This is a genomic window from Streptomyces sp. NBC_00461, assembly GCF_036013935.1.
GTDB lineage: Bacteria > Actinomycetota > Actinomycetes > Streptomycetales > Streptomycetaceae > Streptomyces.
Window position 1 is genome coordinate 6,088,738 of the sequence record NZ_CP107902.1, and the last position, 461,373, is coordinate 6,550,110.

Sequence of the window (461,373 nt, forward strand, 5' to 3'; positions counted from 1 at the left end):
GCCCTACAAGGTCGTCGGCGGCGTCCGCTTCTACGAGCGCAAGGAGGTCCGGGACGTCCTGGCCTACCTGCGGGTGCTGGCCAACCCGGAGGACTCGGTGCCGCTGCGCCGGATCCTGAACGTGCCCAAGCGCGGCATCGGCGACCGCGCGGAGGCCATGATCGACGCCCTGTCCCAGCGCGAGAAGATCAGCTTCCCGCAGGCGCTCAAGCGCGTCGACGAGGCGTACGGCATGGCCGCCCGGTCGGCGAACGCCGTCAAGAAGTTCAACACGCTGATGGAGGATCTCCGGACGATCGTCGAGTCGGGCGTCGGCCCGGCGACCGTCCTGGAGGCGATCCTCGAACGGACCGGCTATCTCGCCGAGTTGCAGGCCTCCACTGACCCGCAGGACGAGACCCGGATCGAGAACCTCCAGGAACTCGCCGCCGTGGCCCTGGAGTTCGAGCAGGAGTCCGGCGAGGGCGAGGAGCCCGGCTCGCTCGCCGGCTTCCTGGAGCGCGTCGCGCTGGTCGCCGACTCGGACCAGATTCCGGACGAGGACGAGGACGGCTCCGGGGTCATCACGTTGATGACCCTGCACACCGCCAAGGGCCTTGAGTTCCCGGTCGTCTTCCTCACCGGCATGGAGGACGGCGTCTTCCCGCACATGCGCGCCCTCGGTCAGACGAAGGAGCTGGAGGAGGAGCGGCGGCTCGCGTACGTGGGCATCACGCGCGCGCGTGAACGGCTGTATCTGACGCGGTCGTCCCTGCGCAGCGCATGGGGCCAGCCCTCGTACAACCCGCCCTCGCGGTTCCTGGAGGAGATTCCGGCGCAGCATGTCGACTGGAAGCGGACGGGCGCCACGGCACCGGTCGCCTCCGGCCCGGTATCCGGAGTGGCGGCCTCGCTGTCATCCTCCCGCTCACGCTCGTCGGCATCGGGCGCGTCCGGCTTCGCCACCCGCCGGGCCTCCGACAAACCGGTGGTCTCGCTGGCGGTCGGCGACCGGGTCACCCATGACCAGTTCGGACTCGGCACGGTCGTGGCGGTGAAGGGCACGGGCGGGAACGCGGAGGCGACGGTCGACTTCGGCGAGGCCAAGCCGAAGCGGCTGCTGCTGCGGTACGCGCCGGTGGAGAAGCTGTAGGAACAACGGGCGTGGGACCTGGGGGCGTGGTCCTCGGGTCCCACGGTCCTACGTGGGGTCCAGGCCGTGGCTGCGCAGCCACGGCAGCGGGTCGATCGCCGAACCGCCGGCCGGCCTGACCTCGAAGTGCAGGTGCGGACCGGTCGAGTTGCCCGAGTTCCCGGAGTAAGCGATCGGCTGGCCGGCCTTCACCGACATACCGGTGGAGACGCGGTAGCTGGAGAGGTGGCAGTACCACGTCTCCGTACCGTCCTTCGCGGTCACGATCATCATGTTGCCGTACGCGCTGTTCCACTGCGTGCGGACTGTGCCGTCGACCGCGGACATCACCGTCGTGCCGTACGAGACCGGGAAGTCGATGCCGGTGTGCACGGACATCCAGTTGATGCCTGCCTGGCCGAAGTAGGCGCTGAGCCCCTTCTGGGCGACCGGAAGTGCGAACTTCGGGCGCAGCCGCTCCTTGCGGGCCGCCTCCTCCGCCGCCTTCTTCTTGTCGGCCGCCTGCTGGGCCTTGAGGTCGATGCGCTCCTGCGTACGGCTGGCCCGGTCGGCGAAGTCGTCGGCGCCGGCGGAGAGGCTCTGGATCTGGGAGTCCAGCTTGTTGTTCGCGGCGGCCGGCTTCACCGCGTGCGCGTCCGACGCGCTCGCGGAGGTGTCCTGGTCGCCGCCGAAGGTGCCCACGGACGCGGCGGCGATACCGGCCACGCCCATCACACACGCCGAGGGCACGGCGATCGTCAGCAGCGCGGAGCGCTTGGCGGGCGCACGGCGGCGGGAACGGCTCCCGCTGCGCGAGGCCGCGCGCGACGCCGGAGCCGGCGTGACCTCTTCCTGGTCGTCGAGGAGCGGGGCGACGGGGGCGACGGAGGGCAGCTCTCCGGTGGCGTCCAACTGGCCGCCGTCCGGCGTGGGCTGGTCGTACGAGCCCTGCTCGGCCTGCTGTTCGTAGTCGTCGGCGGGCGCGGCCGTGTCGTCGCCTTCGTGGCTCCCGGCGTTCCACTGCGTGGCGTCGTACGCCCCGGTGTCGAAGGCCTGGGTGCCCCACTCCCACTGCTGGGTCCCGTCGGCGGGGACGCCCGACTGATCGGGCTGGAGCCAGGCGTTCGCGTCCCACTGCCCGGAGACGTCGGGCCCCGTGGCCTGCGGCGGGATGGCGGAGAGCGGCTGGTGGCCGGCGCTCCAGGCGGTCGTGTCGTACGCGCCGGTGTCGTAGGCGGCGTAGTGCTGGGCCGCGTACGCGTCGTCGTAGTTCAGGGTCTGGTGACTGCCCGTGGCCCACTGCTGCGCGTCGTGCACGCCGGTGCTGTCGCCCGGGAGGCTGCCGAACAGGGGGTCGGCGTCGAAGGTCGCGGTGCCGTGACCGGCGGTCGCAAAACCGTTGGTGTCATAGCCGCCGTACGTGGTGAAGTCGCCGTACTGGGCTTCCTGCGTGCCGTACGAGGCATAGTGCGCCGTGGCGGCGTCGGAAGCCGGAGCCGGGGTCATGGTCCCCGACGGGTGACGGTCGTTCACCAACTTCTCTTTCGCCTCGACAACAGGGGCTGCCAGAGCAGTGCGGCGACTGTACCCGTCGGTATACGGGCTCGACAATCTTCAACAGGTTTCGTGCGCGAAGGAAACGGGCATTCGGCCGTGTTTCGGGGGACGGCGGGCACGAGTTTGGCCCTGCGTTCGAAGAATGTTCGAGGTCGATCGGCCGTCTGAAGGCCGTCTGAAGGTCGTCCGAGTGCTGCCCGAGTGCTGCCCGAAGGCCGTAAGCCTGCTGTGACGGGGGCGGTCAGGCCACTGTCAGGCCGCCGGTGCGGGCGGCGGCTTCGGCTCCTGTCCGCTCGGTGTCCAGGGCCTGACGTATCCCGGTCGCGACGGCGGGATGCACGGGCAGGGCGAGATGGCCGATCCCGCTCACCCGTACGTTCTGCACCATCAGGTCAGGGTGGTCGATACAGGCGGTCTCCAGCGGGTCCATCAGATGGTCGAGGTCGCTCCAGAAGCTCACGAAGTGCGTACGGCAGCCCGGGGCGGGCCGGGTCAGCTCCTCGAGCAGCGCGGAGCCGGGGCGCATCTGGCGCACGATCGGGTGCGCGTTCGCCAGCGGGACCACCCGGGTGCCGGAGTGCGGGGTGCCGAGCGTCACCAGCGTGCGGACGCGGATGTCACCGCCGAGCCGCTGCACGTAGTACCGCGCTATCAGCCCGCCGAGGCTGTGCCCGACGACGTCGACGTGCTTGCTGCCCGTGCGCTCGCAGATCTCCTCTATGTGCCGGCCGAGCAGCTCGGCCGCGGTGCGGATGTCACAGGTCAGCGGCGAGTAGTTGAGCGACTCGACCTGCTGCCTGCCGTGCTGGGCGAGGCTGCGGCGCAGCAGCACGAAGACCGAGCGGTTGTCGATGAAGCCGTGCAGGAGGACGACCGGGGGTTTGGTCTCGGTCGGCAGCTGTGCCGCGCCGTCCGAGGAGGGGAGCCGGGCCGATGACCCGCGGCGTTCCTGCGTGATGCCGGAGGGATAGAGGAGGAGGTGCCCGGCGAGGATCGCGAACTCCAGGGCGGTCGCCTTCAGCAGGGCCAGGGAGAGTCCCGCCAGTCTGCCCGGGAGCATCCGCTGACAGAGCGGAAGAAGGGGCATCGCTGCCCTGGTGACCTTCATGGCCGGCCTCCTGTCGGCACGCAGGAGGACGCCTCTGTCCCCCGTGTGCCCTCGTGAGAAGCCGCGAGGGAGGCGGTCGACGGTTCTTCATGCCGTCGTCGACACACCGCACCGCCACGGCGCGCGGTCTGCGGTGCCGTGCTGCGGCGACCTCGTTGCGGCTCCTGTTGCGCCTGTTCCCGCCGGAACGGTGCGCGGTGAACGTGTCCCATCGTGTGATTTCCCCCTCGGTCAACACCGCGAAACTGCCGGTTGCGGGATGCTGGCGATAACGTTCGTTCACATTCCCGGCCGGTGCGGGTACTGCAGTACTCGTCGGTAGGGATGAGTGCAGTCGCTTCATGGAGGCAGACATGGGTGTGGACGCCGGTCCGATCCGCGTGGTGGTGGCCAAGCCGGGGCTCGACGGCCACGACCGGGGTGCCAAGGTGATCGCGCGGGCGCTGCGCGACGCCGGTATGGAGGTCATCTACACCGGGCTCCACCAGACTCCCGAGCAGATCGTCGGCACGGCGATCCAGGAGGACGCCGACGCGATCGGGCTGTCCGTCCTCTCCGGCGCCCACAACACGCTGTTCGCCGCCGTGATCGACCTGCTCAAGGAGCGGGACGCGGAGGACATCCTGGTCTTCGGCGGCGGGATCATCCCCGAGGCGGACATCCGTCCGCTGAAGGAGAAGGGCGTCGCGGAGATCTTCACGCCCGGGGCGACCACTCGGTCGATCGTGGACTGGGTGCGGGCCAACGTCCGGCAGTCGACGGGGGCATAGGCCTCCGGCGGTGCGGCCGTTGTGCGGCGCGGGTCGGATGGGGTGACCGGCCCTGGGGGCTGTGCCCCCAGACCCTCCTTCGGCCCGAGGGGCCTCGTCCTCAAACGCCGGACGGGCTGGAGACAACCGGCCGGCCCTGGAAGAGTGCCGCCCCCTCACAGGTTGCCGTCCCCTGGCAGGGCGACCTGCTACCCGCCCAGCTCCTCCACCATCACCGCCCGCAGCCGCAAGGTCGTGACCAGGCGCTGGAAGGCCTCCGCCCAGTAGCCCCCGGCGCCGGGCGACGCGTCCTCCGGTTCGTCCGGTATCGCCAGGAGGCCGTCGAGGCGGCTCGCCTCGCCGGGGTCGAGACAGCGCTCCGCCAGGCCCATCACTCCGCTGAAACTCCATGGATAACTTCCCGCGTCCCGCGCGATGTCGAGAGCGTCCACCACCGCCCGCCCCAGCGGCGCGGTCCAGGGCACCGCGCACACCCCGAGCAGCTGAAAGGCCTCGGACAGACCATGGGTCGCGATGAACCCGGCCACCCAGTCGGCCCGTTCGGCGGCGCTGAGGGTGCCGAGCAGCTTGGCGCGCTCGGCCAGCGACACCGCGCCCGGGCCGCCGGCCTCCGGGGCGGAGGGTGTCCCCAGCAGCGCCCGGGCCCACTCGGGCTCCCGCTGCCGCACGGCGGCCCGGCACCATGCCGCGTGCAGCTCGCCCTGCCAGTCGTCCGTCACCGGCAGCGCCACGATCTGCCGGGGCGTACGCCCACCGAGCCGCGCGGACCATGTCCCGAGCGGTGTCGCCTCCACCAACTGGCCGAACCACCACGACCGTTCACCCCGTCCTGCCGGAGCCTTGGCCGCGACACCGTCGCGCTCCATGCTCGCGTCGCACTCGTGCGGAGCCTCGACAGTGATCGTCGGTGTGTCCCGCGTGCGGTCCACGGCCACACACGCAGCGGCCCTGACGGCCATCCGGGCGGCGAGCGCCGAACCCGGCAGCGCGGAGAGCAGCTCGGCCGCCGTCGCCCTCACATTGCGGCTGCGGTCCGCCAACGCCTGTTCCAGGAAGGGCTCGTCCTGCGGGCCAAGTCCCGCGCGCAGCGAGTCGAGGAACATCAGACGGTCCTCGGCCCGCTCCGTCGACCACGTCGTCGTGAGCAGTTCACGCGCGGCGGCGGGCTCGCGGGCGCGTATGCCGGACAGAAGCGCGACGCGCTCGGCGAACAGGCCCTCCTCCCACAGGCGTCGGGTCTGCTCCGTGTCCTCGGGGTGCGGCAGGGCGGTGCCTCCGCCCGGCGTCGCGCGCAGGGCGAACCGCCAGTCCGGGTTCAGCCGGGCCAGCCACACGGCCCGCGGTCCCGCGAACGTCAGCGCCGCCGGCCGCAGGTCCGTACGCCCACGGGCCGCGTCCAGCAGTGCGGGCAGCGCCTGAGGGGGCGCCGCGAAGCCACGGGCGTTCGCCGTCGCGAGCCACTGGGGCAGCAGCTCCATGAGGTCCGGAGCCGTGCCCCGGCGGCCGCCGCCCGTGCCGGGACGGTCGGTGAGCAGCAGCGAGAGCCTGCGGGCCGCCGCGGCGGGCAGCGCGGGGCGTGGGTCCTCGGAAGCCGGTTCCGGCCGCCGGGCCGCCCGCCCGGGACGCAGCCCGGCTCGCCGCCGTACGGTCTCCGCGGCCGCCGCGTCCAGCAGCGCCACCGGTGCCTCCCGCCCCGGTGCACCGCCCGGCGGGGTGCGCCGCTCCGTCCCGAGCAGCGCGACCGTGACGAGCTCCTCCCAGGCGCCAGGGGCGGGCGCATCCACAGGCGTGGACGTCCTGTTCATGCGGTTCCTTTCGCTGGGCTGCGCAGGGTTGCTCGGTCGAGGACCGCTGGGCTGCTGAGGCATGGATGGAGGGTGAGGAAGAGGCGGTGGGGTGCGGTGGGCCGGGTCAGCACAGCTGCACCGCCTCTCCCGCTTCCTCCGGCCAGGCCGTCAGCGGGGTGAAGCCACGGTGGCCGCACTCGCCGAAGACCCTGACCGGGGCGCCGCCCGAGAGGGCCACCAGACGCCACAGACCGGGCCGGGCACGGACGGCGGGAGCCAGTGGCAGCGCCGCGTCCTCGTCGGCGTCCGCCAGCTGCCATGAGTCGCCGTCCGGGACCGGTATGACCCGGTCCAGCGCGACCGGGACGGAGTCCAGCCAAGGGTCGGCCCGCAGCGCCTCGCCGTAACGGGCGGCCGCCTGGGCCGTCGTCACTCCCGGCGGCCGCGTGTGCGTGGGAGCCGGCGGTGCGAACTGCTCGCCCAGGGCCGCGCGCACTTGCCCGGCACCCGGGTACGCGGACACCTCGGCGTCCAGGGCCAGCCCGACGGGCAGCGTGAGCTCCGGGGCGCGGCCCGCGGCGCCGTAGGAGAGGAGCAGCGCGGTGCGGTCCGAATCGGTGCCGTGGAGCCAGATCCGGCGGGTCGTCAGGCGTGAGTCGGCCGTGTCGTACTGGGCGACGACCAGCCAGCGGTCCCTGAGCGGCGGGCCGTCCGCCGTGCCGGGCAGGCCGACGCGGGAACGGACCGTCGCCGCCAGACCGTCCGGCAACCGCTCGCGGTGCAGCCAGCCCTGGTCCAGGAGATGGAGCAACGCGCACTCCTCCAGCAGACGCAGCGGCCAGCCGGGCCCGGACGACGGGATCGCCCCCAACTCCCGCACCCGCGCGGCCAGTCCCGGTGCCTGGGCGTCGACCATGCGTGCCGCCGTCTCCTCCCACAGCCCGTACCCCGCCTGCTCCGCGCTCGCGAGACCGCCGCGCAGCAGATCCGCCAGCCGCTGCTCCAGCTCGGTCGTGCCGGCGGTGATCCGCTCGGCACGGCGCTCCGCCCGGCGCCGCGCGGCCTCCGGATCACCGGATCCGGAAGAGGAACCGGCCGCCCCCGCCGCCTGCTTCAGTCCGGCGCGCTGCCTTCTCCCCTCCATCCACTGCTCCGCCCAGTCCGGCACCTGCCCCCGCGGCACCGCGCCGTCCCCGCCCGCCCAGAGCAGCAGCAGGCCCAGAGCGTGCTTGCACGGGAACTTGCGGCTCGGACAACTGCACTTGTACGCGGGACCCGCAGCGTCCGCGAGGTCGACGACCGTCTGATACGGCTTGCTGCCACTGCCCTTGCACAGCCCCCACACCGCCCCCTCGTCGGAACTCCCCGCCTCGGACCACGGCCCCGCCGCACCGAGTTTGCTGCCCGCCTTGCGTGACGCGATGTCAGGCGCCAGTGCCAGCACCTGATCCGCGCTCCAGCGCACCCCCTGCTGAGTCATGACATCGAAGGTAGATCCCACCACTGACAATCGGCCTCGCGAGCGCGTTTGCCCAGGTCGGAACGCATTGTCAGTGGCGTGGTGCACGGTTGGTGACAGATCCGAACCGGCCGAGCTGGAGGGGGCCTCAGCCATGTCTGTGTCCGTGGAGTCCGTGGAACCTACGACCGTCGAAGCAGCCCAAGTACTCGCGAAGGAGCCGGCCGAGGCGTTGCGACCGCACGCCGAGAACGCCTTCGCCGGTGAACTCGCCGCGCTCGCCGAGCAGGACGACCGCCCGCGCCCGGCCCGCTGGCGGCTGTCGCCGTGGGCGGTGGCGACGTACCTGCTCGGCGGCACCCTGCCGGACGGCACGGTGATCACGCCGAAGTACGTGGGCCCGCGCCGCATCGTCGAGGTCGCCGTCACGACACTCGCCACCGATCGCGCCCTGCTCCTGCTCGGCGTCCCCGGCACCGCGAAGACCTGGGTGTCCGAACATCTGGCCGCGGCGGTCAGCGGCGACTCGACGCTGCTCGTGCAGGGCACGGCGGGCACGCCGGAGGAGGCGATCCGCTACGGCTGGAACTACGCGCAGTTGCTCGCCAACGGCCCCAGCCGCGACGCCCTCGTGCCCAGCCCGGTCATGCGGGCCATGGCGGAGGGGATGACGGCGCGAGTGGAGGAGCTGACCCGTATCCCGGCCGACGTGCAGGACACGCTGATCACGATCCTCTCCGAGAAGACGCTGCCGATACCGGAGTTGGGGCAGGAGGTACAGGCGGTCCGCGGCTTCAACCTGATCGCCACGGCCAACGACCGCGACCGCGGGGTCAACGACCTCTCCAGCGCCCTGCGCCGCCGCTTCAACACGGTGGTGCTGCCGCTGCCCGAGAGCGTCGAAGCCGAGGTCGACATCGTCTCGCGGCGCGTCGACCAGATCGGCCGCTCCCTCGACCTGCCGGCCGTGCCCGAGGGCGTCGACGAGATCCGCCGTGTCGTGACCGTCTTCCGTGAGCTGCGCGACGGGATCACGTCCGACGGCCGTACGAAGGTCAAGTCGCCGAGCGGCACGTTGTCGACGGCCGAGGCGATCTCCGTCGTCACCAGCGGGCTCGCGCTGGCCGCTCACTTCGGCGACGGCGTGCTGCGGGCCGGCGACGTCGCCGCGGGCATCCTCGGCGCCGTCGTCCGCGACCCGGCGGCCGACCGCGTCATCTGGCAGGAGTACCTGGAGGCGGTCGTCCGCGAGCGCGACGGCTGGAAGGACTTCTACCGGGCCTGCCGGGAGGTGAGCGCGTGAACGACCTGGGATGGGGTCGTACGGGCGGAAGCAAGCAGCCGGGCGGGGAAAAGGGATCGGGCGGCTCCGTGTGCACGGCGGACGAGGGTGGCATTCGGGGGTTGCGATGGCGAGGGGGGACGGTGTGACAGGGGCTGAGAGGGGCGGGAGCGGTGCTGCCGGGGACGGGCCGCTGTTGCTCGGCGTACGGCATCACGGGCCCGGCTCGGCACGCGCGGTGCGGGCGGCGCTGGACGCGGCCCGGCCCCGGGTCGTGCTCGTCGAAGGACCGCCCGAGGCCGACGCGTTGATCCCGCTGGCCGCCGAGGAGGACATGCGGCCGCCGGTCGCCCTCCTCGCCCACGCCGTGGACGAGCCCGGCCGGTCGGCCTTCTGGCCGCTCGCCGAGTTCTCCCCCGAGTGGGTCGCGATCCGGTGGGCCCTGCGGCACGAGGTCCCGGCACGCTTCATCGACCTGCCCGCCACGCACACGCTGGCCTGGGGGAAGGGCGAGGGAGAGGAGCTCGGAAAGGAAACGGGCGCCGGGGGCGAGGACGACGCCGATTCGGCCGCGGACGGCGGAGCCGGCACGGACGCCGACGTCCGAGTCGACCCGCTCGCCGTGCTCTCGGAAGCCGCCGGTCACGACGATCCCGAGCGGTGGTGGGAGGACGTCGTCGAGCACCGGGGAGCCGGCGAGGGGGACGCGTTCGCGCCGTTCGTCGTGCTCGAGGAGGCCATGGCGGCACTGCGCGAGGTGTACGGCAGCGGGGGGCATGACCGGGATCTCGTGCGGGAGGCGTACATGCGGCTCCAGGTGCGGGCCGCGCAGCGGGAGTTCGGGGACGCGGTGGCCGTCGTGTGCGGGGCCTGGCACGTGCCCGCGCTGCGGGAGAAGACGGCCGTCGCCGCGGACCGGGCGCTGCTCAAGGGACTGCCCAAGGTCAAGGCGGACATGACGTGGGTGCCATGGACGCACCGGAGGCTGTCGCGGGTCAGCGGATACGGGGCGGGGATCGACTCGCCGGGTTGGTACGGGCACCTGTTCGCCGCCCAGGACCGGCCGGTCGAGCGGTGGATGACCAAAGTGGCCGGACTGCTGCGCGAAGAGGACCGCATCGTGTCCCCGGCGCACGTCATCGAGGCGGTACGGCTGGCCGAGACGCTCGCCGCGATGCGGGGCCGCCCGTTGCCGGGACTCGGCGAGACGACCGACGCCGTGCGTGCGGTGATGTGCGAGGGCTCGGACGTGCCGCTGGCGCTGGTGCACGACCGGCTGGTCGTCGGGGATGTGCTGGGGGAGGTCCCGCAGGCCGCGCCCGCCGTGCCGCTGCAGCGGGACCTGGACCGGATCCAGCGCAGGCTGCGGCTCAAACCGGAGGCACTGGAGCGGGAGTTGGAGCTCGATCTGCGCAAGGAGACCGACGCCGGGCGCAGCAGGTTGCTGCACCGACTTCGGCTTCTGGGCGTCGGATGGGGCGAACCGCTGGCCTCGCGGGGGAGTACGGGCACGTTCCGGGAGACGTGGCGGCTGCGCTGGGAGCCGGAGCTGTCCGTGCGGGTGGCGGAGGCCGGTGTGTGGGGTACGACGGTGCTCGCCGCGGCGACGGCCAAGGCCGAGGCGGACGCCGTCGCCGCGCAGGCTCTGGCCGACGTCACCGGGCTCGCCGAGCGCTGCCTGCTGGCCGAACTCCCGGCAGCACTACCCGTGGTGATGCAGGTCCTCGCGGACCGGGCGGCCCTCGACACGGACGTCGGCCACCTCGCGCAGGCCCTGCCGGCCCTGGTCCGCTCCCTGCGGTACGGCGATGTGCGCGGCACGGACACCGGGGCGCTGGTGGGGGTCGCGGCGGGTCTCGCCGAGCGGATATTCGTCGGCCTGCCGCCGGCCTGTGCGGCCCTGGACGCGGATGCGGCCGAGGAGATGCGACGCCATGTGGACGCGGTGCACGGGGCGGTGGGGCTCCTGGGCGAGGCGCCCGCGCCCGAACACCGCGATCTGCGTGGCCGCTGGCACTCGGTCCTGCGCGTGCTGTCCGTCCGGGACACCGTGCCCGGTGTGGTCCGGGGACGGGCCGTGCGGTTGCTGCTGGACGACGGGGAGTTGGGGCAGGACGACGCGGCGCGGCTCATGGGGCTCGTGCTCTCACCGGGGACGCCGCCGGGGGATGCGGCCGCGTGGATCGAGGGCTTCGTCGGCGGAGGGTCCGGTGGCGGGATGCTCCTCGTCCACGACGAGCGGCTGCTCGGGCTGGTGGACGCCTGGCTGACCGGGGTGCCGGCGGGGGCGTTCACGGACGTACTGCCCCTGCTGCGGCGGACGTTCTCGGTGTATGAGCCGGGCGTGCGCAGGACGCTGGGCGAACTGGTCCGGCGTGGACCGGGGGAGCGGGGGAGTGTGACAGCCGCCGGCTCCGGCATACCCGGCTTCGCGGCCGACCTTGACCTCGGGCGCGCGGAGGCCGTGCTGCCGGTGGTCCGGCTGCTGCTCGGCATCGCGGAACCCGGTGGCCCGAGGGGATCGGAAGAGCACGTCGACAACGACCTTGCGGGGGTGGCGGTATGACAAAGGACCGACTGGCAACGGATCGACTGGCAACGGACCGACTGCCACAGGGCCGACTGACGGAATCGCGAAAGGACATCGTCGCGACGGCCGCCGGCAGGAATGGCGACAGGTACGTGGGGGGAGCCAAGGACCGCCGCCCCACAGCGGTCGCCGTCGCCGTCATGCCGCTCTGGGACCGCCCCCGCGCGGGGGCGTGCCGATGACCACCGAGGCGATGGATCCGGCGCGGGAGCGGCTGCGGCGCTGGCGGCTCGTGCTCGGGGGCGACGCGGCCGACGGCACGGGTTGCGCACTGTCGGGGCGGGACGCCCAGATGGACGGGGCGTTGGCCGCGCTGTACGGAAGGGCGGACAAGCAGGGACAGACAGGGCGGGACCGTTCGGCGGGGCTCGGGGCGTCGGCGCCGTCCGTGGCCCGCTGGCTCGGGGACATCCGGACGTACTTCCCCTCCTCCGTCGTCCAGGTCATGCAGCGTGATGCCATCGACCGGCTCGGGCTGTCCACGCTGCTGCTGGAGCCGGAGATGCTGGAGGCGGTGGAGGCCGACGTACACCTCGTCGGCACCCTGCTCTCCCTCAACAAGGCCATGCCCGAGACGACGAAGGAGACGGCACGGGCCGTCGTGCGCAAGGTCGTCGAGGACCTGGAGAAGCGGCTTGCCGCACGCACTCGGGCCACCCTCACCGGCGCCCTCGACCGCAGTGCCCGGATCAACCGGCCGCGCCACCACGACATCGACTGGAACCGCACCATCGCGGCCAACCTCAAGCACTACCTGCCCGAGTACCGAACGATCGTGCCCGAGCGGCTCATCGGGTACGGACGGGCGTCCCAGTCCACGAAGAAGGAGGTCATCCTCTGTATCGACCAGTCGGGATCCATGGCGGCATCGGTCGTGTACGCATCGGTGTTCGGAGCGGTGCTCGCCTCGATGCGGACGATCTCCACGCGACTCGTCGTCTTCGACACGGCGGTCGTCGACCTCACCGACCAGCTCGACGACCCGGTGGACGTGCTGTTCGGCACACAGCTGGGCGGCGGTACGGACATCAACCGGGCGCTCGCCTACTGCCAGTCGCAGATCACCCGGCCCGCGGAGACGGTGGTCGTGCTCATCAGCGATCTCTACGAGGGCGGGATACGGAACGAGATGCTCAAGCGGGTCGCCGCGATGAAAGCGTCGGGAGTGCAGTTCGTGACGTTGCTCGCGCTCTCGGACGAAGGGGCGCCCGCCTACGACCGGGAGCACGCGGCCGCGCTCGCCGCGCTGGGGGCACCGGCGTTCGCCTGCACACCCGATCTCTTCCCGGAGGTGATGGCGGCGGCGATCGAGAAGCGGCCGCTGCCGATACCGGACACGGCATGAGTGGGCACGGCTTGAGCGACCACGGCATGGGCGGACACGGCATGGGCGGACACAGGGTGCGCGTCGGCACCGCGTGCGCCGGCGCAGCATGACGATCGGCCGGGCAGCGGGCGTTCGCTGACGATTTGTCGACCCGTCACCGTCCGAATCCGACCAGCAAAACGGACATGGCTACCCATCGGTAACAGGGGGCTTGCGCAACCTCGGGAGTGCCGTGCGAGGATCGACGCCTCATCAGCGGTGCGCCGCGCTCGGCTCACCCGTGCCGCGTCGCGCCGACTCGTGGCCCGTTATGCCTCGGCATGTGCAATCCGTTCCGCCGCACGGAGGACCCGCCCCCTTGACCTGGCCAGCAGCGTTGCCCGGTGCCGCTCTGCGCGTGATGCGCACGGCGGCCGGACGGCGTGCGCTGCAAGTGGTCGTGCTGGTGGGCGGGTTGCTCGCGCTCGGGTTCCTCTGCGGGGAACAGGCACACGCCGCTGAGGAGGTGCCGGCTGCCGTCACCTCGTCCGAGGTCGCGCCGGCCGCCTCGGCGGACGGCGTCGGGTCGTTGACGAGCGGTGCGGCCACCACGGCCACCACGGTGACCACGGCCGGCCGACTGGCGGACACGGCGGCCGGACCTGAGGTGCGCTCCGCGCCGCTCGCCACCGAGCCAAAGGCCCACACTCCGGCCGAGCCGTTCCCGGACACTCCGGCCCAGCCCAAGCCCGCCTCCACCACTTCCCCCATCCCCACCTCCACCACCGCGGCCTCCCTCACCTCCACCTCCACTTCGAACTCCGCGCGTTCGCCCGCAGAGCCCTCCGTCCAGCTCGTGAAGTCCGTGGCCGACGGTGTCGAGCGGCCGGTCGGTGGACTGGCGGAGGTCGTGCACGCCGGGCTGGGTGAAGTGACGGCGCAGATACCGCCGTTGTCATCGTTGCCCGCGCTGCCCGGGGCGCCGTCGCTGCCGAGCCTGCCGTCCCTGCGTTCGCTGGCCCGTTTCCCTGCGCAGCCGGGCCGGATACTTCCCGTGCCGTTCACGCACGTGCCGCAGTCCGGTGCCGCGGGCTCGGTGACCGAGGGGGCCGTCGACGACAGGCGCTCCGCTGCGGCGGGCGCGAGCGGCACGGCGTTCGGGCCACGGCTCACCGTCGGAGTCACCGCGGCCGGTGCCACCGCACACGGCGACCGGCAGCGGGCCGCCGGTGCCGGTCACGCCCCGGCCCGTCAGGCGCCCGACGGCGACCCGACCGGCGCGCTGGGCAACCAGTGCGCCGTGAACAACGGCGCGTCGAGGCACGGTGACGCACACGCCGTCGCCCTGAACCACCGGGCGCCTCTGCGGCTCGTGCCCGGCGCCGCCGCTCACGCGGACGCGGCCGGCACCCGGGACAGGCACCGGGACATCCCCGTCTTCCCCGGCTAGAGCAGACCCTTCCCCCGCCACAGACCTGCCGCGCGGGGGCGGAACAGGTCTGCCCGCCCGTCCGGACCCCTCTCCGTTCTCCGGTCTCCGGACGGAAGCCGCCGACTTCGCTGGTCACCGGTCCCGATTGCCCGGACCGCGACCGCGAACGGCGCCGGAAATGCCCCAAGCCTTTCGAAGAAGCACCGGAACGCTCTGGACCTCCCCGAGGTCGCGGAGAGCCGGCGTTTCCAGGGATCTAAGGATCTGACGCACGCATGAACAAGAACATCCGTCGCTCCATCGTCATAGCCGCCGGAGTCACCGGCGCGTGGGCGCTCGGCTCCGCCGTCGCCAGCGCCGACGAACTGCCCGCCTCCTCCCTGTCGGTGTCCGACGCGACCTCCGACGCCGACGCCGACAGCACGCTCGGCACCGTCACGGGCGCGCTCACCGACACGGTCGACGGCGTCGTCACCACCGTCCAGGACGCGGCCGTCCAAGACACCACGGCCAAGGCAACCTCCCCGGTCACCGACGCCGACACCGTCACCGGAACCGTCGGCAGCGCCGAGAGGACGACGCCCGGCGGCACCGTCGAGCAGGCCCGCAAGTACGTCGACGCCAAGGTCTCCGTCCCCCAGGCGGCCAACAACGCGTCCAAGGTCCGCGGCGCCGCCGCCATCCAGGGCGCCAAGGCCGCTCGCGCCGCCCAGACCCACGCGCAGGCCACAGCCCGGACCACCGTCTCCGACACGACCACCCCCATCCGGGGCGAGGTCGACTACCTCTTCGGCCCCCTCGCCGCCTTCGCACCGGAGCTGGAGCAGGCCCTCGCGGCCGCCCAGACGAAGCTCCAGGCCGTACAGTCGGCGACCCGCACCACGGACGCCGTCCACAGCACCGCGCGGACCGCGACGAGCCGAGCCCGGGGCCGCGCCACCGATGTGACCGCCACCACGCAGGGCGAGGCCGGTGCCGTCAGCGGCGCCGCCCGGGCCACCGTCTCCGCCGTCCCGAGCCAGGTCACGGGCACGATCGGCGGGGTTGAGCAGAAGGTCCTCGGCACCGTCAGGAGCGTGCCCGGCACGGTCACGCCGATCGCCGACGAGACGGTCGCGGCCGCAGTCCCACCGCTCGCGACCAGTGCCGTGCACGGCGTGACGCCGGTGGCCGGCCAGGCGGTCACAGGCGTCGTCCCGGTCGCCGGGCAGGCCCTCGCCGGGGTCGTTCCCGTCGCCGCTCACGCGGTGGACGGCGTGGTGCCGGTCGCCACCGGCGCCGTGTACGGCGTGACGCCGGTGGCCGGCGGTGCGGTGTCAGGGGTCGCGCAGACAGCCGGGCACGCGGTCGGCACGGCGACGGCGCTGGCGTACGGGGCGGTGGCCGACGTACAGCCGGTCGCGGCCGGTGGCGTCCAGGGCGTGCGGCCGGTCGCCGCCGACGCCGTGCAGGGCGTGACGCCCGTCGCGGGCGGTGCGGTCTCCGGTGTGCGGTCGGTGTCCGGCGGTGCGGTGGACGGAGCGGTGCCGGTCGCGGGCGGGGCCGTCGCGAACGTGCCGCCGTACGCCACCGGTCTGGTCGGTCAGGTCCTCGACGACGCCACGGGAACCGTGCTGCCGCCCGTCGCGCACACCGCCGTGGACGGCGTGCTGCCGGTCGCCGGACAGGCCGTGACGGACACGGGCGGGCTGGCGTACGGCGTCGTGGGTGACGTCCGGCCGTTCGTCGGCGGGGTCGCCGAGGCCGCGGTGCCGCTCGCGTACGGCGTGGCCGGTGACGGGACCGAGCTGGCGTACGGCGTCGCGGGCCAGGTGCCGCAGTTCGCGCAGGGGGTCACCGGTGCCGTACAGCCCGTCGTGGACACCGTCACCGAGACCGTCCGCCCGGTCGTGGGGGGCGTCGCCGGCGGCGCGACGACACTCGCGTACGGCGTCGCGGGCGACGTCACCCCCTTCACGTACGGCGTCGTCGGCGACGTCGACCCGTTCGCCCACGGTGTCGTGGGCCGGGTCGCACCTTTCGACGACGACCTGACCGGCACCGTCCGCTCCACCGCCGGCCCGCTCGCAGGCCACGCCCTCACCGGCGTCGAGGGCGTCGCCGGCTCGCTCACGCCGGGCTACGCGCACCACGTGATGAACGCACAGGACGTGAGGGACGTGCAGAACATGCAGTACGGCACCCCGTACAGCATCTGATCGCCCGCCATCGGCGGCGCACGCGCTCAGTGCGCCGCACGACCGACTCCGCGAGGTCGAAGGTCCCGGACGGCCGAATGCCGTCGGTCTCGTCCGACCGAAATCCCGCGGAACGGGCCGGCCGGTCCCCATTGGGGTGGGGATCGTGCTCGCCCACAGCCCTCTGAGCGGCCCGTTCGGGTCCTCGGGGGTGTGAAAGGGGCCTCACCGGGTCAACCCCAGCCCGGTGAGGCCCTTTCCGTGCCCCCGCCCTGCCCCCGTCCTGCCCCCGTCCTGCCCCGGTCCTGTCCCCGTCCTGCCCCGGTCCTGTCCCCGTCCCGTCGCCCGTCCTGTCCCCGCCCCTTACCCCTCAGGGGCCTCACATTCGGCACGCCGTGCCAGTGAGCGCGGCATCATGTGACAGGTATCACCGCTCAGGTGTGACGCTCGATTTAGGGGCCTCCTGCAAGCAGCGATAACCTGCGAGACGGACATGCCGCGCGCTCGGTCACCGTGTGCGCCCCCCTTGTGACACATGCGGACGTCACGTTGCCCTTCGCGGCACGCCCACGCATCCAACGAACCGCGAGATCACTGATAGGGACGGAAGCGCGTGGACCTGTTCGAGTACCAGGCGAGGGACCTCTTCGCCAAGCACGATGTACCGGTGCTGGCCGGTGAAGTCATCGACACGCCTGAGGCGGCCCGCGCAGCCACCGAGCGCCTCGGTGGCAAGTCTGTCGTCAAGGCCCAGGTGAAGGTCGGCGGCCGCGGCAAGGCCGGTGGCGTGAAGCTCGCCGCCACCACCGACGAGGCGGTCGAGCACGCGACCAACATCCTCGGCATGGACATCAAGGGCCACACGGTCCACAAGGTGATGATCGCCGAGACGGCCCCGGAGATCCTGGAGGAGTACTACGTCTCCTTCCTCCTCGACCGTGCCAACCGCACCTTCCTCTCCATCGCGTCCGTCGAGGGCGGCATGGAGATCGAGGAGGTGGCGGAGACCCGCCCCGAGGCCGTCGCCAAGACGCCGATCGACGCCAACGTGGGTGTGACCCCCGAGGTCGCCCGCCAGATCGTCGAGGCCGCGAACTTCCCGGCCGAGGTCGCCGACAAGGTCGCGAACGTCCTGGTCACCCTGTGGAAGACCTTCGTCGAGGAGGACGCTCTCCTCGTCGAGGTCAACCCGCTGGCCAAGGTCGCCTCCGGCGACGTCATCGCCCTGGACGGCAAGGTCTCCCTGGACGAGAACGCCGAGTTCCGTCAGCCGGAGCACGAGGCCCTCCAGGACAAGGACTCCGCGAACCCGCTGGAGGCCGCCGCCAAGGAGAAGAACCTCAACTACGTCAAGCTCGACGGCGAGGTCGGCATCATCGGCAACGGCGCGGGTCTCGTCATGAGCACCCTGGACGTCGTCGCGTACGCCGGTGAGGCGCACGGTGGCGTCAAGCCCGCCAACTTCCTCGACATCGGCGGCGGCGCCTCCGCGGCCGTCATGGCGAACGGCCTGGAGATCATCCTTGGCGACCCGGACGTCAAGTCCGTGTTCGTCAACGTCTTCGGCGGCATCACCGCGTGCGACGAGGTCGCCAACGGCATCGTGCAGGCGCTGCAGCTGCTCGCGGACAAGGGCGAGGAAGTCACCAAGCCCCTCGTCGTCCGTCTGGACGGCAACAACGCCGAGCTGGGTCGCAAGATCCTCTCCGACGCCAACCACCCGCTGGTGCAGCGCGTGGACACCATGGACGGCGCGGCCGACAAGGCCGCCGAGCTCGCGGCTGCGAAGTAAGGGAAGAGGGACAGACACAGCCATGGCTATCTTCCTCACCAAGGACAGCAAGGTCATCGTCCAGGGCATGACCGGCTCCACGGGCATGAAGCACACCAAGCTCATGCTGGCCGACGGCACGAACATCGTCGGTGGCGTCAACCCGCGCAAGGCGGGCACCACGGTCGACGTCGACGGCACCGAGATCCCGGTCTTCGGCACGGTCGCCGAGGCGATCGAGAAGACGGGCGCGAACGTATCCGTCCTCTTCGTGCCGCCGGCCTTCGCCAGGGCCGCCGTGGTCGAGGCGATCGACGCCGAGATCCCCCTCGCCGTCGTCATCACCGAGGGCATCGCGGTCCACGACTCGGCCGCGTTCTACGCGTACGCCGGTTCCCAGGGCAACAAGACCCGGATCATCGGCCCGAACTGCCCCGGTCTCATCACGCCGGGCCAGTCGAACGCCGGCATCATCCCGGGCGACATCACCAAGCCCGGCCGCATCGGCCTGGTCTCGAAGTCCGGCACGCTGACGTACCAGATGATGTACGAGCTGCGTGACATCGGCTTCTCCTCCGCCGTCGGCATCGGTGGTGACCCGATCATCGGCACCACGCACATCGACGCGCTCGCCGCGTTCGAGGCCGACCCCGACACCGACCTGATCGTCATGATCGGTGAGATCGGTGGCGACGCCGAGGAGCGGGCCGCGGCCTTCATCAAGGAGAACGTGTCGAAGCCGGTCGTCGGCTACGTCGCGGGCTTCACCGCGCCCGAGGGCAAGACCATGGGCCACGCCGGCGCCATCGTCTCCGGCTCCTCCGGCACGGCCGCCGCCAAGAAGGAGGCCCTCGAGGCCGCCGGCGTCAAGGTCGGCAAGACGCCGACCGAGACGGCGAAGCTGGCTCGCGAGATCCTCGCCGGCTGAACGGCAGCTTCCTGACCGAACGTTGATGGGCCCGCTCCCCGCGAAGGGGGCGGGCCCATCGGCATGAGGAACAACTCGCGAACTCGCGAACTCGCGAACTCGCAACGAGGATCAATCCATCAGCGGTACGAGCCGTTCCGGCCCGTGCGCCGTCGCCGTTCGCAGCTTCGTCCGCAGCTGCGCCTGTGCCTCCGACAGCGCCCCCTGGGCCACCCGCGGTGGAACTCCCTGCACCTGCGCGCCCGGAGCGACCGGAGGCTCGTAGTGCGTCGGGGCCGTTCGCACGGTGAGTGCCGTCGTCCCGATCAGGGCCACGGTGAAGGCGATGGCGGCCCGTGTCCAGAAGCGTGCCCTGCGTTCGCCGCTCGTCCGCACCGCCGGGGGTCTGCCCGCGCGCAGCAGCTCCGTGGAGGCCACCTCGGTCAGGCGGCGATGGAGCACGGCCGGGTCGGCGAGTTCCGGCAGGCGCGCGGCGATCACCTCGCGCGCGTGCAGCAGCCGGCCGGCCGTCGCCGGTGTGCTCGCCTCCGCCTCGGCCGCGGTCTCCGGCAGATCGAGGCCGACACCGTCGTACAGCAGCAGCGCCCGGCGGTGTGGCGACGGGAGTTTCAGGAGTACGTCCAGCAGCGCGCGGTCGGCCGTGTCGGGGGGCGGCGGCTCGGGGTGCCGGTAGCGGGGGCGGAAGCGGTGCCAGGGGGAGAGCGCGTACTCGTACGCCGTCGCCCGCACCCACCCCGCCGGGTCCCGGTCGACGGCCACCTCGGGCCAGCGCTGCCAGGCGAGTTGGAAGGCCCGCTCGACCGACTCGCGGGCCAGCTCGCGCCGCCCGGTGAGCAGGTAGGCCTGCCGTGCGAGGGCAGGGGCGCAGAAGGCGTACAGCGCGTCGAAGGCCTGAGCGGGAGTCAGGGGAGCGGCGGCCGGCGTGGGATCGGCCGCCGTCGGCTGCTTCTCCGGACTCGCCGTCCCCACCGTCACCTCGGGGCCGGTCCGGGAGAGTTCGGCCAGGAGCGCCGCGTAGGCCCGGCGCTTGCGGCCGCGGGGTGTCGTGCGTCCGCCCTCCCAGGAGGCCACGGCCCTGCCGGGGACACCGAGCCGCTTGGCGACCTGATCCTGCGTCAGCGAGGCCGCCTCGCGCAGGCGTCGGCGTTCCGTGGGCGGCGGCAGCGGGCTCGCGGGGTTCGGCGTCACGGGGCACCCTTACGTACGAAAAAGTACATAAACGTATATTGAGCGACACTTCGGAGGTTTGCCTGTTACGACGAGAAAGCGCGTGTCGTTGGGAGCATGGCGGGCGTGACCCAGATGACCGCTCGCCGACCTCCCCTGTCGTCCCTGCCGGCCCGGATGCGCGACCGCTCGCCCGGCCTCGGCGCCGGCCTCGTGGGCGGTGTGCTGGCCGCCGGGCTGGGGCTCGGGTCGCTCGCCGTTCTCGTGGTGGTGCTGTGGATCAGCTCGCCGTATCCCGACAGCGGGCCCGGGGCGGCGCTGCACGTCGCCGCGGCGCTCTGGCTGCTGGCGCACGGCGCCGAACTGGTCCGCACCGACACGCTCTCCGGTGCCCCCGTGCCGGTGGGGATCACACCGCTGCTGCTGCTCGCCCTGCCGGTGTGGCTGGTGCACCGGGCGGCGCGGGACGCGGTGGACGGCGGCGGGGAGGACGAACCGCTCGGGTCCGGTCGTGCGGCCTGGGTGGGTGTCGTCCTCGGCTATCTCGGCGTCGGCACGGCCGCCGCCCTGTACGCGTCCGGCGGACAACTGCGGCCGTCGTGGGAGCGGACCGCGGGGTGCCCGCTGCTGGTCGTGATGGCCGCGGCCGGAGCGGGGGTGTGGACGGCGTACGGGCACCCGCGTGAGGCGGTCGTCGGCCTCCTGAAGCTGCTGCCGCCAGGGATGCGGCGCTGGGCCCTGCGGTCGGCGGGGCTACGGCGCTGGTTCCCGCGGTCGGACACCCGCGCGCGCTTGGCTGTCGCGGCGCGGGCCGCGGGTGCGGGCACGGCGGCGCTCGTAGGGGGCGGGGCGGTACTGCTGGCGGTCTCACTGGTGTGGCACGGCGAGGCGGCGCGAGCAACCTTCCTGCAGCTCACGGAGGGCTGGTCGGGCCGTTTCGCCGTCCTGGTCCTGTGCCTCTTGCTGGTGCCGAACGCGGCAGTGTGGGGGGCGGCCTACGCCCTCGGACCGGGGTTCGTGCTGGGCGCGGGGCATGTGGTGGGGCCGCTGTCGGCGGCGCCGGAACCCCTGCTGCCGGCGTTTCCGCTCCTGGCCGCGGTACCGGAGGCGGGGACCGGAACGTGGCTGAACTGGCTCGCGGGAGTCGCTCCGCTGACGGCCGCGCTGACCGTCGGCTGGTTCGTGGGCCGGGCGGACCACCCCGCCGCCGGGCGGACCGCCGCACTGGCGGCCCTGTTCTGCGCGGCCGGCACGGCCGTTCTCGCGGGGCTGGCGGGCGGACGACTCGGAGTGCACGCGCTCGCCCGGTTCGGGCCGGTGTGGTGGGCGACGGGCGGTGCGGCGTTCGTATGGACGGCGGCCGTGGCGATTCCGACGGCACTGGGCCTACGGGCCTGGCGGTGCCGCAAGCGGAAGGTGGCCGAGGAGAGCGGGCGGCAGAAGACCGGGGAGCCGAAGTCCGGGGAGCCGAAGATCGGGGAGCCGAAGATCGGGGAGTCGAGAAGCGTGGAGTCGAGAAGCGTGGAGTCGATGAGCAGGGAAGCGAAGAGTGCGGAGCCGAAGAGTGCGGAGCTGAAGAGCGCAGAGTCGAAGAGCGCAAAGTCGAAGGAGCCGCAGGCCGTGGGGTCAAAGGTCGCGGGGCCGAGGATCGGGGAGCCGGGATCGCAGACGCCGAAGGGCAGGGGCAGGGGCCGGGTCCGACGGGCGGTGGTCTCGATCGGAGCGTGGTTCGGGATCGGGAAGGGCCCGGGCCGGGAGGCGCAGGAGGTGGCGCCGGCGGGGACGGGCAAGTCGACCGTGCCCTACGACCAGGGCGATGTGTACGGCCCGCTGCCCGACCGGGACAAGGCCATGTACGCGCCGTACGACTTCCTGCCCGTCAAACCGCTCCCCGAGCCGTCGACCCCATGGCGCGACGACGTCACCCGCGAGGCCCGCTGGGCGGCACTGAAGAGCGCCTCCGACCTGCCCCGGACACCGGACGTGCCGGATGCACCGCCCGCTGCGGACGTACCGGACGAACCGACAACGCCCGACGGACCCGCAATGCCCGACGCACCGACCGCACAGTGAACGCCGACCGGCTCCGCCCCGCTGCCCGTCAGCCGTTCGTCCCCAGCACTCCCCGCAGCTCCTTCGGCAGCAGCTGGGTGCAGGACTGCTTCGCCTGGTTGGTGAGGGCGTCGTTCGTGCAGGAGTAGTAGTCGCTGTAGACCAGCTGGGCCGTGAAGGTCGCGGCGACCAGGGCGATGGCCAGGGAGGCCGTGACCAGACCGGTCACCGCCGCCGTCGTCTGGGGGCGGGCGGGCGGAGTGCCCGTGGGCTCGGGCTTGCCGGGCTTGGTGCGCAGGCTGCTCACGCCCCAGTACAGGGCGAGGGCGCCCAGCAGCAGGGCCACGTACGGCCAGCTGAAGAGGGCGAAGAAGAAGGCCCACATGCCGCTCAGCAGGGCGAAGCGGGCGCGGCGCTGGGAGGCATCGGTCGGGTCCCAGCGCATGCCCGAGCCCGGGGTGTTGCCGCCCTGGCCCTCGGGGCCGGGGGACGGCGGACGGCCCGGACGCTCGCCGAACCCGCCGGGGGAGCGGCCCGGCTGGCGGTCGCTCCACTGACTGCCCCAGGGGGAGTCGGGGTCGTCCGATCCGTCGCCGCTCTCCCCGTCGGCGGGGCGGCGCGGCTGCCACGGACGGTCCGGGGTGCCCTCCGGCGGTGGCGCGAAGGGGTTGTCGTCCTGGGTGCCACCACTCTGCTCGTCACCGGACTTCTTGTCCGAGGGAGCATCGGGAGGCGAGGCGGGCCGCTCCCGCAGCAGGACGGCGCCACGCTTCCCTCCCTGCGCGGACTGCGGAGGGAGTCTGAGGAGTCGCAGGCTGCGGTCCGACATCAAGTGAGCGTCTTCCCCTAGGAGATACGGCGATGATCAGGCGTTCGTACGGCTGTCTTTCGTGACCCGTCACTTCGGAAACGCACAGCGCGACGACCACGTTCCCGCCCGGGCCCTCCCAGACGCTACCTTCCGGCCACGCCCCCGTCCCGTGGGGGCCGCCCGGAGTGCCGGTATCGTTGCTGGCGGTCGGCCGCTTCGTAGACTTCCCCGTATCCCGGGGCGTGATGCATTAGGACGAATGTACAAAGCGCTGGCCGCCGGCAGAACGCTCCCCCGAGAAAGGGCCCCACCGTGGCCGCCAAGCCCGTGGTCAAGCGCCTCGTCGTGCTGGTTTCCGGATCCGGAACCAATCTGCAGGCGCTCCTCGACGAGATCGCGGCCCACGGCACCGAGGCCTACGGCGCCGAGATCGTGGCCGTCGGCGCCGACCGCGAGGGCATCGAGGGGCTCGCGCGCGCGGAGCGTGCGGGACTGCCGACCTTCGTGCGGAAGGTCAAGGACCACGACTCCCGCGAGGAGTGGGACGCGGCGCTGGCCGAATCCGTCGCGGCGTACGAGCCCGACCTCGTCGTCTCCGCCGGCTTCATGAAGATCGTGGGGAAGGAGTTCCTCGCGCGCTTCGGCGGGCGGTTCGTGAACACCCACCCCGCTCTGCTGCCCAGTTTCCCGGGAGCCCACGGTGTGCGTGACGCGCTCGCGTACGGCGCCAAGGTCACCGGCTGCACCGTCCACTTCGTCGACGACGGCGTCGACACCGGACCGATCATCGCCCAGGGCGTGGTCGAGATCCGGGACGAGGACGACGAGAGCGCTCTGCACGAGCGCATCAAGGAAGTCGAGCGAAGGCTGCTCGTCGAGGTCGTGGGGCGGCTCGCCCGCAACGGCCACCGCATTGAGGGACGAAAGGTAGTTATCCAGTGACCGCCACCGCCGAGAGCAGCAAGCGGCCCATTCGCCGGGCGCTCGTCAGCGTCTACGACAAGACCGGACTGGAAGACCTCGCGCGCGGGCTGCACGAGGCCGGTGTCGAGCTCGTCTCCACCGGGTCCACGGCCGGCCGTATCGCCGCCGCCGGTGTCCCCGTCACCAAGGTCGAGGAGCTGACCGGCTTCCCCGAGTGCCTGGACGGCCGGGTCAAGACCCTGCACCCCAAGGTGCACGCGGGCATCCTCGCCGACCTGCGGCTCGAGGACCACCAGCGCCAGCTCGCCGAGCTGGGCGTCGAGCCGTTCGACCTCGTCGTGGTCAACCTCTACCCGTTCCGCGAGACCGTCGCCTCGGGCGCCTCGCCCGACGAGTGCGTCGAGCAGATCGACATCGGCGGGCCGTCGATGGTCCGCGCGGCCGCCAAGAACCACCCGTCGGTCGCCGTCGTCACCAGCCCGGCGCGGTACGCGGACGTCCTCGGCGCGGTCGAGGGCGGCGGCTTCGACCTCGCCACCCGCAAGCGGCTGGCCGCGGAGGCCTTCCGGCACACGGCCGAGTACGACATCGCGGTGGCGAGCTGGTTCGCCAGCGCCTATGCGCCCGCCGACGACTCCCAGTTCCCCGAGTTCATCGCGGCCGCCCTGGAGCGCAAGAGCACCCTGCGCTACGGCGAGAACCCGCACCAGCCCGCCGCGCTCTACGTCGACGGCACGGGCGTCGGTCTCGCGGAGGCCGAGCAGCTGCACGGCAAGGAGATGTCGTACAACAACTACACGGACACGGACGCCGCCCGCCGTGCCGCGTACGACCACGACGAGCCGGCCGTCGCGATCATCAAGCACGCCAACCCCTGTGGCATCGCGGTCGGTTCGGACGTCGCCGAGGCGCACCGCAAGGCGCACGCGTGCGACCCGCTGTCCGCGTTCGGCGGGGTGATCGCGGTCAACCGCCCGGTGTCGAAGGAGATGGCGGAGCAGGTCGCGGAGATCTTCACCGAGGTCATCGTCGCGCCGGACTACGAGGAGGGGGCCCTCGAAGCCCTCGCCAAGAAGAAGAACATCCGGGTGCTGAAGGCCCCGGCCGCGCCCTCGCACCCCGCCGAGGTCAAGCCCATCGACGGCGGTGCGCTCCTCCAGGTCACCGACCGCCTCCAGGCCGAGGGCGACGACCCGGCCAACTGGACGCTCGCGACCGGCGAGGCGCTCACCGCCGACGAGCTGGCCGAGCTCTCCTTCGCCTGGAAGGCCTGCCGCGCCGTCAAGTCCAACGCGATCCTCCTCGCCAAGGACGGCGCCTCGGTCGGCGTAGGCATGGGCCAGGTCAACCGCGTCGACTCCGCGAAGCTCGCCGTCGAGCGGGCGGGCGCCGAGCGCGCACAGGGCTCGTACGCCGCCTCGGACGCGTTCTTCCCCTTCCCGGACGGCCTGGAGATCCTGGTCGATGCCGGCGTCAAGGCCGTGGTCCAGCCGGGCGGTTCGGTCCGCGACGAACTGGTCGTGGAGGCCGCGAAGAAGGCGGGCGTCACGATGTACTTCACGGGGACGCGGCACTTCTTCCACTGACGGACACCTCACCCGGGCGGCGCTGCGCCGGATCGACACCTACGTCGAACTGCGCAGTGCCGCCCAGGTGTTGGGGCCCACTTCGCCGTCCACGGCAAGGCCCTTGTCCCGTTGGAACTGCTTCACCGCGGCCAGCGTGGCGTCGCCGAACTGGCCGTCCACGCCCGCTTCGCCGACGCTGTAGCCGCGCTTGGTGAGCATGCACTGTACCTGGACCACGCGCTGCCCCTTGTCGCCGTGGACGGTGAGCTCGGTACCGGAGTAGTACGTGCACTGGGAGCTCCAGGGCGGGGTGGCGGGCGTTGTCGCGGTCTTGGTGGGGGTGGCGGTGGGAGCGCTGCCGCCACCGCTTTCGTTGCCGTCGGACGGGGCGGAGGCTTCGTCGGAGGGCGTGGCCTGCGTACCGCCCGCACTGCCGCCCGCGGATGCGTTGGGGCTCTCTGACGCCTCGGCCTCCTCCTTCCCCGAGGCGGTTTCCTTCTGCTTCTCCTTGTCGCCGGAGGGCGAGGCGGAGGAGCTGGGGATGGCAGAGGCCTGCGCGTCGCCGGGTGTGGTGCTGCCGGCGGCCGTCGGTGCCGCCGAGGCCGTTTCGCCGAGGGACGGGCGGGTGAGGGAGAAGGCGCCCGCGGCGACGGCGCACACGGCGAGGCCCGCGGCCACGGCGAGGTACGCCTTCCGCTTCCTCCGGCGGCTGCCGCCGTCCTCGGGGGCCGGGGCCTGCGCGGAGGTGGCGTACTGCATGGGCGGCATCGGCGGGGTGGGCGTGAAGGCGGGGCCGGGGGCGGGGGACGCCGTGCGCTCCGTCGGCGCACGCAAATGGACGGTCTCCTGGACGGAGACGGATTCCAGGACGTCGCAGGCCTGCCGTCGGGCGAGCAGCCGTGCGGCCAGCGGCTCGTGCCAGGGGGCCGCGCCGCTGTGACCGGCCGACGTGGCGGCGTCGAGGAGTTGCCGCGGGGTGGGGCGTCCGGCGGGGTCCTTGGCGAGGCAGGCGGACAGGAGCGCCGCCAACGCCGGGTCCGCCGCCGCGAGTTCGGCCATGATCTCGGGCTTGGGTTCCTCGAACGCGACACGATGCATCACGTCGACGCCCGTTCCGTCCCCGAAGGGGGCGTGGCCGGTCGCGGCGTAGATCAGGCTCCCCGCGAGCGAGAAGACGTCGGAGGCGGTGTCGCAGCGCCCCTCGCGCAGATACTCGGGCGACATGAAGGCGGGCGTGCCGACCCTGCTCCCGGTCGAGGTGATCGCGCTGCTGTCGGTGGCCTGCGCGATGCCGAAGTCGATGACGTGCGCGCCCTGCAGGGACAGGATCACGTTGGACGGCTTGAGATCCCGGTGTACGACGCCGACGGCGGCCATCGACGACAGAGCCTGCCCAAGGTCCGCCACCAGCCGCCACACGCCGGCCGGCGCCAGTGTGCCGCAGTCGCGCACGGCGTCGGCGAGGTTGAGGCCGGGTACGTACTGCGTGGCCATCCACAGCAGCGTGTCGTCGAAGCCGGTGCCGAGCAGCTGCGGCGCACGCGGGGTGTGGACCCGGGCATGCACGGAGGCCTCCCGCTCGAAACGCCGCCGGAACCGGGGGTCTTCGGCGTACTCGGGGCGGATCACCTTGACGGCGGCGAGACCGGGGGTGTCGTCGGCGGGGCGGGCGAGGTAGACGCGGCCCATGCCGCCGCTGCCGAGTAGGCCGAGGGGGGCGTAGGGGCCGATGCGGCCGGGGTCGGTCGGCTGCATCGGCGTCGCGCCCGCATGCGTCAGAGCCGCGTCACCGGACGCCGGGGTGTACGACGGCATGGGTTGCCGCTGGTCCGTCATCGATCCCCCGAGTGTTGTTCTGCCTCCCCAACGTGCGCTTGTGTCACGATGGTTGGTGCGAGGCTATCGCGTGGGGCGGGGGAGTGGTTCGAGGGCCGGTGGTCCCGCTCAGGTGTTCTTCGGGTACACGGTGTACTCGTGGCAGTCGGCGCACCCCTTCACCAGCGCCTTGTCGAACTTGCCGTGGGGACTGTTCAGGGTGACCTGGTGCTTGTCGTGGTGCCAGTCTCCCCACCCGTCCCCGTGGACACGCACCCACACGTCGCCCTGGCAGCCGGTGTTGTACTTGATGCCGGTGGCCTTGACCGTGCTGAGGTCGAGCGAGTAGACGGACCCGCACGAACGGCTGTACATCAGCCATCCCCGCTCCTCTTCGAGGATCGAGTCGGCCGCGGAGGCGGGGGTGGTGGCGAGCATGAGAGCCGCGGCGAGACTGCCGAGGACGGTGATGGTGCGCTTGCCCATGAGGGTTCCTCCCGTTGTCGAAGCAGGTACCACTGTGGGGCGGCCGGGGACCGCGCGGTACCTCGAACGTTTCAGGGTCCGGACAGCTCGCACCACACGGTCTTGCCCGCAGGTGTCAGCCACACGCCCCAGCGCCGGGCGACCGCGTCGAGCAGGAGCAGACCGCGGCCGGTCTCGTCGTCCGGGTTCGGGTGGCGGGCGATGAGCCAGGCGTGCGGGTCGGGGTCGGTGACCTCCAGGCGGGTACGGCCGTCCGGGGTGCGGAACAGGCGGACGGCCACCGGGGTGCTCTCGCCGACATGCTTGATCACGTTGGTGAGCAATTCGGTCACGCAGAGCTGGACTTCGGGGCAGGGTGCGCCGAGGTGCTCGCGGACGGCGTGGCGTACCTCCGGTACGGCCTTGGGGAGTGCGAGCAGTTCGAGGACGAGCGGTTCGTTCACCGGCCCGCCGCCTTGCGCAGGGCGGTGATCAGGGCGCGGGCGGTGGCCTGGTTGCAGTTGCCGAGTGCGATGAGAGGCCGTACGGGGAGCGCGCCGGCGAACGTCGGCAGGTCCACGCCGAGGGAGGGGAGCGTGATGCCGTTCGCCTCCAGGGCGGTGCGGAGGTCTTCGACGCAGGCGTCGGTGTCGTCGTCGTGGGGGCGGTTCATGGGCGTACGCCTTTCTGCGGCCTGTGCGCTCTGTGAGGAATCAGTCACAGCGTGGCGTCAAGGGGCGTACCGTGAAAAGTGTTTGGGTTGCGCCCGGTAACAGGCAAATGGCGGTGGTGAGTTGTGCCCCCTCGTAAGGATCCCGACGCGTCGGCGAACGTCCCCTCCTTCTACGGCGCCGAGTTGCGCTTCAAGAGGGAGGAAGCGGGCCTGACGCTCGAACAGCTGGCGGAGGGGAGCTTCCGGGGCATCCCGTTCCTCAGTCAGATCGAGCGGGGCGAGCGGCGCATGCCGATGGATCTGGCCCGGCACGTCGACAAGGTGCTGAAGACGGACGGATTTTTCGAGCGGCGCTGTGAAGACGCCCGCAAGGCGAAGCAGTCGGGGCATGCGGAGTACTTCGCGGATGTCGCGGAGATGGAGAAACATGCGGAGACGATCGAGGACTGGGCGCCGTCGCTGATCCCAGGGCTGTTGCAGACCAGGGCGTACGCCCAGAAGGTTGTGGAGACCTCGCTGCCGTGGCTGCCGCCCGAGACCGTCGAGAACCAAGTCAAGGCCCGCATGGAGCGCGCGAAGCTCTGGGAGTGTGAGGAGCACCCGTCGTTCTGGGCTGTTCTCCACGAGTCGCTGATCCGCAGGCCGCTCCTGGACCCCGAGGAGATGGCCGTCCAGCTCAGGCACATCGCGCACGTAATCCGCTCCACGCAGAGCGTTCTGCAGATCCTTCCGGAAACATCAGCCGCGCACCCGTTCATGATGGGCATGGTCAGGGTCATGACCTTCCCGGACGCACCACCGGTGGTGTACACGGAGGGACTCCACAGCGGCCAGCTCATCGACTATCCGGCCCTCGTGAAGAACTACCGGAGGTCGTACGATCTGCTCAGGGCAGCGGCGCTGCCACCGGAGGCCTCCCTGGCCGTGATCGAGGCAGCAGCAGAGGATTACCGGAATGAATCCCAACAGCAGGATCGACCTGAGCTCCGTTCAGTGGCGCAAGAGTAGTTACAGCAACGGCAGCGGTGGCGAGTGCGTCGAGGTCGCCGACAACCTCCCCGGCACCGTCCCCGTCCGCGACTCCAAGAACCCTTCCGGCCCCGCCCTGGTGTTCCCCACCCACACCTGGGCCGCCTTCATCCGCTCCCTGTAACTATTCAGGTACCGCTCCCGTGCGTGCCCCCCGAAACTCATCTGTGTCAGAACCACTGAGTTGAACGGGGAAGCACATGCGATCAAGCATCCTGACAAGGACGCTCGTCAGCGCCGTCACCGTCGTCGGAATCGCCGCCGGGAGCCTGGCAGCCGCGGGTACCGGCTTCGCGGCGTCCGAGCCGGTCGCGAAGCCGGCGGCGGTTTCCGGGGACGTCAGCACGCTCGCGACGAACAACTTCGGCCTGACCGCCGTGCAGGCGAAGAGGGTCCAGGTCTGGCTGAAGAAGCACCACGGCTACACGGGCTCGCTCGACGGGAAGCTCGGCACCGGCAGCTGGAAGTCGTTCCAGAAGTGCCTCAAGCAGTACTGGGGTTACCGTGGCGCGATCGACGGGAAGCCCGGCAAGAACACGGTGAAGGCGCTGCAGCACCTGCTGAAGAAGGGCTACGGCTACCGCGGCGCGATCGACGGTGCCGCCGGATCGGGCACCAAGTCCGCGTTCAAGAAGTTCGCCGCCGGGGCCCCCTCCGCCAAGCGGACCGGCCTCCACTGACCGACCGCAGTCGAGTGGCGCGCCCCCGGTTTACAGGGACCGGGGACGCGCCACTCGGCAGTTCGGTCAGCCCTTCACCCCGTCAGGTCCTTGCCGCAGCGCCTGCCAGGTCTTCGGGCCCACGATCCCGTCCGCGTCCAGCTCCGCCCGCTTCTGGAAGGCGACGACGGCAGCCTTGGTCAGGGGACCGAAGCCGCCGTCCACCTCACCGACTTCGGTGATCCCGTGCAGGTGCCTGAGCAGGCACTGGAGCTCTCTGACCTGGCTGCCGCCCTCGCCCTGCTTGACGGTGAAGTCCCAGGTGCTGCTCCAGCCCGCCGTGTAGCCGCGGCCGTTCTTGGTGTCCTCGTACACCGTGGGCTTCTCACAGGTGGGCGCCGCGGCGGCTGCCGGGGCCTCGTCGCGCAGGGTGTACGTCACCGTCGTAGCCGTGCCCAGGGCCACCGCCGCGAGCGCCGCGACCAGGACCGGCCGTCGCCACCGCCGCGGCCGCAGGCGGGGCAGGCGGGCCGAGCGGGCGCTGCCCGCAGCCTGTTCCGCGCGGCGCAGCAGGGCCTCGGTGCCGATCCGGTCGGCGTGCGTAGGGCCCAGGCAGTCCCGCACGATCTCCCGCCAGGCGTCCGGGAGTTCGGGCGACAGACGCAGTTCCTCGGTGCCCCGCGCATAGCGCGTCGCCGCGTCGCAGCGGGCTTCCGTGGTGCCTCCCGGCAGCGGGAACGTCCCCGTCAGCACGACGTGCGCGAGGACGCCGAAGGCCCAGATGTCGGCGGAGGGCCGGATCCGGGCGCCCCGCTCGTCGATCTCGGGCCAGAGCAGCTCCGGCGGCGTGTAGTCCGGCGTGGCGAACGCCGGCGCGTAGGCGTGGGTGCCCTGCAGCTCCGCGGCCATGTTGAAGTCGGCGAGCCGCACCGAAACGTCCTTCAGCAGCAGCACGTTGGCCGGCTTGAGGTCGCCGTGCACCCAGCCGGCGTGGTGCAGCTGGTGCAGGCCCTCGCAGATCTGGGCGAGCAGGGCAGGCCCCGCCTCCGGCCTCGGCGTGTGCTCCAGTACGGCGTCCAGGGAGCCCTCGGCCCGCTCCAGTACGAGGACGGTGGCGCCGTCGAGTTCGGGGTGGTCCGGGTCGTCGACCGTGAGCGTGTCGTACATCCGGATCAGGCGCGGTGCGCGCAGTTTCTCCAGCAGCTCCACCTCGCGCTCGGCCAGTTCGCGCAGATGGCGCAGCTGTCGCGGGGTGCGGGTGCCGGTGGGCAGGAACTTCAGCGCCGCCTCGCGGGGAAGCTCCGGCTCCTCGTCGCCGGTGTGCCTGGCCGCGTAGACGGTGGAGAACGCGCCGGACGCGAGGGGCGCGCGGACCTCCCAGGCGCCGACTCGGTAGCCCTTCGGCACGGGAACCGCGTACGACCTGTGGGGTTGCTCGTTCACCGGGCCACCTCGCTCGTTGGCGGAAGCGGGGCCGGGGCGAGCACCGCGAGGTCGTCCTCGCGGATGAGGTCGAAGCGGAGCGCCAGAGACACCAGCGACTCCTTCTTGCCGTTGACGCGCAGGCCCGGTTCCGCCGTGTCCGGGCCGGGCCTCAGCCGCAGCTTGACGGCCAGGTAGTCGATGTTCCAGTACACGGCGGAGCGGCTGACCGTGGGCCAGACGGACCGCAGGCGGTCCACCAGTTGCTCCACGGCGGGCAGCGGAGCGTGCGGCTCGCCGCGCAGCCGGGGTTCGCACAGGGCGGCCAGGACCGCGAAGTAGCGCTTGGTGCGGTCCAGGGCGAACGCCGGCGTGGTGAGGGCCCCGGAGAGCCCGTGGCGCTCGACGCTGCGGAAGGCGTGGCGTGGCGCCCAGACGTCGAAGGCGAGCAGATCGCCCGCGGCGGGCAGCACCACCCGCGAGAACTCGAACGGCACGGGCGCGTCCAGGCGGCCCGGCGCGATCTTGATGTGTTCGCCCGCGCCCTCCGGGTTCTCCACGACGTAGGTCTGGTCCTCGCTGAGATTGCTCAGCAGCCAGAAGTTCCGGTGGGCCGTGATCGACCCGGCGACCCGGGGAACCCCCTGGTGGTCGATGGTGAGACTGCCGTCCGTCCCGGCCCTGCCGAACGTCAGCTGTTCGCCCGCGGCGATCCTGAGCTGCCCGTCCGAGCTGCCGCACATCGGTGGTACGACGATGACGCTGTACATGGAGTCGTCCCCCTCCTCCTGCAACGCCAGGGGGCGCAGCAGCCCCCCGCCCGATGAGGGGCAGGGTAAGGGACGCTTCTGAACGACGGCGAAGCTTTGTTCGCGTCACGGCGAGTCGGTGAAGGTTGCGGGGAGAGCGTGAGGAGGAACGCAGGGAAACGGCCTCCGGCCGTAGTACGTCCCTTGGTACATCCCTTCGTGCGCGAGCGCGGTCTCCGGCCCTCCCCCGAGGGAGCCGGAGACCGCCGCTACGGGGCGCCCGTCAGCAGGGACGCAGGGAGTAGATCGGGTCCCAGGTGGCCCTGCCGGCCTCGTACGCCGTGGACGTCCAGCGGACGCTGCCGTCCTGGTTGTAGAACTTGGCGACCGTGCCGGGCGTCTGGTTGTTGGTGAACGGGCCGTCGCCGGTCCAGTTGGTGACGTTCCACGTCTGGCACTTGTAGAAGTCGAACTTGGTGCCCTTGACGATCATGCACAGGTGCCCGTAGCCACAGTCCAGGTCCTGCGCGCCGAGCTTGTTCTTCGGGGCGCGGGTGACGTTCAGGCCGTCGTACCTGACCTCGTTCGCGGAGACCTTCAGGGCCTTCGGGTGGCCGGCGAGCACCTGGTCGGCGGTCTGCTGGATGCCCGTCACCCGGGTGCCGTCCGGCGAGTCGGCCGCGGTGGCCGCGACCGTCGAGCCGGCGAGCAGCGCGGTGGCCGCGACGAGAAGCGCGGCCGGTTTGATGATGTTCACTGTTGTTCCCCCATGAACGTCGTCGGTCATGCCGCCGAAGCGGTGTGCACACACCGTCCCAACACCGGCCGATGCGAGGTACCTCGGACGTCTCAGGGTCACTTCTTGCCGGGAGGCGCGTACTCCTTGAGGTAGTGAGCGACGCGGGCGGAGTAGGCGCGGTACTTCGGGGGAACACCGCCCGCGGCGTTCACCTTCTTGTACGAGGTCCGGTAGGCGGCGGCGAGCAGTACGCGGCGGTCGCCCGGCAGGGAGGTGTTCAGAAGGGGTTCCATGTAGCACAGGTAGCGGCCCATGGCCGGGATGGACACCGAGGGCGACAGGGGCGGCGTAGGGGTGGCCGAGGCGGGCACGCCGTCCGGGCGGATCCACCAGCGCAGCACACCGGGGGTCCAGCGGGCGATGCCGTATTCGCCGCCGTCCACGGACGGGTCGGCGAGGTTCGGGTCGAAGTCGCTCTCCACCTTCAGCATTGCCGCGATGAGCGCCGGGGAGACCTCCCGCTGGAGGCAGTCGTGGGCCGAGTCGACGATGAGATGGCGGTAGCGCACCGGGACGCCCTTGTCCGTACGGAGTTCGGAGGCGCCGTAGGCGGCGGCCCCCGTGACCGCCTTGCCGTCGTCCGGCCCCGAGTCGGCCCAGTTGCTGATGCCGTAGCCGAGTGCCGCCACGGCCACCGTCGCCACCGCCGATGCCAGCGCCACCGCGGACCGGCGCCGGCGGGACAGCAGCACCCTGGGCAGCCGGGGCGAGCGTCCCGTACCGGCCGCCTCCTCGACCCGGCGCAGCAGCGCGTCGGTGCCGACGCGGTCCGCGTGCGTCCGGGACAGGCAGTCCCGCACGATCTCCCGCCAGGCGTCCGGGAGTTCGGGGGACAGGCGCAGCTCGTCGGTGCCGCGCGCGTAGGCGGCGGCCGCGTCGCGGCGTGCGGTAGGGGTGCCGCCGGGCAGCGGGAAGGAGTCGGTGAGGACGAGGTGGGCGAGGACACCGAACGCCCAGACGTCGGCGGACGGCCGGATCTGGCGGCCGCGTGCGCCGATCTCCGACCACAGCAGCTCGGGCGGCGTGTAGTCGGGGGTGGAGAACGCGGGCGTGTACGCGTGGGTGCCCTCCAGCTCCGCGGCCATGTTGAAGTCCGCCAGCCGTGCCGAACCGTCCTTCATCAGCAGCACGTTGGCCGGTTTCAGGTCGCCGTGCACCCAGCCGGCGCGGTGCAGCTGGGCCAGCCCCTCGCAGATCTGCGCGAGCAGCGCGGGCCCCGCGGCCGGCCGGGGCGTGGCCGAGAGCTGGGCGGACAGGGAGCGTTCCGCCTTCTCCAGTACGAGGACGGTGGCGCCGTCGAGGGCGGGGCGCGACGGGTCGTCGACGGTGAGGGTCTCGTACATCCGGATGAGGCGCGGGCGTCTGAGCCTGCGGTGCAACGCGATCTCGCGCTCGACGAGTTCGCGCAGATGCGTCAACTGGCGTGGGGTGCCCGTGCCGGTGGGCAGGAACTTCAGGGCGGCCGTGCGGGGCAACTCCTCGCCGGCCGCGTCGGCCGTACGCCGCCCCTCGTACACACTCCCGAAGGCGCCCGTCGCGATCGGCTCCCGTACCTCCCAGACGCCGACCCGGTACCCCTTGGGCACCGGCACGGCGTACGGCTCGGTCACCGGCCCACCCGGCCGGAGGGCGCGGCGGCCAGGACGACCAGGTCGTCCTCCCGGACGAGGTCGAAGCGGAGCGCGAGCGAGACCAGCGACTCCTTCTTGCCGTTGAGGCGCGGGCCCGTGTCGGCTTCGTCCGGACCGGGCTTCAGGCGCAGCTTCACCGCGAGGTAGTCGATGTTCCACTGCACCGAAGTGCGGGACGCGGTCGGCCAGTTCGGGCGCAGCCGGTCCACGACCTGGTCCACCGTGGGCAGCGCGGCGTGCGGTTCGCCCCTCAGACGGGGTTCGCACAGGGCGGCGAGGACCGCGAAGTAGCGCTTGGTGCGGTCGACGGCGAAGGCGGGGGCGGTGGTCGCGCCGTCGAGTCCGCCGTGGGAGTGGAGGTAGTCGTGGCGCGGCGCCCACACCTCGATCGGCAGCAGGTCGCCCGCGGCGGGCAGCACGATCCGCGAGAACTCGAAGGGGACCGGTGCGTCGAGACGGCCCGGCCCGACCTTGATGTGCTCGCCCGCGCCCTCCGGGTTCTCCACGACGTACGTCTGCGCGCGGCTGAGGTTGCTCAGTATCCAGAAGGCGCCCTGCGCGGTGATCTCGCCGGCCCGGCGGGACACCCCGTCGTGCGGGATCGTCACGTCGACGTCGACCGCCGAACGCCCGAAGGTCAGCCGCTCGCCGGGTGCGAGCCGGAACTGGTTGCGGTTTCGCTCGTCCTCCGTGGTCGGCGGAGGTACCACGATGATGCTGTACAAGGTGCGTCTCCCGTGCCTGCCGGCTACCCACGTCAGAGTAGGGCGACGCCCGAGGGCCGTGTCCCCCTCGTACGGTGAGACACGGCCCTCGACGGTTTATTGGCGCAAACTTGTCAGTGGCGCGTGCGCCGGCTCAGGAGCCTCAGTAGCGCGGCCGGTTGAACCAGGCGTTGCCGTTCGCGTTGCCGACGAACACGGCGACCAGAATGGCGAGCACCGTGTGGACGAGGCCCACGATGATGAACGGGTAGATGCCGAGGACCGCGGTGATGATGCCGAAGACCAGGATCGTGATCCGGACGCCGTTGCCGCCGCTGTTGAACTTCAGCGCGAGCACGATCGCGAAGACGGCCCAGGCCAGCGCGAACACCGTGAAGCCCCACAGTGCGCCGGTCGAGTAGTTCTTGAGCGCTTCGAAGGCGGCGTCGTTGTCGAGCTTGCCGTTCTTCGCGGCCTGGATGGTCGCGGCGCTGAAGGCGAAGAGGGCGACACCCAGGAGCTGCAGGCCGACGATGACCCACAGCATCACGCGGGCAGCGCTCACCGAGCTGGGCATCGTCGTCATCACGGGGCCGCCGTAGGGGCCCGCCGGGGGAGCCGCGGGGTAGCCGTAGCCGGCCTGCGGCTGCTGCTGCTGCGGGTAGCCGTAGCCAGGCTGCTGGCCCTGCGGGGGGCCGTAGGGGTTGTTCGGGTCGCCGAAACTCATGGCGGGTGTTCCTCCGTTGCTCCAAGTGCGGGGACGACGCGCGGCGCCGTACGGAGGAAGGTTCTGTTGAGGCGGTCGTCCCCCCGATGAGCTGGCCGCGGCACTATCACGCCATCGTTCTTTACGGCTGACTTACTTGTCCAGCCGCAAGTCATATGTGTTGTGCAAGAGCAACCTGGCTGATCTTGGGCAGGGCCCCATGGCCTGATAGGCGCGAGGCGTGACGTGCCGCCTTCAGGCCCCCGGATTGGAACCGGGGGGCGGTCATCCGCGAGGATGGGGCCATGACCGCCCAGATTCTCGATGGCAAGGCCACCGCAGCCGCGATCAAGTCCGATCTGACCGCCCGCGTGGCGGCGCTGAAGGAGAAGGGCGTCACGCCCGGCCTCGGCACGATCCTCGTCGGGAGCGACCCCGGCAGCCAGAAGTACGTCGCCGGCAAGCACCGCGACTGCGCCCAGGTCGGCATCGCCTCCATCCAGCGTGAACTGCCGGAGACAGCGACGCAGGAGGAGATCGAGGCCGTCGTACGGGAGCTGAACGAGGACCCGGCGTGCACCGGTTACATCGTCCAGCTGCCGCTGCCCAAGGGCATCGACGAGAACCGGATCCTGGAGCTCATGGACCCGGACAAGGACGCCGACGGCCTGCACCCGATGAACCTCGGCCGCCTCGTCCTGAACGAGCCGGCCCCGCTGCCCTGCACCCCCAACGGCGTCCTCACCCTCCTTCGCCGCTACGGCGTCGAGATCAAGGGCGCCGAGGTCGTGGTCGTCGGCCGCGGTGTCACCATCGGCCGCCCGATGCCCCTGCTGCTCACCCGCCGCAGCGAGAACGCGACCGTGACCCAGTGCCACACCGGCACGCGCGACCTGTCGTCCCACCTCAAGCGCGCGGACATCATCGTCGCCGCCGCGGGTTCGGCCCACCTGATCCGTCCCGAGGACGTGAAGCCGGGCGCCGCCGTCCTCGACGTCGGTGTGTCGCGCAGCGCCGAGGGCAAGATCGTGGGCGACGTCCACCCGGGCGTCGCCGAGGTGGCCGGCTGGATCTCGCCGAACCCGGGCGGTGTCGGCCCGATGACCCGTGCGCAGCTGCTCGTCAACGTGGTCGAGGCGGCGGAGCGCAGTGCCGGCTGAGGCGAAGGGCCCCGAGCGGGCGGCGAGGGAGACCGAGCGTGAGGTGAAGCATCCCGAGCGGCAGGCGGAGGAGACCGAGCGCGAGGTGAAGCACCCCGAGCGGCAGGCGGAGGAGACCGTGCGCGACGCGATCAGCGCCCCGGACGCCGAGGGGAGGCCGCGCCGCACGACCCGCCGCTTCCCGCTGTTCACGAAGGACACCGCGCGCCCCGAGGGCGGCGGCCGGGCCGCCCCGGGCGACGCTCCCGCGCCCGCCCGGCAGTGGCCGATCCTCGCCGTCCTCGGCCTGGTCGCGCTCGGTCTGCTGCTGACCGCTCTCGACGCCTTCCGCTATGGCACCCTGCTGATCGGCATCGCCCTGGTGGCAGGCGCCGTGCTGCGCTGGGTCCTGCCCGACGTCGGCATGCTCGCCGTGCGCTCCCGCTTCACGGACATCGCCACCTACGGCCTGCTGGGCACGGCGATCGTCCTGCTGGCGATGATGGTGCAGCCGAACCCGTGGCTGCAGATCCCGTTCCTGAAGGACACGCTGCACTTCACGGTGAGCAGCGGCTAGCCGCCGCGGGGAACGATTCACGACGACGGCCCGTCCTCTCCCCCGATGAAGGACGGGCCGTCGCCGAGACCCACCCTCCTGCAGGGTGAACTGCCTGTTCAACGGCTGTCAGAGCGCTGTGGCACGGAGGTGACCGTTCCGCAACGCGGGAACCATCGGCGGGCCTGTGTCGTCACCTGGTCAGACCGGGCAGTGCGAGGAACGCCGTGGAGGTGGGCGATGGGCGGCTGGCAGCCGCTGGCGGAGGATCTGCCGCCGGAGGTGCGGCACTTCGTGGAGCAGCTGCGGCTCCTCAAGGACCGTACGGGGCTCAGCCTCGTCTCCCTCGGCGCCCGCACCGCGTACAGCAAGTCCTCCTGGCACCGCTACCTCAACGCGACCCAGCCCCCGCCCCGGCAGGCGGTCCTCGCCCTGTGCCGGATCGCGGGCCTCGCCGACGCGGACGCCGAACGCTTCGCCGTGCGCTGGGAACTGGCCGTCAAGGCCTGGCCGCGCCCGGCGAAACCCGCCGGTGAGGAGAGCGAGCCCGAGTACGAGGACGACCCCACGCTGCCGTGGTGGGACGCACCCGAAGAGGCCAGCGGCCGCAGGCCCGGCGCATGGCCGCTGCTCTACGCCGCACTGCTCCTCCTCCTCATGCTGCTGGTCCTGGCCGTGGGTGCCGTCCTCCTCGGGTGAGTTGCCCGTGAGTGGGGTGGATACGTCCGTGACATGTGGGGTTGTCCATGTGTGACTGCCGTGTTGATGTATTGACAAGTTTGCGGATTTGACACGGGATTGTTCGAAGAGCGGGCTAGCGTGGGCGCGTCCGGCCGGGCGGCGGAGGGGGCCGCCGGTGGGACACTGGACCACGGCCGGGTCGGCGTGCAACGGTGCATGCCGCGCGGCTCGAACGCTCCCGTGCGCCCCCATCCCGGGAACTGAGATCCTTACTGGGCGCATCCCTGTGGGTAGCCAGAACGGGCACCACGCGCGGGGGAACGCGAGGAAGACCAGCACAACCGGGGGAAGAGGGGGGAAGCAATGCCTCGTTGGAGGGCCTTGCCGGACGAACTCGATCCACAGGTCAGGGAGTTCGCGAGCCAGCTGCGCCGGCTCGTGGACCGCAGCGGCCTGAGCATCGCGTCGGTGGCCGACCGTACGGGCTACAGCAAGACGTCCTGGGAGCGGTATCTGAACGGTCGGCTGCTCGCGCCCAAGGGCGCGATCGTGGCGTTGGCAGAGGTCACGGGTACCAACCCGATCCATCTGACGACCATGTGGGAGCTCGCCGAGCGCGCCTGGAGCCGTTCGGAGATGCGCCACGACATGACCATGGAGGCCATCCGGATATCCCAGGCGCGCGCCGCGCTCGGTGAGTTCGGGGCGCCGCCCGCCAATGCCAAGGGGGGCACGACGGCTCGCAGGTCCGGCAGCGCGACGGCGACGCCGGGGATCGCGGGCCCGGCCGGCGTGGCACCGACGGTGCCGCCGCAGCCGAGGGCGCCGGACGCGCAGGACTCGGCGGGTTCCGCTCCCGCCGCTCCCGCCGACTCCCCGGCCTCCTCTCCCGCCCGTTCCCCGGCTTCTCCCGCGGGGAGTTCCTCCGGCGCGAACTCGTGGGGGGTGGCCGGATACCGGGGCCCCGCGCAGTCCGCCGCGCGCCCGCCCGGGGCCGCGACGCCGACACCGAAGCCGACACCGGCGCCGGGGCCGGTGGCCGACGGTCCGGGCTGGACGCCGGGGACGCCGAGCCCGTTCGGCGAGCCGCCGCAGGGCCCTCGGCCCGGGGGGAACTCCTCCTCCGGCGGGGGCAGGCGCAGGCTGACGATGTTCCTCGCGGGTGTCGTGGGCGTGCTGGTCGTGATCGCTGCGGTGTTCTACCTGACCGACAAGGGCTCGGACAAGAAGAACGAGGGTGGCGGCTCGCCGTCGCCGTCCGTCAGCGCACAGACCGACCTGCCGGCCGGCGTGAAGTGCAGCGGTGCCTCCTGCACCGGCAAGGACGCCGAGGCCATGGGCTGCACCAAGGACACCGCCGCGGTGACCACCGCCAAGACGGCCGTCGTCGGCACGACCACGGTCGAGGTGCGGTACAGCAAGACGTGCGGCGCTGCCTGGGGCCGTATCACCCAGGCCGCGCAGGGGGACTCCGTCCAGGTGACCGCGGGCAGTGCCAAGCAGGACGACAGCATCACCGCGGCCGGGGACAACATCGCCTACACGCCGATGGTCGCCGTGAAGGACGCGGGCGAGGCGAAGGCGTGCGCGACGCTGGCTTCCGGTCAGAAGGGCTGCACGCAGTAGCGCCGTAGCGCGAGGGAAAGGCGCGGGAAAGGAGGGGGCGGCCGCCCGTCCGGGAGAGGGGGGACTGGGGCGGCCGCCGATGGGGGGTACCGACTGTGCCGGACTCCCGTGGGGGTAACGTTCGCGTGCCCGGGATGGGGGCGACTATTCCTGCCGCTCCGGATTTCTTTGCCGCCCCCGGATTTCTTCGTGCCGGGGCGTGCTGTGGGCTGGGCCACACGGACCCGGACGACCGGGATCCCGGATGCGCGATAGCCTGAGCGGTGGATCTCTTGATACCAAGAGATCGATCATTTGTACGTCCGCGCACCCCAGGGCAAGGACGCCCACCGCCAGCTGTCATACGGAGAACGCCATGACCCGCACTCCCGTGAACGTCACCGTCACCGGCGCGGCCGGCCAGATCGGTTACGCCCTGCTCTTCCGCATCGCCTCCGGCCAGCTGCTCGGCGCGGACGTGCCGGTCAAGCTGCGCCTGCTGGAGATCACGCCCGCGCTGAAGGCCGCCGAGGGCACCGCGATGGAGCTCGACGACTGCGCCTTCCCGCTGCTCCAGGGCATCGACATCACGGACGACCCGAACGTCGCCTTCGACGGCACCAACGTCGGTCTGCTCGTCGGCGCCCGCCCCCGCACCAAGGGCATGGAGCGCGGTGACCTGCTTTCCGCCAACGGCGGCATCTTCAAGCCGCAGGGCAAGGCCATCAACGACCACGCCGCGGACGACGTCAAGATCCTGGTCGTGGGCAACCCGGCCAACACCAACGCGCTGATCGCCCAGGCCGCCGCCCCGGACGTACCGGCCGAGCGCTTCACCGCGATGACCCGCCTCGACCACAACCGCGCGCTGACCCAGCTCGCGAAGAAGACGGGCTCCACGGTCGCCGACATCAAGCGCCTGACCATCTGGGGCAACCACTCCGCCACCCAGTATCCCGACATCTTCCACGCCACGGTCGCCGGCAAGAACGCCGCCGAGACGGTGAACGACGAGAAGTGGCTGGCCGAGGAGTTCATCCCGACCGTCGCCAAGCGCGGTGCCGCGATCATCGAGGCCCGTGGCGCCTCGTCCGCCGCCTCGGCCGCCAACGCCGCCATCGACCACGTGTACACCTGGGTCAACGGCACGGCGGACGGCGACTGGACCTCCATGGGTATCCCGTCGGACGGCTCCTACGGCGTCCCGGAGGGCCTGATCTCCTCGTTCCCGGTCACCACCAAGGACGGCCAGTACGAGATCGTCCAGGGCCTGGACATCAACGAGTTCTCGCGCGCCCGCATCGACGCCTCAGTGAAGGAGCTCGAGGAGGAGCGCGAGGCGGTCCGCGGTCTCGGCCTCATCTGAACCTGCTGAGCCCTTACGGCTTTACGGTTCTGTCACGACCCTGCACGGGCCCCGTTCCGGTTTCCTGCCGGAACGGGGCCCGTGGCCCTTTTCGCCGCTACCGTCAGAAGCGGTACCCAATGGGGTGATTCGGGGGGCGTGTCATGAGTGAACGGGACGGCTTCGACGGCAGCCGCGGTGACCGTCGTGATGACGGCCGCAACTCCGCTTCCGGTCCGGAGCGTGAACCGAGCGAGGAGAGAGGCCAGGCGGCCTGGGCCGCCCAGCAGCCGGGAGCCGTGCCGCCGTGGTCCTCGGCACAGACACAGACGAGCCAGTCCCCGCCGCCCTGGGCGTCGGCCGACACCTATACGGGCAGCCCCATGCCGCCGGCGGGGTCGTCGTGGCCACCGCCGCCACCACCCCCATTCCCGGGCCCAGGAGCAGGCCCTGGACCGGCACCGATGACCGTCCCGACCCCGGCGGTCCTACCCGCTCCCCGCCACGGAGCCCGCGGCCTGCTGCTCGCCCTGACCTTCGTGGTGGTCGTCGGCGCGGGCGCCGGAGCCGGCTTCTGGTATCTCACCCGCGACAACTCGACCGGTACCGGGGCCGGTTCGGCGACGGGCGTCAGCGTCACGGTCACCACCACGCAGTCGCAGCCCCCGACGCCCACCCCCACCCCCACCCCCACCGACACCGGCACCCCGACGGCCTCGACGCTCGCGTCCCCGTCGCCCTCGGTCGGCTATCGCCGCGCCGAGGATCCCGTCGGCTACACGGTCGACGTCCCGGACGGCTGGACCCGCCGTCAGGCACAGGGCAAACTCGCGCCGATCGTCTACTACGACGCTCCGGGCGGCAGCCGGCAGCTGCAGATCTTCAAGGTCACCGAGGACACCCCCTACGAGTCCCTGACCCTCGCGGAGACCGACCCCGGCTACGGCTTCGCGAAGCAGCCCGGCTACCAGGCCCTGGAGCACGACCGCGGCGACACCTGGGCCGAACTGTCGTACCGCTACAAGGACAAGGACAAGGGCACCCGACAGGTCATCGACCACCGCTTCCAGGCCGCCGACGGCACGCTGTACGCGATCCGCTCCAGCGGGCCCGCCGATCTGGACCCCACACGGGTGCGGGAGCCGCTGGCAACGGCGGTGCGTTCCTTCTGCCCGACCGGAGCGCGGTGCACATAGGCGCTGGTTGAGGGGAGTTGGTCAGGCGGTCGGGCCCAGTCGCTTCTCGAACCAGTGGGCGGCGTAGACGTGGTGCACGTACGCGGGGATCTCCGTGTACCCGGACGCCCGGTACATGGCCTGCGCCTCGGTGAGGGTGGCATGCGTGTCGAGCCGTACGACGGTGAGGCCGCGGGCCGCGGCCGCACCCTCCAGGGCTTCGAGGATCCGCCGCGCCAGGCCGAGCCGCCGTGCCTCCCGGTGCACCCACACGTGCCGGATCTCGCCCACGCCCGGCTCCAGCCGGCGCAGCGCGCCACAGCCCACCGGCCGGCCTTCCTCGTACGCGACGAAGAACGCACCGGCGTCCCCCGACACCTCGCCCGGCTCCACCAGGTCGGACTTGTCGAAGCCCTCCGGAAAGCGTTCGTCGATGTCGGCGGCGTAGGCGTCCAGGCAGGCGCGGGCGTCCGGGGCGGCGCCGTCGACGTGCTCGACGGTGATGCCGGCCAGGCGCAGCAGGCGCTGCGTTGTGGCCATCGCCTCGATGAGCTGCTCGCGCCGGCCGGGGCTCAGGGCGTCCAGGAGCCCGGCCGCGAGCGCGTCGGCCCGGCGGTTCTGCTCCTGGACCTCGACGCGCCCGGCGGGGGTCGGCTCGATCATGCGCAGCCGGTTGTCGTCCGGGTGGACGCCGACCCGGACCAGCCCCTGCGCCTCCAGTGCCTTCACCATCCGGCTCAGATATCCGGCGTCGAGCCCCAGCGCCACGCGCAGCTCGCGCAGGGAGGTCCGGCCCCGGTTCTCGGCGATCTCGAACAGCAGCCGGGCCTCGCCGAGCGGGCGGTCCTGGCCGAGGTAGTGGTCGTCGAGCGCCCCGATACGGCGCGTGAAGTAGCGGTTGAAGCGGCGGAGGGCCGCCACGTCCTCTGTCGACACGGGCTCCACCGTCCCTGGCTCCACCGTTACGGACTCCATAGTTCTTTGACTTTAGTCAAAGATTTCTCGGGGAGTCCATGGCCGGGCGCCGGTTCGGATCGATTTCGGCGGAACTTCATCCCTGTTTGCCCGCATTCTCAGTGACACAGAGCACTTTGAGCCATGGATCGCGCATGCATCCGGGGGCGAAGGGCAGGCGATCACGGTCCTCATGAGTGACAGCAGTGTCACTCAGAGGTGCTGAACTGGAACGGAAGGCAACACGGATCATGGCGGACCGAGCGAAAACCCAAGAACTGGACGCGCAGGCGACCATCCACGTGGCGGGGGAATGGCGAGCAGCCGTCTCCGGCGCCACGCGCGAGATTCTCGACCCCGCGGACGGTCAGGGCTTCGCTCTGGTCGCGGAGGGCGACGAAAAAGACACGGACCTGGCGGTCGCGGCGGCCCGCCGGGCCTTCGACCACGGCGAGTGGCCGCACACCCCCGTGGCCGAGCGTGCCGCGCTGCTGCGCCGCGTCGCCGACCTCCTGGTGCGCGACCGCGAGCGGCTCGGGCTGCTGGAGAGCCGCGACGCCGGCAAGACCGTCGAAGAGGGCCGGATCGACATCGACTGCGTCGCCGACGCCTTCCGCTACTTCGCCGACCTCGTCGCAGGCGAGGCCCCGGGCCGGGTCGTCGACGCGGGTTCGCCCGACGTCCACAGCGTCGTCGTACACGAACCCGTCGGTGTCTGCGCGCTGATCACGCCCTGGAACTACCCGCTTCTGCAGGCCAGTTGGAAGATTGCCCCCGCCCTCGCGGCCGGCAACACCTTCGTGGTCAAACCGAGCGAGATCACTCCGCTGACCACGATCGCCCTCATCGACCTGCTCACCGAGGCCGGGCTCCCCGTCGGCGTCGCGGGCATCGTCACCGGCCCCGGCCACTCGGTCGGCGCCCGTCTCGCCGAGCACCCCGACGTCGACCTGGTCTCCTTCACCGGCGGCCTGGCGAGCGGCACCAAGGTCGCGCAGGCCGCGGCGCCGAGCGTGAAGAAGGTGGCCCTCGAACTCGGCGGCAAGAACCCCAACGTCGTCTTCGCCGACGCGTGCGCCACCGACGAGGGGTTCGACACGGCCGTCGACCAGGCCCTGAACGCCGCGTTCATCCACAGCGGCCAGGTCTGCTCGGCCGGTGCCCGCCTCATCGTCGAGGAGTCCGTGCGGGAGCGCTTCGTCGCCGAACTCGCCCGCCGGGCAAGCCGGATCCGCCTCGGCCGGGGCACCGAGGACGCCGTGGAGTGCGGTCCCCTCGTCTCCGAGCAGCAGCGCGCCAAGGTCGAGGAGTACGTCGCCTCCGCGCTGGCCGAGGGCGCGGTGCTGCGGACCGGCGGCCGACGGCCCGAAGCGGCACCGGAGCGGCCCGCCGGCGGCTACTTCTACGAGCCGACTGTCCTCGACCAGTGCCACCGCGAGATGCGCGTCGTACGCGAGGAGGTCTTCGGCCCCGTCCTCACCGTCGAGACCTTCCGCACCGAGGACGAGGCGGTCGCCCTCGCCAACGACACCGAGTACGGCCTCGCGGGCGGCGTCTGGAGCGCCGACGCAGGGCGGGCCCGCAGGGTCGCCGGCCGGCTGCGGCACGGCACCGTCTGGATCAACGACTTCCACCCCTACCTGCCGCAGGCGGAGTGGGGCGGCTTCGGCAAGAGCGGCGTGGGCCGCGAACTCGGTCCCGCCGGCCTCGCCGAGTACCGCGAGACCAAGCACGTCTACCAGAACCTCGCGCCGAAGCCGGTGCGCTGGTTCGCGGGCTGAGCCGCACGCCACGACCGATCCCCCCACTCCCTTGGAGCACCACCCCGCATGTCCGAGAACACACAGGTCTACGACTACGTCGTCATAGGCGGCGGCACGGCAGGGTCCGTCATCGCCTCCCGCCTCACCGAGAACCCGGACGTCACCGTCGCCGTCATCGAGGGCGGCCCCAGCGACGTCGGCCGCGAGGACGTGCTGACGCTGCGCCGCTGGATGGGCCTCCTCGGCGGCGAGCTGGACTACGACTACCCCACCACCGAGCAGCCCCGCGGCAACTCCCACATCCGGCACAGCCGTGCCCGTGTCCTCGGCGGCTGCTCCTCCCACAACACGCTCATCGCCTTCAAGCCGCTGCCCTCCGACTGGGACGAGTGGGAGGAGGCCGGCGCCAAGGGCTGGGGCGCGGTACCCATGGAGGCGTACTACGCGCGGTTGCTCAACAACATCGTCCCGGTCGACGAGAAGGACCGGAACGCCATCGCCCGGGATTTCGTCGACGCCGCTCAGCACGCGACGGGGGTTCCCCGGGTCGAGGGCTTCAACCGTGCGCCGTTCACCGACGGTGTCGGTTTCTTCGACCTCGCCTACCACCCCGAGGACAACAAGCGGTCGTCGGCGTCGGTGGCGTATCTGCACCCGGTGATGGACGAGCGCGAGAACCTGACGATCCTCCTGGAGACCTGGGCGCACCGGCTGGAGCTGAACGGCACCCGCGCCGAGGGCGTGCACGTCCGCACGAAGCACGGCGAGGAGATCCTCGTACGGGCCCGCAACGAGGTCCTGCTCTGCGCCGGCGCCGTCGACTCCCCCCGCCTGCTGATGCACTCCGGCATCGGCCCCCGCGAGGACCTCGAAGCGCTCGGCATACCCGTGGCGCACGACCTGCCCGGCGTCGGCGAGAACCTCCTGGACCACCCCGAGTCGGTGATCGTCTGGGAGACGAACGGCCCGATCCCCGAGAACTCCGCGATGGACAGCGACGCCGGACTGTTCGTGCGCCGCGACCCCGGACACGCGGGCCCGGACCTGATGTTCCACTTCTACCAGGTCCCCTTCACGGACAACCCCGAGCGCCTCGGCTACCAACGGCCGCCGTACGGCGTCTCGATGACCCCGAACATCCCCAAGCCGAAGAGCCGCGGCCGGCTGTACCTCACCAGCGCCGACCCGTCCGTGAAGCCGGCCCTCGACTTCCGCTACTTCACCGACGAGGACGACTACGACGGCCGCACCCTCGTCGACGGCATCCGCATCGCCCGCGAGATCGCGCGGACCGAGCCGCTCGCGGGCTGGCTCAGGCGCGAGGTGGCCCCCGGCCCGCACCTCACGAGCGACGAGGAGCTCAGCGAGTACGCCCGCAAGGTCGCCCACACCGTGTACCACCCGGCGGGCACCTGCCGTATGGGCGCCGCGGACGACCCGCAGGCCGTCGTCGACCCGGAGCTGAGGATCCGCGGCCTGGACGGGATCCGCATCGCCGACGCCTCCGTGTTCCCGACCATGACCGCCGTGAACCCGATGATCGGCGTGCTGATGGTCGGAGAGAAAGCCATAGACCTGATCGGAAGTGGTGCGTGATGAGTACGTCCGTCTTTTCCGTCGAAGGACTGTGGAAGGTGTTCGGCCCGAAGGCCGACCGCGTTCCCGCAGACCCCGAGCTGACCTCGCTGGACCCCGCCGAACTCCGCTCCCGCACCGGCTGCACCGCCGCCGTGCGCGACGTGTCGTTCGAGGTGCAGAAGGGCGAGGTCTTCGTGGTGATGGGCCTGTCCGGCTCCGGCAAGTCCACCCTGGTGCGCTGTCTGACCCGGCTGATCGAGCCGACGGCGGGTGCCATCGCCATCGACGGCGAGGACGTACGCGCCATGGACAGGACCCGGCTGCGCGAACTGCGCCGCCACCGCGCCGCGATGGTCTTCCAGCACTTCGGCCTGCTGCCGCACCGCACAGTCCTCGACAACGTGGCGTACGGCCTCGAGATCCAGGGCGTGAGCAAGGCCGAGCGGCGGGCGCGCGCCCAGGCGGTCGTCGACAAGGTCGGCCTGGAAGGCATGGAGCAGCGCCGCCCGGCCCAGCTGTCCGGCGGCCAGCGCCAACGCGTGGGCCTGGCCCGCGCGCTCGCGGTGGACCCCGAGGTCCTGCTGTTCGACGAGCCGTTCAGCGCGCTCGACCCGCTGATCCGGCGGGACATGCAGGAGGAGGTGGTCCGACTGCACCGCGAGGAGGGCCGCACGATGGTCTTCATCACCCACGACCTCTCCGAGGCACTGAAGCTGGGCGACCGCATCGCCCTGATGCGCGACGGCAGGGTGGTGCAGCTCGGCACCCCCGAGGAGATCGTCGGCAGCCCGGCCGACGACTACGTACGCGAGTTCGTCCGGGACGTGTCGCGCGAGCAGGTGATGACGGTACGTACGGCCATGAGGCCCGGGGGCTGCGACGCGGCCGAGCATCCCGGCGCGCTCGAACCCGGCGCGGTAGTCGCCGACGCGATCAAGGTCGTCGCCCGTAGCGGCAGGGCGGCCTGCGTCGTGGAGCACGGGCGCTGCCTCGGCGTCGTCGACCACGAAAGGCTCCTCGGCGTCGTCGCCGGAACGGAGCCGCGGAAGGAGGCGGTCTGATGGCCACAGCCACCGCATCCGCCCCGCGCATCGCCCTCCCCCGTGTGCTGAAACACCCCGTGGCCCGCAAGCTGCTGCTCCTCGCGCTCGCCGCGGCGATCCTCGTGCCGCTGGCCAACGCCCGCTGGGCGAGCGGCAGTTGGCCCGACGCCCTCACCGTCGACCTCACCAAGCCGCTCACCAGCACCAGCAACTGGATCATCGACAACCGGGACAGCCACCCCCTGTTCCTCTACTTCTTCGGCTACGTCAGCAACGCGGTCGTGCTCTCCGTACGCGCCGTGTATCTGGTGCTCCTCACCGCGGGCTGGGCCGGCGTCACGGCCCTGGGGGCGCTCGTCGCCTGGCGCGTCGCCGGAGCGCGACTCGCGATCGGCACCGCTGCCGCCTTCCTCGCCTGCGGGCTGCTCGGCATGTGGGTGCCGACCATGCAGACCCTCGCGCTGATGGTGGTCGCCGTCCTCGTGTCGGTCGTCGTGGGAGCCCTGCTCGGCCTCGGCGCCGGTCTCTCCGACCGCCTCGACCGGATCCTGCGCCCGGTCCTCGACACCATGCAGGTGCTGCCGGCCTTCGCGTATCTGCTGCCGGTCGTGCTGGTCTTCGGCATCGGCGTCCCCGCGGCGGTCCTCGCCACCGTCGTCTACGCCGCCCCGCCCATGGCCCGCCTCACCTCCCTCGGTCTGCGCGGTGCCGACAAGGAGGTCCTGGAGGCCGTCGAGTCGCTCGGCGCCACCGCACCCCAGCGGCTGCTGACCGCCCGTATCCCACTGGCCCGCAAGGAACTCCTCCTCGGCCTGAACCAGACGATCATGATGGCGCTGTCGATGGCCGTCATCGCCTCCGTCATCGGCGCGGGCGGCCTCGGTGACCGGGTCTACCAGGCGCTGGCCTCCGTCGACGTGGGCGCGGCGCTCGCGGCCGGCATCCCGATCGTGCTGCTGGCCGTCGTACTGGACCGGATCACCGGCGCGGCCGGCGGCGGCACCGGAGAACCCCGGCGCGCGGCGATCAACAGGGGCGGCGTGCAACGCCTCGCGGTGCGGCGGTGGCCGGGTGACACGTGGGCGTACGCCCTTCTCACCGCCGTGGTGGTGGCGGTCGCCGGCCGGCTCGCGGGCCGCCTGGACTGGCCCGAGGCCTGGATCGTGAACATCGCCGAACCCGTCAACCGGGCCGTCGACTGGATGACCGCGCACCTGTACTCGGGCGTGCCCGTCGTGGGCGGCACCGCCGAGTGGGCGGGCCACTTCACCACCTGGGTCCTCGACCCTGTCCGCAGCGGCCTGCAGTGGCTGCCCTGGTGGTCGGTCCTGCTGCTGGTGGCGGCGCTCGCCTGGCTGATCGGCACCTGGCGCACCGCGCTCACCGCCGTCCTCGCCATGGCCGCGATCGGCGTGCTCGGCGTGTGGCAGCCGTCCCTCGACACGCTCTCCCAGGTCCTCGCCGCCGTCGCCGTCACGCTCGTCCTGGGCTTCGCGACCGGTATCGCGGCGGCCCGCAGCGACCGCTTCGAGCGACTGCTGCGCCCCGTCCTGGACGTCTTCCAGACGATGCCGCAGTTCGTGTACCTGATCCCGGTGGTCGCCCTGTTCGGAGTGGGCCGCGCCCCCGCCGCGGCGGCAGCCGTCGTCTACGCGCTTCCGGCCGTCGTCCGCATCACCACACAGGGCCTGCGCCAGGTCGACCCGGCCGCCCTGGAGTCGGCCCGCTCGCTCGGCGCGACCCCCGCCCAGCAGCTGCGCCAGGTCCAACTCCCGCTCGCCCGGCCGGCGTTGCAGCTCGCCCTCAACCAGGGCGTGGTCCTCGTCCTCGCCGTCGTCGTCATCGGCGGCCTGGTCGGCGGAGGCGCCCTCGGCTATGACACCGTCTTCGGCCTGGCACAGGGCGACCTGGCGACCGGCCTGGTCGCGGGCGCCGCGATCGTCTGCCTCGGACTGATGCTCGACCGGGTGACACAGCCGACGGAACGCCGCACCAAGAAGGGAGCGTGACATGCGACTTCGTACGACGACCGCGGTGGCCGTGGGGTCCTCGCTCCTGTTGCTCACCGGCTGCGGTGCCGCCGACATGACCAAGCAGGCCTCGCCCTTCGCCAACGCGCAGGGCGCCAGGACCGTGACCCTGTCCGTCCAGTCCTGGGTCGGCGCGCAGTCCAACGTCGCCGTCGCCCAGTACCTGCTGGAGCACAAGCTCGGCTACCGCGTCGACACCGTCCAGGTCGACGAGGTCCCCGCCTGGGACGCGCTCAGCCAGGGCCGGGTCGACGCGATCCTGGAGGACTGGGGCCACCCCGACCAGGAGAAACGCTACGTCGACGACAAGAAGACGATCGCGCGCGCCGGCGGCCTGGGCGTCACCGGTCACATCGGCTGGTACGTGCCGACCTACCTGGTCAAGCAGCACCCCGACATCACGAACTGGAAGAACCTCAACAAGTACTCGTCGTCGTTCCGCACCGCGGAGAGCGGCGGCAAGGGCCAGCTGATGGACGGCTCACCGTCGTACGTCACCAACGACAAGGCGCTGGTGAAGAACCTGAAGCTGAACTACCAGGTGGTGTTCGCGGGTTCGGAGGCCGCCCAGATCACGCAGATGAAGCAGTTCGCGAAGGAGAAGAAGCCCTTCCTGACGTACTGGTACGCGCCGCAGTGGCTGTTCAAGAAGGTCCCGATGACCGAGGTGAAGCTGCCGCCGTACAAGGAGGGCTGCGACACGGACCCGGCGAAGGTGGCCTGCGCCTATCCGCACACCCCGCTGCAGAAGTACCTCAACGCCGACTTCTCGAAGAAGGGCGGCAAGGCGGCGGCCTTCCTCAGGAAGTTCAGGTGGACGACCGAGGACCAGAACGAGGTCTCCCTGATGATCGCCGACCAGAAGCTGTCGCCCGAGCAGGCGGCGAAGAAGTGGGTGGACCGCCACGCCTCCACCTGGAAGGCGTGGCTGTCCTGATCACCGGCGCTGCTTCAGCTCGTCGGCCATCCCCTGCAGCGCCAGCGCCGCCCGGCGTTGCAGCAGCGGCCCGAACGTGATGCGGGTGGCCCCGAGTTCACCGAGTTCGGTGGGCGAGGGGCCCTTGCCGTCCAGGGCGCCGTGCACGTTGACCGGCCCCAGGATCCCGGACCGCAGAAGCGGCAGGACACTCACCGGCGCACCGATCGGATAGACGCAGTCGGCGCCCGCGGCGACGTACAACGCGGCCCGCTCGATGGCCCGGTCGGGGTCAAAGACTCCACGGACGAAGGTGTCGACGCGGGCGTTGACGAAGAGTTCGTCACCGGCTGCGGCCCGCACCTCCGCGAGCCAGTCCGCGTGCTTGTGCGGGTCCTTGAGCACACCCCCGTGCGAGTCCTCAAGGTTGCAGCCGACGGCCCCCGTCTCCAGCAGCCGCTCCACCAGCTCCCGGGGCGCGAGGTCGTATCCGTCCTCGATGTCCGCCGACACCGGTACGTCCACGGCCCGTGCGATGCGCGCCACCGCGGCGAACATCTCGTCGGGGTGCGTCGACCCGTCCTCGTACCCGAGGGAGGCGGCGATCCCCGCGCTGGGCGTCGCGAGCGCGGGAAAGCCGGCCTCGGCGAACACCCGGGCGCTCACCGCGTCCCAGGGGCCGGGCAGCACGAGCGGATCACCCGGGAGGCGGCCCCGGTGCAGCCCGCGAAAGACCTCGACCTTGCTCATGGCGTGCAACCTCCCGGCGGGGTACGGCGGCTGACCATCATCCGGTTCCAGTTGTTGATCGCGACGATCAGCCCGACGAGGTGGGCGAGCCGGCCGTCGTCGAAGTGTGCGGCCGCCCGCTCGTACACCGCGTCCGGCACGAATCCTCCCCCAGACTTCGTCCGGGAGGTGCCCCCAGTCAGGACGGTGACGGCCTCGGTCAGCGCGAGCGCGGCCCGCTCCCGCTCGTCGAAGACGTCCTCGGCCTCCTCCCAGGCGGCGAGCAGGTCCAGCTGCCTCTCGCTCACCCCGTGCTCGCGGGCGACCGCGAGGTGCATGTCCAGGCAGAACGCGCAGTGGTTGAGCTGCGAGGCCCTGATCACGACAAGCTCCGCGAGGGCGGGGTCGCCCAGCCCGCGCTTCGCGGCCGCACTCACGGCGGACAAGGCCCGGCCGACCTCGCGGTCGAGGTATCTCGTACGGCTCACTTGTGCTGCCCCGCCTCGTAGTGGCCCGGGGTCAGACGGCAGGTCACGCCGAACCGGTTCCACGCGTTGATCACCGTGATCGCGGCGATCAGCTGTGTCAGCTCGACCTCCTCGAAGTGCTTGGCCGCGTGGCCGTACACCTCGTCCGTGACGAAGCCCTGGGTCAGCACGGTGACCGCCTCGGTCAGTTCGAGGGCGGCCAGCTCCCTCTCCGTGTAGAAGTGCTTCGACTCCTCCCACGCGCCGAGCTGGATGATCCGCTCGACGCTCTCGCCCGCCGCGAGCGCGTCCTTGGTGTGCATGTCCAGGCAGAACGCGCAGTGGTTGAGCTGCGAGGCGCGGATCTTCACCAGCTCCAGCAGCTTCGGGTCCAGGCCCTGCCGGGCGGCCGCGTCGAGGCGGACCATCGCCTTGTAGACCTCGGGGGCGTGCTGGGTCCAGCGCAGACGGGCGGGCTGTTCGAGTGCGTACTCGGCGGCTTCCTCTGCTGTCGTCATGTCCTCGACCCTAGAAGCGAGGCAGCCCAGGGGTATGGTCCATTTCCATGGCGAAAACGTGGGCCACTCTGGGCGTCGACCTGCATCTGGAGCCGACGGGCCCGGGGGTGCGCCGGGGCCTGACCGACGCCCTGCGCGAGGCCGTCCGCACCGGACGCCTGGCCCCCGGCACCCGGCTGCCCTCCTCCCGCACCCTCGCCGTCGACCTGGGTATCGCCCGCAACACCGTCGCCGACGCCTACGCCGACCTGGTCGCGGAGGGCTGGCTCACCGCGCGGCAGGGCTCGGGCACCCGGGTGGCCGATCGCCCGGTCGGCCGGCCCTTGGCCGCCGCACCCCGCCCGCGCGCCCGCACCCGCCCCGCCTACGACCTGATCCCCGGCGTCCCCGACCTCGCCTCCTTCCCGCGCGCCGAGTGGCTCAAGGCCTGCCGCCGCGCCCTCGCCACGGCCCCGTACCAGGCCCTCGACTACGGCGACCCGCGCGGCCGCGTCGAACTGCGCACCGCGCTCGCCGGCTATCTCGCCCGGGCCCGGGGAGTGCGCGCCGACCCCGAACGCATCCTCGTGTGCGCCGGCATCTCGCACGGCCTGCGCATCCTCGGCGCGGTGCTGCGGGCGCGCGGGGCACGCACCGTCGCTGTCGAGTCGTACGGCCTCGACGTGCACTGGAAACTGCTGGCCGCCGCCGGCCTCGGAACCGTCCCGCTGCCGTTCGACGAACGGGGCACGAATCCCGGGGAGTTGACGGACGAGGCCGCGGTTCTGCTCACCCCCGCGCACCAGTTCCCGATGGGCGGCACCCTGCACCGCGACCGGCGCGCTGCCGTCGTCGACTGGGCGCGTCGCACCGGCGGCCTGGTCGTCGAGGACGACTACGACGGCGAGTTCCGCTACGACCGCCAGCCCGTCGGCGCCCTCCAGGGCCTGGACCCGGACCACGTCGTGTACGCGGGCACCGCCAGCAAGTCCCTCGCCCCCGGCCTCAGACTGGCCTGGCTGGTGCTGCCGCCGCACCTCGTCCAGGAAGCGGCGAAGGCGAAGGGCGGCATCGACTCCTGTGGGGCCCTGGACCAGTTGACGCTCGCCGAGTTCCTCACCTCCGGCGCCTACGACCGCCATGTGCGCGCCGCCCGCCTGCGCTACCGCCGCCGCCGTGACGCGCTGGTCGCGGAACTCGCGCGGCGGGCCCCGCAGGTCCGTGCCACCGGCATCGCGGCGGGCCTGCACGTGGTGCTCCGCCTCCCGCCGGGCACCGAGCGGGAGGCGCTTAGATCGGCGGCCTGGCAGGGACTCGCGGTGCACGGCCTGCACCGCTACCGGCACCCGGAGGCGACCGCCGAGCCGCCCGACGCGCTGGTGGTGGGCTACGGAACACCCCCGGACAGCGCCTGGGCGGGGGCCTTGGACGCACTGTGCGCGGCGCTGCCCGAATGAATGGACCGGCGGTCATCGCGCCTGGTTGGCCGGCCTGCTGTGCGCGACCGAAACAAGGCCGCCAAGGGCCGGGATTGGGCGCTGCGGGCCGCGACGGGCGGCAATGGAATGGGCGGCGGGTCAGGCCGTCGCCTCTTCCTCCTCCGCCTCTTCCTCCGCCGGCGCCTCCCCGAATCGCGCCAGCGCCAGCGCCCCCGCGATCGCGATGACGAATCCCAGCACCGCCAGCCAGGCGAGCCCCTCCCGGGTACGGTCCCCGAGCCACACCACGCCCACCGCCGCGGGTCCGATCGTCTCGCCGATCACCAACCCGGCCGTCGCCGTGGTGACCGATCCACGCTGCAGGGCGGTGGTCAGCAACAGGAAGGCGGCACCTCCGCCGAGAAGGAGCGCGTACGTCGCCGGGTTGGTGAACAGTTCCGACGGTGCGAGTGAGTCGATCAGCCGTACCGACACCTCCACCACCCCGAACCCGAACCCGGCCCCCAACCCGAGCATCAGCGCCCGCCCCCGCCCGGACCACCGCCCGCCGACCAGCCCGAGCAGCAGCACGACCACGGCGACCGCGAGCATCGCCCACTTCAGAGCGGTCGACCCGGCGCGATCGCCCTCCTCCCCGGACGCCAGGCCCAGCATCGCGAGCCCGGCGCACACCACGCCGACGGCGCCCCACTCCACCCCGCTCAACCGCACATGCAGCAGCCGCGCCGCGACCACACCGGTGACCGCGAGGCTTGACGCGAGGGCCGCCGCGACCGCGTAGATCGGGATCGACCGCAGCGCCGCGATCTGCAGCACGAACCCCAGCCCGTCCAGCGCGAGCCCGGCCATGTACCGCCACTGCCGCAGCGCCCGCAGCAGCAGTGCCGCCTCTCCGCCCCCGCCCGCGGTCGCCGCCCGTGCGGCGACCGCCTGCAACACCGTCGCCGTACCGAAGCAAACCGCAGCGCCGAGAGCGCACACCATCCCAAAGATCACAAAGTGACTGTAGGGGAGGCGAGCAACGGTCGGGAGTGCTTCGGCGTACGCTCTCACCGATCTCTAGGCTGCCCCCCGAACACCGCAGGACAGCCGCACCAACGGGGAGACACGGACCGCACCGGTACGGGATCTCACACGCCGAGCACACCCCGCAGCTGACCGAGCCCCCAGTCCAGATCCTCCTTCCCGATCACCAACGGGGGCGCGATCCGCACCGTCGACCCGTGCGTGTCCTTCACCAGCACCCCACGCTCCATCAGCTTCTCCGACACCTCCCGCCCCGTCCCCAACGCCGGACTGATGTCGACGCCCGCCCACAGGCCCCGGCCCCGCACCGCCAACACCCGCCCGGTGCCGGTCAACGCCCCCAGCTCCCGGTGCAGATGGCCGCCCAGCTCGGCCGACCGCGCCTGGAACTCGCCCGTCCGCAGCATCGCGATCACCTCCAACGCCACCGCACAGGCCAGCGGATTCCCACCGAACGTCGAACCGTGCTCCCCGGGCCGGAACACCCCGAGCACCTCGGCGCTCGACACCACCGCGGACACCGGCACGATCCCGCCGCCCAGCGCCTTCCCGAGCACATACACATCGGGGACGACCCCCTCCTGCTCGCACGCGAAGGTCGCGCCCGTCCGCCCCAGCCCCGACTGGATCTCGTCCGCCACGAACAGCACGTTCCGCTCGCGCGTCAGCTCCCGCACCGCCGGCAGATAACCGGCCGGCGGCACCAGCACACCCGCCTCGCCCTGGATCGGTTCGAGCAGCACGGCGACCGTGTTCTCCGTCATCGCCGCCCGCATCGCCGTCAGATCGCCGTACGGCACGATCTCGAAGCCCGGCGTGTACGGCCCGAAGTCCGCCCGCGCCTCGGCGTCGGTGGAGAAGCTGATGATCGTCGTCGTACGGCCGTGGAAGTTGTTGCCCGCGACCACGATCTTCGCCATCTCCGCGGGCACGCCCTTGACCCGGTACCCCCACTTCCGGGCTGTCTTCACCGCGGTCTCCACCGCCTCCGCGCCCGTGTTCATCGGCAGCACCATCTCCATCCCGCACAGTTCGGCGAGCTCGGAGCAGAATGCCGCGAACCGGTCGTGGTGGAACGCCCGCGACGTCAGCGTCACCCGCTCCAGCTGCGCCTTCGCCGCCTCCACGAGCCGCCGGTTGCGATGGCCGAAGTTGAGCGCCGAGTAACCGGCCAGCAGGTCCAGATACCGCCTCCCCTCGACATCCGTCATCCACGCCCCGTCCGCGGACGCGACGACCACGGGCAGCGGGTGGTAGGTGGGCGCGCTGTGCGCGTCGGCGGCGGCGATGAGGCTCTCCGTAGCGGTCACGGGATCTCCAGAGGGTGCCAGAAGCTGAGGGTGTGCCCCTTCTTATCGTCGCTCGCATGGTGGACGCGGGACCTCCGCGTTCCGGCGCGCCCGGTAGTCTGACCGGCGGGCCGTGACTGGCGCGCTGGGATGGGATCGACCATCGGGGAGCGGCCTGCGAGTGAGCGAGTGCCGTGCGCCTGGGCCAACCGTGAACCGTGAATGCTTCAAGCCACGCCACCCGGAGGCCGACGACATGCCAGAGCAGCAGCCCCTGTCCACCGAGTCCACCGCCTTCCGCGCCGCCCTTGACGTGATCCGTGCCGTGGAGCCGCGGGTCGCCGACGCCATCGGTCAGGAGGTTCACGACCAGCGCGAGATGCTGAAGCTGATCGCCTCCGAGAACTACGCCTCCCCGGCCACGCTTCTCGCGATGGGCAACTGGTTCAGCGACAAGTACGCCGAGGGCACCATCGGCCGCCGCTTCTACGCCGGCTGCCGCAACGTCGACACCGTTGAGTCGCTCGCCGCCGAGCACGCCAAGGAGCTCTTCGGCGCCCGCCACGCCTACGTCCAGCCGCACTCGGGCATCGACGCCAACCTGGTCGCCTTCTGGTCGGTCCTCGCCCAGCGCGTGGAGACCCCCGCCCTGGAGAAGGCCGGTGTCCGCCAGGTCAACGACCTTTCCGAAGCCGACTGGGCCGAGCTCCGCCAGGCCTTCGGCAACCAGCGCATGCTCGGCATGTCCCTGGACGCGGGCGGCCACCTCACCCACGGCTTCCGCCCGAACATCTCCGGCAAGATGTTCGACCAGCGTTCCTACGGCACCGACCCCGGCACCGGCCTCATCGACTACGAGGCCCTGCGCGTCTCCGCCCGCGAGTTCAAGCCGCTGATCATCGTCGCCGGCTACTCCGCCTACCCCCGCCTCGTGAACTTCCGCATCATGCGCGAGATCGCCGACGAGGTCGGCGCCACGCTCATGGTGGACATGGCGCACTTCGCCGGTCTCGTCGCCGGCAAGGTCCTCACCGGTGACTTCGACCCGGTCCCGCACGCCCAGATCGTCACCACCACCACCCACAAGTCGCTGCGCGGACCGCGCGGTGGCATGGTCCTGTGCGACGACTCCCTCAAGGACCAGGTCGACCGCGGCTGCCCGATGGTCCTCGGCGGCCCGCTCCCGCACGTCATGGCAGCCAAGGCCGTCGCCCTCGCCGAGGCCCGGCAGCCTTCCTTCCAGGACTACGCCCAGCGCATCGTCGACAACTCGCGGGCGCTCGCGGACGGCCTCATGCGCCGGGGCGCGACCCTGGTGACCGGCGGCACCGACAACCACCTCAACCTGATCGACGTCGCCACCTCCTACGGCCTCACCGGCCGCCAGGCCGAGGCGGCCCTGCTCGACTCGGGCATCGTCACCAACCGCAACGCCATCCCGGCCGACCCCAACGGCGCCTGGTACACCTCCGGCATCCGCATCGGCACCCCCGCTCTGACCACCCGCGGCCTGGGCACCGCCGAGATGGACGAGGTAGCCGGCCTGATCGACCGTGTCCTCACCACGGCCGAGCCGGGCACCACCAAGTCCGGTGCCACGTCCAAGGCCCAGCACATCCTGGACCCGAAGATCGCGGACGAGATCTCGCACCGGGCCACCGACCTCGTGGCCGGCTTCCCGCTGTACCCGGAGATCGACCTGGGCTGACACACGGCCCCTCCGGAGTGGCAAACGCCCTCTTGAGTTGTCAAGGACCGGGGACTCCAAGGTCCGTGACCGTCGCAGCACAACCCACGACGGTCAAAGATCGATGAGTTCCTGTCGTGGCTCCTCGCGCGGCGGTCCGGCTCCCGGCCGGGCCGCCGCGCGGCGTATCAGCAACGTGCCGCCGGCGCCGACCACGAGCCCCACGGCCAGCCCCGGCACCGCCCACCAGAAACTGCCCCCGCGGGCCCCGGCCTGAGCGGCCGCGCCGCCGGTGGCCCGGGCCGCGGTCGCGCTCTCGCCTAGCCCGGCGAGCACCTTCTCCCGCTCCAGGTCCACGAGGATCGAGCGCGGCGCCCGGTGCCAGCGGATGTCGTCGTCCTCGATGTCCGGCGCCGGATCACTGCGTATCCAGGGCATGCCGTCCGCGGCCAGCAACAGCTGGTCCTGCCGCTCGACCGCCACGTCACCGCCCGGCGCGCGGTTCGTCTGCGGATAGCCTCCGACCCCCGTCAGGCCCCAGACCACGGTGAAGTCCACCGGCGGATAGCGGCCCTCCGCCCAGGCCTCCGGCACCCGCTCCGTCCCCGTGTAATCCGGCCTCAGCAGCTGCCGGAGGTGAGCGAAGGCGGGCTGCCCCGCCTTCAGCACCGTCGTCTGACCCGTGCCGCCCGCGATGATCATCGCCAGGTCCGGAAAGTCCCGCATGTGTGCCTGTGCTCCCACCTGTGCCGGCACCCGCACCGGTGCCCGAGTCCGTCCCTCCATCTGTGCCGCGGTGTGCGTCCGGCCTTCTGCTCGGGCCCGGTCCTGTGCAACCGCCGCCGCACCTCTCGGCATCCCGCTCAGGACCAGTGCTGCCGCCGTCGGCAGAAGTGCCGTGAACCTCGCCGCCCTCGACATGCTTCGGCCTGCCACCCCTTCACGAGCTCCGCGCCTCCATCCCCGCATGCCGTCCTCCAACCGCTCGCTCCCGTCCGGCCCTCCCCGAGCCGCGTGTCACTTCTGGTACACCGCCCGACCCGCCGGGGTTCCCACGACCCGCGAACTATTCCGAAGAATCGGAGGAGTCCGAGGAGTCCGAGGAGTCCCAGGAGCCCGAGGAATCCGAGGACTTGAGGGCCTTGGAGGACCCCGAAGACTTCTGGGCCGACTCGTCCAGGGACTTCGCGATCTCCACGGCCCGACCCTTTGACGCCACGCCTTCCAGCCGGAGCGTCAGATCCCCGCCTCCGTGGTTGGGCCCATGGGTCCACAGCAGCGTCGGCCCGGTGGTCCGCTCCTTTCGGGTGAAGCGGTGCTCGTCCTCGTCCACGAGCCAGAAGCTCAGCAGGTGGGGGCGGGGGAACCACAGGGCGTAGTCCTGCACGCCGTCGGCCGAAGGCTCCCCGCTCAGCGCGAGCCACTCCGGCTGCTCGCGCAACGTCTTGGTGAAGCCGAGGTCCAGCGAGGCCCGGAACTCGTCCAGCCGGACCGTGCGCCCGCCCTCCCGCCAGCACAGGCTCACCAGGAACCGCCCGTGCGGCTCGTCGCTGACCGTCACCGTGTCCGGCACACCGAGCGCGTCCGGGACCAGCGGCTCGAAGCCGGCCCGGTGCTCGGCCTGCCCGAGGGACACGGACCTGCCGCAGCCGGGCACCTCGGCGCCGGGTGACGGCACCGCCGACGGGTCGTACCGCACCTCGACCCCGCCGAAGTCGAACCAGTCCAGGACCGCGGCCCGGACCGGGGGTGTGAGCGCGAGCACCGTCAGCAGTGCGCAGAGGGTCGCGGTCAGCGAGCGCCACCGCAGCCGCGCCCAGCGCCGGACCGCACGCAACCGCTCACGGGCACCCCGGGCCTCAGCCACCGGGACCGGCACGTGCTCGGCCAGTATCTGTCCCAGCACCCGCTCGACCATCGTCTCGGAGCCGAGGGCAGCGCCGGCCCCGTCGTCGTCGCCCGCCCCGGTCGGATCCAGCGATCTGCCCAGCGCGCGCAGTTCGTCGGGCAGCCGGGAAGCACCACTTCCGTGCTGCCGCCCGCGCGGCCACCGGCCACCGGTGCCCTCCGGACCACGGCCGCCCCCGCCGTCGTAGCTCCGTCCCTCACTCACGCTCGTCACCCCCTTCCCGAGGCTCGAAATCCGGCAGGAGCCGGCCAAGTTTGCGCAGGGCGCGGTTGAGACGGGACTTGACCGTCCCGCGAGGCCAGCCCAGGGTCTGGGCCGTCTCGGACTCGTCCATCTCCAGGAGATAGCGGTAGGTGACGACCAGGCGGTGCTCCTCGCTCAGCTGCTCCAGGGCGGACAGCAGAGCCGTGCGGCGCTCCGTCCGAAGCGTCGCCACCGCCGGGTCCGCCGATTCCGGTATCAGCGGCTCCGCCTCCGCCAACGCCGCTTCCCGGCCGGCGAGCGTCCGCTGTCGGGCTGCCGTCCGCACTGTGTTCCTGGTCTCATTGGCGACGATCGACAGCAGCCACGGTCTGAACGCCGCGCCGTGCCGGAACCCGCCCAGAGCGCAGTACGCCTTCACGAAGGCCTGCTGCACCACGTCCTCCGCGTCCGCACCCGCCCCGAGTGCCGCGGCCGCCCTGAGCGCGATGCCCGTATGGGCCCGCACCAGCTCCGCGTACGCCTCCGGCTCTCCGGCGCGTACGCGTGCGATCACCGCGGCCTCATCGACGATGCGGCCCCCCTCCCGCGTCCTCACACCCTTGTTACACCGCAGAAGACGGATCGGTTCCCACCTGTTTCCGACCAGTTCCGGATCGGCTCGACAGACCTGAGAGAATGATGAACATGGCCTCTGACAGTCCTCGTGTGCTCTCCGGAATCCAGCCCACCGCAGGCTCGTTCCACCTCGGCAACTACCTCGGCGCCGTCCGCCAGTGGGTGGCCCTGCAGGAGACCCACGACGCGTTCTACATGGTCGTCGACCTGCACGCGATCACGCTTCCGCAGGACCCCGCCGACCTGCGTGCCAACACCAGGCTCGCCGCCGCCCAGCTCCTCGCGGCCGGCCTCGATCCCGACCGGTGCACGCTCTTCGTCCAGAGCCATGTCCCCGAGCACGCCCAGCTGGCCTGGGTCATGAACTGCCTCACCGGCTTCGGCGAGGCCTCCCGCATGACCCAGTTCAAGGACAAGGCCGCCAGGCAGGGCGCCGACCGCGCGTCCGTGGGCCTGTTCACGTACCCGATCCTCCAGGTCGCCGACATCCTGCTCTACCAGGCGCACGAGGTCCCGGTCGGCGAGGACCAGCGCCAGCACGTCGAGCTCACCCGCGACCTCGCGGAGCGCTTCAACGGCCGCTTCGGCCAGACCTTCACGATCCCGAAGCCGTACATCCTCAAGGAGACGGCGAAGATCTACGACCTGCAGGACCCGTCGATCAAGATGAGCAAGTCGGCCTCCACGCCGAAGGGCCTCATCAACCTCCTCGACGACCCCAAGGCCACCGCCAAGAAGGTCAAGAGCGCCGTCACCGACACCGACACCGTCATCCGCTACGACGCCGAGAACAAGCCCGGCGTCAGCAACCTGCTCACCATCTACTCGACCCTCACGGGCAAGTCGGTCGCCGAACTGGAGCGGGACTACGAGGGCAAGATGTACGGCGCGCTCAAGACGGACCTCGCCGAGGTGATGGTCGAGTTCGTGACGCCCTTCAAGGAGCGCACCCAGCAGTACCTGGACGACTCGGAGACGCTCGACTCGATCCTGGCCAAGGGCGCGGAGAAGGCGCGCGCCGTCGCCGCGGAGACCCTTTCCCAGGCGTACGACCGGGTGGGCTTCCTGCCCGCGAAGCACTGACGCGCACCACCGCACACACGTACCACTCGGCAGAGCGCTGCACATCACTCCGGTTGCGCCTGCCCACGACACAGCCGTGGCCTTACAGTCGATAGCCGACGGCTGAGAACAAATCCGTCACGACGACAGGAGACGACGTGGGGACCGTAACGATCGGCGTGTCGATCGCGGTCCCGGAGCCTTACGGCAGCCTGCTCCAACAGCTGCGCACGGGCTTCGGCGACGCCGCGGCTCACGGCATCCCCACGCACGTCACCCTGCTGCCGCCGACGGAGGTCGACGGCAGTGACCTGTCGGCCGTCGAGGCACATCTGACCGAGGTCGCGGCGGTCGGCCGGCCCTTCCCGATGCGGCTGTCCGGCACCGGCACCTTCCGGCCCCTGTCACCCGTCGTCTTCGTGCGGGTCGCCGAGGGCGCCGAGGCCTGCACCTGGCTGCAGCAGCAGGTCCGTGACGCCTCCGGACCCGTGCCGCGCGAGCTGCAGTTCCCGTACCACCCGCACGTCACGGTCGCGCACGGCATCGACGAAGAGGCCATGGACCGCGCCTTCGCGGAACTCGCCGACTACGAGGCCGACTGGTCGTGCACCGGCTTCGCGCTCTACGAGCAGGGTCCCGACGGCGTGTGGCGCAAGCTGCGCGAGTACGCCTTCGGGGGCTCGGTGGTGCCGCCGCAGGCGGGGCACGTGGAGCGCGGGTCCCTGCCGACCCGCTGATCGACTACAGGGCCAGCCGCCGGAACACGTCCCGCGGCAGATGCCGCAGCGCCGCCATCACCACGCGGAGCACGCCTGGCACCCACACCGTCTCCGAGCGTCGCCGCAGCCCGAGTTCGACGGCCGTCGCGACCGCCTCCGGTGTCGTCGCGAACGGTGCCCGCGGAAGGCCGGCGGTCATCTTCGACCGGACGAACCCGGGGCGTACGACCATGACGTGCGCGCCCGTGCCGTGCAGCGCGTCGCCAAGCCCCTGCGCGAAGGCGTCCAGGCCGGCCTTGCTGGAGCCGTAGATGAAGTCGCTGCGGCGGGCCCGCTCGCCGGCGACGGAGGAGAGCACCACCAGTGAGCCGTGCCCCTGCGTCTGCAGCGCGCGTGCGCTCACCAGCGCCGCCGACACCGCACCCGTGTAGTTGGTCTGCGCGACGCGCACCGCGGCGGCCGGTTCGCGCTCGTCGCGCGCTTGGTCACCCAGGATCCCGAAGGCGAGCAGCACCATGTCGACATCGCCCTCGGTGAAGACCTTGCCGAGGGCGGTCTCGTGGGCGTCGGGGTCGAGCGCGTCGAAGGCGACGGTGTGCACGTCGGCACCATGACCGCGCAACTGCTCGGCGGCCTGTTCCAGGGCGGCCGAGGGGCGTCCCGCGAGCCACACCGTGCGCGTGCGGCGCGCGATCAGCCGGCGTGCGGTGGCGAGCGCGATCTCGGACGTACCGCCGAGGACGAGCAGGGACTGGGGGAGGCCGAGGGCGTCCTTCACGGCAGCAGCTCCTAGGTGTCTGGCTAGAGGGCGAGACGGCGGGACGGCGGGGCAGGTCGGACAGGCCCCGGGCCCGTCACGGTGACGGGAACGGTGTCGGCAGACATACCTGCGACCGTATCGCCCCTATATCGCCAATTTGTTTCTATTCGTCCCCGCGTGGCCGACTCGCAGGGAACATGACCCGTCTCCCCGAAATTGGTGACTAAAGGGATGTCGGCCCATATCCCGGCGCCTGTCGGGCGCATTCGGGGTACTCACACATTGGTCTTCCGTACCGAGGGCAGAGTCGGATCATGGACTGGCTGAAGAAGCTCCCCGTCGTCGGGCCGCTGCTGGCGCGCCTGACGCTCACGCACGCGTGGCGGTCGTACGAGCGTCTGGACCGGGTGAAGTGGGCGAGGCTCGCCGCCGCGATGACGTTCACCAGCTTCGTCGCGCTGTTCCCGCTGCTCACCGTGGCCGCCGCGATCGCCGCCTCCACGCTCAGCAAGCAGCAGCAGAGCGACCTCCAGGACAAGATCGCCGAACAGGTTCCCGGCATCTCCGACCAGCTCGACATCCACAACCTGGTCGACAACGCCGGCACCATCGGCCTCATCGCGGGCGCTGTGCTGCTGCTCACCGGCATCGGCTGGGCGGGCTCCATGCGGGACTGTCTGCGCGCGGTGTGGGAGCTGCCCGACGAGGAGGAGAACCCCATCCTGCGCAAGGCCAAGGACCTGGGGATCCTCGTGGGCATGGGCGGCGCTGTACTGGTCACGCTCGCCACCTCCACCGTCGCCTCCGCGATGGTCGGCTGGATCACCAGGCAGATAGGCCTCGAGAAGGGCGGCTGGGGCGGGATCCTGCTGTACGTCGCCGCCTTCGCCGTCTCCGTGCTGGCCGACTTCCTGCTGCTCCTGTACGTCCTCACGCTGCTGCCCGGCGTCGAACCGTCGCGCCACCGGCTGATGGTCGCCGCGCTGATCGGCGCGGTCGGCTTCGAACTGCTGAAGGCGCTGCTGAGCGGCTATATGCAGGGCGTGGCCGCGAAGAGCATGTACGGCGCGTTCGGCGTACCCGTGGCGCTGCTGCTGTGGATCAACTTCACCGCGAAACTGGTCCTGTTCTGCGCCGCGTGGACGGCGACGCAGAGCAAGGAGCAGGAGGTGCTCACGGACGAGTCCGGCGACGTACCAGATCCGGCAGCGGCCAGCGGCGGTTGACCAGGAACGCGGCCGCCGCGAGCAGCACCAGCGCCCCACCGCTTATGGCGAGGGCGACTCCCATGCCGCCGGAGCGGACCCGAGTCGAGTCGCTCGCCACCGGCTTGCCCGACGTGGCACCGGCCCCGCCCGCCTGGCCCGCCGTCGCGTTCGCGCCCGGCTGAGCGCTCGCCTCCGCGCTCTTCGGCGCCACCAGCGCGCCGATCGGCTTCGCCTTCCCGGCCGCCTTGAAGCCCCAGTCGAAGAGCTTGGCGGTCTCCCTGTAGACCTCGTTGTGCTCGTTTTTCTCGGGGTGTATGACGGTGACGAGCAGCACCCTGCCGCCCCGCTCGGCGACACCGGTGAAGGTCGCGCCCGCGTTCGTCGTGTTGCCGTTCTTGACGCCCGCGATGCCCGGGTAGACGTCGACGTCGGAGTCGCCCGTCAGCAGCCGGTTGGTGTTCTGGATCTCGAAGGAATCGCGGACCGACTTGCCCTTCTCGCCCTTCTTCGTCTCACCGGGGAACGCGGTCCGCACCGTCGAGCAGTAGTCGCGGAAGTCCTTCTTCTGCAGCCCGGAGCGGGCGAACAGCGTCAGGTCGTACGCGGACGAGACCTGCTTGGGGGCGTCGTAGCCGTCGGGTGTGACCACGTTCGTGTCGAGGGCCTGGAGCTCCTCGGCGTGCTCGTTCATCTCCTTGACGGTGTTGTCGACGCCGTCGTTCATCGCCGACAGGACGTGCACCGCGTCGTTGCCGGAGCGCAGGAAGACGCCGAGCCACAGATCGCGCACGGAGTACGTCTCGCCCTCCTTTATCCCGACCATGCTGGAGCCGGCGCCCATGCCCGCCAGGTCGGTGGGCACGACCTTGTGCTTCTGGGTCTTCGGGAACTTCGGCAGCACCGTGTCCGCGAACAGCATCTTCATCGTGCTCGCCGGGGGCAGCCGCCAGTGCGCGTTGTGCGCGGCGAGCACCTCGCCCGACTCGGCGTCCGCGACGACCCAGGAGCGCGCGGTGATGTCCTTGGGGAGCACCGGTGCGCCCCTGCCGAGGTCCACCTGGGTCCCCGGCTGCCCGAGACGGGTGCCGCCCACGCTCGACATGTTCGCCGGGGGAGTGGCCGACGGACTCGTGGAGGGACTGGGGGCCGCGAGGGCGACGGGCGCGGTCAGCGCGAGCGAGGACAGGGCGGCGGAGGTGACCAGCAGGGATCGCCTGACGGTCTTCTGGGGTGCGGGCACGGACGAGAACGTACATGCCACACGGCGTGAAGTCCCGCCTCCCACCCCACCCCGGCCACGGAACGGAACGGGTGGCGGCGATACTGAACGCATGAAGCTCAGTCGCCCCGTCTCCTGGTTCCTGCTCGCCTTCGGGGTGTGGAGCTGGGTCATCTGGGTCACTTTCGTAAAGAACCTGGTCAAGGACGGCAGCGGCCTCGCCTTCGACGACGGCCATCCGACGGCGTACTTCTGGGTGCACCTGACGCTCGCTGTCGTCTCCTTCGTATTGGGGACGGTCATCGGGGGCATCGGGTTGCGCGGACTGCGCGCTTTGCGCCAGACGTCATAACCGACAAAGCTGAACAGAACGACGGAACCCGCACGGGGGGTCACAGCACGGTGGTCATCGTCTTCGGAGTGCTGGCCCTGGGCGTTCTCGTCGCGGGCAACTGGTACCTCTGGCGCCGTCTGTTCCGCGACACGACCCGGGGTCCGGGCCTCGCCCGTCGAGCGGGTGCGGCGGTGATCACGGGCGGCTGGCTGCTCGCCGTCGGGGCCCTCGTCACCGAGCGCGCCGGCGCGCCCTTCTGGCTCCAGCAGGTCCTGGCCTGGCCGGGCTTCCTGTGGCTCGCGCTGTCGGTCTACCTGCTGCTGGGCGTGGTGGCGGGCGAGGTCGTACGGCCGGTGCTGCGCCGCCTGCTGGAGCGGCGGGCGCGTGCCACGGAGGCCGCCGCCGTACCGCAGACGCAGCCGGTGCCCGCAGGATCCGTACCCCCGAAGGCGCCGGAGCCCGGGCAGACGGCCGGGACCGGGCCGGAGTCCGCCCCGCAGCCCTCGCGTCGCCTCTTCGTCTCCCGGGTCGTCGCCGGGGCCGCCGCTGCTGCCGCCGTGGGGACGGTCGGCTACGGCACGTACGGCGTCCTGCGCGGCCCGAGTGTGAAGCGCGTCACCGTGCCGCTGGCCAAACTCCCGCGCGCGGCGCACGGTTACCGCATCGCGGTGGTCAGTGACATCCACCTGGGCCCGATCCTCGGCCGGGGCTTCGCGCAGAAGGTCGTCGACACGATCAACTCCACCCAGCCGGACATCGTCGCGGTCGTCGGCGACCTGGTGGACGGCAGCGTGAAGAACCTGGGCCCGGCGGCGGCACCGCTGGCGCAGTTGAACGCGCCCTCCTACTTCGTCACCGGCAACCACGAGTACTTCTCCGGCGCCGAGCAGTGGGTCGAGGAGGTGCGGCGGCTCGGGCTGCACCCGCTGGAGAACGCCCGTACCGAACTGCCCTGGTTCGACCTCGCCGGTGTCAACGACATCGCGGGCGAGAGCGAGGGCCAGGGCCCCGACTTCGCCAAGGCGCTCGGCGACCGGGACACGGCACGCGCGTGCGTACTCCTCGCCCACCAGCCGGTCCAGATCCACGACGCCGTCAGGCACGGCGTCGACCTGCAGCTCTCCGGCCACACCCACGGCGGCCAGCTCTGGCCCGGCAACTTCGTCGCCGCGGCCGCGAATCCGACCGTCGCGGGCCTGGAGCGCTACGGCGACACACAGTTGTATGTCAGCCGCGGCGCGGGCGCCTGGGGACCGCCCACGCGCGTGGGGGCGCCGTCGGACATCACGGTGATCGAACTGGCCTCGACGCGAGCCTGACGGTCCCGCGCCGTCCGTGGTGACCGCTTGCACGACCATCCGGGACAGGACGGATCCTGTGACGGCGCTGTGAAACGTGGCGGAAACCCCTTGCGGCAACTTCGGTCTCAACTCACCAGATCCCTCTTCCCTCAGCTGAAACACGTGTGATTAGGTGAGCCGCGCCACTAGGGGGTGGCGCTTGGGGTGGGGGCCCTTCGGGGCGGGGGAGGGCAAACCGATGCGTTCGGTTCGCATGCGCATTCTCGCGTCGCTTCTGGTACTTGCGGGCGTGGGAGTGGGCGGCTGGCAACTGCTGCCGTCGCAGGAGGACACCGGAAAGACCATCCGGGTCGGCACGACGGACGAGGTCACGGCGCTCGATCCGGCCGGCGCCTACGACGCGGGCTCCTGGGCGTTGTTCAGCAACGTGTTCCAGTCACTGCTGACCTTCGAGCCGGGCGGCACCTCGCCGGTGCTCGACGCGGCCCAGAGCTGCGGCTTCAGAGGCAGGCAACTGACCACGTACAGCTGCAGGCTGAAGTCGGGGCTCACCTTCCCCGGCGGTCGCACGATGACCGCCGAGGACGTCAAGTTCTCCTTCGACCGGGTCAAGGCGATCAAGTCGGACGTCGGCCCGTCCTCCCTGTTCAGCACGCTCCGCTCGGTGAGCGCGAACGGCCTGACCGTCACCTTCCACCTGTCTTCGCCCGACGCCACCTTCCCGTTCAAGGTGGCCACCGGGGCCGGCTCGATCGTCGACAGCACCAAGTACCCGAAGGACGGCCTGCGCACCGACGCCGGCGTGGACGGCACCGGACCGTACGAGCTGACGGAGTACACGAAGGGCAAGAAGGCCGTTCTCGCGCCGAACGAGGACTACAAGGGCGCCCTCAAGGACACCGGCCGGCCCGTAGACCTGCTCTACTACGTCGACTCGGACGCCCTCGACAAGGCCTGGGACGCGAAGCGGATCGACGTCGCCACCCGCCAGCTGCCGCCCAAGGTCCTGTCCGGGCTCTCGGCGAGCGACCCCGGCCGGCGTCTGTCCGAGTCCGACAGCTCCGAGACCCGCAACCTCTACCTCAACACCCGCGCCAGCTCGCCCCTGCACGACGTCAGGGTCCGGCAGGCCATGGCCTGGCTGGTCAACCGCGAGCAGTTGGCCGCCACGGTGTACGACGGGACCGTCGCCCCGCTGTACTCGCTGATCCCGACGGGCATCACCGGCCACACCACGTCGTTCTTCGACGCCTACCCCAGGCAGGACGTGAAGAGGGCGAAGGCCCTGCTCACCGAGGCCGGTGTGACGGCGCCCGTCCGCTTCACCTACGGCTACGCCAAGAACCGTGGTTCCTCCGAGGAGGAGGCCACGGCGCTCAAGAAGCAGCTGGAGGCCGGCGGGCTGTTCAAGGTGACTCTCAAGGGCTACGAGTGGACCGCCTTCCAGGAGCGCTGGGCGTCCGGAAAGCTGGACGCGTACGCCGTCGGCTGGGTCGCCGACTACCCGGACGCGGACACCTTCGGTGCCCCGCTCGTCGGCACCGGCTCCACCATGAAGACCGGTTACAGCGACGGGGGCGTCGACCGGCTGATCCAGCAGAGCCGGCAGTACGCCGACCGTGAGGACGCCGCCTCGGACTTCATCACGCTGCAGCGCGACGCCGCCCGCGATGTGCCGGTCATCCCGCTGTGGCAGGGCAAGGAGTACGTCCTCAGCAACGAGGACGTCGGCGGCGGCCAGTACCTCGACGACGGCACCGGCGTGTTCCGGCTCTGGAGCCTCACCTGGATCTGACGCGAACTCGCGGCATTGACATTCGCCCGAGACACGCCGAAGGCTCACTCCACGCAGGACGATGTGGCGGAGGTGTGTGTGGGGTGAGGAGCAAAGGTGTTGAGACGCAACTCCTTCCGGTTGCCCCGGCATCCGGCTTCCGTCGGTCTGGCCCGGCGCCGGGTCCGGGACCATCTGGCCGACTGGGGACATCGGCCGGGTGATCCCGCGCTGGCGGACGCGGTGCTGCTGGTGTCCGAGCTGGCGACCAACGTCGTACGCCACGGGCCGCTCCTTGAGCGGGAGTTCGAGGTGGCCGTGACGGCGCTCGCGGACGGCTCCTGTCTCATAGAGGTGTCGGACGAGGGCCGGACGGAGCCCCGGCTGCGGCTGGTCCGCGAGGGGGAGGAGACCGGCCGCGGGCTGCATCTGGTGGAGCACGTCGCGGCGGCCTGGGGAGTGTGGAGCAGGGGGAGCCACGGCAAGACGGTGTGGGCGCTCGTCATCGCCAACGCCTGAGGTGTGCAAGGGAGTTACGGGGAGTGCGCCGACCCTGCGGCGGGCCGCGCCGGCAGCGTGACCGTCACCGCCAGACCGTCGCCCGGCGAGGTGCGCACCGCCACCTCCCCGCCGTGCGCCTGCACCACGCCCTGCACGATCGCCAGCCCCAGCCCGCTGCCCGCGCCCCCGGCGGCCCGGAAGAAGCGGTCGAAGATCCGCGCCGCGTCCTCGCAGCCGAGCCCCGGACCCTCGTCCGCGACGCACACCCGAACGACCCCGTTCTTCCGCTCCACGTCCAGCCGCACCGGCGCATCCGCGGGCGTGTGCGTGCGGGCGTTGCCCACCAGGTTGCCCAGCACCTGTCTGAGCCCCGACTCGTCGGCGTGCACCAGCAGGGCGCCGTCGGCGCCCACCGTGATGGGCCGCTCCGGCTGCTGCGCCCGCAGGTCCTCGGCCGCGTCCCGTACCAGACGGCTCAGGTCGACGTTCCTGAAGCGCAGTTCGGGCTGCTGGTCGAGCCGGGCCAGGGTGAGCAGCTCGTCCACCAGCCGCCCCATCCGGTCCGTCTCCGCCAGCACCCGCTCCCAGGCGCGCTTGCGCTCGTCGGGATCACTGAGCATGCCCCTGTCGTACAGCTGGAGATAACCGCGTATCGCGGACAGCGGGGTGCGCAGCTCGTGCGAGGCGTCGGCGACGAAGCGGCGCAGCTGGGCCGCGCTGTGCTCGCGCGTGCGGTACGCCGACTCGACCTGGTGGAGCATGGAGTTGAGGGCGAGGCGCAGCTGCTCGACCTCCTGCGTCGGATGGGTGCTGGAGGGGATGCGCTGGGTCAGGTCGCCCTCGGCGATCGCCGACGACGTCTCCACCATGTCCTCCAGCGGCAGCATCCGGCGCCGCACACTGAACAGCGTCAGACAGGCCAGCAGCGCCAGCAGCAGTCCGCCGACGGCGAAATCGAGCCGGAGGGCCTTGCTCATGCCCGCGTGCAGGGCCTCGGTCGAGGTGGCCATGAGGACGTACTTGCCGTCGGACAGACGCACGGCGGTGACCCGGTACGAGTCGCCGTGCACCGTCACGTCGTGCGGATCGGAGTCCCGGGCGAGCGCCTTGGCGTCGTGGACCGAGTGGGCCAGGCCGAGCTGCGCCTCGGTGGGCCTGACGCCCAGAAGACCGACGGCAGCCCCGTGGCGGTCGACGGCGGTGTAGATCGAGCCCGGTGACGACCGCTCCTTGTTCGTGCCGTCCGGGACCAGCCGGTCGCGGACGAATCCCAGGGCGCTCAGCGAGTCGATCTGCCGGATCGTGAGCTGCGACTGACCCAGCGAGTCACGCATCCGGGTCAGCTGGGTGTCGACCTGCCCGAGCAGGTAGTACCGCATGCCCATGAGGCTGACGGCGGTGGTCGCCGCGATGCCGAGGGCGAGCAGGGCGACGTTCGCCAGGGTCAGCTTGGCGCGCAGGGAGTGCACGCCACGCTTGCAGCGGATGCGTGGGGTCCTCATGCCAGCCCGTATCCCACACCGCGCCGCGTGGTGATCATCGGTGGCCCCAGGGCGTCCAGCTTGCGGCGCAGATAGCTGATGTACGTCTCGACCACGGTCGACTCGGGCGGCGTGTGCTCGTACTGCCAGACGTGGCGCAGGAGTTGCTCCTTGGGCACGATCCGGCCGCCGTTGCGCACGAGGAAGCGCAGCAGGGCGTACTCGGTGGGGGTGAGTTCGACGGTGCGGCCCGCGCGGTGGACGCTGTACGTCGTCTCGTCCAGCTCCAGGTCGCCGTACCTCAGGGGTGGCCGCTGCGGCAGGACGTCGGCCGTGCGGGTGCGCCGCAGGACCGCGGTGACGCGGGCGACGACCTCGTCGATGTTGAACGGCTTGGTGATGTAGTCGTCGCCGAAGCCGAGCGCGCCGACCACCTCCGCGGGCGAGTCGCGGGCGGTGAGGAACACCAGCGCCAGGTCGGGCCGCCTCGCGCGCAGCTCGCGGCCCAGGGCCCGCCCGTCCCCGTCCGGGAGCATGACGTCGAGCAGCGCCGCGTCCGGCCGGGTGCGCTCGGCCAGCGCCAGGGCCTCGCGGACGGTGCCCGCGATCATCACCTCGAACCGGTGGTAGCGCAGGGCGATGGCGAGGACGTCCGCGATGCTCGGTTCGTCCTCCACCACCAGCACGGTGCCTGGAGCCGTCGTCATGCCCCCAGTATCGGGCGGCCCACTGACAGTCGGGCCGGATCGGTCTTTGGAGTTCCTTGAGAGTCATGGGCGCCCGGTGTCCACGCGTGCGTGCCGCCGCCAATCCTGGTGCCCAGGACCTGGGGGACCAACCGACGACCGACAAAGGAGCGTTGAACGTGGCGGCATTGGCACGGTGGTGCTATCGGCACCGGCTGGTGGTCCTGTTGCTGTGGGTGGGGGCGTTGTTCGGGCTGGGCTTCTCGGCCTCCGCGGCGGGCACGAACTACGCGAACGTGTTCTCCCTCCCCGACACGGACTCCAAGAGCGCGTACGACCTGATGGAGAAGGCCTTCCCGAACACCTCGGGCGACACCGACACGGTGGTGTGGAAGGTCGACGGCGGCTCGGTGAAGGACCGGGCGGTGAAGGACCGGATCCAGCCGGCCCTGGACAGAATCGCGAAGATGTCCGGCGTCGGTGAGGTGACCAGCGCCTACGCCGGAGCCCGGGGCGCGGCCCAGATCAGCGGCGACGGCAGGATCGCGTACGCCCAGCTGACCTTCACCCAACGCGCGAACGAGGTGCCCAAGGACCTCGTCCAGAACGTCATCGACACCGCGCGGGACGCCGAACGCGGCGGACTGCAGGTCGAGTTGGGCGGGCAGGCCATCCAGCGGGTCCAGGAGCCGCCACAGGGCCTGTCGGAGATGGTCGGCATCGTCGCGGCGGCCGTCGTGCTGTTCCTCGCCTTCGGCTCGCTCTTCGCGATGCTGCTGCCGATCGCCATCGCGGTCTTCGGCGTCGGCATGGGCCTCTTCTCCACCCAACTCATCAGCCACGCCACCGACATCCCCGACATAGCCCCGCTGCTCGCGTCCCTGATCGGCCTCGGCGTCGGCATCGACTACGCCCTGTTCATCGTCACCCGGCACCGGCGCGGCATCCAACGCGGCTTGGCCCCCGAGGAGGCGGCCGTCACGGCGCTCAACACCTCGGGTCGGGCGGTGCTGTTCGCGGGCGGCACGGTGTGCATCGCGCTCGCCGGCATGCTCGTGACGCGACTGCACTTCCTGGACGGCGTGGTCATCGGCACCTCGATCACGGTCGTGCTGAGCGTGCTGGCGGCCACCACCCTGCTCCCGGCCCTGCTCGGCCTCCTCGGCCCACGCGTCCTCAGCCGCCGCCAGCGCCGCCGGCTCGCGGCCAGTGGGCCCGAGCCGGAGGGGGTGAGCGGCATGGCGGCACGCTGGTCGTCGAACGTGCAGAAGCGCCCCCGCAGGATCGCCGCCCTCGCCCTGGTCGTGATGGCCGTCCTCGCCATCCCCGTGCTGTCACTCCGCCTCGGCGCCACCGACCAGGGCAACGACGACGCGTCGACGACCACCAGGAAGGCGTACGACCTGCTGGCCGAGGGCTTCGGGCCCGGCTTCAACGGCCCGCTCCAGGTGGTCTCCGAGAGCGGCGACACCGCCACCCTCGTCAAGGGCATCCAGTCGACACCGGGGGTCGCCCGGGTCGCCGCACTGCCGCCCGCGAAGGGCGTGACGGTCATCCAGGTCGTGCCGAAGACGTCACCGCAGTCCAAGGAGACGGACGACCTGATCGACACGCTGCGGGACGACGTGATCCCGCGGGCCGGTGCGCAGGCGCACGTGGGCGGCGTGACAGCCGTCTCGAAGGACTTCGCGTCGGTCACGGGCGACCGCCTGCCCCTGTTCATCGCGACGATCATCGGCCTCGGGTTCCTGCTCCTGCTGGTCGCCTTCCGCTCCCTGGTGGTCCCGCTGACGGCGGCTCTGATGAACCTGATCGCCGCGGCCGCCTCCTTCGGCGTCCTCGTCGCGGTCTTCCAGTGGGGCTGGGGCCTGGACCTGCTCGGCCTCGGCAAGGAGGGCCCGATCAACGCCTTCCTGCCCGTCATCATGCTGTCGTTGCTGTTCGGGCTGTCGATGGACTACCAGGTGTTCCTGGTGAGCCGGATGCACGAGGAGTGGGTGCACACGCGGGACAACGCGCGCGCGGTGCGCGTCGGCCTCGCGGAGACCAGCCGGGTCATCAACTCCGCGGCCCTGATCATGGTCTGCGTGTTCCTGGCGTTCGTCCTGAGCGGCGACTCGGGGGCGGCGACGGCGGGCGTGGGCCTGGCCGCCGCCGTGGCCCTGGACGCGTTCATCCTCCGTACGGCTCTGGTGCCGGCCGCGATGCATCTGCTCGGCGACTCCAACTGGTGGCTGCCGGCGTGGCTGGAGAAGCGGCTGCCGCACCTGGCGGTCGAGCCGAAGGAGGACGCGGAGGCCTCGTCGTCGGCCGCGGAGGGCCCTGCCTCGGTGGTCCACGGCTTCATCCGCACCGCCGACGGTGAGCCGGTGGACGGCGCCTCGGTGACGCTGCTGTCGAAGGGCGGACGCCAGCTGGACCGGGTGACGTCGCTGGCGGACGGCTCGTACATCGTGTCGGTGCCGGCTCCGGGGACGTATCTGCTGGCGACGACCGCGACGTCCTACGGCTCCCGCGCGGCACACGTCGTGGTGGCGGACGGACCGCAGGTGTACGACGTGGAGCTGGCGGAAGGGGAGGTGGACGCGGTCAATTAGCCTTCTGCTGCGCGGCCTTGAGGATCCGGTCGACGTCGAGGGTGACCTCGGCGCCGATCGACGCGGGCAGTGTGACGGTCTCGCCGGGAGAGTACGGGCGGTGGTTCTCGTAGGCATCCCCGGCGGGGCCGGTGAGGACGTGGAGGCGTTGGTGCTTGCGGTCGACGATGACGTAGACCGGGATCTTGCCGCTCGCGTACGCCTTGACCTTGTCGCGCAGGTCGGTGCGGTAGTTGCTGGAGGTCACCTCCAGGACCAGGCGGAAACAGACGGGGTCGTAGCAGTTGTTCTCGGCGAGGTGGTCCTGGTAATCGGCGTCGACCAGGGAGAGATCGGGGATGCAGTAGTCCTCGGTGCCGGTCGGCAGCCATAGGCCCAGGCCCTGGATCAGCCTCGACTCCACTCCGTGCAGACCCGCGCTCGCGAAAAGCAGCAGGAGGTCGGTCAGGACATCGCCATGAGGGCCGTCCGGGGGCGGAGCCACGAGGATCTGGCCTCCGATGATCTCGACGCGGTAACCCGGAAGCCGCTCCATGAGCCGGTTCGCCTCCGCGATCAGCGGACGGTCGCCGTGGGGCCGCTCGACGGATGCTGCGGACATCGCGTGCCTCCTGTGGGCTGGTGTCGAGAGCATCATCGTAGGCAGGCGGAGGACCAGGTGTCCCGTTCGAACCGCTTCACCCGAAAGTGATCACTCGCCGCGCTTCTCCCTGCCCCCCGGATCCGGCAGCACCCTGGTCATCCCCGGCAGGAAGTCCGTGAACAGCTCGTGCACCTCGCGCACCAGCGGCCGCAGCACCCGGAACCGGGCCAGCGACACACCGCGAGCCGTCAGCCGCGCCCCCCGCTCGGCCAGCCGGTAGCTGCGCTCCCGCCCGTCCGTCCGGTCGAAGATCCAGTACAGCACGAGCCCCATCTGGGCGAGCCACATCAACTCGGGCAGGACATCCCGGAGTTCGTCCGGAACCTTGGTCTTCGTCGCCCCCGCCAGCACCTCGCGGTGGACGGAGATCGCCTCCATGCGCGCGTGCTCCGACTCGGGGGAGAAGGGGCTGAGCGGGCTGTCCGGATCGGCGGCGTTCTTGAAGAACTGCACCGCGAACTCGTGGTACGGCGTCGCGATGTCCAGCCACGCCTTCAGGACGCCCGCGAGCCGCGCCTCCAGATCGGTCTCCCGGTCCAGGACCTCCCGGATAGCCACCCGGTGCTCGGCGGCGAGCCGGTCGTAGAAGCCCTGGATCAGGTGTTCCTTGCCGGCGAAGTAGTAGTACGCGTTGCCGACGGAGACCCCGGCCTCCTGGGCGATGGCCCGCATCGTCGTCTTCTCGTAGCCCCGCTCCTGGAACAGCCGCATCGCGGTCTCCAGGATCAGCGCACGGGTCTGCTCGGACTTGGTCGGGTTGCCGCCCCCGTCGGGGCCGTCGTTCTTCGCAGGCACGGAAGGACAGCCTACGGGGTGACGCAGGAGCTGCCGTCACAGCCGGGTGCGCTGTACGTCCAGCCCTGCCTCGGGTCGTAGGCCCACCCGTCCGCACTGCGGTACACCTGCCTGCCCCGCTGCGCGCCCCGCCACTTCGCCGCAGCCAGCACCGCTCCTTTGGCGAGCTTCGCCCCCGCCGGTGTGCTGAGCCGGTGGGCGAGCGGCCGGTGTTCGCGCAGTGCCCACAGGGTGACGATCCAGGCGGCGGCGGAGCGGTAGACCTGACCCGCGTCGCCGACGACGGTGATGTCGTCGAGGGTGGCGCGGTGGTCGAGCGCGGGAAAGCGGCGCCGGGCCTGCTCCGATCCGGCGGGCAGGAGCTCCAACGGCACGAGCTGCGGCTGTCGTACGAGCCAGTCGCGCAGGAAGGTGCACAGCGAGCACTCGGCGTCGTACAGGAGGGTGAGCCGGCGGACCGGGACCCGGTCCGCCGTGGGGGTGCTCATGTCCCTCACGCCCCGACCCAGTCCTGCGGCGCGACCGGGGGCACCTGCTCCCGCTCCATCAGCCCACGCCGCCGGATCCGGTTGAGGACGTACACGTTGCCCAGGTGCATCACGCCGAGCACCAGCAGCACCACGCCGAGCTTGGTCGACAGGGCCTCGAAGATCTGGCGGGTGTCCTCGATGGTCTCGTTGCCGCTCAGGTAGAGGGCGACGAAGCCGAGGTTCACGAGGTAGAAGCCGACCACCAGGAGGTGGTTGACGGCCTCGGCGAGCTTCTCGTTCCCCTGCAGCACGTCGGCGAGGAAGATCCGCCCGTTGCGGCTGAGCGTGCGGGCCACCCAGATGGTCAGCGCGATGCTGACCAGCAGGTATATGACGTAGGCGACGACCGTGCGGTCCATGCCCCACCTCTTCTTGAACGCGTTCAAAACGCTGACAGAGATGACTGTAGACCTGTTTTTGAACGCGTTCAAGCTGGAGAGGGCCTCAATGGCGTCAGGGGCGGCGGCCCAGCTCCGGGCGCTTGCTGTAGTCGGTGAATCCGATGACGTTCCCCCATGGGTCGGCGATCTCGACGGTCCAGCCGGTGGCCACGGAGAAGGGCTCGTCCAGGGGTGCGATGCCCACCGCGGCGAGCGCGCGGGCCGCCGCCCGCGCGTCGGTCACCTCGACCCACAGGCGCGGTGAGGGCCACGGCGGTGGCCGATGCCCCAGCCCCTCCTCCTGTCGCAGCAGGATCCCGGGCGTCTCGCCCCCGACCTTCAGCAGCGCGATCCCGGCCTCGTCGAACCGAAAGCCCACCGCGAACCCGGCGCGCTCGAAGAAGTCGACCGCCGTGCCGAGGTCCCCGACGGGCAGCAGGACGTTGTCGAATCCGAGCAGTTCGTACGACTGGTCATCTGACATACCGTCAGAATAGGTGGGAAGGCGGCCGGAACCGGTGATTCAGTGGTGCGGACGCGAGTGAGCCCCGCCCCGGTACGAAACCGGGGACGGGGCTCACATCACCGTGGAAGAACGGCGAACCGTACGAGAACGGAGATCAGAAGCGGCGCGTGATGAGCGCTCGCTTCACCTCCTGGATCGCCTTCGTGACCTCGATGCCGCGCGGGCAGGCGTCCGTGCAGTTGAAGGTCGTGCGGCAACGCCACACGCCGTCACGGTCGTTGAGGATCTCCAGGCGCTGCTCGCCGGCCTCGTCGCGCGAGTCGAAGATGAAGCGGTGCGCGTTGACGATGGCGGCCGGGCCGAAGTACTGGCCGTCGTTCCAGAAGACCGGGCACGAGGACGTGCAGGCGGCGCAGAGAATGCACTTCGTCGTGTCGTCGAAGCGCTCGCGGTCCTCGGCCGTCTGCAGACGCTCACGCGTCGGCTCGTTCGTGTCCTTCGTGATGAGGAAGGGCATGACGTCGCGGTACGCCTGGAAGAACGGGTCCATGTCGACGACCAGGTCCTTCAGGACCGTCAGGCCCTTGATGGGCTCGACCGTGATCGGCTTCGCGGGGTTGATGTCCTTGATGAGGGTCTTGCAGGCAAGACGGTTCTTGCCGTTGATCCTCATCGCGTCCGAGCCGCAGATGCCGTGCGCGCAGGAACGGCGGAAGGTCAGCGTGCCGTCGATGTCCCACTTGATCTTGTGGAGGGCGTCGAGGACGCGCTCCTTGGGGTCGATCTCCAGCTGGAAGTCTTCCCAGGTGGCCTCCGCCGAGACCTCGGAGTTGAAGCGGCGGACGCGAAGGGTGACCGTGATGTACGGGGAGTCGGCGAAGCCGGGCTCGGGCTCGCCGGCCGCGTCCGCCTTGTCCAGAACGGGGGTTGCCATCAGTACTTACGCTCCATCGGCTGGTAGCGGGTCTGGACGACCGGCTTGTAGTCGAGACGGATGGACTCGGTGCCGTCGTCGCCCACCTCGCGGTACGCCATGGTGTGGCGCATGAAGTTGACGTCGTCGCGGTTCGGGTAGTCCTCGCGGTAGTGACCGCCGCGGGACTCCTTGCGGGCCAGGGCCGACACCGCCATGACCTCGGCCAGGTCGAGCAGGTTGCCCAGCTCGACGGCCTCAAGCAGGTCGGTGTTGAACCGCTTGCCCTTGTCCTGGATCGAGACGTTCTTGTAGCGCTCGCGCAGCTCGGCGATCTTCTCGACCGCGGTCTTGATCGTCTGCTCGGTGCGGAACACCATGACGTTCGCGTCCATGGTCTCCTGCAGCTCGCGGCGCAGGACCGCCACGCGCTCGGTGCCCGTGGAGGAGCGCAGCGCCTCCACCTGGCCGACCACCAGCTCCGCCGGGTTCTCCGGGAGCTCGACGAAGTCCGCCTTCTGGCTGTACTCCGCCGCGGCGATGCCGGCCCGGCGGCCGAACACGTTGATGTCCAGGAGGGAGTTCGTGCCCAGACGGTTCGCGCCGTGCACCGAGACACAGGCGACCTCGCCGGCCGCGTACAGGCCCGGGACGACCGTCGTGTTGTCCGTGAGGACCTCACCCTCGACGTTCGTCGGGATGCCGCCCATGGCGTAGTGCGCGGTGGGCTGGATCGGGATCGGGTCCGTGTACGGCTCGATACCGAGGTACGTGCGCGCGAACTCGGTGATGTCCGGGAGCTTGGCGTCCAGCTGCTCCGGCGGGAGGTGCGTGAGGTCGAGGTAGACGTGGTCGCCTTCGGGACCGCAGCCGCGGCCCTCACGGATCTCCGTGTAGATCGACCTCGACACCACGTCTCGCGACGCGAGGTCCTTCATCACCGGCGCGTACTTCTCCATGAAGCGCTCGCCGTCCTTGTTGCGGAGGATGCCGCCCTCACCACGGGCGCCCTCCGTCAGCAGGATGCCCATGCGCCAGATGCCGGTCGGGTGGAACTGGAAGAACTCCATGTCCTCCAGCGGCAGCCCGCGACGGTAGACGGCGGCCTGGCCGTCACCGGTCAGCGTGTGCGCGTTCGACGTCACCTTGAAGAACTTGCCGCAGCCGCCGGACGCGTAGATCACGGCCTTCGCCTGGAAGACATGGATCTCGCCGGTCGCCAGCTCGTACGCCACGACACCGGCCGAGCGCTTCACGCCGTCGACCTCGGTGATCAGCTGGTCGAGGACGTAGAACTCGTTGTAGAACTCCACGCCCTCCTTGACGCAGTTCTGGTACAGCGTCTGGAGGATCATGTGGCCGGTGCGGTCGGCCGCGTAGCAGGAGCGGCGTACGGGGGCCTCACCGTGGTTACGGCTGTGACCGCCGAAGCGGCGCTGGTCGATCGTCCCGTCGGGCGTCCGGTTGAACGGCAGGCCCATCTTCTCCAGGTCGAGGACCGAGTCGATGGCCTCCTTCGCCAGGATCTCGGCGGCGTCCTGGTCGACCAGGTAGTCACCGCCCTTGATCGTGTCGAAGGTGTGCCACTCCCAGTTGTCCTCCTCCACGTTGGCCAGCGCGGCGGCCATACCGCCCTGCGCGGCGCCCGTGTGGGAGCGGGTGGGGTAGAGCTTGGTCAGCACGGCGGTGCGGCTGCGCTTCGTCGACTCGATGGCGGCGCGCATGCCCGCGCCACCGGCGCCGACGATGACTGTGTCGTACTTGTGGATCTTCATGATTCTCGCAGCCCCGTGCCTAGCGGATGTTCGGGTCGAAGGTGAAGATCACCAGCGTGCCCAGCAGGATGGTGAACACCGTGGCGGTGTAGAGCAGGCCCTTGAGCCACAGCCGGGTGTTCGCGCGCTCCGCGTAGTCGTTGATGACCGTGCGCAGGCCGTTGGCGCCGTGCAGCATCGCGAGCCACAGCATCAGCAGGTCCCAGACCTGCCAGAAGGGGCTCGCCCAGCGGCCGGCCACGAACGCGAAGCCGATCTTCGACACGCCGCCGTCCAGCACGAGCTGGATCAGCAGGTGGCCCAGGACCAGGACGACCAGCACGATGCCGGACAGGCGCATGAACAGCCAGGCGGCCATCTCGAAGTTGCCCCGGGTGGACTTCGGGGACTTCTTGGTGCGCTTGCGCGGGGCCTCGATGAGGGGCGCCGGGTTGTCGACGTCGTAGAGGGACTCGCCCTCGACGGGGCCGACGCCGGACGCGGTGGATTCAGTGGTGGCCATCGGTGTCAGCTCCCGAACAGTTCACGAGCGGCGTGACCGAGGACGGGGTAGATCGCCCCGAGCATCAGCACGACCCACAGGCCTACGACGGACCAGAGCATCTGCTTCTGGTAGCGCGGGCCCTTCGACCAGAAGTCGACGGCGATGACGCGCAGGCCGTTCAGTGCGTGGAAGAGGATGGCGGCGACGAGGCCGTACTCCAGCACAGCAACGATCGGGGTCTTGTACGTGGCTACGACCTTGTCGTAGTCCTCGGGGGAGACACGGACGAGAGCGGTGTCCAGCACGTGAACGAACAGGAAGAAGAAGATGAGGACGCCGGTGACTCGATGAGCCACCCAGGACCACATTCCTTCCCGGCCGCGGTACAGCGTTCCAGCCGGCACGGAAGTCCCTCCGGGAGCGGGGATTGGGGCCGCGCCGGCTTGTGCTGTCGGTCGGGCCCGGCCGGGTACGGTCCACCGGCCCCCAGCATGCTATCTGTGTGGCGCCTCGGCGCTTACGGGGGGCCTACCGGTGTGATCAAAGTGGCACGCGGATGGGTGAGCGTTGCGGCTTCTGGGGTGGGATGGCCCGTTATCTAGGGCCCGCGCTCTCTCCGCAGCCCGGGGCTCTCTAAAGCCCCGTGCTCCCGAGGAGCTGCAGCAGGCGGCCTCTGGCCAGGCGGCGGAGTTCCTCTGCCGCGATCACCCGTTCCTCCTCCGGATCGTTCGACAGGCGGGCGCGGATGCCTGCCAGGACGTGGTCCAGGGTCTCGGCCGGGTTGAGGCCGTCCGGGCAGATGACGAAGGCGTGTCCGAACTTTGCCTCGTATGCTGCATGTGCGGCACTCATTGCCGTATGTGCAGCTGAATACGTTCCCTCCGGCAATGTCGGCAATGTCTCGCCGGCCAGGGCTTCCGCCAGGTCGGCGGGGGAGAGGTCGTAGGCCGCTTCGTCGGAGGCGGCGAGTAGGGACTCGAGGTCCGGGTAGGGGCGGTGTTCCGCCACCCGGTGGGACCAGCAGAGGCTGCGGAGGCAGGTCAGAAGGAGGCGCTGTGCTTCGTCTGCGGGCGCGGTGTTGAACTCCCCCAGTCCGTTCGTGGACGGTGGAGTGCGGATCTGCTCGGGCAGCGCCGGTATCGCGGCGACTCGGCCAGGAAGGTGTGTGGGCGTCACGTGTGTTTCGGCAGAGGATGCTGTGAGAGGTGTGACCTCACGTTATCGAGTGTGGGCGTGACGTGTCCGACGGATGCCCGAATTTCACCCGCAGGGGAGAGTTTCGGAACGCGTGGTGGACGCGCCGCGCCGTCCATGGGCCATAGGTTGGCGCCGTGAGCCAGCACAGGCGTCGGCCTCCGACGCAGAACCCGAAGCGCAGGCGGATGATCGTCGCGGGCGCGTTGGCGGGGACGGTCGCGCTCGGGATCGGCCTGGGTTTCTGGGCCTCCGGCGACGACAGCAGCCCGGCGGGATCGGCGCAGCGGCAGCAGCCCTCCGTCGACCGGTCCGCCGCCGCGCCCGAGGTCTCGCCCAACCGGACTCCGAAGCCGACCCCGAACCGGTCGTACGCCCTCTCGAAGGCTCCCCGCACCATTCCCGCCGTGCGCTCCCACACCGCGGCGCGCGGGCCGGGCTGGCGTGCGGTGCGCGGTGAGCGCGTGGTCGTGAACGACGCCGATCTGGCCGACGAGGGCCGTCTGATCGCCGGTGAGCTGGGGCTGACGTACGCGGGCGAGAAGGACGACGTGCGCGCCGGGGACGTACGGCTGACGCTGAACGACGACGAGGGTGCGGACCCGGAGTCGTACGCGATGACCGTGCGCGGTGGGCGTGTCGTCATCAGCGGGCCCAGCGACGCGGGTGTCTTCTACGGCACGCGCACGCTCAAGCAGGAGGTGCACCGCGGCGGCACGGCGCCCGAGGGGGTCGTGAAGGACGAGCCCGCCAAGCCGGTGCGCGGGTTCATGCTGGACATCGCGCGCAAGCCCTTCACCGCGGCCTGGATCGAGGACCGGGTGCGGGAGCTCGGGGACCTGAAGTTCAACGAGCTGGGACTGCACTTCTCCGACGACCAGGGGTTCCGGATCGCGTCCGACACGCATCCCGAGATCGTCTCGCAGCAGCATCTGACGAAGGCCGAGGTCAAGAAGATCGTCGACCTCGCCGCGAGCCGGCACATCACCGTGGTGCCCGAGATCGACTCGCCCGGGCATCTGGGCGCGGTCATCGCCGCCCACCCCGATCTGCAGTTGCGCAACGCGCAGGGGGTGGCGGCGAAGGGTGCCGTCGACATCTCCAAGCCGGCCGCCGCCGACATCGTCGACGACCTGCTGAACGAGTACGCCGGTCTGTTCCCCGGCAGCAAGTGGAATCTCGGCGGGGACGAGTACCAGGCGCTGATGGTGTCCAGTCCGGAGGCCTCCTATCCGCAGCTGGCCGCCGCCGCCAAGGACGCGTACGGGGCCGGGGGGACCGTCGCCGACCTCACCACCGCGTGGCTGAACGACCGCGCCGACACGATGCGGGCCCACGACCGGACGATGCGGGTGTGGAACGACGGCTTCTTCCGGGGGACGTCCGTGCAGCCCGCCAAGGACCTGCGGGTCGGGTACTGGACCGGCAAGGAGATCGGGGCGCGGCCGCCGGTGGAGTACCTGAGCGCCGGGCGCAAGCTGATCAACTACAACGACGAGTTCCTGTACTACGTCCTGGGCCAGCCGAACAATTTCGTCTACCCGACCGGGCAGCGGATCTACGAGCAGTGGACCCCGCTCGTCGTGCGCGGCACCCAGGCGGTGCCGGCGAGGTACGACGGGCAGATCCTCGGCGGGTCCTTCGCGGTCTGGTGCGACCTCGCGGGGTCGCAGACGCAGGACCAGGTCGCCGCCGGGATCCGGATGCCGCTGCGGGCGACGGTCCAGAAGCTGTGGGATCCAAGGCGGCCGGCGCTGTCGTGGGCGCAGTTCAAGGCCCTGGCCGACCAGCTGGGCTGAGCGCGACCGGGGTGCAGGGGCGCGGGGCGTCTTGGCGCATACGGCTGCGAACAGGCGTACGGCTGTGGTGTATTCGGCCGAGCCGGAGCCGACGGAGCTGTGGGGGCCAGGGATGGGCTACTGGGGGTATTGGGTCGTGGGCCGCAGTGAGCGGCCGCTCGCGGAACTCGACGCGCTGGCCGGGGCCACGGGCATGGAGCTGCGGGCCGAGGCGCCCGGCGGCTGGCAGGTGTGGGAGTACGCGAGCGGGGACGGCGAGGTCGGGAACATGAACGTCCTCGCCCGGGAGACCGGGGCGCCCGCGCTCTTCGGATACGTGATGGACAGCGCCTCGGTCGTCGTGGAGGCGGCGGCGCCCGAGAGCGGGGCGTGGACGACCTGCCTGGCGCGGGCCGCGATGGCCGGATACCTCGGCGCCGGGAACGAGGGGCTCACGATCGAGGACTACTTCCTCCAGCCCGGTGACGCCGCCGGCCGGGCGGTCGCCTGGGCCGCCGAGGCGGGGCACGACGTCGACGTCGAGCCGCTGCTCGACGTGCTGACCGCCGACGCCGATCCTCCCCCGCTCTCGAATTCGCTTGAGCAGGGGGACTCTCTGGCCGAAAACCTCTTCTTCCGCCTGCTGGACCGGCTGGGCGTGGTGCCGCTGTGACACTCCCGGGCCGTCGCACGCAGTAAGGGGAAGTGCGGGCTCCGTAAGGGAAGAGCCCTGCTGGGCCTCGTAGAGGACCCGCAGAAGGAGGCGTGGATGAGCCTGGTGGAACTGATCGCTCAGGCCGACGAGCGCGGACTGGCCGCCAGCGGGCTGGCTTGTTTGGATCGCTGCGTGCCCCTGCTGGGCGGCGACGACGAGATTCTGCGACCCCTCTGGGCCAGCCTCGCGGACGCCGACGACACCGGTGACACAGGCGGCTGGGGCGAGGGGCTGGAGCACGCGCGCGGGAAGCTCGGCGGGCCCGAGGAGCCCGGCGAGAGCGAGGCCGCGCTGCTGGCCCGCCGGATGCTGGCCGCCGCGCCCGCCGACCGGTCCGCCGCCCAGGTGCGGGTGTGGGCCGACGCCTGCTCCGTCGCCGCGCTGCAGATACACCGGCTGCTCGATCCGCTCGCCGACCGGGCGTCGTCGGTCGACTCCCGCCGGGAGGGGCGTACGGAGGGAATGTCGCCGCTCGTCGCCGCGGAGCTGCGGCGGCAGGTCACCGTGCTGGAGCTCCTCGCCGGCCACGGCGCGGCCGGAGTGCGCCGGGCGCTGGAGGTGTCGACCGAGGGGCGCCGGGTGCTGCGGGCGGTCGTCTCGCGTCGGGCCCGGCGGGCGTGACACGGTGCCGTGCGGCTGCGGGGTCCCGGTGCCGTTGGTCAGTGCGGTGGTTCAGTGCCGTGGATCAGTGCAGTAGGCACTTCACCACCGCGTCGCCGTACTCGGCCGTGCGCGTGTAGAAGGCCGTCATGTCCCGGTGGGTCGCCGCGAACAGGGCGTGGAGTTGCGGCTCCGCGTCGGGGCCGCCGTAGGCGCGGAGAAGGGGCTCCCTGGCCGACTGCCACAGGGTCTCGAAGTCGGCCGCTTCGAGGAACGCCGCGACCCGGGCCGTCAGGGCCGCGGTCAGGATCAGGAACGGTGGCTCGTCCGGGTCGGGGTGGGGTACCGGGCGGCCGCCGAGGATCACGTCGGCGCCCGCGTAGAGGGTGTTCTGGTCGAGGTAGCTCCTGTCCAGCATCTCCTCCCGGTGCCGGTCGATTCGTCGGCGCACGGTGTCCCAGTCGTCCTCGAACAGCCGCTGCAGCCAGTTCGCGCTGTTGCGCAGGGCCGAGGGCGGCACCGCGCGGAGATGGAAGTACTGGCTCATCAGTGAAAGGAGCGCACGGCAGAGGCGAAGCGTCACTCCCGGGCACGACGCGTACCTGAGGGAGTCCTGTGACAGTCCTGGGGTGGCCGTGGGGCGGTCCTGCGCCGGTCTGGGAAACCCCCCGGAAATCGCGTGACGAACGGCCCGCCGACCCCGCTCCTGGGTAGGTGACTACCTTCCACGAGACCAGGCCGAACGCGGCGACGAAGCCCGTTCGGTGGGCGGCGGACGCCGTCGCGGCGATGCGTGAGGGGGCGCGGCTGCGCCTCGACTACTCGGCACAGAGCCTGTGGCGCGTCGACCGGATGATCGAGGGGATACGGCGCGAGGCGGCGCCGTACGCCGCCGTGGAGAGCGCGTTGCGCGGTTTCGGGGCCTACGCCGGTGAAGTGATCGTCCGTCAGACCGGTGCCGAGTGGTGGGCGACCGGTGGCGACCACTGGATCCGCACCCCGGACGGGCGGATGTGGGACCCCCTCGACGAGGCCCGGCGCTGCTTCGCCGGCGACGGGTCGCTGCGACTGCTGTGCCGGGACGCGACCGATGGCGTCCGAAGGTGACCGAGGCGGCAAAATCGCCGTAATAAGAGACGCTGGCGTTCCCAAACGGTGGTGCCCGGAGGGAGCATGGAGGCGACCTCGGGACGGTCCGACTCGGGAGGCCCCCATGGCCGACAACCGCCGTTGGTGGACGCTGGTCGTCATCGCGCTCGCCCAGCTGATGGTCGTCCTCGACATGACCATCGTGAACATCGCCCTGCCGTCCGCCCAGGCCGACCTGAACATGTCGGACGGGAACCGGCAGTGGGTCATCACCGCCTACACCCTCGCCTTCGGCGGGCTGTTGCTGCTCGGCGGCCGGGTCGCCGACCTCGTCGGCCGCCGGACGACCTTCATGATCGGGCTGCTCGGCTTCGCGGCCGCCTCCGCGCTCGGCGGGGCCGCTGCGGGACAGGGGATGCTCTTCGGGGCCCGGGCCCTGCAGGGCGTGTTCGCCGCACTGCTCGCGCCCTCCGCGCTGTCCCTGCTCACCACGACGTTCACCGATCCGAAGGACCGGGCGAAGGCCTTCGGCGTGTTCGGGGCGATCGTCGGAGCGGGCGCGGCGATCGGGCTGCTCGCGGGCGGCCTGCTCACCCAGTACCTGGACTGGCGCTGGTGCCTGTACGTGAACGTACCGGTCGCCCTGATCGCGTTCGCCGGCGCGTCGGCGCTGCTCACCCCCGGACAACGGCACCCCGACGCCCGTCTCGACGTGCCGGGCGCACTGCTCGGCTCGGCCGGGATGCTGTCGCTGGTGTACGGCTTCTCCGAGGCGGCGTCGAGGGGCTGGGGCGACGGCCTGGTGGTGACCCTGCTGGTCGCCGGGGTCGTCCTGCTCGCCGCGTTCGCGCTGTGGCAGACCCGGGCGCGGGTGCCGTTGCTGCCGATGTCCGTGATCAAGGAGCGGCAGCGCGTCGGCGCCTTCCTGACCACGCTGTTCGTCACCGTCGGGATGTTCGGCGTCTTCCTCTTCCTGACGTACTACCTGCAGGGCGTCCTCGGGTGGTCCCCGCTGAAGACCGGCCTCGCGTATCTGCCGATGACGGCCGCGATGATCGTCGGGTCGACGCAGATCGCGGCGCGGCTGCTGGGCAGGGTGCCGCCGCGGTTCCTGATCGTGCCGGGGCTGCTCGTGGCCGCGGGCGGTCTCGCGGTCATCGCGCAGGTCGGCGTGGAGCCGGCGTACGCCTCGCACGTGCTGCCCGGCATGCTGATGCTGGGTCTCGGCATGAGTACGGCGATGATGACCTCCATCTCGCTGGCCACCGGAAGTGTCGCGCCGCGTGACTCGGGCGCGGCCTCGGCGACCTTCAACACGGCCCAGCAGGTGGGCGGTTCGATCGGTACGGCCCTGCTGAACACGATCGCCGCGAGCGTCACGGCGACCTATCTGGCCGCGCACGCGGGGCCCGGCGTCGACCGGCGGCGGCTGGCGGCCGAGGCCACGGTGCACGGCTTCAACGTGGCCACCTACTGGGCGCTGGGCGCGCTGCTGCTGGCCGCGCTGATCGCGGGCGTGGTCATCAACGCGGACCGGGTGCCCACTCCGCAGGCCACGCAGGAGCGGACGCCCGAACCGGTCGACACGGCCATGTGAACTGCCGGGTGATGTCGGCTACTTGAGGTAGACCAGGCCGTCCGTCGTGATCGTCGGGCGGCCGCTGGTGCCGACCACCACGATCTTCACCGTGTGCTTGGCGCTGGACGACCAGGTCTTCGTCCAGATCGCCTGGCGGTACAGGGTGGTCGAGGACTTCAGGTCGACGGTGCTGACCTTCACGCCGTCGACGTAGACGTACGCCTGACCGGAGGTGGACGCACGGCTGACCACCCAGGAGGCGGAGCGTCCGGTGAAGGTCCAGCTGAGGCTCGCGCCCTTCGAACCGCTGGAGTACGACTTGCCGCCGAGGTAGCTGGTGGAGGAACGGGCCGTCCAGCTGCCGGACTTGGTGGCCGAGGTCTCCTGGAGGATCACCGGGGTGAAGGACACGGACGACGTACGGGTGTTGCCCGCGTAGTCGTACGCCGTCATCGACCACGTGCTCGCGGTGCCGGATGCGGCGGTGCGGCTGGAACTGGTGGTGGTCGGGCCGAAGGTGGCCGTCGTCGGGGTCAGCAGGCTCACCGACTTCAGGGCGGCGTTGTCCGTCGCCTTCCAGCCGAGGGTGACCGGGACGGCGCTGGTGTTGACCGTGCCGGTGCGCAGGGAGAGCTTCGGCGCGGTGGTGAAGGTCGGTGCGGTCGTCTCCGCGACGACGTTCATCGCGTCGGTCGTCGTGGTCTTGCCGGACTGGTGCACGGCACGCACGGCGACGGTGTGGGTGCCCAGGGCGAGGGTCGCGCCGGCCGAGGTGGACGTACCCGAGGCGGTGGCGGCGACCTTGCCGTCCACCAGCAGCTCGAACCTGGAGATCAGCGAGCCCGGCGTGGTCGTCGACCACTTCGCCGTGATGGCGCCCTTGGTGTAGTACGTCGAGCCGGACAGGCCCGCGCCGGACAGCGGGGTGACCTTCAGGCCCTGCACCGGGCCGGACGCCCAGGCGCGGATCGTCGGCAGCTGGGCGTGGAGCGAGCCGCCCGGGCACTGGGTGTTGTAGCCGTCCCGGTGGCCGGAGATCCGGTTGAACGTGTACGAGCTGCCCGCGGTGAAGCTGGTCCCGAAGTAGTTCGTCTGGGTCGCGCCTGCCTTGAGCTGCACGGTGGTGGCGGGGTCGGCGTCGTACTGGCCCAGCTTCCACGCCGCGATCCGGGCGATCGAGGTCAGGGCGGCGGTGGAGGCGCCGGTGGAGGTGTACTCGCCGAGCACCGCGATGCCGGCCGACTCGCGGTTCCAGCCGTAGGTGTGCGCGCCGAGCACCGGCAGGTCCACGCCGCCCTTGCGGCCCTCGAAGATCGTGCCGCACTTGTCGACCAGGAAGTTGTAGCCGACGTCGTTCCAGCCGTTGGTCTGCGTGTGGTACGCGTAGATGCCCCGGACGATCGCTGCCGAGTCGGCGCACGAGTAGTCGTTCGTGCCGTCCGTGTGGTGCACGAAGACGGCCTTCACATCGGCGTTGTACTCCGACGGGTCGGGGCTGAGCGACTCGTCCGCGCCCCAGTCGGCCCGCGAGACGATCGGCGGCTCGGGCACGGTGGACGCCGGCGCGGTGGGCGTGGTCGCCGTCGGGCTCGCGGAGGCGCTCGCCGAAGGGGACGCGGACTCGCTCGGGGACGCGGTGTCGGTCGGCGATGCGGTGTCGGTCGGGGACGCGGTGTCGGTCGGGGACGCGGAGTCCGTGGGCGTCACATCCGCCACGTACGCGGCCGGCTCGGCCTTCTGCTCGGCGGCGGTCGCCACCCCCGGGTCGACCAGGTTGACCTCAAGCCCCTTGGGCAGCCCGGAGCTGGTGGAGCCGTCCTTGTGGACGACCTGGACCTGGACGCCGTCGGAGGGGCCGACCCACAGCGGCTCGGACGCGCCGCGCGCGTCGGCGCCCGCCTCCGGGTCCTGAAGCGGGTCGACGTTCGCCTCGAGGTCCTTCCAGGCGGTCCACTCGCCGGTCTCGCTGCTGCGGGTGCGCACCTGGGCCGTGCCGGGCAGCCGCTTGGTGGCGCCCGTCCAGGAGACGCCGAGCAGGGAGAACTGCTTGGTCTCCGTGCGCGGCAGCTCCCGCTTGCCGCTCGCGGTGCCCTTCAACGCGAGGTCGTAGACCCTCACCGGCCGCTTGGCCTGTCCCTCGGTTCCGTGATCGGAGGACGGGCTGGCGACGGCGTACGTCACGACACCCCCGCCACCCAGAACCACCGCACCGAGAGTGATCCACGCCCGCCTCTTCAGGCTCAGCGGTCTGTACGCACGCGTACCGCGAGGACTCAACTACCCCACCCCTTGAAAAAGAACACGACTGCCACACCGGTCACTGCAGGTGGCACATACACGCAGCGCGCTGCTCCGGCCGAACGTCACTCGGAGGTCGTCGCCGCCGTCGCCCCCGACGAGCCCGCCTCTCCGGATATCAGGACGCGCGCAACCGGGGATTCAACTTGTCCCGGTGCCACTTCATCGGGAACAAGATCGGCTGCGACGGCGTTCGACGCCTGTTGTCGGTTCTCGGAAAGGACAGTGCATTCATGGGCCTGACTCGTCGGCTTCTCACGCTGCTCTTCGCACCCCTGCTCGCCCTGATGGCGGCGCCCGCGCTGGGGACCGGTTCGGCATTCGCCGTGCCGCAAGCGAAGACCGTCTCGATTGCCCAGGCCCGCAGCCTGCCGGTCGGGACCGTGGTCACCGTGAAGGGCTCGGTGACGACTCCCTCCGGAGCCTTCGAATCCAGCTTCGGAGACAAGGGGTTCGGACTTCAGGACAAGACCGCCGGCATCTACGTCAGCCTGCAGAGCGACGTGCATGCGTACCCGCGACAGCACGCACGCATCACCGGCACGCTCCGGGACAGCTCCGGGCTGCTGACCCTGGTGCCGGCCGAGCCTTCCGATGCCGAACTCGGTCCCAAGTGCCGGGCGGTGAAACCGGAGCGGGTCGGCACCGCCGCGGTCGGAGAGGCCACCGAGGGGCGGCTCGTCAAGGTCGTCGGAAGGATCGCACAAGGGCCGACGAGCGACCTCCCCTATGGGTACAAGCTGTCCGTCGACGACGGTTCGGGCCCCGTGCAGGTCTTCGTCAACGTGCAGACAGGCGTCGACGTCTCCCGCCTGAAGCCGGGTCAGACGGTGCGAGTGGTCGGCTTCAGCAGCCAGTTCGGCACCCGCTACGAAATCGATCCGCGGTCGCCGCACGACCTCGCGGTCGTCGGGCCCGAGTAACCGGGCTCGGCGCGCACGTCGGTGGGGTGCTCGTGCGCCGTGCGGGGGCGGTGTGGGTGGACCTCGACGCCGACCGGCGCGCCTACTTCGGCCGGCCGGTCGGCGTACGGATGCCGGACGGGTGGGACGCGCATGCCGTACACGGTGGTGAACCCCACCCGCCGGGACTTTCCCGCGCATCAACGGGCGGGGCGCGACGGCCGGTTGCGTGTCGGTGTCGCGCGCGGCGCCGGGTCGGATCATGGCCTGGCTCAGCCCCGGCGCCCGTCCGCGCATCGCGATCGGCTGAAGATGTGGCACACGCGGCCCACCCGTTGCTCCGGCGGCCTGTGACATTTCCGTGACGGCGGACGCTGAAGATCGTGGGGGCGTGCACACGGCCGGACGTGTCGCGCAGTGCGGGTTCTGCAGAGCCCGCTTCGCATACGCACGAACGAGGACAGCGTTGGGCCAGGGACGGGAACCCCGCCGCCGTATGCAGGCGTACGACGGGGAGCTGGGGGCGGCCGTCGAGCGGGCCCAGGAGGGCGACGAGGCAGCTTTCGCGGTCGCGTACCGCATCGTGCAGCCCGGCCTGCTCGGCTATCTCCGCGGGATCGTCGGCGACGACGCCGAGGACGTGGCGTCCGACGCCTGGCTGGAGATCGCCCGTGACCTCGGACGCTTCCAGGGCGACGGGGCGGGCTTCCGCGGCTGGACCGCGACCATCGCCCGGCACCGCGCCCTGGACCACCTGCGTCGGCAGAAGGTACGCCCCCGGTCCTCGGCACTCGAACAGGACGTACTGGACCTGCCCGGCCCGCACAGCACCCACGACCAGGCCCTGGAGGCGCTCTCCACCGAGCGCGCCCTGGAACTGGTCCGCACCCTGCCGCGCGACCAGGCCGAGGCCGTGCTGCTGCGCGTCGTCGTCGGCCTCGACGGCCCCACTGCGGCCCGCGTCCTCGGCAAGCGCCCCGGCGCGGTGCGCACGGCCGCACACCGGGGGCTGAAGCGCCTCGCGGCCGGGCTCGGCGGCGCAGGTGTGACGAATGAGGGTCCCCGGACGCTGGGGGAGTCGAAATGAACGTCAACGACATGAACGTCAACGACGGCAGGAGCGACGACGGCCGACTGCCCGACACGGATGGATACGGACATGGGTGACCGGCACAGTGACGGCACTGCCCCCGGCCGTCGGCACGTCCACCCGGGCGGGACTCTCCCGGCCTCCGGGGAGGCGCCGGTGGGCCCCGCACTGGAGAGCCTGCTCGCCGACGCGCTGCGCTCGGGTGTACTCGACGCCGACGCCGAGCAGCGGGCGGTGGCCGCGTTCCGGGCCGCCCGGGACGGCGGGGCGCACCGTGCGCGGACCCGCCGCCGGGACGACTGGCGCCCGCGCGAGCACGGCCGGGCCCGGCGCTCGCTGCGGGCCACCCTCACGCTGTCCCTGGCCGGACTGACCCTGGGCGGTGTGGCGTACGCGGCGATCGGCACGGTCGGCGGCTCGTCGGGCGACGGGCACGCGGCGCGTCAGCGGGCGCACGCGCCGGTCGTCCCGTCCACGACCGTCCCCCGCGCCCCCGTCGCCCCGTCCACGCCGGACCGCCCGGACACGGCCAAGGACACCGAGGCCCACTGCCGCGCGTACGAGAAGGTCAAGGGGCACGGCAAGGCCATGGAGTCGACGGCCTGGCAGCGGCTGATCGCGGCCGCGGGCGGCGAGCGGAACGTCACCGCCTACTGCACCGAGCAGCTGGGACGGGCGAAGGCCGAAAACACACCGGCAAAAGCGACGAAGCCGAAGAAGCCCGAAAAGGCAAAGAAGCCCGAGGAGCCGACGAAGCCCACGGAGCTGAAGAAGCCCGAGGAGCCGAAGAAGGCGGAGAAGGTCGGCTAGGGGTCGACCAGGGGGACAAGCAGCCTTCCGCGTCCAGCTGTGCGCCGCCCTCGCGTACGCGGTCCTGGCGTGTGTCGCCCCACCATGTGCCACCGAGGCAACGGCCGGAGCCGCCACCCCCCACAGGAGAGGCCCCGGCCGTCGCACGGCACGGGCCGCGCGGCGGCCCGTACTTTCTACAGCGCCATGAGTGCGGTTTCTGTCACACCCAGGTACATCGCTTCCCGTCACAAGGAGGTTGCAGGTTGTGCGGACATGGACGAGCAGCGGTTTCAGGTCGTAACGTGCCTTTCGCGCCGGGCGCCGAAGACGCTTGACCATCGCAACGATCGGCGGCCTCGACGCCGCGACCATCGAACGAGGAACCACGGGTGCTGGGGGACGACGCGGAGCTGACCGCCGCGGTGCTTGCCGCACAGGACGGGGACGAGACCGCGTTCCGGGCTGTGTACCGGGCGGTGCATCCCCGCCTGCTCGGATATGTCCGGACTCTGGTCGGCGACCCGGACGCCGAGGACGTGGCGTCCGAGGCCTGGCTGCAGATCGCCCGTGACCTGGAGCGGTTCAGCGGCGACGCCGACCGCTTCCGCGGCTGGGCCGCCCGGATAGCCCGTAACCGCGCGCTGGACCACATACGCATGCGCGGGCGCCGCCCCGCGATCGGCGGCGACGAGACGGAGCTGACCGGGAAGGCCGCCGAGTCCGACACCGCGGGCGAGGCCATCGAGTCCCTGGCCACGGACGACACGCTCTCCCTGATCGCCCGGCTGCCGCAGGACCAGGCCGAGGCCGTCGTGCTGAGGGTGGTCGTGGGCCTCGACGCCAAGACCGCCGCCGAGACGCTCGGCAAACGCCCCGGTGCCGTACGTACGGCCGCGCACCGCGGTCTGAAGCGCCTGGCCGAACTGCTCGGCGAGGATCCGGAATCGACCGGTGGCCTGGACGGGCTGCCGCCCCAGAGAGACCCGCACGACCGCGCGGTGACGTCCGCGAGTGTGACGCATATGCGTCCGCGGACGCAGAAGGACATGTGATGGCCGACGAGCAGTACAGGTGGCTGGACCGAGAAACAGCGGAGCTCTTGCTGCGCGGACAGTCACTGGAAGCAGTCGATGCCGCCGCCCGTGACCAGGCCGAACGCCTCGCCAAAACCCTCGATGGGCTGACCGTCGAACCCCCGCTGAGCAGCGCCGAACTCCCCGGCGAGGCCGCCGCGCTGGCCGCCTTCCGTGCCGCGCGGTCCGACGCGAGCGCCGAGCGGGCGGCGGCCCGTCACTCCGACGGCACCCGGGACTCCGATGCCGGGCTCATCCGTATCGGTGGCCCCGCCGCGGGCGCCCGGCCCTCCCGCCGGGGCTGGTCCGCGCGCTTCGCGCTGACCGCCGTACTGGCGGCCGGCATGGTCGGCGGAGTCGCCTTCGCGGCGACAACCGGAGTGCTCCCGACGCCGTTCGGCCACGGCCGGCCCAGCCCGGGCGTCTCGGTCTCGGCCGGGGCGGGCGCGGACCGCCCGCTCCTGTCTCCCTCGCCGGACAGCGCCCTGGGCGAGCCGACCCCCGACGACTCCGCCGGCGGTTCCACCGGCCCGGCGGCCCCGCGCGGCTCGGCCGGCGGCGGCACCTCCGCCGAGCCCGGCTCCGACGACCGCAGCGGACACGTCGGCGGCTGGTGGCTCGGAGTCCCGTCGGCCTGCCGTGACGTGCGCGACGGCAAGGAACTGAGCGGCGACCGCAGGCAGGCCCTTGAGGACGCGGCGGGCGGTACCAACCCCAGACGCGTGTGGAAGTACTGCAAGAACGTCCTCGGTGTCACCGAGGGCAAGGCCTTCCGGGGCAGGCACCAGGACCGGGACGGCAAGGGCAAGGGCGACATCGGCGGCCGGGGCGGACACGGCCACCGGAACGGCCAGGGTGATCAAGGTGATCAGGGGGATCGGGGCGGTGACGGCGACGGCCACCACATAGGCCCCGGCGTGAACGGTGCGAACGGCGGCACCGGCGTGCCGTCCGCCTCCCCTTCGCCCCTCGCGCCGAGGCAACTGGTGCCGAGGCAGCTCGCGCCGACGCGCGGCCCGTCTCCGAGCCCGACGTACAGCATGCTCTGACCTGCGGTTTTGTGGCGCGGGATGTTCTCTTCGCCTCGCCAGTAACGTTTTCGGCCGCGTCCGCGCAGTACTGAGTGAGCCGACTGGTCATCGGCCGTCGCACAGAGCCGGGGTTCCCCCCGTACCCACGGCTCGTGCACCTCGGCGCGGGCGGGACACGTTCCCCCGGTCCCGCCCGCGCCCCATACCTCTCCCGGTCTTCCGGGCCGTCCCCGCCTCTCCCGCTTCCGGGCCGTCACCAGTACACGACGACCTTGTCGCCGTTCCTCACCTGCGCGTACAGATCGGCGACGGCCGCCTCGTCCCGGACGTTGACGCAGCCGTGCGAGGCGCCGGAGTATCCGCGGGCCGCGAAGTCGTAGGAGAAGTGCACGGCCTGGCCGCCGCTGAAGAACATCGCGTAGGGCATGGACGAGTCGTAGAGCGTCGACCAGTGGTGGCGGGACTTCCAGTACACGTGGAACACGCCGTCGCGGGTCGGCGTGCCCGTCGCGCCGAAGCGGACCGACATCGTCGACACCGTCCGCCCGTCGATCATCCAGCGCAGGGTCCGGGTCGTCTTGTCGATGCACAGCACCCGCCCGGTCAGACACCGCGGGTCGGGTGCGCCGGCGGGTTGGCCGCCCATCAGATACCGCTCCCACTTGCCCGGTTCGTGTGTCATCTTCAGCAGTCGCTGCCAGGTGACGGTGTCCGTCTCCCCGGTCCTCGGCAGCCCGCGCTTGCCCTGGAACCCCTTGACGGCCTTCTCCGTGAGGTCGTCGTACGTCCCGGTCGGCCCGTCGAAGAGCCAGTCGGTCTGGCGCAGCCGGGCCTGGAGTTCGCGGACGTGGTCGCCGCTGTCGCCCGGGGACCACAGGACGGCGGGCCCGGCCTTCGAGGGAGACGAGCTCGGCTTGTCGTCGGCCTCGGTGCTGGGCGGTCTGCTGCTCGGCAGCTCGATGTGCACCGGCGAGTGGCCCTTGCCGTCCGCGCCCTGCACGGTGCAGCCGCACACGGCGGCCAGGGCCGCGAGTGCGGCGATCCATCTCCCCATGCCCGTCATACGCACCGAGACCCCCTCGTTCTCACCGGCGTACCCGCGTGTCACCTGAGATGCTCCCCGCGGATGACTGGTTGCGAACGGCGGGGCATTGTTGTCAGCGTGCCCGAGTAGTCGGCCGGCGGGAGGCATCACACCATGGCGCGTGAGACGGAGTCCGGACTGCCCATCGAGCCGGTCTACGGGCCCGGCGACCTGACCGGCTGGAATCCCGCCGAGAAGCTGGGTGAACCGGGCGAGTATCCCTACACCCGCGGTGTCTACCCGTCGATGTACACGGGCCGCCCGTGGACCATGCGGCAGTACGCCGGTTTCGGTACGGCGACGGAGTCGAACGCCCGCTACCAGCAGCTGATCGCGCACGGCACGACGGGCCTGTCGGTCGCCTTCGACCTGCCCACCCAGATGGGCCACGACTCCGACGCCCCGATCGCGCACGGCGAGGTCGGCAAGGTGGGCGTGGCCATCGACTCGATCGACGACATGCGGGTCCTGTTCGGCGGGATCCCGCTGGACCAGGTGTCGACGTCGATGACGATCAACGCCCCGGCCGCCCTGCTGCTGCTCCTGTACCAGCTGGTCGGCGAGGAGCAGGGCGTCCCGGCCGACCAGCTGACCGGCACGATCCAGAACGATGTGCTGAAGGAGTACATCGCGCGGGGGACGTACATCTTCCCGCCGAAGCCGTCGCTGCGGCTGATCGCCGACATCTTCAAGTACTGCCGGACCGAGATCCCGAAATGGAACACGATCTCGATCTCCGGCTATCACATGGCGGAGGCGGGTGCGTCGCCCGCGCAGGAGATCGCCTTCACGCTGGCGGACGGCATCGAGTACGTGCGTACGGCGGTCGCGGCGGGGATGGACGTGGACGACTTCGCGCCCCGGCTGTCCTTCTTCTTCGTGGCCCGTACGACGATCCTGGAGGAGGTCGCGAAGTTCCGGGCCGCCCGCCGGATCTGGGCGCGGGTCATGCGGGAGGAGTTCGGCGCGCGGAACCCCAAGTCGCTGATGCTGCGCTTCCACACGCAGACGGCCGGCGTCCAGCTGACGGCGCAGCAGCCGGAGGTGAACCTGGTCCGCGTCGCCGTGCAGGGCCTCGCGGCCGTCCTCGGCGGCACCCAGTCCCTCCACACCAACTCCTTCGACGAGGCGATCGCGCTGCCCACGGACAAGAGCGCGCGGCTGGCCCTGCGGACCCAGCAGGTCCTCGCCCACGAGACGGACGTGACGGCGACGGTCGACCCGTTCGCGGGTTCGTACGTCGTGGAGAGGATGACGGACGACGTCGAGGCGGCCGCGCTGGAGCTGATGCGGAAGGTCGAGGACCTGGGCGGTGCGGTGGCCGCCATCGAGCACGGCTTCCAGAAGGCGGAGATCGAGCGCAGCGCGTACCGGATCGCGCAGGAGACCGACGAGGGCGAGCGGGTCGTGGTCGGCGTCAACCGCTTCCAGCTGGACGCGGAGGAACCCTACGAGCCGCTCCGCGTCGACCCGGCCATCGAGGCGCAGCAGGCGGAGCGCCTCGCCGGGCTGCGCGCCGAGCGCGACGGGTCGGCGGTGGACTCGGCTCTGGCGGCCCTGAAGAAGGCGGCCGCGGGCGAGGACAACGTCCTGTACCCGATGAAGGACGCCCTGCGGGCCCGGGCCACGGTGGGCGAGGTGTGCAACGCGCTGCGGGAGGTCTGGGGGACCTATGTACCGAGCGACGCGTTCTGAGCCGGGCGCGTACCCCCCCCGAATCACCTCCCGAAGCGAGCGAGGTACTCCGGGAGTCCGGCCGCCGAGTCGCCCGCCCAGCCGACGTAACCGTCCGGCCGTACGAGGAACAGGCCCTTCCCGTACGGCTCCTGGGCAGGCCCGCGCACCACGCGCACCGACTCCACGCCCAGGCCGGGTGAGTCCGTGCCCAGCGCCACCAGTGTCCAGTGCGGTCCCCGCAGTGCGTCGAAGAGCCGTACGCCCTCGATCGTCGCGTCGGGTGCGCGGTCGCCCGCCCGTACCGTCCCCGCGTCCGCCCGTGTCTCCTCGGTGAGGGTCGACTCCCGGTATCCGAGCCCCAGTTGGACGGTTGCCGCGCCGCGCCGCACCTCGCCGCGGTGCACGCCGGTGGAGATGCCGAGCATCTGCGCGGCGATGGGGCGCCGCTCCTCCTCGTAGGAGTCCAGCAGGACCGCGTCCGCCCCGCCGCGCAGCACCGCGCCCAGCTTCCAGCCCAGGTTGTAGGCGTCCTGGACGCTGGTGTTGAGGCCCTGGCCGCCGGCGGGGGAGTGCACGTGCGCCGCGTCCCCGGCGAGGAAGACCCGCCCGGCGCGGAAGCGGTCCGCGAGGGCTGCGCGGGGCCGGAAGTCCGAGGCCCACCGGACCTCGGTGATGTCCTCCGGTGCCAGGTGCGAGCGCGCGGCGGCGACCTTGCGGATGCCGTCGAGGGACAGGTCCACCGCGGTCCCCTCCGGGAACTGGGCGACCAGTTGGAAGTCGTCCGTGCCGGCCAGCGGGCAGATCGCCAGGTAGCCGTCGTCGCCCTCGCCGCTCGGCGGGAACACGTGCCAGTTGTCGCGGTCCAGGCCGGTGATCCGCACGTCCGAGACCAGAACCGGGTTCGGGTCCACGGTCTCGCCGGTCATGCCGACGCCGAGCGCGCGCCGGACGGCGGAGCGACCGCCGTCGGCGGCGACGACGTACCGGGCGCGCAGCTCGGGCCCGGACGTGAAGCGCACGCTCACGCCGACGTCGTCCTGGTCGAGCCCGACGACCTCACGCCCGAACTCCACCCTCCCGCCCAGCTCCTCCAGCCGGGCGAAGAGGATCTCCTGCGTCCGCCACTGCGGCACCATCCACGGCACGGTGAACGCCGAGTCCGCGGTCGCCTCCTTCAGCTCGGCCGGGTCGAACATCCGGTGCTCGCCCACCCGCTTGCCGTCCTGCCAGATCATCCCGACCGGGTAGGGCCCGCCGTGCGCGAGGACCGCGTCCAGGACGCCGAGGTCCTCCAGGACCTCCATGGTGCGCGGCTGGATGCCTTTGCCGCGCGACCCCGGGAACAGTCCGTCCGCCTTCTCCACGACCAGCGCGTCCACACCCCGCCGGGCGAGGTCGACGCCGAGCGCCAGACCGGTCGGGCCCGCACCCACGATCAGGACATCCGCCACGACTTCCGCGGCGACATGTGCAGTGCTCATGACCCACTCTCCTTAACAGCGTTAAGTGCCTCGCCTCAGAGAGTGCCCTTAACGCTGTTAAGCTGTCAAGCGTGAGTACGGAGAAGCGCGCGCCCCTCGACCGCAAGCGGGTCGCGGACACCGCACTGAAGCTGCTGAACGAGGTCGGCCTGGACGGCCTGAGCCTGCGGGCGATCGCCAAGGAGCTGGACGTCAAGGCACCCGCCCTGTACTGGCACTTCAAGGACAAACAGGCGCTGCTCGACGAGATGGCGACGGAGATGTACCGGCGGATGGTCGCCGGGGCCGCCCTCGACCCCGGCGACAGCTGGCAGGAGCGGCTGCTGAAGTCCAACCGCGGGCTGCGCGCTGCCCTGCTCGCCTACCGCGACGGTGCGAAGGTCTTCAGCGGCTCACGCTTCACCGGCATCGACCACGCACGGGAGATGGAGGAGAGCCTGCGCCTGTTCACGGCCGCCGGCTTCACCCTCGCCCAGACGGTCCGCGCGAGTTCCACCGCGTATGCGTACACCATCGGCTTCGTGACCGAGGAACAGGGCGTACGGCCCCTGCCCGGCGAACGCCGCGAGGGGTACGACGTCGGGGAACGAGCCCGCCTGCTGGCCGACTTCCCCCTCGCGGCCGCGGCCGGGGCGGAGATCTTCGAGGACTATGACCGGCACTTCGAGGAAGGTCTGGCGCTGGTCGTCGCGGGGATCGAGGCGCGCTACGGCAGCTCCTGAGCGTCGCGTCGGCGTCCGGTGATCCGGTGATCCGGTGAACGGACCTCAGCGCTTCCCGGACAGTGCCGCCCGCAGCCTCGGGGTCAGCTGCTTCTCGACGTAGCGGTTCAGCAGCCAGGCCAGCAGCAGCATCGACGCGACCGTCAGGGCGAAGGTCTCCGCCGACGGCAGGCCGAGGCTGATGTGCAGGGCGCGGATCACCACCCAGCCCAGGTGCTCGTGGACCAGGTAGAACGGGTACGTCAGCGCCCCGGCCACCGTCAGCCAGCGCCAGTTGGCCCAGTTCAGCCGGCCCAGGGCGATCGCGGCGACCGCGACGAAGCCGAAGGCGACGATGAGGGTGATGCCGAGTGAGGAGCGGTGGGCGAAGGCGTTCGGGTCCGAGGCGTTCCACAGGCTGCGCACCGCGTAGTGCTGCCCGATCAGGAAGCTCACGGCCACGATGCCCCAGGCGTACACGTCACGCCGGTCGCGGTGGACGAGGTAGAGGCCGACGCCGCCGATGAAGAAGGGCGCGTACTCGGGCATCAGCACGATGTCGAGCAGGGGCATGTGCGCGCCCTGCGCGATCGCCGCCGCCAGTGTCCAGCCCGCACAGAAGAGGATCACGCGGCGACGGTTGGCCCCGGGCAGTACGACGCACAGCGCGAACAGCGCGTAGAAGCGGACCTCCGCCCACAGCGTCCAGCACACCCCCAGCACCCGGTCCACGCCCAGCGGCTGCTGAAGCATGGTCAGGTTCACCAGCGTGTCACTCGGTGACAGGGCCTTGTAGGCGACCATCGGCAGCGCGAACACCGCCGACACGATGAGAATCGCCGCCCAGTAGGCCGGCAGCAGACGCGAGGCGCGGGAGGCGAAGAACGACTTCAGGGGACGCCCCCAGCCGCTCATGCAGATCACGAATCCGCTGATCACGAAAAAGACCTGGACGCCGAGGCAGCCGTAGGAGAAATAGCTGTGCAGCGTGGGGAACTGGTCCTTGGCGGAACTTCCCCAGGCTCGGGTGACCTCGCCGCCGCGGCCGCCGTAGTGATACGCCGCCACCATCAGCGCGGCGATCAGCCGCAGGCCGTCCAGAGCGCGCAGCCGGGTCTCCCGGGGCCCCGTCCGTTCCGGGCGGCGGTGCACCGGCGCGTCGGGCGCCGAACGGACGGTCGTGCTGGTCACTGAATTCTCCTCGGCGCGCTCACTCTCACGGGTGCGTCACAGCACGTTAGTCCGAATCTCAGTGTTGCCTTGGTCGGCAGGTCAACGATTTGGCGTGTGGTCCCGGTACGTTCACCTGGATGTCGTTTTGGCTTCCTGAGTCCGCCCGGAATCCCCCCACGCCCCGGTAAACCCGTGAGCACCGCGTTGACTGGGCGAAAACAAAAAGGGGCGCCCATGACGAGGGGGCGGCTTCCGGGACCTCAGGAGTCCGGAAGCCGCCTCAGCGTTGGAGCGCAGGAGTCGAGGTGGGGGCACGGGGCTTACTCGGGGCTTCGGTGGCTCAGCGCTTCACGGCCTTCTTGATCGCACGCGCGCGGCGGACCACCCTGCGTGCCGTGGAGCTGCGGGGCAGGAAGGCCAGCCGCTCCGGAATGCCGCCGGGCAGCCCGAGCGAGGTGAGCCGCTTGCGCTTGAAGTAACGCCGGGTGCGGTCGGCGAAGTGCCGGGACAGGTACCGCTCCGCAGCCGGGCGCAGGCTCGGGTAGATCTGCGGCTGCATGCTGAAGCCGACCGCGTTGACCAGGCCGTCCAGCGTGTCGGCGGGGACGGTGTCCTCGCCCTTCCCGCCCTCCAGGTCCGGGATCAGCGCGTCGGCCAGGACGGCCGGGACCCGGTTGCTGTTCTGGTACGGCGTGAGGCGGTCCAGCAGTGCCTCGGTGCCGATGCGGGCGACCGGAAGCCCGTAGAACGCGGAGGCGGTGAACAGGGCCGTGGAGAAGCAGCCGACGACCAGTCCGGGGGGTGACTTCTCGAACAGCACCTCGGCGAGGACGGGCACGTCGAGGACGACGAGGTCGATGCCGAGCTTCTCCGCCTCGGTCTCCAGGGCGCGGCTGTAGCGGGCCGGCGCGGTGGGGTGCGGCTTGAAGACGACCGACCGGTGGCCGCGCTCGACCGCTCCGCGCATCATCCGCACATGCAGGTCCTCCTCCTCGTCGGGGGAGAGGATGTTCAGCGCGGACAGGTACTGGCCGAGCAGCAGCGCCGCGTTGTCCGGCAGGAGCGGCAACTCCGGCAGGGAGGCCGTGAGTTCGCCCAGCACCTTCAGGAAGGCGGCCGTCGGCACCAGCTGCGCCGGCACGTCGAACTCGGTCAACAGCATCGGGGTGAGCCCCGGCACCAGGTCCAGGTGGAGCAGCCGCCGCACGCGCGTGCCGACCAGCGGGTCCAGCTTGTTGCGGGTGGGGCCGTAGCTCATCAGGCCGTCGGCGTAGACGTCGACAGGGGCGTCGGTGAACAGCTGGGCCACGGACAGGGCAGGGGTGACCTGGATGGACTCCACGACCAGCTCCACCCGGTCGTCGCCCAGGTCCCACAGCAGCCGCAGATAGCGCTCGAAGAGCGGGATGTCGTCCGCGCGCGGGGTCCAGGAACCGGGGTGGAAGGGGCGGATGGCCTCGTTCCAGGACAGCACGGTGTCGAAGTGGCCGCGCAGCGGTTCGAAGCCCGGCATCTCGTCGACGGGCGGAGTGGTCTCCGGGGTCGCGGAGTTGTTGAACACCAGCAGCAGCCGGCGGGCCGGCTCCTCGCCGTCCCGCTCCTTGAAGCAGTCGGAGTCGAGGGCGGCGGCCAGGGTGGCGGCGCCGTACAGCGTCGAGACGCAGAAGATACGGGTGGTACGGGGCATCAGGCAGCCGCCTTCGCTGTCGTGATCCGGCGCCGCAGCCGCCGCAGCTTGGAGGAACGGTGCATGTCCATCGTCTCGAGCACGTCGCCGAGCATGTCCTGCGGCATGCGCTGGATGGCGGCCGCGCTCATCGCCCGCAGCTGCCGGTGCACGGACGGCTCCCACTTCTCCTCGTCCGAGACGTGGTGGGCGATGATCGCGCAGTAGGTGCGCACGGCCTTCGGGAGCAGCCGGTCGGCGTCCGGGTCCTGGGCCGTTTCCTCGATGACCTGGTCGAAGGCGCGGATGAAGTCGAGCTGGCGGACGTCGCCGATCTGCGTCAGGGAGGACGCCACACCGCGCCGGTAGAAGACGCCGAGCAGGCTCACCACGGCGAATGACTCCGCCTCCCGGTGCAGCTTCCAGATCCACGGCCGGTCCTCGGCCGTGCGCAGCCCGTCGGTGAAGTGCAGCAGACCCTTGTCGACCAGACGGCGGTGGTAGGCGCCGGCCCACGCGTACGCGTAGTCCACGGAGGTGCTGCGGTCCGCGGGCAGGATCGCGTCGCGCGGGTTGAACACCTCCCAGCGCCGCCCGATCGGCACCCGGTTCACGGTGCGCGCGCGGGCCGTGGCCTGCACATGGTCGGTACGGACGAAGTCGCAGCCCAACTGCTCGATGGCGCCCACCAGTTCGGCGAAGTAGCCGGGGGCCACCCAGTCGTCACCGTCCAGGAACGTCAGGTACTCGCCCTGCGCGGCGTCCAGGCCGGTGTTGCGCGCGGTGGCGAGTCCCCCGTTCTTCTCATGGCGGATATAACGCACCTGCGCGACATCGGAGAGTTCCTCGGCCGCGCGTTCGAGAATGGCCGGAGTTTCGTCCTTCGAATGGTCGTCGACCAGTACGAACTCGAAATCCCGTTGCGCGTTCAGTCGAAGGCTTCTGAGGGTGTCCGGGGCGTATTGCTGCACGTTGTAGAACGGCACGATCACGGAGAGCTTTGGCACAGCCGAAAGCCTAGGAGGATGCCCGGCTGCAGAACTTTCCGGTGTCCGTACTCCGGGTGAACTCCATGTGTCGGAACGGTGCATCGACTGCGCTTTCGGCGATTTGGCGAGCCAGTTCGGCTCGCGGCGAGGTGTTGTTAACTTTTTGTTGAGGTGCGGTTGGGCCGCTCCTCGGAATTGCTTCCTAGCGTCTTCTACGTGCCACCAAGTACCTCGAAGCCCACGCGAATCGCCGTACTCGCGGACTCCGACACCCGCTGGAAATGGGGTGCGTTGACCGCGGCTCGTATCGCCCCGGGCCCGTCCATGGAAGCCGCATCCCACGAGGACGCGCAAGTCGGCTTCGAGCTGACCGGATTCCTGCTGCGCGGACGGGCGACACCGACCGCCCGCCAGCTGGCGGAGGTCGGTGTGCGCGCCGACTCACTCGAAGAGGTCACCTCGGTCGAGTTCCTGCGCGCCATGGCCGAGGAGTCGTACGACGTCGTCGTGCTCGCGCTCGTCGGCGGCGGCGTACAGGCGATGCTGCACGGCCTCAAGCGCGTGTGGGAGGGCCGCGCGAAGCGCCCCGTCGTCGTCACCGGCTACGTCGGTGTCGTCTACGAGAAGCTCGCCGACGGCCTCCTCCTGCGGCACGGCGCGGACCTCGTCCTCGCCAACTCGCGCCAGGACGCGGAGCGCTTCCGGGCCGTGTACGAGGGGGTGGGCGCCGACGCCTCGTCGGTGACCGAGGTGGCACTGCCGTTCCTCGGCGGAGCGGCCTACGAGGGCGAACACGACCCCTACACCGTGGTGTTCGCCGTGCAGCCGTCCGTCCCGGACAGCCGCAAGGACCGTATGTACCTGCTGAACCGGCTGGTCCAGCACGCCCGGCTGCACCCCGAGCGCGAGGTGCTGCTGAAGCTGCGCTCCAGGCCGGGCGAGCACACCACGCACATCGAGGAGCAGCCCTACCAGAAGCTGGTCCAGCGGCTCGATCCGCCGGCCAACTTCCGCCTGGTGTACGGGAACATGGGCGAGGTCCTCGACCGCACCGACCTGCTGGTCACCATCAGCTCGACGGCCGCGCTCGAGTCCCTGCACCGCCGCATCCCGACCGTCGTCCTCACCGACCTCGGCGTGCGCGAGGTGCTCGGCAACCACCACTTCGTCGGCTCCGGGTGCCTCGCCTCCTGGGACCAGCTGGACGAAGGACACCGGCCGGCGCCCGACGAGGAGTGGGTGGCCCGGCAGGGCGTCGTCGCTGGGGGTCCCCCCTCTGGGGGAGGTTCCTATGAGGCGGCCTTCGACGCCGCGCGCAAGCGCATCACCAGGCTGCTCGACCGGCCCGGCGGCCCGGCGCCCCTGGCCCCGTACTACACGCCCGCGACGGCGCCCGGCTATCTGCCCGGCATCCTCGCCCGCCACCACCTCGGCCCGGACGGCAGCGTCCTGCCGGGGGCACCCGCGGCCGACAAGGAGCCGGGGCCCGTCCGGCAGATAGTGCGCCGGGCCGCCCGGGGGGCTTACCGGCACGGGGTGCAGCGGGTGGCGCCTGTCATCCGGCGGATGGGCGAGCTGTGAGCCGCACGACCCCATTTCAAGGAGCTGAACCCATGTCCAACCCGGAAGCGGGCCAAGGCGCTTCGGTCCGCCGAGTGCTCGCCGTCATCCCCGCGCGCGGCGGCTCCAAGGGCGTGCCCGCGAAGAACCTCGCCCCCGTCGGCGGTGTACCGCTGGTGTCGCGGGCCGTCCACGAGTGCCTGGCGACCCGCCTGGTGACCGACGTCGTGGTGTCCACCGACGACCAGGCGATCGCCGCCGCCGCCCGCGAGGCCGGCGCCGAGGTCGTGCTGCGCCCCGCCGCCATCGCCGGCGACACCGCCACCTCCGAGGCCGCCGTCCTGCACGCCATGGACGCGCACGAGGCCCTGCACGGCGCGGCCGTCGACGTGGTGCTGCTCGTGCAGTGCACCAGCCCGTTCATCATCCGCGAGGACATCGACGGGGTGGCCGGCGCGGTCGCCGAGAACGGCGCCGACACGGCGTTGACCGTGGCGCCCTTCCACGGCTTCGTCTGGCGGGACGCGGACGACGAGGTCGCCGGCGGCACGGTCGCCGAGGCCGACGCGGCCACCGGCGGCGGCTACGGCGTCAACCACGACAAGTCCTACCGCCCCCGCCGCCAGGACCGCCCCCAGGAGCTCCTGGAGACCGGCGCCGCCTACGCGATGGCCGCGACGGGCTTCCGCAAGCACCAGCACCGCTTCTTCGGCCGCACCGAGCTGGTCCGCACGGACCCCGCCCGCGTGCTGGAGATCGACGACCCGCACGACCTGGCCCGCGCCCGCGCGCTGGCCCCCCTCTTCGACGCGGACCGCCCCGGTTCGCTGCCGACCGCCGACGACATCGACGCGGTCGTACTGGACTTCGACGGCACCCAGACGGACGACCGGGTGCTGATCGACGCCGATGGAAAGGAGTTCGTCTCCGTGCACCGCGGAGACGGCCTTGGCATCGCGGCGCTGCGCAACAGCGCGCTGAAGATGCTGATCCTCTCCACGGAGCAGAACCCGGTCGTCGCCGCCCGGGCCCGGAAGCTCAGGATCCCGGTCCTGCACGGCATCGACCGGAAGGACCTCGCACTGAAGCAGTGGTGCGAGGAGCAGGGCATCGCGCCCGAGCGCGTGCTCTACGTCGGCAACGACGTCAACGACCTCCCGTGCTTCGCCCTCGTGGGCTGGCCCGTGGCGGTCGCGAGCGCCCACGACGTGGTACGCGGCGCCGCCCGTGCGGTCACCACCGTCCCCGGTGGCGACGGCGCGATCCGAGAGATCGCCAGCTGGATCCTCGGCCCCTCTCTCGACTCCCTCGACAAGTAAGGAACGTTCCTGTCATGAGCAACTCCCGTCTGCGCACCTTCGGTTCGAAGACCGCCGGCCCGGGCCGGCCCGTCTACGTCGTCGGCGAGATCGGCATCAACCACAACGGCGAGCTGGAGAACGCGTTCAAGCTCATCGACGCCGCCGCCGAGGCCGGCTGCGACGCCGTCAAGTTCCAGAAGCGCACCCCGGAGATCTGCACCCCGCGCGACCAGTGGGACATCGAGCGCGACACCCCCTGGGGCCGGATGACCTACATCGACTACCGCCACCGCGTGGAGTTCGGCGAGGACGAGTACCGCCAGATCGACGAGTACGCCAAGAGCAAGAACATCGACTGGTTCGCCTCCCCGTGGGACACCGAGGCCGTCGCCTTCCTGGAGAAGTTCGACGTCCCCGCCCACAAGGTCGCCTCCGCGTCCCTCACGGACGACGAGCTGCTGCGCGCCCTGCGCGCGACGGGCCGCACGGTCATCCTGTCCTCCGGCATGTCGACCCCGAAGCAGATCCGCCACGCCGTCGAGGTCCTGGGCAGCGACAACATCCTGCTCTGCCACGCCACTTCGACGTACCCCGCGAAGGCCGAGGAGCTCAACCTCCGCGTCATCAACACCCTGCAGGAGGAGTACCCGAACGTCCCGATCGGCTACTCCGGCCACGAGACGGGCCTGCAGACCACCCTCGCCGCGGTCGCCCTCGGTGCCGCCTTCGTCGAGCGCCACATCACCCTGGACCGCGCGATGTGGGGCTCCGACCAGGCCGCCTCCGTCGAGCCCCAGGGCCTCACCCGCCTGGTCCGCGACATCCGCACCATCGAGGCCTCCCTCGGCGACGGCGTCAAGAAGGTCTACGACTCCGAGCTCGGCCCGATGAAGAAGCTGCGCCGCGTCACGGGCGTCATCGCCGAGGCGGAGATCGCCGCGGCCGCGGGCGAGCCGGTCTCGGTCTGAACCGAACTCACCACCCAGTAACGCTCTACGACGGGACGGTCGTACGTAGATGAGCCCCCGCGCCGGGTCAGCCGGCCCCCACACTCTCGCCTTCGTCGAGAGCCCGGTACAGCTTCTGAATGTGCTGGAGTGGGCGCACCTCCATGCCCTCGGGACCGAGGCACCCGACGGGGGGCTCACCGTCGTCGTCCTGTCACCGACCGACCCCATGACCCGCGGCCAGCTGCGCCGCATGGCCGAGCTGGCCAGGGACGAGGGGTACCAGGTCCGCTGGGAGGAGGCGCGCGGCGGTCCGGGCGCCCCCTTCCAGACCATCGGCGGTCTGGCCCCGCTGCTGCGCCGGGCCCGCCGGGTCGTGATGGGCGACCCGTTCTCCCGTTACGTACAGCTTCTGCTGACGATCACGAAGGCCCGTGACCTCGTGGTCGTCGACGACGGAACGGCGACCATGGAGTTCGTCGCCCAACTCGCCCGCGGTGAACGCCTGGTGCGCTGGCACCGCAAGGGCGGCCGCCCGGGCCCACGGGACCTGATCTTCGCGCCGGTGTCGTCCTCGGCCCGGCGCCGGCTCACCCCGAGCGGGAAGCGGCAGGTGGAGATCTTCTCCTCCATGCCGATGGAGGAGAAGCCCGCGGGCGTGACCCTCACCGCCAACGCCTTCGCCTGGACCCGGGCCCGCTTCGGCCCGCCCCGCATCACCAAGGGCGCCGACATGGTGGGCACCTCCCTGGTGGAGACCGGCGTCGTGGACGGCGACCGCTACCTGGAGGCCGTCCGCACCCTGGCCAAGGCCCACGGCGCCACCCGCTACTTCGCCCACCGCCGCGAGAGCACCGACAAGCTCCACCGGCTGGCCGCGGAGACGGGCCTGGAGATCGTCCGCCCCGACCTCCCGCTGGAGCTGATCGCCCGCCGGGGCCCGGTCGGCCGCACGATCCTCAGCTTCCCCTCCACGGTCGTCCACACCCTTCCCCTCGCCCTCGTCGGCACCGAGGTCCGCGTCGCCGTCTGCGACATCGACCCGGGCTGGCTGACCGAGAACGCCTCCCCGCGCGCCCAGGGCTTCCTGTCGGGCGTCACGGGGACGGCCCGCGACGTCCACCGGTTGTCGGCGGTCATCACCGCGGCGTGACGTCGGCTCCGGAATCCAGCGGTGCTGCAAGGGAGTTGAAAATCGAGGCGAGAGGGGCCACGTCCCGGCGAGAGGGGCCACGTCCCGGTCCGTCTCCGAGGTGACGGAATTCGGTGACCTGCGGAAACGCGGCCTCCGGCCTGTGCGGGTCCCGCGCTGGTCTGTGCGGATTCCCGGTGAACTCCGGGCCGTCGGCTGTCGCCGGTTCGGGTGCTCTGGAGAGGTTCCCGGAGCGGAACCCGTCTGTCAGCTGACGGACCCTCGGGCGCAACCTTCCGGTGTTCTGGCGTGTCCACGTTCTGTGCTGACGATACGTAGAACATGGCGAACAGCGGCTGCCGCCGCTTTCGCGGCCGCCGTCATGGCGGTCGCGACCCCGGCCGCGCACGCCGCCGGAACGACGCTCGTCCTGGACGCCCAGGAGAACTACTACCTCCCCACCGAGGGCGAGGGCCCGAACCTGGACCTCGGCATCACCGCCTCGGGCGGGGACGCCCATGACGTCTCGGTCGCCATCGACGCGTCGTCCCTCACCGGGAAGGCGACGATGGTGGTCACGGGGGACTGCGTGAGCACCGGCACCCTGAAGCTGAGGTGCGACGTGGGCCCCCTGTCGGGCAGGGAGTCGATCGACCCGTTCCTCCTGAAGCCCACCGCGGCCGCCAAGGCGGGCGACACCGGCGCCATCACCTACACCGCCACCGCCTCCGACGCGGCCACCGTGACGGGGAAGACGGACGTCCTGGTCGGCGGGCCGAAGCTCGTCCCCCGGCCCTACCCGGCGCTGAAGGGCATCGCGCCCGGCGCCGTCTTCGAGCGCACCCCGGCCTTCGCCGACACCGGCACAGCCCCTGCCGGCAAGGGCGTCATGCTGCTGGTGCAGGACTCGGAAGGCGTCTCTCTCGCCCGTGACCACTCCAACTGCCACTACTCGGAATCGCCCGACGTCGGCGCCTGGTGCCGGTTCGACACCCCGGTCGCGCCCGGCGCGGCCTACGAGACGGACGCGCCGCTGCGCTACACCGTCGCCAAGGACACGATGTACGGCTTCAACACCTACGTCGTGTGGCCGGTCGGCGGCACGACGCCCGGCTCCTTCGACCCGTCCGACTTCCCCGAGACCGGCACCGGCGCGCCGCTCGGCCTGAAGTCCGTCGCCTCCGGCCCCGGATTCACCGGCTCCGGGTACGGCACGTTTGCCACCACTCAGCACGCCGACTACCAGGCGCTCGGTGACACGGTCGAGGGCAAGGTCGGCGACACGGTGAGCATCACCGTGGGCGTGCGGAACAACGGGCCGGGCCGGATGGGCTTCCGGTGGACGGACGCCGACAACTCCGGCACGTTCGTGGTGACCCCGCCCGCCGGCACCACCATCACCGGCGCCCCCGGCCCCGGCGAGCAGGGCGACCCCGGGCCGCTGTGGAACTGCACACCGGGCAAGGCCGGCGCGAAGAGCTACACCTGCGAGATCGGCAGCACGGACTTCCGGCCCGGCGACTCCGTGACCCAGGAGTTCACGGTGCGGATCGACCGGGTCGTCCCCGGCGCGCGGGGCAGCGTGCGGGCGGTGGAGAACCCCGAGTACCCCAATCGTGACGACGACGCGGTGAACGACACCGCGGCGATCGCGGTGAAGGCCACCGGCTCGGCGACGTCCAGCCCGTCGCCCAGCGCCTCCGCGTCCCCATCGGCCACGGCCACCGCGAACCCGTCCGGCTCCGGGGCGGGAACCACGAGCGGGACGACGACCGGCGGCGGGCTCGCCGCCACGGGCGCGGACGGAGTCCTGCTGCGGGCGGGCACCGCCGTCCTGCTGGTGGCGGGCGGCGTGCTGGTGTTCCTGGCGGCGCGGAGGTCGCGGCCCCAGGGATGACGCATGCCCGAAACCTGGGACTGCACGATCTCCATCCCCAACGACCGCAGAGGGTCACGGTGTGCCGCCGCACCTTGCGTCTGATCCTGACCTGCACGGGTTGATCGGCCTGGTGGACACCGCCGAACTCCTGGCCGCGGAGCTGGTGTCGAACGCCGTACGGCATACCAAGGGGCCGGCCGGGCCGGCCGCGCTGAGGGTCCGCCGTACCTCGGAGGGCATGGTGTGGATCGGGGCGTGGGACACCGACCCGGCGCCTCCGGATCCGCCGCCCCCGCCGTGGCGGGTGGCGGACCTGGAGGACGGGCGGGGGCTGGGGCTTGGGCTGGTGAAGGCCTGCGCCGAGCAGTGGGGCCGGCAGCCGTCCGCCAGGTTCGGGAGTCGGGGCAAGTGCGTGCGGTGCCGGCCGGCATCTGCGTGATGACCGTCAGGCCTTCCGCGCCAGCAGAAACGCGCGCGGCCGCCGCTCCTCGCCGTCCGCCTCGCGCAGGACGCGGGCGTGCGGCCGTAGACCCGCCTTGACCAGCTGCTCGGCGACGGCGTCCGGCGTACGCCAGTAGTAGTCGAGCGAGATCTCCTGCCCGAAGCGCTCCGCCAGATGCATACGGCCCTCCTCCTCTCCGCTCTGGAAGCCGAGCAGGACATGGCCGCCCGGGACCAGGACGCGGTGGAACTCGGCGAACACCGCCGGCAGGTGATCGTCCGGGACGTGGATGATCGAGTAGAGGGCGAGGACGCCGCCGAGCGTCTCGTCCGGCAGGTCCAGCGCGGTCATCGAGCCCACGTGGAAACGGAGCCCGGGGTGTGCCTGCCGGGCCAGCGCCACCATCCCCGGCGACACGTCCACCCCGAACACCGGCACGCCGAGCGCGTCCAGCCGCGCGGTGACATGACCCGGGCCGCTGCCCACGTCGGCGACGGGCGCCGGGTCGTTCGCCCGGACCAGTTCCGCGAACCCGGTGATCAGGGCCCGGTCCAGGGGTCTGTCGCCGAGGTGGTCGGCGAACTGCTCCGAGTACGGACGCGCGATCGCGTCGTACGAGGTCCGGGTGGTGTGCAGGAAATCCGGGGCTTCGTGGCTCACGTGGCCGGACCCTAGTCCGGGTGGCGGGCGGATGTCCGGCGGTTCACCGGGGCTGCATCAGGAGTTCGCGGACCCGGGCGGCCGGGCACGCCGGGTGACCGGAACGTCGCGCGGTGGTGACGGTTCCGGTGTCCGGGCCCGTTTCTCCCAACCGTGTGATCCCGACAGATGAACAGAACCGACAGGGTGGTGCGAGGCGTGGTATCCGTAGAGAAAAGACAGGTTTACCCACCTCACCTCACAGCCATGCGTCGAGCGGCCAGATTTTCTTCCCCTAAGGGGTTGAACTTTTGTTGATCGAGGGTCAGTTGGCCACTTCGGCGTCCTACCCTTCAGAGGGTGAAGCAACCGATGCCCCCAGAGACCGAGGCCGACCATCCCGGGGAAGCCGTGCTTCCGGGCACGCTGCCCGAGGCGCTGCGCGCCGAGCTCGTAGCCTTCCGGCGCGATCTGCACATGCACCCCGAGCTCGGCAACCAGGAGTTCCGTACGACGGCTGCGATCAAGGAGCGGCTTGAGCGGGCCGGTCTGCGGCCGCGCGTGCTCGCGACGGGTACGGGGCTCGTCTGTGACATCGGTGAGTGGGACGGCGCGCGCCCCATGCTCGGGCTGCGCGCCGACATCGACGGTCTGCCCATCCCGGACACGAAGAGCGAGTGCGCGTACCGCTCCACCGTGCCCGACCGGGCGCACGCGTGCGGACACGACGTGCACACCACCGTGGTGCTGGGCGCAGGCCTGGTGCTGGCCGAGCTGCACCGGCAGGGGCGACTGCCGCGGCCCGTGCGGCTGGTCTTCCAGCCGGCCGAGGAGGTCCTGCCCGGGGGCGCCGCCGACGCGATCGCGTGCGGGGTGCTCGAAGGGGTGGGGCGGATGATCGCCGTGCACTGCGACCCCAGGGTGGACGCCGGACGGATCGGGCTGCGGGAGGGCGCCATCACCTCCGCCTGCGACCGCCTTGAGGTCTCCCTCGACGGGCCCGGCGGGCACACCGCCCGTCCCCACCTGACCACCGACCTGGTCACCGCCGCCGCCCGGGTCGCCATCGACGTGCCCGCCCTCGTCGGCCGGCGCGTGGACACCCGCAGCGGTCTCGCCATCACCTGGGGCCGGATCGAGTCCGGGCACGCTCCGAATGTCATCCCGCAGCACGCCGAACTCTCCGGGACCGTCCGCTGCCTCGACATCGACGCCTGGCGGCAGTCGCCGGACATCGTCGTCGCGGCGATCGACGAGGTCGCCAACCTGCACGGCGCCAAGTCGGAGATCAACTACGTACGCGGAGTCCCGCCCGTGGTCAACGACCCGGACGTGACCGACCTGCTGCGCGACGCCATGACCGCGCGGCGCGGCGCGCAGTCCGTCGAGGGCACCGAGCAGAGCCTCGGTGGCGAGGATTTCTCCTGGTACCTGGAGCACGTCCCCGGCGCCATGGCCCGCCTCGGCGTCCGCACCCCCGGCGAGCGCACCGTGCGCGACCTGCACCAGGGCGACTTCGACGCCGACGAGTCCGCGATCACCGTGGGCGTGGAACTCTTCACGGCGGCGGCGCTGCTGGACGCGGCCGAGGGCTGACCGGATCCGGGTGAACGACTGGTCGGGCGGCCCCTCGGGGCCGTTCCGCCGTCCGGCGCAACACGGTTGTAAGCCATTCGTTCACGCATCGAAATGATCCTCTCGATCCCACAAGGTCCCGAGTTCAGACGGTGTTTGCCTCGAATCGATAACGGCTTCCCGAGAGGTGTTTTTCTGACATCTACGCGCGTTACGATGCCGCGAAGCCGACGCCGCAGGGGCGTGCAGGCCCGGGCACTGGCATGGTGCTCACATTAAGCGCCGACAAGGCGCTCAGGTCAGGTGAAGGAGCCTCCCGTGCGCCGGGTAGCCAAGCTTTCCGCTGCGTGTATCGCCACCGCAGCTCTTGCACTGACTGCCACAGCCTGTGGCAGCACCTCCTCCGACAATGGCAGCTCCTCGTCCTCCTCCTCCGGAGGCGGCAAGGGCGTCAAGATCGGTCTCGCCTTCGATGTCGGCGGCCGTGGTGACCGATCCTTCAACGACTCCGCCGCGCGTGGCGCCGACAAGGCCAAGTCCGAGTTCGGCGGCTCGATCAAGGAGCTGACCGCCAAGACCTCCGACACCGAGGCCGACCGCGAGCAGCGCCTGACCGACCTGGCGGACGCCGGGTACAACCCGATCGTCGGCGTCGGCTTCTCGTACGCCACCTCGATGGCCAAGGTCGCCGCGAAGTACCCGAAGGTCCACTTCGGCATCGTCGACTCGGTCGTGGACGCCCCGAACGTCGACAGCATCACCTTCACCGAGGAGCAGGGCTCGTACCTGGCCGGTGTCGCGGCGGCGCTGAAGACGAAGAAGGACCAGGTCGGCTTCATCGGTGGCGTCGACACCCCGCTGATCAAGAAGTTCGAGGCGGGCTACGTCCAGGGCGTCAAGGACACCAACGCCAAGGTCAAGGTCGACGTGCAGTACCTGACGCACGGCTCGGACCTCTCCGGCTTCTCCAGCCCCGACAAGGGCAAGGAGGCCGCGCAGGGCATGCTCGACAAGGGCGCCGACGTGATCTACACCGCGGCCGGCTCCTCCGGTAACGGCGCGATCGAGGCGGTCAACGGCGTCAAGGGCGCCTGGGCCATCGGCGTGGACTCCGACCAGTACAACATCCCGGGTCTGGCCAAGTACAAGGCCTCGATCCTGACCTCGATGGTCAAGAACGTCGACGTCGGTGTCTACGACTTCATCAAGTCCGTGCACGACGGCAAGCCGCTGACCGGCAACCAGATCTACTCGCTCTCCAAGGGCGGCGTGAAGCTGGCGACCAGCGGTGGCTTCATCAACGACATCCAGCCCAAGCTGGACGCTGCGAAGAAGAAGATCGTCGACGGCGACATCAAGGTCAAGACCGCTCCGTGACCTGACGGTTCCCGCCGGACCTCGGCTCGGCGAAGGGGCTCTCGACAAGCCCCTCGCCGAGCCATAACAATGTGTCAACTCTACGCGTGTAGCACGGAGTTGCCGCGCTAGCGTCGCCGACGCCTGCCCTCCCCTACGCAGCCCCTTTCCCCCAGGAGAGTGCGCCATCAACGCGTCCAGCCCTCCCGCTGCCGTCGAACTGCGCGGCATCACCAAACGCTTCCCCGGCGTCGTCGCCAACCGCGACATCGACATCACCGTCGCCGCGGGCACCGTCCACGCCCTCTGCGGTGAGAACGGTGCCGGCAAGTCCACCCTGATGAAGATCCTCTACGGCATGCAGCAGCCGGACGAGGGCACGATCACGGTGGCCGGCGAGCGAGTGACCTTCAACAACCCCGCCGACGCCATCGCGCTCGGCATCGGCATGGTGCACCAGCACTTCATGCTCGCCGACAACCTCACCGTCCTGGAGAACGTCGTCCTCGGCGCGGAGAAGCTGTACGGCATCGGTGCCAAGGCGCGCACGAAGATCAAGGAGATCTCCGACGCGTACGGGCTGAACGTACGGCCCGACGTCCTCCTGGAGGAGCTCGGTGTCGCGGACCGCCAGCGCGTGGAGATCCTCAAGGTCCTCTACCGCGGCGCCAAGACCCTCATCCTCGACGAGCCCACCGCCGTCCTCGTGCCGCAGGAGGTCGACGCCCTCTTCGACAACCTGCGCGAGCTGAAGGCCGAGGGACTCACCGTCATCTTCATCTCCCACAAGCTGGGCGAAGTCCTGTCCGTGGCCGACGAGATCACCGTCATCCGGCGCGGCACCACGGTCGGCACGGTCGAGCCCCGGTCCACCACCGCCAAGCAGCTCGCCGAGCTGATGGTCGGCAGCCAGCTGCCCACGCCGGAGACCGAGGAGTCCACCGTCACGGACGTGGCGATGCTGACGGTGGACGGGCTGCACCTGAGCCAGACGGACCTCGACGGCGTCGAGCGCGTCATCCTCGACGCCATCTCGCTCACCATCCACAAGGGCGAGGTCCTCGGCATCGCCGGTGTGGAGGGCAACGGCCAGTCCGAGCTGGTCGAGGCGATCGTCGGTATCCGCGCCCCCGACGCCGGCGCCGTCACGCTCGACGGCACCGACATCTCCCACGCCCCCACGCGTCGCCGCCGCGAGGCCGGCGTCGGCTACATCCCCGAGGACCGCCACCGCCACGGCCTGCTCCTCGAAGCACCGCTGTGGGAGAACCGCATCCTCGGCCATGTCACCGAGCGCCCCAACTCGCGCGGCCAGCTCCTCGACATCAAGGGCGCCCGCGGCGACACCGAGCGCATCATCCAGGCGTACGACGTCCGCACGCCCGGCATCGACGTGACCGCGGCATCGCTGTCCGGCGGCAACCAGCAGAAGCTGATCGTCGGCCGCGAGATGAGCCACGCGCCCAAGCTGCTCATCGCGGCCCACCCCACCCGCGGCGTGGACGTCGGCGCGCAGGCCGCGATCTGGGACCACATCCGCGAGGCCCGCCGCGAGGGTCTGGCCGTGCTGCTGATCTCCGCCGACCTGGACGAGCTCATCGGGCTCTCCGACACCCTGCGGGTGATGTACCGCGGCCGCCTGGTCGCCGACGCCGACCCTGCCACGATCACCCCCGAGGAGCTGGGCTCCGCCATGACGGGCGCGGCCACCGGCCACCTGGAGCACGCAGAGGCCACCGGCCAGGAGCACACAGAGGACGACGCCCGATGAAGAAGCTGACCCAACGCATCGACAAGGAGCGGCTGCTCCTCGGTATCGCGGCGCCGCTGCTGGCGATCGTCGCCGCGCTCGTCGTCACCGCCCTGGTCATCCTCGCCACCGGCAAGAACCCGGGCGCCGCCTTCAGCGACATGGCGACCTACGGCTCCGCGAGCGACAGCCAGGTCTACATCCTGAACAAGGCGACGACGTACTACCTGGCGGGCGTCTCGGTGGCCATCGGCTTCCGGATGAACCTGTTCAACATCGGCGTCGACGGCCAGTACCGCATCGCCGCGTTCTTCGCGGCGGTGCTCGGCGGCGCGCTGACCCTGCCGGGCTTCGTCTCCGTCCCGCTGATGATCCTCTGCGCGATGGCCGTGGGCGCCCTGTGGGCGGGCATCGCGGGCATCCTCAAGGTGACCCGGGGCGTCAGCGAGGTCATCTCGACCATCATGCTGAACTCCATCGCCACCGCGATCATCGCCTACCTGCTGCAGCCGGGGAAGCTCGCCGAACTGCAGAGCGGCGGCACCGTGGTGTCGACCAAACCGCTGCCGAACGAGTCGTGGTTCTTCTCGTTCAACACGGGCGCGGCGGGCGAGGTCTGGGGCTTCATCGTGATCGCCGTGATCGTCGGCGTCGCGTACTGGTTCGTGCTCGGCCGCACCCGCTTCGGCTTCGACCTGCGCACCGTCGGCCAGTCCGAGAGCGCCGCCGCCGCGAGCGGTGTCTCCGTCAAGAAGATGATCGCCACCAGCATGCTCATCTCGGGCGCGGTGGCCGGTCTGATCGGCATGCCGACCCTCCTCAACGACAGCCACCAGTTCAGCAACGACTTCCCGTCGGGCATCGGCTTCACCGGTATCGCCATCGCGCTGCTGGGCCGCAACAGCCCCGTCGGTATCGCCCTCGGCGCCCTCCTGTGGGGCTTCCTGGAGCGCACCACCAACCACCTCGAGTTCGAGGGTTACGACAAGGAGATCCTCGGCGTCATCCAGGGCGTCATCGTCCTGTGCGTCGTGATCGCCTACGAACTCGTACGCCGCTACGGCCTCAAGCGCCAGCAGCAGCGGGTCGGCGCCGAGCTCGCCGCCCAGGCCGCCGCCCCGACCGCGAAGCAGGAGGTGGCGTGATGACTGCCACGATGACCGACACGCCGCCCCCCGCGGCACCCAAGGCGGACAGCGGCCGTTCCCGCTCGGGCCGGTCCGTCGGCCGGATCCTCACCATCCTGACCGGCGGCCTGATCCTGGTGGCCCTGGTCCGCGTTATCACCGGCGCCGACCAGCTCACCTCCGAGGGCCAGGTCTCCGCGGCCCTCGGCCTCGCCGTGCCGATCGGCCTCGCCGGTCTCGCGGGCCTGTGGTCCGAGCGGTCCGGTGTGGTCAACATCGGCCTCGAAGGCATGATGATCCTCGGCACCTTCGGCGCCGGCTGGATCGGCTGGCAGACCAACCCCTGGCTCGGCCTGCTCTGCGGCATCGGCTTCGGCGTCCTCGGCGGGCTGGTGCACGCCGTTGCGACCGTTACCTTCGGAGTCGACCACATCGTCTCCGGTGTCGCGGTCAACCTGCTCGCCCTGGGCACCACCCAGTACCTCGCCAAGCTCTTCTTCTCGGAGGGCAAGGCGGCGGACGCGGGCGGCAACCCCAAGCAGTCCCCGCCCGTGGACTCGCTGCCCACCTTCGACTTCCCCGGCCTCTCGGACGCCCTCAAGTCCGTCGAGAACCACCACTGGTTCGTGATCTCCGACCTGGCGGGCATCCTCGGCGGCCTGGTCACCGACCTGTCCGTGGTGACGATCCTCGCCGTGGTCCTGTTCGTCGCCAGCGGGTGGCTGCTGTGGCGTACCCCCTTCGGCCTGCGGCTGCGCTCCTGCGGTGAGAACCCGATCGCCGCGGAGTCGCTCGGTGTCAACGTCTACCGGTACAAGTACATGGCCGTGGCGATCTCCGGCGGCCTCGCCGGACTCGGCGGCGCCTTCCTCGCACTGGTCACCTCGCACACCTACCTGGAGAACCAGACCGGCGGGCGCGGCTACATCGGCCTCGCGGCCATGATCTTCGGCAACTGGCGCCCCGGCGGCCTCGCCATGGGCGCGGGCCTGTTCGGCTACTCCGACGCGCTGCAGCTGCGCAACGGCGGCCAGACCGTCCACGCGCTGCTGCTCCTGCTGGTCGTGCTGCTCGCGGGGCTGGCCGGCTGGAAGCTGTACAAGAAGGCGCACTGGCAGGCCGGGATCAGCCTCATCGTGACCGCGCTCGTCCTGCTCTGGTACCTGTTCACCGACGAGGTCCCGAGCGACTTCGTGGGCGCCACCCCGTACGTCGTCACGCTGCTCGTGCTGTCGCTGTCCGCGCAGCGCCTGCGGATGCCCAAGGCAGACGGCATGCGCTACCGCAAGGGCCAGGGCAAGTGACCGCGCCCGCCGAGGTCGACTGGGAGGCGCTGCGCGAGGTGGCCCGCGAGGCCATGTCCCACGCGTACGCCCCCTACTCGGGCTACCCGGTGGGGGTCGCCGCCCTGGTCGACGACGGCCGTACGGTCTCCGGCTGCAACGTCGAGAACGCCTCCTACGGTCTCGGCCTGTGCGCCGAGTGCGGGCTGGTCTCGCAGCTGCAGCGGACCGGCGGTGGCAGGCTGACGCACTTCACCTGCGTCGACGGACACGGCGAGATCCTGGTCCCGTGCGGCCGCTGCCGCCAGCTGCTGTACGAGTTCGGGGGTCCGGATCTCCTCCTGGAGACCCCGGAGGGAATCCTCCCCCTCTCGGCGATGCTGCCCCAGGCCTTCGGCCCGGGCCATCTCACCAAGTAACTCCCCTGCGGCCCCTCTGACCTGTGCGGAGGGGCCGCACACTTCCATGAACCTCGGAAGGAACACACGCCATGGCCATGGACGCCATCTCCGTCATCCGCACCAAGCGGGACCGCGGCGAACTCAGCGACGAGCAGATCGACTGGGTCATCGACGCGTACACCCGCGGGGAGGTCGCCGACGAGCAGATGTCCGCGCTCGCGATGGCCATCCTGCTCAACGGCATGAACCGCCGCGAGATCGCCCGCTGGACCGCCGCGATGATCAACTCCGGTGAGCGCATGGACTTCTCGTCCCTGTCCCGCCCGACGGCCGACAAGCACTCCACGGGCGGCGTCGGCGACAAGATCACCCTCCCGCTCGCCCCGCTGGTCGCGGCGTGCGGCGCGGCCGTCCCGCAGCTGTCGGGCCGGGGCCTCGGCCACACCGGCGGCACGCTCGACAAGCTGGAGTCGATCCCCGGCTGGCGTGCCCTGCTCTCCAACGAGGAGATGCTCTCCGTACTCGACGGCACCGGCGCGGTGATCTGCGCGGCGGGCGACGGCCTGGCCCCGGCGGACAAGAAGCTGTACGCGCTCCGCGACGTCACCGGCACGGTCGAGGCGATCCCGCTGATCGCCTCCTCGATCATGTCGAAGAAGATCGCCGAGGGCACCGGCTCCCTGGTCCTGGACGTGAAGGTGGGCACGGGCGCCTTCATGAAGACGATCGAGGACGCGCGGGAACTCGCCTCGACGATGGTGGGCCTGGGCACCGACCACGGCGTGAAGACGGTCGCCCTGCTCACGGACATGGCCACCCCCCTCGGCCGCACCGCCGGCAACGCCCTTGAGGTCCGCGAGTCGGTGGAGGTCCTGGCGGGCGGCGGCCCGTCGGACGTCGTGGAACTCACCCTCGCCCTGGCCCGCGAAATGCTGGACGCGGCCGGTGTGAAGGACGCCGACCCGGCGAAGGCCCTGGCCGGCGGCTCGGCGATGGACGTCTGGCGCCGCATGATCGCGGCCCAGGGCGGCGACCCGGACGCGCCCCTGCCCACCTCCCGCGAACAGCACGTCATCACGGCCCCCTCCTCGGGCGTCCTGACCCGCCTCGACGCTTACGGCATCGGCGTCGCCGCCTGGCGCCTGGGCGCGGGGCGTGCCCGCAAGGAGGACCCGGTGCAGGCCGGCGCGGGCGTGGAGATGCACGCCAAGCCGGGCGACACGGTGACGGCCGGCCAGCCCCTGCTCACCCTCCACACCGACACCCCCGACCGCTTCGAATACGCGCTGCAGGCGGTGCAGGGTTCGTACGACATCGGCGCCGCGGGCGCGGAGTTCACGGCCTCGCCGGTGGTGCTGGAGCGGATCGCCTGACCCTGCCCGGCATGCCGCGGGGGCCGGTCCTTCGGGACCGGCCCCCGCGGCTCTTGCGCTCTCAGCCGAGCAGGGCGGCGGCCACCACCAGGACCGGAACCGACAGCACCGTCGACACCAGGATCGAGTCCCGCGCCAGCCCCTCCGCCACCCGGTAGCGACTCGCGTACGTGTACAGGTTCTGCGCGGCCGGCAGCGCCGACGTGACCACCACGTCCAGGAGTTGGGCGCCGCGAAGCCCGAACATCCCCACCGCCAGAGCCCAGGCCACCACCGGCTGGCCCACCGACTTCAGAGCGACGGACAGGAACACGGGCCCCCTTTCGGTGCCCCGGCCCGGCATCGTGCTGCCGCACAGCGAGATGCCGAACGCCAGCAGCACCGCCGGCACCGACATGTTGCCGATCAGGGTCAGAGGGTCCATGACCGGATGAGGGACCCGGACACCGGCCGCGGCGACGGCGACGCCGGCCAGCGAGCCGACGGCGATCGGGTTGCGCAGCGGCGTGAGCAGCCGCAGCCACAGCGGGCCCTTCTCGCCCTTGCCGGAGAGGTCGAGGACCGTCAGGGCGATCGGTGTGACCGCGATGATCTGGAACAGCAGCACCGGCGCCACCAGCGAGGCGTCGCCCAGCACATACACGGCGATCGGGATGCCGAGGTTGCCCGAGTTGACGTAACTGGAGCACAGGGCGCCGATCGTGGTGCGCCCCACACCCCACTCCCGTACGACACCGACTGCGACGAAGGCTCCGGCCGCCGCGGCCGTGCTCATCGCCGTGACCAGGAGGCGGCTGGAGAAGATCACCGACAGGTCCGCGCGGGCGAGGGTCGTGAAGAGCAGGGCGGGGGAGGCGACATGGAAGGCCAGCTTGGTCAGCACCTCCCGCCCGTGCTCGCCGAGATGGCCCTGCCGGCCGATCACATAGCCCACACCGATGACGACCGCGATGACCGCGAAGCCCGTCAGCACCCCCTGCACGGCACCTCCTGCGCGGTGGGAGAACCGTGAGGTATCGCAGGAGGAACTGATTCATGGGGCATGCACCCAACCCTCCGGGGAAGGCAGGACGCAGGTCAATGTGATCCTGTGCGGGCCCGCGATGAGTTCCGCCAGCATTCCCGGTCTACCGCACGTGGACGCCATGACACCCGCCGTACTCGTGCTGACCGGCCCCGTCACCCGTGACGAGGTGGCGGGGCTGTGCGACGAGGTGCGCGCGCTGCTGGAGGCCACGGAAGCCGGGGCCGTGGTGGTCGACGTCGCCGGGATCGGGCCGCCCGGGCTGGGCGCCGTGGACCTGCTGGCCCGGCTGGAGCTGGCCGCGCGGCGGGCCGGGGGCCGGATCCGGCTGCGGGACCCCGCGCCCTCCCTACACGCCCTCCTCGGCCTCGTCGGACTCCGCTTCGAGGTGGAGGGGCAGGCCGAACAGCGGGAACCAGCGCTTGGTGTCCAGGAAGAAGTGGAACCCGGTGAGCCGGCCGTCTGAGATCTCCAGCACCTGCACCGCCCACGGGGCGTAGCCGCCCTCGTCCGGGTCCGGCTTGTACTGGGCGAAGCCCGGCAGGCCGTTGACCTGGACCGGCACCAGGCGGGAGCCCTCGCAGGCCGAGCCCAGCGTGGTCATGAAGCCCGCGATGTCGTCGTGGCCCGTCAGCCAGAGGTCGAACGGCGGCATCGTCATGACCGCGTCCTCGTGCAGCAGGGCCGTCAGCGCCGTCATGTCGTACCCCTCGAAGGCCGCCACATAGCGGTCCAGGAGTTTCTGCTGCTCCGCGTCCAGCGGGTCGGAGACGGCCGCGCCCGTCGCCCTGTCCTCCCGCTCGGCGAGTGTCGCCCTGGCCCGCTGCAGGGCGCTGTTGACCGAGGCGACCGAGGTGTCGAGCAGCTCGGCGACCTCGCTCGCCCTCCAGGCGAGGACCTCGCGCAGGATCAGCACCGCGCGCTGCTTGGCCGGCAGCTGCTGCAGGGCTGCCATGAAGGCGAGCCGCACGGACTCCTTGGCGACGGCCGCCTCCGCCGGGTCGTCCGTCGTGGGCAGCACGCGGGCGTCCGGCATGGGTTCCAGCCAGGTGTTGTCGGGGCGGGGGGAGAGCGCGGCCTGGGCCAGCGGAGTCGACTCGCTCAGATCCATCGGGCGGGCGCGCTTGTTGCCGGCGGTCAGCATGTCCAGGCAGACGTTCGTCGCGATGCGGTACAGCCACGAACGGAGGCTGGAGCGGCCCTCGAACTTCTCGTAACTGCGCCAGGCGCGGACCATCGTGTCCTGCACCGCGTCCTCGGCCTCGAAGGAGGAACCGAGCATGCGGTAGCAGTAGCCGGTCAGCTCGACGCGGTGTTTCTCCAGCCTGACGTCGAGGTCTGTCGTCGTGGTCGCCGTACCGTCGCTCATCGTCCACCCACCCCTGTGGCATTACCTGTCACGCGCCATCGCGCCCAGCACGTTCGAAGCTAGCGCAGGGGACTGACAATGGCGTGGCGAGCGGGGAAAGGTGCAGGTGGGTGAGGGTGCCGTCCCCAGGGGGCTCCGCCCCCTGGACCCCGATCGGCCTGAACGGCCTCGTCCTCAAACGCCGGACGGGCTGGATTCGGCCGAGGTGAATTCGGCCGAGCTGAATTCAGCCCCTCCGTGTTTGAGGAGCGGGGGTCCGGGGGCCCGCCCCCCGGGGCGGGGCGGGCAGGGGCGGCGCGGGCGAAGAACCGTCAGTGCGCCGGCAGCGGACCGCGCCGCGCAGCGACCCGCGCCGCGCGCGTCCCGAGCACCGTGATCGTGACGACACCCAGCACCGCCAGCAGGCCGACCCCCACTGTCCCGGCCCAGCCCGAGGCGTGGAAGGCCAGCGCCCCGACCGTGCTGCCCGCGCTCGACCCGACGTAGTACGACGACTGGTACAGCGCGGACGCCTGGGCACGCCCCGTCGTCGCCGTCTTGCTCACCGCCGACGACGCGACCGCGTGCCCCGCGAAGAACCCGGCGGTGATCAGCACCAGACCCAGCAGGACCGGCACCACAGACCCCGCGAGGGACAGGACCAGGCCCGACGCCGTCGTGCCGCCCGCCAGGTACAGCGCCCCACGGCGACCAAGACGGCCGACCAGCCGCCCCGCCGTCGACGCCGACACCGTGCCGACCAGATAGATCAGGAAGACCGAGCCGATGATGCCCTGCGGGAGCGAGAACGGCGCCTCGGTCAGGCGGTAGCCGATCACCGTGTAGACGCCGCCGAACACCGTCATGAACAGTGCGCCGATCGCGTACAGCCGACGCAGCAGCGGGTTGGAGAGGTGGTCGCGGACCGTCCGGGCCAGGACGCGCGGCCTCAGCGAGCCGGCGACGAAGTGCTTCGGCGCCGGCAGCAGCAGCCGGAACGCCACCGCGCATCCGACCGCGATCGCGCCGATCACGCCCACCGCGACCCGCCAGCCCCACTCCTGCGCGACCCACCCGGTGATGACGCGGCCGCTCATCCCGCCGACGCTGTTGCCCGCCACGAACAGACCGATCGCCGTGACCAGCGCCTTGGGCCGGACCTCCTCCGCCAGATACGCGGTCGCCGACGCCGGAAGACCGGCCAGCGCCGCCCCCTGGACCGCCCGCAGCACGACCAGCGAGGTCAGCGAGGGAGCGAAGGGGACGAGGAGCCCCACGGTCACCGCGACCGCCAGGGAGGCCGTCATCACCGTACGGCGGCCGAACCGTTCCGAGAGCGCGCTCATCGGCAGGACGAACACCGCCAGACCACCGGTCGCCGCCGCCACCGTCCAGCTCGCCTCACTCGCCGCCACCCCGAACTCGCCCGAGATCAGCGGCAGCAGGGCCTGGGTGGAGTAGAGCAGCGCGAAGGTCGCGACCCCCGCGAGGAAGAGGGCGAAACTCATCCGGCGGTAGCCGGGGCCGCCCGGGGCCATACGGGAGTCGGAAGCGGACTCGGAGGCCGGGACGGCGGCGGGGACGGAAGCGGAGACGGACGAGACGGCGCCCACGAGGGTGGACGCCCCGGTACTGGCGGGAGACATGCCTCGAAGTTATGTACGGTCCCGCTCATCCGTCCAATGCATGGAATCGTCATAATCGTTCCCATGGTGCATCAGCAGAGGTCAGAAGCTCGCCTGTCACCGTCCAGTGACACAAAAGACACCGACGACATCGTCACGCTGCTCGCCCCGCGGCTCGCCCACTTCGCCGGCGTCGCCCGCACCGAGCACGTCACGCGAGCCGCCCAGGAGATGCAGGTCCCGCAGTCCACCCTCTCCCGGGGCATGGCCCGGCTCGAAGAGGACCTGGGCGTCGACCTGTTCGCCCGCCACGGCCGCACCGTCTCCCTCACCCCCGCCGGCCGCACCTTCCTCGGCTCCGTCGAACGGGCCCTCGCCGAGATCGGGCGGGCCGCCGAGGCGGTCCGTGCCGACGCCGACCCGGCCACCGGCAAGGTCGCCTTCGGCTTCCTGCACACCATGGGCGCGGAAACCGTCCCGGGCCTGCTCCAGGCCTTCCGCGTCGACCACCCCCGCATCCGCTTCAGCCTGGTCCAGACCTACGGCGAGGCGATGCTGGAGAAGCTGCACGCGGGGGAGCTGGACCTGTGCCTGACGTCCCCCGTCCCGGACGCCCCGGGCCTGGTCGCCCGCCGCCTCGACGAGCAGAAACTCCGCCTGGTCGTCCCCGCCGACCATCCCCTCGCGGCCCGCCGGCGCATCCGCCTCGCCGAAGCGGCCGACGAGACGTTCGTGACCCTGGAACCCGGCTACGGCCTGCGCCGCATCACCGACGACCTCTGCAAGGAGGCAGGCTTCCGCCCGAGGGTCGCCTTCGAGGGCGAGGAGGCGGAGACCCTGCGGGGCCTGGTGGCGGCAGGCCTCGGAGTCGCCCTTCTGCCCCCACCGACCGTGCCCCGCCCGGGAGTTGTGGAGCTGACGATCACCGGCCAGCGGGCACTCCGCGAAATCGGCGTCGCCTGGCGTGAGGGCACCTCGGATACCCCTCCGGTGGCCGCGTTCAAGAAGTTCCTACTGTCGAGGAGGGGCAACCTCCTGCCGACCTAGGGTCTTCAGGGGCGCGGGGAACCGCGCGATCAGCCACAACGAACCCGCACCCCGCAGACGAGCCGCAGCCCCGAGCCCTTACCGGCGCAACGACTTCCCGAACCCTGCGGCCAAGGGCATCCGCAGTCCCAAGGGAGGCGGAGCCGCCAACGCATCCTCCACGGGCCGCGAGAAAGCCCGCCCGAACAGTGTCCCCATCACGAAGTCCTCGGCCAGCGCGTGCACTTCGCTCCGGTACTGATGCAACCCGTGGCCGTCGGAGTGCACTTCGAACCTGCACACGTCCCGGTTCGCCTTCTTCGCCCGCGCCGCCAGCCGGAAGGACAGCTCGGGGTCGGAGACGCCGTCGTTCGTGCCGTGCACGATCAGCACCCGCCGCCCCGCGAGCTGCCTCACCGGTTCCGGCGAGGCGGCGACGTCCTCCTCCGGCAGCCAAGGGGCGATCGCCAGCACGGAGTTGACGGCCTCGTGACCGCCCGCGCGCAGTGCCGCCCGGCCGCCCATGTCGAGACCGGCGAGGCAGACGGGAACGTCCCCGTAGCGCCGTACGGCCTCGTCGGCGGCCCAGGAGGCGTCGCGGGCCAGATGCGCCTCGTTGCCGTTCCAGCCGCGGTAGCGGTAGTGCACGACATGGGTGGCCAGCCCCTCGTCGCGCCCCGCGCGGGCCAGGCGGCGGCCCAACGCGCGTACGGATGCGGTCGCCAGCATGGGGGAGGGTCTGCGGGCCGACTCCTCGTCACCGCCGGGGAGCAGCAGGACCACTGCGCTCACCGCCGCCGGTTCCGGGCCGAGTGCCCTTCCCAGCCGGGCCCGTCGAACCGGCGTCGCTTGGTGTGCCATGACAGAACAGTGTCAGAAGCGTGGGTGTACATGACCCGTCCTTGGGATCACCGTTACGTATCGACGGAGATGTGCACCGCGCGATCTACGCGCGTAGGAGTTAGAGTGCGGAAATGACGAGCCAGACCATCTCGAACACCCCGACGCCGGATCAGATCCGCCGGGCGCCGAAGGTTCTGCTGCACGACCACCTCGACGGCGGCCTCCGCCCGGGGACGATCGTCGAACTCGCCCGTGACGCGGGCTACTCACGCCTCCCCGAGACCGACCCCGGCAAGCTCGGCGTCTGGTTCCGGGAGGCCGCCGACTCCGGTTCGCTGGAGCGGTACCTGGAGACCTTCTCCCACACCGTCGGCGTCATGCAGACCCGGGACGCGCTCGTCCGGGTCGCCCGCGAGTGCGCCGAGGACCTCGCCGAGGACGGCGTCGTGTACGCCGAGGTGCGCTACGCCCCCGAGCAGCACCTGGAGGGCGGGCTCGGCCTGGAAGAGGTCGTCGAGGCCGTCAACGAGGGCTTCCGCGAAGGGGAGCGGCTGGCCCGGGCGAACGGTCACCGGATCCGCGTCGGCGCCCTGCTCACCGCCATGCGGCACGCCGCCCGCGCCCTGGAGATCGCCGAACTCGCCAACCGGTACCGGGACCTGGGCGGCGGTGGAGTCGTCGGATTCGACATCGCGGGCGCGGAGGCCGGTTACCCGCCCACCCGGCACCTCGACGCCTTCGAGTACCTCAAGCGCGAGAACAACCACTTCACCATCCATGCCGGCGAAGCCTTCGGGCTGCCGTCCATCTGGCAGGCCCTGCAGTGGTGCGGCGCAGACCGGCTGGGGCACGGCGTGCGCATCATCGACGACATCCAGGTGCGGGCCGACGGCTCGGTGAAGCTCGGCCGGCTCGCCTCGTACGTACGGGACAAGCGCATCCCGCTCGAACTGTGCCCGAGCTCCAACCTCCAGACCGGAGCGGCGACGTCCTACACCGAGCATCCGATCGGTTTGCTGCGCAGGCTGCACTTCCGAGCTACCGTGAATACGGACAATCGGCTCATGTCCGGCACGAGTATGAGTCAGGAATTCGAGCATCTTGTCGACGCATTCGGTTACTCGCTCGATGACATGCAGTGGTTCTCCGTCAATGCGATGAAATCAGCGTTCATTCCTTTCGATGAACGACTGGCGATGATCAATGACGTCATCAAGCCCGGATATGCCGAGCTGAAGTCCGAATGGCTGTTCCAGCAAACTGCCTCCACCAGCGGTTCTGCGCCCACGGAGGAGTGAGTCGGGGTATCGGGGTGTGTGGAATGCGGACGGGTATTCACAACCCGTCCGCATTTCGATGTTTGCGGCGGGCGGGTTCGCGTGTTTACGGTCGTGCACACCGCTCACATTCCCCCAACCCCATTTCGAGGACGCGTTTTCATGAAGCAGTCTGCTGCCAAGACCCTCGGTGTCGCCGCTCTCGGTGCCGCCTTCGCCGCCGCCGGCGCGGGCGCCGCGAACGCGGCCCCGGCGGTTCCGGACGCGACCGGGACGCTGGACACCGTCACCAGCACCCTCCCGGCGCAGAACGTCTCCCAGGCGCTGCCGGGTGCCGGGGCGGCGGTGACCCAGGGCAAGCCCGCCCTTGAGCGCGGTCTGGCCGCCGTGCAGCCGTCCGCCTCGCGCGCGCTCGCCGACGGCCCGGCCACGCCGGTCGCCGGACTGCTCGGCGGCCTGCCGGTGCAGGGCGGCGTTCCCGTGAAGGGCCTTCCGCTCGGCGGCTGACCCACCCGCTGAACGCGCCGATGGGGCGCACCCCTTGGACACGGGGTGCGCCCCATCGGCGTATCCACGAAGGTCACCAGGCGGTACGGGCCGCCTTGTCCTCCGAGGGCAGCAGGATCCACAGCGCTATGTAGAGCAGGAACTGCGGGCCCGGCAGCAGGCAGGAGAGCAGGAAGATCACGCGCATCGTCGTCGCGGAGGTGCCGAAGCGCCGGGCCAGCGCGGCGCACACTCCGCCGATCATGCGGCCGTTCGTGGGGCGGGCAAGGGCGGACATGTGCGGCTCCTTCGTGAGCGTCGGTCCAAGGCGGCCTTCGGTGACTGCCTCATCTGCCATCTACGCTACGGAGACGAAGGGGGCAAAGCGTCGCTCTACGGTGCGATCCCGACCCTGGGAAACGTCGGGGTCCGACCCTGAGCCACGTCCTCCTGGCGGACGGCCGCACCGTCCCCGCCCTCGGACCTGCGGCGGAGCCAGGAGCGGGCCGCCGGGACGACCGCGAGGTGGGCGAGCGCCACGCCCACGGTGTTCAGCAGCAGCGAGTCGACGTCCGGGACCCGGCCCGGCACCCCGGTCTGCAGCAGCAGGATGCCCAGCGAGACCAGCGCGCCCGCGGCGACGGTACGGAGGAACGAGGCGAACGGGAAGGCCCAGAGCCTGCCGTGCGCCATCGGCAGGAGCACGCCGAGCGGCGCGAGGAGGGCGACGCCCTCGCCGATGCTGCGGGCCGCCTGGGGCCAGCCCAGGGCGAGGTCGGCCCGGATGCCGGCGAACGGACGCACGTTGGGGGGCATCACCCACAGCACGTCCAGCGGACGCAGCGTGAGCCAGGCGACGAACGCGAGGTGTGCGACGAGGAGGACACTCCCTGTCACACGGATGCGGATCGCGGCGCTGCCGCCGATGGAGCCTTGACGCTGCACGCCCCTCTAGACGCGGCCTTCGGCACGATCGGTTCCGCCTGCTCCCCGCGCACCTCGATGAGGCTTGCGCCACACCAGCACGTCAGCCGCCCGTCACCTCGCCGGACGGCGGCTTCTCGGTGCCGGGCCGGGAGCGGACCTCGTCCGTGCACTCGTAGCGGTGCAGGGGGTCCTGCCCGGGCCCGCCCAGGATGACCGAGCCGTCGCCCTCGGCCGCCGCCGAGTCGGAGAACGTGCACACGACCTGGGCCAGGGCGAAGGACGTGAGGCCGCCGGGCGGGCTGCTCAGGCGGAGCGTGTCCTCGGGGTCGCCGGGGCGCGGCCCGCTCACGTTCATCCCGCCGCGTACGTCGGTCGTGTACCCGGCCTCCTTCTCGGCGGCCGACGGCGTCGCCGCGAGCTGGTCGAGCAGCCCCTGCGCCACCAGCAGCCGCCGCCGCGAGTCCGGGGTGCCGTCCGGAACCCGTACCGTCCGGTCGACGGCGACCAGCGACGAGCCGCACAGCAGGAACACCTGCACCGGCAGCCCGCGCGAGGCCTGCGTCGAGACGTCAGGGCCGGCCAGCGAGCACTGCACCCGCGAGGGCGCCGCCCCGAAGTCCGTCGGCACCTCGGTGGAACGGATGCCGCACCCGGTGATCAGCACGGCCATGGCCGCGAAAACGGGGAGCGCCAGCAGGCGTCGTACGGTCATGAGGCGTTCGCGTCCTTCCCCGGGTCCTTCTCGGACTCCTCCGTCAGCGCCGAGGCGTCCCGTGGCAGCCACAGCGTGAACACCGCGCCCCCGGCGGGGGAGTTCGCGGCGGTGATCTCGCCGCCGTGGATGTGGGCGTTCTCCATGGCGATGGACAGGCCCAGGCCGCTGCCCTCGGAGCGCGGCCGGGACGCGCTCGCCTTGTAGAAGCGGTCGAAGACGTGCGGCAGGACGTCTTCGGGGATGCCGGGTCCGTGGTCCCGTACCTCGATGACGACCTGCGCGTCCTTTCCGCCCTGCGCTTCCGACTCCCGCACCACGACGCGGACGGGCGAGCCGCCGTGCTTGAGCGCGTTGCCGATGAGGTTCGCCAGGATCACGTCCAGGCGGCGCGGGTCGAGCCGGGCGTGGATGCCGCGCTCGGCGTCCAGGTCCACCGCGTCCAGCCAGGCCCGCGCGTCGATGCACGCCGTGATCTGGTCGGCCACGTCGACGTCGTCCAGGACCAGGCGCGCGGTGCCCGCGTCGAAGCGGGTGACCTCCATCAGGTTCTCTACGAGGTCGTTGAGGCGCCGGGTCTCGCTGACGACGAGCCGGACGGCGGGCTCGATCATCGGGTCCACGCTCCCGGACTCCGCCTCCAGCTCCTCCTCCAGGATGTCCGTGACGGCGGTGATCGCGGTGAGCGGGGTACGCAGTTCATGGCTCATGTCCGCGACGAACCGCCTCGACGCCTCGTCCCTCGACGCCATGTCCTCGACCCTTTTCTCCAGCGCCTCTGCCGCGTAGTTGAACGTCCGTGACAGGTCCGCGAGTTCGTCGGTGCCGGACACCCTGAGCCGGGTGTCCAGCTTGCCCTCGCCGAGTCGGCGGGCGGCGGTTCCCAGGCGCTGCACGGGCTTCAGCACGGTCGAGGCGGCGGCCTGCGCGAGCAGCGCCGAGCCGACCAGTGCGAGAGCGGTGGCGATCCCCAGCGACCAGGCAAGGGAGTTGAGGTCCTTGGCCTCCGGCTCCAGCGACTTGAGCATGTAGCCGGTCGCCCCGCCGTCGATCACCCTCGTGCCGGCCACCAGGTACGGCGTGCCGTTCTCGCTGATCCGCTGCCAGTACAGGTGGTACGCGTACTTGTTGCCCGAGTCGACCGGCTGCTTCTTGGCCACGGCCGCGCGCAGCGACTCGGGCACGTCCTGCAGCGAGAAGCCGTCGAGTCCGCCCGAACTGCCGTACACGGTCTTGCCGTCGGGGTCCTGGGCGACGAGCAGCACGCTGAAGCGCTGGCTGCTGAGGGTCATCTGCCCGGCGGTGTGCTGCAGTTCGTCCTGTGTGGGGTGCGGGCGCAGCGTGCCTGCCCGCGTCTGCATGGCCTGCCGGAAGTCGCCGAGCACCGCGTCCTGGGTGCGGGTGAGCACGGCCTCGCGGTTGAGCCAGTACGCGATCCCGGACGCGGAGACGGCCGCGGTGAGGGCCACGAGCCCGAACACGACGACGAGACGCAGCCGGAGGCTGGTGAAACGCAGCCGTGAGAGATGTCCCTTGCGCGTCGCGGCCCAGCCGCGAACCCCCCCTGGTGCTTCGGTCACTGAGGCGTGTCCAGCCGGTAGCCCACGCCGCGCACGGTACGGATCAGCGTCGGGGACGACGGCACGTCCTCGACCTTGGCGCGCAGCCGCTGGACACACGCGTCCACCAGCCGGGAGTCACCGAGGTAGTCGTGCTCCCACACCAGGCGCAGCAGCTGCTGCCGGGACAGCGCCTGCCCCGGCCGCCTGCTCAGCTCCAGCAGCAGCCTCAGCTCTGTCGGGGTGAGCTGCAGGTCCTCGCCGTTCTTCGTCACGGTCATCGCCGCGCGGTCGATGACCAGGCTGCCGAAGCTCGCCGCGTCGGTCGACTCCCGCTCGCCGCGCCGCAGCACGGCCCGGATCCGGGCGTCCAGCACCCGCCCCTGGATCGGCTTGACCACATAGTCGTCCGCGCCGGACTCCAGCCCGACGACGATGTCGATGTCGTCGCTGCGCGCGGTCAGCAGGATGATCGGCAGCTGGTCCGTGCGCCGGATGCGCCGGCACACCTCGAACCCGTCGATGCCGGGCAGCATCACGTCCAGCACGATCAGGTCCGGCCGCTGCTCGCGCAGGAGCTTCAGACCGTCCTCTCCGGTGGCAGCGGTGGCAACCCGGTGTCCCTGGCGCGTAAGAGACAGCTCCAGGGCCGTACGGATGGCGTCGTCGTCTTCGATCAGCAACAGGGAAGGCACGGGGCTCATTCTGGCCCATGGTGGGGTGGGGTTTCGACTCCTGCTACGGACCAGTACGTCTACGTGCGCATACCGCTCTTCTCTGTGACCGCGCTGTGCCCCGCATACGGGCGACCCCTGTGACAGGTCTGTGACAGTCGGCGGACACGGCCATGAAGGTGCGTTGGCAAGCTTCTCGGCACAGGCAAGGAAGCACCGCCTGAGCAAGCCGAACACCGGAAGTCCACGACGGGGGGCGCGAGATGAACACGCTGCACGGCATCACCACCAGCGCAGTGATCACGCGTCTTCACGACGTGAACGGGGGCCGGGGTTCCGAGAAGTCCGGTGCCGTGAGCGGGCGGGGGTGCGCTCGCGGCACCGGGCGTCAGCACACGGCGTACATGTCGGTTGTTGACATCACGGGGGAACACGGGGGAAGCGCGTACAGGGAGGACACGGGGGAGCGTCGCTCGCTGTCGGAGACTGTGGATGCCGAAGCGGCGTTTACCGCCTACGTCCAGGAGCGCCGCGCCTCCCTGTACGCAACCGCCTACCACCTGACCGGTGACCGCTTCGAGGCCGAGGACCTGCTGCAGAGCGCGCTGTTCTCGACGTACAAGGCGTGGGACCGGATCAGCGACAAGGCCGCGGTCGGCGGATATCTCCGCCGGACCATGACCAATCTGCACATCAGCGCGTGGCGCCGCCGCAAGCTGAACGAGTACCCGACCGAGGAACTGCCGGAGACGCCCGGCGACACGGACGCGATGCGCGGCACCGAACTGCGCGCCGTCCTGTGGCAGGCGCTCGCCCGCCTCCCCGAACTCCAGCGCACCATGCTGGTCCTGCGCTACTACGAGGGCCGCACGGACCCGGAGATCGCGGAGATCCTCGACATCAGCGTCGGCACGGTGAAGTCCAGCATCTGGCGGTCGCTCCGCCGGCTGCGCGAGGACGAGGTCCTCAGCTTCGGCCGTGACGAGGAGGACGCCTTCGGGGAGCTCGTCGCCTGAGGGTTGGGGGGGGAAGCAGGTAACGGGGGAAGCACGGGGAGCGGTAACCGGGGGGCCGACGGGGGAACGGGGGCCCGACGGGATCTGGGGGAAGCACCACGGGGGGAACGGGGGAGCGGGACTGGAGGGCCGGGGGGTCCGTCCAGTCCCGCTTTCTCGTGTGCGCTCAGCCGGCCGGCGTCGCCGCCGGACGCCGGCCCACCGCGGCCGCGGCCAGCCGGCCCAGCGCCTCGTCACGGTCGCAGGCGTACGCGCCGAGGGCGGTCTGGCGGGCGATGATCGAGCGTTCCTGGCGCATCAGGCGCCAGCCGCGGCGGAGCAGGAACGGGACCGACTTGCGGCCCTCCTTGAGGTCGCGCAGGAAGCGACGGCGGAAGGTGCGGACCGGGCCGCGGTTCAGGCACAGCGCGTCGGCCAGCAGCCCCAACTCCCGGCAGCGCTCGACTATCTCGGCCGCGAAGATGCCCTCCGCGATGAACAGCGGGGTGCGCCCGATGTCGACGCTCTCCTCGCCGGTGCGGGCGCTGAGCGAGATGTCGTACACGGGGATGTTGGTACGGCCCGTGCGGCACAGCCGGGCGATCGCGGTGACGGCCGTTTCGGTGTCCCAGGAGTCCGGGTGGTCCCAGTCGATGTCGGAGCTTCCCGCCACCAGCGGCAGCGTCGGGTCCTCGGCCTCCTTGTAGAAGTCGTCGAGGCGCAGCACGGGGAGGCCGGAGCGGGCGGCGACCAGGGACTTGCCCGAGCCCGAGGGGCCGCAGAGCAGCACGACGCGGGCGGGGGAGGGGAGATGGATGCTCACGGGACACCAGTTTGACGTATTCCGTACGCCCTGCCGACCCCGCGGGTCGTCTTTGGAGCGCGCGTCACACCTCAACTACCCTTCGTGTCGAACTGATTACTCTGTGAACTCGAAGGTGGCTTCAGCAATGGCACGACACACCTCCCCCCTCAACTCCACGGCCACGCGCGCCCTGATCGCCCTCGCGACCGCCTCCGCGGCGCTGGGTGCGGGTGCGGCGACGGCGTCCGCGGACTCCGCCGCGGCCCTGAAGGTGCCCGTGTCGCCGGCCGCGATCAACAAGATCGCCGCCGCCCCGCAGGCCGCCCCGGTGAAGGACATCGGGGGTGACCTCGCGATCCTCAGGGGCGCCGGTGACCCGCACAACAAGGGCGTCGACATCCCGCTGTCCGGGATCACCGGCCCGATCACCCAGACCGGTCCGATCGGCGCCGTCCCGGCGCTGGAGGGGTTCGCGGGGATGCTGGGCGGCGGAGGCCTTTCCTGAGGCCGAGGCGCACGCAAGAGAGCCGCGTCTTCCCCGGACGGTGGGAGGACGCGACTCTCGGTCTGCGGGGGCTGTCGTCAGTACGACGAGCCGGACGCGCCCAGCGAACCCGTCGGGTGCCAGACGGTCTTCGTCTCCAGGAACGCCGTCATGCGGTCGATGCCGGGAGTCGCCGTCCAGTCGTCCACAGGCTGTGGACGAAGAACGCGCTTCAGGTTGTCCGCCGCCGCGATCTCCAGTTCCTTCGCCAGGCCGTCGTCGGTGTCGGCGCCCGCCAGGTCGATCGCGTTGACGTCCTGGTGCGCGGCGAGCGGCGCGGCGATCTCCGCCGTACGGCCCGACAGCACGTTGACCACACCGCCGGGCAGGTCGGACGTGGCGAGCACCTCGCCCAGCGACAGCGCCGGGAGCGGGGACCTCTCGCTCGCGATCACGATCGCCGTGTTACCGGTGGCGATCACCGGGGCGAGGACCGAGACCAGGCCCAGGAAGGACGACTTCTGGGGTGCGAGGACGGCGACGACGCCCGTCGGCTCCGGGGAGGAGAGGTTGAAGAACGGGCCCGCCACCGGGTTCCCGCCGCCGACCACCTGGGCGATCTTGTCGGTCCAGCCCGCGTACCAGACCCAGCGGTCGATCGCGGCGTCGACGAGCGCGGCCGCCTTCGCCGTGTTCGACTTCGCCTTCGCGGGCGACAGGCCCTCGGCGTCGGCGACCTCCCGGACGAACTGCTCCCTACGGCCCTCCAGCATCTCGGCGATGCGGTAGAGGATCTGTCCGCGGTTGTACGCCGTCGCGCCCGACCACGCCCCGAACGCCTTGCGGGCGGCGACCACCGCGTCACGGGCGTCCTTGCGGGACGAAAGGGGCACGTTCGCCAGCCAGTTGTCCTTCGAGTCCGTCACCTCGTACACCCGGCCGCTCTCGGAACGCGGGAACTTCCCGCCGACGTACAGCTTGTAGGTCTTGAAGACGCTCAGACGCTGCTGCTCGGACTTCTCAGACATCGAGGTACGCCTCCAGACCGTGACGGCCGCCCTCGCGGCCGAAGCCCGACTCCTTGTAGCCGCCGAACGGCGACGTCGGGTCGAACTTGTTGAACGTGTTGGACCAGATGACCCCGGCCCGGAGCTTGCCCGCGACCGCCAGGATGCGCGAGCCCTTCTCCGTCCAGATGCCCGCCGACAGGCCGTACGGCGTGTTGTTGGCCTTCGCCACGGCCTCGTCCGGGGTGCGGAAGCTGAGGACGGACAGCACGGGGCCGAAGATCTCGTCGCGGGCGACGGTGTGCGCCTGGGTGACGTTCGTGAAGAGCGTCGGGGCGAACCAGTAGCCGGACGAGGGGAGTTCACAGGCCGGTGACCAGCGCTCGGCGCCCTCCGCCTCGCCCCGCTCGACGAGCGAGGTGATGCGGGAGAGCTGCTCCTCGGAGTTGATCGCGCCGATGTCCGTGTTCTTGTCCAGCGGGTCGCCGAGGCGGAGGGTGGAGAGCCTGCGCTTCAGGGACTCCAGCAGCTCGTCCTGGATCGACTCCTGGACGAGGAGACGGCTGCCCGCGCAGCACACCTGGCCCTGGTTGAAGAAGATGCCGCTGACGATCCCCTCCACCGCCTGGTCGATCGGGGCGTCGTCGAAGACGATGTTGGCGCCCTTGCCGCCCAGTTCGAGCGTGAGCTTCTTGCGGGTCCCCGCGACCGTCTTCGCGATCTCCTTGCCTACGGCCGTGGAGCCGGTGAAGGCGACCTTGTTCACGTCCGGATGCGCCACGAGCGCGGCGCCCGCGTCGCCGTATCCCGGAAGGATGTTGACGACACCCTTGGGCAGGCCGGCCTGGCGGCAGATGTCCGCGAAGAACAGCGCGGAGAGCGGGGTCGTCTCGGCGGGCTTCAGCACCACCGTGTTGCCGGTCGCCAGGGCCGGGGCGATCTTCCACGCCAGCATCAGCAGCGGGAAGTTCCAGGGGATGACCTGCCCGGCGACGCCGAGGGGGCGGGGGTGCCCGCCGAAGCCGGCATGGTCGAGCTTGTCGGCCCAGCCCGCGTAGTAGAAGAAGTGCGCGGCGACCAGGGGGAGGTCGGCGTCGCGCGTCTCCTTGATGGGCTTGCCGTTGTCCAGCGTCTCCAGGACGGCCAGTTCGCGGCTGCGCTCCTGGATGATCCGGGCGATGCGGAACAGGTACTTGGCGCGCTCGGCGCCCGGCAGCGCGGACCACTCCCCGAAGGCCTTGCGGGCGGCCCTCACGGCGCGGTCGACGTCCGCCTCGCCCGCCTGGGCGATCTCGGAGAGGACCTCCTCGGTCGACGGCGAGACCGTCTTGAAGACCTTGCCGTCGGCCGCCTCCGTGAACTCGCCGTCGATGAACAGGCCGTAGGAGGGGGCGATGTCGACGATCGAGCGGGACTCGGGCGCCGGTGCGTAATCGAATGCGGATGCCATGGTGATCAGTCCACCGTCACGTAGTCGGGTCCGGAGTAGCGGCCGGTGGCCAGCTTCTGACGCTGCATCAGCAGGTCGTTCAGGAGCGAGGAGGCGCCGAAGCGGAACCAGTGGTTGTCCAGCCAGTCCTCGCCCGCCGTCTCGTTGACGATGACCAGGAACTTCACGGCGTCCTTGGAGGTACGGATACCGCCCGCGGGCTTTACGCCGACCTGGATGCCGGTCTGGGCGCGGAAGTCACGGACCGCCTCCAGCATCAACAGCGTGTTCGCGGGGGTGGCGTTGACGGCGACCTTGCCGGTGGACGTCTTGATGAAGTCCGCGCCCGCCAGCATGCCGAGCCAGCTCGCGCGCCGGATGTTGTCGTACGTCGACAGCTCACCGGTCTCGAAGATGACCTTCAGGCGGGCGGCGCCCGAGGCCTCCTTCACGGCGACGATCTCGTCGTACACCTTCAGGTAGTTGCCCGCGAGGAACGCCCCGCGGTCGATGACCATGTCGATCTCGTCGGCGCCCGCGGCGACCGCGTCGCGCACGTCGGCCAGCTTCACGTCGAGCGCGGCGCGGCCCGCCGGGAAGGCGGTGGCGACCGAGGCGACCTTCACGGTCGAGCCGGCGACGGCCTCCTTGGCGGCGGGCACCATGTCCGGGTAGACGCAGACGGCCGCGGTCGAGGGGGTCGTACGGTCGGTGGGGTCGGGGCGGACCGCCTTGGCGCCGAGCGCCCGGACCTTGCCCGGGGTGTCCGCGCCTTCCAGCGTCGTCAGGTCGACCATCGAGATGGCGAGGTCGATGGCGTACGCCTTCGCGGTCGTCTTGATGGAACGGGTGCCGAGGGACGCGGCCCGCCCCTCCAGGCCGACCGCGTCGACGCCGGGCAGCCCGTGGAGGAAGCGGCGCAGCGTGCTGTCGGACGCGGCGACGTCCGAGAGTGTGTGAGCTGCTGTGGGTGCATTGGTGGGCATGGTCACCAGACGAGCATATCTACGCGCGTAGCGGCTGTACAGCCCCGGTTACTCGTCCAGCTGTTCGTCCGGCTGCGCCTTCGGCTGTTCGTCCGGCTGCTCGTCCGGTGTGGCCACACCGCGTACGAGCATCGCCCCGGCCGTCGGGCAGAATCGGGACCATGACGACCCCGGACCACGAGTCACCAGCGCCGCAGCCCCCGGCCTCCGAGTTCAAGGACCGGATCTACCGGTCGTCCTCGGGCATCGCCGGCGGTGTCCTGCTGCTGGCCATCGCGGCCTGGCTCGGCATCGACGCGATCATCTCCGGGCACGGTCGCACGCCCTGGCTGGCGCTCGCCGCGATGATCCTGATCGTCCCGCTGATCGTCGCCTTCACACTCCGCCCGGCCGTGTACGCCAACAACGAGCGGCTGCGCATCCGCAACCCGTTCCGCGTGGTCGTGGTGCCGTGGGGCCAGGTCGCCACCCTGCGGTCCGGCTACTCGAACGAGGTCGTCACCAACTCCGGCGGGAAGTACCAGCTGTGGTCCGTCCCCGTCTCGCTGCGGGCCCGCAAGAAGGCGGCCCGGCGCGAGGCCAGGTCGACGGCGGAGCGGGCCGCGGAGGCGAACGGCCGAGGCGGGCGCGGCGGCCTCGGCGGGCGGGGCCGCATGGGCGCTCTGGGCGGTTCCTTCGGGCCCGGTGGGTTCTCGGGCGGCGCCGCAGCCGGCCGCGAGGGTGCCACGCGCGCCCAGTCCGACCAGGTCATGGACGACCTGCGCGAACTCCTGGAGACCCATGAGCGGGCGGAGACGGCGCAGGGCGAGGTGACCGTACGCTGGGCCTACGAGATCGCGGGCCCGGTGCTGGCCGGGATCGTGCTGCTCGCGGTCCTGGTGGCCACGGGCTGAGCCGGCCAGGGGCCGGGCCGCCGGATCCCGGCCTTGCCGTACCTGCTCTGCTTTGTGCCGTACCTGCTCTGCTTTGCCGTTCCTGCTCTGCCTCCACACCTCGGCCACGACGGCCACCCCCCACCCGGGCGGAACCGAGGACCTCTGCCACCTCGGTGGTCCTGAACGTCCGGGAAACAATGAGTACGACTGCCCGGCAGCCCTTGCGGCTGCCCGCCTCCGCGATACCCGACGGTTGCCCGGCCTGGGACAGCGCCCAGGCCCGCCGCTGGACGCGGGAGCTGCCGCCGCGCTGGGTTCCGATGCGGGTGCGCCGGCGCAACCTCGTCGCGGTGATCTGCTTCGCTCCGCTGGGCGGCGGCGCGCTGGCCGCCGCCGGGGTGCCCGCCCTCGTCGCAGCGCTCCTCGGGCTCCAGGTGGTGTGGCTGCTCGTGCGGCCCGAGGCCGTGCGGGTCACGGCGGCGCTGCAGGCCGTTGTCGTGGTCTGGCTGTCTCCTGGGCCGTCGTGGGTCGTGGAACCCGGTGCCCTCGTTATGGCGGTGGCCTTCGCATGCGCGGCCCATCTGCGTCTGCGGGCCCGTCTGCGGCAACGGGCGGCGGCGCCGGCGGCCACCGGTGGTGTCACAGCCGTGCTCCCGGATGCGGGCCGGCCGCTCCAGCGCGGGAAGGTCGCCGTCCGGCTCGGTCCGGTGGCGCTCGCGGCGGGTGCCGCACTCGTCGCCCTCGCTCCCCGCTTCGACGCGGTCGACGACCGCAGCGCGGGCGTGGCCGCGGGCCTCTCCCTCGCCGGACTCGGCCTCACCGCGTTGCTGTCCGGGGCCCTCGTGCGCCGCAGGGCGGCCGCTCTGCGGCGGGAGCCGGCTGCCGTCCTGCGGGTGCTGGTGCGCGAGGGCGCGTACGGGGTCACCGAGGTCTTCGCCACCGATGATGTGGGGGCGCTGCGGCCCCTGTTCACGGTCACGGTGACGGATTGGGACGGCGGGGGCGACTGGGAGGGTGAGGACGGCGAGCCCGGTCCGATGCGGGATGCCGTTTTGTACGGAGCCCCGTACGACGGGGCCGAAGTGCTGATTGTCAGTGCGGCCCAGGAGCCGGGCGGGGCGCCCGTGGCCGGGCGGCCGGTGGGGCCCGTGCGGCCTCTGACGGACGGCTACGTGCGGCGCGGGCTGGCCGAGGAGAAGTACGAGGCCAAGCGCGACGCCCTGTACGAGGAGCGCGGCCGGGTGGCCGCCGAGGTCGTCGCCGGCGATCCGTACGCCATCGCAGGCAAGGGCGTACGGCGGTGGCGCGCGGGGTGGCCCGACTGGCTCAGCGCCGCCGGGGCCGTGGTGTGGGCCGGGCACTTCTTCTGGGGCGAGAGCCCGTTCTGGCGGTACGGCTGCGGCGGCGCCGTGGGGATCGTTGTCGCTCTGTTGCTTCCGCGCTGGGTGGCCTGGCGCATCACCGCCGACAGCGAGGGACTGTGGTTCAACGGGCTGCGCCGGGCCGGGCACATCGCATGGGACGACCTGCGCGTCGTCGAGTGCAAGGGCATCGAGCTGAAGGTCGACAGTCGCCGGATCCCCTTCGACGAGTGGTCGGTGCTCGGCTTCCGGTGGCCCTGGCTGGAGCGGAAGACCGGGCTCGTCCACCCCTATGAAAGAACGGCCGCCGAGATCGCCGCGATGTGGCGGGAGCCCGGGTACCGGCCGCTCGTCGAGGCGGGCGAACGGGAGCGGGGGCGGCTGCTGTGGCCGCTGGGCGTGGTGGCGGCGGTCGCCTGGGCGGCGGGCTTGATCCTGTTGCCGTAGGGCCGGTTCAGCGTGAACGGGGGTGCCCTTGCGGGCACCCCCTCGGTCAGATGCCTGCGGCGGCCGACAGGTCCCGCTTGATCGCCGTGAGCAGCTCGTTCGCGGTGGTGTGGGCCGTGGGGAGGTCGGCGTGGGTCGCGACGGGGACCACGACCTCCAGGTAGCACTTCAGCTTGGGCTCCGTGCCGCTCGGGCGGACGATCACGCGGGCGCCGTCGAGCGTGTAGCGCAGGCCGTCGGTGGGCGGGAGCCTGTCGGTGCCCTGGTTGAGATCCTCGGCCCGGGTGATGGCGATGCCCGCGAGCTCGGTCGGGGGCTGCTCACGGAGCTGCTCCATGGCGCGGGCGATGACGGAGAGATCCTCAACCCGGACCGAGAGCTGGTCGGTGGCGTGCAGCCCGTGCTCCACGGAGAGGTCGTCGAGGAAGTCGAGGAGGGTGCGGCCCTCCTCCTTGAGCTGCGAGGCGAGCTCCGTGATCAGGAGGGCGGCCGTGATCCCGTCCTTGTCGCGTACGCCGTCGGGGTCGACGCAGTAGCCGAGGGCCTCCTCGTAGCCGAAGCGCAGGCCCTCGACGCGGGCGATCCACTTGAAGCCGGTGAGCGTTTCCTCGTACGGCAGACCCGCCTTTTCGGCGATCCGCCCGAGGAGGGAGGACGACACGATCGACTCGGCGAACGTGCCCTGTGCGCCGCGCCGGACGAGATGCGCGGCGAGCAGCGCGCCGACCTCGTCGCCGCGCAGCATCCGCCACTCCCCGTCGTCCTTGACGGCGACGGCGCAGCGGTCGGCGTCGGGGTCGTTGGCGATGATCAGGTCCGGGTCGGTCTCGCGGGCCTTCGCGAAGGCCAGGTCCATGGCGCCCGGCTCTTCCGGGTTGGGGAAGGCGACGGTGGGGAAGTCCGGGTCGGGCTCGGCCTGTTCGGCGACGATGGTGGGTTGGGGGAAACCGGCGCGGGCGAAGGCGGCGAGGAGGGTGTCCTTGCCCACGCCGTGCAACGCTGTGTAGACGGTGCGGGCGGTGCGGGGGGAGTCGGCGGCGAGTACGGCGTCCGTGCGGGCCAGGTAGGCGTTGAGGACGCTGTCGTCGAGGGTTTCCCAGCCGGTGTCCGGGCGCGGGATGTCGTGGAGCGATGTGATCGCCTGGATTTCGGCTGCGATCTCCGTGTCCGCGGGCGGCACGATCTGGGAGCCGTCGCCGAGGTAGACCTTGTAGCCGTTGTCGCGGGGCGGGTTGTGGCTGGCGGTGACCTCCACGCCGGCGACCGCGCCCAGGTGCCTTATGGCGTAGGCGAGGACGGGGGTGGGGAGGGGGCGGGGGAGTACGGCGGCGCGGAAGCCGGCGCCGGTCATCACGGCGGCCGTGTCGCGGGCGAAGTCGGCTGACTTGTGGCGGGCGTCGTAGCCGATGACCACCAGGCCGCCCTGCCGGCCCTTGGCGTTGAGGTACGCGGCGAGACCTGCGGCGGCTCGGACCACGACCGAACGGTTCATGCGCATGGGGCCGGCGCCGAGTTCGCCGCGCAGGCCCGCGGTGCCGAACTGGAGGGTGCCGCTGAAGCGGGCGGTGAGTTCGGTGACGTCTCGCGCCTCGATGAGCTTGGCGAGCTCGTCACGGGTGTCCGGGTCGGGGTCCTCGGCCAGCCAGGTCTTGGCCCGGGCGATGAGATCGTCTTGCACGGTCGGTCCAGCCTCTCGTGTGGGTCGTGATGCCTGCGGCGCCTGTGCGGCTTCGGTGGGGGTGTGCGTCGCGCCTCGGGTCGGTGGGCGGGTCGGGGCCGCGGTGGGGGTGTCCGTCCTCGGTCCGGCGGTGCTGTTTGCTGAGTTGTGCCCGGTGACGGACGCCGGCCGCTGCGGGCGGACACCCCCACCCCGTCCCCTGCTCGCCGTGCGCGGCTGACGGCCCAGGTGCGCTCAGATACGGCCCAGGACCTGCGCCAGCAGCGAGCCCATCCGTGTCGCCGAGTCGCGGCCCGCCTGGAGGACCTCTTCGTGGTTCAGGGGCTCGCCCGTCATGCCGGCCGCGAGGTTGGTCACCAGGGAGATGCCCAGTACCTCGGCGCCCGCCTCGCGTGCGGCGATCGCTTCGAGGACCGTCGACATGCCCACCAGGTCCGCGCCGATCACCCGGGCCATGCGGATCTCGGCCGGCGTCTCGTAGTGCGGGCCGGGGAACTGCGCGTAGACGCCCTCCTCCAGGGTGGCGTCGATCTCCTTGCACAGGGCGCGCAGGCGGGGGGAGTAGAGGTCGGTGAGGTCGACGAAGTTCGCGCCGATGATCGGGGACGTCGCCGTCAGGTTGATGTGATCGCTGATCAGGACCGGCTGGCCGGGGCGCATGCCCTCGCGCAGGCCGCCGCAGCCGTTGGTGAGGACGATCGTCTTGCTGCCGGCGGCGACGGCCGTGCGGACGCCGTGTGCCACGGCGGCGACGCCTCGGCCCTCGTAGTAGTGGGTGCGGCCCAGGAAGACCAGGACGCGCTTGGCGCCGATGCGGTATGAGCGGATCTTGCCGCCGTGGCCCTCCACCGCCGGCGGCGGGAAACCGGGCAGCTCGGTGACCTGGAACTCGGCATCGGGTGCGCCGAGGGCGTCCACGGCCGGTGCCCAGCCAGAGCCCATCACGAGGGCGACGTCGTGGGTCTCGGCGCCGGTCAGGTCGCGCAGGCGTGCGGCGGCGTCGGCGGCGGCGCCGTGGGGGTCGCCCTGGATGTCGTCCGGAAGAAGAGATGCGTTCACGCGGTCGAGAGTAGCCGGTCGGGGCCTACGCGCGTAGATGACAGAGCTCACGGGTTTGCGATCGTTGTCTTGTCGTTTCCAACGAAGGGTGGGGGCGGGTGAGTGGGGGCGGGCGAAGGGGGGAGTGAGGGGGGCGAGTGGGGGTGAGTGGGGGTGGAGGGGCCTGTGGGGTGGCTGTGGGTCGCTGTGCTCAGCAGGGGCGCTTGCGGAGTTCCATCACGTAGTCGTGCGGGGCTCCCGCAGACTCGGCGGCGTCGGCTACCTCGCCCAGGTAGCGTGCCGACGGGAGGCCGCCCTCGTAGCCGTCGAGGACGTAGGTCCACGCCGACTCCTCGCCCTCCAGGGTGTGCACGCGCACCCGCATCCGGCGGTAGACGCCCAGGCCGACGCCCTCCCAGCGGTCCATCGACTCCTCGTCGAGCGGCGCGATGTCGTACAACGCGACGAAGACCTGGGAGAGCGGGTCCTCGACGATCGTCGCCAGCGCGCCCTCCCAGCCCATGTGCTCGCCCCCGAAGGTCAGCCGCCACCCGTTCAGCCAGCCGGTGGCGCGCATCGGCGAGTGCGGGGCGCGGCGGGTCATCAGCCGCGCGTCGAGGTTGCCGGCGTACGCGGCGTAGAGCGACATGGGGTCGAGGGTACGGCAGTCGGCACAGGGGTCTCGTGGGGATCAGCGGCCCCTTGCCAACCCATTGCCCCGCCCCGGGGCGGTAGCACCTTGAACGGTGCGGGACAATGGGGTACGTGACTCGGATCGTGATCATCGGTGGCGGACCCGGCGGATACGAGGCGGCCCTGGTGGCCGCCCAGCTCGGCGCGGAGGTGACCGTCGTCGACTGCGACGGTCTGGGCGGGGCGTCGGTGCTGACCGACTGCGTGCCGTCGAAGACTCTTATTGCTACGGCCGAGGTGATGACCACCTTCGATTCGTCGTACGAGGAGCTGGGGATCATCGTCGCCGACGACACCCCGCCGCTGGAGCAGGCCGCCCGGGTGGTGGGGGTCGACCTGGGGAAGGTCAACCGGCGTGTGAAGCGGCTCGCGCTGGCCCAGTCGCACGACATCACGGCGTCCGTGACGCGTGCCGGGGCCCGGGTCATGCGGGGGCGCGGGCGGCTGGAGGGCATGCAGGCCCTCGACGGTTCGCGGAAGGTGATCGTCTCCACCGCCGACGGCAGCGAGGAGACCCTCACCGCCGATGCCGTGCTCATCGCGACCGGCGGTCATCCGCGCGAGGTGCCCGACGCCCAGCCCGACGGCGAGCGCATCCTCAACTGGACCCAGGTGTACGACCTCAACGAGCTTCCCGACGAGCTCATCGTGGTGGGGTCGGGTGTGACCGGTGCCGAGTTCGCCGGTGCCTATCAGGCGCTCGGGTCCAAGGTGACGCTGGTGTCGTCGCGCGACCGTGTGCTGCCGGGCGAGGACCCGGATGCCGCCGCAGTCCTTGAGGACGTCTTCCGGCGGCGTGGCATGAACGTCATGGCGCGGTCGCGGGCCGCCGCCGCCAAGCGGGTCGGCGACCGGGTCGAGGTCACGCTGTCCGACGGGCGTGTCATCAGCGGTTCGCACTGTCTGATGGCGGTCGGTGCCATTCCGAACAGTGCGGGGCTGGGGCTGGAGAAGGCCGGCGTCAAGGTGCGCGAGTCCGGGCACATCTGGACCGACAAGGTCTCCCGGACGACGGCTCCCGGTGTGTACGCCGCCGGTGACGTGACCGGCGTCTTCGCCCTCGCCTCCGTGGCCGCCATGCAGGGCCGTATCGCCATGTACCACTTCCTCGGCGACGCGGTGGCCCCGCTCAATCTGAAGACCGTCTCGTCGAACGTCTTCACCGATCCCGAGATCGCGACCGTCGGCTACACGCAGGCGGACGTGGATGGCGGAAAGATCGACGCCCGGGTCGTGAAGCTGCCGTTGCTGCGTAATCCGCGGGCCAAGATGCAGGGCATCAGGGACGGCTTCGTGAAGCTGTTCTGCCGGCCGGGCACGGGCATCGTGGTCGGCGGTGTGGTCGTCTCGCCGCGCGCTTCGGAACTGATCCATCCCATCTCGATCGCCGTCGACAACAATCTGACGGTCGAACAGATCGCGAACGCGTTCACCGTGTATCCCTCCCTTTCAGGGTCGATCGCGGAGGTCGCGCGCCAGCTCCACACGCGTAAGTCCGGCGGCGAGATCTGACGGCCGAAACCGACTCCTCGCTGGTCACAGGGAGTTGTCGAGCATGCGTACGGCATAGGCGGGACGGGTAGGTCCTATACCACTTCCCGTCCTTGTGTGCGAACAACTTCTGCTATTCGGCGCAAACTGCTGAAAGCAGACGGTCGTTGGGGTTACTGTCAGTTTCGTGTTCGCTGCAGAACGTCGCCAATTGATCCTCGAAATGGTGCGAGCGAATGGGGCTGTGTCGCTCCGTGAGCTCGCCCGCGTCGTCCAGACCTCCGAAGTGACCGTACGGCGGGACGTGCGCGCACTGGAGGCAGAAGGACTCCTCGACCGCCGGCACGGCGGTGCGGTATTGCCGGGCGGGTTCACGCGGGAGTCCGGCTTTCCGCAGAAATCACATCTCGCAACCGCCGAGAAGACGGCCATCGCCGACCTTGCCGCGGGCTTCGTGGAAGAGGGCGAAGCGATCGTGGTCGGGGCGGGTACGACGACACAGGAGTTGGCCCGCCGGCTCGCTCGCGTGCCCGGGCTGACCGTCGTCACCAACTCCCTTTTGGTGGCCCAGGCGTTGGCCCATGCCAACCGCGTGGAGGTCGTGATGACCGGCGGCACCCTGCGCGGCTCCAACTATGCGCTTGTGGGCAGCGGCGCCGAGCAGTCCCTGCAGGGGCTGCGGGTGTCTCGGGCCTTCCTCTCCGGGAGCGGGCTCACCGCCGAGCGCGGCCTGTCCACGTCCAACATGCTGTCGGCGTCCGTCGACCGGGCGCTCGTGCAGGCCGCCGCCGAGGTCGTCGTGCTGGCCGATCACACCAAGCTCGGCACGGACACCATGTTCCAGACCGTGCCGACGGATGTGATCACGCGGCTGGTGACGGACGAACCGCCACCGCACGACGACCGTGCGGCCACGGAGCTTCAGGCCCTCGCCGATCAAGGGGTGCAGATCGCTGTCGCCGGGGCGTCAGGGAGTTCGGCCGGTGATCCGGCCCCCCCGCGCCAAGCGCGCCGGGACGTCGCCCTGCCGGGGCCGCGGCGCGGACAGGTCTCCGGGCCGGGGGCGTCCCTGAGGACGGCCACGGTGCTCGGTGAGGCTTCGGCGGGGGCGGAGCGGGCGCGGGTTGCGGACCTGCGGCGGCGCTAGGGGCGACCTCAGCTCTCGTCTCCTCGCCGTAGGGGTTCGTTCGCTGGTTGTGCGGATGCCGATACGGGTTCTCCATCGATCCCTTGCTGCGGAGCCGCCCTAGCCGGCCTTCAAGCCCCGCAGGGTGAGGGTCAGCAAGCGGTCCGCCAGGTCTGGGTCGCCCGGGGATTCCTCCGCTGCCAGTGCGATCGCGTGTGTCAGCTGGAGCAGGTCGCCGATTGCCACGTCGGCGCGTACTCTGCCCGCCTCCTGAGCCCGTGTCAGCAAGGCGTTGCCCGCCTCCCGAATGGGCCCGCTGCAGCGGGCCAGCGCGGAGGTGTCGTCGGTGGAGACGGACATCAACGCCCGTGCCAGGCCCCGGTACTCGCCCGCGTGCGCGACGATCTCCCGTAGCCACGTCACCAGAGCCGTGCACGGCTCGGGGGCGTCCAGGAGTTCGTGGGAGCGGGCCAGCAGGTCGCTCACCGCGTCCTCGAAGACCGCGCTCAGCAGGGCGTGGCGGTTGGGGAAATGGCGGTAGAGGGTGCCGATGCCCACGCCCGCGCGCCGGGCCACGTCCTCCAGGGACGCGTCCGTGCCGTGCGCCGCGAAGGCGGAACGGGCCTCGGCGAGCAGCCGCTCGTAGTTGCGGCGGGCGTCGGCACGCATGGCACGCGGGGTCACCGGTGCCGCCGGGTCGTCGTGCACCGCCGTCTCCGCCGACGTCGTGCCCACCATGCCTCCCACCTGCCCTCGCCTGCGCCCCCGTCTGCGTCCAGCATGCCATCGAGGATGCGCGAGCGGGCTGCCCGAACCTGAGGCGCCACATCCGGCCCGGCAGCGCCCGGGGGACGTGGGGGAAAACGAGGCGCCCGGCGGACTGAGGGCTTCAGTCCGCCGGGCGCCTCGTGATGTCGTACAGGAAGGGCGGGGTTGCCTCAGTCCTTGATTTCGCAGATGGGGGCGCCGGAGGTGAGGGAGGCGCCGACTTCGGCGGAGAGGCCCTTGATGGTGCCGGTTTTGTGGGCGTTGAGGGGTTGTTCCATCTTCATGGCTTCGAGGACGACGACGAGGTCGCCTTCCTTGACTTCCTGGCCTTCCTCGACGGCGACCTTGACGATGGTGCCCTGCATGGGGGAGGCGAGGGTGTCGCCGGAGGCGGCCGGGCCGGACTTCTTGGCGGCGCGGCGTTTGGGGCGGGCGCCGGCGGCGAGGCCGGTGCGGGCCAGGGACATGCCCAGGGAGGAGGGCAGGGAGACCTCCAGGCGTTTGCCGCCGACCTCGACGACGACCGTCTCGCGGCCCGGCTCCTCGTCGGTGTCCGCGTCCGCGGGGGCGGTGAAGGGCTTGATGTCGTTGACGAACTCGGTCTCGATCCAGCGGGTGTGGACCGTGAACGGCTCGGTGCTGCCGGTGAGTTCGGGGGCGAAGGCGGGGTCGGTGACCACCTTGCGGTGGAAGGGGATGGCGGTGGCCATGCCCTCGACGGTGAATTCGGCCAGGGCGCGGGCGGCGCGCTGCAGGGCCTGGGCGCGGGTGGCGCCGGTGACGATCAGCTTGGCCAGGAGCGAGTCCCAGGCCGGGCCGATGACCGATCCCGCTTCCACGCCGGCGTCCAGGCGCACGCCGGGGCCGGAGGGGGCGTCGAAGGTGGTGACGGTGCCCGGGGCGGGCAGGAAGCCGCGGCCGGGGTCCTCGCCGTTGATGCGGAACTCGAAGGAGTGGCCGCGCAGTTCGGGGTCGCCGTAGCCGAGTTCCTCGCCGTCGGCGATGCGGAACATCTCGCGGACCAGGTCGATGCCGGCGACCTCCTCGGTGACCGGGTGCTCGACCTGCAGGCGGGTGTTGACCTCCAGGAAGGAGATCGTGCCGTCCATGCCGACGAGGAATTCGACGGTGCCCGCGCCGACGTAGCCCGCCTCGCGCAGGATGGCCTTGGAGGAGGCGTACAGCTCGGCGACCTGGGCCTCGGAGAGGAAGGGTGCGGGGGCCTCCTCGACCAGCTTCTGGTGGCGGCGCTGCAGGGAGCAGTCGCGGGTGGAGACGACGACCACGTTGCCGTGGGTGTCGGCCAGGCACTGGGTCTCCACGTGGCGGGGCTTGTCGAGGTAGCGCTCGACGAAGCACTCGCCGCGGCCGAACGCGGCCACCGCCTCACGGACGGCGGACTCGTAGAGTTCGGGCACCTCTTCGAGGGTGCGGGCGACCTTGAGGCCGCGTCCGCCGCCGCCGAAGGCGGCCTTGATGGCGATGGGCAGGCCGTGCTCCCGGGCGAAGGCGACGACCTCCTCGGCCCCCGACACCGGGTCGGGCGTGCCGGCCACCAGCGGGGCGCCGGCCCGCTGGGCGATGTGCCGGGCGGCGACCTTGTCCCCCAGGTCGCGGATCGCCTGCGGGGGCGGGCCGATCCAGATCAGCCCGGCATCCAGGACCGCCTGCGCGAAGTCGGCGTTCTCCGACAGGAAGCCGTAACCGGGATGGATCGCGTCCGCACCCGACTCACGCGCCGCGTTCAAGACCTTGTCGATGTCGAGGTAACTGGTCGCCGGGGTGTCACCGCCCAGGGCGAACGCCTCATCTGCGGCGCGGACATGCAGAGCGTCGCGGTCCGGGTCCGCGTAGACGGCCACGCTCGCGATCCCAGCGTCCCGGCAGGCCCGAGCGACCCGGACAGCGATTTCGCCACGGTTGGCGATGAGCACCTTGCGCACGATTGAGGCTCCCTCCTTGAAACAAGCCGAGTTTAGGGACTGGCTACACGGCACTACGACCCGTCCCCAATGGTGAGCTTGCCCACACGGAGCGTGATACGAGGCTTGCTCGACCCGCGAAATCCCTTGTCGCACCACGGCACGCGGGACTCCTCCGGGAAACCCTAGCTCTCCCATGTGGTCAAGGTCTCTGTGAGAGCGTGCTGCGGGCCACTCGGTTTCTTTGTGGAGTCCCTACGAATGGCCCAATGATTCTTTGCCCTCCGCAGAACCCTTGTCCCGGGGTTTACCCGTTAGTAGCGTGCGCGGTGTACTGAACGTACTTTGGGTAACAAGAGCTCGGCTCGAGAGTGGGTGGGGACCGGTGGTGCGCAGACCGGTGGCGTGGGTCGTGGCGGTCGTGCTCTTCGTGGAGGCGTTCGGCGTCGCGGCACTGAACTGGTTTCTGGGGATCGTCGTCGACCGGCAGGACATGTCCCTGGCCGGCCTCGACTCCGACATGATGGCGACGTCCTCGAAGATCGGCGGGATCCTCTTCGGCCTCTACTTCGCCCTGTGCGGCCTGGTCGCGCTCCTCGTGGCCCTGAGGGACCGCCCCCCGGCCGGCTTCGGGCGCATCCTGCTGATCAGCGCGGCCGTGGTGCACGGGCTGCTGGGGGCGTTCGCGTGGGGCCTCGTGGGCTGGTCGGCGTTCCTGTTCATGGTGGTGGTGCTGGCACTCATCGTGCTGCTGCTGATGACCTACGACAGCCCGGCCGAGCCCTCCGACGCGGTCCCGCCCGCGGCACCCGGTCCCGAGAACAACGACGGCAACGGCGGCGACGACGGCAACGGCGGTGGCCGCAAGGACGACAAGGGCTCGCCCTTCACTTCTCCGCCGGCCCCCACAACTCCGTGATGCCGACGCCCAGCTGGGCGAGGAGCCGGCGGACGAGGGGCAGGCTGATGCCGATCACATTCCCGTGGTCGCCGTCGATGCCGTCGATGAACGGCGCGCTGCGGCCGTCGAGCGTGAACGCCCCCGCGACGTAAAGGGGTTCGCCCGAGGCGACGTAGGCGGCGATCTCCTCGTCGGTGGGCTCGCCGAAGCGGACGACCGTGGAAGCCGTGGCCGACACGTACCGCTTGTTCGTGGTGTCCCAGATGCAGTGGCCGGTCTGCAGTGTGCCGGCGCGTCCCCGCATCGCCTTCCAGCGCGCGGTGGCCTCTTCGGCGTCAGCGGGCTTGCCGAGCGCCTGGCCGTCGAGGTCGAGCACCGAGTCGCAGCCGATCACCAGGGCGCCGTGCACGTCCGGCCTGGCGGCCACGACGGAGGCCTTGGCCTCGGCGAGGGCGAGCGCGAGGTCGGCGGGGGTGGGGGCCGTCACGGCGTCCTCGTCGACGCCGCTCACGATGACCTCCGGTTGCAGACCGGCCTGGCGCAGGAGGTTCAGTCGAGCGGGGGACTGGGAGGCGAGGACGAGGCGGCGGAGCGGCTGATCGGTCATGCGGCCAGGGTATCGGCGGGCGTGTCGGCCTTCACCTCAGGCCGATCACGATCATCGCCAGCAGCATGGCCAATGCCATGAGGAGACCGAGCCGCCGCAACATCTCCTGCATGTCCCGCAGTTCTTTGGGCGGCTCGTTCTCGGGGTCGGACCACAGCATGTCACCAGCGTGCGGCCGGGCCGGGGGAGGGCGCCTGAGTACTGGTACTCAAATCGGCGCCCGGCGTTGTTCTCGCCTGCGCGGTTCCCCGCGCCCCTGTGGACCTCAGCCCGGCCAGTACGTGCGGGACCATGACGCGGGGCCCGGCTGCGGCAAGCGGTGGCTTGCGATGCGCGCCGGGTCGGACCAGGAGTCCCTGTCCCGGGGCGCGCCCGGCGGGATCGATGCCTCCGCCGCGGCGCGGGCCCTGACCACCGCCAGGGCGGCGGCCAGTTCCTCCGGGGTCGGGTTGCCCCGTACGACCTTGATGTTCATGACGGCTCCCTGCCGGACTGGAGGCTAGAGGGGGATGTTGCCGTGCTTCTTGGGCGGCAGCGACTCGCGCTTCGTACGCAGCTGACGCAGGCCGCGGACGACGTGCCGGCGCGTCTCGGACGGCATGATCACTGAGTCGACGTAGCCGCGCTCGGCCGCGATGTAGGGGTTGAGGAGCGCGTCCTCGTACTCCTGGATGAGGCGGGCCCGGGTGGCTTCGAGGTCGCCGTTCGCGTCGGCCTCGGCGATGGTGCGGCGGTGCAGGATGTTGACCGCGCCCTGGGCGCCCATGACGGCGATCTGGGCGGTGGGCCAGGCGAGGTTGAGGTCTGCGCCCAGGTGCTTGGAGCCCATGACGTCGTAGGCGCCGCCGAAGGCCTTGCGGGTGATGACCGTGATGAGGGGGACGGTGGCCTCGGCGTAGGCGTAGATCAGCTTGGCGCCGCGGCGGATGATGCCGTCGTGCTCCTGGTCGACGCCGGGCAGGAAGCCCGGGACGTCCACGAAGGTGATGACCGGGACGTTGAAGGCGTCGCAGGTGCGCACGAAGCGGGCGGCCTTCTCGGACGCCGTGATGTCCAGGCAGCCCGCGAACTGCATCGGCTGGTTGGCGACGATGCCGACCGGGTGACCTTCGACCCGGCCGAAGCCGGTGAGGATGTTCGGGGCGAACAGCGCCTGCGTCTCGAAGAACTCGGCGTCGTCCAGGATGTGTTCGATCACCGTGTGCATGTCGTACGGCTGGTTCGCGCTGTCCGGGACGAGCGTGTCCAGCTCCAGGTCCTCGCCGGTGGTGGCGAGGTCCGCCTCCTCCGGATAGACCGGCGCCTCGGAGAGGTTGTTGGACGGCAGGTACGACAGCAGCTGCTTGACGTACTCGATCGCGTCCTTCTCGTCCCCGGCCATGTGATGGGCCACGCCGGAGGTCGAGTTGTGGGTGCGGGCGCCGCCCAGCTCCTCGAAGCCGACGTCCTCACCGGTGACGGTCTTGATGACGTCCGGGCCGGTGATGAACATGTGCGAGGTCTGGTCGACCATCACCGTGAAGTCGGTGATCGCGGGGGAGTAGACCGCGCCACCCGCGCAGGGGCCCACGACCAGGCTGATCTGCGGGATCACACCGGAGGCGTGGGTGTTGCGGCGGAAGATCTCGCCGTACGCGCCGAGCGAGGCGACGCCCTCCTGGATGCGGGCGCCGCCGGAGTCGTTGATGCCGATGACCGGGCAGCCGGTCTTCAGCGCGAAGTCCATGACCTTGACGATCTTCTGGCCGTAGACCTCGCCCAGGGCGCCGCCGAAGACGGTGAAGTCCTGGGAGAACACGGCGACCGGGCGGCCGTCGACCGTGCCGTAGCCGGTGACGACGCCGTCGCCGTAGGGGCGGTTCTTCTCCAGGCCGAAGTTGGTGGAGCGGTGCCGGGCGAACTCGTCGAGTTCGACGAAGGAGCCCTCGTCGAGGAGCAGCTCGATCCGCTCACGGGCCGTCAACTTGCCCTTGGCGTGCTGCTTTTCGACGGCGCGTGCGGAGCCGGCGTGCGTCGCCTCGTCGATACGGCGCTGGAGATCCGCGAGCTTGCCCGCGGTGGTGTGGACATCGATCCCTTGGGGCTCTTGGATCTCTTGACGCTCTTCCGGCTCGGACATCGGGATCGCGGCTCCCTGCCTGCTCAAAAGGGGGGACGGTTACTCATCCGTAGAGTAGTGGGGGGCTTACGAATCAGCAGTGCGGCGTTTCACACACCTAGGGTGGCTTGCATGACGCCGCGAGATGCTTCAGACGACAGTCGTTGGTCCGATCTGGACCGGCCTCCTCTCAACGTCACCGCGCTGCGCCGGGGACTCGTGCAGGAGGGCGGGCTGTGGCGCGAGGTGGAGCTGGTGCAGAGCACCGGGTCGACCAACTCCGACCTGGTCGCCCTGGCGGGCGCGGGCAAGGCGGCCGAGGGCACGGTCCTGGTCGCCGAGGAGCAGACCGCAGGGCGGGGCCGCCTGGACCGCCAGTGGACGGCACCGGCCCGCTCGGGCCTGTTCTTCTCGGTCCTGCTGAAACCGGCGGAGGTACCGGTCGCCCGCTGGGGCTGGCTGCCGCTGCTCACCGGGGTCGCCGTGGCGACGGGGCTGTCCCGGTCGGCCGGCGTGGACACGGCACTCAAGTGGCCCAACGACCTGCTCGTTTCCATCGGCGGCGAGGAGCGCAAGGCCGGCGGGATCCTCGCCGAGCGGGCCGGCGAGGACGCGGTGGTCGTCGGCGTCGGCGTCAACGTCACGCTGCGCGAGAACGAATTGCCGGTCCCGCAGGCGGGTTCGCTGGCGCTGGCCGGAGCGGTGAGCACGGACCGGGACCCCCTGCTGCGGGCGATGCTGCGCTCCCTGGAGGAGTGGTACGGGCGCTGGCGGGACGCCGGCGGCGATCCGGCGGCCAGCGGCCTCCAGGAGACGTATGCGGCGGGGTGCGCGACGCTGGGGAGGGTGGTGCGGGCGGAGCTGCCGGGAGACCGGTCGATCACCGGGGAGGCGGTGGCGGTCGACGGCGACGGAAGGCTGGTGATCGCGACGCAGGACGGAGTGCAGGAGCCGGTGGGCGCCGGCGACATCGTCCATTTGCGGCCGGCGTGAGCAGATCGGGCCCGTCCGGCGTTTTGAGGACGAGGCCTTTCGGGCCGAAGCGGGGATCCGGGGACAGGAGGCCCCGGGCGACGCCCGCACGGGTGCCGAGTGCCTCACCCACGTCGGGAGTGAGGTAGGGCACACCTGCCGTACAGTTGAGGCCGGTCGATACCTGACCGTGGCAGATCGGAAGGGCAGCAGGCGTGACCGTCGACGACACGGGCTCCGGCGCGGACGCGGACGGCCGGGTGGACCCCCATGCCGCCGAATCCGGCGAGGACCCGCTCGCCCTGCGCCTGGAACATCTGATCCTTGGCGCCGAGCGGCGCTACACCCCCTTCCAGGCGGCCCGCAGCGCGGGCGTCTCCGTGGAACTGGCCACCCGCTTCTGGCGGGCGATGGGCTTCGCCGACATCGGGCAGGCCAAGGCGCTCACCGAGGCCGACGTGCTCGCGCTGCGGCGCCTGTCCGGTCTGGTCGAGGCGGGGCTGCTGAGCGAGGCGATGGCCGTGCAGGTGGCCCGGTCCACCGGGCAGACCACGGCCCGGCTCGCCGAGTGGCAGATCGACTCCTTCCTGGAGGGCCTGACCGAGCCCCCGGAACCCGGGATGACGCGCACCGAGGTGACGTACCCGATCGTCGAGCTGCTCCTGCCCGAGCTGGAGGAGTTCCTCGTCTACGTCTGGCGGCGCCAGCTCGCCGCCTCGGCCGGGCGGGTCGTGCAGGCCGCCGACGACGAGGAGATGGTCGACCGGCGCCTGGCCGTCGGCTTCGCGGATCTGGTCGGCTTCACCCGCCTCACCCGCCGGATGGAGGAGGAGGAACTCGGCGAACTCGTCGAGGCCTTCGAGACCACCGCCGCCGACCTGGTCGCCGCGCACGGCGGCCGACTGGTCAAGACGCTGGGCGACGAGGTGCTCTACGCGGCCGACGACGCCGGGATCGCCGCCGAGATCGCGCTGCGCCTCATAGAGACCATGGCGAACGACGAGACGATGCCCGAACTGCGCGTCGGCATCGCCTTCGGCACGGTCACCACCCGTATGGGCGACGTTTTCGGCACGACGGTGAACCTCGCCTCCCGGCTGACGTCGATAGCCCCGCGCGACGCCGTCCTCGTCGACGCCGACTTCGCCCAGGAACTGATCCGCACCGGAGAGGCACCGGCCTCCGAGGCCGAGGCGGCCGAGGCCGCCGCAGCGGCGGAGAAGGAGGGCGAGGAGCCCCCGACGTACCGCTTCGCCCTCCAGCCGATGTGGCAGCGCCCGGTCCGCGGCCTCGGCGTCGTGGAGCCCTGGCTCCTGACACGACGGAGCGAGGCTCCGTAGGGGATCTTGTGGGACTCGTTGGCTTGCGGCCTGTGGCCTGCGGTCTGACTGCCAAGGGGGCCAGCGGTCTGGTGGCCTGGTGATCCGGCTGCTTGGCGGCCTGTGGCCTGCCAGTCTGCGGTCTGCGGTCTGCGGCCGGCGGTCTGCGGCCGGCGGCCGGCGGCCTGGCAGTCTATGGCCTGTGGCCTGGTGATCCGGTGGCTTGGCGGTCTGGCGGTCTCGTGGCCCGGCCAGGCGCGGGCTCACGGTTGGCTTTTTCGCGGTGCCGCCCGGCGTGTCCGAGCCAGGCGCGGGCTCACGGTTGGCTTTGATTCGCGGTGCCGCCCGGCGTGTGCGAGCACTGGTCCGTGGAGTCCGGGGGCGGCCGGGCGGTGGGGGGTGCCGCTTATGGGTGGGGAGGCCGCGGAGCTGGGTGGTGTGAGGCGGCGTCGTTCTGGTGGGGATGGTCGCGCCCGCGGTTGGCCGGGCGTTGATCCGGGGTCCTGTCTGTCGGGCGTGGCGGGCGCGGGGCAGGGCCAAGGGCGTGTGGGTGCCGCACCAGGGGCTCGCGAAGCATCTGCAGTGGGCCGTCCGCGATCTCGCCTCGCAGGGCACGACCGGTGCGCCGGTGTTGTCCTCGACCGCGTTCGACCTGGTCGGGCGGCAGTGTTTCGGCAGGGCTGGTCGGCCGGTGGTTTCAGCCCGTGAGTGCGCCCACGCACAGGCCGATGATCGGGACGCAGAGGTCGGGGTCGTCCGGGTTGTTCGGGGGTGGGGGTGGCGGGGGTGTGGAGCGGCCCGGAGTCGGAGTCGGTTGGGGGGTGGGCGGCGTCGTTGTGGGTGGGGGCGTGGGTGTCGGGGTGTTCGGGGCTTGCGGGAGCGTCGTGGTGGCGGTGGACTCCGGGTCCGGCGGTGCGGTCGTGGACGGCAGGGATACGAGGCTCGAAGCCGCCGTCGGTGTCGCGCTCGCCCCGCCCATCACGGACGTCGAGGAGGGACTGACCCGGGGCGCGGCCTCGACGGTGGCGACGGCGTTGCCCGACCGGTCGGTGCCCGTACCGGCGTCCTGCCGGGGCTCGGCCTCCGCGGTCCCGACCCCGCCGACCCCCGGCTCGGGCGCCACCCGTACGAGGCTCAAGGCGCCGGCGGCCAGCGCGAGGCCCCCGACGGCGAACAGAACCTTGCGGGGCCGCGGCCTGCGATGCCGGCCCCGCCCCACCGATGTCTCCGCCGTCACGCTCATCATGACCCCTCCCCGTTGCGCAAGCGCCCCCTGTGCGCCGTGGCGGAGGCACGCTATGCGCTCCCGTGGGCGGTGCGACGGGAGTCGGGCCGGATGTCACTCGAACGGGGACAACGGAGGGAAACCCTGCGATGATCGGGCCGAAACTTGTTAACCCGCGTTAACCGGAGGGCGTCATGGGTGAGGAGCGGTTCGGGGAGTTCGTGGTGGTGCGGCGACACGGAGACGGGGACGTCGCGCATGTCGCGGAACTCGTCCTCGACCGGCCCAAGGCCATGAACGCCGTGTCGAGCGAGATGGCGCGTTCGATCGCCGGGGCGTGCGCGGCGCTGGCTGCCGACCGTGACGTACGGGCGGTCGTGGTGACGTCCACGCACGAGCGGGCGTTCTGCGTCGGGGCGGATCTGAAGGAGCGGAACTCCTTCTCCGACGCCGACCTGGTCCGGCAGCGGCCCGTCGCGCGCAGTGCCTACACCGGGGTGCTCGAACTGCCGGTGCCGACGATCGCCGCGGTGCACGGGTTCGCGCTCGGCGGAGGCTTCGAGCTGGCGCTGGCGTGCGACCTGATCGTGGCCGATCGCACGGCCGTGGTGGGGCTGCCGGAGGTGTCCGTGGGAGTCATCCCGGGCGGTGGCGGTACGCAGCTGCTCCCGCGCCGGGTGGGGGCCGCCCGGGCGGCGGAGCTCATCTTCACGGCCCGGCGCCTGGAGGCCGCCGAGGCGCGGGAGTTGGGCCTCGTGGACGAGCTGGTGGAGGAGGGACGGGACCGGGCCGAGGCGCTGGCCCTGGCGTCCCGCATCGCCGCGAACTCACCGGTCGGCCTGCGGGCCGCCAAGCGCGCGCTGCGCCTCGGTCACGGGCTCGACCTGCGGGCCGGCCTGGAGGTCGAGGACGCGGCATGGCGGTCCGTGGCGTTCTCCGGGGACCGGGCGGAGGGCGTGGCGGCGTTCAACGAGAAGCGGAAGCCTCAGTGGCCCGGCGAGTAGCGGCCGAGGAGCAGCAGCCAGTAGCCACCGAGGGCCGGTCGGCATGAGTCGGGGCCGGTCACCCCACCGCCGTATCAATAGAACGAATCGCCCGAAACCTCCCTAACCTGGAGTGATGGGTGATGACAAGCGGCTCGCTGCCGTTGTCGCGTTGGCGCAGGGCATGGCGGCGGCCCACGGCTCGCACGAGGCGTGGCGCTCGGCGGCGGCCGGGGCGTGCCGGGCGCTCGGCGGGAGCTTCGCCGCGCTGTCGGTGTGGGAGCGGGAGCGCGGTCGGCTGCGGGTCCTCGTGAACGTGGGGGAGCGGGGCGAGGGGGAGGACGAGTTCCCGGAGGACGAGTCGTACCCGGTGCACCAGTTCCCCGAGATCACCGAGTTCCTGCACGAGCGGTGGGCCGGGGGCGGTGAGCCCGACGCGTGGGTGGAGACGGCGCAGGGGCCCGCGGCGGGCGGCCGCCCCGGTTACGTCCATCAGCGGGTCGCCGCCCTGCGCCGCCGGGGCCGCGGCTGCTGCGTCGTCGCCCCGATCGTGCTGAACGGACGGGCGTGGGGCGAGCTCTATGTGGCGCGTCCCGCCGGTGCGCCCGTCTTCGGGCGGGCCGACGCCGACTTCGCCACCGTCCTGGCCGCCGTCGTCGCCGCCGGGATCGCCCAGGCGGAGCGGCTGGAGGAGGCGCGACGGCTGGCGTACACCGACGCCCTCACCGGTCTCGCCAACCGGCGTGCCGTCGATGTGAAGCTGGACGAGGCCGTCGAGGCGCACCGCGCGGACGGCACGGTCGTCAGCCTGGTCGTCTGTGACCTCAACGGCCTCAAGCGCGTCAACGACACCTGCGGCCATGCCGTGGGCGACCGTCTGCTCGAACGCTTCGGCTCCGTGCTCTCCCTGTGCGGCGCGATGCTGCCCGGTGCGCTCGCCGCGCGCCTGGGCGGGGACGAGTTCTGTCTGCTCGCCGTCGGGCCGTCCGCCGACGAGGTGGTCAAGGCGGCCGACGAACTGTGCCGCCGCGCCGCCGAGTTGGAGCTGGGCGACGGCGTCGCCTGCGGGGTCGCGTCCACCGAGGACCCGATCGGGCCGGTCCGCTCCGCCCGCCGGCTCTTCCGGCTCGCGGACGCCGCCCAGTACCGGGCGAAGGCGCTCCACGCGGGCAAGCCGGTCGTGGCCGGGCGGGAAGGGCCCGACGATCCGGTCATGCGGCTGGCCGACGCGCCTTCGCTGCGGCAGGCCGCCTCCGAGCGGCGCCGGTTCCGGGGGCGGCGGAGCTGACGTACGGGGCCCGCAGGGGGTGCGCCGGATGGGTAAGGGGCGTACCCGTGAACCAGTAGTGACATCTTCGTCTTCACTGCGTACGCTCCTGAATATGGATATGCACACTGTGGTGGTGGGGACGTCCGGGGTGACCGCGTCCGACGTTCTCGCCGTGGCGCGCGACGGCGCCCGGGTCGAGCTGTCGGGGGAGGCGGTCGCGGCGCTCGCCGCGGCCCGCGAGATCGTGGACGCGCTGGCGGCCAAGCCCGAGCCCGTCTACGGCGTCAGCACCGGCTTCGGCGCCCTGGCGACCCGGCACATCAGCCAGGAGCTGCGCGCCCAGCTGCAGCGCAACATCGTCCGCTCGCACGCCGCCGGCCTCGGCCCGCACGTGGAGCGGGAAGTCGTACGGGCCCTGATGTTCCTGCGACTCAAGACCGTCTGCTCGGGACACACCGGCGTCCGCCCCGAGGTCGCGCAGACCATGGCCGACGTGCTGAACGCCGGGATCACCCCCGTCGTCCACGAGTACGGCTCCCTCGGCTGCTCGGGCGACCTCGCGCCCCTTTCCCACTGCGCCCTGACGCTCATGGGAGAGGGTGAGGCGGAAGGTCCTGACGGCACCGTCCGCCCTGCCGGTGAGCTCCTTGCGGAGCACGGGATCACCCCCGTCGAGCTGCGCGAGAAGGAGGGCCTCGCCCTCCTCAACGGCACCGACGGCATGCTCGGCATGCTCGTCATGGCCCTCGCCGACCTGGACATGCTCTACAAGTCGGCCGACGTGACGGCCGCCCTCTCGATGGAGGCGCTGCTCGGCACCGACCGGGTCCTCGCCCCCGAGCTGCACGCCATCCGCCCGCACCCCGGCCAGGGCGCCTCCGCCGCCAACATGCTTGCCGTGCTGAAGGGTTCGGAGCTCACCGGACACCACCAGGACGACGCCCCGCGCGTCCAGGACGCCTACTCGGTGCGCTGCGCCCCGCAGGTCGCCGGCGCCGGACGCGACACCATGGCGCACGCCCGCCTCGTCGCCGAGCGCGAGCTGGCCTCGGCCGTCGACAACCCGGTCGTGCTGCCCGACGGGCGCGTGGAGTCCAACGGCAACTTCCACGGCGCCCCGGTCGCGTACGTCCTGGACTTCCTCGCCATCGCCGCCGCGGACCTGGCCTCCATCGCCGAGCGCCGCACCGACCGGCTGCTCGACAAGAACCGCAGCCACGGCCTGCCGCCCTTCCTGGCCGACGACGCGGGCGTGGACTCGGGGCTCATGATCGCCCAGTACACGCAGGCCGCGCTGGTGAGCGAGATGAAGCGACTGGCCGTGCCGGCGTCCGCCGACTCGATCCCGTCCTCCGCCATGCAGGAGGACCACGTCTCCATGGGCTGGTCGGCCGCCCGCAAGCTGCGCACCGCCGTCGACAACCTCACGCGCGTGGTCGCCGTCGAGCTGTATGCCGCCACCCGCGCGATCGAGCTGCGCGAGGGCCTGACCCCGGCACCCGCCTCGCAGGCGGCCATCACGGCCGTGCGGTCGGCGGGAGTCGAGGGCCCCGGTCCCGACCGGTTCCTCGCGCCCGATCTCGCCGCCGCGGACACGTTCGTGCGCGAGGGACGGCTGGTCGCCGCGGTGGAGACCGTCACCGGGCCCCTGCAGTAGTCGTACGACAACGGGGCCCTGCCGCACCTGCGACAGGGCCCCCGAACATCAACCGAGCTTCGCCGCCTGCGCCTTGATGATCTCGGCGGGGATGCCGTACTTGTCCTTCTTGCCGGCCAGCGCCGCCAGGCTGACCGAGTAGTACGTGGCGACCGTGGAGCCGTGGCGGACGACCTCGGCGTGCACCGTCGTCGTGTCGCCCTCGGTCTTGCCGGTCACGGAGAACGCCACCGACTCGTCGCCCGATCCCGAGGACTTCTCCTCGGCGACCTTCGTGAACTTCTGGGTGTCCTGGCCCTTCGCCGACACCGTGAAGCCGCTCGCGCAGCCGGCGACCGCGTCCGAGACGGACTTCATGGTCTGCTCGGCGCCCCCGCCGTCGTACGAGGAGAGCGACACGATCGTCATCGTGGAGCCCACGATGTCCTTGAGGCTGTCCTCGATGTCGTCGAGGCTCTCCTCGGAGGTGCCCTTGGACGTCGGCTCGGCGACCTTCTCCGTGGCCATCCGGTTGACGTACGCGCTCTCGTCGCCCGGCGCGAACCCGGTGAGGACGTAGGCGAGCGGCTCGCACTTCGCGTCCACCACCGTCACCTGGTCCTTGGACTCGGCGAACTTGCCGCCCTTGTCGGCGGACTTGACCTCGTAGCCGTCGAGGTCCTGCTCGCTGATGATTCGCTTGCCCAGCTCGGCCGCACTGAGTGCCTTGGCGGCCGCAGTCGGCGAAGAACCCATGCCGGCGGAGTCCTTGGAGTCCCCGGAACCCGAATCCCCGCCGCAACCCGTGATGAGGGCGAGCGACAGCGCGCTCACGGCAACCGTGGCGCCCACGCGCACCCTCGATGATCTCTTCATGAGCGGACTATGAAGGCGACGTCAAGGAATCGTCAAGCAAATTCAAAAACCGAGGCGCTCCCGGCGCACCGAATACAGCACGAATCCGGCGCCGACCCCGAGGAAGAGGGTGCCGCCGACGACGTAGGGAGTGGTGTCGAAGCTTCCGGTGTCGGCGAGTTGGGTCTCGCTGTCGGTGTCGGTTCCGGAGGCGTCCGCGGTCGTCGACGCCATCCGCGCCTGCGTCGTGATCTGCGAGGACGGGGTCGCCGAGGGCGCTGTTCTCGCCGGCTCGTCCCCGGTCGCGTTGGCGGAGGGAACGAACCACAGGGCGCACAGGAGGGTCCCTGCGGCGGTGGCGGTCAGCAACGGACGGCGAGCGGATGACACGGAATATCGATCCCCTTGTGGCGCTGGCGAATTGGCCGTGTGGTGCGATGTTAGTGAAAGGCGCGGGTCACAGGAAAGTCACGGGAGCCAAGGGCCGTACTCTCCGGGCATGAGCACTGAAGAGACATCACGTTTTGTCCGCCTTCGGGTGGAACTCGTCATCGAGGTCGACGACTCCGACGCGGTGACCAAGGCGGCGCTGCGGCGGATCGCCGACGACACCGACCTGCCGATCGACGAGCGGGCACAGGTCGAGAACGCTGTGACGGAAGACACTGCGGAGGCCCTCGCGTATCTCGTCGACCCGTTCGACCTGGTGAGCGAGGTGCCCGGCGTGGAACTCGCCCAGGCCTCCTGGTCCAGCGAGGAGATCGACTACGACCCCGATTCGCCGGATTGGGACCTGGACGACGATGATGTGCACGGCGAACACCGTGACGACGAGGGGGTGACCCTCGGCTGACGTGGCTCGGGGGGCATCGTGACCCTGGGCGGCGACCGCCGTCCGGGGTTTCGTCGTCTCGGGGGAGACGCACTGACCGTCATCCGCACCACCGGCACCCTCCGCCCCGGCGGACGTGGCGTGCCCCACACATCTGAGGAATGTGGAACGGGATGAACCGGTCGTAGCGTTGAAGTTCCTTAAACGGGGCACTCTCGGGGTTCTTGGGGATACGGCAACGATGGAGAAGCGTGTGATGACGAACAGTAAGCGGCGCAGGGGCCTTGCGGCCGCGTCCGCACTGCTCGGCGGGGTTCTGGTGCTCTCGGCCTGTTCCGGCGGTGACGACGACGCCTCCGGCACCAAGGGCAAGGACACCTCGCAGGCCAAGGCCGACGAGGCGGCGGCCAAGAAGTCCTCCGAGGCCGAGATCAAGATCACGCCCAAGGACGGCTCGGACAACGCCTCCATCAACAACTCCGCCGCCGTCACCGTCAGTAAGGGCACGCTCACGGGCGTGACGATGACGACCGCCGACGGCGCCGCGGTGGCGGGCCAGCTGTCCGCGGACAAGCTCAGCTGGAAGCCCAGCACCCAGCTGCAGCGCTCGACCACCTACAAGGTCGCCGCCGAGGCCAAGGACTCCGACGGCCGCGTCGCGCACGAGAACGGCTCGTTCACCACGGTCTCCCCGGCCAACAGCTTCATAGGCAACTTCACGCCGGAGCAGGGCTCGACCGTCGGCGTGGGCATGCCGGTGTCGATCAACTTCGACAAGGCGATCACCAACAAGGCCGCCGTCCAGAAGGGCATCACGGTCTCCTCCAGCAGCGGCCAGGAGGTCGTCGGCCACTGGTTCGGCGCCAACCGGATCGACTTCCGCCCCGAGGACTACTGGAAGGAGAACTCCACCGTCACGCTGAAGCTCGCGCTCGACGGCGTCGAGGGCGCCTCCGGTGTCACCGGCGTGCAGCAGAAGACGGTCACCTTCCACATCGGCCGCAACCAGATCTCCTACGTCGACGCGAAGACCAAGCAGATGAAGGTCACGCAGGACGGCAAGACCGTCAAGACGATCCCGATCTCGGCCGGTTCGCCGGACAACAAGACGTACAACGGCATCATGGTCATGTCCGAGAAGTTCAAGGAGACGCGCATGAACGGCGCGACCGTGGGCTTCACCGACGACGACGGCAAGGGCGAGTACGACATCAAGGACGTGCCGCACGCCATCCGCCTGACCAACTCCGGCACCTTCGTGCACGGCAACTACTGGGGCGCGAAGTCCATCTTCGGCAGCGTGAACACCAGCCACGGGTGCGTGGGCCTGTCGGACACCAAGGGCGCCAACGACAAGGGCACGCCCGGCTACTGGTTCTACAACAGCTCGATCCTCGGTGACGTCGTGGTGACCTCCAACACCGGCGACAAGACGGTCCAGCCGGACAACGGCCTCAACGGCTGGAACCTCAGCTGGGCCGACTGGAAGGCCGGCTCCGCCGCCTGACCCTCGACCCACCGCAAGTCCACAGCTTTCCGATGCCGCCCCCAGGGGCGGCATCGGTGTTTCCGGGCCCGGCCCAGCCTTCTCATGCAGCTCTTATGTCGGCCTTATTCAGTCATCACGGGGCGTCCCTACCTTGCGGCCATGTTCTTCACCTACCTGAGGCGCGAACTGCGCCGCCGCAGAAAGGCGGCCCTCGTCGTCGCCTCCGGTCTCGCGCTGGGTATCGCGCTCGTCATCGTGGTCAGCTCCGTGTCGTCCGGGATGGGCAAGGCGCAGGACAAGGTCCTGCAGTCGCTGTACGGCCTGGGTACGGACATGACGGTCACCAAGGCGGCCGCCCCCGCCACGAGCACCTCGCAGCGCCCGCGCTTCCAGTTCGACGCGCAGGACAACGGCTCCGACTCGAAGCAGAGCAGCGACCGCGTCCTGGTGCAGGGCTTCCAGACGCTGTCGACCTCGACGGTTACCAAGGTCGGTGCACAGAGCGGCGTTTCGGACGCGGTCGGCGGCCTGAGCCTCCAGGTCATCAAGGTGAGCGGACAGTTCACCCGCGGCCAGTTCCAGCAGAACCAGAGCGGCGGCGGTGAGCAGGGCGGCCGCGGCCAGGGCAACGGCGGCACCGGGCAGCCGCAGGGCGAAGTGCGCGGCGGCGGCGCCAACTTCGACGTCAACAACTACTCCGTCTACGGCGCCGACGTCACCAAGCCCGCCCTCGGCCCGCTGACCTCGTCGAAGATCACCAGCGGCCGCACCTTCAAGACCACGGAGACCGACTCGGAGGTCGCGGTCGTCGACTCGGCGTACGCCAAGCAGAAGAAGTACAAGGTCGGTTCGACCGTCACGGTCAAGGGCACCAAGTTCAAGATCATCGGTGTGGCGACCGCCGACAGCGGTGACTCGGCCGCCAACCTGTACATCCCGCTCAAGCAGGCCCAGACGCTCAGCGACTCGAAGAACAAGGTCACCACGATCTACGTCAAGGCGACCGACTCGCAGAAGATCTCGTCGGTCAAGTCGACCATCCAGAAGAACGTCTCCGGTACGACGGTGACGACGTCGGCGGACCTCGCCGACACGGTGTCGGGCTCTCTCTCGACGGCGTCCAGCCTCGCCACCAACGTGGGCAAGTGGCTGTCGATCGCCGTGCTGATCGCCGCGTTCCTGGTCGCCGGCCTGCTCACCTCCTCGGCGGTCTCCCGCCGCGTCCGCGAGTTCGGCACGCTGAAGGCGCTCGGGTGGAAGTCGGGGCGGGTGACCCGGCAGGTCATCGGTGAGGCCATGGTCAACGGGCTGCTCGGCGGCGCGCTCGGCATCGCGCTCGGCCTGGCGGGCGCGTACGCCGTCACGGCCATCAGCCCCACGCTGCAAGCGCAGTTGGGCGGCGGGGGTGGCACCGGTGGCGCTGGTGGGTTCGGTGGTGGCGGTGGCTTCGGCGGCGGACCGCGCCGGGCCGCCGCCAAGACCCTGGACGTGGCCCTCACGGCACCCGTCAGCGTGACGACGGTGGCGATCGCGGTGGCCCTGGCCGTGGCCGGCGGCCTGATCGCGGGCGCGTTCGGCGGCTGGCGCGCGTCGAGGCTCCGCCCGGCGGATGCGTTGAGGCGCGTCGAGTAGCCGGCTGAGGGATCGGCTGAAGGGACCGCACCCGCCCAGGGGCGCGGGGCTGCGTGTCCATGCGGATCGGCCGCACGGGCGCGACAAGCCCCACCAGCCGGCAGCCGCACACGACACACGCGACGCGCACGACGCACGCCACACCACGCACGCCACCGCGACCCTCCCCAGGAGCCACCATGTACGACCTGAGAAACGTCACCAAGCGCTACACCCGAGGCAGGGACACCGTCACCGCCCTGGACGCCGTGGACCTCACCATCGCCGATGGCGACCGCCTCGTCATCCAGGGCCCCACCGGCGGCGGCAAGTCAACCCTCCTCCAGATGCTCGGCGGCCTCGACCGGCCCACGTCCGGCGAAGTCGTCCTCGACGGCACCGACTTGGCCAGGCTCTCCGAGGCCAAGCTGACCAAGGTGCGCAGCGAGAACATCGGCTTCGTCTTCCAGTCCTTCAACCTCATCCCGACCCTCACCGCGCAGGAGAACGTCGAGACCGCCCTCGTACCCCTCGGCGTGAAGGTGAAGGAGCGGCGCGAGAGGGCGGCCGAGGCGCTCAAGTCCGTAGGCCTCGGCGAGCGGTTGGGGCATCTCCCCTCGGAGATGTCCGGAGGACAGCAGCAGCGTGTCGCCATCGCCCGCGCGTTGGCGAAGGAACCGAAGGTCCTGCTCGCCGACGAACCCACCGGAAATCTCGACGAGTCGATGCGCGACGAGATCATGGAGGTGCTGGAGCGCATGTGGAAGGAGCTCGGGCTGACCTTCATCATGGTCACCCACGACTCCGCGATCGCGAAGAAGGCCCCGCGCGTGGCGACGATCCGCAAGGGAAAGCTCACCGTCAAGGAGAACGCGGGCGCGTAACTCGGCGGAACAGTAACGGCTTTCCGACAGGCTCGTAACAGTCGTGAAGCCTGTCTCTCACCTTCCTCTCACCTATTGAGGTGCCTGATCACCCCCCGGCATACTGCGTAACCCGGGGGGTGTACGCGCATGCGTGCGAGACCACCCCCGGTCGGGTGACAGGGGAAATCGCCCGGTACTTCATCTCCAGGGGGAGACTTGCGCAGACAAGTGAAAAGGGCGTGCGCGGGCACGATCGCCACGGCTGCGGCCGTGGCCCTGGCGGCGGGAATGACCACCCCGGCGTCCGCGAAGGCGGAGCGGTCGACGACTGCTCCGCAGACTCAGATCACGTCCAAGCACCGCATCACCCTGATCACCGGCGACCGTGTGGTCGTCGACGCCAAGGGCCGGGTCGTCGGCCTGGAGCGGGCGAAGGGACGCGAACACATACCCGTTCAGTTCCGCAAGGCCGACGGGCACACGCTCGTGGTTCCGGCGGACGCGGCCCGGCTTGTCTCCACCGGCAAGCTCGACCAGCGGCTGTTCGACATCACCGAGCTCAACAAGTCCACGACCCGCAGGGCCCAGGCGAAGGGCCTGAAGGTCATCGTCGGCTACCGGGGTGCCGCCTCGGCCACCAAGGCCGACGTACGCGAGGCGGGCACCCTCCGCCAGACCCTCAAGTCCCTGAACGCGGACGCTGTTCAGACCCCGCAGAAGGAAACGCCCGAGCTGTGGGACGCCGTCACCAACGGCGACAGGACCGCCTCCGGCATCGCGCACGTCTGGCTCGACGGCGTCCGCAAGGCCAGCCTGGACAAGTCCGTTCCGCAGATCGGCGCACCGAAGGCGTGGGCCGCCGGCTATGACGGCAAGGGCGTCAAGATCGCCGTATTGGACACGGGAGTCGACGCGACCCACCCGGACCTCAAGACCCAGGTGATCGAGTCCAAGAACTTCTCAGCCGCCGCCGACGCCACCGACCACTTCGGTCACGGCACGCATGTCGCGTCCATCGTGGCCGGCACCGGGGCGAAGTCGAACGGCAAGTACAAGGGTGTCGCGCCCGGCGCCAAGATCCTCAACGGCAAGGTCCTCGACGACTCCGGCTTCGGCGACGACTCCGGCATCGTCGCCGGCATGGAGTGGGCGGCCGAGCAGGGCGCCGACGTCGTCAACCTGAGCCTGGGCGCCGGCGACACTCCCGGTGTCGACCCGCTTGAGGCCGAGGTCAACAAGCTGTCCGAGGAGAAGGGCATCCTGTTCGCGATCGCCGCGGGCAACTCCGGTCCGGAGTCGGTCGGTTCGCCCGGCAGCGCGGAGGACGCGCTCACGGTCGGCGCGGTCGACGTCAACGACAAGCTGGCCGACTTCTCCTCGACCGGTCCGACCGTCGACGGCACCATCAAGCCGGATGTGACCGCCCCCGGCGTGGACATCACGGCGGCCGCCGCACCCGGCAGCGTCATCGACGAGGAGGTCGGTGAGAAGCCGCCGGGTTACCTGACCATTTCCGGTACGTCGATGGCGACCCCGCATGTCGCGGGCGCGGCGGCGCTGCTCAAGCAGCAGCATCCGGACTGGAGGTTCTCCGAGCTGAAGGGTGCGCTGACCGGTTCCGCGAAGGGCGGCAAGTACACGGCGTTCCAGCAGGGTTCGGGCCGGATCGCGGTCGACAAGGCGATCAAGCAGACGGTGATCGCCGACCCGGTGTCGGTGAGTTTCGGTGTGCAGCAGTGGCCGCACACGGATGACAAGCCGGTCACCAAGCAGGTCACGTACCGCAACCTGGGTACGAAGGACGTGACGCTGAACCTGGCCGCCGGCGCCACCGACCCGAAGGGTCAGGCGGCACCGTCCGGCTTCTTCAAGCTCGGTGCGGCCAAGGTGACCGTCCCGGCGGGCGGCAAGGCCTCGGTCGGCCTCACGGTCAACACCAAGCTGGGCGGCACGCTGGACGGCGCGTACTCGGCGTACGTGACGGCGACGGGCGACGGGCAGAGCGTCCGTACGGCCGCGGCCGTGCAGCGCGAGATCCAGTCGTACAGCGTCACGATCAAGCACATCGGGCGGGACGGACAGCCGACCGGCAACTACAACTCCTTCCTGCTCGGCTACTCGGGCCTGGCCAAGGGCCGTGCCTACCAGGTGCCCGTCGCGGACTCCGGTACGACGACCGTGCGCCTGCCCAAGGGCGACTACCTGCTCGACGCCTCGATCGCGAAGGACTTCGTGAAGTTCGAGGGCGGCGTCGACTGGCTGGTCCAGCCGAAGCTGAGCGTCACCAAGGACACCACGGTGACGATCGACGCCCGTAAGACCAAGGCGGCCGACATCACGGTGCCGGACGCGCAGGCCAAGCAGCAGCTCGGGATGATCGGTTACGTCTACGACGCCGCGGGCATCGGGTTCGGCCTCGGACTGCAGTCCTTCGCCGACGTACGCATGGCGCCTCTCGGCGGCGAGGTCTCGGGCCTGCAGCAGACCTGGAACGGCCAGTGGACCAAGGGCGACGACGCCGAATACGACGTGGCCACCACCGCCAAGGTCAAGAAGATCCAGGGCGACAAGGTCCGCCACTTCAAGGCGAGCGAGCTCGCCACGGTGAAGAACAACCTCGGTTCGGGCACCCCCGGCAAGACCGGCTCGCTCGTTCCGGTAGGCGTCTTCCCCGAGGACGTGATCTTCGCGAACGGCGTGGAGCAGAAGCTGCCGGGTTCCCGAACGCTGTATCTGTCGACGTCCGACAAGATCCAGTGGACCTGGGACTTCGAGCAGCACAAGGGCAGGGACGCGGACGGCTTCCCGATCCCGGAGGCGTACTACACGCTGGGTGACCCGCAGACCTTCAAGGCGGGCCAGAAGTACACGAAGACCTTCAACACCGCGGTCTTCGGCCCTCACCTGAACGCGTACAACGGGCTCTACCGCGAGGGCAACAGCATCTACGGCATCCTGTCCCTGTTCACGGACGGGGCCGGGCACGACGGTTCCTCTGACTTCACCGCGGTCGACACGGCCCTCTACCGCAACGGCACCAAGGTCGGCTCCAACGACGACCCGCTCGGTGGGAAGGAGTTCAAGGTCCCGGCCGGCGAGGCCGACTACAGGCTGACGACGTCGGTCAAGCGCAGCGTCAAGGTCGCGGCGGCCTCCACCCGCATCGACGCGAGCTGGACCTTCCGCTCCAAGAAGCCGTCCGACCTGGTCAAGCTGCCCACGTCCACGGTCCGCTTCAACGCGAAGACGGGTCTGGACAACAGGGTGGAGGCCGGCAGGACGGTCAGCGTCCCGGTGGCCGTCGAGGGCTCGGCCAAGGGCAGCAACCTCAAGTCGCTGTCGGTGTACGTGTCCTACGACTACGGCCAGACCTGGAAGAAGGTCGACGTCGTGGGCGGCAAGATCAAGGTGAAGAACCCGGAGAAGGGGAAGGCCATCTCCTTCCACGCCAAGATCACCGACAAGAAGAACAACAAGTCGACGATCTCGATCTACAACGCGTACTACGGCAAGTGAGCCGATAGTCCGTGCCATCCGGTCCGACGACGGACAGGCCCCGCCCGAAGTACCGCTTCAGGCAGGCCTGTTCGCCCGGACCTCCAGCTAGGGGGAGTTTTGCGCAAACGAGTAGGAAGAGCGTGCGCGGGCACGATCGCCGCGGCGGCGGCCGTGGCCCTTGCGGCGGGAATGACCAGCCCGGCGCAGGCCAAGGTCGAGCAGACGGGCGCCGCTTCGAAGGTCACTTCGAAGTCCTCGCTCGCCGCCACGCACCACATCACGCTCATCACGGGTGACCGCGTCGGCGTCGACGCGAAGGGCCGCGTCACAGGCCTTGAACCGGCCAAGGGCCGCGAGCACATACCCGTCCAGATACGCAGGGCCGACGGCCACACCCTGGTGATACCGGCCGACGTCGCCCGCCTGATCGCGACCGGCAAGGTCGACCAGCGGCTGTTCGACGTCACCGAGCTCAACAAGGCCACCACTCGCAAGTCCCAGAAGCAGGGCCTGAAGGTCATCGTCGGCTACCGGGGCGCCGCCTCGGCCACCAAGGCCGACGTACGCGACGCGGGCAAGCTCCGCGAGAGCCTCGAATCCCTGAACGCGGACGCGGTCCAGACGCCCACGCAGGACGCGCCCGAGCTGTGGAACGCGGTCACCAACGGTGACAGGACCGCCTCCGGCATCGCGCACGTCTGGCTCGACGGCGTCCGCAAGGCCAGCCTGGACAAGTCCGTGCCGCAGATCGGCGCCCCCAAGGCCTGGGCCGCCGGCTACACCGGCAAGGGCGTCAAGATCGCCGTCCTGGACACCGGAATCGACGCGACCCACCCGGACCTCAAGGGCCAGGTCGCCGGCGAGAAGAACTTCTCCACCGCCCCCGACGCCACCGACAAGTTCGGTCACGGCACGCATGTCGCGTCCATCGTGGCCGGCACCGGCGCGAAGTCGAACGGCAAGTACAAGGGCGTGGCCCCGGACGCCAAGCTGCTCAACGGCAAGGTTCTCGACGACAACGGCTACGGCGACGACTCGCAGATCCTCGCGGGCATGGAGTGGGCGGCCGAGCAGGGCGCCGACGTCGTCAACCTGAGCCTGGGCGGCGGCGACACTCCGGAGATCGATCCGCTTGAGGCCGAGGTCAACAAGCTCTCGGAGCAGAAGGGCATCCTGTTCGCGATCGCCGCCGGCAACGACGGCGACTTCGGTGAGCAGACCATCGGCTCCCCGGGCAGCGCGGCCGACGCCCTGACCGTCGGCGCGGTCGACGACCACGACAAGCTGGCGTCCTTCTCCAGCCGCGGCCCCGGCCTCGACGGGCAGATCAAGCCCGACGTGACCGCCCCCGGCGTCGACATCACGGCGGCCGCCGCACCCGGCAGCGTCATCGACGAGGAGGTCGGTGAGAACCCGCCGGGTTACCTGACCATTTCCGGTACGTCGATGGCGACCCCGCATGTCGCGGGCGCGGCGGCGCTGCTCAAGCAGCAGCATCCGGACTGGAGGTTCTCCGAGCTGAAGGGTGCGCTGACCGGTTCCGCGAAGGGCGGCAAGTACACGGCGTTCCAGCAGGGTTCGGGCCGGATCGCGGTCGACAAGGCCATCAAGCAGACGGTGATCGCCGACCCGGTGTCGGTGAGTTTCGGTGTGCAGCAGTGGCCGCACACGGATGACAAGCCGGTCACCAAGCAGGTCACGTACCGCAACCTGGGTACGAAGGACGTGACGCTGAACCTGGCCGCCGGCGCCACCGACCCGAAGGGTCAGGCGGCACCGTCCGGCTTCTTCAAGCTCGGTGCGGCCAAGGTGACCGTCCCGGCGGGCGGCAAGGCCTCGGTCGGCCTCACGGTCAACACCAAGCTGGGCGGCACGCTGGACGGCGCGTACTCGGCGTACGTGACGGCGACGGGCGACGGGCAGAGCGTCCGTACGGCCGCGGCCGTGCAGCGCGAGGTCCAGTCGTACAGCGTCACGCTGAAGTTCATCGGGCGGGACGGACAGCCGACGAAGAACTACGGTGCGACCCTGGCCGGCGTCTCCGGCCTGGGCAAGGACAAGTTCTACTCGCCCTACGACGCCTCCGGCACCGTCACCGCGCGTCTCCCCAAGGGCGATTACATCCTCGACAGCAGCGTCTTCGTGGACCCGGAGGACGCCACCAAGGGCATCGACTGGCTGGCCCAGCCGAAGCTGGACATCACCAAGAACACGACGCTCACGCTGGACGCGCGGACCGCGAAGCCGGTCGACATCACCGTTCCGGACGCGGCCGCCAAGTCGGAGTTCGCGGCGCCCGGTTATGACCGCGAGGTCGGCAACTCCGGCTGGAGCTTCGGCTGGTTCGCGGACACGTACGACAACTTCCGCTCCAAGGGCCTCGGCCCGCAGATCACCGACGGTTCGCTGAGCCAGCAGTGGGACGGCCACTGGACCAAGGGTGCCGATGAGCAGTACGACGTCACGACCGGTGCCGTCGTCAAGCAGCTCGCCACCGGCTACACCAAGCACTGGAAGGCGAGCGAGCTCGCCACGGTGAAGGTCGGTCTCGGCGCCTCGGCGAGCGGCAAGAAGGGCGCCGTCAACGCGGTGGGCTGGCTGCCCCACAGCAGCAGCGCCTCCTCGGTCGGCGTCCCGCAGACCCTGCCCGGCACCCGCAAGCTGCACCTGTCCACCGCGAACGGCGTGCGGTGGGAGATGAGGTTCGACCAGTACAGCGGCACCGACCCGGACGGCTTCCCGATCACCGACGCCGCGTACACCCTCGGCGCGGCGCAGACGTTCAAGGGCGGCAAGACCTACTCGAAGACCTTCAACACAGCCGTCTTCGGACCGCACCTGAACGCCGACTTCGGCCTGTACCGCGACGGCAACAACATCTACGGCAGCATCCCGCTGTTCGCCGACGGCAACACCCACGCGGGCTCCTCGGTCTTCACCGCGGTCGACACGACCCTCTACCGCAACGGCACCAAGGTCGGCTCCAACGACGACCCGCTGTTCGGCGAGAAGGAGTTCAAGGTCCCGTCGGCCGACGCGTCCTACAAGCTGACGACGTCGGTCAAGCGCAGCGTCAAGGTCGCGGCGGCCTCCACCCGCATCGACGCGAGCTGGACCTTCCGCTCCAAGAAGGCCGACCTCAGCAAGCTCCCCGCGTCCACGGCCCGCTTCAACGCGACCACGGACCTGGGCAGCAAGGTCGAGGCCGGCAAGACGGTCAGCATCCCGGTGGTCGTCGAGGGCTCGGCCAAGGGCAGCAACCTCAAGTCGCTGTCGGTGTACGTGTCCTACGACTACGGCCAGACCTGGAAGAAGGTCGACGTCGTGGGCGGCAAGATCAAGGTGAAGAACCCGGAGAAGGGGAAGGCCATCTCCTTCCACGCGAAGATCACCGACAAGAAGGACAACAAGTCGACGATCTCGATCTACAACGCCTACTACGGCAAGTGAGTCCCGTAGTCCGCTGAAGTAGGCCATGAGCGAACGGCCCGCCGGAAGTACAGCTTCCGGCGGGCCGTCCGTGTTTCTGTGGGCGCATGACCACTCAGACCGTCGAGTACATCCGCTACCGCATCCCGGAAGACCGCTCGGCGGAGTTCCTGGCCGCCTACACACGGGCCGCCGTCCAACTGGCGGCGGCACCCCAGTGCGTCGACTACGAACTGGCGCGCTGCGAGGAGGACTTCGGGCACTACGTCCTGCGCATCGTCTGGACGTCGACCGAGGACCACCTGAAGGGGTTCCGACAGTCGGAGCTGTTCCCGGACTTCCTCGCGGAGATCCGCCCGTACGTCGAGAACATCGACGAGATGCGCCACTACAAGCCGACGACGGTACGCGGCACGGGCTCTTCGGTCCCCACCCTGTACGCCTGGGCGGGCGGCGCCGAGGCCTTCTCCCGCCTCACCTCGGCCTTCTACGACAAGGTCCTCAAGGACGACCTCCTGGCCCCCCTCTTCGCCGACCTCGCCCCCGACCACGCCGAGCATGTGGCGCTCTGGCTCGCCGAGGTGTTCGGCGGCCCCGCCGGCTACTCCCTCACCCAGGGCGGCCACGGCCACATGGTCGCCAAGCACTTCGGCAAGCACATCACCGAGCCCCAGCGCCGCCGCTGGGTCAACCTCATCCAGGACGCGGCGGACGAGGCGGGCCTGCCCACGGACGCCGAGTTCCGCTCGGCGTTCCTCGCCTATGTGGAATGGGGCACAAGGCTCGCCGTGTACTTCTCCAGCCCGGACGCGAAGCCGCCGGCGGAGCAGCCGGTACCGAAGTGGAACTGGGGGGCGATGCCGCCGTATCAGGGGTGAGGGGCCGGCCCCCTTGCCGGCGGTGCGGCATCTCAGCCCGTCCGGCGTTCGAGGACGGGGCCGTTCAGGCCGAAGCGGGGGTCTGGGGGCGGCAGCCCCCAGTGACGGCCGCACCAACACCGGTGCAGGCCGTCTCAGGCCGACGCACCGGTCCCCGACCGCGTCGCATCCGCCCCCCAGCTGGCCAGCAACCGCAGCGCCTCCGCAGACGGGGACCCCGGTTCCGCGTGATACGTCACCAGCCCCTGATCCCCGTCGCCCGCGAGCCTGAACGACTCGAACTGCAGAAACAGTTCACCCACGAGCGGATGGTGCAGGTGCTTGAGGCCGTGGCTCTTCTCCTTGACGTCGTGCGTGGCCCACAGCCGCCGGAAGTCCTCGCTCTTCACCGACAGCTCGCCGACCAGCGCCGACAGCCGGGGGTCGTCCGGATAGCAGCCCGCCTCCATGCGCAGCGCGCAGACGATGTCGATCGCCTTCTGCTCCCAGTCGATGAACAGTTCCTGGTAGGCCGGGCGCAGGAACACCAGCCGAGCCCAGTTCCGCTCCTGGACCGGCAGCTCCGCCCAGTCGCCGAAGACGGCCGCCGCCATCCGGTTCCACACCAGGATCTCCGCGCGCCGCCCCACGACGTAGGCCGGAACCCCGTCTATGGTGTCGAGGAGCTGCTGCAGCGAGGCCCGCGCCTGCTGGCTGCGCCCGACCGGCTTCTTCTTGTGCTGCTTCGGCTTCGCCAGATGCGTCAGATGCGCGTGCTCGGCGTCGGTCAGCCTCAGCGCCCGCGCGATCGAGTCGAGCACCTCCGCCGACACGTTCCGCCCGTTGCCCTGCTCCAGGCGCGTGTAGTACGCCACAGAGACACCCGCCAGCTGCGCCAGCTCCTCGCGCCGCAGCCCCGGTACCCGCCGGTGCCGCCCGAAGTCCGGCAGCCCCACGTCCTGCGGCTTCAGCCGGGCACGCCGGGTGCGCAGGAACTCGCTGAGCTCGGCACGCCGGTCCAGCGCGCCGGCGGGCTCCTGTACGGGATCGGGCTGTTGGTCCATGCGTCAAGTATTCACCGTCGTACGCACACCATCCTGACCCCACCGGTGGTAGGCACAGCGAACGTATGCAAAGCCGTGGGCTGGGTGGACCTCGTACGGTCCGGCATGCTGAGCAGCACGCCCGGTCGGAAGATCAGAAGGCAGCCGGGCGGGTAACCACTGCTAGGAGACCCTCGCATGACCACTGTTGCTGCGTACGCCGCCCCCGCCGCGAAGGCTCCCCTGGAGCGCACCACGATCGAGCGCCGGGCGGTCCGTGAGTTCGACGTCCTGATCGACATCAAGTTCGCGGGTATCTGTCACTCGGACATCCACCAGGCCCGGGAGGGCTGGGGCGAGGCCATCTTCCCGATGGTCCCGGGCCACGAGATCGCGGGCATCGTCTCCGAGGTCGGCCCGGGTGTCACCAAGTACCAGGTCGGCGACCGTGTGGGCGTCGGCTGCCTGGTCGACTCCTGCCGTGAGTGCGACAACTGCAAGGCCGGTCTGGAGCAGTACTGCACGGGCGGCGGCGTCGGCACCTACAACGCCCTCGACAAGAACGGCGAGCCCACCTACGGCGGCTACTCGGAGAAGATCGTCGTCGACGAGAACTACGTCCTCCGAATCCCCGACGGCATCTCGCTGGACGTGGCCGCGCCCCTGCTGTGCGCCGGCATCACCACGTACTCCCCGCTGCGCCACTGGAACGCAGGCCCCGGCAAGAAGGTCGCGATCCTCGGCATGGGCGGCCTCGGCCACATGGGCGTCAAGATCGCGCACGCGCTGGGCGCCGAGGTCACCGTCCTCTCCCAGTCCCTGCGCAAGCAGGACGACGGGCTGAAGCTGGGCGCCGACCACTACTACGCCACCAGCGACCCGAAGACCTTCGAGGACCTGAAGGGCACCTTCGACCTGATCCTGTCGACGGTGTCGGCCCCGCTGGACCTCGACGCTTATCTGTCCCTGCTCCGCACGGACGGCGCCTTCGTGAACGTCGGCGCCCCCGAGGAGCCCGTCAAGCTCAACCTGTTCTCGGTGATCGGCGGCCGCAAGACCCTCGCCGGCTCCGGCATCGGCGGCATCCAGGAGACCCAGGAGATGCTGGACTTCTGCGCCGAGCACGGCTTCGGTGCCGAGATCGAGCTGATCCGCGCCGACGAGATCAACGAGGCGTACGGGCGGGTGCTGGCGAGTGACGTCCGCTACCGCTTCGTGATCGACACGGCCACGATCTGATCCGTGCCCGAGGGCCCCGGCGGAGGTCACGCCGGGGCCCTTCAGCATGCCCCCGCACGCTGCGAGCGAGGTGAGCGGCAGCGGGAGCCGATCAGCCGGCAGCGGAAGTCGATCAGCCTGCCGGCACGAACTCGCCGGCCCGGAAGGACCGTACGAGAACGCTCCCGTCCGCGGACGGCCGTACGGAATGCGCGCGCCCCAGCCCCGACACCCGGGCGCGCCCGTCCGCCCCGACCTCCACGACGGTGTTCTCGTCGATGGCGACGCCGTGCCGGAGCCCGTGCCGCGTGACCGCGGTGATCAGTCGCGGCAGCGTCCCCCACTGGGCGGCGTGCACGTCCACCGCGAAGGGCACGAGCCCGAGCCCGGCCCGCACCTCGACCTCCTCCAGGTCCTCGGCGGTGTCCTCATGGCACACCGGAACACCGTCGTCGAGCCAGCCGCCGACGACGGCGTGGAGCGCGGCGACGGCGGCACCGGCGGAGAAACCGGCGTACGGAACGCCGAGCTCGGCCAGTACGGGCCCCAGTCGGCCCGGACACCCGGCGAACGCCTCCTGATACGCGGGCGTCAGCCCACCGCAGACCAGCAGCCCGTCCAGCCCCTGCACGTCGCCCGGATCGAACTCCCCGCCCAGCGGCACGAGCAGCGGTACGGGAGCGCAGTCGGCGACCTTCCTCAGCACGGCGTCGTACCGGCCGAACTGCACCCGGCCGTCGCCCTCGTCCAGGACGAGACAGCCGATGCGCGGTCCCGTGGCCGCCCGGAGGAAGGGCTCATAGACGGCGCGCGCGGCCGTCGCGTCCCATCCGCCACCGATCAGAAACGTACGATCGCCGCCCATCGGTCCCCCCTCACATTCCCCCCAGATTTTCTCTCGCCATTTTCTCTCGCCTATTTCTTTTCGCCGACCGGTCACACTGCTTCGCCGCGCGGGGTCATAGCAGCGAAGGCACACGACGGCAGACGCTACGGAACACCGAACTCCGGGCGCCACGAGTTTTGGAGCAGTGCATCATGACGTCACCCATCCTGGTCACCGGCGGCACGGGCACCCTCGGCGGCCATGTGATCCCACTCCTGCAGGCGGCCGGCCGCGAAGTGCGCGTGCTGAGCCGGAGTGCTCGCCCGGCGGCGAACGGCATCGAGTACGTCACCGGCGACCTTCTGAAGGACGAGGGCATCGAGGCCGCCGTGGCCGGCACGGACACCGTCCTGCACCTCGCGGGCGGCCAGAAGGGCGACGACGAGGCGACCCGTGCGCTGATCCGGGCGGCGCAGGCCTCGGGCGTCCGTCACCTGGTCTACATCTCGGTCATCGGCGCGGACCGCGTCCCGCTGGCCTGGTTGCGCAGCAAGCTGGACTCGGAGCGGGCCGTCGCCGACTCGGGCATCCCGTGGACGACGCTGCGCGCGGCCCAGTTCCACGACCTGACGCTGGCGATGGTGGAGAAGATGACGAAGCTCCCCGTCCTCCCGGCCCCCGGCGGTCTCCGCCTCCAGCCGGTCGACTCCCGCGAAGTCGCCGCCAGGCTGGTGGAGTTGACCCTGGGCAAGCCCGCCGGCCCGGTCCCGGACATGGCAGGTCCCAGGCTCTACGACATCCCCGCCCTGGTCCGCCCGTACCTCGAACTCCGCGGCAGGCGCCCCCGCCCGAAGCTGCCCGTCCGCATCCCGGGGAAGGCGGGGCGGGCATACCGGGCGGGGGATAACCTCACGCTGGCGGGAGCGGAGGTCGGGAAGCGGACGTGGGAGGAGTTCCTGGCGGACCGAGTGGCCTGACGGCGCCCGGACCGAGTGGCCTGAGCCTGATGCCCTTCCTCAGGCCCGCAGCCCCGTGAGGCCGTCGTAGGAGGACATGACGAGTTCCAACCCCCTGGTGTCGTCCGCCGGTTCGCGCATCTGGTTCGTCACGTAGGCCACCACCATCCGGGCCTCGGGCTCGATCATCACCAGGGAGCCGCCCCAGCCGCCCCACCCGTACGTGCTGCCGAACAGCCCGTAGCCGAGGCCCCAGCGCATCGGCATGCCCAGGACCCGGTCGTCGCCGCTGAACTGTTCCTCCCGGGCCCGGTCACAGCCCGCCTGCGACAGCAACCGCACCCCGCGCACCGCCCCTCCGCACGCCATCACCGACTGGGCGAGGGCGACCGAGCGGGCATTGCCGAATCCGCTCGCCGCGGGGATCTGCGCACGGCGCCAGGCGACGCTGTTGCCGTCGCGGAGCCGGATCCGGGTCCCGGCGGCCGCGTCGTTGCCGGGTGCGCTCGCGGCGTAGTCCTCGTCCCGGGAGGGCGGCGGGATCGTGAGCGACACGCGGTGGTCGTGCTCGGGGGCCAGCCCGATGTGGAAGTCCGCGCCCAGCGGCCCGGCCACCTCGTCGGCGAAGAACTCGCCCACGCTTCGGCCGGTGATCCGCCACACCAGCTCACCCACGAGGAACCCCTGGGTGAGCGAGTGGTACCCGGCCGCGCTGCCGGGCTCCCACTGCGGAGCCTGCGCGACCAGGCGCGCCGTGGCGGAGGCCCAGTCGTAGATCTCCTCGACCGGCCCGTCCCAGTCGGGCAGACCGGCGGTGTGCGACAGCAGATGCCGCACCAGCACCCCACTCTTGCCCGCCGCGGCGAACTCCGGCCAGTAGCGGACCACCGGCGCGTCGAGATCGAGCTCGCCGCGATCGGCCAGGACGAGCGCGCACAGCGCCGTCATCGTCTTCGTGACGGACCAGACGTTGACGATCGTGTCGCGCTCCCACGGGACCGTGCGGTCCGCGTCGGCGAACCCGCCCCACACGTCCACTACGGGCTCGCCGTCCACGAACACCGCCACCGAGCCGCCGGCGTCTCCGCCGTCCAGCAACGTCGCCAGCGCACTGGGCACCGCCGAGAACAGATCGTCGTACGAGCCCTGAATGTCAGCCATGCGTGGCATTAGCCCGCATCGGCCCGTGGGAGGCAACCGAATTTGCGGCCGGGCGCTCCTGGCGCCCCTCGCCGTTGCGCCCAGCAGCGACCTGACTCTGGACGCTGCCTGGTCCCGGGTACGGAATCGCTGGGAACCCTCGCGCGTTGATGGAGGTGGGCATCAGAAGCCGGTGGTGTGCGAGCCGAGTAGCCCGAGTGACCACGCTGACAAGTATTGGAGGGGCCACAATGGCTGCGCAGACGCAGAGGGCCGTGCTCGCGGGCGGATGTTTCTGGGGGATGGAGGAGCTGATCCGCCGGCTCCCGGGCGTGACGGGGACCCGGGTCGGATACACCGGGGGTGACGTACCGAACGCGACGTACCGTAACCACGGCACGCACGCCGAGGCCATCGAGATCCTTTTCGACCCCGAGAAGACCGACTTCCGTGCGCTCCTGGAGTTCTTCTTCCAGATCCACGACCCGAGCACCAAGGACCGCCAGGGCAACGACATCGGCCTCAGCTACCGCTCGGCGATCTACTACGTGGACGACGAGCAGAAGCGCATCGCCGAGGACACGATCGCGGACGTGGACGCCTCCGGACTGTGGCCGGGCAAGGTCGTCACCGAGGTGGAGCCGGTCGGCCCCTTCTGGGAGGCCGAGCCCGAGCACCAGGACTACCTGCAGCGCTACCCGGACGGCTACACCTGCCACTTCCCCCGCCCGGGATGGCGACTGCCCGCCCGCACGGAAGGCTGACCACAGGACGGCCCGGCACCAAGCCGAAACCTGCCCGCCGCAGGCTCCGCAGCCGGGCCGTCTTGGCACTGTGACCAGGCAAGACCCCGGTGCGTACGTCGCGCCCACCAGCCTTGGCGAGGCCATGGGCGACCCGTCGGGTGCGCCGGCCCGTCATGCCAGGAGATGGGCAAGCAATTCATCTCCAGCGGGATACGGGCGTTCCGGGGGCAGCAGCCGCCCGGCGGAGTCCACGTCACCGCTGCCGACGAGGGCGCGGATCTCGTGGGCGGGCGGGGTCACGTCGCGGATGGCGACCGTCCACTCGTCCGCGTACCGTCGCACGGCTTCACGGGAGAGACCCAGCTGCAGGGACCGGTACGGCAGGGGCCGAAGATGCGGGTCGCGCTCTGGGTCCCACCGGACGCGAGCGGGCGCGCGCTTCAATTGACGCTGCCAGGTGCCTCGGTCGGGGTGCACCCCACGGGCGTAGCTCGACAGACACGCGTGGCGCAGCGCCCACTCGAAGCCGTCCCGGCTGATCTCGACGGCGAGGACGGTCTCCTGCCCAGCTTCCGCGCCCCGGCCGCAGCGGTACATCATCCACAGGAACGACGGTTCGATCCACGTCAAGCCGCGTCCACAGCCCCATGCCTGGTTGCACTACCGATCGGAACCGCTCGCCGCGGTCCTTGTCAGCGGGGAGTCCTGCCCGCCCAGGTCGAGGCGGAATGGCGGGTACTCATCGGTCATCAGCGCGGCATAGGCAGCCACCCTTGCGACCCAGCGGGCCAGGCCTAGCAGGAAGTCGAAAAGGTGAACCGGGTAACGGGCGGTGAACGCCAGGATGATCACGGCGACCAGGGAGAGGAAGGGGATCAGACCGCCGTAACGCCAACTGTCCCCATTCCCTTCTGCCCAGCCACCGACGAACATCCCGACGACGATGTACTGCGGGATCGCCAGCAGCCACCACTTCACCAGGACCAGGCCGCGGGAGAGGCGCTCGGGATAGACGACGTCGAAGTGCGCTGGGTAGTCGGGCACATCCGCGAGGGTGAACGGCGGGTACCGGTCGGTGCCGAGCACGGTGTGGGCGTAATAGCTGACACGCCAGTTCCAGCGCAGTACGCCGACATTGAAGTCGAAGAGGGACCGGGGGAAGCGGCCGGTGAACAGGATGGCGAAGAACGCGACGACGGTCACGAAGACGAACGCAATCCACAGGAAGAACAGCACGATGTAGTGCGGGATCGCGAGGAGCCACTTCACCAGCCACAGCCATCTGGACAGCCCAGGATCGAGAGACCCCTCGATACGTACAGTGGACGCGGTGACAGGAATCATGTGGACCAACTCCCTTCGAGCGTCCCCGCCCGGCGGCCATCCGTCCGTGCCCGCGCCCAAACGGGTAGGCGGCAAGGCGGTCGCCTGATCATGAATTCAGGCTGACACGCGAGGTGGAAGGCCGCGACTCGGGCGGGTGCGCTTGCCCCGGAAAGAACAGCGGCCAGCGACGTCATTGCCACCAGCCAAACGAGCCTGGCAACGGCATCCTTGCTCGTCATCGACGGGGCACGGCTGCGAGATCCATGTCAAGCCGCGCTCATGTCCCTTCGTCCGCTCAGTGCGGCAGCGTCGCCGGGCTCCCGCCGTTCGCCTCGTAGCCCGCCACCGCCAGTGCCCGGTACACCGCGAACTCCGCGGCCGGGTCGGCGGACAGCGTCCAGGGGAGGGCTCCGATATGGCCGTCGATGTATATGAGTTGGTTCATGGCTTCGGACCAGCGCTCGGCGCGGACCAGGAAGAACACCAGCAGATGGCGTACGTGCGCCAGCATCGGGTCGTCGGGGCGGGCCGAGTGGACGGCGTGGAGCGCTCCGTGAATCGCCTTCGTCACGACCTCGCTCTGGTAGAAGCTCCTGACGAAGTTCACCTCGGGAAGGTGCTCGAAGACCGCGAACAGGGGCATGGCGGCGAGCAGCGAGCCCTGGGGAGCCCGCGCGGCCGCCGCCTCCGCGAAGGAGTACGCCAGCTCCCGCGAGCCGTGCCACTTCTCGCACCAGTAGTGCAGGGCGGCCAGGTGGGCGCCCATGTGCGTGGGGTCGCGGTCGAGGATCTTCAGCCACAGTTGCTCGAACTCCGGCTGGGGGTAGGCCAGTCCACGGGCCACCGACAGCTCGACGATGTACGGGATCGGGTCACCGGGAGCGAGCAGCGCCGCGTCGCCGCAGGCCGCCCTCGACTCCTCCATGATGATCCGGAACTCGTCCGTGCCCGGCGTGGACGTCCGCCACGCCTGCTGGACCAGGAATTCCGCGTGCACGGCGGCGCCGCCCGCGTCCTTGGACTGCTCGGCCCGCCACACCCGCAGCCACTGCCCGCCCGGCGTCTCGCTCACCCCGCCCGGCCGCTGCTGCAGCTCCAGGGACGCGGCGCCCGCGAAGGCCTGCACGCGCTGCCAGCGCAGCTCACCCTCGGCCTCCGTGCCCGCCAGCAGCTGGGCTGCCGCGCGGTAGTCCTGGGTGCGCTGCACCAGGTCCAGGACGTCCAGCAGGTCCTGGTCGGGGCCGGGCAGGCGGATGTCCAGCTCCTCCTCGCGCACGAAGCCGTAGTTCGCGGGGTCGGCGGCGTCCGGGTGGCCGGCCGGAACCTGCTCGATCATGCCCCGCCGGCGCCGCATGACCGGGAGCAGCACGAAGCCGAGCATGACCAGCGCGATCAGGACCCAGAGAAATTCCATGGCTCAAGCGTTCCAGACGCCACCGACAATTGGCCAACCCGGTCGGCGCCCTGTGGAAAACTCCGGCGGCCCGGTGCCTCGACCGAGGGAAAACCCGCCGGTACGGCCTTCCGCGCCACGCCGTCCGACACCCGCGCCGCGAGCGCACTACCCTCGGTGCCCATGAGCGACAGGCACATCAGTCAGCACTTCGAGACCCTCGCGATCCACGCGGGCAACACCGCCGATCCCCTCACCGGCGCGGTCGTCCCGCCGATCTACCAGGTCTCGACCTACAAGCAGGACGGCGTCGGCGGCCTGCGCGGCGGCTACGAGTACAGCCGTAGCGCCAACCCCACCAGGACCGCCCTGGAAGAGAACCTCGCAGCCCTTGAGGGCGGCCGCCGAGGTCTCGCGTTCGCGTCCGGACTGGCGGCCGAGGACTGCCTGTTGCGTACGCTGCTCAGCCCCGGTGACCACGTGGTCATCCCCAACGACGCGTACGGCGGCACGTTCCGGCTGTTCGCGAAGGTCGTCGCCCGGTGGGGCGTGGAGTGGTCGGTCGCCGACACCAGCGATCCGTCCGCCGTACGGGCCGCCATCACCCCGAAGACCAAGGCCGTGTGGGTGGAGACCCCCTCCAACCCGCTGCTCGGCATCACCGACATCGCCGCGGTGGCCCAGATCGCCCGGGACGCGGGCGCGAAGCTCGTCGTCGACAACACCTTCGCCACGCCGTACCTGCAGCAGCCGCTGGCCCTCGGCGCGGACGTCGTCGTGCACTCCCTGACCAAGTACATGGGCGGCCACTCCGACGTCGTCGGCGGTGCGCTGATCGCCGCCGACGAAGCACTCGGCGAGGAGCTGGCCTACCACCAGAACGCGATGGGCGCGGTCGCCGGTCCCTTCGACTCGTGGCTGGTCCTGCGCGGCGCCAAGACGCTGTCGGTGCGCATGGACCGGCACAGCGAGAACGCCACCAGGGTCGCCGACATGCTGACCCGCCACGCGCGCGTGACGAAGGTCCTCTACCCGGGGCTGCCCGAGCACCCCGGCCACGAAGTCGCCGCCAAGCAGATGCGGGCCTTCGGCGGCATGGTCTCCTTCCAGGTCGAAGGCGGCGAGGAGGCGGCCGTCGAGGTCTGCAACCGCACCAAGGTGTTCACCCTCGGCGAGTCCCTGGGCGGCGTCGAGTCGCTGATCGAGCACCCCGGGCGCATGACGCACGCGTCCGTGGCCGGCTCGGCCCTCGAAGTGCCCGGCGATCTCGTACGGCTCTCCGTGGGCATCGAGAACGTCGAAGATCTGCTGGAGGACCTGCAGCAGGCGCTCGCCTAGCAGGGGGCCCGCTCACCAGCCCGTGTACGGGGGAGTCGTCTGCGAGGGCGGCTCCACCCACGGGCGGGCCATCATGGCCCAGACGACGAACGCCACGGTCGCGGCGCACAGCAGCAGCCACAACAGCCTGCGGGCGACCGTCCGGCGGCGCAGTCCGCGGGCACCGCGGCGCAGGACGTCCCCGTACAGCTCCGGGGGCACCGGCGGCGGCACCCGCTCCATGATCCGCCGTGCGGCGGCCTCGCGCTCGGCCCGGTTCATGTGCGCCTCCTGTCGCGTGCGCGCCTCATGACGGGGCCACCTTCGCCCCCGTGACCGCCGGTGCGGGGTTGCGGGGCGGATGCAGCAGCGTGGCCGTCGCCCGCTCGCAGAGCGTGCGGACGCGTTCCGTGGGCAGGCCGAGCAGCGCCGCCGTCTGCTCCTCGGCGACACCCTCGTACAGCCTGAGAACCAGGATCAGGCGCTCCTGCGGCACGAGCCCGCCCAGCGGGCTGTCGGGATGCGCGCGGGCCCGGCCGAAGCCGCCGTACTGGTGCCATGCCGCGCGCGCGAAGCGGGTGGCCAGGTACTGGCGGGCGCGGTCGTACGGGTCCTCGCCGCGCAGCCGGTGCCAGTGCACGTACGTGTGCGCGAGGGCCAGTGTCAGCAGGCGCCGCGCGCGCGGGTTGTCGTCCGGCGCCTCCGCCGTGAGCAGCGTGGCGGCATGCAGCAGCCGCCCTGCCGCGCCCGCGACGAACGCCTCGAACTCCCGGGCCCGGCGGGCGCCTTGGGACGCCTGCCGTTGTCGCACCCCGCGCCTCCCGCCTGCCGCGACCCTGACCGGTCGGGGACCCGGTCGCGTACGGGATGCTGAACCGCGTACGACGGGAACCCCGTCTCATATGAGGCCAGGGGCGCCCTGTCGGTCAAGAGTCAGGCAGCACGCGCGCGGTAACGGCCGGCCGCGGCACGCGCGCGGATGCCGCCTACGAGGCGGTCGGCGCCTCGGACCCCGGTACTCCCGGCGCCGCCATCCGGGAGGAGAGCGCGCTGTTGAAGCGCGTGAGGAGCGTGCAGAACGCCTCGCGCTCCTCCGGCGCCCAGTCGTGTGTCAGCTCCGCCATCAGCTGACGCCGGGACGATCGCACTTCCTCCAGCCGGGACAGCCCGCGCGGGGACAGCTGAAGGACCACGGCACGCCCGTCCTCGGGGTGCGAGGTGCGCTTGACGAGCCCGGTGTCGACGAGCGGAGCCACCTGCCGGGTGACCGTCGACGAGTCGATGCCCATGCTCGCCGCGAGCGCCTTGACACCCATGGGGCCCTCTTTGTCGAGGCGGTTGAGCAGCAGGTATGCGGCGCGGTCCATGGAGTTGCGTACCTGCCCGACCCCGCCGAGCCGGGTCTGTTCGGCACGGCGGGCGAACACCGCCACCTCGTGCTGCAGCGTGTCGAGGAGACCGCTGTCACCGACGGTCGTCATGTCCATCGACATTTCAGGTGTTGTGGGCATGGCCGGAGGCTCACTTCATGAAGGGGGTCCTGGAATAATGGGGGACAGAGTACGCGGCCGGGAGGCAGGGTGTACCGGCGCTGCGCAAACCAGTCTCGGAGGTTGGTCACAGCGGTCGTGTGCGCCCGTGAACTGCGATGCTTGAGTCATGAGCTACAGCACGGCTGACTCCTTTCGGCCCGTGACCCTCGACGATGTGCGGGGCGCGCAGAAGATGCTCTCGGGCGTGGCGCGGGTGACGGCGATGGAGGGCAGCAGGCACCTGTCCCAGCTCGTGGGAGCGCCGGTGCACTTCAAGTGCGAGAACCTCCAGCGGACGGGTTCGTTCAAGCTGCGGGGTGCGTATGTCCGGATCGCCGGACTGCTGCCGGAGGAGCGGGCCGCCGGGGTCGTCGCGGCGAGCGCCGGCAACCACGCGCAGGGCGTCGCTCTCGCGTCCTCGCTGCTCGGCGTGCGGGCGACGGTCTTCATGCCGAAGGGCGCCCCGCTGCCCAAGATCAGCGCCACGCGCGAGTACGGCGCCGAGGTGCGCCTGCACGGGCAGGTGGTCGACGAGACGCTGGCCGCCGCGCAGGAGTACGCGGCCGAGACGGGCGCGGTGTTCATCCACCCCTTCGACCACCCCGACATCATCGCGGGCCAGGGCACGGTGGGTCTGGAGATCCTGGAGCACTGCCCGGAGGTCCGCACGATCGTCGTCGGCATCGGCGGCGGAGGTCTCGCGGCCGGCATCGCGACCGCGGTGAAGGCGCTGCGGCCGGACGTGCGGATCGTGGGCGTGCAGGCCGAGGGCGCCGCGGCCTATCCGCCCTCGATCGCGGCCGGGCGCCCGATGTCGATCGAGAACCCGGCGACCATGGCCGACGGCATCAAGGTCGGGCGGCCCGGCGACGTGCCGTTCGGCATCATCCGCGAGCTGGTGGACGAGGTCCGCACGGTCTCCGAGGACGAGCTGGCCACCGCGCTGCTGCTGTGCCTGGAGCGGGCCAAGCTGGTCGTCGAACCGGCCGGTGCGAGCCCGGTGGCGGCGCTGCTGAGCGAGCCGGGGGCCTTCGAGGGGCCGGTGGTGGCGGTGCTGTCCGGCGGTAACGTCGACCCGCTGCTGATGCAGCGCGTCCTGCGGCACGGCATGTCCGCGCAGGGCCGCTACCTGGCCGTGCGGCTGCGGCTGACGGACCGCCCGGGGGCGCTCGCCACACTTCTCGGGGTGTTGTCAGTGGTGGACGCTAACGTCCTCGATGTGAGTCACGTACGGACCGATCCACGGCTCGGGCTCACGGAGGCAGAGGTCGAGCTGCACCTGGAGACGAAGGGGCCGGAGCACTGCGCCGAGGTCGGCCGGGCCCTGCGCGAGGCGGGTCACACGGTCATCGGCTGAGGCGCCGGACACCCGTACTCAAAGCGAAACGCCCAGCTCAGGGGCTCTTCGTCACTCGATCGAGTAAATGCGTTGAGAGACGCGATACATCGCGTTATGGTGTGTCTCGTGGTCGCCTGTCGAGTCACCCGTCAGGCGGAGTGAAATGCGCAAACCTAGGCTTTTCGAAGATTTCCCGACGACGTGGAGACTCATATGCCAGGCGCCATCTATGCCGAAGGCCTGGTCAAAACCTTCGGCGACGTAAGGGCTCTGGACGGCGTCGACCTCGATGTCCCCGAGGGCACCGTGCTGGGCCTGCTCGGGCCGAACGGCGCGGGCAAGACGACGGCGGTCCGCTGCCTGACCACTCTGCTGCGCCCCGACAGCGGCAGGGCGGTCGTGGCGGGCCTCGACGTCCTCAAGCAGCCCAACGAGGTGCGGCGTTCCATCGGCCTGTCCGGCCAGTTCGCCGCGGTCGACGAATACCTGACCGGCCGCGAGAACCTCCAGATGGTCGGCCAGCTCTACCAGATGAAGGCCAAGGCCGCGAAGGCCCGGGCCGCGGAGCTGCTGGACCAGTTCGACCTGGCGGACGCCGCCGACCGCACCGCGAAGACCTACTCCGGAGGCATGCGCCGCCGTCTCGACCTCGCGGCCGCCCTGGTCGTCTCGCCGCCCGTGATGTTCATGGACGAGCCGACGACCGGCCTCGACCCGCGCAACCGCCAGCTGCTGTGGGAGGTCATCAAGAACCTCGTCTCCGGTGGTACGACCCTGCTGCTGACCACTCAGTACCTGGAAGAGGCCGACCACCTGGCGCATGACATCGTGGTCATCGACCACGGCCATGTCATCGCCCGCGGCACCTCCGACCAGCTCAAGGCCCGTACCGGCGGCGAGCGCGTGGAGGTCGTGGTGCACGAGCGCGAGCACATACCGACCGCCCGCGAGGTCCTCACCGGCTTCGGCAAGGGCGAGCTCACGGTCGAGGAGCACACCCGCAAGCTCACCGTCCCCGTCACCGGCGGCGCGAAGCTGCTGGCCGAGGTCATCCGGGAGCTGGACGTCCGCGGGATCGAGATAGACGACATCGGTCTGCGCCGCCCCACCCTCGACGACGTGTTCCTGTCCCTGACCGGACACATCGCAGAGGAGAAACCCCAGGAGAGCGGCGCGACCAAGGGCACGCCCGCCAAGGACCGCAGGCAGAAGAAGGAGGCCACCAAGTGAGCGCCGTCACCGACGCCCTGCGGGTCGCGCCGACCGCGAACCCCCTCAGCCAGTCCTTCCGGGACTCGATGGTCGTAGCGAAGCGCAACCTGATCCGCATGTCCCGGATTCCTGAAATGATCATCTACGGCTTGATCCAGCCGATCATGTTCGTGGTGCTCTTCACCTACGTCTTCGGCGGTTCCATGCAGATCGGTGGCAGCACCAGCGCCATCGACTACAAGAACTTCCTGATGGCGGGGATCTTCGCGCAGACCGTCACCTTCGCCACCGCCAGCTCCGGCGCGGGCATCGCCGACGACATGCACAAGGGACTCATCGACCGCTTCCGCTCCCTGCCCATGGCGCGTGGCGCGGTGCTGACCGGGCGCACGCTCGCCGACCTGGTGCAGACGGCCCTGACCCTGGTCGTCCTCGCCCTGGTGGCCCTGCTCGTCGGCTGGCGCGTCGGGACGAACGGTGACACGAACGCCGCGAAGGTGCTCGCCGCCTTCGGCCTGCTGCTCCTGCTCGGCTACGCGTTCACCTGGATCGGCGCCCTGATCGGCATGTCCGTGCGCACCCCCGAAGCGGCCACGTCCAGTGGTCTGATCTGGCTGTTCCCGGTCACGTTCATCTCGAACGCCTTCGTGGACACCAGCCACATGACCCCGTGGCTGCGCCACATCGCCGAGTGGAACCCCTTCAGCGCCACGGTCCAGGCCTGCCGTGTGCTGTTCGGGAACCCGGGACAGTCACCGTCGGACGCCTGGCCCATGGTGCATCCGGTCTGGGCCTCACTGATCTACTCGGCCCTGATCATCGTCATCTTCAGGACGCTGGCGGTGCGCAAGTACCGCTCGGCGACCGCCTGACCTGCTGCCTGACCGGCCGTCCGGCCAACCACCTGTCCGACACGGCATGACGACGCCCCCGGCGTCACCAGGACACCGGGGGCGCGTCAAGGGCGTGCAGGCTGCCGGGATCGGCAGGCGGCCGGGTCAGCCGTTGTAGGGCTCGGCCTTGAGGATCTTCACGGAGGTCTTCCTGCCGTTCGGCAGCTCGTACTCCGCGTCCTCGCCGACCTTGTGGCCGATCACGCCGGAGCCCAGCGGGGACTGCGGCGAGTACGTCTCGATGTCGGAGCTCGCGTACTCGCGCGAGGCGAGCAGGAAGGTCGTCGTGTCGTCCTCGTCGCCGTCGAAGGCGATCGTCACGACCATGCCGGGCGCCACGGCACCGTCCGCCGACGCCGGGGCCTCGCCGACCTTGGCGTTCTCCAGGAGCTGGGTCAGCTGGCGCACACGGAGCTCCTGCTTGCCCTGCTCTTCCTTGGCCGCGTGGTACCCGCCGTTCTCACGCAGGTCGCCCTCCTCGCGCGCGGCCGCGATCTTGGCGGCGATCTCCGTGCGCGCAGGACCAGACAGGTGCTCCAGCTCCGCCTTGAGCTGGTTGTACGCCTCCTGGGTCAGCCAGGTGACGTTCTCGCTGGTCTGGGTCACAGGTGCTCCTCGTAGGTACTGGGAATACAAAGCATCGCCCTACCCAGAAGAATGTTCATCCATGGATGGGCGAAACCACGAGCCTAACAATTCCGCGGCTGAAGGGGGAGGACATAAGCCATGAGAATTACGTCAACGCAGGTCAGGGCCTACGCATTCAGGCCGAGACAGTCCGGTGTCAGCCGGCGTGGCAGCCCAGCAGCTCCGCCGTGGTGCCGGCGGACGTCGTACGGAGGGTGACGGCCCGGTCGATGCGTGTGGCGTGCCCGTCGAAGCGGAAGTCGGCCCGGCCCACCTCGGCTCCGTCCGCCGCCTGGGAGCGGATGGTGCAGTAACCGGTGGCGTCGGCGTCCTTGCGGACCTCCAGATGCACCGTCACCGCGTTCTTGTGCGCGTCGAAGGTGATCACCTCGGCGCTGATCTTGTTCTGGCCGACGTAGTGGTAGGCGAAGTAACCGACGAGCGCGAGCAGCGCCGCCGCCAGGACGGCTCCGATGATCTTGAGCTTGTGGTCGGCGCGCTCGTCCGAGGAGCGGCCGTAACGACCCTCGGGCAGTCGCGTGCTCGCCGTACTCATGATCGTCCCCTCGGAAACCGGACCCCGGAATTTTTCGCCCCCCGATTCGGTCACTATAGAAGCCGCCGATCGCGCCGGTTCACACCGGGCGCCGACTTATCGAGGATTGAGTCTTGACTGACCAGCTGCGACTGATGGCCGTCCACGCCCACCCCGACGACGAGTCGAGCAAGGGCGCGGCCACCATGGCGAAGTACGTGTCCGAGGGGGTGGACGTGCTGGTCGTGACCTGCACCGGTGGGGAGCGCGGCTCCATCCTCAACCCGAAGCTGCAGGGCGACAAGTACATCGAGGAGCACATCCACGAGGTACGCAAGAAGGAGATGGACGAGGCCCGGGAGATCCTCGGGGTCACGCAGGAATGGCTCGGCTTCGTCGACTCCGGCCTGCCCGAGGGCGACCCGCTGCCCCCGCTGCCCGAGGGCTGCTTCGCCCTGGAGGACGTGGACAAGGCGGCCTGCGAGCTGGTGAAGCAGATCCGTTCCTTCCGTCCCCAGGTGATCACCACCTATGACGAGAACGGCGGCTACCCGCACCCCGACCACATCATGACCCACAAGATCTCGATGGTGGCCTTCGAGGGCGCCGCCGACACCGAGAAGTACCCGGAGTCGGAGTTCGGCCCGGCCTACCAGCCGCGGAAGCTGTACTACAACCAGGGCTTCAACCGCCCCCGCACCGAGGCGCTGCACAACGCGCTGCTGGACCGCGGTCTGGAGTCGCCGTACGGGGACTGGCTCAAGCGCTGGAGCGAGTTCGAGCGCGTCGAGCGCACGCTGACCACGCATGTTCCCTGCGCCGAGTTCTTCGAGATCCGCGACAAGGCGCTGATCGCCCACGCCACGCAGATCGACCCCGACGGCGGCTGGTTCAAGGTGCCGATGGAGATCCAGAAGGAGGTCTGGCCGACGGAGGAGTACGAGCTCGCGAAGTCGCTCGTCGATACCTCCCTCCCCGAGGACGACCTCTTTGCGGGCATCCGCGACAATGCCTGACATGAGCGCAAGCGTGAGCCTGGCAATGACGCATCTCGTCCCCCTCGCGAAGGAGGTGGACGAGAACAAGGTCACCCCCGGCGTCCTCGGCTTCATCGTCTTCGCGGCGATGGCCGTGGCGGTGTGGGTGCTGATGAAGTCCATGAACCGGCACATGGGGAAGGTGAAGTTCCAGGAGACGGCGGACTCGGACGCCGGGTCCGCGGACGCCTCCGTCGGCGAGGCCGGCCCGAAGACCGGCCCCGGGGCCGGGCCCAAGGCGCGTCAGGGCTGACGTCGTGGGACGGGGGGTGGCCGGCGGTCAGTGCGTGGCCGGCACCGCCACCCCCATCACCTCCCGCGCATGGCGGCTGGGCACCATCCCCAGACGCCACGCCTGCCAGCCCGCCTCCAGGTTCACCCCCCGCTCCAGCAGCAGCTGATACGCCTCCGCGTAATCGTCGAGCTTCTCGTCCCGGAGCGAGTGACTCGTGCGGGACAGCTGGGTCAGCTCCTCCTGGGCGACCGCCGTGCCGACCTCCACGCCGCCGGGGGCCGCGTAGGGCAGCAGGGTGCAGCGCAGGAAGCGGGCCCAGTCCTCGCCGCGGCGGTCGCCGTACGAGGTGAACAGGTCCACCGCCTCGTCGCACAGCGCCAGCGCCTGCTGGGTACGAGCGTTGCCCGCGTCCACCACCGCCAGTTCCAGGCAGGTCCACGCCTCACCGTGGGCCACGCCGATGCGCTGGAAGTCGGCTCGGGCGTCGACCAGGAGCTGGCGGGCGAAGCCGGAGTTGCGCAGCGAGCCCGTCCGGGCCGCCTGCTGGTCCCGGGTCGCCCGGGCCGAGTGGTGACGGGCACAGGCCAGGCCGTAGACGTCGCGCATACGGGAGAACATCGTGCGGGAGCGCTCCAGTTCGCGCACCGCATGATCGAGGTTGCCCGTCTCCTCCAGGGCCTGCCCCAGGTAGTAGACCGTCCAGGCCTCACCGCGCGCGTCCTCGTTCTCGCGGTGCCGGGACGCCGCCTGGCGCAGTCCGTCCACCGCCGGTGACGCGTCCCCGGCGACGAGACGGGCGCGGGCCAGCTGCGTGAGGGCCCAGGCCTCCCCACGGGCGTCACGCGTACGGCCATAGCGGTCGAGGGCCGCGCGCAGCTCCGACTCCGCGCGCGGGACGTCGCCCATCCGCAGCGACAGCTGGCCCAACTGGAAGTGGGCCCAGGCCTCACCGTGCACGGACTCGCCCGCGTGGTGCAGGATCAGGGACTCGGTGAGCAGATGCAGCGCCTCCGACACATGGCCGCGGTCGCGCTCCACCGCCGCCAGGGCGTGCATCGTCCAGCCACGGTCCGTGGCCAGCTCGGGGGCCGCCTGGAGATCCAGCGCCTCCCGCAGCTTCGCCGCCGCCTCCGTGAGATTGCCCTGGTGGTGCAGGGTGATCCCCAGGGAGCACAGGGCACGGGCCGCGCCCGCGTCGTGATGGGCCTCCATGTACAGATCGACGACCGACGTCAGCGTCGTACGCGCCTTGTCCAGCTCGCCCAGCTGACGGGCCGCGATACCGGTGCGCCACTGCACCGAGCGGACCAGCAGGCCCTGGTCCACGGCCTGCGCCAGCTCGCTGATCTCGCCCAGACGGTAGAGGTCGCCGCGCAGCAGGCAGTAGTCGCACAGCGCGCCGAGCAGGTTCAGCACCGCCGCCTGGTTCACGCCCTCCGCGTGCCGCAGCGTCGACGTGATGAAGCTCGACTCGTCGTCCAGCCAGCGCAGCGCCTCGTCCAGGGAGGTGAAGCCGTGCGGGCTGAAGCGGTCCGAACGGGTCGACATGTTGCCGTCGACCAGGCGCAGCACCGACTCGGCCAGGTCGGCGTAGTTCACGATCAGGCGTTCCTGCGCGGCCGTGCGCTCCGAGGGTTCCTCCTCGTCCAGGAGGCGGGCCTGGGCGAAGGCCCGCACCAGGTCGTGCAAGCGGAAGCGGTTGCCGCGCACATGGTCGATCAGGCCGGCCCGGGAGAGCGCGACCAGGTGACGGGTCGCCTCCCCCTCGTTCGTCGCCAGAAGGGAGGCGGCCGCGGCGCCACCGAGGGAGGCGCGGCCGGCGAGGGCCAGTCGGCGCAGCAGCCGGCGGGCCGTGTCCGACTGGTCCGTGTAGCGCAGCCACAGCACACGCTCGATCGGCTCAACAGGGCCGTACGCCCCGAGATCCGTGGCCAGTTGACGGGGTGAGCGCGGGCCCAGCGACGAGCCCGCGATGCTCAGCGCCAGCGGCAGCCCGCCGCACAACTCCCTGATCCGGTCGGCCGCATCGGCGTCGTAGGGCCCGGAACTGTCCTGTGCCGCCGCGTCCAGCAACTCCTCGGCGCCCGCCGAGTCCAGCGCCTCGACCGGCAGTTCATGGACATGGGCCGGAAGATCGGACGGCAGTTCCAGGGGCTCGCGGGCCGTGACCAGGACCAGACTGTCGGAGCGCTCGGGGATGAGCGTACGGACCTGTTCGGGGTCCGAGGCGTCGTCCAGGACGATGGTGACGGCCAGGCCCATCAGATGCTGGTGGTACAGCTCGCTCAGCCGCTTGACCTGCTGGTCGGGGGAGGAGCGCTCACGGAACAGCAGCTGTTCGCGCGGCGCACCGAGCCGGTTGAGCAGGTGCAGCAGGGCGTCGCGGGTGGACAGCGGCGGCTCCTCCGGACTCCCGCCGCGCAGGTCCACGACGCAGGCCCCCCGGAAGTAGTCCTTGAGGTCGTGTGTGGCACGCACGGCCAGTGTCGTACGACCGCTGCCGGGCGTTCCGTGCAGCACCACGACCGTCGGGCGGGTCTCGGTGCTCGCGCGGGACGCCTGTACCCACTGCCGGATCCTGCCCATCTCCACCCGGCGCCCCGCGAACACGCCCGCCGGCTCCGGCAGTTGCCCGAACGACTGGGCCAGCACGGTGCGCCCGCGGGCCGCCGCGCTCTTGTCCGTGCCGCGCAGCGACGGCCCCTTCTTCTTCGGGCCCGTGGACCCCTCGCGTACCCGCTGCTGATCGAGGAACGGGCGGATGCCGCGCACCTCCAGAGCCGTCAGCCACTGCAGCCGCAACTGCTCGGGGCCGCCCGGCTGGCTCGCGGCGCCGGCACTGTGATGGGCCGCGGGCAGATGGGAGCCGGCCACCTTGATGACGGTCGCTGCCGCGCCCACGACGCCCACGGTCACGCCCGCGCCGAGTGCCGTGCCCGTGTCGGTGCCCAGAGCCGCGTCCGCCACCGCCGCCGTGACCGCGGCGACGGCGGCCACCAGCAGGGCGGTTCCCGAACCCTCCTTGGCGTACCGCTGAGCGAAGGTGAGCCGCCCGGCCGCCGTCTCGTCGAGCGCGCGCGTGTAGGCCTCGTACTCCTCGGCGGACGTCTCCGCCATCGCGTCCAGGGCACTGCGTGAGCGCGACAGCAGCACCGTTCCGTCGGTGTGTCCGCCGGAGCGTCGTACCTCTTCCTCCACGGCCCGTGCCAACAGCCGTTCGGCGTCCGCCCGATGGCTGTCCCGCATGTCACGTCCCCCTCCGGCGGCAACTCCTTTGCCTATGAGTGTCCTTCGGGGAAGGCGTTCGCGCGAGAGGGCAGCGATCACCGGGTTCGGCTTGGGTGACTTTCGGATCATTCGCGGCGGTCGCCGTATACAGCGTTAGCGGTCGCGGTCGCGGCGGGCGGCGCCTGGCCGCGTTGAGCGGATCGGGTGGCGTAGTGAGAGGGAACGCCCGAGCGGCAGGCTGCACTGTCACCTGTCGGCCCCGGTCGGGCACGATGGACACATGCCGAACCGACTGGCCCATGAGACGTCCCCGTACCTCCTCCAGCACGCAGACAACCCCGTCGACTGGTGGCCCTGGTCGGCCGAGGCGTTCGAGGAGGCGCGCAAGCGAGGCGTACCGGTGCTGCTCAGTGTCGGATATTCGAGTTGTCACTGGTGCCATGTCCTCGCCACGGAGAGCTTCGAGGACGAAGCGGTCGCCGCCTTCATGAACGAACACTTCGTCAACATCAAGGTCGACCGCGAGGAGCGCCCCGACGTCGACGCCGTCTACATGGAAGCCGTCCAGGCAGCCACCGGTCAGGGCGGCTGGCCCATGACCGTGTTCCTCACGGCCGACGCCGAACCCTTCTACTTCGGCACCTACTTCCCGCCCGTCCCCCGCCAGGGCATGCCCTCCTTCCGGCAGGTGCTTGAGGGGGTGCGGTCCGCGTGGTCCGACCGGCGGGACGAGGTCGCCGAGGTCGCCGGGAAGATCGTGAAGGACCTCTCCGGGCGGGAGATCTCCTACGGCGACGCGAGCACCCCGGGCGAGGAGGAGCAGGCGCAGGCCCTGCTCGGTCTCACCCGCGAGTACGACCCGCAGCGCGGCGGGTTCGGCGGCGCACCCAAGTTCCCGCCGTCGATGGTGATCGAGTTCCTGCTGCGCCATCACGCCCGGACCGGTTCCGAAGGCGCCCTGCAGATGGCCGCGGACACCTGCGAGCGCATGGCCCGCGGCGGTATCTACGACCAGCTCGGCGGAGGCTTCGCCCGCTACTCCGTCGACCGGGACTGGGTCGTTCCGCACTTCGAGAAGATGCTCTACGACAACGCCCTCCTGTGCCGTGTATACGCTCACCTGTGGCGCAGCACCGGCTCCGAGCTGGCCCGCCGTGTGGCGCTGGAGACCGCCGACTTCATGGTGCGTGAACTGCGCACGAACGAGGGCGGGTTCGTCTCCGCTCTCGACGCCGACAGTGAGGACGGGGCGGGCGCTCACGTCGAGGGCGCGTACTACGTGTGGACCCCGCGGCAGCTCACCGAGGTCCTCGGTGCCGAGGACGCCGAACTCGCCGCCCGGTACTTCGGAGTCACCGAGGAGGGCACCTTCGAGCAGGGCTCCTCCGTCCTGCAACTCCCGCAGCAGGAGGGCGTGTTCGACGCCGAGAGGATCGAGGGCGTCAGGGAGCGGCTGCTGCGGTCCCGGGACACGAGGCCCGCGCCGGGCCGGGACGACAAGGTGGTCGCCGCCTGGAACGGCCTCGCGATCGCCGCGCTCGCCGAGACCGGCGCCTACTTCGACCGCCCCGACCTGGTCGAGGCCGCGGTCGGCGCCGCCGATCTCCTCGTACGGCTGCATCTGGACGAGCACGCACAGCTCGCCCGTACCAGCAAGGACGGCCAGGTGGGCGCCAATTCGGGCGTGCTGGAGGACTACGCGGACGTGGCCGAGGGCTTCCTCGCGCTCGCGTCCGTCACCGGAGAGGGCGTCTGGCTGGAGTTCGCCGGGTTCCTGCTCGACCATGTCCTGGCCCGCTTCGTCGACCCGGACAGCGGCAGCCTCTACGACACCGCCGTCGACGCGGAGAAGCTGATCCGCCGGCCCCAGGACCCCACCGACAACGCCACGCCGTCCGGCTGGTCCGCCGCCGCGGGTGCCCTGCTGAGCTATGCCGCACAGACCGGTGGCGCCGCCTCGGCCCATGGCCTCGTCCATCGCACCGCCGCCGAACGGGCGCTGGGTGTCGTCAAGGCGCTCGGCCCGCGTGTGCCCCGCTTCATCGGCTGGGGGCTCGCGGTCGCCGAGGCCCTCCTCGACGGGCCGAAGGAGGTCGCGGTCGTCGGGCCCGCACTGGACGACGAGGCGACAAGGGCCCTGCACCGTACGGCGCTTCTGGGGCTCGCGCCCGGTGCCGTGGTCGCCGTGGGGGCTGTGGAGAGTGACGAGTTCCCGTTGCTCGCCGACCGGCCTCTCGTCGGCGGCGCACCCACCGCGTACGTCTGCCGTAACTTCACCTGCGACGCTCCGACCACCGATCCGGAAGACCTGCGCACTGCGCTGAGCAGCTGAAACGACAGGAAAGGAAAGAGAGTTCACGCATGCGGTGTTCGAATTGTTCACTCTGGGGCATCGTTGTGACGAAACGTGCTCTTCATTGAAATAGCCTGCGCCCTTCACAGATCCCCCCTAATGTCTGCACGTGACGCGACATGAGTGACTGAATGTCGCGCCAGGGGGCATTGGGGATCTGGGGGGATCTTTTGCTGACGTCTGTCTTCATCGCTGCCGTCTCGCTGGCCTTGTTCTGGATGGCGGCTTTCACCCTGTGGTGGCAGATGCACGCGTGGCGTACGCCCGAGGTGCTGGCCTCCACCCGTTTCAGCAGACCGGACGGGGACGAGCACGTCTCGTTCTCGCTGCTGCTGCCGGCACGGCACGAGCAGGCCGTGCTGGACCACACGATCCAGCGGCTGCTGGAGTCCACGCACACCGACTTCGAGATCATCGTGATCGTGGGGCACGACGACCCCGAGACCACGGCGGTGGCCGAGAAGGCCGCCGAAGGAGACCCGCGCGTGCGGGTCGTCGTCGACACCCACGAGAAGAAGAACAAGCCGAAGGCCATGAACACGGCGCTGCCGCACTGCCGCGGCGATGTCGTCGGGGTCTTCGACGCCGAGGACCAGGTTCACCCCGAGCTCCTCGCCCACGTCGACCACGCGTTCCGGACGACGGGCGCCGACGTCGTGCAGGGCGGCGTCCAGCTCATCAACTTCCACTCCAGCTGGTACTCCCTGCGCAACTGCCTGGAGTACTTCTTCTGGTTCCGCTCCCGCCTGCATCTGCACGCGCAGAAGGGGTTCATCCCGCTCGGCGGCAACACCGTCTTCGTACGGACGCACGTGCTCCGGGAAGCCGACGGCTGGGATCCCAACTGCCTTGCCGAGGACTGCGACCTGGGAGTGCGGCTGTCCAGCGTCGGCAAGAAGGTCGTCGTCGCCTACGACTCCGACATGGTGACCCGGGAGGAGACCCCCGGCTCGCTGATGTCGCTGCTCAAGCAGCGCACCCGCTGGAACCAGGGCTTCCTTCAGGTCTACCGGAAGAAGGACTGGAAGCAACTCCCGGGCCTCGGGCAGAGGATGCTCGCCCGGTACACGTTGATGACGCCGTTCCTTCAGGCGTTCTCCGGTGTGATCATCCCGCTGAACGCGGCGGTCGCACTCTTCCTCGACGTGCCCGTCGGGATCGCCTTCCTCACCTTCCTGCCGCTGGTCACGGCCGCCGTCACCTTCGTCTTCGAGGTCGTCGGACTGCACGACTTCGGCAAGCAGTACGGGCTGCGCGTCCGCCCCGTGCACTACCTGAAGCTGGTCGTGGGCGGCCCCTTCTACCAGGTCCTCCTCGCGGGGGCCGCGATCCGCGCCGTATGGCGTGAGCAACGCGGCCGCAACGACTGGGAGTTGACCAGCCACGTCGGCGCACACCTGGCCCAGGCCGAAACCCGGGCAGGCACCCGCGCCGACGCCCACGCCGAAGCCGGCTCGAACCGTGACCTCCGAGAGGACGTCCCTGCGTGACCTCCACCCTTCCCGCGGTGACCACTCCGAAGGTCCCCGCGCAGCGCCAGCCTGCGCCTGAGTCCGGTTCGGCCGGTCGAACGGCCCCGCCCCGGCGTCTCCGCTCCTCCCGCCCCGACCTCCTCCTGTGCGGTGCGCTCCTGGTCGCGATCCTCGTCGTGCAGGGCTGGAACATCGCCGACTACCCGACGCTCAGCGACGACGAGGGCACCTACCTCGCGCAGGCCTGGGCGGTCCAGCAGGGCAAGGGCCTCGCCCACTACACGTACTGGTACGACCACCCGCCGCTCGGCTGGATCCAGATAGCCGTGCTCACCTGGATACCGTCCTGGCTCAGCCCCGGCTCGATGACCGTCGGCAGCATGCGGATCGCGATGCTCGCCGTCTCCGCGATCAGCGCGGTCCTCGTCTACGTCCTCGCGCGCCGACTGTCGCTGCCGCGCTGGGCCGCCGGGCTCGCCATGGCGCTGTTCGGCCTCTCGCCGCTCTCGGTCGTCCTGCAGCGCGAGATCTTCCTCGACAACATCGCGGTGATGTGGACGCTCCTCGCGTTCACCTTCGCCGCCTCCCCGAGCCGTCACCTCTGGCACCACTTCGGCGCGGGCCTAGCGGCCGCCACCGCCGTGCTCACCAAGGAGACGATGCTCGTCGTCCTGCCGGCGCTGTTCGTCACCATGTGGCGGCACAGCCACCGCGACACCCGGAAGTTCGCGGTGACCGGCGCCGTCACCGCCTGCGTGCTGATCGGCTTCAGCTATCCGCTCTTCGCCCTGCTGAAGGGTGAGCTGATGCCGGGCGGCGGGCACGTCTCCCTCTGGGACGGCGTCAAGTACCAGATGACCAGGCCGGGTTCGGGCTTCATCCTCGATCAGGGCTCCGGCTCGCACGGCGTCCTGCACTCGTGGCTGTACTACGACCGCGTCCTGCCGCTCGGCGGCCTGGTCGGCGCGCTGCTCCTTGTGGCCACCTGGCGCTGGTCGGTCACCGCCCGCGCCCTCGCCGGACCGGCCCTCACGGTCGCGATCCTCACCGCACTGGCCATGCGTCCGAACGGCTACCTGCCCGCGATGTACGTCATCCAGGCGCTGCCGTTCCTCGCCCTGGTGCTCGCCGGCGGCACCGCCTCCGTCGCCCGCGCGGTGCTGCGCAGGCGGCGGCGGACCGACGAGCGGCGATGGAGGACGGGCGGCCGGTACGCCCTCGTGGCCGTCCTCGCCCTCGCGGCCGGCGCCTACGTCGTCCCGAAGTGGTACGAGGGTGACCGCACCGCCGTCACCGTGGACGCCAACGCTCCCTACCGGGCCGCCTCCACCTGGCTGACCACGAAGGTCGAGAACCCGAAGGGCACCCGCGTCCTGGTCGACGACGCGCTCTGGCTCGACCTGGTGCACGGCGGATACCGGCCAGGACTCGGCGTCATCTGGTTCTACAAGGCCGACCTCGACCCCGCGGTGACCAAGACGATGCCGCACGGCTGGAAGGACCTCGACTACGTCGTCGCCTCCCCGACGGTGCGCCGCGACGCCGTGGATCTGCCCAACGTCAAGGCGGCCATTGAGCATTCGGCCCCGGTCGCCACGTTCGGTACGGGTGCGGACCGGATCGAGATCCGGCAGATCCAGACCACCGGCACGGCTGATGGAGGCACCCGATGACCCACGAGTACACCGCCCGCGGAGAACTCAACGACCCCGCCGTACGCGGCGCCGAGGTCGCCGAGCCGGGTGCCGTCACCATCGTCGTACCGACGTACAACGAGTCCGCGAACATCCGTGAACTCCTGCACCAGATCACCGAGTCGGTGCCCGCCCGGCTGCCGTGTGAGGTCGTCTTCGTCGACGACTCCACCGACGACACCCCCGAGGTCATCCGGGAGGCCGCCAGGGACTGCCCGTTCCCGGTGACCGTGCTGCACCGTGCGGAGCCCGTCGGCGGGCTGGGCGGTGCGGTCGTCGAGGGCTTGAAGGCGGCCGGGTCGGACTGGATCGTCGTCATGGACGGTGACTGCCAGCATCCGCCGTCCCTGGTACCGGAGTTGGTGGCCACCGGGGAGCGCGCGAACGCCGGACTCGTGGTCGCCTCCCGCTACATCAAGGGCGGCAGCCGGGCCGGGCTCGCCGGCAACTACCGGGTGGCCGTCTCGCGCGGGGCGACCTGGCTGACCAAGTCCCTGTTCCCGCGCAAGCTGCACGGCATCAGCGACCCGATGAGCGGCTTCTTCGCGATCCGCCGCAGCGACATCACCGCCGAGGCCCTCAAGCCCCTCGGCTACAAGATCCTTCTGGAGCTGGCGGTCCGCAGCCGTCCGCGCCAGGTCACCGAGGTGCCGTTCGTCTTCCAGGACCGGTTCGCGGGGGAGTCCAAGTCGAGTGCGCAGGAAGGCTTCCGCTTCCTGCGCCATCTGGTCGGCCTGCGCACCGCCTCGCCACTGGCCCGCATGGTGGGCTTCGGCCTGATCGGCGCGAGCGGATTCCTGCCGAACCTGGTCGGCCTGTGGGCGCTGATGGCCGTGGGGCTGCACTACGTCCCCGCCGAGATCCTCGCCAACCAGCTGGGCGTCGCCTGGAACTTCGTACTCATCGAGCACCTGTTGTTCCGCGACCGCCGGCAGCACCGTCGCTGGTGGGACCGCGTCGGCCGGTTCGCGCTGCTCGCCAACGCCGATCTGGTGCTGCGCATCCCGCTGATAGCGCTGTTCGTGCACCGGTTCGGGATGGGCGCCCTGTCCGCCACCGCGCTCGCGCTGGTGACGACGTTCGTCCTGCGCTTCGTGGGGACCGAAGCGCTGGTCTATCTGCCGCGCAGGGGGCGCGACAGTCGTAGCGCAGCAAGGAGAGCCGCGTGAACAAACGCAGTTGGGTCAGGCACCGAAGAAGGACCGCACTGGTCGGGGTGGGGACCCTGACCGCCGGCCTGCTCCTGACCTCACCCCAGTCCGCCGAAGCCGCCAACCTCGTCAAGAACGCGGGCTTCGAGACGGCCGGCACCGACGGGATGCCGTCCTGCTGGGAGAAGTCCGGCTGGGGCGACAACGACTTCACCTTCGAGACGACGGACGACGCCCACAGCGGCTCCAAGGCGATGAAGGTGTCGCTCACCCGCCGCGTCGAGGGCGACCGCAAGGCGCTGATCACCGAGTCCGCGCAGTGCGCGCCGGTGGTCACGCCGGGCAAGCAGTACGACCTCGGGCTCTGGTACAAGACGACCACGCCGGACGCGAACCTCACCCTGTTCCGGCACGACGCCACGGCCGGCTGGCAGTACTGGACCGACCTCAAAACCCTGGAGATGCAGGGGAGTTGGACGCAGGCCACGGTCCGCACCCCCGAGGTTCCGGCCGGTACCGACCGCATCACCTGGGGTGTCTCGGTCTACGGCACCGGCTCGGCGACCACCGACGACTACACGATGGATCAGGTCCCGGACGTCACACCGCCCGCCACCTGTACGGGCACCGCCGACCAGTGCGCGAACGGCCGCTGGGACGTGCTGCCCACGCAGAACCCGGTCCGCTCGATGCACTCCGTCGTCCTCAACAACGGCAAGGTGCTGCTGATCGCCGGGTCCGGCAACAGCGAGGAGAACTTCAACGCGGGCACCTTCACCTCGGCCGTCTACAACCCGGCCGACGGCACCTACAAGGTGATCCCGACCCCGAAGGACATGTTCTGCTCCGGCCACATCCAGCTGCAGGACGGCCGGGTGCTGGTGCTCAGCGGCAACAAGGCGTTCCCCGTCGCGGGCGGGCACGGCTACGAGGGCTACAAGGACTCGTACATCTTCGATCCGAAGACCGAGACGTACAGCAAGACCAACGACCTCAACGACGGCCACTGGTACCCGTCGGCGACCGAACTCGGCAACGGCGACGTCGTCTCCTTCGGCGGTCTGCGCGAGGACTCGACCGGCTCGGTGACCGCCGAGTACTGGTCAGGCGCCCAGCAGAAGTGGCTGGCGTTGTGGCAGGTCAACCAGACCTGGTCGTACTGGGGTCTGTACCCGTCGATGATCCTGATGCAGGACGGCCGCCTCTTCTACTCGGGCAGCCATGTCTTCGGCAACAACATCCCGGGCACGGGCAGCGCGATCTACGACTACGGCGCGAATACGGTCACGCAGGTCCCGGGCCTGCAGAAGAAGGACGAGCGCGACCAGTCCGCGAGCGTGCTGCTGCCGCCGGCGCAGGACCAGAAGGTCCTCACCATCGGCGGCGGCAACATCGACTCCAATCCGGAGGGCAACCGTCTGACGGACGTGATCGACCTCAAGCAGGCCGACCCGTCCTATGTCGCCGGGCCCCCGGTCCCGCAGGGCACGGTCGACCTCGGAAACGGCAAGGTGCCCGAGACCGGCAACCAGGGCAAGATGTACGTCTCCGCCGTACTGCTGCCCGACGGCAAGGTCCTGGAGACGGGCGGCGGACTGCACAACCGGGCCAACCCCGTCTTCGAGGCGTCGATCTACGACCCGGCCGGCAACACCTTCGACCCGGTGGCCGCCGACCCCGAGGCCCGCGGCTACCACTCGTCCGCGTTCCTGCTCCCCGACGGCCGTGTGATGGCCACCGGTGACAACCCGGGCAACGGCACCTGGAACCACAACGTGTCGATCTACACGCCGCCCTACCTGCTCAAGGGCACGCGTCCGACGATCACTTCGGTGATCGACACCGAGTGGAACTACGGCGACACGCAGCGGATCACGGTCGATCGGCCCATCGCCAAGGCCGAGTTGATCCGCCCGGCCGCGGTGACGCACTCGTCCGACCCGAACCAGCGGTTCGTGGACCTGCCGCTGTCCGTCGACGGCAACAACGTCGACCTGAACGTGACGAGCAACCCCAACCTGGCCCCGCCCGGCTGGTACATGCTCTTCGGGGTCGATGCCAACGGCGTGCCCTCGGTGGCGAAGTGGGTGCATCTGCAGGGTCCGCAGGCCCTGAGTGCCGACACCGCCGACGCGCATGTCCACTCCTTCGCGGACTCCCTGTCCGGCAAGGTGACCGGGCCCGGCAAGAAGCGGACCTCGCAGAAGGTCTCCGTCACCGTCTCCGGCTGCGACCGGCACTACGGCTCGGTCAACGTGTGCGTGCCGACCGCCTTCCCGAAGGGCGTGAAGAAGACGACGGCCGCGCGCTGCGACTGGCTGAAGAAGAACGACTACGGCCGTCTGAAGGTCAACGGCGGGGACGACCCGCTGGGGCTCGACCCGAGCGGGGACGGGACCGCCTGCGGTAAGAAGGATCTGACGAAGCGCTGAGCGCGCCCCGAAGGGGCGCGGGGAACTGCGCGACCAGCCACGGCGGGCCCGCAGTTCCCCACGGCGCTCCCCGTCAACGCTCCTCCCGGCGAAGCGCGAGCGCGCGCTCCACGATGGCCACCAGCTGCTCGTGGTGCGCGCCCTTCCAGTACGCGCGCCCGCAGTCCTGGCACTGCGCGAAGACGTCGTACGACCGGTGCGTACCGCCCGCCAGCTGGTCCGCCACCTCATCCTTGGTGGCCTCTTTGAGCAGTCCGTTGCAGGCGGTGCACCGCGTCCACGGCTTCAGTTCGGGCCGGAACCGGTCCAGGACGTCCCGGAGCTGGTCCTCGGGGCGGGTGCTGTACACGTAGGCGCCGGCCCACAGTTCACGGCGGCGCAGCAGGCCCCGGTCGCGGCTGAGCATGACCCGCTGCTCGGCGGCCGAGCGTGCGGACAGGGCCGGGTCGCCGATGTCCGTCGACTCGTACGCCGTGTCCACGCCGAGGAGACGCAGACGGCGGGCGAGGGTGCCGAGGTGGACGTCGAGGAGGAAGCGCAGGGGAGCGCCGGGGACCCGCTGCGGGCGGTCGACGCAGCGGACCTCCACGCGGTCGCCCGCGGCGGCGACGTACGACATCGGCACCTCGCGGCCGTTCACCCACAGTGTGCCGACCTCGGTCAGCGGGACGCCCGTCGACTCGACGACATGACCGAGGGAGGAGACGCCGTCGGTGACGAGCGCGGTGGCGGCGCTACGGCGCTCGTGCGGGACGAACACGGCCAGGTCGGGGGCGAACTCGACGTGGATCTCGGGACCGTTCACCCGGTCAGGATGTCACGGGTGAGGACGCCGGGCTCAGTGGTTTCCGGTGGGCAGGCCGCGGTCCAGGACGTCCAGGGCGCGGTCCACGAGGTCGCTCAGCTCGCCCTCGAAGTCGGTCTCGGCCCAGTACATGTAGACCTCCATGAGGCCGCCGATGAAGGACATCGCGTAGACGCGGACCTCGATGCTGTCCGGGTCCAGGCCGTGGCGCTCGCCGATGGCCTGGCGGAGCATGCGGCCGGTCGACGACATGCTCTCGACCATCCGGGAGCGGACGGCGGGGATCTGGGCCGCGAGGTGCGCCCGCACGCGGGTCACCTCGGGGTTCTCCCGGTCGTTCGCGCCCATGGCCAGGTGCATCACGTGCCGCACCGAGTCCATCCACGGCTCGCCGGCCGGCCGGGCGCGCAACTCGTCGGCCATCAGCGGGTCGTACTCGTCCGTGAGGACGATGTCCTCCTTGGTCGGGAAGTAACGGAAGACGGTCGACGGCGACACCTCGGCGCGGTCGGCGATCTGCTCGATGGTCGTGGCGTCGTACCCCTGCTCCTTGACCAGCCCGTATGTCGCGGCGCGGATCGCCTCGCGGGTCTTGATCTTCTTGCGTTCCCGCAGGCCCGGCTGAGGGCGGTCGGCGGGGGAGGAGAAGGAGGATCGTGCGGCCGTCATGGGGTTCATTGTCAGGCATCCTCCGCGGCGGCGACCATGTCGGGTTCGGGGCGTGCCACCGGTGGCGCGGAGGTCGTCCTCGGCAGGAAGGCCGCCGCCAGCAGCGCCGCCACGAGAGCCGCGACGCCGCACACCAGCAGGACGACGCTCATGCCGTGGACGTACGCGCTGTCCGCGGAGGCCGCCAGGCGGGCCGCGTTGCCGGGGCCCGCATGTTCGGCGACGAGGTGCGCCGCGACCACGGAGTCCCCCGCGGTGTCGGCGGCCCGGGCCGGCAGCCCGGTGACGTCGAGCCGGTCCCGGAAGATGCCCGCCAGCAGGCTGCCGAGCAGGGCGATGCCGATCGCCGCGCCGACCTGGCGCAGCGTCATCAGCAGGCCCGAGCCGCTGCCGGCGCGGTCGCGGGGCAGGGCGCCGAGGGCACCGTCCATCGCGGGCACGACGGAGAAACCGAAGCCGAATCCGGTGATCGAGAGCCACAGCGCGGTGAAGCCGTAGCCGGAGTCGACCGTCGTACGGCTGCCGAGCAGGGCGGCGAAGGCCAGTACGACCAGGCCGGCGCTGACCACGGCACGCGGCCCGAACCTGGCGACGACCGGCTGCGCGCCCCGCGCGGCGACCATCAGGCCGCCCATCATCGGCAGCAGCCGCAGACCGGTGCCGAGGGCGTCATGGCCGAGGACGGCCTGGAGGTACTGGGGCAGCACGAAGAGCAGGCCGGACAGGACGAACAAGACCAGGGTCGCGGCGAGCGTGTTGAACAGGAAGCCGCGCTGGGCGAGCAGCGTCATGTCGAGCATCGGCCGCTCCACCTGCCGCTCGCGCAGCACCAGTGCGGTGATCAGGACCACGGACGCGGCGAACATGGCGAGGACCAGCGGGTCGCCCCAGCCGCGGCCGGGCCCCTCGATGATCGCGTAGATGAGGGCGCCGAGCCCGGTCGCGGTGAGCGCGGTGGACAGGACGTCGACCTTGGGGGAGGCGGGGGTGGGGGTCCCCCCGCTCGAGCGCGTTCGAGAGTGGGGGAGGGTCTCGGGGAGCAGGAAGACGCAGGCGGCTATGCCGATCGCCGCCATCGGGACGTTGACCAGGAAGACCGAGCCCCACCAGAAGTGGTTCAGCAGCCAGCCGCCGATGATCGGGCCGAGCGGCATGCCGAGCGCGGAGGCGGCGGAGATGACGCCGACGGCCTTGGTGCGCTCCTCGGAGCCGAACAGTGAGGGCAGCACGGAGAGGGCGAGCGGGGTGACGAGCGGGGTGACGAGCGCGCCGCCGATGCCCATGAACGCCCGGGCCGCGACGACCCAGTTGACGTCCGGGGCCAGCGCGCCCACCAGTGAGCCGGTCAGGAAGACCCCGAGCCCGGCGATCAGCATCCGCCGCCGCCCGAACCGGTCGCCGAGCAGTCCGGCCGGGAGCATCAGCGCCGCGAAGACGACGACGTAAGCGTCCGCCATCCTCCCCCAGAGCTAAACGCCTGGGGGGACCCCCAGCTGCTGGCCAGTGGTGGCGCCCAGATCCTGCGTCATCGTGGGCAGCGCGACATTGAGGATCGTCATGTCGAAGCCGAGCGTCAGCATGCTCGCGACCAGGGCCCCGAGGGCCCACCAGCGCCGGGGGTCCCGGGGAACCCCATCCATCCGAGTGACAGTAACCATTAAATGAGAGTAACTCTCAAAATATGGCTGCCGTCAATCGCCAGTCGGTATCGGGACCTGAAAAATGGCCACGGCTGGAGTGCCGTGGCCATGGAGAAAGCGGTGGAGCGGTTACCCGTGCTGGTACGCCACCAGCGAGATGCCCACGTAGTGGACGACGAAGGCGGCCAGCGTGAGCGAGTGGAAGACCTCGTGGAAGCCGAACCAGCGTGGTGACGGGTTCGGCCGCTTGATGCCGTAGATCACGCCGCCCGCGCTGTAGAGGAGACCGCCCACGATCACGAGGACCAGCACCGCGATGCCGCCGGCGTGCATGAAGTCCGGCAGGAAGAAGACGGCCGCCCAGCCCATCGCGATGTAGCAGGGGGTGTAGAGCCAGCGCGGGGCGCCGACCCAGAAGACGCGGAAGATGATGCCCGCGGCCGCGGCGCCCCAGATGCCCCACAGCAGCCACTGCCCCTTGGCGCCCGGCAGCAGCAGCATCGTCAGCGGTGTGTAAGTGCCCGCGATGATCAGGAAGATGTTGGCGTGATCGAGTCGGCGCAGGACGCCGTCCATGCGCGGGCTCCAGTTGCCCCGGTGGTACAGCGCGCTGACGCCGAACAGCAGGCAGGCCGTCAGGGCGAAGATCCCGCAGGCGATGCGCCCCCTGGGTGAGTCCGCGAGGGCGGTGAGCACCAGGCCGGAGACGAGTGCGGCCGGGAACATGCCCAGATGCAGCCAGCCGCGGAGCTTCGGCTTGATCGGCTCGGCGAGCTGCTGGGCGTGCTGCTTTAGCTGGTGTGGCAGGGAGGGGGCGCCGGAGTCGCGGCCGGCGGCCGGCGTGTCCGTGGGCGCGTCGGGGACGGGCGCAGTCATGCGCTGAATCCTACCTACGCAACCGTAAGTTAGGGATGAGCACGGGCCGAGAACCGGTCAAGAGTGGCCATCCTCTCACGGGAGTTGAGTCCGCGTCCGGCAGGCAAAAGAACCGTCAGGTGAACTCAACGTGCACGCAAAAACACGCTGGGAAACACAGCGAGGCGTGACGATCCCCACTCCGCTCACCTGTGAGGCCCTCTGGACATATGGGCACCCACGTCGCATGATCATATGAGTGCGGTCGGCACCGGATGAGCGCTGAGGATCCAGCCACGAAGCATCCGGGCCGCAGCCCCCACGGGGCCTCCCAACAAAAAATCCCTCATTTAGGAGCAATCGTGGCGCGCGACAACGCGGCTCCCACCGTCATCCCCACCAACCATCAGGAACTGGTCTCGTGGGTGAACGAGATCGCTGAACTGACCCAGCCGGACAGCGTGGTCTGGTGTGACGGATCCGAGGCCGAGTACGAGCGGCTGTGCGAAGAGCTCGTCGCGAAGGGCACGTTCAAGAAACTCGACCCGATCAAGCGCCCGAACTCCTTCTACGCGGCCTCCGACCCGAGCGACGTCGCGCGTGTCGAGGACCGCACCTTCATCTGCTCCGAGAAGGAGGCGGACGCCGGCCCGACCAACCACTGGAAGGACCCCGCCGAGATGCGGGACATCTTCGCCGGTGAGAAGGGCGTCTTCCGCGGCTCGATGAAGGGCCGGACGATGTACGTCGTCCCGTTCTGCATGGGCCCCCTCGGCTCGGACCTCTCCGCGATCGGCGTCGAGATCACCGACTCCGCCTACGTCGCCGTATCGATGCGCACGATGACCCGCATGGGACAGCCGGTCCTTGACGAACTCGGCTCCGACGGCTTCTTCGTGAAGGCCGTCCACACCCTCGGCGCGCCCCTCGCCCAGGGCGAGACGGACGTCCCGTGGCCCTGCAACTCCACCAAGTACATCTCGCACTTCCCCGAGGACCGCGAGATCTGGTCCTACGGCTCCGGCTACGGCGGCAACGCGCTGCTCGGCAAGAAGTGCTACGCCCTGCGCATCGCGTCCGTGATGGCCCGCGACGAGGGCTGGCTCGCCGAGCACATGCTGGTGCTCAAGCTCACCCCGCCGCACGGGGAGCCGAAGTACGTGGCGGCGGCGTTCCCCTCCGCCTGCGGCAAGACCAACCTCGCCATGCTGGAGCCCACGATCTCCGGCTGGACGGTCGAGACGATCGGCGACGACATCGCCTGGATGCGCTTCGGCGAGGACGGCCGGCTGTACGCGATCAACCCCGAGGCCGGCTTCTTCGGCGTCGCGCCCGGCACCGGTGAGCACACCAACGCCAACGCGATGAAGACGCTGTGGGGCAACTCGGTCTTCACCAACGTCGCACTCACCGACGACAACGACGTCTGGTGGGAGGGCATGACGGAGGAGACACCGGCCCATCTGACGGACTGGAAGGGCAACTCCTGGACGCCGGAGTCCCCGACCCCGGCCGCCCACCCCAACGCCCGCTTCACCACCCCCGCCGCCCAGTGCCCGATCATCGCGCCCGAGTGGGAGGACCCCAAGGGCGTGCCGATCTCGGCGATCCTGTTCGGCGGCCGGCGCGCCACCGCGGTCCCGCTGGTGACGGAGTCCTTCGACTGGAACCACGGCGTCTTCCTCGGTGCCAACGTGGCCTCCGAGAAGACCGCCGCAGCCGAGGGCAAGGTCGGCGAACTGCGCCGCGACCCCTTCGCCATGCTGCCGTTCTGCGGCTACAACATGGGCGACTACATGGGTCACTGGGTCGACGTCGCCAAGGACAAGGACCAGTCGAAGCTCCCGAAGATCTACTACGTCAACTGGTTCCGCAAGAACGACGAGGGCAAGTTCGTCTGGCCCGGCTTCGGCGAGAACAGCCGCGTCCTGAAGTGGATCGTCGACCGCCTCGACGGCAAGGCGGACGGCGTCGAGACCCCGATCGGCGTCCTGCCGGCCAAGGGCGCCCTCGACACCAAGGGCCTCGACCTCTCCGAGGCGGACCTGGACTTCCTCCTCACGGTCGACACGGAGGTCTGGCGCGAGGAGGCCGCGCTGGTGCCCGAGCACCTCAACACCTTCGGCGAGCACACCCCGAAGGAACTGTGGGACGAGTACCGAGCGCTGGTCGAGCGCCTGGGCTGAGCCCGCACCGATACTCCGCGGCCGGCTGGGATGTGCCCTGACCACAGATCGTCACGGCCGGCCGCGGTGACCGACCGGCGAGGTTCCGCACAACGGCGTGCGGGGCTCAGGGCCTGTCGTCGCGTTCCCGTCCGCCCCGATGGGAAGGTGACGACAGGCCTTCGTCTTTTTCCGCCATCACCTCTGTGCGGACCCGGATTTCGCGGGACACTCGGGACATCCTGCAACGAACCCCGAAATGAGGTGAGCGGGGTGCGCACACCGGTCAGCGATCCGATGAAGGTGGGGCCGTACCGCATCGTCGGGCGGCTCGGCTCCGGCGGCATGGGCTGGGTCTATCTCGGCCGTTCGCCGGCCGGGCGCGAGGTGGCGGTGAAGGTGGTGCGCCCCGAACTGGCGGCGGAGCCCGAGTTCCGTGAGCGCTTCGCCCGCGAGGTCGCGGCCGCCCGCGTCGTCAGCGGCGCCTACACGGCGGCGGTCGTCGACGCCGACACGGAGGCCGAACTGCCCTGGCTGGCCACGATGTACGTGCCCGGCCCGTCACTGGCGGAGGCGGTCCGCACGGACGGGCCGCTGCCCGAGGAACAGGTGCGCCGGCTCGGCGCGTTCCTGGTCGAGGCGCTGCAGGCCGTGCACGCGGCCAAGGTCGTGCACCGCGACCTCAAACCGTCCAACGTGCTGCTGGCCTCCGACGGCCCGCGCGTCATCGACTTCGGGATCTCCCGCGTCGACGGGGCCCCCGGCCTCACCCGGGCCGGCCTCGTCGTCGGCACCCCGCCCTTCATGTCGCCGGAGCAGATGAAGGGCGCGCCCGTCGGCCCGCCGAGCGACGTCTTCTCCCTCGGCGGGGTGCTGGTGTACGCCCTGTCGGGCCGGCCGCCGCACGGGACGGGGGATTCGGTGCGCTACCAGGTCGTGTTCGGCCCCCCGCACCTCGACGTCGTACCGCCGGGTCTGCGGCCGTTGCTCTCGCGGTGTCTGGCCAAGCGGCCCGAGGACCGGCCCGGGCTCGACGAACTGCTGGCCGGGCTGGTCGAGGGGGACGGGCAGCCGCCCTCGTGGCCCCCGCCCAAGGTGCGGCGGACGATCGAGGTCCGGGTCGGTGAACTGGCCGCCCGCCGCGCCTCCGGTACGAGCGTGTCGGTGCCCTCGTGTCTGATGCTGCACGCCCAGGCGCTGCTGGACGCCGGACTGACCGACGAGATGGTCGCCCGGGCGGTGGGCCGTGACACCCTCTGAGTCCTTTCCCGGACCCGTCCATGAAATCGGCACGCACTGGCGGCAGTTGGTGCAGAAATGGGGCGCCGGATGGAATTACCGCGCCGTGGCGGACACCGATTCCGTGTCGTTGCAATTCGATCTCGAGGAAACGGGTCGTATGCTCACGGTCCGGTTCATGACCACCAAGCGGCTGCTCGTCGCCTTTGTCACCGACGGTCATTTCCTGCGCCACGACCAACTGGCCGTCGCCGCGGCCGCGTCGAACGCGTGGAATACCGAACAGCTGAATCCCATGCTTTCCGTGTGGGACGTGCGAGGGCCGCGCCCGTGTCTCGCCGGGGTGTGCGACCTTCCGCTGACCTGCCGTGTCACCCAGGCGGACTTCGACGCCCTGGCCAGCGATTGGGTGGAACGGGCGCGGCAGATGTTCACCCGTTGCCATCAGGTTTTCAAGCTGTAGAAGTGACAGGCGTGAGGGGTCTCAACCCCTTTCGGGTAAGGGCGTATTGCCTTCACTATGGGCACGGGTCTTTTCAGGCCACGGGGGGTGCCCATGAGACGGTCGCTCTGTTTCACCATGCTTGCCGGGATTCTCTTCGTGATGGTGCCGGCGGGTCAGGCGGCCGGGGCCGACGGCGCGTGCGACGGGGGTTTCTCGGCGCGGCTGCGGTGCTGGTACGACTGGCTCGGCCGCGGGGCCGTCACGGTCAGACTGAACCGGGAGCTGTCCCTCGACGCGGCGGGCGACCGGGCCGATCGCGTCGGGGCCGTCCTGGGCCGGCGCGAGAACCTCGTCGTCGAGGTGCCGGCCGGTGTCACCACGGGGGAGGGCGGCACGGTGCTGCTGGTGCTGGCGGGCCACCGGTTCGTCGATCCCGAGGCCCGGATCAGCCGGCTGACTCCTGTGACCGTGCAGGAGCTGAACGGCCGTCATGTCTGCGATCCCGGGGACATCCATGACCTGTGCGCCCTCCTCGGCAGGCGCGAGGTGACCGGCAGGGAGCTGACCGCGCGATCGGACGTCGCCGTCCTCGGCGCGGAGCACTCGGTCGCGATCGGCTCCGCCGCCTCGCATCCGCCCGCCTCCTCCGCGGCCCGGGAGAAGACGAAGGGCGCCTCGGGACAGTCCGGCACCGACCCCGCCACGATCCTCGTCGCCGTCATGGCCGTCCTGCTCGTCCTCCTCCTCGCCGCCCTCGTGTACGTCGTCCGCCGCTCCCGCCCCCTCGCCGCTCCCGGCGCCCTGCCTGCGTCATCCGGCCGCGCCGCGGAGACCACCACCCGCCTCAGGACCACACCGGCCGCCGCACCCGGCCGCAGTCCGGCGTCCCGAAAAGGCCCCTCCCGCTCCGCCGTCGTACGCACCGACCTGCACCCCCAGGGATACGTCGAACTCGACCGGGTCCTGTACCGGGCGGTGTGGGCACAGCCCGGACAGCCGCCGCCGGGGCCCGGCGCCCGCGTCGACGTCACCGACGCACCGGAACCCGACTCCGACGTCCTGTACGCCTTCCCGCCCGCCACCGGACGGCAGACCCACGCCCGTTGACGCACCGCTCCACCAGGAGACGCCATGTCCAGCGAATACCCGCCCACCCTGCCGGCGGAGTACGCCGACATCGAGTTCGAGAACAACGCCCAGCGCCTGCCGCTGGTGCTGTGCCTCGACACCTCCAGCTCCATGGCGGGCGCGCCGATCCAGACGCTCAACAACGCCCTCGTGGAGTGGACCCGCGAACTGCACGACGACGTCGCCCTCAGCTACAGCGTCGAGGTCGCCGTGATCACCTTCGGCGGCCAGGCCGTCGCCGCCTGGCGCGGGCCCAGCCTCCTCGCCCCGGGCGCGCGGGTGAGCCCGTTCGTACCCGCCCACCAGTTCCGGCCGCCCCAGCTGGGCGCCGCGGGCGTGACCCTGATGACGGAGGCCCTGGAACTGTCGATGCACATCGTCGCCGCCCGCAAGGCCGAACTGCGCGCCTCCGGGCTGCAGTACCACCGCCCGCAGATCTGCCTGGTCACCGACGGCCTGCCGACCGACGCCCAGGGCCGGCGCACCGACACCTGGCAGCGCCTCGTGCCCGTCCTCGCCGACGAGCAGCGGGCCCGCCGCTTCCGGCTGTACGCGATCGGCGTCGGCGGCATCACCGACCTGGGCGAGCAGGTGCTGCGCGCTTTCGCCCCGAAGTTCAACGCGACCATCCACGGCTTCCCGTTCCGGGAACTGCTGCAGATGATGTCCGCCAGCGCGAACGCCGAGCAGAAGGGCGCCGGCGACGAGGTCTTCGAGAAGATCTTCAGCCAGTTCAAGACCCAGCGCCCGGCCTGGGAGAGCTAGCCGATGGGCACGCCCGCCTCCGACTGGCGCATCCACGGCATGAGCGTCGAGGGCTACCGGCACCGCCGCGACGGCCTCCCCTGCCAGGACGCGTGCGCCCACACCGAGTCGGGACCGCTCACCGTCCTGGCCGTCGCGGACGGCGCCGGCAGCCGCCCGCGCTCCGAGGAGGGCTCGCGGCTCGCGGTCGCACTGGCCGCCGAACACTTCGTACGGCGGGCCGCGGCGGCCGCGGACGACCCGCCGGGCGAGAGCGTGCACGAGCTGCTCCTGGACGCGTTCCACGACGTCACCAAGGTGTTCCTCGACACCACGGGGCCGGGCGCCGCGGACTTCGCGACCACCCTCACCGTCGTGGTCCTCGCGCCCGGCTGGCTGGGCCACCTCAGCGTCGGCGACGGCTTCGTCGTACTGCGCGCCGGCAGCGAGGACGGTGAACGGCAGTTCCATCTGCTGCCGCAGCCGCCCGCCGTCAGCGAGTACAGCAACGAGACCGTCTTCCTCACCTCGCCCGACGCGGCCCACCAGGTGCACACCGACTGCGTGAGCGACGAGGGCGTCGACGGCGTGCTGCTGTCCACCGACGGACTGGCGCAGGCCGCGCTCTCCCGGTCCGCCGGCGGACCGCCCACCCCGAACGCCTCCTTCGTGGACGCCGTCTTCCGCTCCCTCGACGCCCCCGGACCCCTCACCGACAGCGCGCAGGAGAACCTGGCCGCGCTGCTCAGGTCGGACCGGCTGACCGCGCTGAACGCGGACGACAAGACGCTCCTGCGGGCCGTGCGCAGGGCACGGTCATGAGCGGCCGCGTCGTCCACCTGGACGGAAAGCCGGTGGTGCTCGCCGAACTCCCGCTGAAGGGCGGCGGCCAGGCGGCCGTCTTCCCCGTCGAGGGCGACCACACGACGGTCGTCAAGCTCTACCGCGATCCGCCGGGCCCCGACCAGGAGCGGCGGCTGGCCCGGATGCTCACCATGTCACCGCTGGCCGCCCGCCCCACCGACCGCTTCCAGCCGCCCGAGCTGGCCTGGCCCACCGCGCTCGCCCGCGGCACCGGCGGCGAGTTCCTCGGCTACGCCATGCACCGGTTCGGCGAGCCCGGACACGTCCAGCTGGTCGGCCTGTTCACCCGCGCCCAGCGCCTCAGGCTCTTCCCCGACCGGGCCGACTGGCGGTTCATGCTCGGCGTCGCCTGGAACCTCGCGTTCATGACCGCGCGCATGCACTACGACAACCTCGTCATCGGCGACTTCTCCAGCAGCAACGTCGTCGTCGACACCAACGGCTTCGTCACCTTCCTCGACTGCGACTCCATCGCCTTCACCGACCCCGTGACCGGCGAACCGTTCCCGTGTCTGATGCACACCACCGACTACTCGGCCCCCGAGCGGCAGGCGGGCGGCCCCGCCACCCGCGCCAGCGACGACTTCGCGCTCGCGGTGCTCGTCTACCAGCTGCTGACGGCAGGCAACCACCCCTTCGGGGGCGTGCCGCACGACAGCACCTCCGAGTCGACCGTGAAGGACAACATCGCCTCCAGCGTCTCCTACGTCGTACGCCCGGAGCTGGTCACCATCCCGCGCGGCACCGTCGACCCGTCGGTCCTTCCGCCCGAGCTGCTCACCCTGGCCCGCGCCGCCTTCGGCCCCGGCGTGCACGCCCCCGCCGCGCGGCCACCGGCGGAGGCCTGGCTGCGCGCCCTCGACGGGGAGCGCTCCCGCATACGGGTGTGCCCGCACCGTCCGCTGCACACTTACGGCGCCCACATGCCGGCCTGCCCCTGGTGCACCCGGGCCGCGCTGACCGGCCACGACGCGTTCAACGGCCCCCGGCCCGTGCCGGTGCGGGCGCCGGTTCCCCCACCGCCCCCGCAGGAGGCCCCGGCCGCCCGCCGGTTCGGCGCGCTGTGGACGGCGGGCCTGCTGATCGTGCTGGTGCTGATCGTCGTGATCGTGGCGGGCCTGCTGCACTGAGGTCAGTTCGCCCGCCCCCATCAGCGTCACCTCCTCGCGGTCCCGGAAGTCGCCGGTGAGGTCGGTGAGCGCCTTCTTCAGCCGGGCCGGCCGGTCGCCGTCCATCGAGCCCGAGGTGTCGAGGACGTAGACGGTTCGGGACGGGTGGCGCAGCTCGTTCTCGTAGGAGTCGAGCAGCCCGTCGGCGACGGAACGGCCGCCCGGGAAGGGCAGTTCGCGGCGGCCTCCGGCTCTGCCGCGTGAGCGCGACAAGCCACACTGAACCCGCACCCACGGCGACTGCGGTCCCCCCTGGGGCGCGGGGCTGTACCGATGTGCGGCTCTGCCGCGTGAGCGCGACAAGCCACAACGAACCCGCACCCGCAGAACAACAGGGCCCCCTACGGCGAACAGGCACCCCCCGCCCAAGCCAACGCAGTGCATGGCGCCCGGTCCGCGCGTCTCTGCGGGTGCACGCGGACCGGGGCCGCCAAAGGGGAGCCCTAGGGCTCAGTGGGACGCGAGTTCGCGCGGCTCCAGAGCCGCCGCGTGCACGTCCATCTGCTCGGCGGCGAGGATCGCGGCCGCCGTGTCGGCGCGGGAGGCCGCCACGACCAGGGCGCGCCCGGCGAGGGCGTGCGCCCGCTGGTGCAGCACCATGGAGTCGCCGTCGGACGCTGCCGCGGACATGCGGGCCGGCGTCAGCCCGCCCCGCAGCCGGGCCACCTGCGCGGCGAGCCGCTCGGCCGCGATGTCCAGGTCCTCGGCGGGGGCCAGGGTCCGCAGCTCGTCCGTGACGGCGAGGAGCGCCGCGAGATGACCCGCGAGCTGGATGTCCAGCTCCTCCTCGCGCGACCGGTGCGGAAAGTCGGAGGGCGTGCCGGCCATCGTGCTGTGCACCGACTTGGTGCGGATCGGTTCGTACATGGATGGCCTCCCGTGCTGTCAGGAAACCATCCTAGCTTAGATTTCGTCTAAAGTTGAGCGAACGCAAAAGATCTACGGCTGGCCGTAGCCGTCCAGGAAGTTCCCGATCCTGGTGACCGCGTCCCGCAGATCCCCGACCGACGGCAGGGTCACGACCCGGAAGTGGTCGGGCTCCACCCAGTTGAACCCGGTCCCCTGCACGACCATGATCTTCTCGCGGCGCAGCAGGTCCAGGACCATCCGCCGGTCGTCCTTGATCTTGAAGACCTTGGGGTCGAGACGCGGGAAGAGATACAGCGCGCCCTTGGGCTTCACGCAGGTCACGCCCGGGATCTGGGTGAGCAGCTCGTACGCGACGTCCCGCTGCTCCTTCAGTCGTCCGCCCGGCAGCACCAGGTCGTTGATCGTCTGCCGGCCGCTCAGTGCGGCGACCACGCCGTGCTGTCCCGGCATGTTCGCGCACAGGCGCATGTTCGCGAGGATCGTCAGGCCCTCGATGTAGGAGTCCGCGTGCGCGCGCGGGCCGGAGATCGACATCCAGCCGACCCGGTAGCCGGCCACCCGGTACGCCTTCGACATGCCGTTGAAGGTGAGGGTCAGCAGGTCCGGGGCGACCTTCGCGGTCGGGGTGTGCGTGGCGCCGTCGTAGAGGATCTTGTCGTAGATCTCGTCCGAGCAGACCAGCAGGTTGTGGCGGCGGGCGATGTCGGTGAGCCCCTTGATCATCGCCTCGTCGTACACGGCCCCCGTCGGGTTGTTCGGGTTGATGATGACGATCGCCTTGGTGCGGTCGGTGACCTTGCGCTCGACGTCCGCGAGGTCGGGCATCCAGTCCGACTGCTCGTCGCAGCGGTAGTGCACGGCCGTGCCGCCGGAGAGCGAGACGGCGGCCGTCCACAGCGGGTAGTCGGGCGACGGTACGAGGACCTCGTCGCCGTCGTCGAGCAGGCCCTGCATGGCCATCACGATCAGCTCGGAGACGCCGTTGCCGACGAAGACGTGCTCGACGTCCGTCTCGATGCCGAGGGTCTGGTTGTGCATGACGACCGCGCGGCGCGCGGCCAGCAGGCCCTTCGCGTCGCCGTAGCCGTGCGCCGTCGACACGTTGCGGAGGATGTCCTCCAGGATCTCGGGCGGGCACTCGAAGCCGAACGCCGCCGGGTTGCCGGTGTTCAGCTTGAGAATGCGGTGCCCGGCCGCTTCCAGCCGCATCGCCTCCTCGAGCACCGGGCCCCGGATCTCGTAACAGACGTTGGCGAGCTTGGTCGACTGGATCACCTGCATGTCTGGGAGCTTACGGCCCGGTAACGCCTCTTGGGCCGTGTTTTCCACCACGTGAGACGCGGCGATTTGGGTGGTTATCGCCAGTGGCGGTCCCAGGGGCCCCATGCGTCTCCGTGAGCGGTGGTCATGCCCGGGTCGCCCGAGTGGGTGAACGGGCCGCCGAACGTGTGCCGCCCGCGGCCTGACGCGCCCCGCCGGAAAGAACTCCTTGCCCAGCCACCCCTTTCCCTTCAGAATGCACATGTCAAATATGGGCGGCCGGAAAATCTCCGGTCGCCCAAGTCGCAAGAGGGGACCCCCACATGAAGAAGCCTCTCGGCGCCGCGCTCTTCGCCCTGGTGATGGCCGGGGCCGGCGCGGCACCAGCGGTCGCGGCACCGGTGTCCACCAACGGCACCGCCACGCCCGCCGTCAAGGCCGTCAACTTCGCCGGCACCGTCTCGCTCAGCAACTGCTCCGGCTCCGTCATCCGCTTCCCGAACTCCGCGGACTCCGACCCGGCGCTCGTCATGTCCAACGGCCACTGCCTGGAGACCGGCTTCCCGGAGCCCGGCGAGGTCATCACCGGCCAGTCCTCCAGCCGTACCTTCGGACTGCTGAACTCCTCCGGAAGCAAGATCGCCACGCTCCGGGCCAACCAGGTCGTCTACTCGACCATGACCGACACCGACGTCACGATCTACCGGCTGACGACCACCTACGCGGCGATCAAGAGCTCGTACGGCATCAGCCCGCTCACCCTGCAGGACACCCACCCGACCGCCGGCACCGCGATCACCGTCGTCTCCGGCTACTGGAAGCGCACGTACGCCTGCAACATCGACGGCTTCGTCTACCGCATCAAGGAGGGCGACTGGACCTGGAAGGACTCGGTCCGTTACACGTCCGCCTGCCAGACCATCGGCGGCACCTCGGGCTCGCCGGTCATCGACAACGCCACCGGCAAGGTCGTCGCCGTCAACAACACCGGCAACGAGGACGGCGAGCGCTGCACCGAGAACAACCCCTGCGAGGTCGACCAGAGCGGCAACGTGACGGTCCGCAAGGGCATCAACTACGCCGAGGAGACCTACCAGATCCCGGCCTGCTTCGGCGCCGGCAACAAGCTCGACCTCAGCAAGAGCGGATGCGTCCTGCCCAAGCCGTAGTGCGCGGTGGGGCGTTCCGTCACACGGGACTGCGACGGACCGCCCGCCCCGCCAGCACATCCGTGCGCCGCCCGTCCTCGATCACGAACCGCCCGTCGATCAGGACATGCTCGATGCCCTTCGGGAGCGCGCGCGGATTCTCGTACGTCGACCCCGACGCCACCGCCTGCGGGTCGAACAGGACCAGGTCCGCCCGGTACCCCTCGCGGACCAGACCCCGGTCCGGCAGCCGCAGCCGTGCGGCGGGCCGGGACGTGAGGTGGGCGACGCACTCCTCAAGGGACAGCACGCCCAACTCCCGCACGTAGTGGCCGAGATAGTGCGGGAAGGTGCCGTAGGCGCGCGGATGCGGCTTCGCGCCTTGCAGGATGCCGTCCGAGCCGCCGGTGTGGACCCGGTGCCGCATGATCGCCCGGACGTTCTCCTCATGGCCCACGTGCTGCAGGATCGTGGGACCCAGCCGGTCCTCCACCAGCAGGCGACGGGCCGTCGCCCACGGCGACTCGCCGCGCAGGTCCGCCGACTCCCTGACCGTCCGGCCGACGAAGTCGCCCAGCGCCGGATCCGTGACGCCCGAGACCTCGATCGTGTCCCACTCGATGGGTACGCCGTGGCAGCCGTCCGCGCCCACGACCTCCATGTGGTGCCGGATGCGCTCGGCCGTCTCCTCGTCCGCCAGCCGCTTGAGGACCGCCTCCGGGCCACCCTCGCCCGCCCAACTCGGCAGCATCGCCACCAGGGTGGTGCAGCCGGGCGTGTAGGGGTACGTGTCCAGGCTGATGTCCGCCCCGGACGCGAGGGCCCCGTCCAGCAGGGTCAGCAGCTCCGGCGCCCGGCCCTCGTTCACGCCGAAGTTCATCGTGGCGTGGGCCAGGTGGAGCGAGCAGCCCGCCTCCCGGGTCAGGGCGACCATCTCCTCGTACGCCTCAAGGGCCCCGGCGCCGTAGGAGCGGTGGTGCGGGCAGTAGTAGCCGCCGTAGGACGCCACCACCCTGCACAGCTCGGTGAGTTCGGAGTCCTTGGCGTACATGCCGGGTGTGTAGGTCAGCCCGGACGACATGCCGACCGCGCCCTGCTCCATGCCCTCGGCGACCAGCCGGCGCATGCGGTCGAGTTCCCGCGGGGTCGCCTCCCGGTCCTCCCAGCCGACGGCCAGCATGCGGACCGTCCCCTGGGGGATGAGATACGCCGCGTTCACCGCGATCCCCCGGCCCTCGAACCCGTGGTCCAGCCGGTCCAGGTACTCGCCGACCGAACGCCAGTCGAAGTCGATGTCGTCGCCGTGGCCGTTCCAGCCGGTGATCGTCCGGCGCACCTCGGCGAGCGTGCGGTCGTCCACGGGCGCGTACGACAGCCCGTCCTGGCCCAGGACCTCAAGGGTGACCCCCTGTGCGGCCTTGGCGCTGTGGTCCGGGTCGCGCAGGACCGCCAGATCGCTGTGGGCGTGCATGTCGATGAAGCCGGGGGAGAGGACCAGCCCCTCGGCGTCCAGTTCCCGCATGGCCTTCGGGCGCTGGCAGCCCGCCGCCGCGGCCTCCTTGACGATCGACGCGATCCTGCCGCGGTCGACCACCACGTCCGCGCGGTAGGCCGGCTCACCGCTGCCGTCCACCACGTCCGCGTCCCGGATGACGAGCTGCTCCACGACTCCTCCTAGAAGAACGTGCGGATGTAGTCGACCACCGTGCCGTCCGCCTCGACCAGCGGGATCAGCTGCCACTTGTCGAAGGACGTGCACGGATGGGACAGACCCATCCCCACCCAGTCTCCGACGTCCAGGTCCGCCTCGGCAGTGGTCCGCAGCCAGGTGTGCTGGTCGGACAGGCCGGTCACCGAGACACCCGTCGCCGGGCGCTCGGCGCCGTCCCGGCGGACGACCTGCGCGAGGGGAAGGCCCAGGTCGTACGCCGCGTCCCGCTTGCCCGCGTTGGCGAAGGCCTGCTCGGGGGAGGGGCGGGAGACCACTTGCGCCCACAGGCGGAAGGCCGGCTCCAGGGCACCCTCCCCGGGGACGCGGTTGAAGGGGGTGATCTTGCGGTAGTGGCCGTCGTCGTGCGAGACGTACGCCCCCGAGCGCAGCAACTTCAAGGCCGGCGCGGAGAGTTCGGGAAGCTCGGCGAACACGTCGGCCACCGCGTCGAACCAGGCGCTGCCGCCCGCGCTCACCACGATCTCCTCCAGGCCCGCGAACCGCCCGGCCTTGTCGAAGTCCACGGCCAGCGCGACCAGCCGGCGCAGCCACGCGTGCACCCGCTCCGGGTCGGCCCCGGGGACCTCGCCCTCGTAGCCCGCGACACCGACGAGCCGCAGTGTCCCGGCCGCCGCCACCGCGTCCGCGACCGCCGCGCACTCCGCCTCCGTACGGACACCGGTACGGGCGCCCTCGCCGGCGGCGAGCTCGACCACCACGTCCACCGGGCGGGACGTCCCCCGCAGTGCCTCGTCCATCAGGCGGACGCCGTGCACGGAGTCGACGTAGCAGACGAAGCGGAAGTCGCCGTCGGACTCCAGCTCGCCGGCGATCCAGCGCAACGCCGAGGGGTCCACGAGCTGGTTCGCGAGGAAGACCCGCCGGATCCCGAACGCCCGCGCCACCCGCACCTGGTGCGGCACGGCGAGCGTGATCCCCCACGCCCCGCGCTCGATCTGCTGCCGGAACAGCCTGGGTGCCATGGAGGTCTTGCCGTGCGGGGCGAAGACCAGGCCGTGGCGGGCCGCGTAGGTCTCCATGAGCGCGAGGTTGTGCTCCAGGCGCTCCGCGGACAGGGCGAGTACGGGGGTCGCGAAGCCGTCGGTGAAGAGGTTGCGGCGCTGGGCTGCCAGCTCGCCGACGGTCAGGCCGTCGGCGTCCGGCGGGAGGCCCTTGAAGCGGTGGTCGACGCGTTCCTCGGCGAGGCGGGCGAGCGCTTCGGTACCGGTGTCGAGGGACACGAGGCCTCCCTGATCAGGTGGGTTGCAGTCTCTGCAACGTCCATTGCGTATGTCGCTTACCGCTGTCTAACATCCAGGCCAACGCCGGGTCAATGGAGCCGCCACGACCCCGGACCGCAAGGAGCCGCGACCATCGTGAATGCCCCCGACGTCGTGGACGTCGTCGCGCTCGGCGAGTCCATGGTCACGTTCCTGCCCACCCGCCCGGGCCGCCTCGCCGACGTTCCCTCCTTCGACCGCGCCATCGGCGGTGCCGAGTCCAACGTGGCGTGCGCGCTCGCGGCCGCCGGGCACTCGACGCGATGGGTGAGCAGGGTCGGCGCCGACGGGTTCGGCGACCACCTGGTCGAGGCGATCGGGGCCCACGGCGTCGATGTCACCGCCGTACGACGGGACCCGGCGCGGCCGACCGGCATCTACTTCCGCACGGCCGGTGACCGGGCCACCGACGCCCATGAGGTGGCGTACTACCGCGCCGGGTCGGCCGCCTCCGCGATGGCCGTGGGCAACACGGACCTGGACGCGGTGCGGGCGGGGCGGGTGCTGCACCTGTCGGGGATCACACCGATGCTGTCCGACGCCTGTCTCGGCCTCGTACGTGAACTGACCGCGCCCCGCCAGGACCGGCCGCTCGTCTCCTTCGACATCAACCACCGGCCCGCGGTGTGGCGGCAGGCCGACGGGCCCGGCCTGCTGCTGGAACTGGCGCGCGGCGCCGACCTGGTGTTCGTGGGGGAGGACGAGGCCGAGGACGTGTGGGCGCTCCGGGGCGCCGAGGCCGTCCGGGCCGCCTTCCCCGATCCCGAGGTGCTCGTCGTCAAGCAGGGCGGCCGGGGGGCGACCGTGTTCGACACGGGGAACGCCGCCACCTTCGTTCCCGCCCCGCGTGTGGACGTGGTGGCCGCCGTCGGTGCCGGGGACGCCTTCGCCGCCGGCTTCCTGTCGGCCACCCTGCGCGGGCTGCCCACCCCGGCCCGCCTGCGCCACGGCCACCTCTGGGCCGCCGCCGCCCTCACCGCCCCCGGCGACCTCGCCGCGCCTCCCGCCCGCGGCCACGCCGACCGCCTCGCGGCCCTGGACGAGGACGCGTGGGGGAGACTTCGACTCGGCCCCGGCTGGACGCAACAAGCCGTCGATCACGCCCGTGACCGGGCCGAGAAGGAGGCACGTACGCCATGAGCCAGACCGTCGACCGCGCGCTCAGCATCCTGCCGCTGCTCGCCGAGGGGCCCGCCGACCTCGGCCAGGTCGCCGACCGGCTCGGCGTGCACAAGTCCACGGCCCTGCGGCTGCTCAGGACACTGCACGAGCACGGCCTGGTCTACCGCCAGTCCGACCAGCGCTACCGCCTCGGCGCCCGCCTCATCGCGCTCGCCCAGGAGGCCATGGAGAACCTCGACATCCGCGAGATCGCGCACCCCCACCTCGTCCGCCTCAACGAGCAGTGCGGGCACACCGTCCATCTCGCGGTGTACGAGGAGTCCGAGGTCCTCTACATCGACAAGGTGGAGAGCCGGTACCCGGTCCGGATGTACTCGCGGATAGGGAAACCGGTGGCGATCACCGTCGCGGCGGTGGCGAAGCTGCTGCTCGCCGATCTGCCCGAAGTCGAGCGCCGGGCCGTCGCCGACAAGCTCGACTACCCCATGTACACGGCCCGGTCCACTCCCAACGCCCCCGCTTTTCTAAGGGAGTTGGAGAAGGTGCGCGATCAGGGCTGGGCCACCGACCTCGGCGGCCACGAGGAGTCCATCAACTGCGTCGGCGCGCCGCTCCGCGGTGCCGACGGCCGGGTGGTCGCCGCGATGTCGGTCTCCGCGCCGAACGTCGTCGTCACCGCCGACGAACTCCTCACCCTGCTCCCGCTGGTGCGCCGCACGGCCGACGCGATCAGCGGGGAGTACTCGGGACGAACGCCCGTGAAGGACACCGAATGAAGACCCCCGCAACGAAGGGCATCGCAATGAAGGGCATCGCATGACCGAGAAGATCGCGCTCACCCCCAAGACGCACACCACCCCGCCCGCGAAGTTCTCCCACGGCGTCAAGAAGGGCAACATCCTGCAGGTCGCAGGGCAGGTCGGCTTCCTGCCCGCCGAGGAGGGCAAGGCCCCCACGCCCGCCGGCCCGACCCTGCGCGAGCAGACCCTCCAGACCCTCGCCAACGTCAAGGCGATCCTCGAAGAGGGCGGCGCGAGCTGGGACGACGTGATGATGATCCGCGTCTACCTCACGGACGTGGACCACTTCGCCGAGATGAACGGCGTCTACAACACCTACTTCGAGGAGCAGGGCCTCACCCAGCCGCCCGCCGCGCGCACGACGGTGTACGTCGGTCTGCCCGCGGGGCTCCTCATCGAGATCGACGCGCTGGCCGTCCTCGGCTGACGCTCCCTCAACTCCCCCAACTCCCGTACCCCGTACGTCATCACGGTGCGGTGCCCCTCCTTCCCGGGGCGCCGTGCCGCGATCCCCCCTGCCCGAAAGCCGTATGCCCTCAAGCAGAGGACCCCCAAATGTCCCAGCCGCTCGCCGCAGACGCCCCCGCCGCCCCACCCCACACCGGAGGCCTGCTCCTCCTGCTCGACGGGACGGCCGGTCTCCTGACGGTCGCCGCCATCGGCATAGTGCTGCTGCTCTTCCTGATCATCAAGGTCAGGCTGCAGCCGTTCGTCGCCCTGCTCGCCGTCTCCATAACCGTCGGCCTGCTGGCGGGCCTGTCCGTCACCGAACTCTTCGGCACGGTGCAGCGGTCGGACGCCGTCTCCACCATCGAGACCGGCATGGGCGGCATCCTCGGCCATGTCGCGATCATCATCGGCCTGGGCACGATGCTGGGCGCGATGCTCGAAGTCAGCGGCGGGGCAGAGGTGTTGGCCTCACGTCTGCTGGACCTCTTCGGCGAGCGGCGCGCACCCCTCGCGATGGGCCTCACCGGCCTGATCTTCGGCATCCCTGTCTTCTTCGACGTCGGCATCTTCGTCCTCGCGCCGATCGTCTACGCCGCCGCCAAGCGCTCGGGCAAGTCGATCCTGCTGTACTGCCTGCCGCTCCTGGCCGGCCTGTCGATGACCCACGCGTTCCTGCCCCCGCACCCGGGACCGGTGGCCGCGGCCGCCCTGCTCCACGTGGACCTCGGCTGGATCATCCTGATGGGCGTCATCTGCGGCATCCCCGCGGTCCTGGCCGCCTGGACGTACGCCGCGTGGATCGGCCGCCGCATCTTCGTGGCCGTACCGCAGGACATGGTGGAGGCCGCGGCGGAGGCGAAGCTGGCGGCCCCCGTGCGGACGGTGGTGACGGTTGGCGGCAACGGGCAGCGTGAGCAAGGCGTGGTGACGGACGGCAGCTACGACCAGGGTGTGGCGCCGCGCGAGCTTCCGGTGCCGCTGAGCACGGTCCTCGGGATCATCGGCACCCCGCTGATCCTGATCCTGGCGGCCACCTTCTCCTCCATCGCGCTCGACCCCTCCACGGGCCGCTCGGTGATCGAGTTCTTCGGCCATCCCTTCGTCGCCCTGACCATTGCGCTGCTGCTCGCCTACTACCTGCTGGGCATCCGCCGCGGCTGGTCACGCAAGTCCCTGGAGACCGTGTCCACGGCCTCGCTCAAGCCGGTCGGCAACATCCTGCTCGTGGTCGGCGCGGGCGGGATCTTCGGCGCGATCCTGAAGGCGAGCGGCGTCGCCCAGGCCCTCTCGGACACCTTCCACGACGTGGGCCTCCCGGTCCTCGTCCTCTCCTACCTGATCTCCCTCGTCCTGCGGGTCGCCCAGGGCTCGGCGACCGTGGCGATCGTCACGACGGCCGGCATCGTGGCCCCGCTCCTCTCCGAGGGGCACCACTCCCAGGCCTTCGTCGCCCTCGTCATCATGGCCATCTCGGCCGGCTCCATCTTCGCCTCGCACGTCAACGACGGCGGATTCTGGATGGTCGCCAAGTACTTCGGCATCAGCGAGCGGGACACGCTGAAGACGTGGACGGTGCTGGAGTCGGTGCTGTCGGTGGCGGGGTTCGTGGTGGCGGGCGTGGTGAGCCTGTTCGTGTAGCGGGTCAGGCCGGGCCGGGGCGGAATCTGGCCCGGTACTCGCCCGGTGTCGTGCTGAGGCGGCGGCGGAAGGCCCGGAAGAGGGTGTCGACGGTGCCGAACCCGCAGACGGAGGCGACCCGTTCCAGCGTGTCGTCGGTCGTCTCCAGGAGGTGGCCGGCCATCTCCACCCGCGCCGACTCGACGTAGGCATGCGGTGTCACGCCGAGTTCGGTCTTGAAGATCCGGGTGAGCTGCCGGTCACTGACATGCGCGTACGCGGCCAGGTCCGGGACGGTCAGACGCCGGTCCAGGTTGTTCAGGACGTGATGCCGGAGGTCCTCGATGCGCCGCGTCGGGGACACCGGCTCCAACGGCACGCTGAACTGGGACTGCCCGCCCGACCGCTTCAGGTACATCACGAGTTGGCGGGCGACCCGGAGTGCCACCGGCTCGCCGAAGTCCTCCGCGACCAGCGCGAGGGACAGGTCCAGGCAGGCGCTGATCCCCGCGCCCGTCCACACCTCGCCTTCCTCTCGGATGAAGATCGGATCCGGGTCGACCCGCACCGCCGGATGGTCGGCCGCGAGCCGCCGCGCGGTCGACCAGTGCGTCGTCGCGCGCTTGCCGTCGAGCAGCCCCGCGGCGGCGAGGATGTGCGCACCGACGCACACCGAGGCCACCCTCCGCGAACGGGCGGCCAGCGCCTTCACCCGGGCCACCGTGCCGGGCTCGATGACGGGGAGGACGCGGCCGTCGCCGTCGACCTCGACGGAACCGGGCACCAGCAGCGTGTCGATCGCCCGTACGCCGACTTCGTCGAACGTGGTGTCGGGCAGGATCCGTACCCCTGCCGCCGTCGTCACCGCGGCCGGCGTCTCGGCGGCCAGCACGACCTCGTAGCCGCCCCGCTCGACGCTCTCGCGCGTCACGAGGGAGAACACCTCGGGCGGGCCGGTGACGTCGAGCAGGTCGACGCCCTCGAACAGCACGATCACGATCAACCGGTTGACGGTCCCCACGGTCCCCACCCTGTGTCCCCCTGTTTCGCCTGCGGATCCGGGCGTCGGTTTCTGCAAGTCGTGCGTCATTGCCGAGGCCCTCGTTCCGGCCATAGCGTCGCATGTGTGTTCAACAGAGTGTTGAACACGGTACGCACGTCCCCGGAACCTTGGAGAAGACCTGTGGCAAGCAAGACGCTGCGCGAACTCGGCGGTGCCGACCACACCCCCGCGGCCCTCGCGTCCTCGACGCTCGTCCTCGTCGACTACCAGAACACCTACACCCGCGGTGTGATGGAGCTCGACGGCTGGAAGCCCGCCCTGGAAGCGGCGTCGGACCTGCTCTCCCGTGCCCGTGGCGCCGGAGCCAAGGTGATCCACGTCCAGCACGACGGCGGTGAGGGCTCGCCCTACGACATCCGCACGGAGATCGGGGAGATCCACGCCGGTGTGGCGCCGGTCGACGGCGAGCCCGTGGTCGTCAAGCAGGCCCCGGACGCCTTCCACGGGACCGACCTCGGCAAGCTCGTGGACGAGGCCGGGAACGAGTCCGTGATCATCGCCGGGTTCATGACGCACATGTGCATCGCGTACACGTCGGCCTCCGCGGCCGTGCGCGGCAACAAGCCCACCGTCCCCGCGGACACCTGCGCCACCCGGTCGATCGTGGACGTGTCCGCCGACGAACTGCACCGCAGCGCACTGGCGGCCATCGCCGACGCGTACGGCGTCGTCGTGGCCTCCGGGAAAGAGCTGGTCTGACCCGGACGGCGTCGTCGTCCTCTCCCACACCCGCACCGGCACCTACACCCACAACACCCACAACACCCACAACACCCACAACACCCACAACACCCACACTGCGCCGACGTAGCGCACCGCAGTTCCCCCTCTCCGGCGGTCCCACAGCCCTTGCGCTGTCGGAGAGGGGCCTTTCCCCCCGCTTCCCCCTTCTTGCTCCCGCGTCCCGGCCCTTCATGGCTCCCGGCGGGTCAGTTCCCCCCACGCCACCGCTCCCCACGGCGGGAACACCCGACGACCACTTCGTTACGGAGAGCAAGCCATGGCAACACGCCGGACATTCATCGGCGGCGCGGGCGGAATCGGCGCCGCGACCTTCCTGGGCCACACGGCCGCCCAGTCGCACGCGGCACCCGTCCTCGACGCCGCGACAGCCGCCGAAGCGGTGGACGTGGTGCAAGCGGCGGACGTCCAGACCGCCCGGGACTCCCTGCGCGCGGTGAACGCGGCCATGCGGACCAACTACGCGGCGCTGAAAGCCGACCTGGCCAAGAATCTCGGCCCGGTCATCGTCGTGCAGAACGACGCCAAGGGCGGCACCTTCACCCTCGTCCACAAGGGCAAGCAGTACGTCGAGCACCCCGTGGCGGAGGAGTTCGAGCTGGCGAAGTCCATCGCCCACGTGCCGCTGGGCATCTACTCCACGATCGCCGAGTACCTGTCGGGCAAGGTCCCCAACGTCGCCAACGCCGACCGCATCGACGCCCACGACCTCGCCATGGTGGCGATGAAGGGCCCCGGCACCGACGCCTGGACGACGCCGTTGAAGGCGTTCGCGGAACAACTGACCACTGCGAAGGACAACCTCACCGCGGCCGGCCTGCCGCAGCAACTGCACGACTCCTGCGCGAAGATCCTCGACGAGGCGCTGACGTTCATCGCCGACTCCGTCCGTGCCCGTGCCTTCGACATCGCCTCGTTCCAGGTCTTCGCCGGACGCGTCCACCCGTCGATCCGGGTGAACATGCAGTACGCCGCCGCGGCGCAGATCTCCGGCGTGCAGGGCCTGTGCAGGAAGTGGCGGGCGCAGATCGGCGAGGGGGCCTGGGCCGACCTGTACACGGTGGTGCTGTCGATCTGGACGACCTCGGTCCTGAACCAGGCGGAGATCATCATCAAGCCGATGATGAACCAGAAGAACGTGAACACCCACCTGATCGACATCCCCACGGCGCAGCTGCCGTCGGACCCGATCGGGGTGGCGCTGGACAACCTGGCGCGCATCGTTCAGGACAACGTCGCCGCGGAGCTGGTGTTCGTGTCCGACGCAAAGGTCGCCGACGCCCTGAAGGGCAAGGAGGACCTGCTGTCCGACGAGATCCTCAAGGAACTTGGCACTCCCGTCACGGGCTCGGCCGCCGGCGCGGCGTTCCGCACCGCGGGCAGGGCGAAGTGTCCGGTCGGCCACGGCGTGGGCGTCTGACCGGAACGCACCTTCCAGAGCCCGGCGGTCCTCTCCTGGACGGAGGAGGGGACCGCCGCCATGTCCATGGGGGAACGCACGTGCATGGGGGAACACTCGTGAAATCCAGGCTGCGGCTCATCGCCGGCCTGATCCTGCTGACCATCAATCTCCGCGCGGCGATCACGGGGATGCCGCCGCTCGTCGGGAACGTCCAGCGGGCACTCGCCCTGTCCGGCACCCAGGTCGGTGTGCTGGTGACACTGCCGGTGCTGTGCCTGGGCGCCTTCGCCTGGCTCGCGCCGCGCCTCGCCCGCCGGTTCGGCACTCGGACCGCCGTGTGCGCCGCCCTCGGTGTGCTGGCGCTCGGCGCCGCCCTGCGGGCACTTCCGTGGCCGGCGGCGCTCTTCGCCGGAACGGTGCTGTCCGGCGCCGGGATCGCCATCGGCAACGTACTGATGCCCGCGGTCGTCAAGGACCACTTCGCCCGGCGGATCGGCCTGTTCACCGGTCTCACCATGACGCTCATGGCCCTCTTCGGCGCACTCGCCGCCGGAGCCGCGGTGCCGCTGTGCACCGCGGCCGGATGGCAGTTCGCCCTCGCGGTGTGGGCGGTGCCCGCCGCTCTGGCCGCGGCGGTGTGGGGGCTTCTCGCCGCACCGGGAGCGGCCGGAGCGGTCGGCACGCGTCGCGGGACGACGCCGCCCGAGGAGCCGGGGTCGGCGGGCGGATCGCTGCTGCGATGCGCGCTCGCCTGGTGGGTGTCGGCGTTCCTCGGGCTGGTGTCGCTGATGTTCTACGTGCTGGTGGCGTGGCTGCCGCAGATCATGCACGCGAACGGCTACACACCCGGGCAGGCCGGGCTGATGATGTCGGTGATGCTGACCATCGGCATCCCGCTCGGCTTCGTCGTCCCCGTCGTGGCCGCCCGGATGCGCAACCAGCGGCTCCTCGTGGTCGCCGTGGTCGTGGCGAAACCGGTCTCCCTCGCGGGTCTGCTGCTGGCCCCCGCCTACGGCTGGGTGTGGGTGTGCCTGCTCGGTGCGGCGACCGGCAGCGCCTTCCCGCTGGCCATCACCCTGCTCGGGCTGCGCACGGACGGCGCGCGGTCCGCCGCCGACCTCTCGGGGATGGCGCAGACCGTCGGCTACCTGTTGGCCGGCCTCGGCCCGCTGGCCATCGGGGTGCTCCACGACGTCACCCACGGCTGGCGGGTGCCCGTGGCCGTCCTGATCGCCCTGGTGGTGCCGGAGGCGATCGCGGGCCTGCTCGCCGCCCGCCCCGGCCAGGTACGCTCCAGCGGTCCTCCCGCCGTGGCACGCCGCGGTGTTGGGCGTGTTCGTGTAGGCGTCTGATAACGAAGTGAGGGGCTGACTGTGTCCGGCACAGGATCTTCGACCATACTGCCCGCTGTGGAGCAGCGCATAGGATCGAGCAGCCAGCCCCTGAAGGGCGAGCCCGTGCAGGGCGCCGGGTTCGACCCGGCATTCATCCCCGGGCTCACCTCACCCGCGTCCGAGGAACCGGAGGAGGTCGAGGCGCAAGACGTCGAGTCCGAGGACGAGGACGCCGAGCCCGAGGGAGCGAGGACCGAGGCCGCGGAGCGAGAACCGGCCGCCGACGAGGACTCCGCCGACGGCGAAGCCTCCGCGGACGGCGAGGAGGCTCCCGAGGGCCCCGTCTTCGAGGCCTCCGACCGCCGCGCGAAGATCGTCGCCGACCACAAGGGCGTACGGCTCACCCTGGACGACCAGGAGTGCGAGTTCCGCTGGGACGAGATCGGCGCCGTGGAGACCGAATCCCCGCGCTTCGGCAAGCGGTTCACCATCACCGTCCACACGCCCGACCGCCGCTGGTACCCGATCGAGATCGAGGCGACGGCCCGTGCGCGCTTCGACGAGTGGGAAGAACAGCTGGACGCGGTCCTCGACGCCTACTTCGAAGAAGGCGCTGAGGAAGAGAGCGCCGAGGTAGAGGGCGCTGAGGAAGAAGACACCGCGGCGGCCAAGGACACCGAGGCCAAGGACACCGAGGCCAAGGACGCCTCGGAAGAGGACACCAACTAGCCGCGTCACTGGGGCTTTTCCCCGGTCCGAGGGGCCGGGGCGTGGATCTTTCGGTCGTCGGCCGCGCAGTGTACGCATGCCCGTAACCCGCGCACAGGCCTCCGGCAAAGTGCACTCGCGGGTGTGACCGGCGCGTGCATATATGCCGAAAACCGAGCAGAGTGAAGGTTCGCGCAAGAGGATCCGGGCCCTCCGGATTCTCGACCCCACCCCTCCAGAGGACTGGCTGATCATGGGCGGATCAGCGCCGCGACGGGACCGTCACCTGCCGGTCGAGACGACCAGCTTCGTCGACCGGCGCGGCGAACAGACCGAAGGCCGCGAACTGCTCGCCAGGGCGCGCCTGGTGACGCTGACCGGGCCGGGCGGCGTCGGCAAGACACGCCTCGCCGCCCGCGTCGCGGCCCGCGTCGAGCGCGCATTCCCGGACGGCGTGCGCTTCGTGCACCTGGCCGGACTGCACGACCCGGCGCTCGTACCCCTCGCCGCCGCCGACGCGCTCGGCCTGCACGACCACTCCGCGCAGCCACCGCTGGACGCGCTGGTCGAGCAGGTGAGGGACCGGCGCCTCCTGCTCGTCCTTGACAACTGCGAACACCTGCTGCAGGCCTGCGCCGACCTCGCCGCCGCCGTCCTGCGCGGCACCACCGGCATCCGCATCCTCGCCACCAGCAGGCACCGCCTCGGCCTCACCGAGGAACACCTCATGGAGGTACGGCCGTTATCCGTCCCCGACCCTGACGGCGACCTCAGCGCGCCGGACGCCTACCCCGCTCTCGCCCTCTTCGCCGACCGCGCCGCCGCCGTGGTCCCCGGGTTCAAGCTCACCGCCGACAACAGGGCCGCCGTGGCCCGCCTGTGCGGCCGCCTGGACGGTCTCCCGCTCGCCATCGAACTGGCCGCCGTACGCATGCGCGTCCTCGGCGTCGAACAGCTCCTGGAGCGCCTCGACGACCGCTACCGCCTCCTCACCGCCGGCAGCAGCGCGGTCCTGCCCCGCCACCAGACCCTGCGCGCGGCCGTTGACTGGAGCTACGAACTGTGCACGGGACAGGAGCAGTTGGTGTGGGAGCGGGCCTCCGTCCTGGTCGCCGGCTTCGACCTGGAGACGGCGGAGGCGGTGTGCGCGGACGGTGAGCGAAGCGAGACGGGGGTCCCCCCGGCCGGAGGCTGGGGGAGGGTGCGGCCGCAGGACGTCCTGGAAGCCGTCGCCGGGCTCGTCGACAAGTCGGTACTGGGGAGGGAGCCGGGACCGGACGGCGTGCGCTACCGGCTGCTCGACACGCTGCGGCACTACGGCCTCGACCGACTGCGGCAGCGGGCGGGCGAGGAGAGCGCGGCCAGGCGCCGCCAGCGCGACTGGACACAGCGCCGGGCCGCCGACTGCGAACGCGTCTGGTTCGGGCCCGGACAGCGGAAGATCGTCGCCCGGCTGAGGGCCGACCAGGACAATCTGCGGGCCGCCCTCGACTTCAGCCTCACCGCCCCTGGCGAACGCCTCGCCGCACTGCGCCTCGCGGGCACCCTGTGGTTCTACTGGCACGCCTGCGGGGCGCCCCGCGAGGGCCGCTACTGGCTGGAGCGGGCCCTCGACGCCAACCCGGGACCGACCCCCGAGCGGGCCCGCGGCCTGTGGGTGTCCGGCCTCCTCGCGGCCGCCACCCAGGACATGGCCGAAGGCCTGCGGCGCGCCCGCGACGCCCACGCCCTGGCCGGCCGGCTCGGCGACCAGGCCGAGGCCGCCCACGCCGCCTACGTCATCGGCGTCATCCGCATGTTCAGTGACGAGCTGCCCGCCGCGCTCGAACACTTCGAGGCCACCGTCGCCCGCGGCCGCGTCCCCGGCCAGCACCTCAGCCTGTACGGGCTCGACCAGGTCGAACTCGCCTGCACTCTGGGCTTCCTGGGCGAGGCCGACCGCGCGGTGGAGGTCTGCGAACGGGCGCGCCGGCTGTGCGAGGAGCACGGCGAGGTATGGGTGCGCTCGTACGTCCTGCGGATGCTGGCCCTCGCCCACACCGTCAAACAGGACTGGAAGGAGGCCGAACGGCATGCCCGAGAGGCCCTGCGCCTCAAACTCGCCGTCCACGACGTCACCGGCATCGCCCTCACCCTCGACCTACTGGCCCGCATCGCCACCGAGGCCGGCGCCCACACCCACGCGGCCGCCCTGCTCGGCGGCGCCGACCGCACCTGGGCCGACATCGACCGGGACCGCTGGGGCTCGGCCGTCCTCGACTCCATCCGGCGCAGCAGCGGGGAGCGGGTCCTGGGCGCCCTGGGACGGGCCGCCTTCGAGCGGTCGTACGAGAAAGGAGGCGCCCTCGGGCTCGCGGAGATCGTCGCCTACGCGACCGAGGACGGGCAGCCCGGACAGCCCGCCCCGGCACGGAGGACCAACGGCCGCCGCACCACCCGTACGGCCCCCTGCACCGCTCTCACCCGCCGCGAGGCCGAGGTCGCCGAACTCGTCGCCCAGGGACTCGCCAACCAGCAGATCGCCGACCGGCTCGTCATCGCCCGCCGCACCGCCGAAGGCCATGTGGAACGCATCCTCAGCAAGCTCGGCTTCAGCAACCGCAGCCAGATCGCCGCCTGGGTGACGGCCCAGCGCTGAGCCACGTCCAGGCTCCCCTCCCGGACCCGACAGACCCACTGAGAGGAGAACCCATGACCCGCACACGACCCACCCCCACCCCCACCCCCACGCCCACCCCGTTCGACCATCGCATGGCCGTGTACGGAGCGGACGACGAGTTCGTCGCCGCCGCCGTGCCGTTTCTCGCCGAAGGGCTCGGCGCTCCCGACGAACCCCCGCCGGTGGCCATCGCCGCCCCCGACAAACTCGACCTCCTGCGGGACGCGCTCGGCGGCGACGCGAAGGGCGCCGTACTCGTCCCGCACACCGAGTGGTACACGGGCTCGGCCGCCAACGCCGTTGCCCAGGGCGCCGGTTACCTGGCAGCCCACGCCGGCCCCGGCGGCCGTATCCATCTCCTCATGGAACCCGTCTGGAACGGCCGCGCGGGGCGCTCCGTCCGGGAGAGCGCCGAGTGGATCCGCTATGAGGCCCTCGCCAACCTGCTCTTCGCCCCGATGGCGACGACGGCCCTGTGCGCCTACGACACCCGCACCGCAGGCAAGGCCGTCGTCGAGGCGGCCCGCCGCGCGCACCCGGACACCGGCGTCTACGAGGACCCGGTCCGGCTCACGGCGGAACTGGACTCCGCGCCGCTGCCGTTGCCCCCGGCCGGGGCCGAACTGTTCAGGCAGCCGCACCCCGACGCCGTACGCGGGTCGACGGCGGTGCGTGGACTGGCGCCCGCGGACGCGGAGTTGTTCACCGAGGCGGTCATCGCCGCGGCCGCCGCGCTCGGCCCCGTCATCCACGCCCGGCTGTGGGGCGAGGCACCCGCCTGCGTCTGCGAACTGCGCACCGCACGCCGGGTCGGTGATCCGCTGGCGGGCTTCGTCCCCCCGCCCGCACCCGAACTGGAACCGGACCAGGGGCTCTGGTTCGCCCGGCAGGTGTGCGCCTACGTCGACGTCCGGGACGACGACGAGGGGTCGACCGTACGGCTTCAGTACGGGTAACCGCTTACCCGAGGACAGGTACGAAAACAGGTAGTCCTCCCCGTGTGCCGCACGCGCGGGGAGGTCACCCTGAGAGCATGCTTGATCTCTCCGGGACCCCCCACCCGGACTCCGACCCGCAATTCGCCGCGTACACCCAACCGCCTTTGCGGGCAGGCCACCTGAGCGTCGAGTACGATCCCCGCCCCACCGCGGTCCGAGAGGCGCGCGCAGAGGTGCGAAGACAGCTGGAGCAGTGGGGCCTGACGGACCGGGAGGACCTCACGGACGTGGCCGAGCTGCTCGTCAGCGAGCTGGCCACCAACGCCGTGCTGCACTCCGCGAGCCGCTTCCGGCTCACCCTGTCCGCCGCGCACGGCGTCCTGCGCTGCGAGGTGTACGACACCGGTCGCCGCACCCCGCAGGTGCTGGACGCCGGCGCCTCGGAGAGCGGCCGCGGGGTGTTCCTGGTGAACGCGCTTGCACGACGCTGGGGGTGCCATCAGGACGGTCCGGGCAAGACGGTGTGGTTCGAGCTCGGCCTGTGCGCGGTCTGCGGGTAGTGCGTGGTGCCCGGTGAGGTTCTCCCTCGCATGCTGTACCGGCGTGTGAGCCCCCGCCCACGACATCGGGGCAGGGGCGCACGCGCTTGCTCCACGTTCCCTTTCAGCTACGGCAGCCCGTGCACATGCGGCCCCACCGCGTTCGACCAGGAACTCCCCGCCGACGCATCCCAGTTCGTCGACCAGGTCATCGCGCCTCGCAGGTCGGGGTAGGTCTTCGACGGCTTGAAGGTGCCGCAGGCCGAGCCCTTGGTGAGGCAGTCCAGGGCGTTGTTCACGACCGTCGGTGACACATAGCCGCTGCCCGCGCCGCTCGTCGAGGCCGGCAGGCCCAGGCCGACCTGGGAGGGGGAGAGGCCTCCTTCGAGCTGGATGCAGGCGAGGGCGGTGAGGAAGTCGACCGACCCCTGGCTGTACACCTTGCCGTCGCAGCCCAGCATCGAACCGCTGTTGTAGTACTGCATGTTGACGACCGTGAGGATGTCCTTGATGTTCAGGGCCGTCTGGAAGTAGGAGTTCGACGTCGACTGCATGTCGATCGTCTGCGGCGCCATCGTGATGATCAGGGACGAGCCCGCCTTCGCCGACAGCGAGCGCAGTGCCTGTGACATGTACGTCGCGTTGAGGCCGTTCTCCAGGTCGATGTCGACGCCGTCGAAGCCGTACGTCTGCATCAGCGAGTACACCGAGTTCGCGAAGTTCGCCGCCGAGGTCGAGTCGCTCACCGACACCGTGCCGTTCTGGCCGCCGATCGAGATGATCACCTTCTTGCCGGCCGCCTGCTTCGCCCTGATGTCCGCCTTGAACTGGTCGACCGTGTAGCCGCCCAGGCCCGCCGAGTCCAGGTTGAACGTCACGGCACCCGGCGTGGTCGTGGCGTCCGCGAAAGCCACCGCGATGATGTCGTACTGGGAGGAGACGTCCGAGATCTTCTGGACCGTCGCCCCGTTGTTGAAGTTCTGCCAGTAGCCGGTCACCGCGTGCCTGGGCAGCGCGCCGCCCCCGCCTGTGCCGCCGGCCGTGGTCGTCCCGGTGACGGCGGCCGACTTCGCCGACTCGCCCGCCGAGTTCGTCGCCGTGACCTGGAAGGAGTACGAGGTGGAGGCCGCGAGCCCCGTCACCGTCGCCGACGCTCCCGTCACCGCCGTCACCTTCGTGCCGTTGCGGTAGACGTTGTAGCCCGTGGCGCCCGAGACCGCGTTCCAGGACAGGGACACGGACGACGATGTCGTACCCGGCACCGACAGACCGCCGGGCGTGGCCGGAACCGTCGGTGCCGGGTCACTGCCACCGCCGCCGTCCGGGCCGTACACCGAGACGTCGTCGGCGTAGTAGGCGGCCTGTCCGTACCAGCCGTGGGTGTACACCGTCACCGACGTGGTCGAGGACCCGGTGGTGAAGCTCGTCGACAGCTGTTTCCAGCTCGACGAGTCCGGGGTCCAGGTCGAGACGTCGGTCGTGCCCGTGCCGGTCACGCCCAGGTACGCGTATCCGCCCTGAACCCAGGAGCTGAGCGTGTACGTCGAGTTGGGCCTGACGGCCACCGACTGGGTGCACTGGGCGTTGTCCTGCCCGGCCGGCGTCGCCTTCAGCGCGGCCGTGCCGCCGTGGACGGGGGAGGTGACCGTCGTGCCGCTGTTCGCGGAACAGGTCCAGTTGGCCAGGCCCGACTCGAAGCCGGAGTTCCTGGCGTTGTTGATGTCCGCGGCGGACGCCTGAGCCGCGCCCGCCATGGACAGGGCGAGAGCGGTGGTGACCGCTCCCGACCAGAGTCGTATGGATCGTCTACGTGGGGACATGACAACAAGTTGGTCCAGACCAATTACTCTGTCAAGAGGTCCAGACCAACTTGGCGCCGACCGACGGCACTTACGCCTCCCGGCCCTCCCACCAGCTGTCCAGCAGCAGGCCCATCGAGCAGCCCGCCAGCAGTACGCCCGTCGACATCCACAGGGCGAGGCCGGACACGTTCGTCAGGTCCGGCCGCAGCGACAGCACCAGCAACTGGCCCGCCGCCGGTACCGCGCAGGCCGCCGCCACATGGCGCGCGGGCGCCCGGCGCCACGGCTCCGGATGCACCCGGGCCGCCGCCCACGTCGCGAGGACGACGCAGAGCAGGTTCGGCACGTGGACGAGGGCCAGCGCCGCGGCGAAGGAGCCGACCCCCGCGGGGCCCACCAGGTGGTCGTACACCACTCGGACCTGGATGTACTCGGTGACGACGAGAACCAGGACGCCCACGGCCCAGGAACGCATGAGAGCCATCAGCCGCCTCCGAAAGCCTCGTAGCAGAGCAGGACCGTGAAGCCCAGCGCCGCCATGCCGCAGCCCGCCGCCAGCGCCAGGGCCTGCAGGACCGGGGACCAGCTGCCCCGGCCCGCGACGGTCGCCGTCCCCCGCGGATCCTTCGGGTCGTAGGTGACGGTGACCGGGGTGCCCTCATCGGTGGACCAGCCCGCGAGGTCCTCGAACTCGACTCGCGTACCGTCCGCCGTACGGAAGGCGAAGAAGTGACGGGTGGCGTCCGAGCGGTTGTACGGCTCGGTCTCCACGCGGACGCATTCGCCGGATGCGCGGACACCGCGGCGCAGCACCCGTGCCACGGTCACCAGCCGCCTGGCGTACTTCACCGCGATCGCGCCGAAGAGCGCGACGAGCAGCACGAGTACGACGTAGCCACCGCCCGGCACGTGCACGGCTAGTGCACCTCCACCGAGTCGACGATCTTCGCCAGGTACGCGTCCGAGAGCTTGCCCCGCACCGCGTCGACGCGCACGGCGAACGTCTTGCCCGAGGAGTCCAGGCCCGTCACTATGACGCCCCTGACCGGTGTTCCCTTGGGCGGATCGTCGCCCTGGCCAGCCGACTTGAAGGTGAAGTCGATCCGCTTGGCCTCGTCGGCACCGGCCGCCTTCACGTCCTTCTCGCCCTTGACGCTCGCGCCCATCTGGATCCCGGCCTCGGCGGCGATCGCCGCCTGCTCGGCCGAACTCGCCTGGGTGAAGTCGAGTTGGACGGTGATGATGGAGACGGTTTTGCCGCTCTCGGTGCGGACGGCCGCCGCCGCGTTGTACTTGCTGCGCTCGGCGCCGCCCTGTTCCTCGTATCCGCCGGATCCCTTCGGATACGACACGTCGACGCCCTTCGTCTTCAGCGTCCCCCAGCCGTCGGGCACCGAGGCGGAGTTCGCGCCCCCGTCTCCGCACCCGGCGAGCAACGCGGTCAGCAGGCCGGCGGCAAGGAACGTACGGCGGGTCTTCATCAGCGGGAGCTCCCCTCTCGTCAGTTCGCACAGTAGCTGTAGGGAAGGTAGGAGCGGCTGTCGCCGCGAGGGGCGCCCAGGAACTGCGCGTCGGTCAGCGTCTCGGACTTCTTCTCGGTGCTGACGGACAGGCCGAGGCTCAGGCCGAGGTTCAGCTCGAAGCCGTACTCGGCCGCGTTGACCTCGCCCGTGTAGTTCATCCTGCTCGACCGGCCCTTGTCGAACATCAGCTGCCCGAAGGGGTCGTCGGCGCCGGGGCGCCCGGTCGGGGCATGGTCGTCGAACATGTACTGGAACGGCGTCGCGATCTGCTCGTTGTTGCTGTCCAGCCACTGCTCGCCGATCGCCCGGTCCTTGTCGCCCTCCGGGCCGGGGTCGAAGCTGACGGAGTTGGTGACGATCTCGATACCGGTGGAGCTGTCGGTGCCCTTCTCGCCGACGCTGCCGCCCCGCTTGTCCTTCTTGTCCTTGCCGTTGTCGCCGCCGACCTTGACGCCGTCCTTCTGGCCGCCGTCCTCGACCGTGCGGGTCATGTCGATACGGACCAGCTTGCCCGTGCCCTTGTCGTAGGTGACGGTGATGGTGCCGGTCTGGGTGCGGGAGGCCGAGTACTCGCCGCTGACCGGGCCGGCCTCGTATCCGACCTTGGTGCCGTACTCGATCGACGAGGAGTAGGTGTACGACTTGGTGTTCTTGTACGAGTTGTCCGTCCAGGTCACGTCGGGGGAGTACTTGAAGTTGCCGCCGAGCGTGGCGCTGAGCTTCTTCTCGTCGGCCGCGGAGAACTTGATGCCCGCGGACGCGGACGCCTCCAGGCCCACCTTGCCGTAGGTGATCTTGCGGTTGTCGCCGAGGTGGTCCTTGACCCGCTTCTCGGTCTCCTCCTCGTCCTTGAGCGGCCCCGTGCCGAAGAGGTAGGCGATGCTGTCGCCGAGACTGGCCTCGGCCCCGCCCGGCGACTCGCGCCGAATCTCGTACATCTGCAGCTTCTCGATGTCGTCCCGGAACTGCTTGGCCTCGTCGGGGCTCTGGAAGACCCAGGTGTCGCCGTTGGTGACCTTGATGCCGAGGCCGAGCTCGACCTTGTCGGTGCCGAACTTGCCGACCTTCATGCCTGGTTTGAAGTCCTTCTTCGCGCCGACGGACGCGGCGTCGGTGAAGGTCAGATAGACGAGTTCGTCCTTGTCGTCGACCTTGCCGTCGTGGTTGACGTCCGTCTTCGCCTTGAGGTGCTGTTCCTGGAAGCCGTACTCCTTGCCGATCTCCCAGAACAGGATCTTCGCCTTGGAGCCTGCCTTGTCGGTGACCGAGGAGACCTGGCACAGGGCCGGCTCGTAGTCGGCGTCGGTGAGGGGCGTGCCCGGACCGGGGCTGCCCGCACCGCAGTTGCCGCCGCCGGCCACCTTGCAGACCTCGGCCGCGATCCTGCCGTAGATCGTCTGCCCGAGGCCGGTGGCCGAGACGCCGAGCACGATCGCGGCCGTGACGACGACCATGCCGAGATACTCGGTGCCGGTCGCGCCGCGGTCGTCGCAGCGATACGTCCCTCGTTCGGGTACGTATGCCCGTCGTGGGCGTCCGTACGTCCGTCGTCGGTGTCTGTACGTCCGTCGCGTGCGCGGCCGTATGTCTCCCCCGCGAGACATGCGCACCCCTCCTTGGTCATCGGTGTAGCTGCCGATGGCCGTGACGGTAGGTGCGGGCGGGGTCGGGCGGCGTGGGCCCGAGGGCCCAAACGGAGGCCCAGTGTCGAACTGGGTCCGGCAAGATGCTCAACCTGCCCCGTTTTGGCGCATCTTGTGAATCGGCAGTTGCCTACCAGCTACAGAAACGCTGTTCTCCGGTCACAGAGGCCTGGATACAGTGCTGAGGTAGTCACGCAGTGAAGTCATTTCGGTGTACCGGAGTAACCCCGGTGGATCGACGGCGTAACACGGGGAGCTGCGCGTGCCAACTGCCATTGCCGTGACCAGTGCCGACATGGCGCTGCCGGCGCAGGACGAGCGGACCCTGCCTGCCGTCGTCCTGCAGGACCTGGACAAACAGCCGCTCGAACAGGCACTGGCCGGCCTGCAGAGCCTGATCGACCAGCACGGGCATGTGATCGTCGTGTGCTCACAGGCGGTCTCCCGTGGGGTGGAGCGACGTCTGCACACCATCCGCTCGCTTCTGGAGAGCGACCGTATCGCCCTGTTCCGCCCGGATCTGCCCCCACTCGGACTGGCCGTCCTGGCCCGCCAGTTGAGACAGCTGGCCTCCTGCGACCTCAGCCCCGGAGTCCTCGCCTCCGCCGGCCGGCTGCTCACCCACTACATCCACGCCGGGGCCCTGCTCGGCTCCGTGGCCCGGCTCGACCGCGTCGCCGTGGGCCTGAAGTCGCACGCCAAGTCCTGGGTGCCGGGCAGCCAGTTCGGCGTACTCGCGCACCCGGCGCCGCAGTTGGTGAAGATCGCCCCCGGAGTCACGCTCCCCGGACCGGAGTTCGGCACCTGGATGCTGGCCGCCAAGGGACAGCTGCAGTCGGACTGGGTCACCGGAACCCTCGCCAAGGAGTGGAGCGTCCAGGGGCTGCGGGAGGTGCCGCTGCCGGCCGAGTCGTCGGCCTGGTGGGGCACGGGCAGGCTGATCGAGTTCGCCGCCTATCTCCCCGACCTGTCAGTGCTGTACCAGCTGGTCACGTCGGTGCGGCAGGGAGTCTGTCACTGGTGCGGCGTCGACGTCATCGGTGACCGCTGCGTCTTCTGTTCCGCAACACCACCGCTCTTCGAGAACCAAATCCCCGCCGGGTGAGTCCTGAACCTCCAGACGCACCGCTCGCACGATTCCCGTCCGCTCGACCGATATCCCCAATGAGGTTGTACGGTTCATGAACTCCCGTCAGCGCCGCGGCGTGCTACTCCTGCTCCTGTCGGTCCTCTGCGCCCTCGGCGCGTTCGCCGGCGTCCTCTCCGTCATCAGCGACGTGAAGTCCAAGGTCGGCCCGGAGGTCACGGCCTACCGGGTCAAGACCAACGTGGCGCCCTACGCCGAGCTGAAGACGGGCCAGTTCGAGAAGATCAAGATGCCCAAGCGCTGGCTGTCGGCGAACGCGGTCACCAGTCTCCGCGAGATCCAGGGCAAGATCGCCGTCACCACTCTGCGGGCGGGCTCCCTGCTGCAGAGCGACATGATCGTGAACCAGCCCGCCCTGCAGCCCGGGCAGCAGGAGGTCGCCATCATGATCGATGCGGCGACCGGTGTCGCCGGCAAGATCACGCCGGGCTCCACCGTCAACGTGTACGCCACCTTTGCGGGCGAGCGGGAGGGTGACCCCGCCCAGTCCAAGATCATCGTAACGAACGCGAAGGTCCTGGACGTAGGCGAGATCAAGGCACTGGACCCGAGCGAGAGCGACAAGAACCAGCAGCAGCCCACCGACGCCGTACCGATCACCTTCGCCCTCTCCACCATCGACGCCCAGCGCATCACGTACGCGGAGTCGTTCGCCCAACGGGTCCGGCTCGCGCTGGTGGCGCCCGGCAGCGACACCACGGTTCCCGACAGGGACCGGACGTACCAGCTCGCGAAGGACAAGTGAGAGGCCGGCATGCCCACGAGGATCCTCCCGGCAGTCGGTGACGCGGACGCGGTCCGGTCCATCACCACACTGCTCAGCCAGCTCCCGGACGCCGAACCGGTGGCTCCGGTCGGCGACTCGACCCAGCTCATCGACACCCTCGCGCGCCTCGCCGCCGAGTCGGTCGACGAACTGCCCGAGGTCGTGGTGGTGCACGAGCGGATCGGCCCGGTGCCGGCACTGGAGCTGATCCGTGAAGTCGCCCTGCGCTTCCCGGCGGTGGGCGTCATCCTCGTCACGTCGGACGCGAGCCCCGGCCTGTTCCAGGCGGCGATGGACTACGGCGCGCGGGGACTGGCCGCGCTCCCGCTGAGCTACGAGGAGCTGGCCAGCCGCGTCCAGGCCGTCGCCCAGTGGTCGGTGGGCGTACGGCGCCATCTCGGCTCCGGGGGCGACGTCTTCACCGGCGTCGGCGGCACGGTCGTCACGGTGAGCGGGGCCAAGGGCGGCGTGGGAGCGACCCTCACCTCCATCCAACTCGCGCTGGCGGCACAGGCGTCGGGACGCAGCACCGCACTCGTGGACATGGATCTGCAGGCGGGCGACGTGGCCTCGTATCTGGACGTCCAGTTCCGTCGCTCGGTGGTGGACCTGGCGGCGATCACGGACATCTCGCCGAGAGTGCTCGCGGACGCCGTCTTCCGGCACGACACGGGCCTTGCCCTGCTGCTCGCACCGGGCGAGGGCGAGCGCGGCGAAGAGGTGACGGACCGGGCGGCCCGCCAGATCGTCAGCGCCCTGCGCTCCCGCTACGAGGTCGTCGTCATCGACTGCGGCGCGCAGCTCGGCGGGGCGGGCGCGGCGGCGGTGGAGATGGCCGACCGCGCGCTGCTGGTCACGACACCGGACGTGGTCGCGGTGCGCGGCGCAAAGCGGACGGTGCGGATGTGGGACCGGCTCCAGATCCGCAAGGCGGAGGAGACGACGGTGGTCGTCAACCGGCACACGCGCGGCACGGAGATCCAGCCGCCGCTCATCCAGAAGATCACGGGAACGGCGGTCGCCGGCACCGCGATCCCCGCCAACTTCAAGGAGTTGCAGGGGGCGGTGGACGCGGGACGCATCCACGAACTGGACAGCAAGAGCGTGGTGAAGCAGGCGCTGTGGGCGCTGGCCGGGGAGCTGGGGCTGGTGAAGGCGGTCGAGGGGGCGCACAAGGGCGGGCGGCTCAGGGGGGACCGGGGGTCGGTGAACTTTCGGCGGCGCAAGGAGAGCGGGGGATAGGGATGCGGGCCTTGCGGGGAGACAGGGATCGGGGAGACCGGGACAGCGGCCAGGTCACGATCGAGTTGCTCGGCATGACGCCGACGATCATCGTGACACTGGTGGTGCTGTGGCAGCTCGTGCTGGTGGGGTACGCGTTCACGCTCGCGGGGAATGCTGCGGACGAGGCGGTGCGGGCGGGGACGGCGGCCGAGTACGACCGCGACGCGAAGTGCAGGGCTGCGGGCCTGGACAAGTTGTCGGGCGCGTGGAAGGAGGGCGCGACAGCGGGGTGTGGCGGGTTCGGCACCGGCTACGTCACCTCGGACGTCAGCATCAAGGTCCCCGTTCTCTTCCCCGGCACCATCAGCTTCCCGTTCAACGTGAAGGGCCACGCGGGCGCCGTAGAGGAGGCGAAGAACTGAGATGTCGTACGGCAGGAGAGGCCGCGGCCGAGTCCGAGGCAGCGGCCGAGACCGCGGCCAAGTCGCCATCGAATACCTGGGGTTCCTTCCCATCCTGCTCCTGGTCGCGATGGCCGCCGTGCAGCTCGGTCTGATCGCCTACACCGCGCAGCAGGCCGGCACCGCGGCCCGCACCGGGGCGCGCAGTGCCTCGCTGCGGGACGACTACGGGCAGGACTGCCGGAACGCGGTCAGCGGTTTCCTGGCCGACGGCACGAACTGCCAGGCCGCGTTCGGAGGCGACGACGTCACCGTCACCTCCACCGTGCAGATCCCGTCGATCGTCCCCTTCTGGAGCTTCGACCCGGCCCACAAGACCGCCACCATGCCTCTCGACCACTGAGGCACTGCGAGGAACACCATGAGCCTGCGGGCACGTATCAACTCCCCCGAGGAGAACGGCCATCGGAGCGAGGACGGCCACATGGTCGCCTCGTACCGGGCCAAGCTCCTGGAGGAGATCGACCTCGCGGAGATGAGCGCGCTGGCCGCTGCGGAGCGGCGCGCCCGTCTTGAGCGGGTGCTCGGGCACATCCTCAGCCGTGAGGGCCCGGTGCTGTCGACGGTCGAGCGCTCGCAGCTGATCCGCAGGGTCGTCGACGAGGCCCTCGGCCTCGGCATCCTCGAACCGCTCCTCGAAGACGCCTCGATCACCGAGATCATGGTCAACGGCCCCGACGCGATCTTCGTCGAACGAGGCGGCAGGGTCGAGCAGTTGCCCCTCCGCTTCCCCTCCCACGACCAGCTGATGCAGACCATCGAGCGGATCGTCTCGACGGTCAACCGGCGGGTGGACGAGTCGAATCCGATGGTGGACGCGCGCCTGCCGTCCGGCGAGCGCGTGAACGTGATCATCCCTCCGCTGTCCCTCACCGGCGCGACCCTCACCATCCGCCGCTTCCCCCGCTCCTTCACGCTCCAGGAGATGATCGGCTTCGGCTCGCTGGACGAGCCCATGCTGTACCTGCTGGCGGGGCTGGTGCAGGCGAAGTTCAACGTGATCGTGTCGGGCGCGACCGGCACCGGAAAGACGACCCTCCTCAACGCCCTCTCCGGACTGATCCCGGGAGGCGAACGCATCATCACCATCGAGGACTCCGCCGAACTCCAGCTGCAGCAGGCGCACGTCATCCGCCTGGAGTCCCGGCCCCCGAACGTCGAGGGCAAGGGCCAGGTCTCCATCCGCGACCTGGTCCGCAACTCACTGCGTATGCGCCCCGACCGCATCGTCGTCGGTGAGGTCCGTGGCGGCGAGTCCCTCGACATGCTCCAGGCGATGTCGACGGGCCACGACGGATCCCTCGCCACCGTGCACGCCAACAGCGCGGAGGACGCGCTGATGAGGCTGAAGACCCTGGCTTCGATGTCCGAGGTCGAGATCCCCTTCGAGGCACTGCACGACCAGATCAACAGCGCGATCGACGTGATCATCCAGCTCACCCGCTTCGCCGACGGCGCCCGCCGCATCACCGAGGTCGCGCTCCTCGACAGCCACGGCAGCGAGCCGTACCGGCTGGCGACGGTGGCCCGGTTCAACGCCCGGCCGATGGCCGCCGACGGCCGTATCTACGGCGCCTTCGAGTACTACCCGCTCCCACGCCGAGCCGCGGACCGCCTCTACATGGCGAGCCAGCCCGTCCCCCAGGCATTCGGCGTCGCCCAGTCCGCAGACCAACTCGCCACCCGAGAAGCCAGGTAGCCCCGAGAAGCCACGCAGGCCGCAACCGTCCCCATGGAATCCAGGTAGGAACCGCTCGATGGATCTGCAAACCCTAGTCACGCTCACCACCGGCATCACCCTGCTGACCTGCGTACTGGCGGTCATGGGCCTGCACGCGTACGCCACCGGCAAGGCCCAGCGCCAGGCTCTGGTCGACCGTCTCTCGGCCACCGGCCAGATCCAGGTCGGCGGCCGTCGCCGCCGCTTCCGCAGCCTGGACCGCCGACTTCGCCGTACGAAGCTGGGCAAGAAGCTGGAACTGCGGCTGGCGGCAACGGGCCTGGACATCACACCGGGCGAGTTCTTCGTCTACATGCTCGCGACGGTGGCGGGCCTGTGGCTGATCGGGCAGGCATCCCTGGCACCCTTCTTCGGCCCGATCGCCGGACTGCTGGGCATCTGGGTGGCGGTGCAGTTCCTCAACTGGCAGCGGCAGAAGCGCATCGAGAAGTTCATCAACCAACTCCCCGAACTGGCACGGATCCTGGCGAACGCCACCCAGGCCGGGCTGGCGCTGCGTACGGCCGTGGGGATGGCGGCGGAGGAACTGGAGGCACCCGCCGGTGAGGAACTCGGCAAGGTGGCCAACCAGTTGGCGGTCGGCGCGTCGATGGACGACGCGCTGGGAGAGCTGGCGGAGCGCCTGCCCTCGCGTGAGCTGGTCGTCCTCGTCACCACCCTGGTGCTGTCGAACCGGGCCGGCGGACAGGTGGTCAGCGCCCTGCGGAACCTGACGGAGACGCTGGAGGAGCGGAAGGAGACCCGCCGCGAGGTCCGCACCCAGCTCTCCCAGGTGAACATGACGTCGTACGCGGTGCCGGTGCTGGGCGTCGGTTCGCTCTTCCTCATGAACGGCGTCAAGGACGGCGCCCTGGAGCGCATGACCGGCTCCCCGATCGGCCAGGGCGCGGTGATCATCGCCTTCTCGCTCTACGCGGTCGGCTTCATCCTCATCCGCCGTATGTCCCGTATCGACGTCTGAGACGTCCGAGAAGCCTGGAGGGAGGACGACCATGGGACTTCTGCTCGCACTGGTGATGGGCCTCAGCGTGTGGGGCGTCTTCGCCGGCATCCGTATGTACCGGGCGGACGCCCGGCTGCCCGGCGACCTGGCGCTGGCCCTGGAGGTCGGCGCCACCCGCACCGGCGCGGTCGACTCGCTCGTCGACCGCCTCGGCATGCGGTACGCGCCCTCCGTCCTGCGCCTGATGGGCCCCAAGATGGTCGCCAAGTACCGCCGCAAGATCGACCTCGCGGGAAACCCGGGCGGACTGACCATCGACCGCTACGCGGCCCGCCGCGCGGTCTACGGCTTCCTGGGCGGCGTGGGGGGACTCGTCTTCCTGATGAAGGGCAACTTCATCGTCGCCGTCATCCTGTTCGCGTTCGGCGCGTTCTGGACGGAGGTCGGCATCTGGTCGGCGATCCGCATCCGCAAGGACGTCATCGAGCGCACGCTGCCGGACTTCCTCGACGTGCTCGCGGTCGTGGTCAGCGCGGGGCTCGGCTTCCGCCAGGCACTGGACCGCGTCGCTTCGAAGTACGAGGGCCCCTGGGCGGACGAACTCCGCATCACCCTGCGCCAGATGGACCTCGGCATGAGCCGCCGCCAGGCCTTCGCCGAGCTGCGCCGCAGGAACGACTCCGAACAGGTGGCGATGTTCGTGACGGCGCTGCAGCAGGGCGAGGAACTGGGCGCGCCGATCGTCGACACGCTCGTCTCCCTCGCGAAGGACATGCGCCGCACGGACGCACAGAACGCCCGCCGCAAGGCGGCCCGCGCGGTCCCCAAGGCCACCATGATGATCACGACCTTCATGGTCCCGGCCACCATGATCCTGCTCGGCGCCGGCCTGATCCTCGGCTCCGGCACGGACTTCGGCTCGCTCACGGGCAAGTAGGAACGGGGACGACGGCCATGGCCACGACCAAGGAACGCACAGGGCTGCTACGACGACGCCCGAAGACGCCGGAGATCACCACCCCACCCGCGGGCACGGTCCTCCCACCGCACGTCCGCACGGGCGCCCCCGACATCCCGGTGACCTCGGCGACCCCGGCCCTGCCACCGGGCTGGGAACCGGCACACGCCCCGCTGCCCGGCATGCCCGCGCAGCCGGACCCCCGGGGGACGGCATGGCCGTCCGGGGCGACGACCGGGGGCGCGTCCGAACGGACGGTACGCATCACGCGGACGGGGCGGCGTAATGGTGCCGGTTCCGGTGCGGGGGCGGAGGCGCGGGCCCGTGGGACCGCTGAGGGTGCGCACGGCGGGGAGCCACAGGGGCCACCCGCGCCCGATCGCGATTCCCACACGGGTGGTCCAGCCGGCACTCCCATCCCCGCTGAAGACCGGGCCCCCACCCACGCACCCGCCCCGACCCACGCGCCCGCCGCGACCCACGCACCCGCCACCACTCCCGCATCCGCCCCGACTCCCGCATCCGCCGCCAAAGACCCGACCATCCCCATCCAGATCAACGCCCTGCAAGCCATGTGCCGCCAGGTGTTCGGCTTCCGCCTGGCGATGATCGCCCTGTCCGCCCCCGCCGCCCTGCTCAACGCCTCCCCGGGCCTGGCGACCCGCCTCGTGGGCGCGGCCGTAGTGGTCACCTTCATGGGCTCCTACGTCCTGTTCAGGGACTGGGAACGCTTCGGCCCCCTGCTCCTTCGCCACCCCACCCTCCTGGCCCTGGACACCCTCTTCGGCTCCCTGCTCCTCATCTCCGCGGGCCCGGACACCACCCTCGCCTACGTCAGCGTCTGCACCCCGCTCCTGGCGGGCATCGTCTACGGCTGGCGAGGGGCCGCCGCGTTCGCATCGCTGCAGTCCCTGATCCTCTTCCTGGTCTACGCGACCTCGAAGCACGTGCACTCCGCCCCCGCCGAGACCCTGCTCCTCCCGGGTCTCTGCGTGATCGCGGGCGCGGTCGGCTCGGCGCTGCGCAACCTCATGCTCCGCTTCGGCTCCGCGACCCAGGCCCTGACCACCGTGCAGGCCCGCCTGGCGGTCACGGAGGCGGTGAGCGCCGAACGGGCCCGGCTGGCCCGGGAGATGCACGACTCGGTGGCGAAGACCCTCCACGGCGTGGCGCTGGCGGCCGACGGCCTGGCAGGCTCCGCGGGCGCGCCCCACATGGACGCGAAGCTGGTCAAGCAACAAGCGGAACTGGTCGCCCGTTCAGCCCGCCGAGCGGCGGCGGAATCCCGCGAACTCCTGGCGGACCTGCGCCGCGAGTCGGACCCGGACCACGCCACGGACGTCCTGGTCGAACTGGCCGCTCGCACCCGTGACTTCAGCACCCGTACCGGCGTCCGGGCCGCCTACCGGCCCACCGGCGAGCATGCCGTGCCGCCCGTCCCCCCGGCGGTCGCCCGCCAACTCCTCACCATCGCCTCGGAAGCGATGGAGAACGCCCACCGCCACGCGGTCCCGACCCGAGTGGACGTCAGCGCAGGCGTCCACGGCGACCTCCTGCGCATCAGCGTGTACGACGACGGCCGCGGCCTGCCCTCCGGCACCACCCTCGAACAACTGCGCAGGGCGGGCCACTTCGGCCTGGTGGGAATGGTCGAACGAGCCGCGTCCGTGGGCGCCCGCATCCGCATCGGCCGCGGCGCCCACCCCAAGGGCACGGAAGTCCGCCTGGAACTCCCCCTGGCGGCCCTGACGACATAGACATCCAGAGAGGCATCCAGACGTCGCCGATGCCCGTACGAGTACGCCGCACACGTCCCCCACGAGAAGAGAGGAGGCCGCCCGATGCCGGACCACACATCTCCCCACCCCGGCCCTCAGCAGCCGCCACCCCAGAACCCGTTCGAGGCGTTCCCGCCGTCCGCACCGCTCAAGGTCGTGGTGGCCGACGACAATCCGGTGGTCCGCGCAGGTCTCACCGCCCTTCTCTCCGGCCGCGCCGACATCACCGTGGTGGCAGAAGCGGCGGACGGCCGCCAGGCGTACGAGGCGGCTCTCCAACACCACCCCGACGTGGTCCTCCTGGACGTCCGCATGCCCGGGGTGGACGGCATCTCGGCGCTCCCGTACCTGGTCCGGATCGCCCCCGTGGTGATGCTCACGTACAGCCGCGAGTCCGAGATCGTCCAGGAGGCCCTGCGCCGAGGCGCCGGCGGCTATCTGGTCCACGGAGAGTTCACGGCGGACCAACTGGTGGCAGCGGTACGGGACACCAAGCAGGGCAGGCCCCACTTCAGCCCGACAGCAGCAGGCGCACTGCTGGCCCAACTCCGCCAAGGCCAGGGACCGGCCGCCGGCCCGCCCCTCCCCGAGGGATTGGGCCAGGCGGATGCGAGTGCATACGGAAATTCGTCGCCCGTGCCGACGTACGCGCAACCTGAAGTACCCACTCCACCACGGGTGTTCACGTCTCCCCACCTCCCAGTCCCCACAATTTCTCCAGAAAACCTTTCGCAAGTGCAACCGGATGTGGGACAGTCCTCGTCAGGATGGATGAGTGGCCGTCCGGTCGCTCCCGACAGGTCGCGGTTCCAACTGAGCACGAGGGAGGCGGAGATCATGGAGCACATCGCGTCCGGCATGAACAACCAGCAGATCGCCGCCACCTGCTTCATCAGCGAGAAGACGGTCAAGAACCACATCAACCGCATCTTCGCGAAGCTCCACAGCACCAGCCGCTCCGAAGCCGCCGCCAAGTGGCTGGGCACAGCGCCCGGTTCAGGTCGAGGGGTGGGGTGACCTGCGGTGACGGTAGGGGGGAGCCGGAAGCCGGGCCTGCGGGCCCACACCACCGGCATGCGGTCCCACCGCAGGGGCTGGGCCTCGTTTTGGGCCCTTGATTGGGCCCTGGGACCCTCCGGCGGGAAGGGTGTTCCGCCGTACGTTTCTCGTGTCGAAAGCGGCACCGGCAAGGAGGAAGCCGGTAACGCGAACGGCACAGAGACGCAAGTGTCGGCCGCTCACCGGCCGGCCGAACCCGGAGGGGAACACCATGAGCGACCTGATGCTGAAGACCGCCGTTGCGACCAAGGTCCGCGTGAACGGCTGGAAGAACACGACGGTCGAGGCGATGCAGCGCCGCGCCGGCGACAAGGGCCAGACCGCGGTCGAGTACCTGGGCATCATCGCGGTGGTCGTGGCGATCGTGCTGGCGATCACGGGTACCAACCTCGGGCAGACGATTCTCGGCAAGATTCAGGCGCAGATCGCCAAGGTCGCTCCTTGATGCGACCTCGCCGGTACGGCGATGCAGGGCAGGCCTTCCCCATCTACATCACGGTGGTGGGGGGCCTGCTCTTCCTTGCGTTCGCCTACTTTGCGGTCGGCCAGGCCGCGGTGAATCGGAACGGCGCCCAGACGGCCGCCGACGCGGCGGCGCTCGCGGCGGCCCAGAAGACCCGCGATCAACTCGCGGGCCTATGGGTGGGGGACGTACTCGACCCGACGAAGTGGCAGGACGTCTTCGACGGTGAGGGAGCGGTCGGATACTGCTGGCGAGCCGACCAACTCGCCGCGCACAACCACGCGCACACCACCGGCTGCGACGCGGGCCTGTTGGACTACCGGGTCGAGGTCCAGACCGACAAGCCCGTCGGGGAATCCATCGTTCCCGGTACGGAGCGCCACTACGCGCATGCGTCCGCGCGGGCCGTGATCGAGCCGCTCTGCACGTTCAAACTCCCGGCCGAGGGTGCCGGGGATGACGTGCTGCCACGACTCACCTGCAGGGGCGGCAGGTTCTGGGACCTGAACCCGGACGACCTCACCGATCTCCCGGGACCCGAGGACCTCTTCGACGTCCATCTGGCCGACTGACAAGCGAACGACAAGTGACGAAGGAAGCAGAGTGATGAGCATTCGGTTCACTGCGCAGGCCCGCAGGGGGATGGTCGCGTTGACCGTAGCGGCCGGTCTGGCCCTCGGTGTGGCCGGCTGCGGCGGCGGCGGAGGCGACGACAAGAAGCCCGACACGTCCGCGTCGTCCTCCAAGGACAGTGGATCCGGTCCGAGTGCGCAGGAGGGGCAGTCGGAGACACCTCTGGCCGAACTCAAGGGCACGGACGGACTGCTCCTCCAGATCACCTCCGCCAAGCGGGATTCCGGCGGATTCGTCACGGTGAACGGAATCGTGAAGAACGACGGAGCCAAGTCGGTCGTCATTCCGCCACAGACGAGCGGTGACGAGACGGAGGTCATCGCACACGGCCCCTCACTCGGCGGTGCCACCCTCGTCGACTCCAAGGGGAAGAAGCGCTACTACGTGCTGCGGGACACGGAAGGACGGCCACTGACAACGACCGGCCTGGGGAACCTCGAAGCCGGGCAGACACTCCCGGTCTTCATGCAGTTCCCCGCCCCACCGGCGGGCACGACCGATGTCGACCTTCAGGTCCCCACCTTCTCCAGCGGCACGATCAAGATCTCCGGGTGAGGCAGGCCATGACCCGTACTCCCACCCGGACGGCGCCACCGCGTCTCGCCCTGGTCGTCGCATCGGCCACCGTCATGGTCGCCGCGAACTTCTACGGCGCCGTGTCGGCCCACGCCGACGCAAGCCCCAGCACCCCGCCGGGCACCGAGGCCTCCGCCTCCGCCCCCGTCAAGGTCGACGCCAACGACCCCGACCTCAAACTCCCCGAAGGCGCCACCCTCGCCGACCCCAAAGTCCTCGACATCAAGTCGGTCGTAGAGGACCAGGGCGGGGAGGAGCGCCGCGAGGACACGAACACCGACGTCACGTTCGCCCTCCAGGCCGAGGTCCTGTTCGGCAAGGACAGCGCGAAACTGAGCGGCGAGGCGAAGTCGCGTATCGCAGCGATCGCCGAGGAGATCAAGAAACAGAACGCGACGAAGGTCCGGGTCTTCGGCTTCACGGACAACCTCGGTTCCTCCGCACACGGCGACATCCTGTCCAAGCAGCGCGCCGACGCGGTCCAGGGAGTCATCGACCAGCAGCTGAACGACCCGAACGTCATCTTCGAGGTACGCGGCTACGGCGAGCAGTACCCGATCGCCGACAACGCGACGGAAGAGGGCCGCAAGAAGAACCGCCGGGTGGAGGTCACGTTCCCACGGACGGAAAGCAACAACTGACGCAGACCGTAGGACACACGGGAACGAACCGAGGCTCGTCCCACGCCGACTCAGGCGAGGGGCGGGCCCCGTCGTCGTGTGTGGGCCGCGCCCGTCAGCCGTCGGCCTCTTGGTCTTTGGGTGTGTCGGCGGGCTCATCCTGAGCTTCACGCTCAATGACGAAAGACCCCTTGCCGACAACCGTCCGAACGTAGCCCAACTCGGCCAGCAGGACCAGCGTCTTGCGGGCGGTCCCTCGCGCGAGCCCGAACTCCTGCATCAGCCGGTCGACACCAGGTACGGCGCGGCCCAGCGGGTACACGCCGCTTTCGATCCGAGAGATGAGAACCGCGGCCAGTTGCAGGTACAGCGGGTCTGCTGCCTCAGGGTCCAGTTCGTCGTCTGGGCCGTGGCCCTCCGGAATGTCCACCATGACTCGACCATAGGTGGGCAGGGAAAACGAGGCTCAGAGGAGGCGCAACGAGCGGCCCGGCGGTCCGTGCAGCGGTGACGCGGACGCGATCCCCTCGGACGCAGACGCGAGGCCGGAACCGGGGCCGCCCGGCGCGCGACAGGTGCGGACACGACCGCCGGTACGGATGTGTGTGCGCTGCCATGTGACCACCGAGGCCCCGATCGTGGTGGGCGTGGCGCATCAGAACTCCGGGCCCGGCTTCACCGTGTACGCCTGTCGGATGTGCGCCCCGCACTTCCCGCCGCCCGACGCGCAGGATGTGCCAACTCACGCCGGGGGTGAGCAGTCGTGGGATACCCGGGCCCAGGGGTGATTGGGCACCGATTTGGGCCCCCGGACCCATGCTGCCCAGCCACCCCCTCCCTACCGTCGAACTCTGTCGTGAACCAACGGCGGGGGGACCGGGTGATTCACCGAGTGTGACGTGAACGGCCCCCTTCGCCCTGGGAGTTGAGAAGGGGGCGGGCATGGCGTCGATCGGGGGAATGCCGGAGTTCGAGGCATCGTGGTCCTCGGGGCCGGGCGGGCGCCGGAGTATGCCCACCGCTCTCTCGACCGCCCTCGTCCTGACCCACGCCCTCCTCGGCTTCACCATTCTCGGCGGCCTCGGCCTCCTGCTCACGGCGACTTCGTACGACGCCCTCGACGGCGGCGTACTCGCCCTGCTCGCCTACGCGGCCGCTCCGGGCACCCTCGGCTGGTGGCTCGCCCGGCGGAGCTGGGAGGGCGGGGTCCGGGTCTGGCGCGGACTGGTCGCCGTACAGGTGTGGCTGATCCTGAGCGGTCTCGCCAACCTGGTCGAGGGGTCGGCCCGCGGAGGCCTCCAGCTTGTCCTGCCGATCCTGATCCTCCTTTTCCTGCTCCGCCGCGAGAGCCGTCAGTGGTACGAGCTCCCCGGACTTGAGCGCGCCGAGCACCGCCCGTTCTCCCTGGCTCGCATGATCCGTTGGCGCCGGGACGACGGGCAGACCGCGGTCGAGTACGCCGGCCTCGTCGCCATCGTCGCCGCGATCATCACGGCGCTGCTGGTCAGCGGCCTGGGCACGCAGATCTACGGCGGCATCGAGGCACAGGTCTGCAAGGTCACCGGCATGGGCTGCGCGGCCCCGTCCGCCGACGGCACCACAGCGGACCGCAGCAACGCCCAGGGTCAGTCCGACGGCACCCGGACCACCGACAACAACGACACCGACGGCAACACCGACAGCACCGACGACGGCGCGGACGACCCCGGCCAGAACAACCCTGACGACAACGGGGACGAGAAGGACCAGGGCAAGAAGGACAACGGCAAGAAGGACGGGGACAAGAAAGACGACGGCTGTTTCTCCGGCTTCGGTGCCTTCTTCGGCTGCGCCGGCAACCAGGTCAAGCAGGTGGGCCAGGGTCTCTTCGTCGACGGCGTCTGGGGCGACCTGACCGGGATCTACGACATGGTCCGCCACCCGCTCGACACGCTCAGCGGCCTCGGCGACTACGGCAAGCAGCTCGGCCACGACTGGATGGACAACTCCAAGGACGCCCGCGACAAGTGGTCCAACGGCGACTACCTGGGCGCGGTCCTGGGCTGGGGCGGCGCCTCGCTGAAGACCGGCGGAACCGTCCTCTACGACATGTTCATCGGCAAGGACGTCGCCGACCAGTGGAACAACGGCAACCACACCCGTGCCGTCACCACGGTCCTCTGGAACATCGGCTCGCTCTTCATCCCCGGCTACGACGTCGGAAAGGTCGCCGAGAAGATCGGCGTGCTCGGCAAACTCGGCAAGCTGGGCAAGCTCGCGGAGAAGGCGGGCAAGGCGGCGGAGGACGCCAAGAAGGCAGCCAAGGCCGGTGACGTGGCGGGCGCGGAGAAGGCCGCCAAGGAGGCCGAGGACGCGGCGGAGGAGGCGGAGAAGAAGGCCAAACAGAGCGGCTGCACGATCTCCGCACCGAGCCGCCGTATCCCGTACGACGGCACGGCCCCGGCCGGCCAGGGCGGCCCCTTCAGCGGCTCCTCCGGCACCGGCACCACCGTCCTCGCCGCCGGGGCGTCAGGCTCCCCGTACATCGTCCTCGCCGAGGACGGCTGCGACGAGGACGCCAAGAAGGAGGCGGAGGAGGCCCGCAAGCAGGCCGACGAGGCGGACGACGCCGCCGGCCGCTTGACCAAGGAAGAGGTCGAGGCGGCCAAGAAGCCGACCGTCCAGCAGGGCGACCCGAAGAAGTTCAAGGACCACTTCCTGCGCCACAAGAAGCTGGTCGAGGACGCTCTCGGCACCAAGTACAAGAAGCTCAAGGAGGACGGTCCGCGGTTCCTGCAGGACATCGAGGCCAACATCAAGAACGGCACCTTCAAGCTGGTCGGCAAAGGCACGTTGAAGAAGAACGAAGCGGAGGGCCTCATCTACCGTGGCAACGGCGTGACGATCGTCCTGCATGAGAACGGTGACTTCTGGACCGCTCTGAAGTCCGGCGAGGGCCTGGACACGTCGATCGAGATCACCAAGAAGGCCGACTGACCGAGTGACAGGAGCAGCAGTGTCCCCTTCGAGCCCGCCTCATTCGCGTCCGTACTCGTCGAGCCCGACTCCCTGGAGCAGGGCTGAGGACGTCCTGCGGCAGAGGTACGTGACGGACGTCCTCGTCCCGGGCCGGATCGACCGGGACGGGACGGTTCCCCGGTTCGCCCCGCAGCCGATCGTCGTGTTCGTCGTACTCGACGAGGGAGCCCTGCGGCTGGAGTCGGTCGACGGGTACGGTCGCCTGGAGGTCCGGGTCGTGGACTCGGTCGCCCTGGACGGCGTCGAACTCTTCGCGGACATCGAGGAGGGAGGGGACGAACTGGCCCTCGCCTCCCAGGGCGAACAGCTCTTCGGCGACAGCTGGGACCGCCTTCGCTGCAGCACCATCCGCCCCTTCATGGACACGGGGTCGAAGCCCGGCGAGGGCGTGGTCAAGTGCCTGGCCCTCGAACTCGAGTCCCGCTACTGGCTCTTCTTCGATCCGACCTGGTCCTTCGGCATCAGAATCGGAAACGCCGAGGACATGCGCCGCTGGGAGCGGGAGTACGGCGACCGACCGGAATGAGGCGGGCGGGCTGCCCGACCTGGCGCAGCTGGTCACCGAGGTGGTCGAGGAATACGCCGACGGACTGCGAGCGGTCCTGGCCCGGCTCGACGACTTCCGGAAGTCGACCGACCCTCGCGGGGGCTGAACACCCGGGAAATCGCCGCACGTTCAGGCGCCGACCGTCACCTCCACCCGCACCCCCGGCCCGAGCCCCCAACCCGCCATCGCCCCCGCCTCCGACTCCAGCACATGCCGGGAACGGAGTCGGGGCAGGCCCAACCGCCAGGGTTTCATGGTGTGTACGGCGATGACCTTGAGGTCGCGGTCGAGGTAGGCGACGTCGATGGGGATGCGCATACGGAAGGTGTGCACGCTGTTGGCGGGGGAGAGCAGGATGGCGCCGTCGACCGAGTCCCGCCCCAACAGGCCTTTGGTACGGGCCCGATAGGAGGTGGCGACCTCCAGGGGCACGGCCACGTGAGCAGCCTCCCCGTCTCCCGCACGCACGACCAACTTCCCCCGCCCGTCCCGCCACCGCCGCGCCATACCAGGGAACCTCCAGCCCGAATGTCCTGCCGGCCGGCCTGCTCACCGGCCTGCCGTGCGAACTGAACGTATCCGCAGGGAAGTAGGTCCCACATGGGCCCACGGACCCATGCTCTCCCCGTCGCCGTGGCCATAGGGTCCCGCCGTGCGCGTCCTCCTCTTCGTCCTCCTCATCGTCGCGGCCGCCCTCTGGGGAGCGGGAACGGGCCTCGTGCTGCCCCGCGCAGCGCACCGTCTCTCGGTCGAGCAGGGCGAGCCCTGGAGCTCTCGCTGCCCGGCCGGCCACCTGATCGCGGGTGGGTACGGGGGATGGCTGGGCCGCGCGAACTGCCCTGGCGGCGAGGGCGGCGCGGAAGGGGCCGGCCCCTGCGGCACGTACGGTCCGAGCACTCGCACCGTCGCCACGGTGACCGCACTCGTCTGCGCCGCCCTGGCCGCCGCGGCGGGCGGCCCGCGCCCCGAGACGGCGGTCTGGGTTCTCCTCGCCCCCGTCGCGGTCCTGCTGGCGCTCGTCGACCACCGGGTCCACCGCCTCCCCGACGTCCTGACGTTTCCGCTGGCCGCCGTGACCGCCGCGCTCCTGGGCGTCGCCTCCGCCCTCCCTTCGGCCACGGGCTCCTGGCCGACCGCTCTCCTCGGCGGTCTCACCCTGGGCGCCGCCTACCTCCTCCTCTTCCTGGTCAACCCCTCCGGCATGGGCTTCGGCGACGTGAAGCTGGCCCTCGCCCTGGGCACGGCCCTCGGCTGGTACGGCTGGCGGATCCTGCTGACGGGTGCCTTCGCGGGGCTGCTCTACGGCGCGCTGTACGGCCTCGGGATGGTCGTCGTACGCCGGGCCGGCCGCAAGTCGGCGATTCCGCTCGGGCCGTTCATGCTGGGCGGCGCGTTCACGGGGCTGCTGCTGGGCGCGTCTGCGGGGGCGTGAGGGCAGGAGGACGGCGTACGGTGAAGAACGACCGCTGAGGGACGAACCAGGGCGAGGGCTCCGATGTCGAAGATCGTGTTGATGATGGGCGTCTCCCTCGACGGCTTCATCGAGGGCCCCGACCACGACATCAGCTGGCACCGCGTCGACGACGAACTGCACCAGCATCTCAACGACGAGGTCAGAGGCTACGGCGCACTGCTGAGCGGCCGCCGCGTCTACGAGCTGATGGCCGACTTCTGGCCCACCGCGGACGCGGACCCGAACGCCTCCGCCACCACCGCCGAGTTCGCCGCGATCTGGCGGGACATCCCGAAGGTCGTGTACTCACGGACCCTGGAGCGGGCCGAGTGGAACACGACCGTCGTGCGGGACGTCGTCCCCGAGGAGGTCAGGGCCCTCAAGGAGCGGTCGGAGCGGGATCTCGGGCTCGGCGGGGCCGAGGTCGCCGCCGAGTTCCTGCGGCTCGGGCTCGTCGACGCGTACTCGGTCTGCGTCCACCCCGTCGTCGTCGGACGCGGCACGAGGCTCTTCCCGGAGGCCGACATCGCCGCCTCCCTCCGGCTCGTCGGGAGCCGCACCTTCGGCAACGGCGTCGTACAACTGCGGTACGAGCGAAGCGACACCGGCGGCGCCTCGTAAAGGAGTTGTCCCGCTCGGCACGGCGCGGGTAGGAAGGACGGCATGACTGGACTCGGTGTTGTGTTCCGGCCCCAACTGCCCCCCGAGCGACTGCGCGCCGTCGCCCGTATCGCCGACGAGACCGGGCTCGAGGAGCTCTGGCTGTGGGAGGACTGTTTCCGGGAGGGCGGGATCTCGACCGCCGCGGCCGCCCTCGCCTGGACCGAGCGAGTGCGGGTCGGCGTCGGACTGCTTCCCGTGCCGCTGCGGAACGTCGCCATCACCGCCATGGAGGCCACCTCCCTCCACCGGATGTTCCCGGGGCGGGCCGTAGTCGGCGTCGGGCACGGCGTGCAGGACTGGATGGGGCAGGTCGGGGCGCGTGTCGAGTCACCGGTGACCTTGCTTCGCGAGCATCTCGACGCGCTGCGCGCACTGCTGCGCGGCGAGCGGCTCACGACCGACGGACGCTACGTGCACCTCGACGACGTCGGCCTCGACTGGCCGCCCTCCGGTCCCGTGCCCGTCTTCGCCGGTGCCACCGGGCCGCGTTCGCTGCGGCTGTCCGGTGAGGCCGCGGACGGCACCGTCCTGACCGCGTCCACCACGGCCGACGGGGTACGGCGGGCCCGCCGACTCATCGACGAGGGGCGGGAGTCGGCCGGGCGTTCCGGCGATCCGCACGAGATCGTCGTCTACCTGCTCACCGCCACCGGGCCCGACGCCGCCTCCCGGATCCGGTCCGAACTGGCCGACGAGGGGCACGACTCCGTAACCGACCTCGGGGTCGCCGGGGACGCCGGTGCCGTCGCGAAGGCCGTACAACGACTCGCCGAGGCGGGCGCCGACACGGTGATCCTCCAGCCGACGGGAGACGAGCCCGACCCCGAGGGTTTCGTGCGGTTCGCGGCCGAAGAGGTCAGACCTCTCGTCAAGTGAAGGGGCCGTGCGGGCCGTGCACGCACGAGCGGCCCGCACGAACTGCTGCCCGCCCCACCTCTGAGCCCGCCTCTGACAGGACTGACCGCCCCATGCCGCACGAAGAACCCCACGGCGACGCCGACGGACCCCGGCGCTTCGAGGACCTCCTCGCCGAGGGCGTCGCCGTGCCCACCGAAGGGTGGGGCTTCTCCTGGTTCGAGGGCCGGGCCACGGAGGAGCGGCCCTCATGGGGCTACGCCGTCGCCCTGGCCGACCGACTCGCCGCGGCCAACGCCGCACTGGACATCCAGACCGGGGGAGGGGAGGCCCTGGACTTCGCCCTCGGCCGGGCCGTGAAGACCCCGGCGCTCACCGCAGCGACCGAGGGCTGGCCGCCGAACATCGTCGAGGCCACGGCCCTGCTCCGCCCGCGCGGCACCGTGGTCGTCGCCGTGCCCGAGGACGCGCCGCTTCCGTTCGCGGACGGCGCCTTCGACCTCGTCAGCAGCCGGCACCCGGTGACCCCGCACTGGGCGGAGATCGCCCGCGTCCTGGAGCCAGGCGGCACCTACTTCGCCCAGCACGTCGGCCCGGGCAGCGTGTACGAGCTGGTCGAGTACTTCCTGGGACCGCAGCCCGACCAGTCGCGCAGCGCCCGCCACCCCGACGGCGAACGCGCCGGCGCCGAGTCCGCCGGCCTGGAGATCGTCGACCTGCGCGCCGAGCGGCTGCGTATCGAGTTCCACGACGTCGCGGCCGTCGTCCACTTCCTTCGCAAGGTGGTCTGGATGGTCCCCGGCTTCACCGTCGAGGCATACGAGGACCGCCTCCGTGCCCTGCACCAACGGATCGGGGTCGAGGGCCCGTTCGTCGCGCACAGCACCCGGCACCTCTTCGAGGCCCGCAGGCCGCACCACCGCTGAGCCCTACGCGTGCGGGCCCGCGGCCACCTCCCCGATCACCAACTCGGCCTCCGCCTCCAGTACTTCGCCCACCCGCTCCGCCTGCTCGCCCAACTCCCGCTCCTGGCGCGCCGTCAGCCGCCCGAGCGGCTCCACCGTGACGGTCGTACGACGTCCCCGGCGCCGCTGGTGCCAGACCCCCGCCACCACACCGTCCACCAGCAGCACCGGGTAGTTGCCCGCCTGTCCGCCGGCCAGCGCCCGCTGGTAGGCGGCCCCCGGGAACAGCGTTTGGCGGGGCTGCGCGGCGATTGCGTAGGCATCGAAGTACGGCAGCAGACGGACCCCGCGGACCCGGCCCTCGGGGAACTCCGTGTCACCGGCCACGACCCAGCATCCCTCCGCCCCCTCGAACACGACCTCCTCGATCTCCCCCGCCCCGGCCAGTTCCGCGAACAGCTTGCCTGCCCAACCACCCGGTGCAGCAAGCCACTTGGCGAAGTTCTGCGGTGACGCGGGACCGTAGGCGCGCAGGTAGCGGCGTACCAGCTCGCGCAGCGCCTCCTGCGGCGGCAGCGGAGTGAAGTGCGGCGGGCGCGTGTACGTCACCTTGCGACCCCGGTTCGGGCCGGAGCACATCGCGCCGGACTGGCCGGCCCGGTGCATCACCTGCCGCCAGCGCGGCCACAGGTCCTGGAAGGCGGGCATCACCCGGTCGCCGGCCCAGGAACCGGTGCGGGCGACGACCTCCTCGCTCAGCTCGTCCACGGTCAGGCACACGCCCTCCAGGGCGTCCCCGATCGCCGCCACGATCTGCCGCGCCTGCTCCTCGGTGACCCGTACGTCCGGTGCGGACTGGCTCGCGCCCGACGGCACGGCGGGCAACGCCGCACACCACAACGGCAGTTCACGCGCGGGCAGCAGATGCACGGTCCCGCGCGGCCCGTGCATCTTCACCAGCGAGTCCGGTGCGGGGGCGCCCCACAGCGCGGCGCGCACGTCGGCCCGCGTCGCGCTCCCGGCCCGTATCCCCACCGACACCTCCGCCGCGGACAGCACCTGGGCATGCGCGCCGAGCATCGCGCCGACGACCTCGGCGACCGGAGTGCCGTCCCCGGCGGATGTGGCCAGGAACTGCCGTTCCAGTCGGCGGGCGCTCGCCTCGTTCCACGTGATCTGCAAGGTCATGAGCCGACGGTAGGCCGGAAGTAGGTCGGATACTGGCCGCTATCAGGGTCCCGCTGGCGTCGTACCGGACAATCGACGCATCAACGGCGTATCGCGCTCGCACATTCGCAGGTGGGGCTGGGATTCCACATTGTTATCGAGGTTGGCTCGCCTCCGTGGTACGCCTCGCGTAAGTTCAGACCAAGGTAATTCGCGCCAGCAAAGCTGCGCGGGCGGCACCGCGCAGTGGAGGGGGCTGCGCGGTGCTTTTTCCGCGTCAAGCCGGTGTTCGCGGGCCGGGTCACCCGGTTGGGGGATGTGGGGGCAACTCGCCGGGCGAGGCGCGGGAGGCGTCAAACGCTCCGGATCGCTCCGCTTCCCGTCCGATTTCCTTGGAATCCGCTGTGTTTCGGCCATGAACCGACCATGAGAGGGCCGCTTCGTGCCCATCGGTGCGTCGCCGTTCGATTCCGGAGAGTAGTTGTGGCACGCCGATGCAGCCAGCCGCACTTACGAAGGGTTATGGTGGAAACCCCCCCTCGGGCCGGTCCGTCTCCCCCCCACGGACCGGCCCGTTTTCTGTGTCCGGCGTGTGTGCCCCGCCACCCCGCACCCGGTACCCTGCACCCCGCCCCTTGCACCCGGCCCCCGTCCCGCGGCGCGGGAGTGGCCCGGCGGCTGCGTGGTGGAAGCTCTGTGCAAGCCCTTACGCCCGGTCCCCGTTGGCGGCGGCCCGGTGCCGCAGGGGTAGGCTTCGCCTCCGGGGACCGTCATACGGAGATCCCGGACCGCCATACGGACAGGGCCCGCCCTCGGCCGAGCCGCCGAGCCCGGGCCGCGCCTGTCCGATCCGTACGGAGGGGCTGACAATCACGTGAACCTGCGCGACAAGCTGCGCGGCCTGCTGGTCAGGCTGTACGCGCGCCGGGTGGAAGGTCACCTGGACCACGCTCAGGTGCCCAAGCACATCGGCGTCATCATGGACGGCAACCGGCGCTGGGCGAAGGCCGCGGGTTCCACCACCGTGCACGGTCACCGGGCCGGCGCCGAGAAGATCGAGGAGTTCCTCGGCTGGTGCAGCGAGACGGATGTCGGGGTCGTCACCCTCTGGCTGCTGTCGACGGACAACTTCGACCGGTCCCAGGACGAACTCGGCCCGCTCCTCGGCATCATCGAGGACGTCGTACGGACCCTCGCCGCGGACGGCCGCTGGCGTGTGCACCACGTCGGCACTCCCGACCTGCTGCCCTCGCAGATGCGGAACGCCCTGAAGGAGGCCGAGGAGTCCACCGCCCACATCGACGGAATACTGGTCAACGTCGCCATCGGGTACGGCGGACGCCAGGAGATCGCCGACGCGGTGCGCTCGATGCTCGTCGACGCCCAGGACAAGGGCACCTCGATGGAGGAGCTCGCCGAGGCCGTCGACGTCGACATGATCGGCCGTCACCTCTACACCGGCGCACAGCCCGACCCCGACCTCGTGATCCGTACCAGCGGAGAGCAGCGGTTGTCCGGTTTCATGCTGTGGCAGACCGCTCACTCGGAGTACTACTTCTGTGAGGTCTTCTGGCCGGCCTTCCGCAAGGTCGACTTTCTGCGCGCCCTGCGCGACTACGCGGCGCGCCACCGCCGCTACGGCGGCTGACCCACATCACGCCTGCTGAGCGGCGTTGCGACCGGCCCCACGGTGGGGCGGAAGTACCGCGTTTTCCGGAGCGATGCCCCCGGACCCCCAGGAGTTCACCAGGGCGCCGTCATATGCGTCGGCATGGCACCGCGTGTTCGAGGGCATAAGGCAGTCAGGTCGATGCCCGAACCACGGGTGTCGGATCTCAGCGGACGGCACGGGGCCGTCCGCCCGGGAGGCCCTTTGCACCAGCTCGATCGTGCGGTCACTGCACGGACGAAAAGGCGGAGGGCCGGTTCTCGGCCCTCGCAGGGCGGCCGACGACCGGTCCAGCTCCACTCCGTCGCTCCCCGACCTCATCCGAGGGGGTACGTCCTTCCGTGGTGACCAGCACAAAGCGCCGCCTGCCTGACCGGCGCACCTATGTTCTCGACACCAGCGTCCTGCTGGCCGACCCGAACGCCCTGAACCGCTTCGACGAGCACGAGGTAGTGCTGCCGATCGTCGTGGTGACAGAGCTGGAGGCCAAGCGGCACCATCCCGAACTCGGCTACTTCGCCCGGCAGGCCCTCCGTCTGCTCGACGAGTTCCGGGTCCGGCACGGTCGCCTCGACGCCCCCATCCCGATCGGGGAACTCGGCGGCACGGTGCGTGTCGAGCTCAATCACTCGGACCCCAGCGTGCTGCCGACCGGCTACCGCCTGGGGGACAACGACTCCCGCATCCTCGCGGTCGCCCGCAATCTGCAGGCCGAGGGGTTCGACGTCACGGTCGTGTCGAAGGACCTGCCGCTCAGGATCAAGGCGTCCTCGGTCGGACTCCTCGCCGAGGAGTACCGGGCCGAACTCGCCATCACGGGCTCCTCCGGCTGGACCGGAATGTCCGAACTGACCCTGCCCGGCGAGCAGGTGGACATCCTCTTCGAGGAAGGGCACGTGTATGTGCCCGAGGCCTCCGACCTTCCCGTTCACACGGGGCTGACGATCCAGTCTGAGCGCGGCAAGGCCCTCGGCCGAGTCACGCCCGAGGGCAACATCCGCCTCGTGCGCGGCGACCGGGAGGCGTTCGGTATCAAGGGGAGGAGCGCGGAACAGCGGATCGCGCTCGATCTGCTCCTCGACCCGGACGTCGGGATCGTCTCCATGGGCGGCCGGGCCGGCACCGGCAAGTCGGCGCTCGCGCTGTGCGCCGGACTTGAGGCGGTGCTGGAGCGGCGCCAGCACCAGAAGGTGATGGTCTTCCGGCCGCTGTACGCGGTCGGCGGGCAGGAACTCGGCTATCTGCCGGGCTCCGAGTCCGAGAAGATGAGCCCCTGGGCGCAGGCGGTCTTCGACACGCTGTCCGCGGTCGCCAGCCGCGAGATCATCGAAGAGGTCACCTCGCGCGGGATGCTCGAAGTCCTTCCGCTCACCCACATCCGCGGGCGCTCGCTGCACGACGCGTTCGTGATCGTGGACGAGGCGCAGTCACTGGAACGGAATGTCCTGCTGACCGTTCTGTCCCGAATCGGCTCCAACTCGCGGGTGATTCTCACCCATGACGTGGCGCAAAGGGACAATCTGCGTGTCGGTCGCTATGACGGTGTCGTCGCCGTCGTGGAGAAGCTGAAGGGGCATCCGCTCTTCGCGCACGTGACCCTGACGAGGTCCGAGAGGTCCCAGATCGCGGCGCTTGTGACCGAAATGCTGGAGGACGGCCAAATCTGAGGTAATTCAGGCCAGTTGGCGCCGTCTCGCAAAGGCTGTGAGCCTAGCGGGGCGGCGTCTTCGCGTGTTGCTGTTTCTCGAAATCACCTGGGCCAAACGGGATGTGAGCTTTCACACGCAACTCAGAATTGCCACCCGGTGTCTGGTTACGGCAGAGTCTCACTCCTGTCAGGCCCCGCATACGACACACCTGTACCCCCAGCGGTACGGCACCACAGAAGCATCACAGCTAACTCCACAGCGTCGTCGTATGCCGCCCGTGCTCCACGCGGTGCTCCTCTCAGGGGAGTTGCCCATCGGGTCCGTGCCTCCCGTGACCCCGTAGTTGGGAGGACAGCGCCAGGGGCACGATTGCGTCCGCCAGGGTCACCGAAGCGGACGATGCTGGAAGGAAACCGTGTGAGCCGGATTTCGGTCCGGGGATTCGCAGTGGCCTCGGCCACCGCGGTCACCGCCGTCGGAAGCGTTGTCGGAGTTGCCTCGGGCAGCACCGCCCAGCCCAACGACGCCGAGGCGACGGCAAGCGACGCGACGCTCCTGGCGGACATACCCACGGGCCAGCAGGCCCAGGTCCAGACGGCGTCCCTGACGCAGCAGGCCGACGCCCAGGCCATCCAGGCAGACGCGAGCGCCAAGAAGGGCGCCGAGGAGGCTGCCCGCAAGGCTGCCGCCGACACCGCCATCGCCAAGAAGGAAGCGGCGGAGAAGGCGGCCAAGGAAGCCAAGGAGCGCGCCAGGACGAAGGCCGCGGCCAGCCGCAGCAGCGCCGACTTCCCGGTCCAGAGCTCGTACTCCATCGGCGAGATCCAGTCGATGGCACGGCAGATGGTGCCGAGCGGCCAGTTCCAGTGCTTCAGCAACATCGTGGACCACGAGTCCAGCTGGAACTACCACGCGGTCAACGCCTCCTCCGGCGCATACGGCCTCTTCCAGGCCCTCCCCGCCTCCAAGTACTCGTCCGCCGGCGCCGACTGGCAGACGAACCCGGGCACCCAGATCAAGTGGGGCCTGAACTACATGAACAGCCGGTACGGCAGCCCGTGCGAGGCCTGGTCGTTCTGGTCGGCCAACCACTGGTACTGAGCCGTCGAGGCCGGCGGCCTCACCTCTCAACCTTGCGCAGCCCCTCCCCGTCATAGGGGGAGGGGCTTTCGCCCTGTACGGTCGGACGCGACGGCTCCAGGGGGGAGTGGTGGGGAAAGACGGGGGAAGAGGACGGATCATGTCGCGAGTGCCAGGGTGGCTCGGTCGGATCGGCGCCGGACTCACCGAGGTGAGTGAGCGGCTGGACGAGCGCCGCGCCGAGGTGGAACGGGAGAACGCCGGGGACGACGAACCCGCTCAGCCGCGCAAGACCGTGAAGGCTCCGCCGCCCGCGGACCGCACCCCCGAGCCTCCGCTCCCGCCGGCCACCCGCCCCGACCCCGCGCAGGCCGTGCCCTGGGGCGTACGCGTCGCCGCCGAGGCCGGCTGGCGTCTGCTGGTGCTCGCGGGCACCGTCTGGGTGCTGATGCGGGTCATCAGCGCCGTCCAACTCGTGGTCTTCGCCTTCGTCGTCGCCCTGCTCATCACGGCGCTGCTCCAGCCGACCGTGGCCCGTCTCAAGCGCCACGGCGTGCCGGGCGGCCTCGCGACCGCCCTCACCGCGATCCTCGGCTTCGTCGTCATGGGGCTGATCGGCTGGTTCGTGACCTGGCAGGTCATGGAGAACATCGACAACCTCTCGGACCAGATCCAGAGCGGCATCGACGACCTGCGCAACTGGCTGCTGAAGAGCCCCTTCCACGTCACCGACAAGCAGATCAACCAGATCGCCAAGAACCTGCGGGAAGCGGTCGGCGCGAACACCGACCAGATCACCTCCGCGGGCCTGGAAGGCGTGCAGGTCGTGGTCGAGGCACTGACCGGCATCCTGCTGACGTTCTTCTCGACCCTGTTCCTGCTCTACGACGGCCGGCGCATCTGGGAGTGGACGCTGAAGCTGGTCCCGGCGGCGGCCCGGCCGGGCGTCGCGGGCGCCGGTCCGAGGGCCTGGCGGACGCTGACGGCCTATGTGCGAGGCACGGTGCTCGTCGCTCTGATCGACGCCATCTTCATCGGCCTCGGCATCTACTTCCTCGACGTCCCCATGGCCGTACCCCTGGCCGTCTTCATCTTCCTGTTCTCCTTCATCCCGCTCGTCGGCGCCGTGGCGTCCGGCGCGCTGGCCGTGGTCGTCGCACTGGTCACCCAGGGCGTGTTCACGGCGGTCATGACGCTCCTCGTGGTCCTCGCGGTCCAGCAGATCGAGGGTCACATCCTGCAGCCGTTCATCCTGGGCCGCGCCGTGCGCGTCCACCCGCTCGCGGTGGTCCTGTCGGTCGCGGCGGGCGGCATGGTGGCCGGGATCGGCGGCGCGGTGGTCGCCGTACCGCTGGTGGCGGTGACGAACACCGTGGTCGGCTATCTGCGGGCATACTCCCTGGAACACATCCCCGCAGGCGACGACCAGCCGCTTCCGGCCGGTCCGGCGATCGGGGACGAGGCCGCCGAGGCCGAGGGGGAGGCCGGGGGCGCAACCCCCGCCGACGGCCCCGGCGCCGGCCCCGAGGACGCCGGGAAGGCCTGACGCATCGGCGCTTGAAAACCGCCCCGGAATCGGTCAAATGAGCGCCGAACAAAGCTATTTGAACCAGCACGCGGCTCAACTTCCGTCACCTGGGAACAGGTCGGAAATCTCCCACCGGAATATGCGTTCGGCCTGATACACATTCCCCCCTCAGCGCTATGCGACAGGGGGCGTGATGTCGGGCTTCGACCTGCTGGCACGAGCCCTGTCCGCCTGCGGAGGCGAGGGATGGACCGGCGTCCTGCGTGTGTCCGGGGCGCCCGGCGGCATCCTGCACCTCAGGGACGGACTCGTCGTCGCGGCCGAATCGCCCGGGGCGCCGGGGCCGGAGGCGCTGCTGCTGCGCTCCGGACGGGTGGACGGCGAACAGTGGGCCGAGCTGGTGCGGGAGGCCCGGGGCGCGCGCTGGCCGGCGGTCGGGCTGATCGCCCGCGGATACGCCGGTGCCGCCCAGCTCACCGTGGTGTGCGTGATGGCGCTGCAGGACGCGGTGTTCGCGATCGTCGCGGGCCGTGTGGACGGCTGTGAGCGTGCCGAGGCCGGCGTCGAGCCGCCCGCCCCGGTCACCGTGGGCGAGCCGCCCGCCAGGCTCCTGCAGGACGCGGTCCGCAAGCTGGCCGCCGTCGCCGCCCTGCCCCACCCCGTCGACCCCGACCGCGAACGGCCCGTCCCGGCACCGGGGTTCGACGGCCCGCTCACCACGCTGCGACGGGAGCTGGTCGAGCATGCCGACGGCCGCCGTACGGCCCGCGACCTCGCCTTCCGTACCGGGCGAGGCGTCTACACCGTCACGGTCGAGGTCGCGCGGATGCTCGGCGAGGGGCTTCTGGAGTGCCCCGCCGTGCCCGCGCCCATCCCGGTCCGCGCGCCCCCCGACGGCATCCGCCACCGCACCCCGCCACCGCCCGCACCGCCCCCGCCCGAGGAGCCGGCACCCGTCGACCTGCCCCGCCGCAGATCGAACGGCTTCTTCCGCCTGCGGAACGGAACCCCGAAATGAAACGGGCCGAACAGATCCGAAACAACATCATGCGTAACGACATGCGTAACGACATACGACGAGAAATGCGAAGAGAAATAGGGGAGTTGAGCACATGGATCGTGAAGCGCTGGCGCTCGAAATGCGCGGTCTGCGGGAGCAGGTGACCGGAATCACCGATACCGCGGTCGCGGCGTCCGACGGACTGCTGATCGCGGCCGACACCGCCGACTCGATCGACCCGGAAGGCCTCGCCGCCCTGGCAGCGGCCGGCCTGGGCCTCGCCCGCCGCACCGCCCAGGCGACCGCGCGCGGCACCCTGCGGCAGACCGTGACCTACGGCAGCCACGGCTGTGCCGCCTTCTACGCCGTCGGCGACACCGCGCTGATGGTCGTCCTGGGCGACGAGGGCCTGGACGTCGACGGCCTGCACCGGGCGACCGGGCCCGCTCTGGATCGCATCGGCTCGATCCTCCGGCACACAACGGCAGAAGGAGTCTGAAGGGATGGCGACGAAGCGTATGGCCACCGGTTTCTCCGATCAGGTGATGGGCCTGGTCAAATCACTCCGTACCGACGCCCCCGACTGTGTCGCCTCGGGCGTCGTCGACATGTCCACCGGCATGCTGCTGTCGTACGAGACCGTCGAGAACCATCCGCCCGAGGTCCTGGACCTGTTGGCGGGCGCGACCCTCGATCTGTTCCAGGGCCGCACGGTCGTGATGATCGAGGACGTCTTCAAGGAACGCCGTGGGATGCAGAGCGACAACCACTTCTTCCAGGAGATCCTGGTCAACAGCGAGAACCTCACCCATCTGTTCGTGCGCATGAACGAGCAGCAGGACGTCGTCGCCGTCGTCGTCTGCCGCAAGTCGGTCAACGTGGGCATGCTGTTCGCCCAAGTGCGGCGGGTGGTGCGGGAGTACGGCCTGTGAGAACGCGGAAGGGCCCCTCCCCGAAACTTCGGGGAGGGGCCCTTCCGCGTTCGTTCTCACTCGGTGCGCAGACCGTCCGGCCGCATCAGCCGCAGCAGCGGCGGCAGGCTGAGCAGGGTCACGCCGAGGACGACCCCGGCGCCGATGCCCGTCATCGAGAGCACGCTCGCCCAGTCCACGGTCACCGTGTCGCCGGTCATCCTCAGCAGCACCGTGCCCAGCGTCAGTCCGACCACCGATGCCAGGAGCAGACCCAGCGCGATGGGGATCGCCGTCTGCCACAGCACCGACAGGCTCAGCGTGCGGCGCCGGGTCCCGAAGGCGACCAGTGACGACAGCAGCTTCTTGCGCTCGCGCAGCTGCTCCAGCTGGGAGACCAGCAGGCTCGCGCCGATCAGCACCAGGACGCAGGTGGCACCGACGAACAGCCCGGTGCGGATCGACTGGAACTGCAGCGACTGCTTGCTGGACGTCAGGTTGAACACGTCCGCCAGCGGGTCCATCCGAGCCGCGGTGTTGCGCGCGTACTCGTCGGCGTCCGCCATCGACCGGTCCAGCGAGAGGTACACCTTCTGGGTCAGGCCGGCCGCCGCCGCCGCGGGCAGCGCGCCCGAGGTGAGGAGCAGGCCACCGCGTTCATAGCCGGTCGGGTCCTCGCGCTGTGCCGCCGTCTTCACGCCGGAGGGCACCTTCCAGGCCGCCGTGTGGTGGGGCGTCCCGCTGTACGACGGGTCGAAGTACAGGGTGCGGCCCGCCGTGGTCAGCTTCTTCGTCTCGCTGCCGTACTCGTCGCCGACGATGCGGAAGATGTCACCGTCCCGGCAGGACGTCAGCCGGGCCAGCTCGCGCAGCTGCGCACAGTTGCCGACGGCCGTCTCCAGCTCGTTGTCCGGGTCCTTCGGCCCGGTCCCGACCGAGCCCAGCGAGATCGCCGTCACCCGGTTCACGCCCTTCGTCCCGGCGAGCTTGCGGTCGACCTCGGACAGCGGGATGTCACCGCGCACGGAGATCTCCATCTGCGCCCGGTTGAGGTCGTTCTTCGTCGACTTGGTGTAGTCGTGCTCGACCCCCGCGAACAGCATCTGCAGCGCGATCGCGCCGGCCACCGCGACCGCGATGCCGTTGACCATGCGCGCGGCCGAGCCGCTGCTCAACTGCAGCCTGCGGACGGCCAGTTGCCAGGACACCGAGCCCGAGTTCAGCCGGGCGACCACGGCCTCGACGATCCACGGCAGCAGGGCGGTGACGCCGATCAGCAGCAGCACGGTGCCGCCGATCACCATCCACTGGTTGAAGTCGCCGTTGGAGTTGCCCTGCCCGATCATCGGGTAGAGCAGCGCGAGGCCGCCCAGCGGCAGGAGCAGCCGCCACCACAGCCGGCGCCGCGGCGGCTTCGCCGTACGCACCACGCCCAGCGGTTCGATGACCACCCCGCGCAGCGCGAACAGCGTCACCAGGACGGCAGCGGCCGGTACGGCGAGGGCGACGAGGACGACGAGCGCGGGCGACGGGTAGAGGTCGTCCGGGAACACGCTGATGTCCCGTACCTCCAGCAGGCCCGCCAGCCGACGTCCGGTGAGGAAGAAGACGGTGCCGAGGACGAGCCCGAGCAGCGCTCCGGCGAGCGCCTCGCCGCCCGCGATCCGGCGGGCCATCCTGCCGTCCGCGCCGACCAGCCGCAGCGCCGCGAGCCGGCGGTCGCGGCGTTCGCCGCCGAAACGGACGGCCGCGGCGATGAACACGCCGACGGGCAGCAGCAGCACCACGAAGATGATCGTGACCAGCAGGATCAGGATCGGGTCCAGCGCATCGTCCTGGTGCCAGCGGGAGGGCCCGAAGTAGTTGATGCGCTCGATCGTGCCGGTGGCCAGATGGGTCTCCAGGCCCGAGCCGCCCGCGTAGTAGGTGAGTTCGGCGGGACCGATCAGACCGGAGTCGCCGATGGTGCCGACGGCGCGGTAGGGGATGCGCCCGCGCAGCAGCTTGCCGGAGTCCGACGCGAGCAGCTTCTTCAGCGCGGGCGAGACGACCATCTCACCCTTCGCCGGGAACTTCCCGACGCCCGGCGGCATCGGCGCCCGCGCCCCCTCCCGCTCCAGGAGCCGGCCGCGCACGTCCGCGCCGTGGAACGTCGTGTCGGTGTTGGCGACGATCAGCGTGTCGTCCGCCTTGGGCAGCAGCTTCCCGCTGTACGTGAAGTCGTCGCGGGCGTGCGAGCGGTGGTCGCGCTCGGACAGCGCGCTCGGTATCGCCGTGGTCAGCAGCAGCAGCGCCACGCCGAGCCCGACGCCGACAGCCGTCAACACGGCCCGGGTCCAGCCCTCGCGTCCGCCGGCGAAGGCGAACCGAAGCCCCATGGCCAGATCGTCGGCCCACTGGCGCGCGTTCATACCGCCCGCTCCATGTCCCGCGACTTCCCGTCGCGCACGACGATCTCGCGGTCCGAGTAGGCGGCCACCCGTGCCTCGTGCGTGACGAGGACGACGGCGGCGTTGGTGGACCGGGCGGCGTCGGTGAGCAGGTCCATCACGCGCTCGCCGTTGAGCGAGTCGAGCGCTCCGGTCGGCTCGTCGGCGAACAGCATCCGGGGGCTGGTGACCAGGGCCCGGGCGACGGCGACGCGCTGCCCCTGACCGCCGGAGACCTCACCGGGCCGCTTCTTCCTCAGGCCGTCGACCTCAAGCCGCTCCATCCACGTCAGCGCGGTCCGCTCGGCCTCCTTGCGGGAGGTGCCGTTCAGCCTGAGCGGCAGGGCGACGTTCTCCACGCACGTCAGCTCCGGCACGAGCTGCCCGAACTGGAACACGAACCCGAACTCCGAGCGTCGCAGCGCACTGCGCTCGGCGTCGCTCATGGTCGCCATCTCGCGTCCGTTGTACGTGATCGAGCCCGAGTCGGGCGTCACGATCCCGGCGAGACAGTGCAGCAGGGTCGACTTGCCGGAGCCGGAGGGGCCCATCACGGCGACGACCTCGCCGGGGTGGATGGAGAACTCGGCACCGTCGAGGGCGACGGTCGGCCCGTAGGCCTTGCGCAGCTCGTCCGCGACGAGCAGAGAACCTGCGGGGGTCATCGGGTCACCGCTTCCGCGAGTTTGTCGAGGCGCGCGGCGGTCAGTTCCAGCCAGCGCAGGTCGGCTTCGAGGTGGAACAGGGCGTGGTCGCAGATGAGCTGGTCGGCCAGGTCCCCCTTCCGCTTCCGGTCGGTCAGGATCCTCATCATGCGCAGGTGCTCGGAGCGCTGCGTGTCGAGGATGTCGGCCGCGTTGCGGTGCGTGAGCAGCGCGAGGACGACCTTGGTGTACAGCGTGGACTGCAGATACGGCTCGGGCGTTTCCGGTGTCGCGAGCCAGCGCTCCACGTCGGTGATCCCGGCGTCGGTGATCGCGTACCGCTTGCGCTCGGGGCCGCCCCCCGCCTCGATGCCGTCGACCTCGACGAGCCCGTTCTTCAGCAGGCGGGACATGGTCGAGTAGACCTGGCCGTAGTGCAGCGGCCGGTCGTGACCGAACTTGTCGTCGAAGGCCCGCTTGAGGTCGTAGCCGTGGCGGGGCCCGGACTCCAGGAGCCCTAGAAGAGTGTGACCGATGGACATGTCAAGAACTCTACGCAGGGTGTATACCCCTCGTGTATACGCACCGTGTCTAGATCATGGCGGGGGGTGGGAGTCCGCAGGTGGGCGCCGATTGTCACGGTTCTGCTACTGACGACGCCCGCCGTCCCAGCCCCTGTCCGGCACCCCTTCGGCGCTCTGGAGGCTGCTTCGGCATTCCGGCACCCGTCCCGCGCTTCTGGAGGCCGGATCAGTAATCCCAGCCCGTCCGGCGTTTGAGGACGAGGCCGTTCAGGCCGACGGGGGTCCGGGGGCGGAGCCCCCGGGAGGGCGACCGCGACGAGGCAGTGGCCCAGCCTCCCCGGGCAACCGCCCCGCCTCGTTCAAAGCCCGCCGCAACAGAAACTCGATCTGCGCGTTGGCGGAACGCAACTCGTCACCGGCCCACCGCGCCAACGCGTCGTACACCAAAGGATCCAACCGCAGCAGCACCTGCTTGCGCTGCTGCGGCCGACGCCTGGCCGAGGAGCCCTCGGAAGGTTCCGTCACTGGTACAAGGTCCCGGTGTTGAGGACGGGCTGCGGTGCGCGGTCCCCGCACAGCACCACCATCAGGTTGGACACCATCGCCGCCTTCCGCTCCTCGTCCAGCTCCACGATGTCCCGCTCGGAGATCCGCGCCAGCGCCGCCTCGACCATGCCCACCGCGCCGTCCACGATCTGCCGCCGGGCCGCGACGATCGCCCCCGCCTGCTGCCGCTGGAGCATCGCCGAGGCGATCTCGGGAGCGTACGCGAGGTGCGTGAAGCGCGACTCGATGATCTGCACACCGGCGGCCTCCACGCGCGCGTGCAGCTCGATGGCCAGCTTCTCGGTGATCTCCTCCGCGTTGCCGCGCAGCGAGAGCCCGCCCTCCTCGTGGGAGTCGTAGGGGTACTCGATGGCGATGTGCCGTACCGCGGCCTCCGTCTGCGTGGCGACGAAGTCCAGGTAGTTGTCCACCTCGAACGTGGCCTGCGCGGTGTCTCGCACCTTCCAGACCACGACCGCGGCGAGCTCGATCGGGTTGCCGTAGGCGTCGTTGACCTTGAGCACGGCGGTCTCGTGGTTGCGAACGCGAGTGGAGATCTTCGTGCGCGAGGTGAAGGGGTTCACCCAGCGCAGGCCGTCCTGGCGGATCGTCCCGCGGTAACGGCCGAAGAGCTGCACGACCCGGGCCTCACCCGGCGCCACGGTGTTGAGCCCGCGCAGCGAGATCACCGCGGCGACCAGGACGACGACACCGCCGACGGCGAAGCCGGGGTTCACCGACGCGGCCACGAACAGGGCGACCGCGGCCAGCAGGCCGAGCAGCCCGAGCAGCAGCGCGAGCGCGCCGCCGATGCTGTGTGCGGCCGTCTCCCGCACGCGTGGCGCGGGCATCTCGGGTATGTCGGCGGCGGGTGTGGAGTCGTGTGCGGACATGGGTGGCCCCCCGTTCTCGTGGTGCGCTCCCGCGGTGCGTTTCCGCGGAAGCACGGATCTAGCTAAGTGATATCACTTTACCCCGTAGGGCAACCTTGAACCCTCCTCGGCCGTCGGTTCCGTTGGGGCGGGTGCTGATTGTCACGTCCACAAAAGGCCGGATCGACGGACCTTTGCCACATCTCCCGGTGTTAGCTTTCTGAGCTGACTTGAGCGGCGAACCTGTGTGACGTGTGAGCACACATGAACGAAGCGGAGCGGATCGGACCCATGGGACGAGCGGAAGACAGACGAGCGCGACAGCGCGGTGGCCGCCGCGCGGCGCCCACGCGCTCGTCCACGGCATCCATATCCACCGCGTCGGCGGAGGAGCCGGTCACGGTCGTCGGCGGCCGGGCCGCGGCGCGCCGGGCGGCCCAGGGCAGGGGCAGGGCCAAGGGCAAGGCGGGCAAGGACGGCAAGGACAGCAGGAGTTTCATACGCCGGCTGTTCACCTGGAAGAAGATCGTCGGAACGTTCTTCGGGCTGTGCCTGCTCGGCATGGGCGCGTTCGTCGCGCTGTACATGATGATCAGCATCCCCAAGGGCGGCAATTCCGACGCCACGCTGCAGAGCAACGTCTACATGTACGGCGACGGCTCGCTGCTGACCCGCGACGGCCAGCGCAACCGCGAGATCGTGGACCTGGCCAAGGTGCCCAAGCCCGTTCAGCACACCTTCGTCGCCGCCGAGAACAAGACCTTCTACAAGGACAACGGCGTCGACCTCAAGGGCACCGCCCGCGGTCTGCTCAACACGCTGTCCGGCAAGGGCGCGCAGGGCGGTTCGACGATCACCCAGCAGTACGTCAAGAACTACTACCTGACGCAGAACCAGACCGTCACGCGCAAGCTGAAGGAACTGGTCATCTCGCTGAAGCTGGACCGCACGAAGTCCAAGGACTACATCCTCGCCGGCTACATCAACACCAGCTACTACGGCCGCGGCGCCTACGGCATCCAGGCGGCGGCGCAGGCCTACTACCGCGAAGACGCCGAGAAGCTCACGGTCGCGCAGGGCGCGTACCTCGCCGCGCTTCTCCAGGCGCCGAACCAGTACGACTGGGCGATCGCGTCCGACACCGGCAAGCGGCTGGTCCAGGCCCGCTGGAACTACGTCCTCGACAACATGGTCGAGGAGAACTGGCTGGACAAGACCAAGCGCGAGGACATGAAGTTCCCGACGCCGAAGGCCCCCAAGGCCGCGCCCGGTATGGGCGGCCAGACCGGCTACCTGGTGGACGCGGCCAACAACCAGCTGGCCAGGCGGCTGGTGACGCAGGGCACGGCCGACAACTTCAACGACGCCCTGACCATGGTCAAGGCGGGCGGCTGGACCATCACGCTCAACATCGACAAGAAGAAGCAGGCGGCGCTGGAGAAGGCCGCCAAGGCGCAGCTGATCAGCAAGCTCGACCCGAAGAAGCGCTCGGTCGACGCGGACGTCCAGGCCGGTGCCGCGTCGGTGAACCCGAAGACGGGCGCTGTCGTGGCGATGTACGGCGGGCGGGACTACTACAAGCACTACCGCAACAACGCGACCCGCACGGACTACCAGCCCGCGTCGACGTTCAAGCCGGTCATCCTCGCCGCCGCCCTGGACGGGGCCGCCGAGACACAGACCGGCAAGGCCATCGGCGCGAACACGATCTACGACGGGACGAGCAAGCGCCAGGTCCTGGACAAGGGCGCCAAGGTCGGATTCGCCCCCGAGAACGAGGACGACCACAGCTACGGCCCCATCACCGTCCAGACGGCGATGAACCAGTCCGTCAACTCCGTCTTCGCGCAGATGGGCGTCGACGTCGGCATGGACAAGGTGCTCAAGGTCGCCGGCCAGCTCGGCATGGACACCGCCGACCTCAGGGCGGTGCCCGCCCAGACCCTCGGCACCATGGGGGCGAGCCCGCTGCAGATGGCAGGCGTCTACGCGACCCTCGACAACCACGGCAAGCAGGTCACTCCGAGCATCATCAAGTCCGTGGAGAACAGCAGGCATTCGGTCACCCTGCCGAACCCGATCGGCGACCAGGTCATCAGCCCCGAGGCCGCCGACACGGTCACCTCGGTGCTGACGGGCGTGGTCGACGACGGTACGGCCAAGCAGTCGGTGCAGGAGAACGCCAACCGCGACGGCCGCAAGGTCGCCGGCAAGACGGGCACCTCCGACGAGAACCGCTCGGCCTGGTTCACCGGCTTCACGCCCGACCTGGTCACCTCGGTCGGCCTGTTCGGTGAGAACCACAAGTCCTTCGCGCAGGTCTCGATGTACAAGGCGGGCGGACTGCCCCGCGTCAACGGTGGTACCTTCCCGGCGCAGATCTGGGCGGCGTACACCTTCGGCGTCTCCGCCACGGGCCTCAAGTTCGACCTGGACACCACACAGGGCGCGGCGGTGCAGCCGACGTACACGCCGACGCCCACGAAGACGCCCAGCCGGACGCCGTCGCAGACACCGACGAGCCCGTCACCGTCACCGTCCCCGTCCCAGACGCCCTCGCAGACGCCCTCGCAGACGCCGTCCCAGACGCCGTCCCAGACACCCTCGCGGACGCCGACGACGACGCCGACGGACGGCGGGGGCCCGGTGGATCCGCTCAACCCGAACGGCCAGCAGTAACCGGGACAACCAGCGCCAACCCGGACAACCAGCGGTAGAGCGACAAGAAAGGGCGCCCGGCAAGATGCCGGGCGCCCTTCGCGCTTTCGAAACGGTGGTCAGCCCTGCGGAGCGCTCCTGCCCAGCTCGAACCAGACCACCTTCCCGGTGCTCAGCCGGGTCGCCCCCCACCGCCGGGCCAGCTTGTTGACGAGGTAGAGCCCACGCCCACCCTCATCCGTCGCCCGCGCCTGCCTCAGCCGCGGCAGCTGCGGTACGTCGTCGCCGACCTCGCACCGCAGCACGTCGGTGCGCAGCAGACGAAGCGTGACCGGCCGGGTCGCGTACCGCACCGCGTTCGTCACGACCTCGCTGACGAGCAGCTCCACGGAGTCGCTGAGGTCCTCCATGTCCCACCGCGACAGCGCGCGCCGCGCGAGCCGTCGCGCCCGCCCGGGCGCCGCGTCCTCGGGCTCCAGGAACCAGTACGCCACGTCGCTCGGCGCGATCCCGTCGAAGCGGGCGGCGAGCAGCGCGATGTCGTCGTCCCGGTCGCCCGGACCGAGCATGTCGAGGACCTCGTCGCACAGGGCTTCGAGCGGCGGCGGATGGTCGGGTCCGGTCAGCTGCGCGGTCGCGGCGAGCTTCTCGCGCAGCTGCTCTATCCCGGTCCACACGTCCCGCAGCCGCGACTCCACCAGCCCGTCGGTGTACAGGAGCAGGGTCGCCCCGGCCGGCGCGTCGAGCTCGACGGCCTCGAAGTCGACGCCGCCCACACCGATCGGCGCCCCCGGCGGCACCCGCAGCACCTCGGCGCGGCCGCCCAGGTGCAGCAGGACCGGCGGCGGATGGCCGGCGTTGGCGATGGTGATGCGGTGCGAGACCGGGTCGTAGACCGCGTACAGGCAGGTCGCCATCCGGTCGGTGCCCAGGCGCTGCGCCTGTTCGTCCAGATGGTGCAGCACCTCCTGCGGGGGCAGGTCCAGGCCGGCCAGGGTCTGGGCGGTGGTGCGCAGCTGGCCCATGATGGCCGCCGACGTCATCGAGTGGCCCATCACGTCGCCGACGACGAGGGCCACGCGGCTGCCCGGCAGCGGGATGGCGTCGTACCAGTCGCCGCCCACCCGCGCGGTCTCGGCGGCGGGCAGATAACGGGACGCCAGGCGTACGCCCGTGGGGCGCGGCAGCGTCTCGGGCAGCATGGTGCGCTGCAGCTCGTCGGCGATGTACGCCTCGCGGCCGTACAGCACCGCCTTGTCGATGCCGAGCGCGCTGTGCGTGGCGAGCTGGGCGGCGACCAGGAGGTCGTCGGCCTCGAAGGCGATGCGCTCGGGGCGGCGCAGGAAGAGCGCGGCGCCGATCACACGGCGCCGGCCGCGCAGCGGGGCGAGGATCGCACGCTGCCCGGCGGGTACCGAGAACTCCCCGCCCTCGCCCAGGAGTTCGGGCAGGGCGGCGCGGGCGGCGGGCGCGTCCGTGAAGACCGGGCGTACCCCGCGCAGCACGTCGGCCAGCGCGCTGCCCGGCCGCACCTCGCACAGCTCGGCGCCGACCGTGTCGAATCCCGAGACCTCGTGCGGTTCCGGCTGCAGGGCCGGCGAGAACCCGCCCTCGGTGTCCCGCTCCACCGGAATCCGGTCGGTGCGCCTCAGACGCAGCAGCAGCGGGCCGGTGGGACGCTCGTCGCCGACGGGCAGCGGGTCGCGCAGATAGACGAGGATCGCGTCGGAGAAGGTCGGCACGGTCGCCCGGCACAGCCCCATGACGATCTCGTCGAGGTCGATGCCACGGGCGATCCGCCGCGTCGCGGCGCCCACGAAGCGCAGCCGGTCGCCGTCCCGTCGCATGGGCGTGGGCCGCCCCGGAAGCAGCCCCTGCCCGGTACGCCGCTCCTGGCCGCCGGCGTCCTGCGCCCGGTCCTGCTGGGTGCCGGGCTGGTCCGGGATGGACTCGGGCGCGGGGCGCGGGCGATGGGTGCCCGGTTCTACGGCGGCGGGCTGCGAGTGCTCGGGGCCGGTGATGTCGGAGGGGGGCGAGGCCGGATCCTTTCCCTTGCTGCACGGCGCGGCCGTACCCGGCGTCGACGGTGTCTCCCCGGTGCGCCCCTGTGCCGGTAAGGCGGCTGCGGGGGCGGCGGGCGCCGGCGTCGGGGTGTGCAGGAGCGCCCCGCGGGGGTCCGCGGGGGCGGCGCCCGGCTGTGGGCGCTCGAAGGACATGGGGTGCTCCGTCACGCGTGTCGAATCCGTCCGTCCGGGGCTGCGCCTCGGGTGCGCAGTTCGTCCCGCAGGAATCCCGATACCCGGAATACGTGTCCCCGGAACGGAATTCCCGCGTGGTCAGAGGCTGCTTCTGTGCCGTCGGCGAACCGTCTGCGGCTCGCAGCGCTGCCGCCCTCGTAACCCTCGCTCACGTCCTGCCGCCCCTCGGTGACGATCGGTCAAGCCCAGTGCATGCTCCGGGAGTTGCTACTGCGTGCCCACCCGTCACCCGGCCACCGCCCCTCGACGACGGCGCTGCGCACCGATCCCTGAACACTTGTGGAGGACGATCCTACGGTTGTGGACCGGGGGCGCATCAAGGGTCTCATGAGGACACGTGCGCGGGCGTACGGTCCCAGTCCTCCGGCAAAGACGGTACAGCCCAGGACGGATCCGGGCGCCAGTGCTGCCAGCTGTCCGAGAACGGCGGGCCCCAGGCGCGGATCACCTCCACCGCGGACCGCCCCGCCTCCCGCACCCGTTCGGCGACCGGGGCGTCCATCAGTCCGTCCCGCTGGGCCTGCGCGAACTCGTCCTCATCCCGCCAGTGCCAACTGCGGTCCGGGTGCACCGAGATGTCCAGGAAGTGATCCTCGGAGTCGACCCCGCCGTCCCAACGCGCCAGTGGCGACTCAAGATTCACGTACCAGTTCTTGAACTGCCAGCCCGGCTCCCAGAAAAGCCACACCGACCAGGGCTCACCGGGCCGGGCCAGCTTCAGCACGCCCGTGCCGAACCAGCGGCCGAACTGGACCGTGCGGGGCTTGGTGTAGCGGGTCTCGAGCGGTTCGAGGTGCACGGGCGTACCGTCGGCCAGCACCGGCTTCACACACTCGGTGCCGGGCGCCAGCCAGACGGCGAGCACGTCGGCGTCGTCGCGGACGACGGTGACGGGGCGGGCGATGTGGCAGCGTTTGCCGCCGTTCTCCCGGTATCGCCACAGGATCTGGGTCCCGGCGGCCCAGAAGCCCGTCGATCCGCCCGCTTCCACTTCCGCTCTCACCGCTCCACCGTCCGCCATGAAGAGATATTAGGTGCCACAGGCATACGACGCTGCGGTGCGCGCCACGGTTCACGGGGGGCGCGGCGAAAGGTTACGGATGTGTCATCCTCAGGACATCCAGCGCCTCGTCGAGCTGCTCCAGTGTGAGGTCGCCACGCTCCACGTACCCGCTGTCCAGGACGACTTGGCGGATCGTCCTGCGCTCGGCGAGCGCCTTCTTGGCGACCTTGGCGGCCTCCTCGTACCCGATGTACTTGTTGAGCGGGGTGACCACGGAGGGCGAGGACTCGGCGTACTCGCGCGCCCGCTCCCGGTTCGCGGTGATCCCGTCGACGGTGCGGTCGGCGAGCAGGCGGGAGACGTTCGCCAGCAGCCGGACGGACTCCAGGACGTTCCTGGCGATGACCGGCAGCATCACATTGAGTTCGAAGTTGCCGGCGGCGCCCGCGGTGGCCACCGCCGCGTCGTTCCCGACGACCTGGGCGGCGACCATGAGCACCGCCTCGGGGATGACGGGGTTGACCTTGCCGGGCATGATCGAGGACCCGGGCTGGAGGTCGGGGAGAGCGATCTCGGCGAGGCCGGTCCGCGGCCCGGAGGCCATCCACCGCAGATCGTTGGCAATCTTGGTCAGCCCCACCGCGATGGTCCTGAGCTGCCCGCTCGTCTCGACGATCCCGTCCCGCGCGCCCTGCGCCTCGAAGTGGTCGCGGGCCTCGGTGAGCGGCAGCCCGGTGACCCGGGCGACCTCCGCGATGACCGCCGCGGAGAACCCGGGCGGGGTGTTGATGCCGGTCCCGACCGCCGTCCCTCCGAGGGGCAGCTCGGCGAGGCGGGGGAGGGAGGCGTACAGCCGCTCGACGCCGTACCGGACCTGGGCCGCGTACCCCCCGAACTCCTGCCCCAGCGTCACGGGCGTGGCGTCCATCAGATGAGTCCGCCCGGACTTCACGACATCACCGAACTCCTCCGCCTTGCGCTCCAGCGAGCCGGCGAGATGCTCCAGGGCCGGGATGAGATCCCGCGTCACGGCGGCAGTGGCGGCGATGTGGATGGAGGAGGGGAAGACGTCGTTGGACGACTGGGACGCGTTCACATGGTCGTTGGGGTGTACGTCCCTGCCGAGCCGCTCCGTGGCGAGGGTGGCGATGACCTCGTTGGTGTTCATGTTCGACGAGGTGCCGGAACCGGTCTGGAAGACGTCGATCGGGAACTGCTCGTCCCAGTCCCCCCGGGCGACCTCCCCGGCCGCCTCCTGGATCGCCTCGGCGATGTCCTTGTCGAGCACGCCCAGCCGCGCGTTCACCTTCGCGGCGGCGCCCTTGATGTGGGCGAGCGCCTCGATGTGGGCGCGCTCGATGCGCTGGCCGGAGACGGGGAAGTTCTCGACGGCACGCTGGGTCTGGGCCCGCCACTTGGCGTCGGCGGGGACGCGGACCTCGCCCATGGAGTCGTGCTCGATGCGGTAGTCGCTCATGCCCGTATAGCGAACGGGAGGGTGGGGATGTTCCGGCCCACACTCCACACCACCCCTGTGACACACATCTCACATTCGCTTCGTCCCCGCCGCGCCGGACTCCCTGCTTCGCGGACGGCACCACTCGGCCCGTCCGGCGTTTGAGGACAAGGCCGTTCAGGCCGAAGCGGGGTCCGGGGCGCAGCCCCAGCGGGGGCGAAGGGGCGGAGCCCCTGGTGATGGGACGGGTAGGGGCGGCGGGGCGAATTCCATCCCCGGCCGCCCCGAAAGGCACTACGCGAGCCCGGGCCCCCGTACCGGAATCGACGTGAACGTCGGAGCCGGAGCGGGATCCTGGAAGAAGTCGTTGCCCTTGTCGTCGACCACGATGAACGCCGGGAAGTCCTCGACCTCGATCTTCCAGACGGCCTCCATGCCGAGTTCCTCGTACTCGACGACCTCGACCTTCTTGATGCAGTCCTGGGCGAGGCGGGCGGCCGGCCCGCCGATGGAGCCGAGGTAGAAGCCGCCGTGCGCGTCACACGCGTCCGTGACCTGCTTGCTCCGGTTGCCCTTGGCGAGCATCACCCTGGAGCCGCCGGCGGCCTGGAACTGCTCGACGTAGGAGTCCATGCGCCCGGCCGTGGTCGGCCCGAAGGAGCCGGACGCGTACCCCTCGGGGGTCTTCGCCGGGCCGGCGTAGTACACCGGGTGGTCCTTCAGGTACTGCGGCATCTCCTCGCCGGCGTCCAGCCGCTCCTTGATCTTGGCGTGCGCGATGTCGCGGGCCACGACCAGCGGGCCGGTGAGTGAAAGCCGGGTCTTCACCGGGTACTTGGTCAGCTCGGCGAGGATGTCGTCCATCGGCTGGTTGAGGTCGATGCGGACGACGTCCGAGGACTCGTCGAGGTGCTCGTCCGTGGTCTCCGGCAGGAACCGCGCCGGGTCCCTCTCCAGCTGCTCCAGGAAGACACCCTCGGCGGTGATCTTCGCGACGGCCTGCCGGTCGGCGGAGCAGGACACGGCGATGGCGACGGGGCACGAGGCGCCGTGCCGCGGCAGCCGGACCACCCGCACGTCGTGGCAGAAGTACTTGCCGCCGAACTGCGCGCCGATCCCGATCTTCTGCGTCAGCTCGAAGACCTTCTCCTCCAGCTCCTTGTCCCGGAAGCCGTGACCGAGCTCGGAGCCCTCGGCGGGAATCTCGTCCAGGTAGTGCGCGGAGGCGTACTTGGCGGTCTTCAGCGCGTACTCGGCGGATGTACCGCCGACGACGATCGCCAGGTGGTACGGCGGGCAGGCGGCCGTACCCAGCGAACGGATCTTCTCCTCCAGGAACTTCATCATGGAGGCCTCGTTCAGGACGGCCTTCGTCTCCTGGTACAGGAAGGACTTGTTGGCGGAGCCTCCGCCCTTCGCCATGAACAGGAACTTGTAGGCGCCGCCGTCGGTGGCGTACAGCTCGATCTGGGCCGGCAGGTTGGAGCCGGTGTTCTTCTCGTCCCACATGGTCAGCGGGGCCATCTGCGAGTAGCGCAGGTTGAGGTTCAGATATGCGTCGTAGATCCCGCGGCTCAGTGCCGACTCGTCGCTGCCCTGGGTGAGCACGTTCTGTCCGCGCTTGCCCATGACGATCGCCGTGCCGGTGTCCTGGCACATGGGGAGCACGCCGGCGGCCGCGATGTTGGCGTTCTTCAGCAGGTCCAGGGCCACGAACTTGTCGTTGCCCGACGCCTCGGGGTCGTCGATGATGCGCCGCAGCTGGGCGAGGTGGGCCGGGCGCAGGTAGTGCTGGATGTCGTGGATGGCTTCCTCGGCGAGCTTGCGCAGCGCCTCCGGCTCCACCTTGAGGAACGTCCGCCCGTCGGCCTCGAAGGTGGAGACACCCTCGGAGGTCACCAGCCGGTAGGGGGTGGTGTCCTCTCCCATGGGGAGCAGATCGGTGTACGCGAACTCAGGCATCGCAGCCCATTCCTCACTCGACAGACGACGGCCCGCCGACGTTGGCGGGCGCTCACCAGCGTAGGACCTGCCACCGACAGGGAGCTTGTGAGGTAAGGCTCAGTTCGAGATCCGTGTGGATTTTCCACAGGTCCGGATGAGGGCTAGTCGCGATCTATCGCGTTTCGGTACGCTGCTGCCGTGGACCTTCACAAGCACACCGAACCCGCGCCCGCGGTGGCCGACCTGCGCGCCTCGGACGCCGACCGCGACCGCATCGCCGACCTCCTGCGCGACGCCCTCGCCGAGGGGCGCCTGACCGCCGACGAGCACGCCGAGCGGGTGGAGGGTGTGCTCGCCGCCAAGACGGTCGGCGAGCTGGAGGTCTACATACGGGACCTGCCCGCCGCCCACCGGCACCGCGCGGCCCCGGCCTTCGCCGCGGCCCCGAACCGGCCCACGGTGGGCGCGATCCCGGCGGACCCCGACGACAATGTGGTGGCGGTGTTCAGCAGCGCCGCTCGCAAGGGCCGCTGGCGCGCGGGCCGCCGTATCCACGCGTACGCGGTCTTCGGCACCGTGGAGATAGACCTCAGCGAGGCGCTCTTCGAGTACCAGCAGGTCGTGATCAAGGCGATCTCCGTCTTCGGCAACGTCGAGGTCCGAGTCCCGGAGAACGTGTCGCTGCGCGGCACCGGCGGCGGCGTCCTCGGCAACTTCGAGGTGGACACCCTCGACTCGACGGATCCGGACGCCCCGGTCGTCTACGTCGACGGATGGGCCGTCCTCGGCAATGTCGAGGCGCGGCCGAAGCGCGGCAAGCTCGTGGCCGACATCCTCGACCGTGTCCAGCACAAGGTCGACAGGAGTTTGCGCAAGCATCTGGATCGTTGACGGTTGTGAATCCGGCCGTGTTCCCGGGGGAACCGGTCCACGCCGGGAACACGGCCGGGCCGCGGCCGCGTGCCTGAGCACCCGAAACCCAGCGGTTCGGAACTCAGTGCATAGGCGCGCGCACAGCGGGTAGGCCTTGCTGCATCGTCGCTCGCTCGCGAAGCCGTCGTCAGGAGTAGACCGTGCTGCAACCGCCGCATTCGTCCCTGCAGGTAGCTGCCGTTTTGGCCCAGCGGGTGCCAGTGCGGGACAGGGACCAAGACGCTCCATGGCACACCGAGGCGGTGTGCCGGCGCGACGAGGCCGGCCTGTTCTTCGCTCCCTCCAAGGAACCCACAGCCGCCCGGCTCTCCCGCGAGGAGGCCGCCAAGCGTGTCTGTGCCCGCTGCCCGGTCATGGTCGAGTGCCGCGAACACGCGCTGCTGCAACCCGAGCCCTACGGCGTCTGGGGCGGCCTCACCGCCGCCGAGCGCCGCGTCGTCCTGGCCCGGCGCCGCCGCCGCGAGATGGAACTGAAGAAGACGGCGCGGGCGGATCGCATAGCGGCCGCCGGCTGACCGGCCCACCGCACGCGAAAGGGGCGCCCCCCACCGCACCAGGGGGTGCCCCTTTCCGCGCACTGAGTGGCTCCGCCGCACGCCGGAGGCGGAGCTATTTGGCGCGGTCGAAATCAATCGCGCTGTAGGCCCGCAGCTTGCTGAGCCGGTGCTCGGAGTCGATCCTGCGCACCGTCCCCGACTTCGACCGCATCACGATCGAGTCGGTCGTCGCGGTCTCCGAGCGGTACCGCACGCCCCGCAGGAGCTCGCCGTCGGTGATCCCGGTCGCCACGAAGAACACGTTCTCCCCGGACACCAGGTCGTCGGTGGTCAGCACCCGGCCGAGGTCGTGCCCGGCGTCGATCGCCCGCGCCCGCTCCTCGTCGTCCTTCGGCCACAGCTTGCCCTGGATCGTTCCGCCCAGGCACTTCACCGCACAGGCGGAGATGATCCCCTCGGGCGTACCGCCGATGCCGAGCAGCATGTCGACGCCGGTGCCCTCGCGGAGCGCGTAGATCGAACCGGCGACATCGCCGTCGGAGATCAGCTTGATGCGTGCGCCGGCCTCCCGGATCTCCTTGATGATCCCCTCGTGCCGCGGCCGGTCGAGGATCACCACGGTGACGTCCTCGGGCGTGGAGCGCTTCGCCTTGGCGACCCGGCGGATGTTCACGGACACGGGCGCGTCGATGTCGACGAAGTCGGCGGCCTCGGGGCCGGTGACCAGCTTGTCCATGTAGAAGACGGCGGACGGGTCGAACATCGACCCGCGGTCGGCGGCGGCCAGCACGGCGATGGCGTTCGGCATGCCCTTGGCCGTCAGCGTCGTGCCGTCGATCGGATCGACGGCGATGTCGCACTCCGGCCCGGTCCCGTCACCGACGCGCTCGCCGTTGAAGAGCATCGGGGCCTCGTCCTTCTCGCCCTCGCCGATGACGACCACGCCGTTCATCGACACGGTGGAGACGAGGGAGCGCATGGCGCGCACCGCGGCACCGTCGGCGCCGTTCTTGTCGCCCCGCCCGACCCAGCGCCCCGCGGCCATCGCGGCGGCTTCGGTCACCCGGACGAGTTCCAGGGCAAGGTTGCGGTCAGGGGCTTCGCGGGGAACTTCGAGTTCGGACGGCAAGTGATGATTCTCGGTCATCGAGGCGCACCTTTCTGATACGACGACGGCCGGATGAGGGTTCGACCCACGACTCTATCGTCAGTCCGACAAAATGAGCAGGGGACCCCACGGATGAGCGGGCCGGGTACCTGCGACGATAGAGGGCGTGGCAGGTTCGAACGGCAAGCAGAAGACGGTCCGGGACATGATCCTCTCCCTGGGCCTGATCGGGATCGCGGCGGCGCTCATCTACGTCTTCATCCCGCACGAGGACTCGGCTCCCGACATCAAGCCGGTCGACTACCGCGTCGAGCTGCTCACGGCACGCCGCGCCGCGGCCTACCCGGTGGCCGCCCCCGAGGGCCTGTCCAAGGACTGGAAGGCCACCTCGGTCCGCTTCCAGGGCGACAACTTCGACGCATGGCACCTGGGCTTCCACACCCCCGACGCCCAGTACGTGCAGATCGAGCAGTCGACTCAGCGTCCGTCGGAGTTCATCGACGACGCCAGCCAGGGCGCGTCGGCGACCAAGGCCACCCAGCGCATCGACGGCAGGACGTGGACGCGTTACACCGGCGGCCGCTACGACGCCCTCGTGCTCACGGGGAAGGGCTCGACGACCGTGGTCGCGGGCACGGGCTCGTTCCAGCAGCTGACGGAGATGGCGCAGGCGCTGAAGACGTCGTAGGCGTACGTGTGTGACGAAGGCCCCCGGCGACCACGTGAGTCCAGTGGTCGCCGGGGGCCTTCGTCCTGCGCGGTGGCCGCTCAGACCGTGGTGACGACCTCGTCGTACGCCAGGCGCGGGGAGCGCGGGAACCAGGCGTCCTCGCCCGGGTTGCCGATGTTGACGACCATCAGCGGGGTGTGGTCGCCGTCCAGGAACTCCTTCTGGACGCCCGCGAAGTCGAGACCGGTCATCGGGCCGGCGGCGAGGCCGGCGGCGCGGACGCCGATGATGAAGTACGCGGCCTGCAGCGCGGCGTTCAGCCCGGCGGCACCCTCGCGGGCCGGGCGCTCGGAGAAGAAGACGTCCTTGGCGGCCGGGAAGTGCGGGAAGAGCGTGGGCAGTTCCTCGTGGAACTCGTTGTCGGCGGAGAGGATCGCGACCAGCGGGGCGGTGGCCGTCTTCGGCTGGTTGCCCTCGGCCATGTGCTTCACCAGGCGCTCACGGGCCTCCGCGGAGCGGACCAGGGTGATGCGCAGCGGCGACTGGTTGAAGGCGGTCGGGCCGTACTTGACCAGGTCGTAGATCGCCTGGACCTGCTCGTCGGTCACCGGCTCGTCGGTGAAGGTGTTGGCGGTACGGGCCTCGCGGAACAGCAGGTCCTGGGCGGCGGGGTCAAGAACGAGAGACATGCGTGAACTTCCTCGGGGTGGCATCCGGGCTACAACCGGACCGCGGTCCGGATAGGCTTACGAGACGAAGGTACGCGAAGAACGAAGAAAGTTAAAGCTTCAACGAAACGCAGGGTGTGGTGATCCGCCTCACAACAGATCACCGTCGGTACGGCTACTCGCCGGACTCTTCCGTCGCCGCTTCCTCCTCGGCCAGCGCCGCGTCCAGCCGTGCCCGCGCCCCGTCCAGCCAGCGCCGGCACACCTTGGCCAGCTCCTCGCCCCGCTCCCAGAGCGCGAGGGACTCCTCAAGCGTCGTGCCGCCCGCCTCCAGCCGCCGTACGACCTCGATCAGCTCGTCCCGGGCCTGCTCGTAGCCGAGCGTCTCTTGCGCCACCTTGCTGGTCATCCGGCCACCCTATGCGTCGACTCGTACGGAGAACTCACCCTCGGAGACCCGCGCCCGCAGCGTCTCGTCCGCCTCGACCTCGGCCGGGTCGCGGACGACATGCCCGTCGGCCTTCTGCAGCACGGCGTACCCGCGCTTCAGGGTTGCGGCGGGGGAGAGCGCCACCACGCGCGCGTGCGTGTGCGTCAGCTCGGAGTCGGCGCGGTCGAGGAGGTGCCGGAGCGTGCGCCGGGAGCGGTCGAGCAGCGAGGCGACATGATCGGCCCGCTCGTCGATCATCCGGTGCGGATCCTCCATCGAGGGCCGGGCGAGGGCATGCGCGAGCCCACGCTCCTCCCGCTCGACGACGGCCTCGACGCACCGCCGGGCCCGATCGCGCAGCAACCGCACCCGCTCGTACTCCTCACCCACGTCCGGTACGACCTTCTTGGCGGCGTCGGTGGGGGTGGAGGCGCGCAGGTCGGCCACGTAGTCCAGGAGCGGGGTGTCGGGCTCGTGCCCGATGGCGGAGACGACCGGCGTGCGGCACTCGGCGACGGCCCGGACGAGCTGCTCGTCGGAGAACGGCAGGAGATCCTCCACGCTGCCGCCGCCGCGCGCGACGATGATCACGTCCACGTCCCCCAGCTCGTCGAGTTCCTTCACCGCCTGCACGACCTGAGGGACGGCGTGCACGCCCTGCACGGCGACGTTGCGTACCTCGAAGCGGACGGCGGGCCAGCGGTGCCGGGCGTTTTCGAGGACGTCCCGCTCGGCGGCGGAGGCGCGGCCGCAGACGAGCCCGATGAGCTGCGGAAGAAAGGGCAGTGCCGTCTTCCGCTCAGGTGCGAACAGCCCCTCGGCGGCCAGCGTCTTCTTCAACTGCTCCAGCCGGGCGAGGAGTTCGCCGACGCCCACCGGCCTTATCTCGGCGGCCCGCAGCGACAACTGCCCACGCGGCGCGTACCACTCGGGCTTGGCGAGCACGACGACCCGCGCGCCCTCGCTGACGACATCGGCGACCGCGTCGAACACCTGCCGGTAGCAGGTGACGCTGATGGAGATGTCGTACGAGGGATCACGCAACGTCAGAAAGACCACGCCGGCGCCGGGCCGCCGCGAGAGCTGAGTGATCTGCCCCTCGACCCAGACGGCACCGAGCCGGTCGATCCATCCCCCGATGAGCCGCGACACCTCACCGACGGGCAGCGGAGCTTCCGCGGACGTGTTGAGAGCCATGCGCCGAGCGTAGTGGCCGCCACCGACAACACGACCGAGCCCGGCGCTGCGGTGGCCGTCGCCCTGGGGGCTCCGCCCCCAGACCCCGGGGCTCCGCCCCCAGAACCCGGGGCTCCGCCCCCAGACCCCCGATCGGCCTGAACGCCTCGTCCTCGAACGCCGGACGGGCTGGATGCGCTTGAGGTGCGGCGCCCCGGGGGCGAGGAAAGGCCCTACACCCGCCCCCGCTGCCCCACCAGCACCGCAAGCCCGATCACCAGCCACACCGCCCCCACCGCCTGTGCGGCCCCGGACGCCTCCACGATCACCGCGACGGTGATGCCCGCGCCGACGACCGGCACCAGCACATGCCGCCACAAACTCACCGGCCCCCCGGCCCGCCGCACCGCGAACCACCCCACCACGCTCGCGTGCAGCAAGGTGAAAGCCGTCAGCGCACCGATGTCGACCACCGACACCAGGTGATCCATCCCGTCGTCCTGCCGGGCCGCCCACACCGCCGCCACCAGCGTGATCACGGCCGCACACAGCAGCGCCACCCGCGGCACCCCGGCATCCGTCCTCGCCAGCACCCGCGGCAACCGCCGCTCCCGCCCCATCGCGAACAGCAGCCGCCCCGCGGCCGCCTGCCCGGCCAAGGCCGCGAACGCCGCCCCCACCGCCTTGCTCACCGCGACCAGATCATGCAGCCACGTACCGACCGACACGTCCACGGCGTCGTAGAACGCGGTCCCCTGCTTCCCGGGATCGGCGGCCAGCTGCGCGGACGTCGTCGGCTCCAGCAGCGCCACCAGATACGCCTGCGCCACGAACAGCACACCCGCCAGCGCGAGACAGAACAGCACGGCCCGCGCCACCTTCTCCGACCCTCCCGTGACCTCCTCCGCGAACGTGGCGATCGCGTCGAACCCCAGATACGACAGGACGGCGACCGAGACCGCTCCGATCACCGCCGACAGTGCGAAGGCGCCCTGCGTCCCATCGCCGGACAGCGGCGACAACCAGCCCCGCTCCGCCCCGTCCCGCGCCAGCACCACCACCGCCGACACGGCGAACACCACCAGCACGACGATCTCCATCGCCAGCACCAGGAAGCCCACCCGGGCCGCCGCACGCCCCACAGGTTCAGCAGGGTCGTGACGACGACCGCGAGCGCCGTCCACACCCACCGGGAGACCTCCGGCACAAGGGAGTTCATCGCGATCCCGGAGAAGAGATACGCGACCGCCGGGATCAGCAGATAGTCCAGCATCGCCATCCAGCCGGCGACGAAGCCCGCTTCCTGACCGAGCGCCACGCGCGCGTAGGCGAACACCGACCCCGCCCGGGGGACCACCCGCACCATCTGCGCGTAGCTGAATGCGGTGAACGCCATCGCGACCGTGGCGACGACGTAGACGAGCGCGACGGCTCCGTGCGACTTCGCGTCCAGCGTGCCGAACACGCCGACGGGCGCCATGGGGGCGATGAAAAGCAGTCCGTAGACCACCAGATCCCGGAAGCCGAGGCTGCGCCGCAGGTCGTCCCCGTCGCCGGTGGTGCGCGCCGCCGTGCCGGTCCCGGACATCGTGCCTCCGTCAGTGCCTCGCCCGTCGTGTTCTTCCCCCACCCCTCCCGCTCCCCGACCAGACTCCCCGGGGGCGCGATCTTCGACTCGCCGGACGCGGCCTTACGATGGTTCGCATGACTGCTTCGCCTGGCCGCCGTGTCCTGCTCGCCGCTCCCCGTGGCTACTGCGCGGGTGTGGACCGCGCCGTGATCGCCGTCGAGAAAGCCCTGGAGCAGTACGGGGCTCCGATCTACGTCCGGCACGAGATCGTGCACAACAAGTACGTCGTGCAGACCCTGGAGAAGAAGGGCGCCATCTTCGTCGAGCGGACGGAGGAGGTCCCCGAGGGGAACATCGTCATGTTCTCCGCGCACGGAGTCGCTCCCGTCGTCCACGAGGAGGCCGCACGGGGCAAGCTCGCCACCATCGACGCGACCTGCCCGCTCGTCACCAAGGTCCACAAGGAAGCCGTCCGCTTCGCGGGCGAGGACTACGACATCCTCCTGATCGGGCACGAGGGCCACGAGGAGGTCATCGGCACCTCCGGCGAGGCCCCCGAGCACATCCAGCTCGTCGACGGCCCCGAGGACGTCGCCAAGGTGGAGGTCCGCGACCCCTCCAAGGTCGTGTGGCTGTCCCAGACCACCCTCTCCGTCGACGAGACGATGGAGACCGTCGACGCGCTGCAGGAGAAGTTCCCGCAGCTGATCTCGCCGCCCAGCGACGACATCTGCTACGCCACGCAGAACCGCCAGCTCGCGGTGAAGCAGATGGGCGCCGAGGCGGAGCTCGTGATCGTCGTCGGCTCCCGCAACTCCTCGAACTCCAAGCGCCTGGTCGAGGTCGCCAAGCTCGCCGGTTCCCGCGAGGCCTACCTCGTGGACTTCGCCGACGAGATCGACGAGGCCTGGCTGGAGGGCGTGTCCACGGTCGGCGTCACCTCCGGCGCCTCCGTCCCCGAGATCCTGGTCGAGCAGGTCCTGGAGTGGCTCGGGCAGCGCGGCTTCGAGGACGTGGAGATCGTCAAGGCGGCCGAGGAGTCCATCACGTTCTCGCTGCCCAAGGAGCTGCGCCGCGATCTGCGCGACGAGGCCGCGGCCCTGATCGCGGAGCGAACGGGTACCTCGCACGAGTGACTGTCAGTCGTACGTCGTAACGTAGAGCCATGCAGATCTTCGGCATTGACATCGGTGGATCCGGGATCAAGGGCGCCCCTGTGGACCTGGACAAGGGCGACCTGGCCCAGGAGCGCTGCAAGGTGCTCACTCCGCATCCGGCGACGCCCGACGGAGTGGCCGACGGCGTGAAGCAGGTCGTCGACCACTTCGGCTGGACCGGCCCGGTCGGCCTCACCTTCCCCGGTGTGGTCACCGGCGGAGCCACCATCCGTACGGCGGCGAACGTCGACAAGAGCTGGATCGACACGGACGCGCGCGCGTTGTTCAGCGAGCGGCTGGGCGGCCTCCCGGTGACGGTGGTGAACGACGCGGACGCGGCGGGCGTCGCCGAGGTGCACTTCGGTGCGGGCAAAGACCGCAAGGGCACGGTCATCCTGCTGACCTTCGGCACCGGCATCGGCAGCGCCGTGTTCATCGACGGCGTCCTCGTGCCCAACACCGAGCTGGGCCACCTGGAGCTGCACGGCCACGACGCGGAGAAGCGCGCCTCCAGCAAGGCCAAGGAAGATCACGAGCTGACGTGGGAGCACTGGGCCCACCGCGTGCAGAAGTACCTCGCCCACGTCGAGATGCTGTTCTCGCCCGAGCTGATCGTCATCGGCGGCGGTGTCAGCCGTAAGTCCGAGAAGTTCCTGCACTTCGTCGAGGGCATCAAAGCGGAGATCGTCCCGGCCCAGCTGCAGAACAACGCGGGAATCGTGGGAGCGGCGATGCACGCGGCGGACGGCTCGGGGCACTAGGACACGCGTCATCGCGTGGGGGGACGGTGCCGGTCGGTCCGGCGGCGCAGCAGGACCACCTTCCGTACGGTCGCGATCACACCCGCGACCAGCGTCCCCCCGTACAGCCACCCGGCCTGGGTGGCCAGCGCGGTCACCAGACCCATCAGCCGGCCGGCCAGCCCGCCGCCGCTGTCGGCGACGGGGAGCAGGCCCACCGCGAAGGCGATCGGTACGACGACGGGGGCGGTCAACAGGTCGCCCTTGCGTGTCCAGATCGCGGTCAGCAGGCACACCGGCAGGAACAGCAGGCCGTACAAGGTCAGCGACGCCCCGAACATCAGCTGGTCGAGGCACCCGAGCACGAACATCATCGCCACGCAGAACAGACCGCTGCCCAACCCGGTCAGCCGAGGATTGGGCATCCGCCGCACCGCCTCGAACAGCGGCGGACCCGGCCTGCGTACCCCCGACGGTCGATCCGCGGGACGGGCGGTCGCGGGACTCTGTGCGGCAGGCCGCCCGCCGCCGTCCGCACCGCCGCCCCTTCCCTCGCGCCTCGCCTGTGGCGGCAGCGGGTGCGTGCCGCGGTGCGTTCCGTTGTGCGGGGGTCGCGACCTGTGTTGCTCCACCCGACCAACTTAGGTCGGCTTATGTGCCCAATCGCCCATCAGACACGCCGATGGGACGAGCTTGGCCAAGCGTTCGACGGGGCGCCGGAGCGGCGACGGGTACGCCGTAGACTGGTGGATCGGCCCGCCCGCGCACCGAAGAAGGACCGGGCCCGCAGCCCCAGTCCCCTGATGTCTCTCACGTACGGGAAGTCGCAACGTGTCGCTCACGATCGGAATCGTCGGTCTGCCGAATGTCGGCAAATCGACCCTGTTCAACGCCCTGACCAAGAACGACGTGCTCGCGGCCAACTACCCGTTCGCCACGATCGAGCCCAATGTGGGCGTGGTCGGCGTCCCCGACGCCCGGCTGACGAAACTGGCCGAAATCTTCTCCTCCCAGCGGGTCCTCCCGGCGACCGTCGACTTCGTCGACATCGCGGGCATCGTGAAGGGCGCGTCCGAGGGCGAGGGCCTGGGCAACAAATTCCTTGCGAACATCCGTGAGTCCGACGCGATCTGCCAGGTCATCCGCGCGTTCAAGGACGAGAACGTCGTGCACGTCGACGGCAAGGTCTCGCCGAAGGACGACATCGAGACGATCAACACCGAGCTGATCCTCGCCGATCTCCAGACCATCGAGAAGGTTCTGCCGCGACTGCAGAAGGAGTCGCGGATCAAGAAGGACATCGGGCCCAAGGTCAAGGCCGTCGAGGAGGCCAAGGAGATCCTGGAGCGCGGTGACACCCTCTTCTCGCAGGGCATCGTCCAGGGCTCCGGCAACGAGGAACTCCTCCACGACCTGCACCTCCTGACGACCAAGCCCTTCCTCTACGTCTTCAACGTCGACGAGGACGAACTGGTCGACGACGACTTCAAGAACGAGCAGCGCGCCCTGGTCGCCCCCGCCGAGGCGATCTTCCTCAACGCCAAGCTCGAGGCGGACCTCGCCGAGCTCGACGAGGAGGACGCCCTGGAGCTCCTGGAGTCCGTCGGCGCCGAGGAGCCCGGCCTCGCCACCCTCGCGCACGTGGGCTTCAACACCCTCGGCCTGCAGACCTACCTCACCGCCGGCCCCAAGGAATCCCGCGCCTGGACGATCAAGAAGGGCGCCACCGCCCCCGAGGCCGCCGGTGTCATCCACACCGACTTCCAGAAGGGCTTCATCAAGGCGGAGGTCATCTCCTTCGCCGACCTGGTGGAGACGGGTTCGGTCGCCGAGGCCCGCGCCAAGGGCAAGGCGCGGATGGAAGGCAAGGACTATGTGATGCAGGACGGGGACGTGGTGGAGTTCCGCTTCAACGTGTAGTGGTGACGTGACACTGCATGACGCCGCATTGCTGATCTGGCAAACGTGCAGGTCAAGAGGGGCTCGACCGTTCGAGGTCGGGCCCCTGCCTTATTTCCCGTACGGCCCGTGCTCCCACTTTCTTCACGGCTCCGACCGGCGTCAGTACTGACTCCGGAGGGGTGGAGGCGGGCCGGGGTCACGTACCGGATCACGCCTCGTGCTCCCGCTCCCGCTCCGTCACCCGTCGGCACGCCTCCACGTAGCCCCGCACCAGTGGTCTGCGGTCTTCCCTCCGCCAGGCCAGGACGTACCGGCTGGGTGTCACGCCCCGCACCGGGCGGGTCACCACGCCGCCCAGCGTGATCAGGGGGACGTTGCCCGCGGCCACCAGGCACACGCCGAGGCCCGCGACCAGGGCCTCGTACGTCTCCTCCGTGCTCGCGATCTCCGCGCCGACGCGGGGTGGGCGGCCGGCGCGTTCGTCCAGGGCGAGCCAGTAGTCCCGTAGCGGGCCCGCGCTCTTGGGGAGGGCGAGGAAGGGCTCGTCGGCCAGGTCCGTGAAGTCGATCTCCGTGCGGGGCGCGAGGGGGTGGGCCTCGGGGAGGGCGACCAGGCGGGGTTCCTCGGCGACGACCGCCCAGGCGTAGCGGTCCTGGTCGGGCAGAGGCAGCCAGACGAAGGCCACGTCCGTGTCGCCGTCCGCCAGGCCTGCGGTCGGGTCGGCCCAACTCGCCTGGCGCAGCCGTACCGTGGTGTCGGGGTGCGCGGCGGTGAAGCGGGAGCGGATCGCGGGCAGCAGGCCGCCGCGGCCGGGGCTGGTGCTCATGCCCACCATCAGCGTGCTGCGCTGCACGGCCCGCGCCTCCTCCACCACGGCCGCGCCCCGCGCCCACGCGTCCAGCACCCGCCGGGCGTGCGGCAGCAGCGCCGCGCCGGCCTCGGACAGCTCCACGCCCTGCCGGTCCCGACGCAACAGCTCGACGCCCAACTGCCGTTCCAGCGCCCGGATCTGCTTGCTCAGCGCGGGCTGCGAGACGTACAGCCGCTCGGCCGCGCGCGTGAAGTGCAGTTCCTCGGCGACCGTGACGAAGTACCGCAGGTCCCGCACATGAACGTCCGTCGTCATAGCCATTGGTTATCAGCGTAGGTCTTGGACGGGCAACGCGAACGGGCGGCAGTCTCGTGATCAGACGAAGAGACCAGGAGGAGTCATGAACAAGGTCTGGCTGATCACCGGTGCGAGCAGTGGCTTCGGGCGGGCCATCACCGAGGCGGCCCTCGCCGCCGGTGACGTGGTCGTCGGTGCCGCCCGCCGCGTCGTGGCGCTGGACGAACTGGTGGCGGCCCACGCCGACCAGTTGGAGGCACTGCCCCTGGACGTCACCGACACCGCCGCGGCCGAGGCGGCCGTACAGGATGTGGTGGCGCGATACGGCCGGATCGACGTCCTGGTCAACAACGCCGGCCGCACGCATGTCGGCGCATTCGAGGAGACCACCGACGCCGAACTGCGCGAACTGTTCGACCTGCACGTCTTCGGGCCCGCGACCCTCACCCGCGCGGTGCTGCCGCACATGCGTGAGCGGCGCTCGGGAGCGATCGTGCAGATGAGCAGCATGGGCGGACAGATGTCCTTCGCGGGCTTCTCCGCGTACAGCGGGACCAAGTTCGCTCTGGAGGGCCTGTCGGAGGGGCTCGCCGACGAGGTGCGGGAGTTCGGCATCAAGGTGCTGGTCGTGGAGCCGGGAGGCTTCCGTACGTCCCTGTTCGACACGGGCCGCGCCGGTGTCAGCGCGGACAGCGGCCTGTACGAGAGCGTGAGCCGGACCCGCGGCTTCGTCTCCGGCGGAGACGGCACCCAGCCCGGCGACCCCGCCAAGGCAGCCGCCCTCATCCTCGCCGCCCTCGACGCCGAGGAGACCCCGCTGCACCTGCCGCTCGGCGAGGACGCCGTCGACGCCGTCCTCGGCAAGCTCGGCCAGGTGCGCTCGGAGATCGCAGCCTGGGAGAAGCGCACCCGCGCCACCGCCTTCGACGACTGAGCGGGTTGGAACGGGTTGGAGCGGGTCGGAGAGGGTTGTCCACAGCCGCCCCCCACTGTCAGACCCCGGTGCAAGGATGTGTGTACCGGGGCGGACGGCACTTGGGGGGCGGCAGGGTGGAGGTCGGGGAGGTGGAGGTCGGGGAGGTGCGGATGCCGCCCGTGGGGCGGCGGGCCCGCGAGCTGTGCACGGAGGGCATGCGGCTGTACGAGGCCGCCCGCACCGTGCTCGCCGATCACGCCCGTGCCCTGGAGGCGGTCCGCTCGGCGCTGGCCCCGATCCGGGACGAACTCGTCGCCAAGGAGCTGGAGTGCATCCCGGTCGCCCGCCTCAAGGACGCCACCGAGGGCCGGCTGCGCCTCGCGGCCGTCGAGGCGGCCGGGCTCTCCTCGGTGCGCGCCGTGTACGAGGCGAGCCGGTACGAGCTCCGGCAGATCCCCGGCGTCGGCGCCCAGACCGCCGACCAGGCCCTCGCCGCCGCCCGGCAGATCGCCCGGGCGGTCGAGGAGACGGTCACGGTGCGGATCGACGTCGACCGGCCCGAACCCCGGACCACCGCACTGGTCGTCGCGCTGCACCGGCTGGTCGAGGCCGGGCCCGAACTGCGCCGGGCCGTGGACACCGCCGAGCAACTCGAACGGAAACTCCGCGAGTTGCTGCCGACGGCCCGCCCCGCGACCAGCCGGCTGCGGCTGGCGCTCACCGGGCGGCGCGGCAAGGAGGCCGCCCTCGCGGCCACGGCGGAGCTGCGCAGGCTGACGGCCGAGGCGGCCGCCAAGGGCACCCGGCTCCAGCTCACCCAGGCCGCCACCGACCTGCTGCGCGAACCGGCCTCCGACATCGAGGCCTGGGTCGACTTCGAGCTGCGCTCCGCCGAGTTCTACAGCCAGCTCGCCGAGGTCTCCGAGCACCGCACGGACGAGGCGGCCGCGGAGGGCTTCCTGCCCTCGGAGGTGGCCGAGCGGGTGCACGCCCAGCCGCTCGACGACACCCACCGCCGCGTCTCGCTGCGCGGCTACCAGTCCTTCGGCGCTCGCTTCGCACTCGCCCAGCGCCGCGTCGTCCTCGGCGACGAGATGGGCCTCGGCAAGACCATCCAGGCCATCGCCGCGCTCGCCCATCTCGCAGCCGAGGGGCACAGTCACTTCCTGGTGGTGTGCCCGGCCAGCGTGCTGATCAACTGGACGCGGGAGATCCGCTCCCGCAGCACACTGCGGGCGGTGCCGGTGCACGGCCCGGACCGCCAGGACGCGTACGCCGAGTGGCGCGAGCGCGGCGGCGTCGCCCTGACCACCTTCGACCTGCTGCACACCCTGCCCGCACCGGACGCCGCCAAGCCGGCGTCCGCACCGGACGGTGCCAAGCCGGGGATGCTCGTCGTCGACGAGGCGCACTACGTGAAGAACCCCGACACCCGCCGCGCCAGATCCATCGCGGCCTGGACGCAGAGCTGCGACCGCGTCCTGTTCCTCACCGGCACCCCGATGGAGAACCGCGTCGAGGAGTTCCGCACCCTGGTCCGCTACCTCCAGCCGGACCTGGTCCCCGACATACGCGACAGCCACGCGGTCGCCGGCCCGTACGTCTTCCGCAGATCGGTCGCGCCCGCCTACCTGCGCCGCAACCAGCAGGACGTGCTCACCGAACTGCCCGCACTGCTGCAGGTCGACGAATGGGAGGAGTTCGGCGCGGCCGACGAGGACGCGTACCGTACGGCGGTCGCCGAGGGGAACTTCATGGCGATGCGCCGGGCCGCGTACGCCGACCCGGAGAAGTCCGCGAAGCTGCAGCGGCTGCGCGAACTGGTCACGGAGGCGGCGGACAACGGCCTGAAGGTGGTCGTGTTCTCGTACTTCCGCGACGTCCTCGCCACCGTCCAGGCAGCCCTGGGCGAGCGCGTCCTCGGCCCGGTGTCCGGCTCCGTGCCCGCCGCCCGACGCCAGCGGCTGGTCGACGACTTCACGGCCGTCGACGGCCACGCGGTGCTGCTGTCGCAGATCGAGGCCGGCGGCGTCGGCCTGAACCTCCAGGCGGCGTCCGTGGTGATCCTGTGCGAGCCGCAGGTCAAGCCCACCCTGGAACACCAGGCCGTGGCCCGTGCCCACCGCATGGGCCAGGTCCGCCCGGTCCAGGTGCACCGCCTGCTCGCGACGGACAGCGTGGACGAACGCCTGCTGCGCATCCTGGAGAACAAGGACCGCCTCTTCGACGCCTATGCCCGCCGCAGCGACACCGCCGACGCCACACCGGACGCGGTCGACGTCTCGGACACCGGGATCGCCCGCCGGATCGTGGAGGAGGAGCAGCGCAGACTGGCCGGTGAACCGGTCGACTGACCGTCAGCGGCCGCCCACTCACACCACGGCGAACGGCTCCCCGGCACGCCCGGCCCCCATCGGTGGGCCCTTCGCGGACTGCGAGCGGACTGCCGGCAACCGGCCGTGGGTGGTCGTCATCGTGGCCCCCGCGAGGGATGCGGCTTCGGGTCCGTGACCCACCCCGCGGCCAGCACGAGGCGGGTCTCCCGATGCACGGCGAGGAAGGCGAAGGGGCGGTCGAACTCCGCTCGGACGACCGTGGTCTCGTACCGGTACTGGGGAAGGCCGCCGGCCGCCACCGGCATCATGGCCGCCACCGCGGCGGCCCGGAAGCCGAGAGCGCCGAACTCGGCCACCGCCGACTGCCCCGCCGCCCCGATGGCGAGCGGGGCGGCGCTGATGCCGGGGAAGTGTCCCTGCCGGTCGTCCCGTGCCGTCGTGAGTCCGAAAAGGCCGTGCAGGGCCAGCAGATCGTGATCCGCCGCCACCTCGAACGCCACGGTCGTGACGTCCAGAGTGACCGGCTCCGGAGTCAGGGACGGCTGTTGCTCCACGTGCAGGCCAGGCCCCACGTGTCCGTGGGGAAGCCGGCCGCCTCCGGTGACCGCCAGTGTGCCCTCCAGGACGCCGATGCCCGCCCTCAGCACCTGCCCGGGGGCCATCCGGTCCTCGCCGAGGAGCAGGTGGACGTCGATGCCGTTGTCGCCGGGCACCCGCAGTGCCGTGACATGGCCCTCGGGCGTGCTCGTCACGCCGACCCGGTCCGGCCGGACGCTTCTGCGGTGCAGCCCGAGGAGCGTGCGGCCCTGCCACGGGCCGGTGTCCGGCCGACGCATCACCTCGGTGAAGGGCCGTGGCCAGTCCGTGCGCAGGGCGAAGGCGGTGGCGAGGACCATCCGGGCGTCCTCGGTCAGCGTGACCGGCATGCGGTCGACCAGCCCGTCGGTCCGCTTCGCCGCCCACGCGTCCAGCGCCTCCTGGGAAGCGTCGAGGTCGGTGGTCAGAACGCCGTGAGACTCGGCGGGCAGCCGGCTCAGCCACGCCTCTTGGAGCTCCATCGCACGGTCGGTCCACAAACCGAGAGCGGAGTCCAGGCCGGGCACGGACCCCATCACACCCAGCAACTCCCGTGCCGCAAAAGCCGCTTGACCGGCGGGCACTCCCACCGCCCCCTCCAGCTCGGCCCGCGCCGCACCCCCGGCCCCGTCCGCCAGGAACGCCAGCAGCGGCCACACTCCCGCCGCGGAGAACACCGTGCCGCGGTCCGCCGCTGCGGCCCACCGTGCGGTCAGCGCGTTCACCGCCCGCACAGCCGCAGTCGCCCGATCCGTGATCACCATTCCGCCCCCGCCGCCCTCACGCTTACCATGCGCCCAGTCGTACGCCAGTTCTGCGCGTCAGCCCCTGAAACAGGAGCACGGTGCCCGTGTCCACACCCCCGCCCCCTGGGCCCCACCAGCCCCAGGAAACCCAAGGGCCGCACCCGCAGGGCCAGTACCCGTACCCGCAGGGGCCGTACGCCGCTCCCGGACCATATCCGTACCAGCCCTGGGGCCAGGGCTACAGCCCGTACAACCGCACCGCGCCCGTCAACGGGGCCGCCATCGCCTCACTGGTCCTCGGCATCCTCTGCTTCGTTCCGGCCGGCGGGCTGCTGCTGGGCCTGATCGCGCTCGCCCAGATCAAGAGGAAGGGCGAGCGGGGCAGGGGCATGGCCGTCACCGGTGCGATCCTGTCCTCCGTCGGGCTCGCGCTGTGGGTGGTGGGGCTCAGCGGCGGCATCACCTTCGACGTCTGGACCGGCCTCAAGGACGCCGCGCACGACAACGGCAGCGCCTACTCCCTCACGACGGGCGAGTGCTTCGACGCCCCGAGCGGATCCCTGGAAGGCCTGGCCTACGACGTCGACAGGGTGCCCTGCGACGGCCGGCACGACGCGGAGGTCTTCGCCGCGTTCAAGATGACGGGCGGCGCCGAGTACCCCGGGGACGCCAAGGTCACGGACGTCGCCGACACCAAGTGCTACGTGCTCCGGTACGGCTACGCCATGGACGCCTGGGCCGTGCCCGACGACGTCGACGTCTATTACCTGACGCCGACCCGACAGAGCTGGCGACTCGGCGACCGCGACATCACCTGCCTGTTCGGCAACACCGACGAGAAGGCCGGTCTGACGGGCTCGCTGCGCAACGACGCGCGGACCCTGGACGCGGACCAGGTCGCCTATCTCAAGGCCGTCAACCTCGAGAACGCCGTCCTGGACGCGCAGCCCGAGGACAGCCCCGACGACGACCTCCGGGGCAGCCGTGCATGGGCCGGGCGGATGTCGGCCGCGCTCACAGAGGAGATCGGGTCACTGCGCGACCACCACTGGCCCGCGGATGCGAGGAAGCCGGTCGCGAAGGTCGCCACGGCGGTCGAGGCGAGCCGAAGGGAGTGGGCCCGGGCAGCGAAGGCGACCGACGCGGACAGCTTCTACGCGCACTACGACCGCGCCATGGTGCTCTCCACTCCTGACACCTCCATGACCGCCCGCAAGGCTCTGGGCCTTACCGCGACCCCTCCCCCCTCCCTGGACGGGGACGACGGCGGGGGCAGCGACCGGGGCGGCTCCCAGTTCGAGGTGTGAGCGCGGCTATAGCGGGGAGAAAGTGCCTGCGTAAAGCCCTCCGTAGGCGCATGTCATCACATCGAGTGATTCTCTGGCCTTTGCTTGCACAGCACAACCCACGGTTGCCAGGCTGTTGCTGTCTGTACAACCTGATGGGAGTGGCCAGTGACTTTCGGTGAGCAGCCGGCGTACCTGCGCGTCGCGGGTGATCTCCGCAAGAAGATCGTCAATGGCTCGCTGCCGCCGCACACCCGTCTCCCCTCCCAGGCCAGAATCCGCGAGGAGTACGGCGTCTCGGACACCGTCGCGCTGGAGGCGCGCAAGGTGCTGATGGCGGAAGGCCTGGTGGAGGGTCGCTCCGGGTCGGGGACGTACGTCCGCGAGCGTGCGGTGCCCCGCAGTGTCGCCCGCTCCGGCTTCCGCCCGGCCGGCGGCGCCACGCCCTTCCGTCAGGAGCAGGCCGACGGCGAGGGGCGCGGCACCTGGGAGTCGAGCAGCGCACAGGCCGAGGCGAGCAGCTGTGTCGCCGAGCGGCTCGGCATCAAGCCCGGCGACCGCGTGATGTGCACCAGGTACGTGTTCCGGGAGGCCGGCGAGGCGATGATGCTCTCCACTTCCTGGGAGCCCCTCGCGGTCACCGGACGCACACCCGTGATGCTCCCCGAGGAGGGCCCGCTCGGCGGCATGGGCGTCGTCGAGCGCATGGCGGCGATCGACGTGATCGTGGACAACGTCACGGAGGAGGTCGGCGCCCGCCCCGGCCTCGCCGAGGAACTGCTCGCCCTGGGTGGCGTCCCCGGCCATGTCGTCCTGGTCATCCAGCGCACCTTCTTCGCTTCGGGACGTCCCGTGGAGACGGCCGACGTCGTGATCCCCGCCGACCGTTACCGGGCCGCGTACCACCTCCCAGTGAAGTAGCGCACACCCTTACGGCGCCGGGCCCCGGTACCCCGCACCGCAACCCCCTCAGGGCACCCGCGGAGTCTCCCCCTCCGCCGGTGGAATCTGGCCGTTTTCGCAGGTCGCCCCGTGCGTGGCTGCCGCTGCTCGGTATGCCCCTGACCGGATGCGTCGACGCCTCGCGGGCGGCGCGTTCGAGGTCGCGCGCCCCCCTCGCTCTGGCCGGTTGCGTACCTCTTCGTGAAATTCCGTATTCGCTGCGTAAAGGTTAGGCGTAGGCTCGGGCATATGCGGATTGCGGTTTCCTTAGTGGGCGGGGCACGGCACGAACCGCGGGTGGGACGCGGTCGGGCCGGGGTGGGAAGGAGCGCTGGGGCGCGATGAACGACGGCACGATCACTCTTCCCTGGCTCGTCATACGGCAGGACGACAACGGCAACACCTACCGCGTGGGCAGGTACGCGACCAGGGCCGAGGCCCAGAAGATCGCGGACAGCCTCGACGACCGCGGACACAAGCAGCTCTACTGGGTCGAGCGGATCGGTCAGAACGGAGACCCCGTCCACAACTGAGGGCCAGGTCAATGGTCCACACGTACGGCCTCAGTCACGGATCCGGCGGTCCCGTAGGCTCCCGCGCATGACGGAACGGATCTTGGTGGTCGGCGCCGCCCTGCTGAACGACGGCCGCCTGCTCGCCGCCCGCCGGAGCGCACCCCCTGAGCTGGCCGACCGCTGGGAACTGCCCGGTGGCAAGGTGGAGCCGGGTGAGGCGCCCGAGGTGGCCCTCGTGCGCGAACTGCGCGAGGAACTCGGGGTGGACGCCGAGACCGTCGCACGCGTACCGGGGGAGTGGCCCCTGAAGTCGCCTTACGTGCTCCAGGTGTGGACCGCTCGGCTGCTCCCCGGCTCGGCCGACCCCAAGCCGCTCCAGGACCATGACGCGCTGCGCTGGCTCGGCCCCGGAGAACTCTGGGACGTGGCCTGGCTGGACCAGGACGTTCCGGCCGTCAGGGAGGTTGCCGCCCGCGCCTGGCCTGGGCACGGCCCGGCGAGGGACGCGGAGCCGTCTTGACCCAGTGGCCACCGTCGCGTGGGCGCGACAGGCCGTAGGCGACGTAGCCGACTTGCCGACGTGGTCGACTTCCGACGTGGTCGACCTGTCGATGTAGTGGACGTAATCGACCTGCCGTGCCGACGCGGTCGACGTCGCCGGCCTGCAGTCGCCCGGCGAGCGCACGCCCCGGGCTCCTTGGTGGCCGACTCCACGCGCGGTGCGCCTTCGTACGCCGTTCGTGCCACAGTGCGCTGCTGCGGACGGTACTCGGCCCTAGATATCGGGTATGTGCCCATTAACCCCACGAAACCGGACATGGGTGGGCTTCTGGCCTGGGAAGTGATCGGCGTGATCGACCCCGAAGGCGACTACGCCGAGTGGAGCTTTCCCGCGGAGCCGGGCGCTGTCCGCAACGCCCGTGCCGCCGTCCGTGGCCAGCTGTACCACTGGGGGCTCGACGCCCTCGGTGATCTCGCGACCTTGCTGGTCAGCGAGCTGGTGACCAACTCTCTGCGCCATGCCACAGGCCCGATCGGCGTGCGTCTCGTGCGGCCCGTGGGCCTTCGGGACGTGCTGCTGGTCGAGGTGTCCGATCCGCTCCCCGATCCACCGTGCGCGCGCGTCGCCCACCCCGAGGACGAGAGCGGCCGCGGACTGCAGCTGGTCGCCCATTCCTCGCGCCGCTGGGGTACCCGGCCCGGTGACGCGGGTAAGACGGTGTGGTTCGAGCTCGCCGTACCGGGCTGAAGACGGGCCGGTTCAGGTGCGTCGGACGCCGCACGCCCGGGCACAGGCCGGCGCGTCGGACGCTGTACGGGGACTGCTGCCCTGTCGAACGACAGGTTCAGGCCAGTGGCAGTGTTCGGCGGGCGTGATTCGACGAGGTGTTGGCTGGTTAGAAGACTGGAAGTGTTGTCGCAGCCGGGACCGAAAACCGTCGGGACCGTGCTGTGATCGTGAACACCGTGTTGTGCGGCGCCGTAGTGCTGGATACTGCGGGCAGCCGCCCCCGGTGACCGGTACCGGACGCGGTGAGCTGGAGGGGACGGTTCGCGTGAGCGAGATACCAGCGAGGGCCACGGAGTCCAAGGACCCGTCGGACGGCGCAAGGGCGGAGGCCGCGGGTGATGCCGAGGCCGACGCGACGAGCGGGACGACGGGCGGGACGGGTCTGCCCGCCACCGGTGGCGGGCATTCCTCATCCGATGGCGAACGGCTCTCCTCATCCGGTGGTGGAGGGCTCTCCTCGTACGGTGCGGGGCTCCGTGACACCGGCCTCGGTGACGCGCCTCCTGGTGACGCCATGTGGCAGAGCAGCCCGCCCGGCTCCATCTACGACTACATCAAGGTCGCGTCCTTCTCCATCGGCCCCGACGGGTTCGTCGACCAGTGGAGTCTGCGCGCAGAGCAGCTCTTCGGGATCGCCGCCGAGCGCGCGGTCGGCATGGACCCCCTCGAGGCGTTCATCGACTCCGACCTGCGCGAACAGGGTCAGCGCAAGATGGCTGAGATCCTCGACGGGCGGGAGTGGACCGGTGTGGTCCCCTTCCGGACGCCGGAGACCGGGTCGGGGGAGGGCGGCCGGGAGGGCCTCGCCGAGGTCTATGTCATGCCGACGCGGACCGAGGACGGCGAGAAGGCCGCCGTCTGCATCGTCGTCGACGTACGCACCCTGCGCAGCATCGAGACCGACCTTGCCGCATCGCAGTCGATTTTCGGTCAATCTCCGTTCGGCTTCCTGCTGATCGACACCGATCTGCGGATCCGCCGCGTCAACCAGCAGTTCGCCGGCACCTTCGGGGGTACGCCCGACGACCACCGCGGCCGTGGCGTCCACGACTATCTGCAGCGGCCCGAGGCCGAGCGGGTCGCGGCCACGCTGCGCCGGGTCCTGGAGACCGGCGACTCGATCACGGACATGCACGTCACAGGCTTCGTGCCGGGTTCGGAGGGCCGTCGTCACTGGTCCATCAACCTCTACCGCGTGCACAGTGGCTCCGGTCGCCCCATCGGCGTCGCATGGCTCGGAACCGACATCACCTCGCGGCGCGCCGCAGCCCGTGAGGCCGCCGCGGCGCGGCGCAATCTCGCCCTTCTCAACGAGGCCGGCGCCCGCATAGGCAACTCCCTCGACCTGGAGACCACGGCCCGCGAACTCCTCGACGTCGTCGTCCCCGGCTTCTGCGACCTCGCGACGGTCGACCTCTACCAGGGCCTGCTGGCGGGTGACGAGGCCCCGCCGGGCCTTGCCGACGGCAGTGCGGAACTGCGCCGGGTCGCTTTCGCCAGCGCGGTGTCCGACGCGCCGTTCGTCGGGGGCGGCGTGGCCGTCGCCCTGGGCGCCGTCCATCACTATCCCTTCAACTCCCGCTGCGCCGACGCCCTGCGCACCGCCCGCACCCAGTTCGTGCCGGCCGAGGAGGGCGGCCTCGTCCAGTCCACGCTGGCCGTGCCGATGGTCGCCCACGACACCGTCGTAGGACTCGCGCAGTTCGCCCGTACCAAGGGGAGCGAGCCGTTCGGGGACCGGGACCGGGATCTCGCGGTGGAACTCGCGGCGCGTGCCGCCGTCTGTATCGACAACGCACGCCTGTACCGCCGTGAGCACGAACGCGCCCTGATACTGCAGCGGTCGCTGCTCCCGCCGGGCGACCCGGTGGCCTCCGGCCTGGACATCGCCTGCCGCTATCTGCCGGGCAACTCCTCCGCCGACCGCCCCAGCGAGGTCGGGGGCGACTGGTTCGACGTCATCGAACTGCCGGGACACCGTACGGCGTTGGTGGTGGGCGACGTCATGGGCCGTGGTCTACGCGCGGCGGTGGCGATGGGTGAACTCCGCTCAGCGGTCAGAACACTTGCCCTCCTGGACCTCGAACCGGCCGAAGTGCTGAGTGCGTTGGACGAGATCGCGCGGGGCCTCGGGGCGCCGGGAGGCGTCCAGCAGGCCACCCGCTCGGCCCGCCGCCCCCGTGAGGCGGACCTCTCCGAGGTGTACCTCGCGACCTGTGTGTACGCGGTCTACGACTCCGTAACCCGCCGTTGCACCTTCGCCAACGCGGGCCATCTGCCCCCCGTCCTGGTCGAACCCGGCGAGGACGCGCTGATGCTCGACGTGCCGCCCGGCATGCCGCTCGGCGTCGGCGGGGAGCCGTTCGAGGAGGTCGAGGTCGAACTTCCCGAAGGCGCACTGCTCGCGCTCTACACGGATGGACTGGTCGAATCCCGCGACCACCCCCTGGACGAGGGCCTCCAGGCCTTCGTCGGAGCGCTGACGGACCCGACCCTCCCCCTGGAGGACGTCTGCGACCACGTCCTCAACACCCTCGACACCCACCACGGTGAGGACGACATCGCCCTGCTGATGGCCCGTGTCCAGGGCCTGCCGACCGATTCCGTCGGCGACTGGGCACTGCCGCGCGAGCCGCGCAGTGTGGGCAGGGCCCGTGAGTACGCCCGCGGCCAGCTGCAGGCCTGGGACCTCGAACCCCTCGTCGACACAACGGAGTTGCTGGTCAGCGAGCTGGTCACCAACGCCCTGCGCTACGGCGAGGGCGAGATCAGACTGAGGCTTCTGCTTGACCGCACTCTGGTCTGCGAGGTCTGGGACTCCGGCCTCGTCCAGCCGCGCCGCCGCCGCGCCCGCGACACGGACGAGGGCGGCCGAGGCCTCCAACTCGTCGGCCTCCTGAGCGCGGCCTGGGGCTCCCGCCGCACACCGCGCGGCAAGACGGTGTGGTTCGAACTACCACTGCCGGACGGGGAGACGGGGCTCGCGGATCCGGCGGAGGCACTGCTGAGCCTCTTCTGACGCCGGCCGAGCCGCCTCCGAGGGCCGAGGGCCGACGCCGGGCGGCGGGCGGCCGCTCGATCGGCTGCGGCTCCGTGGTCCTAGCCCGGCTCCTTCGCCCGTCGGGCGCGGGTGCGGGGGCCGCCGTAGCTGACGGGTGGGCCGCCGTCGGGGGCTGTGCCCTGGAGGATTCCGCCGAGGACGGCTCCGGCGGCTCCGGTGGCGTGTTCGGCCGCGCCGGCGATCGGGTTGCCGTGCACCCGTACGTCCTGTTCCGCGAGGTCGCGGGCCTGCCGGGCCCGCGCGTCGGCGGCCAGGGCGTCGGGTGGCTCCGTGGCGAGCAGCCGCTCGGCCTCCGCCAGTCGGGTGCGGGCCTTGCTGCCCACGGCGCCCCGATGCGTCGTGACGAAGGCGTCCGCAGCGGCGACGGCACTGCGCGCGGCGAGCAGCGCGGCGACCGACAGCACACCGGCCCGCCCTCCGGCGACGGTGACGGGCACGGCCGCCCGCGTGATCCTCCGCAGGGCGTCGAGAGGGTCGTACGGCCCGGCGGTCAGCTCTTCCCGTACGGCGGCCAGGACGATGTCGGCGTGCGCGGCACGGGCGTGCAGCTCGCCGACCGGAAGGCTGGGCGTGCCGTCCGCCCTCGTCGCCGCGAGCTGGGCCTCCGCCCCGGTCAGCGCGGCCGGCACCAGTGCCGCGGCCGCGGTCAGGTCGGCGGCGAGCCGTTCCAGACAGGTCACGAACACGGCGGCCTGGGCCGTCGCACCCTCGGCGGCCCGCAGATGATGTGCCGCACCCTCGCCGTCCCCCATGTCGGCCCTCTGGCGGGCCTGATTGAAACGGGTCGTGGCGAACACCAGACGGTCCTTGGCCTGCTCGACGTAGCCGGTGACGGAACCGACCGCCGAGGGGCCGTACCGCTCGCCGAGGGCGGCGGGTATCGCGGCCACGGCCCCCGTACGCCCGGCCAGCTCCCGGAACCGGGCCTCCGCCGGCTCCAGCGCAGCCTCCAGACCGCCCCCCTCCAGCGCACGCAGTCGGTCGAACCCCGCGGCCTCCGCGTCCAGCCGCCGCTCCGCCTCCTGACACCGCCCGACGATCCCCGCGAGCGCGTGCCGCCGCGACGCCTCGTCCTCCGGCACGCCGTCGTCGTACTGCTGCCGCATCCGGAAGGCCGCCGCCAGCTCGGACCCGGCGTCCCGCACGGCCTGGGTGAAGGGTTCCACGGCCGCCGCTTCGAACCGCGCCTCGGCGAAGCCGAGTTCCTCCCGGCTGGTTCGTACGCAGTCGTCGGCCTCGACCAGCGACGCCCGCGCCCGCTCGTCGGCCTCGGAGAGCGGTGGCACTGCAGGCCCGGCGGGGACGGCGGCACCGCCCGGCGTGGTACGCGTCCGGGCCCGCCGGGTGCGCCGCACATACCCGTACCCCCCGAGCACGACCGCCGCACCCACCGCCGCCAACGGCAGCACCAGGTCGGCGGCCGACGTCCCGTCCTGCTTCGCCTCGGCGGCACTCGCGGCGCCCGGATTCGCACGCGTGACCGGAACCGGCACGTCGTTGTTGATCGTCATCCACGGCAACACGAGCCACACCGCCCCGGCCAGGACTCCCAACAGGGTGTGCACCAACCGCACGGATATCTGAGAGGTGGCGCGCCGCGGCCGGCCCCGGATCAAGGATGACGTCACATTTCGGAGCGTATGAGCAGGAATGCGGCAGCGCGACCGGGATGTGTCAGGGGTGGGGGAGGCGGGGCGCGCGGATGCGTGTGGGCCCGGATGGAATCGCGGCAGGGGGGAGCGGGATGGAGCACACGGAGCACACCGAGCGGACGGGGACGGAGACGGGGACGGAGACGGGGGCGGGGACCGGGGCGGGGACGGATAGTGACGACCATGACCATGACCAGGACCAGCACCACGACAACCACAACGGCAACGACCCCGACAATGGTGAGAAGACCGGGCCAGCCGAGCAAGCCGAGCCGACCGAGTCAGCCGAGCCGACCGAGCCGCCGCCGTCCCCTCGCCGTCGCTGGCCGAGACGTCTCGCACTCGCCGTCGTCCTCGCCCTGCTCCTCCCCGTGCTCGCCGCCGAGTCCGCTCTCCGCCTGAACTACACGGGCGACATGAAGACGGGCACGTACAGCAGGGGCCGTGACGCCATCTGGCTGGGGCATGCCTGGGTCGACGGACGCAAGACCGACGCCGACGTCACCGCGCTCGCCCGCCGCCTCAAGAACACCGGCATCCGCGACCTGTACGTCCACGCGGGCCCGCTCGAACACGACGGCACGCTTCCCAAGTCGGCATATCCCAAAGCGCGTTGGCTCATCGCGGCCGTGCACCGCGAAGCCCCCGGCACACGCGTGCAGGCGTGGCTCGGCGACGTGCTCGCGACCGAGAACCCGACCGGGATGCGTCTGGAGCGACCGGAGACCCGCGCGGCCGTCGTCACCTCCACCCGGCAGATCCTGGCCGCCGGTTTCGAGGGCGCCCACTTCGACCTGGAACCGTTGCACTCCGGCGACCGCGACTACCTCACCCTCCTGGACTCGCTCCGCTCGGTCACCCGCGCGCATCACGCCCTGCTGTCCGTCGCCGCCCATCAGATCGACCCGCTCCCCGGGTTCCACGCCTTCTGGGGCACGGTCGCCGGGCACCCGAAGTGGTGGTCGCAGAGGTTCTTCGGGCAGGTCGCGCGCCGGGTCGACCAGATCGCCGTGATGTCGTACGACACCATGCAGCCGCTGCAGAGCCTGTACGGCGGCTACGTGGCCCAGCAGACCTCGCTCGCCCTGGAGGTCACCCCGAAGTCGACGGACCTGCTGATGGGCCTGCCCTTCTACCACGAGAACCGGTTCGGTCACTGGAACCATGCGGAGACCGTTCCCGCGGCCGTCCGTGGCGTCCGCCTCGGCCTGTCCCACACGGATGCCGGTCGCGCCCGCTTCGGCGTCGCGCTCTACGTCGACTTCGCGGCCACGGAGGCGGACTGGGCGGCGTACCGGGACGACTGGGTGCGGTGAAAACGCCCTGCCGCGGCGCGGGCGGGCTGCGAGGATCGGCAGAATGACCGTCACCCGCAAGCCGCTCACCCGGGGTGACCTCGCCCCGCTCGCCCGAGCCGCCGTCGGCCCCCACCGCACCCTCTCCGCCGTCACGCGCCTGCGCGGGGGCACCAAGAAGGGTGTCTACCGCCTCGCCTTCGACGACGACTCGACGGCCGTGGCCTACGTCTGGTCGGCCGACGAGGACTACTGGGACGCGGGCCCCGCCGACCTCCGTGACCCCTTCTCCCACGGCACCGGCCTCGACCTCTTCACGGCGGCGCACGACCGCCTGTCCGCGGCCGGTGTCCGCACCCCCCGCCTCCTGTACAGCGACGCCACGCACACTCGTCTCCCGGCGGACGCGGCGGTCGTCGAGGACGTGACGGGCGGCAGCCTGGAACAGGCGCTGGAACGGCATCCGAACGCGGCCCGCGCGTCCCTGGACCTGCTGTCCGCCCAGCTCGGGGAACTGCACGCACAGGTGGGCCCGACCTTCGGCAAGGTCGCCCTCGTCGACAACGGCGGTACTCCGGCGGCCGGTTCGTGCGAGCAGCACGTCACCAAGGGCGCCCTGCGCGCCCTCGACGAGATCGTCGTACGGGATCCACGGGCCGCCGCCGCCCGCGAACAACTGACGGACACCGTACGGGCGTTGTCGGCCGCCGTCCGCCCTCGCACCCGTCACGTCCTCATCCACGGCGAACTCGGCCCGGACCACGTCCTGTTGACTCCGGACGGCCGTCCGGCCCTCATCGACATCGAGGGCCTGCTGTACTTCGACGTGGAGTGGGAGCACGTGTTCCTGCGGATCCGTTTCCACGAGCACTACGAAACCCTGCGTACCCCGGACCTCGACGAGGACCGCCTCCGCCTCTATCACCTGGCCATGCGACTGTCCCTGGTCGCGGGCCCGCTGCGCCTCCTGGACGGCGACTTCCCCGACCGGGCGGCTTTCCGCGCGATCGCGGAGCACAACCTGGTGCAGGCCCTGCGCCTGGTGGGATGCTGATCGGCATGCACATGTACCTGGTGGTGGCGGGCGCTCTGGCCGTGACGTTGTTGGCGGCGGGGGGCGTCGCGGCCGTCGTGACCGGCTGGGTGATGCCGTGGCGCCGGTCCCTGGTGCTGCGCCCCAGGCTCTGGGGGTACGGATCGCTGATCTGCGCGGTCGGCGGAGGGCTGTTCATGTTCCTGGGACCGCTCTCGGGGCATCTGAGCGGCGCGCGCGGTGACGTCGCGTGGTGCGGCTGGATCGCCTTCATGGCGGGCCTGGCAGTCCAGTACCTCGCCCAGCGACCCGGCCGCACCCCGCGATCTACGAGGACCGCCGCCTGATCTTCGACCCCAGCCACACCAACGGGTCGTACTTGCGGTCGACCGCGCGTTCCTTCAGGGGAATCAGCGCGTTGTCCGTGATCTTGATGCCCTCGGGACAGACCTCAGTGCAGCACTTGGTGATGTTGCAGTAGCCGAGGCCGTGTTCGTCCTGGGCGGTCTTCTTGCGGTCGAGGCCGCTGTCGGCGGCCGCGTCCAGCGGGTGCATGTCCAGCTCGGCGACGCGCATCAGGAAGCGCGGGCCGGCGAACGCCGGTTTGTTCTCCTCGTGGTCGCGGACGACATGGCAGGTGTCCTGGCACAGGAAGCACTCGATGCACTTGCGGAACTCCTGCGAGCGGTCCACGTCCTCCTGCATCATCCGGTACTCACCGGGGCCGAGGTCCGCAGGCGGGACGAAGGCCGGGACCTCGCGCGCCTTGGTGTAGTTGAAGCCGACGTCCGTCACCAGGTCGCGTACTACGGGGAAGGCGCGCAGCGGTGTGACGGTGATCGTCTCCTCCCGCGTGAACACCGACATGCGCGTCATGCACATCAGGCGCGGCCGCCCGTTGACCTCCGCCGAGCACGAACCGCACTTGCCCGCCTTGCAGTTCCAGCGCACGGCGAGGTCGGGGGCCTGGGTGGACTGGAGGCGGTGGATGATGTCCAGGACCACCTCGCCGTCGTTGACCTCGACCTCGAAGTCCTCCAGGTCGCCGCCCTTGATGTCGCCCCGCCACACCTTGAAGCGGGCCTCGTAGCTGCTCACTCGTACAGCTCCTCTTCGGCGAGGTACTTGACCAGCTCCTCCTTCTCGAAGAGGGCGAGCAGGTCGGCGCGGATGGATTCGGTGGTCTCGCGGGTGAGGGCGATCTGGCCGCGCACGGGGTCCGTGGCCGCCAACCCGCCCGTGGGATCGGTCAGTTGGCACAGCAGGTTGATCCGGCGCCACGTGCGGTCCATCGTCGGATGGTCCTCGCGGGTGTGGCCGCCGCGCGACTCGGTGCGCTCCAGCGCCGCCCGGGCCACGCACTCGCTGACCAGCAGCATGTTCCTGAGGTCCAGGGCGAGATGCCAGCCGGGGTTGAACTGGCGGTGCCCCTCGACACCGGCCCGGCGGGCCCGTACCCGAAGATCCGCCAGCTTCTCCAGCGCCTGCTCCATCTCGGCCTCGCGGCGGATGATGCCGACGAGGTCGTTCATGGTCTGCTGGAGTTCCTGGTGGAGGGTGTACGGGTTCTCCGGCGGCCGTCCGTCCGCCCTGGCCGGCTCTCCCGGTGCGAGGCCCTCGGGGCCCTCGGCGGAGAAGGGGCGCAGCGCCTCCGCGGCCGCCGTGTCGACCTGGACCTCGTCGACGGCGGGCCGTTCGAAGGCCAGGGCCGCCGCGTGTTCGGCCGCGTGCCAGCCCGCCCGGCGCCCGAACACCAGCAGGTCGGACAGGGAGTTCCCGCCCAGGCGGTTCGAGCCGTGCATGCCGCCCGCCACCTCACCGGCCGCGAACAGCCCCGGCACGCCGCGTGCGGCGGCCGTGTCGGACTCGACCGCGATGCCGCCCATCACGTAGTGACAGGTCGGCCCGACCTCCATCGCCTCGGCCGTGATGTCCACGTCCGCCAGCTCCTTGAACTGGTGGTACATGGACGGCAGCCGGCGCTTGATGACCTCGGCGGGCATACGGGTCGAGACGTCGAGGAAGACGCCGCCGTGCGGGGAGCCGCGGCCCGCCTTGACCTCGGAGTTGATCGCACGGGCGACCTCGTCGCGGGGGAGCAGCTCGGGCGGACGCCGGTTGTTGTCCGGGTCCTCGTACCAGCGGTCGCCCTCCTCCTCCGACTCCGCGTACTTCTCCTTGAAGACGTCGGGGACGTAGTCGAACATGAAGCGATTCCCGTCGGAGTTCCTGAGCACCCCGCCGTCGCCGCGGACGGACTCGGTGACGAGGATGCCCTTGACCGACGGCGGCCAGACCATGCCGGTCGGGTGGAACTGCACGAACTCCATGTTCAGCAGCGGCGCCCCGGCCAGCAGGGCGAGCGCGTGCCCGTCGCCCGTGTACTCCCACGAGTTCGACGTCACCTTGAAGGACTTGCCGATGCCGCCGGTCGCGATCACCACGGACGGGGCTTCCAGGACGAAGAAACGGCCGGTCTCGCGCTCGTAGCCGAAGACGCCGGAGACGCGGCTGCCCGCGGTGGAGCCGCTGTCGGGCACGGTCTTGAGGATCCTGGTGACCGTGCACTCCTGGAAGACCTTCAGACGGGACTCGTAGTCGCCGGTCTCCCGCTTGTCCTCCTGCTGCAGCGAGACGATCTTCTGCTGCAGCGTGCGGATCAGCTCCAGGCCCGTACGGTCGCCGACGTGCGCGAGACGCGGGTACTCGTGGCCGCCGAAGTTGCGCTGGGAGATCTTCCCTTCCTTCGTACGGTCGAAGAGGGCGCCCCAGGTCTCCAGCTCCCACACCCGGTCCGGGGCCTCCTGCGCGTGCAGCTCGGCCATCCGCCACTGGTTGAGGAACTTGCCGCCGCGCATGGTGTCGCGGAAGTGGACCTGCCAGTTGTCGTGCTCGTTGACATTGGCCATGGCCGCCGCGATGCCGCCTTCGGCCATCACCGTGTGCGCCTTGCCGAACAACGACTTGCAGATCACGGCCGTACGGGCACCCCGCTCGCGCGCCTCGATGGCGGCGCGGAGGCCCGCGCCCCCGGCACCGACCACGACGACGTCCCACTCCTGCCGGTCGACCACGGACATCAGAAAGCCCCACCCAATCTAGAAGAAGCGCGGATCGTCGAAGGCGCCCGAGGCGACCAGATAGACGTAGAAGTCGGCGAGCGCCACGCTCACCAACGACGCCCAGGCGAGCAGCATGTGACGGGCATTCAGTTTCCCGACGAACTGCCAGGCCTTGTAGCGCACGGGATGCTTGGAGAAGTGCTTGAGCTTGCCGCCGACGATGTGCCGGCAGGAGTGGCAGGAGATCGTGTACGCCCAGATCAGCGTGATGTTGATCAGGAACACGACGGTGCCGAGGCCCATGTGGCCCCAGTTCTCGTCCGTGTCCCGGAAGGACAGCACCGTGTCGTACGACAGCACGCAGGCGACCAGGATCGCGGCGTAGAAGAAGTACCGGTGGATGTTCTGCAGGATCAGCGGGAACCGGGTCTCGCCGGTGTACTTCTTGTGCGGCTCGGCCACCGCGCAGGCCGGCGGGGACGCCCAGAAGCCCCGGTAGTAGGCCTTGCGGTAGTAGTAGCAGGTCAGGCGGAAGCCCAGCGGGAAGATCAGGATGATGATCGCCGGGGAGATCCCCCACCAGCTGCCGAAGAGGTCGGCGTTCGGGCCCGAGGGCATGTTCTTGCAGTTCTCCGCCAGACACGGCGAGTAGAACGGCGAGACATACGGCGCCGAGTAGTAGTCCGCGTTCGCGAAGGCCCGCCATGTCGAGTACACGATGAAGGCCAGCAGACCGGCCGCGGTGACGGCCGGGGCCAGCCACCAGCGGTCGGTCCGCAGATGCGGGGCGTCGATCGCGGCGCGCGTACCGGTCCGTACGCCGCCGCTGTTCAGATGTGGTTCCGTACCAGTGGCCAACTCATGACTCCGGTCGGGTTCAGGGGGCGTGGCGGTCGCGGGCGCCGAGTCCTTCGTCGTCCGTGTCGATCCACAGCGAGGGGTCGTACGGGGTGTCGGGGATGGTGACGAGTTCGGGCTTGCGGGGCGCGCTCGGACTCGACGCGGTCTCGCGCAGGAGCGCGACGCTCTCACGCAGGTGATCCGCGTCGACACGCACGCGGCGCATGTCCAGCCCGCCGCCGCCCAGCTGCTTCTCCAGGCGGCCCACGGACCGCGCCAGGTCGTCCAGGCAACGCTGTACTGCTGTCAGGTCGTCTTGCACGGACATGACGTGACCTCACTTCCATGGGCCGTCCGGCCCCAGGTGGCAACGTTCATGCGCCTGCGAGTGTTGCGCGTCACACCTGCCGGTGGGAAGGGATGTGCAGCGATTGGCGGATTGCATGCCTCCACTGCACGCCCGCAAGCGCTCTGTGTGCGCCGGGGGCGCACGTTACGCCGCACGAGTGGGCTTCCCCGCGCCTGTCGCCGTGTCGCCGCCGGTCGGCGGAACCTTTCCTCTTCAGTGGGGCCGTAGATCTGATCAACTCCAAAATACCGCCAAATGTGATCAGACCCCACCCGTGTCATCGGCGGGAGCGGCTCCTCGGAGGTAGCAGAGATGTCCCACGACGGCGTCGGACCCACGGCCGGGCCATGTCAGCCGCGGCGCGGCAGCGCCCCGAAGGGGCGCGGGGAACTGCGCGAGCAGCCACGACGTGCCCGCAGGCGATCCACGGCCGATCCCGGGTCTTCCCGCGGAGCGCTGCGCTCGGTCGCCTTCCTCACCGCAGGCGCGCTCGCCGTGTCCGCGCTCGCCGGCTGCAGCTCCGAGAACAAGGCGGGCAAGCCCCTCGCGGGGCCGGACTACGCGCCCGCCGCCCGTGACCTGGTCGTCGACGGCGGCACGCTGCGCTGGGCCGTGGACGACGTGCCCGAGACCCTGAACACCTTCCAGTCGGACGCCGACGCCGCCACGAGCCGTGTCGCGCAGGCGGTTCTGCCGTCCATGTACCGGCTCGACCAGAAGGGGCGGCCGGTACGCAACGCCGACTATCTGGAGTCCGCCAAGGTCGTGGACACCGAGCCCAAGCAGGTCGTGCTCTACAAGCTGAACCAGCAGGCCGTCTGGAGCGACGGCCGCGAGATCGGCGCCGCCGACTTCGCCGCCCAGTGGCGCGCCCTGTCCGGCAAGGACAGCGCGTACTGGACGGCCCGCAACGCCGGCTACGACCGCATCGAGAAGATCGAGCGCGGCGCCAACGACCTGCAGGTCAAGGTCACCTTCGCCCGGCCGTACGCCGACTGGCAGTCGCTGTTCTCGCCGCTGTACCCGAAGGACGTCATGGGTACGCCGGACGCCTTCAACGACGGGGCGCGACGAAAGCTCAAGGTCACCGCTGGGCCCTTCGCCCTGAAGCAGGTCGACACCAAGAACGAGCAGGTCACCCTCGTCCGCAACCCGCGCTGGTGGGGCCGGCCCGCCAAGCTCGACGAGATCGACCTGAAGGCCGTACCGCTCGACAAGCGGGCCACGGCGCTGGCCGAGGGCAAGATCGACCTGGCCGAGATCGACCCGTCCGACGCCGGGCACTTCGCCGTCGCCGACCGGGCCAAGGGCACGGGCACTCCCCTGATGGGTCCGGGCGGCCGCCGTGCCGCCGCGAAGGGCCTGGAGGACTTCGTGGTCCGCAAGTCGCTGGAGCCCGCCTACACCCAGCTCGCCCTCAACGGCTCCACGGGACCCCTCGCGGACGAGCGCGTCCGGCGCGCCGTGGCCCGCGCCCTCGACCGCGCGGCCCTCGCCGAGGCCGTCCTCAAGCCGCTCGGCCTGCCCGCGGTGCCCGTCGGCAGCCACCTCGCGCTGTCCGGGCAGGCCGCCTACGCCGACAGCAGCGGTGCGCTCGGCGGTCAGGACACCGCGGAGGCGCAGGCGCTGCTCGCGGACGCCGGATGGGTGCGCGGCGGTCCGGTCAAGGAGCAGCAGGAGAAGGCCGAGAAAGCCGAGAAGGCCGCCGGCGCCAAGGGCAAGAAGGCCGAGCACGATTCCGAGGGCGGCGACGACGGGACGTACATCGTCGGCGAGGACGACAAGAGCGGGGACACCGGGGACATCGGGGACACCAAGAACGGGGACAGCCGGGACGGGGACGGCAAGGACCCCAAGGACCACGCTAAGAAGCACGAGAACGCGAAGGGCGGCGAGGGGAGCGGTAAGCACCTCGCGGACGGCGGTCAGTACGCCGAGCAGCGGGTGATGCAGGGCGGCGCGCCCGGCGCCTACGCCCCCAAGGGCACCGCGGTCCCCGCGGGCGCCGCGGCCGGGACGCTGGCCAAGGACGGCAAGCCGCTCAGCCTCCGTTTCGTACTGCCGTCGGGCGCCGGCTCGGAAGTCCTGCGGACCGTGGCCGACCGGATCAGCCGCATGCTGCAGCGGGTCGGCATCACCACGCAGATCACGAAGGTCGCCGACGAGAGCTACTTCAAGGACCACATCGCGTCCGGGCAGTTCGACCTCGCCCTGTACTCCTGGCCCGCCTCCGCCTTCCCGGCCACGGACGCCCGGCCCATCTACGCCAAGCCGGTCCCGGCCGCCGACGGCTCCCTCGACGTCGAGCAGAACTACACCCGCATCGGCACCGACCAGGTCGACCAGCTCTTCGACCGGGCCGTCGCCACCCTGGACGGCGACGACAACCGCGCCCTGATCCGCAAGGCCGACTCCCGCATCTGGGCCGCCGCCGGCTCCATCCCCCTCTACCAGCGCCCCCAGCTGACGGCCGCGAAGAAGAGCGTGGTGAACGCGGGCTCCTTCGGCTTCCAGACGCCGGTCTACGAGAACATGGGCTTCCTGCAGAAGGGCGCGAAGCCGTCGGCGAGCCCTTCGACCGGCAACTGAAGCTCAGTTCGTCCTCAGATCTCTTGCCGTGTCACGCCCGGCGCCCGCACGATGATCATCAGTGATCGTGGTGCGGGCGCCGGGCGTCCGTCTTCGGGGGAAACGAGGGGTCGGCTCATGCACGGCACGACACGACGGACCTGGGCGGCGGGACTGGCCGGGGTGGCGCTGGTGGCGGGGCTCACGGGTTGTAGCGGGGACGGCGACGGCAGGGCGGCCGCGGCCGCCAGGAGCAGTGCCCCGGCCGTGGCCAAGGCCTGTACGGACGGCACGTTCACCTGGTCCGCCGTCAAGAAGACGGAGAAGCTGACCGGTGTCTCCGGGGTGCAGTCGTTGGGCAAGGGCGGCGGCACGCTGTCGGGTCCGCTTGAGCGGGTGTACACCCCGCGGGCGTCGGTGAAGGCCTCGGGGCCGGCCGTCTCCCCGGCGGAGGTCCTCTTCTCGCTGGGCAAGAAGATCGGCGAGATCCAGTCGGACGCCCGCACCCTCGCGGAGGCGGACGGCGGCGAAACATGGAGCTTCACCGACGTGAACGTCAAGCCCCCGTCGCTCGACGGGGGCCGCATCACGGTCAAGGACGCCGGGGAGAACGTGGAGTACGCCGGGGTGCGCGAGGTGGCGGGTGACTTCAACTACACCTGCCCGGGCGGTACGACGACCAAGGGGCGTGCACGGACCTGGCAGGTGGACATGGCCGGCGTCCTCGACTGCCAGGAGGGCGTCGACGACGCCGGCATCGCCCTTCAGGCCGCCCGGCACTCATGCGAACCCGGCTCGCCGGCCACCCGGAGCGCCTGACCCCCGGCTGCCCGGCGAGCCGCCGCCGCAGCGGCCCCGTACCATGGGGTGAGGCCGTGGCGTGTCCAGCCCGGCAGGGTCCGCGTAACACAGACGTACGCGTCGGCCTTCCTCACACTCCAGGAGTACGCCTTCATGGCCACGCGCCACGACATCCGCAACGTCGCTATCGTCGCCCACGTCGACCACGGCAAGACGACCCTCGTCGACGCAATGCTGAAGCAGGCCGGTGCCTTCGCGGCGCACGCCGCCGAGTCGCTCGACGACCGAATGATGGACTCGAACGACCTGGAGCGTGAGAAGGGCATCACGATCCTGGCCAAGAACACGGCCGTGAAGTACCACCCGAAGGATGGCGGCGACGTCATCACCATCAACATCATCGACACCCCGGGCCACGCCGACTTCGGTGGCGAGGTCGAGCGCGGTCTGTCGATGGTGGACGCGGTGGTCCTGCTGGTCGACGCCTCCGAGGGCCCGCTGCCCCAGACCCGCTTCGTGCTGCGCAAGGCGCTCCAGCAGCGCCTGCCGGTCATCCTCTGCATCAACAAGACCGACCGCCCGGACTCCCGGATCGACGAGGTCGTCAACGAGACCTACGACCTCTTCCTGGACCTGGACGCGGACGAGGAGCAGATCGAGTTCCCCATCGTCTACGCGTGTGCGCGTGACGGCGTGGCCTCGCTGACCAAGCCCGAGGACGGCACCGTCCCGCAGGACAGCGACAGCCTGGAGCCCTTCTTCTCCACGATCCTGTCGCACGTCCCGGCCCCCCAGTTCGACGAGGAGGCCCCGCTCCAGGCGCACGTCACCAACCTGGACGCCGACAACTTCCTCGGCCGTATCGCGCTGCTCCGCGTCGAGCAGGGCGAGCTGCGCAAGGGCCAGACCGTCACGTGGATCAAGCGTGACGGCACGATGTCCGCCGTCCGCATCACCGAGCTGCTGATGACCGAGGCGCTCACCCGCAAGCCGGCCGAGAAGGCGGGCCCCGGTGACATCTGCGCGGTCGCCGGTATCTCCGACATCATGATCGGCGAGACCCTGGCCGACCCGGAGAACCCGATCCCGCTGCCGCTGATCACGGTCGACGAGCCGGCGATCTCGATGACCATCGGCACCAACACCTCGCCGCTGGTCGGCCGTGGCGGTACCGGCAAGGGCGCCGACAACAAGGCCGCCGTCAAGGACCGCAAGGTCACGGCCCGTCAGGTCAAGGACCGCCTGGACCGCGAGCTGATCGGTAACGTCTCCCTGCGCGTGCTCGACACCGAGCGTCCGGACGCCTGGGAGGTCCAGGGCCGTGGTGAGCTGGCGCTCGCCATCCTGGTCGAGCAGATGCGGCGCGAGGGCTTCGAGCTGACCATCGGCAAGCCGCAGGTCGTCACCAAGGACGTCGAGGGCAAGGTCTACGAGCCGGTCGAGCGCATGACGATCGACGTGCCCGAGGAGCACATGGGCGCGGTCACGCAGCTCATGGGCGTTCGCAAGGGCCGGATGGACAACATGTCCAACCACGGCTCGGGTTGGGTCCGCATGGAGTTCGTGGTTCCCTCCCGCGGCCTGATCGGCTTCCGTACCGAGTTCCTCACCCAGACCCGCGGCACGGGCATCGGCCACTCCATCCACGAGGGCCACGAACCGTGGTTCGGCACGCTCACGACCCGTAACAACGGCTCGCTGGTCGCCGACCGCTCCGGTGCCGTCACGGCCTTCGCGATGACGAACCTCCAGGAGCGCGGCGTGCTGTTCACCGACCCCGGCACCGAGGTGTACGAGGGCATGATCGTCGGCGAGAACTCGCGCTCCGACGACATGGACGTGAACATCACCAAGGAGAAGAAGCTCACGAACATGCGGTCCTCCTCGGCCGACTCGTTCGAGGCGATCGTCCCGCCGCGCAAGCTCTCGCTGGAGCAGTCGCTGGAGTTCTGCCGCGACGACGAGTGCGTCGAGGTCACCCCGGAGGCGGTCCGCATCCGCAAGGTGAACCTGGACGCCCGCGAGCGCGCCCGCGCGGCGAGCCGCGCCAAGAACGGCTGACACGCACCGTTCCACGAAGCTGCCGGGCACTCCGCAACGCGGGGTGCCCGGTCTTCTGTTGAGGCAGGGGTAGGGAAAACCCTAGTTCTTGTCGTGGATCCGTAGAAGCGGATCACATGGCACTAGTCTTCTGCCGACGTGCTGCTGTCCGTCCCCTGTGAGGCCCGGCGAACACCCTCGGGGCACAGGTCTGTTGGCTGGAAGTGGTGGGCCGTGCACCTCCTGCACAGCCACCATGAATCCGCAACTGAATTTTCATGCCCCTGGCGTTCGGTATACGGACATGCGGGACCGATTGATGTGTAACAAGTCCGTTTCGCAGGGATCTTTCAGCAAACCCTTTGTCCGGATTTTGGAAGATGTACGCGTCAGGTGTGATCGAACCGAGACCTTTTGAGTGTGGTTCGGCCATGGCGCATGGCAGATAGTTAGGCGCGTAGAGCTCGGGTCAACGGGTCAGGCGCTGACGCAGCGCCGACCTCACGAGCGCGGGAAAACGCACCTCACTGTTTCAGGCGCCGGTGACGGCGGAGTGTCGTGTGCTTCCCTCTGCGGTGAATCAATGGACTCATGAGGAGGAGCCCCATGCGTGGTGCCAAGAGCGCCAAGTGGGTTGCGATAGCCGCCGTTGTGGCGCTGGGTGCGACGGCCTGTGGCGGCGGCGGGGACGACGGCAGCTCGGGCAAGGGCAAGGGCAACGGCGTCGTGTCGGTGGAGATCGGTGAGCCGCAGAACGGCCTGGTCCCCAGCAACACGTACGAGACCGAGGGCGGCCAGGTCATCAACGCCCTCTTCACGGGTCTGACCAAGCTTGACGCCGACAACAAGGTCGTCAACGCCATGGCGCAGTCGATCGAGACCAAGGACAACAAGGTCTGGACGATCAAGCTGAAGTCCGGCTACACGTTCCACAATGGCGAGAAGGTCACCGCCCAGTCCTTCATCGACGCCTGGAACTACGGCGCGAACCAGACCAACGCCCAGCAGACCAACCCGCTGTTCAGTCACATCCAGGGCTACAGCGACCTGAACCCGGGCGAGGGCAAGAAGCCCAAGACGGACAAGATGTCCGGTCTGAAGGCCGTCGACGACAGCACCCTGCAGATCACGCTGAACGGCGCGTTCTCGGCGTTCCCGTCGCAGCTGTCCTTCACCGCCTTCGTGCCGCTGCCCAAGGCGTTCTTCAAGGACCCGAAGGGCTTCGGCGAGGCGCCCATCGGTAACGGCCCCTTCAAGATGAAGGGCACGTTCAAGCACAACGAAGAGATCGACGTCACGAAGTACGACAAGTACCCGGACGCCTCGAAGATCGAGGCCAAGGGCGTCAACTTCAAGATCTACTCGAACCTCGACACGGCCTACAAGGACCTCGTCGCGGGCAACCTGGACGTCCAGCTCGTCATCCCGAACTCGGGTCTGCCGACGTACCACAAGGACCTGCCGGGCCGTTACATCGACGAGGCCGACTCGGGCGTCGGTTACATCGGCTTCCCGATCAAGTACAACAAGGCCTTCCAGAACGCGGACCTCCGCAAGGCCATCTCCATGTCGATCGACCGCAAGACGATCGCCTCGAAGATCTTCCTCGGCGCCCGTACGCCCGCGGACGACTTCATCAGCCCCATCATCGACGGCTACCGCAAGGGAGCCTGTGGTGAGGCCTGCACGCTGAACGCGGCCAAGGCCAAGGAGCTGTACAAGGCGAGCGGCGGTCTGCCGGGCAACACGCTGGAGATCGGCTACAACGCCGACGGTGACCACAAGGCGTGGATCGAGGCGGTCGCCAACCAGATCCAGCAGAACCTGGGCATCAAGGTGACGGCCAAGCCGTTCGAGCAGTTCCAGACGATCCTCAACGACCTGGACGCCAAGAAGTACCAGGGCGCGTTCCGTATGGCCTGGAACATGGACTACCCGGACATGGAGAACTACCTCCGTCCGATCTTCTCGAAGGAAGCCATCACCAACGGCTCCAACTACTCGGGTTACGTCAACCAGGACTTCGAGAAGCTGCTCGTCAAGGGCGACCAGGCCGCCACGCACGAGGACGCCGTCAAGCAGTACCAGCAGGCCGACGACGTGCTCCTGAAGGACCTGCCGTACATCCCGGTGTACTTCTACACCCTGAACACCGGCTTCAGCGACAAGATCAAGTCGATGAAGATCGCCGGCCACAACATCCTGTGGGACTCGGTCAAGCTCAGCTGACCAGTTTCTGAGCAGTCCTGACACAGCGTTACGGGGTGAGCAGGGGGAGGAACAGCCTTCCCCTGCTCACTCCTGCTGCCGTCTCCCGTCCGACCGTGCCATCCCCTCGGCCACGGTCGGGTCGAGCACCCCTCTGGAGTACCCATGGGCCGATACGTCGTGCGCCGCATGCTGCAGGTGATCCCTGTGGTGATAGGCGTCACGTTCATCATCTTCTGCCTGGTCTTCGCTCTGCCCGGCGACCCGATCCAGGCACTGGCCGGCGACAAACGCGCCGACCCCAACATCGCGGCGGTTCTGCGTGCGCACTACCACCTCAACGAGCCGCTGTACCAGCAGTACTGGCACTACATCAGCGGCGTCTTCACCGGTGACCTCGGCGAGACGTACAACGGACGCTCCATCTCTGAGATCGTCTCCGAGAGGTTCCCCGTCACTCTGAAGCTGGGCCTGACCTCGTTCGCCGTCGAGGCCGTGATAGGTATCGTCGCCGGCATCTTCGCCGCCCTGAAGAAGGGCAAGTTCATCGACAACGTCGTGCTCATCTCGACGCTGGTGCTGATCTCGATCCCCGTCTTCGTGCTCGGCAGCGTGCTCCAGCTGGAGTTCGGCGTGAAGCTGAAGATCACGCCGGTCGCCGGCATCGAGAAGGGCTGGCCGCAGAGCTACATCCTCCCGGCCATCGTGCTCGCCACGACCTCCATGGCCTACATCGCCCGTCTGGTGCGGGCGAGCATGACCGAGTCGGTGCGCGCAGACTACGTGCGCACGGCGATAGCCAAGGGCCTGCCGACCCGGCGGGTCATCGGTGTGCACGCGCTGCGCAACTCCCTGATCCCGGTGGTCACCTTCCTGGGCTTCGACCTCGGTGCTCTCATGGGTGGTGCCATCATCACCGAGCGGGTGTTCAACATGCCCGGTATCGGCGGGCAGTTGGCCCAGTCCGTCTATCTGCGCGAGCGGCCCGTCGTCGTCGGTCTGGTGACCCTGCTGGTGCTGATCTACCTGGTCGCCAACCTCCTCGTAGACCTGATGTACGCCGTGCTCGACCCGAGGATCCGTTATGAGTGAGAAGACGATAGAAAGGCCCACCACCGACGAGGCCTCCATCGCCAAGGAGATCGAGGCCGAGGAGAAGGCGGCGGCCCGGCAGGCGAGCCTGCTCAAGGACGGCTGGGTGGACCTGCGCAAGCGGCCCATGTTCCTCGTGTCGGCCTTCATCATCGTGTGCCTGCTCGCCCTGGCGATCGCGCCCAGCCTGTTCACGGCGCGCTCGCCGCTCTCGGACGGTTTCTGCCAGTTGCAGAACTCCATGAACGGGCCGTCGTCCGGGCACCTGTTCGGCTACGACCAGCAGGGCTGCGACATCTACACGCGGACCGTCTACGGCACCCGCAACTCGATCGTCGTCGGCGTGGTGACGACCGTGGTCACCACGCTCATCGGCGGTCTGCTGGGCATGCTGTCCGGCCTCCTCGGCGGCTGGCTGGACGCGCTTCTGTCCCGGATCACCGAGGTGTTCTCGGCCCTGCCGCTCATCATCGGCGGTCTGCTGATCATGTCGATCTGGGGCGGCGGTGACGTGTGGACCGTGTCGTTCATCATGGCGATCCTCGGCTGGCCACAGGTCTTCAGGATCATGCGCGGCGAGGTCATCGCCAACAAGTACAACGACTACGTGATGGCCGCCCGCGCGCTGGGCGCGGACTCCTGGCGGATCGCGTTCCGGCACATCCTGCCGAACACGCTCGCCCCCGTCATCGTCATCACCACGATGAACCTCGGCGTCTACATCTCCGCCGAAGCCGCCCTGTCCTATCTGGGCATCGGCATCCAGCCCCCGAGCATCTCCTGGGGCGTGATGATCAGTGACGCCCAACAGCTGTTCCTGACCAACCCGCACGCGCTGCTGTTCCCGGCTGGCGCCCTGAGCGTCACCGTGCTGGCGTTCATCGTGCTTGGCGACGTGGTCCGCGACGCCTTCGACCCCAAGACACGCTGAGGGAGGCGTACGTGACCATCATCGACCCGACGGACGCCATCCCGGCTCCGAGGCCCGGCGACCCGGAGCGGACCGGCCCACTGCTCGAAGTGCGTGACCTGCACGTCGAGTTCCAGACCCGCGAGGGTGTGGTCCGCGCCGTCAACGGCGTCAACTACTCCGTGAACTCCGGAGAGACCCTCGCCGTGCTCGGCGAGTCCGGCTCCGGCAAGTCCGTGACCGCGCAGGCGATCATGGGCATCCTCGACATGCCGCCGGCCCGCATCCCCCAGGGCGAGATCCGCTTCTACGGCCAGGACATGCTCGTCATGTCGGGCGAGGAGCGGCGCAAGCTGCGCGGCGCGCGGATCGCGATGATCTTCCAGGACGCGCTGTCCTCGCTCAACCCCGTGCTCAGCGTGGGATACCAGCTGGGCGAGATGTTCCGCGTCCACCAGGGCCTCTCGAAGAAGCAGGCCAAGGCCAAGGCCATCGAGTTGATGGACCGGGTGAAGATCCCGGCCGCCGCGGCCCGTGTGAACGACTACCCGCACCAGTTCTCGGGCGGTATGCGCCAGCGCATCATGATCGCGATGGCGCTCGCGCTGGAGCCCGACCTGATCATCGCCGACGAGCCCACCACGGCGCTCGACGTGACGGTGCAGGCCCAGGTGATGGACCTGCTCGCGGAGTTGCAGCGCGAGTACCAGATGGGGCTCATCCTCATCACCCACGACCTGGGTGTCGTGGCGGACGTCGCCGACAAGATCGCGGTGATGTACGCGGGACGCATCGTGGAGACGGCGCCGGTGCACGAGCTGTACAAGCGCCCCGCGCACCCCTACACCCGAGGCCTGCTCGACTCGATCCCGCGTCTGGACCAGAAGGGCCAGGACCTCTACGCGATCAAGGGTCTGCCGCCCAACCTGCTGAAGGTGCCGAGCGGTTGTGCCTTCAACCCGCGGTGCGAGAAGGCGCAGGACATCTGCCGCGCCGACCGTCCGTTGCTGGTCCCGGTGACCGAGCGGGACGGAACGGAACTGCCGGGCCGCGCCAGCGCGTGCCACTTCTGGAAGGAGACGATCCATGGCTGAGTCGACCAAGACCGACGCGCCCACGGACGCGACGCCGAACGTCTCCGAGGTGGACGCCGTCGACGCGCGTTCGGAGGAAGAGGCGGTCGCCGCCCTCGACGCACACGTGGAGCGCGGCGAGCCGATTCTGCAGGTCCGCAACCTGGTGAAGCACTTCCCGCTGACCATGGGCATCGTCATCAAGCGGCAGGTCGGCGCCGTGAAGGCCGTTGACGGCATCTCCTTCGACCTGTACCAGGGCGAGACGCTGGGCATCGTCGGCGAGTCCGGCTGCGGCAAGTCGACCGTGGCCAAGCTGCTGATGAGCCTGGAGCGGGCGACGTCCGGCGAGGTCTTCTACAAGGGCCAGGACATCACCAAGCTGTCCGGCAAGGCGCTCAAGGCCGTCCGCCGGAACATCCAGATGATCTTCCAGGACCCGTACACCTCCCTCAACCCCCGTATGACGGTGGGCGACATCATCGGGGAGCCCTTCGACATCCACCCCGAGGTGGCACCGAAGGGCGACCGGCGCCGCAAGGTGAAGGAGCTGCTGGACGTCGTCGGGCTCAACCCCGAGTACATCAACCGCTATCCGCACCAGTTCTCCGGCGGTCAGCGCCAGCGCATCGGCATCGCCCGCGGACTTGCCCTCAACCCCGAGGTCATCATCTGCGACGAGCCGGTGTCGGCGCTGGACGTGTCGGTGCAGGCGCAGGTCATCAACCTGATGGAGGGGCTGCAGGACGAGTTCAACCTGTCGTACATCTTCATCGCACACGACCTGTCGATCGTCCGCCACATCTCGGACCGTGTCGGTGTGATGTACCTCGGCAAGATGGCCGAGATCGGCACCGACGAGCAGATCTACGAGCACCCGACGCACCCCTACACCCAGGCGCTGCTGTCGGCTGTCCCGGTTCCGGACCCGGAGGCCCGCGAGCACCGCGAGCGGATCATCCTCACCGGCGATGTGCCGTCCCCGGCCAACCCGCCCTCGGGCTGCCGCTTCCGCACCCGTTGCTGGAAGGCGCAGGACAAGTGCGCCGAGGAGATCCCGCTGCTGGCGATCCCGGAGCGCTTCAAGGGCGCCGACTCGCCGGCGGCCCACGAGTCGGCGTGCCACTTCGCCGAGGAGAAGGACGTCGTCAACGCGGTGTGACCTCCATGACGGAACTGGGTCCCGGCACCGCCACACGGTGCCGGGACCCGGCCGGTTGGAGTCACTCGAGTTGGATCAGGCCTTGGACTTCAGGATGAAGGCGAATTCGGCGGTTCCCCCGCACCATTGAGCCTCGTTCCCGACTCCATTCACCTCGAAGTAGCGGCGAAATTGGATCTGCTTGTCGTTGAAGGTCACTGTCTTCTTGATGGGGTAAGTCTGGGTCGTGGACGTGCCGCCATCGATGGTGACGACATACCGGCCGTCTGTTCCGTAGACAACCTTGTTGTTGCCGTTCACAAGGTTTATGCGGCCGACGTTGACGCTCTTACCCGCGATAGGTGCCGTGTATTTCACGCTGAGCTGCTTGATGTAAGCGCTGGACTTTGTCACCTTGCCGAGGCTCCACGTGGCCGTCGCGGTGAACTGATTGCCCTTCTTGCAAGTCGCCTGCCCTGCAGCGTCGATGCTCAGTTGCTCGCTCTTGTAGCTATGAGCTGTAGAAGTGCGCTTGGCAGTGGTGGTCGTTGCAAGTTTGGTCGTGGCCGACGCCTGTCCGACGAAGACCAACAGCGTCGTCGCGGCGGACGCAGAGGCGATGATCAAGCGCCGTGTACTTGTCTTCATTTGATTCCCTCGTTTTTGGTGCTTGGTCTCGGGGCGTGGTCGCTTTCTGCCCTCGGCCATGCCGCCGAGCTAAATGATCTATGAAAGGTTGATGAGGGTGCAAGGGGTTTGATCAAGGTTTGAGCTGTCGCTGAGGAAGGGTGCTCGCTTTCGATCGCAAGGAGGGGAAGTAGATGGTTTGCTCCATCATGTCGAGTTATGGATCGCCGACCCTCCCGCGCTGCTGGCGAATGGGTCGGCTCCGGCTCCTCGGTCCGACCTGCCTGGTCCTGGAGCAGTCGCCCACGATGAGCTCCGGCACCCAAGGCCGCATGCGCCCCGGCCTCAATCACCTGGCGTTCCACGCCGGACCGCCCTCGCAGGTCGACGCACTGGCCGAGGCCGGCCCCGCGCACGACTGGTCGCCGCACGTCGCCGAGAAAATACCCCCACGCGGGCGACCCGGAGCACTACGCGGCCTGCCTTGCGAACACCGACGGCTTCGAAGTCGAGCTGGTGGCCGGGGAGCTGTCGTTGTGAGGGGGCGTCACCTAAAGGGTTCAGGAACCGGTTTTGCGGATTCCTGGAAGTGGGTACGGACGCGTACCGCCCCTGAGGGTGGGTGAAGGGATCCGCGCTATGCCCGAGGCCGATATCCGCATCCCCGCTGGCTTTGACGGCAGTTCGTGGCTCGACGTGGCAACTTGGGTTAACCGAGTGGGAAGAGAAGGCGTCGGTGGCCATTGCTTCCAACGAATCATTTGGAGGGTGGAAGAAGACCTCCATCGGTCCCCGGCTCTGCACGGCGATCCTGATCCGGCTCGCCTTCGGCGGCAACACCTTCGGGACCGGTACCGACTCCTATCGGCTGGGACACGCCAAGGCTCAGCAGGACAGCGGCTGACCGCAGCAGCGACTACCGCGGTCACTCCCCGGAAGTTCGTTCGGCTCGGCCCGGGCCGGCACCTGGTGGGCCAACTCCTGACGGGTCAGCTCGCCGTCCAGGAACACCGTGTCACTGGGCAAGGTGTCGGCTGCGGCCCGAGGTCGCGAGCTTCAGCCCTTCGATGAAGGAGGTGAAGGCACCGGTCGGGAAGGTGAGGATCGCTCCAGTCGGGATCTTGGAGTCGCGTATCGCCATTCGGGTGAGGTCGTTTGCGATTTCCACGCAGGAGTTGCCGTCGCCCGGGCCCGAGTAGGACGACTTCCGCCAGTTGTCTGGGGTGTCCATGGGGTGTTTCACAGCTCTTTCGTCAGCCGGTGGATGAGGTCGCGCGACCGTTCCGGTTCGAGTGACGCGTCCTCCACCTTACGGAAGAGCGTTCGAAAGGCGTCCAGTTCGGCCTCGGAGTCGATGAAGGCGGTGCTGTGCGGCGCATCTTGTATGACGGTGTCCAGCTTGGGTACGGCGCCGCCCGCGTACACCATGGCACTAGCGGCACCGGCGAAGCCCTCCAGGGTGAAGGGGATGACCCGTACCGTGATGTGATCCGCTTCGGAGAGTTCGACGAGGCGGGAGAGCTGGCCTCGTGAGGCAACGCGGTCGCTGACGTTGATACGCAGTGCCGCCTCGTGGATGACCGCTTCGTACGGGGTGCTCTTGAGGAGGACCTTGCGCTGCATCCGGTGGCGCACGCGCAACTCAAGCTCTTCCTGGGGGAGTTCGGGAACCCGGTAGTTGAAGACTGCCCGCGCGTAGTCCTCTGTCTGAAGTGGACCAGGGATGAATAGGAACTGGACCTCACGCAGAAACGCGGCATGGTGCTCCAGCTCGGCGAGGTCGAGGAACGGTGCGGGCAGCCGGCCTTGGTACTCCTCCCACCAGCCGCGTGTTCGGTCGGTGGCCATGGCGACCAGGGCGTCGATGAACTCCGTGTCCGTGCAGGCGTAGTGGGATGCGAGTCGGTGGAGTCGCTTCTCGCTCACCCCTGCGAGTGCCGACTCGATATGTGTGATCTGAGCAGGGCTCACTTCGAGCAGAGCTGCTGCCTGGCGGGCGTTTAGGCCCGCGGCCTCTCTCAGCCTGCGTAGCTCAACCGCCAGGCGCATCTGACGTGCTGTTGGCTCGCGCCTCAGGGCCATTGACTGCTCCTTGCTCCCAACGCGCCTGTGGGCGCGACACATTCGAGGGGCAGATTACGCGACCAGCTTGCAAGACATGTAGATATAGACCTACCGTCGGTGATGTGACGCTCACGCAGCGGAAGCGCACTGCTCCGTCCTGCCGTGACGGCTGCGGCAATGCCACCGCGCGTGAGATCCCCTCCCTCTGAACGGAGTTGACGCATGCCCGAAACCTGGGACTACACCCTCTACATCCCGAACGACCTCAGAGCCGTCACCGTCTGCCGCCGCACCCTGCGCCTGATCCTGACCATGCACGGCCTGATCGGGCTGGTGGACACGGCCGAACTCCTCGCGACGGAGTTGGTCGCCAACGCCGTACGCCACCCCAAGGGGCCCGCCGCCCTCAGGGTCCGCCGGTCCCCGGAGAGTGCGGTGTGGATCGGGGCGTGGGACGCCGACCCCGAACCGCCGGAGCCGCCAAGGTCGTTGAACGAGGTCGGGGACCTGGAGGAGGGGCGGGGGCTCGGGCTGGTCGCGGCCTGCGCGGACAACTGGGGCTGGCAGCCGTCGGCCCGGTTCGGTGACCGAGGCAAATTCATCTGGTGTGACCTGGCCGTCTCGTAGCTCGTTGATCAACGCCGGAAAGAAAGGAGAGCCGATGGTCAGCTCATTGCACGAGGCGATGCACCGGATCTTCCAGAAGGACCCCGCGCTGCTGACGCGGGCCCTGCAGCAGGTGCTGGGTGTCGCCTTTCCCGAGCCGCGGGAATTCGCCGGCATGAACATCGACCTCACCGAGATCGAACCGGTCGAGCGGCGCGTGGACACGCTGTTACGCGCGGAGACCGACGACGGCCCCTACCTTCTGGTCGTCGAGTCACAGCGGCGGAAGGACGAGGCCAAGCGCGGCAGCTGGCCGTACTACCTCTCATACCTGTACGAGAAGTACCGCTGCGAGCCCGTGCTCATCGTCACCACGCAGTCCAGCGCCACGGCCCGCTGGGCGGCCGAGCCCATCCATCTCGGCGTGCCCGGCCGGCCCTCCTTGACGGTCCGGCCGCTCGTGCTCGGACCGGACAACGTGCCGGTGATCGCCGATGCGCAGGAGGCCGAACGGGACGTACCGCTTGCGGTGCTCTCGGCCATGACGCATGGGCGGGGGCCGAAGGCTGCCGCCATACTGGAATCGCTGGCAGCCGCCCTGAAGACTGTCGACGCAGACAGTGCCGCGGCCTTCGCGCAGTTCGTCGACTCATGCCTGGCCGACCCCCAGGTGAAGCAGATGTGGAGGGACCTGATGACAGCGATCCAGTACTTCTGGCGGCATCCGCTGGCCGAGCAGGTGCGGGAGGAGGGCCGAGAGCAAGGCCGTATCCAGCACGGCGTCGAGATGATTCTCCACATCCTGGAATGGCGTGGTATCCCCGTGCCCGACGCCGTCCGGGAGCGGGTGGAAGCCTGCACGGACATGGGCCAACTGGAGGTCTGGGCGCAGCGGGCTGTCCACGCGATGGACGCGGGGGAGTTGTTCATGGAGTGACCCGCATCGGCCCTGCCCGATTGCGACGCAGGCCCGCGCCTGGGCAGGTGCGGGCCTGTCGGTACTACTCCGAGGTCACTTACGGGACAGCCCTCAGGTAGGCCGTCTGACAGCAGTCCGCGCCCGTGCCCAGTGACACGCCACCTGCTCCCCGCCGCCCCCGCCCAGCACCTCCAGATCCTGGTTCCGGCACGCGTCCGCGACACCAGCCCGCTCCGCCTCCCCGCTGGCCAGCACCTGACAACGGGCGTGGAAGCGACACCCGGAAGGGACGCAAGACGGGTCCGGGGGCTCGCCCGTCAGGACCACCGGATCGCCCTGGGCCTCCGGCAGCACCGACAACAGTGCCTGGGTGTACGGGTGGCGAGGAGCCGTCAGCACCTGCTCCACCTCGCCCGTCTCCACGATCCGGCCCAGGTACATCACCGCGACCCGGTCGGCGATGTTCCATGCCAGGCCCAGGTCATGGGTCACCACCAGCGCGGACAGGCCCAGTTCGGTGCGCAGGCGCAGCAGCAGGGCCAGGATCTCGCCGCGCACGGAGGCGTCCAGCGAGGCCACCGGCTCGTCGGCGACGAGGAGTTCGGGTTCGAGGACCAGCGCGCCCGCGATGACGACGCGCTGGCGCTGGCCGCCGGACAGCTCGTGCGGATAGCGCAGGAAGAAGCGCTCCGGAGGGCGCAGGCCCGCACGGGACAGCGCCTCGGCGACCGCCGCCCGTTCGTCCCCCGCGTACCCGTGGATCCGCAGCCCCTCGGCCACCGCTTCGTACACGGTGTGCCGCGGATTCAGCGACCCGCTCGGATCCTGCAGCACCAACTGGACCCGCCTGCGGTACGCCTTCAGGGCCCGGGAGGAGTACGCCAGTGGCTGTCCGGCGAAGCCGACCCGTCCTGCCGTCGGCTCCACCAGGCCGAGCAGCGCCCGCGCCAGCGTCGTCTTGCCGCAGCCCGACTCACCGACCAGCGCCACGATTTCGCCGGCCCGGATGTCCAACTCGACGCCGTCCACGGCCCGTACGGGCGCGGCGCCGTGCCGTCCGGGGAAGGTCACGTGCAGTTCCTGGGCGCTGAGCAGTGGCGATTGCGGGGGTGTTGTCGTCATGTCGTGCTCCTCGCGTCCTCGGCCGACGCGGTGGGCCCCGGGACCGTCGGCCCCACGTGCACGCAGGCCGCCTGCCGTCCGGGGCCGGCGTCCCGCAGTGCCTGGTCCTCGGTGGCGCACGCGGCCAGTGCTTCGGGGCAGCGCGGATGGAAGGCGCAGCCGGACGGCACGGCGGACGGGTCGGGCGGGTCGCCGGCCAGGCCGCGCGGGGCGAACCGGGAGGCCGGGTCGCCGATCCTCGGGAACGCCGCCGACAGGGCCTTGGCGTACGGGTGCCGGGCATCCTCGTAGACCTGCCGGGCGGGGCCCTCCTCGACGATCCGGCCCGCGTACATCACCGCGAGACGGTCGCAGGTGTCGGCGAGGACCGCGAGGTCGTGGCTGATCATGATCAGACCTACGTCCTGCTCTGCGACGAGCTGTTCGATCAGCCGCAGGATCTGCGCCTGGATCATCACGTCCAGCGCCGTCGTCGGCTCGTCGGCGATGATCAGCCGCGGGTCGCAGGCGAGCGCCATGGCGATCATGACGCGCTGGCGCTGGCCGCCGGAGAGTTCGTGCGGATACGCGGAGGCCCGGGACACCGGCAGCCCCACCTGCTCCAGCAGCTCACCGGTCCGCTTCCTCGCCGCCGCCGCGGTCGCTTTGCCGTGCAGCAGTATCGGCTCGGCGATCTGGTCGCCGATCCGGTGCACCGGGTTGAGCGAGTGCATCGCCCCCTGGAAGACGATCGAGGCGCCCGCCCAGCGCACCGCCCGCACCTGCCCCCAGCGCATCGTCAGGACGTCCTCGCCGTCCAGCAGGATCTCCCCGGACACCCGGGCCTGGGCCGGCAGCAGCCTGAGCAGCGAGAGTGCCAGCGTGGACTTGCCGCAGCCCGACTCGCCCGCGACACCGAGCTTGCGGCCCGCGTCGAGGGACAGGTCCACGCCCCGTACGGCCGCCACCCCGCCCGGGTAGGTCACCTCCAGGTTCCGGACCTCCAGCAGCGTCAACGGGCCACCCCCAGCCTGGGGTTGAGAACGGACTCCACCGCGCGCCCGCACAGCGTGAACGCCAGCGCGACCACCGCGATAGCGATGCCCGGCGGCACCAGGTACCACCAGTCGCCCGAACTGACCGCACCCGCCTCGCGCGCGTCCTGCAGCAGGCCGCCCCACGAGATGACCGTCGGATCACCGAGGCCCAGGAACGCCAGCGTCGCCTCGGCGAGGACGGAGGAGGAGATCATCAGGGTCGTCTGGGCGAGGACAAGCGGCATCACGTTGGGCAGCACATGCCGGGTCATCACATGCCAGTGGCCGCCGCCGAGCGCCTTGGCCCGCTCGATGTACGGCCGGGACTCCACCGCGAGTGTCTGCGCACGCACCAACCGGGCCGTCGTCGGCCAGGAGGTGACACCGATCGCGAGGATCACCGTGCCGAGGGAGCGGGACATGACGGTGGCCAGCGCGATGGCCAGCACCAGCGCCGGCATCACCAGGAACCAGTCCGTCACGCGCATCAGCACGGTCGCGTACGCCCCCCGGAAGTGCCCGGCCGTGATCCCGACGAGCGTGCCGATCACCACCGACAGCACGGCCGCGAACAGCCCGACCAGCAGCGAGACCCGTGAGCCCCACACCACCAGGCCCAGCAGATTCCGTCCGAACCGGTCGGTGCCCAGCGGGAATTCACCGCTCGGGGACTCCAGCGGGCTGCCCGGCGCGTGGGTCACCCCGGCCACGTCCGAGCCGACCGTCAACGGCGCCGTCAGCGCGAGCAGCGCGAACAGGGCGAGCGCGGCCAGCCCGACCAGTCCGACGCGATGGGTGCGGTACTCCCGCCAGAACCGTAGGACGGAGCGGCGGCGGCGCTGCCGGGCCAGCGCCCGCGGTCCGGCGGGCCGGATCCCGGGCACCGGGGGAGGGGCTTCGGTCGTCATCGGCCCACCCTGGGGTCGAGCAGCGGATAGAGCAGGTCGGCCAGTGTGTTCATGACGATCACCGCCGAGGCGAAGAAGAGGAACAGCCCCTGCACCAGGGGCAGGTCGGGCACGCTCAGCGCCTGGTAGAACAGTCCGCCGAGGCCCGGCCAGGAGAAGACGGTCTCGACCAGGATGACGCCGGCGACGGTCCGGCCGAGGTTGACGAAAACCAGGGTGACCGTGGGCAGCAGCGCGTTCGGTACGGCGTGCCGGCGCCGGACCAGGTCGTCCCTGAGGCCCTTGGCGCGGGCGGTGGTCAGGTAGTCGCTGCCCATCTCGTCGAGCAGCGCCGAGCGGGTGACCAGCAGCGTCTGCCCGTACTCGACCGCGACCAGTGTGATCACGGGCAGTACGAGGTGGTGGGCGACGTCGAGGACGTAGGCGAAGCCCTCCTTGCCGCCCGACTCCATGCCGCCGGTCGGGAACAGCCCGGGGACGGGGCCGAGGCCCACGCCGAACACGATGATGATCAGCAGGCCCAGCCAGAACGACGGGACGGAGTACAGGGTCAGCGCCAGACCGGTGTTCAGCCGGTCGCCGAGGCCGCCGCGCCGCCAGGCCGAGCGGGTGCCGAGGAACATGCCGAGCGCGGTGTAGAGCACGAAGGCCGTGCCGGTCAGCAGCAGTGTGTTCGGCAGCGCCTCGGTGATCTTGTCGATGACGGGGGTGTGGAACTGGTACGACGTGCCCAGGTCACCGGTGAGCGCCTTGCCGCAGTAGTCCGTGAACTGTTGCCACAGCGGCAGGTCGAGCCCGAACTCCTTCCGATACGCGGCCAGTTGCTGCGCAGAGACCTGACGGCCGCCGGTCATGGTCTTGACCGGGTCACCGGGGATCAGCCGGAACAGGAAGAACCCGGTGACCAGGACGGCGAGCAGCGACACGGCGGCACCGCCCGCCTTGCCCGCCCCGTAGCGCAGATACGCGGTGGTGGTGCGCGATCGCGGCCCGCGGACCGCCGGAGGGGCGGGAACCGGTACGGCGGCCTTGTCGACCGAGGCGGACGCTGCGTCAGGGGCTGTCGGCTGCATCGGCTACTCGCGGTCGTCGGCGGTGGCGCCGCGGCGCCTGGCGAAGAGGAATCCGGCGCCGGCGAGGACCACGACGCCCGCGACGACACCGACGATCACCCCGGTCGAGGAGCCCCCGGAGGAGGAGTCGGAATCCGCCGGAACGGCCGACCACCAGCTCCAGTAGCCGTCCTGGCCGTAGATGTTGCCGGCGGCCCTGGGCATCGTCTCGATCGACTGGATCTGGTCGGTGCGGTAGGCCTCGACGGCGTTCGGATACGCCATGACGTTCATGTACCCCAGGTCGTACAGTCGCGACTCCATCTGCTGGACGATGTCGGCCCGTTTGGCCGAGTCGTACTCGGCGAGCTGCTTGGCGTACAGCTCGTCGTACGTCTTGTCGCAGATGAAGTTGTCGGTCGCGCCGGTGTCCTTCGGGGTGGCGGGCAGGGCGGCGCAGGTGTGGATGGACAGGACGAAGTCGGGGTCCGGGTTGACCGACCAGCCGTCGAAGGCGAGGTCGTACTTGCCGGCGAGCCAGGGGTCGGTGACGTTGTCCAGGCAGTCGAGCGTCATGCCGATGCCGAGCCCCGCCCACCACTCCTTGAGGTACTGGCCCACGGCCTTGTCGTTGGGGTCGGTGGCGTGGCACAGCACGCGGTAGTGGAGCGGCTTCCCGTCCTTGCCGACCCGCTTGCCGTCGGCCTTCTTCTTGTATCCGGCCTGGTCGAGGAGTTGGCCGGCCTTCGTGGGGTCGTAGGAGAGCGTCTGGCTCGCCGACGGCTTCCAGAAGTACGTCGAGAAGCGCGGTGGGATGTAGCCCTGGCCCTCGACCGCGTGCCCCTGGAACACCTTGTCGATGAGGGTCTTGCGGTCCACGGCCATGAACAGGGCGTTCCGCACGCGTTGGTCCAGCAGGGACGGGTCGCCGTCGCCGAACTTCCGGCCGTTCTTCGCCCGGGCTCCCGGGTTGGTGGCGAGGGCGTAGAAACGGCGGCCGGGAGCGTCGTTGACCTTGATGTCCTTCTGGCCCTTGAGCGAGGTGGCCTGAGCCGGCGTCAGGGCAGGCTGGCCCGCCACGAAGGAGACCTCGCCCTTGCGCAGGGCGGCCACGGCCGCGTCCTGGTCCTTGTAGTACTTGAAGACCAGCTCGTCGAACTTGGGCGCCCCGCGCCAGAAATCCTTGTTGGCCTTCAGGCGGACGTAGCTGTCCGCCTTGTAGTCGGTGAGGACGAACGGCCCGTCGCCGACGATGGGGAAGGACTTGTCGTTGTTGAACTTCGACAGGTCCGAGACGTTCTTCCACACGTGCTCGGGCACGATCGGCACGTCCAGGGCGGTCATCGTCGCCTGCGGCTTCTTCAGCTCGACTACCAGCTTGGTGGGGCTGGGGGCCGTCACCTTGCGGAAGTTGCCGACGAAGCTGCCGTTCGCGGTGGCGGCGGCCTGGTCGGTCATCATCTTGTTGAAGGTCCAGGCCGCGTCCTGGGCGGTCACCTTCTGCCCGTCCGACCACTTCGCGTCGGAGCGGATGGTGTACGTCCAGGTGAGCTTGTCGGCGGACGGCGCCCACTTGGTGGCGAGGCCGGGGACCGGATGCGCGTCACCGGGGTCGTAGTCCGTGAGGTACTCGTACGTCAGCCGCAGGATGCTCGTGCTGACCAGACGCACCGCCAGGAACGGGCTCAGCGAGTCGACGCTCTGCGCGACCGCCACGGTGAGGACCTTCTTGCCGCCGGCGGCCTCCGCCCGCTGGGGCGCCGGGTTGAGCGGAGTCGCGAGGCCTGCCGAGAACGTCAGAGCGACGGCGCCGGCGGTCGCGACGAGCCGGAGCGTACGGGGTCGAGGGATTCTCGGATGTGAACGCCTGGTGCCGTACTGGTCTTGTGTGCTCATGAATCGTGACCTCGCGTCATCGCTCGCACAGGGACGGCTTGTTCGGACTTCGGAACCGGGTTTTGCCTGGTGGCGCCAGCTGGGTGATGAGTGTGTCTATCAGCGGCGGTCTCGGTGCGTCAACGGCACGGGAAGCCTGCGTGGCCTGCGGAAACGGCGAGTTGATGTTCGAGTCCGCAAATATTGGTCCAGACCGGTGAAGGGGTCCTGGTGGAACGCTGGCGCCGGTCGGCGACCGGGTTTGTCACCGTGACGCTCCCGCCGGTCAGCGGACGACCCGCCCGCGCAGCACGATGCGGCGGGGATGCCGCAGCACGGCCGGTTCGCGGCGCGGGTCTGCGTCGTAGACGGTGATGTCGGCGAGAGCGGACTCGGCGAGAGCGGTCAGGCCCAGAAAGGCGCGGGCCGTCCAGCTCGCCGCACCGACGGCGGTCTCGGCGGGCAGTCCCGCGGCGATCAGGTGCTCGACCTCCGTGGCCACGTTGCCGAAGGGCGCGGAGTCTGTGCCGGCGAGGACGGTGACACCGGCGTCATGGGCTTCGCGGACCCGGCGGATCATGGTCGCGTGGCCCGCGTGCCAGAGGCGGCCCCGGGAGGTGTCCCTGGTGCGGTGCGGGGCACTGCGCGCGAAGGCGGTGAGGGTGGGTACGTAGGCCGTGCCGTGTCCGGCCATGAGGTCCACGCACTCCAGCGGCATCCCCATCCCGTGCTCGATGGAGTCGGCGCCCGCGCGAGCCGCGTTCAGCACACCCTGCGCGGACTGGCAGTGCACCGCGACCCGGCCGCCGGCCGCGTGCACGGCGTCGGTGACGGCGCGCAGCACCTCGTACGGCACCGGGTCCGCCTCGAAGTCCCAGTCGCCCAGGAGCTTGCACCAGCCGTCCCGGGAGCCCGCCTCGGCGACGGCGGCCACGGGGAGGTCGTCGGTGACGGTGTGGAAGGGAGCACTCTTCGACAACCCGGCCCAGGCCAGCCACTTCCCCGCGCTCACCATGCGCGGCAGGCCGGGTGCCTCGCGCAGCCCGGCGGGTATCTCCCCCAGGAGCCCGGGGAAGCGCAACGCCGTCGTCCCCGCGTCGCGGTGTGCGGTGACCTGTGACTCGAACACCTCGGCGTCGAAGGCCGGCTCGTCCTCGGACGGGGAGCCGGGATGTGTGTGCACGTCGACCAGGCCGGGCAGCAGGAAGCCCCCGTCGGCCACGGTGTCGGCCGGTCCCGAGGGCCGCTCGAAGGTGATCCGGTCCCCGAGCGTCCAGATGTCGCGGACCGTGCCGTCGGGAAGTACGGTCCCGCGCAGGTGAAGGGCCATGGGGCTGCAGTGTCGCCGCGGGGCACTCCGACCGCAAGACGGCCCGTCGGGGGAACCGGGGGCCGCGCCCTGCCCGCCCTCCTGGCGGCCGGTCCTCGTGCCCTCTTGCGCTGGTGGAGCCCCCCATACGGGTGGGGCTGTCCTGCGTACGGGTTGCCTGGAATGCGCTGTATGCGTGTTGTGGCGATATTGACCGATAACGGATCAGCGCTCCGGCGCTGCGGCCACAGCGCGTATCCGCGCATTCATGAGGAGGCACTCCATGCGTGGAGCCACGCACGCCAAATGGGCCGCATGCGCGGCGGCGGTCGCGCTCGCCGCGACGGGCTGCGGCGGCGACAGCGGGAGCGGGAGCAGTGGTGGTGACAGCAGCGCCGTGCTCAGCTCCTCCTGGGGGGACCCGCAGAACCCCCTGGAGCCGGCCAACACCAACGAGGTGCAGGGCGGCAAGGTCCTCGACATGATCTTCCGCGGGCTGAAGAGGTACGACCCCAAGACCGGCGCCGCCAAGGACATGCTGGCCGAGAAGATCGACACCACGGACTCGCAGAACTTCACCATCACCGTCAAGGCGGGCTGGAAGTTCAGCAACGGCGAGGCCGTCACCGCCAAGTCCTTCGTGGACGCCTGGAACTACGGCGCCAGCCTCAAGAACAACCAGAAGAACGCGTACTTCTTCGGCTACATCGAGGGCTACGACAAGGTCCACCCGGAAACCGGCACGCAGACCGCCGACACGCTCACCGGCCTGAAGGTCACCGGCGACCGGACCTTCACCGTCAAGCTGACGCAGAAGTTCTCGACCTTCCCGGACACCCTCGGCTACCCGGCGTTCGCGCCCCTGCCCCAGGCCTTCTACACCGACCACGCCGGGTGGATCAAGAAGCCGGTCGGCAACGGGCCCTACACCGTGCAGTCGTACACCAAGGGCTCGAAGATGTCCCTGCGGAAGTGGGACGCGTACCCCGGCACCGACAAGGCGCAGAACGGCGGCGTGGACCTCAAGGTCTACACCGACAACAACACCGCCTACACCGACCTGATGGCCGGCAACCTCGACCTGGTCGACGACGTCCCGGCCGCCCAGCTCAAGAACGTCAAGAGCGACCTCGGCGACCGCTATCTGAACACCCCCGCCGGCATCATCCAGACGCTCGCCTTCCCCTTCTACGACAAGGACTGGAACACGAGCGGCGCGGTGAAGGTCCGCCAGGGCCTGTCCATGGCGATCAACCGCCAGCAGATCACCGACACGATCTTCCAGAAGACCCGGACGCCGGCCACCGACTGGACCTCCCCGGTCCTCGGCACGAAGGGCGGCTTCCAGGACGGGCTGTGCGGGAGCGGCTGCGAGTACAACCCCAGCGAGGCCAAGAAGCTGGTCAAGGAGGGCGGCGGGCTGCCCGGCGGCCAGGTCAAGATCACGTACAACGCGGACACCGGCTCGCACAAGGAGTGGGTTGACGCCGTCTGCAACTCCATCAACAACGCGCTCGGCAACGACAAGGCGTGCGTCGGCAACCCGGTCGGCACCTTCGCCGACTTCCGCACCCAGATCACCCAGAAGAAGATGTCGGGTCCGTTCCGGGCCGGCTGGCAGATGGACTACCCGCTCATCCAGAACTTCCTCCAGCCGCTCTACTACACCAACGCCTCGTCCAACGACGGCCACTGGTCGAACAAGGACTTCGACAAGCTCGTCAACCAGGCCAACACGGAGACCGACACCACCAAGGCGATCGGCATCTTCCAGAACGCCGAGAAGGTCGTCCGCGACAACATGGCCGCCATCCCGCTCTGGTACCAGAACGGCAGCGCCGGCTGGTCCGAGCGCCTCTCGAACGTCGCGCTCAACCCGTTCAGCGTCCCCGTCTACAACGAGATCAAGGTCGGCTGACCGCGCATGGGACGGTACGTGGTCCGGCGTCTGCTCCAGATGATCCCGGTGTTCATCGGGGCCACGCTGCTGATCTTCCTGATGGTGAACGTGATGGGCGACCCCATCGCGGGCCTGTGCGGCGAGCGGCAGTGCGACGCGGCCACCGCCGCCCAGCTGAAGAAGGAGTTCGGGCTCGACAAGCCCGTCTGGCAGCAATACCTGACCTACATGGGGAACGTCTTCACCGGCGACTTCGGTACGGCGTTCAACGGCCAGAAGGTCACCGAGCTGATGGCGACGGCGTTCCCGATCACCATCCGCCTCACTGTCGTCGCGATCCTCATCGAGATCGTCATCGGCGTCACGCTGGGCGTCATCACGGGGCTGCGGCGCGGGAGCGCCGTCGACACCTCCGCCCTCGTCCTCACCCTCGTCGTCATCTCCGTCCCCACCTTCGTCACCGGCCTGCTGCTCCAGCTCCTCCTCGGCGTCGAGTGGGGCTGGATCAAACCGTCGGTCTCCACGGACGCCACCTTCGGCGAGCTGATCGTGCCGGGTCTGGTCCTCGCGTCCGTCTCGCTCGCCTACGTGACCCGGCTGACCCGCACCTCCATCGCGGAGAACCGGCGCTCCGACTACGTCCGCACGGCCGTCGCCAAGGGCCTGCCCCGACGCCGGGTCATCATCCGCCACCTGCTGCGCAACTCGCTCATCCCCGTCGTCACCTTCATCGGAACGGACATCGGCGCGCTGATGGGCGGTGCGATCGTCACCGAGCGGATCTTCAACATCCACGGCGTCGGCTACCAGCTCTACCAGGGCATCCTCCGGCAGAACACCCAAACCGTCGTCGGCTTCGTGACCGTCCTCGTCCTCGTCTTCCTGCTCGCCAACCTGATCGTCGACCTCCTGTACGCCGTACTCGACCCGAGGATCCGCTATGCCTGAGCAGTACGAGTCCGAGGGCGCCATCTCCTCCGCGGGCATGGGCGGCGCGATGGACCTCGCGGTGACCGAGGCGGAGACACTGGAGAGGACTCCTGGTGGCCCGGAAGGCACGGGCCCGGCGGAGAAGCCCCGCTCCCTCTGGTCCGACGCCTGGCGCGACCTGCGCCGCAACCCCGTCTTCATCATCTCGGCGCTGGTGATCCTCTTCCTGGTCGTCATCTCCATCTGGCCGTCGCTGATCACCTCCGGCAACCCCCTCAAGTGCGACCTCGCCAAGGCCCAGGAGGGCTCACAGCCCGGCCACCCCTTCGGCTACGACGGCCAGGGCTGCGACGTCTACACGCGCACGGTGTACGGGACCCGCGTCTCCATCAGCGTCGGCGTCCTGGCCACGCTCGGTGTCGCGCTCCTCGGTTCGATCCTGGGCGGGCTCGCCGGGTACTTCAGCGGGGGCTGGGACTCGTTGATGTCCCGGATCACCGACATCTTCTTCGCGATCCCGGTCGTGCTCGGCGGCCTCGTCCTTCTCTCCGTGGTGAGCAGCAACACGATCTGGCCGGTCGTCGGGTTCATGGTGCTGCTCGGGTGGACGCAGATCTACCGCATCGCACGTGGTGCGGTCATCACCGCCAAGCAGAACGACTACGTGCAGGCGGCCCGCGCCCTGGGCGCCTCCGACTCCCGCATCCTGCTCCGCCACATCGCGCCCAACGCGGTCGCCCCGGTGATCGTCGTGGCGACCATCGCGCTCGGCACGTACATCGCGCTGGAGGCGACCCTGTCGTACCTCGGCGTCGGCCTCAAACCCCCGACGGTCAGCTGGGGCATCGACATCTCCGCCGCCTCCGCCTACATCCGCAACGCCCCCCACATGCTCCTGTGGCCGGCCGGAGCCCTGGCGATCACCGTGCTCGCCTTCATCATGCTGGGCGACGCGGTCCGCGACGCCCTCGACCCGAAGCTGAGGTGAGTCGTCGTCATGTTGCTCGAAGTGCGGGATCTGCATGTGGAGTTCCGGACCCGGGACGGGGTCGCCAAGGCCGTCAACGGGGTCAACTACAGCGTGGACGCGGGGGAGACCCTTGCCGTGCTCGGGGAATCCGGGTCGGGGAAGTCCGTCACCGCGCAGGCGGTCATGGGCATCCTCGACATCCCACCCGGGAAGATCACCGGCGGTGAGATCCTCTTCCAGGGCAGGGACCTGCTGAAACTCAAGGAGGACGAGCGGCGCAAGGTCCGTGGCGCCGAGATGGCGATGATCTTCCAGGACGCGCTGTCCTCCCTCAACCCCGTGCTCTCCGTGGGCGACCAGCTCGGCGAGATGTTCGTCGTGCACCGGGGCATGTCGAAGAAGGACGCGCGGGCGAAGGCCGTCGAGCTGATGGAGCGGGTGCGGATCCCGGCGGCCAGGGAGCGGGTCAGGGACTACCCGCACCAGTTCTCCGGCGGTATGCGCCAGCGCATCATGATCGCGATGGCCCTCGCCCTGGAGCCAGCCCTCATCATCGCCGACGAACCCACCACCGCCCTCGACGTCACCGTGCAGGCCCAGGTGATGGACCTGCTCGCGGAGTTGCAGCGCGAGTACCACATGGGGCTCATCCTCATCACCCACGACCTGGGCGTGGTCGCCGACGTCGCCGACAGGATCGCCGTGATGTACGCGGGCCGGATCGTCGAGTCGGCCCCGGTGCACGACATCTACAAGCTGCCCGCGCACCCGTACACCAAGGGCCTGCTGGAGTCGATCCCGCGGCTCGACCAGAAGGGCCGGGAGCTCTACGCCATCAAGGGCCTGCCGCCCAACCTCATGCACATCCCACCGGGCTGCGCCTTCAACCCCCGCTGCCCTATGGCCCAGGACGTGTGCCGTACCGACGTACCGCCCCTGCACGAGGTGGACGGTCCGGACTCGGCCCGGCACAGCGCCTGCCACTTCTGGAGGGAGTGCCTGAATGGCTGAGTCGATTCTGCAGGTCAGCGGGCTCGTCAAGCACTACCCGCTCACCCGGGGGATTCTCTTCAGGAAGCAGGTCGGCGCGGTGAAGGCCGTCGACGGCGTGGACTTCGAACTCGGCCGTGGCGAAACCCTCGGCATCGTCGGCGAGTCCGGCTGCGGCAAGTCGACGGTCGCCAAGATGCTGGTCAACCTGGAGAAGCCGACGGCCGGGAACATCCGCTACAAGGGCGAGGACATCGCCAGGCTCTCCGGCAAGGCCCTGCGGTCCGTGCGGCGCAACATCCAGATGGTCTTCCAGGACCCGTACACCTCCCTCAACCCCCGGATGACGGTGGGCGACATCATCGGGGAGCCGTACGAGATCCACCCCGAGGTGGCGCCCAAGGGAGACCGGCGGCAGAAGGTCCAGGAGCTGCTGGACGTCGTCGGGCTCAACCCCGAATACATCAACCGCTATCCGCACCAGTTCTCCGGCGGCCAGCGCCAACGCATCGGCATCGCACGGGGGTTGGCGCTGCGCCCCGAGATCATCGTCGCCGACGAGCCGGTCTCCGCGCTGGACGTCTCCGTCCAGGCCCAGGTGATCAACCTTCTCGACCGGCTGCAGAGCGAGTTCGAGCTGTCGTACGTCTTCATCGCGCACGACCTGTCGATCGTCCGGCACATCTCGGACCGGGTCGGGGTGATGTACCTGGGGCGGATCGTGGAGATCGGCAGGGACGAGGAGATCTACGACCATCCGACGCACCCCTACACCCAGGCGCTGCTGTCGGCCGTTCCCCTGCCCGATCCGGAGGCACGTGAGTACCGGGAGCGGATCATCCTCGCGGGTGACGTGCCGTCGCCGACGAACGTCCCCTCCGGATGCCGCTTCCGCACCCGCTGCTGGAAGGCGCAGGAGCGGTGCGCGCTGGAGGTGCCCGCGCTCGCGGTGCCCGCGGAGTTCCGGTTCGCGAGCGGGCCGGCCGCGCACGACTCCGCCTGCCACTTCGCCGAGGAGAAGGTCGTCGTGCCGCCGGAGGAGCCGAAAGGACTGAGAGGACCTGAGGGACCGGAGGGGGAAAGCAACGGGCCGGGGTGACATGGCGACACCCCGGCCCGTTTACGGCACCCGCACGGCCGTACGTTGTTCAGCCTCGCGCGTCCGTATATCGGTATCGCTTCCCTGAAGTTGCCTGCTTGTTAACGCGGTTCATGGAGATTTGCGCGGCTGTGCGAGCGAACGCCGCAGGAAATCCAGCTGGAGCCGCAGCAGGTTCTCGGCGACCGACTCCTGCGGGGTCATGTGGGTGACGCCGGACAGGGGCAGCACCTCGTGCGGGCGGCCGGCGGCGAGCAGGGCCGAGGACAGGCGCAGGGAGTGGGCGACCACCACGTTGTCGTCGGCGAAGCCATGGATGACCATCATCGGGCGGTGCGGCTCGGCCGCGTCGACCAGGCCCGCGTCGTCGATGAGCGAGTTGCGGCGGTAGACCTCCGGCTGCTCGGCCGGGTGGCCGAGGTAGCGCTCCTGGTAGTGGGTGTCGTACAGGCGCAGGTCGGTGACCGGGGCGCCCACCACCGCCGCGTGGAAGACGTCCGGGCGGCGCAGCACCGCGAGCGCCGCCAGATAGCCGCCGAAGGACCAGCCGCGGATCGCGACCCGGCTCAGGTCCAGCGGGAAGTCGGCGGCGAGCGCCTGGAGCGCGTCCACCTGGTCCTCCAGGACGACCGCCGCGAGGTCGTCGCGGACCGCCTTCTCCCAGGCCGGGGAGCGGCCCGGGGTGCCGCGCCCGTCGGCGACCACCACCGCGAACCCCTGGTCGGCGAACCACTGTGACGTCAGATGCGGATTGTGGGCGGCGATCACCCGCTGTCCGTGCGGACCGCCGTAGGGATCCATCAGGACGGGGAGCGGGGTCGCACCGTCGTGATCATGGGGGAGCAGGACGGCGCACGGGATGCGCCGTGCGCCCCCCTCGGTGAGGATCACGCGCGGGGACATACCGGGATCTTCGGCGTACGAAGTGATGGTCGCCGCGCTTCCCGGGCCTCCGGCCGACGGGACCCCCGGCTCCCTTCGGCCGCTGTCGCGAAGGATCTGCACGCGGGCGCCCGGCCGGTCGAGCGAGGCGGACACCAGCACGGTCACGCCTCCCGCCCGTACCGCCGAGTGCACGCCGGGCTCCCGCGAGATGCGCTCCAGGCCCAGTTCGTTGACGCGGTAGACGTGCACCTCGCCGGTCTCGGGGGCGTCGGCCTCCGCGCCGGCCGACGCGGAGATGAGCACGTCGTCCGAAGTGACGTCCAGCACCGCGCGGACATGCAACTGCGGTCCCGTCAGCGGGCGTTCACCGACCGCGAGAACCCGCGCGCCCCCCTCGTCGGCGATGCGCACGAGCTGCCCGGACGGGCTCCAGCAGGGCGCACCGGGGAAAAGATCAAGCCAAACTCGATCTTCGTCCGCGTGTACGAGCCGGGTCTCGCCCGTCTCCGGGGACACCGCCAGGAACAACTGGCTGCGCTGGTCGCGTGCCTGGACGAGCAGCAGCGGCGCACCCGCGTCCGACCAGTGCACATGGGCCAGGTACGGATAGCGCGCCCGGTCCCAGAGGACCTCCGTGCGCACCCCGTCCAGGCCGATCACGAACAGCCGCACCTCCGCGTTGTCGGTGCCCGCCGCCGGGTAGGCCACCTGCTGCGGATCACGCTCCGGCTGAGCCGGGTCGGAGATCCACCAGCGCGCCACCGGTGTGTCGTCCACGCGTGCCACCAGCAGCCGGTCCGACTCCGGCGACCACCAGAAGCCGCGTGAACGGCCCATCTCCTCGGCCGCGATGAACTCGGCCAGTCCGTAGGTGACGTTCTCCGACTCCGGCTCGGCGAGCGCCCGTTCGTCCTTTCCCTCGGCGCCCACGACCCGCAGCGCACGGTGTGCGACGTAGGCGACGTGCCGGCCGTCGGGGGAGGGGCGCGGGTCGATCACCGGTCCGGCGGCGGGGAGTTCACGTGCCGTGCCGGCCCGCAGCTCGGCCGCGAAAAGCCGCCCCGACAGCGCGAAGGACGCCAACTCCACGGCCGCGTCGGTGGCGTAGCCGACGATGCCGGCGCCGCCCTCGCGGCTGCGTTCGCGGCGCGCCCGTTCCTCCGGGGGGAGGTCCTCCGAGGTGCCACCCAGCAGGGCGCGCGGGTCGGCCGCCACGCGCTCCCCGCCCTGCGCCGCATCGAGGACCCACAGGGAACTCGCCTTGTCCGTACCGGAGGTGGAGCGCAGGAACACCACACGGGCGCCGTCGGGTGCCACGGTGAAAGCGCGCGGCGCGCCCAGCGTGAAGCGCTGGGTGCGGGCGTGCCGGCGGGGGAAGGAATCGGGCCTCGTCGTCATGGACCGACCATATTGGCCATGCGCCCCCTTGTGCGGCCGTGCGCCGAGCGATGCGCGCGTTCGGATAGTTATGATCACTAGCGCATAGTGGGTATGAACCTGCTGGTTATCGCATGGATTTATCTGCCCCCTCAGTCCGACCCCCGCGCTCTTGGGACCTTTGGAGGTGAGCCGCCGTGGCACTCTCGATTTCGGCGGTGGTGCTGCTGGCGATCGTCGTCTTCCTGTTGGTCAAGAAGTCAGGCTTGAAGGCGGGGCATGCGGTCGTCTGCATGCTGCTCGGCTTCTATCTGGCCTCCTCGACCATCGCTCCCACGATCAGCGAGCTGACGACGAACATCGCGGGGATGATCGGCAGCATCAAGTTCTGACCCCCGGGCTGAAAGTTCCGACCCCCGGGCTGCGTGGTGCTGTCGGTACCGCCTCGTAGGGTGGGGTCCATGACGGAACTGCCAGCCCGGCGTCTGCTACTGGTGCACGCGCACCCGGACGACGAGTCGATCAACAACGGCGCGACCATGGCCGCGTATGCGGCCGGGGGTGCTCACGTGACCCTGGTCACCTGCACCCTCGGTGAGCGCGGCGAGGTCATCCCGCCGGAGCTTCGGCACCTCACCGGCACCGCCCTCGGCGAGTACCGGCTGCGCGAGCTCACGGCCGCCATGCGTGAGCTCGGCGTCGAGGACTTCCGTCTGCTCGGCGGCCCGGGCCGCTACCGGGACTCCGGGATGATGGGCCTCGCCGACAACGACGACCCGGCCTGCTTCTGGCAGGCGGACGTCGACGAGGCGGCCCGGCATCTCGTCGAGGTGATCCTGGAGGTACGCCCCCAGGTCCTCGTCACCTACGACGACAACGGCGGGTACGGCCACCCCGACCACATCCAGGCCCACCGGGTCGCCATGCGCGCCGCCGACCTGGCCGCCGAGGCGGGCCGGCCGATCCCCAAGATCTACTGGAACCGGGTGCCCCGGTCCGTCGCCGAGGGTTCCTTTGCCCGGCTTGCGGAGGATCTGCCCGCTCTGCCGTTCTCCAAGGCCGCCGTCATCGACGACGTACCGGGTGTCGTGCCGGACGAGCGGATCACCGCCGAGATCGACGGCACCGCGCACGCCGCCGCCAAGGCCGCCGCGATGCGGGCGCACGCCACACAGATCGAGGTGGCGGAGCCGTACTTCGCGCTCTCGAACGAGCAGGCGCAGCCCCTGTTCACCACCGAGTGCTACGAGTTGGTGCGCGGGCCGGACGGGGCGGCCCGGGAGACCGATCTCTTCGCCGGGACCGGGGAGGCGTCATGACCGAGCGGGGCTCCCTGCTGGCCCAGCCGCTGCAGCGGCCCTCCGCCTGGCGGACGTTGTTGTACGTGGGTCTCTTCGTGCTCGGCCTGGTCGTCGGCGCGGCCGGTGCGCTGGTGCAGGCCGGCTGGTTCCCGGGCGGGCTGCTGCTCGCGCTCGCGGGCGAGGCGGGCCTGTGCCTCGGCGGTGGACGGGCCACCGGCAGCCGGGGCGGGTCCATCGCGCCCGCCGCCGCTTGGATGATCGCCGTCATCCTGCTCACCGCCAGCAGACCCGAGGGCGACTTCCTCTTCGGCGCAGGAGGCGGCTCCTATCTCTTCCTGCTCGGAGGAATGGCCGTGGCTGTGATCTGCGCCACCCTTGGACAGGGGCGGCAACCAGGTGGCCGTGACGTCCGACTTGGGAAGTGACGTACTACTTCGCCATTAAGTCTGCGTGCGAGTCCCGTGTGGGTTTCCCGGGCGGTCATGGGATACGCGCCAGAAGTGGCCAGTATGGTGGTGCGCGCCGCCGAGCCGCCCGTGAGGTTGTGTCGGGCGGCGGAGCCAACCGGGAGAACCTGCCTTGAGTCGTGAAACTGACACTCCGTCCTCCGGGCCCAACGGGCGCGGCGGAGCCGCATACCCGTCGGGCACGCCGCCGTACGGGACACCCACGGCTTCCGACGCCGGTACGGATGCGGGCCGTTCGGCCGCGCAGCCGGAGGACCGCAAGACCGAGACCACACTGACGACCCGGATCCGGATCAACATCCCCGGGTCGCGGCCCATTCCGCCGGTCGTCGTGCGTACGCCCGTCGCGGACACCGAGGCCTCCGACGAGGCCCCGCAGACCGAGACTCCTGCGCCGGGCGTGACCCAGGCCATGAGCACGGTCGAGTCCCCGGCCGAGCCCGCCCCGACCGCGGAGGAGAAGACCAGCGACTGGTTCGCGCCCCGCAAGTCGGGGCCGGGCCCGGGCGGTCAGGGCGGCGGCGCCACCAACGGGGCCGGTCTGCCGGGCGGTTCGGGTACGCAGGGCGCGCCCGCCGCGGGCGCCGGGGCTCCTGGCGCGGGCGCCGCTCCCGGCAGTGCACGGCCGGGAGCCGGTCGTCCCGGCGGCGTGGTCGGCTCCATGAGCGTGCCGGGCGGCTCCCGCCCCGGTGGCGCGAACGGCGGTGCCCCGCGCCCCGCCGGGACGAACGGCGCCGGGCTGCCCGGTGCGACCGGCGGGCCGGTGGCTCCCGGGCACGGCGGTGGCACCGGTTCCTTCGACGTCACCGAGGCGCTGGCCGCGGGACCGCTCGGAAACAGCTCGCGTCCCGGCGGCGAACCGCGTCGCGACGACCTGCCGTACTTCTCGGAAGGCGAGCACGGCGCCCCGAACGGGCCGGGCGGCCAGAGCGGCTACGGCGGCCCGGGCGGCGCGAGCGGCTTCAACGGTCCGGGCGGCCACGGCGGCCCTGGCGGCGCACAGGGTCCCGCGGGCCCGACCGGCGGACCGGTCATGGGCGACAGCCCCCTGACCGCACCTCTCGGCGGCCCTCCCCTCGGCGGCGCTCCCCTCGGTGGCGCACCCGGACCCGGCGCGCCTGCCGGACCCGGCGGCATGGGCGGCCCGCACGGCGCCGGTCTGGGCCCCGGTGGCGGCCTCAGCGACGACACCGCGATCCTCACCCCGCAGAAGCCGGCCCCCGGGCCGGGCACGCAGGGTTACCCGGCCCCCGACAACGTCTCCGGACACACCGTCACCAGCAGCATGCCGGTCGTGCCCACCGACGCCAACTCGCCCTTCGGGCCCGGCGCCCACACCGACGGCCCGCTGCCGCACACGCCCCCGAAGCTGCCCGAGCCGGTCGCACAGAACGTGCCGGCGTCCTCCGCACCCAAGAAAAAGAAGAAGGGCCGCAACAAGCTGGTGCTGGTCGGCACCGGCGTGTTCGTCCTCGGCGGTGTCGCGTACGGCACCGGGCTGCTGATGAACCACTCCGACGTGCCCAAGGGCACCACCGTGCTCGGCGTCGACATCGGCGGCGGCACCCGCGACGACGCCGTCAGGAAGCTCGACGAGGCCTTCGGCGACCGGGTGAACAAGCCGCTGAAGCTGTCGGTCGGCGGTGACACCGTCACCCTCAAGCCGGATCAGGCGGGGCTCCAGTTCGACGAGCAGGCCACGGTCGCCGCGGCCGCGCAGAGCGACTACAACCCGGTCTCCGTCATCGGCTCCCTCTTCGGCAACCACCGCGTCGTCGACCCGGTGATGCCCGTCGACGAGGAGAAGCTGACCGCGGCCCTGAAGTCCTCGGCCGGCGGCTCCGGATCGATGACCGAGGGCACGATCGAGTTCAAGTCCGGCAAGGCCGTCGCCGTCTACGGCAAGGCGGGCAAGGGCATCGACGTCGCCAAGTCGACCGAGGCGGTCGAGGAGGCGTACCGCAACCAGGTGGAGACCGACGCGACCTCCCCGGTGACGGTCGCGACGACGACCCAGCAGCCGTCGGTGAGCAATGCCGAGGTCGACCGTGAGATGAAGGCGTTCGCCGAGCCGGCGATGTCGGGCCTTGCCACGGTCAAGACGGACACGGGTGTCTCGCTGCCGCTGAGCCCGCAGAACTCCCTGTGGAAGTTCCTCAGGGTCGAGGCGGTCAACGGCAAGCTCGTCGACAAGCCGGACCTCGCCGCGCTCAAGCAGCTCTACGGCGGCCAGTTCAACGGCGTCCTGATCACTCGGGGCACCGGCAAGAAGACGGCCGTCACCCCCCAGGACGTCTATGTCGCCCTGCGCCAGGCACTCCTGAGCAAGACCAACAGGGTCGGCGTCATCGAGTCGAACCCCAGCTAGCGGCACAGCGCACGAGAGGGCACCCGGCACCCGTCGGGTGCCCTCTCGTCGTATGTCACCGCCTTCGGCATGACATCTGTCATCCGGCAGTCAGGACCGCCGACACTGCCGCGGCAGGGGCCTGCGCGGCCACGATGGTGCACATGACGACGACAGCGACGACGACCGCCACACAGGTCGTCGGGTTCGAGCAGGTGAGCAAGACCTACGGGACCGTGCGGGCCGTGGACGGGCTGACGCTGGCCCTGCACCCGGGGGAGACCGTGGCCCTGCTGGGGCCCAACGGGGCCGGCAAGTCGACCACCCTCGACCTGCTGCTGGGCCTGAAGCAGGCCGACAGCGGCACGGTCAGTGTCTTCGGCACCAGCCCGCGCGAGGCCATCGTCGCCGGCCGGGTGGGCGCCATGCTGCAGAGCGGCGGGCTGATGGACGAGGTGACGGTCGCCGAACTGGTGAAGCTCGCCTGCGACCTGCACCCCAAGCCGTACAAGGCCGGCGACGTCCTCGCCCGCGCCGGTGTCGCGCAGATCGCCGACCGCAAGGTCAACAAGCTCTCCGGAGGCCAGGCCCAGCGCGTGCGCTTCGCTCTCGCCACCGCCGGCGACAGCGACCTGATCGTCCTCGACGAGCCCACCACCGGCATGGACGTCTCCGCCCGCCAGGCCTTCTGGGCCACCATGCGCGAGCAGGCGGACCAGGGCCGGACCGTCCTGTTCGCCACGCACTACCTGGAGGAGGCGGACGCGATCGCCGACCGGGTGCTGGTGCTGCACCGGGGGCGGCTGCTCGCCGACGGGACGGCGGCCGAGATCAAGGCGAAGGCGGGAGCCAGGCGCGTCGCCTTCGACCTGGAGGGCACCATCGACGAGGCCTCTCTGCGCGCTCTTCCCTTCCTCACCTCCCTCACCGTCAGCGGCCAGACCGTCCGCATCCAGTCCGCCGACGCCGACGCGACCGTGCACGCCCTCTACGGCCTCGGCGTCTACCCCCGCAACCTCGAAGTCGCCGGGCTCGGCCTGGAGCAGGCCTTCGTCGCCATCACCGCCGCCGAGGAGGCCAAGCAGTCATGCTGAATACATTTGCTTCGCGGGCCCTGATCAAGCTGGAACTGGCACGCGCCCTGCGCAACCGCAAGTTCCTGTTCTTCTCGGTGATCTACCCGTCGGTCATCTTCCTGCTGGCCTCCAGCCAGACGGGCACCGTCGACGGCACCGGCCTGAGCGTCGCGTCGTACGTCATGGTGTCCATGGCCTCCTTCGGCGCCCTGACCGCGGTCCTCATGGGCAACAGCGAGCGCATCGCCAAGGAGCGGGAGAGCGGCTGGGTACGGCAGCTGCGGCTGACCACGCTGCCGGGGCGGGGCTACGTCCTCGCCAAGACCGCCAGCGCCGCCGTCGTCAGCCTGCCGTCCATCGTGGTCGTCTTCGTGGTCGCCGCCGCCGTCAAGGACGTACGCCTGGACGCCTGGCAGTGGCTCGCCCTCACCGGCGCGATCTGGGCCGGCAGCCTGGTCTTCGCCGCGCTCGGCGTCGCCATCGGCTACCTCGCCTCCGGGGACGCGGTCCGCCCGATCACGATGATCATCTACTTCGGTCTGTCGATCCTCGGCGGCCTGTGGTTCCCCTCCACTGGCTTCCCAACCTGGCTGCAGGACATCGCCAAGTGGCTGCCCACGCACGCGTACGCTGCCCTGGGGCGCTCCATCGAACAGAGTCAGGCCCCGCACGCCCAGGACATCGCCATCCTCGTCGCCTTCTTCCTGCTCTTCGCGGGCGGCGCGGCCTGGCTGTACCGGAAGGACACGCTGAAGGCGTGAGCGCGATGACGGACGACGGGCTGCCCGACGAACTGCGGGCCGAGAACACGATCAGGATCGGCCAGCAGCCCCGCAACGGTGGCGAGGCGCTGCGCAAGCTGGTCTGGATCCTGCCCTGGCTGATCTTCCTCGGGGCGCCCATGCAGGACCTGGCCTCCGGCCGGCACACCCCCGCCGCCACCGCGGCGGGCTGGGTGGCCCTGGCGACCTTCACCGGCGTCTATCTGACGCTGGTCTTCCGGAACATGGGCCGCCCGTTCTCGGGCCCGGCCGTCGGCGCCTTCGTCGTCCTGCTCGCCACGCTCGCCATTGTCCTGGGCCTCACCCTCGGCTACCCGTGGATCGGTCTCTTCGTCTACGTCTCCGTCACCTGCGGCGCCGCTCTCCCGATGCCGGTGACGTACTGGGCGATCGGGCTGAACGCCCTGGCGATGCTCCTGGTGGGCCTGTACAACAGCAAGTTCGACTGGAGCCTGCTGCTGGTGGTGGTGCTCCTCGGCTTCGCGATGACGGGCGTGAAGCAACTGGTGCGCACCACCATAGAGTTGCGCAAGGCCCGCGCCACGGTCGCCCAACTGGCCGCCAACGAGGAGCGGTTGCGCCTGGCCCGCGACCTCCATGACCTGCTCGGCCACTCCCTGTCGCTGATCACGTTGAAGAGCGAGCTGGCGGGCCGCATGCTCCCCGGCGACCCCGACAAGGCGGCCCAGCAGGTCGCCGACATCGAACAGGTCAGCCGTCAGGCCCTGGTGGACGTCCGCGAGGCGGTCACCGGCTACCGCCGCCCCCGGCTGTCCGCGGAGCTCGCGGGCACGCAGGTCGCCCTGACGGCCGCCGACATCACCGCCGACGTGCCCGCCGAACCCGACCTCGCCGGCGTCTCCGAGGAGAGCGAGTCGGCCCTGGCCTGGGCGCTGCGCGAGGCGATCACCAACGTCGTGCGCCACAGCGGTGCCGGACGGTGCACGGTGGAGGTGCTCAGGCGGCAGACCCTGGACGGGCAGATGCTCGAACTCTCCGTCGAGGACAACGGATCCGGCGGCTCGGGCAAGGGGCCGGGCAACGGCCTGACAGGCCTGACCGAGCGTCTGGAGAAGGCGGGCGGAAGCCTGGAGGCGGGGCGCACGAAGCAAGGGTTCCGGCTGGTCGCCCGCGTCCCCGCGGGCTCGCCGCCGGCCGTAGGATCCGGTGCATGAGCCCTACGATCAAGGTTCTGCTCGCCGAGGACCAGTCGATGGTCCGCGAGGCGCTGGCCGCCCTCCTCGGTCTTGAGGACGACATCGAGGTCGTCGCCCAAGTGGCGCGCGGCGACGAGGTGGTGGCGGCCGCCCGCGAGTACGACGTGGATGTGGCCCTCCTCGACATCGAGATGCCGGGCTGCACCGGTATCGAGGCGGCGGCCCTGGTCCACAAGGAACTCCCGGCGGTGAAGGTGGTCGTCCTCACCACCTTCGGCCGTCCCGGCTACCTCCGCAGCGCCATGGAAGCGGGCGCCGACGCCTTCCTGGTCAAGGACGCCCCGGCCGCCCAACTGGCAGAGGCGGTACGCAAGGTGCTGGCGGGAGAACGGGTCATCGACCCCACCCTCGCCGCCGCGGCCCTGGCAGGGGGCGCGAACCCGCTGACCGACCGCGAACGGGAGATCCTGCGCGCGGCGGCCGACGGTTCCACCAACGCGGAACTGGCAGCGGCGCTGCATCTGTCGCAGGGCACGGTCCGCAACTACCTCTCGACGGCGATCCAGAAACTGGCGGTACGCAACAGGGCCGAGGCGGTACGCATCGCGAGGGAAAAGGGCTGGCTCTGAAACGCCGACGCACTCAGTTGAGCAGTGCCCGAGCGGCTCGGGCCTGCCCCAGCACCTGCTCCGCAGCCCCTTCGTCCACCACCCTGATCAACTCCGCGTACTCCTCCAGCTCCACCGCACCCTCGACGAAGTCCCCCCGCTGCACGAGCAACTGAGCCCGCTCGTACCGCAACCGCGCCGGATGCGAAGGCACCAGCAGCGCCAGCTCCACCGCCCACAACGCCACGTCCGACCGCTCGGGCCGCGCGGCGGCCCACGCACGGATGTTGTTCAGGATGCGCGACACCACCTCCAGGGGCGCCGCGGGCACCAGCATCGACGGATCCAACGGCGCCCCCGTGGCCCCGGCCACCAGCAACTCCACGTCGCCCCCGCCGAGCACCCGCCCCCCGTCGAACGGATCGACGAGCGCCTGTTCCTCCGGAGGCCCGAACCCGACGACGAAATGCCCGGGCAGGGCGACCCCGTACACCGCCGCCCCCGCCCGCCGCGCGACCTCCATCCACACCACCGACAGCAGGATCGGCAGCCCGCGCCGTCGCCGCAGCACCTCGTGCAGCAGGGACGACTCCAGGCGCTGGTAGTCGGCGGGAGAGCCGCGGAAGGCGTTCTGCACGCCCAGCAGGTGGTGCAGCGCCATCGCCCAGGACAGCGACCCGCCCGGCCGGAACGGCAGCTGCCCGGCCAGCCGGTCCAGCTCCACCTGGGCGGCGTCCAGGCCCGTCTCGTCCAGCGCCCCGTCCGCCGCGGCCCCCACCAGCAGGCACAGCGTGGACAGATCGGGCCGCTCGGACCGCGCCTCCTCGGCGAACCGCCGCCGCAGTTCGGCGGACCGCTCGGGCGGTGGTGGGTATGGGGGACGCATAGCAGGCTCGTGCCCTCTCACGGCGATCGGTACTACTGGCCGCTGCCGGGAGCCGCCGGCTCCCGGTAGTGGTGGTACGCGTGATGCGCGGCGAATCCCATTCCGGCGTACAGCGCCCGCGCGCCCGCGTTGTCCTCCTCGACCTGCAGCCAGGCGGCCGAGGCGCCCTCGTCCAGGGCGCGTCGGGCCAGCGCGGCCATGACGGTGCTCGCCAGCCCGCGCCGCCGCATCGCCGGGTCCACCTCGACGGCCGCGAAGGACGCCCACCGCCCGTCCACGACACACCGCCCGATCGCCGCGGGCGCCTGCTCCCCGGGGACCGTCGCGAACCACACCGACGGCCCGCTCCCCAGCACCTTCAGCGCCACCTCGCTCACGCCCTTGCGCTGGTAGCGCGCGAGCCACGCCTCGTCGGCCTCCCGGGTCAGCACGACGCCCGCGCCCTCCGCCCGGTCGGCGACCGGCGCGAGCGCCCCGGTCCACAGCTCGGCGGTCACCTCGCGCACCCACCCGCGCCGCTCCAGCTCCGCGCACAGCAGCTCCTGCGTACCCTCGGCGCCGGTCGCGGTCTGGACGTAGGCGGGCAGCCCACGGTCGCCGTACCACCGCCGTACGGCGGTCAGCGCCTCGTCGAGCGGCATACCGGGCTCGCCCAGTGGCAGCACGGAATTGGCCCGCCGGGTGAATCCGCCCGCGGCCCGCAGCTCCCACCCGCCGAGCCGCTCGCTCTCGACCGGCCGCCACGCGCGCGAGGCGACGTGGGCGAGTTCCTCGTACGAGGCGGCGGGGCCCCTGCGCCGGGCGGGCGCCGCGGGCACGGTCTTCCCCGCGACCAGCGAGGACTCCGGAATCCGGACGCTCTCGCCGCCCTTGCGTGTGATCAGCAGCACACCGTCGTCCCATGATGTGAGAACACCCACCGTGTCGGTGAACTTCTCTTCCAGGACTCCGGCTTCGATCAAGCGTCGCACGGAGACTCGTTTTCCCACGTCAGCAGCGGTGATACGAACCTCAAGACGTCCGCCGGCCGAGATTTCCACAGGTCAGTTCACCCCTCCTGTTCGGATCGTGCCCAGGAACGGAGATACTAGGGGCGGGCATCGACGACGCCGCGCTCCCGCGCGCCAGGCGGCGGAGCCTGTGGAGGCCCGCCGGCGCCCTATCGAGGAGGAACGACAGCGTGACCTACGTCATCGCGCAGCCTTGTGTCGACGTCAAGGACAAGGCGTGCATCGAGGAGTGCCCGGTCGACTGCATCTACGAGGGCCAGCGGTCCTTGTACATCCACCCGGACGAATGCGTCGACTGTGGGGCCTGTGAGCCGGTCTGCCCGGTAGAGGCCATCTTCTACGAGGACGACACTCCGGAGGAGTGGAAGGACTACTACAAGGCGAACGTCGAGTTCTTCGACGAGCTCGGCTCCCCCGGCGGCGCCAGCAAGCTGGGCCTGATCGAGCGGGACCACCCCTTCATCGCCGCACTGCCGCCGCAGGCCGAGTAATCACGCAAGCGGCCCGCATACACGTGCCGCCTCGGTCCCGTACGGCCTGATCGCCGTACGGGGCCGGGGCGTTTGCCGTTCCCGGGCCTCACGCCGTACCAGAAAGTGAGCCAGATCCCGTGTCCGCAGTCTCCGACCGCCTGCCCACCTTCCCCTGGGACAAGCTGGAGCCGTACAAGAAAGCGGCCGCCGCGCACCCGGACGGCATCGTCGACCTCTCCGTCGGCACCCCGGTCGACCCGGTCCCGGAGCTGGTCCAGAAGGCCCTCATCGACGCGGCGGACTCCCCGGGCTACCCGACCGTCTGGGGCACCCCGGCGCTGCGCGACGCGATCACCGGCTGGCTGGAGCGCCGCCTGGGCGCCCGCGGAGTCACCCACAGGCACGTCCTGCCGATCGTCGGCTCCAAGGAGCTGGTCGCCTGGCTGCCGACCCAGCTGGGTCTCGGTCCCGGCGACACGGTCGCCTTTCCGCGGCTCGCGTACCCGACGTACGAGGTCGGCGCCCGCCTGGCCCGCGCACACCACGTGGCCTACGACACGGAGACCTTCGCGGCTTCCCCCGCGGGGGCCGGCCTCGACCCGACGAACCTGAAGCTCCTCTGGCTCAACTCGCCGTCGAACCCGACCGGCAAGGTGCTGAGCAAGGAGGAGCTGACCCGCATCGTCGCCTGGGCCCGCGAGCACGGCGTCCTGGTCTTCTCCGACGAGTGCTACCTGGAGCTGGGCTGGGAGGCCGACCCCGTCTCGGTCCTGCACCCGGACGTGAACGGCGGCTCGTACGAGGGCATCGTCTCCGTCCATTCGCTGTCGAAGCGCTCGAACCTGGCGGGCTACCGCGCGGCCTTCCTGGCCGGTGACCCGGCCGTCCTCGGCCCGCTGCTGGAGATCCGCAAGCACGGCGGCATGATGACGTCGGCGCCCACGCAGGCGGCCGTGGTGGCGGCCCTGGGCGACGACCAGCACGTCCGCGAGCAGCGGGAGCGGTACGCCGCCCGCCGTACGGTCCTGCGCGAGGCGCTCCTCGGCCACGGCTTCCGCATCGAGCACAGCGAGGCCAGCCTCTACCTGTGGGCGACGCGGGACGAGTCCTGCTGGGACACGGTGGCCCACCTCGCCGAGCTCGGCATCCTGGTCGCGCCGGGCGACTTCTACGGCTCGGCCGGCGAGAGGTTCGTACGGGTGGCGCTGACGGCGACGGACGAGCGGGTGCGGGCGGCCGTGGCGCGTCTGTAGGCGCGGCGCGGGCGGCAGAGTCGCCTCACGCACGATCAGGGGGCCCGGGAATCTGTCCCGGGCCCCCTCGTCGTACAGGTTGCTCAGCCGCCGATCGGCAGGCCCTTCACGGGCAGGCTGCCGGTCGCCGGCAGGCCGCCCTTGGTCAGCGAGTCCGTCGGCAGGCTGGCGCCGCCCTTGCTCGCCGTCTGCGTGGTGGCGCCGACGATCTCCCCGACGGAGCCCGCCGCGACCCCCGCGGCCTTCTGCGCCGCCGGAGCCGCCTTCTTCGCGACACCGCCGCCGGTCTTGCCCGCGTTCGGCACGGCCTTCTTGACCGCGTTGGCACCGGTGGCGCCCGCGAGCCCGGTGACGTTCTGCGCAGCACCGTCCACGGTGTTGCCGACGCTCGCCCCGTCCAGCGCGGTCAGGCCGCCCACGTTCGGGGTGGCGGGCAGTTCGGGGGCCGCGCTCGCGGAGCCGGCCGCACCGACCCCGGCAGCCGCTCCCGCTGCGACGAGCAGCGCGGCACGGGCGATCCGACGGGTCAGGGGGAGGGACATGATGCTCCTTCGATGGATGTGATCGTCCGGGTCGGACGCTGTAACTACCGCTCGAAGGCCTCGAAGGTTGCGGCGGCCAAAAGTAAAGAGTTGGCAATGCGTCGCATAATCGGCTGCGGATAAAAACGGGCAAAAAGTGCACGGTCGGAAAGTGTGCGGAATCCTTACAGCCCTTTGTTTCCAAGGGCTTTTACGGATCCAGGGGTGAGGGCGCGAAAACCTGCCCGCTCCACGCCCCGCGCATGCCTGAGGTAACCCGTGCGAGTGAAGGCCCGTACTACTGGCCGGTGACGATCCGTACCGCGCCCGCGGTCGTGCGCGTCTCCTCGGCGCCCGCCGCGGTGGCAGTGCGCCACTTGCTGTCGGTGTTCCCGGCGATCCACTCCCGCCCGCCGTAGGAGACGCGTTCGATGTGCAGCGCCGAGGAGTTGGCCACCGCCCAGTGGGCGAGCTGCCAGCCGCGCTGCCCCGCGCTGCGGCCCTTGGCGCGGCTCGGGTCCTCGTCGACGGGGAGCGTGACGGTCCGCGAGGGGGCCCGTGAGCTCGGGGTCGCCGGGGGCGTCGGCGTCGTCGCGGCGCCCACTTCCGCGGCGGCGGGCTGCAGCGCGTCGCGCCCGAAGTCCCGTACCAGCGCGGCCCGTACCGCGTCCGGGCCCGCCGCCCGGGTTCCGGCCGGGCGGCCGTCGCAGGTCAGCGTGGCGGCCGAGTTCCCGGTGAGGGCGGCGGACAGGAGGGTGGCGTCCATCTCGTGCTTGGCGTACGCCTCCGGAAAGCCGCTGCGCTGCACACGCTGCGCGGCCACCGTGAGGGGAAGCTTCGGATAGTCGCGCACCTTGGCCAGGTGCTTGTAGAAGACGCCCGCCGCGTACGTCGGGTCCAGGATCTGCTTCTTCGTGCCCCAGCCCTGCGAGGGCCGCTGCTGGAACAGGCCGAGCGAGTCCCGGTCGCCGTGCTCGATGTTGCGCAGCCCCGACTCCTGCAGCGAGGTCGCCAGCGCGATGGTCACCGCCCGCTCGGGCATGCCGCGTCCGGTGCCCACGGCGGCGATCGTCGCCGCGTTCACCGCCTGCTCGGGCGTGAACTCGTACGTCGCCCCTCCGGCCTCGTCCGAGACCACCTTGCAGCCCGGCCCGCCGCTGCCCCCGGTGACGTACTGCACCGCGAGATAGCCCGCGACGGCGAGGAGGACCACGAAGGCCGCCCCGATGCGGAAGAGGCGGCCGCGGCGTTTGAGGGTGGGTGACGGCTCTGGCACGCCGTCCAAGGTAGCGGAGGCCACTGTGTCCCACGTGCCGGGTGTGGACAGTGGGCCGAAGTGCGGGCGGGTTAGGGTCGACGGCATGGCCGACACCCCGCTTGACCTCACTCTGGACGCTGCCGAGCTCACTGCCCAGCTCGTCGACTTCGCGTCCGAGAGCGGTACCGAGAAGCCGCTCGCCGACGCGATCGAGACAGCCCTGAGCGCCCTGCCGCACCTGACCGTCGAGCGGTACGGCAACAACGTCGTCGCGCGGACGAACCTGGGACGGTCGCAGCGGGTGATCCTGGCAGGCCACATCGACACGGTGCCCATCGCGGACAACGTCCCCTCCCGGCTGGACGAGGACGGCGTCCTGTGGGGCTGCGGGACCTGCGACATGAAGTCGGGTGTGGCGGTGCAGCTGCGCATCGCGGCGACGGTGCCGGCCCCCAACCGCGACCTGACCTTCGTCTTCTACGACAACGAAGAGGTCGCGGCCGAGCTGAACGGCCTCAAGCACGTGGCCGAGGCGCACCCCGACTGGCTGGAGGGAGACTTCGCGGTGCTCCTGGAGCCCTCGGACGGCGAGGTCGAGGGCGGCTGCCAGGGCACCCTGCGGGTCCTGCTGAAGACCACGGGCGAGCGGGCCCACTCGGCGCGCAGCTGGATGGGCTCCAACGCGATCCACGCGGCCGCGCCGATCCTGGCCCGCCTGTCCTCGTACGAACCCCGTTACCCCGTGATCGACGGCCTGGAGTACCGGGAGGGCCTGAACGCGGTGGGCATCTCGGGCGGTGTGGCGGGCAATGTCATCCCCGACGAGTGCGTCGTGACCGTCAACTTCCGCTATGCGCCCGACCGCACGGAGGAAGAGGCGATCGCCCACGTCAGGGAGGTCTTCGCGGACTGCGGAGTGGACGAGATCGTGGTGGACGACCACAGCGGCGCCGCACTGCCGGGCCTGAGCCGTCCGGCCGCGGCGGCCTTCATCGAGGCGGTGGGCGGCACCCCGCAGCCCAAGTACGGCTGGACGGACGTGTCCCGCTTCTCCTCCCTCGGCATCCCCGCCGTCAACTACGGCCCCGGGAACCCGCACTTGGCCCACAAGCGGGACGAACGGGTCGAAACGGCGAAGATCCTGGCGGGCGAGGAGCGCCTGCGGGCCTGGCTGACGGCCTGACAGCGGGCCGGTACGACTGTCGTGCCGGTGCCTCTTCACGGCGGACATGCCCACGTCCCCCCTCCGTAACCCGCGTGGATCTACGCTGAGGTGGAAACACCCCGCAAGCGGAGGGAGCGCACATGGCTACCGGGAACCCCGAGGGCAAGAAGCAGCCACCGGAGGAACAGCGCCTTGGACCGGTCCTCCGGCGGCGGAACCAGGTCACGGCGAGCACGACGGACCAGCGGCTGCTGGACGCGGGCGGTCCGTCGGACTGGGTCCACACGGACCCCTGGCGCGTACTGCGCATCCAGTCGGAGTTCATCGAGGGCTTCGGCACGCTCGCCGAACTGCCGCCCGCGATCAGCGTGTTCGGCTCGGCGCGCACCAAGACGGACTCACCGGAGTACGAGGCGGGAGTACGGCTCGGGCGGGGCCTGGTGGAGGCCGGCTGGGCGGTCATCACGGGCGGCGGCCCCGGCGCCATGGAGGCGGCCAACAAGGGCGCCGTGGAGGCGAAGGGCGTCTCGGTCGGACTGGGCATCGAGCTGCCCTTCGAACAGGGGCTGAACGCCTACGTCGACATCGGCCTGAACTTCCGCTACTTCTTCGTCCGCAAGATGATGTTCGTGAAGTACGCGCAGGGCTTTGTGGTCCTGCCCGGCGGCCTGGGCACCCTCGACGAACTCTTCGAGGCCCTCACCCTGGTCCAGACCCAGAAGGTCACCCGCTTCCCTATCGTGCTGTTCGGGAGCGAGTACTGGGGCGGCCTGGTGGACTGGCTGAGGAACACGCTGATCGCCCAGGGCAAGGCCTCGGAGAAGGACCTGCTCCTGTTCCACGTCACGGACGACGTGGACGAGGCGGTCGCCCTGGTCTCGAAGGAGGCCGCCCGGTAACACGGGCCTACGCGAGCCCCCGGCGGCCGACCGCCGGGGGTCGGTGACCTGCGATCGACGCCACCATGTCGAGCACCTGGCGGGTCTCGGCGACCTCGTGCACGCGGTAGACCTGCGCGCCGAGCCAGGCCGAGACCGCCGTGGTGGCTAGCGTCCCGACCACCCGCTCCTTCACCGGCATGTCCAGGGTCTCGCCCACGAAGTCCTTGTTGGACAGGGACACGAGCACGGGCCAGCCCGTCTCGACCATCTCCCCGAGCCGCCGCGTCGCCTCCAGGCTGTGCCGTGTGTTCTTCCCGAAGTCGTGCCCGGGATCGATCAGCACGGACTCCCGGGGCACCCCCAGCGCCACCGCCCGCTCGGCCAGCCCGAGCGTCACCCGCAGGATGTCGGCCACGACGTCGTCGTACGTCACCCGGTGCGGACGGGTCCGCGGCTGCGCCCCACCCGCGTGCGTGCACACCAGCCCGACGCCGTACCGCGCCGCGACCTCCGCAAGGCCGGGATCGACACCGCCCCACGCGTCGTTCAGCAGATCCGCCCCCACCTCGCACACGGCCTCGCCGACCTCGGCCCGCCAGGTGTCCACACTGATGACGACATCCGGGAAGCGCCGCCGCACGTCGGCCACGAAGCCGACCGTCCGCCGCGCCTCCTCCTCGGCCGACACCTCGTCCCCGGGACCGGCCTTGACCCCGCCGATGTCGATGATGGCGGCGCCCTCCGAGACGGCCTGCTCCACGCGCGCGAGGGCGGGTTCGTCGCGGAAGGTCGCTCCTTGGTCGTAGAAGGAGTCCGGGGTCCGGTTCACGATCGCCATGATCACCGGCTCGTGCGCCTCGAATTCGCGCCTGCCCAGCCTGAGCATCCCCTGTGACCTCTCCTAGTACGTCCTGGGTGTACCGGCCTTTCGGCCGCCTGCGACCCTAACTGTCAGAGTCGCATGGCACGATCGGACCCTGACAGATTCAGCTTCCGGACATCGAGCGTGGGGACCACAGCGATGGTTATGTTCTTGTTCCTGGTCATCGCTCTCGCCGTCGTGGTCGCCGCGGTGACACTCGCCGTGGTCGGCGGCGGAGAGGGCGAGGGCCCGCTGCCCGAGGTGGCCCCCGAGCGACTGCGGGACCCGCTGCCGCCCGACCGCCCGGTGGGCCGCGCCGACGTCGACACCCTGCGCTTCCCGCTCGCCGCCCGCGGCTACCGCATGTCGGACGTCGACGACGCCCTGAACCGGCTCGGCGCCGAACTCGCCGAGCGCGACGCCCGCATCGCCGACCTGGAGTCCGCGCTCGCGGGCGCCCAGGCCGCCGCCCACCACGTCTCCATGGACAAGCCGACGCATGGCCGGGAGGACCAGCAGTGAGTGACGGCACCGCCCTGGCCGGCCCCGACGGGGGGCTGCGCTGCCCATGGGCCCTGTCCACCGAGGACTACGTGGCGTACCACGACGAGGAGTGGGGCCGCCCGGTCCACGGCGACGACGCCCTCTACGAGCGCCTCAGCCTGGAGGCCTTCCAGTCCGGTCTGTCCTGGATCACGATCCTGCGCCGCCGCCCGGGCTTCCGCGCCGCCTTCGCCGACTTCCGGATCGAGAAGGTCGCCGCCTTCACGGACGGGGACCGCGACCGGCTCCTCGCCGACGCGGGCATCATCCGAAACCGCGCCAAGATCGACGCGACACTGGCCAACGCACGCGTGCTGGCGGACTGGGGCCCGGGGGAACTGGACTCCTTCATCTGGTCCTACGCACCGGCCGCGGGCCCGGCCCCGAAGACGTTGTCCGACGTCCCAGCGGTCACCCCGGAGTCGACGGCCCTGTCGAAGGCCCTGAAGAAGCGGGGCCTGCGCTTCGTGGGGCCCACGACGGCGTACGCGTTGATGCAGGCATGCGGCCTGGTGGACGACCACTTGGAAGCCTGCGTTGCGAGACGCGCCCTTTGAGGGGCGCGGGGAACCGCGCGAACAACCACAACGAACCCGCAGTCCCCGATGGCGCTCAAGTTCCCGAGCGCTCATCGGCCCAAGTACTTCGGCTTCTCCTTGTTGACGAAGGCCTGCACCGCGATCACGTGGTCCTCCGAGGACCCGGCACGGGTCTGCAGCTCATCCTCCTTGTCCAACGTCTCGGACAAGGTGTGCGAGAACCCGAAGGCCACCGCCTCCTTGATCGCCGCATACGCCACCGTAGGCCCCTCGGCCAACGCACGGGCAACCTTCTCCGCCTCGGCATGCAGCTCGCCGACCGGCACCAGACGGTTGGCGATACCCAGCTCGTACGCGTCCTGCGCCTTGATGCTCCGCGGGAAGAGCAGCAGGTCGGCGGCCCGTCCCGGCCCGATGACCCGCGGCAGGGTCCAGGAGATGCCGGAGTCGGCGGTCAGCGCGACACCCGCGAACGACGTGTTGAAGGCGGCCGTGTCCGCCACGATCCGGTAGTCCGCGGCGAGAGCGAGCCCGAAGCCGGCCCCGGCGGCAACCCCGTTCACACCGGCCACCACGGGCTTCGGCATCCCGGCCAGCGCCCGCACGATCGGGTTGTAGTGCTCCTTCACCGTGCTCATCGTCTGCCCGGACCCCGTCTCCCGGTCCTGTACGAGCAGCCCGATGTGCTCCTTGAGGTCCTGCCCCACGCAGAACGCCCGCTCCCCGGCGGCGGTCAGCAGCACCGCCCGTACCGCGTCGTCCTCGGCCGCGGAGCCAACCGCCTCCCGCAGGGCGACCTTCGTCGCGATGTTCAGCGCGTTCATCGCCTCGGGGCGGTTGAGGGTGATCGTCGCGAGTCCGTCGCTCACCTCGTAGAGCACGGTGTCCGCCATGGTGTGTCCCCTCCGCTGTCGCGGCTCGGGCGTACCGGTCGGTACGCCCCTGTCCGTAGGACAGCATGGCGGAGATCACCGCCGGGAGACCTGAGTGGACGTGTGACCTGCGTCAAAGAATTCTGGACGGATTCCGGGCCGCGGACGTCCGTGCGGCGGCGCAGTATCGCAGTCACATCGCCGAATTGGGTGGTTTTGCTCGCGCGCGTTGCCCAAGCGATGCCGACTGATGTTGGTCATCGGGTCCTGAGATGCGGGATAATGGCTTGGAAGCAATGTGTTCGACGCCGGTGTCGCGTGTCCCACGCTAGACACGCGTGCCCTCCCAGGGCCGTCGGCTTTGACGATGAGCTGGTTTCAGGAAGGGGAACGAGCATGGCGGCCATGAAGCCGCGAACGGGCGATGGCCCGCTCGAGGTGACCAAGGAGGGGCGGGGCATCGTCATGCGCGTTCCGCTCGAAGGCGGCGGTCGGCTCGTCGTCGAGCTGACCCCTGACGAGGCCGACGCGCTCGGCGACGCCCTCAAGAAGGTCGTCGGCTGACGCGGAAGCGACCATACCCTTTCGACAACCCCGGCATCCCAAACGGTGCCGGGGTTGGTGTTTGTGCAGTTCACCGCCGTGCGGGGCTCAGCGTCGGGCGGGGCTCAGCGCTTGACGGCGCACAGCAGCCCGTCGCCGACCGGCAGCAGGGACGGCACCAGTTCCTGGGTCTCGCGCACCGCACGCAGCAGCTCCCGCAGCCGCAGGACCTCCGTCGGCTGCGGTCCCGAGTCGACCGTACGGCCGCTCGCGAAAACCCCCTCGAAGACCACCAGGCCACCCGTACGCAGCAGGCGCAACGATTCAGCGAGGTAGTCCATGACCTCCTGCCGGTCGCCGTCGCAGAAGACGAGGTCGTAGCCGGCGTCCGCGAGGCGCGGCAGGACGTCGAGGGCGCGGCCCGGGATGAAGCGGGCGCGATTGCTGGCGAAACCGGAGGCGCGGAAGGCCTGGCGGGCGAACTGCTGGTGCTCGGGCTCGGGGTCCACCGTGGTCAGCACCCCGTCCGGGCGCATGCCGTGCAACAGATGGATGCCGGAGACGCCGGTGCCGGTACCGATCTCCGCCACCGCCTTGGCGTCCACCGAGGCGGCCAGCAATCGCAGGGCGGAGCCCGTGCCGGGCGACACCGAGCGCAGCCCCGCATCACGGGCCCGGTCACGGGCCCAGTGCAGTACTTCGTCCTCGGCGACGTAGGCGTCGGCGAACGCCCAGCTCGTCTGCCGGTTGCCGGTAATGACCCTCTCCTGTCCCCGTGGTTGCCTCGGCGTGACTGTATCCGTTGGGCCCGGGAACCTGCTGATGGGACCGGGCGTTTAGAGGGGTGGGAACGACGGCGGGGGGACACAGTTGGATCACGATGAGGGGCGGGCGCCCGAGCAACTGCTGACGCAGCGGTCCGAGCGGTATCAGCCCAGATCAAATTCTCGTAAAACCGCTTATCCGGAGCTAACGGGCGAGGTGGCTATGGTAGGGGCTCCACTGGACACCACCAGAGCCGACAGGGGAGGTGCGGCTGCGCCTGCGGATCGGGGAGGAGTGCTGCGGCGCTTTCTCGGATCGGCGGGTAGGCCGAAATCCGTGAACGACACCGCTGCTGACCCCAGCCACGCCGCTGACCACGCCCAGACCGCGACATTCTCCACCGACGCGGACGGGCAGGCGTGGACTCCGCCCACCTGGGAGGAGATCGTCAGCACGCACAGCGGCCGTGTGTACCGCCTCGCGTACCGCCTGACCGGCAACCAGCACGACGCCGAGGACCTCACACAGGAGGTCTTCGTCCGCGTCTTCCGCTCGCTGTCGACGTACACGCCGGGCACCTTCGAGGGCTGGCTGCACCGCATCACCACCAACCTCTTCCTGGACATGGTCCGCCGCAAGCAGCGGATCCGCTTCGACGCGCTCGGCGAGGACGCGGCCGAGAGGCTGCCCAGCCGGGAGCCCTCGCCCCAGCAGGTCTTCAACGACGCGCACTTCGACGCCGACGTCCAGCAGGCCCTCGACACCCTCGCACCCGAGTTCCGTGCCGCGGTCGTCCTGTGCGACATCGAAGGACTGTCGTACGAGGAGATCGCCGCGACCCTGGGCGTCAAGCTCGGCACGGTCCGCTCCCGGATCCACCGCGGCCGTTCGCAGCTGCGCAAGGCCCTCGCGCACCGGTCGCCGGAGGCCCGGGCGGCCGAGCGGCGCCCCCTCGTGCCGCGTGTGGCCGCACTGGGGGGAGGGGGCGCGAGCGCGTGAGCGGAACACGACCCAGCCCCGCCGAAAGGCGTCTGGCCGAGCAGCACCTGGGAGACCGACTCTCCGCCCTGGTGGACGGAGAGCTCGGTCATGAGTCGCGCGACCGAGTCCTCGCGCACCTGGCCACCTGTGCCAGGTGCAAGGCGGAGGCGGATGCGCAGCGACGTTTGAAGAACGTGTTCGCGGAGGCCGCCCCGCCGCCGCCCTCCGAGAGTTTCCTGGCCCGCCTCCAGGGGCTTCCCGAGGGAGGTGACGATCCGGACGGTGGCTCGCCGTTCGGCGGGGGAGGACTCCCCGGCTCGGCCTCCGGGAAGTTCGGCACCACCGGCGTCTTCGGCATGAAGCGGGGCGACCGCTTCGAGTTCGGCTACGTCCCCTCCACCCCGCACGTCCCCTCCGTCCCGCATGCCCCCGCTTCCGTGCTCCCCGACTCCGGCCGCGGTTTCCGCATACACGACGTCAGCCGCCATGAGGCCGAGCGGTCGGCCTCGCGCGGGATGCGGTTCGCGTTCGTCGCCGCCGGTGCGGTGTCGCTCGCCGCTATCGCGCTGGGCGGTGTCACGACAGTGAGCCCGACCGACACCGCGGACGCGCGCGGTGGCACGGGCGCGGGCAGCAACGTGACTCCGATGCGTACGCAGGGGACGGGTGCTTCGACGGCTCCCGAGAACCAGCGACGCCGAGGCAGCGGCCCGCTGCTCGCGCAGGGCCGGCAGTCGCTCGGTGACGCCCCGGTGGCCCCGACCGAGGTGTCCGCGCCGCTGCTGCCGGGCGTGCCGAGCCCTGCGGGCGCGCTGCGGGTCGGGCAGCAGGCCATGCACACGCTGACGCCCCCCGTGATGGCGGGCGCCGCCGTGATGTCCCCCCTGATACGCCCGCTGTCCACCACCCCGCCGCTCACCCTGACCTCGTGGTCCACAGCCCCCGAGGCCGCGTCCCCCGGCCTTCTCGCCGCTCCCCTCCCCGACTCGACCACCCCTCCCTCCTCACCTCACACCTCCCGCTGACCGGCCTCTGCGCGACGGCCTGCGAACCTGGTTGAATCCAGGGTGGGCCGCGCCCACGGCAGACAGCCGCGCGCGGAGTCGACAACTGAGGCCACGGCTGACGAGCCGTGCCGTGCTGTGGCCAGCTGTGGGGAGAGCATGAACGAGGGGAAGCCCACGAAGCCGAAGTGGTGGAACCGGCCACGCCTGCAGGATTCTGCGGGGCAGGCGGAGGGGGCCGCGACCGCACCGGGTCCTGGTGGTGGCGGGGCGGTGGGTCCGACGGACGCCGCATACATCTCCGACGGTGACTTCGAGCTGGCGCGCCCGGACGGTGTGGGCAGCGGGCGGGTCGCTGACTCCGGGGGCGACTACGAGTTGGGGCGCCCGGACACCGGCAAGGGCACGGCTGTCTCCAACGGCGGCCCTGCGGTGGACCAGCCGGACGGTGTCGTGAGCGAGGGCGCGGCTTCCGGGGAGGTCGCCGGGGCGAGGCGCTCCGCAGAGGCAGAGGCCGACCATGGGCAAGCACCCCTGCCCGAGGGCGACTTCGAGTTGCGGGCTCCACAGACTCCAAGGGCTCCGCGGGATGTGGTGCGTGGGGAAGCGGACAGTGGCACGGCTGTCGGTTCGGTCGGCGAGGCGGCGGCCGGCCTGGCTCCAGGTCCGGCGGGCGACTCCGAGGCCGCGGTGCCGGATGCGTCCTGCGCCGACGGTGACTTCGAGCTGGACCGGCCCGCAGCGACGGCGTCCGCCGCCCAGGCGGACCCGGCACAGGCTCCCACCCCCACCGCTCCCACCAGTGAGCGCCCCAAGCCCCTGCACGACCCCGACCCCTACAGCACCCCGCCCTACGGCGAGCCCGGCCCCTGGGCCCCCGCCCCGCCGGTGCAGCACCCTGCGGCGACACCCGCCCAGGGGACGACGGCGATACCGACACCGGCCTCCCACCACGGCGCAGCGACTCAGACGGCTCCTGCGACACACGGTGCGCTGCCCCAGGTACCGGCAACGGCTCACGGCGTAGCGCCGACGCCGGTCTCCGGCACCTCCGCCCCGGAGGCTGCTGCGCCGCACACTTCACCTGCTCCTGCTCCTGCTCCTGCTGCGGCTGCGGCTGCGGCTGGGGCTGGGGCTCCCGCCTCCACCCCTTGGCAGAACTACGACCCCTGGGCCCCCGCCCCCCTCCAGCAGAACGGGGCGGTCGTCGAAGGCAAGGACAAGCGGCGTAGGCGGGTGAGGAGGGCCCTTGTCGGGGGTGCCGCGGTGCTCGCGCTGGTGTCCGGGGGCGTCGGTGGTGTCATCGGTGCCTATCTGGAGCGCAACGGCGGTGTGGGGGCCGTAGAGCTGCCGCAGGCCGGGAAGGAGCCCGCGGGGCGGGCGCCGGACAGCGTGGCCGGGATCGCCGCACGGGCCCTGCCGAGCGTGGTGACCCTGCATGTGACCGGCGCCGAGGAGTCCGGCACCGGGACGGGCTTCGTGCTCGACGACCTGGGGCACATCCTCACCAACAACCACGTCGTCGAACCGGCCGCCGGCTCCTCCGGCCAGATATCCGTGACCTTCAACAGCGGGGACACGGCCAAGGCCACCGTCGTCGGACGGGACAGCGGTTACGACCTCGCCGTCGTGAAGGTCAGCAATGTGCGCGGGCTCAAGCCAATGCCGTTGGGCAATTCCGACAACGTCCGGGTCGGCGACCCCGTCGTCGCCATCGGCGCTCCCTTCGATCTGGAGGGAACCGTCACCTCGGGCATCATCAGCGCCAAGGAACGGCCCATCACAGCCGGCGGCGACAGCGCAGGCGGCAGCGATGTGTCGTACGTCGACGCACTGCAGACCGACGCGCCGATCAATCCCGGCAACTCCGGCGGGCCCCTCCTCGACTCCGAGGCCCGTGTCATCGGCATCAACTCCGCCATCCGTTCCGCCGACGACGGCGGGGACTCGGGCGGTGGCCAGGCGGGTTCGATCGGCCTCGGGTTCGCCATTCCCGTCAACCAGGCCAAGCGTGTGGCCGAGGAGCTCATCAACACCGGCAAGGCGACCCACCCGGTCATCGGCGTCACGCTCGACATGGACTACACGGGCGACGGCGCCCGCGTCGGCACCAAGGCACAGGGCGGCGGCCCCGCGGTGAACGCCGGCGGCCCGGGCGACAAGGCAGGAATCAAGGCGGGCGACGTCATCACCGCGGTGGACGGTCAGCGCGTGCACTCCGGCGAGGAACTGATCGTCAAGACGCGCGCCCACCGCCCCGGCGACCGCCTGGAGCTGACGGTGCTGCGCGACGGCAAGGAGAAGAGGATCCCGCTGGTGCTCGGCTCCTCGGACGGAGGCTGAGGAACGGTGGCGAGACTCAGGCAAAGTTCACAGAAAACGTCAGTGGGAGCCTCTGCCGCCGCTTCACCTGGGGCCGCACAAGGCAAACAACCCCCAAAACCACCCACGAAGACCCACTCGGAGCCCTCGGGACAGTACCGGTCGTACGGGATGGCCGGGTACCGTGGATCCGGCCCGGACCACGGACGACCCGCACAGACCACCGAGGGCCGAGGACCGAGGACATCGCAAGGAGCTTCAGGTGTTCAATGACATAGGACCGCTCGAGCTGGTCACGCTCGTTGTCCTTGCCGTACTCGTCTTCGGTCCGGACAAGCTCCCGAAGCTCATCCAGGACGTCACGCGGACCATCCGCAAGATCCGTGAGTTCTCCGAGAGCGCCAAGCAGGACATCCGGTCCGAACTCGGCCCGGAGTTCAAGGACTTCGACTTCGAGGACCTCAACCCCAAGACGTTCATCCGCAAGCAGCTGGACAACGACGACCTGGGGCTCAAGGAGATCCGCAACGGCTTCGACCTGAAGAAGGAGATGGCCGAAGTCACGGACGCGGTCCACAGCCGCGAAGCGGACTCGCCGTCGTCAGGCTCGTCGGCCTCGTCGTCCTCCGAATCCACCGGTGGCCGCGTCGACATGACGAAGAAGCCCGAGGAAGACGACCGTCCGCCCTTCGACGCGGACGCCACCTGAGCCGTACGCTCCGGCCGCTCACCCCCGTCGTACGTGACGCGTTTCATACTCGACGATGCCTTCGCGCGGCCTGAACCGGGCCTCCGCGCGACCCACGTGCCGGGCGGTTTCCCTGCTGTCCCGAGTGGGGTGGCTATGCTGCCGAGTTGTTGTGCGGACCGGACGAGTACGCCCGAAGGGGGGCGGGCCGCTCCGATCCGACGAGAGCGAGGAGGCGTCCGGGCACATGGAGACGACGAGTCAGGCAGTCGCGCAGGCGCCGGCCGCGGAGGGCGGACAACAGCTTCCCTCCGCCCGGCGCACGGTCGACGGCTACCTGCTGGCGCCCTTCCCGTGGTACGGCCTCGACGAGGCCTTCACGGGACCGCGCTGGCTGATGCAGGTCGGGACGGCGGCCGACGGAGCCGTCGAGCACGGTTCGATCGGACACGGCGACGAGCCCTCCGTGAAGAACGAGTACGCGGTCGGCTCCGGTGAGCCGCGGGAGAAGTTCGCGGTCGTGGTGACGGTCGCGGCGAGCCCCGTACGGCGCAGTGCCGACGGCACGGGGCTGCTGGAGGCCACATCGGTGTCCTCGGCGGCCTGGCTCGCGGGTGTGGGGCTGCTGTCCTTCACCTGGCCCGGGCAGATGGACCACTCCCTGCGGGACGACTGGCTGGAGCAGCAGACGGAGACGGCGTGGGCCCTGGCCGACGACCTGTCCGGCCCCGAGTGGTCGACGCTCTCCCTCCCCGTGGACGGGGTGCCCACGCCGTTCCACTACCGCGAGTCCGAGTTCGGCTGGGTCCTCGCGGGGTCCACGAGTGAAGGGCTCCACGTGGGGGCGTACGGAAGAGGCATGAGCGCGTACGGCCTCGGCTTCGCCATGATCAAGGACATCAGCACGTACGCCTAGCGAGGCGTGACGACTGTGGGGGCGCCGTCACACAGGACGGCGCCCCCACAGTCGTCTCCGGCCCCGGAACTGCCCCGGGCCGGCCCCGGAACTGCCCTAGAACTTGTTCTTCGGTGTGATCCCCAGCGACAGCCCCGAAAGGCCGCGCTGACGGCCCCCCAGCTTCCCCGCGATCCCGCGCAGGGCCGCGCCCGCAGGGGAGTCCGGGTCGGTGAGGACGACCGGCTTGCCGTCGTCGCCCCCCTCGCGCAGGCGGACGTCGATCGGGATGGAGCCGAGGACGGGGACCGTCGCGCCCGTCGTACGGGTCAGGCCGTCCGCCACCGACTGGCCGCCGCCCGTGCCGAACACGTCGACCATCTCGCCGCAGTGCGGGCAGGGCAGGCCGGACATGTTCTCGACGACGCCGACGATCTTCTGGTGGGTCTGCACGGCGATGGAACCCGCGCGCTCGGCCACTTCGGCGGCCGCCTGCTGAGGCGTCGTCACGACCAGGATCTCGGCGTTCGGGACCAGCTGGGCGACCGAGATGGCGATGTCGCCGGTGCCGGGCGGGAGGTCCATCAGCAGGACGTCCAGGTCGCCCCAGTACACGTCCGCGAGGAACTGCTGCAGGGCGCGGTGGAGCATCGGGCCGCGCCACACCACCGGGGCGTTGCCCGGGGTGAACATGCCGATGGAGATGACCTTCACGCCGTTCGCCGACGGCGGCATGATCATGTTCTCGACCTGGGTCGGGCGCCCGTCCGCGCCCAGCATGCGCGGCACGGAGTGGCCGTAGATGTCGGCGTCGACGACGCCCACCTTCAGGCCGTCGGCCGCCATCGCCGCCGCCAGGTTCACCGTCACCGAGGACTTGCCGACGCCGCCCTTGCCGGACGCGACCGCGTACACGCGGGTGAGCGAGCCCGGCTTGGCGAAGGGGACCTCGCGCTCGGCCGTACCGCCGCGCAGGGCGGTCGCCAGTTCCTTGCGCTGCTCGTCGCTCATGACGTCGAGCGTGACGTCGACGCGGGTGACGCCCTCGACGCGGGAGACCGCCTCGGTCACGCGCTGAGTGATCGTCTCGCGCATCGGGCAGCCGGAGACCGTCAGGTACACGGTGACCGCGACCGTCCCGTCCGCGCCGATCTCCACCGACTTCACCATCCCGAGTTCGGTGATGGGCCGGTTGATCTCGGGGTCGTTCACCGTCGCCAGTGCCTCGCGCACCGCGTCTTCGCTAGCCATAAGGACGATGGTACGGCGCCGCGGGGTGCCCCCGGGATGCCGGTCAGCGGTCTTCTACGTCACGTCGGCGCGACCGTTCTGCCGGGAATACGGCATGTTGGTGGTGACCGTCCTGACGTTCCTCCAGCTCCTTGACCAGGTCCTGCAGCTCGGAGCGGATCCAGTCGCGGGTGGCGACCTCGCCGAGGCCGATGCGCAGGGAGGCGATCTCACGGGTCAGGTACTCGGTGTCGGCGATCGACCGCTCGTTCTGCTTGCGGTCCTGTTCCAGATTGACCCTGTCCCGGTCGTCCTGCCGGTTCTGCGCGAGCAGGATCAACGGGGCCGCGTACGAGGCCTGGAGCGACAGCATCAGGGTCAGGAAGATGAACGGGTAGTTGTCGAAGCGCAGGTCACGCGGTGCGAAGATGTTCCACAGCACCCACGCGATGATGACGACCGTCATCCAGACGATGAACCGTCCGGTGCCCAGGAAGCGCGCGATGCGCTCCGAGAACCGTCCGAAGGCCTCGGGGTCCCACTCGGGCAGGATCCGGCGGCGCGCCGGCCGGGGCTGGTCCAGCCGGGCACGCGTGCGTGAGGACGCCGTCGCCCCCGCCGGGATCCGCTCGCGGCTGTTGTCGCGCTCAGGAGCCATGGGCCTTCGCCCCCTCGGCACCCTCGCCCTCGTCCAGGTGGAACTCGGTCTCCCGCCAGTCCTCGGGCAGCATGTGGTCCAGTACGTCGTCCACCGTCACCGCGCCCAGCAGCGACCCGGCCTCGTCGACGACGGGCGCCGCGACCATGTCGTACGTCGCGAAGAACCCGGCGACGACGGGCAGCTGGGCATCTGGGTCCAGATGTTGCAGGTCGTCGTCGATGATCGAGCTGACCAGGGTGTACGGCGGGTCGCGCAGGAGGCGCTGGAAGTGGACCGTGCCGAGGTACTTGCCGGTCGGTGTCTCGTCGGGCGGGCGGCAGACGTAGACCTGGGCGGCGAGGGCGGGCGACAGATCGCGGTTGCGCACGCGGGCGAGGGCATCGGCGACGGTGGCGTCGGGGCGCAGGATGATCGGCTCGGTCGTCATCAGACCGCCGGCCGTGTGCTCCTCGTACGACATCAGTCGCCGCATGTCGGCCGCGTCGGAGGGCTGCATCAGGCTCAGCAGCCGCTCCTTGTCCGCCTCGGGGAGTTCGGAGAGCAGGTCGGCGGCGTCGTCCGGGTCCATGGCCTCCAGGACGTCGGCGGCGCGCTCCTCCTTCAGCTTGCCGAGGATCTCGATCTGGTCGTCCTCGGGGAGCTCTTCGAGGACGTCGGCGAGGCGGTCGTCGTCGAGGGCGGCGGCCACCTCGGCGCGGCGCTTGGGGGAGAGGTGGTGCAGGACGTTCGCCAGGTCGGCGGGGCGCAGCTGCTCGAAGGTGGCCAGCAGGCTCTCGGCGCCCTGTCCGTGCTCCTCCAGGGAGAAGCCGGTGACGGCGGACCACTCGACGGTCAGGGTCTCGCCCTTGGCCCGGCGGAAGGTGCCGCTCTTGCCCTTTCGTACGAACACCCGGCCGATCTCCCAGTCCCGTCGGGCCGGCAGCTGCTGCACCGAGATGTCGAGGACGGTGACCTCCTCGCCGGTCTCGACGAGCGTGACGCGTCGGTCGAGGAGTTCACCGAAGACCATGCGCTCGGTGGGCCGCTGCTCGAAGCGGCGGACGTTGACCACCCCGGTGGTGATGACCTGGCCGGACTCGATGCCGGTCACCCGGGTCATGGGCACGAAGACAAGGCGCCGCGTGGAGATCTCGACGACCAGTCCGAGCACCCGGGGAGGCCGCCGCCCGACCCGCAGCATGACGACCAGATCGCGGACGCGGCCCACCTGGTCGCCGCTCGGGTCGAAGACGGGGACGCCGGCGAGGTGTGAGACGAAGATCCGGGGGGCGCCCGCTGCCATGGCTGCGCCTCCTTTTCGTACGGGTGTTCCGGGAACGTGGTGCGTGGAGTTGCTGTGCGTCTTTTCCGAATTGCCCGCTCAGGTGGGCTTCAGGCTAGCCCGTGCCGATCGGGTCCGCCCTGGTGGGGGGTCCGGACGGACTGCCTCCGTTCGGTCTGTACGACCCCGGTACGCTGCGGTAGCCGTTGGGGCCCTGTCGGCCCACGTCCCTCGACAGAAAGGCAGCCCCGCCTGTGACTGTGATGCGCCAGGGCCGGATCCGTCGGACGACGCTGGTGGGTGCGGTGTGCGCTCTGGTGGTGACGGGGACGGGGCTGCTCGCGGGGTGCAGCGAGGACGCCGACGCGGGCACGAACGGGGTCGGCAAGCTGCCGGCCGACACGATCCAGTCGAAGACCAGGGCGGCCGCCGACTCCGCCGAGGCGGTACGGCTCTCCGGAACCGTGGTCACCAACGGGCGCACGTACACACTCGACATGCGCCTGAAGTCCGGCGGCGGCAGCGGCACGGTCACCTCCAAGGGCGCGGCCTTCGGGCTGCTGCGCATCGGGGAGAAGCTGTATCTGAAGGCCGACGCGCGGTTCTGGAACCACGCGGACGGCAACAGCGAGTCAGCCACCTCGGGCACGCTCGACGGCAAGTACGTGAAGGTGCCGCAGGGCGACCCCTCGTACAAGAAGTTCAGCGGGTTCACGGACAAGGACGTCCTCCTCGACGGTCTGCTGACCCTGCACGGCGCGCTGGACACGGACGGCCACCACGAGCAGGCGGGTACCCGCACCATCCGCATCACCGGCGACAAGGGTTCCGGGGGCACGCTGGACGTCTCCCTGGAGGGCCGGCCCTACCCGCTCCGCCTGGAGCGCGCGGGCGGCGCCGGCACGCTGACCTTCTCGTCCTGGGGCAAGGACTTCGCGCTGACCGAGCCGAAGAAGAACGAGACGGTGGACTACGGCAAGCAGCTGCCGACGTCGTAGCCCGCTCGTCGGCACTACGAGCGGCGTTTGCGCTTCTTGAGCAGCAGGCGCGGCAGTCCCGCGGGCATCGGCTCGCGGGTCGTGGCCGGTGAGGGCAGGGGCGCCTCGGCCAGGCTGCCGTCGGGCAGGGGCGCCGAGGCCCCCGCCGGCTCCAGGCGCAGTACCCGGCACTCGCGGGCCCAACGGTCCGGCATGGCCTCGCCGTCCGGGGCGTTGAGGCGCTTGCCCTTGAGCTCGGCGACCGTCGCCCCCCACACCTCGGAACCCGGCGCCAGCTCCACGACCTTCGCAGGCCAGGACACCAGCCGGCCGCCCTTGTCCTTGCTGCGGACGGTCACCTCGGCCGCGGCCCCGTCGGCCAGTCCCGGCAGCGGCTGCTCGCCCGGCCCGTCGCCGATCACACACGCGGCACCCTCGTGCCACACGTGCCACAGCGCCCGGGCCGGGACGCCGGGACCCCTGACCCAGATGAGGCCGGACTTCTTGGTGGCCTCCTCGACGAGGGCCTGGTCGAGCAGTTCGCGTGTCATGCGCCCAGCCTATCCAGGCGCCCTCACAGCCAGCCGTTGCGCTTCAGGGCACGGTGGATGCCCAGGCAGAGCACCACGGTGACGCTCATGATCACCGGATAGCCGTACTTCCAGTGCAGCTCCGGCATGTACTTGAAGTTCATCCCGTACACCCCGCACACCATCGTCGGTACGGCGATGATGGCGGCCCAGGACGTGATCTTCCGCATGTCCTCGTTCTGCGCGACGGACGCCTGCGCGAGGTTGGCCTGGAGGATCGAGTTGAGCAGCTCGTCGAAGCCGATGACCTGCTCCTGCACGCGGGCGAGGTGGTCGGCGACGTCCCGGAAGTACTTCTGGATGTCGGGGTCGATCAGCCGCATCGGCCGCTCGCTCAGCAGCTGCATGGGGCGCAGCAGCGGAGAGACGGCCCGCTTGAACTCCAGCACCTCGCGCTTGAGCTGGTAGATCCGGGCCGAGTCCACACCGCGCGAGACGCCGCCCCGCCGCCCCGGCGAGAACACCTCGGTCTCGACCTCGTCGATGTCGTCCTGGACGGCGTCGGCGACCGCGACATAGCCGTCGACGACGTGGTCGGCGATCGAGTGCAGCACCGCCGAGGGGCCCTTGGCGAGCAGCTCCGGGTCGTCCTGCAGCCGGTGCCGCAGCGCACGCAGCGAGCCCTGACCGCCGTGCCGGACGGTGATGAAGAAGTCCCGTCCGGTGAAGCACATGACCTCACCGGTCTCGACGACCTCGCTGTTGGCGGTGAGCCGGTCGTGCTCGACGTAGTGGATGGTCTTGAAGACGGTGAAGAGGGAGTCGTCGTACCGCTCCAGCTTGGGCCGCTGGTGGGCCTGGACGGCGTCCTCCACGGCCAGCGGGTGCAGTCCGAACTCGCCCGCGATACCGGCGAATTCGGCCTCCGTCGGCTCGTGCAGGCCGATCCACACGAAGCCTCCGTCGCGGCGCACCAGGCGCATCGCCTCCTGCGGGGTCATCGGCTTGCCGCTGTCGACGCGGGCGCCGTCGCGGTAGACCGCGCAGTCGACGACGGCGGAAGGCGTCGCGGGGTCGCGGGTCGTGTCGTATGCGCCGGTGTCCTTGCGCAGGGAGGTGCGGGACGGACGGACGGCGGCCCGGAGGTCACGGATCATCGACATGGCTGGCTCCTTCGTGGCAGGCAACGAAAGGGCACCGACGAGGGGTGGAACTACCCGGAATGGGGACGTCCTGCGTGCGGGTGTTTGGCACGTCCACAAAGCGGGGAGCACCGCACCGTCGCGGTGGCGAGCTTCGCTGCTGATTCAGATCAGACAGATCAGGCAAAACGAAACGAAGTGCTCTTCCGCAAGAAGACGTGAGCGTGAAAGGCGGCAGTCAGCCAGAGCCGGATCAGCTGTATCAGCGGCAGGAAGAGCGAGTGGTACTGCACGGGTGACTTCGATCCATGACAGCCCCACCTCCTCCGGCCGGTCCCTCGTAAGGGACGGTTCAATCCCGCAAGGGAGTCTCAATGGCGTCGGGACTCGATCGCGACGCTTCTGCGTGCTGCCCCGAACGACCGGGCCAGAGTATCAGCCGCCCAAACTGTCAAGGCGCTGCTTTGCCCGGTACTGACGAGTTCTATGCTCACCGCATGGTTGATGTTCTCCCTCTGGTCGAGGCCCGGTTGCGCACCGCGCTGGGTGAACCGGACGCCCGCGCGGCGGTCACGTTCCTGGGCACGGACCGCATCGAGGTACTGCGTTTCCAGGAGGGCGACATCGTCCGCTACGCCACGCTCGGCATGTCCGCCCAGCCGATGAGCGATCCCACCTCGGCACTCGCCGACCCGGTCAAGGGCCCGCGCGCCGAGCTGATCCTCTCGGTGCGCGGAGGCCTCGCCGACACGGACAAGGTCCTTCGCCCGCTCGCCGTACTCGCCGCGTCCCCGCAGGTCGAGGGGGTCATCGTGGCCCCCGGCGCCTCGCTCGACGTCGGCGAACCCCTGTGGCCAGGCGCCCCGTTCAGCTCGGTGCTGGTCGCCGAGCCGGGCGGCCTGGCCGAGGACCTCGACCTCGACGAGCCCCTGGACCCCGTGCGGTTCCTGCCCCTGCTCCCCATGACGGCGAACGAGGCCGCCTGGAAGCGCGTGCACGGCGCACAGGCCCTCCAGGAGCGCTGGCTGACGAACGGGACGGACCTGAGGGACCCCTCCCGCAGGTCCGTCCCGCTGGATTGACCGCGCCGAGTGAGCAAGCTCACCAACGCGCCGCTGCCATCGGTCAGTTGGCGAAGACCGCGACGCCGTCCTCGGTCGCGTGCCTCGGCTCCAGCTCCTCGGCCTCGTGCGTGAGGGAGGTGCGTCGTACGAACACGACCACCGCGCCCAGCACCGCGGTGACGGCCGCCACCACGAACGGGATGCGGATGTTGCTCCACTCCTCGATCTTCGGCGCGAAGTACGGCGCCGCCGCGGCCGCGAACCAGCGTACGAAGTTGTAGCCCGCGCTCGCCACGGGGCGGGGTGCGTCCGAGACGCCGAGAGCCAGTTCCGTGTACACGGTGTTGTTCACGCCGATGAAGGCGCCGGAGAGGATCGTGCACACGACGGCCGTGGTGTGGCTGCCGTATCCGAGGGCGAGGACGTCGGCGCCGAGCAGCACCAGCGAGCCGCCGAGCACCTTCAGCGAGCCGAACCGCTCCTGCATCCGCGGGGCCACCAGCACCGAGAAGACGGCGAGCAGCACACCCCAGGCGAAGAACACGGCCCCCGACTTGTACGGGGTCATGTTCAGCACGAACGGCGTGAAGGCCAGCACCGTGAAGAACGTGTAGTTGTAGAAGAATGCCGAGACCGCCGCCGAGGCGAGCCCGCCGTGGCCGAGCGCCTTGACGGGGTCGAGCAGTGAGGTCTTCCCGGCCGGCTTCGGCTGCTCCTTGAGGAACGCCGTGATGCCCAGGAAGCCGACCGCCATCAGGAACGCGGTGCCGAAGAAGGGGTAGCGCCAGCTCTGGTTGCCGAGCAGTGCGCCCAGCAGCGGTCCGCACGCCATGCCGAGGCCGAGCGCGGACTCGTACAGCAGGATCGCGGCGGCGCTCCCGCCCGCGGCCGCGCCGACGATGACCGCGAGGGCCGTCGAGACGAAGAGGGCGTTGCCGAGGCCCCAGCCGGCGCGGAAGCCGACCAGCTCGCCGACCGAGTTCGAGGTGCCCGCCAGGCCCGCGAAGACCACGACGAACGCGAGGCCGAGCAGCAGGGTCTTCCTGCCGCCGATGCGGCTGGAGACGAAGCCCGTGACCAGCATCGCGACGGCGGTGATCAGGAAGTACGAGGTGAAGAGCAGGGAGACCTGGCCGGCCGTGGCGTCCAGGCCCCTGGCGATGGACGGCAGGATCGGGTCGACGAGTCCGATGCCCATGAACGCCACGACGGACGCACCGGCCGTCGCCCACACGGCCTTCGGCTGCCGCAGGATGCTGCCCGCTCCCGCGTCGAATGGGTCGTCCATGCTTCCTCCACTCCGGTTCACTTCGGTTCGCTCGGTTCACTTCGGTCAGAAAGTGGTTGGTGTATACACATAGTAAGTTAGCTGAGCTAATTAATGCAAGTGGCATCTAGTTTTGCCCGGCGAGGGTTCCGGTGAAGGGTTCCGTCCGGACGGGTGATCGTCCTTGACGTGGGGGAGCGAGGGTAGGACCGTGGGGCCCTATGAGGGGCGAACCCAGTTGCCCGAAGTGTGGTGGCCGGGTCAGGGCTCCCGGACTCTTCGCCGATTCGTGGCAGTGCGACGAGCACGGCACCGTGCATCCGGTGCAGCCTGTGGTCCCGCCCAGCGTCGAGGCCCTCAGCGTCGTGGTGCATCGCACTCAGGTTCCGGTGTGGATGCCGTGGCCCCTGCCGGTCGGCTGGCTGTTCACGGGCGTGGCCTGCGCGGGCGACGATCGCCACGGTGGTCGGGCCACCGCGGTGGCCTGCTCGGGGCCGGGGCCGCTCGGCGGTATGGGGGAGCTGATCCTGGTCGCCGAGGAGCTCGGTGTCGGGCTCGGCGCCCGGTACGCGGGTGTCGACGGTCCGGATCCGGGGCCGTATCTGAACGTCGAGAAGCCGCCCGAGGCCAAGGTGCTGGCCGGCGGCCGGCCCACTCCGCTGTGGCATGTCTCCGGCGGCCCGGACGACCGTGCGGTGTTCGCGGGTGAGGCGCTCGGTCTGTGGCTCTGGGCGGTTGTGTGGCCCGAGCAGTCGGGACTGCTGATGTACGACGAGCTGGTGCTGACGGATCTGCGGGATGCGGGGGCCGAGCTGGAGCTGGTGCCTTGCGGGGCGCTCTCGCCGCGCTTGCTTGAGCCGTAGCGCCCGGTCTCCGCGCGCTTGCCTGAGCCGTGGCGCCTGCTGGGGTGGGTGTGTGGGGTGCGTGGGCGGCTGCGGGCCGTCTGTGGCTGGTCGCGCAGTTCCCGGTGCCCCTTCGGGGAGTTGTCCACAGCGTGTTCGTAGGGGGCGCTCGGTGGGTGCGGGTGTGACAGGGGGGCTGGAAAATCCGGTTATCCTTGAGCGTTCCCTTCCGTCCCGTCATCGCCTGGAGTTCGCGTGGTGCGTATCGATCTGCACGCCCACTCCACTGCTTCCGACGGTACGGACACGCCGGCCGAGCTGGTGCGCAATGCCGCGGCGGCCGGGCTGGACGTCGTCGCCCTGACCGACCATGACACGACCCGTGGATATGCCGAGGCGATCGGCGCACTGCCCGAGGGGCTCACGCTCGTCACCGGTGCGGAGCTGTCCTGCCGTGTCGACGGTGTCTCCATGCACATGCTCGCCTACCTCTTCGATCCTGAGGAGCCGGCGTTGCTCGCCGAGCGCGAGCTGGTGCGGGACGACCGGGTGCCGCGAGCCCAGGGCATGGTCGCCAAGCTGAACGGGCTGGGCGTGCCGGTCACCTGGGAGCAGGTCGCGCGGATCGCCGGTGACGGTTCGGTCGGGCGCCCGCACGTCGCCACCGCGCTCGTCGAGCTCGGCGTCGTACCGACCGTGAGCGACGCGTTCACCGCGGACTGGCTGGCCGACCGGGGCCGGGCCTTCGTCGAGAAGCACGAGACGGACCCCTTCGAGGCGATCCGGCTGGTCAAGGCCGCGGGCGGCGTCACCGTCTTCGCGCACCCGGGCGCCAGCAAGCGCGGTCGGACGGTACCGGAGTCCGCGATCGCCGAGATGGCCGCCGCCGGGCTCGACGGCATCGAGGTCGACCACATGGACCACGACGAGGAGACGCGGGCACGACTGCGCGGGTTGGCGAAGGAACTGGGGCTGCTGACCACCGGCTCCAGCGACTACCACGGCAGCCGCAAGACGTGCGTGCTCGGCGAGTACGTCACGGATCCCGAGGTGTACGGGGAGATCACGCGGCGGGCGACGGGGGCGTTCCCGGTGCCGGGGACCGGCGGGGCCTGAGCAACGGCCCCCTCCCGCTCACGCTCACGTCTGTTCCTCACCGTCCCTCTCCCGCAAGGCCAGTAACCCATGTTCGACGTCGCCGTCTTCGGCTCCCTCTTCCTGACCCTTTTTGTCATCATGGATCCCCCCGGGATCACCCCGATCTTCCTCGCCCTGACCGCCGGACGCCCCGGCAAGGTGCAGAAGCGGATGGCCTTCCAGGCCGTTTGCGTCGCCGGCGGCGTGATCACCGTCTTCGGGCTGCTCGGGCACCAGATCCTCGACTACCTGCACGTCTCCGTGCCCGCGCTGATGATCGCGGGCGGGCTGCTGCTCCTGCTCATCGCCCTCGACCTGCTGACCGGCAAGACCGACGAGCCCAAGCAGACCAAGGACGTCAACGTGGCGCTCGTACCGCTCGGCATGCCGCTGCTGGCCGGTCCGGGCGCGATCGTCTCCGTGATCCTCGCCGTGCAGAAGGCCGACAGTGTGGCCACGCAGGTGTCGGTGTGGTGCGCGATCCTCGCCATCCATGTCGTGCTGTGGGTGGTGATGCGGTACTCACTGCTGATCATCCGGGTCATCAAGGAGGGCGGCGTGGTCCTGGTGACGCGGCTCGCGGGCATGATGCTCTCCGCCATCGCCGTGCAGCAGATCATCAACGGCGTCATGCAGGTGATCAAGGGCGCGTGAGCTCGCCCCGTCCTTCGCCCGCCATGCGCAGAGCCCCCGTACGGCGTCGATGCCGTACGGGGGCTCTGAAGTTTCTGCGGTGATCCGCGTCTGTTATACGGCCGAACTCTCGGCCGGCCGGATCCAGAGCCGCTGCCCGATGGCGGCAGCCTGCTGAACGATCCGGTTGACGGAGGCGGCGTCCACGACAGTGCTGTCCACGGTCGTGCCGTTGACCTCGTCGAGTCGCATGATTTCGAAGCGCATGGCCTCTCCCTTCGTCTCGCTGTGTTCGTAGTAGTCAACGGGCTGCGTGTTACAAACATTCCCTACGCTAAAGAAATTTTTCGAACGGCTAACTACTCGGCGGTAAGCCATCGCAGGGGAGACCGACCGGGACCAGTTGTGTTCGCAGCGTGACCGCCGGGACAATGGAGGCGATGAACGACGACCACGTGGCTCTCAGTGCCCGCATCGACCGCACGAACGAGCTGCTGCAGCGCATGCTCGCCGAGGTGGCGAAGACACCCTCGACGCATGCGATCTTCGTCGACGCGGGATACCTGTACGCGGCCGCGGGCCGGCTGGTGGCGGGCACGGAGGACCGTCGCGCCTTCGACCTGGACGCGGAGGGCCTGATCGAGGCACTCATCGACAAGGCCCGCACGATCTTCGCGGACAGCCGGCTGCTCCGCGTCTACTGGTACGACGGCGCGAGACGCCGTATCCACACCGCCGAGCAGCAGTCGATCGCCGAGCTCCCGGACGTGAAGGTCCGGCTGGGCAATCTCAACGCCAACAACCAGCAGAAGGGCGTCGATTCGCTGATCAGGTCGGATCTGGAGTCACTGGCCAGACACCGCGCGATCAGCGACGCGGCCCTGCTTGGCGGCGACGAGGACCTGGTGTCCGCGGTCGAGGCGGCGCAGGGGTACGGGGCGCGCGTCCACCTGTGGGGCATCGAAGCCCCCGAGGGACGCAACCAGGCGGAGCCCCTGCTCTGGGAGGTCGACAGCCAGCGCACCCTCGACCTCGACTTCTTCAAGCCGTACGTCTCCCGGCGCACCGCGGCCGCCTACGAGTCCACCACGGCGCGGCCCACCCGCGAGGGCGTCCGATTCGTCGGCGCGCAGATCGCGGCGAAGTGGCTGGCCGCGCGGGGCCGCGACTCCCTGGTGGAACTGCTGCCCGGGCACCCCTACCTGCCGGGCTCGGTGGACCAGGACCTGCTGGTGGAGGCGGAGGGCCTGCTGCAGTACTCACTGCGCGGCCAGGCGGATCTGCGGCGCGCGCTGCGGGACGGATTCTGGGAGCACCTGCAGACGCAGTACTAGCCGGGACTGGACAGCACCGGTGTCCTGCGCCTGAAATCCGTCGGTGGGTGTTCCCCCGTTGCGGTGCAGGACCCTAGCGGGACTGAGACCGGTCCCAGAAGTCCGCGAAAGCGCGGGCCGTGTCGAGCGGGTTGTCCGTGTTCGGTGAGTGTTCGGCGCCCTGCACGACGGTGCGGTGCGCGCGCAGCCGCAGCGCCATGTCGTCGAGCAGAGGCACCGCCCAGGTGTCGTCGCGGGAACCCGACAGGACGTGGAACGGCAGTGCCACGGCGGCCAGATCCGCAACCCGGTCCGGTTCGACGCACAACTGGAGGCCTGTGGCGATGAGTTGGGCGGGCTTGTTGCCGAGCCAGCGGCGGCGCAGGTCGTCCTGGTCGTCGAGCCCCGCGTCCAGGTCGCCGGTGTCGGTCTCCTCGGGCGGCTCCATGGCCTGGATCGCTTCCCACACCTCGGCCATGCTCATCACGGCGAGCGCGTCCCGGAGCAGCTTGACGCGCTGCTGCTGGGAGACGGAGATCTGGGCGGGGCCGGAGGCCATCAGCGTGAGCGACAGGAAGGGAGCGCGGTCCAGCAGGACCGCGGCCCGCGCGATCTGGCCGCCGAGGGAGTGGCCGACGAGGTGCACGGGGGTGCCGAGGGCGGCAGCCTGGGCGAGCGCGTCCTGCGCCAACTCGGCCTGGGCGTAAGCCGATTCGTCGTCCCGGGGCCCGTCGGACTCGTACTGCCCCCGCCCGTCCACCGCGACGGTCCGGTAACCGCGCGCCGAAAGTGTCTCCTGCAGTGGGTTGAAGTCCTCCTTGCTGCCGGTGAACCCGGGCAGCAACAGCGCGGTTCCCTTGGGCACGACTCCGTCCGCCACGGGCGAGTCGACGACGGCGAACTCTCCGCGCGCGGTACGCAGCGAGTACGCGCGGGCGCCGGGGGGCGGGGTGAAGCTCGGGGGCCTGCTCATGAGGTGAGGTTATCGGGCGACGGTGACGGGGAGGGGGACGGGCTGGGACATCCGGGGTGGCTTGCGACTGTCGCGGAGGGGGGCGAGGCGGTCTGTCCGGGCGGTGTCGCGGGGCCACGGCTGCCCCACGGTGAGGCCGGCAGGGGCAGGCATGAAGGCAGGTGCCGGAACGCCGACGGCCCGGTCCACACGAGGTGGACCGGGCCGTCGGTGAGGGAGGGATCAGCTCTCCGCGGACTCCGCTGCGGCCGTGGCCTTGCGCGTACGGCGCGTCCTGGGCTTGGCCTCGGCCGCGTCCGCGGTGGCCTCGGCGGATGCCGTGGCCTTGCGGGCGCGGGTGCGGGGCTTGGCCTCGGGCTCCTCGGCGGCCTGCGCCGGGATCGCGGCGACGGCGGCCTTGCGGGTGCGGCGCGGCTTGGCCTCGGTGGCCTCGGCCGTGTCGACCGCGGGGGCCGCTGCCGCCTTGCGCGTCCGGGTACGGGGCTTGGCTTCCGTGGCCTCGGCCGTGTCGACCGGGGTCTCGGTGGCGGCGGTCGTCTTGCGGGTCCGGGTGCGCGGCTTGGCCTGCGTGCCCTCGGCCGTGTCGACCGCGGCCTCCGCCGCAGCCGTCGCCTTGCGCGTACGGCGCGGCTTCGCCTCGGTGGCCTCCGGCGCCACAGCGACGTCGGCGGACTCGACGACCTTGCGCGTACGCCGACGGGGAGCTGCCGCCTCGGTGGTTTCCGAGGCGGCCTCAGCCGTCTTGCGGGTCCGGGTGCGCGGCTTGGTCTCCGTGCCCTCGGCCGTGTCGACCGCGGCCTCCGCCGCAGCCGTCGCCTTGCGGGTCCGGGTACGCGGCTTGGCCACCGGCTCCTCGGCGGCCTGCGCCGGGATCTCGGCGACGGCGGCCGCCTTGCGCGTCCGGGTGCGGGGCTTCGCCTCGACCGCTTCGGCGGTGTCGACGGTGGCCTCGGCGGCAGCCGTCGTCTTGCGCGTCCGGGTACGGGGCTTGGCTTCCGTGGCCTCGGCCGTGTCGACCGGGGTCTCGGTGGCGGCGGCCGTCTTGCGGGTCCGGGTGCGCGGCTTGGCCTGCGTGGCCTCGGCCGTGTCGACCGCGGTCTCCGCCGCTGCCGTCGCCTTGCGGGTCCGGCGGCGCGGTGTGGTCTCGGCCGGCTCCGGGGCGGACTCGGTGGTGGCCTCGGCCGTGTCGACCGCGGCCTCCGCAGCGGTCGTCGCCTTGCGGGTGCGGCGGCGCGGCCTGGCGGCGGGAGCCTCGGGCTCGGGGGCCGCCACGGCTGCCGGAGCCTCCGCGACCGACGGCGTCTCCTGAGCAACCGTCTCCGCTGCCGTCGTCTCCGCGGACTTGCGGGTGCGGCGGCGACGCGACGGCACCGGGGCCTCGGGGGCTGCGTCCAGGGCGGGGCCCTCCGCCGTCGTGACGGCGGCTTCCGCTGCCTCGGGCGCCGTGGCCGCGGCCGTCACCGGCTCCGACCCCGAACCGCCACGGGTGCGGCGACGACGACGCAGGGTGCGGGGGCCGGAGGCCTCCTCGGGCGACGAGACCTCCGTGGAGACCTCGGCGGAGATGTTCGGAGTGGCCGTCGCGTCCACCGTCGACCCGCCGCGCGTACGGCGGCGACGACGCGGCGTACGGTCCGGGCGCTCGCGCTCGCGCTCGGCGGGGCGGGACTCGCCCCGGCCGCCACGCTCGTCACGTCCACCGCGCTCGTCACGTCCACCGCGACCGCGGCCACCGCGTGCGCCGCGGCCGCCGGTCTCGCCCAGGTCCTCCAGCTCCTCCGCGTCGAGCCCCGCGCGGGTGCGCTCGGCACGCGGCAGGACACCCTTGGTGCCCGCGGGGATGCTCAGCTCCTCGTAGAGGTGCGGGGAGGTGGAGTACGTCTCCGGCGGGTCGTTGAAGCCCAGGTCCAGCGCCTTGTTGATGAGCTGCCAGCGCGGGATGTCGTCCCAGTCGACGAGCGTGATCGCGATGCCCTTCGCACCCGCGCGGCCGGTACGGCCGATGCGGTGCAGGTACGTCTTCTCGTCTTCCGGCGACTGGTAGTTGATGACGTGCGTCACGCCCTCGACGTCGATGCCGCGGGCGGCGACGTCGGTGCAGACGAGGACGTCCACCTTGCCGTTGCGGAAGGCGCGCAGCGCCTGCTCGCGGGCGCCCTGGCCGAGGTCGCCGTGGACCGCGCCGGCCGCGAAGCCGCGCTGCTTGAGCTGGTCGGCGAGGTCGGCCGCGGTGCGCTTGGTACGGCAGAAGACCATGGCCAGGCCCCGGCCGTCGGCCTGCAGTATGCGGGCGACCAGCTCGGGCTTGTCCATGTTGTGCGCGCGGTAGATGTGCTGCGTGGTGTTCGCGACCGTCGCGCCCTCGTCGTCCGGCGAGGTGGCGCGGATGTGCGTGGGCTGTGACATGTAGCGGCGCGCGAGTCCGATGACCGCGCCCGGCATGGTCGCCGAGAACAGCATCGTCTGGCGGCGGGGCGGCAGCATGTTGATGATCTTCTCGACGTCGGGCAGGAAGCCCAGGTCGAGCATCTCGTCGGCCTCGTCGAGGACAAGTGCCTTGATGTGCTTGAGGTTGAGCTTCTTCTGGCCCGCGAGGTCCAGAAGGCGGCCCGGGGTGCCCACGATCACGTCGACGCCCCGCTTCAGGGCCTCGACCTGGGGCTCGTAGGCCCGGCCGCCGTAGATGGCGAGAACGCGTACGTTGCGCACCTTGCCCGCGGTCAGCAGGTCGTTGGTGACCTGCGTGCACAGCTCACGGGTGGGGACGACGACGAGCGCCTGCGGGGCGTCGGTCAGGTCGTCGGGCTTCGCGCGCCCCGCCTCCACGTCCGCGGGGACGGTGACGCGCTCAAGGAGCGGGAGACCGAAGCCCAGCGTCTTGCCGGTGCCGGTCTTGGCCTGGCCGATGACGTCCGTGCCCGAGAGGGCGACGGGGAGGGTCATCTCCTGGATGGGGAAGGGGGTGATGATGCCGACGGCTTCGAGGGCCTCGGCGGTCTCGGGAAGGATGCCGAGATCTCTGAACGTGGTAGTCAGGGTGCTGCCTCTTCTGTGTGCGCGGTGCGAGGCGAGCGCGGGGGTCTTTGACGGACCGTGCCGGGGGACGTCGGCTGCCTTACGGGCTTGCCGTAACGCACGGGACCACTGCCGACGCTCTAGCGCTCGTACCGCTGAGGGATGTCCCTCCGAACGCCGTACGCAATGTGCCGTACGGACAAGGAGGGCTGTCGGGTCGGAGCCGATCGGGCCACCGACCGGGCATCCTCATACGTGCGGCCCGTCGAGTAGTCGGCAGGCGCATTACCACCATACCCCGGAATCTCGCACATGCGGTGGCCGATTTGGTCACGTAGCCGTCATCACACTGATTGACCAGGGACTTCCGCGGCCCGGCAAGCGGACTATTGTGCGCTTCATGACGACGCCTGACAACACCTCTGACGCACCCGCCGAGCACACCGGAGTGGCCGCCCAGGACTGGGACCGGTCGTCCGCGGACCCCCAGTACCGCGCCGCGGTCGTCGACCTGCTCGGCGCGCTCGCGTACGGCGAGCTCGCCGCGTTCGAGCGGCTCGCGGAGGACGCCAAGCTGGCGCCGACGCTGGCGGACAAGGCGGAGCTGGCGAAGATGGCGTCGGCCGAGTTCCATCACTTCGAGAGGCTGCGGGACCGGCTCACGGAGATCGGCGAGGAGCCGACGCGCGCGATGGACCCGTTCGTCGCCGCGCTGGACGGCTTCCACAAGCAGACGGCGCCTTCGGACTGGCTGGAAGGGCTGGTCAAGGCGTACGTCGGCGACTCGATCGCCAGTGACTTCTACCGGGAGGTCGCGGCCCGGCTCGACTCGGACTCGCGTGAGCTGGTGCTGGCCGTTCTGGACGACACCGGGCACGCCGGCTTCGCCGTGGAGAAGGTGCGGGCCGCCATCGACGCCGATCCGCGCGTGGGCGGCCGGCTGGCGCTGTGGGCGAGGCGGCTGATGGGCGAGGCCCTTTCGCAGTCCCAGCGGGTGGTCGCGGACCGGGACGCGCTGTCGACGATGCTGGTCGGGGGTGTGGCCGACGGGTTCGATCTCGCCGAGGTCGGGCGGATGTTCTCGCGGATCACCGAGGCGCACACGAAGCGGATGGCCGCGCTGGGCCTGGCCGCGTAGCACCCCCGCGCGTGGCCCGGTCGTATGCGCGGCTGCGGCGGGGTGAGGACTGCGGCGGTGCGAGTGAGGGCTGACGCGGAGGCTGAGGGCTGAGGCGGGGTGGGGGCTGTGGCGGGATGGGGCCGGCGCAGCCCACGCCGCAGCCACAGATCGGTACAGCCCCGCGCCCTTACGGACGCTGCCCGCGCCGTCGCTCGAACCGGCGCCGTATGCCTACGCCGGGGCCGAGCGGCGGCGGAGTCTTCCCGCCGGGCGCAGCAGCAGTGACAGGGAGGCGGTCGAGACGATCGCCGCGCCGATCAGGACGAGCAGCGCGAAACCGGGGTCGAAGGCGCTCTCGGTGACGAAGGCGCCGAAGAGGGCTCCGGTGACACCCGTCGCCAGCACGAGCGAACGGGCGGGCAGGCGGTGGGAGAGACGGCGGTCCGCGCCCCACGCCAGCACGAGGCCGAGCAGGGCGGAGCCGAGCGCTTCGAACAACATCATGAGGGTCCCTCCCACGGCCACACTGCGCGTCACGGTGAGTATCACGTTCGTAGCCCGTCATACCCGTGACCTGCGGAATGCAATCCTCCCCTGTGTGCGAGTTGTGCTCCAGACGTGGAGAAAAAAATCTTGCGGAAAACGGGAAGGGGTCCGGCAGCCATCGGCTGCCGGACCCCTTCCCATGATGTGTGCCTACAGCGCTCCGAAGCCCACCTTGCGCGGGGCCGGCTCGCCGAGCTCGACGTAGGCGAGGCGCTCGGCCGGGACGAGGACCTTGCGGCCGTGCTCGTCCACGAGGGTCAGCAGCTGCGACTTCCCGGCAAGTGCCTCGGCCACGATCCGCTCGACCTCCTCGGCACTCTGACCGCTCTCCAGAACGATCTCGCGGGGCGCGTGCTGCACGCCGATCTTGACCTCCACGGCTAAGTCCCTCCGACGGTCAGTGAAGTGCGCGACCTTTACGCGCCGTACCCAGCACACATTAGCCCGGTGAGGGGACGAACACGCTCCGCCCCGGAACGCCAAGAGCGAACAGGCGACGGGAACAAATGCCCGCCGGAGAGGAGTGCCGCGCCGTCAGTGGTGCTGTTCGATGCCGTGCAGCGGGAAGCCCGCGATACCGCGCCAGGCCAGCGAAGTCAGCAACTGCACCGCCTGGTCGCGCGGCACGCTGCGGTCGCTGTGCAGCCACGAACGCGCCACCACCTGGGCGAGACCGCCGAGACCGGAGGCCAGCAGCATCGACTCCGCGCGCGACAGGCCGGTGTCCTCGGCGATGACCTCGCAGATCGCCTCCGCGCACTCGGTCGTGACCTTGTCGACGCGCTCGCGCACGGCGGGCTCGTTCGTCAGGTCCGACTCGAAGACCAGGCGGAAGGCGCCGCCGTCGTCCTCGACGTACGCGAAATAGGCGTCCATCGTCGCCCGTACGCGCTGCTTGTTGTCGGTCGTCGACGCGAGCGCTTCGCGTACCGCCCCGATCAGCGACTCGCAGTGCTGGTCCAGCAGGGCGAGATAGAGGTCGAGCTTGCCCGGGAAGTGCTGGTAGAGCACCGGCTTGCTGACGCCGGCACGCTCGGCGATGTCGTCCATGGCGGCCGCGTGGTAGCCCTGCGCCACGAAGACTTCCTGGGCGGCGCCCAGCAACTGGTTCCGTCGGGCACGGCGCGGCAGGCGCGTGCCTCGCGGGCGTGCTGCCTCTGTCTGCTCGATGGCTGTCACGCCGCCTCCCAAAATCGTCCACATGCGGTGTGCGCCGCGCCGCCATCGTACTTTTCGGTAACCCTGGTGTGCGCGGTGCGAGCGCAGAATTTCACGGACCGGACGGTGACGAAAGCCGCGCAGAGAGTTTCAAACCGGACTGAAACGGGCATCAGGCAGCGCCGTTCCAGCTCAGTGGCACCCTCCGGCGCCTCCGTGTCCCTCGTCATCCCTCGTCAGCGGTAATCGTCCTCGTCGATGGAGACGACGCGGCGCTGCTCGATGATGTCGGCCTCGTTCGCCTTGGCCGGGTCCACGTCCTCGAGAGGGTCGTCGCGGTCCGGCGTCAGGCCCGCGAGCTGCTCCGCGGCGTCGTTCTCCGGGGCCTCGACGTCGATCTCCTGGGCTTCCTGCGCGTCCTCGACCTCGAACGTCTCGGGATCGGTGGGGTCTATGGCCATGGTTGGGCTCCCTTCCTACGAATGTCCCTGAAAGAAGCAGGGGCCACAGCGGGTGCCCTCAATACGAGCCTAGGAGACACGGCATCCGGACGCTATGCGGTGTGAACGCGATCTGTGACGGCGAACACAGCCGAACACACGAGCCACTACGTGATCGTCTCGTAACATTGCCGCATGTCTTCGACCGAGCTGCCGTCCGTGCCGGCGACCAATGTGCTCCCGAAGGTGGCGCCCGTCAGGGTCGCGGAGGGCGAGCGGCTCAGGTCGGTCGGACTGCCGGGGATCACGCTGACGGTGCGGTCGAGACCACCGACACGCGAGGGGCTGCCGCCCGCGTTGTACGTCCACGGGCTCGGCGGTTCCTCGCAGAACTGGTCGGCGCTGATGGAGCAGCTGGAGGGGGTCGTCGACGGCGAGGCCGTCGACCTCCCCGGATTCGGCGACTCCCCGCCGCCGGACGACGGCGACTACTCGGTCACCGGGCACGCGCGCGCGGTCATCCGCTTCCTCGACGGGTCCGGCCGCGGGCCGGTGCACCTCTTCGGCAACTCACTCGGTGGCGCCGTCACCACCCGCGTCGCGGCACTGCGCCCCGACCTGGTGCGGACGCTCACGCTCGTGTCGCCGGCGCTGCCGGAGATCCTCGTCCAGCGGACGGCGGTGCCGACGGCGCTGCTGGCGCTGCCCGGAGTCACCGGCCTGTTCACCCGGCTCACCAGGGAGTGGACCGCGGAGCAGCGCGTTAACGGGGTGACGGCGCTGTGCTACGGCGACCCCGGACGGGTATCGCCGGAAGGTTTCAGCAACGCCGTGGAGGAGATGGAACGGCGCCTTCAACTGCCGTACTTCTGGGACGCGATGACGCGTTCCGCGCGCGGGATCGTGAACGCGTACACGCTGGGCGGCCAGCACGGGCTGTGGCGCCAGGCCGAGCGCGTCCTCGCCCCGACCCTGCTCGTGTACGGCGGCCGCGACCAACTCGTCGGGTACCGCATGGCGCGGCGGGCGGCTCGCGCCTTCCGCGACTCCCGCCTGCTCACCCTGCCGGAGGCGGGGCACGTGGCGATGATGGAGTACCCGGAGACGGTGGCCCGCGCCTTCCACGAACTCCTCCGCGATGCGGGCGAGTTGGCAGCGGGTCTTCCACCAGGGAAGCCGGCCGTCAACGGCTCGGCCTCCGCCGACGGCGGTGATGCGGTCGTCGGCGACGGCGAGACCGCTGCCGAGAGCTCGGGGAGCTGAGGGCCGACGTGGGACGCCACAGCCGCCGCGGAGGCCCGACCTCCGCGAAGGACGCCGGGGACACGGGCGACGGGCGGGAATCCGGGGACTCCGGCGGCTCCGGGGGGCCCGGAACCGCTGCGGGTACCGGCAGGGCCGGGGCTTCCGCCGGTTCTGCGGGATACCCGGCTCCTGCGGGGCCTGAGGGAGTTGGAGCTTCCACGGGGCCCTGGGGCGCCAGGGGGCGTCGCGGCGCTCGGGGCTCGGAGGGGCCGGTGCCGCAGGGGCAGGGCCAAGGGCCGGGGCAGGGACCGCAGGGCGGTGCCGGTGGGCGCAGGGTGCCCGGGCCGCCGTCCGGGCAGCAGCCTTCGACGTACGGGACGCCGGGCAGGGCGGAAGGCACGCCTGCCCGTGGGGTTCCGCGGCCGGCGGACGGTACGCCGGCACATGGGGTGCCGCGGTTTGCGGACGGTACGCCCGCGCGTGGGGTGCCGCTTCTTCCTGACGGCACGCCCGCGCGTGGTGTTCCCCGGCTCGCCGACGGCACCCCTGCCCGCGGCACGCCCCAAGTCCGTGGTGGTCACCCCGAGCAGCGTGAAGGCGGCGGCGGATGGGGTGAGCTGAGAGGGTCCGGCGTCCCCATACCGCGGCAGCGGCAGGCGCCGCCCGGCGGGCCGCGGCAGGACTACCTCGACGCCTTCGGCGAGGACGACGACGTCTTCGCGCCTCGCAACGCCGTCTCCGCACACGCCTCGGACCCGTACGCCTCCGTCACCGACTGGGATCCGCGCACCGGCGTCGGAGTCCCCTCCGAGACCGACGACGACGCGCCGCCGGCCGGTGTGCCGACCGGTGTGCCGGCGCAGGCCAAGGGCGGCAAAGGGCGGACGTTCACCGGAATCGCGGCCGCCGCCGTCACCACCGTGCTGGCCGTGATCGTCGCCGGGCAGGTCACGGACGGGCGCGACGACGACGCCGTAGGAACGCGGTCCGCCACCGACCAGGCGCGGGACGCCCGGGGCTCGGACGCGCGGCCGTCCTCGTCGCCGAGCGTGGCGACGCTGACCTATGCGCAGGCGATGGGGGAGAAGTACCCGCTCGGCGCGACGCTCAAGGGGCCGGGGAAGTTCGACGCGGTCCCCGGGTTCGACAAGGCGCCAGGCACGGGACAGAAGTACACCTACCGCGTGGACGTGGAGCAGGGGCTCGGGCTCGACGGCGCACTCTTTGCCCAGGCCGTACAGAAGACGCTGAACGACGACCGGAGCTGGGCGCACCACGGCGCCCGGACCTTTGAACGCATCCACACCGGCAAGCCCGACTTCGTGATCACACTCGCCAGCCCGGGAACGACGGCGGAATGGTGCGCCAAGTCCGGCCTCGACACCACCGAGGACAACGTCTCGTGCGACTCGGCCTCCACCGAGCGCGTGATGATCAACGCGTACAGGTGGGCACAGGGATCCCAGACCTACGGTGATCAAATTCACGCCTACCGGCAGATGTTGATCAATCACGAGGTCGGTCACCGGCTCGGCCACGGCCACGTCTCCTGCAGCAAGAACGGCCAGCTCGCGCCGGTCATGCAGCAGCAGACCAAGTTCCTCGACCACGACGGGATCCACTGTCTGCCCAATCCCTGGCCGTACCCGGCGAGTTGACAGGCGCCTCATATGTCACGTTGACATGCGCAGAAAGTTCATACATATTTCTGGGCATGTCGACCCCCCATGCCTTCGCGCGCGCCGCCTTCGAGCTGGCGCTCATCGGCGTGACCCCGCTGTGCGTGGCCGACATCCACTGTCGCTGACGTCCGCCTTCAGGCGTTCGCGTCGCGATCTTTCTTCCCTTCGTGAGCCAGTCACTGTGATTCGGTCGCAGTGACTCGGTCACGAATTTCGACGACCTGACGCCCGGGCAGAGGTCTGTTCACTTTCGTCTCACTCCTCGTCCATCCGTCTCACGATTCGGGCCAACCGGTCCGAACCACCCGAGAGGTCGTCAATTCCGATGCGTCAACCGTCCACCACAGCGCGCCGTGTGGCCGCGGCATCCGTAGGCCTGGTTCTGGCAGCGGGCGCCGCCGCCTGCGGGCCGAAGGACAACGATGCCAAGGGCTCCGGTGGCGACTCCACCCCGCACAAGGGCGGCACGCTCACGGTCCTGAACTCCGAGGCCCAGACGGACTTCGACCCCGCGCGTCTGTACACCTCCGGCGGCGGCAACGTCCCGTCGCTGGTCTTCCGCACGCTCACCACCCGCAACCGCGAGAACGGCGCGGCCGGCGCCAAGGTCGTCCCGGACCTCGCCACCGACACCGGGCGCCCCAACAAGGACGCGACGGTGTGGACGTACACCCTGAAGAAGGGTCTCAAGTACGAGGACGGCACGCCGATCACCTCCGCCGACATCAAGTACGGCATCGAGCGCTCCTTCGCGCCCGAACTGTCCGGCGGCGCCCCCTACTTGAGGGACTGGCTGGTCGGCGCGGCCGGCTACCAGGGCCCGTACAAGAACAAGAAGGACGCGAAGGGCCTGTCGGCGATCGAGACGCCGGACAGCCGGACCATCGTCTTCCACCTGAACAAGCCCGAGGGCGAGTTCCCGTACCTGGCCACGCAGACGCAGTTCACGCCCGTACCCAAGGCCAAGGACACGGGTACGAAGTACGAGGAGCACCCGATCTCGTCCGGCCCCTACAAGGTCGTCAAGAACGAGAACGACGGTGAGCGCCTCGTCCTGGAGCGCAACACGTACTGGTCCACGGCCGTGGACGACGAGCGCAAGGCCTACCCGGACAAGGTCGACGTGCGGTCCGGTCTGGACTCCTCCGTGATCAACCAGCGGCTGTCCGCGTCCCAGGGCGCGGACGCGTCCGCCGTCACGACGGACACCAACCTCGGTCCGGCCGAACTCGCCAAGGTGTCGGGCGACAAGAGCCTGGCCGCGCGCGTCGGCACGGGCCACTTCGGCTACACGAACTACATAGCGTTCAACCCGACCGTCAAGCCGTTCAACAACGTCAAGGTGCGGCAGGCGATCTCGTACGCCATCGACCGGTCGTCGGTGATCAACGCGGCCGGCGGTTCCGCGCTCGCCGAGGCGGCCACCACCTACCTGCCGAACCAGAAGTCCTTCGGCTACACGCCCTACGACCTCTTCCCGGCAGGCAAGACGGGCAATGCGGCCAAGGCCAAGGAGCTGCTGGCCCAGGCGGGTTACAAGAGCGGGCTCACGATCACCCTGAGCCACTCCAACGCCAAGGACTTCGAGACCAGCCCGGAGATCGCGACCGCGATCCAGGACGCGCTCAAGAAGGCCGGCATCACGGTCAAGCTGCAGGGCCTGGAGGACAACGACTACCGGGACAAGATCCACAACGTGAAGACCGAGCCCGGCTTCTTCCTCGCCCACTGGGGTGCCGACTGGCCCTCCGGCGGTCCCTTCCTCGCCCCGATCTTCGACGGCCGGCAGATCGTCAAGGACGGCTCGAACTTCAACAACGGCCTGTTGAACGACAAGTCGGTCAATGACGAGATTGACGCGATCAACAAGTTGACCGATCTTGACGCGGCCGCCAAGAGGTGGGGTGCACTGGACAAGAAGATCGGTGAGCAGGCCCTGACCGTGCCGCTGTTCCACCCCGTCTACAAGCGCCTGGTCGGCAGCGACATCAAGAACGTCGTGATCAGCGACTGGACCGGCGTGCTGGACATCTCGCAGGTCGCGGTCAAGTAGCGCCGTGAGCGAGGCACTTGTCGCCACCCAGGTCCCCGAGGTGTCCTCCTCGGGGACCTCGGGGGCCCGTCAGTTCTGGCGGCGGCTGCGTACGCAGCGCGCCGCCCTCGTCGCGGCGGCCGTCGTCGCGCTGCTGGTCCTGGTCGCGCTCGCCGCGCCGCTGCTCACGGCGATCGAGGGCCAGGACCCGACCACGTACCACCCCTCGCTCGTCGACTCCGCGCGCGGAGGCGTACCGATCGGCTCCTTCGGAGGCGTGAGCGGGGACCACTGGCTCGGCGTCGAACCGCAGACCGGACGCGACCTGTTCGCGCGGCTGGTCTACGGCGCCAGGGTCTCCCTGGGCGTCGCGCTCGCCGCCACCGCCGTGCAGGTCTTCCTCGGTGTCGTCGTCGGCGTCGCGGCCGCGCTCGGCAACCGATGGGTTGATCAACTGTTGAGCCGGCTCGCGGACATCATCGTCGCCCTGCCATTGATGATCATGGCGTTGGCTCTGCTGGCCATCGTGCCCAGCAGCTTCCCGAGGCCGGTGCTGGTCGCGCTCATCATCGGCTTCGTCGCCTGGGGCACCATCGCCAAGATCGCGCGCGCCGCGACGCTCAGCCTGAAGGAACTCGACTACGTCTCCGCCGCCCGGCTCAGCGGCTGGAGCACCTGGCGGATCGCCCGCCGGGAACTGCTGCCCGGGCTCGCCGCGCCCGTCATCACCTACGCCGCGCTCATGGTCCCGGCCAACATCGCCATCGAGGCCTCGCTGTCCTTCCTCGGTGTCGGTGTGAAGCCTCCGACGCCGTCCTGGGGACAGATGCTCACCTCCGCCAACGTCTGGTATCAGGCCGCCCCGCAGTACCTGCTGCTGCCGGCGAGCGCGCTGTTCGTGACCGTGCTCGCCCTCACCGTCCTCGGCGACGGCATCCGCACCGCCCTGGACCCGCGCGCGGCCTCCCGCCTGCGCGTGGGCACGGGCCGCAAGCAGGAGGCCAAGGCGGACACGGGCGCCGAGCAGGAGGCGCGGTCATGAGCGGCTTCACCGGTTTCGCGCTGCGCCGGACCGTGGCCACCGTGATCACCCTGCTCGCCATCTCGGTGATCATCTACGTCGTCTTCTACGCCACTCCCGGCAACGTCGCCCAGATCACCTGCGGCCCCCGCTGCTCACCGGAACAGGTCCACCAGGTCGCCCAGCAGCTCAAGCTCGGCGACCCGCTGTACCTGCGCTACTGGCACTTCCTGGAAGGCATCGTCGTCGGCCAGGACTACTCGACCGGCACGTCCGTCGAGCACTGCTCGGCACCCTGTCTCGGGCTCTCGTACCAGACCGACCAGCAGGTCACCCAGATCATCCTGACGAAGCTGCCCGTCAGCCTGTCGCTGGTCGTCGGAGCGATGGTGCTCTGGCTCCTGCTGGGCGTCGGCACCGGGGTGCTCTCCGCCTGGCGTCGCGGCCGGTTCACCGAGCGTGCGCTGACCGGCATCACCCTCGCGGGCATCTCCACGCCGGTCTTCGTCATCGGCCTCGTCCTGATGATCGTGGTCTGCGGGCAACTGGAGCTGCTGCCCTTCCCGGAGTACGTCTCCTTCTCCGACGACCCCGAGCAGTGGGCCTGGGGCCTGCTGCTGCCCTGGTTCACCCTCGCCCTCAGCGAGTCGGCCTACTTCGCCCGGCTCACCCGGGCGTCGATGCTGGAGACGCTCGCCGAGGACCACATCCGCACCTTCCGCGCCTACGGGGTGGGCGAGCGGTCCATCGTGGGCCGGCACGCCCTGCGGGGCGCCATGGCACCGATCATCGCCCTGAACGCCAACGACTTCGGCAGTGCGGTGGGCGGCGCCGTGCTCATCGAGTCGCTCTTCGGGCTGCCCGGCATCGGCCAGGAACTGGTGCATGCCGTGACCGTCGTGGACCTCCCGGTCGTCGTCGGCATGGTCCTGGTGATCGGCTTCTTCGTGGTCCTCGCCAACGCCGTCGCCGACGTGCTGTACGCGGTGGCCGACCGACGGGTGGTACTGACGTGAGTCTCGTCCAAGTCACGGATCTGTCCGTCGAGTTCGGGGACCTCAGGGCCGTCGACGGCCTCTCCTTCAGCCTGGAACAGGGCGGTGCCCTGGCCCTGGTCGGCGAGTCCGGCTCCGGCAAGTCCACGGTCGCCTCGGCCCTGCTGGGGCTGCACCGCGGGACCGGCGCGCGGGTCGGCGGCTCGATCGAGGTCGCGGGCGTCGACGTACAGCAGGTGTCCGAGGACGGCCTGCGGCGGCTGCGCGGCGCGAAGGCGGCCATGGTCTTCCAGGACCCGCTGTCGTCCCTCGACCCGTACTACGCGATCGGCGACCAGATCGCCGAGGTGTACCGCGTGCACACGCGCGTGTCGCGACGAGCGGCACGCGCGCGTGCGACGGAAGTACTGGACCGGGTGGGAATTCCGGACGCACGGCGCCGGTCGCGGTCCCGTCCGCACGAGTTCAGCGGCGGCATGCGGCAGCGCGCGCTCATCGCCATGGCGCTGGCCTGTGAGCCCGGCCTGCTGATCGCCGACGAGCCGACCACCGCGCTCGACGTGACCGTCCAGGCCCAGATCCTCGACCTGCTGCACACGCTGCGCGAGGAGACCGGCATGGGGCTGCTGCTCGTCACGCACGACGTGGGCGTGGCCGCCGAGAGCGTCGACGAGGTGCTCGTCATGCGGCACGGGCGCGTGGTCGAACACGGGCCGGTCGGCACCGTACTGGGATCGCCCGCCCAGGCGTACACCCGCGAACTCCTCGGCGCCGTCCCGCGCGTGGACGCGCCGCGCGCGCCCTCGGAGGCGTCCGACGAGGTCGCCCTGGAGGCGAAGGGCCTCAGGCGCGAGTTCGGGCGCGGCAAGCGGGCGTTCGCGGCCGTCGACGACGTGTCGCTGACCGTCCGCCGGGGCGAGACCCTCGGCGTCGTCGGCGAGAGCGGCAGCGGCAAGACGACCCTGGGGCGCATGCTGGTCGGGCTGCTGGAGCCGACCGCGGGGGAGGTCCGGTACGACGGGCACGCGCGCGTGGGCGTGAACCCGGCCGTGCAGATGGTCTTCCAGGATCCCGTCTCCTCCCTCAATCCCCGCCGCAGCGTGGGCGAGTCGATCGCCGACCCGCTCCGCGCGCGTGGGGAGCGGGACGAGAAGCGGATCAGGGGGCGCGTGAGGGAACTGCTGGAGCGCGTGGGGCTCGACGGGGCGCACTACGACCGCTACCCGCACGAGTTCAGCGGTGGCCAGCGCCAGCGTGTGGGCATCGCGCGGGCACTCGCGGCCGACCCGCGCGTCATCGTCTGCGACGAGCCCGTCTCCGCGCTGGACGTGACGACGCAGGCCCAGGTCGTCGCCCTCCTCGGTGAACTCCAGCGCGAACTCGGGCTCGCGCTCGTCTTCGTCGCGCACGACCTCGCCGTCGTGCGTCAGGTCAGCGACCGGGTCATGGTGATGCGCGCCGGCCGGATCGTCGAGTCCGGACCCGCCGACGAGGTCTACGACAACCCCCAGGACCCGTACACCAAGCAGCTCCTGGCCGCCGTGCCGGCGCTCGACCCCCAGGTCGCGGCCCGACGCAGGGCGGCCCGGCGGGAGTTGGCCGCTGCCTGACGTAACGTAACTGCTTGATCTCTTAGCGCGATCGAACGCCACCCGCACGGGAAAGTTACGAGCGTTCACCCCTTCTGGTGGTGCGACGGACAACCGTCCGTCGCACCACCGCCTTGTCCGCATACGTTCTTCCCGCTGCGAGCCGCCGGGTCAACGGCGGCTCTCCAAACGGGAGATCGGGGGTGCGCTCGTGCGCATCGGACTGCTTACGGAGGGTGGCTATCCGTATGTGAGCGGTGACGCCAGGCTCTGGTGCGACCGGCTCGTGCGCGGGCTCGGGCAGCATGAGTTCGACGTCTACGCGCTCAGCCGCACCGAGCGCCAGGAGGACGAGGGCTGGATCCCGCTGCCGCCGCAGGTCAGCCGCGTGCGTACGGCGCCGCTGTGGACGGCCGACGACGACGGGATCCGGTACGGGCGGCGGGCGCGCCGACGGTTCGCCGAGTGCTACGGCGAGTTGGCGACCGCGCTGTGCGCGGGGAGCGCCGGGGACCCTTCCGAGGCGTCCGGGAAGACCCCCGCCACTGAGGCGGACCGTTTCGGCAGCGCGCTGTACGGGCTCGCCGAACTCGCCCGCGACGAAGGCGGGCTGGTGGGAGCGCTCCGCTCCGAGACGGCCGTACGCGCCCTGGAGCGCGCCTGTCGTGCGCCCGGCGCCCTGAGGGCGGCGCGCGAGGCCCGCGTACCGGATCTGCTCGCCGTCGCCGCACATCTGGAACACACCCTGCGCCCCCTCTCGCTCGACTGGTTCGAGGACGACGGGCTCGGCTCGGTAGACCTGTGCCATGCCACATCCGGCGGCCCCGCGGCCCTGCCCGGCCTGCTCGCCGGCCACTTCCACGGCGTACCCCTGCTGGTGACCGAGTACGGTGTCCGGCTGCGCACGCACTACCTGGCCGCCACGGACGCTCCACCCGCCGTACGGTCCCTGCTCGCCTCCTTCCACGGCAGGCTCGCCGCCGAGATCTACGACCGGGCCGAGGTCGTCACGCCCGGCAACGCGCACGCACGCCGCTGGCAGGAGCGCTGCGGTGCCGACCGCGCGAAACTCCGCACCGTCTACCCGGGCATGGAGGCCTCCCGCTTCGCGGAGGTCGGCGAGTCCCCGGAGTGCGCGGATCCCGACACCCTGGTCTGGGTCGGCCGCGTCGAACCCGCCAAGGACCTGGTCTCGTTGCTGCACGCCTTCGCGGAGATCCGCAAGGAGGAGCCGAGGGCCAGGCTGCGGATCGTCGGCACACCGGCCGGCGCCGAGGGCGAGGCCTATCTCGGGCACTGCCGGGTGCTGGCCGCGCAGCTCTTCCCCGACGAGGCCGAAGGGCCGCACTCCGTCGGCGACAACCCCGTCTCCTTCCAGGAGGTCGGCGGCCCCGAACTCCCGGACCTCGCCGACGCGTACGCCGCAGGCGCCGTGACCGTGCTGTCCAGCGTCGTCGAGGGATTCCCGATCAGCCTGGTCGAGGCCATGTTCTGCGGCCGCGCGACGGTGTCCACGGACGTCGGCGCGGTCGTGGAGGTCATCGGCGGCACGGGGCTCGTCGTACCGCCGCGCAACCCGCGGGCGCTCGCCGAGGCGTGCCTGGCGCTCCTGCGCGACCCCGAGCGCCGTGAGCGCTTGGGTGCCGCCGCACGCGCGCGTGCGCTCGAACTGTTCACCGTCGAGCAGAACACCACGGCATTTCACGGCATTTACCTGGAGATCGTGTCGCACACGCCGGTGCGCCGAGTCGTCCTCGACGCCGCCGGGGAGCCCCTGCCCTTCGCCGCCCCCGCCGAGGCCCGTGTGCCCGGCCGCTGGACCGACCCGGCAGCACGTGTCGTGGCCCGCGGCGGCCCCGGCTGGGCGGCGGCGAGCGCACCGGGACGCGCGACGCCGCCGACGCCGGCCAGGCCCGCGATGCCGGCCACGGGGGGTGCGCGATGAGCGACTTGGGAGCACTGGACCGTCCCGGCATGCCGGACAGCCCCGGAGCCTGGGACGAACGGTCGCAGGGGTGGCTCGCCGAGGAGACTCCCACCGCGTACGGCGCCGGAGGCGAAGGGGCACCGGGTCTGCCCGACGGTGACGGGACACCGGCGCGCGGGGGCGGCGAGGCGGAGGCCTGGGTGCGCCCGGGTGGCGACGTGGATGCGCCGGTGCGCATGGGCGCCGACACCGAAGCGCCCGTACGCACGCGTGCCGATGCCGATGGCGATGCCGATGTCGACGCCCCGGCCGCCCGGCGGCAACCTGCCCCCCGGCGGACCGGCGCCGACCCCGTGAAGGCGTTGATGCACCGTCACCGTGAGCTGTGCGAGCGGGCGGTGGACTCCCTGGAGATCGCGGCGGGCCTTGAGGCCCACGGCCTCACGGACCGGACCGCCACCCGCTTCCGTCACCGGGACGTCTTCTCCCTGGCGGAGGAGATGTACGCGCGCGTGGGCCGCGACGACGACGCCCCTGCCCACCCCGCACCCCTCAACACTCCCCGGGCGCGCGCCGACTGGGCCCTGCTCACCCTCCTGCCCGGAGCACTCTGCGCCGCGACCGTGGCCGCCCTGCACCTCACCCACGGACAGTCCCGAGCGATCGCGGCCGGCGTCGGCGTCCTCGCCGTGGCCCTCGCCCTGCGCGCCGCGCTCACCCGCGGCCCCCTCGGCACCACGAACCGCACACCTCCGGGATCCGCCCTGCACGGGTCCGGCAGCCGAGCGTGGACGTACTGGCTCGTCGCCTACGCCGTCCTCGGCGACGGCCTCCTGCGCGCGGCCCTGGCCGGAGGCCCCGGGGGCCCGCCCACCGGCAGCGCCGACGGCCCCTGGCCCCTCGCCACGGCCCCCGTCCTGGCCCTCACCCTGTCCTGCGCCCCCGCAGCCTGGTGCGCCCACCTGTTCGCCGTACGCGCCCGTCGCAGACTCACCGCCAGCCGTGGCCTGGAGGAGTTCGCCGCCTCCGTGCGGCCACTGCTGCTCGGCACGTTCGCCCTGTTCCTGTGCGCCCTGACGGCCCTGCTCGCCCTGTGCGGCACAGCCCTGGGCGAGAGCGCGGCCTACGCCCAGACCGTCGCCCTCGGCGTCCTGCTGCTCCTCGCCCGCCTCCTCACCACGCACGGCTTCGCCCATGCTCCGGCGCTCGCCCTCACCGCCACTGCCACGGCCGAGGCGACGGCCCTGGCCACGGTCTTCGCGGGCCGCCTGCCCGGATGCGGCTTCCTCGCCGTCCCGGTGAAGACCGTGTCCGACGCCTGGGGCCCCGGCAGCGTCCCTGCGCTCGCCTGCGGGGCGGCCGCGCTGACCCTGCTGATCCACTCGGCCCGCACCCTCACCCGGGCCTCGGCCCACGCCCCCCAGGACCGGCCGTGCTGACGCGCCGGATAACCCCGCAGCACCTCCACGAGTCGTCCCCAGGCCGGCGAGCTTCGGCCCGCACCACGCCGAAGCCGCCCGGTCCCGCCGCCCGAGGCAACCGCACCACCCCCTCCGAAGGAGAAGTCCAGATGATCACCTCCCGACCCGACGCCTCGGCCCCGGGAGCAGCCCGATGAGAGTCCTGTTGATCGGGGCCAACGGCTACCTCGGCCGCTTCGTCGCCGACCGTCTGCTCGCCGACCCGGCCGTCCAGCTCACCGCACTCGGCCGCGGGGACGACGCCGACGTCCGCTTCGACCTCGCGTCCGGCAGCCCCGGCGCCCTCACCCGCTTCCTCGACGCGGTCCACCCCGGAGTCGTCGTCAACTGCGCCGGCGCCACCCGGGGCGGCGCCCGCGACCTCACCCGCCACAACACCGTCGCCGTCGCCACCGTCTGCGAAGCCCTGCGGCGCAGCGGCTGCGGCGCCCGCCTGGTGCAGATCGGCTGCGGTGCCGAGTACGGCCCGAGCCAGGCCGGCTCCTCCACGGCCGAGGACGCGGTGCCGCGCCCCGGCGGCCCGTACGGAGTGAGCAAGCTCGCCGCCACCGAACTGGTCCTCGGCTCCGGCCTGGACGCGGTCGTCCTGCGGGTCTTCTCACCGGCCGGCCCCGGCACCCCCGCCGGCTCGCCGCTCGGCCGCCTCGCCGAGGCCATGCGCCGCGCCATGCAGTCCGGCGACGGCGAGCTCAAGCTCGGCGGCCTCGGCGTCCAGCGCGACTTCATCGACGTACGGGACGTGGCCCGCGCCGTGCACGCCGCCTCGCTCTCGGCCGCACAGGGCGTCATCAACATCGGCTCGGGCCGCGCCATCCGCCTGCGCGACGCCGCCGCCGTGCTCGCCCGCGTGGCCGGATACGGCGGCGCCCTCCACGAACTCGACGCCCCGCCCGGCGCCCTGCGGCCGACCATCGGCCACCCGCGCCCCGAACCCGACCACGCGGCCCCGGTCGCGTACCCGTATCCGGACGGCTGCGGCAGCTGGCAGCAGGCCGACGTGCGTACCGCACGCGACCGGCTCGGCTGGCGTCCCCGGATCAACCTCGAAGAGTCCCTCGCCGACATCTGGATGGAGGCGGCATGCCGTATCTGACCAGCACCAGAGCGGGCACCGCGAGCACCGACGTCCGCACCGGCTTCGGCATCCCCGGCTACGCACACCCCCTCGTCGCCCCCACCGAGTGGGCCGAACTCACCCGACCGGGAACGCCCCTGCACTGGGTCGTCCTCAACGTGTCCGACGGCCCCGGCTCCCGCCCCGATCCACACTGTCTTGAGGCAGCCGGCCGCCTGCGCAACGCGGGCGTCCGGGTCCTCGGCCATCTCGACTGCGCGTACGGGGCGCGGGCCTTCGGCGAGGTGATCTCCGACGCGTACCGCCACATCGACTGGTACCAGGTCGACGGCTTCCTCCTGGACCGCTGCCCGAGCGAACGCGCCCCGCTCCCCGAGATCCGCCGCACCGTCAGTACGCTCCGCACGATCCGTGACGGTGCCCACATCGTCCTCGGCCACGGCACCCACCCGCACCCCGGCTATGCGGACAGCGCCGACCAGATGGTCACCTTCCGCGGCCCCTGGAGCGACTACCGCTGGTCGCAGGTGGCCGAGTGGACGGCCGGCCACCCGCCCGAGCGGTTCTGCCACTTCGTCCACGGGGTGCCCCGCCCGCACCTGGAGGAGGCACTGCGCATCGCCCGCTGGCAGGGCGCCTCGACCATCTACTTCACCGATCACACCGACCGCGGTGGCCGCAGCGACCCCTGGGCGACCATGCCCGGCTACTGGGACGAGATCGTCTCGCGGATCGGAACGGGTGTCTCGGAATGAAGAAGGCCGTGGCAGTGTTACGGGGAGAACAACTGTAGTGATTGACCGACCAACGGAGTCCCCGTGTCGCTGCCACCCCTGGTCGAGCCCGCTTCTGAGCTCACCGTAGACGAGGTCCGCAGGTACTCCCGCCACCTGATCATCCCCGACGTGGGGATGGACGGGCAGAAGCGGCTGAAGAACGCCAAGGTGCTCTGTGTGGGCGCCGGCGGCCTGGGCTCGCCGGCGCTGATGTACCTGGCCGCGGCGGGCGTGGGCACGCTCGGCATCGTGGAGTTCGACGAGGTCGACGAGTCGAACCTGCAGCGCCAGATCATCCACAGCCAGGCCGACATCGGCCGCTCCAAGGCCGCGTCCGCGCGCGACTCCGTCCTCGGCATCAACCCGTACGTGAACGTGATCCTTCACGAGGAGCGGCTTGAGGCCGACAACGTGCTGGACATCTTCAGCCAGTACGACCTGATCGTCGACGGCACGGACAACTTCGCGACCCGCTACCTGGTCAACGACGCGGCCGTGCTGCTCAACAAGCCGTACGTGTGGGGTTCGATCTACCGCTTCGACGGCCAGGCCTCCGTCTTCTGGTCCGAGCACGGCCCCTGCTACCGATGCCTCTACCCGGAGCCCCCGCCGCCGGGCATGGTCCCCTCCTGCGCCGAGGGCGGCGTCCTGGGCGTGCTGTGCGCGTCCATCGGCTCCATTCAGGTCAACGAGGCCATCAAGCTCCTCGCGGGCATCGGCGAGCCTCTCGTCGGCCGCCTGATGATCTACGACGCCCTGGAGATGCAGTACCGCCAGGTGAAGGTCCGCAAGGACCCGAACTGCGCGGTCTGCGGCGAGAACCCGACCGTCACCGAGCTCATCGACTACGAGGCCTTCTGCGGCGTCGTCTCCGAGGAGGCCCAGGAGGCCGCCGCCGGCTCGACGATCACTCCCAAGCAGCTCAAGGAGTGGATCGACGACGGCGAGAACATCGAGATCATCGACGTCCGCGAGATCAACGAGTACGAGATCGTGTCGATCCCCGGCGCCAAGCTGATCCCGAAGAACGAGTTCCTCATGGGCACCGCCCTGGAGAGCCTCCCGCAGGACAAGAAGATCGTCCTGCACTGCAAGACGGGTGTCCGCAGTGCGGAAGTCCTCGCGGTCCTGAAGTCCGCGGGCTTCTCCGACGCCGTGCACGTCGGCGGCGGCGTGATCGGCTGGGTCCACCAGATCGAGCCCGACAAGCCGGTGTACTAGCCCGACAAGCCGGTGCGCCGGCCCGACAAGCCGGTGCACTGGTCGGCGCATCAGGCGTACGCCTTCTCGGCAGGGGCTCGGCACTTCGCGTGCCGGGCCCCTCTCCGCTTCCCGGATCAGGAGTGCCCGGGCTACGAGGCGCAGACCTTGCCGTCCTTCGGCACCGTCCCCCGCAGCAGATACGCGTTCACCGTCGAGTCGACGCAGTCGCTCCCGCTGCCGTACGCGCCGTGTCCCTCGCCCTTCCAGGTGAGCTCCACGCCGACGCCCCTGCCCAGCTCGTCGGCCATCTTCTTCGCGCCCTCGTACGGAGTCGCCGGGTCGCCGGTGTTGCCGACCACCAGGATCGGTGCCGCACCGGGCGCGCTCACCTCCGGGGTGTCGTACTGTCCGGCCACCGGCCAGTCGTGGCACCAGCCGGCCGTGTCCCAGCCGAGGAAGTCCCCGAACACGGGCGAGATCTTCTCGAACTCCGGCAGCAGCTTCTTCGTCTCCTCGGCGGTCGGCCGCTGCTTGTCGTCCAGGCACGATATGACTCGTTGCGAGTGGGTCGTCGTGCCGTAGTGCCCCGAGGTGTCTCGGTCGTTGTAACCGTCGGCGAGCGCCAGCAGCTCCGAACCGTCGCCCTGCTCCGCCGAGTTCAGAGCGCTCGTCAGCGTCGGCCAGCCGGCCTTGCTGTACAGCGGCAGGACGATGCCCGTCAGAGCGAGCGTCTGCGTCAGTTTCCGCCCGGACGAGGTGGGCAGCGGGTTCGCGTCGAGCCGCTTCACCAGGTTCGCAATCTTCTGGGTGCCCTGCTTCGGGTCCTGGCCGGTCGACTTGAGGTAGTCGTCCAGGGCGCGCTGGAAGCCCTTGGTCTGGTTCTCGGCGTGGCCCACGGTGTCGGCGCTCGGGTCGACGACCGCGTCGAGGATCAGCCGCCCCACGTGCCGGGGGAACAAGTGGGCGTAGACGCCGCCGAGTTCGGTGCCGTACGAGATGCCGAAGTAGTGCATCTTCGTGTCGCCCAGCACCTGGCGCATCAGGTCCATGTCGCGGGCGGTGTCTGTCGTCGACGCGTGCGCCATCAGCTTTCCGGCGGCCTTCGCGCAGCCTTTGGCGAAGTCGACGGCGTCCTGGAAGTACGCCTTCTCCTCGGCGGGGGTGTCCGGGGTGGCGTCCACGTCCTCGGCGGCCTGGATGTTCCTGTCGCTGCGGCAGCGCACGCCCTCGCTGGCGGCGACCCCGCGCGGGTCCCAGCTCACCAGGTCGTACCGCTCGCGGAGCACGGACACCGTGGAGGCGTACGAGGGCATCATGGACACGCCCGAGCCGCCGGGGCCGCCGAAGTTGAACAGGAGCGAGCCGATGCGCTTTCCTCCGCGGGCCTTGGCCCGGATGAGTGCGAGGCCGATCGTGTCGCCCTGCGGCCTGGACCAGTCCAGCGGGGCCTTCAGCGTCGCGCACTGCCAGTCGTTGCCCGGCGCCGGGGAGCCGGCGGTGCCCTTGCAGTGGCCCCAGGCGAGCTTCTGCCCGGTCAGCGAGGAGGGCAACGCGGCGGTCGTACCGGCGGGGGAGCCGGACGATGGTGAGGCGGCCGTGCTCGTCCTGTCACCGCCCTTGCTGTCGTCGGACGACGAACCGCTGCTGCAACCGCCCACCAGGAGCGCCGCGGCGGCCCCCAGCGCGGTGAACCGCACCCATCGCGCCATGTGCCTTCCCCCCTCACAGGCCGTCCGCATCGAGCAGCAGACGGCGGTCAGGCCATGGTAGGCGGATCAAGCCACATCTGCCCGAGCCTGTGGATAACCTCCTGACCTGCGTGTTTATCCAGAATTCGCCGTGCGCTTCAGGAGCAGACGATTCCGGCCGGTGGCACCTTCCCGTCCAGGAGATAGCCGTTCACCGCAGCCTGCACGCACTTGTTCTTGCTGTCGTAGGCGCCGTGCCCCTGGCCCTTGTACGTCAGCTCGACGCCGACACCCTTGCCCAGCGCGTCCACCATCTTCTTCGCGCCCTCGTACGGCGTGGCCGGGTCGCCGGTGTTTCCGACGACGAGGATCGGCGCGGCCCCCGGCGCGCTCACGTCGGGATGGTCGGCGGCGCCCGGCACGGCCCAGTCGGTGCAGCCGGCCATGCCCCAGGCCAGGAAGTCACCGAACAGGGGCGAGGCCGACCGGAACTCGGGCAGCTTCTGCTGCACGTAGCCGGTGCTGTAGCGGGGCTTGTCGTCGGCGCAGTTGATCGCGATGTTGGCTGCGGTGATGTTGCTGTACTCGCCGTTCTCGCTGCGCCCGTTCAGCGAGTCGGACAGCGCCATGAGGACCTTGCCGTCACCGTCGTACGCCTGCTCCAGGCCCTCGGTGAGGTACTGCCAGAAGTCCTTCGAGTAAAGCGCCTGCGCGATGCCGTTGGTCGCGGCGGTCTGGGTCAGCCGGCGGGGGAAGATGCCGGAGATCGGCTTTTTGTCGAGCTCCTTCAGCAGTGTGGCGATGCGGTCCTTCACGTCCTGCGCGGTGTCGCCGATGGCGCAGTCCGTGGTCTTCGACGTGCAGTCCTCGGCGAAGTTGTCGAGCGCGAGCTGGAAGCCCTTGGCCTGTCCGAGCGAGCCCTGTTCGGAGTTCTGCGTCGGGTCGACGACCGCGTCGAAGACGGCACGGCCCACGTGCTTGGGGAACAAGTGGGCGTAGACGCCGCCGAGTTCGGTGCCGTAGGAGATGCCGAAGTAGTACAGCTTGTCGTCACCGAGGACCTGTCGCATCAGGTCCATGTCCCGGGCCGCGTCGGTGGTGCGCACATGCGGCAGCACCTTCTTGGAGTTCTTCTCGCAGGACGCGTTGAACTCCTTGGTGTTGTCCAGGAACTCGGCGCGCTCGGCGGCGTCGTCGGGGGTCGCGTCCTGCTGGAAGTACGCGTCGAGCTGCTGGTCGCTCTCGCACTTCACGGGAGCGCTGCGGCCGACTCCGCGCGGGTCGAAGCTGACCAGGTCGTAGCGGGTGCGCAACTTCGCGTAGTCCTGGCCGAAGGAGGGCAGCGTGGAGACGCCCGAGCCGCCGGGCCCGCCGAAGTTGAAGACGAGCGAGCCGATACGCCCGCTCTTCTCGCCGCTCGCCTTCGCCCGGATCAGCGCGATGCCGATCGTGTCGCCCTTGGGTTCGGCCCAGTCGAGGGGCGCCTCCATCGTGGCGCACTGCCACTGGCCACCGTTCGGCAGAGGCGACGGGGCGTCGCCGCCGCCCTCCGCCGCGGACGGGGCCGGGCAGTCCTTCCAGTCCAGCTTCTGGGCCGACAGATCCGTGTCCTGCGAGTCCTTGGAGTCGTCGGTGCAGCCCGCCAGCAGCACGGAGGACAGCAGCACCACGGTGGCGGTCAGTGCGGCGGCGCGCAGGCGGGGAGGGTTCGGCATGCTTCCATCCTGCGGGCACGCGCGTGTGGGCGCTCGGGACGCGAGCCGTAAGGGGTACGAAGGGGTACACCCGTCTACGGCCTTCGTACTACAGCGCGCCCTTGCGTGACAGTTGGTTGAAGGCCAGCCAGCCCGGCAGCACCGGCAGCCACAGCGTCAGCAGACGGAACAGCAGGACGGCCGGGGCCGCCACCTCCTTGGGCAGGCCCACGGCGATCAGACCGACCGTCAGGGTCGCCTCGACCGCGCCCACACCGCCCGGGGTCGGGGCCGCGGACCCGAGCGCGTTGCCCGCGAGGAAGACGACGGCGACGCTGGCGATGCTGAGGGAGGTGCCCTGGCTGCCGAAAGCACGGATCGAAGCGTCCAGGCACATCACGAAGCAGGCGGTCAGCAGCAGCATGCCGCCGATGCCGGTGACGAGCTTCTGCGGCCGCTGCAGTACGTCCAGCATGCGCGGCACGACACCGGCGAAAAGCGACCGCACGCGCGTGGAGACGAATTTCCGCAGGAAGGGCACCGAGGTGACCACCAGAACGAGCACCGCCACCGTCAGCAGACCCGCGATGACCGTCCGGGACGGCGACAGCGAGGGCGTCTTCTCGGTGCCGGTGAGGTAGCCGAAGGACAGCAGCATCAGGATGTGGCAGCCGAGCCCGAACAGCTGTGAGGCGCCCACGCTCGCCACCGCGAGCCCCGGACGCACCCCCGAGCGTTGCAGGAAGCGGGTGTTGAGGGCGACGCCGCCCACCGCGGCCGGAGCGACGATCTTGACGAACGACCCGGCGACCTGCGCCGCCACGGCCCGCAGGAACGGCACCCGCTCGGGCACGAACCCCAGCAGCGCCATCGCCGCCGCGAAGTAGCTTGCCGCCGAGAACGCCACGGCCGCCAGGACCCAGCCCCACTGCGCGTTCGCGACCAGAGGGCCGAGTTCGATGTGGGTGAGCTGCGTCAGCAGGAAGTAGGCACCGATGGCGCCGGCGATGAAACTGATCAGCGTGCGCGGCCGCACCCGCTCCAGGCGGGCCGGCTCCACCGGCGCCTGCGGCCTGATCAACAGCACCTGATGACGGATCTGTGTGAGCAGATCCTCCTCGCGAGCCTCGTCCAGGGCCTCGTCGATGGCCCTCTTCTCGGCCCGCTGCTCCGCGCGTACGGCCTTCTTGTCGGGCTTGTCGAGTACGACGGGCCCGGTGTCGTCCGACGCCTCCTCCAGCCGGGCCTGCTTGGCCTGCCGGGACGCCTCCAGGACCGCCTCGCGCTCGCGCTGGGCGCGCTCCCGGGCCAGCTTGCGCAGGGTCGCGCGGGAGGTGCGGCTGAGGGCGATGGGCTGCAGCATCGGCAGACAGTCCGCCACGTCGTCCGGGCCGAGCACGCCCACCGCCGACGCCACCGCACGCTCGGCGCCCACCCGCAGTCCGAGCGTCACCAGGAGCTGCGAGATGTCCATGCGCAGCAGCAGGTCGCCGGCCGCGATCTCGCCGACGCGCAGATCGGTCAGGATCACCGTGCCGGAACGATCCACCAGAATCGCCTCGCCCACCAGCCTGCGGTGTGCGATGCGCCGAGACTGCAGCGCCCGAACCTGGTGCCACGTGTCGTGCAGCAGCTCGTCGGTGATCTCGTCGTCCGCCAGGGCGTCGAGCGTGCGCCCGCCCGTGTGCTCGTAGACGAGTATCACGGCGTCGGGGCCGAGCTCCGAGGTCGCGATCAGCTTGGGCGCGTTGGCACCGGCCGCGATGGCCGCGTAGGCGAGCAGCGCCTCCTGCTCCAGCGCCTGCCGCAGCGACTGGAGGCTGCTGCGCGTGGCGAAGCCGCGCAGCGTCAGATTGCGCCACGCGCGGTAGAAGAACCCCTGCGCCTGCTGCTCCCGGTCGACCACCGTCACGTCCAGCGGCGGTCCGTCCTCCAAAGTGACGAAGTAGCGCCGGCCGCGATCGCCCGTCTCCGGGTTGTCCGACACCTCCTCGCGGGCCGCGCTCACCGGACGGAAGCCGACGTGCCGGAGGCCCGCCATCAGCGTCCGCCCGGTGGGACGGACATTGGGCGAGCCGACCGCGTACAGCGTCCCGTAGGCCACGGTCCAGCCCATCAGCACCGTCAGAATGATCGAGAACGGTGTCGTGTAGCCGGTGACGAGCATCGAGAAGGCGTCGAGGAGCAGCACGATCCACAGCACCGCGCGCCAGCGTGGCCGCCGGGACATGCCGACGGCCGTCATGTACGCGATGACCGGCGCGAGATAGCCGTGCACCGGGTCGGTCAGGGCGTGGATGTCGCCGGGGGAGGGCTGGGTGAGCGCCTCCTGGATGGAGTCGGGCGCGGCCTTGGCGACCCACAGGTCTGTGGCCAGAGTCACTCCGTGCGCGAGGACCGCGGCGAGCACACCGTCGGCGATGCGCAGCCCGTCGCGCTTGATCAGCCGCTCGATCGCGAACGCGACCGGCACCAGGAGGATCGCGATGCTGGACGCCAGACCCGCGATCTTGATGAGCAGATCGGGCGCCTGCCCGGTGCCCTTGTTGATGTCCTGTTCGAGGCCCGAGGTGGTGCCGTGGGCGAACGCGGCGATCGCCAGCAGGACGACGACGGCGAGCACGCCCACCAGAAGGCGCATGAGGTCGGACGGACGGTGCACGCGCGCGGGGAGCAGCGGTTCGTCGCCCTCGACCTCGTCGACGTGCGCCTCGTCGCAGAACTCGTCCTCGCCGCTGTCCACGTCGGAAGGAGTGTCCTTACCGCCCGTACCGGCACTGGAATCGGCGTCGGAGTCGGGGCCGGAACCGGTGTGAGGGCGCGACGAAGCGGCAGAGGTGCTCTCCGCGTCCTCTGGGTGCGCACCCTGCTGTTTCATCGTCTCTTCTTGATCTCGTATCACCGGTCACCGCCCGCATGATGGTGGCATGCCCCACCGACACGCGGGGGTGTCAGGGTGCACATGCGGGGGCGCACAGTCTGCCGGAAGCGCCGCCCGGGGGCGAGGGACAGGCACAGGCACACGCACAGTCGCGAGCCCGCCACGCTGTCGGTGGCGTGGGGCAGGATGGGCCGGATGAGCGAGGAGAGCCTTCCGCACGACGACCGCCCGGAGCCCCCGGACGCCCTCCCGGAGTACGCCGAGCGCGTCCTGGACGTCGCCGAACTGATCCCACCCGGGCGTGTCATGACATACGGCGACGTTGCCGAGTGGCTGGAGGAAGGCGGTCCCCGCCAGGTCGGCCGCGTGATGGCGCTCTACGGGGGAGCCGCTCCCTGGTGGCGCGTCGTGCGCGCGGACGGCGCTCTCCTCCCGGGCCACGAACTGCGCGCCCTTGACCACTACCGCGTCGAGGGCACACCCCTGAAGGAGGCGGGCAGAGCCACCGAGGGCCACCTGCCACGCCTCGACATGAAGCGGGCGCGGTGGGACGGCGGCGAACACGCGGACGGTCACACCTGACAGCTTCCGCCATCCGAAGGGTCTGCGGGTGGCCCGTGATCCGTACGAGGGAACAGGGGCACGTCCGTGGCATGCCGTACGTTCGTGGGGCGAGGGACGCGCGGGTCGCGAGTGCCGTACGGGAAGAAGAGGAAGCCCTGCTTCCGCACCGGTCGTCGGCGTAGCGTCGGCGGCACGCGTCCCCCTCACCTCCCGATCACCGTCCTCCACGCACGGTGGTCCGACGACCAGCACAACCACCAGGACCGGCGAACCACGTGAGCTCCTCTTCCTCCACCAGGCGCCTGTCGCACCCCCGGGTGCGGCAGGGGAACCGTGGCGCTTACCGACTGGTGCGTACCCCGCCGGCCACAGCGGCTCCCCCTCGTCTGGACGCGGCACAGCGCTCCGTGGTTGACCACAGGAACGGCCCGCTGCTCGTCCTCGCAGGCCCGGGCACCGGCAAGACCACCACGCTCGTCGAGTCCGTGGCGGCCAGGATCGCCCGCGGCGGGGACCCCGAGCGCATCCTGGTGCTGACGTTCAGCCGCAGGGCGGCCGTCGAACTGCGCGACCGCATGGCGCTGCGCATAGGGGCGGCACGCGCTCCCCGGGCGACCACCTTCCACTCGTTCTGCTACGCCCTGGTCCGCGCCCACCAGGACAGCGAACTGTTCGCCGAGCCGCTGCGCCTGCTCTCCGGCCCCGAGCAGGACGTCACGGTCCGCGAACTGCTCGCGGGACAGGGCGGCCTGGAGCGGCTCGGCCTCGCGCACGTGCGCTGGCCCGACGAGCTGCGCGCCTGCCTCACCACCCGCGGCTTCGCCGACGAGGTCCGCGCGGTCCTCGCCCGCAGCCGTGAGCTGGGCCTGGGACCCGGCGCCCTGGACGCGTTCGCCCGCCGTATCGGCCGCCCCGACTGGCGCGCCGCGGCCGCCTTCCTCGCCGAGTACCTCGACGTGCTCGACATGCAGGGCGTGCTCGACTACGCGGAACTGGTCCACCGCGCGGTCCTCCTCGCCCACCGCCCCGACGGCGCCGCGCGGCTCGCCGCCCAGTACGACGCCGTCTTCGTGGACGAGTACCAGGACACGGACGCCGCACAGGTACGGCTGCTGCACGCGCTCGCGGGCGACGGCCGCACCCTCGTCTCCTTCGGCGACCCGGACCAGTCGATCTACGCGTTCCGGGGCGCCGATGTGAACGGCATCCTGGAGTTCCCGGCGGCCTTCCCGCGCGCGGACGGCAGCCCGGCACCCGTCGAGGTCCTGCGCACCTCCCGCCGCTCCGGCGCCGCGCTGCTCGGCGCGACCCGGCTCCTCACCCAGCGCATGCCGCTCACCCGCCTGCCGGCGGAGAAGGTACGCGCGCACCGCGACCTCGCCCCTGTCCGTGACGGAGGCCGCGTCGAGGTCTACACGTACCCGACGCCCGGTACGGAGCTGGACAACATCGCCGACATCCTGCGCCGGGCACACCTTGAGGACGGCGTTCCGTGGCGCGAGATGGCCGTCCTGGTGCGCGCCGGATCCCGCACGATTCCAACGGTCCGCCGCGCCCTCACGGCCGCCGGCGTCCCCCTGGACATCGACGGCGACGACCTGCCCCTGCGCCACGAACCAGCGGTGGCGCCACTGCTGACGGCACTGAAGGCGGTGGCCGCGGCGGAGGCGGCCTCGGGGGGAGCGGAGGAGGACGTACGTGGCAAGGGCGGTGTCGACGGTGAGGGCTACGGCGCGGGCGAGGACGCGGACGTAGCGGCGGAGTACGGCGAGGACGGGCTGAAGGCGCCTGAAGGTGGCAAGGGAGAGCCGGCGGCATCGGAAGGCGGCGGGGGAGGGTCGGCGGCATCGGAAGGCGGCGGTGACGAGCGGGCTGCACCTGAAGATGGCGGAAGCGAGCTGACCGCGCCGGAACACGGCGGGGAGGAACTCGCTGCACCGGAAGATGGAGTGGACGAGGTGACGACATCGGAGGATGGCGGGGAGGAACTCGCTGCACCGGAAGATGGCGTGGACGAGGTGACGACATCGGAAGACGGCAGGGAACAACTCGCTGCACCGGAAGACGGCGAGGCCGACTCGGCCGATGCGCCGGACCCGTGCTGGCTCGACACTGAAACCGCCCTGATGCTGCTCGCCTCGCCCCTCGCCGGTATGGACGCCGCCGATCTGCGTCGCCTCGGTCGTGCCCTGCGTGACGAGGAGCGGGCCGCGGGCAACGCCCTGCCGCCGCCCTCGGACGAGCTGCTCACAAGGGCGCTGGCCGAGCCTGAGCGCCTGGTCGCGCACGACCCCACGTACGCGCGTGGCGCACAGCGTCTCGGCGCGCTGCTGGGCAAGGCCCGTGAGCGCCTCGCGGGCGGCGGCACGGCCGAGGAGGCCCTGTGGGACCTGTGGGAGGGCACACCCTGGCCGGCCCGCCTGGAGCGGTCCGCGCGGCGCGGTGGTGCTGCCGGACGCAACGCCGACCGTGATCTGGACGCCGTGTGCGCGCTGTTCGCGACCGCCGCGCGCGCGGAGGAACGCACCGGAGGCAGGGGCGCCCTCAACTTCCTGGAGGAGATCGAGGCCGAGGACATCGCTGCCGACACCCTCACGCGGCGTGCCGTACGCCCCGACGCCGTGCGCCTGATGACCGCGCACCGCTCCAAGGGCCTGGAGTGGCGGCTCGTCGTCGTCGCGGGCGTCCAGGAGGGCCTGTGGCCGGACCTGCGCCGCCGTGGCTCGCTGCTGGAGGCCGACCGCATCGGCCGCGACGGACTCGCCGAACCGCTCACTCCGGGTGCGCTGCTGACGGAGGAGCGGCGCCTGTTCTACGTGGCGGCCACGCGCGCGCGTGAACGGCTCGTCGTCACCGCGGTGAAGGCCCCCGCGGACGACGGCGACCAGCCTTCCCGCTTCCTCACCGAACTCGGCGTCGAGCCCAGGGACGTCACGGGCCGCCCGCGCCGCCCGCTGTCCGTCGCCGCGCTCGTGGCCGAACTGCGTGCCACGACCGTCGACCCGCGTGTCTCGGACACCCTGAGGGAGGCCGCCGCCCACCGGTTGGCGCGGCTCGCCGCGCTCGCCGACGAGGACGGCCGCCCGCTGGTCCCCTCAGCCCACCCCTACCGTTGGTGGGGCATGTACGAGCCGACCGAGAGCAAGGTGCCGCTGCGCAACCGCGACGAGCCCGTCGTGCTCTCCGGCAGCGCCCTCGACCAGCTCGCCAACACCTGCGCCCTGCAGTGGTTCCTGGGCCGCGAGGTCAAGGCCGACGCCCCCGCGACCGCCGCCCAGGGCTTCGGCAACGTGGTGCACGTCCTCGCCGACGAGGTCGCCTCCGGCCACACCCCCGCCGACCTCGCCGTCCTCATGGAGCGCCTCGACTCCGTGTGGAACGCGCTCGCCTTCGACGCGCCCTGGAAGTCCGCGCAGGAGAAGGACAACGCGCGCGTGGCGCTCGAACGCTTCCTGAAGTGGCACGTCGACACCAGCGGCGCCCGCTCGGGCCGCGCACCCGTGGCCAGCGAGCACGGCTTCGACGTCACCCTCGAAGCGGGCGACTACGAGGTCCGCATCCGCGGCTCCATGGACCGGGTCGAGACCGACGGCGAGGGCCGCGCCTACGTCGTCGACTTCAAGACCGGCAAACAGGCGCCGACCGCACGCGAGATGGAACACCACCCCCAGCTCGCCGTCTACCAGCTCGCCGTCCGCGAAGGCGCCGTGGACGACGCCTTCGACGGGGTGCGCCCCGAGCCCGCCGGCGCCGAACTCGTCCAGTTGCGCCAGGGTGCCGCCCGACGCGACGGCGGCGAGACCCTGCCCAAGGTGCAGGCCCAGGCACCACTGGAGGGGGAGTGGGTCGGCGAGCTGCTGGCCAACGCCGCCGGGAAGGTCCTCGACGAGCGGTTCACACCGAGCGCTGGCCAGCACTGCACCCACTGCGCGTTCCAGGCGTCCTGCAGCGCACGGTCCGAGGGGCGGCACATCGTCGAGTGACGTGAGTGATCCACGACACCACCCGTGCCGACCTGCGCTTCCGCCCGCCCCGAGGCGGATCCGTCCGCCACTGTCAGTGGTCGCCGCTAGCCTCTCTGACGTGCCGCCCCGTATCACCGACCCCGATCAGCTCAAGGAACTCCTGGGGATTCCGTTCACCCCGGAGCAGACGGCCTGCATCGTCGCGCCGCCCGCCCCCCAGGTGATCGTCGCCGGAGCCGGGTCGGGCAAGACGACCGTGATGGCGGCACGCGTGGTGTGGCTCGTCGGCACCGGCCAGGTCGCCCCCGAGCAGGTCCTCGGCCTCACCTTCACCAACAAGGCCGCCGGCGAACTCGCCGAGCGCGTCCGCAAGGCGCTCGTCAGGGCCGGGGTCACCGACCCCGACGTCATCGACCCGGACAACCCGCCCGGCGAGCCCGTGATCTCGACGTACCACGCCTTCGCGGGCCGCCTCCTGACCGACCACGGCCTGCGCATCGGCCTCGAACCGACCGCCCGCCTCCTCGCCGACGCCACCCGCTACCAGCTCGCCGCACGCGTGCTGCGCGAGGCACCGGGCCCCTACCCGGCGCTCACCCGCTCCTTCGCGGACCTGGTCAGCGACCTGCTCACCCTCGACGCGGAACTCTCCGAACACCTCGTACGGCCCGAGGACGTGCGCGCGTACGACACCGAGCTGCTGCGCACCCTGGAGGGCACCAAGCTCGGCAATGACGCGTTGCGGCAGGTCCCCAAGGCCGCCGCCGCGCGCCGTGACCTCGCCGGCCTCGTGACCCGCTACCGCGCCGCCAAGCGCGAACGCGACCTGCTCGACTTCGGCGACCAGATCGCCCTGTCCGCACAGCTCGCGCAGATCCCGGAAGTCGGCCGCATCCTGCGCGACGAGTTCCGCGTGGTCCTCCTCGACGAGTACCAGGACACCTCGGTGGCCCAGCGCATCCTCCTGGCCGGCCTGTTCGGCGACGGCACCGGCCACCCCGTCACCGCCGTCGGCGATCCCTGCCAGGCGATCTACGGCTGGCGCGGCGCCTCCGTCGCCAACCTGGACGACTTCCCGCAGCACTTCGCGCACCCCGACGGTCACCCCGCCGCCCGCCAGGCGCTCAGCGAGAACCGCCGCAGCGGCGGCCGGCTCCTGGACCTGGCCAACGGCCTCGCAGAGCCCCTGCGCGCCATGCACGCGGGCGTGGAGGCCCTCCGCCCCGCCCCCGGCGCCGAGCGCGACGGCACCGTGCGCTGTGCGCTGCTGCCCACCCACGCCGACGAGATCGAGTGGCTCGCCGACTCCGTCGCCCACCTCGTGAACACCGGGAAGGCACCCGGCGAGATCGCCGTCCTGTGCCGTACGGCGACCGACTTCGCCGAGATCCAGGGCGCACTCGTCGCCCGGGACGTGCCCGTCGAGGTGGTCGGCCTGTCCGGACTGCTGCACCTCCCCGAGATCGCCGACCTGGTCGCCGTCTGCGAGGTCCTCCAGGACCCCGGCGCCAACGCCTCACTGGTTCGCCTGCTGACCGGCCCGCGCTGGCGCATCGGCCCCCGCGACCTCGCCCTTCTGGGACGACGCGCACGGCTGCTCGTGGCCCACGCACGCGTGGACGGCGACGACGACCGCGACCGCCGGCTCGCCGAGGCCGTCGAGGGAGTCGACCCCTCCGAGGTGACCTCGCTGGCGGACGCCCTCGAAACCTTCCTGGAGATGCCGCTCGACGCCGGACGGGAGGACGACGCACTGCCCTTCTCCCCGGACGCACGTGTCCGGTTCGCGCGCCTGGCCGCCGAACTGCGCGACCTGCGCCGCTCCCTGGCCGACCCGCTCATGGACGTCCTGCACCGCGTCCTCGCCGTCACCGGCCTGGAGGTGGAACTGTCCGCGTCCCCGCACGCCCTGGCCGCCCGCCGCCGCGAGACCCTCTCCAACTTCCTCGACATCGCCGCCTCATTCGCCGCCGGCGACGGCCAGGCCAGCCTGCTCGCCTTCCTGGCCTTCCTGAGAACGGCCGCCCAGTACGAGAAGGGCCTCGACAACGCCCTGCCCGGCGGCGAGAACACCGTCAAGGTCCTCACCGCGCACAAGTCCAAGGGCCTGGAATGGGACGTCGTGGCCGTGCCCGGCCTGGTCACCGGCACCTTCCCCAGCACTCAGGGCCGCGAGAAGTGGACCGCCCAGGGCAAGGTGCTGCCGCACGAACTGCGCGGCGACTCCGACACCCTGCCCGACGTGGACACGTGGGACTCCCGCGGCCTGAAGGCCTTCCAGGAGGCCATGAAGGAGCACCAGCACACCGAGGAACTCCGCCTCGGCTACGTCACCTTCACCCGCCCCCGCTCCCTGCTCCTCGGCTCGGGGCACTGGTGGGGCCCCACCCAGAAGAAGCGCCGCGGACCGTCAGATTTCCTCCACGCCCTGTACGACCACTGCACGGCCGGACACGGCGAGATCGAGGCATGGGCGGACGAACCCGCCGACGACGAGGAGAACCCGGCCCTGCACGCCGCGACCGCCGACCAGGTCTGGCCCCTGCCCCTGGACGACGCGGCCCTGACCCGACGCCGCGCGGCCGCCGAGACAGTGCTGAACCATCTGGCCTCCCACAGCGACGGCCACCCCGCGGCCACGCACGACCCGGACAGCCACGACGACCCGGACTGGCCACCACCGGACGACGAGGACGCGCCCCACGACGAGGAGGACCCCTTCACGGACGAGGACGCCGCCGACTGGGACACCTGGCCCACGGCCCGCCCGACCGTCCCGCACCAGGCCACGGCCCCGGAGAGCACCGAACACCGCAGCACACCCGACAGCGCACGCACCCACCCGGAGCGCACAGCACACGAATCCGCCCCCGCGCACCCCCACCCCACCCCCGCCCACCCCCGCCTCACCCCCGAGGAAGCCCGCACCCTCGCCTCCTGGGACCGCGACCTCGACGCCCTCACCGGCGAACTCCTGCGCGCCCGGGAAGCCGTCACCGACGTCCCCCTCCCCACCTCGCTCACCGCATCCCAGGTGCTGCGCCTCGCCGCCGACCCCGACGGCTTCGCACAGGAACTCGCACGCCCCATGCCACGCCCCCCGCAACCCGCCGCACGACAGGGCACCCGCTTCCACGCCTGGGTCGAGGCACGCTTCGAAGAGCTCACCCTGCCCGTCCTGGAGCCGGACGAACTGCCCGGCACTGAAGCCGAGATCGCCGACGAACGCGACCTCGAAGCCCTCAAGGACGCCTTCGAACGCACCGCGTACGCCCACCGCACACCCCACCGTGTCGAAACCCCCTTCCAGCTCGCCATCGCCGGCCGAGTGGTCCGAGGGCGCATCGACGCCGTCTACAAGGAGCACGACGGCGACGCGACGACGTACGAGATCGTCGACTGGAAGACCAGCCGCACCCGCACCGCCGACCCCCTCCAGCTCGCCCTGTACCGGCTCGCCTGGGCCGAGCAACAGGGCGTTCCCCTGGAGTCCGTCAACGCCGCGTTCCTCTACGTACGCACTGGTGAGGTTGTACGACCGCAGGGCCTGCCCGACCGGGCCGCACTGGAGCGGCTGCTGCTGGCAGAGCCGGCCGCGCAAGCAAACTGTGAGGAACCGCCCACCGAGGATGTCGGTGCGGGCCGATAGGCTCGTGACCATGAGCCAGCCCGTTGACAGTGCCGTCAGCGCCGTGCGTTCGTACATCGAGCAGCACCGCGCCGTCTTCCTCGACGACCTCGCGGAATGGCTGCGCATCCCGTCCGTGTCGGCCCAGCCCGACCACGCGCCCGACGTACGCCGCAGCGCCGACTGGCTCGCCGCCAAACTCCAGGAGACCGGCTTCCCGACCGCGCAGGTCTGGGAGACGCCCGGCGCCCCCGCCGTCTTCGCCGAATGGCCCGCCGCCGACCCCGAAGCGCCCACCGTGCTCGTCTACGGCCATCACGACGTCCAGCCCGCCGCCCGCGAGGACGGCTGGGACACCGACCCCTTCGAGCCCGTCATCCGCGAAAACCGTCTCCACGCGCGCGGGGCCGCCGACGACAAGGGCCAGGTGTTCTTCCACACACTCGGCGTCCGCGCCCACCTCGCCACCACCGGCCGCACCGCCCCCGCGGTCCACCTCAAGCTGCTCATCGAGGGCGAGGAGGAATCCGGCTCGCCGCACTTCCGCGCGCTGGTCGAAGAGCAGGCGGACAGGCTCGCCGCCGACGCCGTGATCGTCTCGGACACCGGCATGTGGTCCGAGGACACCCCCACCGTATGCACCGGCATGCGCGGCCTCGCCGAGTGCGAGATCCGCCTCCACGGCCCCGACCAGGACATCCACTCCGGCTCCTTCGGCGGCGCCGTCCCCAACCCGGCCACCGTCGCAGCCCGACTGGTCGCAGCCCTCCACGACGAACACGCACGCGTGGCGATCCCCGGCTTCTACGACGACATCGTCGAACTCACCGACCGCGAGCGCGAACTCTTCGCCGAACTGCCCTTCGACGAGCAGCAGTGGCTGCACACCGCCAAGTCCCACGCCACCCACGGCGAGACCGGACACACCACCCTCGAACGCATCTGGGCCCGCCCCACGGCGGAGGTCAACGGCATCGGCGGCGGCTACCAGGGCCCCGGCAGCAAGACGATCATCCCGTCCTCAGCCATGGTGAAGCTCTCCTTCCGCCTGGTCGCGGGCCAGGACCCCGACCACATCGAGAAGGCAGTCCGCGCCTGGGCCGCCGAGCAGGTGCCCGCCGGGATCCGATGCGAGATCACCTTCGGCGCGGCCACCCGCCCATGCCTGACACCGCTCGACCACCCCGCCTTGCAGTCGGTGGTCCGCGCGATGGGCCGCGCCTTCGACCAGCCGATCCGCCACACACGCGAGGGCGGCTCCGGACCGGCCGCCGACCTCCAGGAAGTCCTCGGAGCACCCGTGCTCTTCCTGGGCATCTCCGTCCCCTCCGACGGCTGGCACGCCCCGAACGAGAAGGTCGAACTCGACCTGCTCCTCAAAGGCGTCGAAACCAGCGCCCATCTGTGGAGCGACCTCGCCGACACCTGGCGCCATGCACCCTGAGCACCCCGCACCCACCGGAAGGGCAGCGCCCGCGCGGCACACTGGACGAACCGCCCCGCACCGCCCGCCACCACCGGATCCGGATGCCGCCTCCCGCTCTACGTCCCGCCGAACCGCCCGCCGAAACAACCCGTTCCACTGGGGGAGTTGGAAGCACTCGTGACCACCTGGACCGACCACACCGCCGACCGCCCCATCTCGCTCACCGCGCCCAGCGGCATCGACCGCGCCGCCCACCACCGCCTCGACGAGGCCTGGCTCGCGGCGGCATGGAGCCACCCCACGACCCGCTGCTTCGTGGTCTCCGGCGGCCAGGTCCTCATCGACGAGACGGCCGACGGCCGCACCGAACTCGTCATGACCCCCTCCTTCGAAGCCCCCCTCACCGAAGCACACCGCTACTTCCTCGGCACCGACGACGACGGCGCCAGCTACTTCGCCCTCCAGAAGGACGCACTGCCCGGCCGCATCGACCAGTCCGCGCGCGCTGCCGGCCTGCGCGAGGCCGGACTCCTGCTGTCACCCCGCGACGCAGGCCTGATGGTGCACGCGGTCGGCCTGGAGAACTGGCAGCGCACCCACCGCTTCTGCTCCCGCTGCGGCGAGCGCACCGTCATCGCCGCGGCCGGTCACATCCGCCGCTGCTCCGCCTGCGGCGCCGAGCACTACCCGCGCACCGACCCCGCCGTGATCATGGCCGTCACCGACGACGAGGACCGAATCCTGCTCGGCCGACAGGTCCACTGGCCCGAGGGCCGCTTCTCGACCCTCGCCGGCTTCGTCGAACCCGGCGAATCCATCGAGCAATCGGTGCGCCGCGAGGTCTTCGAAGAAGCCGGCATCACCGTCGGCGCGGTCGAATACGTCGCCAGCCAGCCCTGGCCCTTCCCCTCCAGCCTCATGCTCGGCTTCATGGCCCACGCGACCTCGACCGAGATCAACGTCGACGGCGACGAGATCCACGAAGCCCGCTGGTTCTCCCGCGACGAACTGGGCGCCGCCTTCGAATCCGGCGACGTACTGCCTCCCTACGGCATCTCCATCGCAGCCCGCCTCATCGAGATGTGGTACGGCAAGCCCCTGCCGACGAGGAGCTTCGTCTGAGGCCCGGCCGCAGCTTCCGGCGCCGACTGCTGTCGCGCTCCACGGTGACGTAGGACACGCCAAAGAGGGCGGTCCCTGAGACACCTCAGGGACCGCCCTCCGCACAACACAGCGCAGCAGTTACGCGCTGATCTTCTGCTTCACCTGCGCCAGCGACGGGTTCGTCAGCGTCGAACCGTCCGGGAACAGCACCGTCGGAACCGTCTGGTTTCCGCCATTCGCCTTCTCCACGAACGCCGCGGACTCCGGGTCCTGCTCGATGTTGATCTCGTCGTACGTGATGCCCTCGCGGTCCATCTGGCTCTTCAGCCGACGGCAGTAGCCACACCACGTGGTGCTGTACATCGTCACAGTGCCCGGCATGTCTCTCGCGCTCCTCAGCTGCTCGGCAATCCTTGCTCGCAGAGAGGGAACGTACTTGAAAGAGCCACCATTCCCACCCGCCGCGGACCACCCGACGTGACGCCTGCCGCATTAGTACGACTAACAGTGCCTGCCTGTGGACAACCACCGCTCCCGTCTCCGACGACCTGGCAGCATGGCCATGTGACACCAGCAACGCACTCCACGCTCTTCCCGCACGGCACCGGCAGCTCCCAGTACTCGGCTCCGCCGAGCGGTGCCGACGCCGTGCTCGAAGGGCTCGACCCCGAGCAGCGCGAAGTAGCCACCGCACTGCGCGGACCCGTATGCGTACTGGCAGGCGCAGGCACCGGCAAAACTCGGGCCATCACCCACCGCATCGCCTACGGAGTGCGCGCCGGCATCCTCCAGCCCTCCACCGTGCTGGCCGTCACCTTCACCAACCGCGCCGCCGGCGAGATGCGCGGCCGACTCCGCCAGCTCGGCGCCGCCGGCGTCCAAGCCCGCACCTTCCACTCCGCCGCCCTCCGCCAACTGCAGTACTTCTGGCCGAAAGCAGTCGGCGGCTCCATGCCCCGCATCGTCGACCGCAAGATCCAGCTCGTCGCCGACGCCGCCGCCGCCTGCCGCATCCGCCTCGACCGCGGCGAACTGCGCGACACCACCGCCGAAATCGAGTGGGCCAAAGTCACCCAGACCGTCCCCACCGACTACGCACCCGCAGCAGCCAAAGCCGGCCGCGCCGCCCCCCGCGACCCAGCCGAGATCGCCCAGCTCTACTCCGTCTACGAGGACCTCAAACGGGACCGCTCCGTCATCGACTTCGAAGACGTCCTCCTGCTGACCATCGCCATCCTCCAGGACCGGCACGACATCGCCGAGCAGGTCCGCGCCCAGTACCAGCACTTCGTCGTCGACGAATACCAGGACGTCAGCCCCCTCCAACAGCGACTCCTGGAACTGTGGCTCGGCGAACGCGACAACCTCTGCGTCGTCGGCGACGCCAGCCAGACCATCTACTCCTTCACCGGAGCAACCCCCGACCACCTCCTCGACTTCCGCACCCGCCACCCCGGAGCCACCGTCGTCAAGCTCGTCCGCGACTACCGCTCCACACCCCAAGTCGTCCACCTCGCCAACGGCCTCCTCGCCCAGGCCCGCGGCCGCGCCGCCGACCACCGCCTGGAACTGATCTCCCAACGTTCCGCCGGCCCCGAACCCGGCTACACCGAGTACACCGACGAGCCCGCAGAAGCCGAAGGCGCCGCCCGCCGCATCAGCGAACTCATGGCCACAGGCATCCCGGCCAGCGAGATCGCCATCCTCTTCCGCACCAACTCCCAGTCCGAGACCTACGAACAAGCCCTCGCCGACGCCGCAATCCCCTACCAGCTACGGGGCGCCGAGCGGTTCTTCGACCGCCCCGAAGTACGCAAAGCCGGCGTGGCCCTGCGCGGCGCAGCCCGCTTCGGAGGCAACGACTCCCTCCTCGACGACGCTGTGGACCTGCCCTCCCAAGTGCGTGCCGTACTCTCCGGGGAGGGCTGGACACCCCAGCCCCCAGCAGGCTCCGGCGCGGTACGTGAACGATGGGAATCCCTCGCCGCCCTCGTGAACCTCGCGCACGACTTCACCGCAGCCAAACCCCAGGCCACCCTCGGTGACCTCGTCGCAGAACTGGACGAGCGGGCGACCGCACAACACGCCCCCACCGTCCAGGGCGTCACCCTGGCCTCCCTGCACTCCGCCAAGGGCCTCGAGTGGGACGTCGTCTTCCTCGTCGGCGTGGCCGAAGGCATGATGCCGATCACCTACGCAAAGACCGACGAACAGATCGAGGAAGAACGCCGCCTCCTCTACGTCGGCGTCACCCGCGCCCGCGAGCACCTCCATGTCTCCTGGTCACTGACCCGCTCACCCGGCGGCCGCCCCAACCGCCGCCCCAGCCGATTCCTCCACGGCCTGCGCCCGGGCTCCACCGCCACCGCCGGCCGCACCGCGGCAGGCGGGCCGGGCGGAGTCGAGCGAGGCTTCACCAGCACACCGGACGCCGTACCGCGGCGCACACAGCGCACCCCCGCCCGCTGCCGGGTATGCGGACGCACGCTCACCGACGCCGGCGAGATGAAACTGATGCGCTGCGATGACTGCCCCTCCGACATGGACGAGGGCCTCTACGAGCGGCTGCGCGAATGGCGCGCGGACCAGGCGCAGCGCAGCGGACAGCCCGCCTTCTGCGTCTTCACCGACAAGACCCTCATGGCGATCGCCGAGGCCGTCCCCGACGACGACGGCGAACTGGCACGGATCCCCGGAGTCGGCGTACGCAAGCTCAACCGCTACGGAGCCGATGTCCTGGCCCTCTGCGCAGGCCAGGAGCTCGGAGAAGACGACAAAGGCGACTGATTCAAACTCGTCGAAAAAATAGTTTGCGCATGCCCCAGCAATCCCCATAGGTTCTTGTCCACGGGGACGGAGGCCTTCTCGGAGGCCCCGATTCCGTGTTCTACTTGCATTTCCGTCGGACTGGCTCACCCCAGTCCCCCGAGACGCCGAGAGGAGGCGATTGAAGTGATCAGCATCAGCAGCAGCTCCATCAGCACCGCCAAACTGACCGATCGCTCGGTCGTCTCCACGTGCATGCTCGGCGCCTCGAACCCGGGCACCGGTCTGTCCGGCATCCCTGCCGCGCGTCCGGCGTCCCCCGTGTCTCTCGCGGGTCTTTCCACCCGTGAGCGCAATGAGCGACCGAGCAAGGCACTGGAAGCAGTAGTGGCACAGGCGACGGCCTATGCCTTTACGGCGGCCGGTGCCGGTAGCCGGAAGCAGACGCAGCACCACCTGATGTGGGCCTTCCGTGGGCCAGAACCCTGGAGTGATCCAGCCTGATCGTCGATCAGGCCGGCGCCTTCAGGGCCGCGGAACCCCACCCGGGATCCGCGGCCCTTCTGTTTGTCCTCCAACGGGGATGACGGACCGAAGGGGCCTCGGGACAAGAAAAGAACCCGGTACCAGCCGCCACCCGGTCCAACAGGACCGGAACGACCAGACGAGGAAGACGAACCGTGCAACTCGAAGCGCACGCCCCGTCCGTACCGCCTTCCGAAACGATCCCCCCGCCCGGCCTCACGGAGGACTCCACCTTGATCCCGCTCACCGCGCTCACCGCGCTCGACGACGCCATCGAGAACCTCGGCGTACCCGTCCCCTGCCGCTCCTACGACCCGGAGGTCTTCTTCGCCGAGTCGCCGGCCGACGTCGAGTACGCCAAGTCCCTCTGCCGCACCTGCCCGCTGATGGAGGCCTGCCTCGCCGGCGCCAAAGAGCGGCGTGAGCCCTGGGGCGTCTGGGGTGGCGAGCTGTTCGTCCAGGGCGTCGTCGTCGCCCGGAAGCGGCCGCGTGGCCGCCCGCGCAAGAACCCGGTCACGGCATGAACACCACAGGAACGATCGACCGTCCCCTCACGAACGACCCCAAGAAGCAGGCCCCGATGAAGCCGTCCACCAGCGAGCCCACCGGCTCCGCGATCGAAGATTTCACCACCACCGGCGCGACCGGCTCGCGCCAGAACAGGACCCGAGAGATGCAACTCATCCCAGAAGCCCTGGCTCGTGCGCATATGCGCGAGCGACTGCATGAGGCGGAGCAGGAACGCCGGGCCGTGAGCCTGGTGGCCGCCCGCCGGATGCAGCGCCGGGCCGAGCGCGCCTCCATGCGCGCCCGCCGTGCGCTTGCCATTGCGGTCATGCAGTAGACACCCACACCTGAAGCGGTGGCCTCCCTGCCCAGGGGGCAGTAGCTCCCCCGCGGGGGCCGGTCCGTCCGAACGGACCGGCCCCCGCGGTGCGTTCACCCGGCGATCCGCCGACCACGGCGTTATCGTCACCGGGTGACGAGTCTTTCCGGAGGCAGTGACGACACAGGCGCCCCGGCGGAGCCCCAGGCCCTGATGTGCGCCCGCTGCGGCGCCCGGGCAGAGAGCCCGCCGCCCACCTGGACCTGCTCGGTGGAGAACGGCGTCCGCCAGTACATCTGCGACACCTGCTCCAGGGAGAACCTCAGGGCTATCGAGGGGCGGTTGGACTCGGCCTGGTGGTAAGACCACTCGCCAGTCCTCCTGGGGGCAGCCCGAATCACGCCTCCACTGCCGGCTCCTCCTCGACGGCTTCCTCCAGGACGAATCCCGGAAGCCACTCCTCCAGCTCCTCGCGCAGCCGTACCGTCGCCCCCAGCTGGCACAGCACGCCGATGGTGCTCAGTGTCACCCGGTGTATCAGGAGGTAGGCGGGTGGCAGGTTCAGCTGTTTGCCCAGTTGGTAGGCGGGGGAGCGGGGGTCGGCAATGCGGGCCGCCTGGCTGCGCATCCAGCCGCGAGTGAAGGTGAACTCGTCGACCCTGGCCGGTTCGATGATCGGCAGGAGGTAGTCGAGGACGGCGCTCGGGTCCAGCTCTATCGAGTCCTTGACGAAGCCCTCCGCGCAGAGGAGGTCGTAGACGGACTCGGCCTCGTCGTCGAGGGTCATGCGCAGGGAGTCGCCGATGGGGGTCGGCAAGCCGCCCGGGAGGCGGTCGACCGTGCCGAAGTCCAGGACGCCCAGGCGCCATTCGTCTACGCCGTCCGGGTCGCCGGGCAGCAGGCGGAAGTTGCCCGGGTGCGGGTCGGCGTGGAGCAGGCCGGTGCGGGCCGGGCCGGAGAAGAGGAAGCGGGCCAGGAGCTGTCCGGCGCGGTCGCGCTGTTCCTGAGTGCCGTCCGAGATGATCTCCGAGAGCGGGATCCCGTCGATCCACTCGGTGATCAGTACCTGGTCGCACTGGTGGACCACGCCGGGCACCAGGACGTCCGGGTCGTCCGCGAACTCTTCGGCGTGGGCCTGCTGGGCCTGGGCCTCCAGGCCGTAGTCCAGCTCCTCCGAGACACGGTCCTTGAGCTCCGCGATCAGAGGCTTGATGTCCATGCCGGGGATGAGCGGCCCCAACAATCGGGCGAAGCGGCTCAATTGGGTCAGGTCGGACAGGAGGGCCTCGCCGGCTCCCGGGTACTGCACCTTGACCGCCACCTCGCGGCCGTCGTGCCACACCCCACGGTGCACCTGCCCGATCGAGGCAGCCGCGGAGGGCTTGTCCTCGAACTCGAGGAACAGGTCGCGCCAGTCCTCCCCCAGCCGGTCGCCGAGCACCCGGTGCACGGTGCTGGTCGGCATCGGCGGCGCCGCCTCCTGCAGCTTCGTCAGCGCCGCACGGTAGGGGCCGGCGACCTCTTCGGGCAGCGCCGACTCGAAGACGGACAGGGCCTGGCCGAACTTCATCGCGCCGCCCTTGAGCTCGCCGAGCACCTTGAACAGTTGATCCGCCGTGCGCTGTTGCAGCTCGCGGCCGACGATCTCCGCGGACTCGCCGACGATCCGCTTGCCGAGTCCCCACGTCGCCCGCCCGGCAAAGCCGAGCGGAAGCGCGGCGAGCTTGGCGGTCCGGGTGACCGCCTTGCGCGGAAGATCAGACATGCGCCCTCCAAGTCCCTGCCGGCCACGCCGCGTCTGCCTTACGGCACAACTGCTCCGGCGGCCGATGCCCTGCCATTGTCTCGTGTGACTCCTCGTCCTTGGAGGTGTGTTCTCCCTTACCTTTCTCCGCGGCGCCGCACGGGCATGCGGGATGTGCCCACACCGGTCGAGCATGCCAGGTCAGACCGGGCAGGGAGACCTCCCAGCGCGCGCCGGAGCTGCTCGGGAGGCGGCCGTCCAGGAAGGCGAGAGCGTGCGCGGCCGCCAGTCCGGCGACGGTTGTGGCCAGAGTCAGATCGCAGGGCTGCGCCTGGCGTGGCGTGCCGGAGCGCCACTGCGCGACCAGCCGGGGCCAGGCCGGATCCCGGTCGGTGCGCCCCTCGTGCAGGCAGCCCGCGCAACCCGTCTCACCTGGCAGGACGAGGGGGCCGACGATGCCGGTCGCCTCCACGACGCCGGCGTACAGATGCGGCGTGCCCGAGGCGATGAGGGGTTCCGCGGTGGACGGCGGAGGTGCGTGCACGGCGACGTCGTCGCGTGGGGCGAGGATCACCAGTGAGAAGCCGGGCTCGCCGTCCGGGAGCGGGGTCGTGCGGCTGCGGCGCGGTGGGCGGTCCGGAGCGGAGCGGCGTACGGCCTGTCGGGCGGCCTCGTCGCGGCGGTGGCCGATGGACTCGGCGGGCAGTCCGCCCGGCGCCACGTCCCCCGCCTCGACCCGGCCGACGTCCCGCACATCGACCTCCCCGATTCCCGCGCCGGCCAGCAGTGAGGCCAGCATCGCGCCCACCCGGCCCGCGCCCCGAACCTGCACGCGCAGTGAGCGGCGCGCCGCCAGGTGCCTGATCGCGTCGCCCGGTTCGGAAGTGATCAGGGACAGTGAGGCGAGGTCGGGGCGCAGTCGGGCGATGACGTCCTTCTTTCCGCGCAGCGTGTCGGCGGCCGGCCCGCCGCCCTTTGCGTCGTCCAGGAGGCCGGCCCGTGCCAGCCGCTCCACCAGTCGGTCGACATGCCCGTCGGGTAGGTCCATGCGGCGGCCCTCCTCGCGCAGAAGGGGCAGCCCCCGGGTGCCGTTGAGCAGGTCGAGGAAGCTGCCCGTCGCCGTGTCCATCGGACCGAGTGTCAGCGCGTGCGCCGGTGTCATTCCGAACTGCACGGTGTTGAGGTCGCGCCAGCCGCGCCTGAGCGCGGGCTTCATCACCGGAGCAACCGGAACAACTGGAACATCTGGAACAGCTGGAACGAGCGGAACCATTGGATCCATGACAGGCCCCCGTATGCCTTCGTTGAACATCCCCGTTCGCCGGTGGAAGTCGGTCGGTGACCCGCGTCGATGGTCGGTCGACGGTGGGCCGTGGCTGCCCCGGCGAGAACCAGCATGCCCAAACCGGGCGAGGCGTGCGGAAAGTTGTCCACAAGCTGCGAGGATTCGTCGTACAAATCGAGCGCGCGGTGGGCGATCGGCGCGGAACCGTCCCGGAGTCGGGACTTCACCCGTGTGCAGCGGGTAACGTCGGGGCGTGCCCGCCGACCCACTGCAGAGCGCCGGAACGCCACAGCGTAGAACGACGAGCCAGCCGCCGAGCGGCTCGGTGGCGAGCGCGATCGAGGTCCGCAGGAGTTCCCGTCGACGCCGGACGGTCTCCGCGTACCGCGAGGGCGATCGCACCGTCGTACTCATCCCTGCTCGGATGTCCGAGGCGGAGGAGCAGCGCTGGGTGACCGTCATGCTCGACAAGCTGGCCGCGCAGGAGAGCAAACGGCTCCTCGGCGACGACGAGCTGGCCGGGCGCGCGGAGCGGCTGTCGGTCCAGTACTTCGAGGGCCGCGCCCGGCCCGCCTCGGTGCGCTGGGTCACCAACCAGAACACGCGCTGGGGTTCGTGCACCCCGTCGGAAGGCAGCATCCGGCTGTCGCACCGGCTGCAGGGGATGCCCGAGTACGTCGTCGACTACGTCCTGCTCCATGAGCTGGCACATTTGCTCGTGCCCGGACACGGTCCCCGTTTCTGGCGGCTGCTGGAGGCGTATCCGCGCACCGAGCGGGCCCGGGGCTACCTCGAAGGGGTGGTCGCCGCCGAACGGCTGCCGCATCTGCCGGGTGCTCGCGGGGAGTGACGGCCACCTGGGCGCGATGGTTGTGTACCGGGTGTGTACCGACTTCATCCGGTGTCCGAGTTTGCCGTTAGCCTGGCGCGACGCAATCGCATTCGGGATGGGGGACGGTCGTTACGCATGGCCAGGGAATTCCAACGCGGCCACAAGGCCAGGATCAGTGACCTCACCGCGGGCACCGATCTGTACGTAGGTGTGCAGATCAGCGGTCCCGGACTGACCTTCGACATCAGCTGCTTCGGTCTCGACGCCGACGAACGGCTCTCGGACGACCGCTACTTCGTCTTCTTCAACCAGCCGAAGTCGCCCGAGGAGTCCATTCAGCTCCTGGGCGCGCAGGCCGGCGATTCGGAGTCCTTCCGGGTCACGCTCGACAAGATTCCCGCGCAGATCCAGAAGCTGTCGTTCACGGCGACACTCGACGGCGCCGGACAAATGTCGCAGATCGCCCCCGGACACATCCGCATCGTCGCGGGCGGCGAGGAGGTGGCCCGGTACTCCTTCAACGGCTCGGAGTTCTCCACCGAACGGGCCGTGATGCTGGGCGACTTCTACCTGAAGGACGTGTGGCGGTTCGCGGCCGTCGGACAGGGCTTCGACGGCGGCCTGGACGCGTTGCTGAAGAACTTCGGCGGCGAGGTCCTCGAGGAGGAGGCCCCCGCGGCACCTGCCCCCCAGCAGCCGCAGACCGGCGCCGCACCCAGCTTCGCACCGCCCGCGTTCGGCGCCCCGGCGGCGCCTGTCCCGGCCCCCGCGCCCGCCCCGCAGGGCTTCGCGCCGCCCCCCGGAGCGACTCCGCCCCCGGCTCCGGCGCCGAATGTGCACGCCGCGCCCACCCTCATCGCGCCCATGGCCCCGCCCGGCGGCGCCCCGGTGCCGCCCCCGGGGCCGGTGCCCGCACCGTACGGCCAGCCGCCCCAGCAGCAGCCGTACGGCCAGCCCCCCGGTCAGACCGCCCCGCCGCCACCCGGCTACGGCCAGCCCCAGGCGCCGCACGCGCCCCAGGCCCCGACCCCGCCTCCCGGTTACGGTCAGCCCACCCCGCCTCCCGGCTACGGCCAGCCGACCCCGCCCCCCGGTTACGGTCAGCAGGCCCCCTTCGGACAGGCTCCGGGGCAGCAGGCCTACGGAGTTCCGCAGGGCGCTCCCCAGGGCGGCGCAGGTGTCGCCGCCGCGCTCCAGCAGTTCAAGGAGACGCCCACCGGGCAGCGCTGGACGCAGCAGAACAAGAAGCTCGTCCGCGTCGACCTCGGCATCGGCGGCCATCCCGTGCTCGCCCGCCAGGGCAGCATGGTGCTCTACCAGGGCAAGGTCGACTTCAGCTACAAGGGCGCGGGCTTCGCGGGCCGGATCGTCGGCAACGCCACCGGCCAGGAGATGCAGCTGATGCGCTGCAGCGGCCAGGGCCAGGTGTTCCTCGCCGAGAACTCCACCCACCTGCACCCCGTCGAGCTCCAGGGCGACGCGATCTGCGTCTCCGCGGAGAACGTCCTCGCCTTCGACGAGAGCCTCCAGTACGAGGTCCGCCGCATCGAGGGACACGGCATCCCCGGCGGTGCCCTGTTCACCATGCAGTTCCAGGGCACCGGCACGATCGTCGTCAAGACGCACGGCACGCCCGTGGTCCTGCCGGTCACGCCGACGACCTTCGCCGACTGCAACGCCGTCGTGGCCTGGTCGGCCGCCGCCCAGGTGATCGTCTCCAGCCAGGTGCGGATGCGCCGCAACGCCTACCCGGGCGACACCGGGGAGAGCGTGAACCTGCAGTTCCGGGCCGCCCCCGGCAACTTCGTCGTCGTCCAGCCCTACGAGGTCTGAGGGAGCCCGTCATGAACCAGCCACTCGCGGGCTACGCCCCCGCGCCCATCACCACCCGCATGGAGAACCACGGCAACCAGATGCTGAAGGTCGCCATGCAGACCGGAAACGACCTCCTCGCGCGCGTGGGGTCGATGGTCGCCTACGAAGGCTTCATCCAGTACGAGCCCAATCCGCCGGCCGTGCGCCAGATCGCCCGCGACTGGATCACCGGCGAGGGCGCGCCCCTGATGAAGTGCTCCGGCGACGGACTGCTCTACCTCGCCGACTACGGCGCCAATGTCGTCGTCATCAACCTCAACGGCGACGGGATCTCCGTCAACGCCACCAACCTGCTCGCCTTCGACGCGTCCCTCACCTGGGGTGTCGAGCGCGTCAAGGGCCTCGCGAAGTTCGCCGGTCAGGGCCTGTGGAACACCAAGATCTCCGGGCAGGGCTGGGTCGCGCTGACCTCCCGGGGCAAGCCCATCGTCGTCGACTGCGGCGGCGGCGAGGACGAGACCTACGTCGACCCGGACGCGCTCGTCGCCTGGTCCCCGAACCTCAAGGTGAAGGGCAAGCGCAGCTTCAAAGCGCAGTCGCTGATCGGCCGCGGCAGCGGCGAGGCCTACCAGATGGCCTTCTCCGGTCAGGGCATCGTCGTCGTCCAGCCCAGCGAGGACAGCACCGACCGTCTCCGGTTCCGGGGCTGAGGGGGAGCCAGAAACGCCATGCAGAGTCCGCTTTTCGCCTTCAACGACTCGCAGTCCCAGGAGCGCTACAGCCTGCAGAACAAGCAGATGCTGCGCGTCACCCTGGAGGGCCACGACGACATCCTGGCCCGCAAGGGCACCATGGTCGCCTACCAGGGCCTCGTCGAGTTCGACGCCGAGTACCAGAACACCCAGCAGGCGTACGCGCGCGCGGCCACCGGCGAGGGCCTCAACCTGATGCGCTGCCACGGGCAGGGCACGGTCTACCTCGCCAACCTCGCCCAGCACGTCCACGTGGTGGAGGTCGAGCAGGACGGGCTGACGGTCGACAGCAGCTATGTCCTCGCGATGGACTCCTCACTGCACCACGAGGTCATCGCCGTCGACAGCCAGTACGGCATCTCCGGCTCCGGGAAGTACCAGCTCAACATCACCGGCCGCGGCAAGGTCGCGCTGATGACGTCGGGCGCGCCGCTGATGATGCAGGTGACGCCCGACAAGTACGTCAACTGCGACGCCGACGCGATCGTCGCCTGGTCGACCGGGCTGCGCGTCCAGATGCAGGCCCAGACGCACTCCTCGGGGGTGTGGCGGCGCCGCGGCAACACCGGTGAGGGCTGGGAGCTCAGCTTCATGGGCAGCGGCTTCGCGCTTGTCCAACCGAGCGAGCTCCTCCCGCCGCAGAACGCCCAGGTCGGGCAGGGTCTCGCCGCCCAGTACGGCATGGGGCAGCACGGGGCGCGGGCACAGAACCAGGGCAACGTCTGGAGCTGAGCCTCCGGAAAGCCAACGTAAGGGGCGCCCGCTGTTGCGGGTGCCCCTTACGCGTTGTCGAGGGTCACAGCCTCGCGCGGGTGGCTTCCAGCAGCCGTACGACCGACTCGTCCGCCACGTCCGCCACCGCGTCGTAGGCGAACCAGCGCAGGTCGAGGGACTCGTCGCTGATCTCCTGGACCGCCCCGGACGGTGCCACGACCGCGTACTGCACGTCGAAGTGCCAGTGGCAGGGCGCCGGAATCGGGTGCCGGTCCAGCCGCACCGGACCGCCGGCGAGCAGCGTCAGCCCCGCGATCCCCGACTCCTCCGTCGCCTCGCGCAGTGCCGCCGCCTCCACAGTGGCGTCCCCCGGCTCGCAGTGGCCGCCCATCTGGAGCCACATCCGCAGCTTCCTGTGCAGGGTCAGCAGAACCCTGCCGTGCTCCGGATCGACCACCAGGGCGCTCGCCGTGACGTGGCCCGCGTGGCAGGCCTTCCACATGCCGTCCGGGTGGGCCGCCAAGTGGTCGAGATACGCCTCGCGCAGCTCTTCCTGGTCCCCGTACTCCTTCAGGACGAGGACCGCGTCGTCGTACAGGCTCACTCGGTGCCGTCGCCCTTGCCGTCGCCCTTGTCGTCGGTCTTGGAGTCGTCCTCGGGAGTGTCCTTCGTCAGGTCCGGCTTCCCCGTGGAACCGCCCGCCGCCTCGCCGAGCATCTTGTCGAGCTCGGAGAAGTCCAGCTGCTCGCGGTGCACGAAGCCGTCCGGGTCGTCCAGGTCGGACGCCGTCGGCAGCATGTCCGGGTGGGCCCACAGGGCGTCCCGGCCGTCGACCCCGCGCGCGTCCGTCAGCGACGCCCACAGACGGGACGCGTCCCGCAGCCGACGCGGACGCAGCTCCAGGCCGATCAGCGTGGCGAACGTCTGCTCCGCAGGCCCCCCCGTCGCCCGACGGCGGCGCAGGGTCTCACGCAGCGCGTCCGCTGACGACAGGCGCGGCTTCGCGGCCGCGTGCACCACCGCGTCCACCCAGCCCTCGACGAGCGCCAGAGCGGTCTCCAGGCGGGCCAGAGCCGCCTTCTGCTCCGGGGTGTCCTCCGGCTGGAACATGCCCTGCTGCAGGGCGTCCTGCAGCTGCTCCGGGTTCTGCGGATCGAACTGGCCGACCACGTCCTCCAGCTTGGCCGTGTCGACCTTGATCCCGCGCGCGTAGCCGTCGACTGCGCCGAACAGGTGGGATCGCAGCCACGGCACGTGCGCGAACAGGCGCTGGTGGGCGGCCTCGCGCAGGGCGAGATACAGCCGCACCTCCTCCTTCGGCACGCCCAGGTCCTTACCGAACGCCTCGACGTTCACCGGAAGCAACGCGGCCTTGCCGACCGGGCCCAGCGGCAGGCCGATGTCGGTGGAACCGACGACCTCGCCCGCGAGCACACCGACGGCCTGCCCGATCTGGGTGCCGAACATCGCGCCGCCCATGGAGCGCATCATGCCGATCAGCGGTCCGGCCATGGCCTGCATCTCCTCCGGCAGGACATCGCCCATCGCCGCGCCCACCCGCTCGGCGACCGGGTCGACCAGCTCCTGCCACGCGGGCAGGGTCGCCTCGACCCACTCCGCGCGGGACCACGCCACGGCGGTGCCGGCGCCGGACGGCAGCGACGTCGCGTCGTCCAGCCACAGGTCGGCCAGGCGCACCGCCTCCTCGACCGCGGTCCGGTCGGCGGGGCCGACACTCGTGTCCTTGGTGCCGTCAGGGGTGCCCTGGGAGACCGTCTGGCGGGCGATCTGCTTGGCCATGTCCCAGTTCACCGGGCCGCCCTCGTACGAGAGCATCTGGCCCAGCTGCTGGAAGGCGGCGCCCAGGTCGTTGGGGTTCAGCGAACCGAACATGGCTGCGAGCGGATTGTCCGCACCGGGGGCGCCGAAGCCTCCGGCTCCGGGCAGCCCGCCGAAACCGAACGGGTTGGCCGGTCCCTGACCACCACCGCTCTCCTGGTCCTTCTTCTTGCCCTCGTCGCCGTCTTCCGGCTCCTCCGGCGGAAGGCCGAATCCGAATGGGGTGTCACTCACGGGATTCCTCGGCTGGTAAGGCCGCCGGTTGTCTCCGACGGCACGACTGCCCGATAACACCACCCAGCGTAGACACCGCGGGCGGTTCGGGCCTCGGTGCTTCGCCGACTCCTGGCCTGCGGCAGGATGGATGCCACCTGGTACGGACGCGTCACTCGCGTTCTTACTGAAGACAACCGCTGGAGACGCCCGGTGAGTTCCCCAGATCCGCAGGTTCGCGCAGCGCGAAACGAGTCAACCAATTCCGCCACCCGCGGACCCGTCGTCGCGGTCACCGGCGCCGCGTCCGGCATCGGCGCCCTGCTCACCGAGCGGCTCGCCGCCTCGGACGAGATCAAGCAGGTCGTCGCCATCGACGAACGGCGCGGCGAGTGCGCGGCGGCACAGTGGCACATCCTGGACGTACGGGATCCGGCCATCGCGGACAAACTGCGGGGCGCGGACGTCGTCGTGCACCTGGCGCTCGATCTCGACCTGGAGACCGACGCCGCCGCCCGAACGGCCTACAACGTACGGGGGACGCAGACCGTACTGACGGCCGCCGCCGCGGCCGGGATCCACCGGGTCGTGCTGTGCACGTCCGCGATGGTGTACGGGGCGCTGCCCGACAACGAACTGCCGCTGTCCGAGGACGCCGAGCTGCGGGCCACGGCCGAGGCCACCGGGGTCGGGGACCTGCTGGAGATCGAGCGGCTCGCCCGGCGCGCCCCGCGGGCCCATCCTGGACTCAACGTCACCGTCGTACGGCCCGCCGTGCTGATCGGAGGCACGGACACCGCGCTGACCAGGTACTTCGAGTCGCCCCGGCTGCTCGTCGTCGCCGGGTCACGGCCCGCCTGGCAGTTCTGCCATGTCGAGGATCTGTGCAGCGCACTGGAGTACGCCGTCCTGGAGAAGGTCGACGGGGAACTCGCGGTGGGCTGCGACGGATGGCTGGAGCAGGAGGAGGTCGAGGAGCTCAGCGGGATCCGGCGGATGGAACTGCCGTCTGCGGTGGCCCTCGGAGCGGCGGCCCGGCTGCACCGGATCGGGCTGACACCGTCCCCGGCCGGAGACCTGGCGTACACGATGTACCCGTGGGTGGTGAGCGGAAGCCGGCTGCACGACGCCGGGTGGCGGCCGCAGTGGACCAACGAGGAAGTGCTCGCGGAGCTTCTGGAGGAGGTCTCCGGGAGGCACACGGTCGCCGGACGGCGACTGGGCCGCAAGGACGCGACGGCCGCCGGGGCCGCGGGCGCGACGGTGGCCCTGCTCGGTGCCGCTGCCGTGGTGCGGCGGGCACGCAAGGCCCGGCGCCGGATCTGACGCCGGGCCCCGCACGGGGCCCGCGGGCGCGCCCGGCAGCGGCGGCTCGCGGCGAGCCCTGTAGGAGACTCCAAGAGCCCACGCGCGCGTGCCGGGCGAAACGTCTATTCCGTGCTGTCAGTGGCGTGCGGCACGATGGAGGCATGGCACCCACCAACGACCACCCCGGCGAGCAGGCCGCGCAGGACCCCGTCAAGCTGATCGCCATCCGGGAGACCGCGCTCTCCCTGGACGAGGTCTTCAGGGCCGTGGGCGACGACGCAGCCGGAGGGACCGCCCTCTTCGTGGGGACCGTGCGCAACCACGACTCAGGCGCCGACGTCGATCAGCTCGGCTATTCGTGCCACCCCAGTGCCGAGGCCGAGATGCGGCGGATCGCCGAGAAGGTCGTCGCCGACCATCCGGTGCGGGCCCTGGCCGCAGTACACCGCGTCGGTGACCTCCAGGTCGGTGACCTCGCCGTCGTCGTCGCCGTGTCGTGTCCGCACCGCGGCGAGGCCTTCGAGGCCTGCCGGAAGCTGATCGACGACCTCAAGCACGAAGTGCCGATCTGGAAGCACCAGACGTTCTCGGACGGCACGGACGAATGGGTCGGCGCGTAGCGCCCTCGGTGAGGGGCTGAACCCTTGTGCCGTACTGGAGTTGCGTAACCGCACCCCTGCCGTGAGCGTTGTCAGTGCGGATGGTTAATCTGCTGATCAGTCAGTTGTTGCGGTTGCTCACCGGGGTCGGGAGGTCGGCATGGGGGCGCTCCTGTGGTTGTTGATTCCGCTCGTCGCGGCGATAGGCGCCGGACTGTGGGGCAGTTGGGCCAACCGGACCCGCAAGATGCGCGGCGACGGACCCGAGCTCACCGGGTACGCCCGGTTCCGTGAGGCCATGGAGAGGTCCGACTCCCGTACATGACAAGACAGAGGCGGGGCTGACGGTGCGCTGACAGGACCGTCCCGTACTGTCTTGGCATGCCACGCCGCACCGCGACGATGCTCGCCTCCACCCTGATGCTGATCGCGCTCCTGTGCGCGGGAGTGTTCATCCCCGTGCCGTACTCGGAGATGTCCCCGGGACCGACGGTGAACACGCTCGGGGACCATGACGGCGAGCCGGTGCTGCAGATCTCCGGACGCAAGACCTACGCGACCAGCGGCCACCTGAACATGACGACCGTGCGGGTCACCAGCGCCGACTACCGGATGAACCTCGTCGAGGCCGTCTACGGCTGGCTCGCCCACGACGGCAAGGTCGTCCCGCACAACACGCTCTACCCGGACGGCAAGACCGAGGAGCAGTCGACCCAGGAGAACGCCGAGGAGTTCAGCGAGTCCCAGGAGAGCGCCAAGGTCGCCGCCCTGAAGGAACTCGACATCCCGGTGAAGAGCTTCGTGATCGTCTCGACGGTGGTCAAGGGCTCCCCGGCCCAGGGCAGACTGCACGCCGGTGACGTGATCAAGGCCGTCGACGGCACGGCCGTGAAGCAGCCGACCGACGTCGCCAAGCTCGTGACCAAGCACAAGTCCGGCCAGAACGTCGTCTTCACGATCGTGCCCGCCAAGGACCAGGCCGCCGCCGAGAAGAAGAACACGACGGCGACCAGGACCCGGAACATCACGATCAAGACCGCCACCTCCGACGACCGCGGCGAGAAGCGCGCCATCGTCGGCATCTCCGCCGGGACGGACCACACGTTCCCGTTCGCCATCGACATCAAGCTCGCCGACGTCGGCGGACCGAGCGCCGGTCTGATGTTCTCGCTCGGCCTCTACGACAAGCTCACACCGGGCAGCCTGACCGGCGGCAAGTTCGTGGCCGGCACCGGGACGATCGACGACGACGGCAAGGTCGGCCCGATCGGCGGCATCGAGATGAAGACGGTGGGTGCGCGCAGCAAGGGCGCCCAGTACTTCCTGACGCCGGCCGACAACTGCGCGGCTGCCGCCAAGGACACCCCCGACGGGCTCACCCTGGTCAAGGTGAACACCATCGGCGACGCCCTCGGCGCGCTCAACGACATCCGCACCAACAAGACGTCCGACCTGCCGAAGTGCACGACGAAGTAGCCCGCGCGGCCCGCGCGGGCCCGCCCGCCTACTCCTCGAACGTCGCCGACAGCGCCTCCGCCAGGCCCGGCACCAGGCCGGCGCCCGTGAGGACCTCCGTCGGGGTGTCCTTGTCCCGCAGCCGCAGAGCCGAGTCGCGGGCGCCGTCGCGCAGGACCGCGACTGTCATACGGACCTCCTGACGGCCCGGGTGGTCCGCCACCCACTTCGACAGCGCGGCCTCGTCCAAACCCTCCGGGACCTGGGCCTCGGCGGACGGCGGCAGCACCAGCCGCTCCACCGTCAGCGCGCAGCCGGCCACCGCGTCGGGCCAGGCGATCGTGGCGAGGAACTCGTCCAGCGGCTTGCCGGCCGGGATCTCGTCCTGCTCGATCGGGGTGAGACCACTGGTCTCGGGCTCGTTCTCCAGGCCGAGCTGGGCCGCGAGGGCGGGTTCCTGGGACCGCAGGCGAGCGGTGTCTACGAGGGCGAAGAGGCGGGCGGGCTGGTCCCAGCCGAGGCCGGAGGCGTACTCGTCGATCTCGAGTACGGCCCGGGTGAGCGGGCTCGCTGCCATGGGAGTGTTGGACATGGTCACAATCCTGCCTCGTTCATAGCCGGAATCGGGAACCGAGTAAACGGTGAGTAAGTTGCATAGGTGTGGGCCCACGATCACGGGGGGCCACGGAAGGTCCACGAACACGCGGGCCTGACGAACCGACAGCGACTTCGAGGTGCGCACCTTGGCTTTCCAGATGCCGGACCGCGGCGGAGGCCCGACGGGGCCACGGATCAGAGTGGGCCGCCCGTCCCGGCGAGTCCGGACCCTGCTCATGACGCTGGGCGTCCTTGCCGTACTCGGCATGGCGTTCACCATGTTCGCGGGCTTCTGGACGGACTGGCTCTGGTACCGCTCCGTGAAGTACTCGTCCGTCTTCACCACCACGCTGTGGACGAAGATCGGACTGTTCTTCGTCTTCGGCCTGCTGATGGCCCTCGCGGTCGGCTTCAACATCTGGCTGGCGCACCGGCTGCGACCGCCGCTGAGCGCCATGTCGATGGAGCAGCAGAGCCTCGACCGCTACCGGATGGGCATCGCTCCCTACAAGGCCTGGCTGCTGCTCGCCATCACCGCCCTGGTCGGTCTGATCGCCGGCGCCTCGGCGTCCAGCCAGTGGCGCACCTGGCTGATGTGGGTCAACGGCGTGCCCTTCCACCAGAAGGACCCCCAGTTCCACCTCGACGTCTCCTTCTACGCCTTCGACCTGCCCTGGTACCGCTTCCTGCTCGGCTTCGGCTTCGCCGCCGCGATCCTGTCCCTGATCGCCGCCGCGCTCACGCACTACCTGTACGGCGGCCTCAGGATCACCTCCCCGGGCGCGCGTGCCACGGCCGCCGCGACGGGACATCTGTCGGTACTGCTCGGCGTATTCGTCGCCCTGAAGGCCATCGCGTACTGGCTCGACCGGTACGGCCTCGCGGTGAAGTCCAGCGACTTCAAGGCGACGGACGACTGGACCGGCCTCAGGTACGTCGACGCGAACGCCTACCTGCCGGCGAAGACGATCCTGTTCTGCATCGCCGTCATCTGCGCGCTGCTGTTCTTCGCCACCCTGTGGCGGCGCACCTGGCAGCTGCCCGTGATCGGCTTCGGCCTGATGGTGCTCTCGGCGATCCTGATCGGCGGGCTCTACCCGGCGATCGTCCAGAAGTTCCAGGTCCAGCCCAACGAGCAGGCCAAGGAAGCGCCGTACGTCCAGAAGAACCTCAAGGCGACGCGCGAGGCCTACGGCATCGACGACACCAAGGTCAGCGACTACTCGGGGACGGGCACCAGCAAGGACAAGAACAAGCTGCGCGACGACGTCGGTTCCACGGCGAGCATCCGCATCCTCGACCCGAACATCGTCTCGCCCACGTTCCAGCAGCTCCAGCAGATCAGGAACTACTACGCGTTCCCGACCAACCTGGACGTTGACCGATACAGCAAGGACGGCAAGAACGCCGGGGATCAAGACACGGTCATCGGTCTGCGCGAGCTGAATCTGAACGGCATTCCGAAGAACAACTGGATCAACGACCACTTCCGTTACACCCACGGCTACGGCGTGGTCGCCGCCAAGGGCACCGCGGCCGACCCCAACGGTCAGCCCGTCTTCACCGAGTCCGACCTGCCCTCCAAGGGAAACCTCGGAACGTACGAACAGCAGGTCTACTACGGCGAGAAGACCACCACCTACTCGATCGTCGGCGGTCCCCAGAAGGAGATCGACTACTCCGACGACAGCGGTGAGAAGACCACCAGCTACCAGGGCAAGAGCGGCGTCAACCTCGCCAACCCGATCAACCGGGCCGCGTACGCGGTGGCGTTCAACGAGCCGCAGATCCTCTACTCCGGTGCCATCGGCGAGGGTTCGCGCATCCTGTACAACCGCACTCCCAAGGAGCGCGTCGAAGCGGTGGCGCCCTGGCTGACCATCGACGGCGACGCGTACCCGGCGGTGGTCAACCACCGCATCCAGTGGATCGTGGACGCGTACACGACGACCAATGGCTATCCGTACGCCTCCCGTACGACCCTGGGGGACACGACGGCCGACTCGCTCACCGCGACCAACAACTCGCGTGCGGTGGTGGCCCAGCAGAACCAGGTCAACTACATCCGCAACTCGGTGAAGGCGACCGTCGACGCGTACACCGGTGAGGTCAAGCTCTACCAGTGGGACACCAAGGACCCGGTCCTGAAGACGTGGATGAAGGCATTCCCGGGCACCGTGGAGCCCAGGACCGCCATCTCGAAGTCGCTGATGGACCACCTGCGCTACCCGCAGGACCTGTTCAAGGTCCAGCGCGAGCTGCTGACCCGCTACCACGTCACCAACCCGACGACCTTCCTCAGCGGCAGCGAGGTGTGGCAGGTCCCCGACGACCCGACCAACAAGTCGGGCAACGCGGTGCCTCCGTACTACCTGAGCATGAAGATGCCCGACCAGTCGGCGCAGGCGTTCTCACTGACGACGACGTTCACGCCCAACGGCCGGGACAACCTCAGTGCGTTCATGACGGTCGACGCCGAGGCGGGCACCGGCGACTACGGCAAGATCAGAATCCTGAAACTGCCGACCAGTACGACCGTCGACGGACCCAAACAGGTGCAGAGCCAGTTCAACTCCGAACAGGACATCGCCGAGTCGATCAAGCTGCTGAAGGGCGGCGACTCCGACATCGAGTACGGCAACCTGCTGACCGTGCCACTCGACGGAGGACTGCTGTACGTGGAGCCGGTCTACGTACGCGGTGGTGGACTCAAGTACCCGCTGCTGCGGAAGGTGTTGGTCAGCTACGGCGACAAGACCGCCTTCGAGAACACCCTCGACGAGGCCCTCAACAAGGTCTTCGGAGCGGAGAGTTCGACCACGCCACCGCCGGACCAGGGGACGACCGAGCCACCGACGTCCAGCAACCCGACGGTCCAAGCGGCACTGAACGACGCCCAGAAGGCCTTCGACGCCGGTCAGGAAGCCCTCAAGAAGAACGACTGGCAGGCGTACGGCGAGGCGCAGAAGGACCTCGAGGACGCGCTCAAGCGGGCCGAGGACGCGCAGGCCAAGGCTGACAAGACCGGCGGAACCGGCGGAACCGGCGGAAACGGGAGCAGCAGTCCGAGCCCGAGCGGCAGCCCCCGCCCGAGCGGCAGTCCGAGCCCGAGCAGCTCCTCCGGCAGCGGCTGATCAAGGACCCCCCGCGTCGTGGTACGGTTGGCACACAACGACGCGGGGTGGAGCAGCTCGGTAGCTCGCTGGGCTCATAACCCAGAGGTCGCAGGTTCAAATCCTGTCCCCGCTACGGAAGTCGAAGGCCCGGATCCAACAGGATCCGGGCCTTCGTGATGTGCGAACGGATGTGCCGATCCGGGGATGGCCGCGCCGCCACGGGGAGTTGAGGGAACTGTGTTTGACTTGTCTCTCTGTGGGCATGTCGACAAAACGCTGAAGTGACCTCACTGGCTGCGGTATACCAGGTGTACCCAGGTTGCAGGTGGTGCGACGATGGACGTTATGGGGGACAAGGCAACTCTGTTCGAGACAGGGCGATTTGTGCAGCCTTCCGAACCCGCCGAAGCGGGGGAGGTGGCTGAGGAGGCCGTCGAGGAAGTTCGTCAGCGGCTCGCGGCCGAGGCCGGCGATGTCGAGGCGATGAGCGTCCTCGGGGCCATGCTGCTGCGCCGCGGTGATCTCGACGGAGCCGAGCCCCATCTGCGTGCCGCAACCGCGGCGGGCGACCGCGCCGCCGCCAACAATCTCGGGGTTCTTCTTCATCAGCGCGGATACGCCGACGAGGCCGCCGGCTGGTGGCGGGTCGCCGCCGTCGCCGGATCCGCGGCGGCCGCGCACGCGCTGGGCCGGTACCACCGCGAGCGCGGGGACGAGCCCGCCGCCGAGTACTGGCTGCGGCAGTCCGCCGAACAGGGACACGCCCTGGGCGCCTACGCGCTCGCGGATCTGCTGGAGCACCGCGGGGACGCCGGCGCCGGGGACTGGATGCGGGCCGCGGCGGAGCGCGGGCACCGGGAGGCGTCGTACCGACTGGCGCGCGCGCTTGACCGCAAGGCCGTGTGCGAGGGCGAGAGCGGGTCTGACAACGGTGTCGCACTGCTGGCCGAGGCCGAGCAGTTCTATCGGCAGGCCGCCGCGCGCGGGCACCGGCGCGCCGCGCTGCACCTCGGGGCGATCCTGGAGAAGCGCGGTGAGCTCAAGGAGGCCGGGCGCTGGTATCTGACGTCCGCCAAGGACGGCGAGGCGCGGGCCGCCTGCGCGCTCGGCTTCCTGCTGCGGGACGCCGGGGACACCGAGAGCGCCGCCGTGTGGTGGCTCAGGGCCGCGCAGGACGGCGACGGCAACGCCGCCAACGCGCTGGGCGCGCTGCACGCCGAGCGCGGGCAGACCCAGACCGCCGAGCGCTGGTACCGGGCGGCCATGGACGCCGGGGACGACAACGGCGCGTACAACCTCGGGCTGCTCTGCGCCGAGCAGGGACGCACCGCACAGGCCGAGCAGTGGTACCGCCGCGCCGCCTACGCCGGCCACCGCGAAGCGGCGAACGCGCTGGCGATCCTGCTGCTGCAGGGCGGCGACACGGCGGGCGCCGAGCCGTGGTTCTCCAAGGCCGCCGAGGCCGGGAGCGTGGACGCCGCGTTCAACCTGGGCATCCTGCACGCCGGGCGCGGCACCGAGGAGGACGCGGGCATCGCGCTGCGGTGGTACGAGCGTGCCGCGGCCGCCGGGCACACCGAGGCGGCACTGCAGGTCGGCATGGCCCGGCTGCGGGACGGCGACGAGCAGGCCGCCGAGCGGCATCTGCGGTGCGCGGCGGGCGGCGGCAGCGCGGAGGCCGCGTACCGGCTGGCGACCGTGCTCGACGCCCGGCGGCCGCCCGCGCCCGCACACGAGCTGGGGGAGCCCGCGCATGAGAAGACCGAGTGCGAGGAGTGGTACGAGCGCGCGGCGTCCCAGGGGCACCGGCGGGCGCAGGTTCGGGTCGGCATGATGGCCGCGGCCCGCGGCGACGTGGTGGAGGCGGCCCGCTGGTATCGCGCGGCGGCCGAGGCCGGCTCCCGTAACGGCGCCTTCAACCTGGGCCTGCTGCTGGCCCGGGAGGGCAGCGAGCCCGAGGCGGCGGTGTGGTGGACTCGCGCCGCCGACGCCGGGCACGGACGGGCCGCGCTCCGGCTGGCCCTGGTCTACGCGCGTCAGGGCGAGCTCGCCGAGGGGCAGCGCTGGGCGGACCGGGCGGTGAGGCTGGGGCCGGCGGCGGTGTCCGAGCGGGCGGCCCGGCTGCGGGACGCGCTGCGGGAGGAGTTGTCGGCGTGACGCAGGGGGCTGCCGTAAGCGATTTGCGTTTGTCGTCTCCGCTGACGTAATGTTCCATTCATCGCCGCGGGGTGGAGCAGCTCGGTAGCTCGCTGGGCTCATAACCCAGAGGTCGCAGGTTCAAATCCTGTCCCCGCTACTGAAGGCCGAGGGCCGGAATCCAGAAATGGATTCCGGCCCTCGGTGTTTCCGCGTGCGCAGGACGTGGCCGGCCGCCCAGGAAGTCTGTACGCAACACAAAGCCCCGGCATCCTCAAGGGAATGCCGGGGCTTTGATGCAGGCCGCTAGGCCGCCGCGCAGTTCGGGCAGATGCCGCGGTACGTCACCTCGACGTCCGAGACGGTGAAACCGAAGCGCTCCGTGTCGGGGAGGTCGGCCAGCGGGTTGCCGCTCGGATGGACGTCGCGGATCGCGCCGCACTGGGCGCAGACCAGGTGGTGGTGCGGCCGGTGTGCGTTCGGGTCATACCGCTTGGCGCGCTTGTCCGTGGAGACCTCGAGCACCTCGCCGAGGGAGACCAGCTCGCCCAAGGTGTTGTAGACGGTCGCCCGGGAGATCTCGGGCAGCTTGGCGACGGCCCGGGAGTGGACCTCGTCGGCCGTCAGGTGGACGTGCTCGCCGTCGAGAACCTCGGCCACGACGCGCCGCTGCGCGGTCATCCGCCATCCGCGTCCGCGCAGCCGTTGAAGAAGGTCGCTCATGAAGCCCAGCCTAACAGCAGGGGGACCATTTTCCGAACAGGTGTGAATTTGGACAGCGACTCAATTTGGATTGAGTCCAAACATGGAGACCCGGTCCCCGATCCTCCGGTCCCCGATCCTCCGGTCCCCGGTCCTCCGGTCCCCGGTCCTCGGTCCCCCCGCGCGCTCAGGCGGGCACGTGCTGTCGTGCGGGTGCCCAGCAGCGGATGATGTCGCGGACCGAGACGATGCCGGCGGGCTCGCCGCGGTCGAGGACGATGAGGTGGCGGAAACCGCCGTGGGCCATGGCGCGGGCCGCCTCCTCCAGCGTCCAGGACGGGGCGGCGAAGACCACGTCGTTGGTGGTGTGGTCGTGGGCGCGCTCCGTGTCGGGGCTCTGGCCGAGGCCGACGGAGTTGAGGATGTCGCGTTCGGTGAGGATGCCGATACCGCCGGCGTCAGGGTCGAGGACCACCGCTGCGCCCACCCGGCGGGCGGACATCAGGGCGGCGGCCTGGCGGAGGGTGTGGGCGGGGCCGATGGTCAGGACCACCGTGCTCATGGCGTCGCGGACGAGCATGGGACGGAGCCACCTCCAAAGGAATCCACTTAGTGCAGGGATTCACAAGTTCACAAGTGGGGGGACTCTCAGAGTCGCAGGTAAAGCGGGGGTCAACAAGGGGGCGCGTGCGGCCAATTGAGGGCGCACGCGCTCATCTGTGCTTTACGCGTACTGCTCAGTAGCGCTCATTGAGATACCCCAGGAACTCGTCGTGCAGCAGGCCGTTCGACGCGGCCGCGTTGCCGCTGTGCGGGCCCGGGCGGCCGTCGAGGCCGGTGAAGGTGCCGCCGGCCTCGGTGACGACGATCGCGTTGGCGGCCATGTCCCACAGGGAGAGTTCCGGTTCGGCGCAGATGTCGACCGCGCCCTCGGCGACCAGCATGTAGGGCCAGAAGTCCCCGTACGCGCGCGTGCGCCACACCTCGCGGGTCAGGTCCAGGAACCCGCCCAGCCGGCCCTGGTCCTCCCAGCCGGTCAGGGAGGAGTACGCGAACGAGGCGTCCGACAGCTTCGCGACCCCGGAGACGTGCAGGCGGGAGGCAGAGGAGAGGCTGCGGCCGGTGAAGGCGCCGTGGCCCTTCGCGGCCCACCATCGGCGGCCCAGCGCCGGGGCGGACACGACGCCGACGACGGGCTGGAAGCCGGTCTCGCCCGCCTCCATCAGGGAGATCAGCGTGGCCCACACCGGGACGCCGCGTACGTAGTTCTTGGTGCCGTCGATCGGGTCGACCACCCAGCGGCGGGGACCGGTGCCCTCCAGGCCGTACTCCTCACCCAGGACCGCGTCGCGGGGACGGGCGCGCTGGAGCTGGCCGCGGATCAGCTCTTCCGCCGCCTTGTCCGCCTCGCTCACCGGGGTCATGTCCGGCTTCGTCTCGACCTTGAGGTCGAGGGCCTTGAAGCGGTTCATGGTCGCCGCGTCGGCGGCGTCCGCGAGGACGTGGGCGAAACGGAGGTCGTCGAGGTAGTCCGGCATGGAACGAACGCTATCCGCCGTGGTCGGCATGGGGCTACCGGGCCTTGGTCACGGTCTGGCGGCACATGGTGACCGACGGGCGCCCCCGCGTGCGCCCGCGAACCCTTGACAGTGCCGCCGGGCGCGTCAAATCTGGGCGCAGAGCCGCTCGGCCCAGGGAGGCGACGATGCCTGCAGCACGGGAATCCCTACTGGACGCCGCGTACACGGCGCTGGCCCGCAGGTCGTGGTCCACCGTGCGGATGGTGGACGTCGCGGCTGTGGCCGGAGTGTCCCGGCAGACCCTCTACAACGAGTTCGGCAGCAAGGAGGGTCTCGCCCGGGCACTCGTGAGACGGGAGGCGGACACCTACCTCGCCGGGATCGAACGGGCCCTCGCCACCCACAGCGACGCCCGCGAGCGGCTGGCCGCGACAGCCGAGTGGACCGCGTCCACGGCTCGCGACAACGCGCTCGTGCGGGCCATGCTGACCGGCTGCTGGAGCGAGCGGCTGCCCTCGCCGACACTGTCCGCGGTGCCGTCCTCCTCGGCGGTGCCCGCGCAGCGGCGGGCGGACGGGCCGCTGCCGTCGCCGGGCGACTTCGTGGTGATGGTGCGCGACCGTGCCGTGGCCGTGCTCGCGGGACCGGGCCCGGCCAAGCCGGACACGGCGGAACTCGCGAGGTCCTGCGAGCTGGTCGTCCGCCTCGCGCTGTCCTGCGTGGCGGCCCCGCCGGGCGAGGGCGGGGTGGCGGATCTCGTACGGGCCGCGCTGCACCGCCAGTTGACCGCGTGACGGGTCAGTGCGCCGAGCCCGACAGCTGCAGGCCGATCACGCCCACGATGACGAAGCTGATCGAGACGAGCTTCAGGGTCGACACCAGGTCACCCAGGAAGATCATGCCGTAGATGGCGGTGCCGGCCGCGCCGATGCCCGTCCACACGGCGTAGGCGGGGCCCACGTCCAGCTTTTTCAGGGAGAGGGTGAGCAGGCCGAAACTGCCGAGGGCGAAGACGCAGAACGCGATCGTCGGCCACAGCCGGGTGAAACCGTGCGAGAGCTTGAGGCACACGGCGAAGCCGGTCTCGAGTATTCCGGCCACGACGACCAGCAGCCACGCCATGTGGTGTCCTCCCGTATGTCCGGCTCGGTGCGATTATGCACTTGCCGGACCCGCGCCCCCACAAACAACGCGGAGGTCAGTCGCCTTCGTTGCGCTCAGTCGCCGTCCGTCCGCTCACGGGTCGACAGCAGCCGGCGCAGGGAGTACAGGCGGGCCGGGTCGGCGTGTCCGTCGGCCACCCACTGGTCCAGCGCGCAGTCCGGTTCGTCGTGACTGCACGCGCGCGGGCAGCCCTCGGTGCCGGGCTCCAGGTCGGGGAAGGCCTTGATGACCCGGGACGGGTCCACGTGATGCAGGCCGAAGGAGCGCACACCGGGGGTGTCGATGAGCCAACCCGCGCTGTCCGGCAGCGGGACCGCGCGCGCCGAGGTGGTGGTGTGCCGGCCGCGGCCCGTGACGGCGTTGACATGGCCGGTAGTGCGTCGCCGTTCCTGCGCGACCAGCGCGTTGACCAGGGTCGTCTTGCCCACGCCCGAGTGCCCGACGAACGCCGTCATCTTGCCGTCCAGCTGCTTGCGGACACGTTCCACCGCGGCGCCGCTCTCCAGTTCCTCGCGGCTGGTCACGACGTACGGGACGCCCAACGCCCCGTACAGCTCAAGGAGTTCGTCGGGTGAGGCGAGGTCGGACTTGGTGAGGACGAGCAGCGGGTCGAGACCGCCGTCGTACGCCGCGACCAGACAGCGGTCGATCAGGCGCGGGCGCGGCTCGGGGTCGGCGAGGGCGGTGACGATGGCGAGCTGGTCGGCGTTGGCGACGACCACGCGCTCGTAGGGATCGTCGTCGTCCGCGGTGCGCCGCAGGACCGAGGTGCGCGGTTCGATGCGGACGATACGGGCGAGGGTGTCCTTGGCCCCGGAGAGGTCGCCGACGATGGCCACGCGGTCGCCGACCACCGCGGCCTTGCGGCCCAGCTCGCGGGCCTTCATCGCCGTGACCACGCGGTCCTCGACGAGGCAGGTGAGGCGGCCCCGGTCGATGGTGACGACCAGGCCCTCCACCGCCTCCTCGTGCTTGGGCCGGATGTTCGTACGCGGCCGGTTGCCCTTGCGGTTCGGGCGGGAGCGGATGTCGTCCTCGTCGGTGTGCTTGCCGTAGCGGCGCATGGCGTGAGTCCCTACGCCCCGAGCATCCCGGTCCACATATCGGGGAAGTCCGGCAGGGTCTTCGCCGTCGTCGCCACGTCCTCGATCTGCACGCCCTCCACCGCCAGGCCGATGATCGCGCCGGCCGTCGCCATGCGGTGGTCCTCGTACGTGTGGAAGATCCCGCCGTGCAGGCGGCGCGGGCGGATGTGCAGGCCGTCGGCGGTCTCGGTGACGTCACCGCCGAGTTCGTTGATCTCCTTGGTGAGCGCGGCCAGGCGGTCCGTCTCGTGCAGCCGCAGATGGGCCACGCCCCGCAGGGTGGAGGGGGAGTCCGCGAGGGCCGCGACCGCCGCGACGCCCGGGGCCAGCTCGCCGACCTCGCCCAGGTCCACGTCGATACCGTGGATCGCACCCGAACCGGTGAACTCAAGCCCGTACTCGGTCAGTTCGCAGGAACCGCCCATGTCGGTGAAGATCTCCCGCAGCTGGTCGCCGGGCTGCGTGGTGCGCGCCGGCCAGTCGGGTACGACGACCTTGCCGCCCGTCACCAGGGCCGCCGCCAGGAACGGCTGCGCGTTGGACAGGTCCGGCTCGATGGTGAGGTCCCGGCCGAGCAGCGCGCCCGGCGTCACCCGCCACACGTTCGGCTCGCCGCCCGACTCCGGCGTGTCCACCTGGGCACCGACCGCGCGCAGCATGTCGACGGTCATGCGGATGTGCGGGAGGGAGGGCAGGGAGGAGCCGATGTGGCGGACCTCCACGCCCTGGTTGAAGCGCGGGCCGGACAGGAGCAGGGCCGACACGAACTGGGACGACGAGGACGCGTCGATCTCCACCGGGCCGCCGTCCAGCGCCCCGCCCCCGTGGACCGTCAGCGGCAGCGCGCCCCGCCCGTCGTCGTCGATCCGGGCGCCGAGCACGCGCAGCGCGTCGATCACGCCGGTCAGGGGACGCTCGTACGACCTCGGGTCGCCGTCGAAGCGGATGGGGCCGTCGGCGAGCGCGGCGACCGGCGGCAGGAAGCGCATCACCGTGCCGGCGTTGCCCACGTCGACCGTGGCCGGGCCGTGCAGGCCCGTGGGCAGCACCCGCCAGGTCTCGCCCGTGCCGTCCGGGCCCACGCCCTCCTCGATGCCGACGCCCATCGCGCGCAGGGCGCCCGCCATCAGCAGCGTGTCCCGGGAGCGCAGGGGGCGGCGCAGCCAGCCGGGTTCGGAGGCGAGGGCGGCGAGCACGAGCGCCCGGTTGGTGACGGACTTGGACCCCGGCACGTGGACCGTCGCGTCGACGGCCCCGCTCGCGTGGGGGGCGGGCCAGAGGGCGGTGGGTGCGGGGTTCGGGGCCATGGCCCCACTTTATAAGCAGGCCGTCGGTCGAGTGCGGCGCCGTGAGGCCGGTCGCGCCCCGCGGTAAAGACGCTCACCCGCGCCGCCCCACCCCCCTGTGACCTGCGCCCCTTCGGGCCGCGCTCACACCTCCAGCAGCCACCTGCCGCCGCCTATCAGCGAACACAGCGACACCGCGTGGAAAAGAAAGAGCCACAGCCCGGCCGGTACGTGGGTCAGTCGCGACAGCTGGTCCGCGTCCGAGTCGCCCGCGCCGCCCCGTGACCTCTTCGCCTGGAGTTCGAAGGCCGGGCGTACGCCGCCCACCAGCAGGAACCAGACCACCGTGTACGCGAACGCCGCCTGGACCTGGGGGCCGGCCAGCCAGGACACCAGCAGGAACGTGCCACCGGTGACGACTACCGTCAGGGCGCCGTACGCGTTGCGGATCATCACCAGCATCGCCACCAGCAGCGCTGTCGCCAGCCACAGCAGCAGCGTGATGTGACCGGCGGCCAGCAACGCGGCGCCGCCGAGGCCGAGCAGCGGGGGAGCGGTGTAGCCGGCCGCCGCGGTGAGGATCATGCCCAGGCCGTGCGGCTTGCCGCGGCTGACGGTGAGGCCGCTGGTGTCGGAGTGCAGACGTATGCCCGTGAGCTGCCGGCCGGTGAGCAGAGCTATCAGGCCGTGGCCGCCCTCGTGGGCGATGGTGATCGCGTTGCGCGCCAGGCGCCAGACGCCGTGCGGGACGGTCACGGCGACCGCGGCGACCAGGGTCGCGAGCACCACCCACAGGTCGGGGTCGGGCTGGGTGCCGAAGACCCGGTCCCAGAGGGAGGCGAGCGAGGATGCGGTGCTGTCCATGGGCGGCGGTGGCTCCCGTTGGTCGGTGGAAAGGGCTGGCGCGCAGGGCCGTTGTCGTGCGAGGTGGTGGCAGGGCGACGGGCGGGCCTGGCAGTGTGGCACGTATGTGCGGACGGTATGCAGCGAGTCGTAGGCCCGAGGATCTCGCAGGAATCTTTGAGATCGAGAAGTGGGAGCCGGAGGAGACCCTGGCCCCCGACTACAACGTGGCGCCCACCAAGGAGGTGTACGCCGTCCTCGACCGCACTGTTAAGGACGTGGAGGACCCGCGACCGGTTCGCCAGCTGAGGAAGCTCAAGTGGGGCCTCGTTCCGTCCTGGTCGAAGACCCCCGAGGGCGGCGCCCGGATGATCAACGCCCGCGCGGAGACCGTGCACGAGAAGCCGTCGTACAGGCGGGCGTTCATGTCGAGGCGCTGCATCATTCCCGCCGACGGCTACTACGAGTGGGTAACCGGCACGCAGGAGCGGGACCTGGAGGTCGAGGGGAAGAAGAAGCGGCCGCGCAAGCAGCCGTACTTCGTGCTGCCCGCCGACGGCTCGGTCTTCGCGATGGCCGGCCTGTACGAGTTCTGGCGGGACAAGACCCTCCCGGACGACCACCCGCAGGCCTGGTGGGTCACCTGTTCCGTCATCACCACCGAGGCGGAGACGACCCCGCTCGCGGTGGCCCCGGCCGAGGGCCCGCACGCGCTCGCCGACATCCACCCCCGGATGCCGCTGATGCTCACCCCGGACCGCTGGGACACCTGGCTGGACCCCTCCCGCACCGAACTCGACGACCTGCGCACCCTGCTGGAGGCGCCGCCCGCCGGCCTCATGCGCGCCTACCCCGTGTCCACGGCCGTCAGCAACGTCCGCAACAACGGACCGGAGCTGCTGAAGGAGCTGGAGGGGCCCGAAGAGGGCACACTCTTCTGACGTGACGACCGAGATCATTGCTACGGATGCGGGGGACGCCCGCATCACCTGGCACCGGGCGACGAAGGCGCGGCTCGTGCTGGCCGTCAGCCACGGTGCGGGCGGCGGCATCGAGGCGCGGGACCTGCGGGCGCTGGCCCAGGTCCTGCCGGGCCACGGTGTGAGCGTCGCCCTCGTGGAGCAGCCCTGGCGGGTGGCCGGCAAGAAGGTGGCACCCGCGCCTCGCACGCTCGACGTGGGGTGGCGCGGGATCTGGCCGGCGCTGGCCGGGCCCGGGCTGCCGGTGATCTCGGGCGGGCGCAGTGCGGGCGCCAGGGTCGCCTGCCGGACCGCGACCGAACTCGGCGCCCGTGCCGTGCTCGCCCTCAGCTTTCCGCTCCACCCGCCGGGACGGCCGGAGAAGTCCCGGGCCGGGGAACTGCTCGGGGCCGGGGTGCCCACCCTCGTCGTGCAGGGAGGCAACGACCCGTTCGGGAAGCCGGACGAGTTCCCCCACGGTGTATACGAACTGGTCGAGGTGCCGTACGGCGATCACGGGTTCGCCGTACCCAAGCGGGCGGATATCGGCCAGGAGGAGGCCGTGGCGATCATCACGGACGCCGTCGTGAAGTGGGCCGGATCACTGGAGTAAAGGCTCGGGAATGTTGCGGACCGGCCCTGGTGTTGAGCGGGACAGAAGTGCTGAACCACCAGCACCGACGTCGTGGGAGAGGAAGTCCGCCGCATGGGTTCGACCGTATGTCCGAGCCGCAGCAGCCGCACTGACCTGGACTGGACGGTGCTGTCTGCGGCCAAGACCACCCCTATTCGAGGGGCGGCGGGGACGGGTCGTCGTCTATCCTCCGATTCTGGTGGTACCGGTCTCGGTGCTGCCCGCAATCTTGAGGAGGTGGGTCCGGTCACTGGGATCGACGCAGGGACCGACAACGGCCAGGCGGAGCTGCCCGAGGGCCAGGGCGTCAGCGCGGAGTCGACCTCGGAGCGCAGTGCGCGCTTCGAGCGGGACGCGCTCGAATTCCTCGACCAGATGTACTCGGCCGCGCTGCGCATGACGCGCAACCCTGCCGACGCGGAGGACCTGGTGCAGGAGACGTACGCGAAGGCGTACGCGTCCTTCCACCAGTTCCGTGAAGGCACCAACCTCAAGGCGTGGCTGTACCGGATCCTCACGAACACGTTCATCAACTCGTACCGCAAGAAGCAGCGTGAACCCCAGCGCTCGGCGGCCGAGGAGATCGAGGACTGGCAGCTCGCCCGTGCCGAGTCGCACATGTCGACGGGTCTGCGCTCCGCGGAGTCGCAGGCGCTCGACCACCTGCCGGACTCGGACGTGAAGGCAGCACTCCAGGCGATCCCCGAGGAGTTCCGCATCGCCGTCTACCTCGCCGACGTCGAGGGCTTTGCGTACAAGGAGATCGCGGACATCATGGGGACCCCCATCGGTACGGTGATGTCCCGGCTGCACCGGGGCCGTCGCCAACTGCGCGGCATGCTCGAGGACTACGCCCGTGAGCGCGGACTGGTCCCGGCGGGCGCGGGAGAGTCGAACGAAGCGAAAGGCTCGGGCTCATGAGCTGCGGAGAGCCGCACGAGACGGACTGCAGTGAGGTCCTCGACCATCTCTACGAGTTCCTCGACAGCGAGATGCCGGACGTCGACCGCGACAAGTTCAAGCAGCACTTCACGGAGTGCTCGCCGTGCCTTGAGAAGTACGGCCTGGAGCAGGCCGTGAAGAAGCTGGTCAAGCGGTGCTGCGGGCATGACGACGTGCCGAGCGACCTGCGCGCCAAGGTCATGGGGCGGCTCGACCTGATCCGCTCCGGGCAGGCCGTCCCCGAGCACGACGTGACCGCGACCCCGCAGGAGTCCTGACCCCACCGGACCCCGTCCGCAACGGGCTGTCGTCACTCGTACGTGCTAATCCGCGGTTCATAAGCCCGCGAACTCCCCCGATACCGCCCTAGGCTCCTCAGCCAGAGCTGGCCGGCCGGGGGAGGGGCGCGATGGAGGCGGTTCCGGCAGGGGCACGTGTGTATGTCGCCTGCGCGGCCCTCGGCGCCCTGTTCTGTGTGCTCCCCCTGCCCGGCACGCGTACGCCCTGGTGGGCGATCGCCCTGCTGGCCGTGCTGTACGCGGCCTGCGAGCAGGCCGCCGCGCGATGGCGCTTTGCCGGAACGTTCTACCCCGTCCTGCTCGCCGCCGCCTTCCTGCTGCCGCCGCCCGCCGCCGCGCTCGTCGCGCTGCCGGGTGCGCTGCTCTCCCGGATCGACCGGCGGCCGCGCCGCCTGCGGCGGGCCTGGCGGGCGGCCCAGCTGGTCCTCGGCGTGTGGGCCGCGAGCCGGGTGCACTGGGCGCTGGGCGGCCGGCACGCGGTCGTCGCCTGCGACTTCCCGTACGCGCTGGTGCCCGCCGGCGCCGCGGTGCTCGCGTTCTGCCTGGCGCTGACCGCCCTGGACGGCGGGATCCGCGCACTGGCCGACCGGCTGCCGGTACGACGCGCCTGGCGGGGCCTGCTCGTACGATCCCTCGCGCCCGTCGCCGTGCACGGGCTCGCCGGGCTGATGATGGCCGTCCTGTGGCGCAGCCCGTACGGGCCCGTCGCCGCCCTGCTCGTCCTGCTGCCGATGTGCGTGTCCTGGTGGGTCTTCGCGCAGTACCACCGCGAGCGCGCCGCCCATCAGGCGACGATCCGCGCGCTGGTCCAGGCCGTCGACATCAAGGACGAGTACACGCGCGGCCACAGCGAACGCGTCGGCCAGGCCTCGATGATGATCGCCCGTGAACTCGGCATGGACGACGAGCGCGTCGAGGTGCTGAGGTTCGCGGGAATCCTGCACGACGTGGGCAAACTCGGCGTCCCCACACGGCTGTTGCGCAAGGACGGCCCGCTCACTCCCGAGGAACGGCGGGTGATCGAACTGCATCCCGAGTACGGACACGAGATGGTGCGCGGCATCGGCTTCCTCGGTGAGGCGCGGGCCGCCGTACTCCACCATCACGAGCGGCTGGACGGCAGCGGCTACCCGTACGGACTGAGGGGCGCCCAGATCCCCGAATCGGCCCGGGTGGTGGCCGTGGCGGACGCCTTCGACGCGATGACGTCCACCCGCTCCTACCGGCGGTCGCGGCCCGTGCCGGCCGCTCTGCAGGAGCTGGAGCGGTGTGCGGGATCGCAGTTCGACCCGCGGATGGTCACGGCACTGATGCGGGCCCTGTGCCGCAACGGCTGGCATCCCGCGGTCACCGCACAGGAGCAGCCGCGCCCGCCCGCACAGGCCACGCCCGTCCCCATCCGTCCGAGAACCCACCGATGAGTGCCCCGCCACCCCTGACGGCCCTCATTCACGGCTGCGCCGCCCTGCTCGCCGTCGGCTGTCTCGCCGTCACCCGCGTGAGCGGCCTCCAGGAGCGCCCCACCGCGCTCGCCTTCGGCCTGCTCGTCACCGTCGGCGAGCTCCACCGGTGGACCGGCTCGCGGGTCAGGGAGGCCGCGCCGCTCGGGGCCGCCGGAGCCCTCGCGTACGCCCTGCTCGGAGAGGACGCCGGGCGGCCCACGCACCACGGCGTCACCCAGGTCGTCGCCGTCGTCCTCGCCGCCGCACTGATCGGCAGCGTGCCGCACATCGCGCGGGGACGGGGACCCGTGCTCGACCATCTCGCGCGGCGCGTGCTCACCGTCGCGTTCGCCGCCGCCTGCTTCCAACCCCTGTACAACCGGGGGACGTTCAGCCGGTGGAGCGGTCCCGCGTACGCGCTGCTGCTGCTCGCGATCCTCTGCCTCACCGCGCTGTGCGACGCCGTGCTCGCCGCCGCACTCGCGCACTCCCGGACCCGCTGGCCCTTCGGTCCGCTCCTGAGGGACGAACTGCACGCCCTCCTCGGCATCGGCTCGGCCGTGTGCGCCACGGGCGCCGTGATGGCGCTCGCGGTCGCCGTCGTCGGGCTGTGGGCGCTGCCCGTGTTCTCGCTTCCGCTGCTGCTGACCCAGCTGTCCCTGCGCCGGTACGCCGCCGTGCGGACCATCTACCGGCAGACCATCACCTCCCTCGCCCGGGCCACCGAGATCGCCGGCTACACCCCCGCCGGGCACGCCCTGCGCGTGGCGACCCTCAGCCGCGCCGTCGGGCGGGACCTGGGGCTCACCCGGCCCGCGCTGACCGTTCTGGAGTACGCGGCCCTGATGCACGACATCGGCCAGCTGAGCCTTCTCGACCCGGTGCCGGCCGGCGCCACCGCCGCGCTGCCCGCGCCCGAGCAGCGCCGGATCGCCCTGCTCGGCGGCGCCGTCGTACGCCAGACCGGGGTGGACGCGGCGGTCGCCGTGGTCGTCGAGCGGCAGGCCGACCCCTACCGGGAGCAGCCGGTCGCCGCGCGGATCGTGCGGGCCGTCAACGCCTACGAGGAGAAGGCACGCGACGCAGGGCCCGGCGGCCCCCTGACGGCCCTGGAGGAGCTGCGACTGGCCACCGCGGAGGAGTACGCGCCCGAGGTGGTGGAATCGCTGGCCCGGGTCCTTGCCCAGTCCGGGGGCCGGCGCGGCGGGGGCGCCGCCCAGGCGTTCGGCTCCGGGGGAGCTTCGGCCGGGGGTGGTGGCGGGTGACGGGCGGGCTGTCTGACCCTGCCCGCGGCTGGGTAACCCATGGGTAATGAGCGCCCTTCCAGCCGTACGTGGTTGGATGCGAATGAGAGGGTGTGTCCGGGGGCAGCACTAGCCAGCCCACTCCACGGAACTGGCAGGGAATCGTGAGGATCTTCGGCAAGGGACGGCACCGGCCCTCCGCCTCCTGGCGGCAGGCCACCGATCGGGCCTTCACACTGATCGGGGACGGCCGGTACGAGGACGCGGGCGCGTTGCTGACACGTGCCGCCGATCTGGAGCCCTGGCTGTCCGAGTCCTGGTTCAACCTCGCTCTGCTGCACAAGTTCCGGCATGACTGGGAGCAGGCCCGGGCGGCGGGCCTGCGGGCTGTCGCACTGCTCGACCGGGAGAGCGGGGCGCCCGACTGGTGGAACGTCGGCATCGCGGCCACCGCCCTGCAGGACTGGCCGCTCGCCCGGCGGGCCTGGCAGGCGTACGGGCTGCGGGTACCGGGCATGGCCACCGCGTCCGGGGAGCCCCTCGGCATGGACCTCGGCAGCGCCGTCGTGCGGCTGTCCCCGGAGGGGGAGGCCGAGGTGGTGTGGGGGCGGCGGCTGGACCCCGCCCGTATCGAGGTGCTGTCGATCCCCCTGCCGTCCTCCGGGCGGCGCTGGGGCGAGGTCGTGCTGCACGACGGGGTGCCGCACGGCGAGCGGACCACGGCGGCCGGGCACTCCTACCCCGTCTTCGACGAGATCGAGCTGTGGGCGCCGTCGCCCGTGCCGACCTGGGTGGTGCTCCTTGAGGCGGCCACCGAGGCCGACCGGGACGCGCTGGAGCAGCTGGCCGCGGACGCGGGCTTCGCCGCGGAGGACTGGTCGTCCTCCGTGCGGCTGCTGTGTCGTATGTGCTCCGAGTCGCAGATGCCGTCCGACGAGGGTGACGGAGAGCACCTGGATCCGCACGACCACAGTGAGCCGGGACACCCCGGGCCGCTCGGGCATCGGACCGACGGGCAGCTGTGGGTGCCCGAGCGGGAGTGCGGCGTCGCCGCCCCGGCCTCGCTGGTGCGGGGGTTGCTCGACGGGTGGGTCGCCGACAGCCCGGACTCCAGGGACTGGCGGGACCTCGAAGAAGTCTGCTGAACAGACCTCCCTGCGGAACTCCCTCTAGGCTGTAGTCGCAGAATTCTCATGGTTGCAGGAAGGCATACGTCGGTCATGGCGCAGCAGGACACCGATCAGCAGCACGCGGGCGTGCTCCCCGTGGACGACGAGGGCTTCGTCATCGACACCGAGGAGGCCGAGGAGCGGGAGCAGGCCTGGCGGGAGGCCGGGACCTCGCGGCCGATCACGGTCGTCGGGAACCCGGTGCTGCACAAGGAGTGCAGGGACGTCACCGACTTCGGGGAGGAGCTGCAGCAGCTGGTCGCGGACATGTTCGCCAGCCAGCACACCGCCGAGGGCGTGGGCCTGGCCGCCAACCAGATCGGCGTCGACCTGAAGGTCTTCGTCTACGACTGTGGTGACGACGAGGGCGCGCGGCACGTGGGCGTCGTCTGCAACCCCAAGCTGGTCGACCTGCCCGCCGAGCGGCGCCGCCTGGACGACAGCAACGAGGGCTGTCTGTCGGTGCCCACCGCGTACGCACCGCTCGCCCGTCCCGACTACGCCGAGGTGACCGGGCAGGACGAGAAGGGCAACCCGATCAGGGTTCGCGGCACCGGCTACTTCGCCCGGTGTTTGCAGCACGAGACCGACCACCTGTACGGATACCTCTACATCGACCGCCTGTCCAAGCGCGAGCGCAAGGACGCGCTGCGGCAGATGGCCGAGAACGATCCTCGCTACCCCGTGGTTGCCAACGACTGAGGTCTCACGACCCTCATCACCGATCACCACTCCCATACGCACGGCGCCTGTTCACGTTCACCTCGCTGACCAGGTGCCGTTCGTGTGTCCGTCGCACGTTCGATCGGATGTGTGCCGGTAGCGATCCATATTCAGTCACACAAGGGGAGATTCTCGGCACGTTGGGGTAGTGAGTGGAGCAAATCCGTTCCCAGAACGGTCAGTTGTAGTGCTGAATGGGATGTGCGGGGATACGCAACGGCGCACGCCCGGCATCGCGGGAGGGGCGTGCGCAACTGGCGGCTGAGAGGGGTTTGTTCGTGCCTGTTTTCTCACACAGCACCACAGCGACTGCGATCGCGGTCCCACCGTCACTCTCACTTCCAGTGATCGAGGCAGCGTTTCCCCGACAACTGCATCCGTATTGGCCTCGATTGCAGGACAAGACACGCACCTGGCTGCTGGAGAAACGGCTCATGCCGGCGGACAAGGTGGAGGAATATGCCGACCGACTTTGCTACACCGACCTCATGGCGGGGTACTACCTCGGCGCCCCGGACGAGGTCCTCCAAGCGATAGCGGACTACAGCGCGTGGTTCTTCGTCTGGGACGACCGCCACGACCGCGACATCGTGTTCGGCCGGTCGGCGGCCTGGCGACGGCTCAGGTTCAGCCTGCACAGGGCCCTCGACTCCCCCGAGCACCACCTGCACCACGAGGACCCCCTGGTCGGGGCGTTCGCGGACAGCATGGTGCGTCTGTACGCGTTCCTGCCGGAGTCCTGGAACGCCCGCTTCGCCCGGCACTTCCACGCGGTGATCGAGGCGTACGACCGCGAGTTCACGAACCGCACCGAAGGGATCATCCCCACCGTCGAGGAATACCTCGAACTGCGCCGCCTCACCTTCGCGCACTGGATCTGGACCGATCTGCTGGAGCCGAGTGTGGGCTGTGAACTCCCGGACTCCGTGCGTAAGCACCCGGCATATCGGCGTGCGGCGCTGCTGAGCCAGGAATTCGCCGCGTGGTACAACGACCTCTGCTCGCTTCCGAAGGAAATCGCGGGCGACGAGGTGCACAACCTCGGAATCAGTCTCATCAAACACCAGGGGCTGACTCTGGAAGAAGCCGTCGCCGAAATGAGGCGGCGCATCGAGAAATGCATCTCCGAATTCCTCGTCGCCGAACGCGGTGCCTTACGGTTCGCCGACTGCCTCGCCGACGGCACCGTGCGCGGAAAAGAACTCAGTGCCGCCGTGAGTGCCTGCGTCCGCAATATGCGGAACTGGTTCTCGACCGTCTACTGGTTCCACCACGAGTCCGGCCGTTACATGGTCGACAGCTGGGACGACCGGTCCACGCCCCCGTACGTCAACAACGAAGCGGCAGGTGAAAAATGACCGTCGAGTCTGTGAAGCCCGAACCGCAGATATATGCGGAATCCGAACTGCGTGAGCCGCCCCTCGCCGGCGGCGCGGTCCCGGTCCTCGGCCACGGCCTGAAGCTGGTACGAGACCCGCTCGCCTTCATGTCCGGGCTGCGCGAGCACGGCGACGTCGTACGGCTCAAGCTCGGTCCCAAGACGGTGTACGCGCCCACCACCCCGGAGCTGACCGGGGCCCTGGCGCTCAACCCCGACTTCAAGATCGACGGCCCGCTGTGGGAGTCCCTGGAGGGGCTGCTCGGCAAGGAGGGCGTGGCGACCGCCAACGGCCCCCGCCACCGGCGTCAACGGCGCACCATCCAGCCCGCCTTCCGGCTCGACGCGATCCCCGCGTACGGCCCGATCATGGAGGAGGAGGCGCACGCGCTGACCGAGCGCTGGCAGTCCGGCGAGACGATCGACTGCACCTCCGAGTCCTTCCGTGTCGCCGTGCGCGTCGCGGCCCGCTGCCTGCTGCGCGGCGACTACATGGACGAGCGGGCCGAGCGGCTGTGTGTCGCGCTCGCCACCGTCTTCCGCGGCATGTACCGGCGGATGGTGGTCCCGCTCGGGCCGCTGTACAAGCTGCCGCTGCCGCCCAACCGCAAATTCAACCGGGCGCTGGCCGATTTGCATCTCCTCGTCGACGAGATCGTCGCCGAGCGCCGCGCATCTAGTCAAAAGCCGGACGATTTGCTGACGGCATTGCTGGAGGCGAAGGACGAGAATGGCGACCCCATCGGGGAACAGGAGATCCACGACCAGGTCGTCGCGATAGTCACCCCCGGCAGCGAAACCGTCGCGTCCACGATCATGTGGCTGCTGCAGGTCCTCGCGGAACACCCGGAACACGCCGACAAGGTGCACGACGAAGTCGAATCGGTCACCGGCGGCCGACCGGTCGCATTCGACGACGTCCGCAAGCTCAGGCACACCAACAATGTCGTCGTCGAGGCCATGCGTTTGCGGCCGGCCGTATGGATATTGAC

Annotated in this window: 413 protein-coding genes, 2 tRNA genes, 6 pseudogenes and 1 riboswitch (2 of these 422 cut by a window edge); of the genes and pseudogenes, 251 read left to right on the top strand and 170 right to left on the bottom strand. The window is 70.6% G+C overall.

Annotation, left to right across the window (positions count from 1 at the left end; all coding sequences use genetic code 11):
- Positions 1-1,132, top strand: the final stretch of a protein-coding gene (gene pcrA, locus OG870_RS28665; RefSeq protein WP_266519862.1) for a DNA helicase PcrA. 1,361 nt of this gene lie to the left of the window's left edge; 1,132 of the gene's 2,493 nt are visible here — the last part of the coding sequence; the start codon falls outside the window, past its left edge; the stop codon is at positions 1,130-1,132.
- A gap of 48 nt (positions 1,133-1,180) precedes the next feature.
- Here the strand turns inward: pcrA and OG870_RS28670 are convergent, their stop codons facing one another.
- Both OG870_RS28670 and OG870_RS28675 read right to left on the bottom strand, forming a co-directional pair.
- Positions 1,181-2,644 carry a M23 family metallopeptidase gene (locus tag OG870_RS28670; RefSeq protein ID WP_266519864.1) on the bottom strand — a complete coding sequence of 488 codons (1,464 nt, stop codon included), beginning with the start codon at positions 2,642-2,644 and terminating at the stop codon, positions 1,181-1,183.
- Positions 2,645-2,909: 265 nt separating this feature from the next.
- Positions 2,910-3,776, bottom strand: coding sequence for a lipase family alpha/beta hydrolase (locus OG870_RS28675; protein ID WP_266589459.1), 867 nt, complete (start codon positions 3,774-3,776; stop codon positions 2,910-2,912).
- 353 nt (positions 3,777-4,129) lie between these two features.
- Here OG870_RS28675 and OG870_RS28680 point away from each other — a divergent pair, with 353 nt between their 5' ends.
- On the top strand, positions 4,130-4,546 hold the full coding sequence (locus OG870_RS28680; RefSeq protein ID WP_266520578.1) for a cobalamin B12-binding domain-containing protein: 417 nt from the start codon (positions 4,130-4,132) through the stop codon (positions 4,544-4,546).
- A gap of 188 nt (positions 4,547-4,734) precedes the next feature.
- Here the strand turns inward: OG870_RS28680 and OG870_RS28685 are convergent, their stop codons facing one another.
- Both OG870_RS28685 and OG870_RS28690 read right to left on the bottom strand, forming a co-directional pair.
- Positions 4,735-6,351, bottom strand: coding sequence for a DUF5691 domain-containing protein (locus tag OG870_RS28685; RefSeq protein ID WP_266589461.1), 1,617 nt, complete (start codon positions 6,349-6,351; stop codon positions 4,735-4,737).
- A 106-nt stretch (positions 6,352-6,457) separates the two neighbouring features.
- Positions 6,458-7,813, bottom strand: coding sequence for an SWIM zinc finger family protein (locus OG870_RS28690; protein WP_266589463.1), 1,356 nt, complete (start codon positions 7,811-7,813; stop codon positions 6,458-6,460).
- Between the two features lie 133 nt (positions 7,814-7,946).
- Here OG870_RS28690 and OG870_RS28695 point away from each other — a divergent pair, with 133 nt between their 5' ends.
- The 7 genes from OG870_RS28695 (at position 7,947) to sucD (ending at position 19,278) form a co-directional block, all read left to right on the top strand.
- The gene (locus tag OG870_RS28695; protein WP_266519872.1) at positions 7,947-9,095 is read left to right on the top strand and encodes an ATP-binding protein; all 1,149 of its coding nucleotides are present in this window, start codon (positions 7,947-7,949) and stop codon (positions 9,093-9,095) included.
- A 106-nt stretch (positions 9,096-9,201) separates the two neighbouring features.
- Positions 9,202-11,640, top strand: a complete 2,439-nt coding sequence (locus tag OG870_RS28700) for a DUF5682 family protein (protein WP_405624688.1) — start codon at positions 9,202-9,204, stop codon at positions 11,638-11,640.
- Between the two features lie 202 nt (positions 11,641-11,842).
- Complete coding sequence (locus tag OG870_RS28705) at positions 11,843-13,009, top strand: VWA domain-containing protein (protein WP_266519876.1); 1,167 nt, start codon at positions 11,843-11,845, stop codon at positions 13,007-13,009.
- Between the two features lie 340 nt (positions 13,010-13,349).
- Positions 13,350-14,420: a hypothetical protein gene (locus OG870_RS28710; protein ID WP_266589467.1), complete on the top strand. Its 1,071-nt coding sequence runs from the start codon at positions 13,350-13,352 to the stop codon at positions 14,418-14,420.
- Positions 14,421-14,677: 257 nt separating this feature from the next.
- Positions 14,678-16,600, top strand: a complete 1,923-nt coding sequence (locus tag OG870_RS28715) for a hypothetical protein (protein WP_266589469.1) — start codon at positions 14,678-14,680, stop codon at positions 16,598-16,600.
- Positions 16,601-17,192: 592 nt separating this feature from the next.
- Positions 17,193-18,371, top strand: a complete 1,179-nt coding sequence (sucC, locus tag OG870_RS28720) for an ADP-forming succinate--CoA ligase subunit beta (protein WP_266519889.1) — start codon at positions 17,193-17,195, stop codon at positions 18,369-18,371.
- 22 nt (positions 18,372-18,393) lie between these two features.
- Complete coding sequence (gene sucD, locus OG870_RS28725; protein WP_266589471.1) at positions 18,394-19,278, top strand: succinate--CoA ligase subunit alpha; 885 nt, start codon at positions 18,394-18,396, stop codon at positions 19,276-19,278.
- A 111-nt stretch (positions 19,279-19,389) separates the two neighbouring features.
- On the opposite strand, the gene OG870_RS28730 is transcribed toward sucD, so the two are convergent.
- On the bottom strand, positions 19,390-20,466 hold the full coding sequence (locus OG870_RS28730) for a helix-turn-helix domain-containing protein (protein WP_266589473.1): 1,077 nt from the start codon (positions 20,464-20,466) through the stop codon (positions 19,390-19,392).
- Between the two features lie 96 nt (positions 20,467-20,562).
- Between OG870_RS28730 and OG870_RS28735 the strand changes: the two genes are divergently transcribed.
- Positions 20,563-22,518: a cell division protein PerM gene (locus OG870_RS28735; RefSeq protein WP_266589475.1), complete on the top strand. Its 1,956-nt coding sequence runs from the start codon at positions 20,563-20,565 to the stop codon at positions 22,516-22,518.
- Positions 22,519-22,546: 28 nt separating this feature from the next.
- Here the strand turns inward: OG870_RS28735 and OG870_RS28740 are convergent, their stop codons facing one another.
- Positions 22,547-23,326 carry a hypothetical protein gene (locus OG870_RS28740; protein WP_266519897.1) on the bottom strand — a complete coding sequence of 260 codons (780 nt, stop codon included), beginning with the start codon at positions 23,324-23,326 and terminating at the stop codon, positions 22,547-22,549.
- A gap of 294 nt (positions 23,327-23,620) precedes the next feature.
- Here OG870_RS28740 and purN point away from each other — a divergent pair, with 294 nt between their 5' ends.
- Both purN and purH read left to right on the top strand, forming a co-directional pair.
- The gene (gene purN, locus OG870_RS28745) at positions 23,621-24,250 is read left to right on the top strand and encodes a phosphoribosylglycinamide formyltransferase (protein WP_266519901.1); all 630 of its coding nucleotides are present in this window, start codon (positions 23,621-23,623) and stop codon (positions 24,248-24,250) included.
- Positions 24,247-25,818, top strand: coding sequence for a bifunctional phosphoribosylaminoimidazolecarboxamide formyltransferase/IMP cyclohydrolase (gene purH / locus OG870_RS28750; protein ID WP_266589477.1), 1,572 nt, complete (start codon positions 24,247-24,249; stop codon positions 25,816-25,818). The genes purN and purH overlap by 4 nt, the downstream gene beginning before the upstream one ends.
- 39 nt (positions 25,819-25,857) lie before the next feature.
- Here the strand turns inward: purH and OG870_RS28755 are convergent, their stop codons facing one another.
- From OG870_RS28755 to OG870_RS28770, 4 genes are all read right to left on the bottom strand, one after another.
- Positions 25,858-27,636: a serine/threonine-protein kinase gene (locus tag OG870_RS28755; RefSeq protein WP_266589479.1), complete on the bottom strand. Its 1,779-nt coding sequence runs from the start codon at positions 27,634-27,636 to the stop codon at positions 25,858-25,860.
- A 108-nt stretch (positions 27,637-27,744) separates the two neighbouring features.
- Positions 27,745-28,101 (bottom strand): hypothetical protein, encoded by a 357-nt coding sequence (locus OG870_RS28760; RefSeq protein ID WP_266519907.1) that lies wholly within the window; start codon positions 28,099-28,101, stop codon positions 27,745-27,747.
- 71 nt (positions 28,102-28,172) lie between these two features.
- Positions 28,173-28,544, bottom strand: a complete 372-nt coding sequence (locus tag OG870_RS28765; RefSeq protein WP_266589481.1) for an ATP-binding protein — start codon at positions 28,542-28,544, stop codon at positions 28,173-28,175.
- Positions 28,541-28,753: a hypothetical protein gene (locus tag OG870_RS28770; RefSeq protein ID WP_266589483.1), complete on the bottom strand. Its 213-nt coding sequence runs from the start codon at positions 28,751-28,753 to the stop codon at positions 28,541-28,543. The genes OG870_RS28765 and OG870_RS28770 overlap by 4 nt, the downstream gene beginning before the upstream one ends.
- 123 nt (positions 28,754-28,876) lie before the next feature.
- Here OG870_RS28770 and OG870_RS28775 point away from each other — a divergent pair, with 123 nt between their 5' ends.
- From OG870_RS28775 to OG870_RS28785, 3 genes are all read left to right on the top strand, one after another.
- Complete coding sequence (locus OG870_RS28775; RefSeq protein WP_266589485.1) at positions 28,877-29,761, top strand: helix-turn-helix domain-containing protein; 885 nt, start codon at positions 28,877-28,879, stop codon at positions 29,759-29,761.
- A complete protein-coding gene (locus OG870_RS28780) occupies positions 29,709-29,906 on the top strand; it encodes a DUF397 domain-containing protein (RefSeq protein WP_266589487.1) in 198 nt (65 codons plus the stop codon). The genes OG870_RS28775 and OG870_RS28780 overlap by 53 nt, the downstream gene beginning before the upstream one ends.
- Positions 29,907-29,982: 76 nt before the next feature.
- Complete coding sequence (locus tag OG870_RS28785) at positions 29,983-30,462, top strand: peptidoglycan-binding domain-containing protein (protein ID WP_266519913.1); 480 nt, start codon at positions 29,983-29,985, stop codon at positions 30,460-30,462.
- Between the two features lie 66 nt (positions 30,463-30,528).
- Here the strand turns inward: OG870_RS28785 and OG870_RS28790 are convergent, their stop codons facing one another.
- The 6 genes from OG870_RS28790 to OG870_RS28815 form a co-directional block, all read right to left on the bottom strand.
- A complete protein-coding gene (locus OG870_RS28790) occupies positions 30,529-31,884 on the bottom strand; it encodes a serine/threonine-protein kinase (protein WP_266519916.1) in 1,356 nt (451 codons plus the stop codon).
- Positions 31,881-32,633 (bottom strand): FHA domain-containing protein, encoded by a 753-nt coding sequence (locus tag OG870_RS28795; RefSeq protein WP_266519918.1) that lies wholly within the window; start codon positions 32,631-32,633, stop codon positions 31,881-31,883. Before OG870_RS28795 ends, OG870_RS28790 begins: the two co-directional genes overlap by 4 nt.
- A gap of 262 nt (positions 32,634-32,895) precedes the next feature.
- A complete protein-coding gene (locus OG870_RS28800; RefSeq protein WP_266589489.1) occupies positions 32,896-33,369 on the bottom strand; it encodes a hypothetical protein in 474 nt (157 codons plus the stop codon).
- Positions 33,370-33,467: 98 nt separating this feature from the next.
- The gene (locus tag OG870_RS28805; protein WP_266589491.1) at positions 33,468-35,021 is read right to left on the bottom strand and encodes a protein kinase domain-containing protein; all 1,554 of its coding nucleotides are present in this window, start codon (positions 35,019-35,021) and stop codon (positions 33,468-33,470) included.
- Complete coding sequence (locus tag OG870_RS28810) at positions 35,018-35,767, bottom strand: FHA domain-containing protein (RefSeq protein ID WP_266589493.1); 750 nt, start codon at positions 35,765-35,767, stop codon at positions 35,018-35,020. The genes OG870_RS28805 and OG870_RS28810 overlap by 4 nt, the downstream gene beginning before the upstream one ends.
- 142 nt (positions 35,768-35,909) lie before the next feature.
- Positions 35,910-36,473: a hypothetical protein gene (locus OG870_RS28815; protein WP_266589494.1), complete on the bottom strand. Its 564-nt coding sequence runs from the start codon at positions 36,471-36,473 to the stop codon at positions 35,910-35,912.
- A 284-nt stretch (positions 36,474-36,757) separates the two neighbouring features.
- Here OG870_RS28815 and OG870_RS28820 point away from each other — a divergent pair, with 284 nt between their 5' ends.
- The 6 genes from OG870_RS28820 to OG870_RS28845 all read left to right on the top strand — a co-directional run bounded on the left by OG870_RS28820 (position 36,758) and on the right by OG870_RS28845 (position 42,974).
- Positions 36,758-37,612 (top strand): bifunctional methylenetetrahydrofolate dehydrogenase/methenyltetrahydrofolate cyclohydrolase, encoded by an 855-nt coding sequence (locus OG870_RS28820; protein ID WP_266519932.1) that lies wholly within the window; start codon positions 36,758-36,760, stop codon positions 37,610-37,612.
- Positions 37,613-37,697: 85 nt separating this feature from the next.
- Complete coding sequence (locus OG870_RS28825) at positions 37,698-38,168, top strand: DUF3017 domain-containing protein (RefSeq protein WP_266520584.1); 471 nt, start codon at positions 37,698-37,700, stop codon at positions 38,166-38,168.
- A gap of 219 nt (positions 38,169-38,387) precedes the next feature.
- Complete coding sequence (locus tag OG870_RS28830) at positions 38,388-38,846, top strand: helix-turn-helix domain-containing protein (RefSeq protein WP_266519936.1); 459 nt, start codon at positions 38,388-38,390, stop codon at positions 38,844-38,846.
- A 345-nt stretch (positions 38,847-39,191) separates the two neighbouring features.
- A complete protein-coding gene (locus tag OG870_RS28835) occupies positions 39,192-40,454 on the top strand; it encodes a helix-turn-helix domain-containing protein (RefSeq protein WP_266589495.1) in 1,263 nt (420 codons plus the stop codon).
- Between the two features lie 355 nt (positions 40,455-40,809).
- Positions 40,810-41,799 carry a malate dehydrogenase gene (locus OG870_RS28840; protein WP_266519941.1) on the top strand — a complete coding sequence of 330 codons (990 nt, stop codon included), beginning with the start codon at positions 40,810-40,812 and terminating at the stop codon, positions 41,797-41,799.
- 443 nt (positions 41,800-42,242) lie between these two features.
- Positions 42,243-42,974: a hypothetical protein gene (locus OG870_RS28845; protein WP_266844278.1), complete on the top strand. Its 732-nt coding sequence runs from the start codon at positions 42,243-42,245 to the stop codon at positions 42,972-42,974.
- A 21-nt stretch (positions 42,975-42,995) separates the two neighbouring features.
- On the opposite strand, the gene OG870_RS28850 is transcribed toward OG870_RS28845, so the two are convergent.
- Positions 42,996-43,928: a helix-turn-helix domain-containing GNAT family N-acetyltransferase gene (locus OG870_RS28850; protein ID WP_266844276.1), complete on the bottom strand. Its 933-nt coding sequence runs from the start codon at positions 43,926-43,928 to the stop codon at positions 42,996-42,998.
- Between the two features lie 230 nt (positions 43,929-44,158).
- Here OG870_RS28850 and OG870_RS28855 point away from each other — a divergent pair, with 230 nt between their 5' ends.
- From OG870_RS28855 to OG870_RS28875, 5 genes are read left to right on the top strand one after another with little or no spacing between them, the layout of a single operon-like run.
- The gene (locus OG870_RS28855; RefSeq protein WP_266844274.1) at positions 44,159-45,688 is read left to right on the top strand and encodes an aldehyde dehydrogenase family protein; all 1,530 of its coding nucleotides are present in this window, start codon (positions 44,159-44,161) and stop codon (positions 45,686-45,688) included.
- Between the two features lie 48 nt (positions 45,689-45,736).
- Complete coding sequence (locus tag OG870_RS28860; protein ID WP_266589499.1) at positions 45,737-47,266, top strand: GMC family oxidoreductase; 1,530 nt, start codon at positions 45,737-45,739, stop codon at positions 47,264-47,266.
- Positions 47,266-48,309, top strand: coding sequence for a quaternary amine ABC transporter ATP-binding protein (locus tag OG870_RS28865; protein WP_327691694.1), 1,044 nt, complete (start codon positions 47,266-47,268; stop codon positions 48,307-48,309). The genes OG870_RS28860 and OG870_RS28865 overlap by 1 nt, the downstream gene beginning before the upstream one ends.
- Positions 48,309-50,300 carry an ABC transporter permease gene (locus OG870_RS28870; protein WP_327691695.1) on the top strand — a complete coding sequence of 664 codons (1,992 nt, stop codon included), beginning with the start codon at positions 48,309-48,311 and terminating at the stop codon, positions 50,298-50,300. The genes OG870_RS28865 and OG870_RS28870 overlap by 1 nt, the downstream gene beginning before the upstream one ends.
- A 1-nt stretch (position 50,301) precedes the next feature.
- Positions 50,302-51,258, top strand: a complete 957-nt coding sequence (locus OG870_RS28875) for an ABC transporter substrate-binding protein (RefSeq protein WP_266519960.1) — start codon at positions 50,302-50,304, stop codon at positions 51,256-51,258.
- Here the strand turns inward: OG870_RS28875 and OG870_RS28880 are convergent, their stop codons facing one another.
- From OG870_RS28880 to OG870_RS28890, 3 genes are read right to left on the bottom strand one after another with little or no spacing between them, the layout of a single operon-like run.
- Positions 51,259-51,987, bottom strand: coding sequence for an isocitrate lyase/PEP mutase family protein (locus tag OG870_RS28880; RefSeq protein ID WP_266519962.1), 729 nt, complete (start codon positions 51,985-51,987; stop codon positions 51,259-51,261).
- Positions 51,984-52,454: a carboxymuconolactone decarboxylase family protein gene (locus OG870_RS28885; protein WP_266589502.1), complete on the bottom strand. Its 471-nt coding sequence runs from the start codon at positions 52,452-52,454 to the stop codon at positions 51,984-51,986. The genes OG870_RS28880 and OG870_RS28885 overlap by 4 nt, the downstream gene beginning before the upstream one ends.
- Complete coding sequence (locus OG870_RS28890) at positions 52,451-52,951, bottom strand: carboxymuconolactone decarboxylase family protein (protein WP_266589503.1); 501 nt, start codon at positions 52,949-52,951, stop codon at positions 52,451-52,453. The genes OG870_RS28885 and OG870_RS28890 overlap by 4 nt, the downstream gene beginning before the upstream one ends.
- 47 nt (positions 52,952-52,998) lie before the next feature.
- Here OG870_RS28890 and pdxR point away from each other — a divergent pair, with 47 nt between their 5' ends.
- Positions 52,999-54,387: a MocR-like pyridoxine biosynthesis transcription factor PdxR gene (pdxR, locus tag OG870_RS28895; protein WP_266589504.1), complete on the top strand. Its 1,389-nt coding sequence runs from the start codon at positions 52,999-53,001 to the stop codon at positions 54,385-54,387.
- A 120-nt stretch (positions 54,388-54,507) separates the two neighbouring features.
- On the opposite strand, the gene OG870_RS28900 is transcribed toward pdxR, so the two are convergent.
- On the bottom strand, positions 54,508-55,353 hold the full coding sequence (locus OG870_RS28900) for a DMT family transporter (protein ID WP_266592444.1): 846 nt from the start codon (positions 55,351-55,353) through the stop codon (positions 54,508-54,510).
- Between the two features lie 146 nt (positions 55,354-55,499).
- Positions 55,500-56,705, bottom strand: a complete 1,206-nt coding sequence (gene rocD, locus OG870_RS28905; RefSeq protein ID WP_266589505.1) for an ornithine--oxo-acid transaminase — start codon at positions 56,703-56,705, stop codon at positions 55,500-55,502.
- Positions 56,706-56,807: 102 nt separating this feature from the next.
- Positions 56,808-56,897, top strand: a riboswitch (ZMP/ZTP riboswitch).
- A 43-nt stretch (positions 56,898-56,940) separates the two neighbouring features.
- Between rocD and OG870_RS28910 the strand changes: the two genes are divergently transcribed.
- The gene (locus OG870_RS28910; protein ID WP_266589506.1) at positions 56,941-58,392 is read left to right on the top strand and encodes a glycine hydroxymethyltransferase; all 1,452 of its coding nucleotides are present in this window, start codon (positions 56,941-56,943) and stop codon (positions 58,390-58,392) included.
- 93 nt (positions 58,393-58,485) lie between these two features.
- On the opposite strand, the gene OG870_RS28915 is transcribed toward OG870_RS28910, so the two are convergent.
- The 3 genes from OG870_RS28915 to OG870_RS28925 form a co-directional block, all read right to left on the bottom strand.
- Positions 58,486-59,097, bottom strand: a complete 612-nt coding sequence (locus tag OG870_RS28915) for a hypothetical protein (protein ID WP_266519982.1) — start codon at positions 59,095-59,097, stop codon at positions 58,486-58,488.
- A 340-nt stretch (positions 59,098-59,437) separates the two neighbouring features.
- Complete coding sequence (locus OG870_RS28920; RefSeq protein WP_443063441.1) at positions 59,438-60,484, bottom strand: hypothetical protein; 1,047 nt, start codon at positions 60,482-60,484, stop codon at positions 59,438-59,440.
- A complete protein-coding gene (locus OG870_RS28925; protein ID WP_405659055.1) occupies positions 60,477-61,079 on the bottom strand; it encodes an RNA polymerase sigma factor in 603 nt (200 codons plus the stop codon). Before OG870_RS28925 ends, OG870_RS28920 begins: the two co-directional genes overlap by 8 nt.
- A gap of 89 nt (positions 61,080-61,168) precedes the next feature.
- Here OG870_RS28925 and trpS point away from each other — a divergent pair, with 89 nt between their 5' ends.
- Positions 61,169-62,182 carry a tryptophan--tRNA ligase gene (gene trpS / locus OG870_RS28930; protein WP_266519987.1) on the top strand — a complete coding sequence of 338 codons (1,014 nt, stop codon included), beginning with the start codon at positions 61,169-61,171 and terminating at the stop codon, positions 62,180-62,182.
- Between the two features lie 137 nt (positions 62,183-62,319).
- A complete protein-coding gene (locus OG870_RS28935; RefSeq protein WP_266519989.1) occupies positions 62,320-62,898 on the top strand; it encodes a 2'-5' RNA ligase family protein in 579 nt (192 codons plus the stop codon).
- A 4-nt stretch (positions 62,899-62,902) separates the two neighbouring features.
- Here OG870_RS28935 and OG870_RS28940 read toward each other — a convergent pair whose 3' ends face one another.
- Positions 62,903-63,658, bottom strand: coding sequence for a decaprenylphospho-beta-D-erythro-pentofuranosid-2-ulose 2-reductase (locus OG870_RS28940; RefSeq protein ID WP_266519991.1), 756 nt, complete (start codon positions 63,656-63,658; stop codon positions 62,903-62,905).
- A gap of 296 nt (positions 63,659-63,954) precedes the next feature.
- On the opposite strand from OG870_RS28940, the gene OG870_RS28945 reads away from it, so the two are divergent.
- Entirely contained in the window at positions 63,955-64,866 is a 912-nt protein-coding gene (locus tag OG870_RS28945; protein WP_266519993.1) for a YihY/virulence factor BrkB family protein, read from the top strand.
- Here OG870_RS28945 and OG870_RS28950 read toward each other — a convergent pair.
- Entirely contained in the window at positions 64,814-66,088 is a 1,275-nt protein-coding gene (locus OG870_RS28950) for a D-alanyl-D-alanine carboxypeptidase family protein (protein WP_266519996.1), read from the bottom strand. The genes OG870_RS28945 and OG870_RS28950 overlap by 53 nt on opposite strands.
- 91 nt (positions 66,089-66,179) lie before the next feature.
- Here OG870_RS28950 and OG870_RS28955 point away from each other — a divergent pair, with 91 nt between their 5' ends.
- The 4 genes from OG870_RS28955 to OG870_RS28970 all read left to right on the top strand — a co-directional run bounded on the left by OG870_RS28955 (position 66,180) and on the right by OG870_RS28970 (position 69,995).
- A complete protein-coding gene (locus tag OG870_RS28955; RefSeq protein WP_266519999.1) occupies positions 66,180-66,419 on the top strand; it encodes an SCO4848 family membrane protein in 240 nt (79 codons plus the stop codon).
- 50 nt (positions 66,420-66,469) lie between these two features.
- A complete protein-coding gene (locus OG870_RS28960; RefSeq protein ID WP_266520001.1) occupies positions 66,470-67,720 on the top strand; it encodes a metallophosphoesterase in 1,251 nt (416 codons plus the stop codon).
- Between the two features lie 220 nt (positions 67,721-67,940).
- Positions 67,941-69,497: an ABC transporter substrate-binding protein gene (locus OG870_RS28965; protein ID WP_327691696.1), complete on the top strand. Its 1,557-nt coding sequence runs from the start codon at positions 67,941-67,943 to the stop codon at positions 69,495-69,497.
- A gap of 96 nt (positions 69,498-69,593) precedes the next feature.
- Positions 69,594-69,995 (top strand): ATP-binding protein, encoded by a 402-nt coding sequence (locus tag OG870_RS28970; RefSeq protein ID WP_327691697.1) that lies wholly within the window; start codon positions 69,594-69,596, stop codon positions 69,993-69,995.
- Between the two features lie 14 nt (positions 69,996-70,009).
- Here OG870_RS28970 and OG870_RS28975 read toward each other — a convergent pair whose 3' ends face one another.
- Together OG870_RS28975 and OG870_RS28980 are read right to left on the bottom strand one after the other, a co-directional pair.
- Positions 70,010-71,479: a sensor histidine kinase gene (locus OG870_RS28975; protein ID WP_327691698.1), complete on the bottom strand. Its 1,470-nt coding sequence runs from the start codon at positions 71,477-71,479 to the stop codon at positions 70,010-70,012.
- Complete coding sequence (locus OG870_RS28980; protein WP_327691699.1) at positions 71,476-72,165, bottom strand: response regulator transcription factor; 690 nt, start codon at positions 72,163-72,165, stop codon at positions 71,476-71,478. Before OG870_RS28980 ends, OG870_RS28975 begins: the two co-directional genes overlap by 4 nt.
- A gap of 167 nt (positions 72,166-72,332) precedes the next feature.
- Between OG870_RS28980 and OG870_RS28985 the strand changes: the two genes are divergently transcribed.
- Positions 72,333-74,741, top strand: a complete 2,409-nt coding sequence (locus OG870_RS28985) for an MMPL family transporter (RefSeq protein ID WP_327692335.1) — start codon at positions 72,333-72,335, stop codon at positions 74,739-74,741.
- Here the strand turns inward: OG870_RS28985 and OG870_RS28990 are convergent.
- The 10 genes from OG870_RS28990 to OG870_RS29035 form a co-directional block, all read right to left on the bottom strand.
- Positions 74,734-75,342: a Uma2 family endonuclease gene (locus OG870_RS28990; RefSeq protein WP_327691700.1), complete on the bottom strand. Its 609-nt coding sequence runs from the start codon at positions 75,340-75,342 to the stop codon at positions 74,734-74,736. The two genes, OG870_RS28985 and OG870_RS28990, sit on opposite strands and share 8 nt — an antisense overlap.
- A gap of 90 nt (positions 75,343-75,432) precedes the next feature.
- Positions 75,433-76,179: a TetR/AcrR family transcriptional regulator gene (locus OG870_RS28995; RefSeq protein ID WP_266844250.1), complete on the bottom strand. Its 747-nt coding sequence runs from the start codon at positions 76,177-76,179 to the stop codon at positions 75,433-75,435.
- An 11-nt stretch (positions 76,180-76,190) separates the two neighbouring features.
- Positions 76,191-76,667, bottom strand: a complete 477-nt coding sequence (locus OG870_RS29000) for a thiol-disulfide oxidoreductase DCC family protein (protein WP_266844248.1) — start codon at positions 76,665-76,667, stop codon at positions 76,191-76,193.
- A 5-nt stretch (positions 76,668-76,672) separates the two neighbouring features.
- A complete protein-coding gene (locus tag OG870_RS29005; protein ID WP_266844246.1) occupies positions 76,673-77,068 on the bottom strand; it encodes a hypothetical protein in 396 nt (131 codons plus the stop codon).
- A gap of 94 nt (positions 77,069-77,162) precedes the next feature.
- On the bottom strand, positions 77,163-77,573 hold the full coding sequence (locus OG870_RS29010) for a VOC family protein (RefSeq protein WP_266520021.1): 411 nt from the start codon (positions 77,571-77,573) through the stop codon (positions 77,163-77,165).
- A gap of 136 nt (positions 77,574-77,709) precedes the next feature.
- Complete coding sequence (locus OG870_RS29015) at positions 77,710-78,489, bottom strand: succinate dehydrogenase iron-sulfur subunit (RefSeq protein WP_266520023.1); 780 nt, start codon at positions 78,487-78,489, stop codon at positions 77,710-77,712.
- The gene (gene sdhA, locus OG870_RS29020; protein ID WP_266520025.1) at positions 78,489-80,243 is read right to left on the bottom strand and encodes a succinate dehydrogenase flavoprotein subunit; all 1,755 of its coding nucleotides are present in this window, start codon (positions 80,241-80,243) and stop codon (positions 78,489-78,491) included. Before sdhA ends, OG870_RS29015 begins: the two co-directional genes overlap by 1 nt.
- A 19-nt stretch (positions 80,244-80,262) precedes the next feature.
- A complete protein-coding gene (locus OG870_RS29025) occupies positions 80,263-80,745 on the bottom strand; it encodes a succinate dehydrogenase hydrophobic membrane anchor subunit (protein WP_266520027.1) in 483 nt (160 codons plus the stop codon).
- Positions 80,746-80,750: 5 nt separating this feature from the next.
- Complete coding sequence (gene sdhC / locus OG870_RS29030; protein WP_037884595.1) at positions 80,751-81,131, bottom strand: succinate dehydrogenase, cytochrome b556 subunit; 381 nt, start codon at positions 81,129-81,131, stop codon at positions 80,751-80,753.
- A 229-nt stretch (positions 81,132-81,360) separates the two neighbouring features.
- Positions 81,361-81,903, bottom strand: a complete 543-nt coding sequence (locus tag OG870_RS29035; protein ID WP_266844243.1) for a 2-oxo-4-hydroxy-4-carboxy-5-ureidoimidazoline decarboxylase — start codon at positions 81,901-81,903, stop codon at positions 81,361-81,363.
- Positions 81,904-82,109: 206 nt separating this feature from the next.
- On the opposite strand from OG870_RS29035, the gene OG870_RS29040 reads away from it, so the two are divergent.
- From OG870_RS29040 to OG870_RS29050, 3 genes are all read left to right on the top strand, one after another.
- On the top strand, positions 82,110-83,720 hold the full coding sequence (locus OG870_RS29040; protein ID WP_266844865.1) for a beta-N-acetylhexosaminidase: 1,611 nt from the start codon (positions 82,110-82,112) through the stop codon (positions 83,718-83,720).
- Positions 83,721-83,832: 112 nt separating this feature from the next.
- Positions 83,833-84,372, top strand: a complete 540-nt coding sequence (locus tag OG870_RS29045) for a hypothetical protein (RefSeq protein WP_266520595.1) — start codon at positions 83,833-83,835, stop codon at positions 84,370-84,372.
- Between the two features lie 96 nt (positions 84,373-84,468).
- A complete protein-coding gene (locus OG870_RS29050) occupies positions 84,469-85,035 on the top strand; it encodes a hypothetical protein (RefSeq protein WP_266520034.1) in 567 nt (188 codons plus the stop codon).
- 64 nt (positions 85,036-85,099) lie between these two features.
- Here the strand turns inward: OG870_RS29050 and OG870_RS29055 are convergent, their stop codons facing one another.
- Positions 85,100-85,561, bottom strand: a complete 462-nt coding sequence (locus tag OG870_RS29055) for a DUF1877 family protein (protein WP_327691701.1) — start codon at positions 85,559-85,561, stop codon at positions 85,100-85,102.
- Positions 85,562-85,728: 167 nt separating this feature from the next.
- Between OG870_RS29055 and OG870_RS29060 the strand changes: the two genes are divergently transcribed.
- Both OG870_RS29060 and OG870_RS29065 read left to right on the top strand, forming a co-directional pair.
- Positions 85,729-86,121, top strand: coding sequence for a hypothetical protein (locus OG870_RS29060; protein ID WP_266844238.1), 393 nt, complete (start codon positions 85,729-85,731; stop codon positions 86,119-86,121).
- Between the two features lie 106 nt (positions 86,122-86,227).
- Positions 86,228-87,700 (top strand): MFS transporter, encoded by a 1,473-nt coding sequence (locus OG870_RS29065; RefSeq protein WP_266520046.1) that lies wholly within the window; start codon positions 86,228-86,230, stop codon positions 87,698-87,700.
- An 18-nt stretch (positions 87,701-87,718) separates the two neighbouring features.
- Here the strand turns inward: OG870_RS29065 and OG870_RS29070 are convergent, their stop codons facing one another.
- The gene (locus tag OG870_RS29070; protein ID WP_327692336.1) at positions 87,719-89,920 is read right to left on the bottom strand and encodes a peptidoglycan recognition protein; all 2,202 of its coding nucleotides are present in this window, start codon (positions 89,918-89,920) and stop codon (positions 87,719-87,721) included.
- 293 nt (positions 89,921-90,213) lie between these two features.
- Between OG870_RS29070 and OG870_RS29075 the strand changes: the two genes are divergently transcribed.
- The 6 genes and pseudogenes from OG870_RS29075 to OG870_RS29095 all read left to right on the top strand — a co-directional run bounded on the left by OG870_RS29075 (position 90,214) and on the right by OG870_RS29095 (position 94,886).
- The gene (locus OG870_RS29075; RefSeq protein ID WP_327691702.1) at positions 90,214-90,903 is read left to right on the top strand and encodes a hypothetical protein; all 690 of its coding nucleotides are present in this window, start codon (positions 90,214-90,216) and stop codon (positions 90,901-90,903) included.
- Between the two features lie 160 nt (positions 90,904-91,063).
- Positions 91,064-91,192 (top strand): annotated as a pseudogene (locus tag OG870_RS48245) (L,D-transpeptidase family protein); the annotation flags it as partial.
- Between the two features lie 156 nt (positions 91,193-91,348).
- Positions 91,349-91,969: an RNA polymerase sigma factor gene (locus tag OG870_RS29080; protein WP_266520050.1), complete on the top strand. Its 621-nt coding sequence runs from the start codon at positions 91,349-91,351 to the stop codon at positions 91,967-91,969.
- 72 nt (positions 91,970-92,041) lie between these two features.
- Entirely contained in the window at positions 92,042-92,782 is a 741-nt protein-coding gene (locus OG870_RS29085; RefSeq protein WP_266589518.1) for a hypothetical protein, read from the top strand.
- 371 nt (positions 92,783-93,153) lie between these two features.
- Complete coding sequence (locus OG870_RS29090; RefSeq protein WP_266589520.1) at positions 93,154-93,816, top strand: RNA polymerase sigma factor; 663 nt, start codon at positions 93,154-93,156, stop codon at positions 93,814-93,816.
- Positions 93,816-94,886: a hypothetical protein gene (locus OG870_RS29095; RefSeq protein WP_266844233.1), complete on the top strand. Its 1,071-nt coding sequence runs from the start codon at positions 93,816-93,818 to the stop codon at positions 94,884-94,886. The genes OG870_RS29090 and OG870_RS29095 overlap by 1 nt, the downstream gene beginning before the upstream one ends.
- A gap of 235 nt (positions 94,887-95,121) precedes the next feature.
- Here OG870_RS29095 and OG870_RS29100 read toward each other — a convergent pair whose 3' ends face one another.
- The gene (locus tag OG870_RS29100; RefSeq protein WP_266592454.1) at positions 95,122-95,922 is read right to left on the bottom strand and encodes a L,D-transpeptidase family protein; all 801 of its coding nucleotides are present in this window, start codon (positions 95,920-95,922) and stop codon (positions 95,122-95,124) included.
- 144 nt (positions 95,923-96,066) lie between these two features.
- Here OG870_RS29100 and OG870_RS29105 point away from each other — a divergent pair, with 144 nt between their 5' ends.
- A complete protein-coding gene (locus OG870_RS29105) occupies positions 96,067-97,647 on the top strand; it encodes an acyl-CoA mutase large subunit family protein (RefSeq protein ID WP_266844231.1) in 1,581 nt (526 codons plus the stop codon).
- Positions 97,648-97,670: 23 nt separating this feature from the next.
- On the opposite strand, the gene OG870_RS29110 is transcribed toward OG870_RS29105, so the two are convergent.
- A complete protein-coding gene (locus OG870_RS29110) occupies positions 97,671-99,110 on the bottom strand; it encodes an FAD-dependent oxidoreductase (RefSeq protein ID WP_266589526.1) in 1,440 nt (479 codons plus the stop codon).
- A 71-nt stretch (positions 99,111-99,181) separates the two neighbouring features.
- Between OG870_RS29110 and OG870_RS29115 the strand changes: the two genes are divergently transcribed.
- Positions 99,182-99,832: a TetR/AcrR family transcriptional regulator gene (locus OG870_RS29115; protein WP_266589528.1), complete on the top strand. Its 651-nt coding sequence runs from the start codon at positions 99,182-99,184 to the stop codon at positions 99,830-99,832.
- A gap of 45 nt (positions 99,833-99,877) precedes the next feature.
- Here the strand turns inward: OG870_RS29115 and OG870_RS29120 are convergent, their stop codons facing one another.
- The 3 genes from OG870_RS29120 to OG870_RS29130 all read right to left on the bottom strand — a co-directional run bounded on the left by OG870_RS29120 (position 99,878) and on the right by OG870_RS29130 (position 103,657).
- Positions 99,878-101,002, bottom strand: a complete 1,125-nt coding sequence (locus tag OG870_RS29120) for an acyltransferase family protein (RefSeq protein ID WP_405624691.1) — start codon at positions 101,000-101,002, stop codon at positions 99,878-99,880.
- Between the two features lie 322 nt (positions 101,003-101,324).
- A complete protein-coding gene (locus tag OG870_RS29125; RefSeq protein ID WP_266520062.1) occupies positions 101,325-102,671 on the bottom strand; it encodes an alpha-2,8-polysialyltransferase family protein in 1,347 nt (448 codons plus the stop codon).
- Positions 102,671-103,657: a glycosyltransferase family 2 protein gene (locus OG870_RS29130; protein ID WP_266520064.1), complete on the bottom strand. Its 987-nt coding sequence runs from the start codon at positions 103,655-103,657 to the stop codon at positions 102,671-102,673. Before OG870_RS29130 ends, OG870_RS29125 begins: the two co-directional genes overlap by 1 nt.
- Before the next feature lie 198 nt (positions 103,658-103,855).
- On the opposite strand from OG870_RS29130, the gene OG870_RS29135 reads away from it, so the two are divergent.
- The 6 genes and pseudogenes from OG870_RS29135 (at position 103,856) to OG870_RS29160 (ending at position 110,897) form a co-directional block, all read left to right on the top strand.
- Entirely contained in the window at positions 103,856-105,220 is a 1,365-nt protein-coding gene (locus OG870_RS29135) for a DUF6716 putative glycosyltransferase (protein ID WP_266520066.1), read from the top strand.
- Positions 105,221-105,252: 32 nt separating this feature from the next.
- Positions 105,253-106,518, top strand: a complete 1,266-nt coding sequence (locus OG870_RS29140) for an acylneuraminate cytidylyltransferase (protein WP_266520068.1) — start codon at positions 105,253-105,255, stop codon at positions 106,516-106,518.
- A 14-nt stretch (positions 106,519-106,532) separates the two neighbouring features.
- Positions 106,533-107,468, top strand: a complete 936-nt coding sequence (locus OG870_RS29145) for an N-acetylneuraminate synthase family protein (protein ID WP_266520070.1) — start codon at positions 106,533-106,535, stop codon at positions 107,466-107,468.
- Positions 107,469-107,517: 49 nt separating this feature from the next.
- The gene (locus tag OG870_RS29150) at positions 107,518-108,600 is read left to right on the top strand and encodes a hypothetical protein (protein WP_266520072.1); all 1,083 of its coding nucleotides are present in this window, start codon (positions 107,518-107,520) and stop codon (positions 108,598-108,600) included.
- A 361-nt stretch (positions 108,601-108,961) separates the two neighbouring features.
- Complete coding sequence (locus tag OG870_RS29155; protein WP_266844222.1) at positions 108,962-110,476, top strand: hypothetical protein; 1,515 nt, start codon at positions 108,962-108,964, stop codon at positions 110,474-110,476.
- Between the two features lie 3 nt (positions 110,477-110,479).
- Positions 110,480-110,897 (top strand): annotated as a pseudogene (locus OG870_RS29160) (ATP-binding protein).
- A 6-nt stretch (positions 110,898-110,903) separates the two neighbouring features.
- On the opposite strand, the gene OG870_RS29165 reads toward OG870_RS29160, so the two are convergent.
- Complete coding sequence (locus OG870_RS29165; protein ID WP_266589534.1) at positions 110,904-111,560, bottom strand: class I SAM-dependent DNA methyltransferase; 657 nt, start codon at positions 111,558-111,560, stop codon at positions 110,904-110,906.
- Positions 111,561-111,911: 351 nt separating this feature from the next.
- On the opposite strand from OG870_RS29165, the gene OG870_RS29170 reads away from it, so the two are divergent.
- From OG870_RS29170 to OG870_RS29200, 7 genes are all read left to right on the top strand, one after another.
- On the top strand, positions 111,912-113,135 hold the full coding sequence (locus OG870_RS29170; protein WP_266589536.1) for an amidohydrolase: 1,224 nt from the start codon (positions 111,912-111,914) through the stop codon (positions 113,133-113,135).
- 297 nt (positions 113,136-113,432) lie between these two features.
- Positions 113,433-114,491, top strand: coding sequence for a BMP family lipoprotein (locus OG870_RS29175; protein WP_266520079.1), 1,059 nt, complete (start codon positions 113,433-113,435; stop codon positions 114,489-114,491).
- Between the two features lie 199 nt (positions 114,492-114,690).
- Positions 114,691-116,241, top strand: a complete 1,551-nt coding sequence (locus OG870_RS29180; RefSeq protein WP_266520609.1) for an ABC transporter ATP-binding protein — start codon at positions 114,691-114,693, stop codon at positions 116,239-116,241.
- Positions 116,238-117,365: an ABC transporter permease gene (locus OG870_RS29185; RefSeq protein ID WP_266520081.1), complete on the top strand. Its 1,128-nt coding sequence runs from the start codon at positions 116,238-116,240 to the stop codon at positions 117,363-117,365. The genes OG870_RS29180 and OG870_RS29185 overlap by 4 nt, the downstream gene beginning before the upstream one ends.
- A complete protein-coding gene (locus tag OG870_RS29190) occupies positions 117,365-118,651 on the top strand; it encodes an ABC transporter permease (RefSeq protein ID WP_327691703.1) in 1,287 nt (428 codons plus the stop codon). The genes OG870_RS29185 and OG870_RS29190 overlap by 1 nt, the downstream gene beginning before the upstream one ends.
- Positions 118,648-119,049: a cytidine deaminase gene (locus tag OG870_RS29195; RefSeq protein ID WP_266520086.1), complete on the top strand. Its 402-nt coding sequence runs from the start codon at positions 118,648-118,650 to the stop codon at positions 119,047-119,049. The genes OG870_RS29190 and OG870_RS29195 overlap by 4 nt, the downstream gene beginning before the upstream one ends.
- Positions 119,050-119,126: 77 nt before the next feature.
- A complete protein-coding gene (locus OG870_RS29200; protein ID WP_266592458.1) occupies positions 119,127-120,404 on the top strand; it encodes a thymidine phosphorylase in 1,278 nt (425 codons plus the stop codon).
- Between the two features lie 61 nt (positions 120,405-120,465).
- Here the strand turns inward: OG870_RS29200 and OG870_RS29205 are convergent, their stop codons facing one another.
- The gene (locus OG870_RS29205; protein WP_266520088.1) at positions 120,466-121,386 is read right to left on the bottom strand and encodes an AEC family transporter; all 921 of its coding nucleotides are present in this window, start codon (positions 121,384-121,386) and stop codon (positions 120,466-120,468) included.
- A 121-nt stretch (positions 121,387-121,507) separates the two neighbouring features.
- Here OG870_RS29205 and OG870_RS29210 point away from each other — a divergent pair, with 121 nt between their 5' ends.
- Positions 121,508-121,894: an STAS domain-containing protein gene (locus OG870_RS29210; RefSeq protein WP_266520090.1), complete on the top strand. Its 387-nt coding sequence runs from the start codon at positions 121,508-121,510 to the stop codon at positions 121,892-121,894.
- Here OG870_RS29210 and OG870_RS29215 read toward each other — a convergent pair.
- Positions 121,778-122,797: a sigma-70 family RNA polymerase sigma factor gene (locus OG870_RS29215; RefSeq protein ID WP_266520092.1), complete on the bottom strand. Its 1,020-nt coding sequence runs from the start codon at positions 122,795-122,797 to the stop codon at positions 121,778-121,780. The two genes, OG870_RS29210 and OG870_RS29215, sit on opposite strands and share 117 nt — an antisense overlap.
- Before the next feature lie 311 nt (positions 122,798-123,108).
- Positions 123,109-124,422 carry an MFS transporter gene (locus tag OG870_RS29220; protein ID WP_266520094.1) on the bottom strand — a complete coding sequence of 438 codons (1,314 nt, stop codon included), beginning with the start codon at positions 124,420-124,422 and terminating at the stop codon, positions 123,109-123,111.
- Between the two features lie 63 nt (positions 124,423-124,485).
- Between OG870_RS29220 and OG870_RS29225 the strand changes: the two genes are divergently transcribed.
- Complete coding sequence (locus OG870_RS29225) at positions 124,486-125,448, top strand: LysR family transcriptional regulator (protein ID WP_266520096.1); 963 nt, start codon at positions 124,486-124,488, stop codon at positions 125,446-125,448.
- A 78-nt stretch (positions 125,449-125,526) separates the two neighbouring features.
- Here OG870_RS29225 and OG870_RS29230 read toward each other — a convergent pair whose 3' ends face one another.
- A complete protein-coding gene (locus tag OG870_RS29230) occupies positions 125,527-126,288 on the bottom strand; it encodes an alpha/beta hydrolase (RefSeq protein ID WP_266520099.1) in 762 nt (253 codons plus the stop codon).
- Positions 126,289-126,401: 113 nt separating this feature from the next.
- Here OG870_RS29230 and OG870_RS29235 point away from each other — a divergent pair, with 113 nt between their 5' ends.
- Together OG870_RS29235 and OG870_RS29240 are read left to right on the top strand one after the other, a co-directional pair.
- On the top strand, positions 126,402-127,568 hold the full coding sequence (locus OG870_RS29235) for an adenosine deaminase (protein WP_266589547.1): 1,167 nt from the start codon (positions 126,402-126,404) through the stop codon (positions 127,566-127,568).
- A gap of 141 nt (positions 127,569-127,709) precedes the next feature.
- Positions 127,710-128,054 (top strand): ATP-binding protein, encoded by a 345-nt coding sequence (locus tag OG870_RS29240; protein ID WP_266520685.1) that lies wholly within the window; start codon positions 127,710-127,712, stop codon positions 128,052-128,054.
- 73 nt (positions 128,055-128,127) lie between these two features.
- On the opposite strand, the gene OG870_RS29245 is transcribed toward OG870_RS29240, so the two are convergent.
- The 5 genes from OG870_RS29245 to afsQ1 all read right to left on the bottom strand — a co-directional run bounded on the left by OG870_RS29245 (position 128,128) and on the right by afsQ1 (position 131,926).
- Positions 128,128-128,331 carry a PspC domain-containing protein gene (locus tag OG870_RS29245; RefSeq protein ID WP_266520687.1) on the bottom strand — a complete coding sequence of 68 codons (204 nt, stop codon included), beginning with the start codon at positions 128,329-128,331 and terminating at the stop codon, positions 128,128-128,130.
- Between the two features lie 95 nt (positions 128,332-128,426).
- A complete protein-coding gene (locus tag OG870_RS29250; protein ID WP_266520689.1) occupies positions 128,427-128,978 on the bottom strand; it encodes a VanZ family protein in 552 nt (183 codons plus the stop codon).
- 82 nt (positions 128,979-129,060) lie between these two features.
- On the bottom strand, positions 129,061-129,672 hold the full coding sequence (locus OG870_RS29255) for a hypothetical protein (protein ID WP_266520691.1): 612 nt from the start codon (positions 129,670-129,672) through the stop codon (positions 129,061-129,063).
- Entirely contained in the window at positions 129,669-131,252 is a 1,584-nt protein-coding gene (locus OG870_RS29260; RefSeq protein ID WP_266520693.1) for a sensor histidine kinase, read from the bottom strand. The genes OG870_RS29255 and OG870_RS29260 overlap by 4 nt, the downstream gene beginning before the upstream one ends.
- Entirely contained in the window at positions 131,249-131,926 is a 678-nt protein-coding gene (afsQ1, locus tag OG870_RS29265) for a two-component system response regulator AfsQ1 (RefSeq protein WP_046261189.1), read from the bottom strand. Before afsQ1 ends, OG870_RS29260 begins: the two co-directional genes overlap by 4 nt.
- Before the next feature lie 242 nt (positions 131,927-132,168).
- Between afsQ1 and OG870_RS29270 the strand changes: the two genes are divergently transcribed.
- Positions 132,169-132,921 carry a SigE family RNA polymerase sigma factor gene (locus tag OG870_RS29270; RefSeq protein WP_266520695.1) on the top strand — a complete coding sequence of 251 codons (753 nt, stop codon included), beginning with the start codon at positions 132,169-132,171 and terminating at the stop codon, positions 132,919-132,921.
- 166 nt (positions 132,922-133,087) lie between these two features.
- Here OG870_RS29270 and OG870_RS29275 read toward each other — a convergent pair whose 3' ends face one another.
- Entirely contained in the window at positions 133,088-133,723 is a 636-nt protein-coding gene (locus OG870_RS29275; RefSeq protein ID WP_266520698.1) for a uridine kinase family protein, read from the bottom strand.
- A 127-nt stretch (positions 133,724-133,850) separates the two neighbouring features.
- Here OG870_RS29275 and OG870_RS29280 point away from each other — a divergent pair, with 127 nt between their 5' ends.
- Positions 133,851-134,210 carry a hypothetical protein gene (locus tag OG870_RS29280; protein ID WP_266520699.1) on the top strand — a complete coding sequence of 120 codons (360 nt, stop codon included), beginning with the start codon at positions 133,851-133,853 and terminating at the stop codon, positions 134,208-134,210.
- Between the two features lie 77 nt (positions 134,211-134,287).
- Here the strand turns inward: OG870_RS29280 and OG870_RS29285 are convergent, their stop codons facing one another.
- Genes OG870_RS29285 through deoC form a run of 3 tightly spaced genes read right to left on the bottom strand, consistent with a single transcriptional unit; the run spans position 134,288 to position 137,611 of the window.
- Complete coding sequence (locus tag OG870_RS29285; RefSeq protein WP_266520701.1) at positions 134,288-135,217, bottom strand: aldehyde dehydrogenase family protein; 930 nt, start codon at positions 135,215-135,217, stop codon at positions 134,288-134,290.
- Positions 135,210-136,646, bottom strand: coding sequence for an aldehyde dehydrogenase family protein (locus OG870_RS29290; RefSeq protein WP_266520703.1), 1,437 nt, complete (start codon positions 136,644-136,646; stop codon positions 135,210-135,212). The genes OG870_RS29285 and OG870_RS29290 overlap by 8 nt, the downstream gene beginning before the upstream one ends.
- A gap of 5 nt (positions 136,647-136,651) precedes the next feature.
- On the bottom strand, positions 136,652-137,611 hold the full coding sequence (gene deoC / locus OG870_RS29295) for a deoxyribose-phosphate aldolase (protein ID WP_266589551.1): 960 nt from the start codon (positions 137,609-137,611) through the stop codon (positions 136,652-136,654).
- 161 nt (positions 137,612-137,772) lie between these two features.
- On the opposite strand from deoC, the gene OG870_RS29300 reads away from it, so the two are divergent.
- Both OG870_RS29300 and OG870_RS29305 read left to right on the top strand, forming a co-directional pair.
- Positions 137,773-138,504: a PH domain-containing protein gene (locus OG870_RS29300; protein ID WP_266520705.1), complete on the top strand. Its 732-nt coding sequence runs from the start codon at positions 137,773-137,775 to the stop codon at positions 138,502-138,504.
- Between the two features lie 179 nt (positions 138,505-138,683).
- On the top strand, positions 138,684-140,294 hold the full coding sequence (locus OG870_RS29305; protein WP_266589553.1) for a hypothetical protein: 1,611 nt from the start codon (positions 138,684-138,686) through the stop codon (positions 140,292-140,294).
- A 46-nt stretch (positions 140,295-140,340) separates the two neighbouring features.
- On the opposite strand, the gene OG870_RS29310 is transcribed toward OG870_RS29305, so the two are convergent.
- The 3 genes from OG870_RS29310 to OG870_RS29320 all read right to left on the bottom strand — a co-directional run bounded on the left by OG870_RS29310 (position 140,341) and on the right by OG870_RS29320 (position 143,659).
- Positions 140,341-141,972 (bottom strand): phospho-sugar mutase, encoded by a 1,632-nt coding sequence (locus tag OG870_RS29310; protein ID WP_266589555.1) that lies wholly within the window; start codon positions 141,970-141,972, stop codon positions 140,341-140,343.
- A gap of 234 nt (positions 141,973-142,206) precedes the next feature.
- The gene (locus OG870_RS29315) at positions 142,207-143,031 is read right to left on the bottom strand and encodes a purine-nucleoside phosphorylase (protein WP_266520711.1); all 825 of its coding nucleotides are present in this window, start codon (positions 143,029-143,031) and stop codon (positions 142,207-142,209) included.
- A gap of 190 nt (positions 143,032-143,221) precedes the next feature.
- Positions 143,222-143,659, bottom strand: coding sequence for a gamma-glutamylcyclotransferase (locus OG870_RS29320; protein ID WP_266589557.1), 438 nt, complete (start codon positions 143,657-143,659; stop codon positions 143,222-143,224).
- 107 nt (positions 143,660-143,766) lie between these two features.
- Between OG870_RS29320 and OG870_RS29325 the strand changes: the two genes are divergently transcribed.
- Positions 143,767-145,215, top strand: a complete 1,449-nt coding sequence (locus tag OG870_RS29325) for an NAD(P)H-quinone dehydrogenase (protein WP_266589559.1) — start codon at positions 143,767-143,769, stop codon at positions 145,213-145,215.
- Positions 145,216-145,381: 166 nt separating this feature from the next.
- Positions 145,382-146,341 carry a DeoR/GlpR family DNA-binding transcription regulator gene (locus OG870_RS29330; RefSeq protein ID WP_266520717.1) on the top strand — a complete coding sequence of 320 codons (960 nt, stop codon included), beginning with the start codon at positions 145,382-145,384 and terminating at the stop codon, positions 146,339-146,341.
- Positions 146,342-146,440: 99 nt separating this feature from the next.
- Here OG870_RS29330 and OG870_RS29335 read toward each other — a convergent pair whose 3' ends face one another.
- Positions 146,441-146,989: a TetR/AcrR family transcriptional regulator gene (locus tag OG870_RS29335; RefSeq protein ID WP_266592460.1), complete on the bottom strand. Its 549-nt coding sequence runs from the start codon at positions 146,987-146,989 to the stop codon at positions 146,441-146,443.
- A gap of 269 nt (positions 146,990-147,258) precedes the next feature.
- Positions 147,259-149,031: an acetyl/propionyl/methylcrotonyl-CoA carboxylase subunit alpha gene (locus tag OG870_RS29340; RefSeq protein ID WP_266520719.1), complete on the bottom strand. Its 1,773-nt coding sequence runs from the start codon at positions 149,029-149,031 to the stop codon at positions 147,259-147,261.
- 364 nt (positions 149,032-149,395) lie between these two features.
- Between OG870_RS29340 and OG870_RS29345 the strand changes: the two genes are divergently transcribed.
- Complete coding sequence (locus OG870_RS29345) at positions 149,396-149,929, top strand: hypothetical protein (RefSeq protein ID WP_266520721.1); 534 nt, start codon at positions 149,396-149,398, stop codon at positions 149,927-149,929.
- On the opposite strand, the gene OG870_RS29350 is transcribed toward OG870_RS29345, so the two are convergent.
- From OG870_RS29350 to OG870_RS29365, 4 genes are all read right to left on the bottom strand, one after another.
- Positions 149,898-150,518 (bottom strand): Maf family protein, encoded by a 621-nt coding sequence (locus tag OG870_RS29350; protein ID WP_266520723.1) that lies wholly within the window; start codon positions 150,516-150,518, stop codon positions 149,898-149,900. The genes OG870_RS29345 and OG870_RS29350 overlap by 32 nt on opposite strands.
- 31 nt (positions 150,519-150,549) lie before the next feature.
- The gene (mmpB, locus tag OG870_RS29355) at positions 150,550-150,678 is read right to left on the bottom strand and encodes a morphogenic membrane protein MmpB (protein ID WP_266520724.1); all 129 of its coding nucleotides are present in this window, start codon (positions 150,676-150,678) and stop codon (positions 150,550-150,552) included.
- Positions 150,679-150,783: 105 nt separating this feature from the next.
- Positions 150,784-150,993 carry an acyl-CoA carboxylase subunit epsilon gene (locus OG870_RS29360; protein ID WP_266520725.1) on the bottom strand — a complete coding sequence of 70 codons (210 nt, stop codon included), beginning with the start codon at positions 150,991-150,993 and terminating at the stop codon, positions 150,784-150,786.
- Between the two features lie 24 nt (positions 150,994-151,017).
- Positions 151,018-152,637, bottom strand: a complete 1,620-nt coding sequence (locus tag OG870_RS29365; RefSeq protein ID WP_266520727.1) for an acyl-CoA carboxylase subunit beta — start codon at positions 152,635-152,637, stop codon at positions 151,018-151,020.
- A 111-nt stretch (positions 152,638-152,748) separates the two neighbouring features.
- On the opposite strand from OG870_RS29365, the gene OG870_RS29370 reads away from it, so the two are divergent.
- The gene (locus OG870_RS29370; RefSeq protein WP_266589561.1) at positions 152,749-153,609 is read left to right on the top strand and encodes a biotin--[acetyl-CoA-carboxylase] ligase; all 861 of its coding nucleotides are present in this window, start codon (positions 152,749-152,751) and stop codon (positions 153,607-153,609) included.
- A gap of 194 nt (positions 153,610-153,803) precedes the next feature.
- The gene (locus OG870_RS29375) at positions 153,804-154,928 is read left to right on the top strand and encodes an adenylate/guanylate cyclase domain-containing protein (RefSeq protein ID WP_266520730.1); all 1,125 of its coding nucleotides are present in this window, start codon (positions 153,804-153,806) and stop codon (positions 154,926-154,928) included.
- 676 nt (positions 154,929-155,604) lie between these two features.
- On the opposite strand, the gene OG870_RS29380 is transcribed toward OG870_RS29375, so the two are convergent.
- A complete protein-coding gene (locus tag OG870_RS29380) occupies positions 155,605-156,153 on the bottom strand; it encodes a hypothetical protein (RefSeq protein ID WP_266520732.1) in 549 nt (182 codons plus the stop codon).
- Positions 156,154-156,326: 173 nt separating this feature from the next.
- Between OG870_RS29380 and OG870_RS29385 the strand changes: the two genes are divergently transcribed.
- From OG870_RS29385 to hutH, 3 genes are all read left to right on the top strand, one after another.
- Entirely contained in the window at positions 156,327-157,136 is an 810-nt protein-coding gene (locus OG870_RS29385) for an enoyl-CoA hydratase/isomerase family protein (RefSeq protein WP_266520734.1), read from the top strand.
- A gap of 115 nt (positions 157,137-157,251) precedes the next feature.
- The gene (locus OG870_RS29390; RefSeq protein ID WP_266589563.1) at positions 157,252-158,403 is read left to right on the top strand and encodes a GGDEF domain-containing protein; all 1,152 of its coding nucleotides are present in this window, start codon (positions 157,252-157,254) and stop codon (positions 158,401-158,403) included.
- A 100-nt stretch (positions 158,404-158,503) separates the two neighbouring features.
- Positions 158,504-160,042, top strand: coding sequence for a histidine ammonia-lyase (gene hutH / locus OG870_RS29395; protein ID WP_266592462.1), 1,539 nt, complete (start codon positions 158,504-158,506; stop codon positions 160,040-160,042).
- Between the two features lie 48 nt (positions 160,043-160,090).
- Here the strand turns inward: hutH and OG870_RS29400 are convergent, their stop codons facing one another.
- Positions 160,091-160,897: a hypothetical protein gene (locus tag OG870_RS29400; protein WP_266844205.1), complete on the bottom strand. Its 807-nt coding sequence runs from the start codon at positions 160,895-160,897 to the stop codon at positions 160,091-160,093.
- Positions 160,898-160,939: 42 nt separating this feature from the next.
- Complete coding sequence (locus tag OG870_RS29405; RefSeq protein WP_266520740.1) at positions 160,940-161,266, bottom strand: LPXTG cell wall anchor domain-containing protein; 327 nt, start codon at positions 161,264-161,266, stop codon at positions 160,940-160,942.
- 109 nt (positions 161,267-161,375) lie between these two features.
- On the opposite strand from OG870_RS29405, the gene OG870_RS29410 reads away from it, so the two are divergent.
- From OG870_RS29410 to OG870_RS29440, 7 genes are all read left to right on the top strand, one after another.
- On the top strand, positions 161,376-161,729 hold the full coding sequence (locus OG870_RS29410) for a hypothetical protein (RefSeq protein ID WP_266589567.1): 354 nt from the start codon (positions 161,376-161,378) through the stop codon (positions 161,727-161,729).
- Positions 161,730-161,949: 220 nt separating this feature from the next.
- A complete protein-coding gene (locus OG870_RS29415) occupies positions 161,950-163,215 on the top strand; it encodes a L,D-transpeptidase (RefSeq protein WP_266520743.1) in 1,266 nt (421 codons plus the stop codon).
- A 141-nt stretch (positions 163,216-163,356) separates the two neighbouring features.
- Positions 163,357-164,829, top strand: a complete 1,473-nt coding sequence (locus OG870_RS29420) for an ABC transporter permease (protein WP_266520745.1) — start codon at positions 163,357-163,359, stop codon at positions 164,827-164,829.
- Positions 164,830-165,008: 179 nt separating this feature from the next.
- Positions 165,009-165,692 (top strand): ABC transporter ATP-binding protein, encoded by a 684-nt coding sequence (locus OG870_RS29425; RefSeq protein ID WP_266520747.1) that lies wholly within the window; start codon positions 165,009-165,011, stop codon positions 165,690-165,692.
- Positions 165,693-165,890: 198 nt separating this feature from the next.
- On the top strand, positions 165,891-169,190 hold the full coding sequence (locus tag OG870_RS29430) for a S8 family peptidase (RefSeq protein WP_266589569.1): 3,300 nt from the start codon (positions 165,891-165,893) through the stop codon (positions 169,188-169,190).
- 171 nt (positions 169,191-169,361) lie between these two features.
- Entirely contained in the window at positions 169,362-172,622 is a 3,261-nt protein-coding gene (locus OG870_RS29435; protein ID WP_405626866.1) for a S8 family peptidase, read from the top strand.
- An 86-nt stretch (positions 172,623-172,708) separates the two neighbouring features.
- Positions 172,709-173,479 (top strand): group II truncated hemoglobin, encoded by a 771-nt coding sequence (locus OG870_RS29440; protein WP_266589573.1) that lies wholly within the window; start codon positions 172,709-172,711, stop codon positions 173,477-173,479.
- Positions 173,480-173,613: 134 nt separating this feature from the next.
- On the opposite strand, the gene OG870_RS29445 is transcribed toward OG870_RS29440, so the two are convergent.
- Entirely contained in the window at positions 173,614-174,522 is a 909-nt protein-coding gene (locus tag OG870_RS29445) for a helix-turn-helix domain-containing protein (protein ID WP_266844198.1), read from the bottom strand.
- Between the two features lie 177 nt (positions 174,523-174,699).
- Between OG870_RS29445 and OG870_RS29450 the strand changes: the two genes are divergently transcribed.
- Positions 174,700-175,740, top strand: coding sequence for an NAD(P)-dependent alcohol dehydrogenase (locus OG870_RS29450; RefSeq protein ID WP_266520756.1), 1,041 nt, complete (start codon positions 174,700-174,702; stop codon positions 175,738-175,740).
- 112 nt (positions 175,741-175,852) lie between these two features.
- Here the strand turns inward: OG870_RS29450 and OG870_RS29455 are convergent, their stop codons facing one another.
- Positions 175,853-176,584: a hypothetical protein gene (locus tag OG870_RS29455; protein ID WP_266589582.1), complete on the bottom strand. Its 732-nt coding sequence runs from the start codon at positions 176,582-176,584 to the stop codon at positions 175,853-175,855.
- 173 nt (positions 176,585-176,757) lie between these two features.
- Here OG870_RS29455 and OG870_RS29460 point away from each other — a divergent pair, with 173 nt between their 5' ends.
- Positions 176,758-177,522, top strand: a complete 765-nt coding sequence (locus tag OG870_RS29460; protein WP_266589584.1) for an SDR family oxidoreductase — start codon at positions 176,758-176,760, stop codon at positions 177,520-177,522.
- A 39-nt stretch (positions 177,523-177,561) separates the two neighbouring features.
- On the opposite strand, the gene OG870_RS29465 is transcribed toward OG870_RS29460, so the two are convergent.
- Positions 177,562-178,662 (bottom strand): serine hydrolase domain-containing protein, encoded by a 1,101-nt coding sequence (locus OG870_RS29465; protein WP_266589586.1) that lies wholly within the window; start codon positions 178,660-178,662, stop codon positions 177,562-177,564.
- Positions 178,663-178,892: 230 nt separating this feature from the next.
- Here OG870_RS29465 and msrA point away from each other — a divergent pair, with 230 nt between their 5' ends.
- Positions 178,893-179,405 (top strand): peptide-methionine (S)-S-oxide reductase MsrA, encoded by a 513-nt coding sequence (gene msrA, locus OG870_RS29470; protein ID WP_266520766.1) that lies wholly within the window; start codon positions 178,893-178,895, stop codon positions 179,403-179,405.
- 153 nt (positions 179,406-179,558) lie between these two features.
- Here msrA and OG870_RS29475 read toward each other — a convergent pair whose 3' ends face one another.
- The 3 genes from OG870_RS29475 to OG870_RS29485 form a co-directional block, all read right to left on the bottom strand.
- Positions 179,559-180,017 carry a DUF4291 domain-containing protein gene (locus OG870_RS29475; protein ID WP_266844194.1) on the bottom strand — a complete coding sequence of 153 codons (459 nt, stop codon included), beginning with the start codon at positions 180,015-180,017 and terminating at the stop codon, positions 179,559-179,561.
- Between the two features lie 30 nt (positions 180,018-180,047).
- Positions 180,048-180,731 (bottom strand): DUF4389 domain-containing protein, encoded by a 684-nt coding sequence (locus tag OG870_RS29480; RefSeq protein WP_266520770.1) that lies wholly within the window; start codon positions 180,729-180,731, stop codon positions 180,048-180,050.
- A 277-nt stretch (positions 180,732-181,008) separates the two neighbouring features.
- Positions 181,009-182,127, bottom strand: a complete 1,119-nt coding sequence (locus OG870_RS29485; RefSeq protein WP_266844191.1) for a hypothetical protein — start codon at positions 182,125-182,127, stop codon at positions 181,009-181,011.
- 162 nt (positions 182,128-182,289) lie between these two features.
- On the opposite strand from OG870_RS29485, the gene OG870_RS29490 reads away from it, so the two are divergent.
- Positions 182,290-183,444: a cystathionine gamma-synthase gene (locus tag OG870_RS29490; protein WP_266520774.1), complete on the top strand. Its 1,155-nt coding sequence runs from the start codon at positions 182,290-182,292 to the stop codon at positions 183,442-183,444.
- Between the two features lie 12 nt (positions 183,445-183,456).
- Here OG870_RS29490 and OG870_RS29495 read toward each other — a convergent pair whose 3' ends face one another.
- From OG870_RS29495 to OG870_RS29505, 3 genes are all read right to left on the bottom strand, one after another.
- A complete protein-coding gene (locus OG870_RS29495; protein WP_266520776.1) occupies positions 183,457-183,705 on the bottom strand; it encodes a hypothetical protein in 249 nt (82 codons plus the stop codon).
- Between the two features lie 25 nt (positions 183,706-183,730).
- Complete coding sequence (locus OG870_RS29500; protein WP_266520778.1) at positions 183,731-184,234, bottom strand: sigma factor-like helix-turn-helix DNA-binding protein; 504 nt, start codon at positions 184,232-184,234, stop codon at positions 183,731-183,733.
- A gap of 175 nt (positions 184,235-184,409) precedes the next feature.
- Entirely contained in the window at positions 184,410-184,916 is a 507-nt protein-coding gene (locus OG870_RS29505) for a MarR family winged helix-turn-helix transcriptional regulator (RefSeq protein WP_266523670.1), read from the bottom strand.
- Positions 184,917-185,082: 166 nt separating this feature from the next.
- Between OG870_RS29505 and ilvA the strand changes: the two genes are divergently transcribed.
- From ilvA to OG870_RS29520, 3 genes are all read left to right on the top strand, one after another.
- Positions 185,083-186,312: a threonine ammonia-lyase gene (gene ilvA / locus OG870_RS29510; protein ID WP_266520780.1), complete on the top strand. Its 1,230-nt coding sequence runs from the start codon at positions 185,083-185,085 to the stop codon at positions 186,310-186,312.
- A 195-nt stretch (positions 186,313-186,507) separates the two neighbouring features.
- Positions 186,508-187,524: an ATP-binding cassette domain-containing protein gene (locus OG870_RS29515; RefSeq protein ID WP_266844188.1), complete on the top strand. Its 1,017-nt coding sequence runs from the start codon at positions 186,508-186,510 to the stop codon at positions 187,522-187,524.
- Entirely contained in the window at positions 187,521-188,378 is an 858-nt protein-coding gene (locus tag OG870_RS29520; RefSeq protein WP_266520788.1) for an ABC transporter permease, read from the top strand. Before OG870_RS29515 ends, OG870_RS29520 begins: the two co-directional genes overlap by 4 nt.
- A gap of 126 nt (positions 188,379-188,504) precedes the next feature.
- On the opposite strand, the gene greA is transcribed toward OG870_RS29520, so the two are convergent.
- A complete protein-coding gene (gene greA, locus OG870_RS29525) occupies positions 188,505-189,005 on the bottom strand; it encodes a transcription elongation factor GreA (RefSeq protein ID WP_266520790.1) in 501 nt (166 codons plus the stop codon).
- Positions 189,006-189,183: 178 nt separating this feature from the next.
- Positions 189,184-189,582 (bottom strand): DUF4307 domain-containing protein, encoded by a 399-nt coding sequence (locus tag OG870_RS29530; RefSeq protein ID WP_266520792.1) that lies wholly within the window; start codon positions 189,580-189,582, stop codon positions 189,184-189,186.
- A gap of 113 nt (positions 189,583-189,695) precedes the next feature.
- Between OG870_RS29530 and mca the strand changes: the two genes are divergently transcribed.
- Together mca and OG870_RS29540 are read left to right on the top strand one after the other, a co-directional pair.
- Entirely contained in the window at positions 189,696-190,577 is an 882-nt protein-coding gene (gene mca, locus OG870_RS29535; RefSeq protein ID WP_266520795.1) for a mycothiol conjugate amidase Mca, read from the top strand.
- Positions 190,570-190,851 carry a hypothetical protein gene (locus OG870_RS29540; RefSeq protein ID WP_266844185.1) on the top strand — a complete coding sequence of 94 codons (282 nt, stop codon included), beginning with the start codon at positions 190,570-190,572 and terminating at the stop codon, positions 190,849-190,851. Before mca ends, OG870_RS29540 begins: the two co-directional genes overlap by 8 nt.
- A 27-nt stretch (positions 190,852-190,878) precedes the next feature.
- Here OG870_RS29540 and OG870_RS29545 read toward each other — a convergent pair whose 3' ends face one another.
- Positions 190,879-194,079, bottom strand: coding sequence for a tetratricopeptide repeat protein (locus OG870_RS29545; protein ID WP_266589593.1), 3,201 nt, complete (start codon positions 194,077-194,079; stop codon positions 190,879-190,881).
- Positions 194,080-194,341: 262 nt separating this feature from the next.
- Between OG870_RS29545 and OG870_RS29550 the strand changes: the two genes are divergently transcribed.
- The 5 genes from OG870_RS29550 (at position 194,342) to OG870_RS29570 (ending at position 203,163) form a co-directional block, all read left to right on the top strand.
- Complete coding sequence (locus OG870_RS29550; RefSeq protein ID WP_327691704.1) at positions 194,342-196,393, top strand: thioredoxin domain-containing protein; 2,052 nt, start codon at positions 194,342-194,344, stop codon at positions 196,391-196,393.
- A 191-nt stretch (positions 196,394-196,584) separates the two neighbouring features.
- A complete protein-coding gene (locus tag OG870_RS29555) occupies positions 196,585-197,904 on the top strand; it encodes a glycosyltransferase (protein WP_266844183.1) in 1,320 nt (439 codons plus the stop codon).
- A complete protein-coding gene (locus tag OG870_RS29560; RefSeq protein ID WP_266844182.1) occupies positions 197,901-199,559 on the top strand; it encodes an ArnT family glycosyltransferase in 1,659 nt (552 codons plus the stop codon). The genes OG870_RS29555 and OG870_RS29560 overlap by 4 nt, the downstream gene beginning before the upstream one ends.
- Entirely contained in the window at positions 199,556-200,749 is a 1,194-nt protein-coding gene (locus tag OG870_RS29565) for a glycosyltransferase (protein ID WP_266589597.1), read from the top strand. Before OG870_RS29560 ends, OG870_RS29565 begins: the two co-directional genes overlap by 4 nt.
- Positions 200,746-203,163, top strand: coding sequence for a galactose oxidase-like domain-containing protein (locus OG870_RS29570; RefSeq protein ID WP_266844181.1), 2,418 nt, complete (start codon positions 200,746-200,748; stop codon positions 203,161-203,163). The genes OG870_RS29565 and OG870_RS29570 overlap by 4 nt, the downstream gene beginning before the upstream one ends.
- Before the next feature lie 73 nt (positions 203,164-203,236).
- Here OG870_RS29570 and OG870_RS29575 read toward each other — a convergent pair whose 3' ends face one another.
- The 4 genes and pseudogenes from OG870_RS29575 to trhA all read right to left on the bottom strand — a co-directional run bounded on the left by OG870_RS29575 (position 203,237) and on the right by trhA (position 207,153).
- Positions 203,237-203,968, bottom strand: a complete 732-nt coding sequence (locus OG870_RS29575) for a Mut7-C RNAse domain-containing protein (protein ID WP_266520813.1) — start codon at positions 203,966-203,968, stop codon at positions 203,237-203,239.
- A 33-nt stretch (positions 203,969-204,001) separates the two neighbouring features.
- On the bottom strand, positions 204,002-204,637 hold the full coding sequence (locus tag OG870_RS29580) for a TetR/AcrR family transcriptional regulator (RefSeq protein ID WP_443063442.1): 636 nt from the start codon (positions 204,635-204,637) through the stop codon (positions 204,002-204,004).
- Between the two features lie 11 nt (positions 204,638-204,648).
- Positions 204,649-206,277, bottom strand: a pseudogene (locus OG870_RS29585) (MFS transporter).
- Positions 206,278-206,406: 129 nt separating this feature from the next.
- The gene (trhA, locus tag OG870_RS29590; RefSeq protein ID WP_266520820.1) at positions 206,407-207,153 is read right to left on the bottom strand and encodes a PAQR family membrane homeostasis protein TrhA; all 747 of its coding nucleotides are present in this window, start codon (positions 207,151-207,153) and stop codon (positions 206,407-206,409) included.
- 341 nt (positions 207,154-207,494) lie between these two features.
- On the opposite strand from trhA, the gene OG870_RS29595 reads away from it, so the two are divergent.
- The 7 genes from OG870_RS29595 (at position 207,495) to OG870_RS29625 (ending at position 214,847) form a co-directional block, all read left to right on the top strand.
- Complete coding sequence (locus OG870_RS29595; RefSeq protein ID WP_266520823.1) at positions 207,495-209,318, top strand: phosphoenolpyruvate carboxykinase (GTP); 1,824 nt, start codon at positions 207,495-207,497, stop codon at positions 209,316-209,318.
- Positions 209,319-209,570: 252 nt separating this feature from the next.
- Positions 209,571-210,557 carry a serine/threonine-protein kinase gene (locus tag OG870_RS29600; protein WP_266589603.1) on the top strand — a complete coding sequence of 329 codons (987 nt, stop codon included), beginning with the start codon at positions 209,571-209,573 and terminating at the stop codon, positions 210,555-210,557.
- Between the two features lie 85 nt (positions 210,558-210,642).
- Entirely contained in the window at positions 210,643-210,999 is a 357-nt protein-coding gene (locus OG870_RS29605; protein WP_266520828.1) for a hypothetical protein, read from the top strand.
- Positions 211,000-211,092: 93 nt separating this feature from the next.
- Positions 211,093-212,088 carry a hypothetical protein gene (locus tag OG870_RS29610; protein ID WP_266589605.1) on the top strand — a complete coding sequence of 332 codons (996 nt, stop codon included), beginning with the start codon at positions 211,093-211,095 and terminating at the stop codon, positions 212,086-212,088.
- Between the two features lie 24 nt (positions 212,089-212,112).
- The gene (locus OG870_RS29615; RefSeq protein ID WP_266520832.1) at positions 212,113-212,874 is read left to right on the top strand and encodes a vWA domain-containing protein; all 762 of its coding nucleotides are present in this window, start codon (positions 212,113-212,115) and stop codon (positions 212,872-212,874) included.
- Positions 212,875-212,877: 3 nt separating this feature from the next.
- On the top strand, positions 212,878-213,675 hold the full coding sequence (locus OG870_RS29620; RefSeq protein ID WP_266589607.1) for a PP2C family serine/threonine-protein phosphatase: 798 nt from the start codon (positions 212,878-212,880) through the stop codon (positions 213,673-213,675).
- Positions 213,672-214,847 (top strand): hypothetical protein, encoded by a 1,176-nt coding sequence (locus tag OG870_RS29625; protein WP_266844169.1) that lies wholly within the window; start codon positions 213,672-213,674, stop codon positions 214,845-214,847. Before OG870_RS29620 ends, OG870_RS29625 begins: the two co-directional genes overlap by 4 nt.
- Positions 214,848-214,856: 9 nt before the next feature.
- Here OG870_RS29625 and OG870_RS29630 read toward each other — a convergent pair.
- From OG870_RS29630 to OG870_RS29640, 3 genes and pseudogenes are all read right to left on the bottom strand, one after another.
- A pseudogene (locus tag OG870_RS29630) lies at positions 214,857-215,069 on the bottom strand (hypothetical protein); the annotation flags it as partial.
- Between the two features lie 267 nt (positions 215,070-215,336).
- Positions 215,337-215,753 carry an SCO4983 family protein gene (locus OG870_RS29635; protein ID WP_266520838.1) on the bottom strand — a complete coding sequence of 139 codons (417 nt, stop codon included), beginning with the start codon at positions 215,751-215,753 and terminating at the stop codon, positions 215,337-215,339.
- A gap of 72 nt (positions 215,754-215,825) precedes the next feature.
- On the bottom strand, positions 215,826-217,037 hold the full coding sequence (locus OG870_RS29640; RefSeq protein ID WP_266589611.1) for a pyridoxal phosphate-dependent aminotransferase: 1,212 nt from the start codon (positions 217,035-217,037) through the stop codon (positions 215,826-215,828).
- A gap of 302 nt (positions 217,038-217,339) precedes the next feature.
- On the opposite strand from OG870_RS29640, the gene OG870_RS29645 reads away from it, so the two are divergent.
- Entirely contained in the window at positions 217,340-218,185 is an 846-nt protein-coding gene (locus tag OG870_RS29645; RefSeq protein ID WP_266520843.1) for a S1 family peptidase, read from the top strand.
- 19 nt (positions 218,186-218,204) lie between these two features.
- Here OG870_RS29645 and OG870_RS29650 read toward each other — a convergent pair whose 3' ends face one another.
- Positions 218,205-219,830, bottom strand: a complete 1,626-nt coding sequence (locus tag OG870_RS29650; RefSeq protein ID WP_266844166.1) for an N-acyl-D-amino-acid deacylase family protein — start codon at positions 219,828-219,830, stop codon at positions 218,205-218,207.
- Positions 219,831-219,838: 8 nt separating this feature from the next.
- Positions 219,839-221,116, bottom strand: coding sequence for an amino acid deaminase (locus tag OG870_RS29655; RefSeq protein WP_266589617.1), 1,278 nt, complete (start codon positions 221,114-221,116; stop codon positions 219,839-219,841).
- Between the two features lie 135 nt (positions 221,117-221,251).
- On the opposite strand from OG870_RS29655, the gene OG870_RS29660 reads away from it, so the two are divergent.
- From OG870_RS29660 to OG870_RS29675, 4 genes are all read left to right on the top strand, one after another.
- Positions 221,252-222,295, top strand: a complete 1,044-nt coding sequence (locus OG870_RS29660; protein ID WP_266589619.1) for a sugar kinase — start codon at positions 221,252-221,254, stop codon at positions 222,293-222,295.
- Positions 222,292-223,053, top strand: coding sequence for an IclR family transcriptional regulator (locus tag OG870_RS29665; protein WP_266589621.1), 762 nt, complete (start codon positions 222,292-222,294; stop codon positions 223,051-223,053). Before OG870_RS29660 ends, OG870_RS29665 begins: the two co-directional genes overlap by 4 nt.
- Positions 223,054-223,093: 40 nt before the next feature.
- Positions 223,094-223,504: a RidA family protein gene (locus tag OG870_RS29670; RefSeq protein ID WP_266520853.1), complete on the top strand. Its 411-nt coding sequence runs from the start codon at positions 223,094-223,096 to the stop codon at positions 223,502-223,504.
- A gap of 128 nt (positions 223,505-223,632) precedes the next feature.
- Entirely contained in the window at positions 223,633-225,165 is a 1,533-nt protein-coding gene (locus OG870_RS29675; protein ID WP_266520855.1) for a GntP family permease, read from the top strand.
- 4 nt (positions 225,166-225,169) lie between these two features.
- Here the strand turns inward: OG870_RS29675 and OG870_RS29680 are convergent, their stop codons facing one another.
- Positions 225,170-226,165: a GlxA family transcriptional regulator gene (locus tag OG870_RS29680; protein ID WP_266520857.1), complete on the bottom strand. Its 996-nt coding sequence runs from the start codon at positions 226,163-226,165 to the stop codon at positions 225,170-225,172.
- 162 nt (positions 226,166-226,327) lie between these two features.
- On the opposite strand from OG870_RS29680, the gene OG870_RS29685 reads away from it, so the two are divergent.
- The 7 genes from OG870_RS29685 (at position 226,328) to OG870_RS29715 (ending at position 234,549) form a co-directional block, all read left to right on the top strand.
- Positions 226,328-226,906 carry a cysteine hydrolase family protein gene (locus OG870_RS29685; protein WP_266520860.1) on the top strand — a complete coding sequence of 193 codons (579 nt, stop codon included), beginning with the start codon at positions 226,328-226,330 and terminating at the stop codon, positions 226,904-226,906.
- A gap of 301 nt (positions 226,907-227,207) precedes the next feature.
- A complete protein-coding gene (locus OG870_RS29690) occupies positions 227,208-228,368 on the top strand; it encodes a hypothetical protein (protein WP_266589625.1) in 1,161 nt (386 codons plus the stop codon).
- Positions 228,369-228,466: 98 nt separating this feature from the next.
- A complete protein-coding gene (locus OG870_RS29695; protein ID WP_327691705.1) occupies positions 228,467-229,702 on the top strand; it encodes a CynX/NimT family MFS transporter in 1,236 nt (411 codons plus the stop codon).
- Between the two features lie 57 nt (positions 229,703-229,759).
- Positions 229,760-230,413 (top strand): hypothetical protein, encoded by a 654-nt coding sequence (locus tag OG870_RS29700; RefSeq protein ID WP_266589629.1) that lies wholly within the window; start codon positions 229,760-229,762, stop codon positions 230,411-230,413.
- A gap of 232 nt (positions 230,414-230,645) precedes the next feature.
- Entirely contained in the window at positions 230,646-233,030 is a 2,385-nt protein-coding gene (locus tag OG870_RS29705; protein ID WP_327691706.1) for an ATP-binding protein, read from the top strand.
- Positions 233,031-233,083: 53 nt separating this feature from the next.
- Entirely contained in the window at positions 233,084-234,007 is a 924-nt protein-coding gene (locus tag OG870_RS29710) for an MEDS domain-containing protein (protein ID WP_266589633.1), read from the top strand.
- 77 nt (positions 234,008-234,084) lie between these two features.
- A complete protein-coding gene (locus OG870_RS29715; RefSeq protein ID WP_266520873.1) occupies positions 234,085-234,549 on the top strand; it encodes an ATP-binding protein in 465 nt (154 codons plus the stop codon).
- A 107-nt stretch (positions 234,550-234,656) separates the two neighbouring features.
- On the opposite strand, the gene OG870_RS29720 is transcribed toward OG870_RS29715, so the two are convergent.
- The 5 genes from OG870_RS29720 to OG870_RS29740 all read right to left on the bottom strand — a co-directional run bounded on the left by OG870_RS29720 (position 234,657) and on the right by OG870_RS29740 (position 239,307).
- Positions 234,657-236,348, bottom strand: a complete 1,692-nt coding sequence (locus OG870_RS29720; protein WP_266520875.1) for a chitinase — start codon at positions 236,346-236,348, stop codon at positions 234,657-234,659.
- Between the two features lie 70 nt (positions 236,349-236,418).
- Entirely contained in the window at positions 236,419-236,814 is a 396-nt protein-coding gene (locus OG870_RS29725; protein WP_266520878.1) for a hypothetical protein, read from the bottom strand.
- Entirely contained in the window at positions 236,814-237,245 is a 432-nt protein-coding gene (locus OG870_RS29730; protein ID WP_266520881.1) for a DUF3592 domain-containing protein, read from the bottom strand. The genes OG870_RS29725 and OG870_RS29730 overlap by 1 nt, the downstream gene beginning before the upstream one ends.
- 2 nt (positions 237,246-237,247) lie before the next feature.
- On the bottom strand, positions 237,248-237,811 hold the full coding sequence (locus OG870_RS29735) for a hypothetical protein (protein ID WP_266520883.1): 564 nt from the start codon (positions 237,809-237,811) through the stop codon (positions 237,248-237,250).
- A 20-nt stretch (positions 237,812-237,831) separates the two neighbouring features.
- Positions 237,832-239,307 (bottom strand): hypothetical protein, encoded by a 1,476-nt coding sequence (locus tag OG870_RS29740; RefSeq protein ID WP_266844155.1) that lies wholly within the window; start codon positions 239,305-239,307, stop codon positions 237,832-237,834.
- Positions 239,308-239,791: 484 nt separating this feature from the next.
- Between OG870_RS29740 and OG870_RS29745 the strand changes: the two genes are divergently transcribed.
- From OG870_RS29745 to OG870_RS29810, 14 genes are all read left to right on the top strand, one after another.
- The gene (locus tag OG870_RS29745) at positions 239,792-240,601 is read left to right on the top strand and encodes a hypothetical protein (protein ID WP_266592464.1); all 810 of its coding nucleotides are present in this window, start codon (positions 239,792-239,794) and stop codon (positions 240,599-240,601) included.
- A 76-nt stretch (positions 240,602-240,677) separates the two neighbouring features.
- Positions 240,678-241,388, top strand: coding sequence for a Flp pilus assembly protein CpaB (gene cpaB, locus OG870_RS29750; RefSeq protein ID WP_266520892.1), 711 nt, complete (start codon positions 240,678-240,680; stop codon positions 241,386-241,388).
- 9 nt (positions 241,389-241,397) lie between these two features.
- On the top strand, positions 241,398-242,651 hold the full coding sequence (locus tag OG870_RS29755; RefSeq protein ID WP_266520894.1) for an AAA family ATPase: 1,254 nt from the start codon (positions 241,398-241,400) through the stop codon (positions 242,649-242,651).
- Positions 242,652-242,653: 2 nt separating this feature from the next.
- The gene (locus tag OG870_RS29760; protein ID WP_266589636.1) at positions 242,654-243,055 is read left to right on the top strand and encodes a pilus assembly protein; all 402 of its coding nucleotides are present in this window, start codon (positions 242,654-242,656) and stop codon (positions 243,053-243,055) included.
- 1 nt (position 243,056) lies between these two features.
- On the top strand, positions 243,057-243,437 hold the full coding sequence (locus OG870_RS29765; protein WP_266589638.1) for a TadE family protein: 381 nt from the start codon (positions 243,057-243,059) through the stop codon (positions 243,435-243,437).
- 18 nt (positions 243,438-243,455) lie between these two features.
- On the top strand, positions 243,456-244,793 hold the full coding sequence (locus tag OG870_RS29770; RefSeq protein WP_266589641.1) for a CpaF family protein: 1,338 nt from the start codon (positions 243,456-243,458) through the stop codon (positions 244,791-244,793).
- A 58-nt stretch (positions 244,794-244,851) separates the two neighbouring features.
- Positions 244,852-245,796: a type II secretion system F family protein gene (locus OG870_RS29775; protein WP_266589643.1), complete on the top strand. Its 945-nt coding sequence runs from the start codon at positions 244,852-244,854 to the stop codon at positions 245,794-245,796.
- A gap of 31 nt (positions 245,797-245,827) precedes the next feature.
- Positions 245,828-246,715 carry a DUF5936 domain-containing protein gene (locus OG870_RS29780; protein ID WP_266589645.1) on the top strand — a complete coding sequence of 296 codons (888 nt, stop codon included), beginning with the start codon at positions 245,828-245,830 and terminating at the stop codon, positions 246,713-246,715.
- 17 nt (positions 246,716-246,732) lie between these two features.
- Positions 246,733-248,493, top strand: coding sequence for a sensor histidine kinase (locus tag OG870_RS29785; protein WP_266589647.1), 1,761 nt, complete (start codon positions 246,733-246,735; stop codon positions 248,491-248,493).
- An 84-nt stretch (positions 248,494-248,577) separates the two neighbouring features.
- A complete protein-coding gene (locus OG870_RS29790; protein ID WP_266844148.1) occupies positions 248,578-249,531 on the top strand; it encodes a response regulator transcription factor in 954 nt (317 codons plus the stop codon).
- A 253-nt stretch (positions 249,532-249,784) separates the two neighbouring features.
- A complete protein-coding gene (locus OG870_RS29795; protein WP_016437724.1) occupies positions 249,785-250,018 on the top strand; it encodes a hypothetical protein in 234 nt (77 codons plus the stop codon).
- Complete coding sequence (locus OG870_RS29800) at positions 250,018-250,608, top strand: pilus assembly protein TadG-related protein (RefSeq protein WP_266844146.1); 591 nt, start codon at positions 250,018-250,020, stop codon at positions 250,606-250,608. The genes OG870_RS29795 and OG870_RS29800 overlap by 1 nt, the downstream gene beginning before the upstream one ends.
- Before the next feature lie 34 nt (positions 250,609-250,642).
- Positions 250,643-251,224, top strand: coding sequence for a hypothetical protein (locus OG870_RS29805; RefSeq protein ID WP_266589672.1), 582 nt, complete (start codon positions 250,643-250,645; stop codon positions 251,222-251,224).
- Between the two features lie 8 nt (positions 251,225-251,232).
- Positions 251,233-251,886 carry an OmpA family protein gene (locus OG870_RS29810; protein WP_266844143.1) on the top strand — a complete coding sequence of 218 codons (654 nt, stop codon included), beginning with the start codon at positions 251,233-251,235 and terminating at the stop codon, positions 251,884-251,886.
- Positions 251,887-251,980: 94 nt separating this feature from the next.
- Here OG870_RS29810 and OG870_RS29815 read toward each other — a convergent pair whose 3' ends face one another.
- Positions 251,981-252,298, bottom strand: coding sequence for a GntR family transcriptional regulator (locus OG870_RS29815; protein ID WP_266844141.1), 318 nt, complete (start codon positions 252,296-252,298; stop codon positions 251,981-251,983).
- A gap of 509 nt (positions 252,299-252,807) precedes the next feature.
- On the opposite strand from OG870_RS29815, the gene OG870_RS29820 reads away from it, so the two are divergent.
- Both OG870_RS29820 and OG870_RS29825 read left to right on the top strand, forming a co-directional pair.
- Positions 252,808-254,841, top strand: a complete 2,034-nt coding sequence (locus OG870_RS29820; protein WP_266844139.1) for a cell envelope integrity protein TolA — start codon at positions 252,808-252,810, stop codon at positions 254,839-254,841.
- A gap of 109 nt (positions 254,842-254,950) precedes the next feature.
- A complete protein-coding gene (locus tag OG870_RS29825; RefSeq protein WP_266589680.1) occupies positions 254,951-255,409 on the top strand; it encodes a hypothetical protein in 459 nt (152 codons plus the stop codon).
- 150 nt (positions 255,410-255,559) lie between these two features.
- On the opposite strand, the gene OG870_RS29830 is transcribed toward OG870_RS29825, so the two are convergent.
- Positions 255,560-255,937, bottom strand: coding sequence for a DUF192 domain-containing protein (locus OG870_RS29830; RefSeq protein ID WP_266520924.1), 378 nt, complete (start codon positions 255,935-255,937; stop codon positions 255,560-255,562).
- A 145-nt stretch (positions 255,938-256,082) separates the two neighbouring features.
- On the opposite strand from OG870_RS29830, the gene OG870_RS29835 reads away from it, so the two are divergent.
- The 4 genes from OG870_RS29835 (at position 256,083) to OG870_RS29850 (ending at position 259,327) form a co-directional block, all read left to right on the top strand.
- Positions 256,083-256,862 (top strand): prepilin peptidase, encoded by a 780-nt coding sequence (locus tag OG870_RS29835; protein ID WP_266844137.1) that lies wholly within the window; start codon positions 256,083-256,085, stop codon positions 256,860-256,862.
- Positions 256,863-256,925: 63 nt separating this feature from the next.
- Positions 256,926-257,504, top strand: a complete 579-nt coding sequence (locus OG870_RS29840; protein ID WP_266520928.1) for a dihydrofolate reductase family protein — start codon at positions 256,926-256,928, stop codon at positions 257,502-257,504.
- A gap of 42 nt (positions 257,505-257,546) precedes the next feature.
- Positions 257,547-258,422 (top strand): LLM class flavin-dependent oxidoreductase, encoded by an 876-nt coding sequence (locus OG870_RS29845; protein WP_266844134.1) that lies wholly within the window; start codon positions 257,547-257,549, stop codon positions 258,420-258,422.
- 92 nt (positions 258,423-258,514) lie between these two features.
- The gene (locus tag OG870_RS29850) at positions 258,515-259,327 is read left to right on the top strand and encodes a methyltransferase domain-containing protein (RefSeq protein ID WP_266844132.1); all 813 of its coding nucleotides are present in this window, start codon (positions 258,515-258,517) and stop codon (positions 259,325-259,327) included.
- A 3-nt stretch (positions 259,328-259,330) separates the two neighbouring features.
- On the opposite strand, the gene OG870_RS29855 is transcribed toward OG870_RS29850, so the two are convergent.
- Positions 259,331-260,494, bottom strand: coding sequence for a winged helix DNA-binding domain-containing protein (locus OG870_RS29855; RefSeq protein ID WP_266589687.1), 1,164 nt, complete (start codon positions 260,492-260,494; stop codon positions 259,331-259,333).
- 853 nt (positions 260,495-261,347) lie between these two features.
- Here OG870_RS29855 and OG870_RS29860 point away from each other — a divergent pair.
- The 7 genes from OG870_RS29860 (at position 261,348) to OG870_RS29890 (ending at position 268,331) form a co-directional block, all read left to right on the top strand.
- Positions 261,348-262,121 carry an isoprenyl transferase gene (locus tag OG870_RS29860; protein WP_266844130.1) on the top strand — a complete coding sequence of 258 codons (774 nt, stop codon included), beginning with the start codon at positions 261,348-261,350 and terminating at the stop codon, positions 262,119-262,121.
- Between the two features lie 362 nt (positions 262,122-262,483).
- Positions 262,484-263,809, top strand: coding sequence for a PhoH family protein (locus OG870_RS29865; protein WP_266520939.1), 1,326 nt, complete (start codon positions 262,484-262,486; stop codon positions 263,807-263,809).
- 399 nt (positions 263,810-264,208) lie between these two features.
- Positions 264,209-264,892 (top strand): transglycosylase SLT domain-containing protein, encoded by a 684-nt coding sequence (locus tag OG870_RS29870; protein ID WP_266520941.1) that lies wholly within the window; start codon positions 264,209-264,211, stop codon positions 264,890-264,892.
- Between the two features lie 139 nt (positions 264,893-265,031).
- Complete coding sequence (locus tag OG870_RS29875) at positions 265,032-266,417, top strand: AI-2E family transporter (RefSeq protein ID WP_266589689.1); 1,386 nt, start codon at positions 265,032-265,034, stop codon at positions 266,415-266,417.
- A 175-nt stretch (positions 266,418-266,592) separates the two neighbouring features.
- Entirely contained in the window at positions 266,593-267,417 is an 825-nt protein-coding gene (locus tag OG870_RS29880; protein ID WP_266844127.1) for a MarR family transcriptional regulator, read from the top strand.
- A 94-nt stretch (positions 267,418-267,511) separates the two neighbouring features.
- Positions 267,512-267,898: a roadblock/LC7 domain-containing protein gene (locus OG870_RS29885; protein ID WP_266520947.1), complete on the top strand. Its 387-nt coding sequence runs from the start codon at positions 267,512-267,514 to the stop codon at positions 267,896-267,898.
- A gap of 4 nt (positions 267,899-267,902) precedes the next feature.
- Positions 267,903-268,331, top strand: a complete 429-nt coding sequence (locus OG870_RS29890) for a hypothetical protein (protein WP_266520949.1) — start codon at positions 267,903-267,905, stop codon at positions 268,329-268,331.
- A 56-nt stretch (positions 268,332-268,387) separates the two neighbouring features.
- On the opposite strand, the gene OG870_RS29895 is transcribed toward OG870_RS29890, so the two are convergent.
- From OG870_RS29895 to OG870_RS29915, 5 genes are all read right to left on the bottom strand, one after another.
- Positions 268,388-270,721, bottom strand: coding sequence for an ABC transporter permease (locus OG870_RS29895; RefSeq protein ID WP_266844124.1), 2,334 nt, complete (start codon positions 270,719-270,721; stop codon positions 268,388-268,390).
- Complete coding sequence (locus tag OG870_RS29900) at positions 270,718-271,404, bottom strand: ABC transporter ATP-binding protein (protein ID WP_266520953.1); 687 nt, start codon at positions 271,402-271,404, stop codon at positions 270,718-270,720. The genes OG870_RS29895 and OG870_RS29900 overlap by 4 nt, the downstream gene beginning before the upstream one ends.
- Positions 271,401-271,925 carry a PadR family transcriptional regulator gene (locus OG870_RS29905; protein ID WP_266520955.1) on the bottom strand — a complete coding sequence of 175 codons (525 nt, stop codon included), beginning with the start codon at positions 271,923-271,925 and terminating at the stop codon, positions 271,401-271,403. The genes OG870_RS29900 and OG870_RS29905 overlap by 4 nt, the downstream gene beginning before the upstream one ends.
- Before the next feature lie 249 nt (positions 271,926-272,174).
- Positions 272,175-272,432 (bottom strand): hypothetical protein, encoded by a 258-nt coding sequence (locus tag OG870_RS29910; protein WP_266520957.1) that lies wholly within the window; start codon positions 272,430-272,432, stop codon positions 272,175-272,177.
- A complete protein-coding gene (locus OG870_RS29915; protein WP_266520959.1) occupies positions 272,429-273,346 on the bottom strand; it encodes an SPFH domain-containing protein in 918 nt (305 codons plus the stop codon). The genes OG870_RS29910 and OG870_RS29915 overlap by 4 nt, the downstream gene beginning before the upstream one ends.
- Before the next feature lie 270 nt (positions 273,347-273,616).
- Between OG870_RS29915 and OG870_RS29920 the strand changes: the two genes are divergently transcribed.
- Positions 273,617-276,004 (top strand): transglycosylase domain-containing protein, encoded by a 2,388-nt coding sequence (locus OG870_RS29920; protein WP_266520961.1) that lies wholly within the window; start codon positions 273,617-273,619, stop codon positions 276,002-276,004.
- Between the two features lie 98 nt (positions 276,005-276,102).
- Here the strand turns inward: OG870_RS29920 and OG870_RS29925 are convergent, their stop codons facing one another.
- From OG870_RS29925 to OG870_RS29940, 4 genes are all read right to left on the bottom strand, one after another.
- Complete coding sequence (locus OG870_RS29925) at positions 276,103-278,199, bottom strand: SpoIIE family protein phosphatase (RefSeq protein ID WP_266520963.1); 2,097 nt, start codon at positions 278,197-278,199, stop codon at positions 276,103-276,105.
- Positions 278,200-278,566: 367 nt separating this feature from the next.
- The gene (gene fomD / locus OG870_RS29930) at positions 278,567-279,262 is read right to left on the bottom strand and encodes a cytidylyl-2-hydroxypropylphosphonate hydrolase (protein ID WP_266520965.1); all 696 of its coding nucleotides are present in this window, start codon (positions 279,260-279,262) and stop codon (positions 278,567-278,569) included.
- Positions 279,263-279,335: 73 nt separating this feature from the next.
- On the bottom strand, positions 279,336-280,721 hold the full coding sequence (locus OG870_RS29935; RefSeq protein ID WP_266844120.1) for a class II fumarate hydratase: 1,386 nt from the start codon (positions 280,719-280,721) through the stop codon (positions 279,336-279,338).
- 273 nt (positions 280,722-280,994) lie between these two features.
- Positions 280,995-282,662 carry a fumarate hydratase gene (locus tag OG870_RS29940; RefSeq protein WP_266520969.1) on the bottom strand — a complete coding sequence of 556 codons (1,668 nt, stop codon included), beginning with the start codon at positions 282,660-282,662 and terminating at the stop codon, positions 280,995-280,997.
- A gap of 180 nt (positions 282,663-282,842) precedes the next feature.
- Here OG870_RS29940 and OG870_RS29945 point away from each other — a divergent pair, with 180 nt between their 5' ends.
- On the top strand, positions 282,843-283,535 hold the full coding sequence (locus OG870_RS29945) for a DUF1707 SHOCT-like domain-containing protein (RefSeq protein ID WP_266520971.1): 693 nt from the start codon (positions 282,843-282,845) through the stop codon (positions 283,533-283,535).
- A gap of 182 nt (positions 283,536-283,717) precedes the next feature.
- Positions 283,718-284,092, top strand: coding sequence for a WhiB family transcriptional regulator (locus OG870_RS29950; protein WP_266520973.1), 375 nt, complete (start codon positions 283,718-283,720; stop codon positions 284,090-284,092).
- A gap of 94 nt (positions 284,093-284,186) precedes the next feature.
- Here the strand turns inward: OG870_RS29950 and glpX are convergent, their stop codons facing one another.
- Complete coding sequence (glpX, locus tag OG870_RS29955; RefSeq protein WP_266520975.1) at positions 284,187-285,221, bottom strand: class II fructose-bisphosphatase; 1,035 nt, start codon at positions 285,219-285,221, stop codon at positions 284,187-284,189.
- Positions 285,222-285,348: 127 nt separating this feature from the next.
- Between glpX and OG870_RS29960 the strand changes: the two genes are divergently transcribed.
- Positions 285,349-285,870 carry a DUF4245 domain-containing protein gene (locus OG870_RS29960; RefSeq protein WP_266520977.1) on the top strand — a complete coding sequence of 174 codons (522 nt, stop codon included), beginning with the start codon at positions 285,349-285,351 and terminating at the stop codon, positions 285,868-285,870.
- An 80-nt stretch (positions 285,871-285,950) separates the two neighbouring features.
- Here OG870_RS29960 and OG870_RS29965 read toward each other — a convergent pair whose 3' ends face one another.
- The 4 genes and pseudogenes from OG870_RS29965 to OG870_RS29980 form a co-directional block, all read right to left on the bottom strand.
- Positions 285,951-286,541: a malonic semialdehyde reductase gene (locus OG870_RS29965; protein ID WP_266520979.1), complete on the bottom strand. Its 591-nt coding sequence runs from the start codon at positions 286,539-286,541 to the stop codon at positions 285,951-285,953.
- Positions 286,542-286,695: 154 nt separating this feature from the next.
- Positions 286,696-286,929 (bottom strand): exodeoxyribonuclease VII small subunit, encoded by a 234-nt coding sequence (locus tag OG870_RS29970; RefSeq protein WP_266520981.1) that lies wholly within the window; start codon positions 286,927-286,929, stop codon positions 286,696-286,698.
- A 9-nt stretch (positions 286,930-286,938) separates the two neighbouring features.
- Entirely contained in the window at positions 286,939-288,147 is a 1,209-nt protein-coding gene (xseA, locus tag OG870_RS29975; protein WP_266520983.1) for an exodeoxyribonuclease VII large subunit, read from the bottom strand.
- A 212-nt stretch (positions 288,148-288,359) separates the two neighbouring features.
- Positions 288,360-289,537, bottom strand: a pseudogene (locus OG870_RS29980) (APC family permease); the annotation flags it as partial.
- Positions 289,538-289,821: 284 nt separating this feature from the next.
- Here OG870_RS29980 and OG870_RS29985 point away from each other — a divergent pair.
- Both OG870_RS29985 and ppgK read left to right on the top strand, forming a co-directional pair.
- On the top strand, positions 289,822-290,832 hold the full coding sequence (locus tag OG870_RS29985) for a 4-hydroxy-3-methylbut-2-enyl diphosphate reductase (protein WP_266520990.1): 1,011 nt from the start codon (positions 289,822-289,824) through the stop codon (positions 290,830-290,832).
- A gap of 29 nt (positions 290,833-290,861) precedes the next feature.
- The gene (gene ppgK, locus OG870_RS29990) at positions 290,862-291,614 is read left to right on the top strand and encodes a polyphosphate--glucose phosphotransferase (protein WP_266520992.1); all 753 of its coding nucleotides are present in this window, start codon (positions 290,862-290,864) and stop codon (positions 291,612-291,614) included.
- A gap of 8 nt (positions 291,615-291,622) precedes the next feature.
- Here ppgK and OG870_RS29995 read toward each other — a convergent pair whose 3' ends face one another.
- Positions 291,623-292,225: a DUF6542 domain-containing protein gene (locus OG870_RS29995; protein ID WP_266520994.1), complete on the bottom strand. Its 603-nt coding sequence runs from the start codon at positions 292,223-292,225 to the stop codon at positions 291,623-291,625.
- A 199-nt stretch (positions 292,226-292,424) separates the two neighbouring features.
- Here OG870_RS29995 and ychF point away from each other — a divergent pair, with 199 nt between their 5' ends.
- Positions 292,425-293,513 (top strand): redox-regulated ATPase YchF, encoded by a 1,089-nt coding sequence (ychF, locus tag OG870_RS30000; RefSeq protein WP_266520996.1) that lies wholly within the window; start codon positions 292,425-292,427, stop codon positions 293,511-293,513.
- Positions 293,514-293,703: 190 nt separating this feature from the next.
- On the opposite strand, the gene OG870_RS30005 is transcribed toward ychF, so the two are convergent.
- Positions 293,704-294,627 carry a LysR family transcriptional regulator gene (locus OG870_RS30005; protein ID WP_266844114.1) on the bottom strand — a complete coding sequence of 308 codons (924 nt, stop codon included), beginning with the start codon at positions 294,625-294,627 and terminating at the stop codon, positions 293,704-293,706.
- Positions 294,628-294,706: 79 nt separating this feature from the next.
- On the opposite strand from OG870_RS30005, the gene OG870_RS30010 reads away from it, so the two are divergent.
- Both OG870_RS30010 and OG870_RS30015 read left to right on the top strand, forming a co-directional pair.
- A complete protein-coding gene (locus OG870_RS30010; protein ID WP_266589703.1) occupies positions 294,707-295,537 on the top strand; it encodes an oxidoreductase in 831 nt (276 codons plus the stop codon).
- Between the two features lie 152 nt (positions 295,538-295,689).
- Positions 295,690-297,873 carry a DEAD/DEAH box helicase gene (locus OG870_RS30015; RefSeq protein WP_266592466.1) on the top strand — a complete coding sequence of 728 codons (2,184 nt, stop codon included), beginning with the start codon at positions 295,690-295,692 and terminating at the stop codon, positions 297,871-297,873.
- A 116-nt stretch (positions 297,874-297,989) separates the two neighbouring features.
- On the opposite strand, the gene OG870_RS30020 is transcribed toward OG870_RS30015, so the two are convergent.
- Complete coding sequence (locus OG870_RS30020) at positions 297,990-299,195, bottom strand: serpin family protein (RefSeq protein ID WP_266589705.1); 1,206 nt, start codon at positions 299,193-299,195, stop codon at positions 297,990-297,992.
- A gap of 86 nt (positions 299,196-299,281) precedes the next feature.
- Here OG870_RS30020 and OG870_RS30025 point away from each other — a divergent pair, with 86 nt between their 5' ends.
- The 6 genes from OG870_RS30025 to OG870_RS30050 all read left to right on the top strand — a co-directional run bounded on the left by OG870_RS30025 (position 299,282) and on the right by OG870_RS30050 (position 306,230).
- Positions 299,282-300,484 (top strand): DUF4190 domain-containing protein, encoded by a 1,203-nt coding sequence (locus OG870_RS30025; protein ID WP_266844111.1) that lies wholly within the window; start codon positions 299,282-299,284, stop codon positions 300,482-300,484.
- A gap of 147 nt (positions 300,485-300,631) precedes the next feature.
- Complete coding sequence (locus tag OG870_RS30030) at positions 300,632-301,384, top strand: GntR family transcriptional regulator (protein WP_266521011.1); 753 nt, start codon at positions 300,632-300,634, stop codon at positions 301,382-301,384.
- Positions 301,385-301,746: 362 nt separating this feature from the next.
- Positions 301,747-301,938: an SPOR domain-containing protein gene (locus OG870_RS30035; RefSeq protein ID WP_266521013.1), complete on the top strand. Its 192-nt coding sequence runs from the start codon at positions 301,747-301,749 to the stop codon at positions 301,936-301,938.
- Positions 301,939-302,005: 67 nt separating this feature from the next.
- On the top strand, positions 302,006-302,440 hold the full coding sequence (locus OG870_RS30040) for a (deoxy)nucleoside triphosphate pyrophosphohydrolase (protein WP_266589707.1): 435 nt from the start codon (positions 302,006-302,008) through the stop codon (positions 302,438-302,440).
- 297 nt (positions 302,441-302,737) lie between these two features.
- The gene (locus tag OG870_RS30045; RefSeq protein ID WP_266844109.1) at positions 302,738-303,169 is read left to right on the top strand and encodes an ATP-binding protein; all 432 of its coding nucleotides are present in this window, start codon (positions 302,738-302,740) and stop codon (positions 303,167-303,169) included.
- Between the two features lie 307 nt (positions 303,170-303,476).
- The gene (locus OG870_RS30050) at positions 303,477-306,230 is read left to right on the top strand and encodes a SpoIIE family protein phosphatase (RefSeq protein WP_266844107.1); all 2,754 of its coding nucleotides are present in this window, start codon (positions 303,477-303,479) and stop codon (positions 306,228-306,230) included.
- 80 nt (positions 306,231-306,310) lie between these two features.
- On the opposite strand, the gene OG870_RS30055 is transcribed toward OG870_RS30050, so the two are convergent.
- Positions 306,311-307,783, bottom strand: coding sequence for a hypothetical protein (locus OG870_RS30055; RefSeq protein ID WP_266844857.1), 1,473 nt, complete (start codon positions 307,781-307,783; stop codon positions 306,311-306,313).
- A gap of 233 nt (positions 307,784-308,016) precedes the next feature.
- On the opposite strand from OG870_RS30055, the gene OG870_RS30060 reads away from it, so the two are divergent.
- The 3 genes from OG870_RS30060 to OG870_RS30070 are packed head-to-tail and all read left to right on the top strand — an operon-like array spanning position 308,017 to position 310,599.
- Complete coding sequence (locus OG870_RS30060; RefSeq protein ID WP_266844105.1) at positions 308,017-309,240, top strand: hypothetical protein; 1,224 nt, start codon at positions 308,017-308,019, stop codon at positions 309,238-309,240.
- Between the two features lie 43 nt (positions 309,241-309,283).
- The gene (locus OG870_RS30065; protein WP_266844103.1) at positions 309,284-310,273 is read left to right on the top strand and encodes a phosphotransferase; all 990 of its coding nucleotides are present in this window, start codon (positions 309,284-309,286) and stop codon (positions 310,271-310,273) included.
- Between the two features lie 5 nt (positions 310,274-310,278).
- Positions 310,279-310,599, top strand: coding sequence for a hypothetical protein (locus OG870_RS30070; RefSeq protein ID WP_266521029.1), 321 nt, complete (start codon positions 310,279-310,281; stop codon positions 310,597-310,599).
- On the opposite strand, the gene OG870_RS30075 is transcribed toward OG870_RS30070, so the two are convergent.
- The 4 genes from OG870_RS30075 to OG870_RS30090 are packed head-to-tail and all read right to left on the bottom strand — an operon-like array spanning position 310,580 to position 314,482.
- Positions 310,580-311,350 carry a succinate dehydrogenase/fumarate reductase iron-sulfur subunit gene (locus tag OG870_RS30075; protein ID WP_266844100.1) on the bottom strand — a complete coding sequence of 257 codons (771 nt, stop codon included), beginning with the start codon at positions 311,348-311,350 and terminating at the stop codon, positions 310,580-310,582. The two genes, OG870_RS30070 and OG870_RS30075, sit on opposite strands and share 20 nt — an antisense overlap.
- Positions 311,347-313,332, bottom strand: coding sequence for a fumarate reductase/succinate dehydrogenase flavoprotein subunit (locus OG870_RS30080; RefSeq protein WP_266589715.1), 1,986 nt, complete (start codon positions 313,330-313,332; stop codon positions 311,347-311,349). Before OG870_RS30080 ends, OG870_RS30075 begins: the two co-directional genes overlap by 4 nt.
- An 18-nt stretch (positions 313,333-313,350) precedes the next feature.
- The gene (locus tag OG870_RS30085; protein ID WP_266521036.1) at positions 313,351-314,172 is read right to left on the bottom strand and encodes a hypothetical protein; all 822 of its coding nucleotides are present in this window, start codon (positions 314,170-314,172) and stop codon (positions 313,351-313,353) included.
- 19 nt (positions 314,173-314,191) lie between these two features.
- A complete protein-coding gene (locus OG870_RS30090) occupies positions 314,192-314,482 on the bottom strand; it encodes a hypothetical protein (protein ID WP_266589717.1) in 291 nt (96 codons plus the stop codon).
- 333 nt (positions 314,483-314,815) lie between these two features.
- On the opposite strand from OG870_RS30090, the gene OG870_RS30095 reads away from it, so the two are divergent.
- From OG870_RS30095 to OG870_RS30130, 8 genes are all read left to right on the top strand, one after another.
- On the top strand, positions 314,816-317,092 hold the full coding sequence (locus OG870_RS30095; protein WP_266844097.1) for an ABC transporter family substrate-binding protein: 2,277 nt from the start codon (positions 314,816-314,818) through the stop codon (positions 317,090-317,092).
- Positions 317,093-317,209: 117 nt separating this feature from the next.
- Positions 317,210-317,890 carry a hypothetical protein gene (locus OG870_RS30100; protein WP_266844095.1) on the top strand — a complete coding sequence of 227 codons (681 nt, stop codon included), beginning with the start codon at positions 317,210-317,212 and terminating at the stop codon, positions 317,888-317,890.
- Between the two features lie 135 nt (positions 317,891-318,025).
- Positions 318,026-319,933, top strand: coding sequence for a translational GTPase TypA (gene typA, locus OG870_RS30105; protein ID WP_266521045.1), 1,908 nt, complete (start codon positions 318,026-318,028; stop codon positions 319,931-319,933).
- Between the two features lie 585 nt (positions 319,934-320,518).
- Complete coding sequence (locus tag OG870_RS30110) at positions 320,519-322,141, top strand: peptide ABC transporter substrate-binding protein (protein WP_266521047.1); 1,623 nt, start codon at positions 320,519-320,521, stop codon at positions 322,139-322,141.
- 144 nt (positions 322,142-322,285) lie between these two features.
- Positions 322,286-323,212 (top strand): ABC transporter permease, encoded by a 927-nt coding sequence (locus OG870_RS30115; RefSeq protein ID WP_266589721.1) that lies wholly within the window; start codon positions 322,286-322,288, stop codon positions 323,210-323,212.
- Complete coding sequence (locus OG870_RS30120) at positions 323,205-324,143, top strand: ABC transporter permease (RefSeq protein WP_266589723.1); 939 nt, start codon at positions 323,205-323,207, stop codon at positions 324,141-324,143. The genes OG870_RS30115 and OG870_RS30120 overlap by 8 nt, the downstream gene beginning before the upstream one ends.
- 11 nt (positions 324,144-324,154) lie before the next feature.
- Positions 324,155-325,216, top strand: coding sequence for an ABC transporter ATP-binding protein (locus OG870_RS30125; RefSeq protein ID WP_266521055.1), 1,062 nt, complete (start codon positions 324,155-324,157; stop codon positions 325,214-325,216).
- Positions 325,209-326,357 carry an ABC transporter ATP-binding protein gene (locus OG870_RS30130; protein WP_323178451.1) on the top strand — a complete coding sequence of 383 codons (1,149 nt, stop codon included), beginning with the start codon at positions 325,209-325,211 and terminating at the stop codon, positions 326,355-326,357. Before OG870_RS30125 ends, OG870_RS30130 begins: the two co-directional genes overlap by 8 nt.
- A 75-nt stretch (positions 326,358-326,432) precedes the next feature.
- On the opposite strand, the gene OG870_RS30135 is transcribed toward OG870_RS30130, so the two are convergent.
- Positions 326,433-327,044: a hypothetical protein gene (locus OG870_RS30135; protein WP_266844091.1), complete on the bottom strand. Its 612-nt coding sequence runs from the start codon at positions 327,042-327,044 to the stop codon at positions 326,433-326,435.
- 628 nt (positions 327,045-327,672) lie between these two features.
- Between OG870_RS30135 and OG870_RS30140 the strand changes: the two are divergent.
- Positions 327,673-327,867, top strand: a pseudogene (locus OG870_RS30140) (ATP-binding protein); the annotation flags it as partial.
- A gap of 111 nt (positions 327,868-327,978) precedes the next feature.
- Here the strand turns inward: OG870_RS30140 and OG870_RS30145 are convergent.
- On the bottom strand, positions 327,979-328,194 hold the full coding sequence (locus OG870_RS30145) for a DUF397 domain-containing protein (protein WP_266844089.1): 216 nt from the start codon (positions 328,192-328,194) through the stop codon (positions 327,979-327,981).
- A gap of 8 nt (positions 328,195-328,202) precedes the next feature.
- A complete protein-coding gene (locus OG870_RS30150; protein WP_266844087.1) occupies positions 328,203-329,045 on the bottom strand; it encodes a helix-turn-helix domain-containing protein in 843 nt (280 codons plus the stop codon).
- Between the two features lie 204 nt (positions 329,046-329,249).
- Here OG870_RS30150 and OG870_RS30155 point away from each other — a divergent pair, with 204 nt between their 5' ends.
- On the top strand, positions 329,250-329,654 hold the full coding sequence (locus OG870_RS30155) for an ATP-binding protein (RefSeq protein ID WP_266844085.1): 405 nt from the start codon (positions 329,250-329,252) through the stop codon (positions 329,652-329,654).
- Between the two features lie 34 nt (positions 329,655-329,688).
- Complete coding sequence (locus OG870_RS30160) at positions 329,689-330,570, top strand: hypothetical protein (RefSeq protein WP_266844083.1); 882 nt, start codon at positions 329,689-329,691, stop codon at positions 330,568-330,570.
- 93 nt (positions 330,571-330,663) lie between these two features.
- On the opposite strand, the gene OG870_RS30165 is transcribed toward OG870_RS30160, so the two are convergent.
- The 6 genes from OG870_RS30165 to OG870_RS30190 form a co-directional block, all read right to left on the bottom strand.
- Positions 330,664-331,674, bottom strand: a complete 1,011-nt coding sequence (locus OG870_RS30165) for an oligopeptide/dipeptide ABC transporter ATP-binding protein (RefSeq protein ID WP_266844081.1) — start codon at positions 331,672-331,674, stop codon at positions 330,664-330,666.
- Positions 331,671-332,669: an ABC transporter ATP-binding protein gene (locus tag OG870_RS30170; protein WP_327691707.1), complete on the bottom strand. Its 999-nt coding sequence runs from the start codon at positions 332,667-332,669 to the stop codon at positions 331,671-331,673. The genes OG870_RS30165 and OG870_RS30170 overlap by 4 nt, the downstream gene beginning before the upstream one ends.
- Positions 332,666-333,598: an ABC transporter permease gene (locus OG870_RS30175; protein WP_266521063.1), complete on the bottom strand. Its 933-nt coding sequence runs from the start codon at positions 333,596-333,598 to the stop codon at positions 332,666-332,668. Before OG870_RS30175 ends, OG870_RS30170 begins: the two co-directional genes overlap by 4 nt.
- Positions 333,595-334,671 (bottom strand): ABC transporter permease, encoded by a 1,077-nt coding sequence (locus OG870_RS30180; RefSeq protein ID WP_266521065.1) that lies wholly within the window; start codon positions 334,669-334,671, stop codon positions 333,595-333,597. Before OG870_RS30180 ends, OG870_RS30175 begins: the two co-directional genes overlap by 4 nt.
- A 3-nt stretch (positions 334,672-334,674) precedes the next feature.
- Positions 334,675-336,546: an ABC transporter substrate-binding protein gene (locus OG870_RS30185; protein WP_266589733.1), complete on the bottom strand. Its 1,872-nt coding sequence runs from the start codon at positions 336,544-336,546 to the stop codon at positions 334,675-334,677.
- A gap of 265 nt (positions 336,547-336,811) precedes the next feature.
- Complete coding sequence (locus tag OG870_RS30190) at positions 336,812-337,855, bottom strand: amidohydrolase family protein (RefSeq protein WP_266844074.1); 1,044 nt, start codon at positions 337,853-337,855, stop codon at positions 336,812-336,814.
- 262 nt (positions 337,856-338,117) lie between these two features.
- On the opposite strand from OG870_RS30190, the gene OG870_RS30195 reads away from it, so the two are divergent.
- From OG870_RS30195 to OG870_RS30215, 5 genes are read left to right on the top strand one after another with little or no spacing between them, the layout of a single operon-like run.
- The gene (locus tag OG870_RS30195; RefSeq protein ID WP_266521069.1) at positions 338,118-339,752 is read left to right on the top strand and encodes a peptide ABC transporter substrate-binding protein; all 1,635 of its coding nucleotides are present in this window, start codon (positions 338,118-338,120) and stop codon (positions 339,750-339,752) included.
- A gap of 6 nt (positions 339,753-339,758) precedes the next feature.
- Positions 339,759-340,682, top strand: coding sequence for an ABC transporter permease (locus OG870_RS30200; protein ID WP_266521070.1), 924 nt, complete (start codon positions 339,759-339,761; stop codon positions 340,680-340,682).
- Positions 340,675-341,652, top strand: a complete 978-nt coding sequence (locus OG870_RS30205; RefSeq protein WP_266589738.1) for an ABC transporter permease — start codon at positions 340,675-340,677, stop codon at positions 341,650-341,652. The genes OG870_RS30200 and OG870_RS30205 overlap by 8 nt, the downstream gene beginning before the upstream one ends.
- Positions 341,653-341,661: 9 nt before the next feature.
- Positions 341,662-342,645 (top strand): ABC transporter ATP-binding protein, encoded by a 984-nt coding sequence (locus OG870_RS30210; RefSeq protein ID WP_266521072.1) that lies wholly within the window; start codon positions 341,662-341,664, stop codon positions 342,643-342,645.
- Positions 342,638-343,723, top strand: coding sequence for an ABC transporter ATP-binding protein (locus OG870_RS30215; RefSeq protein ID WP_266521074.1), 1,086 nt, complete (start codon positions 342,638-342,640; stop codon positions 343,721-343,723). The genes OG870_RS30210 and OG870_RS30215 overlap by 8 nt, the downstream gene beginning before the upstream one ends.
- A gap of 111 nt (positions 343,724-343,834) precedes the next feature.
- On the opposite strand, the gene OG870_RS30220 is transcribed toward OG870_RS30215, so the two are convergent.
- Positions 343,835-346,006 carry a S9 family peptidase gene (locus tag OG870_RS30220; RefSeq protein WP_266844070.1) on the bottom strand — a complete coding sequence of 724 codons (2,172 nt, stop codon included), beginning with the start codon at positions 346,004-346,006 and terminating at the stop codon, positions 343,835-343,837.
- A gap of 176 nt (positions 346,007-346,182) precedes the next feature.
- Between OG870_RS30220 and OG870_RS30225 the strand changes: the two genes are divergently transcribed.
- From OG870_RS30225 to OG870_RS30260, 8 genes are all read left to right on the top strand, one after another.
- The gene (locus OG870_RS30225) at positions 346,183-346,377 is read left to right on the top strand and encodes a hypothetical protein (RefSeq protein ID WP_266521076.1); all 195 of its coding nucleotides are present in this window, start codon (positions 346,183-346,185) and stop codon (positions 346,375-346,377) included.
- A gap of 69 nt (positions 346,378-346,446) precedes the next feature.
- On the top strand, positions 346,447-347,304 hold the full coding sequence (gene mshB, locus OG870_RS30230) for an N-acetyl-1-D-myo-inositol-2-amino-2-deoxy-alpha-D-glucopyranoside deacetylase (RefSeq protein WP_266844067.1): 858 nt from the start codon (positions 346,447-346,449) through the stop codon (positions 347,302-347,304).
- On the top strand, positions 347,301-347,711 hold the full coding sequence (locus OG870_RS30235) for a DUF6113 family protein (protein WP_266521078.1): 411 nt from the start codon (positions 347,301-347,303) through the stop codon (positions 347,709-347,711). Before mshB ends, OG870_RS30235 begins: the two co-directional genes overlap by 4 nt.
- A gap of 154 nt (positions 347,712-347,865) precedes the next feature.
- A complete protein-coding gene (locus OG870_RS30240) occupies positions 347,866-350,121 on the top strand; it encodes a hypothetical protein (protein ID WP_266844065.1) in 2,256 nt (751 codons plus the stop codon).
- 143 nt (positions 350,122-350,264) lie between these two features.
- A complete protein-coding gene (locus tag OG870_RS30245) occupies positions 350,265-351,194 on the top strand; it encodes an ABC transporter ATP-binding protein (RefSeq protein ID WP_266521080.1) in 930 nt (309 codons plus the stop codon).
- The gene (locus tag OG870_RS30250) at positions 351,188-351,937 is read left to right on the top strand and encodes an ABC transporter permease (protein ID WP_266589748.1); all 750 of its coding nucleotides are present in this window, start codon (positions 351,188-351,190) and stop codon (positions 351,935-351,937) included. Before OG870_RS30245 ends, OG870_RS30250 begins: the two co-directional genes overlap by 7 nt.
- Before the next feature lie 5 nt (positions 351,938-351,942).
- Positions 351,943-353,133 (top strand): sensor histidine kinase, encoded by a 1,191-nt coding sequence (locus tag OG870_RS30255; RefSeq protein WP_266844854.1) that lies wholly within the window; start codon positions 351,943-351,945, stop codon positions 353,131-353,133.
- Positions 353,130-353,744 (top strand): response regulator transcription factor, encoded by a 615-nt coding sequence (locus OG870_RS30260; RefSeq protein ID WP_266521082.1) that lies wholly within the window; start codon positions 353,130-353,132, stop codon positions 353,742-353,744. Before OG870_RS30255 ends, OG870_RS30260 begins: the two co-directional genes overlap by 4 nt.
- A gap of 13 nt (positions 353,745-353,757) precedes the next feature.
- On the opposite strand, the gene OG870_RS30265 is transcribed toward OG870_RS30260, so the two are convergent.
- Positions 353,758-354,609 carry a transglutaminase-like domain-containing protein gene (locus OG870_RS30265; protein ID WP_266844062.1) on the bottom strand — a complete coding sequence of 284 codons (852 nt, stop codon included), beginning with the start codon at positions 354,607-354,609 and terminating at the stop codon, positions 353,758-353,760.
- Positions 354,610-354,641: 32 nt separating this feature from the next.
- Positions 354,642-355,649 carry a GNAT family N-acetyltransferase gene (locus OG870_RS30270; RefSeq protein WP_266589752.1) on the bottom strand — a complete coding sequence of 336 codons (1,008 nt, stop codon included), beginning with the start codon at positions 355,647-355,649 and terminating at the stop codon, positions 354,642-354,644.
- 140 nt (positions 355,650-355,789) lie between these two features.
- Here OG870_RS30270 and fdxA point away from each other — a divergent pair, with 140 nt between their 5' ends.
- The gene (gene fdxA, locus OG870_RS30275) at positions 355,790-356,110 is read left to right on the top strand and encodes a ferredoxin (protein WP_030929316.1); all 321 of its coding nucleotides are present in this window, start codon (positions 355,790-355,792) and stop codon (positions 356,108-356,110) included.
- Between the two features lie 119 nt (positions 356,111-356,229).
- On the top strand, positions 356,230-357,345 hold the full coding sequence (locus OG870_RS30280; protein WP_266589754.1) for a bifunctional succinyldiaminopimelate transaminase/glutamate-prephenate aminotransferase: 1,116 nt from the start codon (positions 356,230-356,232) through the stop codon (positions 357,343-357,345).
- An 83-nt stretch (positions 357,346-357,428) separates the two neighbouring features.
- Here the strand turns inward: OG870_RS30280 and OG870_RS30285 are convergent, their stop codons facing one another.
- Together OG870_RS30285 and OG870_RS30290 are read right to left on the bottom strand one after the other, a co-directional pair.
- On the bottom strand, positions 357,429-357,887 hold the full coding sequence (locus tag OG870_RS30285) for an ATP-binding protein (protein WP_266521092.1): 459 nt from the start codon (positions 357,885-357,887) through the stop codon (positions 357,429-357,431).
- A 277-nt stretch (positions 357,888-358,164) separates the two neighbouring features.
- On the bottom strand, positions 358,165-359,142 hold the full coding sequence (locus OG870_RS30290; RefSeq protein WP_266589756.1) for a heavy metal transporter: 978 nt from the start codon (positions 359,140-359,142) through the stop codon (positions 358,165-358,167).
- An 85-nt stretch (positions 359,143-359,227) separates the two neighbouring features.
- On the opposite strand from OG870_RS30290, the gene dapE reads away from it, so the two are divergent.
- Together dapE and OG870_RS30300 are read left to right on the top strand one after the other, a co-directional pair.
- On the top strand, positions 359,228-360,307 hold the full coding sequence (dapE, locus tag OG870_RS30295; RefSeq protein ID WP_266521097.1) for a succinyl-diaminopimelate desuccinylase: 1,080 nt from the start codon (positions 359,228-359,230) through the stop codon (positions 360,305-360,307).
- A 122-nt stretch (positions 360,308-360,429) separates the two neighbouring features.
- The gene (locus OG870_RS30300; RefSeq protein WP_266521100.1) at positions 360,430-361,188 is read left to right on the top strand and encodes a TIGR00730 family Rossman fold protein; all 759 of its coding nucleotides are present in this window, start codon (positions 360,430-360,432) and stop codon (positions 361,186-361,188) included.
- 7 nt (positions 361,189-361,195) lie between these two features.
- On the opposite strand, the gene folP is transcribed toward OG870_RS30300, so the two are convergent.
- Entirely contained in the window at positions 361,196-362,056 is an 861-nt protein-coding gene (gene folP, locus OG870_RS30305; RefSeq protein WP_266844058.1) for a dihydropteroate synthase, read from the bottom strand.
- 141 nt (positions 362,057-362,197) lie between these two features.
- Here folP and OG870_RS30310 point away from each other — a divergent pair, with 141 nt between their 5' ends.
- Together OG870_RS30310 and OG870_RS30315 are read left to right on the top strand one after the other, a co-directional pair.
- Entirely contained in the window at positions 362,198-362,554 is a 357-nt protein-coding gene (locus tag OG870_RS30310; RefSeq protein ID WP_266523683.1) for a DivIVA domain-containing protein, read from the top strand.
- A complete protein-coding gene (locus tag OG870_RS30315) occupies positions 362,551-363,132 on the top strand; it encodes a DNA-3-methyladenine glycosylase I (RefSeq protein WP_323178452.1) in 582 nt (193 codons plus the stop codon). The genes OG870_RS30310 and OG870_RS30315 overlap by 4 nt, the downstream gene beginning before the upstream one ends.
- Before the next feature lie 71 nt (positions 363,133-363,203).
- Here the strand turns inward: OG870_RS30315 and OG870_RS30320 are convergent, their stop codons facing one another.
- Positions 363,204-364,007, bottom strand: coding sequence for an enoyl-CoA hydratase/isomerase family protein (locus tag OG870_RS30320; RefSeq protein WP_266521105.1), 804 nt, complete (start codon positions 364,005-364,007; stop codon positions 363,204-363,206).
- A 375-nt stretch (positions 364,008-364,382) separates the two neighbouring features.
- Between OG870_RS30320 and OG870_RS30325 the strand changes: the two genes are divergently transcribed.
- Positions 364,383-364,550, top strand: a complete 168-nt coding sequence (locus OG870_RS30325; protein ID WP_003966491.1) for a DUF3117 domain-containing protein — start codon at positions 364,383-364,385, stop codon at positions 364,548-364,550.
- Between the two features lie 104 nt (positions 364,551-364,654).
- Here the strand turns inward: OG870_RS30325 and OG870_RS30330 are convergent, their stop codons facing one another.
- Positions 364,655-365,353 carry an O-methyltransferase gene (locus OG870_RS30330; protein ID WP_323178480.1) on the bottom strand — a complete coding sequence of 233 codons (699 nt, stop codon included), beginning with the start codon at positions 365,351-365,353 and terminating at the stop codon, positions 364,655-364,657.
- A 235-nt stretch (positions 365,354-365,588) separates the two neighbouring features.
- Between OG870_RS30330 and sigE the strand changes: the two genes are divergently transcribed.
- From sigE to OG870_RS30355, 5 genes are all read left to right on the top strand, one after another.
- A complete protein-coding gene (gene sigE, locus OG870_RS30335; RefSeq protein WP_266521107.1) occupies positions 365,589-366,293 on the top strand; it encodes an RNA polymerase sigma factor SigE in 705 nt (234 codons plus the stop codon).
- Complete coding sequence (locus OG870_RS30340; RefSeq protein WP_266844055.1) at positions 366,290-367,300, top strand: anti-sigma factor family protein; 1,011 nt, start codon at positions 366,290-366,292, stop codon at positions 367,298-367,300. Before sigE ends, OG870_RS30340 begins: the two co-directional genes overlap by 4 nt.
- Before the next feature lie 138 nt (positions 367,301-367,438).
- A complete protein-coding gene (locus tag OG870_RS30345; RefSeq protein ID WP_266844053.1) occupies positions 367,439-369,622 on the top strand; it encodes a trypsin-like peptidase domain-containing protein in 2,184 nt (727 codons plus the stop codon).
- Positions 369,623-369,863: 241 nt separating this feature from the next.
- Positions 369,864-370,310, top strand: coding sequence for a sec-independent translocase (locus OG870_RS30350; protein ID WP_266521114.1), 447 nt, complete (start codon positions 369,864-369,866; stop codon positions 370,308-370,310).
- Between the two features lie 226 nt (positions 370,311-370,536).
- A complete protein-coding gene (locus tag OG870_RS30355) occupies positions 370,537-371,205 on the top strand; it encodes a hypothetical protein (protein WP_266521116.1) in 669 nt (222 codons plus the stop codon).
- Between the two features lie 96 nt (positions 371,206-371,301).
- Here the strand turns inward: OG870_RS30355 and OG870_RS30360 are convergent, their stop codons facing one another.
- Genes OG870_RS30360 through OG870_RS30370 form a run of 3 tightly spaced genes read right to left on the bottom strand, consistent with a single transcriptional unit; the run spans position 371,302 to position 374,357 of the window.
- The gene (locus OG870_RS30360; protein WP_266521118.1) at positions 371,302-372,435 is read right to left on the bottom strand and encodes an Mrp/NBP35 family ATP-binding protein; all 1,134 of its coding nucleotides are present in this window, start codon (positions 372,433-372,435) and stop codon (positions 371,302-371,304) included.
- 43 nt (positions 372,436-372,478) lie between these two features.
- Positions 372,479-373,072: a DUF1003 domain-containing protein gene (locus OG870_RS30365; protein WP_266589766.1), complete on the bottom strand. Its 594-nt coding sequence runs from the start codon at positions 373,070-373,072 to the stop codon at positions 372,479-372,481.
- Positions 373,062-374,357, bottom strand: a complete 1,296-nt coding sequence (locus OG870_RS30370) for a magnesium transporter MgtE N-terminal domain-containing protein (RefSeq protein ID WP_266521121.1) — start codon at positions 374,355-374,357, stop codon at positions 373,062-373,064. Before OG870_RS30370 ends, OG870_RS30365 begins: the two co-directional genes overlap by 11 nt.
- Before the next feature lie 242 nt (positions 374,358-374,599).
- Between OG870_RS30370 and OG870_RS30375 the strand changes: the two genes are divergently transcribed.
- Positions 374,600-375,334 carry a hypothetical protein gene (locus OG870_RS30375; protein ID WP_443063469.1) on the top strand — a complete coding sequence of 245 codons (735 nt, stop codon included), beginning with the start codon at positions 374,600-374,602 and terminating at the stop codon, positions 375,332-375,334.
- A gap of 14 nt (positions 375,335-375,348) precedes the next feature.
- On the opposite strand, the gene OG870_RS30380 is transcribed toward OG870_RS30375, so the two are convergent.
- Complete coding sequence (locus tag OG870_RS30380) at positions 375,349-375,864, bottom strand: hypothetical protein (protein WP_266521124.1); 516 nt, start codon at positions 375,862-375,864, stop codon at positions 375,349-375,351.
- Between the two features lie 23 nt (positions 375,865-375,887).
- Positions 375,888-377,006, bottom strand: coding sequence for a magnesium and cobalt transport protein CorA (locus OG870_RS30385; RefSeq protein ID WP_266521126.1), 1,119 nt, complete (start codon positions 377,004-377,006; stop codon positions 375,888-375,890).
- Between the two features lie 476 nt (positions 377,007-377,482).
- On the opposite strand from OG870_RS30385, the gene OG870_RS30390 reads away from it, so the two are divergent.
- Positions 377,483-378,067, top strand: coding sequence for a suppressor of fused domain protein (locus OG870_RS30390; RefSeq protein WP_266521128.1), 585 nt, complete (start codon positions 377,483-377,485; stop codon positions 378,065-378,067).
- A gap of 43 nt (positions 378,068-378,110) precedes the next feature.
- On the opposite strand, the gene OG870_RS30395 is transcribed toward OG870_RS30390, so the two are convergent.
- Positions 378,111-379,337 carry an MFS transporter gene (locus OG870_RS30395; RefSeq protein ID WP_327691709.1) on the bottom strand — a complete coding sequence of 409 codons (1,227 nt, stop codon included), beginning with the start codon at positions 379,335-379,337 and terminating at the stop codon, positions 378,111-378,113.
- 200 nt (positions 379,338-379,537) lie between these two features.
- Between OG870_RS30395 and OG870_RS30400 the strand changes: the two genes are divergently transcribed.
- The 3 genes from OG870_RS30400 (at position 379,538) to OG870_RS30410 (ending at position 381,949) form a co-directional block, all read left to right on the top strand.
- Positions 379,538-380,179, top strand: a complete 642-nt coding sequence (locus OG870_RS30400) for a DUF6758 family protein (protein WP_266589770.1) — start codon at positions 379,538-379,540, stop codon at positions 380,177-380,179.
- 237 nt (positions 380,180-380,416) lie between these two features.
- Positions 380,417-381,274, top strand: coding sequence for a PHP domain-containing protein (locus OG870_RS30405; protein ID WP_266523692.1), 858 nt, complete (start codon positions 380,417-380,419; stop codon positions 381,272-381,274).
- 69 nt (positions 381,275-381,343) lie between these two features.
- Entirely contained in the window at positions 381,344-381,949 is a 606-nt protein-coding gene (locus tag OG870_RS30410; protein ID WP_266521135.1) for a MarC family protein, read from the top strand.
- A gap of 93 nt (positions 381,950-382,042) precedes the next feature.
- Here the strand turns inward: OG870_RS30410 and OG870_RS30415 are convergent, their stop codons facing one another.
- On the bottom strand, positions 382,043-382,195 hold the full coding sequence (locus OG870_RS30415; protein ID WP_266521137.1) for a hypothetical protein: 153 nt from the start codon (positions 382,193-382,195) through the stop codon (positions 382,043-382,045).
- 173 nt (positions 382,196-382,368) lie between these two features.
- Between OG870_RS30415 and OG870_RS30420 the strand changes: the two genes are divergently transcribed.
- Positions 382,369-383,262 carry an NYN domain-containing protein gene (locus OG870_RS30420; protein ID WP_266521140.1) on the top strand — a complete coding sequence of 298 codons (894 nt, stop codon included), beginning with the start codon at positions 382,369-382,371 and terminating at the stop codon, positions 383,260-383,262.
- Positions 383,263-383,335: 73 nt separating this feature from the next.
- Here the strand turns inward: OG870_RS30420 and OG870_RS30425 are convergent, their stop codons facing one another.
- Positions 383,336-384,214: an alpha/beta fold hydrolase gene (locus tag OG870_RS30425; protein ID WP_266521143.1), complete on the bottom strand. Its 879-nt coding sequence runs from the start codon at positions 384,212-384,214 to the stop codon at positions 383,336-383,338.
- Between the two features lie 222 nt (positions 384,215-384,436).
- Entirely contained in the window at positions 384,437-387,157 is a 2,721-nt protein-coding gene (locus OG870_RS30430; protein WP_327691710.1) for a DEAD/DEAH box helicase, read from the bottom strand.
- 472 nt (positions 387,158-387,629) lie between these two features.
- Between OG870_RS30430 and OG870_RS30435 the strand changes: the two genes are divergently transcribed.
- Complete coding sequence (locus OG870_RS30435; protein ID WP_266521145.1) at positions 387,630-388,367, top strand: ferritin-like fold-containing protein; 738 nt, start codon at positions 387,630-387,632, stop codon at positions 388,365-388,367.
- 213 nt (positions 388,368-388,580) lie between these two features.
- Here the strand turns inward: OG870_RS30435 and OG870_RS30440 are convergent, their stop codons facing one another.
- From OG870_RS30440 to OG870_RS30455, 4 genes are all read right to left on the bottom strand, one after another.
- The gene (locus OG870_RS30440; RefSeq protein WP_266523694.1) at positions 388,581-388,850 is read right to left on the bottom strand and encodes a hypothetical protein; all 270 of its coding nucleotides are present in this window, start codon (positions 388,848-388,850) and stop codon (positions 388,581-388,583) included.
- Positions 388,851-389,045: 195 nt separating this feature from the next.
- The gene (locus OG870_RS30445; RefSeq protein ID WP_142142321.1) at positions 389,046-389,273 is read right to left on the bottom strand and encodes a DUF3107 domain-containing protein; all 228 of its coding nucleotides are present in this window, start codon (positions 389,271-389,273) and stop codon (positions 389,046-389,048) included.
- 156 nt (positions 389,274-389,429) lie between these two features.
- On the bottom strand, positions 389,430-390,074 hold the full coding sequence (locus OG870_RS30450) for a TetR/AcrR family transcriptional regulator (RefSeq protein WP_266521147.1): 645 nt from the start codon (positions 390,072-390,074) through the stop codon (positions 389,430-389,432).
- A 215-nt stretch (positions 390,075-390,289) separates the two neighbouring features.
- Positions 390,290-390,514, bottom strand: a complete 225-nt coding sequence (locus OG870_RS30455; RefSeq protein ID WP_266521149.1) for a hypothetical protein — start codon at positions 390,512-390,514, stop codon at positions 390,290-390,292.
- Between the two features lie 174 nt (positions 390,515-390,688).
- Here OG870_RS30455 and OG870_RS30460 point away from each other — a divergent pair, with 174 nt between their 5' ends.
- The 12 genes from OG870_RS30460 (at position 390,689) to moeZ (ending at position 405,537) form a co-directional block, all read left to right on the top strand.
- Positions 390,689-391,756 (top strand): alpha/beta fold hydrolase, encoded by a 1,068-nt coding sequence (locus OG870_RS30460; protein ID WP_266589778.1) that lies wholly within the window; start codon positions 390,689-390,691, stop codon positions 391,754-391,756.
- A gap of 254 nt (positions 391,757-392,010) precedes the next feature.
- Complete coding sequence (locus OG870_RS30465) at positions 392,011-393,396, top strand: DUF3152 domain-containing protein (RefSeq protein ID WP_443063443.1); 1,386 nt, start codon at positions 392,011-392,013, stop codon at positions 393,394-393,396.
- Positions 393,397-393,452: 56 nt separating this feature from the next.
- The gene (locus tag OG870_RS30470; protein WP_323178453.1) at positions 393,453-393,545 is read left to right on the top strand and encodes an Ms4533A family Cys-rich leader peptide; all 93 of its coding nucleotides are present in this window, start codon (positions 393,453-393,455) and stop codon (positions 393,543-393,545) included.
- Between the two features lie 200 nt (positions 393,546-393,745).
- Positions 393,746-395,473: an ABC transporter substrate-binding protein gene (locus OG870_RS30475; RefSeq protein ID WP_327691711.1), complete on the top strand. Its 1,728-nt coding sequence runs from the start codon at positions 393,746-393,748 to the stop codon at positions 395,471-395,473.
- 4 nt (positions 395,474-395,477) lie between these two features.
- Positions 395,478-396,494, top strand: a complete 1,017-nt coding sequence (locus OG870_RS30480) for an ABC transporter permease (RefSeq protein WP_266521177.1) — start codon at positions 395,478-395,480, stop codon at positions 396,492-396,494.
- A complete protein-coding gene (locus OG870_RS30485; RefSeq protein ID WP_266521183.1) occupies positions 396,491-397,489 on the top strand; it encodes an ABC transporter permease in 999 nt (332 codons plus the stop codon). The genes OG870_RS30480 and OG870_RS30485 overlap by 4 nt, the downstream gene beginning before the upstream one ends.
- Positions 397,486-399,078, top strand: coding sequence for an ABC transporter ATP-binding protein (locus OG870_RS30490; RefSeq protein WP_327691712.1), 1,593 nt, complete (start codon positions 397,486-397,488; stop codon positions 399,076-399,078). Before OG870_RS30485 ends, OG870_RS30490 begins: the two co-directional genes overlap by 4 nt.
- Positions 399,079-399,268: 190 nt before the next feature.
- On the top strand, positions 399,269-401,002 hold the full coding sequence (locus OG870_RS30495) for a DUF3492 domain-containing protein (protein ID WP_266844041.1): 1,734 nt from the start codon (positions 399,269-399,271) through the stop codon (positions 401,000-401,002).
- On the top strand, positions 400,999-402,423 hold the full coding sequence (locus OG870_RS30500; RefSeq protein ID WP_266844039.1) for a hypothetical protein: 1,425 nt from the start codon (positions 400,999-401,001) through the stop codon (positions 402,421-402,423). Before OG870_RS30495 ends, OG870_RS30500 begins: the two co-directional genes overlap by 4 nt.
- 175 nt (positions 402,424-402,598) lie before the next feature.
- The gene (locus tag OG870_RS30505; protein ID WP_266589788.1) at positions 402,599-403,558 is read left to right on the top strand and encodes an NAD-dependent epimerase/dehydratase family protein; all 960 of its coding nucleotides are present in this window, start codon (positions 402,599-402,601) and stop codon (positions 403,556-403,558) included.
- On the top strand, positions 403,546-404,295 hold the full coding sequence (locus OG870_RS30510; protein ID WP_266844037.1) for a spherulation-specific family 4 protein: 750 nt from the start codon (positions 403,546-403,548) through the stop codon (positions 404,293-404,295). Before OG870_RS30505 ends, OG870_RS30510 begins: the two co-directional genes overlap by 13 nt.
- A gap of 63 nt (positions 404,296-404,358) precedes the next feature.
- On the top strand, positions 404,359-405,537 hold the full coding sequence (gene moeZ, locus OG870_RS30515) for an adenylyltransferase/sulfurtransferase MoeZ (protein WP_266521194.1): 1,179 nt from the start codon (positions 404,359-404,361) through the stop codon (positions 405,535-405,537).
- 131 nt (positions 405,538-405,668) lie between these two features.
- On the opposite strand, the gene OG870_RS30520 is transcribed toward moeZ, so the two are convergent.
- The 3 genes from OG870_RS30520 to OG870_RS30530 form a co-directional block, all read right to left on the bottom strand.
- The gene (locus OG870_RS30520) at positions 405,669-407,228 is read right to left on the bottom strand and encodes an alpha/beta hydrolase (protein WP_266844034.1); all 1,560 of its coding nucleotides are present in this window, start codon (positions 407,226-407,228) and stop codon (positions 405,669-405,671) included.
- 137 nt (positions 407,229-407,365) lie between these two features.
- A complete protein-coding gene (locus OG870_RS30525) occupies positions 407,366-408,922 on the bottom strand; it encodes an alpha/beta hydrolase (RefSeq protein ID WP_266589792.1) in 1,557 nt (518 codons plus the stop codon).
- A gap of 88 nt (positions 408,923-409,010) precedes the next feature.
- The gene (locus OG870_RS30530) at positions 409,011-411,779 is read right to left on the bottom strand and encodes a lysylphosphatidylglycerol synthase domain-containing protein (protein ID WP_266521205.1); all 2,769 of its coding nucleotides are present in this window, start codon (positions 411,777-411,779) and stop codon (positions 409,011-409,013) included.
- A 198-nt stretch (positions 411,780-411,977) separates the two neighbouring features.
- Here OG870_RS30530 and OG870_RS30535 point away from each other — a divergent pair, with 198 nt between their 5' ends.
- The 5 genes from OG870_RS30535 to nudC all read left to right on the top strand — a co-directional run bounded on the left by OG870_RS30535 (position 411,978) and on the right by nudC (position 422,487).
- Entirely contained in the window at positions 411,978-412,364 is a 387-nt protein-coding gene (locus OG870_RS30535) for an MGMT family protein (RefSeq protein WP_266844031.1), read from the top strand.
- 257 nt (positions 412,365-412,621) lie between these two features.
- On the top strand, positions 412,622-416,329 hold the full coding sequence (locus tag OG870_RS30540) for a UvrD-helicase domain-containing protein (RefSeq protein WP_266844029.1): 3,708 nt from the start codon (positions 412,622-412,624) through the stop codon (positions 416,327-416,329).
- A 100-nt stretch (positions 416,330-416,429) separates the two neighbouring features.
- On the top strand, positions 416,430-419,960 hold the full coding sequence (locus OG870_RS30545; protein ID WP_266844028.1) for an ATP-dependent DNA helicase: 3,531 nt from the start codon (positions 416,430-416,432) through the stop codon (positions 419,958-419,960).
- A gap of 10 nt (positions 419,961-419,970) precedes the next feature.
- Positions 419,971-421,383, top strand: a complete 1,413-nt coding sequence (locus OG870_RS30550; RefSeq protein ID WP_266589798.1) for a dipeptidase — start codon at positions 419,971-419,973, stop codon at positions 421,381-421,383.
- A gap of 159 nt (positions 421,384-421,542) precedes the next feature.
- Positions 421,543-422,487 (top strand): NAD(+) diphosphatase, encoded by a 945-nt coding sequence (gene nudC, locus OG870_RS30555; protein WP_266521214.1) that lies wholly within the window; start codon positions 421,543-421,545, stop codon positions 422,485-422,487.
- Positions 422,488-422,607: 120 nt separating this feature from the next.
- Here the strand turns inward: nudC and OG870_RS30560 are convergent, their stop codons facing one another.
- Complete coding sequence (locus tag OG870_RS30560) at positions 422,608-422,850, bottom strand: mycoredoxin (RefSeq protein WP_266521216.1); 243 nt, start codon at positions 422,848-422,850, stop codon at positions 422,608-422,610.
- Between the two features lie 183 nt (positions 422,851-423,033).
- Here OG870_RS30560 and OG870_RS30565 point away from each other — a divergent pair, with 183 nt between their 5' ends.
- The 5 genes from OG870_RS30565 to OG870_RS30585 all read left to right on the top strand — a co-directional run bounded on the left by OG870_RS30565 (position 423,034) and on the right by OG870_RS30585 (position 426,949).
- Positions 423,034-425,256: an ATP-dependent DNA helicase UvrD2 gene (locus OG870_RS30565; protein ID WP_405624777.1), complete on the top strand. Its 2,223-nt coding sequence runs from the start codon at positions 423,034-423,036 to the stop codon at positions 425,254-425,256.
- Between the two features lie 165 nt (positions 425,257-425,421).
- Entirely contained in the window at positions 425,422-425,739 is a 318-nt protein-coding gene (locus OG870_RS30570) for a hypothetical protein (RefSeq protein ID WP_266521218.1), read from the top strand.
- Positions 425,740-425,915: 176 nt separating this feature from the next.
- A complete protein-coding gene (locus tag OG870_RS30575) occupies positions 425,916-426,284 on the top strand; it encodes a WhiB family transcriptional regulator (protein WP_020119791.1) in 369 nt (122 codons plus the stop codon).
- Entirely contained in the window at positions 426,281-426,604 is a 324-nt protein-coding gene (locus tag OG870_RS30580; RefSeq protein WP_266521221.1) for a hypothetical protein, read from the top strand. The genes OG870_RS30575 and OG870_RS30580 overlap by 4 nt, the downstream gene beginning before the upstream one ends.
- A 135-nt stretch (positions 426,605-426,739) precedes the next feature.
- On the top strand, positions 426,740-426,949 hold the full coding sequence (locus tag OG870_RS30585; protein WP_266589800.1) for a hypothetical protein: 210 nt from the start codon (positions 426,740-426,742) through the stop codon (positions 426,947-426,949).
- A 34-nt stretch (positions 426,950-426,983) separates the two neighbouring features.
- Here OG870_RS30585 and OG870_RS30590 read toward each other — a convergent pair whose 3' ends face one another.
- Both OG870_RS30590 and OG870_RS30595 read right to left on the bottom strand, forming a co-directional pair.
- Complete coding sequence (locus tag OG870_RS30590) at positions 426,984-428,351, bottom strand: ABC1 kinase family protein (RefSeq protein WP_266589802.1); 1,368 nt, start codon at positions 428,349-428,351, stop codon at positions 426,984-426,986.
- Positions 428,344-429,546, bottom strand: a complete 1,203-nt coding sequence (locus tag OG870_RS30595) for a TOMM precursor leader peptide-binding protein (RefSeq protein WP_327692338.1) — start codon at positions 429,544-429,546, stop codon at positions 428,344-428,346. The genes OG870_RS30590 and OG870_RS30595 overlap by 8 nt, the downstream gene beginning before the upstream one ends.
- A gap of 322 nt (positions 429,547-429,868) precedes the next feature.
- Here OG870_RS30595 and OG870_RS30600 point away from each other — a divergent pair, with 322 nt between their 5' ends.
- From OG870_RS30600 to OG870_RS30615, 4 genes are all read left to right on the top strand, one after another.
- Positions 429,869-430,465, top strand: coding sequence for a M48 metallopeptidase family protein (locus OG870_RS30600; protein WP_266521225.1), 597 nt, complete (start codon positions 429,869-429,871; stop codon positions 430,463-430,465).
- Between the two features lie 117 nt (positions 430,466-430,582).
- Complete coding sequence (locus tag OG870_RS30605) at positions 430,583-432,280, top strand: TerD family protein (protein WP_327691713.1); 1,698 nt, start codon at positions 430,583-430,585, stop codon at positions 432,278-432,280.
- An 11-nt stretch (positions 432,281-432,291) separates the two neighbouring features.
- Positions 432,292-432,972: an AIM24 family protein gene (locus OG870_RS30610; RefSeq protein ID WP_266521230.1), complete on the top strand. Its 681-nt coding sequence runs from the start codon at positions 432,292-432,294 to the stop codon at positions 432,970-432,972.
- An 18-nt stretch (positions 432,973-432,990) separates the two neighbouring features.
- Positions 432,991-433,746 carry an AIM24 family protein gene (locus OG870_RS30615; RefSeq protein WP_266521232.1) on the top strand — a complete coding sequence of 252 codons (756 nt, stop codon included), beginning with the start codon at positions 432,991-432,993 and terminating at the stop codon, positions 433,744-433,746.
- A gap of 64 nt (positions 433,747-433,810) precedes the next feature.
- Here OG870_RS30615 and OG870_RS30620 read toward each other — a convergent pair whose 3' ends face one another.
- Together OG870_RS30620 and OG870_RS30625 are read right to left on the bottom strand one after the other, a co-directional pair.
- Positions 433,811-434,332, bottom strand: coding sequence for an NUDIX hydrolase (locus OG870_RS30620; RefSeq protein ID WP_266521234.1), 522 nt, complete (start codon positions 434,330-434,332; stop codon positions 433,811-433,813).
- On the bottom strand, positions 434,329-435,801 hold the full coding sequence (locus tag OG870_RS30625; RefSeq protein ID WP_266589810.1) for a zinc-dependent metalloprotease: 1,473 nt from the start codon (positions 435,799-435,801) through the stop codon (positions 434,329-434,331). The genes OG870_RS30620 and OG870_RS30625 overlap by 4 nt, the downstream gene beginning before the upstream one ends.
- 192 nt (positions 435,802-435,993) lie before the next feature.
- Here OG870_RS30625 and OG870_RS30630 point away from each other — a divergent pair, with 192 nt between their 5' ends.
- From OG870_RS30630 to OG870_RS30645, 4 genes are all read left to right on the top strand, one after another.
- Positions 435,994-437,106, top strand: a complete 1,113-nt coding sequence (locus OG870_RS30630; protein WP_266521240.1) for an SDR family oxidoreductase — start codon at positions 435,994-435,996, stop codon at positions 437,104-437,106.
- A 143-nt stretch (positions 437,107-437,249) separates the two neighbouring features.
- Complete coding sequence (locus tag OG870_RS30635) at positions 437,250-437,708, top strand: molybdenum cofactor biosynthesis protein MoaE (RefSeq protein ID WP_266521243.1); 459 nt, start codon at positions 437,250-437,252, stop codon at positions 437,706-437,708.
- A gap of 139 nt (positions 437,709-437,847) precedes the next feature.
- On the top strand, positions 437,848-438,012 hold the full coding sequence (locus tag OG870_RS30640) for a hypothetical protein (protein WP_266521246.1): 165 nt from the start codon (positions 437,848-437,850) through the stop codon (positions 438,010-438,012).
- A gap of 56 nt (positions 438,013-438,068) precedes the next feature.
- Positions 438,069-439,163, top strand: a complete 1,095-nt coding sequence (locus tag OG870_RS30645) for a YlbL family protein (protein WP_266589812.1) — start codon at positions 438,069-438,071, stop codon at positions 439,161-439,163.
- Between the two features lie 28 nt (positions 439,164-439,191).
- Here the strand turns inward: OG870_RS30645 and OG870_RS30650 are convergent, their stop codons facing one another.
- Entirely contained in the window at positions 439,192-439,734 is a 543-nt protein-coding gene (locus OG870_RS30650) for a PPA1309 family protein (protein ID WP_266589814.1), read from the bottom strand.
- Between the two features lie 142 nt (positions 439,735-439,876).
- Between OG870_RS30650 and OG870_RS30655 the strand changes: the two genes are divergently transcribed.
- The 4 genes from OG870_RS30655 to OG870_RS30670 all read left to right on the top strand — a co-directional run bounded on the left by OG870_RS30655 (position 439,877) and on the right by OG870_RS30670 (position 445,151).
- Positions 439,877-442,873, top strand: a complete 2,997-nt coding sequence (locus tag OG870_RS30655; RefSeq protein WP_266844020.1) for a UPF0182 family membrane protein — start codon at positions 439,877-439,879, stop codon at positions 442,871-442,873.
- 41 nt (positions 442,874-442,914) lie between these two features.
- Positions 442,915-442,988: transfer RNA gene (locus tag OG870_RS30660), tRNA-Met, on the top strand.
- Between the two features lie 203 nt (positions 442,989-443,191).
- Complete coding sequence (locus OG870_RS30665) at positions 443,192-445,012, top strand: tetratricopeptide repeat protein (protein ID WP_266521254.1); 1,821 nt, start codon at positions 443,192-443,194, stop codon at positions 445,010-445,012.
- 65 nt (positions 445,013-445,077) lie between these two features.
- A tRNA-Met gene (locus tag OG870_RS30670) sits at positions 445,078-445,151 on the top strand.
- Between the two features lie 146 nt (positions 445,152-445,297).
- Here OG870_RS30670 and OG870_RS30675 read toward each other — a convergent pair.
- The 3 genes from OG870_RS30675 to hisN form a co-directional block, all read right to left on the bottom strand.
- Positions 445,298-445,714 carry a Fur family transcriptional regulator gene (locus OG870_RS30675; RefSeq protein WP_266521256.1) on the bottom strand — a complete coding sequence of 139 codons (417 nt, stop codon included), beginning with the start codon at positions 445,712-445,714 and terminating at the stop codon, positions 445,298-445,300.
- Between the two features lie 166 nt (positions 445,715-445,880).
- Complete coding sequence (locus OG870_RS30680) at positions 445,881-446,273, bottom strand: CBS domain-containing protein (protein WP_266844017.1); 393 nt, start codon at positions 446,271-446,273, stop codon at positions 445,881-445,883.
- 157 nt (positions 446,274-446,430) lie between these two features.
- Positions 446,431-447,231, bottom strand: a complete 801-nt coding sequence (hisN, locus tag OG870_RS30685) for a histidinol-phosphatase (RefSeq protein ID WP_266589819.1) — start codon at positions 447,229-447,231, stop codon at positions 446,431-446,433.
- Positions 447,232-447,398: 167 nt separating this feature from the next.
- Here hisN and OG870_RS30690 point away from each other — a divergent pair, with 167 nt between their 5' ends.
- The gene (locus OG870_RS30690) at positions 447,399-448,007 is read left to right on the top strand and encodes a TetR/AcrR family transcriptional regulator (RefSeq protein WP_266521261.1); all 609 of its coding nucleotides are present in this window, start codon (positions 447,399-447,401) and stop codon (positions 448,005-448,007) included.
- Between the two features lie 4 nt (positions 448,008-448,011).
- Here OG870_RS30690 and OG870_RS30695 read toward each other — a convergent pair whose 3' ends face one another.
- The 4 genes from OG870_RS30695 to OG870_RS30710 form a co-directional block, all read right to left on the bottom strand.
- Positions 448,012-448,335 (bottom strand): DMT family transporter, encoded by a 324-nt coding sequence (locus OG870_RS30695; RefSeq protein ID WP_266521263.1) that lies wholly within the window; start codon positions 448,333-448,335, stop codon positions 448,012-448,014.
- A gap of 95 nt (positions 448,336-448,430) precedes the next feature.
- Positions 448,431-449,441, bottom strand: a complete 1,011-nt coding sequence (rsgA, locus tag OG870_RS30700; protein WP_266589821.1) for a ribosome small subunit-dependent GTPase A — start codon at positions 449,439-449,441, stop codon at positions 448,431-448,433.
- A gap of 11 nt (positions 449,442-449,452) precedes the next feature.
- Positions 449,453-450,769: a 3-phosphoshikimate 1-carboxyvinyltransferase gene (aroA, locus tag OG870_RS30705; protein WP_266521271.1), complete on the bottom strand. Its 1,317-nt coding sequence runs from the start codon at positions 450,767-450,769 to the stop codon at positions 449,453-449,455.
- A 123-nt stretch (positions 450,770-450,892) separates the two neighbouring features.
- Positions 450,893-451,612, bottom strand: a complete 720-nt coding sequence (locus OG870_RS30710; RefSeq protein ID WP_266589823.1) for a M50 family metallopeptidase — start codon at positions 451,610-451,612, stop codon at positions 450,893-450,895.
- Positions 451,613-451,716: 104 nt separating this feature from the next.
- On the opposite strand from OG870_RS30710, the gene OG870_RS30715 reads away from it, so the two are divergent.
- From OG870_RS30715 to OG870_RS30760, 10 genes are all read left to right on the top strand, one after another.
- Positions 451,717-452,532 carry an SOS response-associated peptidase gene (locus OG870_RS30715; RefSeq protein WP_266521275.1) on the top strand — a complete coding sequence of 272 codons (816 nt, stop codon included), beginning with the start codon at positions 451,717-451,719 and terminating at the stop codon, positions 452,530-452,532.
- Between the two features lies 1 nt (position 452,533).
- Positions 452,534-453,163: an alpha/beta hydrolase family protein gene (locus OG870_RS30720; RefSeq protein WP_266521277.1), complete on the top strand. Its 630-nt coding sequence runs from the start codon at positions 452,534-452,536 to the stop codon at positions 453,161-453,163.
- Between the two features lie 258 nt (positions 453,164-453,421).
- Entirely contained in the window at positions 453,422-454,105 is a 684-nt protein-coding gene (gene sigR, locus OG870_RS30725; protein WP_266684643.1) for an RNA polymerase sigma factor SigR, read from the top strand.
- Positions 454,102-454,404: a mycothiol system anti-sigma-R factor gene (gene rsrA, locus OG870_RS30730; RefSeq protein ID WP_266521282.1), complete on the top strand. Its 303-nt coding sequence runs from the start codon at positions 454,102-454,104 to the stop codon at positions 454,402-454,404. Before sigR ends, rsrA begins: the two co-directional genes overlap by 4 nt.
- Before the next feature lie 131 nt (positions 454,405-454,535).
- Positions 454,536-455,846, top strand: coding sequence for an HD-GYP domain-containing protein (locus OG870_RS30735; protein WP_266521284.1), 1,311 nt, complete (start codon positions 454,536-454,538; stop codon positions 455,844-455,846).
- Positions 455,843-457,132 carry an HD-GYP domain-containing protein gene (locus OG870_RS30740; RefSeq protein ID WP_266844012.1) on the top strand — a complete coding sequence of 430 codons (1,290 nt, stop codon included), beginning with the start codon at positions 455,843-455,845 and terminating at the stop codon, positions 457,130-457,132. Before OG870_RS30735 ends, OG870_RS30740 begins: the two co-directional genes overlap by 4 nt.
- A gap of 143 nt (positions 457,133-457,275) precedes the next feature.
- Positions 457,276-458,256 (top strand): tetratricopeptide repeat protein, encoded by a 981-nt coding sequence (locus OG870_RS30745; protein WP_266844010.1) that lies wholly within the window; start codon positions 457,276-457,278, stop codon positions 458,254-458,256.
- A gap of 75 nt (positions 458,257-458,331) precedes the next feature.
- Positions 458,332-458,982: a peptide deformylase gene (gene def / locus OG870_RS30750; RefSeq protein WP_266521290.1), complete on the top strand. Its 651-nt coding sequence runs from the start codon at positions 458,332-458,334 to the stop codon at positions 458,980-458,982.
- 299 nt (positions 458,983-459,281) lie between these two features.
- Positions 459,282-460,361: an epi-isozizaene synthase gene (gene cyc1 / locus OG870_RS30755; protein WP_266592479.1), complete on the top strand. Its 1,080-nt coding sequence runs from the start codon at positions 459,282-459,284 to the stop codon at positions 460,359-460,361.
- A protein-coding gene (locus OG870_RS30760) for a bifunctional albaflavenone monooxygenase/terpene synthase (RefSeq protein WP_266521292.1) crosses the window boundary here: on the top strand, positions 460,358-461,373 show its 5' portion. Its footprint extends 361 nt past the window's final position; the window shows 1,016 of its 1,377 coding nt (coding positions 1-1,016); it begins with the start codon at positions 460,358-460,360; its stop codon lies off the right edge, out of view. The genes cyc1 and OG870_RS30760 overlap by 4 nt, the downstream gene beginning before the upstream one ends.

Coding starts and splice junctions, on each gene's coding strand:
- OG870_RS29710 (WP_266589633.1), top strand. CDS start 233,084: ATGACCCGCACACGACCCACCCCCACCCCCACCCCCACGCCCACCCCG.
- OG870_RS28755 (WP_266589479.1), bottom strand. CDS start 27,636: ATGACGGACCAGCGGCAACCCATGCCGTCGTACACCCCGGCGTCCGGT.
- OG870_RS30325 (WP_003966491.1), top strand. CDS start 364,383: ATGGCGGCCATGAAGCCGCGAACGGGCGATGGCCCGCTCGAGGTGACC.
- OG870_RS30080 (WP_266589715.1), bottom strand. CDS start 313,332: ATGTCCGTGGTCGACCGGCAGGAGTGGGACGTCGTCGTGGTCGGTGCC.
- OG870_RS30675 (WP_266521256.1), bottom strand. CDS start 445,714: ATGAGCGACCTTCTTCAACGGCTGCGCGGACGCGGATGGCGGATGACC.
- OG870_RS29735 (WP_266520883.1), bottom strand. CDS start 237,811: ATGAAGACCCGCCGTACGTTCCTTGCCGCCGGCCTGCTGACCGCGTTG.
- OG870_RS30610 (WP_266521230.1), top strand. CDS start 432,292: ATGAACCAGCCACTCGCGGGCTACGCCCCCGCGCCCATCACCACCCGC.
- OG870_RS30500 (WP_266844039.1), top strand. CDS start 400,999: ATGAGCGACTTGGGAGCACTGGACCGTCCCGGCATGCCGGACAGCCCC.
- OG870_RS30165 (WP_266844081.1), bottom strand. CDS start 331,674: ATGACGACAACACCCCCGCAATCGCCACTGCTCAGCGCCCAGGAACTG.
- OG870_RS29185 (WP_266520081.1), top strand. CDS start 116,238: ATGAAGAAGCTGACCCAACGCATCGACAAGGAGCGGCTGCTCCTCGGT.
- OG870_RS29895 (WP_266844124.1), bottom strand. CDS start 270,721: ATGAACGCGCGCCAGTGGGCCGACGATCTGGCCATGGGGCTTCGGTTC.
- OG870_RS30435 (WP_266521145.1), top strand. CDS start 387,630: ATGACGACGCCTGACAACACCTCTGACGCACCCGCCGAGCACACCGGA.
- OG870_RS28735 (WP_266589475.1), top strand. CDS start 20,563: ATGGCGGGCGTGACCCAGATGACCGCTCGCCGACCTCCCCTGTCGTCC.
- OG870_RS29790 (WP_266844148.1), top strand. CDS start 248,578: ATGCCGGACCACACATCTCCCCACCCCGGCCCTCAGCAGCCGCCACCC.
- OG870_RS30095 (WP_266844097.1), top strand. CDS start 314,816: ATGTCCCACGACGGCGTCGGACCCACGGCCGGGCCATGTCAGCCGCGG.
- OG870_RS29325 (WP_266589559.1), top strand. CDS start 143,767: ATGGGGTACGTGACTCGGATCGTGATCATCGGTGGCGGACCCGGCGGA.
- cpaB (WP_266520892.1), top strand. CDS start 240,678: ATGAACTCCCGTCAGCGCCGCGGCGTGCTACTCCTGCTCCTGTCGGTC.
- OG870_RS30220 (WP_266844070.1), bottom strand. CDS start 346,006: ATGACGACGAGGCCCGATTCCTTCCCCCGCCGGCACGCCCGCACCCAG.
- OG870_RS30175 (WP_266521063.1), bottom strand. CDS start 333,598: ATGACGACCGAAGCCCCTCCCCCGGTGCCCGGGATCCGGCCCGCCGGA.
- OG870_RS29415 (WP_266520743.1), top strand. CDS start 161,950: ATGGAGAAGCGTGTGATGACGAACAGTAAGCGGCGCAGGGGCCTTGCG.
- sucD (WP_266589471.1), top strand. CDS start 18,394: ATGGCTATCTTCCTCACCAAGGACAGCAAGGTCATCGTCCAGGGCATG.
- OG870_RS29335 (WP_266592460.1), bottom strand. CDS start 146,989: ATGCGTGCCGACGCCCGCCGCAACTACGAGCGGCTGCTCGCCGAGGCC.
- OG870_RS29675 (WP_266520855.1), top strand. CDS start 223,633: ATGTCCCAGCCGCTCGCCGCAGACGCCCCCGCCGCCCCACCCCACACC.
- OG870_RS29985 (WP_266520990.1), top strand. CDS start 289,822: ATGGTTCGCATGACTGCTTCGCCTGGCCGCCGTGTCCTGCTCGCCGCT.
- OG870_RS30740 (WP_266844012.1), top strand. CDS start 455,843: ATGAGTGCCCCGCCACCCCTGACGGCCCTCATTCACGGCTGCGCCGCC.
- OG870_RS29420 (WP_266520745.1), top strand. CDS start 163,357: ATGTTCTTCACCTACCTGAGGCGCGAACTGCGCCGCCGCAGAAAGGCG.
- OG870_RS29565 (WP_266589597.1), top strand. CDS start 199,556: ATGACCCACGAGTACACCGCCCGCGGAGAACTCAACGACCCCGCCGTA.
- OG870_RS30380 (WP_266521124.1), bottom strand. CDS start 375,864: ATGACACGCGAACTGCTCGACCAGGCCCTCGTCGAGGAGGCCACCAAG.
- OG870_RS28740 (WP_266519897.1), bottom strand. CDS start 23,326: ATGTCGGACCGCAGCCTGCGACTCCTCAGACTCCCTCCGCAGTCCGCG.
- OG870_RS29830 (WP_266520924.1), bottom strand. CDS start 255,937: ATGGCGCGGCGGTGGCGGGACGGGCGGGGGAAGTTGGTCGTGCGTGCG.
- OG870_RS29360 (WP_266520725.1), bottom strand. CDS start 150,993: ATGAACATCAAGGTCGTACGGGGCAACCCGACCCCGGAGGAACTGGCC.
- OG870_RS30265 (WP_266844062.1), bottom strand. CDS start 354,609: ATGCGTCCCCCATACCCACCACCGCCCGAGCGGTCCGCCGAACTGCGG.
- OG870_RS29005 (WP_266844246.1), bottom strand. CDS start 77,068: ATGGACCGCACGGTCGTCGCCTACGTCATATACCTGCTGGTCAGCATC.
- OG870_RS30320 (WP_266521105.1), bottom strand. CDS start 364,007: ATGGCGGACACCGTGCTCTACGAGGTGAGCGACGGACTCGCGACGATC.
- OG870_RS29640 (WP_266589611.1), bottom strand. CDS start 217,037: ATGCAGGTGATCCAGTCGACCAAGCTCGCCAACGTCTGTTACGAGATC.
- OG870_RS30455 (WP_266521149.1), bottom strand. CDS start 390,514: ATGGCCATAGACCCCACCGATCCCGAGACGTTCGAGGTCGAGGACGCG.
- OG870_RS30255 (WP_266844854.1), top strand. CDS start 351,943: ATGACGGACGACGGGCTGCCCGACGAACTGCGGGCCGAGAACACGATC.
- OG870_RS30010 (WP_266589703.1), top strand. CDS start 294,707: ATGAACAAGGTCTGGCTGATCACCGGTGCGAGCAGTGGCTTCGGGCGG.
- OG870_RS30360 (WP_266521118.1), bottom strand. CDS start 372,435: ATGGCTAGCGAAGACGCGGTGCGCGAGGCACTGGCGACGGTGAACGAC.
- typA (WP_266521045.1), top strand. CDS start 318,026: ATGGCCACGCGCCACGACATCCGCAACGTCGCTATCGTCGCCCACGTC.
- OG870_RS28880 (WP_266519962.1), bottom strand. CDS start 51,987: ATGAGCAAGGTCGAGGTCTTTCGCGGGCTGCACCGGGGCCGCCTCCCG.
- OG870_RS29075 (WP_327691702.1), top strand. CDS start 90,214: ATGGGCCTGACTCGTCGGCTTCTCACGCTGCTCTTCGCACCCCTGCTC.
- OG870_RS29305 (WP_266589553.1), top strand. CDS start 138,684: ATGAGTACGACTGCCCGGCAGCCCTTGCGGCTGCCCGCCTCCGCGATA.
- OG870_RS28890 (WP_266589503.1), bottom strand. CDS start 52,951: ATGACGACAGCAGAGGAAGCCGCCGAGTACGCACTCGAACAGCCCGCC.
- OG870_RS29215 (WP_266520092.1), bottom strand. CDS start 122,797: ATGAGCGACGGTACGGCGACCACGACGACAGACCTCGACGTCAGGCTG.
- OG870_RS29390 (WP_266589563.1), top strand. CDS start 157,252: ATGGGTGATGACAAGCGGCTCGCTGCCGTTGTCGCGTTGGCGCAGGGC.
- OG870_RS30510 (WP_266844037.1), top strand. CDS start 403,546: ATGCCGTATCTGACCAGCACCAGAGCGGGCACCGCGAGCACCGACGTC.
- OG870_RS29690 (WP_266589625.1), top strand. CDS start 227,208: ATGGCAACACGCCGGACATTCATCGGCGGCGCGGGCGGAATCGGCGCC.
- aroA (WP_266521271.1), bottom strand. CDS start 450,769: ATGGCCCCGAACCCCGCACCCACCGCCCTCTGGCCCGCCCCCCACGCG.
- OG870_RS29155 (WP_266844222.1), top strand. CDS start 108,962: ATGGCGGTCGCGACCCCGGCCGCGCACGCCGCCGGAACGACGCTCGTC.
- OG870_RS29645 (WP_266520843.1), top strand. CDS start 217,340: ATGAAGAAGCCTCTCGGCGCCGCGCTCTTCGCCCTGGTGATGGCCGGG.
- OG870_RS30285 (WP_266521092.1), bottom strand. CDS start 357,887: ATGTCCCTCCCCCTGACCCGTCGGATCGCCCGTGCCGCGCTGCTCGTC.
- OG870_RS29840 (WP_266520928.1), top strand. CDS start 256,926: ATGTCGAAGATCGTGTTGATGATGGGCGTCTCCCTCGACGGCTTCATC.
- OG870_RS29725 (WP_266520878.1), bottom strand. CDS start 236,814: ATGGCTCTCATGCGTTCCTGGGCCGTGGGCGTCCTGGTTCTCGTCGTC.
- OG870_RS30470 (WP_323178453.1), top strand. CDS start 393,453: ATGTCGACCCCCCATGCCTTCGCGCGCGCCGCCTTCGAGCTGGCGCTC.
- OG870_RS29025 (WP_266520027.1), bottom strand. CDS start 80,745: ATGGCCACCACTGAATCCACCGCGTCCGGCGTCGGCCCCGTCGAGGGC.
- OG870_RS30440 (WP_266523694.1), bottom strand. CDS start 388,850: ATGTTGTTCGAAGCGCTCGGCTCCGCCCTGCTCGGCCTCGTGCTGGCG.
- OG870_RS29040 (WP_266844865.1), top strand. CDS start 82,110: ATGATCGTCGCGGGCGCGTTGGCGGGGACGGTCGCGCTCGGGATCGGC.
- OG870_RS30400 (WP_266589770.1), top strand. CDS start 379,538: ATGAGGGGCGAACCCAGTTGCCCGAAGTGTGGTGGCCGGGTCAGGGCT.
- OG870_RS28980 (WP_327691699.1), bottom strand. CDS start 72,165: ATGACGACGGCTCCAGGCACCGTGCTGGTGGTGGAGGACGAACCGAGC.
- OG870_RS29505 (WP_266523670.1), bottom strand. CDS start 184,916: ATGTCGATGGACATGACGACCGTCGGTGACAGCGGTCTCCTCGACACG.
- OG870_RS30560 (WP_266521216.1), bottom strand. CDS start 422,850: ATGCCGGGCACTGTGACGATGTACAGCACCACGTGGTGTGGCTACTGC.
- OG870_RS29580 (WP_443063442.1), bottom strand. CDS start 204,637: ATGACGGCCGCACGATCCTCCTTCTCCTCCCCCGCCGACCGCCCTCAG.
- OG870_RS30735 (WP_266521284.1), top strand. CDS start 454,536: ATGGAGGCGGTTCCGGCAGGGGCACGTGTGTATGTCGCCTGCGCGGCC.
- OG870_RS30530 (WP_266521205.1), bottom strand. CDS start 411,779: ATGAAACAGCAGGGTGCGCACCCAGAGGACGCGGAGAGCACCTCTGCC.
- OG870_RS30355 (WP_266521116.1), top strand. CDS start 370,537: ATGGAGACGACGAGTCAGGCAGTCGCGCAGGCGCCGGCCGCGGAGGGC.
- OG870_RS29110 (WP_266589526.1), bottom strand. CDS start 99,110: ATGAGCACTGCACATGTCGCCGCGGAAGTCGTGGCGGATGTCCTGATC.
- OG870_RS30595 (WP_327692338.1), bottom strand. CDS start 429,546: ATGAAGCCCGCGCTCAGGCGCGGCTGGCGCGACCTCAACACCGTGCAG.
- OG870_RS30090 (WP_266589717.1), bottom strand. CDS start 314,482: ATGTCCGTGCAAGACGACCTGACAGCAGTACAGCGTTGCCTGGACGAC.
- OG870_RS30160 (WP_266844083.1), top strand. CDS start 329,689: ATGGTCAGCTCATTGCACGAGGCGATGCACCGGATCTTCCAGAAGGAC.
- OG870_RS29015 (WP_266520023.1), bottom strand. CDS start 78,489: ATGGCAACCCCCGTTCTGGACAAGGCGGACGCGGCCGGCGAGCCCGAG.
- OG870_RS28855 (WP_266844274.1), top strand. CDS start 44,159: ATGGCGGACCGAGCGAAAACCCAAGAACTGGACGCGCAGGCGACCATC.
- OG870_RS28695 (WP_266519872.1), top strand. CDS start 7,947: ATGTCTGTGTCCGTGGAGTCCGTGGAACCTACGACCGTCGAAGCAGCC.
- OG870_RS29400 (WP_266844205.1), bottom strand. CDS start 160,897: ATGAAGAGATCATCGAGGGTGCGCGTGGGCGCCACGGTTGCCGTGAGC.
- hisN (WP_266589819.1), bottom strand. CDS start 447,231: ATGCCGGACTACCTCGACGACCTCCGTTTCGCCCACGTCCTCGCGGAC.
- OG870_RS29245 (WP_266520687.1), bottom strand. CDS start 128,331: ATGTCCGCCCTTGCCCGCCCCACGAACGGCCGCATGATCGGCGGAGTG.
- glpX (WP_266520975.1), bottom strand. CDS start 285,221: ATGACCGAGAATCATCACTTGCCGTCCGAACTCGAAGTTCCCCGCGAA.
- OG870_RS28830 (WP_266519936.1), top strand. CDS start 38,388: ATGGGCGGCTGGCAGCCGCTGGCGGAGGATCTGCCGCCGGAGGTGCGG.
- OG870_RS30200 (WP_266521070.1), top strand. CDS start 339,759: ATGGGACGGTACGTGGTCCGGCGTCTGCTCCAGATGATCCCGGTGTTC.
- OG870_RS29705 (WP_327691706.1), top strand. CDS start 230,646: ATGGGCGGATCAGCGCCGCGACGGGACCGTCACCTGCCGGTCGAGACG.
- OG870_RS30505 (WP_266589788.1), top strand. CDS start 402,599: ATGAGAGTCCTGTTGATCGGGGCCAACGGCTACCTCGGCCGCTTCGTC.
- OG870_RS29050 (WP_266520034.1), top strand. CDS start 84,469: ATGAGCCTGGTGGAACTGATCGCTCAGGCCGACGAGCGCGGACTGGCC.
- OG870_RS30100 (WP_266844095.1), top strand. CDS start 317,210: ATGCACGGCACGACACGACGGACCTGGGCGGCGGGACTGGCCGGGGTG.
- OG870_RS28875 (WP_266519960.1), top strand. CDS start 50,302: ATGCGACTTCGTACGACGACCGCGGTGGCCGTGGGGTCCTCGCTCCTG.
- OG870_RS29425 (WP_266520747.1), top strand. CDS start 165,009: ATGTACGACCTGAGAAACGTCACCAAGCGCTACACCCGAGGCAGGGAC.
- mshB (WP_266844067.1), top strand. CDS start 346,447: ATGACGGAACTGCCAGCCCGGCGTCTGCTACTGGTGCACGCGCACCCG.
- OG870_RS29615 (WP_266520832.1), top strand. CDS start 212,113: ATGTCCAGCGAATACCCGCCCACCCTGCCGGCGGAGTACGCCGACATC.
- OG870_RS29255 (WP_266520691.1), bottom strand. CDS start 129,672: ATGACCGTACGACGCCTGCTGGCGCTCCCCGTTTTCGCGGCCATGGCC.
- OG870_RS30110 (WP_266521047.1), top strand. CDS start 320,519: ATGCGTGGTGCCAAGAGCGCCAAGTGGGTTGCGATAGCCGCCGTTGTG.
- OG870_RS28820 (WP_266519932.1), top strand. CDS start 36,758: ATGACCGCCCAGATTCTCGATGGCAAGGCCACCGCAGCCGCGATCAAG.
- msrA (WP_266520766.1), top strand. CDS start 178,893: ATGGCTGCGCAGACGCAGAGGGCCGTGCTCGCGGGCGGATGTTTCTGG.
- OG870_RS28955 (WP_266519999.1), top strand. CDS start 66,180: ATGAAGCTCAGTCGCCCCGTCTCCTGGTTCCTGCTCGCCTTCGGGGTG.
- OG870_RS30550 (WP_266589798.1), top strand. CDS start 419,971: ATGAGCCAGCCCGTTGACAGTGCCGTCAGCGCCGTGCGTTCGTACATC.
- OG870_RS29240 (WP_266520685.1), top strand. CDS start 127,710: ATGAAGCAGTCTGCTGCCAAGACCCTCGGTGTCGCCGCTCTCGGTGCC.
- OG870_RS30245 (WP_266521080.1), top strand. CDS start 350,265: ATGACGACGACAGCGACGACGACCGCCACACAGGTCGTCGGGTTCGAG.
- OG870_RS29905 (WP_266520955.1), bottom strand. CDS start 271,925: ATGTCCATCGGTCACACTCTTCTAGGGCTCCTGGAGTCCGGGCCCCGC.
- OG870_RS28685 (WP_266589461.1), bottom strand. CDS start 6,351: ATGAACAGGACGTCCACGCCTGTGGATGCGCCCGCCCCTGGCGCCTGG.
- OG870_RS30145 (WP_266844089.1), bottom strand. CDS start 328,194: ATGGACACCCCAGACAACTGGCGGAAGTCGTCCTACTCGGGCCCGGGC.
- OG870_RS29230 (WP_266520099.1), bottom strand. CDS start 126,288: ATGGCACACCAAGCGACGCCGGTTCGACGGGCCCGGCTGGGAAGGGCA.
- OG870_RS29810 (WP_266844143.1), top strand. CDS start 251,233: ATGACCCGTACTCCCACCCGGACGGCGCCACCGCGTCTCGCCCTGGTC.
- mmpB (WP_266520724.1), bottom strand. CDS start 150,678: ATGCTGTGGTCCGACCCCGAGAACGAGCCGCCCAAAGAACTGCGGGAC.
- OG870_RS29875 (WP_266589689.1), top strand. CDS start 265,032: ATGTCGCGAGTGCCAGGGTGGCTCGGTCGGATCGGCGCCGGACTCACC.
- OG870_RS30615 (WP_266521232.1), top strand. CDS start 432,991: ATGCAGAGTCCGCTTTTCGCCTTCAACGACTCGCAGTCCCAGGAGCGC.
- OG870_RS28760 (WP_266519907.1), bottom strand. CDS start 28,101: ATGGGCAAGCGCACCATCACCGTCCTCGGCAGTCTCGCCGCGGCTCTC.
- OG870_RS29545 (WP_266589593.1), bottom strand. CDS start 194,079: ATGCGGGACAGCCATCGGGCGGACGCCGAACGGCTGTTGGCACGGGCC.
- OG870_RS29885 (WP_266520947.1), top strand. CDS start 267,512: ATGGATCGTGAAGCGCTGGCGCTCGAAATGCGCGGTCTGCGGGAGCAG.
- OG870_RS30180 (WP_266521065.1), bottom strand. CDS start 334,671: ATGCAGCCGACAGCCCCTGACGCAGCGTCCGCCTCGGTCGACAAGGCC.
- OG870_RS29760 (WP_266589636.1), top strand. CDS start 242,654: ATGCGGGCCTTGCGGGGAGACAGGGATCGGGGAGACCGGGACAGCGGC.
- hutH (WP_266592462.1), top strand. CDS start 158,504: ATGCACACTGTGGTGGTGGGGACGTCCGGGGTGACCGCGTCCGACGTT.
- OG870_RS30060 (WP_266844105.1), top strand. CDS start 308,017: ATGGAGCACACGGAGCACACCGAGCGGACGGGGACGGAGACGGGGACG.
- OG870_RS29300 (WP_266520705.1), top strand. CDS start 137,773: ATGACGACCCCGGACCACGAGTCACCAGCGCCGCAGCCCCCGGCCTCC.
- OG870_RS29670 (WP_266520853.1), top strand. CDS start 223,094: ATGACCGAGAAGATCGCGCTCACCCCCAAGACGCACACCACCCCGCCC.
- OG870_RS30065 (WP_266844103.1), top strand. CDS start 309,284: ATGACCGTCACCCGCAAGCCGCTCACCCGGGGTGACCTCGCCCCGCTC.
- OG870_RS29915 (WP_266520959.1), bottom strand. CDS start 273,346: ATGTCCGCACACGACTCCACACCCGCCGCCGACATACCCGAGATGCCC.
- OG870_RS29715 (WP_266520873.1), top strand. CDS start 234,085: ATGCTTGATCTCTCCGGGACCCCCCACCCGGACTCCGACCCGCAATTC.
- OG870_RS30690 (WP_266521261.1), top strand. CDS start 447,399: ATGCCTGCAGCACGGGAATCCCTACTGGACGCCGCGTACACGGCGCTG.
- OG870_RS28690 (WP_266589463.1), bottom strand. CDS start 7,813: ATGACTCAGCAGGGGGTGCGCTGGAGCGCGGATCAGGTGCTGGCACTG.
- fomD (WP_266520965.1), bottom strand. CDS start 279,262: ATGGCGGACGGTGGAGCGGTGAGAGCGGAAGTGGAAGCGGGCGGATCG.
- OG870_RS30695 (WP_266521263.1), bottom strand. CDS start 448,335: ATGGCGTGGCTGCTGGTCGTCGTGGCCGGAATACTCGAGACCGGCTTC.
- OG870_RS30410 (WP_266521135.1), top strand. CDS start 381,344: ATGTTCGACGTCGCCGTCTTCGGCTCCCTCTTCCTGACCCTTTTTGTC.
- OG870_RS29065 (WP_266520046.1), top strand. CDS start 86,228: ATGGCCGACAACCGCCGTTGGTGGACGCTGGTCGTCATCGCGCTCGCC.
- OG870_RS29540 (WP_266844185.1), top strand. CDS start 190,570: ATGCCTGACATGAGCGCAAGCGTGAGCCTGGCAATGACGCATCTCGTC.
- OG870_RS28990 (WP_327691700.1), bottom strand. CDS start 75,342: ATGTCCGCAGCATCCGTCGAGCGGCCCCACGGCGACCGTCCGCTGATC.
- OG870_RS28965 (WP_327691696.1), top strand. CDS start 67,941: ATGCGTTCGGTTCGCATGCGCATTCTCGCGTCGCTTCTGGTACTTGCG.
- OG870_RS29850 (WP_266844132.1), top strand. CDS start 258,515: ATGCCGCACGAAGAACCCCACGGCGACGCCGACGGACCCCGGCGCTTC.
- OG870_RS28870 (WP_327691695.1), top strand. CDS start 48,309: ATGGCCACAGCCACCGCATCCGCCCCGCGCATCGCCCTCCCCCGTGTG.
- OG870_RS29890 (WP_266520949.1), top strand. CDS start 267,903: ATGGCGACGAAGCGTATGGCCACCGGTTTCTCCGATCAGGTGATGGGC.
- OG870_RS29350 (WP_266520723.1), bottom strand. CDS start 150,518: ATGACCGATCAGCCGCTCCGCCGCCTCGTCCTCGCCTCCCAGTCCCCC.
- OG870_RS30045 (WP_266844109.1), top strand. CDS start 302,738: ATGGGTGGGCTTCTGGCCTGGGAAGTGATCGGCGTGATCGACCCCGAA.
- OG870_RS29105 (WP_266844231.1), top strand. CDS start 96,067: ATGGCGCGTGAGACGGAGTCCGGACTGCCCATCGAGCCGGTCTACGGG.
- OG870_RS29495 (WP_266520776.1), bottom strand. CDS start 183,705: ATGAACCGGGCCGAGCGCGAGGCCGCCGCACGGCGGATCATGGAGCGG.
- OG870_RS30635 (WP_266521243.1), top strand. CDS start 437,250: ATGGCACCCACCAACGACCACCCCGGCGAGCAGGCCGCGCAGGACCCC.
- OG870_RS30040 (WP_266589707.1), top strand. CDS start 302,006: ATGACGGAACGGATCTTGGTGGTCGGCGCCGCCCTGCTGAACGACGGC.
- OG870_RS29210 (WP_266520090.1), top strand. CDS start 121,508: ATGAGTTCCGCCAGCATTCCCGGTCTACCGCACGTGGACGCCATGACA.
- OG870_RS30070 (WP_266521029.1), top strand. CDS start 310,279: ATGCACATGTACCTGGTGGTGGCGGGCGCTCTGGCCGTGACGTTGTTG.
- OG870_RS30005 (WP_266844114.1), bottom strand. CDS start 294,627: ATGGCTATGACGACGGACGTTCATGTGCGGGACCTGCGGTACTTCGTC.
- OG870_RS29000 (WP_266844248.1), bottom strand. CDS start 76,667: ATGAGCACCCCCACGGCGGACCGGGTCCCGGTCCGCCGGCTCACCCTC.
- OG870_RS30185 (WP_266589733.1), bottom strand. CDS start 336,546: ATGAGCACACAAGACCAGTACGGCACCAGGCGTTCACATCCGAGAATC.
- OG870_RS29200 (WP_266592458.1), top strand. CDS start 119,127: ATGGACGCCATCTCCGTCATCCGCACCAAGCGGGACCGCGGCGAACTC.
- OG870_RS29740 (WP_266844155.1), bottom strand. CDS start 239,307: ATGGTCGTCGTCACGGCCGCGATCGTGCTCGGCGTCTCGGCCACCGGC.
- OG870_RS29150 (WP_266520072.1), top strand. CDS start 107,518: ATGAGCCCCCGCGCCGGGTCAGCCGGCCCCCACACTCTCGCCTTCGTC.
- OG870_RS29800 (WP_266844146.1), top strand. CDS start 250,018: ATGCGACCTCGCCGGTACGGCGATGCAGGGCAGGCCTTCCCCATCTAC.
- OG870_RS30055 (WP_266844857.1), bottom strand. CDS start 307,783: ATGACGATCAACAACGACGTGCCGGTTCCGGTCACGCGTGCGAATCCG.
- OG870_RS28675 (WP_266589459.1), bottom strand. CDS start 3,776: ATGAAGGTCACCAGGGCAGCGATGCCCCTTCTTCCGCTCTGTCAGCGG.
- OG870_RS29815 (WP_266844141.1), bottom strand. CDS start 252,298: ATGGTGGACATTCCGGAGGGCCACGGCCCAGACGACGAACTGGACCCT.
- OG870_RS29380 (WP_266520732.1), bottom strand. CDS start 156,153: ATGATGAGCGTGACGGCGGAGACATCGGTGGGGCGGGGCCGGCATCGC.
- OG870_RS28680 (WP_266520578.1), top strand. CDS start 4,130: ATGGGTGTGGACGCCGGTCCGATCCGCGTGGTGGTGGCCAAGCCGGGG.
- OG870_RS30715 (WP_266521275.1), top strand. CDS start 451,717: ATGTGCGGACGGTATGCAGCGAGTCGTAGGCCCGAGGATCTCGCAGGA.
- OG870_RS30385 (WP_266521126.1), bottom strand. CDS start 377,006: ATGTCGATGATCCGTGACCTCCGGGCCGCCGTCCGTCCGTCCCGCACC.
- OG870_RS29280 (WP_266520699.1), top strand. CDS start 133,851: ATGGCACGACACACCTCCCCCCTCAACTCCACGGCCACGCGCGCCCTG.
- OG870_RS29285 (WP_266520701.1), bottom strand. CDS start 135,217: ATGTCTGAGAAGTCCGAGCAGCAGCGTCTGAGCGTCTTCAAGACCTAC.
- OG870_RS29440 (WP_266589573.1), top strand. CDS start 172,709: ATGACCACTCAGACCGTCGAGTACATCCGCTACCGCATCCCGGAAGAC.
- OG870_RS29900 (WP_266520953.1), bottom strand. CDS start 271,404: ATGACCCCCGCAGGTTCTCTGCTCGTCGCGGACGAGCTGCGCAAGGCC.
- OG870_RS30150 (WP_266844087.1), bottom strand. CDS start 329,045: ATGGCCCTGAGGCGCGAGCCAACAGCACGTCAGATGCGCCTGGCGGTT.
- OG870_RS28900 (WP_266592444.1), bottom strand. CDS start 55,353: ATGGTGTGCGCTCTCGGCGCTGCGGTTTGCTTCGGTACGGCGACGGTG.
- rsgA (WP_266589821.1), bottom strand. CDS start 449,441: ATGCGCCGCTACGGCAAGCACACCGACGAGGACGACATCCGCTCCCGC.
- OG870_RS30485 (WP_266521183.1), top strand. CDS start 396,491: ATGAGCGGCTTCACCGGTTTCGCGCTGCGCCGGACCGTGGCCACCGTG.
- OG870_RS28850 (WP_266844276.1), bottom strand. CDS start 43,928: ATGGAGTCCGTAACGGTGGAGCCAGGGACGGTGGAGCCCGTGTCGACA.
- ilvA (WP_266520780.1), top strand. CDS start 185,083: ATGAGCTACAGCACGGCTGACTCCTTTCGGCCCGTGACCCTCGACGAT.
- OG870_RS30645 (WP_266589812.1), top strand. CDS start 438,069: ATGCCACGCCGCACCGCGACGATGCTCGCCTCCACCCTGATGCTGATC.
- dapE (WP_266521097.1), top strand. CDS start 359,228: ATGGCCGACACCCCGCTTGACCTCACTCTGGACGCTGCCGAGCTCACT.
- OG870_RS30205 (WP_266589738.1), top strand. CDS start 340,675: ATGCCTGAGCAGTACGAGTCCGAGGGCGCCATCTCCTCCGCGGGCATG.
- OG870_RS28910 (WP_266589506.1), top strand. CDS start 56,941: ATGCCAGAGCAGCAGCCCCTGTCCACCGAGTCCACCGCCTTCCGCGCC.
- OG870_RS29745 (WP_266592464.1), top strand. CDS start 239,792: ATGGCGCTGCCGGCGCAGGACGAGCGGACCCTGCCTGCCGTCGTCCTG.
- OG870_RS29755 (WP_266520894.1), top strand. CDS start 241,398: ATGCCCACGAGGATCCTCCCGGCAGTCGGTGACGCGGACGCGGTCCGG.
- OG870_RS30680 (WP_266844017.1), bottom strand. CDS start 446,273: ATGCTCGTCCGCGACGCCATGAGCACGGTGGTCCTGACCATCGGCCCC.
- OG870_RS29940 (WP_266520969.1), bottom strand. CDS start 282,662: ATGCCTGAGTTCGCGTACACCGATCTGCTCCCCATGGGAGAGGACACC.
- OG870_RS30015 (WP_266592466.1), top strand. CDS start 295,690: ATGCCGCCCGTGGGGCGGCGGGCCCGCGAGCTGTGCACGGAGGGCATG.
- OG870_RS30665 (WP_266521254.1), top strand. CDS start 443,192: ATGGACGTTATGGGGGACAAGGCAACTCTGTTCGAGACAGGGCGATTT.
- OG870_RS30590 (WP_266589802.1), bottom strand. CDS start 428,351: ATGTCTGATCTTCCGCGCAAGGCGGTCACCCGGACCGCCAAGCTCGCC.
- OG870_RS30580 (WP_266521221.1), top strand. CDS start 426,281: ATGAACACCACAGGAACGATCGACCGTCCCCTCACGAACGACCCCAAG.
- OG870_RS28975 (WP_327691698.1), bottom strand. CDS start 71,479: ATGAGGACCCCACGCATCCGCTGCAAGCGTGGCGTGCACTCCCTGCGC.
- OG870_RS30415 (WP_266521137.1), bottom strand. CDS start 382,195: ATGCGCTTCGAAATCATGCGACTCGACGAGGTCAACGGCACGACCGTG.
- OG870_RS30115 (WP_266589721.1), top strand. CDS start 322,286: ATGGGCCGATACGTCGTGCGCCGCATGCTGCAGGTGATCCCTGTGGTG.
- OG870_RS30250 (WP_266589748.1), top strand. CDS start 351,188: ATGCTGAATACATTTGCTTCGCGGGCCCTGATCAAGCTGGAACTGGCA.
- OG870_RS30155 (WP_266844085.1), top strand. CDS start 329,250: ATGCCCGAAACCTGGGACTACACCCTCTACATCCCGAACGACCTCAGA.
- OG870_RS29770 (WP_266589641.1), top strand. CDS start 243,456: ATGAGCCTGCGGGCACGTATCAACTCCCCCGAGGAGAACGGCCATCGG.
- OG870_RS28945 (WP_266519993.1), top strand. CDS start 63,955: ATGGACTGGCTGAAGAAGCTCCCCGTCGTCGGGCCGCTGCTGGCGCGC.
- OG870_RS29435 (WP_405626866.1), top strand. CDS start 169,362: ATGACCAGCCCGGCGCAGGCCAAGGTCGAGCAGACGGGCGCCGCTTCG.
- OG870_RS30035 (WP_266521013.1), top strand. CDS start 301,747: ATGAACGACGGCACGATCACTCTTCCCTGGCTCGTCATACGGCAGGAC.
- OG870_RS28770 (WP_266589483.1), bottom strand. CDS start 28,753: ATGAACCGCCCCCACGACGACGACACCGACGCCTGCGTCGAAGACCTC.
- OG870_RS29225 (WP_266520096.1), top strand. CDS start 124,486: ATGGTGCATCAGCAGAGGTCAGAAGCTCGCCTGTCACCGTCCAGTGAC.
- OG870_RS29970 (WP_266520981.1), bottom strand. CDS start 286,929: ATGACCAGCAAGGTGGCGCAAGAGACGCTCGGCTACGAGCAGGCCCGG.
- OG870_RS29410 (WP_266589567.1), top strand. CDS start 161,376: ATGAGCACTGAAGAGACATCACGTTTTGTCCGCCTTCGGGTGGAACTC.
- ppgK (WP_266520992.1), top strand. CDS start 290,862: ATGCAGATCTTCGGCATTGACATCGGTGGATCCGGGATCAAGGGCGCC.
- OG870_RS30375 (WP_443063469.1), top strand. CDS start 374,600: ATGCGCCAGGGCCGGATCCGTCGGACGACGCTGGTGGGTGCGGTGTGC.
- OG870_RS29270 (WP_266520695.1), top strand. CDS start 132,169: ATGAACACGCTGCACGGCATCACCACCAGCGCAGTGATCACGCGTCTT.
- OG870_RS30475 (WP_327691711.1), top strand. CDS start 393,746: ATGCGTCAACCGTCCACCACAGCGCGCCGTGTGGCCGCGGCATCCGTA.
- OG870_RS29125 (WP_266520062.1), bottom strand. CDS start 102,671: ATGCCCCGTACCACCCGTATCTTCTGCGTCTCGACGCTGTACGGCGCC.
- rsrA (WP_266521282.1), top strand. CDS start 454,102: ATGAGCTGCGGAGAGCCGCACGAGACGGACTGCAGTGAGGTCCTCGAC.
- OG870_RS29855 (WP_266589687.1), bottom strand. CDS start 260,494: ATGACCTTGCAGATCACGTGGAACGAGGCGAGCGCCCGCCGACTGGAA.
- OG870_RS30650 (WP_266589814.1), bottom strand. CDS start 439,734: ATGTCCAACACTCCCATGGCAGCGAGCCCGCTCACCCGGGCCGTACTC.
- OG870_RS30215 (WP_266521074.1), top strand. CDS start 342,638: ATGGCTGAGTCGATTCTGCAGGTCAGCGGGCTCGTCAAGCACTACCCG.
- OG870_RS29780 (WP_266589645.1), top strand. CDS start 245,828: ATGGGACTTCTGCTCGCACTGGTGATGGGCCTCAGCGTGTGGGGCGTC.
- OG870_RS30300 (WP_266521100.1), top strand. CDS start 360,430: ATGGCTACCGGGAACCCCGAGGGCAAGAAGCAGCCACCGGAGGAACAG.
- OG870_RS30130 (WP_323178451.1), top strand. CDS start 325,209: ATGGCTGAGTCGACCAAGACCGACGCGCCCACGGACGCGACGCCGAAC.
- OG870_RS29370 (WP_266589561.1), top strand. CDS start 152,749: ATGACGCCGCGAGATGCTTCAGACGACAGTCGTTGGTCCGATCTGGAC.
- OG870_RS29610 (WP_266589605.1), top strand. CDS start 211,093: ATGAGACGGTCGCTCTGTTTCACCATGCTTGCCGGGATTCTCTTCGTG.
- OG870_RS28840 (WP_266519941.1), top strand. CDS start 40,810: ATGACCCGCACTCCCGTGAACGTCACCGTCACCGGCGCGGCCGGCCAG.
- OG870_RS30370 (WP_266521121.1), bottom strand. CDS start 374,357: ATGGCAGCGGGCGCCCCCCGGATCTTCGTCTCACACCTCGCCGGCGTC.
- OG870_RS29385 (WP_266520734.1), top strand. CDS start 156,327: ATGGGTGAGGAGCGGTTCGGGGAGTTCGTGGTGGTGCGGCGACACGGA.
- OG870_RS30210 (WP_266521072.1), top strand. CDS start 341,662: ATGTTGCTCGAAGTGCGGGATCTGCATGTGGAGTTCCGGACCCGGGAC.
- OG870_RS30395 (WP_327691709.1), bottom strand. CDS start 379,337: ATGGACGACCCATTCGACGCGGGAGCGGGCAGCATCCTGCGGCAGCCG.
- OG870_RS29925 (WP_266520963.1), bottom strand. CDS start 278,199: ATGTCCTTCGAGCGCCCACAGCCGGGCGCCGCCCCCGCGGACCCCCGC.
- OG870_RS30535 (WP_266844031.1), top strand. CDS start 411,978: ATGAGCGAGGAGAGCCTTCCGCACGACGACCGCCCGGAGCCCCCGGAC.
- OG870_RS29100 (WP_266592454.1), bottom strand. CDS start 95,922: ATGGGGAGATGGATCGCCGCACTCGCGGCCCTGGCCGCCGTGTGCGGC.
- OG870_RS29085 (WP_266589518.1), top strand. CDS start 92,042: ATGGGTGACCGGCACAGTGACGGCACTGCCCCCGGCCGTCGGCACGTC.
- OG870_RS30120 (WP_266589723.1), top strand. CDS start 323,205: ATGAGTGAGAAGACGATAGAAAGGCCCACCACCGACGAGGCCTCCATC.
- OG870_RS30135 (WP_266844091.1), bottom strand. CDS start 327,044: ATGGCCGAGGGCAGAAAGCGACCACGCCCCGAGACCAAGCACCAAAAA.
- OG870_RS29045 (WP_266520595.1), top strand. CDS start 83,833: ATGGGCTACTGGGGGTATTGGGTCGTGGGCCGCAGTGAGCGGCCGCTC.
- OG870_RS29170 (WP_266589536.1), top strand. CDS start 111,912: ATGCCCCCAGAGACCGAGGCCGACCATCCCGGGGAAGCCGTGCTTCCG.
- OG870_RS28795 (WP_266519918.1), bottom strand. CDS start 32,633: ATGTACAGCGTCATCGTCGTACCACCGATGTGCGGCAGCTCGGACGGG.
- OG870_RS29935 (WP_266844120.1), bottom strand. CDS start 280,721: ATGAGCGACTACCGCATCGAGCACGACTCCATGGGCGAGGTCCGCGTC.
- OG870_RS28780 (WP_266589487.1), top strand. CDS start 29,709: ATGAATCCCAACAGCAGGATCGACCTGAGCTCCGTTCAGTGGCGCAAG.
- OG870_RS29460 (WP_266589584.1), top strand. CDS start 176,758: ATGACGTCACCCATCCTGGTCACCGGCGGCACGGGCACCCTCGGCGGC.
- OG870_RS29625 (WP_266844169.1), top strand. CDS start 213,672: ATGAGCGGCCGCGTCGTCCACCTGGACGGAAAGCCGGTGGTGCTCGCC.
- OG870_RS28865 (WP_327691694.1), top strand. CDS start 47,266: ATGAGTACGTCCGTCTTTTCCGTCGAAGGACTGTGGAAGGTGTTCGGC.
- OG870_RS29530 (WP_266520792.1), bottom strand. CDS start 189,582: ATGAGTACGGCGAGCACGCGACTGCCCGAGGGTCGTTACGGCCGCTCC.
- OG870_RS30310 (WP_266523683.1), top strand. CDS start 362,198: ATGTTCTTGTTCCTGGTCATCGCTCTCGCCGTCGTGGTCGCCGCGGTG.
- OG870_RS30420 (WP_266521140.1), top strand. CDS start 382,369: ATGAACGACGACCACGTGGCTCTCAGTGCCCGCATCGACCGCACGAAC.
- OG870_RS29220 (WP_266520094.1), bottom strand. CDS start 124,422: ATGTCTCCCGCCAGTACCGGGGCGTCCACCCTCGTGGGCGCCGTCTCG.
- OG870_RS30525 (WP_266589792.1), bottom strand. CDS start 408,922: ATGCCGAACCCTCCCCGCCTGCGCGCCGCCGCACTGACCGCCACCGTG.
- OG870_RS29455 (WP_266589582.1), bottom strand. CDS start 176,584: ATGGGCGGCGATCGTACGTTTCTGATCGGTGGCGGATGGGACGCGACG.
- OG870_RS30195 (WP_266521069.1), top strand. CDS start 338,118: ATGCGTGGAGCCACGCACGCCAAATGGGCCGCATGCGCGGCGGCGGTC.
- OG870_RS28845 (WP_266844278.1), top strand. CDS start 42,243: ATGACCGTCCCGACCCCGGCGGTCCTACCCGCTCCCCGCCACGGAGCC.
- OG870_RS29365 (WP_266520727.1), bottom strand. CDS start 152,637: ATGTCCGAGCCGGAAGAGCGTCAAGAGATCCAAGAGCCCCAAGGGATC.
- OG870_RS29820 (WP_266844139.1), top strand. CDS start 252,808: ATGGCGTCGATCGGGGGAATGCCGGAGTTCGAGGCATCGTGGTCCTCG.
- OG870_RS28835 (WP_266589495.1), top strand. CDS start 39,192: ATGCCTCGTTGGAGGGCCTTGCCGGACGAACTCGATCCACAGGTCAGG.
- OG870_RS28705 (WP_266519876.1), top strand. CDS start 11,843: ATGACCACCGAGGCGATGGATCCGGCGCGGGAGCGGCTGCGGCGCTGG.
- OG870_RS29480 (WP_266520770.1), bottom strand. CDS start 180,731: ATGATTCCTGTCACCGCGTCCACTGTACGTATCGAGGGGTCTCTCGAT.
- OG870_RS30605 (WP_327691713.1), top strand. CDS start 430,583: ATGGCCAGGGAATTCCAACGCGGCCACAAGGCCAGGATCAGTGACCTC.
- folP (WP_266844058.1), bottom strand. CDS start 362,056: ATGCTCAGGCTGGGCAGGCGCGAATTCGAGGCGCACGAGCCGGTGATC.
- OG870_RS30020 (WP_266589705.1), bottom strand. CDS start 299,195: ATGGTGATCACGGATCGGGCGACTGCGGCTGTGCGGGCGGTGAACGCG.
- sdhA (WP_266520025.1), bottom strand. CDS start 80,243: ATGAAGATCCACAAGTACGACACAGTCATCGTCGGCGCCGGTGGCGCG.
- OG870_RS29145 (WP_266520070.1), top strand. CDS start 106,533: ATGAGCAACTCCCGTCTGCGCACCTTCGGTTCGAAGACCGCCGGCCCG.
- OG870_RS29785 (WP_266589647.1), top strand. CDS start 246,733: ATGGCCACGACCAAGGAACGCACAGGGCTGCTACGACGACGCCCGAAG.
- OG870_RS29485 (WP_266844191.1), bottom strand. CDS start 182,127: ATGGAATTTCTCTGGGTCCTGATCGCGCTGGTCATGCTCGGCTTCGTG.
- OG870_RS29515 (WP_266844188.1), top strand. CDS start 186,508: ATGCCAGGCGCCATCTATGCCGAAGGCCTGGTCAAAACCTTCGGCGAC.
- OG870_RS29445 (WP_266844198.1), bottom strand. CDS start 174,522: ATGGACCAACAGCCCGATCCCGTACAGGAGCCCGCCGGCGCGCTGGAC.
- OG870_RS29450 (WP_266520756.1), top strand. CDS start 174,700: ATGACCACTGTTGCTGCGTACGCCGCCCCCGCCGCGAAGGCTCCCCTG.
- pdxR (WP_266589504.1), top strand. CDS start 52,999: ATGGCGAAAACGTGGGCCACTCTGGGCGTCGACCTGCATCTGGAGCCG.
- OG870_RS29010 (WP_266520021.1), bottom strand. CDS start 77,573: ATGTCAGATGACCAGTCGTACGAACTGCTCGGATTCGACAACGTCCTG.
- OG870_RS29620 (WP_266589607.1), top strand. CDS start 212,878: ATGGGCACGCCCGCCTCCGACTGGCGCATCCACGGCATGAGCGTCGAG.
- OG870_RS30190 (WP_266844074.1), bottom strand. CDS start 337,855: ATGGCCCTTCACCTGCGCGGGACCGTACTTCCCGACGGCACGGTCCGC.
- OG870_RS29765 (WP_266589638.1), top strand. CDS start 243,057: ATGTCGTACGGCAGGAGAGGCCGCGGCCGAGTCCGAGGCAGCGGCCGA.
- OG870_RS28715 (WP_266589469.1), top strand. CDS start 14,678: ATGAACAAGAACATCCGTCGCTCCATCGTCATAGCCGCCGGAGTCACC.
- OG870_RS29140 (WP_266520068.1), top strand. CDS start 105,253: ATGTCCAACCCGGAAGCGGGCCAAGGCGCTTCGGTCCGCCGAGTGCTC.
- OG870_RS29965 (WP_266520979.1), bottom strand. CDS start 286,541: ATGTCTCTCGTTCTTGACCCCGCCGCCCAGGACCTGCTGTTCCGCGAG.
- OG870_RS29235 (WP_266589547.1), top strand. CDS start 126,402: ATGACGAGCCAGACCATCTCGAACACCCCGACGCCGGATCAGATCCGC.
- OG870_RS30425 (WP_266521143.1), bottom strand. CDS start 384,214: ATGAGCAGGCCCCCGAGCTTCACCCCGCCCCCCGGCGCCCGCGCGTAC.
- OG870_RS29190 (WP_327691703.1), top strand. CDS start 117,365: ATGACTGCCACGATGACCGACACGCCGCCCCCCGCGGCACCCAAGGCG.
- OG870_RS29720 (WP_266520875.1), bottom strand. CDS start 236,348: ATGTCCCCACGTAGACGATCCATACGACTCTGGTCGGGAGCGGTCACC.
- OG870_RS29845 (WP_266844134.1), top strand. CDS start 257,547: ATGACTGGACTCGGTGTTGTGTTCCGGCCCCAACTGCCCCCCGAGCGA.
- OG870_RS28915 (WP_266519982.1), bottom strand. CDS start 59,097: ATGCGGGACTTTCCGGACCTGGCGATGATCATCGCGGGCGGCACGGGT.
- OG870_RS30260 (WP_266521082.1), top strand. CDS start 353,130: ATGAGCCCTACGATCAAGGTTCTGCTCGCCGAGGACCAGTCGATGGTC.
- OG870_RS29775 (WP_266589643.1), top strand. CDS start 244,852: ATGGATCTGCAAACCCTAGTCACGCTCACCACCGGCATCACCCTGCTG.
- OG870_RS28815 (WP_266589494.1), bottom strand. CDS start 36,473: ATGAGTTTCGGCGACCCGAACAACCCCTACGGCCCCCCGCAGGGCCAG.
- OG870_RS29920 (WP_266520961.1), top strand. CDS start 273,617: ATGGGACGAGCGGAAGACAGACGAGCGCGACAGCGCGGTGGCCGCCGC.
- OG870_RS29550 (WP_327691704.1), top strand. CDS start 194,342: ATGCCGAACCGACTGGCCCATGAGACGTCCCCGTACCTCCTCCAGCAC.
- OG870_RS29095 (WP_266844233.1), top strand. CDS start 93,816: ATGGCCGACGAGCAGTACAGGTGGCTGGACCGAGAAACAGCGGAGCTC.
- OG870_RS29795 (WP_016437724.1), top strand. CDS start 249,785: ATGAGCGACCTGATGCTGAAGACCGCCGTTGCGACCAAGGTCCGCGTG.
- OG870_RS29880 (WP_266844127.1), top strand. CDS start 266,593: ATGTCGGGCTTCGACCTGCTGGCACGAGCCCTGTCCGCCTGCGGAGGC.
- OG870_RS30430 (WP_327691710.1), bottom strand. CDS start 387,157: ATGACCCTCCCCGTCGCCCTCTCGGGCACGGACGTCATCGGCCAGGCC.
- OG870_RS30710 (WP_266589823.1), bottom strand. CDS start 451,612: ATGGACAGCACCGCATCCTCGCTCGCCTCCCTCTGGGACCGGGTCTTC.
- OG870_RS30365 (WP_266589766.1), bottom strand. CDS start 373,072: ATGGCTCCTGAGCGCGACAACAGCCGCGAGCGGATCCCGGCGGGGGCG.
- OG870_RS28860 (WP_266589499.1), top strand. CDS start 45,737: ATGTCCGAGAACACACAGGTCTACGACTACGTCGTCATAGGCGGCGGC.
- OG870_RS30640 (WP_266521246.1), top strand. CDS start 437,848: ATGGGGGCGCTCCTGTGGTTGTTGATTCCGCTCGTCGCGGCGATAGGC.
- OG870_RS29290 (WP_266520703.1), bottom strand. CDS start 136,646: ATGGCATCCGCATTCGATTACGCACCGGCGCCCGAGTCCCGCTCGATC.
- trhA (WP_266520820.1), bottom strand. CDS start 207,153: ATGACTGCGCCCGTCCCCGACGCGCCCACGGACACGCCGGCCGCCGGC.
- OG870_RS30390 (WP_266521128.1), top strand. CDS start 377,483: ATGGTTGATGTTCTCCCTCTGGTCGAGGCCCGGTTGCGCACCGCGCTG.
- def (WP_266521290.1), top strand. CDS start 458,332: ATGGCGCAGCAGGACACCGATCAGCAGCACGCGGGCGTGCTCCCCGTG.
- OG870_RS30460 (WP_266589778.1), top strand. CDS start 390,689: ATGTCTTCGACCGAGCTGCCGTCCGTGCCGGCGACCAATGTGCTCCCG.
- OG870_RS29805 (WP_266589672.1), top strand. CDS start 250,643: ATGAGCATTCGGTTCACTGCGCAGGCCCGCAGGGGGATGGTCGCGTTG.
- OG870_RS29635 (WP_266520838.1), bottom strand. CDS start 215,753: ATGTACGAACCGATCCGCACCAAGTCGGTGCACAGCACGATGGCCGGC.
- OG870_RS30235 (WP_266521078.1), top strand. CDS start 347,301: ATGACCGAGCGGGGCTCCCTGCTGGCCCAGCCGCTGCAGCGGCCCTCC.
- xseA (WP_266520983.1), bottom strand. CDS start 288,147: ATGGCTCTCAACACGTCCGCGGAAGCTCCGCTGCCCGTCGGTGAGGTG.
- OG870_RS28785 (WP_266519913.1), top strand. CDS start 29,983: ATGCGATCAAGCATCCTGACAAGGACGCTCGTCAGCGCCGTCACCGTC.
- OG870_RS29665 (WP_266589621.1), top strand. CDS start 222,292: ATGAGCCAGACCGTCGACCGCGCGCTCAGCATCCTGCCGCTGCTCGCC.
- OG870_RS29055 (WP_327691701.1), bottom strand. CDS start 85,561: ATGAGCCAGTACTTCCATCTCCGCGCGGTGCCGCCCTCGGCCCTGCGC.
- deoC (WP_266589551.1), bottom strand. CDS start 137,611: ATGCCCACCAATGCACCCACAGCAGCTCACACACTCTCGGACGTCGCC.
- OG870_RS30345 (WP_266844053.1), top strand. CDS start 367,439: ATGAACGAGGGGAAGCCCACGAAGCCGAAGTGGTGGAACCGGCCACGC.
- trpS (WP_266519987.1), top strand. CDS start 61,169: ATGGCCTCTGACAGTCCTCGTGTGCTCTCCGGAATCCAGCCCACCGCA.
- OG870_RS29490 (WP_266520774.1), top strand. CDS start 182,290: ATGAGCGACAGGCACATCAGTCAGCACTTCGAGACCCTCGCGATCCAC.
- OG870_RS29465 (WP_266589586.1), bottom strand. CDS start 178,662: ATGGCTGACATTCAGGGCTCGTACGACGATCTGTTCTCGGCGGTGCCC.
- OG870_RS29320 (WP_266589557.1), bottom strand. CDS start 143,659: ATGTCGCTCTACGCCGCGTACGCCGGCAACCTCGACGCGCGGCTGATG.
- OG870_RS30520 (WP_266844034.1), bottom strand. CDS start 407,228: ATGGCGCGATGGGTGCGGTTCACCGCGCTGGGGGCCGCCGCGGCGCTC.
- OG870_RS28700 (WP_405624688.1), top strand. CDS start 9,202: ATGGCGAGGGGGGACGGTGTGACAGGGGCTGAGAGGGGCGGGAGCGGT.